This window comes from Peribacillus sp. B2I2, assembly GCF_041261685.1.
Taxonomy (GTDB): Bacteria; Bacillota; Bacilli; order Bacillales; family DSM-1321; genus Peribacillus.
Map to the genome: position 1 here is coordinate 2596583 of NZ_JBGCCB010000001.1, position 461373 is coordinate 3057955.

Annotated in this window: 401 protein-coding genes, 2 other RNA genes, 23 pseudogenes and 1 riboswitch (1 of these 427 running past the window's edge); of the genes and pseudogenes, 147 read left to right on the forward strand and 279 right to left on the reverse strand. The window is 38.1% G+C overall.

Annotated elements, in window-relative coordinates; genetic code table 11:
- Both ABIE66_RS12915 and ABIE66_RS12920 read right to left on the reverse strand, forming a co-directional pair.
- On the reverse strand, nucleotides 1–723 hold the 5' portion of the coding sequence (locus ABIE66_RS12915) for a PP2C family protein-serine/threonine phosphatase (protein ID WP_370014961.1). 489 nt of this gene lie to the left of the window's left edge; only the first 723 of its 1212 coding nucleotides appear in the window; its start codon is at nucleotides 721–723; the stop codon falls past the left edge of the window.
- A complete protein-coding gene (locus ABIE66_RS12920; protein ID WP_370014962.1) occupies nucleotides 716–1567 on the reverse strand; it encodes an alpha/beta fold hydrolase in 852 nt (283 codons plus the stop codon). The genes ABIE66_RS12915 and ABIE66_RS12920 overlap by 8 nt, the downstream gene beginning before the upstream one ends.
- Before the next feature lie 839 nt (nucleotides 1568–2406).
- On the opposite strand from ABIE66_RS12920, the gene ABIE66_RS12925 reads away from it, so the two are divergent.
- The 3 genes from ABIE66_RS12925 to ABIE66_RS12935 all read left to right on the forward strand — a co-directional run bounded on the left by ABIE66_RS12925 (nucleotide 2407) and on the right by ABIE66_RS12935 (nucleotide 4363).
- Nucleotides 2407–2505 (forward strand): winged helix-turn-helix domain-containing protein, encoded by a 99-nt coding sequence (locus ABIE66_RS12925; RefSeq protein ID WP_370017035.1) that lies wholly within the window; start codon nucleotides 2407–2409, stop codon nucleotides 2503–2505.
- 517 nt (nucleotides 2506–3022) lie between these two features.
- On the forward strand, nucleotides 3023–3232 hold the full coding sequence (locus tag ABIE66_RS12930; RefSeq protein WP_370014963.1) for a hypothetical protein: 210 nt from the start codon (nucleotides 3023–3025) through the stop codon (nucleotides 3230–3232).
- A 168-nt stretch (nucleotides 3233–3400) separates the two neighbouring features.
- On the forward strand, nucleotides 3401–4363 hold the full coding sequence (locus tag ABIE66_RS12935; protein ID WP_370014964.1) for a peptidoglycan-binding protein: 963 nt from the start codon (nucleotides 3401–3403) through the stop codon (nucleotides 4361–4363).
- Between the two features lie 112 nt (nucleotides 4364–4475).
- Here ABIE66_RS12935 and ABIE66_RS12940 read toward each other — a convergent pair whose 3' ends face one another.
- The gene (locus tag ABIE66_RS12940; protein ID WP_370014965.1) at nucleotides 4476–4790 is read right to left on the reverse strand and encodes a hypothetical protein; all 315 of its coding nucleotides are present in this window, start codon (nucleotides 4788–4790) and stop codon (nucleotides 4476–4478) included.
- A gap of 276 nt (nucleotides 4791–5066) precedes the next feature.
- Between ABIE66_RS12940 and ABIE66_RS12945 the strand changes: the two genes are divergently transcribed.
- Entirely contained in the window at nucleotides 5067–6671 is a 1605-nt protein-coding gene (locus ABIE66_RS12945) for a phosphodiester glycosidase family protein (protein WP_370014967.1), read from the forward strand.
- 156 nt (nucleotides 6672–6827) lie between these two features.
- Here ABIE66_RS12945 and ABIE66_RS12950 read toward each other — a convergent pair whose 3' ends face one another.
- The gene (locus tag ABIE66_RS12950; protein WP_370014969.1) at nucleotides 6828–7067 is read right to left on the reverse strand and encodes a hypothetical protein; all 240 of its coding nucleotides are present in this window, start codon (nucleotides 7065–7067) and stop codon (nucleotides 6828–6830) included.
- Between the two features lie 1514 nt (nucleotides 7068–8581).
- On the opposite strand from ABIE66_RS12950, the gene ABIE66_RS12955 reads away from it, so the two are divergent.
- Nucleotides 8582–8818 (forward strand): hypothetical protein, encoded by a 237-nt coding sequence (locus ABIE66_RS12955; RefSeq protein ID WP_370014970.1) that lies wholly within the window; start codon nucleotides 8582–8584, stop codon nucleotides 8816–8818.
- Nucleotides 8819–8859: 41 nt separating this feature from the next.
- Here ABIE66_RS12955 and ABIE66_RS12960 read toward each other — a convergent pair whose 3' ends face one another.
- Complete coding sequence (locus ABIE66_RS12960) at nucleotides 8860–9087, reverse strand: helix-turn-helix domain-containing protein (RefSeq protein WP_370014972.1); 228 nt, start codon at nucleotides 9085–9087, stop codon at nucleotides 8860–8862.
- 327 nt (nucleotides 9088–9414) lie between these two features.
- A complete protein-coding gene (locus ABIE66_RS12965) occupies nucleotides 9415–9591 on the reverse strand; it encodes a hypothetical protein (protein ID WP_370014974.1) in 177 nt (58 codons plus the stop codon).
- 396 nt (nucleotides 9592–9987) lie between these two features.
- Here ABIE66_RS12965 and ABIE66_RS12970 point away from each other — a divergent pair, with 396 nt between their 5' ends.
- The 9 genes and pseudogenes from ABIE66_RS12970 (at nucleotide 9988) to ltrA (ABIE66_RS13010) (ending at nucleotide 20404) form a co-directional block, all read left to right on the forward strand.
- A complete protein-coding gene (locus tag ABIE66_RS12970) occupies nucleotides 9988–10833 on the forward strand; it encodes a hypothetical protein (protein WP_370014976.1) in 846 nt (281 codons plus the stop codon).
- Between the two features lie 43 nt (nucleotides 10834–10876).
- Complete coding sequence (locus ABIE66_RS12975; protein WP_370014977.1) at nucleotides 10877–11788, forward strand: VanW family protein; 912 nt, start codon at nucleotides 10877–10879, stop codon at nucleotides 11786–11788.
- Between the two features lie 308 nt (nucleotides 11789–12096).
- Nucleotides 12097–12426: pseudogene (locus ABIE66_RS12980) on the forward strand (GNAT family N-acetyltransferase); the annotation flags it as partial.
- Between the two features lie 597 nt (nucleotides 12427–13023).
- A pseudogene (gene ltrA, locus ABIE66_RS12985) lies at nucleotides 13024–14285 on the forward strand (group II intron reverse transcriptase/maturase).
- Nucleotides 14286–14757: 472 nt separating this feature from the next.
- Nucleotides 14758–15333, forward strand: coding sequence for a TetR/AcrR family transcriptional regulator (locus ABIE66_RS12990; protein ID WP_370014979.1), 576 nt, complete (start codon nucleotides 14758–14760; stop codon nucleotides 15331–15333).
- 111 nt (nucleotides 15334–15444) lie between these two features.
- Nucleotides 15445–16296 carry an alpha/beta fold hydrolase gene (locus ABIE66_RS12995; protein ID WP_370014980.1) on the forward strand — a complete coding sequence of 284 codons (852 nt, stop codon included), beginning with the start codon at nucleotides 15445–15447 and terminating at the stop codon, nucleotides 16294–16296.
- 14 nt (nucleotides 16297–16310) lie between these two features.
- Nucleotides 16311–17369 (forward strand): alkene reductase, encoded by a 1059-nt coding sequence (locus tag ABIE66_RS13000; RefSeq protein WP_370014981.1) that lies wholly within the window; start codon nucleotides 16311–16313, stop codon nucleotides 17367–17369.
- Nucleotides 17370–17472: 103 nt separating this feature from the next.
- Nucleotides 17473–18465 carry an NADP-dependent oxidoreductase gene (locus ABIE66_RS13005; RefSeq protein WP_370014982.1) on the forward strand — a complete coding sequence of 331 codons (993 nt, stop codon included), beginning with the start codon at nucleotides 17473–17475 and terminating at the stop codon, nucleotides 18463–18465.
- Between the two features lie 676 nt (nucleotides 18466–19141).
- Nucleotides 19142–20404 carry a group II intron reverse transcriptase/maturase gene (gene ltrA, locus ABIE66_RS13010; protein WP_370013841.1) on the forward strand — a complete coding sequence of 421 codons (1263 nt, stop codon included), beginning with the start codon at nucleotides 19142–19144 and terminating at the stop codon, nucleotides 20402–20404.
- A 732-nt stretch (nucleotides 20405–21136) separates the two neighbouring features.
- On the opposite strand, the gene ABIE66_RS13015 is transcribed toward ltrA (ABIE66_RS13010), so the two are convergent.
- The 3 genes from ABIE66_RS13015 to ABIE66_RS13025 form a co-directional block, all read right to left on the reverse strand.
- On the reverse strand, nucleotides 21137–22312 hold the full coding sequence (locus tag ABIE66_RS13015; RefSeq protein WP_370014983.1) for an MFS transporter: 1176 nt from the start codon (nucleotides 22310–22312) through the stop codon (nucleotides 21137–21139).
- Nucleotides 22313–22663: 351 nt separating this feature from the next.
- Entirely contained in the window at nucleotides 22664–22975 is a 312-nt protein-coding gene (locus ABIE66_RS13020) for an ArsR/SmtB family transcription factor (RefSeq protein ID WP_370017036.1), read from the reverse strand.
- A 274-nt stretch (nucleotides 22976–23249) separates the two neighbouring features.
- Nucleotides 23250–24482 carry an IS110 family RNA-guided transposase gene (locus ABIE66_RS13025; RefSeq protein WP_370014984.1) on the reverse strand — a complete coding sequence of 411 codons (1233 nt, stop codon included), beginning with the start codon at nucleotides 24480–24482 and terminating at the stop codon, nucleotides 23250–23252.
- A 433-nt stretch (nucleotides 24483–24915) separates the two neighbouring features.
- Here ABIE66_RS13025 and ABIE66_RS13030 point away from each other — a divergent pair, with 433 nt between their 5' ends.
- Nucleotides 24916–25752: a nucleotidyltransferase domain-containing protein gene (locus ABIE66_RS13030; protein WP_370014985.1), complete on the forward strand. Its 837-nt coding sequence runs from the start codon at nucleotides 24916–24918 to the stop codon at nucleotides 25750–25752.
- A 249-nt stretch (nucleotides 25753–26001) separates the two neighbouring features.
- On the opposite strand, the gene ABIE66_RS13035 is transcribed toward ABIE66_RS13030, so the two are convergent.
- A complete protein-coding gene (locus ABIE66_RS13035) occupies nucleotides 26002–27234 on the reverse strand; it encodes an IS110 family RNA-guided transposase (RefSeq protein WP_370014986.1) in 1233 nt (410 codons plus the stop codon).
- A 412-nt stretch (nucleotides 27235–27646) separates the two neighbouring features.
- On the opposite strand from ABIE66_RS13035, the pseudogene ABIE66_RS13040 reads away from it, so the two are divergent.
- The 4 genes and pseudogenes from ABIE66_RS13040 to ABIE66_RS13055 all read left to right on the forward strand — a co-directional run.
- A pseudogene (locus ABIE66_RS13040) lies at nucleotides 27647–28393 on the forward strand (IS110 family transposase); the annotation flags it as partial.
- Nucleotides 28383–28919, forward strand: a pseudogene (locus tag ABIE66_RS13045) (phosphoenolpyruvate synthase); the annotation flags it as partial. The pseudogenes ABIE66_RS13040 and ABIE66_RS13045, both read left to right, overlap by 11 nt.
- 125 nt (nucleotides 28920–29044) lie before the next feature.
- Nucleotides 29045–29140, forward strand: a complete 96-nt coding sequence (locus tag ABIE66_RS13050; protein WP_353957943.1) for a peptidoglycan-binding domain-containing protein — start codon at nucleotides 29045–29047, stop codon at nucleotides 29138–29140.
- Nucleotides 29141–29539: 399 nt separating this feature from the next.
- On the forward strand, nucleotides 29540–29854 hold the full coding sequence (locus ABIE66_RS13055) for a hypothetical protein (RefSeq protein WP_370014987.1): 315 nt from the start codon (nucleotides 29540–29542) through the stop codon (nucleotides 29852–29854).
- A 315-nt stretch (nucleotides 29855–30169) separates the two neighbouring features.
- On the opposite strand, the pseudogene ABIE66_RS13060 reads toward ABIE66_RS13055, so the two are convergent.
- Together ABIE66_RS13060 and ABIE66_RS13065 are read right to left on the reverse strand one after the other, a co-directional pair.
- Nucleotides 30170–30715 (reverse strand): annotated as a pseudogene (locus ABIE66_RS13060) (DUF3898 domain-containing protein); the annotation flags it as partial.
- A gap of 50 nt (nucleotides 30716–30765) precedes the next feature.
- Nucleotides 30766–31896 carry a site-specific integrase gene (locus ABIE66_RS13065; RefSeq protein WP_370014988.1) on the reverse strand — a complete coding sequence of 377 codons (1131 nt, stop codon included), beginning with the start codon at nucleotides 31894–31896 and terminating at the stop codon, nucleotides 30766–30768.
- 489 nt (nucleotides 31897–32385) lie between these two features.
- On the opposite strand from ABIE66_RS13065, the gene ABIE66_RS13070 reads away from it, so the two are divergent.
- From ABIE66_RS13070 to ABIE66_RS13090, 5 genes are all read left to right on the forward strand, one after another.
- A complete protein-coding gene (locus tag ABIE66_RS13070; RefSeq protein WP_370014989.1) occupies nucleotides 32386–33351 on the forward strand; it encodes a hypothetical protein in 966 nt (321 codons plus the stop codon).
- Nucleotides 33352–33857: 506 nt separating this feature from the next.
- On the forward strand, nucleotides 33858–35339 hold the full coding sequence (locus tag ABIE66_RS13075; RefSeq protein WP_370014990.1) for a type I restriction-modification system subunit M: 1482 nt from the start codon (nucleotides 33858–33860) through the stop codon (nucleotides 35337–35339).
- Nucleotides 35332–36531, forward strand: coding sequence for a restriction endonuclease subunit S (locus ABIE66_RS13080; protein ID WP_370014992.1), 1200 nt, complete (start codon nucleotides 35332–35334; stop codon nucleotides 36529–36531). The genes ABIE66_RS13075 and ABIE66_RS13080 overlap by 8 nt, the downstream gene beginning before the upstream one ends.
- On the forward strand, nucleotides 36528–39467 hold the full coding sequence (locus ABIE66_RS13085) for a type I restriction endonuclease subunit R (RefSeq protein ID WP_370014993.1): 2940 nt from the start codon (nucleotides 36528–36530) through the stop codon (nucleotides 39465–39467). Before ABIE66_RS13080 ends, ABIE66_RS13085 begins: the two co-directional genes overlap by 4 nt.
- 95 nt (nucleotides 39468–39562) lie before the next feature.
- Nucleotides 39563–39886, forward strand: coding sequence for a hypothetical protein (locus ABIE66_RS13090; RefSeq protein WP_370014995.1), 324 nt, complete (start codon nucleotides 39563–39565; stop codon nucleotides 39884–39886).
- Between the two features lie 30 nt (nucleotides 39887–39916).
- On the opposite strand, the gene ABIE66_RS13095 is transcribed toward ABIE66_RS13090, so the two are convergent.
- Nucleotides 39917–40648, reverse strand: coding sequence for a M48 family metallopeptidase (locus ABIE66_RS13095; RefSeq protein ID WP_370014996.1), 732 nt, complete (start codon nucleotides 40646–40648; stop codon nucleotides 39917–39919).
- A gap of 975 nt (nucleotides 40649–41623) precedes the next feature.
- On the opposite strand from ABIE66_RS13095, the gene ABIE66_RS13100 reads away from it, so the two are divergent.
- The 8 genes from ABIE66_RS13100 to ABIE66_RS13135 all read left to right on the forward strand — a co-directional run bounded on the left by ABIE66_RS13100 (nucleotide 41624) and on the right by ABIE66_RS13135 (nucleotide 49285).
- Nucleotides 41624–41767, forward strand: coding sequence for a hypothetical protein (locus tag ABIE66_RS13100; protein ID WP_370014997.1), 144 nt, complete (start codon nucleotides 41624–41626; stop codon nucleotides 41765–41767).
- Between the two features lie 111 nt (nucleotides 41768–41878).
- A complete protein-coding gene (locus ABIE66_RS13105) occupies nucleotides 41879–43684 on the forward strand; it encodes a hypothetical protein (protein ID WP_370014998.1) in 1806 nt (601 codons plus the stop codon).
- 113 nt (nucleotides 43685–43797) lie between these two features.
- Nucleotides 43798–44538, forward strand: coding sequence for an NUMOD1 domain-containing DNA-binding protein (locus tag ABIE66_RS13110; RefSeq protein WP_370014999.1), 741 nt, complete (start codon nucleotides 43798–43800; stop codon nucleotides 44536–44538).
- Nucleotides 44535–44924, forward strand: coding sequence for an NUMOD1 domain-containing DNA-binding protein (locus ABIE66_RS13115; protein ID WP_370015000.1), 390 nt, complete (start codon nucleotides 44535–44537; stop codon nucleotides 44922–44924). The genes ABIE66_RS13110 and ABIE66_RS13115 overlap by 4 nt, the downstream gene beginning before the upstream one ends.
- 463 nt (nucleotides 44925–45387) lie before the next feature.
- Nucleotides 45388–45939, forward strand: coding sequence for a toll/interleukin-1 receptor domain-containing protein (locus ABIE66_RS13120; protein WP_370015001.1), 552 nt, complete (start codon nucleotides 45388–45390; stop codon nucleotides 45937–45939).
- A complete protein-coding gene (locus tag ABIE66_RS13125) occupies nucleotides 45917–46450 on the forward strand; it encodes a hypothetical protein (RefSeq protein WP_370015002.1) in 534 nt (177 codons plus the stop codon). Before ABIE66_RS13120 ends, ABIE66_RS13125 begins: the two co-directional genes overlap by 23 nt.
- 449 nt (nucleotides 46451–46899) lie before the next feature.
- Nucleotides 46900–48240, forward strand: coding sequence for a hypothetical protein (locus ABIE66_RS13130; RefSeq protein ID WP_370015003.1), 1341 nt, complete (start codon nucleotides 46900–46902; stop codon nucleotides 48238–48240).
- A 469-nt stretch (nucleotides 48241–48709) separates the two neighbouring features.
- Complete coding sequence (locus ABIE66_RS13135; RefSeq protein WP_370015004.1) at nucleotides 48710–49285, forward strand: recombinase family protein; 576 nt, start codon at nucleotides 48710–48712, stop codon at nucleotides 49283–49285.
- A gap of 319 nt (nucleotides 49286–49604) precedes the next feature.
- Here ABIE66_RS13135 and ABIE66_RS13140 read toward each other — a convergent pair whose 3' ends face one another.
- Nucleotides 49605–50675 (reverse strand): NUMOD3 domain-containing DNA-binding protein, encoded by a 1071-nt coding sequence (locus ABIE66_RS13140; RefSeq protein WP_370015005.1) that lies wholly within the window; start codon nucleotides 50673–50675, stop codon nucleotides 49605–49607.
- 469 nt (nucleotides 50676–51144) lie between these two features.
- Between ABIE66_RS13140 and ABIE66_RS13145 the strand changes: the two are divergent.
- A pseudogene (locus tag ABIE66_RS13145) lies at nucleotides 51145–51225 on the forward strand (TCP-1/cpn60 chaperonin family protein); the annotation flags it as partial.
- A 272-nt stretch (nucleotides 51226–51497) separates the two neighbouring features.
- Here the strand turns inward: ABIE66_RS13145 and ABIE66_RS13150 are convergent.
- Complete coding sequence (locus ABIE66_RS13150; protein WP_370015006.1) at nucleotides 51498–52568, reverse strand: DUF3900 domain-containing protein; 1071 nt, start codon at nucleotides 52566–52568, stop codon at nucleotides 51498–51500.
- Between the two features lie 546 nt (nucleotides 52569–53114).
- Between ABIE66_RS13150 and bcaP the strand changes: the two genes are divergently transcribed.
- From bcaP to ABIE66_RS13165, 3 genes are all read left to right on the forward strand, one after another.
- Nucleotides 53115–54521, forward strand: coding sequence for a branched-chain amino acid transporter BcaP (gene bcaP / locus ABIE66_RS13155; protein WP_289325026.1), 1407 nt, complete (start codon nucleotides 53115–53117; stop codon nucleotides 54519–54521).
- Between the two features lie 57 nt (nucleotides 54522–54578).
- Complete coding sequence (locus ABIE66_RS13160; RefSeq protein WP_370015007.1) at nucleotides 54579–54722, forward strand: hypothetical protein; 144 nt, start codon at nucleotides 54579–54581, stop codon at nucleotides 54720–54722.
- 257 nt (nucleotides 54723–54979) lie between these two features.
- The gene (locus tag ABIE66_RS13165; protein ID WP_370015008.1) at nucleotides 54980–56278 is read left to right on the forward strand and encodes a protoglobin domain-containing protein; all 1299 of its coding nucleotides are present in this window, start codon (nucleotides 54980–54982) and stop codon (nucleotides 56276–56278) included.
- 333 nt (nucleotides 56279–56611) lie between these two features.
- Here the strand turns inward: ABIE66_RS13165 and ABIE66_RS13170 are convergent, their stop codons facing one another.
- A complete protein-coding gene (locus tag ABIE66_RS13170) occupies nucleotides 56612–56818 on the reverse strand; it encodes a twin-arginine translocase TatA/TatE family subunit (protein WP_289316484.1) in 207 nt (68 codons plus the stop codon).
- 332 nt (nucleotides 56819–57150) lie between these two features.
- Between ABIE66_RS13170 and ssrS (ABIE66_RS13175) the strand changes: the two genes are divergently transcribed.
- The 6 genes from ssrS (ABIE66_RS13175) to ABIE66_RS13200 all read left to right on the forward strand — a co-directional run bounded on the left by ssrS (ABIE66_RS13175) (nucleotide 57151) and on the right by ABIE66_RS13200 (nucleotide 63191).
- Nucleotides 57151–57338: non-coding RNA, 6S RNA (gene ssrS, locus ABIE66_RS13175), on the forward strand.
- Nucleotides 57339–57657: 319 nt separating this feature from the next.
- Entirely contained in the window at nucleotides 57658–59025 is a 1368-nt protein-coding gene (locus ABIE66_RS13180) for an MFS transporter (protein ID WP_370015009.1), read from the forward strand.
- Nucleotides 59026–59332: 307 nt separating this feature from the next.
- Nucleotides 59333–59521, forward strand: coding sequence for a hypothetical protein (locus ABIE66_RS13185; protein ID WP_289325029.1), 189 nt, complete (start codon nucleotides 59333–59335; stop codon nucleotides 59519–59521).
- 1036 nt (nucleotides 59522–60557) lie between these two features.
- Nucleotides 60558–61541 carry a glycoside hydrolase family 43 protein gene (locus ABIE66_RS13190; RefSeq protein ID WP_370015010.1) on the forward strand — a complete coding sequence of 328 codons (984 nt, stop codon included), beginning with the start codon at nucleotides 60558–60560 and terminating at the stop codon, nucleotides 61539–61541.
- Nucleotides 61542–61662: 121 nt separating this feature from the next.
- Nucleotides 61663–62913 (forward strand): MFS transporter, encoded by a 1251-nt coding sequence (locus tag ABIE66_RS13195; RefSeq protein ID WP_370015011.1) that lies wholly within the window; start codon nucleotides 61663–61665, stop codon nucleotides 62911–62913.
- 95 nt (nucleotides 62914–63008) lie between these two features.
- Entirely contained in the window at nucleotides 63009–63191 is a 183-nt protein-coding gene (locus ABIE66_RS13200; protein ID WP_370015012.1) for a hypothetical protein, read from the forward strand.
- A 387-nt stretch (nucleotides 63192–63578) separates the two neighbouring features.
- Here ABIE66_RS13200 and ABIE66_RS13205 read toward each other — a convergent pair whose 3' ends face one another.
- A complete protein-coding gene (locus ABIE66_RS13205) occupies nucleotides 63579–63905 on the reverse strand; it encodes a YnfA family protein (RefSeq protein WP_370015013.1) in 327 nt (108 codons plus the stop codon).
- A gap of 251 nt (nucleotides 63906–64156) precedes the next feature.
- On the opposite strand from ABIE66_RS13205, the gene ABIE66_RS13210 reads away from it, so the two are divergent.
- Entirely contained in the window at nucleotides 64157–65110 is a 954-nt protein-coding gene (locus tag ABIE66_RS13210; protein WP_370015015.1) for a DMT family transporter, read from the forward strand.
- Nucleotides 65111–65146: 36 nt separating this feature from the next.
- On the opposite strand, the gene ABIE66_RS13215 is transcribed toward ABIE66_RS13210, so the two are convergent.
- Nucleotides 65147–66235, reverse strand: coding sequence for an MBL fold metallo-hydrolase (locus ABIE66_RS13215; protein WP_370015016.1), 1089 nt, complete (start codon nucleotides 66233–66235; stop codon nucleotides 65147–65149).
- A gap of 285 nt (nucleotides 66236–66520) precedes the next feature.
- Between ABIE66_RS13215 and ABIE66_RS13220 the strand changes: the two genes are divergently transcribed.
- Entirely contained in the window at nucleotides 66521–67282 is a 762-nt protein-coding gene (locus ABIE66_RS13220) for a type II toxin-antitoxin system SpoIISA family toxin (protein ID WP_370015017.1), read from the forward strand.
- Complete coding sequence (locus ABIE66_RS13225; RefSeq protein ID WP_289325037.1) at nucleotides 67283–67462, forward strand: hypothetical protein; 180 nt, start codon at nucleotides 67283–67285, stop codon at nucleotides 67460–67462.
- Nucleotides 67463–67746: 284 nt separating this feature from the next.
- Here the strand turns inward: ABIE66_RS13225 and ABIE66_RS13230 are convergent, their stop codons facing one another.
- Nucleotides 67747–68706: a sensor domain-containing diguanylate cyclase gene (locus ABIE66_RS13230; RefSeq protein WP_370015018.1), complete on the reverse strand. Its 960-nt coding sequence runs from the start codon at nucleotides 68704–68706 to the stop codon at nucleotides 67747–67749.
- 612 nt (nucleotides 68707–69318) lie between these two features.
- On the opposite strand from ABIE66_RS13230, the gene ABIE66_RS13235 reads away from it, so the two are divergent.
- Nucleotides 69319–71889, forward strand: a complete 2571-nt coding sequence (locus ABIE66_RS13235) for a DEAD/DEAH box helicase (protein WP_370015020.1) — start codon at nucleotides 69319–69321, stop codon at nucleotides 71887–71889.
- 84 nt (nucleotides 71890–71973) lie between these two features.
- On the opposite strand, the gene ABIE66_RS13240 is transcribed toward ABIE66_RS13235, so the two are convergent.
- Nucleotides 71974–72180 carry a YqaE/Pmp3 family membrane protein gene (locus tag ABIE66_RS13240; RefSeq protein WP_370017037.1) on the reverse strand — a complete coding sequence of 69 codons (207 nt, stop codon included), beginning with the start codon at nucleotides 72178–72180 and terminating at the stop codon, nucleotides 71974–71976.
- Nucleotides 72181–72483: 303 nt separating this feature from the next.
- On the opposite strand from ABIE66_RS13240, the gene ABIE66_RS13245 reads away from it, so the two are divergent.
- Nucleotides 72484–73161 carry a hypothetical protein gene (locus tag ABIE66_RS13245; protein WP_370015021.1) on the forward strand — a complete coding sequence of 226 codons (678 nt, stop codon included), beginning with the start codon at nucleotides 72484–72486 and terminating at the stop codon, nucleotides 73159–73161.
- A 106-nt stretch (nucleotides 73162–73267) separates the two neighbouring features.
- Here the strand turns inward: ABIE66_RS13245 and ABIE66_RS13250 are convergent, their stop codons facing one another.
- Nucleotides 73268–73582, reverse strand: a complete 315-nt coding sequence (locus ABIE66_RS13250; RefSeq protein ID WP_370015022.1) for a hypothetical protein — start codon at nucleotides 73580–73582, stop codon at nucleotides 73268–73270.
- Nucleotides 73583–73900: 318 nt separating this feature from the next.
- Between ABIE66_RS13250 and ABIE66_RS13255 the strand changes: the two genes are divergently transcribed.
- Together ABIE66_RS13255 and ABIE66_RS13260 are read left to right on the forward strand one after the other, a co-directional pair.
- A complete protein-coding gene (locus tag ABIE66_RS13255) occupies nucleotides 73901–74287 on the forward strand; it encodes a DUF948 domain-containing protein (protein ID WP_289335355.1) in 387 nt (128 codons plus the stop codon).
- A 97-nt stretch (nucleotides 74288–74384) separates the two neighbouring features.
- Nucleotides 74385–74750, forward strand: a complete 366-nt coding sequence (locus ABIE66_RS13260) for a DUF948 domain-containing protein (protein ID WP_289325043.1) — start codon at nucleotides 74385–74387, stop codon at nucleotides 74748–74750.
- 203 nt (nucleotides 74751–74953) lie between these two features.
- On the opposite strand, the gene ABIE66_RS13265 is transcribed toward ABIE66_RS13260, so the two are convergent.
- Both ABIE66_RS13265 and ABIE66_RS13270 read right to left on the reverse strand, forming a co-directional pair.
- Nucleotides 74954–75145 (reverse strand): DUF3934 family protein, encoded by a 192-nt coding sequence (locus ABIE66_RS13265; RefSeq protein WP_289316470.1) that lies wholly within the window; start codon nucleotides 75143–75145, stop codon nucleotides 74954–74956.
- Nucleotides 75146–75407: 262 nt separating this feature from the next.
- On the reverse strand, nucleotides 75408–76739 hold the full coding sequence (locus ABIE66_RS13270; RefSeq protein ID WP_370015023.1) for an oligosaccharide flippase family protein: 1332 nt from the start codon (nucleotides 76737–76739) through the stop codon (nucleotides 75408–75410).
- Between the two features lie 43 nt (nucleotides 76740–76782).
- On the opposite strand from ABIE66_RS13270, the gene ABIE66_RS13275 reads away from it, so the two are divergent.
- Together ABIE66_RS13275 and ABIE66_RS13280 are read left to right on the forward strand one after the other, a co-directional pair.
- A complete protein-coding gene (locus tag ABIE66_RS13275; protein ID WP_370015024.1) occupies nucleotides 76783–76917 on the forward strand; it encodes a hypothetical protein in 135 nt (44 codons plus the stop codon).
- Between the two features lie 221 nt (nucleotides 76918–77138).
- Entirely contained in the window at nucleotides 77139–77405 is a 267-nt protein-coding gene (locus ABIE66_RS13280; protein WP_370015025.1) for a hypothetical protein, read from the forward strand.
- Nucleotides 77406–77781: 376 nt separating this feature from the next.
- Here ABIE66_RS13280 and ABIE66_RS13285 read toward each other — a convergent pair whose 3' ends face one another.
- From ABIE66_RS13285 to ABIE66_RS13295, 3 genes are all read right to left on the reverse strand, one after another.
- Entirely contained in the window at nucleotides 77782–79218 is a 1437-nt protein-coding gene (locus tag ABIE66_RS13285) for an amino acid permease (protein ID WP_289325047.1), read from the reverse strand.
- Between the two features lie 373 nt (nucleotides 79219–79591).
- The gene (gene rocF, locus ABIE66_RS13290) at nucleotides 79592–80545 is read right to left on the reverse strand and encodes an arginase (protein ID WP_289325048.1); all 954 of its coding nucleotides are present in this window, start codon (nucleotides 80543–80545) and stop codon (nucleotides 79592–79594) included.
- A gap of 592 nt (nucleotides 80546–81137) precedes the next feature.
- Complete coding sequence (locus ABIE66_RS13295; RefSeq protein ID WP_370015026.1) at nucleotides 81138–81482, reverse strand: hypothetical protein; 345 nt, start codon at nucleotides 81480–81482, stop codon at nucleotides 81138–81140.
- Between the two features lie 192 nt (nucleotides 81483–81674).
- On the opposite strand from ABIE66_RS13295, the gene ABIE66_RS13300 reads away from it, so the two are divergent.
- The 10 genes and pseudogenes from ABIE66_RS13300 to ABIE66_RS13345 all read left to right on the forward strand — a co-directional run bounded on the left by ABIE66_RS13300 (nucleotide 81675) and on the right by ABIE66_RS13345 (nucleotide 92034).
- Complete coding sequence (locus tag ABIE66_RS13300; RefSeq protein ID WP_370015027.1) at nucleotides 81675–82559, forward strand: hypothetical protein; 885 nt, start codon at nucleotides 81675–81677, stop codon at nucleotides 82557–82559.
- A 328-nt stretch (nucleotides 82560–82887) separates the two neighbouring features.
- Nucleotides 82888–83088 (forward strand): annotated as a pseudogene (locus ABIE66_RS13305) (amidohydrolase); the annotation flags it as partial.
- Nucleotides 83089–83090: 2 nt separating this feature from the next.
- Nucleotides 83091–83349: pseudogene (locus ABIE66_RS13310) on the forward strand (amidohydrolase family protein); the annotation flags it as partial.
- 104 nt (nucleotides 83350–83453) lie between these two features.
- A complete protein-coding gene (locus ABIE66_RS13315) occupies nucleotides 83454–84686 on the forward strand; it encodes a Zn-dependent hydrolase (RefSeq protein ID WP_370015028.1) in 1233 nt (410 codons plus the stop codon).
- Between the two features lie 150 nt (nucleotides 84687–84836).
- Nucleotides 84837–85205 (forward strand): carbon-nitrogen hydrolase family protein, encoded by a 369-nt coding sequence (locus ABIE66_RS13320; RefSeq protein ID WP_370015029.1) that lies wholly within the window; start codon nucleotides 84837–84839, stop codon nucleotides 85203–85205.
- Between the two features lie 906 nt (nucleotides 85206–86111).
- Complete coding sequence (locus ABIE66_RS13325) at nucleotides 86112–86429, forward strand: DUF3870 domain-containing protein (protein ID WP_289325054.1); 318 nt, start codon at nucleotides 86112–86114, stop codon at nucleotides 86427–86429.
- A 192-nt stretch (nucleotides 86430–86621) separates the two neighbouring features.
- Complete coding sequence (locus ABIE66_RS13330) at nucleotides 86622–87782, forward strand: DUF819 family protein (protein ID WP_370015030.1); 1161 nt, start codon at nucleotides 86622–86624, stop codon at nucleotides 87780–87782.
- Nucleotides 87783–87797: 15 nt separating this feature from the next.
- A complete protein-coding gene (locus ABIE66_RS13335) occupies nucleotides 87798–88880 on the forward strand; it encodes a dipeptide epimerase (RefSeq protein ID WP_370015031.1) in 1083 nt (360 codons plus the stop codon).
- A gap of 21 nt (nucleotides 88881–88901) precedes the next feature.
- Nucleotides 88902–89930 carry a C40 family peptidase gene (locus tag ABIE66_RS13340; RefSeq protein ID WP_370017038.1) on the forward strand — a complete coding sequence of 343 codons (1029 nt, stop codon included), beginning with the start codon at nucleotides 88902–88904 and terminating at the stop codon, nucleotides 89928–89930.
- A 304-nt stretch (nucleotides 89931–90234) separates the two neighbouring features.
- On the forward strand, nucleotides 90235–92034 hold the full coding sequence (locus tag ABIE66_RS13345; protein WP_370015032.1) for a S9 family peptidase: 1800 nt from the start codon (nucleotides 90235–90237) through the stop codon (nucleotides 92032–92034).
- Between the two features lie 59 nt (nucleotides 92035–92093).
- Here the strand turns inward: ABIE66_RS13345 and ABIE66_RS13350 are convergent, their stop codons facing one another.
- Nucleotides 92094–92858, reverse strand: a complete 765-nt coding sequence (locus tag ABIE66_RS13350; RefSeq protein WP_370015033.1) for a class I SAM-dependent methyltransferase — start codon at nucleotides 92856–92858, stop codon at nucleotides 92094–92096.
- Nucleotides 92859–93033: 175 nt separating this feature from the next.
- Between ABIE66_RS13350 and ABIE66_RS13355 the strand changes: the two genes are divergently transcribed.
- Nucleotides 93034–93294: a hypothetical protein gene (locus tag ABIE66_RS13355; RefSeq protein WP_289335335.1), complete on the forward strand. Its 261-nt coding sequence runs from the start codon at nucleotides 93034–93036 to the stop codon at nucleotides 93292–93294.
- 277 nt (nucleotides 93295–93571) lie between these two features.
- On the opposite strand, the pseudogene ABIE66_RS13360 reads toward ABIE66_RS13355, so the two are convergent.
- A pseudogene (locus tag ABIE66_RS13360) lies at nucleotides 93572–94230 on the reverse strand (formylglycine-generating enzyme family protein).
- Between the two features lie 397 nt (nucleotides 94231–94627).
- Here ABIE66_RS13360 and ABIE66_RS13365 point away from each other — a divergent pair.
- From ABIE66_RS13365 to ABIE66_RS13430, 14 genes are all read left to right on the forward strand, one after another.
- Entirely contained in the window at nucleotides 94628–96469 is a 1842-nt protein-coding gene (locus ABIE66_RS13365; protein ID WP_370015034.1) for a sigma 54-interacting transcriptional regulator, read from the forward strand.
- A 153-nt stretch (nucleotides 96470–96622) separates the two neighbouring features.
- Nucleotides 96623–97750, forward strand: a complete 1128-nt coding sequence (locus ABIE66_RS13370) for a tartrate dehydrogenase (RefSeq protein WP_370015035.1) — start codon at nucleotides 96623–96625, stop codon at nucleotides 97748–97750.
- Entirely contained in the window at nucleotides 97747–99168 is a 1422-nt protein-coding gene (locus tag ABIE66_RS13375) for an aldehyde dehydrogenase family protein (RefSeq protein ID WP_370015036.1), read from the forward strand. The genes ABIE66_RS13370 and ABIE66_RS13375 overlap by 4 nt, the downstream gene beginning before the upstream one ends.
- On the forward strand, nucleotides 99165–99935 hold the full coding sequence (locus ABIE66_RS13380; protein WP_370015038.1) for an SDR family NAD(P)-dependent oxidoreductase: 771 nt from the start codon (nucleotides 99165–99167) through the stop codon (nucleotides 99933–99935). The genes ABIE66_RS13375 and ABIE66_RS13380 overlap by 4 nt, the downstream gene beginning before the upstream one ends.
- A 361-nt stretch (nucleotides 99936–100296) precedes the next feature.
- A complete protein-coding gene (locus tag ABIE66_RS13385) occupies nucleotides 100297–101688 on the forward strand; it encodes an MFS transporter (protein WP_370015039.1) in 1392 nt (463 codons plus the stop codon).
- A gap of 423 nt (nucleotides 101689–102111) precedes the next feature.
- Entirely contained in the window at nucleotides 102112–103542 is a 1431-nt protein-coding gene (locus ABIE66_RS13390) for an amidohydrolase (RefSeq protein WP_370015041.1), read from the forward strand.
- A 49-nt stretch (nucleotides 103543–103591) separates the two neighbouring features.
- On the forward strand, nucleotides 103592–105166 hold the full coding sequence (locus ABIE66_RS13395) for an ABC transporter substrate-binding protein (protein WP_370015042.1): 1575 nt from the start codon (nucleotides 103592–103594) through the stop codon (nucleotides 105164–105166).
- A 72-nt stretch (nucleotides 105167–105238) separates the two neighbouring features.
- Complete coding sequence (locus ABIE66_RS13400; protein ID WP_370015044.1) at nucleotides 105239–106189, forward strand: ABC transporter permease; 951 nt, start codon at nucleotides 105239–105241, stop codon at nucleotides 106187–106189.
- Between the two features lie 27 nt (nucleotides 106190–106216).
- On the forward strand, nucleotides 106217–107122 hold the full coding sequence (locus ABIE66_RS13405; protein ID WP_095393924.1) for an ABC transporter permease: 906 nt from the start codon (nucleotides 106217–106219) through the stop codon (nucleotides 107120–107122).
- Nucleotides 107123–107153: 31 nt separating this feature from the next.
- Nucleotides 107154–108173: an ABC transporter ATP-binding protein gene (locus ABIE66_RS13410; protein WP_370015046.1), complete on the forward strand. Its 1020-nt coding sequence runs from the start codon at nucleotides 107154–107156 to the stop codon at nucleotides 108171–108173.
- Entirely contained in the window at nucleotides 108154–109137 is a 984-nt protein-coding gene (locus ABIE66_RS13415) for an ABC transporter ATP-binding protein (protein WP_370015047.1), read from the forward strand. The genes ABIE66_RS13410 and ABIE66_RS13415 overlap by 20 nt, the downstream gene beginning before the upstream one ends.
- An 89-nt stretch (nucleotides 109138–109226) precedes the next feature.
- Nucleotides 109227–110855 (forward strand): amidohydrolase, encoded by a 1629-nt coding sequence (locus ABIE66_RS13420; RefSeq protein WP_370015049.1) that lies wholly within the window; start codon nucleotides 109227–109229, stop codon nucleotides 110853–110855.
- 72 nt (nucleotides 110856–110927) lie between these two features.
- Nucleotides 110928–112397: a M81 family metallopeptidase gene (locus ABIE66_RS13425; RefSeq protein WP_370015050.1), complete on the forward strand. Its 1470-nt coding sequence runs from the start codon at nucleotides 110928–110930 to the stop codon at nucleotides 112395–112397.
- A 165-nt stretch (nucleotides 112398–112562) separates the two neighbouring features.
- A complete protein-coding gene (locus tag ABIE66_RS13430; protein ID WP_370015051.1) occupies nucleotides 112563–113792 on the forward strand; it encodes a M20 family metallopeptidase in 1230 nt (409 codons plus the stop codon).
- A gap of 350 nt (nucleotides 113793–114142) precedes the next feature.
- Here ABIE66_RS13430 and ABIE66_RS13435 read toward each other — a convergent pair whose 3' ends face one another.
- On the reverse strand, nucleotides 114143–114808 hold the full coding sequence (locus tag ABIE66_RS13435; RefSeq protein ID WP_289325073.1) for a GntR family transcriptional regulator: 666 nt from the start codon (nucleotides 114806–114808) through the stop codon (nucleotides 114143–114145).
- A gap of 295 nt (nucleotides 114809–115103) precedes the next feature.
- Here ABIE66_RS13435 and ABIE66_RS13440 point away from each other — a divergent pair, with 295 nt between their 5' ends.
- The 12 genes from ABIE66_RS13440 to ABIE66_RS13495 all read left to right on the forward strand — a co-directional run bounded on the left by ABIE66_RS13440 (nucleotide 115104) and on the right by ABIE66_RS13495 (nucleotide 127237).
- Entirely contained in the window at nucleotides 115104–116354 is a 1251-nt protein-coding gene (locus tag ABIE66_RS13440) for a CaiB/BaiF CoA transferase family protein (protein WP_370015052.1), read from the forward strand.
- 15 nt (nucleotides 116355–116369) lie between these two features.
- Complete coding sequence (locus tag ABIE66_RS13445) at nucleotides 116370–117311, forward strand: hydroxymethylglutaryl-CoA lyase (protein WP_370015053.1); 942 nt, start codon at nucleotides 116370–116372, stop codon at nucleotides 117309–117311.
- Nucleotides 117312–117496: 185 nt separating this feature from the next.
- On the forward strand, nucleotides 117497–118801 hold the full coding sequence (locus ABIE66_RS13450) for a CitMHS family transporter (protein ID WP_262868906.1): 1305 nt from the start codon (nucleotides 117497–117499) through the stop codon (nucleotides 118799–118801).
- Nucleotides 118802–118839: 38 nt separating this feature from the next.
- Complete coding sequence (locus tag ABIE66_RS13455) at nucleotides 118840–120000, forward strand: CaiB/BaiF CoA transferase family protein (RefSeq protein WP_370015054.1); 1161 nt, start codon at nucleotides 118840–118842, stop codon at nucleotides 119998–120000.
- A 44-nt stretch (nucleotides 120001–120044) separates the two neighbouring features.
- Nucleotides 120045–120908 (forward strand): HpcH/HpaI aldolase/citrate lyase family protein, encoded by an 864-nt coding sequence (locus ABIE66_RS13460; protein WP_370015055.1) that lies wholly within the window; start codon nucleotides 120045–120047, stop codon nucleotides 120906–120908.
- A gap of 51 nt (nucleotides 120909–120959) precedes the next feature.
- Entirely contained in the window at nucleotides 120960–122357 is a 1398-nt protein-coding gene (locus ABIE66_RS13465; protein ID WP_370015057.1) for an acyclic terpene utilization AtuA family protein, read from the forward strand.
- Nucleotides 122317–122649, forward strand: a complete 333-nt coding sequence (locus ABIE66_RS13470; RefSeq protein WP_289325079.1) for an AtuA-related protein — start codon at nucleotides 122317–122319, stop codon at nucleotides 122647–122649. The genes ABIE66_RS13465 and ABIE66_RS13470 overlap by 41 nt, the downstream gene beginning before the upstream one ends.
- A 377-nt stretch (nucleotides 122650–123026) precedes the next feature.
- Nucleotides 123027–123824 (forward strand): DUF2935 domain-containing protein, encoded by a 798-nt coding sequence (locus ABIE66_RS13475; RefSeq protein ID WP_370015059.1) that lies wholly within the window; start codon nucleotides 123027–123029, stop codon nucleotides 123822–123824.
- A gap of 234 nt (nucleotides 123825–124058) precedes the next feature.
- Nucleotides 124059–124709 carry a GntR family transcriptional regulator gene (locus tag ABIE66_RS13480; RefSeq protein WP_370015061.1) on the forward strand — a complete coding sequence of 217 codons (651 nt, stop codon included), beginning with the start codon at nucleotides 124059–124061 and terminating at the stop codon, nucleotides 124707–124709.
- Nucleotides 124710–124825: 116 nt separating this feature from the next.
- The gene (locus ABIE66_RS13485; RefSeq protein ID WP_370015063.1) at nucleotides 124826–125614 is read left to right on the forward strand and encodes an SDR family NAD(P)-dependent oxidoreductase; all 789 of its coding nucleotides are present in this window, start codon (nucleotides 124826–124828) and stop codon (nucleotides 125612–125614) included.
- Nucleotides 125615–125647: 33 nt separating this feature from the next.
- Nucleotides 125648–126400, forward strand: a complete 753-nt coding sequence (locus ABIE66_RS13490) for an SDR family NAD(P)-dependent oxidoreductase (protein WP_289316447.1) — start codon at nucleotides 125648–125650, stop codon at nucleotides 126398–126400.
- Nucleotides 126401–126451: 51 nt separating this feature from the next.
- The gene (locus tag ABIE66_RS13495; RefSeq protein ID WP_370015064.1) at nucleotides 126452–127237 is read left to right on the forward strand and encodes a glucose 1-dehydrogenase; all 786 of its coding nucleotides are present in this window, start codon (nucleotides 126452–126454) and stop codon (nucleotides 127235–127237) included.
- Between the two features lie 249 nt (nucleotides 127238–127486).
- Here the strand turns inward: ABIE66_RS13495 and ABIE66_RS13500 are convergent, their stop codons facing one another.
- Nucleotides 127487–127642, reverse strand: coding sequence for a DUF4021 domain-containing protein (locus ABIE66_RS13500; RefSeq protein ID WP_289325084.1), 156 nt, complete (start codon nucleotides 127640–127642; stop codon nucleotides 127487–127489).
- Between the two features lie 220 nt (nucleotides 127643–127862).
- Between ABIE66_RS13500 and ABIE66_RS13505 the strand changes: the two genes are divergently transcribed.
- Nucleotides 127863–128510 carry a lysozyme family protein gene (locus tag ABIE66_RS13505; protein WP_370015065.1) on the forward strand — a complete coding sequence of 216 codons (648 nt, stop codon included), beginning with the start codon at nucleotides 127863–127865 and terminating at the stop codon, nucleotides 128508–128510.
- 89 nt (nucleotides 128511–128599) lie between these two features.
- Here ABIE66_RS13505 and ABIE66_RS13510 read toward each other — a convergent pair whose 3' ends face one another.
- From ABIE66_RS13510 to ABIE66_RS13525, 4 genes are all read right to left on the reverse strand, one after another.
- Entirely contained in the window at nucleotides 128600–129151 is a 552-nt protein-coding gene (locus ABIE66_RS13510; protein WP_289325086.1) for a ribonuclease FAU-1 family protein, read from the reverse strand.
- A gap of 221 nt (nucleotides 129152–129372) precedes the next feature.
- On the reverse strand, nucleotides 129373–129873 hold the full coding sequence (locus ABIE66_RS13515; RefSeq protein WP_370015066.1) for a VOC family protein: 501 nt from the start codon (nucleotides 129871–129873) through the stop codon (nucleotides 129373–129375).
- Between the two features lie 306 nt (nucleotides 129874–130179).
- On the reverse strand, nucleotides 130180–130593 hold the full coding sequence (locus tag ABIE66_RS13520) for a VOC family protein (RefSeq protein ID WP_370015067.1): 414 nt from the start codon (nucleotides 130591–130593) through the stop codon (nucleotides 130180–130182).
- Between the two features lie 66 nt (nucleotides 130594–130659).
- Entirely contained in the window at nucleotides 130660–131127 is a 468-nt protein-coding gene (locus ABIE66_RS13525) for a DinB family protein (protein ID WP_370015068.1), read from the reverse strand.
- A 152-nt stretch (nucleotides 131128–131279) separates the two neighbouring features.
- On the opposite strand from ABIE66_RS13525, the gene ABIE66_RS13530 reads away from it, so the two are divergent.
- Both ABIE66_RS13530 and ABIE66_RS13535 read left to right on the forward strand, forming a co-directional pair.
- Nucleotides 131280–131771, forward strand: a complete 492-nt coding sequence (locus ABIE66_RS13530; RefSeq protein ID WP_370015069.1) for a hypothetical protein — start codon at nucleotides 131280–131282, stop codon at nucleotides 131769–131771.
- Nucleotides 131772–131981: 210 nt separating this feature from the next.
- Entirely contained in the window at nucleotides 131982–132362 is a 381-nt protein-coding gene (locus ABIE66_RS13535) for a VOC family protein (RefSeq protein ID WP_063233829.1), read from the forward strand.
- Between the two features lie 100 nt (nucleotides 132363–132462).
- On the opposite strand, the gene ABIE66_RS13540 is transcribed toward ABIE66_RS13535, so the two are convergent.
- Nucleotides 132463–132783 carry a 2Fe-2S iron-sulfur cluster-binding protein gene (locus ABIE66_RS13540; RefSeq protein ID WP_289325090.1) on the reverse strand — a complete coding sequence of 107 codons (321 nt, stop codon included), beginning with the start codon at nucleotides 132781–132783 and terminating at the stop codon, nucleotides 132463–132465.
- 261 nt (nucleotides 132784–133044) lie between these two features.
- On the opposite strand from ABIE66_RS13540, the gene cdaS reads away from it, so the two are divergent.
- From cdaS to ABIE66_RS13635, 19 genes and pseudogenes are all read left to right on the forward strand, one after another.
- On the forward strand, nucleotides 133045–133671 hold the full coding sequence (gene cdaS, locus ABIE66_RS13545; protein ID WP_370015071.1) for a sporulation-specific diadenylate cyclase CdaS: 627 nt from the start codon (nucleotides 133045–133047) through the stop codon (nucleotides 133669–133671).
- A 254-nt stretch (nucleotides 133672–133925) separates the two neighbouring features.
- The gene (gene map, locus ABIE66_RS13550) at nucleotides 133926–134672 is read left to right on the forward strand and encodes a type I methionyl aminopeptidase (RefSeq protein ID WP_289316415.1); all 747 of its coding nucleotides are present in this window, start codon (nucleotides 133926–133928) and stop codon (nucleotides 134670–134672) included.
- Between the two features lie 246 nt (nucleotides 134673–134918).
- Complete coding sequence (locus tag ABIE66_RS13555) at nucleotides 134919–135671, forward strand: PadR family transcriptional regulator (RefSeq protein WP_289325091.1); 753 nt, start codon at nucleotides 134919–134921, stop codon at nucleotides 135669–135671.
- Between the two features lie 118 nt (nucleotides 135672–135789).
- Nucleotides 135790–137037, forward strand: a complete 1248-nt coding sequence (locus ABIE66_RS13560; protein ID WP_370015072.1) for a GTPase — start codon at nucleotides 135790–135792, stop codon at nucleotides 137035–137037.
- 116 nt (nucleotides 137038–137153) lie between these two features.
- Entirely contained in the window at nucleotides 137154–138296 is a 1143-nt protein-coding gene (locus tag ABIE66_RS13565) for an acyl-CoA dehydrogenase family protein (protein WP_370015074.1), read from the forward strand.
- A 239-nt stretch (nucleotides 138297–138535) separates the two neighbouring features.
- Entirely contained in the window at nucleotides 138536–139798 is a 1263-nt protein-coding gene (locus ABIE66_RS13570) for an ATP-binding protein (RefSeq protein ID WP_370015075.1), read from the forward strand.
- A gap of 108 nt (nucleotides 139799–139906) precedes the next feature.
- A complete protein-coding gene (locus ABIE66_RS13575) occupies nucleotides 139907–141895 on the forward strand; it encodes an acetoacetate--CoA ligase (protein ID WP_370015076.1) in 1989 nt (662 codons plus the stop codon).
- Between the two features lie 208 nt (nucleotides 141896–142103).
- Nucleotides 142104–142616: pseudogene (locus tag ABIE66_RS13580) on the forward strand (TetR/AcrR family transcriptional regulator); the annotation flags it as partial.
- Nucleotides 142617–142726: 110 nt separating this feature from the next.
- Nucleotides 142727–143050: a putative quinol monooxygenase gene (locus tag ABIE66_RS13585; protein WP_289325097.1), complete on the forward strand. Its 324-nt coding sequence runs from the start codon at nucleotides 142727–142729 to the stop codon at nucleotides 143048–143050.
- Between the two features lie 58 nt (nucleotides 143051–143108).
- Nucleotides 143109–143650, forward strand: a pseudogene (locus ABIE66_RS13590) (NADPH-dependent FMN reductase).
- Nucleotides 143651–143913: 263 nt separating this feature from the next.
- Nucleotides 143914–144906 carry a thiamine pyrophosphate-dependent dehydrogenase E1 component subunit alpha gene (locus ABIE66_RS13595; protein WP_370015077.1) on the forward strand — a complete coding sequence of 331 codons (993 nt, stop codon included), beginning with the start codon at nucleotides 143914–143916 and terminating at the stop codon, nucleotides 144904–144906.
- Nucleotides 144907–144927: 21 nt separating this feature from the next.
- A complete protein-coding gene (locus ABIE66_RS13600) occupies nucleotides 144928–145962 on the forward strand; it encodes an alpha-ketoacid dehydrogenase subunit beta (RefSeq protein WP_289325100.1) in 1035 nt (344 codons plus the stop codon).
- A 107-nt stretch (nucleotides 145963–146069) separates the two neighbouring features.
- The gene (locus ABIE66_RS13605; RefSeq protein ID WP_370015078.1) at nucleotides 146070–147290 is read left to right on the forward strand and encodes a dihydrolipoamide acetyltransferase family protein; all 1221 of its coding nucleotides are present in this window, start codon (nucleotides 146070–146072) and stop codon (nucleotides 147288–147290) included.
- Nucleotides 147291–147307: 17 nt separating this feature from the next.
- Nucleotides 147308–148713 (forward strand): annotated as a pseudogene (lpdA, locus tag ABIE66_RS29065) (dihydrolipoyl dehydrogenase).
- Nucleotides 148683–148850, forward strand: a pseudogene (gene acoL / locus ABIE66_RS29070) (dihydrolipoyl dehydrogenase); the annotation flags it as partial. The pseudogenes lpdA and acoL, both read left to right, overlap by 31 nt.
- A 255-nt stretch (nucleotides 148851–149105) precedes the next feature.
- Nucleotides 149106–150986, forward strand: a complete 1881-nt coding sequence (locus ABIE66_RS13620; RefSeq protein ID WP_370015080.1) for a sigma-54-dependent Fis family transcriptional regulator — start codon at nucleotides 149106–149108, stop codon at nucleotides 150984–150986.
- Nucleotides 150987–151057: 71 nt separating this feature from the next.
- The gene (locus ABIE66_RS13625) at nucleotides 151058–152035 is read left to right on the forward strand and encodes an NAD(P)H-dependent flavin oxidoreductase (RefSeq protein WP_370015081.1); all 978 of its coding nucleotides are present in this window, start codon (nucleotides 151058–151060) and stop codon (nucleotides 152033–152035) included.
- 1121 nt (nucleotides 152036–153156) lie between these two features.
- Nucleotides 153157–153348, forward strand: coding sequence for a hypothetical protein (locus ABIE66_RS13630; protein WP_370015082.1), 192 nt, complete (start codon nucleotides 153157–153159; stop codon nucleotides 153346–153348).
- A gap of 912 nt (nucleotides 153349–154260) precedes the next feature.
- On the forward strand, nucleotides 154261–154659 hold the full coding sequence (locus tag ABIE66_RS13635) for a tyrosine-type recombinase/integrase (protein WP_370017039.1): 399 nt from the start codon (nucleotides 154261–154263) through the stop codon (nucleotides 154657–154659).
- Here the strand turns inward: ABIE66_RS13635 and ABIE66_RS13640 are convergent.
- The 3 genes and pseudogenes from ABIE66_RS13640 to ABIE66_RS13650 form a co-directional block, all read right to left on the reverse strand.
- A pseudogene (locus tag ABIE66_RS13640) lies at nucleotides 154643–154804 on the reverse strand (CPCC family cysteine-rich protein); the annotation flags it as partial. The gene ABIE66_RS13635 and the pseudogene ABIE66_RS13640 overlap by 17 nt on opposite strands.
- A gap of 167 nt (nucleotides 154805–154971) precedes the next feature.
- A complete protein-coding gene (locus tag ABIE66_RS13645) occupies nucleotides 154972–155172 on the reverse strand; it encodes a hypothetical protein (protein WP_370015083.1) in 201 nt (66 codons plus the stop codon).
- A gap of 261 nt (nucleotides 155173–155433) precedes the next feature.
- Nucleotides 155434–155793: a winged helix-turn-helix transcriptional regulator gene (locus tag ABIE66_RS13650; RefSeq protein ID WP_370015085.1), complete on the reverse strand. Its 360-nt coding sequence runs from the start codon at nucleotides 155791–155793 to the stop codon at nucleotides 155434–155436.
- Nucleotides 155794–156037: 244 nt separating this feature from the next.
- Here ABIE66_RS13650 and ABIE66_RS13655 point away from each other — a divergent pair, with 244 nt between their 5' ends.
- Nucleotides 156038–156772: an NADPH-dependent F420 reductase gene (locus tag ABIE66_RS13655; protein ID WP_370015086.1), complete on the forward strand. Its 735-nt coding sequence runs from the start codon at nucleotides 156038–156040 to the stop codon at nucleotides 156770–156772.
- Nucleotides 156773–157446: 674 nt separating this feature from the next.
- On the opposite strand, the gene ABIE66_RS13660 is transcribed toward ABIE66_RS13655, so the two are convergent.
- Complete coding sequence (locus ABIE66_RS13660) at nucleotides 157447–157926, reverse strand: hypothetical protein (protein ID WP_370015087.1); 480 nt, start codon at nucleotides 157924–157926, stop codon at nucleotides 157447–157449.
- Nucleotides 157927–158482: 556 nt separating this feature from the next.
- Between ABIE66_RS13660 and ABIE66_RS13665 the strand changes: the two genes are divergently transcribed.
- The 3 genes from ABIE66_RS13665 (at nucleotide 158483) to ABIE66_RS13675 (ending at nucleotide 161973) form a co-directional block, all read left to right on the forward strand.
- The gene (locus ABIE66_RS13665; RefSeq protein ID WP_370015088.1) at nucleotides 158483–159514 is read left to right on the forward strand and encodes an acyltransferase family protein; all 1032 of its coding nucleotides are present in this window, start codon (nucleotides 158483–158485) and stop codon (nucleotides 159512–159514) included.
- A 566-nt stretch (nucleotides 159515–160080) separates the two neighbouring features.
- Nucleotides 160081–160452, forward strand: a complete 372-nt coding sequence (locus ABIE66_RS13670; protein WP_289325110.1) for a cyclic-phosphate processing receiver domain-containing protein — start codon at nucleotides 160081–160083, stop codon at nucleotides 160450–160452.
- Nucleotides 160453–160911: 459 nt separating this feature from the next.
- A complete protein-coding gene (locus tag ABIE66_RS13675) occupies nucleotides 160912–161973 on the forward strand; it encodes a two-component system sensor histidine kinase NtrB (protein WP_370015089.1) in 1062 nt (353 codons plus the stop codon).
- 84 nt (nucleotides 161974–162057) lie between these two features.
- Here ABIE66_RS13675 and ABIE66_RS13680 read toward each other — a convergent pair.
- From ABIE66_RS13680 to ABIE66_RS13745, 14 genes and pseudogenes are all read right to left on the reverse strand, one after another.
- Nucleotides 162058–162200 (reverse strand): annotated as a pseudogene (locus tag ABIE66_RS13680) (spermidine synthase); the annotation flags it as partial.
- Between the two features lie 269 nt (nucleotides 162201–162469).
- Nucleotides 162470–163798 carry a 6-phospho-beta-glucosidase gene (locus ABIE66_RS13685; protein ID WP_370015090.1) on the reverse strand — a complete coding sequence of 443 codons (1329 nt, stop codon included), beginning with the start codon at nucleotides 163796–163798 and terminating at the stop codon, nucleotides 162470–162472.
- Nucleotides 163795–164130 (reverse strand): PTS sugar transporter subunit IIA, encoded by a 336-nt coding sequence (locus tag ABIE66_RS13690; RefSeq protein WP_370015092.1) that lies wholly within the window; start codon nucleotides 164128–164130, stop codon nucleotides 163795–163797. Before ABIE66_RS13690 ends, ABIE66_RS13685 begins: the two co-directional genes overlap by 4 nt.
- A gap of 2 nt (nucleotides 164131–164132) precedes the next feature.
- On the reverse strand, nucleotides 164133–165035 hold the full coding sequence (locus ABIE66_RS13695; RefSeq protein WP_370015094.1) for an ROK family protein: 903 nt from the start codon (nucleotides 165033–165035) through the stop codon (nucleotides 164133–164135).
- A 16-nt stretch (nucleotides 165036–165051) separates the two neighbouring features.
- On the reverse strand, nucleotides 165052–165288 hold the full coding sequence (locus ABIE66_RS13700; protein WP_370015095.1) for a hypothetical protein: 237 nt from the start codon (nucleotides 165286–165288) through the stop codon (nucleotides 165052–165054).
- 12 nt (nucleotides 165289–165300) lie between these two features.
- Nucleotides 165301–166647 carry a PTS sugar transporter subunit IIC gene (locus ABIE66_RS13705; RefSeq protein WP_289316376.1) on the reverse strand — a complete coding sequence of 449 codons (1347 nt, stop codon included), beginning with the start codon at nucleotides 166645–166647 and terminating at the stop codon, nucleotides 165301–165303.
- A 32-nt stretch (nucleotides 166648–166679) separates the two neighbouring features.
- Nucleotides 166680–166991, reverse strand: coding sequence for a PTS sugar transporter subunit IIB (locus ABIE66_RS13710; RefSeq protein WP_370015097.1), 312 nt, complete (start codon nucleotides 166989–166991; stop codon nucleotides 166680–166682).
- A gap of 3 nt (nucleotides 166992–166994) precedes the next feature.
- A complete protein-coding gene (locus ABIE66_RS13715; RefSeq protein WP_370015098.1) occupies nucleotides 166995–168464 on the reverse strand; it encodes a glycoside hydrolase family 1 protein in 1470 nt (489 codons plus the stop codon).
- Nucleotides 168465–168585: 121 nt separating this feature from the next.
- Entirely contained in the window at nucleotides 168586–169305 is a 720-nt protein-coding gene (locus ABIE66_RS13720) for a MurR/RpiR family transcriptional regulator (RefSeq protein WP_289325119.1), read from the reverse strand.
- A gap of 390 nt (nucleotides 169306–169695) precedes the next feature.
- The gene (locus tag ABIE66_RS13725; protein WP_289325120.1) at nucleotides 169696–170613 is read right to left on the reverse strand and encodes a DMT family transporter; all 918 of its coding nucleotides are present in this window, start codon (nucleotides 170611–170613) and stop codon (nucleotides 169696–169698) included.
- Nucleotides 170606–171301 (reverse strand): GntR family transcriptional regulator, encoded by a 696-nt coding sequence (locus tag ABIE66_RS13730; RefSeq protein WP_289325121.1) that lies wholly within the window; start codon nucleotides 171299–171301, stop codon nucleotides 170606–170608. Before ABIE66_RS13730 ends, ABIE66_RS13725 begins: the two co-directional genes overlap by 8 nt.
- A gap of 775 nt (nucleotides 171302–172076) precedes the next feature.
- Nucleotides 172077–172889 (reverse strand): methyltransferase domain-containing protein, encoded by an 813-nt coding sequence (locus ABIE66_RS13735; RefSeq protein ID WP_370015099.1) that lies wholly within the window; start codon nucleotides 172887–172889, stop codon nucleotides 172077–172079.
- A 195-nt stretch (nucleotides 172890–173084) separates the two neighbouring features.
- Nucleotides 173085–173532 (reverse strand): annotated as a pseudogene (locus tag ABIE66_RS13740) (HEAT repeat domain-containing protein).
- Between the two features lie 336 nt (nucleotides 173533–173868).
- A complete protein-coding gene (locus ABIE66_RS13745; RefSeq protein ID WP_370015100.1) occupies nucleotides 173869–174696 on the reverse strand; it encodes a TrmB family transcriptional regulator in 828 nt (275 codons plus the stop codon).
- A 140-nt stretch (nucleotides 174697–174836) separates the two neighbouring features.
- Between ABIE66_RS13745 and ABIE66_RS13750 the strand changes: the two genes are divergently transcribed.
- Nucleotides 174837–175466, forward strand: a complete 630-nt coding sequence (locus tag ABIE66_RS13750) for a homoserine/threonine efflux transporter (protein WP_370015101.1) — start codon at nucleotides 174837–174839, stop codon at nucleotides 175464–175466.
- A gap of 354 nt (nucleotides 175467–175820) precedes the next feature.
- On the opposite strand, the gene ABIE66_RS13755 is transcribed toward ABIE66_RS13750, so the two are convergent.
- Nucleotides 175821–177152, reverse strand: coding sequence for a (Fe-S)-binding protein (locus tag ABIE66_RS13755; protein ID WP_370015102.1), 1332 nt, complete (start codon nucleotides 177150–177152; stop codon nucleotides 175821–175823).
- Entirely contained in the window at nucleotides 177149–178555 is a 1407-nt protein-coding gene (locus tag ABIE66_RS13760; RefSeq protein ID WP_370015103.1) for an FAD-binding oxidoreductase, read from the reverse strand. The genes ABIE66_RS13755 and ABIE66_RS13760 overlap by 4 nt, the downstream gene beginning before the upstream one ends.
- Before the next feature lie 115 nt (nucleotides 178556–178670).
- On the opposite strand from ABIE66_RS13760, the gene ABIE66_RS13765 reads away from it, so the two are divergent.
- On the forward strand, nucleotides 178671–179312 hold the full coding sequence (locus ABIE66_RS13765) for a hypothetical protein (protein ID WP_370015104.1): 642 nt from the start codon (nucleotides 178671–178673) through the stop codon (nucleotides 179310–179312).
- Between the two features lie 54 nt (nucleotides 179313–179366).
- On the opposite strand, the gene ABIE66_RS13770 is transcribed toward ABIE66_RS13765, so the two are convergent.
- From ABIE66_RS13770 to nirB (ABIE66_RS13830), 13 genes are all read right to left on the reverse strand, one after another.
- Nucleotides 179367–180173 (reverse strand): ABC transporter permease, encoded by an 807-nt coding sequence (locus ABIE66_RS13770; RefSeq protein WP_370017040.1) that lies wholly within the window; start codon nucleotides 180171–180173, stop codon nucleotides 179367–179369.
- Nucleotides 180173–181117: an ABC transporter permease gene (locus ABIE66_RS13775; RefSeq protein ID WP_370015105.1), complete on the reverse strand. Its 945-nt coding sequence runs from the start codon at nucleotides 181115–181117 to the stop codon at nucleotides 180173–180175. Before ABIE66_RS13775 ends, ABIE66_RS13770 begins: the two co-directional genes overlap by 1 nt.
- Nucleotides 181081–182220, reverse strand: a complete 1140-nt coding sequence (locus ABIE66_RS13780; RefSeq protein WP_370017041.1) for an ABC transporter ATP-binding protein — start codon at nucleotides 182218–182220, stop codon at nucleotides 181081–181083. Before ABIE66_RS13780 ends, ABIE66_RS13775 begins: the two co-directional genes overlap by 37 nt.
- Before the next feature lie 40 nt (nucleotides 182221–182260).
- Entirely contained in the window at nucleotides 182261–183367 is a 1107-nt protein-coding gene (locus ABIE66_RS13785) for an ABC transporter substrate-binding protein (RefSeq protein WP_289325129.1), read from the reverse strand.
- A gap of 13 nt (nucleotides 183368–183380) precedes the next feature.
- Nucleotides 183381–184388, reverse strand: coding sequence for a TAXI family TRAP transporter solute-binding subunit (locus tag ABIE66_RS13790; RefSeq protein WP_370015106.1), 1008 nt, complete (start codon nucleotides 184386–184388; stop codon nucleotides 183381–183383).
- A 162-nt stretch (nucleotides 184389–184550) separates the two neighbouring features.
- Nucleotides 184551–185927 carry a sigma-54-dependent transcriptional regulator gene (locus ABIE66_RS13795; RefSeq protein WP_370015107.1) on the reverse strand — a complete coding sequence of 459 codons (1377 nt, stop codon included), beginning with the start codon at nucleotides 185925–185927 and terminating at the stop codon, nucleotides 184551–184553.
- 24 nt (nucleotides 185928–185951) lie between these two features.
- A complete protein-coding gene (locus ABIE66_RS13800; protein ID WP_370015108.1) occupies nucleotides 185952–187961 on the reverse strand; it encodes a transporter substrate-binding domain-containing protein in 2010 nt (669 codons plus the stop codon).
- Between the two features lie 613 nt (nucleotides 187962–188574).
- Nucleotides 188575–189036 (reverse strand): hypothetical protein, encoded by a 462-nt coding sequence (locus ABIE66_RS13805; RefSeq protein WP_370015109.1) that lies wholly within the window; start codon nucleotides 189034–189036, stop codon nucleotides 188575–188577.
- Between the two features lie 378 nt (nucleotides 189037–189414).
- Nucleotides 189415–189735 (reverse strand): hypothetical protein, encoded by a 321-nt coding sequence (locus ABIE66_RS13810; RefSeq protein WP_370015111.1) that lies wholly within the window; start codon nucleotides 189733–189735, stop codon nucleotides 189415–189417.
- 467 nt (nucleotides 189736–190202) lie between these two features.
- Nucleotides 190203–190628, reverse strand: coding sequence for an OsmC family protein (locus tag ABIE66_RS13815; RefSeq protein ID WP_289325135.1), 426 nt, complete (start codon nucleotides 190626–190628; stop codon nucleotides 190203–190205).
- A gap of 309 nt (nucleotides 190629–190937) precedes the next feature.
- Nucleotides 190938–192557: a family 14 glycosylhydrolase gene (locus tag ABIE66_RS13820; RefSeq protein WP_370015113.1), complete on the reverse strand. Its 1620-nt coding sequence runs from the start codon at nucleotides 192555–192557 to the stop codon at nucleotides 190938–190940.
- 291 nt (nucleotides 192558–192848) lie between these two features.
- Complete coding sequence (gene nirD / locus ABIE66_RS13825; protein WP_289316353.1) at nucleotides 192849–193166, reverse strand: nitrite reductase small subunit NirD; 318 nt, start codon at nucleotides 193164–193166, stop codon at nucleotides 192849–192851.
- Between the two features lie 17 nt (nucleotides 193167–193183).
- A complete protein-coding gene (gene nirB, locus ABIE66_RS13830) occupies nucleotides 193184–195601 on the reverse strand; it encodes a nitrite reductase large subunit NirB (RefSeq protein WP_370015115.1) in 2418 nt (805 codons plus the stop codon).
- Nucleotides 195602–195796: 195 nt separating this feature from the next.
- Here nirB (ABIE66_RS13830) and ABIE66_RS13835 point away from each other — a divergent pair, with 195 nt between their 5' ends.
- On the forward strand, nucleotides 195797–196135 hold the full coding sequence (locus ABIE66_RS13835; RefSeq protein WP_289316351.1) for a MerR family transcriptional regulator: 339 nt from the start codon (nucleotides 195797–195799) through the stop codon (nucleotides 196133–196135).
- Between the two features lie 270 nt (nucleotides 196136–196405).
- On the opposite strand, the gene cobA (ABIE66_RS13840) is transcribed toward ABIE66_RS13835, so the two are convergent.
- The 4 genes from cobA (ABIE66_RS13840) to ABIE66_RS13855 form a co-directional block, all read right to left on the reverse strand.
- Entirely contained in the window at nucleotides 196406–197176 is a 771-nt protein-coding gene (gene cobA, locus ABIE66_RS13840; protein WP_370015116.1) for a uroporphyrinogen-III C-methyltransferase, read from the reverse strand.
- A 152-nt stretch (nucleotides 197177–197328) separates the two neighbouring features.
- Nucleotides 197329–199479 (reverse strand): assimilatory nitrate reductase catalytic subunit NasC, encoded by a 2151-nt coding sequence (nasC, locus tag ABIE66_RS13845; protein ID WP_370015117.1) that lies wholly within the window; start codon nucleotides 199477–199479, stop codon nucleotides 197329–197331.
- A gap of 112 nt (nucleotides 199480–199591) precedes the next feature.
- Nucleotides 199592–201913 carry a nitrite reductase large subunit NirB gene (gene nirB, locus ABIE66_RS13850; protein ID WP_370015118.1) on the reverse strand — a complete coding sequence of 774 codons (2322 nt, stop codon included), beginning with the start codon at nucleotides 201911–201913 and terminating at the stop codon, nucleotides 199592–199594.
- A gap of 57 nt (nucleotides 201914–201970) precedes the next feature.
- On the reverse strand, nucleotides 201971–203176 hold the full coding sequence (locus tag ABIE66_RS13855) for a nitrate/nitrite transporter (RefSeq protein WP_370015119.1): 1206 nt from the start codon (nucleotides 203174–203176) through the stop codon (nucleotides 201971–201973).
- 585 nt (nucleotides 203177–203761) lie between these two features.
- Between ABIE66_RS13855 and ABIE66_RS13860 the strand changes: the two genes are divergently transcribed.
- Nucleotides 203762–204304, forward strand: a complete 543-nt coding sequence (locus tag ABIE66_RS13860; RefSeq protein WP_370015120.1) for a ribonuclease H-like YkuK family protein — start codon at nucleotides 203762–203764, stop codon at nucleotides 204302–204304.
- A 162-nt stretch (nucleotides 204305–204466) separates the two neighbouring features.
- Here the strand turns inward: ABIE66_RS13860 and ssrS (ABIE66_RS13865) are convergent.
- The 5 genes from ssrS (ABIE66_RS13865) to ABIE66_RS13885 all read right to left on the reverse strand — a co-directional run bounded on the left by ssrS (ABIE66_RS13865) (nucleotide 204467) and on the right by ABIE66_RS13885 (nucleotide 209583).
- Nucleotides 204467–204653: non-coding RNA, 6S RNA (gene ssrS, locus ABIE66_RS13865), on the reverse strand.
- A gap of 114 nt (nucleotides 204654–204767) precedes the next feature.
- Entirely contained in the window at nucleotides 204768–206249 is a 1482-nt protein-coding gene (locus ABIE66_RS13870) for a UDP-N-acetylmuramoyl-L-alanyl-D-glutamate--2,6-diaminopimelate ligase (RefSeq protein WP_370015121.1), read from the reverse strand.
- 341 nt (nucleotides 206250–206590) lie between these two features.
- On the reverse strand, nucleotides 206591–207841 hold the full coding sequence (locus ABIE66_RS13875) for an MFS transporter (RefSeq protein WP_370015122.1): 1251 nt from the start codon (nucleotides 207839–207841) through the stop codon (nucleotides 206591–206593).
- A 447-nt stretch (nucleotides 207842–208288) separates the two neighbouring features.
- The gene (locus ABIE66_RS13880) at nucleotides 208289–209170 is read right to left on the reverse strand and encodes a mechanosensitive ion channel family protein (protein ID WP_370015123.1); all 882 of its coding nucleotides are present in this window, start codon (nucleotides 209168–209170) and stop codon (nucleotides 208289–208291) included.
- Between the two features lie 20 nt (nucleotides 209171–209190).
- A complete protein-coding gene (locus ABIE66_RS13885; protein ID WP_370015124.1) occupies nucleotides 209191–209583 on the reverse strand; it encodes a sporulation protein in 393 nt (130 codons plus the stop codon).
- Between the two features lie 679 nt (nucleotides 209584–210262).
- On the opposite strand from ABIE66_RS13885, the gene ABIE66_RS13890 reads away from it, so the two are divergent.
- Complete coding sequence (locus ABIE66_RS13890) at nucleotides 210263–210796, forward strand: IseA DL-endopeptidase inhibitor family protein (RefSeq protein ID WP_370015125.1); 534 nt, start codon at nucleotides 210263–210265, stop codon at nucleotides 210794–210796.
- A gap of 203 nt (nucleotides 210797–210999) precedes the next feature.
- Here the strand turns inward: ABIE66_RS13890 and ABIE66_RS13895 are convergent, their stop codons facing one another.
- From ABIE66_RS13895 to ABIE66_RS13915, 5 genes and pseudogenes are all read right to left on the reverse strand, one after another.
- Nucleotides 211000–212004, reverse strand: a complete 1005-nt coding sequence (locus ABIE66_RS13895) for an HAAS signaling domain-containing protein (RefSeq protein WP_370015126.1) — start codon at nucleotides 212002–212004, stop codon at nucleotides 211000–211002.
- The gene (locus tag ABIE66_RS13900; protein WP_289325150.1) at nucleotides 211991–212338 is read right to left on the reverse strand and encodes a PadR family transcriptional regulator; all 348 of its coding nucleotides are present in this window, start codon (nucleotides 212336–212338) and stop codon (nucleotides 211991–211993) included. The genes ABIE66_RS13895 and ABIE66_RS13900 overlap by 14 nt, the downstream gene beginning before the upstream one ends.
- Before the next feature lie 157 nt (nucleotides 212339–212495).
- Nucleotides 212496–212675 carry a GntT/GntP/DsdX family permease gene (locus ABIE66_RS13905; protein WP_370017042.1) on the reverse strand — a complete coding sequence of 60 codons (180 nt, stop codon included), beginning with the start codon at nucleotides 212673–212675 and terminating at the stop codon, nucleotides 212496–212498.
- A gap of 38 nt (nucleotides 212676–212713) precedes the next feature.
- Nucleotides 212714–212944: a glycerate kinase gene (locus ABIE66_RS13910; protein ID WP_370015127.1), complete on the reverse strand. Its 231-nt coding sequence runs from the start codon at nucleotides 212942–212944 to the stop codon at nucleotides 212714–212716.
- Nucleotides 212868–213777 (reverse strand): annotated as a pseudogene (locus tag ABIE66_RS13915) (glycerate kinase). Before ABIE66_RS13915 ends, ABIE66_RS13910 begins: the two are co-directional and overlap by 77 nt.
- 231 nt (nucleotides 213778–214008) lie before the next feature.
- On the opposite strand from ABIE66_RS13915, the gene ABIE66_RS13920 reads away from it, so the two are divergent.
- A complete protein-coding gene (locus ABIE66_RS13920) occupies nucleotides 214009–214131 on the forward strand; it encodes a helix-turn-helix domain-containing protein (RefSeq protein ID WP_353957912.1) in 123 nt (40 codons plus the stop codon).
- 126 nt (nucleotides 214132–214257) lie between these two features.
- Nucleotides 214258–215865 (forward strand): FMN-binding glutamate synthase family protein, encoded by a 1608-nt coding sequence (locus tag ABIE66_RS13925; protein WP_370015128.1) that lies wholly within the window; start codon nucleotides 214258–214260, stop codon nucleotides 215863–215865.
- A gap of 197 nt (nucleotides 215866–216062) precedes the next feature.
- Here ABIE66_RS13925 and ABIE66_RS13930 read toward each other — a convergent pair whose 3' ends face one another.
- Together ABIE66_RS13930 and ABIE66_RS13935 are read right to left on the reverse strand one after the other, a co-directional pair.
- A complete protein-coding gene (locus ABIE66_RS13930; RefSeq protein ID WP_289325153.1) occupies nucleotides 216063–217001 on the reverse strand; it encodes an MBL fold metallo-hydrolase in 939 nt (312 codons plus the stop codon).
- 235 nt (nucleotides 217002–217236) lie between these two features.
- The gene (locus ABIE66_RS13935; RefSeq protein ID WP_289325154.1) at nucleotides 217237–217830 is read right to left on the reverse strand and encodes a branched-chain amino acid aminotransferase; all 594 of its coding nucleotides are present in this window, start codon (nucleotides 217828–217830) and stop codon (nucleotides 217237–217239) included.
- A 174-nt stretch (nucleotides 217831–218004) separates the two neighbouring features.
- On the opposite strand from ABIE66_RS13935, the gene ABIE66_RS13940 reads away from it, so the two are divergent.
- Nucleotides 218005–219123, forward strand: a complete 1119-nt coding sequence (locus tag ABIE66_RS13940; protein WP_289325155.1) for an NAD(P)/FAD-dependent oxidoreductase — start codon at nucleotides 218005–218007, stop codon at nucleotides 219121–219123.
- A gap of 210 nt (nucleotides 219124–219333) precedes the next feature.
- Here the strand turns inward: ABIE66_RS13940 and ABIE66_RS13945 are convergent, their stop codons facing one another.
- From ABIE66_RS13945 to ABIE66_RS13970, 6 genes and pseudogenes are all read right to left on the reverse strand, one after another.
- The gene (locus ABIE66_RS13945; RefSeq protein WP_289325156.1) at nucleotides 219334–219825 is read right to left on the reverse strand and encodes a DinB family protein; all 492 of its coding nucleotides are present in this window, start codon (nucleotides 219823–219825) and stop codon (nucleotides 219334–219336) included.
- Between the two features lie 148 nt (nucleotides 219826–219973).
- Nucleotides 219974–220966: pseudogene (locus ABIE66_RS13950) on the reverse strand (IS1595 family transposase).
- A 186-nt stretch (nucleotides 220967–221152) separates the two neighbouring features.
- Nucleotides 221153–222091 carry a glutarate dioxygenase GlaH gene (gene glaH, locus ABIE66_RS13955; RefSeq protein ID WP_289325157.1) on the reverse strand — a complete coding sequence of 313 codons (939 nt, stop codon included), beginning with the start codon at nucleotides 222089–222091 and terminating at the stop codon, nucleotides 221153–221155.
- A gap of 328 nt (nucleotides 222092–222419) precedes the next feature.
- On the reverse strand, nucleotides 222420–222761 hold the full coding sequence (locus ABIE66_RS13960) for a DUF3870 domain-containing protein (protein WP_289325158.1): 342 nt from the start codon (nucleotides 222759–222761) through the stop codon (nucleotides 222420–222422).
- Between the two features lie 21 nt (nucleotides 222762–222782).
- The gene (gene lhgO, locus ABIE66_RS13965; protein WP_289325159.1) at nucleotides 222783–224000 is read right to left on the reverse strand and encodes an L-2-hydroxyglutarate oxidase; all 1218 of its coding nucleotides are present in this window, start codon (nucleotides 223998–224000) and stop codon (nucleotides 222783–222785) included.
- 14 nt (nucleotides 224001–224014) lie between these two features.
- Nucleotides 224015–224689, reverse strand: coding sequence for a GntR family transcriptional regulator (locus ABIE66_RS13970; RefSeq protein WP_370015130.1), 675 nt, complete (start codon nucleotides 224687–224689; stop codon nucleotides 224015–224017).
- A 323-nt stretch (nucleotides 224690–225012) separates the two neighbouring features.
- Between ABIE66_RS13970 and ABIE66_RS13975 the strand changes: the two genes are divergently transcribed.
- Nucleotides 225013–225408: a GyrI-like domain-containing protein gene (locus ABIE66_RS13975; RefSeq protein WP_289325161.1), complete on the forward strand. Its 396-nt coding sequence runs from the start codon at nucleotides 225013–225015 to the stop codon at nucleotides 225406–225408.
- A 207-nt stretch (nucleotides 225409–225615) separates the two neighbouring features.
- Here the strand turns inward: ABIE66_RS13975 and ABIE66_RS13980 are convergent, their stop codons facing one another.
- The 4 genes from ABIE66_RS13980 to ABIE66_RS13995 all read right to left on the reverse strand — a co-directional run bounded on the left by ABIE66_RS13980 (nucleotide 225616) and on the right by ABIE66_RS13995 (nucleotide 228882).
- Nucleotides 225616–226086 (reverse strand): DinB family protein, encoded by a 471-nt coding sequence (locus ABIE66_RS13980; RefSeq protein ID WP_370015131.1) that lies wholly within the window; start codon nucleotides 226084–226086, stop codon nucleotides 225616–225618.
- An 84-nt stretch (nucleotides 226087–226170) separates the two neighbouring features.
- Nucleotides 226171–226743: a site-specific integrase gene (locus ABIE66_RS13985; protein ID WP_370015132.1), complete on the reverse strand. Its 573-nt coding sequence runs from the start codon at nucleotides 226741–226743 to the stop codon at nucleotides 226171–226173.
- A 481-nt stretch (nucleotides 226744–227224) separates the two neighbouring features.
- Nucleotides 227225–228196: a UV DNA damage repair endonuclease UvsE gene (gene uvsE / locus ABIE66_RS13990; RefSeq protein WP_289325163.1), complete on the reverse strand. Its 972-nt coding sequence runs from the start codon at nucleotides 228194–228196 to the stop codon at nucleotides 227225–227227.
- Nucleotides 228197–228378: 182 nt separating this feature from the next.
- Entirely contained in the window at nucleotides 228379–228882 is a 504-nt protein-coding gene (locus ABIE66_RS13995) for a PCYCGC motif-containing (lipo)protein (protein WP_370015133.1), read from the reverse strand.
- A gap of 199 nt (nucleotides 228883–229081) precedes the next feature.
- On the opposite strand from ABIE66_RS13995, the gene ABIE66_RS29075 reads away from it, so the two are divergent.
- The gene (locus ABIE66_RS29075; RefSeq protein WP_483313849.1) at nucleotides 229082–229306 is read left to right on the forward strand and encodes a YczF family membrane protein; all 225 of its coding nucleotides are present in this window, start codon (nucleotides 229082–229084) and stop codon (nucleotides 229304–229306) included.
- Here the strand turns inward: ABIE66_RS29075 and ABIE66_RS14000 are convergent.
- The 9 genes and pseudogenes from ABIE66_RS14000 to ABIE66_RS14040 form a co-directional block, all read right to left on the reverse strand.
- Nucleotides 229301–230404 carry a GerAB/ArcD/ProY family transporter gene (locus tag ABIE66_RS14000; RefSeq protein ID WP_370015134.1) on the reverse strand — a complete coding sequence of 368 codons (1104 nt, stop codon included), beginning with the start codon at nucleotides 230402–230404 and terminating at the stop codon, nucleotides 229301–229303. The two genes, ABIE66_RS29075 and ABIE66_RS14000, sit on opposite strands and share 6 nt — an antisense overlap.
- A gap of 23 nt (nucleotides 230405–230427) precedes the next feature.
- Entirely contained in the window at nucleotides 230428–231618 is a 1191-nt protein-coding gene (locus tag ABIE66_RS14005; RefSeq protein WP_370015135.1) for a Ger(x)C family spore germination protein, read from the reverse strand.
- 25 nt (nucleotides 231619–231643) lie between these two features.
- Nucleotides 231644–233137: a spore germination protein gene (locus tag ABIE66_RS14010; RefSeq protein WP_370015137.1), complete on the reverse strand. Its 1494-nt coding sequence runs from the start codon at nucleotides 233135–233137 to the stop codon at nucleotides 231644–231646.
- Nucleotides 233138–233594: 457 nt separating this feature from the next.
- Nucleotides 233595–234116, reverse strand: a pseudogene (locus tag ABIE66_RS14015) (helical membrane plugin domain-containing protein); the annotation flags it as partial.
- Entirely contained in the window at nucleotides 234109–237072 is a 2964-nt protein-coding gene (gene fdhF / locus ABIE66_RS14020) for a formate dehydrogenase subunit alpha (RefSeq protein WP_370015138.1), read from the reverse strand. The pseudogene ABIE66_RS14015 and the gene fdhF, both read right to left, overlap by 8 nt.
- A 182-nt stretch (nucleotides 237073–237254) precedes the next feature.
- Nucleotides 237255–239135, reverse strand: a pseudogene (gene pulA / locus ABIE66_RS14025) (type I pullulanase); the annotation flags it as partial.
- Between the two features lie 407 nt (nucleotides 239136–239542).
- Complete coding sequence (locus tag ABIE66_RS14030) at nucleotides 239543–241672, reverse strand: ATP-dependent Clp protease ATP-binding subunit (RefSeq protein ID WP_370015139.1); 2130 nt, start codon at nucleotides 241670–241672, stop codon at nucleotides 239543–239545.
- Nucleotides 241673–242068: 396 nt separating this feature from the next.
- Nucleotides 242069–242512 carry a C40 family peptidase gene (locus tag ABIE66_RS14035; RefSeq protein ID WP_370015141.1) on the reverse strand — a complete coding sequence of 148 codons (444 nt, stop codon included), beginning with the start codon at nucleotides 242510–242512 and terminating at the stop codon, nucleotides 242069–242071.
- A gap of 539 nt (nucleotides 242513–243051) precedes the next feature.
- Nucleotides 243052–243678: a metal-dependent hydrolase gene (locus ABIE66_RS14040; protein WP_370015142.1), complete on the reverse strand. Its 627-nt coding sequence runs from the start codon at nucleotides 243676–243678 to the stop codon at nucleotides 243052–243054.
- A gap of 636 nt (nucleotides 243679–244314) precedes the next feature.
- Here ABIE66_RS14040 and ABIE66_RS14045 point away from each other — a divergent pair.
- Nucleotides 244315–247521, forward strand: a complete 3207-nt coding sequence (locus ABIE66_RS14045; RefSeq protein ID WP_370015143.1) for a right-handed parallel beta-helix repeat-containing protein — start codon at nucleotides 244315–244317, stop codon at nucleotides 247519–247521.
- A 965-nt stretch (nucleotides 247522–248486) separates the two neighbouring features.
- On the opposite strand, the gene ABIE66_RS14050 is transcribed toward ABIE66_RS14045, so the two are convergent.
- The 30 genes from ABIE66_RS14050 to ABIE66_RS14195 all read right to left on the reverse strand — a co-directional run bounded on the left by ABIE66_RS14050 (nucleotide 248487) and on the right by ABIE66_RS14195 (nucleotide 278523).
- Nucleotides 248487–250028: an oligosaccharide flippase family protein gene (locus ABIE66_RS14050; RefSeq protein WP_370015144.1), complete on the reverse strand. Its 1542-nt coding sequence runs from the start codon at nucleotides 250026–250028 to the stop codon at nucleotides 248487–248489.
- Between the two features lie 48 nt (nucleotides 250029–250076).
- Entirely contained in the window at nucleotides 250077–251261 is a 1185-nt protein-coding gene (locus ABIE66_RS14055; RefSeq protein WP_370015146.1) for a glycosyltransferase, read from the reverse strand.
- Nucleotides 251262–251289: 28 nt separating this feature from the next.
- Nucleotides 251290–251916 carry a glycosyltransferase gene (locus ABIE66_RS14060; protein WP_370015147.1) on the reverse strand — a complete coding sequence of 209 codons (627 nt, stop codon included), beginning with the start codon at nucleotides 251914–251916 and terminating at the stop codon, nucleotides 251290–251292.
- The gene (locus ABIE66_RS14065; RefSeq protein WP_370015148.1) at nucleotides 251903–252484 is read right to left on the reverse strand and encodes a glycosyltransferase family protein; all 582 of its coding nucleotides are present in this window, start codon (nucleotides 252482–252484) and stop codon (nucleotides 251903–251905) included. The genes ABIE66_RS14060 and ABIE66_RS14065 overlap by 14 nt, the downstream gene beginning before the upstream one ends.
- A 48-nt stretch (nucleotides 252485–252532) precedes the next feature.
- On the reverse strand, nucleotides 252533–253630 hold the full coding sequence (locus ABIE66_RS14070) for a polysaccharide pyruvyl transferase family protein (RefSeq protein WP_370015149.1): 1098 nt from the start codon (nucleotides 253628–253630) through the stop codon (nucleotides 252533–252535).
- Complete coding sequence (locus ABIE66_RS14075; protein WP_370015151.1) at nucleotides 253611–254642, reverse strand: glycosyltransferase family 2 protein; 1032 nt, start codon at nucleotides 254640–254642, stop codon at nucleotides 253611–253613. Before ABIE66_RS14075 ends, ABIE66_RS14070 begins: the two co-directional genes overlap by 20 nt.
- 51 nt (nucleotides 254643–254693) lie before the next feature.
- Nucleotides 254694–255434 (reverse strand): glycosyltransferase family 32 protein, encoded by a 741-nt coding sequence (locus ABIE66_RS14080; RefSeq protein ID WP_370015152.1) that lies wholly within the window; start codon nucleotides 255432–255434, stop codon nucleotides 254694–254696.
- Between the two features lie 3 nt (nucleotides 255435–255437).
- Entirely contained in the window at nucleotides 255438–255776 is a 339-nt protein-coding gene (locus ABIE66_RS14085) for a helix-turn-helix domain-containing protein (protein ID WP_370015153.1), read from the reverse strand.
- A 38-nt stretch (nucleotides 255777–255814) separates the two neighbouring features.
- Entirely contained in the window at nucleotides 255815–256984 is a 1170-nt protein-coding gene (locus ABIE66_RS14090) for an aminotransferase class I/II-fold pyridoxal phosphate-dependent enzyme (protein WP_370015154.1), read from the reverse strand.
- Between the two features lies 1 nt (nucleotide 256985).
- Complete coding sequence (locus ABIE66_RS14095; protein ID WP_370015155.1) at nucleotides 256986–257630, reverse strand: acetyltransferase; 645 nt, start codon at nucleotides 257628–257630, stop codon at nucleotides 256986–256988.
- Nucleotides 257627–258241, reverse strand: a complete 615-nt coding sequence (locus ABIE66_RS14100) for a sugar transferase (protein WP_370015156.1) — start codon at nucleotides 258239–258241, stop codon at nucleotides 257627–257629. Before ABIE66_RS14100 ends, ABIE66_RS14095 begins: the two co-directional genes overlap by 4 nt.
- Nucleotides 258242–258261: 20 nt before the next feature.
- Entirely contained in the window at nucleotides 258262–258402 is a 141-nt protein-coding gene (locus ABIE66_RS14105; RefSeq protein ID WP_370015157.1) for a YwzD family small protein, read from the reverse strand.
- Between the two features lie 16 nt (nucleotides 258403–258418).
- Nucleotides 258419–259492 (reverse strand): UDP-glucose 4-epimerase GalE, encoded by a 1074-nt coding sequence (gene galE, locus ABIE66_RS14110; protein WP_370015158.1) that lies wholly within the window; start codon nucleotides 259490–259492, stop codon nucleotides 258419–258421.
- Nucleotides 259493–259526: 34 nt separating this feature from the next.
- Nucleotides 259527–260726, reverse strand: coding sequence for a glycosyltransferase (locus ABIE66_RS14115; protein WP_370015159.1), 1200 nt, complete (start codon nucleotides 260724–260726; stop codon nucleotides 259527–259529).
- A gap of 126 nt (nucleotides 260727–260852) precedes the next feature.
- Nucleotides 260853–261935: an EpsG family protein gene (locus ABIE66_RS14120; protein WP_370015160.1), complete on the reverse strand. Its 1083-nt coding sequence runs from the start codon at nucleotides 261933–261935 to the stop codon at nucleotides 260853–260855.
- A 16-nt stretch (nucleotides 261936–261951) separates the two neighbouring features.
- The gene (locus ABIE66_RS14125; protein ID WP_370015161.1) at nucleotides 261952–262842 is read right to left on the reverse strand and encodes a glycosyltransferase family 2 protein; all 891 of its coding nucleotides are present in this window, start codon (nucleotides 262840–262842) and stop codon (nucleotides 261952–261954) included.
- A 4-nt stretch (nucleotides 262843–262846) separates the two neighbouring features.
- Nucleotides 262847–263956, reverse strand: a complete 1110-nt coding sequence (locus ABIE66_RS14130; RefSeq protein ID WP_370015162.1) for a glycosyltransferase family 1 protein — start codon at nucleotides 263954–263956, stop codon at nucleotides 262847–262849.
- The gene (locus ABIE66_RS14135; protein ID WP_370015164.1) at nucleotides 263941–265095 is read right to left on the reverse strand and encodes a glycosyltransferase family 4 protein; all 1155 of its coding nucleotides are present in this window, start codon (nucleotides 265093–265095) and stop codon (nucleotides 263941–263943) included. Before ABIE66_RS14135 ends, ABIE66_RS14130 begins: the two co-directional genes overlap by 16 nt.
- Nucleotides 265096–265289: 194 nt before the next feature.
- Complete coding sequence (locus tag ABIE66_RS14140; RefSeq protein WP_370015165.1) at nucleotides 265290–267116, reverse strand: polysaccharide biosynthesis protein; 1827 nt, start codon at nucleotides 267114–267116, stop codon at nucleotides 265290–265292.
- A 283-nt stretch (nucleotides 267117–267399) separates the two neighbouring features.
- Nucleotides 267400–268104, reverse strand: coding sequence for a CpsD/CapB family tyrosine-protein kinase (locus ABIE66_RS14145; RefSeq protein WP_370015166.1), 705 nt, complete (start codon nucleotides 268102–268104; stop codon nucleotides 267400–267402).
- A gap of 10 nt (nucleotides 268105–268114) precedes the next feature.
- Complete coding sequence (locus ABIE66_RS14150; protein ID WP_289335196.1) at nucleotides 268115–268855, reverse strand: YveK family protein; 741 nt, start codon at nucleotides 268853–268855, stop codon at nucleotides 268115–268117.
- A gap of 194 nt (nucleotides 268856–269049) precedes the next feature.
- Nucleotides 269050–270831 carry an ABC transporter ATP-binding protein gene (locus ABIE66_RS14155; protein WP_370015168.1) on the reverse strand — a complete coding sequence of 594 codons (1782 nt, stop codon included), beginning with the start codon at nucleotides 270829–270831 and terminating at the stop codon, nucleotides 269050–269052.
- 9 nt (nucleotides 270832–270840) lie between these two features.
- A complete protein-coding gene (locus tag ABIE66_RS14160) occupies nucleotides 270841–272016 on the reverse strand; it encodes a nucleotidyltransferase domain-containing protein (RefSeq protein WP_370015169.1) in 1176 nt (391 codons plus the stop codon).
- Complete coding sequence (locus ABIE66_RS14165; RefSeq protein WP_370015171.1) at nucleotides 272017–272487, reverse strand: lasso peptide biosynthesis B2 protein; 471 nt, start codon at nucleotides 272485–272487, stop codon at nucleotides 272017–272019. It abuts the gene before it with no gap.
- 34 nt (nucleotides 272488–272521) lie between these two features.
- Nucleotides 272522–272818, reverse strand: coding sequence for a lasso peptide biosynthesis PqqD family chaperone (locus ABIE66_RS14170; protein ID WP_370015172.1), 297 nt, complete (start codon nucleotides 272816–272818; stop codon nucleotides 272522–272524).
- Nucleotides 272811–273749 (reverse strand): aldolase, encoded by a 939-nt coding sequence (locus ABIE66_RS14175; protein WP_370015174.1) that lies wholly within the window; start codon nucleotides 273747–273749, stop codon nucleotides 272811–272813. Before ABIE66_RS14175 ends, ABIE66_RS14170 begins: the two co-directional genes overlap by 8 nt.
- Nucleotides 273750–273837: 88 nt before the next feature.
- On the reverse strand, nucleotides 273838–273963 hold the full coding sequence (locus ABIE66_RS14180; RefSeq protein ID WP_370015175.1) for a paeninodin family lasso peptide: 126 nt from the start codon (nucleotides 273961–273963) through the stop codon (nucleotides 273838–273840).
- A 14-nt stretch (nucleotides 273964–273977) separates the two neighbouring features.
- Nucleotides 273978–275900 (reverse strand): asparagine synthase-related protein, encoded by a 1923-nt coding sequence (locus ABIE66_RS14185; RefSeq protein ID WP_370015176.1) that lies wholly within the window; start codon nucleotides 275898–275900, stop codon nucleotides 273978–273980.
- Nucleotides 275901–276492: 592 nt separating this feature from the next.
- The gene (locus ABIE66_RS14190; RefSeq protein WP_370015177.1) at nucleotides 276493–277389 is read right to left on the reverse strand and encodes a hypothetical protein; all 897 of its coding nucleotides are present in this window, start codon (nucleotides 277387–277389) and stop codon (nucleotides 276493–276495) included.
- A gap of 240 nt (nucleotides 277390–277629) precedes the next feature.
- On the reverse strand, nucleotides 277630–278523 hold the full coding sequence (locus ABIE66_RS14195; RefSeq protein WP_370015178.1) for a selenium metabolism-associated LysR family transcriptional regulator: 894 nt from the start codon (nucleotides 278521–278523) through the stop codon (nucleotides 277630–277632).
- A 133-nt stretch (nucleotides 278524–278656) separates the two neighbouring features.
- On the opposite strand from ABIE66_RS14195, the gene ABIE66_RS14200 reads away from it, so the two are divergent.
- Nucleotides 278657–279679, forward strand: a complete 1023-nt coding sequence (locus ABIE66_RS14200) for a YeiH family protein (protein ID WP_370017043.1) — start codon at nucleotides 278657–278659, stop codon at nucleotides 279677–279679.
- 24 nt (nucleotides 279680–279703) lie between these two features.
- On the opposite strand, the gene speD is transcribed toward ABIE66_RS14200, so the two are convergent.
- From speD to ABIE66_RS14230, 6 genes are all read right to left on the reverse strand, one after another.
- On the reverse strand, nucleotides 279704–280540 hold the full coding sequence (gene speD / locus ABIE66_RS14205) for an adenosylmethionine decarboxylase (RefSeq protein WP_370015179.1): 837 nt from the start codon (nucleotides 280538–280540) through the stop codon (nucleotides 279704–279706).
- Nucleotides 280541–281369: 829 nt separating this feature from the next.
- Nucleotides 281370–282032: an ABC transporter permease gene (locus ABIE66_RS14210; protein WP_289316315.1), complete on the reverse strand. Its 663-nt coding sequence runs from the start codon at nucleotides 282030–282032 to the stop codon at nucleotides 281370–281372.
- A 17-nt stretch (nucleotides 282033–282049) separates the two neighbouring features.
- The gene (locus tag ABIE66_RS14215; protein ID WP_370015180.1) at nucleotides 282050–282967 is read right to left on the reverse strand and encodes an osmoprotectant ABC transporter substrate-binding protein; all 918 of its coding nucleotides are present in this window, start codon (nucleotides 282965–282967) and stop codon (nucleotides 282050–282052) included.
- Nucleotides 282968–282978: 11 nt separating this feature from the next.
- A complete protein-coding gene (locus ABIE66_RS14220; RefSeq protein WP_370015181.1) occupies nucleotides 282979–283632 on the reverse strand; it encodes an ABC transporter permease in 654 nt (217 codons plus the stop codon).
- 12 nt (nucleotides 283633–283644) lie between these two features.
- Nucleotides 283645–284799, reverse strand: a complete 1155-nt coding sequence (locus ABIE66_RS14225; RefSeq protein WP_370015182.1) for a betaine/proline/choline family ABC transporter ATP-binding protein — start codon at nucleotides 284797–284799, stop codon at nucleotides 283645–283647.
- Nucleotides 284800–285007: 208 nt separating this feature from the next.
- Complete coding sequence (locus ABIE66_RS14230) at nucleotides 285008–286183, reverse strand: acyl-CoA dehydrogenase family protein (protein ID WP_370015183.1); 1176 nt, start codon at nucleotides 286181–286183, stop codon at nucleotides 285008–285010.
- Nucleotides 286184–287160: 977 nt separating this feature from the next.
- On the opposite strand from ABIE66_RS14230, the gene ABIE66_RS14235 reads away from it, so the two are divergent.
- Nucleotides 287161–287805, forward strand: coding sequence for a 2OG-Fe(II) oxygenase (locus ABIE66_RS14235; RefSeq protein ID WP_370015184.1), 645 nt, complete (start codon nucleotides 287161–287163; stop codon nucleotides 287803–287805).
- A gap of 595 nt (nucleotides 287806–288400) precedes the next feature.
- Here the strand turns inward: ABIE66_RS14235 and ABIE66_RS14240 are convergent.
- From ABIE66_RS14240 to ABIE66_RS14280, 9 genes are all read right to left on the reverse strand, one after another.
- On the reverse strand, nucleotides 288401–289039 hold the full coding sequence (locus ABIE66_RS14240; RefSeq protein ID WP_289325180.1) for a hypothetical protein: 639 nt from the start codon (nucleotides 289037–289039) through the stop codon (nucleotides 288401–288403).
- A 938-nt stretch (nucleotides 289040–289977) separates the two neighbouring features.
- On the reverse strand, nucleotides 289978–290403 hold the full coding sequence (locus tag ABIE66_RS14245) for a VOC family protein (RefSeq protein ID WP_370015187.1): 426 nt from the start codon (nucleotides 290401–290403) through the stop codon (nucleotides 289978–289980).
- A 1397-nt stretch (nucleotides 290404–291800) separates the two neighbouring features.
- The gene (locus ABIE66_RS14250; protein WP_370015188.1) at nucleotides 291801–292409 is read right to left on the reverse strand and encodes a ClpP family protease; all 609 of its coding nucleotides are present in this window, start codon (nucleotides 292407–292409) and stop codon (nucleotides 291801–291803) included.
- A 1288-nt stretch (nucleotides 292410–293697) separates the two neighbouring features.
- Complete coding sequence (locus ABIE66_RS14255) at nucleotides 293698–294126, reverse strand: DoxX family protein (RefSeq protein WP_289316300.1); 429 nt, start codon at nucleotides 294124–294126, stop codon at nucleotides 293698–293700.
- Nucleotides 294127–294199: 73 nt separating this feature from the next.
- Nucleotides 294200–295051, reverse strand: a complete 852-nt coding sequence (locus tag ABIE66_RS14260) for a M56 family metallopeptidase (RefSeq protein ID WP_370015189.1) — start codon at nucleotides 295049–295051, stop codon at nucleotides 294200–294202.
- Nucleotides 295051–295467, reverse strand: a complete 417-nt coding sequence (locus ABIE66_RS14265; protein ID WP_289325185.1) for a BlaI/MecI/CopY family transcriptional regulator — start codon at nucleotides 295465–295467, stop codon at nucleotides 295051–295053. The genes ABIE66_RS14260 and ABIE66_RS14265 overlap by 1 nt, the downstream gene beginning before the upstream one ends.
- 294 nt (nucleotides 295468–295761) lie before the next feature.
- Nucleotides 295762–296430, reverse strand: a complete 669-nt coding sequence (locus tag ABIE66_RS14270) for an NAD(P)H-binding protein (RefSeq protein ID WP_370015190.1) — start codon at nucleotides 296428–296430, stop codon at nucleotides 295762–295764.
- A 64-nt stretch (nucleotides 296431–296494) separates the two neighbouring features.
- Nucleotides 296495–297064, reverse strand: coding sequence for a histidine phosphatase family protein (locus tag ABIE66_RS14275; protein WP_370017044.1), 570 nt, complete (start codon nucleotides 297062–297064; stop codon nucleotides 296495–296497).
- Nucleotides 297065–297091: 27 nt separating this feature from the next.
- A complete protein-coding gene (locus ABIE66_RS14280) occupies nucleotides 297092–297436 on the reverse strand; it encodes an avidin-fold protein (RefSeq protein WP_370015192.1) in 345 nt (114 codons plus the stop codon).
- 241 nt (nucleotides 297437–297677) lie between these two features.
- On the opposite strand from ABIE66_RS14280, the gene ABIE66_RS14285 reads away from it, so the two are divergent.
- Entirely contained in the window at nucleotides 297678–298199 is a 522-nt protein-coding gene (locus ABIE66_RS14285) for a DUF2179 domain-containing protein (protein WP_289325188.1), read from the forward strand.
- A gap of 487 nt (nucleotides 298200–298686) precedes the next feature.
- On the opposite strand, the gene ABIE66_RS14290 is transcribed toward ABIE66_RS14285, so the two are convergent.
- The 27 genes and pseudogenes from ABIE66_RS14290 to pdxS form a co-directional block, all read right to left on the reverse strand.
- Nucleotides 298687–298965: an HNH endonuclease gene (locus ABIE66_RS14290; protein WP_289325189.1), complete on the reverse strand. Its 279-nt coding sequence runs from the start codon at nucleotides 298963–298965 to the stop codon at nucleotides 298687–298689.
- 15 nt (nucleotides 298966–298980) lie between these two features.
- The gene (locus tag ABIE66_RS14295) at nucleotides 298981–299382 is read right to left on the reverse strand and encodes a cytosolic protein (RefSeq protein ID WP_289325190.1); all 402 of its coding nucleotides are present in this window, start codon (nucleotides 299380–299382) and stop codon (nucleotides 298981–298983) included.
- 62 nt (nucleotides 299383–299444) lie between these two features.
- Nucleotides 299445–300200, reverse strand: a pseudogene (locus tag ABIE66_RS14300) (exodeoxyribonuclease III).
- Nucleotides 300201–300275: 75 nt separating this feature from the next.
- Nucleotides 300276–301781: a cardiolipin synthase gene (cls, locus tag ABIE66_RS14305; RefSeq protein WP_289325192.1), complete on the reverse strand. Its 1506-nt coding sequence runs from the start codon at nucleotides 301779–301781 to the stop codon at nucleotides 300276–300278.
- Between the two features lie 116 nt (nucleotides 301782–301897).
- Nucleotides 301898–303352, reverse strand: a complete 1455-nt coding sequence (gene glgA, locus ABIE66_RS14310) for a glycogen synthase GlgA (RefSeq protein WP_289325193.1) — start codon at nucleotides 303350–303352, stop codon at nucleotides 301898–301900.
- 16 nt (nucleotides 303353–303368) lie between these two features.
- A complete protein-coding gene (gene glgD, locus ABIE66_RS14315) occupies nucleotides 303369–304475 on the reverse strand; it encodes a glucose-1-phosphate adenylyltransferase subunit GlgD (protein ID WP_289325194.1) in 1107 nt (368 codons plus the stop codon).
- Between the two features lie 18 nt (nucleotides 304476–304493).
- On the reverse strand, nucleotides 304494–305660 hold the full coding sequence (locus ABIE66_RS14320) for a glucose-1-phosphate adenylyltransferase (RefSeq protein ID WP_370015193.1): 1167 nt from the start codon (nucleotides 305658–305660) through the stop codon (nucleotides 304494–304496).
- Entirely contained in the window at nucleotides 305660–307588 is a 1929-nt protein-coding gene (gene glgB / locus ABIE66_RS14325; protein ID WP_370017045.1) for a 1,4-alpha-glucan branching protein GlgB, read from the reverse strand. The genes ABIE66_RS14320 and glgB overlap by 1 nt, the downstream gene beginning before the upstream one ends.
- 258 nt (nucleotides 307589–307846) lie before the next feature.
- A complete protein-coding gene (locus ABIE66_RS14330) occupies nucleotides 307847–308860 on the reverse strand; it encodes a glycoside hydrolase family 15 protein (RefSeq protein WP_289325196.1) in 1014 nt (337 codons plus the stop codon).
- Nucleotides 308861–309179: 319 nt separating this feature from the next.
- Entirely contained in the window at nucleotides 309180–309506 is a 327-nt protein-coding gene (locus ABIE66_RS14335; RefSeq protein WP_289325197.1) for an AzlD domain-containing protein, read from the reverse strand.
- Nucleotides 309497–310243, reverse strand: coding sequence for an AzlC family ABC transporter permease (locus tag ABIE66_RS14340; RefSeq protein WP_370017046.1), 747 nt, complete (start codon nucleotides 310241–310243; stop codon nucleotides 309497–309499). The genes ABIE66_RS14335 and ABIE66_RS14340 overlap by 10 nt, the downstream gene beginning before the upstream one ends.
- A gap of 25 nt (nucleotides 310244–310268) precedes the next feature.
- Nucleotides 310269–310787 (reverse strand): mismatch-specific DNA-glycosylase, encoded by a 519-nt coding sequence (locus tag ABIE66_RS14345; RefSeq protein ID WP_289325198.1) that lies wholly within the window; start codon nucleotides 310785–310787, stop codon nucleotides 310269–310271.
- A gap of 862 nt (nucleotides 310788–311649) precedes the next feature.
- Complete coding sequence (locus tag ABIE66_RS14350; RefSeq protein WP_370015195.1) at nucleotides 311650–312549, reverse strand: sulfite exporter TauE/SafE family protein; 900 nt, start codon at nucleotides 312547–312549, stop codon at nucleotides 311650–311652.
- Between the two features lie 153 nt (nucleotides 312550–312702).
- A complete protein-coding gene (locus tag ABIE66_RS14355) occupies nucleotides 312703–313335 on the reverse strand; it encodes an NAD(P)-binding protein (protein WP_289325200.1) in 633 nt (210 codons plus the stop codon).
- Entirely contained in the window at nucleotides 313316–314077 is a 762-nt protein-coding gene (locus ABIE66_RS14360) for a sirohydrochlorin chelatase (protein ID WP_370015196.1), read from the reverse strand. Before ABIE66_RS14360 ends, ABIE66_RS14355 begins: the two co-directional genes overlap by 20 nt.
- Entirely contained in the window at nucleotides 314078–314854 is a 777-nt protein-coding gene (gene cobA / locus ABIE66_RS14365) for a uroporphyrinogen-III C-methyltransferase (RefSeq protein WP_289325202.1), read from the reverse strand.
- 19 nt (nucleotides 314855–314873) lie between these two features.
- The gene (locus ABIE66_RS14370; protein ID WP_370015197.1) at nucleotides 314874–315089 is read right to left on the reverse strand and encodes a DUF3906 family protein; all 216 of its coding nucleotides are present in this window, start codon (nucleotides 315087–315089) and stop codon (nucleotides 314874–314876) included.
- Nucleotides 315090–315109: 20 nt separating this feature from the next.
- The gene (locus ABIE66_RS14375) at nucleotides 315110–316735 is read right to left on the reverse strand and encodes a nitrite/sulfite reductase (protein ID WP_370015198.1); all 1626 of its coding nucleotides are present in this window, start codon (nucleotides 316733–316735) and stop codon (nucleotides 315110–315112) included.
- A gap of 16 nt (nucleotides 316736–316751) precedes the next feature.
- Nucleotides 316752–317351, reverse strand: coding sequence for an adenylyl-sulfate kinase (cysC, locus tag ABIE66_RS14380; protein WP_370015199.1), 600 nt, complete (start codon nucleotides 317349–317351; stop codon nucleotides 316752–316754).
- A gap of 43 nt (nucleotides 317352–317394) precedes the next feature.
- Complete coding sequence (gene sat, locus ABIE66_RS14385; protein ID WP_370015200.1) at nucleotides 317395–318543, reverse strand: sulfate adenylyltransferase; 1149 nt, start codon at nucleotides 318541–318543, stop codon at nucleotides 317395–317397.
- Between the two features lie 52 nt (nucleotides 318544–318595).
- Entirely contained in the window at nucleotides 318596–319300 is a 705-nt protein-coding gene (locus ABIE66_RS14390) for a phosphoadenylyl-sulfate reductase (RefSeq protein ID WP_370017047.1), read from the reverse strand.
- Between the two features lie 185 nt (nucleotides 319301–319485).
- Nucleotides 319486–319629, reverse strand: a complete 144-nt coding sequence (locus tag ABIE66_RS14395; protein ID WP_072273036.1) for a YezD family protein — start codon at nucleotides 319627–319629, stop codon at nucleotides 319486–319488.
- Nucleotides 319630–319800: 171 nt separating this feature from the next.
- Nucleotides 319801–319909, reverse strand: a riboswitch (SAM riboswitch).
- Between the two features lie 274 nt (nucleotides 319910–320183).
- A complete protein-coding gene (gene ssuE / locus ABIE66_RS14400) occupies nucleotides 320184–320717 on the reverse strand; it encodes an NADPH-dependent FMN reductase (RefSeq protein WP_289335157.1) in 534 nt (177 codons plus the stop codon).
- Between the two features lie 209 nt (nucleotides 320718–320926).
- Nucleotides 320927–321514 (reverse strand): TetR/AcrR family transcriptional regulator, encoded by a 588-nt coding sequence (locus tag ABIE66_RS14405; protein ID WP_370015202.1) that lies wholly within the window; start codon nucleotides 321512–321514, stop codon nucleotides 320927–320929.
- Nucleotides 321515–321687: 173 nt separating this feature from the next.
- Nucleotides 321688–322433: pseudogene (locus ABIE66_RS14410) on the reverse strand (SDR family NAD(P)-dependent oxidoreductase).
- A 168-nt stretch (nucleotides 322434–322601) separates the two neighbouring features.
- The gene (gene pdxT, locus ABIE66_RS14415; RefSeq protein ID WP_289325208.1) at nucleotides 322602–323201 is read right to left on the reverse strand and encodes a pyridoxal 5'-phosphate synthase glutaminase subunit PdxT; all 600 of its coding nucleotides are present in this window, start codon (nucleotides 323199–323201) and stop codon (nucleotides 322602–322604) included.
- 1 nt (nucleotide 323202) lies between these two features.
- The gene (pdxS, locus tag ABIE66_RS14420) at nucleotides 323203–324090 is read right to left on the reverse strand and encodes a pyridoxal 5'-phosphate synthase lyase subunit PdxS (protein WP_061463387.1); all 888 of its coding nucleotides are present in this window, start codon (nucleotides 324088–324090) and stop codon (nucleotides 323203–323205) included.
- 133 nt (nucleotides 324091–324223) lie between these two features.
- Between pdxS and pdxR the strand changes: the two genes are divergently transcribed.
- Nucleotides 324224–325618, forward strand: a complete 1395-nt coding sequence (gene pdxR, locus ABIE66_RS14425) for a MocR-like pyridoxine biosynthesis transcription factor PdxR (protein WP_289325209.1) — start codon at nucleotides 324224–324226, stop codon at nucleotides 325616–325618.
- Between the two features lie 36 nt (nucleotides 325619–325654).
- Here pdxR and ABIE66_RS14430 read toward each other — a convergent pair whose 3' ends face one another.
- The 9 genes from ABIE66_RS14430 to ABIE66_RS14470 form a co-directional block, all read right to left on the reverse strand.
- A complete protein-coding gene (locus tag ABIE66_RS14430) occupies nucleotides 325655–326986 on the reverse strand; it encodes a D-serine ammonia-lyase (protein WP_370017048.1) in 1332 nt (443 codons plus the stop codon).
- 101 nt (nucleotides 326987–327087) lie between these two features.
- Nucleotides 327088–328836, reverse strand: coding sequence for an aminodeoxychorismate synthase component I (gene pabB / locus ABIE66_RS14435; RefSeq protein WP_370015204.1), 1749 nt, complete (start codon nucleotides 328834–328836; stop codon nucleotides 327088–327090).
- 91 nt (nucleotides 328837–328927) lie between these two features.
- The gene (locus tag ABIE66_RS14440; RefSeq protein ID WP_289325211.1) at nucleotides 328928–329950 is read right to left on the reverse strand and encodes an LLM class flavin-dependent oxidoreductase; all 1023 of its coding nucleotides are present in this window, start codon (nucleotides 329948–329950) and stop codon (nucleotides 328928–328930) included.
- Nucleotides 329951–330043: 93 nt separating this feature from the next.
- The gene (locus tag ABIE66_RS14445) at nucleotides 330044–331042 is read right to left on the reverse strand and encodes an LLM class flavin-dependent oxidoreductase (protein WP_370015205.1); all 999 of its coding nucleotides are present in this window, start codon (nucleotides 331040–331042) and stop codon (nucleotides 330044–330046) included.
- Between the two features lie 288 nt (nucleotides 331043–331330).
- Nucleotides 331331–333577 carry an AAA domain-containing protein gene (locus ABIE66_RS14450; RefSeq protein WP_370015206.1) on the reverse strand — a complete coding sequence of 749 codons (2247 nt, stop codon included), beginning with the start codon at nucleotides 333575–333577 and terminating at the stop codon, nucleotides 331331–331333.
- A gap of 224 nt (nucleotides 333578–333801) precedes the next feature.
- Entirely contained in the window at nucleotides 333802–335598 is a 1797-nt protein-coding gene (pepF, locus tag ABIE66_RS14455; protein ID WP_370015207.1) for an oligoendopeptidase F, read from the reverse strand.
- Between the two features lie 117 nt (nucleotides 335599–335715).
- The gene (locus tag ABIE66_RS14460; protein WP_289325215.1) at nucleotides 335716–336342 is read right to left on the reverse strand and encodes an FMN-dependent NADH-azoreductase; all 627 of its coding nucleotides are present in this window, start codon (nucleotides 336340–336342) and stop codon (nucleotides 335716–335718) included.
- A 251-nt stretch (nucleotides 336343–336593) separates the two neighbouring features.
- The gene (locus ABIE66_RS14465) at nucleotides 336594–337328 is read right to left on the reverse strand and encodes a YqcI/YcgG family protein (protein WP_370015208.1); all 735 of its coding nucleotides are present in this window, start codon (nucleotides 337326–337328) and stop codon (nucleotides 336594–336596) included.
- Nucleotides 337315–337536, reverse strand: a complete 222-nt coding sequence (locus ABIE66_RS14470; protein WP_370015209.1) for a hypothetical protein — start codon at nucleotides 337534–337536, stop codon at nucleotides 337315–337317. Before ABIE66_RS14470 ends, ABIE66_RS14465 begins: the two co-directional genes overlap by 14 nt.
- Nucleotides 337537–337592: 56 nt before the next feature.
- Between ABIE66_RS14470 and ABIE66_RS14475 the strand changes: the two genes are divergently transcribed.
- Nucleotides 337593–337847, forward strand: coding sequence for an alpha/beta-type small acid-soluble spore protein (locus ABIE66_RS14475; protein WP_370015210.1), 255 nt, complete (start codon nucleotides 337593–337595; stop codon nucleotides 337845–337847).
- Nucleotides 337848–337987: 140 nt separating this feature from the next.
- Here ABIE66_RS14475 and ABIE66_RS14480 read toward each other — a convergent pair whose 3' ends face one another.
- Complete coding sequence (locus ABIE66_RS14480) at nucleotides 337988–339199, reverse strand: iron-containing alcohol dehydrogenase (RefSeq protein WP_370015211.1); 1212 nt, start codon at nucleotides 339197–339199, stop codon at nucleotides 337988–337990.
- A 141-nt stretch (nucleotides 339200–339340) separates the two neighbouring features.
- Nucleotides 339341–340228: a R2-like ligand-binding oxidase gene (locus tag ABIE66_RS14485; RefSeq protein ID WP_370015212.1), complete on the reverse strand. Its 888-nt coding sequence runs from the start codon at nucleotides 340226–340228 to the stop codon at nucleotides 339341–339343.
- 139 nt (nucleotides 340229–340367) lie between these two features.
- Here ABIE66_RS14485 and ABIE66_RS14490 point away from each other — a divergent pair, with 139 nt between their 5' ends.
- The gene (locus ABIE66_RS14490; RefSeq protein ID WP_370015213.1) at nucleotides 340368–341054 is read left to right on the forward strand and encodes a helix-turn-helix transcriptional regulator; all 687 of its coding nucleotides are present in this window, start codon (nucleotides 340368–340370) and stop codon (nucleotides 341052–341054) included.
- 35 nt (nucleotides 341055–341089) lie between these two features.
- Here ABIE66_RS14490 and ABIE66_RS14495 read toward each other — a convergent pair whose 3' ends face one another.
- Nucleotides 341090–342181 carry a branched-chain amino acid aminotransferase gene (locus ABIE66_RS14495; protein WP_289316259.1) on the reverse strand — a complete coding sequence of 364 codons (1092 nt, stop codon included), beginning with the start codon at nucleotides 342179–342181 and terminating at the stop codon, nucleotides 341090–341092.
- 665 nt (nucleotides 342182–342846) lie between these two features.
- On the opposite strand from ABIE66_RS14495, the gene ABIE66_RS14500 reads away from it, so the two are divergent.
- Complete coding sequence (locus ABIE66_RS14500; RefSeq protein WP_289325222.1) at nucleotides 342847–344115, forward strand: L-lactate MFS transporter; 1269 nt, start codon at nucleotides 342847–342849, stop codon at nucleotides 344113–344115.
- On the opposite strand, the gene ABIE66_RS14505 is transcribed toward ABIE66_RS14500, so the two are convergent.
- Complete coding sequence (locus tag ABIE66_RS14505) at nucleotides 344098–344268, reverse strand: hypothetical protein (protein ID WP_370015214.1); 171 nt, start codon at nucleotides 344266–344268, stop codon at nucleotides 344098–344100. The genes ABIE66_RS14500 and ABIE66_RS14505 overlap by 18 nt on opposite strands.
- Before the next feature lie 90 nt (nucleotides 344269–344358).
- On the opposite strand from ABIE66_RS14505, the gene ABIE66_RS14510 reads away from it, so the two are divergent.
- Both ABIE66_RS14510 and ABIE66_RS14515 read left to right on the forward strand, forming a co-directional pair.
- Nucleotides 344359–344517 (forward strand): hypothetical protein, encoded by a 159-nt coding sequence (locus tag ABIE66_RS14510; RefSeq protein WP_370015216.1) that lies wholly within the window; start codon nucleotides 344359–344361, stop codon nucleotides 344515–344517.
- Nucleotides 344518–345082: 565 nt separating this feature from the next.
- A complete protein-coding gene (locus tag ABIE66_RS14515) occupies nucleotides 345083–346150 on the forward strand; it encodes an AI-2E family transporter (RefSeq protein ID WP_370015217.1) in 1068 nt (355 codons plus the stop codon).
- Nucleotides 346151–346503: 353 nt separating this feature from the next.
- Here the strand turns inward: ABIE66_RS14515 and ABIE66_RS14520 are convergent, their stop codons facing one another.
- Nucleotides 346504–346956: a YueI family protein gene (locus tag ABIE66_RS14520; protein WP_289325226.1), complete on the reverse strand. Its 453-nt coding sequence runs from the start codon at nucleotides 346954–346956 to the stop codon at nucleotides 346504–346506.
- Between the two features lie 219 nt (nucleotides 346957–347175).
- Here ABIE66_RS14520 and ABIE66_RS14525 point away from each other — a divergent pair, with 219 nt between their 5' ends.
- Nucleotides 347176–347922: a L,D-transpeptidase family protein gene (locus tag ABIE66_RS14525; protein WP_370015218.1), complete on the forward strand. Its 747-nt coding sequence runs from the start codon at nucleotides 347176–347178 to the stop codon at nucleotides 347920–347922.
- A gap of 395 nt (nucleotides 347923–348317) precedes the next feature.
- Here the strand turns inward: ABIE66_RS14525 and ABIE66_RS14530 are convergent, their stop codons facing one another.
- The 10 genes and pseudogenes from ABIE66_RS14530 to ABIE66_RS14575 form a co-directional block, all read right to left on the reverse strand.
- Entirely contained in the window at nucleotides 348318–348449 is a 132-nt protein-coding gene (locus ABIE66_RS14530) for a hypothetical protein (RefSeq protein WP_289325228.1), read from the reverse strand.
- A gap of 107 nt (nucleotides 348450–348556) precedes the next feature.
- Nucleotides 348557–349009 carry a nucleoside 2-deoxyribosyltransferase gene (locus ABIE66_RS14535; protein ID WP_353957944.1) on the reverse strand — a complete coding sequence of 151 codons (453 nt, stop codon included), beginning with the start codon at nucleotides 349007–349009 and terminating at the stop codon, nucleotides 348557–348559.
- A 363-nt stretch (nucleotides 349010–349372) separates the two neighbouring features.
- Nucleotides 349373–349693, reverse strand: a complete 321-nt coding sequence (locus tag ABIE66_RS14540; RefSeq protein ID WP_370015220.1) for a type II toxin-antitoxin system HicB family antitoxin — start codon at nucleotides 349691–349693, stop codon at nucleotides 349373–349375.
- 112 nt (nucleotides 349694–349805) lie between these two features.
- A complete protein-coding gene (locus ABIE66_RS14545; protein ID WP_289325230.1) occupies nucleotides 349806–350087 on the reverse strand; it encodes a DUF4190 domain-containing protein in 282 nt (93 codons plus the stop codon).
- 717 nt (nucleotides 350088–350804) lie between these two features.
- Nucleotides 350805–351455: an amino acid ABC transporter permease gene (locus ABIE66_RS14550; RefSeq protein WP_289325231.1), complete on the reverse strand. Its 651-nt coding sequence runs from the start codon at nucleotides 351453–351455 to the stop codon at nucleotides 350805–350807.
- 14 nt (nucleotides 351456–351469) lie between these two features.
- Nucleotides 351470–352108, reverse strand: a complete 639-nt coding sequence (locus ABIE66_RS14555) for an amino acid ABC transporter permease (protein ID WP_370015221.1) — start codon at nucleotides 352106–352108, stop codon at nucleotides 351470–351472.
- 102 nt (nucleotides 352109–352210) lie between these two features.
- Nucleotides 352211–353039: pseudogene (locus tag ABIE66_RS14560) on the reverse strand (transporter substrate-binding domain-containing protein).
- A 22-nt stretch (nucleotides 353040–353061) separates the two neighbouring features.
- Entirely contained in the window at nucleotides 353062–353790 is a 729-nt protein-coding gene (locus tag ABIE66_RS14565) for an amino acid ABC transporter ATP-binding protein (RefSeq protein ID WP_289316246.1), read from the reverse strand.
- 438 nt (nucleotides 353791–354228) lie between these two features.
- Nucleotides 354229–354639 (reverse strand): hypothetical protein, encoded by a 411-nt coding sequence (locus ABIE66_RS14570; protein ID WP_289325234.1) that lies wholly within the window; start codon nucleotides 354637–354639, stop codon nucleotides 354229–354231.
- A gap of 337 nt (nucleotides 354640–354976) precedes the next feature.
- Complete coding sequence (locus ABIE66_RS14575) at nucleotides 354977–355879, reverse strand: AEC family transporter (protein WP_370015222.1); 903 nt, start codon at nucleotides 355877–355879, stop codon at nucleotides 354977–354979.
- A 260-nt stretch (nucleotides 355880–356139) separates the two neighbouring features.
- On the opposite strand from ABIE66_RS14575, the gene ABIE66_RS14580 reads away from it, so the two are divergent.
- From ABIE66_RS14580 to ABIE66_RS14590, 3 genes are all read left to right on the forward strand, one after another.
- Complete coding sequence (locus ABIE66_RS14580; RefSeq protein ID WP_370017049.1) at nucleotides 356140–356592, forward strand: nucleoside deaminase; 453 nt, start codon at nucleotides 356140–356142, stop codon at nucleotides 356590–356592.
- Between the two features lie 32 nt (nucleotides 356593–356624).
- Nucleotides 356625–358388 (forward strand): adenine deaminase, encoded by a 1764-nt coding sequence (gene ade / locus ABIE66_RS14585; protein ID WP_370015223.1) that lies wholly within the window; start codon nucleotides 356625–356627, stop codon nucleotides 358386–358388.
- A 146-nt stretch (nucleotides 358389–358534) separates the two neighbouring features.
- On the forward strand, nucleotides 358535–359593 hold the full coding sequence (locus tag ABIE66_RS14590) for a lactonase family protein (protein WP_370015224.1): 1059 nt from the start codon (nucleotides 358535–358537) through the stop codon (nucleotides 359591–359593).
- Nucleotides 359594–359658: 65 nt separating this feature from the next.
- On the opposite strand, the gene ABIE66_RS14595 is transcribed toward ABIE66_RS14590, so the two are convergent.
- The 5 genes from ABIE66_RS14595 to ABIE66_RS14615 all read right to left on the reverse strand — a co-directional run bounded on the left by ABIE66_RS14595 (nucleotide 359659) and on the right by ABIE66_RS14615 (nucleotide 365364).
- Complete coding sequence (locus ABIE66_RS14595; RefSeq protein WP_370015225.1) at nucleotides 359659–360456, reverse strand: endonuclease I family protein; 798 nt, start codon at nucleotides 360454–360456, stop codon at nucleotides 359659–359661.
- A gap of 93 nt (nucleotides 360457–360549) precedes the next feature.
- Nucleotides 360550–361164 carry an NUDIX hydrolase gene (locus ABIE66_RS14600; protein WP_370015227.1) on the reverse strand — a complete coding sequence of 205 codons (615 nt, stop codon included), beginning with the start codon at nucleotides 361162–361164 and terminating at the stop codon, nucleotides 360550–360552.
- Between the two features lie 583 nt (nucleotides 361165–361747).
- Nucleotides 361748–363088, reverse strand: a complete 1341-nt coding sequence (locus ABIE66_RS14605) for an aspartate aminotransferase family protein (RefSeq protein WP_370015228.1) — start codon at nucleotides 363086–363088, stop codon at nucleotides 361748–361750.
- 70 nt (nucleotides 363089–363158) lie between these two features.
- Nucleotides 363159–364616, reverse strand: a complete 1458-nt coding sequence (locus ABIE66_RS14610; RefSeq protein ID WP_289325240.1) for a CoA-acylating methylmalonate-semialdehyde dehydrogenase — start codon at nucleotides 364614–364616, stop codon at nucleotides 363159–363161.
- A gap of 199 nt (nucleotides 364617–364815) precedes the next feature.
- On the reverse strand, nucleotides 364816–365364 hold the full coding sequence (locus ABIE66_RS14615) for a GNAT family N-acetyltransferase (RefSeq protein ID WP_370015229.1): 549 nt from the start codon (nucleotides 365362–365364) through the stop codon (nucleotides 364816–364818).
- A gap of 120 nt (nucleotides 365365–365484) precedes the next feature.
- Here ABIE66_RS14615 and ABIE66_RS14620 point away from each other — a divergent pair, with 120 nt between their 5' ends.
- Together ABIE66_RS14620 and ABIE66_RS14625 are read left to right on the forward strand one after the other, a co-directional pair.
- A complete protein-coding gene (locus ABIE66_RS14620) occupies nucleotides 365485–366441 on the forward strand; it encodes a D-2-hydroxyacid dehydrogenase (protein WP_370015230.1) in 957 nt (318 codons plus the stop codon).
- A gap of 184 nt (nucleotides 366442–366625) precedes the next feature.
- Nucleotides 366626–366826, forward strand: a complete 201-nt coding sequence (locus tag ABIE66_RS14625) for a cold-shock protein (protein WP_029714163.1) — start codon at nucleotides 366626–366628, stop codon at nucleotides 366824–366826.
- A gap of 218 nt (nucleotides 366827–367044) precedes the next feature.
- Here the strand turns inward: ABIE66_RS14625 and ABIE66_RS14630 are convergent, their stop codons facing one another.
- From ABIE66_RS14630 to ABIE66_RS14755, 26 genes are all read right to left on the reverse strand, one after another.
- The gene (locus ABIE66_RS14630; RefSeq protein ID WP_370015231.1) at nucleotides 367045–367899 is read right to left on the reverse strand and encodes a crotonase/enoyl-CoA hydratase family protein; all 855 of its coding nucleotides are present in this window, start codon (nucleotides 367897–367899) and stop codon (nucleotides 367045–367047) included.
- Nucleotides 367900–368113: 214 nt separating this feature from the next.
- Nucleotides 368114–369106 carry an ABC transporter ATP-binding protein gene (locus ABIE66_RS14635; protein ID WP_289316234.1) on the reverse strand — a complete coding sequence of 331 codons (993 nt, stop codon included), beginning with the start codon at nucleotides 369104–369106 and terminating at the stop codon, nucleotides 368114–368116.
- 13 nt (nucleotides 369107–369119) lie between these two features.
- Nucleotides 369120–370133 carry an ABC transporter ATP-binding protein gene (locus ABIE66_RS14640; protein ID WP_289325244.1) on the reverse strand — a complete coding sequence of 338 codons (1014 nt, stop codon included), beginning with the start codon at nucleotides 370131–370133 and terminating at the stop codon, nucleotides 369120–369122.
- Nucleotides 370134–370182: 49 nt separating this feature from the next.
- Complete coding sequence (locus ABIE66_RS14645) at nucleotides 370183–371112, reverse strand: ABC transporter permease (RefSeq protein WP_289325245.1); 930 nt, start codon at nucleotides 371110–371112, stop codon at nucleotides 370183–370185.
- Nucleotides 371112–372041, reverse strand: a complete 930-nt coding sequence (locus ABIE66_RS14650) for an ABC transporter permease (protein WP_141994689.1) — start codon at nucleotides 372039–372041, stop codon at nucleotides 371112–371114. The genes ABIE66_RS14645 and ABIE66_RS14650 overlap by 1 nt, the downstream gene beginning before the upstream one ends.
- 133 nt (nucleotides 372042–372174) lie before the next feature.
- Entirely contained in the window at nucleotides 372175–373809 is a 1635-nt protein-coding gene (locus ABIE66_RS14655; RefSeq protein WP_289325246.1) for a peptide ABC transporter substrate-binding protein, read from the reverse strand.
- 723 nt (nucleotides 373810–374532) lie between these two features.
- Nucleotides 374533–374967, reverse strand: coding sequence for a DMT family transporter (locus tag ABIE66_RS14660; RefSeq protein WP_289325247.1), 435 nt, complete (start codon nucleotides 374965–374967; stop codon nucleotides 374533–374535).
- Nucleotides 374968–375326: 359 nt separating this feature from the next.
- On the reverse strand, nucleotides 375327–375578 hold the full coding sequence (locus ABIE66_RS14665) for a hypothetical protein (protein ID WP_370015234.1): 252 nt from the start codon (nucleotides 375576–375578) through the stop codon (nucleotides 375327–375329).
- A gap of 218 nt (nucleotides 375579–375796) precedes the next feature.
- A complete protein-coding gene (locus ABIE66_RS14670; RefSeq protein ID WP_370015235.1) occupies nucleotides 375797–375961 on the reverse strand; it encodes a YxiF family protein in 165 nt (54 codons plus the stop codon).
- Between the two features lie 265 nt (nucleotides 375962–376226).
- Nucleotides 376227–376763, reverse strand: a complete 537-nt coding sequence (locus ABIE66_RS14675; protein ID WP_370015236.1) for a hypothetical protein — start codon at nucleotides 376761–376763, stop codon at nucleotides 376227–376229.
- A gap of 75 nt (nucleotides 376764–376838) precedes the next feature.
- The gene (locus tag ABIE66_RS14680; protein WP_370015237.1) at nucleotides 376839–377426 is read right to left on the reverse strand and encodes a hypothetical protein; all 588 of its coding nucleotides are present in this window, start codon (nucleotides 377424–377426) and stop codon (nucleotides 376839–376841) included.
- A gap of 280 nt (nucleotides 377427–377706) precedes the next feature.
- Entirely contained in the window at nucleotides 377707–378081 is a 375-nt protein-coding gene (locus ABIE66_RS14685) for a DUF2750 domain-containing protein (protein WP_370015239.1), read from the reverse strand.
- Complete coding sequence (locus ABIE66_RS14690) at nucleotides 378078–378200, reverse strand: hypothetical protein (protein ID WP_370015240.1); 123 nt, start codon at nucleotides 378198–378200, stop codon at nucleotides 378078–378080. The genes ABIE66_RS14685 and ABIE66_RS14690 overlap by 4 nt, the downstream gene beginning before the upstream one ends.
- A gap of 160 nt (nucleotides 378201–378360) precedes the next feature.
- The gene (locus ABIE66_RS14695; RefSeq protein ID WP_370015241.1) at nucleotides 378361–378855 is read right to left on the reverse strand and encodes an Imm26 family immunity protein; all 495 of its coding nucleotides are present in this window, start codon (nucleotides 378853–378855) and stop codon (nucleotides 378361–378363) included.
- Complete coding sequence (locus ABIE66_RS14700; protein WP_370017050.1) at nucleotides 378788–379351, reverse strand: polymorphic toxin-type HINT domain-containing protein; 564 nt, start codon at nucleotides 379349–379351, stop codon at nucleotides 378788–378790. The genes ABIE66_RS14695 and ABIE66_RS14700 overlap by 68 nt, the downstream gene beginning before the upstream one ends.
- 203 nt (nucleotides 379352–379554) lie before the next feature.
- Nucleotides 379555–380004, reverse strand: a complete 450-nt coding sequence (locus ABIE66_RS14705; protein WP_370015242.1) for a hypothetical protein — start codon at nucleotides 380002–380004, stop codon at nucleotides 379555–379557.
- A 13-nt stretch (nucleotides 380005–380017) separates the two neighbouring features.
- A complete protein-coding gene (locus ABIE66_RS14710; RefSeq protein ID WP_370015244.1) occupies nucleotides 380018–380143 on the reverse strand; it encodes a hypothetical protein in 126 nt (41 codons plus the stop codon).
- A 705-nt stretch (nucleotides 380144–380848) separates the two neighbouring features.
- On the reverse strand, nucleotides 380849–380974 hold the full coding sequence (locus ABIE66_RS14715) for a hypothetical protein (RefSeq protein WP_370015245.1): 126 nt from the start codon (nucleotides 380972–380974) through the stop codon (nucleotides 380849–380851).
- 96 nt (nucleotides 380975–381070) lie between these two features.
- Nucleotides 381071–381520, reverse strand: a complete 450-nt coding sequence (locus ABIE66_RS14720; protein ID WP_370015246.1) for a hypothetical protein — start codon at nucleotides 381518–381520, stop codon at nucleotides 381071–381073.
- Nucleotides 381521–381531: 11 nt separating this feature from the next.
- Complete coding sequence (locus tag ABIE66_RS14725; RefSeq protein ID WP_370015247.1) at nucleotides 381532–382311, reverse strand: RHS repeat-associated core domain-containing protein; 780 nt, start codon at nucleotides 382309–382311, stop codon at nucleotides 381532–381534.
- 184 nt (nucleotides 382312–382495) lie between these two features.
- A complete protein-coding gene (locus ABIE66_RS14730; RefSeq protein WP_370015248.1) occupies nucleotides 382496–382702 on the reverse strand; it encodes a DNA-binding protein in 207 nt (68 codons plus the stop codon).
- Nucleotides 382703–382764: 62 nt separating this feature from the next.
- A complete protein-coding gene (locus ABIE66_RS14735; RefSeq protein ID WP_370017051.1) occupies nucleotides 382765–383046 on the reverse strand; it encodes a polymorphic toxin-type HINT domain-containing protein in 282 nt (93 codons plus the stop codon).
- Between the two features lie 190 nt (nucleotides 383047–383236).
- Nucleotides 383237–383569, reverse strand: coding sequence for a DUF7668 domain-containing protein (locus tag ABIE66_RS14740; protein WP_370015249.1), 333 nt, complete (start codon nucleotides 383567–383569; stop codon nucleotides 383237–383239).
- A 130-nt stretch (nucleotides 383570–383699) separates the two neighbouring features.
- Nucleotides 383700–391610, reverse strand: coding sequence for a DNRLRE domain-containing protein (locus ABIE66_RS14745; protein WP_370015250.1), 7911 nt, complete (start codon nucleotides 391608–391610; stop codon nucleotides 383700–383702).
- Between the two features lie 431 nt (nucleotides 391611–392041).
- Nucleotides 392042–392620: a GNAT family N-acetyltransferase gene (locus ABIE66_RS14750; protein ID WP_370015251.1), complete on the reverse strand. Its 579-nt coding sequence runs from the start codon at nucleotides 392618–392620 to the stop codon at nucleotides 392042–392044.
- Nucleotides 392621–392684: 64 nt separating this feature from the next.
- Nucleotides 392685–393917, reverse strand: coding sequence for an NAD(P)/FAD-dependent oxidoreductase (locus ABIE66_RS14755; protein ID WP_370015252.1), 1233 nt, complete (start codon nucleotides 393915–393917; stop codon nucleotides 392685–392687).
- A 337-nt stretch (nucleotides 393918–394254) separates the two neighbouring features.
- Between ABIE66_RS14755 and ABIE66_RS14760 the strand changes: the two genes are divergently transcribed.
- From ABIE66_RS14760 to ABIE66_RS14770, 3 genes are all read left to right on the forward strand, one after another.
- Entirely contained in the window at nucleotides 394255–394881 is a 627-nt protein-coding gene (locus ABIE66_RS14760) for a CAP domain-containing protein (protein ID WP_101225430.1), read from the forward strand.
- A 282-nt stretch (nucleotides 394882–395163) separates the two neighbouring features.
- On the forward strand, nucleotides 395164–396045 hold the full coding sequence (locus ABIE66_RS14765; RefSeq protein WP_370015254.1) for a helix-turn-helix domain-containing protein: 882 nt from the start codon (nucleotides 395164–395166) through the stop codon (nucleotides 396043–396045).
- 187 nt (nucleotides 396046–396232) lie between these two features.
- Nucleotides 396233–396832 carry an exonuclease domain-containing protein gene (locus ABIE66_RS14770; protein ID WP_289325251.1) on the forward strand — a complete coding sequence of 200 codons (600 nt, stop codon included), beginning with the start codon at nucleotides 396233–396235 and terminating at the stop codon, nucleotides 396830–396832.
- A gap of 547 nt (nucleotides 396833–397379) precedes the next feature.
- Here ABIE66_RS14770 and ABIE66_RS14775 read toward each other — a convergent pair.
- The 8 genes from ABIE66_RS14775 to ABIE66_RS14810 form a co-directional block, all read right to left on the reverse strand.
- Entirely contained in the window at nucleotides 397380–399776 is a 2397-nt protein-coding gene (locus ABIE66_RS14775) for a YhgE/Pip family protein (protein WP_370015255.1), read from the reverse strand.
- A gap of 420 nt (nucleotides 399777–400196) precedes the next feature.
- The gene (locus ABIE66_RS14780) at nucleotides 400197–401195 is read right to left on the reverse strand and encodes an NAD(P)H-dependent flavin oxidoreductase (RefSeq protein WP_289316224.1); all 999 of its coding nucleotides are present in this window, start codon (nucleotides 401193–401195) and stop codon (nucleotides 400197–400199) included.
- Nucleotides 401196–401364: 169 nt separating this feature from the next.
- Entirely contained in the window at nucleotides 401365–402108 is a 744-nt protein-coding gene (locus tag ABIE66_RS14785) for a Cof-type HAD-IIB family hydrolase (protein WP_289325254.1), read from the reverse strand.
- Nucleotides 402109–402398: 290 nt separating this feature from the next.
- Nucleotides 402399–403394, reverse strand: a complete 996-nt coding sequence (locus ABIE66_RS14790; RefSeq protein WP_370015256.1) for a cation diffusion facilitator family transporter — start codon at nucleotides 403392–403394, stop codon at nucleotides 402399–402401.
- A 287-nt stretch (nucleotides 403395–403681) separates the two neighbouring features.
- On the reverse strand, nucleotides 403682–404440 hold the full coding sequence (locus ABIE66_RS14795) for a hypothetical protein (protein WP_289325256.1): 759 nt from the start codon (nucleotides 404438–404440) through the stop codon (nucleotides 403682–403684).
- 259 nt (nucleotides 404441–404699) lie between these two features.
- The gene (locus ABIE66_RS14800; RefSeq protein ID WP_289327325.1) at nucleotides 404700–406118 is read right to left on the reverse strand and encodes an amino acid permease; all 1419 of its coding nucleotides are present in this window, start codon (nucleotides 406116–406118) and stop codon (nucleotides 404700–404702) included.
- Nucleotides 406119–406963: 845 nt separating this feature from the next.
- Entirely contained in the window at nucleotides 406964–408094 is a 1131-nt protein-coding gene (locus tag ABIE66_RS14805) for a histidine kinase N-terminal domain-containing protein (protein WP_289325257.1), read from the reverse strand.
- Nucleotides 408095–408327: 233 nt separating this feature from the next.
- Nucleotides 408328–410169, reverse strand: coding sequence for a sigma-54-dependent Fis family transcriptional regulator (locus ABIE66_RS14810; protein WP_370015257.1), 1842 nt, complete (start codon nucleotides 410167–410169; stop codon nucleotides 408328–408330).
- Between the two features lie 522 nt (nucleotides 410170–410691).
- Between ABIE66_RS14810 and ABIE66_RS14815 the strand changes: the two genes are divergently transcribed.
- The gene (locus tag ABIE66_RS14815; RefSeq protein WP_370015259.1) at nucleotides 410692–412173 is read left to right on the forward strand and encodes an aldehyde dehydrogenase family protein; all 1482 of its coding nucleotides are present in this window, start codon (nucleotides 410692–410694) and stop codon (nucleotides 412171–412173) included.
- A gap of 190 nt (nucleotides 412174–412363) precedes the next feature.
- On the opposite strand, the gene ABIE66_RS14820 is transcribed toward ABIE66_RS14815, so the two are convergent.
- From ABIE66_RS14820 to ABIE66_RS14835, 4 genes are all read right to left on the reverse strand, one after another.
- Entirely contained in the window at nucleotides 412364–413068 is a 705-nt protein-coding gene (locus tag ABIE66_RS14820) for a TerC family protein (protein WP_370015261.1), read from the reverse strand.
- A gap of 320 nt (nucleotides 413069–413388) precedes the next feature.
- A complete protein-coding gene (locus ABIE66_RS14825; RefSeq protein WP_370015262.1) occupies nucleotides 413389–414876 on the reverse strand; it encodes a tagaturonate reductase in 1488 nt (495 codons plus the stop codon).
- A gap of 83 nt (nucleotides 414877–414959) precedes the next feature.
- On the reverse strand, nucleotides 414960–415973 hold the full coding sequence (locus ABIE66_RS14830) for a zinc-binding alcohol dehydrogenase family protein (protein WP_370015263.1): 1014 nt from the start codon (nucleotides 415971–415973) through the stop codon (nucleotides 414960–414962).
- 31 nt (nucleotides 415974–416004) lie between these two features.
- The gene (locus ABIE66_RS14835; RefSeq protein WP_370015264.1) at nucleotides 416005–417510 is read right to left on the reverse strand and encodes a UxaA family hydrolase; all 1506 of its coding nucleotides are present in this window, start codon (nucleotides 417508–417510) and stop codon (nucleotides 416005–416007) included.
- 199 nt (nucleotides 417511–417709) lie between these two features.
- Here ABIE66_RS14835 and ABIE66_RS14840 point away from each other — a divergent pair, with 199 nt between their 5' ends.
- Entirely contained in the window at nucleotides 417710–418588 is an 879-nt protein-coding gene (locus ABIE66_RS14840; protein ID WP_370015266.1) for a helix-turn-helix domain-containing protein, read from the forward strand.
- Nucleotides 418589–418688: 100 nt separating this feature from the next.
- Here the strand turns inward: ABIE66_RS14840 and ABIE66_RS14845 are convergent, their stop codons facing one another.
- From ABIE66_RS14845 to ABIE66_RS14880, 8 genes are all read right to left on the reverse strand, one after another.
- On the reverse strand, nucleotides 418689–419930 hold the full coding sequence (locus ABIE66_RS14845) for an MFS transporter (RefSeq protein WP_289325265.1): 1242 nt from the start codon (nucleotides 419928–419930) through the stop codon (nucleotides 418689–418691).
- A gap of 157 nt (nucleotides 419931–420087) precedes the next feature.
- On the reverse strand, nucleotides 420088–421089 hold the full coding sequence (locus tag ABIE66_RS14850; RefSeq protein ID WP_370015267.1) for a LacI family DNA-binding transcriptional regulator: 1002 nt from the start codon (nucleotides 421087–421089) through the stop codon (nucleotides 420088–420090).
- A 206-nt stretch (nucleotides 421090–421295) separates the two neighbouring features.
- On the reverse strand, nucleotides 421296–422132 hold the full coding sequence (locus ABIE66_RS14855) for an SDR family oxidoreductase (RefSeq protein ID WP_289325266.1): 837 nt from the start codon (nucleotides 422130–422132) through the stop codon (nucleotides 421296–421298).
- The gene (gene uxuA / locus ABIE66_RS14860) at nucleotides 422129–423205 is read right to left on the reverse strand and encodes a mannonate dehydratase (RefSeq protein ID WP_370015268.1); all 1077 of its coding nucleotides are present in this window, start codon (nucleotides 423203–423205) and stop codon (nucleotides 422129–422131) included. The genes ABIE66_RS14855 and uxuA overlap by 4 nt, the downstream gene beginning before the upstream one ends.
- A 12-nt stretch (nucleotides 423206–423217) precedes the next feature.
- Nucleotides 423218–423838, reverse strand: coding sequence for a bifunctional 2-keto-4-hydroxyglutarate aldolase/2-keto-3-deoxy-6-phosphogluconate aldolase (locus ABIE66_RS14865; protein ID WP_370015269.1), 621 nt, complete (start codon nucleotides 423836–423838; stop codon nucleotides 423218–423220).
- A gap of 13 nt (nucleotides 423839–423851) precedes the next feature.
- Entirely contained in the window at nucleotides 423852–424871 is a 1020-nt protein-coding gene (locus ABIE66_RS14870) for a zinc-binding alcohol dehydrogenase family protein (RefSeq protein ID WP_370015270.1), read from the reverse strand.
- A 9-nt stretch (nucleotides 424872–424880) separates the two neighbouring features.
- The gene (gene allD, locus ABIE66_RS14875) at nucleotides 424881–425891 is read right to left on the reverse strand and encodes an ureidoglycolate dehydrogenase (protein ID WP_289325270.1); all 1011 of its coding nucleotides are present in this window, start codon (nucleotides 425889–425891) and stop codon (nucleotides 424881–424883) included.
- Between the two features lie 26 nt (nucleotides 425892–425917).
- Nucleotides 425918–426916 carry a sugar kinase gene (locus ABIE66_RS14880; RefSeq protein ID WP_289325271.1) on the reverse strand — a complete coding sequence of 333 codons (999 nt, stop codon included), beginning with the start codon at nucleotides 426914–426916 and terminating at the stop codon, nucleotides 425918–425920.
- A 325-nt stretch (nucleotides 426917–427241) separates the two neighbouring features.
- Here ABIE66_RS14880 and ABIE66_RS14885 point away from each other — a divergent pair, with 325 nt between their 5' ends.
- Entirely contained in the window at nucleotides 427242–428159 is a 918-nt protein-coding gene (locus tag ABIE66_RS14885) for a DMT family transporter (RefSeq protein ID WP_370015271.1), read from the forward strand.
- A gap of 355 nt (nucleotides 428160–428514) precedes the next feature.
- Here ABIE66_RS14885 and ABIE66_RS14890 read toward each other — a convergent pair whose 3' ends face one another.
- The 21 genes from ABIE66_RS14890 to ABIE66_RS14990 all read right to left on the reverse strand — a co-directional run bounded on the left by ABIE66_RS14890 (nucleotide 428515) and on the right by ABIE66_RS14990 (nucleotide 448777).
- Nucleotides 428515–429153 carry an urease accessory protein UreH gene (locus ABIE66_RS14890; RefSeq protein ID WP_370015272.1) on the reverse strand — a complete coding sequence of 213 codons (639 nt, stop codon included), beginning with the start codon at nucleotides 429151–429153 and terminating at the stop codon, nucleotides 428515–428517.
- The gene (gene larC2 / locus ABIE66_RS14895; protein WP_370015273.1) at nucleotides 429150–429626 is read right to left on the reverse strand and encodes a nickel pincer cofactor biosynthesis protein LarC2; all 477 of its coding nucleotides are present in this window, start codon (nucleotides 429624–429626) and stop codon (nucleotides 429150–429152) included. The genes ABIE66_RS14890 and larC2 overlap by 4 nt, the downstream gene beginning before the upstream one ends.
- Nucleotides 429623–430489 carry a nickel pincer cofactor biosynthesis protein LarC gene (gene larC / locus ABIE66_RS14900; RefSeq protein WP_370015274.1) on the reverse strand — a complete coding sequence of 289 codons (867 nt, stop codon included), beginning with the start codon at nucleotides 430487–430489 and terminating at the stop codon, nucleotides 429623–429625. The genes larC2 and larC overlap by 4 nt, the downstream gene beginning before the upstream one ends.
- Nucleotides 430470–431240, reverse strand: coding sequence for a nickel pincer cofactor biosynthesis protein LarB (gene larB, locus ABIE66_RS14905; RefSeq protein ID WP_370015275.1), 771 nt, complete (start codon nucleotides 431238–431240; stop codon nucleotides 430470–430472). Before larB ends, larC begins: the two co-directional genes overlap by 20 nt.
- On the reverse strand, nucleotides 431237–432052 hold the full coding sequence (gene larE, locus ABIE66_RS14910; RefSeq protein ID WP_370015276.1) for an ATP-dependent sacrificial sulfur transferase LarE: 816 nt from the start codon (nucleotides 432050–432052) through the stop codon (nucleotides 431237–431239). Before larE ends, larB begins: the two co-directional genes overlap by 4 nt.
- A 416-nt stretch (nucleotides 432053–432468) precedes the next feature.
- Nucleotides 432469–433332: a fumarylacetoacetate hydrolase family protein gene (locus ABIE66_RS14915; protein ID WP_370015277.1), complete on the reverse strand. Its 864-nt coding sequence runs from the start codon at nucleotides 433330–433332 to the stop codon at nucleotides 432469–432471.
- Between the two features lie 14 nt (nucleotides 433333–433346).
- Nucleotides 433347–434306 carry a C-terminal binding protein gene (locus ABIE66_RS14920; RefSeq protein WP_370015278.1) on the reverse strand — a complete coding sequence of 320 codons (960 nt, stop codon included), beginning with the start codon at nucleotides 434304–434306 and terminating at the stop codon, nucleotides 433347–433349.
- Nucleotides 434307–434380: 74 nt separating this feature from the next.
- Nucleotides 434381–435328, reverse strand: a complete 948-nt coding sequence (locus ABIE66_RS14925) for a U32 family peptidase (RefSeq protein WP_370015279.1) — start codon at nucleotides 435326–435328, stop codon at nucleotides 434381–434383.
- The gene (locus ABIE66_RS14930) at nucleotides 435328–436236 is read right to left on the reverse strand and encodes a dihydrodipicolinate synthase family protein (protein WP_370015280.1); all 909 of its coding nucleotides are present in this window, start codon (nucleotides 436234–436236) and stop codon (nucleotides 435328–435330) included. The genes ABIE66_RS14925 and ABIE66_RS14930 overlap by 1 nt, the downstream gene beginning before the upstream one ends.
- Nucleotides 436237–436256: 20 nt before the next feature.
- A complete protein-coding gene (locus tag ABIE66_RS14935; RefSeq protein WP_370015281.1) occupies nucleotides 436257–436424 on the reverse strand; it encodes a hypothetical protein in 168 nt (55 codons plus the stop codon).
- Between the two features lie 78 nt (nucleotides 436425–436502).
- Nucleotides 436503–437972, reverse strand: coding sequence for an alpha-ketoglutaric semialdehyde dehydrogenase GucD (gucD, locus tag ABIE66_RS14940; protein ID WP_370015282.1), 1470 nt, complete (start codon nucleotides 437970–437972; stop codon nucleotides 436503–436505).
- Nucleotides 437973–437993: 21 nt separating this feature from the next.
- Nucleotides 437994–439151, reverse strand: coding sequence for a UxaA family hydrolase (locus ABIE66_RS14945; protein WP_370017052.1), 1158 nt, complete (start codon nucleotides 439149–439151; stop codon nucleotides 437994–437996).
- Nucleotides 439152–439155: 4 nt separating this feature from the next.
- Nucleotides 439156–439455, reverse strand: coding sequence for a UxaA family hydrolase (locus ABIE66_RS14950; RefSeq protein ID WP_370015283.1), 300 nt, complete (start codon nucleotides 439453–439455; stop codon nucleotides 439156–439158).
- A gap of 11 nt (nucleotides 439456–439466) precedes the next feature.
- Nucleotides 439467–440354, reverse strand: coding sequence for a fumarylacetoacetate hydrolase family protein (locus ABIE66_RS14955; protein ID WP_289325284.1), 888 nt, complete (start codon nucleotides 440352–440354; stop codon nucleotides 439467–439469).
- Between the two features lie 32 nt (nucleotides 440355–440386).
- Nucleotides 440387–441154, reverse strand: a complete 768-nt coding sequence (locus tag ABIE66_RS14960; RefSeq protein ID WP_370015284.1) for an IclR family transcriptional regulator — start codon at nucleotides 441152–441154, stop codon at nucleotides 440387–440389.
- 60 nt (nucleotides 441155–441214) lie between these two features.
- The gene (locus ABIE66_RS14965) at nucleotides 441215–443419 is read right to left on the reverse strand and encodes a dihydroxy-acid dehydratase domain-containing protein (protein WP_289325286.1); all 2205 of its coding nucleotides are present in this window, start codon (nucleotides 443417–443419) and stop codon (nucleotides 441215–441217) included.
- A gap of 64 nt (nucleotides 443420–443483) precedes the next feature.
- Nucleotides 443484–444734 (reverse strand): nickel pincer cofactor-dependent isomerase, group 22, encoded by a 1251-nt coding sequence (locus ABIE66_RS14970; RefSeq protein WP_370015285.1) that lies wholly within the window; start codon nucleotides 444732–444734, stop codon nucleotides 443484–443486.
- Between the two features lie 24 nt (nucleotides 444735–444758).
- Nucleotides 444759–445799, reverse strand: a complete 1041-nt coding sequence (locus ABIE66_RS14975; protein ID WP_370015286.1) for a TRAP transporter substrate-binding protein — start codon at nucleotides 445797–445799, stop codon at nucleotides 444759–444761.
- 66 nt (nucleotides 445800–445865) lie between these two features.
- Nucleotides 445866–447143: a TRAP transporter large permease gene (locus ABIE66_RS14980; RefSeq protein WP_289316189.1), complete on the reverse strand. Its 1278-nt coding sequence runs from the start codon at nucleotides 447141–447143 to the stop codon at nucleotides 445866–445868.
- Nucleotides 447140–447712: a TRAP transporter small permease gene (locus ABIE66_RS14985; protein ID WP_289316188.1), complete on the reverse strand. Its 573-nt coding sequence runs from the start codon at nucleotides 447710–447712 to the stop codon at nucleotides 447140–447142. The genes ABIE66_RS14980 and ABIE66_RS14985 overlap by 4 nt, the downstream gene beginning before the upstream one ends.
- A 36-nt stretch (nucleotides 447713–447748) precedes the next feature.
- A complete protein-coding gene (locus ABIE66_RS14990; protein ID WP_370015287.1) occupies nucleotides 447749–448777 on the reverse strand; it encodes a TRAP transporter substrate-binding protein in 1029 nt (342 codons plus the stop codon).
- A 1047-nt stretch (nucleotides 448778–449824) separates the two neighbouring features.
- On the opposite strand from ABIE66_RS14990, the gene ABIE66_RS14995 reads away from it, so the two are divergent.
- Nucleotides 449825–451561 carry a methyl-accepting chemotaxis protein gene (locus ABIE66_RS14995; RefSeq protein WP_370015288.1) on the forward strand — a complete coding sequence of 579 codons (1737 nt, stop codon included), beginning with the start codon at nucleotides 449825–449827 and terminating at the stop codon, nucleotides 451559–451561.
- A 77-nt stretch (nucleotides 451562–451638) separates the two neighbouring features.
- Here the strand turns inward: ABIE66_RS14995 and ABIE66_RS15000 are convergent, their stop codons facing one another.
- The 8 genes from ABIE66_RS15000 to ABIE66_RS15035 all read right to left on the reverse strand — a co-directional run bounded on the left by ABIE66_RS15000 (nucleotide 451639) and on the right by ABIE66_RS15035 (nucleotide 460904).
- The gene (locus ABIE66_RS15000) at nucleotides 451639–452598 is read right to left on the reverse strand and encodes a DUF4822 domain-containing protein (RefSeq protein ID WP_370015289.1); all 960 of its coding nucleotides are present in this window, start codon (nucleotides 452596–452598) and stop codon (nucleotides 451639–451641) included.
- An 82-nt stretch (nucleotides 452599–452680) separates the two neighbouring features.
- A complete protein-coding gene (locus ABIE66_RS15005) occupies nucleotides 452681–453379 on the reverse strand; it encodes an ankyrin repeat domain-containing protein (protein WP_483313978.1) in 699 nt (232 codons plus the stop codon).
- Between the two features lie 548 nt (nucleotides 453380–453927).
- Complete coding sequence (locus tag ABIE66_RS15010; protein WP_289325295.1) at nucleotides 453928–454614, reverse strand: response regulator transcription factor; 687 nt, start codon at nucleotides 454612–454614, stop codon at nucleotides 453928–453930.
- A complete protein-coding gene (locus ABIE66_RS15015; RefSeq protein WP_370015290.1) occupies nucleotides 454611–456059 on the reverse strand; it encodes a sensor histidine kinase in 1449 nt (482 codons plus the stop codon). The genes ABIE66_RS15010 and ABIE66_RS15015 overlap by 4 nt, the downstream gene beginning before the upstream one ends.
- 971 nt (nucleotides 456060–457030) lie before the next feature.
- Nucleotides 457031–458167 carry a D-alanyl-D-alanine carboxypeptidase family protein gene (locus ABIE66_RS15020; protein WP_370015291.1) on the reverse strand — a complete coding sequence of 379 codons (1137 nt, stop codon included), beginning with the start codon at nucleotides 458165–458167 and terminating at the stop codon, nucleotides 457031–457033.
- A 201-nt stretch (nucleotides 458168–458368) separates the two neighbouring features.
- On the reverse strand, nucleotides 458369–458878 hold the full coding sequence (locus ABIE66_RS15025) for a hypothetical protein (protein ID WP_370015292.1): 510 nt from the start codon (nucleotides 458876–458878) through the stop codon (nucleotides 458369–458371).
- 201 nt (nucleotides 458879–459079) lie between these two features.
- Nucleotides 459080–459613 (reverse strand): GNAT family N-acetyltransferase, encoded by a 534-nt coding sequence (locus ABIE66_RS15030; RefSeq protein WP_370015293.1) that lies wholly within the window; start codon nucleotides 459611–459613, stop codon nucleotides 459080–459082.
- Between the two features lie 304 nt (nucleotides 459614–459917).
- The gene (locus ABIE66_RS15035; RefSeq protein WP_370015294.1) at nucleotides 459918–460904 is read right to left on the reverse strand and encodes an NAD(P)-dependent alcohol dehydrogenase; all 987 of its coding nucleotides are present in this window, start codon (nucleotides 460902–460904) and stop codon (nucleotides 459918–459920) included.
- Nucleotides 460905–461373: the final 469 nt, after the last annotated feature.

Sequence of the window (461373 nt, forward strand, 5' to 3'; positions counted from 1 at the left end):
ATGAAGTGACATGGTTATTAGAGCTGAAGAAAGCCCGTGCCCCATCACATCAAGTAGGATAAGGCCATACCGTCGGGCGTCAATTTGGTAAAATCCATAAATATCACCTGATAATTGATTGGAGCCTTTATAATACGCTTGAATTTCAAGATGTTCATTAATAATGGGAACAGTTAATAGTGTCTCTTGGATTTTTTTGGCAAACTCCATTTCTCTTTCTGTATCTACTTTGTATTTTTCGTTTGTTTCGTTCAATTCAATAAGTTTATCCTTTTGCACTTTCATCGTTTCATGAGCATTCTCTAAATCAGAATAAGCCTTATTCCTAGCATTTAGAGCTGTCACTGCCTCTTTTTTCGCTAGTAGAAGCTCATTTTCTAATTCGTTTCTTTTTCGCATGGGGATCACCACACACTCAATGATAGTTCTTCCATCTCGCTCTCTTCGAACAGCGTTGAGTAACACAGGTATTTCTTCATCATCTACAGACTTTAAGGATATATATATTTCCTCAATGTGATTTTCTAACCTGATCAGAGGAACCAGATAAAGCTGATGAAAGAGTATAGCAGAAGCCGAAAGGATAAAATTAATATGCTGCCCTTTCAATTGATCGAGATTATATCCCAATATTTTAAGTAAGGTTTGGTTAACGGATAAAATAGTATCTTCTTCTGATAAAGTCAAATATCCGCAGGGTGCCTCATTTAATTGTTCATTCACAAAAGTTCACACCCATTCCTTTCAGTAAATCGTTTGTCGGAAATTCATCCAAATACTGACGGATTAGGTATATCGTCTCCTCAGGATGACTCATATGTGGACAGTGTCCTGTTGCTTTCATCAATTTCAATGTACTATGAGGAAGATGCTTATGAATATAATCACCTACTGCTGACGGAGCAATAACATCTTTAGAACATTGCAAAATGAGTGATGGTACTTTTACTTTTGCTAAGTCTTTACGGTTGTCTGCAAAAAAGGTAACCTCCGCAAATTGTCGAGCGATAATAGGATCAGTAGAACAAAAACGATTCTCTAGCTCCCGTTTAAGCTCTGGGCGATCTGGATTATTCATTACCGTTCCCGCAAAGGCGGTTGCCCAGCCTATATAATTTTTGTCCATCATATCAATCAATCCTAAAAGCTGTTCTTTCTCGAATCCTCCGTAATAATCATTAGGGAGATTCAGGTAGCAAGGGGAAGGACCAACCAGAACAAGTTTAGAAAAATATTCAGGATGTTTAATTGATGCCAGCATGCCAATCACACATCCAACAGAGTGTCCAACAAATATAGCATCTTTTAGGTCTAAAGCCGAACATACATCAAGTACGTCTTGTGCATACCCTTCAAGAGTACTGTATCTTTCCACGTTGTATGCATTTATATCTGAATTACCTGACCCAACATAGTCAAATAGGATAATTTGGTATTCATCTTCGAAGTCTTTTGCAACTAATTGCCAGACATTTTGATCACAACCAAAACCTGGGGCAAATATCATTGGTCGTGTACCACTACCTTTAATCTTTACATTATTACGTAATAAAATATTGGGATTCATAATTGGCTCCTTCATTAGAAGATATACATACTATATGTTAACACTAACCTTATTCGAATTAAAGAATTGCACTTTAGTACTAAATCGCTACTAATGAGATCAGACTTTTTTTAATATCATCTACTAGTATTATAAAAAAAGTATAAGTTGGTGTAATTATGTACAAATATCCAATAAGTCAATATTTGAGGAACATATCTTAAACATTATCAGGATTTTCTTGAACAGAAAATTGTCTTAGTATCTATTTACCTTAAAAGTTCTGTCACCCCTAATATACTCGATGAAAATGGATTGGTTGTATATTCTAAATCGGGAATAAAGCAGCCTTCAATCCAGGATCTTGGAGAGGTATTACTTATCCTGGCTGCTTTAACGAATTAAGTAATATGAAGAAGTCCCTGGTAAGTAATGATAGGTTTTCATAGTCTCAGATTTGCTGGTCAGTACGTACGAGGAACCTCAATATCCCCTCAAACAAACATATAAGATCTATTAATAAAAATGAATAAACATCAATCTAATGATTTACAAAGACAGTAGGATAAAATTAATTGCTTTAAAATGAACTGGATTATACTAAGAATTATTGGATTTTGAAAAGAATCTATTATGATTCACTTGTTGTAAATTAAGGGTTTATTTTTCAACATTTTGGGAATAAAATCGACTCGAAGCGGAGTCTTAAAACCATCTCCTCTTACATCAACGCTTATAAAAAAGGCGGAATTGATGGTTTGAAAATGGGACACTCTCCTGGTGCACCACACAAGCTAACAGACAAACAGAAGTAAGAACTTATTCAAATAGTCACTTATCAAACTCCCAATGATCTTGGAATTTCTACAACTTACAATTGGACCCTTTCTTTAGTGTCGAAGTATATTGAACAGGAATGGGGGGAGAGGTATACACTTCGTGGAGTTTCAAGACTTTAGGAAACTCTTAGTCTTACGTTTACAAGAACCTCTTATACCCGGAAAAGGTCGACAACGTTCCTTGATCATTAGCCTTTTGAAAGTCTAATCTGTTCTAGAGTGTAAACTCTTTTTAGAAAACATATTGTAGAGAGCAGAGAAATGAGGGATTTAGAAGAGTATTGACTGATTATGTGGTTGTTTAATTCAATTTATCTATTTTATAATCATGTTAGAAACGCAACAAAAAATATATAACCCCTATTTTATGTCTATATTTGAATAGATAAAATAGGGGTTTTTATAATGGGTAATTTAAACTTCTCCCTTCTTCTGACTCATATCCTTCAATATTGTTTTACCCTATCTTTAAGAAATTTTCTGATGACTAATTGGAGCTTTTAAAATGTTGCTAGTTTCAGGTTTTTTGCGCAAAATAATTATCATATTGCGTTAAATAATAAATTGATATCGGACGAAACATCTTTTGTTTTTCCTGTATAATAATACTATATTTTACATTTGGGAGGAATTATTTATGGACCAAGCCAGCAGTTTAATAGGGCTTTTTGCAATCATACCGATATTGTTTTATCTGGGACTTATTGTATTAAGTGTTTATTTCATAATTAAGATTATTAAATTCATCAATGCAAAGACAAGATTAGATCAAGAAAGAAATGAAAAGCTGGATGAGTTGATAAGAGTTATTGGTAAAGATAAAGAAAATCAAAATAAGCCTTTATAATAGAACAAAAGCACAATCCCATTAAGGGTTGTGCTTTTGTTATTTTACCGGAATTATATGAATGATGAACCCAACTAGGTCAACATAAAAGGGCATTTTTTTGTAACGTCAAGGTAGGTGTACAAGCATTTCCTAATAAGTACCGTAACATATTAGGAGGTGGTTAAATTGACAGTTAAATTAGAAACTTTATTGGATCGTTCGGAAAAGAATATGGGCAGCGGTATTCATCCAGACGTAAAAGAATCAGCATTGGAAATGGTTAAACGGGCATACCAAGAAGGTATTTTCGTTCAAATCAGCGCAGGTTATCGGTCTATGGAAGAGCAAGCAAAGCTATATGGTCAAGGTCGCCTAGGTTATAACTACGATGGTATAAACTATAGTGATTTATCGAAACCGAGAGTGACCAACGCGATGCCAGGTCAATCTTACCATAATTATGGACTAGCCATAGATTATTTCATAGTCAGCGATGATGGAAAGAATGCCATATGGACAGTTGATTCAAAATGGAAACGGGTAGCAGCAATTGGTAAATCCTTGGGCTTTGCATGGGGAGGGGATTGGTCAAGCTTTAAAGATTATCCTCACTTGGATATGACGGGTGGACTAACTTATTCTCAGTTAAAAGCGGGAGCAAAGCCTAGACTGATATCAAAAGTAAATGGAACCACTCCACCAGCTACACAAGTCGAATCGGAAGTCATTGTAAAGGATACGCCTGCAAAGGACAGCGGCAATCAGACTATCAAGTCCATTCAAAGGACATTAAATAGCCGTTATAATGCAAAAATAGATGTTGATGGTTATTATGGTCCTAATACTAAAAAAGCGCTGATCAAGGGTTTTCAAACCGAATTGAATAAACAATATGGTGCAAAGATTAATGTGGATGGAATATGGGGACCCCAAACAAAAGCGGCTTCACCTAATGTTAGGGAAGGTGCGAAAGGGAATATCACCTATATCCTACAAGCAGCACTTTATATGGAAGGACATAATCCGCATGGCATAGATGGTATCTTTGGAAGCGGAACGGAAATAGCGGTCAAGGCATTTCAAAGGGCCACGGGAATACCTGCAGACGGGATCGCCGGTGAAAATACCTTTGCAAAATTATTTGGATGATATATGAAATGGAATAGAACTATAATGCTTGAAGCAATTACCTTAGCAAAAAGCCCTAAAAATGAGGGCTTTTTTTGTATGAATGAAAAAGGATTTTTATAATAGCAGTTTTTTAAAAGTAAATATCCCAATCGTTTAAGAATCGAAGTATAAGAAAAGTAAGAATACATATCGGGACAAGAAATGTAACCGCATTTACGATATGAAAGTACTTTAATGCGGAATGCTTTATTCTTTTGACTTTAATTACTAAATAGAAGAATGATAAGGTTGCGATCAATGGGCATAACAAGCCAAGATCAGTTAAGATTCTTGAAATTGGGTAGCTCATTATACTAAGTCCAATGAGGAATGAAGCAAGGCAGATCACATTGATAACCGACAATATGGTTGGTATCAACAACACGTTCTTTTTTACTGTCTCCATAAATTTCACCTCCAAGATAATCCCATTTTATAATATCCACTGATCAAGTAGCAAAGCAAGATGAAGGCTTTGTTAAAAGTAAAGGTTGATTTACTATGTACAAAGAGAAAATATCCAAAATTCTGTCCTTTCACAAATGTGAATTGTAATATTTATGGAGTATTTATACTCATTTTTATTCACTTGAAATTGACTGAAATATAATAGTTCTTTTGAATTTACATAATATTTAAACAATACAGTTAAAGGATGACTTAACTTTATTGGAGGGGAAAAATGAAGAATTTATGGAATAAGGCTATTTTGCCTATCGCTTATATTAGTTTAGCTTCTGTGATGGTCGTAAATACCATTCCGGAAACTCTAGTTCAAGCAAATTCGAATGTTCAATCACAAGTGCAAATGAAAAATCATGTGCTTCCGCTGGGAACACCTAATTTACATGAGCAAAGAACTTCAATGAATCCAGCACCAGGAGTTACGTATACCAAAATCAATCGTGGTGAAACATCTTCAAAAGACTTTTTCACAGTGGATGTGGCATTTGTAGAAACACATGAACAGGCAAAAAGCTTGTTGGCAAATTTAAAGAAGGATGGTTTCAAAAATGCTCGTATCATTAGAGAACAGAATCAGGCCATGGATGATCGCGAAAAAGATCCACTTGGATACATAGTTCGCGTCGGCCAATATCAGCTGGAAGCGGATGCAACCGAAATGAGAAAAAGGTTATCGGAAAAGGGATATACGGGTCTCCGGAATGTGTATACGGGTGAGGACGGAGAGAAAACGACAGGACCATGGGTAGTAAACGTCCTTGAAGTGGATCAGGATCAATTTCAAGGGCAATTGGTGCCTGAATTAGCAAATGATGCTGTGACAGGGAAAGAAACATTGACCCAAATGGCTGACAGAAATGATGGCATTGCAGGAGTTAATGCCGGTTACTTTGTTGTAGGAGAAAAGGATGGAACACCAGGCGATCTTGCCGGTATATTTGCCAGCAATGGACAGCTTGTCAGTGAAGCGATTAATGGCCGTTCAGCTCTGATTTTATCTTCTGTTGAAAAGAAGGCAGACATTGCTTCCGTTTCCACGTCAATTCAGGCCACTTCATCTGATGGTGCGGTTAGAGAAGTGGATGGATTAAACCGGAAGCCAGGATTAATCCGCAATTGTGGCGGTGTTGGAGGGGATACCACTACAGAACGGCCGAAACATGATTTTACTTGTAAGGATGAAAGTGAACTTATCCAATATACTTCCGTATTTGGAGAAAAGACAGAATCGGGCAACGGTGTGGAAGTGGTAGTAAATCATGCCGGAAAAGTGGTGGAAATTCGTAACCATCGTGGGGGAGACATTCCAAGCAGCGGTTCTGTTCTTGCAGGAACGGGGGAAGCAGCAGAGTGGCTTCGTGAGCATGCCCAACAAGGGATGAAGATTCAGGTGAAGAGTGAAATCGTTGGTGATGGAAAGCAAATGGAATTAGACCAAACCACCAGCATGATAAATGGAGGTCCTCGATTATTGGAAAACGGAAAAATTTCCATTAATGCCGTAGAGGAAGGTTTTCACTGGGAAGAAGATCCTGGGTTTTATTATCGTTTTGGGGAACGTCGTAATCCTAGAACGCTTGCAGGAATCAAGGAAAATGGCAATCTATTATTTGTCACCATCGATGGACGCGCACCCGGATGGAGTGTGGGGGCTAATTTTGAAGAAAGTGCGAAAATCATGAAGTCATTAGGAGCCGTCGATGCCATCAATCTTGATGGCGGCGGATCGACGACCATGACAGTTGGGGATGATCGAGTCACAAGACCATCTGATGCAACAGGTGAACGTCCAATTGCCGACGGAATATTGTTAGTAGAATAATGGATTGGTCATGTAGTTAGGTTAACCTTAAATTGATTTTGAAACCAAAGAAAATAAATGTTTATTTCAATATTCTTGAAATGTAAAAATATTCAACTCAAGGAACTCATCAATCAAAAAAGCACTTAACCTAAATGGTAAAGTGCTTTTTTGTATCTATTTATTTAATACTTCTTTATTTTGATTAATGATGATTTTATTTCTTAAAATCATTTCCTTATTATTAAGTCCAATATTTAATTCGGCAGGATTGCTCATCTTTTCTAGGAGAGACGATACAGATATTGCTAATAATTCAGGGATAGGCATGTCTGTATTATCTGATAAGCTTTTCAGTTTGCTGATTAATTCAGGAGATAACAATGACTCTAATGCTAGTCTTTCATTTATGTCCATGATTGTACCCTCCATATGTTGAATTACTTTATTAGTTTAATTATATAATAAAAATTTATTAGAGTGAGATTTAATCATGTAAAGATTTGATGTCAATTGTAGGAGGTATGATGGAAAATAGGTAATCTTCTTATTAATATGGTAAAATTTCAGATTTTATTTAAACCTGGTGGATATACATACGATTTCCCAGGGGTATTTGGAGAATTGGTTACTGTTTAAATGTTCATTGATGAACGAAGTTGAGCTAAATGGAAAGGTTATGTTAAATGTAACGGTTTATTTTTAATAGATAATATGGATGACAGGTTGCCCTTAATGTGAGTCAAAAAGTGTTTTTAAAGGATATTTGGAATTTTATGTTAAAATAAAAAGAAGAATATGGAATAACATACAACATACATTACCAATGTTAAGAAATCATCTATTTAGGGGTGCAATTTTGGAGAATATTTGCTCTAAATGTAAAACAGTTATGGTGAATGCTAATCTAGATAGTTTTCCAATTAGAATTTACAAAACAGGTAAAAAACCTAATACTAATACTATGAGCAACATTAGCCCCTGTTATGTATGTCCTTGCTGTGGGTTTATCGAGTTTTATGTAGAAGAACCTGAAAAGTTCAGGTAGAGAAACCCAACTATGAACCCTTCGTATTTAACCAGGCTATGTTAAAGGCAAAGGTTGATTTAGAAAATAGTCAAAATAAAAAACTAAAATGGATATTTATGTTTAAATGTATATGAGAATGTGAAGATTTCTACTTAAACTAACGTAAGTAGATTAGTGAAACAAGAGGTGAAAATAAAGGGGGGATCGTTGGAAAATAAGGACGTCTTAATTATTGTCGGTATAATATTATACTTTATATTATTTGTTGTAGGTATGTTATTTTCAGAACAAATCCCTCTCCTAACTTTCGTAGGGATAATTGGACTTAGTGGTATGTCTTACTTTGTATTCCGAATTGTTACGAGAGCAATTGAGAATCAAAAGTAATCACATTTTCTTATTCGAAAAATAGATGCTGACGATGAAGTTTCAGAAACTTCATATAAATAGTTATTGCTTATTCGACTAACGAGTTAGCTTTAGCAAAAAAATGGATACAACAACTGATTATGATTTATTCAAAATCACCCAGAACTTAAACATAGCTTTTAATAAAGGGTGCTTGTAGTAAAAAACTGTCATGGGGAAAAATGAACTTGGATACTTTTCCAAGTTCATTTTAATGTTCCTAGCTAATATATTCGCCACGGAAGGCTAAGTAATATGGAAAAGATGTAGATGTGAAAAGATTAAGAGTAGATAAGATTGCAAACTTTGATGATAAGTGGACAACTTATGACAAAGACTCTAATCAAGTTCAGGTTCATTATGCTAAGAGTTACGATTCTAATATTAGCACTAAGGATACATCAACAAAAAACCATAGGGTTGTAATTAACAAAACTAAATCAACTAGGAGTACTCAATATCCCTTATCCTTTAAAAACTAGGAGTGAAGAAAATGAAAATAAAAAAAAATCAAAAATTCGTACAGTTAGACGTAAGGAATTGGGATAATACAGAGTTAGTAGAAAGTTTATATGAAATTTGCGAGACTAGTAAAGAGTATGAAAATGATGAAGTAGAGGTTCATCAGGTTGTGGACTTAGGAAAACTTAAAAACGAGTGGAGATATTTAATCATTCTAAATATTTCACAAGACTTGGATAACCTAGGTGCACCAGTAGACCATTATTAAAATTTAAAAAGAATTAATTATAGCTTGAGACCGCCAGTCATTTAAGATTGGTGGTTTTCTTCTGCTTGAACTAATTCAATTACATCTTCAATAATGCATTCAAGGTATTCACAAATGTTGATCAAAATGGATAAAGCAACATTTTCACCCTTGGACATTTTAGCAAGTGTAGCTGTTGATATTTTTAAATCCTTTTTTAGATCTGTTTTAGTTTTATCTTTTCTGATAAATGTAATTTCCATTGGCTTGTAACTCGGAATAAGTCTCAAAATAACATCTCTCCTTAGACTCCCACTTGATTTTGACAGATTAAACGAAGTGCAGAAGGCGTTTAACCATTACTATAGGGGAGCCAATTAAACACTTCTCAAAGGCTCTGAAACACTTTTAATTAGGTGGGGAATATTACTTTAGGAAGGCTAGACCTTATGAGTTGGAAAGGTTGGGATTGGATAGAAAGTTTTTTTTTTACATAAGTTAATAAAAAGTATGTTTACTCCAGTGGTGTCGATTAATCAAGGATATTTAATAAAGAACATATTCAACATTAGAGTAAAAATTATGCTTGTAAATGGATACAACCTGATATTGGAACATTATGAATCTGTCGTGACCTTACCTTTATTTTGGCGGAAAGTACTTTTATATATCATAGGAGGGGTTTTCATGGAGAAAATAAACATCGGCCAATTTCCTGCCTCTGGAGAACCTTTAGGCGGGATACTCTCCCCTGGGTAAGGATATTCTGTCCATCTTCTATAACTTGTTCTCATAAAGACCACCCCTATAAATGTTCTCTTTGTTCCTTATGATTAAGAGTAATGAAATTTGACCATTTAACTTTTTGCTCCCTGGTTAGACCAGATGTAGTCGGTTTCTTTTTTTCAAATGTGAGGTTAAACACTTAAATTAAGAAGTACTAGCTTATAGAAACAGTTTAACAAAGAGAGATAGAGGTTAAATTTACCACGAGAAATATCAATGCATTCCACTTTCAAAATGAACTTTTTAATTGAGCCATTTTATGCCTTTATAGCTGATTCCCCCAAACCCAGTGTTTTAGAACATAAATTAACAGGGAGGAGTTTAATTTGAAAAATTCCCAAGTATTTGAAGGTATTCAACTGATCATGTCCTGAAATAATAAGAAAAAGTGCAGGAGAAACCAAATGAAAAACAAAAAAAATTATCAGGTATTTATCGCTATTTTTATAATTGTCTTAATGGTCGATCACTCGGTCTATGCAATTGAATGGGAAGATGAAGAAGTACCCATTAGCTTTAAAATTGAGATGTTACCTTGGGAGATTGTAAACAACATTATTCCTAATAAAACAAATTTCACCATTATTGATATTGAAACTGGTTTATCATTTAAGGTACAACGAAGAGCAGGTAGCCATCATGCCGACGTACAGCCACTAACCAAAGAAGATACTCAAATCATGAAGAAAATTTATAATAATAAATGGAGTTGGAATAGAAGAGCCATTATTGTATTAATCAATAATCAAATGATTGCTGCATCAATGCACGGAATGCCACATGGTGCTGGTGCACTTCAAAATGGTTTTTCAGGTCATTTCTGTGTTCATTTCTCTGGAAGCATTACGCATCGTTTGAAAAACGAAGACCTTTCTCATAAATTAATGGTATTGAAAGCGGCTGGTAAGCTTGATGATTATATTCAAACGGTAAGTCCCTATGAACTTATACGTATTTTTACCATTGCCATTAATCAAGGAAATCAGAAATTATTAGCAATGACCTTATCAAATCCGAGTCATCCTAATCGAGTCAATAAACTTGTTACATATTTTGGAGTAGTTGACCCTTTAAGACAACCTCCTGAACAACTAAATGGGCTATTTCTCGTGGATGTACCCGTTCAAGTAGCTTTTTATAAGAAGAGAGAAGGTAAAGAAATAAAGGTTATGCATTTTATGATCCGAAGGGAGAGTTTGACTGATCGTTGGTTCATTGATCAAGATGCGATCTATGAAGACTTAAAATAAGATTTGTAAAAATAAATTCCAATCCAGTATGGGGGTGAATTCTATGCGATTATCATGGATTGCCGGACTTTTACTATTCGTTCAACCAGTGAATATTTCTGAAAGCATAGCTGTAACCCACCAAGGACAAACGATTGCTAGTGTCAACCATGCTGATATTACTATGCCCTTACTAGATGTTCCTATCATGGACGTGGATAAATACAATCAATTTGTAGAAAAAATAGACCGACAAGTTTACCAAAAACCTGTAAATGCCACAATAGACAAACAAGGTAATATTCTTCCTGGGCGGGTAGGTTACAAGCTATACCATCAAGCATTTAAAGAGCAATTTTATTCCTTTTTGTACAGTAGTAGAGCCTATAAACTAGAAGTACCTTTGCTTGCTATTCATCCAAATGTTGATAGCGAATTACTTGCGGAGATTCGTGAAAAAAAGATAGGTGAATATAGAACTTATTTTAATGTGAACAACAAAAATCGTACAAATAATATCTTGCTTGCTACAGAAGCCATTAATAATTATGTCGTGTTTCCAGGAGAGGTGTTTTCTTTTAATCAATCCGTTGGCAAGAGATCAGTAAATAAAGGATATATGCTCGCTCGAGTTATCGTTAAAGGAGAGTTTTCTGAAGGAATTGGTGGAGGGATATGTCAGGTGTCATCCACCCTGTTTAATGCTATCGACAATGCAGGGTTGCAAACTATTCAACGCTATTCCCATACTAGGAGCGTTCCGTATGTTCCATCTGGCCGCGATGCTACAGTAAGTTGGTATGGTCCTGATTTTAGTTTTAAAAACAAGTACAATCAACCTATCCTAATCCGAGCTACAACGCAAGGAGGAATGGTAAGTATCAGGGTTTACTCTTCAGATATGGTAAATTATAAGACACGAAAAGTTCCCGCTGCTTCAAATCAGATATCAAAAGAACAGATTTACCGTTCGTAAAAGTACACTTTTACGAGCGGATTGTTTTTTTATAAAATCACCTACTTTTCTGAAAAATTTCATTTTTAATCCAATAATATGGACGGAATACGCAATAGCCCCGCCGTTGTATAATTTCTGAACCTTACCTTGTACCTAATCTTCGGATTAATATAAATGAATTTCACCAACAATTAAATCCTGATACTGGCTATAGAATTGTTTCCTGGCTGCAGGAGTAACAAACTCCACCGGCTGGCTTTATCCGGTTATTACTGCATCGGTATATTGATAATTAATAACCTTAAGCCAATCATGCGTTATCTTTTGAAAGAAAAGAGACCAAAGGTATAATTGGAACAATTGGCTTTAATGCTTGGTTGCCTAAACATCAAAGAGCAGAAATAGGGTGCGAAAACCATCCAGAGCAGTGGAGAAAAGGATATACTTCAGAAGCAATATCTAAAGTTCTTTCATATGGCTTTGATGTTATGGATTTAACTAGTATAGGTGCTGTTGTATTTATTGACAATGAAGCATCTAATAATTTACTAACTAAAATTGGTTTTCAAAAAGAGGGAGTTTTGAAGAAATATATGTATCAATATGGTAAAGCCCACGATACCTATGTCTATTCATTACTTGAAAGTAATAAGTAACAGGTGCGTTAGCTGAAGATCAGAGCTGTCTTTAAGGCAGCTTTTTCGTGCGCCCGGCATGGGTGCAATCTATAGGGTGAAAGTCCCGAACCATGAAGGCAGTAGTAGTGGTTAGCTTAATGCAAGGGTGTCCACGGTGACGTGGAATCTGAAGGAAGCAAGCGGCAAACCTCCGGTCTGAGGAACACGAACTTCATATAAGGCTAGGTATCATTGGATGAGTTTGCGAAACAAAACAAAGTCCTTACTGCCGAAGGTGGTACAGAGTAAATGAAGCAGATAGTTGGAGGGAAAGATTGCACTCTTACCCGGGGAGGTCTGATGACAGCCAAGTACACTTGGTAACCTGTCCAGTGATGGACAGCTGAATCATCAGAAGTCAGCAGAGGTCATAGTACTTGTCTACTCGAGAAGATAAGGAAGGACCGAACAGATTAAGGAGGATGAATACTAGGCGTTCGTTATCTGCGAAGAAGCAAACAATTCCTAACGGAACTTATTTGAAGGAAGAAGTGGTGAATACACGGGGAACTTCAAAAGGGTGGAGCAGATAAAGGCACAAATAGACCATTTATCCACGTAGAAAGGATATCAACGATGTTAATGGAACAGATACTAGAGAGGGAAAACTTAATACAGGCATTGAAGCGTGTAGAAAGAAATAAGGGAAGCCATGGTGTAGATGGAATGCCGGTTCAAAACCTGAGACCGCACCTCGCAACTGAATGGTACAACATGAAAACTGCCCTTTTACAGGGTACCTATCAACCGCAGCCCGTCCGTCGTATCGAAATCCCGAAACCAAACGGCGGAGTTCGGCTATTGGGTATTCCAACCGTTCTAGACCGTTTCATTCAACAAGCCATTGCCCAAATATTGACCAAGATATATGACTCAACCTTTTCGGAGAATAGCTATGGATTTCGCCCTAACAAACAAGGGCACCAGGCGGTTCGAAAGGCAAAGTCCTATATAACCGAAGGTTATACATGGGTAGTGGATATGGACTTGGAGAAGTTCTTCGATAAAGTGAATCATGACAAGCTCATGGGAATGTTAGAGCGGAAAATTGAAGATAAACGAATTCTCAAACTGATTCGTAAATTCCTTCAAGCAGGCATTATGATAGGCGGACTTTTTCATAAAAGTGAGGAGGGAACTCCGCAAGGAGGCCCGTTAAGTCCATTATTATCTAATATAATGTTAGACGATTTAGATAAAGAACTAGAGAAACGCAATCTTCGATTCGTAAGGTATGCGGATGACAGTACTATCTTTGTGAAGACACGAAAAGCCGCCAAACGTGAATGGGAAATATCTCAAGCTTCATTGAAAATAAACTGAAGCTAAAGGTCAACTACGAGAAGTCGAAGTATGATCGCCCTTGGAACAGAACGTTTCTCGGTTTTAGTTTCACGAAGTCAAAGAAGAACCCGAAGGTTCTACTGGCTAAACAAACGGTGAAGAGAGTAAAGAAACGAATCAGGGAAATGACCTTGAGAAAATTACCGAAACCCATGAAACTCCGAATAAATAAGTTAAAGCAATACCTTAGAGGTTGGATGGGTTATTTCGCCCTCATTGATACTCCGAACGTATTGAAGAATTTAGATTCATGGATTCGAAGAAGACTCAGGATGTGCCTATGGAAGCAATGGAAATTGCCAAGAACGAGAGTGAGGAAACTCAAAGGATTAGGCGTCCCAATTGGAAAAGCATATGAATGGGGAAATAGTAGAAAGGGTTATTGGCGCATAGCGCATAGTCCTATTCTAGACAAAACCCTTAATAATGTTTATTGGCACCACCAAGGGTTAGTAAATCTATATGAACGATATACAAAACTACGTCAGACTTAAACTGAACCGCCGTATACCGAACGGTATGTACGGTGGTGTGAGAGGTCGGAGGCTAGGCGCCTCCTCCTACTCGATTTTATGCAACTAACGGGTCAGTTTGGTTGAGTAAGGGCTCAGATGGTTTTTTCTAATTGCTGTTTCTTGTTTATTTGGTATGAGTGCATCTGCATCTGTAGAAGAGTTTGTTCCATTAATTGAAACAGTGGAAGAAAACAATCCTGAAGAAACTAAACGAATAGAAGAAATGTTTGGCGGTACCCCTAAGTGAAAGTTAATGGATAACATTGTGATATGTAGCAAATGTGTTGGGGATTATTGGTTAGTTATAATTCTTTACTAATCGTTCTAAAAAGGGTATTATTTAATCATGGTTTGAAATTCATGTGTTTATTTTAGAACGTTCATTCTATAATAGATTATGACGTTTGTTTTTGTTAGTATTGGTTCATGGCTTTTTTTAAGGAGAAATAAAATGGCTAGAAGTAAAGAGTTTGACGAAAAAGCAGTATTAAGAAAAGCAATGGAGCTTTTCTGGGAACAGGGTTATGAAAAAACATCCATGCAAGATTTGGTGGATCATATGGGGATACACCGCAGGAGTATATATGACACATTTGGTGACAAGCGTTCATTGTTTTTAGCTTCCCTTAATCACTATGAAGAGCTCATCGTCAATGAGTTGGAAAGCATAATTAGTAGCACTTCAACCATTAAACAGGCGATACGTGATGTTTTCATTTTCATACTGAATTCCATTGAACAATACCCAAGAGGTTGTCTAACAGTAAATGCAGCCATTGAATTATCTTTGTTGGACAAAGAAATTGGACGCATAGTTACAAAAATGTTTAACCGTACTGAAGATATGTTTAATAACCTTATAAAACGGGGCCAAACTAGTGGAGAGCTATCAAAAGAAATCGATTCTGATAACACATCTCGTTTCTTACACAACAATTTGGTAGGTATAAGAGTACTAATAAAAACTAATTACAATAAAAAAGAATTAGAAGGCATCATCACTCTAGCACTTTCAGTGTTGGACTAGCTTTCTTTTTTTTACCCTTTTTAGAACGTTCATTCTAAAATTAGCATGAAACAAACCATCATAATGCATACTTATAAAATCGTTTTTTAATTTCTAAGGAGGAACACAAAAATGACAAACTTTAAAATACCAACAGAATCAGAATTTATTGAAGCAGATGGAACTCGTTACGCATATAGAAAATTTGGTACACAAGATGGTATACCAGTAGTATTTCTTGTTCACTTTAGAGGAACGATGGAAAACTGGGATCCAAACATGCTTGAACCTATTGCAAATACACGCCCAGTAATCTTATTTGACAATAAAGGGGTTGGTGAGACCGATGGACTAACGCCTACTACAATTGCTGATATGGCAAAAGATACAGCAACATTTATAAAAACTCTTGGATTAGAACAAGTTGACATTCTTGGTTTTTCCATTGGTGGCATGGTTGCACAAGAGCTAGCTTTACAAGAAGGAGATTTAGTAAGAAAAATTATTATGGCAGGTACTTCGCCTGAATCTGGTATTAATCCAAATCCAGAGATTTTTGAAAGAATGAATCGTCGTCACGGCGGAACGGAAGAAGATGGAATAAATGATTTTATGTTCTTTTTCTACGAACAAACCGAAACAAGTAAATCTGCAGGAATGGCTTCACTACAAAGAATTTTTAATCAGAAAAAAGTAAACAGTTCAGAACAAGTAAAAGAGGCACAATTACAAGCCATTGCAAAATGGGCTAAACAAAAATCTAATCATGATTATGAATGGTTACAAAACATCAAACACCCTGTACTTGTTACTAATGGTGTTAATGATGTGATGGTACCGACTAAAAACAGTTATATCTTAACAGAGAAATTACCCAAAGCACAGCTGATTATATATCCTGATTCTGGTCACGGGCATCTGTTTCAATTTCCAGAACTATTTGCAGAACACGTAAATTCATTTCTTGATTCTAATTCTTATTAAAAAGGAGTATTCATATGAGCAGATTATTTGAAAAAGTTCGTATCGGAAACATTGACTTAAAAAATCGTATAGGTATGGCTCCGATGACTAGAAGTAGAGCTTTACCAGATGGTACGCCGAGCGATTTAGTAGCAGACTACTATGGTCAACGTGCTTCAGTCGGTTTAATTATAAGCGAAGGAACCCAACCTTCAGATGATGGGCAAGGTTACACTAATACACCTGGTATTTATACAGAAAATCATATTAAAGGGTGGAAAAAAGTAACTTCTAAAGTTCATAGTGAAGGCGGTCATATTTTTGTTCAGCTTATGCATGTGGGACGTGTATCACACCCAGATAACACACCTCACCACCGCCAAGCAGTTGCACCGTCAGCTATTGCACCTGGTGTAGAAATTTTCACGTCAGAAGGAATGAAAGAAATTCCAACACCAAGAGAATTGAGTGAGCTTGAGATAAAAGATGTTATCAATGAGTTTCGTTTAGCAGCACGTTCAGCAATTGAAGCTGGTGCAGACGGAGTTGAAATTCACGGAGCGAATGGTTATCTGATCCAACAATTCCTTAGTGAAAACTCCAATCATCGTCAAGATGCATACGGTGGTACCATTGAGGGGCGTTCTCGATTCGCTATTGAAGTAGCTAAAGCAGTTGTTGATGAAATAGGAGCAGAAAGAACAGGCATCCGTTTTTCTCCTCAAGGAACACTGCAAGGCATTGATGAGGGGGAAAATAGCCTTGAGATGTATCGCTATTTAATAAGTGAATTAAATAAGCTTAACCTTGCATATCTGCATTTAATGCACTTTGGAAACGAGCAATTCCTAAAAGATGTGCGTCAACTTTGGGATCAATCACTTCTTGTTAACCGTCCAGGTCGTCCTCTAGTTCAACTTTCGTCTGATGTAGATAATAATCTTGCAGATGTTGTCACAGTAGGCACTTGGGTACTAGCTAATCCAGACTTTGTAGAACGGATTCAATCAGGTGCTCCCCTAAACGAACCTGATAAAAACACGCTCTATGCAGGAGGAAAAGAAGGTTATACAGATTATCCTTTCTTAAAATAAATTATTTAATATGAATATCCCATCTAGGGATATTCATAATCTTTCCTCTTAGGTTCGTTATGAAAAGATACATGTGCGTTAAATAAAAATGTGGAGGATTGTAATGAAAGCTTTAGCAATTGAAAACTACGGTAAAAAACCAAACTTTTTAGACTTCCCTATGCCCAAAATAAATAATGACGAGGTCTTAGTTGAGACATATGCGGCAAGTATAAATCCTCTTGATACAAAAATTCGAAAAGGTGAATTAAAATTATTATTGAAATACAAGATGCCGTTAATTTTAGGAAACGATTTTTCTGGAAAAATTGTTGAAGTAGGTACTAGTGTCACGAAGTTTAAAGTCGGTGATGAGGTATATGGTCGACCTAGAGCAAATAAAATGGGAACTTTTACTGAATATCTCTCTGTTAACCAAGAAGATATTGCATTAAAACCTAAAAATTTAAGTTTTGAAGAAGCCGCCTCCATCCCTCTAGTCGGATTGACATCCTACCAAGCTTTACATGATATTCTGCGAATTGAAAAAGAACATAAAATATTAATACATGCAGGATCAGGGGGAGTAGGAACATTTGCTATCCAACTTGCAAAACATATGGGTGCTTTTGTCGCAACTACAGCTAGTGATGGTAGTGATTTAGTAAAATCTCTTGGCGCTGACGAAGTTATTAATTACAAGACAGAAAAGTTCGAACATTCGATTCGTGACTACAACGCAGTTCTTGATACCATTGGGGGGGCGACGTTAGAGAGATCATTTGTAACATTAAAAAAAGGAGGAAAGATTGTTTCTATATCTGGAATCCCGAATGGTCGCTTTGCTAAAGAAAACGGATTTAGCTCATTTAAAAAAACCTTATTTTCAATTGCAAGTTATAAACTTACGAAGCTAGAAAAAAAACATAATGTCCAATACACGTTTCTTTTTATGAAGCATAGTGGAGAGCAGTTGAAAATTTTAACAGAAATGTTAGAGTCAGAAGTGATTAAGCCTACACTTGATAAAGTTTTTATTTTCGAAGATGCCCAAAAAGCATTGGAGTATGCAGAGGCCGGAAGAGCAAAAGGAAAAATAATACTTAAATTAAAATAATTAGTCTTATCTAACAAACCTTTCCTTAGGTAGAAAGTGTTTGTTTTTTTAACTTATTGAGGTTGCTTATAGAACTAACGGGTGCGTTAGCTGAAGATCGGAGCTGTCTATAAGGCAGCTTTTTTCGTGCGCCCGGCATGGGTGCAATCTATAGGGTGAAAGTCCCGAACCATGAAGGCAGTAGTAGTGGTTAGCTTAATGCAAGGGTGTCCACGGTGACGTGGAATCTGAAGGAAGCAAGCGGCAAACCTCCGGTCTGAGGAACACGAACTTCATATAAGGCTAGGTATCATTGGATGAGTTTGCGAAACAAAACAAAGTCCTTACTGCCGAAGGTGGTACAGAGTAAATGAAGCAGATAGTTGGAGGGAAAGATTGCACTCTTACCCGGGGAGGTCTGATGACAGCCAAGTACACTTGGTAACCTGTCCAGTGATGGACAGCTGAATCATCAGAAGTCAGCAGAGGTCATAGTACTTGTCTACTCGAGAAGATAAGGAAGGACCGAACAGATTAAGGAGGATGAATACTAGGCGTTCGTTATCTGCGAAGAAGCAAACAATTCCTAACGGAACTTATTTGAAGGAAGAAGTGGTGAATACACGGGGAACTTCAAAAGGGTGGAGCAGATAAAGGCACAAATAGACCATTTATCCACGTAGAAAGGATATCAACGATGTTAATGGAACAGATACTAGAGAGGGAAAACTTAATACAGGCATTGAAGCGTGTAGAAAGAAATAAGGGAAGCCATGGTGTAGATGGAATGCCGGTTCAAAACCTGAGACCGCACCTCGCAACTGAATGGTACAACATGAAAACTGCCCTTTTACAGGGTACCTATCAACCGCAGCCCGTCCGTCGTATCGAAATCCCGAAACCAAACGGCGGAGTTCGGCTATTGGGTATTCCAACCGTTCTAGACCGTTTCATTCAACAAGCCATTGCCCAAATATTGACCAAGATATATGACTCAACCTTTTCGGAGAATAGCTATGGATTTCGCCCTAACAAACAAGGGCACCAGGCGGTTCGAAAGGCAAAGTCCTATATAACCGAAGGTTATACATGGGTAGTGGATATGGACTTGGAGAAGTTCTTCGATAAAGTGAATCATGACAAGCTCATGGGAATGTTAGAGCGGAAAATTGAAGATAAACGAATTCTCAAACTGATTCGTAAATTCCTTCAAGCAGGCATTATGATAGGCGGACTTTTTCATAAAAGTGAGGAGGGAACTCCGCAAGGAGGCCCGTTAAGTCCTTTATTATCTAATATAATGTTAGACGATTTAGATAAAGAACTAGAGAAACGCAATCTTCGATTCGTAAGGTATGCGGATGACAGTACTATCTTTGTGAAGACACGAAAAGCCGCCAAACGTGCAATGGGAAATATCTCAAGCTTCATTGAAAATAAACTGAAGCTAAAGGTCAACTACGAGAAGTCGAAGTATGATCGCCCTTGGAACAGAACGTTTCTCGGTTTTAGTTTCACGAAGTCAAAGAAGAACCCGAAGGTTCTACTGGCTAAACAAACGGTGAAGAGAGTAAAGAAACGAATCAGGGAAATGACCTTGAGAAAATTACCGAAACCCATGAAACTCCGAATAAATAAGTTAAAGCAATACCTTAGAGGTTGGATGGGTTATTTCGCCCTCATTGATACTCCGAACGTATTGAAGAATTTAGATTCATGGATTCGAAGAAGACTCAGGATGTGCCTATGGAAGCAATGGAAATTGCCAAGAACGAGAGTGAGGAAACTCAAAGGATTAGGCGTCCCAATTGGAAAAGCATATGAATGGGGAAATAGTAGAAAGGGTTATTGGCGCATAGCGCATAGTCCTATTCTAGACAAAACCCTTAATAATGTTTATTGGCACCACCAAGGGTTAGTAAATCTATATGAACGATATACAAAACTACGTCAGACTTAAACTGAACCGCCGTATACCGAACGGTATGTACGGTGGTGTGAGAGGTCGGAGGCTAGGCGCCTCCTCCTACTCGATTTATGGAACTCCCTCAGTTTAAGGGGTAGCGTCAGGAAAATGTGTATGTACAACGTTAAGCTATTTTCCTGGCGAGTACCCTGAATTTAACACCATTAAGAAAGTCTTAATGGTCTTGACGAAACTACTGAGACAACATCTTCTAAATTAAAGGAGAGGAATAAATAACCCCTTATATTCGCTGCCGAAGGCTTGTTTGTCGCTATTAGGAATTAGTATAATATTTAGTTTTCTTTTTTTTACTTTGAAGAATTCAAATCCTAATGCTACTAGGTGATTGAACAGGGAAATGAGTTCGTTTGCTTGATACTAACTAGATCGCTGTACAAAACCAACTTGTTTGGCGATATCTTGTAGGACTACTAGTGATAAAAAGTATTGTTGCGAAATGATTCAGTTCACATGAAATGAATTTTAATTGAAGATAGCTTGCCGGAAAAAGGATTAATCTTAATAAACTCCCTCAGTTTAATAGATAATGCTCACGAATACTCGCTTATTCGCAGGATTAAAAAATAATATTAAATAAGAGCATGTTTTAATCAATCTTTTATCTCTAAACATGCTCTTTATATTTGAACTTATATCAAAATTGAAAGCGTTAATTAAATCAAACTTTATTTCAAAGCAACATGATCGTATGAATATAAGATTATGTTAGCTTGATAACAATGCTTGGTTACTAGAGTTGAAAAATTTTAGTTTTATGATGATCAATAAAAACGAAAGCAGTGTAAATGTGAATCCGCTCCAGATAAGCTGGTGAATGCCTAATTGAGAAATGAACGAGCCACCAATAGAGGTTCCTAAAGCAATTCCAAGGTTGGAAAACGAGACGAATAAGCTATTGCCAAATTCCGGAGCTTCTTTTGCCTCACTTATTAACCATGTTTGACCAACAATTAAACCGCCGGAATGTACGATTCCCCAAATGAATACCATAAAAATCATTGGAACAAGATAAGACCCTAAATAATAAACCAATAAATAAACGACTGAATATAAAATTGGAAAAAATATTACGGTATTTACTATACTTTTTTGCAGAAAAACTCCAAATAAATGATTACCTAAAATCATTGTGACACCAAATATGAATAGCATGATACTGATGAGAGAGCTATTCATGTCTGTTACTTTTGCAAGGTACTCGGCAAAGTAACTGTAAACTGAAAACATGGCTGCAAAAAGAAAGGTAACAGTTGCGATATTTAACCATAATGCTGATTTACGCAATATACGAATTTGCTTGCCAAAAGACATTTTTTCTTCAACGGGCATAGAAGGAAGCAAAATCAATATTCCGATAAATGCGAGAGCATTTACAAATGCTCCAAATAGGAACGCAATTTCTAATGAAAACTGTTCTGCAAGGTAAGAAGTCAATGGTACACCTAAAGCAAATCCAACAGTAATTCCCGTAAAAACTTTTGTAACTGCTTGACCGCTTTTTTCTGGAGGGACAAGTTTAGCAGCAGTTACAAGAGCGATTGAAAAGAAGAGTGGGTGAAGTGCTGCTGGTAGAATACGAAAAATGAGCATAATTTCAAATTGTGTTGTATAAGCGTAAATCATATTAGAGATAGCAAAAATAGATATTGCTGTTAATAAAAGTATTTTACGATTAATCCCAGATACGAGCAGTATTAAAAATGGTCCAGAAATCGCAACAACTAAAGCAAATATACTTACTAATAATCCGGCTTGTGCAGTTGAAATTCCAAATTTTTGAGTGATTTGTGGTAATACGCCTACAATACTCATCTCTGTGGTAATAATTCCAAATACACCTATTGCTAGCATAATAATAAGTAGATGGTTTACTTTTTTCATTTATAAAATTCTCCATTCTTATGTTGATTTTAAAAGTATGTATACATAAATGCTTAAAATTTATAGGGATCCAATTCATTAACGTAAAAAATAGTTGGGTATTGTTGCAAGGGGATATCGCTAAAAATGTCATCGTTCTTTTGTTTATTTAAACGCACAATAACAGATATCTATATAATTAGATGTGAATTCTTTAAAAAAATCCTCCTTTCTATTTGTCTTACATGAACGAGAAGTAAGGTTCCTTTCGCAAAATGGTGAGGTGGAGAACCGGCTTCCTATAAAAGCAGAATTCGAGAAGACTAAGAATCAGTGAGGGTGAAGAAAACTCCCACTGATTCAAGTTTCACTTTATAATTCGTTTTGGACATAATCGGAAAATTCTTGTATTTTTTTTTCATTTCGCCGATAATACGTCCATTTCCCAATTCGTTCGGATTCTAATAATCCTGCATTTTTCATCGTTAATAAATAACTAGAAACAACAGATTGGGCTAAGCCAGTTTTGAGCTGGATATCTCCTACACATACTCCAACTTGAAAACTAATTCCTTGATCTAAATAAGGCTTTTCGTCAAAAAACTTTTCTGGATTCTTTAGCCATGATAAGATTTGACGTCTAGTATCATTTGATAATGCTTTATAAATTAATGAAGGTTCCATAACAACAATTATATCTACTTTTATAGATTTGTAAATAGGAGATGTTGAAAATGAAATTTCTATTCTCACATATTCGTACTCAACAAATCGACTATCTCTTCGTTTCCAAGTTGTTTGGCAGCCTCAATATGCTTTAGCTGAAGATCGGAGCTGTCTATAAGGCAGCTTTTTTGTATGAAAATACATTAGTAAAAAAGCCATGCTAAAATAAACCCTCCATATTCTCATTATTTTTTTGATGGGGGTAAATGTACTATTGCGTTATTTTAACTGGTTATGCAGTTTGTTGTTCAGATGGAGCTATTGTATAGCCTTTCTTTTTTAGGTATTCGATCATTTTTAATTCTTTGTTGTTTTGTTTTTCTTCAAGGTAATTTGAGCCTAGTTCATGATAAGGTTCTCCTGTTTTTAAGATGTTGTATGCAATCGTTACTAGTAAATGGGCAGAAGCGATTCGTCCCTTCATTTTTCCCTGTCGTTTGGTAATTCTTTTTCGATGTGAAGCAATTCGATTATTTTGCCTTGAAGTCGCTAATACACACTCTACGGCCATCGTTTTCAAAGCTTTGTTACCTTGTGTGGTTTTACTCGTTTTTTTTTTACCAGCACTTTCGTAATTTCCGGGACTTACACCAGCCCAAGAGGCAAGATGTTTAGCCGACTTAAATACGGACATATCAATGCCCATCTCTGCAATAAAAGTGGCTGCGGCAGCTTTGTTCACACCAGGTATACCATCCAATAATTCTACTTCCTTATGATATGGGGACAGGAGTTGATCAATTAGTTTTTCCAATTCTTCTATGGCTTTTTCTAAATAACCCATATGCTCCCAATGGTAACGCAACATATCACGATGATGACGGCGAATACGGCCATTAATTGCATGGGCAATGTCAGTAATACTTGCTTTTGTTCGCCAATCCACCATTTTTCGAAGACCATCGGTCTCTATTTTTTCACCGTTTAGAATCGCTTCAAGGATACGGCGTCCCGATACACCGAAAATGTCTGATAGAACGGATGTTAGCTTGATATTAGCATCTTGAAGAATTTTGTGAATGCGATTCTGCTCAGATGTGCGATGATGAATCAATTTTTTTCGATAACGAGTAAGATCTCGTAAATCACGAATATCCTCTGGTGGGACAAAATTGCTTTCAATAAGTCCGCATCTTAGAAGCTTGGCAAGCCATTCGGCATCTTTTACATCAGTTTTACGCCCTGGAACATTTTTGACATGCCTGGCATTGGCAAGAACAAGGTGAAAAGATCCTTCGAGTATATTCCATATTGGTTTCCAGTAGACTCCGGTACTTTCCATCACAACATCGGATACCTGAAGGGTAGTTAACCAATCACTTAAAGCCAAGAGTCCTGTTGTTGTAGTCGAAAACGTTTCAATAGAGATTTTTGGCTTTTTATCTAATGGACCAAATAATACACAGGCTACTACTGTTTCTTGGTGTACATCTAGGCCAGCACACCGTTCAATCATTGCTTCCATAGGAGAATCACCTCAAAAAAAGATTAACAATACATATGACAGGAGATTTGTTACAAAAAATTTTGTATACGTACTAGCAGTACACTAAATGGTTCTTCCATACTGTCACAACCAGTTTCTTATACAGGGTATCTTCCTTAAGATCCACCAAAAAAAGCTCAGCCTGGTTGTATTGTTATCATCCATTATCGTCAAGGGGTTAATGGGTTAGACTCTAATTTTGAGTGTAGATTTTCGTAGTAGATGGTGGCGGCGAGGAGCGCCGCCATAGGAGTTTCTTATGGAACTAAAGGGGCAGGATAGTTTTATAAAAAGCTGTGTATAACTGAATGAATCCAATCAATAAATACTCCAATATAATTGTTTGTTTTTGTTGGAGTGACTTTAATTTTCAATAGAAAAAGAGTACCTTAGAATATAAAATACTAACAATATGTTTTCAATTACTAAAAATGCTAATTCAAAACTGCATAAAGGAGGTATTGATGTGAAGTTTCCAACAAGAATAGATGTAGATAATGAAGGATATATCTTGAACAAAACCTCGTTAGATAAAATTGATAGTGTATACCAAGAACTTCTAATTCAAGTTGTTGAGATTTTAAAAAAATGTGTAGGAACAAAATTACATAGTATATATCTCTATGGCAGTGTAGGTCGAGGGGAGGCTGTGGTAGGTACTTCAGATATCGATTTATCAGTAATATTGACGTCACCATTCTCACTTCAAGAAAAAGTACTTTTAGCTGAGAAAACGGAAATATTTATTAGTGACAATCCTATTGTACCTAAAGTGGATTACGATATTGGGATTACAGCAGATGTATTTCAGGAAAATAGCCAATATTTTTGGGGATTTTGGTTGAGACACATCTGTACTTGTATTTATGGAGAGGATTTATCCTTGGGCTTTCCTAAGATGAAGCCAAATTTCCATATCTGCAAGGCATTAAATCAAGATCTTATCGATACACTCATAGGCTATCGTAAAGAAATACTTGAAAAAGAAGTTGACAACTATAAATTACTATCGATATTAAAACGTATTGTAAGAGGAGCATATTGCTATGTAGCTGAAAGAGACGAAAGTTGGTCTACAAATATTCAAGAGAATCTTTTGATTCTTATGCATTATTTTCCAAACGAAGAATACTTTAAGAAAATCGAGTGTGTATTTCTTCAACAAAAGCTTCCAACTTTGGACGAGGTGTTGAATTACATTGATTATTTTATTGTTTGGTTTATTGAGAATACTATTGAAGGAAAATAGAGAATGTAACTTTTCAGAACTAAAAAGTGCGTAGTTTTTTATTATGAAGGAACGCTTTTTTTATATAGCTAATTAATTTGTGAAGAATCACACGTAAAGTAAAAGGTGCTTTACTTCATTACCAGGAGCTGATCAGAGCTCCTTTTTGTATGGAAATACATTAGTAAAAAAGCCATGCTAAAATAAACCCTCCATATTCTCATTATTTTTTTGATGGGGGTAAATGTACTATTGCGTTATTTTAACTGGTTATGCAGTTTGTTGTTCAGATGGAGCAATTGTATAGCCTTTCTTTTTTAGGTATTCGATCATTTTTAATTCTTTGTTGTTTTGTTTTTCTTCAAGGTAATTTGAGCCTAGTTCATGATAAGGTTCTCCTGTTTTTAAGATGTTGTAAGCAATCGTTACTAGTAAATGGGCAGAAGCGATTAGTCCCTTCATTTTTCCCTGTCGTTTGGTAATCCTTTTTCGATGTGAAGCAATTCGATTATTTTGCCTTGATGTCGCTAATACACATTCTACGGCCATCGTTTTTAAAGCTTTATTTCCTTGTGTGGTTTTACTCGTTTTTTTTTTACCAGCACTTTCGTAATTTCCAGGACTCACACCAGCCCAAGAGGCAAGATGTTTAGCTGACTTAAATACGGACATATCAACACCCATCTCCGCAATAAAAGTAGCTGCCGCAGCTTTGTTCACACCAGGTATACCATCCAATAATTCTACTTCCTTACGATAAGGGGACAGGAGTTGATCAATTTGTTTTTCTAATTCTTCTATGGTTTCTTCTAAATAACCCATATGCTCCCAATGGTAACGCAACATATCACGATGATGACGGCGAATACGGCCATTAATTGCATGGGCAATGTCAGTAATACTTGCTTTTGTTCGCCAATCCACCATTTTTCGAAGACCATCGGTCTCTATTTTTTCACCGTTTAGAATGGCTTCAAGTATACGGCGTCCCGATACACCAAAAATGTCTGATAGAACGGATGTTAGCTTGATATTAGCATCTTGAAGAATTTTGTGAATGCGATTCTGCTCAGATGTGCGAGGATGAATCAATTTTTTTCGATAACGAGTAAGATCTCGTAAATCACGAATATCCTCTGGTGGGACAAAATTGCTTTCAATAAGTCCGCATCTTAGAAGCTTGGCAAGCCATTCGGCATCTTTTACATCAGTTTTACGCCCTGGAACATTTTTGACATGCCTGGCATTGGCAAGAACAAGGTGAAAAGATCCTTCGAGTATATTCCATATTGGTTTCCAGTAGACTCCGGTACTTTCCATCACAACATCGGATACCTGAAGGGTAGTTAACCAATCACTTAAAGCCAAGAGTCCTGTTGTTGTAGTCGAAAACGTTTCAATAGAGATTTTTGGCTTTTTATCTAATGGACCAAATAATACACAGGCTACTACTGTTTCTTGGTGTACATCTAGGCCAGCACACCGTTCAATCATTGCTTCCATAGGAGAATCACCTCAAAAAAAGATTAACAATACATATGACAGGAGATTTGTTACAAAAAATTTTGTATACGTACTAGCAGTACACTAAATGGTTCTTCCATACTGTCACAACCAGTTTCTTATACAGGGTATCTTCCTTAAGATCCACCAAAAAAAGCTCAGCCTGGTTGTATTGTTATCATCCATTATCGTCAAGGGGTTAATGGGTTAGACTCTATTTTTGAGTGTAGATTTTCGTAGTAGATGGTGGCGGCGAGGAGCGCCGCCATTGGAGTTTCTTATGGAACTAAAGGGGCAGCATTCCTGTATTAACTGAAAATGAAGTTTGAACGAAAAAAGACCTCTTGATAAGATGAATGTGTCCTGAGCTGCCCAGCTAAAAAGGACAATACATCTATTTGGAGGTCTCACAATGAATTATAACCAAAATCATAAAATCTCTCAAATTACTTCTGAAACCTTAATTGTCGGAGTAGATATAGCCAAGCACAATCATGTCGCGAGAGCACAAGATTTTAGAGGATTGGAACTAGGTAAAACGTGTTTCTTTGAAAATACGAAAGCAGGATTTCATTCGTTTCTAGATTGGATTACCCAACTTGTTAAAGGGTGTAAGTTAAATCAAGTGATTGTAGGCATGGAGCCAACCGGTCACTACTGGTTAAATCTAGCTCATTTTCTAAAAGAGAATAATATTAAGTTCGTATCTGTCAATCCACTACATGTTAAACGAAGTAAAGAATTAGACGATAATTCACCTACAAAGAATGACGTGAAAGATGCAAAAGTCATCGCACAGTTAGTCAAAGACGGAAGATACGCCGAACCAACAATTCCACGAGGAATTTATGCAGAACTCCGAGTGGCCAAAAAACTTCGCGATCTTCTCAACGTTGATTTACAGGTCGTTCAGGGACAAGTTCATAACTGGCTTGATCGTTACTTTCCCGAATTTTTGACGGTGTTCAAAAGTTGGGAAGGCAAGGCAGCTATTCATTTTCTAAAGCTAGAAGCTTTGCCACATGAACTTATAAATTATACGGATGAAGAGCTTTTACTTTCCTTAAGACAAGTGGTAAAACGCAGTATAGGCTTAAAGAAGATACGAGCACTTAAAGAAGCAGCCAATCGTTCGATTGGTATTCGACAACCCCATGAAACCATTGGGAATGTCTTTATTCCAGTTAACCTCTTTTGGACCCCGGTTTAAAGCTGGTGGAAGGTTATTTGTTGATGTCACGCATAATCTGGCCTCGCCTGTCAGCAGAAAAACGATAATAGATACCTTGGGACAATCCGATCCGCTCATAAAGGACGCACTCATGACCATAGTAGAGCGAGGAGGTTTTATTAAATCGTTACCAAATGATAAAAAAGAACTGAGTCCCAGTAAAAGCAATAAAGGTATGTCGTCTGCGGGTTTTCAAGCACAAATCGAAAACGATCCGACAATCGTTTCTGATTTGATTAAGAGTAGTCAAACATCGATAGAAGAGTTAAAACAAAACATCCAAACGAAATCAGGATCAGATTTATTTGATTTTATTCTAGAAGATATCCAGCAATTAAAGAAGATTTTATTTGACCCACAAAGTTTGGGTGTGATTATGGCTGCTATGGATGCTTCATCATGGATCAATGAAAAAATGAACATGTGGTTAGGTGAAAAAAACGTAGCAGAAACCCGTGGCTAAACCTGCGGCGAAACCAACAGCCTCTATCGTCAAGTATCCGGGGAAGGTTATCGAAATCGGCTAAAGGTAAGGACGTTGAGCGGATCCAGCGTGCGGTCGGCATTAAGCCTGACGGTATTTACGGAAAAGGGACGTCGGCAGCGGTCAAGGCGTATCAGAAACGCAAGAAGCTTTCGGCTGACGGTATCGTTGGCGGAAGACTTGGGCGGTGATGTTCTAATGATGACTATTATCAAGCGGATTAAATTCCAATACCTCTTTTCCTTCGGACTGCTGATCGTTTTGTCGGCGGCCTTATTTGTGTTTTACGGCGACGAGCAGACGCGGAATCTTATTATCGGCACGCTAGTTATGAACTTCGGTCAGATTACGGGATCATTCTTTCCGAAGAAACGAAGACATTTAACGGTTAACGAAATAAATGCGAAGCCTACGAGGAATGAACCCATTCGTAGGCGGATGCGTACATATAATTATAAGACAAAAGGAAAAGGGACGGTGCTTTTATGGGATTTTGGAAACAGGTCATTAAACCGCGGATTCAAGTCAGCGTATTGGCAGGCGGTCACGTATTAACTGATAATGTCGAAGGTAAAGAAAGCGTTAACAGAATGACTATAATGAAGAGGAGGCAGCCAGGCGAGGTCAAGGTTACAACTGCATTTGGACAAAAACACTTCAAACTTTCACGGATTGAGTGGGAACATGGTGAAAGTCGAAACGTCGGTAAACCTAAAAGCAGCACGATTTTAAGTACTGCTCTTGTGGGTTCAGTCGGTGTAATCACTGATGTAGCATTCCGAGCAATGAAAAAAGAAACTTCAAACGCTTACATTTATTTAATCGACGAAGAAGGCGAGGAGCACAAAATCCTCATTCAGTGTACAAAGGAACAATTTACGCAAATATCGCGCATAGTTTACTAACCTCGGCCAATAATGTTCCATACAATGCTTGCGAGCAATAGGATTGCGCTCATATACATTAACTCTTATAGTTTTACGCTTTCCTTCTTCTATCCATTGAATTGAAGTATAAATATAAAAAGAGAATGCTATTTCATAATGCATTCTCTCTTTATGTTAGTAATCCTTTAGGAAACCTTTAAACAGGAATAAGAGCCATTTTTGTCAATTTAGCGGCACACTTTCGGTCACTAATATTGCCGAGAAAACCTTTGTATCGCTGTTTTCTTATATATTAGTGGTCACACAATGTTCAAAATACACGTATAAAATCCCTCAAACCTTCCTACTAATCTTCTCCACAATCTCCATCAAATCATCAGGCCTATGAAACTCAATCGGGGAAACACCTTTATCGAACTCTATTGTATCGGCTTCAATCATTAATACATACTTCCCATTAATCTTCCCTAAATGGATGCTTTCGCCAAAATCAGCTAACAGTCCTTTGACGGATGTACTACCAAGCTTCATTCGCAGTTCGGCTTCAGGTGTATGCTCGACAATCTGGGCTGTGGCTTCGACGACTTGGTGGGTTTCAAGGCGTTCCTGGATTTCTCGTTTATCGCTTGTTTCCCAGATTTCGAGGTCCTGTTCGAATTTGTGCAGTTCGTCACTGTTTTCTTCGAATTGAGCGGATACATGTTCATGGACCATATGGATGACCTGGTTTTTCATGATTTCCGGCATCGATTCGCCATATTCGACGAATTTCAAGAAGTCCTCGAAGTAGCGGGCATGTGAGGCCTGATGGATTTTCAGTTCGCCTTCTTCGACCATTCCTTCTTCGGGCATATAGGGATAGAAGGTAGCTGAAACATTGCTATGACTACATTTAAGGTACTGTGGAGTGGGAGTGGTCACTAAATTGGTCACATACCGATGATTTTTTCTAATTTATCTGAGACAGATTTCTGCATATCTGGTAGGACATGACTATAAGTATTTAGCGTAGTTTGAATATCTGCATGACCTAACCGTTCCGAGATAAGCTTTACATTTACATTTTGTTGAATCAAGATGGTAGCATGTGTATGCCTAAGGTCATGGAAGCGTATTTTTGGTAGTCCAATCTTCTCGGTTAAATTATAGAACTCTTTGCGAAAGTTTCTTGGTATCATGGGCTTTCCGCTTTTTGTGCAGATAACTAGGTCAAGCTGACAATAGCTTGAGCCAAGTAATAGCTTTTCCTCCAAGACTTGTTTCTTATGAGTTCTTAACTCGTCCACTAATTTACTGGGGATGTGAATGGAACGGACACTCGCTTCATTCTTTGCTCCAGCCTTAATCTCTGCGTTCTGTGTAAGCGTCTGCCTTACAAAGATTATTTGTGCTTCAATGTCAATATCTTTCCAACGAAGACCTAAAATCTCTCCTTGTCTCATTCCTGTAAGGATTGACATTAGGAATCCGATGTAACAGCGGGTTAATCGTTTTACGCCTTTGGCTTCATTGATAAAGTAATTGACTTGTTCCAGCGACCAAACGCTTATTTCTTTTCTCTTTATCTTTGGAAGGGTAATTCCATTAGCAGGATTATCCTTAATAAGCTTCAAAATTTTAGCCTTTTTCAGTGATGCACTAACGATTCGGAAAATGAGATGGATAGTATGTTTTGAATAGCTTGTGTCATTTACTAAGTCGTTTATAAACTTTTGAAGCTGAATTGGAGCAATCTGATGCACCTTTAGATGACCGAGTCTAGGTTTTATGACGTTTCGATAATAGATGGAGTGAATTTCAAAGGTCGTCTTTTGTAGACGGTTCTTCCTTTCTTCAAACCACTCTTCCATATATCTGGAATAAGTCATCTTTGTTAAATCAAGAAACTCATTCTCTAGTATTTCCGCTTTTAGTTTAGTCATCTCATCCATGGCATGACGTTTGGATTCAAAACCTCTCCGCTTGATTTGCTTACGCTTACCAGTTAAAGGGTCTATTCCACCATTAAAGACGAAATCCCATTTTCCTGTTTGTTTATTTTTAGTTATACTTCCAGTCACAGTAAGAACAACCTCCTAATTAAGATGTTGCTCTATCAGCTGTGATGGTTTCCTTGGATATATTTTACCATAAAAGGAGAATGTAGAGAGCAGAGGATGTTAATAAAGGCAAAGTTTCGACTTCTAAAGCAATTGGTTGGATGAGAGATTTGTAGAAGAAGAGGAGGTGTAGACCTCATACTTTACGCTCTACTTTGCTCGAAAACACTTTCGTCTAGGCACTCTATCATAAAGATACAATTGTTCAGAAAATGATTGCATTATGGTATAATAAGGTAGTTTTAAGTGAGGTAGAATGTGCAAATTAACTACATTTATTTAAGTTATAGTTAGCTAGGGTCATAAGAGTATGTAGCTTACGGTATACTAGAAAGGGCTAATAAATTTAAAAATATGGTGAGAAGTACGGAGGTAAATATGAAAAGGCTACTATATTATCCCTATTTTGAAGTTAAGGACGAGAATTGGTTGAAATTTGCTATATTATACATGGAGGAGTTACGTCCAATTATTCCTACAAGTGGAGTTAAGGTTTTAGGAGATAACGCATTTAAAATTGCTAGGGAAGAGACAGACTTAATTAAGGATTATCGTCCAAAACCTATGGATGGCATTGCTGCAACTATTGGTGCATTAAAAGAGATAGATGCCATTCTTCAAAATCCTCGTTGGTTTAAAGATATTCTTGAGGATGAGTTTCTCTTAGAAAATTGGAGGAATGAGAACAATCATACGGTAGAATTATTTCATGAAAAATATTCCTCAGCCTTTTTTGATTACTGTATAGACAATAAGATTGGTCATGAATCCGAATTCGGAATAAATATACCAGAGGAATTAGCCAAAATCTATATGACTATTTTGGCGCATTACATATCAGAAGAGAATAATATACCAGTTATAACTGATGAGGAGAAAATGAACAGAACGGCATTGTTGCTAGGAAAGAAAAAAGCAACGAATCAACCCTATTTTAATGCTGTTACCAATGTTATCTCTCTTAAATTACCAGTAGATATAAGTGGTATAGATATTATGTCTGTAATTAGCATAAGGAATAGTAAAGGTTACAAACAAAAAATTAGAGCATTTCATCGAGAATTACAGTCTTTTTATAGTAGAGTTGAGAATTCGGAATTTGAGGAACAAGCCTTCATCGATTCAATGTATTCCTTAAAAGAAACAATACGAATGATAGTATCAGAATTTATTCCTTTAGGAGCAAAAACACTAAATATAGGTTTGAGTACTTTACTTTCCGTAAAGACAACAGATTTAACACCTTTATTAGTGGCAAAAGAAACAGCGTCATTTGGAGAGTATTCGTTAGGTACAGTTCAGCAGGTCACGAATTTCTGGAGTAACGGTAGTTCTAGAAGGGATTGTAAGAAGTTTCTTGCAGATATCAGTAAAATTCCTGTAAACCCACAAATGATAGGTTCGGCAAAAAAATAACGTGTAACAACAGCTATTCAAAACCGTTATTTATAATCATTGGATGATGTAAGGATTATTGAAACAGCAATTAAGACAAGTCCTCTAATGAACACATGATAATGAATTAGTGTAAATTTTGTAAGGGATGAGGTGACTCAGCCCTTTTTTGTATAGAGGGGGCTATTTTCGACATATTATAGTGCTTCTACCATGGGAACAGGATACAGCACCCTAACTCACACGCCACTGTATATGAGTATGATACGATACGAATGTTGCTGCTATCTTCATTTATTTATGCTCTAAATTGGAATTGAAAGTTCTTGGCACAAGTAACTAATGAAATATTGCTTTTATTAGGTACTGGGTTAGAAAGTTTCTCAGTACTTTTTGTATGTACAATTTAATCCATATGCTTGGAATGTTTAGGGGAAGTCTAGTTGTAGGGTGGGTCTTTTGCTATAGTAGAAAGTAGCTAACTTTTTCATTAACATAAATTGATATAGATACACGGAGGAAACAACATGGAGAAATTAACGTTACCACAATTGGAATCCCACTTATGGGAATCAGCGAACATATTACGAGGAAGTATCGACTCCTCTGATTACAAAAACTACATATTTGGTTTATTGTTTTTAAAGCGGCTGAATGACGTATTTGTGGAAACTGCAAAACGTATTGAAGAGGAGGAAGAAGATGACTACGGTTGGTACGACCGTGACGAGCATCAATTCTTCGTTCCAGAAGGAGCAAGATGGGAAGATATCCGCTCTAAAACAGAAGACATTGGAGATGCCATTAATAAGGCGTTTGAAAAACTAGAAGAAGAAAATGTATCGCTACAAGGTGTACTTGCAACAATTGACTTTAACGATAAAGAGAAGCTGCCTGATAACCTTCTACTACAATTGCTGCAGCACTTTTCCAAAATAGACTTAAGTAATGAGAGTTTATCTGAACCTGACATGCTTGGTCGAGCGTATGAGTATCTTATTAAACAGTTCGCAGACGATGCAGGGAAAAAGGGTGGAGAGTTCTACACACCGAGTAAAGTAGTAGAACTGATTGTAAAGCTTATCAAGCCAGAAGAAGGAATGCGTGTATGTGACCCGACTGCTGGTTCTGGTGGAATGCTTATTCAATCCGTAGACTATATCAAAGGAAAAGGTGGAAATCCACGAAACCTAGTTCTACATGGGCAGGAAAGAAATCTTAATACATGGGCTATTTGTAAAATGAATCTACTTTTACACGGATTAAGCGACCATCGTATTGAAAAAGGAGATACAATTCGTGAGCCAAAGTTACTAGAGGAAGGTGAACTAATCCTATATGACCGGGTTATTGCTAACCCACCATTCAGCTTAAAGAACTGGGGACGTGAAGAGGCAGAAAGTGACGAATATGGTCGTTTCCGCTTTGGTTTGCCACCAAAAACAGCCGGTGACTTTGGATTCATTCAACACATGGTTGCCACATTAAACCACGAAGGAAAAGCAGGAGTTGTTATGCCTCATGGTGTTCTATTCCGTAGTGCGGCAGAAGGAACAATCCGTAAGGGTATTATCGAAGAAGACTTAATTGAAGCAGTGATTGGCTTACCTTCGAACTTGTTCTATGGAACAGGTATCCCAGCTTGTGTCTTAGTTCTTAATCGTAACAAGACAGAAGAGCGTAAAAATAAAATTTTCTTCTTAGACGGCTCTCAAGACTATCAAGAAGGAAAAAAACAAAATACATTACGTGACCTAGACATTGAAAAGATTGTAAAAGCATACGACGAATATGAAGAAGTGGAGAAGTATTGTCGTGCTGTAAGTATTGAAGAAGTACGTGAAAATCAATATAGCCTAAACATTACTCGTTTCATCGATAAAACGGAAGAGGAAGAGCAAATTGATGTAGCCGTTGCATTAGCTGAACTCCGTCAGTTAGAAAAAGAACGTGAAGAGATTGAAACGGTGATGTATGGATACTTGAAGGAGTTGGGTTATGGTGAGTAAGTGGCAAAAGATAAAACTAGGAGAGATATTATCTTTAACCAGTGGAAAATCTAAAACAAAGCAAAACCTCCATCAATTCTCAGAGCCATTTCAAGTTCCTGTTTACGGTGGTAATGGTATAAATGGATACACAGATAAAAGTCTTGTTAACGAACGTGTCATAGTTATAGGAAGAGTTGGAGAATACTGTGGTTCAGTATATCTCACTGAAGATATGTCTTGGATTACAGATAACGCTCTCTATACAAAATCTGTTACTAAAGGTACTAACTTAAAGTACTTGTATTATCTCTTAAGCTATAGCGACTTGGGGAGACTTAGGAGTCAATCTGGTCAACCTCAAGTATCACAAAAGCCGATATATGAATTAGAAGTAGATTTTGCTCCAAAGGAAGACCAGTTTAAAATTGCATCCATTCTTTCTTCTGTAGATGAAGCCATCGAAAAAACACAAGCTGTTATTGAACAAATGGGAAAAGTGAAAAAAGGATTAATGCAGCAACTTCTTACAAGAGGAATCGGTCATACAAAGTTTAAGAAAACGGAAATTGGTGAGATTCCTGAGGTGTGGGAAATAGTTAGCTTGGGGAACGTTGCAAAGGTACAGGGTGGTTATGCCTTCAAAAGTAGCGATGCTAAACAAGAGGGGATTAGGTGGCTGAAAATTGCAAATGTAGGTATTGGTGATATTAAATGGGGAGAGGAATCTTTTCTCCCAGAGAAATACGAAGAGAAATATAACGAATATGTGTTAAAAGAGGATGATATCGTCATGGCAATGACTCGTCCTATCTTAAATAATGAGTTAAAAATAGCAGTTATTAAGTCATCAGATATACCTGCATTATTGAATCAACGAGTTTGTAGATTTCATCTTACAAGTATGATTGATAGACAGTTTTTTTACCAACTTGCAAGAAATTCTTTTTTTGTGAAGGAAATACAACTGAAAATTATGGGAACAGACCCACCTAACGTAAGTTCAAAACAGATAGAGGATATTCAAATACCTCTTCCACCAATAACTGAACAAGTTCAAATAGCTAACATTTTAAAAGAGATAGATAAAAAAGCTAACAAAGAAGCACGATGTGTTAAATATTTACAAGATATGAAAAAAGGACTAATGCAATCCCTCCTTACAGGCAAAGTCCGTGTAAAGGTCGATGAAGCTGAGGTGACACAAGTATGACATCCTCCGCAAAATGGAATGAGAAGCAGCTTGTTGAAAATCGCATGATTAAACAATTACAAGAATGGGACTATGAGCATCTTCATGGTCCTTCTCTCGATATAGAAAGGGAAACACGAGGGGAAGTCGTATTAAAAGAGCGCTTACGAAAAGCTATTTTACAGCTAAATCCTTGGCTTTCTGATACTAACCTAGCAAAGGTCATACGCTCTATCACCCATATTGAATCGACCAGCTTAATGGAAGCGAATCAAAAGTTCCATGAAATGATAGTCAACATGATTTCTGTTCAACAAGACCTTGGCAAAGGGAAGAAGAATCAAACAGTGAAGCTTATTGATTTCGAAAGACCTGAAAATAACAAATTCCTTGTGGTAGACCAATTTACTATCAGTAATGCTCAAGGTAACATTCGCCCTGACCTTATTATTTTTATAAATGGATTACCGCTTGTCATTGTTGAATGCAAAAGTCCGATGCTGCCTCCAAATGAACAAATTGGGGAAGGAACACGCCAGCTTAGCCGCTACCAAACTTCCCATGAACAGTTATTTCATTACAATCAATTTATGATTGTGACAAGTAATGACCGTGCCAAAGCAGGAACGATTGGTGCAAAAGTTCAACATTATGGAGAATGGAAAGACCCATATCCGAGAACGGTCGCAGAACTTGGGGTTTGCCCAACTCCACAGGATGTATTAACAGCAGGAATGCTAACAAGGGAGAATCTACTGGATTTAATTCGTAACTTCATTGTCTATGAGCCAGTAGAAGGTCGTACAATTAAAAAGCTTGCTCGTTACCAACAGTTCCGTGCTGTGAACAAAGCAATTGACCGTATTATATGTGCTGAGGACAAAATACAGCGTGGTGGTGTTGTTTGGCATACACAGGGAAGTGGAAAATCGCTAACAATGGTTTATCTTGCGGTAAAGCTACGACGTATAAAAGAACTGAAAAATCCTACTATCGTTGTTGTCACGGACAGAAAAGACTTAGATGACCAAATAGCAAACACGTTTCGTCGCTGTGGTTTTCCAAATCCACAACAAGCAGAATCAGTTGTTCAATTAAGAAAGTTGCTTCAGCAAGGTACAGGTTCTACCATCATGACATTAGTTCAAAAATTTCAAGAAGATACTGAGACAAAGGAATTCAAGAATCTATCAACTGCTGAAAATATCTTTGTCATGATTGATGAATCTCATCGTTCTCAATATGGGGGACTTGCGACCATAATGAAAAGTGCCATGCCTAACGCTTGTTATTTAGCTTTTACAGGTACGCCGATTGATAAAGAAGATAAGAGTACTAAGCGTGCATTTGGACCATACATAGACAAATACACCATTGAACAAGCGGTTGAGGATGGAGCAACAGTACCTATTTTCTATGAAGCAAGAATGGTTGACCTTCATGTACAGGGAGATTCGTTAGACGAACTTTTTGAACGACAATTCCGTGAGTATAAAGAGGAAGACCGAGAACGTATAAAAAAGAAGTATGTAACGGAAGGAGCAATTATATCTTCTCGAAAACGGATTAAACGTATTGTGTTGGACATGATTGAACATTATGAAACTCACATTCAGCCTAATGGCTTTAAAGCGCAGGTTGTAGCGATAAGTCGGGAAGCGGCAGTAATATATAAAGAGATGTTGGATGAACTTAGCAACTATGAATCCAAGGTTATTATGTCAGCGGGACATAATGACAAGGAGCATCTTCAAAAGCATCACATTTCAAAAGATGAAGAAAAAGAAATCATTGCTAGATTTAAGAAGCCAATGTCAGAGGACAAGTTATGTTTTATAATCGTTTGTGACAAACTCCTGACAGGCTTTGATGCTCCAATCGAACAGGTTATGTATTTAGATAAACCGATTAAAGAACATAATCTTTTACAAGCTATTGCTCGTACAAACCGTACGTATGATAAAAAGACATATGGTTTAATTGTCGATTACTACGGGGTTTCAAGATTCCTAGAGCAAGCGCTTCATATCTTCAATGAAGAAGATGTTCAAGGGGCATTACAGAATATTGATACTGAAATACCTAGACTTCAATCTCGCCACCGCTCTGCTATGCGCTTTTTCGATTATATCAATAAAGATAACCTAGAAGCATGCTTACAAATACTAGAGCCAGAAGATGTACGAAATGAATTTGATACAGCGTTTAAACGATTCTCAGAAAGCATGGATATGGTCATGCCAAGTCCAAAGGCACATGATTATATAGCGGATTTAAAATTCTTAGGAAAAGTACGACAAGCGGCAAAGTCTCGTTATCGTATTGATGGGATGGATATTAGTGACTGCGGAGAAAAGGTCAAACAACTTATAGAGGAGCATCTTGCGGCAGTGGGTATTGATGTTGTTCACGAGCCAATTGATATTCTTTCGAATCGATTTGAAAAACAGATAGAGGAAACGAAGACACCTGAAGGTAAAGCTGCTGAAATGGAACACGCTATTCGCCATGAAATACGGGTCAAGTTGGAAGAAAACCCTGTGTACTATACATCCTTAAAAGAGCGGCTTGAAGAGTTGCTTCAGCGGCGCAGAGACCGTCAAATGGACATTGATGAGTTGCTAGAGGAATACCGTAACTTGGTGAATGATATGCGAAGTACAGCGCAAAAGGGTGAAGAACAAGGCTTCACTCGTGAGCAATATCCGTTTTATCAGATGCTGGAGAAAGAAATGCCTTCATATGATGATGTAGAGGATTTAAAAGCATTGACGCATCTTATTACAGATATTATTCAGCAAGAAGTGGTTGTGGAATGGACGAATAAGGAAGATGTAAAACGTGAAATACGTAAGAAATTAAAGAAGCAACTACGTGTAAGTCCTTGTCCAAAAGATAAATTAGAAAGCTTGACACAACAACTAATTGATTTAGCTGCGGTACATTACAGGAAATAACTAGGATAACGTTGAATAGTATTATTGATAGGTAAAAGGAGGTATCTAAAAGCATAGATGCCTCTTTTTGGATTTGATAAAAGGGGAGATGTTTTATGAGTAGCGAATTTAGAGTATATAACATTGAAGAAGAGATTACTATTGATGCTAACCATAATCCTGACGGGAGCGTGAAATATCATGTGTGTTATGGAGCGGTCGATTGGCAAAAGAACGGTAATCGACGTCCTGCCGTCTTTATCTTAATGAGTTACAATGGTAAGAAAAGTTATGCAACTCCAGCACATTTAACTCTAAATTCAGAAGAGATTACAGATTTTGAAAAAGTGTATGAAGCATTAACATACTTACGGATGAAATATTTAGTGAACAAGAAGTATGAGGTGGAAGTTCGTACAGACATAGTTACTGTAAAATAAAAGCAGAGCCATCCCAAGTGGATGGCTTTTCTATTCCAATGTTAAAGTAGGTCCATTTATCCGTAACCATTCCTTACGCTGTTCATAATCGGGTAGGATAGAGCGCACAAAGTTCCAGTAATCGTTGCTGTGATTCATAAATCTCAAATGTGCCATTTCATGTACCAAGACATAGTCTAAAATAGACATCGGTGCCAACATGATTCGCCAGTTTAAGTAGATATTGCCCTCGGTTGTACAAGTACCCCAACGCATTTTCTGCTCCTTCAGTTGCACATCATTAGGTGTAACACCCATCTTAGCACAGTACAGCTTTAAACGTGACTGTATCTTCGTTTTACCGTGTTCAAGATACCAAGTCCTGAACAACTCCATCAATTGCTTCCGCTTCTCATACTCATCCATTCCATATGGAACAGTTGCAATAAATCTTCCCCGAATAAAGGCTAACTTTGCTTTTGGCAGTCCTTCTTCTTTATACACCTTTAATCGATAGTTACGTCCTAGGTACTTAAACTTTTCACCGCTAACAAATTCCTTTGGCAAGGGTGGTTCTGTTATTTCATTAACCTCTTTTAGCTTTTGGAGGATAGTAGGTGCTTTCTTTCGAACAACCTCATTAATTTGCTCATCAGTAATACTTTTTGGGGCAATTAGCCGAATGCCTTCCATCCATTCAACAATAATAGATACGTCTTTTTTATCGTCGGCATATTCGATGTCATACTCAATAGCTGTAGTTCCATATTGAAAAGTCGGCATGCTATAACTCCTTCATTTGTATATCATTATTTTACGGAAGGTAGGTAACTATGGCAACTATCTATTGTTGGAGATATTATGTCATGTGGATTGAGGTTGCTATTAAAAGATGTAAGGAGGAGGTTACTTCTTTTTAGAGTTGGATGAGGAAGGGACTATTTTCCACATTTTTAGCCTTCTCGTTCCGAGAAGTACAGTTAGCACCCTAATCCACACCAACACGGTGTAAAATATCTACCGACACGAGACGGATTTTTAGTGCTTTCGACCAATAAAAGTATCTCAACAATAAGTATTCCTAAAGTAAATCTCTAAACGTGTTTACAACATTTGTTTATGGCTGTAATCTCTATTCTAGGATTGAAAATAGTTTAGTATCGAGGGTACTGGTGCAAGAGGTGCTTAATCCAAGAGTTAATGAGAAGGCGATAATTACAAGTCCTTTAGAAGTATATTTGGTAAATAAGAAAGACAATTTTTACAAGTTGTTTATAGAATCAAACGAAGGATACTTTGAGATGGCACATCACTTTCTGTGAATTATTCCATGCTACATTCAAATGTATCAAATCTTTTGCAATACTCTGTTGAAAGTAATATAATATTAGAAAGTAATAAATGAATAGGCCAATTAACCATTAAGGGGAGAGCCTACATGCAACCGCCTCATGAGGAGGCACACATATTCTGTATATCTATGACGTATTCATAGGGATAGGTATAATTTTATATCTATATTAGCAGGGATAAGTGTGCTTTCTAACGAGGTGGTGTGTGTGTAGATTCGCTCCTTTTTTGCGTTGTCTAAGGAGCGGTTAAAACAGAGAGAAACAGAAGGTATCATTATCTCACTAATAAATTATTAGTGGTGGCATATTGTACAAGGTTTACTGATTTTAACACAGTGCTAACAAGAGTTATACAGGACAATCAAAGGATGTTGAAAGGCAGTTCAAGGAGCATAAGAGTGAATAGTTGAAAGGTCAATCTAAGGCACCAAAGGATTATACAATGACAGGACAAGCACGGATTCGATTCAGTAAATTCAAAAAAATACCACCTGAAATTATCAAAACAGTTAGTGAAAATAAAGTGAAACTAAGGAAAAAAACAGTGTAAGATTTGTCTCTAAGTACTAATTAAGAGAATGTCTTTATATAGGGACAAATCTTACACAGAAATTCAATTTTAATATCGTTAATAAAAATAAGGCGAAAGTAGGTAAAAAAGGTGTCAAAAAAATGGACTATACCGAATGCAGTTAAAAAGTTTAAACCACATCAGAACAAATCTTTGGAGAGAAATAGAGGGAATTTGAATACTCATGAATTCAACTCTCTCATCAAAGAAATGAAATGCTATTATGAAAAAGTTATGTTCGATGGTAAAGGTAAGCATCGAATCATCTACACTGATAAGAAGAGGAAAGTAAAGGTTAAGAAAGAAGACAAACGGCAATTCAATAAAGGACAAGCACCCGCACATTCTATGCATCTAGCACTCATGGTCATGAGTAAGATGGAAGGCATCGACAAACGGGCAAGGACTAAAAATGGTTGGGCTACCTTTTTCGGACTGATATCTCCTGCTGAGCAAGATACCATGAAGGGCATATACAGTGTTGAGGCACTTAAGCCATACAAAGAGTTCATGATTAAATTGGGGATTATGGGGGATGGCGAAGAGAATGTATTCCAAGACCTTGCTGATACATTAAGGAAAGTAAGAACTGGACAATTACAGACCGTACTTAACCAAGCAGCTGGCGATGGGATGGGATTGATTAGCATAATCTCCTCGTGGAAAGGCAAAGTGAAAGATTCCAAAGAGCCGATTGATATAAATAAAGCTATGGCAAGGGAAATCAATAACATGGAAGACGAGTTACTTAAAAAGCATGGAATCTCTAAACCATATTCACTAATGTTTAAGAACTCACCAAGTACCAAGGCATATAAAGCTAAATGGCTTGAATATATCGAGAATGTAGAAGATGCAGAAGGCGATGCAATGAAGTTGCAGTATATATATGAAGTGTTTCGAATCGAAGTAATAAACAAATTTGCATTTGACGAGTATATCATGGCACATTATCCTTCTGAGATTGATACATTTGATTTGCTTGAAAACGAACAAGCATACCACAGCAAGTTGCTTGATTATGTTGTCGAAAATGCTCAAAAGAAACAGGACAGTTTAATTAAAAAGTTTGATGTTAAGGCGATTAAGATTGACGAAGGTATGCAAGAGTTGCTGTTGGCATTGGGTATGTCAGAAGAAGAAGCAGCTGAATCCATTCAGCAACAGATGGAAGAGGATGCTTATACGAATGAGAAAGAACAATCACCTTATATGGCTTTACTTGAGAGTGACGGATATGTTGATTGTATTAGAAAACTTCATGTCCAATTGCACAGCATGAGTGTTAATGAATGTGAAGAGGTTAAAGCAGAATCACATATGAATGATTTACTTATGAGTCAAGAACTTGAACATTTGATAGGAGAAACAAACCCAACGGAGGGAGAGAAAGAGAAAAGTATTCAGAAAGGGACTCGTAATTGTTACGAATCCAACATGAATACAATTGAACAACAAGAAGAACTACTCAAGAAAGAACAAATCAAACAACAACAAGCGATTCAAGCCCCCGAAGAGATTGCATTAGAAAACCTAGAACAGCAGCAACGTATAGACATTCCAATTATTGAGCCTCCCGAGCACTATAATTTAAAAGATAATTATGAATATATAGCAGCAATGGCAGACATTGAGGAAGAGATTCGAGACTATGAAGATAAGTATGATGATAAAGCTATGGGACACATAGCACTTGATACAGTTATTAGGGAGTTGACAAGGGAAGTTATAGCAGAAGAGATGATAAGTGAGTTTACAAGTCAATGGCAATGTGAAAAGGAACGAAAACGCAAGGAATGGGAGAAGCTGTTTGAGGGAGGAAAGCATGTTAAATGGGAACTCTCCACAAACAATCCTCTTGAAGTGTTTCATAGGATTAAATACAGTCGTATTTGATAAGAGAAGTCTCTTAATTGAGGCTCTCCTTTTTTGTGAATTGGAGCGTAGGGGTTGAACTGTAACTGTGCTGTTTCGACAATTATTAAGAAGTGCGAGGGAGGTAAATGCATTTGTTCTATCTCTATAAAATTACCAATGGTATCAATGGCAAAAAGTACATCGGACTAACCAATGACATAGAGCGTAGATGGTACGAGCATAGAGTGTCTCAAAAGGGCAGTTTGATAGGTAGAGCAATAAATAAATATGGAAAAGAAAATTTCTTGTTTGAAGTGTTGGGGAATTTTGTGAGTAAAGAAGAAGTTTCAGATGCAGAAATCGTTGCTATAAAAGCCTATCAAAGTCATATATCAACAGGTCTAGGATATAATGTCTCCTTTGGAGGAGAAACTGGCTCGTATGTGCAACAAAAGGCAGTATGGGTCTATAGAACAGATGGAGATTTTGTTGCGAAGTATAGTTCAGCATCTGAGTGTGCAAGGGAACTAGGGGTCGACACTAGCGGTGTATCTTATTGTGCTAATGGGATTACAAGCACATGTAATGGATTCTGCATGTTTTATCATGAGCAACCTAAAGAGTGGTTTACAGGCAGATTGTTTGGCTCTAATGCTAAAAGAGAGGCTAGCAGAGACAGAATGAAGCCTGTATGGGCATACACTAAAGATGGCTTGTTTATCGATAAGTCTAATTCTGTTAGGGAATGTGCTGATAGATTAGGAATATCAATTAGTGCTATTTCGCAATGTGTAAATCGAAAAATGCTTAGCTTTAATGATATGTGCTTTTTGCTGAAGAACAAAGCCAAGATTGGTTTATCGATAAGAAGTTTGGTCATGATACATTCTTGAAAGATGTTTGGGTCTATACGAAGAAGGGTGACTTTGTCGCAACTTATTCCTCCGTCAAAGAATGTTCTGATGAACTTGGATTTAAGAGTTGCAGGATATCCTCTTGCTTAACTGGAGTAAAGAATAGTTACAAAGATTACCTGTTCTTTTATGAAGAGCCGACAGAAGATGAAGTATTCAAGAAAACAACTGCGAAGGGTGTACAAAGAGAAATCATTGGTATCGACAAGGTTAGTGGAGAGTTAATCGAGTTTAATTCTATGAAGGATGCCAACGATTACTTCGGAAAACCAGTAAATAAACATATTGTTAACTGTTGTAATGGCAAGAAGAAATCTGCATATGGGTATTATTGGTGCTATAAAGAAGATTATATCTTAATTTAAGAATGGTTGATTTTAAAGTATGGAACACATGAGACTTGATATAGTTATTAGGAAGTTGACAAAGGACGATACAGCAGAAGAGAAAATAGCTGGGTTGTTAGTGTTTCATAGGGATTAGATATGGTAGTGCTTGGTGAGGAGGGTCTCTAATTGAGGCTCTCCTTTTTGTATATAGGAGCGGATAATTAAACATGGGTCGGATTTCACGACACCATTACATATACTAATAAAACCCGTCTTTTAATAGGTTGTGAATGTACTTAAACTTACGGGCAGAATAGTGGAATACAAGCGAGCATTAAATAGCCGAAATTATGTTTTCTTTCTTTATTTGACAAAAAATATTACATTATGAAAGTTAATAGATATATTGGGACATATTATCTAAATTCTCTTTCTTTTACATGGTATAATTTACATGTGCGGATTTATCTAATACAACAACAGTAGGAGTGTGTCTAGATTGACCAAAATTTTTATAAGTCATTCCAGTAATGATGCCGAATTGGCAATAAGTTTAATGGATATGTTACAAACACAATTCAATCTACAAAGAAGTAACTTCTTCTTAACCTCAGATGATGAACTGAAAATTGGGGAAGATTGGATAGAGAAAATTCGGGAAGGGATGGATGAAGCGAGTATAGTCTTACCTTTAGTAACCCCTTCCTTTTTAGAAAGTCAATTCTGCTTATGTGAACTAGGAGCGAGTTGGGTAAATAAGAAAGGGTTGGTCCCAGTAATCATACCACCACTTAATCATACTGCTCTTCAAGATACTCCATTTCGTACTTGGATGCAAGCACTAACAATTAACTCAACAGATGATTTATCAAGATTGGCTCAAGCAATGATTGATAGAGGAATCGGTGAGGTGAATATACCTAGATTTAATACTCGAGCAAAATCATTTTTTAAAGAAGTCTTAACTCCTTTCATAGATAAAATGAAGGATAGACCAATAGTTTCGGCTTCAACAGTTAAAAGACTTAATGAAAGAACTAGAGGAATATAAGAAGGCACTTGAGTCAAGCGAAGAAGAAGTAGAGAAGTTTAGAAAAGAAAATGAAGCATTAAGAAGCATGAAAAATGCCGAAGAAATAAAAGAATTTGATTATCAACATATGGATGAGTGGGAGAACTTTGTAGATAAAACAAATGAATTACAAATGCTGCTTAGAAAACTTCCAAGACTTGTTCCTAGTGTTATATTTCAATCATATAAGGATGCTAGACAAAGGGTGTATAATGGTTTTTACTCACAAAGTGAAAAAGTAGACTTAGAAAGATTAGGGAATGAAGGATATATTCAATGGGACGATGGTTGGGTGATAAATAATCATCACCCTCTTATAATTAAAGTAGAGAAGGCTATTAAAGAATTGGAGTATTTCATGAAAAACATAAATGACGAAAAAACCGTAGCTAGGTTTGAAGAAGAATATGAGGACGTGATTTTTGATTTGATATACTCCACTTTCTGGGAGGAAGTTCTAGGCGTATCAATTTACCATTCTGGTTCATAATTAAAAAAAGTAAACCAACTAGTGGTTGTAACAAGGATAAAGGACTTGGAAATTCTCCAAGTTCTTTATTATTAAATTATAAGAATTTAATTACACCCCGATTATTCCCTTTAGAGGAAGGCGAAGGAGTCTAGTTAATAAGTTAAGGGTTTAACGTTTCTATAATAAACATGTTTACAGATGCTTTTAATGGCTCGAAGTGGCTTGTTAAGGGTTTCTTCTTTATCCCTTCAGTTAGAGTTTAATCTGAGAGCAACACAAACTGATTTGGAACTGGCGGTCTAATAGCGATATAGAAACCTAATCTCTACCACACACGCATTGGGTAATAATCAGACCGACTCAAATAATTCAGAAGACCATGATACTGAATTAAGAGAATAATAAAATGTTTTTATTAAAACAATTGCAATTTAACAGCAAATGTAAAGATTGTATGGGGGAAGAATATGAGTGTATTTGAGGGATTAATAAACAAAATAAAAAGTGTGAATTGGGAATTTGAAACAAAAGAATCACAATCACAAATGCGTGATATGAAATGGTTAATTTTTAATGTTCCAAAGGAAAGAGAACAAGAAAAATTATCAATATCAGATGGCAATAAACAAATAAATGAGATATTTGATACAAATTTTGAAAAATATCGATTAATAAAGGGGTTTGAAGGGATATGGTCTAAAGATTTAAAAAGTATTGAATGTGAAATTGAGACAGGTGTCCCATTCTCAAGAAATTTATTATCGGTCCTTGACAAATTATTAGCTGAAGACACTACAAAAGAATCCATAAGTGATGTTGACGAAATACAGGATAATGAAATAGATGAAGAAAATGAGTCCAGTATTAGTATGGTAAGGGTTTATACTTCGAATAATATAGAGGTTAATTTTGGATATTGTTCCAAAGAGTTAGCCGTTTTCTCTTCCTTAAAATCTATGGTGTCGCTTGATAGGATGATGGGTAGAGTGATAACACTTCAAATTAAAGGTATAGATGTTAGTACTCATGAAGAAGCATTACAGTATTTATTAAAAATATCTAACTCTTTATTTTTTCAGATTAGCCATTATTTGTACTTCCCAATGAAATTGAGGAATGAGAGAATAAATAGACGTGACAGAGTAAGACATCATTTGAAGGTAGATGAATTTCAATCACCATTATCAAATTCAGTTATCTTAAAGTACGAATATGATAACGAGCCTATGAGTTTATATATACATGGAAGAAATTCAAGTGATTTACCTCTTAATCAATTTTTAAGTTTTTATCAAACTATTGAATATTATTTCCCTATATATTCTAATATTGAGGCTAAACAGAAAATAAAGAGATTATTAAAAGACCCCTTATTTGACCCAAATAATGATACTAAGTTAACAAAAATTCTTTCGATAGTACAAGCTAATAGAAGTGGGGAAATAGGTGATGAGAGAAGTCAACTAAAGGCAACAGTTAAGCACTGTATTGAGGATATGGATTTAAGAGAGTTTATATTAGAAAATGTGGAAAGAAAAGAATACTTCGAAAAGAATAATGGGAAAAAGTTATCAGCTTGTACAATAAACGTAAAAGGTAAAAATAACGACATAGTTAATGAAGTATGTGAACGGATATATGACATTAGGTGTCGAATTGTTCATAAAAAAGCTAATGGGTATGATGGTGAAATGATTTTACCTTATTCATCAGAAAATAAATACATTAAACATGATATTAACCTTGTTGAATTTGTTGCCCAAAAAGTATTAATTGATAATAGTCGTCCATTAAACTTGTCTAGATAAGTAAATTTATTTAAAGAGATAGTTGATGAGACAACTCTAAAACTTAGGACTCAGTAATGAAACGGACCAACTTGTAGAGAATCCTAATCAAAATATAGGTTGTTTACATGCTATTATCTATCTAATGAAACCGTTATTTTGAGAGCCATACACATTGTATGGCTCTTTCTCATGACAATGAAAATTTTTAAATTGGTTAATGCGTTTAGAGAAGAATACTTTGATAGGATGATAAGAAAGATTTTTGAATTAATCCCCTTTTAAGCCGTTTGTGAACCTCCTTACTTTTGCAGGTCATAAGTTTAAACGATATTGGTACCTTTGATTTCTGATATTGAAGATACTCTTGGTCCACTCATGTAGAATGGTGACAAAACTTAATAGTATTGACACCGGATTTCCAATGCAGTAAAATCAAGGTATTGAAAGGTGACAAAACATAGTGACATAAATTAAAGGGGAAAATGACATGAAATATGGCTATGCGAGGGTTTCAACAACAGCACAAGAAGTACTGGTACAAACTGAAGCACTGAAGAAAGAAGGGTGCGAGGTTGTTTATGAAGAGAAGTTCACTGGTACAAGCACAGACCGTCCAAAATTCACACTGCTGCTTCATGAACTGCATGAAGGTGATACCTTGGTAGTGACAAAACTAGACCGTCTTGCTAGGAACACAAAAGAAGGCATTGAAGTAATTGAGAGCCTATTTGAAAACGGTGTAAAGGTTCATGTACTGAATGTAGGTCTACTGGAGGACACGAACATGGGGCGCTTCTTCCTCACTACATTACTAGCTGTGGCTGAAATGGAGCGAAACCTAATTGTAGAACGTACACAGGAAGGAAAGGCACTTGCAAAACAAAGAGACGACTTTAGAGAAGGAAGACCAAGAAAACATACAAAACAACAAGTACACAATGCTCTTGAACTTCTCAAAACTCATACCTATAAAGAAGTTGAGGCAATGACAGGCATTACAAAAAGAACGCTTATTAGAAGAAAAAATGAGTTAGAAGCTAAGCAATTACAAGGGACTCTCTAAGGGGTCTCTTTTCATTTGCAGTAGATGATATGGGGGAGGAGATTTCCACATTTTTACTAGGGGCATGGGGGTGAGATGGAGTAGGTTGCTTCATCCACATACCATGAAAATTTCAAGTTGCTATACCAACAGTTAACCTTTGTTCTTATGAATATCCCATTACCAGGGTATTAACCCCCTTTAAAAACTTCTAATGTATTAAAAAGGGGTATTTTCCTAAAATATAAAGATATTCGAAAATGGACAACATCTCTACTCTAGCTGTTGTTCGAAGTGAGAACTTACTTTTACCTATTTAATCCACGGAAAGGTCTTGCTGCTAAAGCATGACCTTTTTACTTTTGTGGGGATAAGAATGTGTGAATTCTTGATATGTTTCCCCTTTTGCAATTTTGCTTACAGTTTTAACACATGTTGAGTATTTGGAAGCGATTTTTCGGTACGATTCTCCTTCATCAAGAAGTTTCATAATTTCTCTGAATTCTTGGTGTGTCAATTTGAGTTTCTTCGGTATTTTCGGAACAAAACCATCTAGCTCTACGTGGTTCCACAATTTCCCTAGATGAATTCGATTTATGGTAGATAAACTCACCCCGTATAGTTTAGAAATTTCTTTGTCAGTTTTTTCCCCTTGTATAAAAAGTCTTTTTATCTCAATAACCTGATTTTTGGTTAATTTAGCATTGACATTATTTTCTCCAAGGACATCAATTGAAAAGGGTTTAAATCCTTCAACTTCAACATTTACCCATGTTTGACCTTGCTGAATGAACGTTATCACGTTCCTAGTTACTCCAAATTCTTTGGCAATCTCCCGTTTGGGTTTGCCTCTCATAAGCATTTGTTTTATTTGTTTGACATTTGATTCCGTTAGTTTTGCTAATGGATGTTTTTCACCCGCTGTTTTTCTTGGAACCCCTAATTGTTTATCTCGTATCTTTTGCCTAGTTTCTTCTGTGACAACCCGCCCTTTGTTGCTTTCACCAATTCTTCTCCGATGTTCTTCGGACAGCTTTACCCCTTTATGTGCATCACTTAATTTCTTTTTTAGTTCCTCTGAAAACTTATAACCGTCGATTCCATCACCACCCTCAGTCAGGTTGTAGCCAAATTTTTCATTGTTAGACTGATAGTAGCGAACCCAATACTTTTCCTTTTCGATAAGTTCATCATTCGAGGTTCCTGTATCAATGACCCCCCAAACAAATGATTCCCAACCATATTTTCTGATGGCTTTTGCAAAGAATGTTTGGGATTTCTTTGTTAAAGCAGTGTGTTTGTGTTGTCTCTTTCTCCTATTTAAGCTAGCCTCATTTGTTCCGCCTCTCCCCTTGCTCTTGCCGACATATATCTTGTTGTTAATCATGTTAGTTGCTGTATAAATAATCACTTAAATCTCTCCTTTGATTACCTATTTTTTCTATTTAGATTTTGCCCCAAATAAATTAAAAAATTTAAAAAAGTGGATGTTCACCTTGTTATGAGCGTAGCAAAATATTACAAAGAAAGGAGGAAACCAGAATATATATCTGAAATCGTACCCAAGAAGATTTAGTAAATCATTTGGAAGTTAGCTGACATAGAGAAGCAGGTAAAACTCTATTAAAGCAATGTAAAATTGATGGTTTCACCATTGTGGCTAAAATATAGTAAGGTTTGTTTCATCTAAAAAGATATGATGGGGAACTCCGTTAGTTTGTAAGTTTGGTTTCAATATTAACGATGGGGAGTTCGGAGAAAGGTTATTAGGTAAGGGTATCTCAAAAATTTGCTTAGCGGCTACACCTGAGAATTGTGGTATTACTCAACTATTAATACAAGATGTAGTCTAATTTAATTAAAACGTGGTTATATCAATAGTGGCTCGTTCTGCATTACAAAACGTAGCATCAGTTGCAGCTATGTTCTTAACAACTGAAGTGGTTAGTTATGACCTGTAACGATTCACAAAGACTGCAGCATTAAAATAAAAATCCTATCTCCATAATAGGAGGTAGGATTTTTTTGATAAAAAATGCGTAGTACTTCTTTTTTATAGAAAGGAAACCCTTAATCACAGCTTCAAGAGCATAAATTTTGGTCACTAATTTGGTCACTAGACTATTCAAAAATGCTGTAGTGACAAGGCTAATTGTGGAATACGATTGGTCACATTTTTGGTCACTAAACCAGTTAAAATCGCTTCAATAACACTATAATCACCATTCCTTGTTTACTCCCCAACACTTTTCCTACTAATCTTCTCCACAATCTCCATCAAATCATCAGGCCTATGAAACTCAATCGGTGATACACCTTTATCGAATTCTATTGTATCGGATTCTATCATTAATACATACTTTCCATTAATCTTTCCTAAATGGATGCTATCGCCGAAATCGGCTAACAGTCCTTTGACAGATGTACTGCCAAGCCTCATTCGCAGTTCGGCTTCAGGTGTATGCTCGACAATCTGGGCAGTAGCTTCGACGACCTGGTGGGTTTCAAGACGTTCCTGGATTTCCCGCTTATCGCTTGTTTCCCAGATTTCCAGGTCCTGTTCGAATTTGTGCAGTTCGTCACTGTTTTCTTCGAATTGAGCGGATACATGTTCATGAACCATATGGATGACTTGGTTTTTCATGATTTCCGGCATCGATTCACCATATTCAACGAATTTCAAAAAGTCCTCGAAGTAGCGGGCATGTGAAGCCTGGTGAATTTTCAGTTCGCCTTCCTCGACCATTCCTTCTTCGGGCATATAGGGGTATTGAATGGATTTCATATTTTTGGTGGTGATGGCCATTTCAACGTGTCTGATCAGGGTCCGTTCATCCGAAATGGATGCAACCTTTGGCTCGAAATCACATTTTAATAAGAAAACGAATGGTTCATCGAGATATTTCGATAATTTAGCCGATGCGATTATGAAGACACCGCCGCGGACGGCACTAGTATCAATATATGACCGCGTGAATTGTTCATTTTCCTCTTGGAATTCTTCTTTCGTTTTAGCATATCGAACACGGTCAAATACATTGTAATTAGGGTTGGAATCAAGTGCATGTCCTTCTTCGACAATAAAAGAACCGATTTTCGTCGGTATTTGTTCAGTTTTTGGATGACGGTCCACTTTTCGTTTGGAAATCTTCATCAATTCCCCATCCAAAAAATCCTTTAGAGGACTTTCTTCGTATTCCTGGGTATCAAGAGTTTGAAAATGTTTAAAACGCTTATCAGCCTGATCGCCTTTTCCATCGACTTGGATTAAATAAAAAGACAGATAGGTTATCGTAAAATCCATGAATGTCACCTTCTTCAATTATTAAGCATAATTCCCGTACTTTTTTTAAGACTTAATAAGTATAGAGATGTACTTTGATTCCGTCAAACTATTGGTGCGTGAATGATCATAATAATATTGATGTATTATTTCATAATAATACATATGGAAAAATGAATGTTAAATCCATCTAGGATAAATAATGTTAAAACTCAATAAGACCAAAATACAGGATTACAGGGAACACTCCAGCATTTTGCTATTGATGATATTAAGATAATGAACGGTCGATTTAAAAAACAGCATGAACTACAAAGGTTACTACTGAATGTATTGATAATGAAGGATAATTCTGTTTAATGCTAATTCTTACATTCTGTAGAGGAATCAAAAACAGAATTTTACAATAATAATCCATTGACGATGGAAGTGTTAATACGTATAATTTGAAAGTCAGATAATTCAGGCTTTGTAGGAATTTGTCGAAATTTCTCCGATATAAATAGCAAGTTAATTTATTCGTCTGCAATTTTCAGAATAGTTTTTAAAATTTATGGAGGAGATAGCATGAGTATTTTTAGAAAGAAGTCCATTGAGGACTTATTGATAAACGCAAGTTCCAGCGGTAAGGGATTGAAAAGGGAACTAGGCGCTTGGGATTTAACGATGCTTGGAATTGGAGCAATCATTGGTACAGGCATTTTTGTATTAACAGGTACTGGTGCAGTAAATGCTGGTCCTGCACTTTCATTATCGTTCGTTATTGCAGGTCTTGCCTGTTTATTCGCTGCACTCGCATATGCGGAATTTGCAGCATCCGTACCGGTTTCCGGTTCGACTTATACGTATGCTTATGCAACTCTAGGTGAATTTGCCGCTTGGATAATCGGCTGGGATTTAATCCTTGAATACTTATTGGCCGTTAGTGCCGTATCGGCAGGCTGGTCAGGCTATTTCCAATCATTTTTAAGTGGATTCGGGATTAACTTTCCAGAGAAATTTACGGCAGCACCGGGTTCGGTTGATGGTGTCACTACTTATATGAATTTGCCAGCCTTTTTGATAGTAATGGCGATTACTTTATTGATCTCCAGAGGCACGAAACAAACGACTAGGATTAATAACATAATGGTCGTCATAAAAGTGTTGGTAGTCTTGCTGTTCATCGTTTCTTCTATTTATTATGTAAAACCGGAAAACTGGCAGCCATTCATGCCATTTGGAATCGATGGGGTATTTTCAACTGCCGCATTAATGTTCTTTGCCTTCATCGGCTTTGATGCGGTTGCTTCTGCTGCTGAAGAAACAAGAAATCCAGGAAAGAATTTACCACGTGGAATACTCGGTTCTCTTGTCATTTGTGTTGTGCTATACATGGTCGTGAGTTTAATAATGACAGGTGTGGTACCGTATGCACAATTCAGCACGGCTCTCGATCACCCGATTTCTTTGGTCTTGCAAAGCGCAGGACAAAATTGGGTTGCAGGGATCATTGATCTAGGTGCGTTCCTCGGTATGACAACGGTGATTTTGGTGATGTTATATGGCCAAACCCGGATCATGTTTGCGATGTCACGTGATGGGCTGATGCCTAAATCCTTATCAAGACTTCATAAGAAATATAAAACACCATATGCTGCTTCATGGATGTTTGGTTTGATAGCGGCCTTACTGGGAGCATTCATACCGCTTGGTGAATTGGCAGAGTTGGTCAACATTGGAACATTGACTGCGTTTACGATGATTTCCGTAGCGGTCATCGTTTTACGGAAAACAAGACCGGATATGAAACGTGCTTTTTATTGTCCGGCTGTACCGCTCGTTCCGGGCTTAGCAATCGTTTTTTGCGTATTCTTGATGATTCAATTGGGAAGTCATACATGGATAAGGTTCTTGATTTGGATGGCTATCGGAGTCGTCATTTACTTCACTTATTCCCGTAAACATTCCAACCTTAACCAGCAGGAAAAATAATCATTGAAAAAGAAACTCTCTGTAGTGTCTCAGTTAGACGACAAAAGGAGGTTCGGAATGCTCTCACCCCGAACCATGATTTTAAATGAAAACTTGATTATCCGGATGAAACCCTCTAGATTGAAGAAATTTGCGACACTCCTGCCGAATAACTGGCTAGGCGAGACCCCACAGACGCTTGCGGCGAGGAGTCTTGGCTGACAGTCGGCGGAAAGGGAGCGGATTTCTGAAATCAATTGAACTTTTTTAGAAAAAATTGTAGGTAAACTGGCTCTTCTCTAATTTGTCTACAGTCTGAGACACTCTCTGGAGTGTTTTTTTGTTTTGGTCCATATAGTTCATAAATCTTGTGTGATATTAGCTTGTTTAGAGGGAAAATTATCAAATTAGTTAAAGATTAACAGGCTTTATGTCGAAATAGTATATATATGGGTAGAAAAATTGGAGGGTAATTCATCATGAAAAGTTTATGGCGAAATAAACAAAAGATAGATTCAATAGACTATTTGCAATTTAAGGAACAAGTCGGTATCAATATCAGGGATTATCCGAGCGTATTGACACAAGTGGAGATGATTCATTTGACGATCGGGGATTTATGCATCATTCGTTCTTTACAAGAAGAAGTGAAAGGACATCTGACCCAAATTGTTGAAAATTTTTATAAAAATCTAGAAAATGAATCCTCTTTATTGAAAATCATTTCGGCCAATAGTTCTATCGATAGGTTGAAAAAGACACTGCATCGTCATATGTTCGAAATGTTTAGCGGTACCATTGATGATGCTTACATTAAACAGCGTTATGTTATCGCACAGGTACATGTGCGAATTGGACTGCAGCCAAAATGGTATATGAGTGCTTTTCAAGATTTACTGCAATCAATAATCATTCATGTGATGGCCAATATAAAGAATATAGAGCAATATCAGGATAACATTCTGGCAGTCACTAAAATTTTTAATTTAGAGCAGCAAATAGTTTTAGAGGCATATGAACTTGAAAATGAGAAGATTCGTCAACAAAACCTTGAAGAAAAAGAAACGATTAAACTACAGGTCAATCAAAATGCCGAAGAATTGGCAGCAATCAGTGAAGAGACAAGTTCAGCAACGCAATTAATGGCAAATAAGGTAGTCGAAATCCATGATTTCACTCAAAAGGGGTCAGAGATTGCGATACATGCAGAGGGGAAATCAAATGAAGGTGTAGAACTGTTACAAGGGTTAGAGAAAAGATTGGTAAAAACACAAGATCAAATGACGATCATCTCAAAAGATATGGAACAGCTATCCAATACATCAAAGGAAATTGAACGAATTGTCACGATTATCACTTCTATTGCCGAACAAACGAATTTGTTGGCATTGAACGCAGCGATTGAAGCCGCAAGAGCGGGTGATAATGGCAAGGGATTTGCGGTTGTTGCAGGTGAAGTAAGGAAGCTTTCGGAAAATACCAAGCAATCAGTTTCGGAAGTAGTGAAACTGGTTAGTGGCATTGCTCATTTTATCAATGTAATGAATACTTCAATTTCAATGGTTAGCGGGGAGATTACTAAAGGCACGAAGCAAGGGAAAGAAACGGGCAAATTTTTTACCGATATAGCAAAGGCCATGCTTTCAGTAAAAGAGCAAAATATTAAAATCACCAAGGAAATGACAGAACTGAATGATATTTTCGATGAAATTAATGAAGCGTTCAATCAAGTTGCCGTTTCATCGGATCAATTGACCCAAATGACGATGAACTTGTAGTGTAGTTCAAGGATTTGTTTGCAGAACGGGCTTAAAGGAGATTATTTGATTTTTTGTATTTTAATAATGAGCTCGATAGAATATATTAATAAAAAAACCTCAAAGCGGTTTATAAAATTTGGATCAACATTCAATTCCAAGGGATGCCGTTAAGCGGCCGTTTAATAAATCTCTTGAAATAAAATAGAATTAATGTTATATTAATAAAGCGATGAGCTAATTTGTGTAAGTCGAAGAACAAGCTTTTAGCTAAACGTCGGGATGTGGCCTGACGGTTCTGCGCCTCAAACGCATCAAAGACGCCTGCTGCGTGCAGGCGTCTTTTTCATTTTTTCATTTTATCGATTCTTTCCTTGCAGCTTGTACGTCTTCCTTGAATTCCTCTTGTATTTCTTCCGTTATTCCCTTGGTTGCATCCTTAAACTCTCTAAGCGAGGTGCCGACGGCCCGTCCGATTTGAGGAAGTTTATTCGGTCCAAAAACAACTAAAGCTAAAAGAAGGATTAAAATTAAGCCGGGAAAACCAATATTTGAAAGCATAACTAGTCACTCCAATCAAATCTGTTAGTTAATATTATAGACTCCTGACAAGTATTTGCAAAGGTTATTTAGTATTTATTGTCAGGTTCAACATCCGAAACTAGACATCCGTAAGATAAACACTTGCTATTCTGTCCTAATTTTATCTTGCACAATATTTCTAAAAATATATCTTACCTACCTTAGGAAACCCAATAAAGGGGGGAGTAAGTACATGTCGCTTTGGTTCGGCCGTAACTAATTTCGCTCCACTTATCGTGTAACATAATAATTTTTTGGTTCCTTAGGATTATTAAACTTGCAAGATTGATGATATTTAGGTATTATAATTATACAAGCTGCGTTGTTCGTAATGATAATTAAGTTTTAACCTTTAAGCTGTAATAGGGAGTTTTACATCGAAACAGGAATGTTATGCCTCGTCACTGACTTGGACAACAGGATTGTTTCTGCAAACACCCACTTTGAGGAGTGGTGGTTTAAAACTTTCTTACTTGAATACGGCAATGGCGGCTTACCTTTTTTAAATTAGAAACCAGTTCCGTTAAGGAACTGGTTTTTTGTTGTCTATACGGATGTCCAGATACGTTATAGCTAGTTGCATTTAAGGATATTTCAAAAAACATATATCCCTTGTATTGTCTTGAATCATTTTAAAGCTTTAATTTATTATGAAAGTTTTTATTGAAATATCAGATAATTAGCCATTATAATAATAATTAGATAACTCAGTTCACTATTTGTATAAAAGATGAGTGTATCGATGTTTTTTTAAAGTATTACGTAAGCGCTGTCATTTTGAGAGAAGTATTGTAGTCACCTGGAGAGGAGAAAATTTTATGGCAAGAATTAATACGACTGAGGTAATTAGCAACAGTAAGTTCAACCGCTTTCATTTTGGATTGCTGGCATGGTGTTTTATCATTATCCTTTTTGACGGCTATGACCTTGTCGTTTACGGAACGGTCGTCCCGCTATTGACGGAGGAGTGGAACCTTACTTCCGTGGAAGCTGGGGCTATGGGCAGCTACGGTCTATTTGGAATGTTGTTCGGGGCCATCTTCTTTGGTACATTAGCAGATCGGATTGGCAGAAAAAACGTAATAGCGATTACACTGATTTTATTTAGTTTGTTTACGCTTTTATGTGGATTTGCGAATACGCCTACAATGTTTTCGACTTTTAGGTTTTTAGCGGGATTAGGTCTTGGGGGCATTATGCCGAACGTCATTGCCTTATTGACGGATTATGCACCGAAAAGGATGCGGAGCATGGTCGTTTCGATCGTTTTGTGCGGTTATTCATTCGGAGGGATGCTTGCACCGATACTGGGTATCCTGGTTATGCCGACATTAGGTTGGGAATCAATATTCTGGTTTGCAGGAATACCATTGTTATTTTTACCCTTCATGATGAAACGTTTACCAGAGGCTTCGACGCATCTGATCAGAGTTAACAGAAAAGAGGAGTTAATCAGGATATTATCCAGGGTCAGTCCGGAGAGTGAATTCGACATCAAGGACGAAATTGTAGATGTGAAAAAACCGGATACCAATATGCCGATTGTTGGATTGTTTAAGGATTCCCGTGCCCTGAGCACGTTGATGTTCTGGATCGCCTTTTTCATGTGCCTATTGATGGTATATGGATTGAATACATGGCTTCCAAAGCTAATGATCGAGGCAGGGTATGCGCTGAATTCAAGCTTAGGTTTCTTGATCGTTCTTCAAGGGGGAGCTATCATAGGCACGCTTATCATCGCTAAACTTTGTGATCGTTATGGATCCAAGAAAATGCTTGTGCCGATGTATGCGCTTGGGGCAGTCAGTTTGACTCTATTGGGGATGGGTGGAAGTTCCTTCGTGATTTACACATTGGTAGCGATTGCAGGAGCCTGTACCATTGGTGCCCAAAACCTAGTACAAGCCTATGTTTCCCAGTACTATCCACCAAATATTAGATCGACTGCACTAGGAGTGGCATCTGGAATCGGAAGGATCGGCGGTATGCTTGGACCCATTCTTGGCGGATTCTTATTATCCATCTCGCTACCCATCCAATTGAATTTCATTGCCTTCGCCATTCCGGGTCTCATTGCCGCGGTAGCTTTATCATTCGTTCCAGTGAAAATGGCTTATTACAAAAATGATCATAAGGAACAAACTGAAGAAATGGCGGTAGAGTCCAATAAAATGAATATCATGTAAAATCAAATGCATGAAATGTCAGTGAAGGGATACCTAGCTGTCATTTCATGTATAATTACCTTCTATTAGCGGAGTCATGGTTCCTATCAAAATTATGCAAATTGACAAGTCTTGGCGTTTGTCCTGCGCTAGAAGAAATCGATTGTAAGGATATAAATATGGATAACCCATAAATGTTCATAATTTCGCAATACGATTCACTCCATTATATAAAGAATAAATGTTAGAATGATGGTACGGATAATTAATTCCTCCTTAAAGTGGAGCGAAATAGAAATTACCTCATCTTTTGAGAGGAGTCATTACTTTGAAATTTTTAAAACATATTATTTTTTGGTTATGCATTATAGGGACATTATTTTCTATGATTTATTTCTTTGTAGCGGACGTTCCGTTATATATAAAATTAATAGGCGGAGCCATCATCCTTTATCTTGGTTATGATCTAATAACTGAATCAAAGGAAAGAAAGCGTAAAGAAGCCTTGGAAGCTTGATCCTATCTTAGGTAAAAGCCCTCTTTTGATAAGAGGGCTCAGACTGTAGTCAAACTCGATGAAAATCGAGTTTGACTACAGTTTTTTTATGGCTGGTACAATTTGAACGTTGATTGGAACGCAAGGCCTCGCTTTTCGCTGGCGGTCCGGGCACCTCCTCGGCTTGTGCCCGCAGAAGTCTCGTACCTTCCTCTCTAATCAACTTTTAGATAGAAACCCTACCTGAGGAGTTGAAGGTGTTGCTTTGAATCAGTTGTTTCGGGTACATCACTTGATGAAAGATGCGTTTTCAGGGCCGCTTTCTCCTACAGTCATTTTAAGCGACGCTTTAAAGATACAGACCTGTCCGAAAAGATTTTCTATAGACTCTTAATGATAGCTGCTGGTTCGAAAGGAAACACGAGCGTATCAAGGAATCATGTATAAAAAGGATCCTCATCACCTCAAGTTCTGAACCCCTTTTGTCTACAAACTGAGCCCTCTTTTGATAAGAGGGCTTTTTGGCGTATCAAAAAGGGTGCAATCCTTAGTTTAATAGTATGACCATCGGAATTCGGAGGGGGAAAATTGTATGTCCCGAGTGACAGCAAACTTGTCAATAATGGGAAACTGATTACTGTTCACAAGTGTTTTTATAATTGCTTGGATCGTAGACAAGATAGGTAGCAAAAAGGTTTCGATTTAGAAATGGTAATTCTCAGTGTCATCCATTCACCATTCAAAGCTATACGTACAAATTATTCGATATATTACTCTGGAATTTCAAAATAATAACAAAAGAAAGCGTTGACATCCTCGAAACGACAACTTATTATTTAATTATACGGATGAATATTAAGATAATTTGATATTTTCTAAAATTAGTCCGTATAAATTGTGAATCTATTTATCATTAAGATTATTGGGTCGGGGCAAAAAATTATTATAAACACAATAGGGGGTGGTGTTTTTTCTCTGCCGGCATGAAAAAATTCCATATCGTAGATAAATACAACTAGATTCAAAGAATAGACTTAAACAAAAAGGAGACTAAAATATGAATACAATGCAAACTTATAAGAACCCAATTGTTGAACAAAGAGCAGATCCTTGGGTATATAAGCATTCGGATAACTATTATTATTTTGTTGCATCCGTACCAGAATATGACCGACTTGAAATCAGGCGATCTAAAACTATTCAAGGAATAGGTAAAGCAGAGGCTATTACTGTCTGGAGAAAAAATGAGACTGGACCGCAAAACTCACTGATTTGGGCTCCAGAACTTCATTTTATAAAGGGAAAGTGGTACATCTACTTCGCTGCGGCGAGAACCGATCAACCAGTAAACGGAACGTTCGACCACCGAATGTTTGTACTTGAGAATGAAAGTCCTGATCCTTTAAAGGGAGAATGGATACATAAGGGACAAGTTAAGACAGAATGGGAAACTTTTTCTTTAGATGCTACCGCTTTTGAACATAATGGTATTTTATATTATGTATGGGCTCAAAGGGATTTGAATATTAAAGGTAATTCCAATATATATATTGCGGAAATGGAAAATCCTTGGACAATTAAGGGTCCACAGGTAATGCTTTCAAAGCCTGAATTACCTTGGGAGACCATTGGTTTCCATGTTAATGAGGGTCCAGCAATGCTTAAAAGAAATGGAAAGGTTTTCATTACTTATTCATGCAGTGCAACAGATCATAATTATTGCATGGGTTTACTTACGGCTGAGGAAGATAGCGATTTGTTAAACCCTGCTTCTTGGACTAAATCCCCAATTCCCGTTTTTCAAAGTGCACCGGAAAATGGACAATATGGACCAGGTCATAATAGCTTTACAGTTTCAGAGGATGGGAGTGAAGATATTTTAATTTACCATGCTCGTAATTATACCGAAATTGAAGGGGATCCCTTGTATGATCCAAATCGTCATACACGGGCACAAGTATTTAACTGGAACCAGGATGGCTCTCCAAACTTTGGGATCCCAGTACCGGATGAGGTGAATAAAAGTAAAAGTAAAAGCTAGAGATGAAATATTAAAATTCAGCTTGGAATCTTTCTACAATGCCGTGGAAAGATTCGCTTGCATTTTAGCATGGTTAAATTCATTCAAATGCATGTCTTATAATAAGTAAAGGGGACTTTATATGAATGTTTCTAAAGGTTTTTGGAATTTTGGAGGACTATTTTATTTTTACTTTATTATTTGGGCAATCGTTCTTGGTTTCCTCCCATTATGGTTAGAAGATGTTGCCGGACTTAACCCAAGTGAAACAGGCATTGTTTTTTCATCGATGTCATTAATTGCACTATGTTATCAACCTTTTTTAGGAATCATTTCAGATAAATTGGGATTCAAAAAAAACTTATTTTGGGTCGTCGTAATCCTTTTAATGTTCATGGGGCCTTTCTTCAGCTTCCTTTATGCCCCATTACTTAAAGCGAATATAGTTATAGGAGCAATTATAGGAAGCGTATACCTTAGTGCAGTATTCAACGGCGGGGTGGGGGTTGTTGAATCCTATATAGAAAGAGTGAGTCGTAATAATGGTTTTGAATATGGCAGGGTAAGGTTATTCGGATCTATAGCAGGGGCTACGGCCTCATTGATTGGGGGAGTAATGTTTGTAAAAAACCCAAATTCAATTTTTTGGTTTGCATCAGGTGCTGCAGTTTTTTTAGCTGTCTTATTATTTACGGCTAAAATAGAAGGTCAAGACCATATCAAGTCAGGAGGCTCGAAGGTTAAAGGAAATGAAATTAGTAAAAAAGCTGTTCTTTCGATATTTAAAATAAAGAGCTTCTGGTACCTTTCATTCTTAATAATCGGCACGGCCGCCATATATGATGTGTTCGATCAACAGTTTCCTAACTATTATGTACAATTCTTTTCTTCTAAAGAATATGGAACGGATATATTTAGTAAGCTAGTCTCCATTCAAGTTGGACTTGAAGCCATATTAATGATTTTTGCCCCTGTGATCGTAAATAAAATGGGTGCTAAAAATGGGCTCATCCTTTTCGGTGTATTAACTTTCGTTCGTATTTTTGGAAGTGCAATAGCTACGGGCCCTGTTCTCTTATCAATATTCAGGTTGATTGCAGCTTTTGAAATGCCCTTACTCTTAGTTTCCATTTTTAAATACATTACAGGAGTATTTGATACTAGACTAAGCGCAACCATTTATTTACTGGCATTTAATTTTGCGAAACAGAGTGCCATTACTATTTTTTCTTCCGTAGCGGGTAGTATGTATTCATTCATGGGTTTCCAAAATACATATTATTGCTTAAGCGCAGTTGTTTTACTTGTTACCCTTATTTCTTACTTTACTCTATCAAATGACAAAAAAATGCAAATGGAAATTAAACCGCCCCTTTATAGTGCTACTAACTAATAAACATGAGTTGTATTTCAATTTGGAACCAGTTAATGAAAAGATTATCATGAATTATGTATGCGTTTTCAAATATATATTTAAAGGAGGGGTTTATGGGAAAGTACAAAACATTTTCAGTATTGATTTTTACTTTATTCATTACTTTTTCAGCAGGTAACGCTGCATCAGCGAGTAATTGGGCATTAATCGGTGATACGCTTATTCATGATCCATCGATAATTAAAGAAGGGAATACCTGGTATAGATTTGGGACGGGGTTAGTAGGTGAGAAATGAATCAGGGTGCGGATTCCCAAGGGTGGCCAACATACTAGCATGTAAGATTAATGTTTCCACAATTGGGAAAGTTCGTGGGTGATAGTCTGAATATTCAAACGACAGGTTCGGAATGGTCTCATTCCCTTTCATGATTTTAAAACAAGACTTGGTTATACTCCCCTGATTTTTTACTGTTTTATACGGCACAAGATTGAAGCATTTGCGACACTCCTGCAAGAAAAACCGGCTAGCAGAGACACCAAGACGCTTGGCAGACAGTCGGCGGAAAGGGCGCAGGTTTCTGAAAGGCTGGAACGTTTTTAAATTAAAAAAACTGCAGGCTAACTCGCTTTTCTTTGAGTCTGTCAACAGTCTGATTAAAGGGCATAAGGCCCTTTAATTTTTTTACTGTCTAGGTCCCCATATCATGATTGAAACCCCGGCTAGACAGATTACTGCTCCAATCCAATCATATAAATCAGGAGTTTTCTTATCAATGCCCCATCCCCATATAACCGATAAAACAATGAAAACCCCGCCATATGCAGCATATACACGTCCAAAAGTAGGGAACGTTTGGAAAGTTGCAATGATACCGTATAATACCAACCCGAAACCTCCGGCTAAACCAAGATAAATGGATTTACCTTCCCTTAACCAAAGCCAAATAAGGTAGCCACCACCAATTTCCGCCAGTCCTGCCATAAGGAATATTACTGTAGTAACTAACATATATGTATACCTCACTTTCTCGTTGAAATTTTACCATATTTGAAACTGTACATGATCATACTTAACGGTGTTCTTAATCTATATCTTTTGAAAAAAAGTGAAAACCGCATGAACGTTAAAAGCAGCACTTTAATTCAAAGGAGGAATTTATGCCAACTTTATCTTTTAACTTTAACTTGGGTTGCAATACAGATGCAAAGGGTACTATAACTAAAAAGGAAATATAGTAATCTAGTTAAGGAGTTGCATCCATGAAATCCCGAACTTTTGCATATATGTTAGCCATCTTTCATGCAAGTATTGTCGGCCTATCTTTCTTATTCACCAAAATGGCCATTGCAGAATCGAATCCGCTTGATACTTTGGCGTTCCGATTCACCGTTTCTTTCGTCATCATTTTATTCCTTGTTGCCGTTAAAGTCATTAAAGTGAACTATTCATGGGAGTCGGTTAAAAATCTGGTCCCGCTATCCTTGTTATTCCCAACTCTTTTCTTTGCCTTTCAAACTTTCGGACTTAAGTATTCACAATCCACAGATGCTGGAATTCTATCTGCAGTCACTCCAATTCTAACATTGATGATAGCTGGATATTTCCTGAAGGAGAAAACATCTTTATATCAAAAGCTTTCGATTATCTTGTCTGTAATTGGGGTCATTTTTATTTTCGTGGTGAAAGGGAGTACGATCAATTTTTCTGACATGCTTGGGATGGTGTTGATCTTGCTATCCTGTATAGCAACCGCATGTTATACAACGATGACCCGTTCACTTGCCAAGGATTTTACACCTGGTGAAATGTCCTTTTTCATGATGGGAACAGGATTTGTCATTTTTAACGTGGCCGCACTTTTCACCCATCTAAAACAAGGAACGATGCCGGAATTTTTTACACCATGGTCGAGCATGGAATTCATCAGTTCCATTTTGTATCTGGGAATATTGGCTTCATTGGTCACTTCGTTATTATCCAATACGATTTTATCAAAGATCAAAGCGTCCCAAATGAGCGTATTTGCAAATCTTTCCACAGTTGTCACGATTGCTGCAGGAGCTCTCATTCTTGATGAAAAGATTACGATCTACGATATATTGGGGTCGATACTAATCATTTTAGGTGTAATAGGCACGAATTATTTTGGCGGGAAGAAAGAGCATTCGATAAAAGTGAATCTTGAATATAAAGGGGAACAAAGTGCGAAATGAATAAAAATGGTCCATCCCATTCGGGAAGGACCATTTTTATTTCCACCATTTTGTTTGAGGGAAATCTGTTGTCCCAATCATTACTGGCTCGCCTAGTTGAGGTGTGCAGACCTGTACGGCATGATCATTGGCCGCTTTTGTTACCCGTTCTATCGGGTCTGTCCAGTCATGAAAAGACAATGTGAAACCTGCCCAATGAATAGGGATCATCAGTTTTCCTTCTACATCAATGTGTGCTTGAACAGTTTCTTCAGGCATCATATGGATGGTTGACCAACGCTCATCATATTGGCCGCATTCCATTAAAGTTAAATCAAAAGGACCGTATTTTTTGCCGATTTCTTTAAAATGGCCACCATATCCACTGTCGCCGCTGAAGAATACCTTTTCTTGTTTGCCATTAATTACCCAAGAACACCAAAGTGTCGTATTGCCATCGTTTAAACTTCTTCCAGAAAAATGCCTTGCAGGCGTACAAACAAATTGCAACTCTTTGAATGAAACTTCATCCCACCAATTATGTTCCTGAATCAGTTCTTTTTTCACGCCCCATCTTTCAAGATGTCCACCGACACCGAGTGGAACAATGAACTGACCGACCTTATCTTTTAATTTCTTTATTGAGAAATAATCCAAATGATCGTAGTGGTCATGTGAGAGTAAGACGGCATCGATAGGTGGCAGCAAATCCAAATCGATAGGCAACTCCCCGCTAAAGCGCTTGTTTCCAAACCAAGGAAAGGGAGTGGGGGCTTTTCCAAACATTGGATCCACTAAAATGGTTTTACCATCCAACTCCAACATGAATGCAGAATGACCAAACCAGGTGATTTTATTGGAATTCTCAGATGATGCAGGTTCTTTTTCTCCTATTACAATTGGATGGTCGGGCCTTCTTTTTGGATTGCCTTTTATGTAATCCCTTAAAATGGAACCAGTATGTTTAAGGCTCATCGCTTGACCAGCAGGAATCTGATTGTGGAATTTACCCTTGGCAAAATTCTCTTTTGTAGTGAATGCTCTCACTTTTTCTTTGTTTGTCCGCCTCCCTAGCGGAGGATAGAGGTTAAGGAAAAGTAACAATAATATAAAAAAAGAAATGATGATCTTTATAATTTTCAGCATGAATATGTTCCTCCCATATTAATCAGACCTTTTCGTTAACTTATCATATCACAGAATATATAAGGTTATTTAATGCGATGTCCCACAATGGAAATGATTTGGATTTACCCTTCAGGTCTATAGATGTGAACCGATGATTCATTAACTCGAAACTCACTTTGGGAGTCAAGTGAAAACTCATCGACAGTGGTTAAGTTTCACACGCCCTAGGCAGGGAATAGAGGTATATATAATGAATAATATAGAGTACGGAATAAGAAATGTAGCAGCAGGATGAAGGGTAGGGTGATAAATCGATTGTTAATGTTTTTCAGAGTCTTTGTATGGGTAGTATTTTTTGCTTTATTGGCATATGTCATTCTTTCTTGGAAATATAAAGACAAGGTAACTAAAAGGATTGAAGCGATTCGAAAAACCTGGTATGTCATTTTTATACTGGGAGCATTGATTTATTGGAATTTCTATCCGATGAGTATATTTAATGAGTGGAAAAATTTTTTGATTATGGCTATCGTATTTATCCTCATTGATATGTTTGTGTTCTTGAGCATGTATATATCCAAAATTGGCGATAACGAACTGTCCTATGCAACAAAAGCTGTTGCGGAAAGTGACAAACTTTTAACGGATAATAGGGAAAAGGTCAAGAATATGTTTCATCTCCTAAAGAAAGAAGGGATTCCTGAGTATTATCAAACGAATAAGGAATACTTGGCTTATTTGAGCATTCTCCTTCAAGCTTATGCAGCAAAGGAAGGGATGGACGTGAAAATTCTTCCTTTCAAAACGGAACAGGACAAGCAATTGGTGATAAATGGGCATCCGAACTTGAATGGCAGTACCATTCGTGCTACATTGGAAAGAGAAGATACGTATTATAATGATGAAGAGAAAATGGCTCTGCAGCCTGTAAGCATTTTGATGGAACCCTATATCCTTGACGTGAAATCAGAAAGCTTCGTTTCAGAAGTCGATTGTTTATTAATAGCATTATTAATCATGATGTTCGATATGGTCATAAAACATAACCAAGGTGGTGAAGGATAAATGAGCATTTATGATAAAGCTGGCAGCGAAGTGTCAGTTACCGTAATCAAACCACAGGTGAAAATACCCAATGTAGGATTAAGTCCCCATACTAAAAAGGTGATGAAACAGAACGAACGCATTATCCTGAAACAAAAAGAAAAAGCTGATCGCTTCAGCCGGTTAAAAAATGTTTTATAAGAAACGGGGCAGAGGTTTTTCCTTTGCCTGATGATATTTAATGGAAAACCCGCATATACTATTCAAAATTAAAGAATAGGAAGGGTCTTTCAGAATATGAACAAAAAACCCGAGAGAGTTAACATCCCGGCCCCCTCCGCTTCACCATCCGAGAAACGGATACATAAGGGAAATGCTGATCTGCTCAAGCTTTTGCAAAGGTTGAAAGCTAAACGTTGGATTTTTTTAAGGTGAAAGAAAGCCAGTCTCTAAGGAGAACTGGTTTTTTTTGAATTTTCCGAAAATCACAGCGGGTGGTAGTATTGAATATTCTTACGACCAGATTCTTTAGCCTTATACATCGTACGATCCGCTTTTGTCAAAAGTGACTCCATTTTCGTACCATTATGAGGATAAAAGCTTATCCCTATGCTAGCCGATACAAAATGATCATTTCCATTAATTTGAATGGGCATGGTGGATAAATGGTTCAATAATAATTCAGCGCTTTGCTGTGTGCTTTTCATTAAATCCTCACAATGGGATGGATGTAATAATACAATGAATTCATCTCCACCGATTCTAGCCACATGACTGTCACCAGGTACGGTTTGCAAAAGACATCCAGCTGCCTGTTTAATAACCTCGTCACCAGCATCATGACCAAAGGAATCATTGAAAAATTTAAAGTGGTCAAGATCGATGTAAAGAATGGCCATTTCATCGTTTTGTTTATCCTTTTGATAATCAAAATAATTATAAATGAAGTGCCTATTATAAAGACCTGTCAAAGGATCCCTGATAATTCCATTTTCAAGAATGATGGTTTGACTAATCAAAGCTGCCAAAGACTTAATGAGTATCAGATCATACTCTTTAAAATCATAGGGTTTAATGTCGAATGCACATAATGTACCAATGATTTCACCCTCATTAATAAGGGGGGCCCCCATAAAACAACCGTTTCCAATAAACTTCGTCGCAGGGTGTCCACTAGTCAAATCATGTTCCTTTAAATTCGGGATAACAAGTGGTTCCAAGCCATTCTCAACAACTAATTTGCAATAAACCATATTATAAGGAATGATGTCACCTTCACAAATTAACTTTGCATTTCTATTGAAGGATTTGATTATAAAACTCTGTATGGGATTCAATATCGAAAGGAAGAATGTATTCACACCAATGCTTTGAGCTAATAGTGTTAATACTTCTTTAGCGATTGAGTCCAAATTTTTAAAATAATTGATATCTTGTTGAATCATTTTAAGGCTCCTCTTTTATCTACAGTCTTTTTAGGTTTCCGGATGTTATTTCTCATATTGAACTAGAAAGACACGAAAGCGGAATCTGAATACCGTGACAGTCGTCCGGATTTCCACTAAACTCAATTAAGAGGTGGGATTCGTTTTATTGGATATTGTAATCGAGAAGTAGCCGATCGTGTAATGGGCTGTTTCTATTTTTCTTGGTTCAGTACGAATGTCAGTCAGTTAAAAATTGCCCTTTACCTTAATATCGGCTTTTTTTAAATATCATTAAATTTTCATGCGCCTGATGACCAAATAGCTAAATCGTGGATTGTTTTCTGAATGCGGGATAGACTTCACTTTCTTAAAGTCGATAATCAGTCTATCTAATATCTATTATACTGTACGTGAAATGGTAAGAGTACCTTAAACGTACATACTTGGATTGGAATTAACCCGAGCGCGTCCGGAGGTCATACAGCTTGGCATTTCTGCTTTTTATCATGATTAACGAAACACATGAATTATATAGATAAAACGAATGTATCTCGCTCATTTAAAACAATGTTTTGGAGAGGATAATAGGTAAGAATTAGTACATAACGGATAATTCAAAAGGGGATCATTATGGGAAAATTAGAAAGTATATATCCTATTGCTATAGAGAATACAAAGGAAAAAATAATCCAGGATATGGATTTTTATTTCGAGAATCAAGAGTCAATGCCTTCATATGCAACATATTTATCTGACAGGATGTCTTTTATTGAGCAAATTTGGATTAATGTTTGGTTAAATAAAGCATCAAACGATGTGCCGAGAAAGGAAAAAAAGGTGTTTCTTAGCGAAAGGGGATTTGTTACGGAAGGCTCAGATCATAAGCTTATCAATAGCATGTTCCGGAATGAATTAAAGAAGTATCGCCTATTTGATGCCTTGTCGTGGATTAAAAAATCCTTTGCTGAAAATCCAGATGATTGGGAGAAGAGATATAAAAATGCGAGGGAAAACTTCTTTAAACGACAAGAAGAACAGCGGATAGCTAAGCAGCGTTGGAAGATACGCGTAAGGCTACAAGAAGAGGCCAATACATTTTTTGAAAAAAACTCACTTCTTTTATATTTACATGTCAGGTATCATATTGCCGGAATTTTGGCAGCGGATCTTAATAATAAGCCTAAATTCCAATATGTCGATCCATACTTGCTTGAAGAACAATTGGTTGAAGAAGGTGGATTTCAACCTAACGAATACCTAATGGTCACCGACTTTTTGGAAGAGCTGACAGGGGATATTCACACGTTACTCGATTGGGGAAAAAACCATTATGAATATGAAAATTATTTTTACCGGTATGAAAGGTTAGTTTCGGATTTCATTATTAAATTAGCACCTAAAAAATACTTGAACCATTTACCTGTAGCACTGCATCATGATTTTTTGGAGTCATATGGTGAGAGACTGACGGTTGAAGCCCTTCAAGGTATACTACGGGATGAATTGACTGATTTGTCTCAGGCCTGTTTTGAAGAACTTCAGGAAGAATACCTTTCTGATTTAATGAACCTCGAAGGAATACCTTTTGATGAAACATTGCATGAAGAAATATTTGAAAAGGACGAGGCGAACAGAGAAAGAAGAAAAGCTGAAGTATTGGCAGAGGAAGCAAAAAAGCGGGCTGAAGAGCAAAGGATGATTGATGACATCATAGGTAAGGCCTATACTCCATCATTAGGGAAAAAGGTTAGGTATGTTTTGCATATCGGAGAGACTAATACCGGGAAGACTCATAGGGCTCTACAAAAAATGAAGGAAGCGGAGAGCGGTTTGTATCTAGCTCCCCTAAGACTGCTGGCCCTCGAAGTGTTTGATAAATTAAATGCGGATGGTGTTCCTTGCTCATTAAAAACCGGTGAAGAAGAAAAGGCAGTTGCGGGTGCCAATCATGTCTCGAGCACCGTTGAAATGTTTCATGAAAAGGACTACCATGAAGTAATCGTTATAGATGAAGCCCAAATGATAGCCGATAAAGATCGAGGCTTTTCGTGGTTTCGGGCAATCACGCAAGCAAATGCGAGAGAGGTCCATATCATCGGAAGCAAGAATATCAAAATGATGCTTCTGAACCTTTTGAATGAGGCAGATTTAGAACTCCACGAATACAGACGGGAAATACCGCTTGAGGTAGAACAAAAGGAATTTGGATTGAAGTATACCAAAAAAGGAGATGCCCTCATTTGTTTTTCGAGAAGGCAGGTACTGGAAACCGCGTCCCGTCTAAAAGAGAGTGGACATAATGTCAGCATGATATACGGCAGTATGCCTCCAGAAAATAGAAAACGGCAAATAGAGTTATTCAATCGCGGTGAAACATCAGTTGTCGTTGCCACAGATGCGATTGGGATGGGATTGAACTTGCCAATCCGCCGTATCGTCTTTCTTGAAAATGAAAAATTCGACGGGACACGAAGAAGAAGATTGACTTCTCAAGAAATCAAACAGATCGCAGGGCGGGCGGGTAGAAAAGGTATTTACGACACTGGCAAGGTAGCATTTACAGCAGAGATTAGAATCATGAATAAGTTGCTGGAACAAGTGGATGAACCCGTTCAAACCTTCACCATTGCCCCAACCTCTGCTGTATTTGAACGTTTTCAAAAATATTACCGGAACATGGGAACATTTTTCGAAATGTGGGAAAGGTTCGAGCCTCCTAAAGGCACGAAAAAGGCATCTCTATCGGAAGAAAGGGAGCTTTACGAGCTGATACGGGATACTGAAATCGAAGCGCGTTTTTCCTTAATGGATTTATATGGTTTCCTGCATATTCCTTTTTCAGCCAAGGAACCAAGTCTGATCAGGCAGTGGCTGGAAACGGTCGAAGCGATTGCCGAGGGCAGTGATCTTCCTGAACCGATCATCAAGACTAGAAACCTGGAGGAATTGGAGCTTTCTTATAAAGCGATAGGGCTTCATTTATTATTCTTGTATCGGATGGGCAAGAGGACTGAAGCTGTTTATTGGGAGCGTATCCGTGAAGAAATCAGTGATGGCGTTCATGATCAGTTAAAAGATGAAATGTTGAATTATCAAAAAAAATGCAAGCGCTGTGGAAAAAGGTTGCCGAATGACTCACGTTTTAATATATGTGATGCATGTTACCATAGAGGGCCTAGGAAGTCGCACAGGTTCAAGTAACGAATTCTTTCTGATGTTAAATACCCAAATAACGTACACCTTTGGTGTACGTTATTTGGGTTAAAAGTGGTTGTATATATTCACTTAGTCATTTCGTTTCGATTTAGCAATAAGTGCTGCTTGCCGCTTCATTCGTTTATCAGCTTGTTTATCATGCACCACTAAGATGGCATGAATTAAACCGGGAACATAGAAAAATAGTGTGAGGATTAAGTTAAGCACTGCCTGAATAGGTTTACCCACTAATAATACGGCTAAGGGAGGGAAAAGAATCGCGATTAAATATAGAATAATGAACACTCTCCATTTAAAAATTTCATCTGACCATTTCCTTTTTGATCATTCATGATATTCATTTAGATGATCCTTATATTCAAACACTAATACTTGCGTTGGTATCGCCTTGATAAATATATGCTTTAAGTCCCGATTCATACCCAAGAGAGCAGCATTCTGTCTAAAGGGTATATTTTTCATCCGATTATAGCAGGAGTGGGATGGCTAAGAATTAGAAATTATCGTTTTGGCCGGTAGTGGGCAAAGTAACGCCGTTTTTTATGTTAGAATAATCAGAAAACCAAAAGTGAAAGCGGGATGTTTATGAGAAAAAAGATAGGCTGTTTGCATGCACACTACACAAATATAGAATACATAGAAAAAGCATTCTCGAAATTTGATATTGAATGGCTTCATTTTGTAGATCCAGGAATGATGCACCGGGTGGCAACAGATGAAAAGTTTAAGTATTCGGATGCTCAAAAAACGGTTAAAGAAAAAGTTGAATGGATTGCCAATTGTAAAGTGGATGCCATCCTGATAACCTGTACGAACTACATCGCCTTTTTAAACGAAGAACAACTATCCTTACCCATGCCTATCATTAAAATCGATGAACCGTATTTTGAGCAGATTTGCCAATTGCAGCAGCCGCAAGTCATATTATTCACGAACCCTGCTACAGTTGAAGGAACAGTCAAACGTTTAAATGCCCATTCTGAAAAATATGGGGGTGTGGATTTTGAAGTTATCATCATCGACAATACCTTTGAATACATTATGCAGGGATTGGGTGAGAAATATAGCCAGGAAATCGTGAAGTTCCTGCATGACTTTAATAACGAAAATAAACTGCTGTCGGTTGCTCAACTATCAATGGTTGACGCAGCCAAGAGATATGAGTTTCAGACAGGAAGATCAATTTTAAATCCATTGCAAGCATTAGTGGATTCAATGATCGATCAACTAAAACTAAGTTCATTGAACGGTATTTGAATCAGAAGGTTCCTGGTGCTTCATGAACGGCATGAACTTTATATTCAATAATATATATAAAATGAAAGAAGAATTCCCTGTAGTTAATCTCCATGCAGGGATTTTTTTATTTTTCCTTAATGCGGATTTGTTCACGGATGGTTTCAAGTTCTTCAAGGGATAGATCTGTCAGGGAATTTTTTATTTCTTCTTCGACCCTTTTTCGATCTAGCTCCCTATATTGGCTCCACCAATCCCGCAACCCTTCTGTGTTTTCAAGAAGATATTCTATATCAATTTCTTCTTGCTCATCATCTGATAAATATCTCATGACCGCACCTAATAATCGGTTGAGTTTGACTATTTCACTTTCCTTATCAGGTGAAGCAAGAGTATCTTTCTCTTCTGAATCATTTTTAGCTGGAACGTTCCGAGGTGTCATGGTATCCTCCTGTTTTTAATAGTAGTGTGCCTAAAAAGGGCGGATTTCAATATAAGATTTTGGTATATTAAAAAATTTCATTTTTTTATACTTTTGTAAGTGAGGACATCAATATGATTAATTATAATTCCAACATATACCTCGTTAGAATATATGTGTATATCGTCACCTTTTAAAAGATTAAAAAAATAATGGGTAAGTAGGGGTGAAGCATGATGGGGGAAAAAGTCTGTAAAAGTGACCTGACAAGGGACGGACTTTAGGGAATGAATGGAAGGACCAGTGCATAAATTTAAATGAAGGGAGTGGAGAAATGAAATGTTCATGAAATTAAGTGTGGCCAGTGTCTCCGGAGCTGTCGTGTATTTGATATATAATGTCAACCAGACGCTGCGTAAAGGAATGGGGACGCTCGAAGAAACAAATAAGACACTGGAAGAGGTTAGAAACGCAGTACATGGATTGACGCAGGAGTCCAAACAATTGATCCACTCTGCGAATCAAGTTACAGCAGATGTAAAAGGGAAGATGGAAAATGTCGATCCTTTGCTAGAATCCGCCCAAGATGTTGGGGAAATGATTCATAATGTGACTAATTCCATGAAAGAAGCCAGCTTGGATGGCCGCCAAAAAAATGATTTATCCACTCCGACAGCTCCTTCAACTCAAACTGAAGCTGAGGGCATACAAATCAAAATCAAATAGTGCTATTGGTCATCTTTAAAAAAACATGCACCCCGGGATCCACTAACATATTTGGATTAATCGTTTCTACTTTTAAATTTAGAGGGGGAGCTTTAACATGATTATTCAATATAGTGTGGCTGCAATCGCTTTAGCCTTCATTTGGTTGGTCGTTTTTTTGATCAGTACACTGCAAAAGGGAATGGCCACTATAGGAGAAGCCAATCAAACATTGGTTGAAGTGAGAAGTGCCATCCACGATTTATCCGGAGAATCGAAACAACTGTTGCAAACCGCAAATGAAATCACCGACGATGTAAAAACTAAAATGAAAACGGTTGAACCTTTATTGGATTCTGCTCAGGATGTTGGTGAAGCGATACATTCAGTTACAGACTCTGTTAAAAAAGCCACTAACGGCTTCCGGACAGAGTTTACCCCGAAAAAAATCAATGCTATCAAACCCAAAAGCCAATTTAGATAAAAAGAACATAAAAAAAGTGAAAGACACTACCGGGATTGGGAGTGTCTTTTTTGATGGTATGTATAATAATAGCCGCATTCTTAGTTTATTTGGATATCGCCCGTGAATATTATATCTATTAGACCCATCTCTCTCATACAGATTCCTTAACACCCTGTATGAGAATATGGAACAATATTAATTTTTGGATTCAGAACAAGTTATTATTTTTCAGACTTGTCACCTGCAGGTTGGCCTGAAGTTTTTGATTCATTGGAATGTTTGACGCCTTTACTTACATATGGTTTTGCGCTTTTTTTCTTGTTGGCACCCGTTTTCCAACGATTCCAGCCCTTCTTGCCCGTACCTGTGCCCGTACCTTTACCCGTTCCACTCTTAGCCTTAGCTTTACTCATGAAATCACTCCATTACTATTGTATGGTTAGTATAAACCATTTTACTTGATTATTACCCAAGTATGTTGAAATATACAGGAACCAAGCTGATATGTACAGGGAAAGGCTCAAAATTTTTAATCCAAATCATTACAAACCAACAACGGCAAGGGATTTGCTGGATGGAACTTGTATATAATTGGTTTGCTGTGTTTCCTCAAAATAAAAATGAAAGTGAAATAAGGTAACTTGGTGCATCAGGGGGATGAACATGGTCCTTGCTTCACTTTATCGATATGGATCTCGATTTCGTCAGTAAAATGCTTATCCCAATTTTTTTGCAAATGGTCAAGTAGTGCATGAAAGTCAATAATACAGCGCCCGTATTCATTCCTAAAATGATGCCTCCCATATTAAGAGAAGCTTGAGACCCAAGGATATACATCATTAAAAATGCAACGATATGGGACCAAACTGTATGGATGAAGGCATCTTTCACTAAGCCCAGGCCGATGAGGTAGGCTTGCATTGGAATGACAAAAAAGTGAAAAAGGAAATAAGGGCATAATAATTTTAAATAGTATGCGGCAGATGTTGAAGAAAAAAAGAGGGAGGTCAAAGGTTCCGCAAAGAAATAAATGAAGATTACGGCTGGAACTCCATACAATACGGTAAAAGACATCGATTTTTGCAATAAAACCCTCAATTTTTCCTTATCCTGTTTCTTGTAAGCATTCGAAACATTCGGAATGAGCATGATCATTAAGGAATGCGCGATAAAGGCCGGAAAGAAGCCGATTGTCATCGCAACCCCAGTGAGCATCCCAAAATGCTCTGTTGCCACGACAGCACCGAATCCTGCCGAGAGAAGGGCCGTATGGATCAAAAAGGGTTGAATGGCATTTGTTATGGCATGAAAGATCCTTAACCCCATGGTGGGCAGCGAAACAGCCAATAATTTTTGCCGTGCATGTTTACCGGTGGTTCGCGAGTTCGTACCGCGTTTCATGATTCGCATTTGAAGAATCAAAAGGTTGATCAAGTATAGAAAAACGAGGAACTCACTGCCAATTAAAACAAAAAAGGCCATCAAAAGTGACTTTTCCTGGTTAAAATGAAATAAGTTAAACATGAGGAAAAGCAAACCAAATTGAATGATATCTTTCAAAAAGTTTGAAAAAGCAATCTTCCCCATTTGCTGTACACCCATGAAATAACCTCTTGCAATCGATGAAAATGCAACGATTGGGATTAGTGTGATGAGCAGCCATTTAATATAGGGATGATATTTGTCCATTATGGAGGAGAAGGAAAGTATGAAAGGCATGACCACACACATGACCAACACGACGACAGCAGCCATTTTAAGTGCATGAACGATAAGATTATAATGCATGGTCTGTTTATTTTCTGCGACGAATTTTGAAATGGAAATATGTAATTCAAGGCTGGCAATCACATATATTAAAAAGAAAATTGGCAATATGGACATATAAAGCCCCATGCCCTCTTCCTGTAATTCCCTGGCTAGGATCATGTTCACTAAAAATTCGATACATTCACCAAAAAACGCTGCGACTATCAAAATGAGCGTTCCCTTATAAAAAGACTTCATGTTGGCCAACTCCTAACAAGGTGTTTGTATAAAGATATGAGACATGCCATGGAATATTCATAAGGAAGTCCATATTGAGGGGATACATCATGCAGATATGGCTATGGATATACTGATTATGGAAGATGAAAAATTAAATCAAACAAGGATGGGAAATTGGATGAAATCGATTGGTTGAATGAAATTTCTTGTGGAGATCATCATCAAAAGACATCATTCATGTCAAGGTTTGTATTCATTTCTTGATTTTAGGTTTTTGCACTGGTAAAAAGATAAGTCAGGTTCCCATTGGGCAATTGTGTCAGATGAATCATGATCATGAAACATTAGCTGCTGCTTTGATTTTCACTTTGTAATTCATGCTTTATTTTGCTATCCTTTAGCAGAGGGGTGATCAATATGAAATTCACATCTATTAGTCAATCAAATATAGATGAATTGTGCATTGCGTTTGAAAGTTGTCTTACGAAACATGACATTACATTTAAGTATGTAGATTTGACCGAAGAGAACGGAATCATATCGTTTATTTTTTGTAATGACCCGGAAAATGCGAGGTCGGTCGAATTGGAAAGTGAACGCTTCATCGGATTGGATACTGATTACATAGCCAAGGAAATTTTAGAGCCAATCCTGCCTAGATTAAAAGAATATGCACAAAAATAAAATCATCGATTAAGATGATTTTATTTTGTGATGCTTGTTAAATGTCATAAGATTCATTCTATAGCTTAATTCGAGCTGAATTATCCAGGCGTTAAAACTGAAATGTAACTTCCTATTATATGCTTTTTATCATGGACAGAGAGTAAATATTTCTTTGATCAGAAAGTGTATATTTTAGGGGATCTAAAAAAGCTGGAAGGGAAAAAGAAGAATTTATAAAGCGGTTTACCATTGGATAGGTATGCAGGAAATGGTGATTAAATAAAAGAAAAACCCTAGGTGTGAAAACATCCAGGGTTTTTCTTCTTTGAAAAGCAATCTTTATGGATTGTAAAGATCGCTTTTCACTACTTACTCTACTCCGCAGCGTTCAGGATCAAATGACCATTTTTTTACCGGCAGTTAATTCAACTTCCTGCATTGGAGATTCGACTTTCTTGTTTTTCTTCACTCTAAAGTGATAAACCGCATAACATCCAATGAAGAATGTCCCCCCGCAATAAAGGGCCATTCGCTGCTCAGGAACAAAAGCTAGACTGATCATGACGATGCAGTTTGCTATCAAGGCAAGAATGGGGATGAATGGATATAGCGGTACTTTGAATTTCAAGTTTTCCACCTGTCCACCTTTGCGGATATATGATCTTCTGAAAGCAAGAAGACAAGCCGCGATGGCAATCCAGCCAATTTGTGCTCCTAATCCTGCAAGGGAAAGAAGAAAGACAAACACTGTTTTGGCGGCTACTACACTTGAAAGTAAAGACAAACCAGCTATTGCAAGGGTGATAAGCAAGGCATTAAGCGGAATTCCTCGCTTATTTACCATACCGAGCTTTGGACTTGCCATGCCTTCCTTAGAAAGCGAGTAAAGCATACGTGTTGCCGCATAAAGGCCGGAGTTTGCAACGGACAAAAGCGCTATTAGAATGATGAAGTTCATAATGTCAGCCGCATAAGGAACTCCGATACTATCCAGTACAACAACGAATGGACTTTCAACGATTCCTGCCTGTTCCCTTGGAATCAACGCTGAAAGAACAGAGACAGAGAGAACGAAGAAGAAGAGGGTACGCCAAACGGTTTGTTTGATCGATTTAGGTATGACCTTTTCTGGATTTTCACTTTCTCCCGCTGCAATTCCGATTAGCTCTGTGCCCTGGAAGGAAAAGTTCACTGTAATCATTGTGATAAGCAAGGCCGATATTCCATTCGGGAAGAGGCCCTCACTGAAAAAGTTGGAGAAAAATGGTGCCTCTTGTCCACCTTTCATATCAATAAGACCAAACATGGCAGCACCGCCAACTCCGATAAACAGGATTATGGCCAATACTTTTATGCTTGAAAAAACAAACTCAGATTCGCCAAATGCCTTTGCTGATAATGCGTTCAGTAAAAATATGAGTAAAGCAAAGATTGCACACCACATCCAAACAGGTGATTCAGGGAACCATCTTTGCATAAGCTGTCCAGCTGCCAAAAACTCCAAGGCAACCGTAACAGCCCAACCTAACCAGTAAAGCCATCCTATGGCAAAGCCGGTTCCAGGACCGATGAATTTAGTCGCATATGTCTGAAACGAACCGGAAACAGGCATGGCAACCGATAGCTCCCCGAGACAAAGCATCGTTAAATACATGATAAAACCGCCGACTATGTAAGAGAGGATAGCCCCGATGGCCCCAGCTTCATGAATGGTGTAGCCTGAACCAATGAAAAAGCCTGTACCAATACATCCCCCTATTGAAATCATAAATAAATGTCTTGCTTTCATGCTCCGTTTTAATTCATTTGGTTGATTTTCTATTGTCTTCATTGAAAAACTCCTTTACCTGATGGGTGCAAACGGTTTCATTTATGTCTGGACGTTATTAGGGAATTTGTGTATTTTACTCACAAATGTAAAAGATTTGATTTGAATCTTAGATGTTGTTGAATTCCCTAGAATAAGAGATTATTTCTGCATTTAGAGATATATAGGTTCCAATGCAGAATTAATTTCAGGTAGCGCCGCTTATAAAGAAAAGGAAGCCAAGCGTCAGGAAACTAGGGATGAATGGATTCATGTGGACCATCCTTCAATGGGTATAAAGCACCCTGTTGAAGTAGGGGCTATTTCCACTGGGCCATCTATTTAACGAAATCTCTCATAATTTCTTACAATACCAGTTTTCTAAAAAGATGTACAACTATTTAACATCAACCAGTAAATCAGCAGTATTAAATTGGTCTTCCGCTCCATAAAGTAATTTTTCACCAAGCAATGAGCCCATTAATGCGACAGCAACTTCAGCCGTTTTATTATGCTCGTCCAATATTGGGTTTATCTCTACAAACTCAGCAGATGTAATGATATTAGCTTCGGCTAGCATTTCCATGGCAAGATGGCTTTCACGGTAACTAATACCTCCCATTACAGGTGTTCCAACCCCAGGTGCGTCATCTGGATCAAGACCATCAAGATCAAGTGATAAATGTACAAGATCCGTACGTTCTTTCAGATAAGCAATCGATTCTTCCATCACTCTTGTCATACCCATTCTATCAATCTCATGCATGGTAAAAACTTTAATTCCTTTTTCCCTGATTAACTCTTTCTCACCTTGGTCTAAGGAACGGGCACCAATAATGACAACATTCTCTGGTTTGATTTTTGGAGAATATCCGCCAATGTTAGTCAGTGCAGGGTGGCCAAGGCCCAAACTAACTGCCAGGGACATACCATGTATATTTCCTGATGGGGAAGTTTCGGCTGTGTTTAAATCGCCATGTGCATCATACCAGATTACCCCTAAGTTATCAGAATGCTTCGCTAAACCAGCTAATGTGCCGATTGCTATGCTGTGATCTCCCCCTAATACTAAAGGAAACCGATTTGATTGGATGACTTCATCCACTTTTTGACTCAATTTTTCATTACCTTCTGCTACATCCTGCAGATTCTTTAAATTTGTGTCGCTATCACTTTGTGCTCTTTCTTGTATTTCTACTTTAATATCACCTTCATCACGGACAGTATAGCCAATGTTTTCAAGTCTTTCACTCAATCCTGCATATCTGATGGCACTAGGCCCCATATCCACTCCTCTTCTAGTTTGACCAAGATCCATTGGAACACCAATGATTGAAATTTCCTTCTTCATGTATAATTCTCCCCTTTCAATTTTTCTTCCCTAGTATAAGGGTAAAAGTATAGATGACTCAACTCGACATTTTTTTGAATATTTATACGATTGGGAAAAGGGTAAAAGTCTTGGGTTAATATTCCTATTTTTAATTTTGTGAAAATGCCGAATTTTTTACCGGATAGGGTATATTTTATGATTAAAAAGTGCGTTAAATACAATAAAACCCCCACTCCTATTGATCTTGAAAATTCAATAGGAGTGGGGAGGATTCTTCCATTTAACGTTTATCGTTAACGGTATTAAGAGTTAGTGAATATATTTCACTAGGTACATTTATTCATAAAATGAGGCTGTAACTCAGATGCCAGGATTAATAATTTTCATAATGAATAATAAGGAAGACTAAAAATAGATGATTTTACACTTCATTTCACTTTGTTAGCATAATATATTTTCTGAAATATAATGTACTTTTTACAAGTAATGATGAAAACAGTGGGAAAACGGCCCAAAGGATTGAAATTATTCAGTATTTATCGAACAGCTGGTCTAGAAAAAATTGATGAAAATTTTTTCTGTGTATTTTATTTAAAAAAATCTCAAACCTTTAAAATGATTTACTCCATTCCTCATCTTCGAGAAGCACACCATTGGTGCTGATATATTCTACAATCATATTTCCATTTTTAAGCACCCTATCTTTTTTTAGGGCAGTGATAATTTCAGTAAATCGGTCTTCATCTGCATCCTGTTTTTTACGTGAAAGGGTAATCCGAATGGTTGGGGCAACTTCGTAATCTTTATAGCTAGCTGCTTTATTCGGATCAATCTTCAATTCTTTACCGATCCCCTCATCAAAGACTAAGAGTAATTGATTATAATCGCCTATTTCTTCTTGAATCTCTTCCCAATCATCACTTTCAGCAATATCTCCCATATCCTTGGATATCAATACGTCCCCCAATATTTCCCATGTTATTCTAACATTTTCCTAACTTATTTAACTATTGAAATTTAGAAATCTGGCTTTAATTTAAGTAGCGAACCTTATCCAGCTGCGAAATCAAAATGACCTGCCCTCTACAATAGCGGGATACTTTGTTACAATAATTAAATGGATAGTACCCTAAAGGGAGAGATTTACTTGGAAACCTTTCAAAGAGAAATCAATCATAATCGAGAAGAATTCAGAAAGATGAGGTGGAAACAGCATCGTTTAAAAGTTACAGGGTTATTCGATACCGCTTTTTCGAAAAGAGAGAATGTTGATAAAGTGGCGATTGTTGGTGCAGGCAATTGCGATGATTTAGATATTGAGTATCTGGCAACTAAATGCAACTCCATATATTTATTTGATATTGATATGGAAAGCATGGAAAAGGGTACCGAGAATTTGCCTGAACGGACTCGGGAAAAAATACAACTTGTTGAAATCGATGTAACAGGCCTCGATAAAATGGGTTTTGATCACCACCTATCTTCCATGCTGAAGCGTGGTGAAAAGGCAGAGGGAATCATTCAGTATATAAAGGATACAGAGAATCGGTTAAGTCAGCTTTCTGACAGTATTTTTGCTGATTATCATAAGGGGTTTGATATCGTGGCAACCTCCGCCATTTATACCCAACTTTTTTATAATTGGGCCAAGGAACTGCTTTCTGATTATGGTAAACAATATCAGAAAAAAGACGCAGAAGAGATAAAGAATGGATTTTTAGATCTTAGGGATGAGATAGTATGTACGTTGAATCACTCTATATCTAAATGTATCAAGCAAAATGGATTCTATATTACATGGACTGATATCTTAAAAATGGAACCCGAGTATATGGATACCATTAATGAAGGTCTGAATGCCATCTTTGCCTTAGCTTCAAACGTGGGTTATGGGGCAGCATTGATTGGGATAAAAACTTTTATTAAAGAAGTGGATAAAAGTGAATTGTCCCTTCGATACTGGCTATGGGAATTTAATGCCAATAAACAGTATTTGACCATTGGCATTATAGGGAGAATGAATGGGTTGTAAATAATTGAAAAATGGAAAGGATAGGTAGGCATATCAGCGACTGTGCCTATCCTTTTTTTGATTGGTGAAATTCCCCCTGAATTTTATCAATCCATATCTAAAACGTGAGTAAATGGGGACTAAAAGTCATAAAAAGATAGACATAATCATATGAAAGGTATAAAAAAACGATAAAATTTTTGACTATTTGTCTAATGAATTCATAATCTGGGGTGGATATAATGAATTTATTAAAAACGGAATATTCCAATAAGTGAAAGTGGGAAACAGCAAAAGAAAAGGAAGTAGTACGAGTAATGAGGATAAACAATAAGGAAGGTGTGAGTGTTTGAAAGCTGATATCGTGTTCATAAACGGCGAGGTCATAACAGTTGATCAAAAAAATTCAGTTGCAGAATAAATAGAAATTAAAGGAAATAGAATCTCGGCAGTCGGAACGAATCAGGAAATCAAGGTTTTTATCGGAGAAGAAACAAATGTGATTGATTTGCAGGGAAAGTCATTACTTCCTGGGTTTATAGATTCTCATAAAGCAGGTCTGGTACGAAAATAGGGACGGTTCAATCGATTAGCGTAATGGAAGCCATTAAACTATACACTTGGAATGGCGTTTGCGAGTTTCGATGAGGATGTCAAAGGCAGCATAGAGGAAGGAAAGCTGGCCAACCTAGTAATATTGAATGATAGTATTTTGAAGGTTGATCCTCAAAATATTAAGGATTTAAAGGTTGAATCAACGATTCTGAATGGAGAGATTCTCTATCATAGGGAATCATTAGTGGAAATATAATCTAGAGTATCTAGTAAACAACCAAGACTTTCACTATGATTTTTTTGGCTTAAGCGAACAAATGTAGAATTTTTAGCAGGTTATCTAAAAGGGGGATTTTCGCTATGAAAAAGCAAAAATTATTAATTAATGGTGAGAGGCTGAGTCGTACACTCGAGAAATTCGCGGATTATGGACGCACAGAAAACAACGGAGTCACACGGTTATCCCTTTCCGAAGAAGATCGATTAGTCCGTGATTACTTTTGCGCTTGTTGTAAAGAATTGGGGATGACCATTAAGGTTGATGATATGGGGAATATTTACGCTACTTTAGCGGGACTTGAAAACAAACCGCCCATTGTAATGGGATCACATATGGATACCGTTAAAAAGGGCGGGCGGTTTGATGGTATCTTGGGTGTAGCTGCAGGCTTGGAAGTCGTGAGGACTCTGGTGGAAAATAATATCCAACCAAAAATTCCGGTGATGATCGTCAATTTTACGAACGAAGAAGGAGCCAGGTTCGAACCTTCCATGATGTCATCGGGGGTTCTTTCAGGGAAATTCGAAAAATCAATCATGTTGCAAAAGACGGATAGTGAAGGAACCACTTTCGAAAGCGCCTTGAATGCCATTGGTTATGCAGGGGATAAAGAGTCCCGTTTAAAAGAAGCGACTGCATTTCTAGAGTTGCATATCGAACAAGGACCCATTCTTGAACGTGAATCATTGACGATCGGTGTCGTTGAATGTGTCCTTGGGATGGTTTGCTATGAGATAGAAGTTACTGGAGAATCCGATCATGCGGGAACTACCCCGATGAATATGAGAAAGGATGCTTTTTTCACGGCGAATAGCTTGATTATGGAGGCCCGTCAGAAGCTGGGCATGCTTGATGAAGATTTAGTTTTTACGATGGGAAGGGTAAATGTGTTTCCTAATATCCATACGGTCATCCCTAATAAAGTGGTTTTTTCGCTAGAAGCGAGACATAAAGATTCCAAGGTCATCGAAATGGTGGAGGAAGTCATTGAAGGCCTTACAACCACAGGTTCAGAAAGTGGCTGCGACATCCAAGTAAAAAAATTATGGGACAGGGATACTGTATGGTTCGACAAATCGATTTGCAATTTGCTTGAGCAATCGACCCATTCATTGGGTTTACCATATAAAAGAATGGTAAGCGGGGCAGGACATGATGCTCAGTTTATAGCTAGTTATATACCGACTGCCATGGTTTTCGTCCCAAGCATCAACGGTAAAAGTCATTGTGAAGAGGAACTTACTACTTGGGAAGATTGTGAAAAAGGCGTCAATGTAATATTGGAAACGGTTATTGCCATACAGTCCACTTAAGATTACCAGGATTGATGAATATACCAATCAATATAAAGAATTTTTCAGGTCAATCTAAAGAAAAAGAAAGCAGGTCATCATTGTGGGCATCTGGAACGCCGTGAAAATGCTTCAACATTGCATACATTTTTGATAAAGACGGATCATTCGTTGAGCATAAAAAAACTCATATCTTTCCTGCTGAAGCGAATTGGCATACTACTGAAGGTGGATGATCTGGAGGTTTATTCATTAGGTCCGGTTAAGATTGAAATAGCGGTATGTTATGAAGCTGAGATACCTGAAATTTCAAGAATATTATCAGTGAAAGGGGCGACATCATTTTTTGCCCATCATACACGTTTACGGAGGCTGGTTTTTGGCGAGTTTGCCATTGTGCACAGGCACGTGCAATCGAGAATCAGGTATATTTTGTTCATTGACCCACTGTTGGTGAACCAGGGGCACCCCTACCGAACGGATACGGTCGTGCCAGTATACTTAGCCCTTGTGACAGCGCTTGGCCAGCAAATGGAATAGTAGCCGAGGCGGAAATGAATGAAAATACAACTATTATCGGAACTGTCGATATCGACGAACTTTATGAAAATCGAAAAAGTGGTGCTGCAACCACTTTCGAGGATCGCAATCGACGAAAAGATATGTAGGCGAAATATGAGCCTTATGGGGGGCTGAATGAGGATTGGAAAAAATATTATTAATTTAATAGTGTCCCAGACTGTAGGCAAACTCGAAGAAAAGCGAGTTTGCCTACAGTTTTTTTAAAAAATACCGTTCCAGTTGATTTCAGAAATCCGCTCCCTTTCCGCCGACTGTCTGCCAAGCCGCATCAAAGCAAGCGTAAGTGGGGTCTCGGCTATCCAGTTATTCAGCAGTAGTGTAGCATATTACTTCAATCTAATCAGGATGTCATTTCATATAAAAAAGTAAAAATTCATGAAGGAAAACCATATCTCCCTTTATTTTCTGAAAAATATTCCAGTTGATTGGAACGGAAGGTACGAGACTCCTGCGGGAAAAGCGCGTCCAAGGGAGACCCCACAGGCGCAAAGAGCGCCGAGGAGGCTCCCGGACCGCCCGCGGAAAGCGAGTGCCTGGAGTGGAAATCAACGTTCTATTTAACAAACCCTCAAAAAACATTCAGTTGATTTCAGAAATCCGCCCCTTTACCTTCCGTATAATAGTGTGAAGATGGGCATTTATCAGTTAATGACATGTGTTTAAAAGGACTTGGGCTGCGTATTGGCCAGAACTTTTCAAGTCTCTTGCCGAAGGAATTGGTAATTAACTTAATATACTAAATATATTGTCAAATGCATGTTATATATATTAGAATATAAATAACCATTTCATATTGTAATAATATAGATAGTCACCCTATTTATACCTGTTATGATGTCTGTAATGGCAGGAGGCACAAATATAATGTTTCATCAGAATACAGTATATATCGTTGGCGAATCGAAGGCGGCTTCTAATAACCCAATTACGCAGCAATTCAACTGCTTTTTTATCGGGTTCGTCATTGATAATGATACACATGAAATAGTGGATGTGGAATGCTCGACTACGATATCGCTTACATCGCGGTTCATTCATTCCATGTTAGTAGGTAAATCCATACTTCAACCCGATGAATTGGAGAAAGTAATTGAGAAACGGTACTTTGGTTCATCTCAGAAAGCACTGACCGTCGCTCTAAGGAATGCGAGCATTAAATATCAACAACTTTATAATTTATAGCTGCTTCTTTTGTTATTCGCAATTGAAATCCAGCTGTTAAAGAGTGTATACGCGCTCTTTGGCAGCTGGATTTTTTTATGTGGGGCTATGTTAGACTCTGTCGAATTTGAATTCTTCTTATTGGCTTTTTACTGAAGTTGAAAATCACATTTTAGTTTAACGGAACCCCCTAAATACAAGGAGGAATGGGAAATGATTCAGGATGGTGTGATGTTTGTCTGTTTTTTATTGGCATTTACTGCCGTTATTGCAGTAGCGGAAAAAATGATAGGAGGAAAGTTCTTCAAGTATGTACCTGGTATTGTCCTAATTTATATTGGAGCTGCTTTGATGAAAACTTTTGGGGTCTTTTCAGACAGTGAGTCAGTCGAAAGTGCATATGGCACCATACGGGGACTCCTGCTTCCTGCCATGCTGATGCTCATGCTTTTGCAATGCGATATGCGTAAAATAATCAGACTTGGACCAAAGATGCTTTTAACTTTTTTTGCCGCTTCATTCAGCATCATTGGAGGGTTCACCCTTACTTACGTTTTAATGAATGGCTTTTATGCGGAAGGAACATGGAAGGCATTCTCGGCTTTAAGCGCCAGCTGGACGGGGGGATCTGCCAATATGGTGATCTTACAAGGAATACTCGATGTTCCTGAAAATATTTTTGGTTATGCGTTGATCATGGATACAGTCAATTATTCCATTTGGGTCATGTTCTTGTTTTGGCTGGTGCCTCTTGCTGGAAAATTCAATATTTGGACTAAAGCGGATACATCGTTCATTGATCAAATGACTTCCGAGCTTGAAGCGGGGGAAACCACAAAAACGGAATTTGGATTTGTGGAATTGATCGGTTTCCTGGCGCTGGCTTTAATTGTATCAGCAGGGGCAACCAAAATGGGGGAAAGGCTGCCAGTACTGGGTGCCGCAGTGAATGCGACCACTTGGACGATCATCATTGCATCGACAATAGGTTTAATTCTGGCTGTCACAAAGGTTGGCCGTATTGCCGGTTCCATGGAAATTTCCAAAGTCATGCTTTATATAGTCATTGGTTTAATTGCTTCCCATGCAGATTTTTCACAGCTGTTTCAGGCGCCTGTGTATATTTTATCCGGATTTATGATTCTATTCTTTCATGGGTTGATCATGGTCATTTTAGCTAAAATCTTTAAGTTGGATCTATTCACTATGGGAGTTGCCTCATTGGCGAATATAGGAGGGGTGGCATCAGCCCCAATATTAGCTGGTGCTTTCAACCGTGCCCTAATACCGGTCGGAATCTTGATGGCTGTACTTGGCAGTCTTCTGGGTACCTATTTTGGAATTCTTACATCATATATACTCTCAAGCTTTTAAGGAAGGGTTGTTAATATGAAGATTGAAAGTTTACAAGTATCAGTGGAAACTTTGCCACTTGTCAAGCCGTTCAAGACTGCATTACGTACAGCTATGGAAATTGAAAATATCATGGTTTCCGTGAGGTTGGAGGATGGAACGGAAGGTTTGGGAGCTGCAGCCCCCACGGTTGCCATCACAGGTGATTCTACAAAAGGAATCATGACTGTCATTGAAGAAGTGATCACGCCACATCTAATCGGCCGCGACATCGAGAATATCAATGCATTGTCTCAACTAATCCAACGATCCTGTGTAGGCAACACAAGTGCAAAAGCTGCTGTTGAAATAGCTTTATATGACGCAGTCAGCAAACGATGGCGGCTTCCTTTATATCAATATCTGGGTGGTAAATCGAATGTCCTGAAAAATGATATGACAATCAGCGTTGATGAACCTGAAGAAATGGCAAAGGCGGCATTGTCCCTCATCGATGGCGGATTCTCAACAATGAAGATAAAGCTGGGGAAAGACTGGAAGAGTGACGTGGAGCGGGTTGCCTGCATTCGTGCTGCTGTTGGCGACCAGGTCATTATCAGGATTGACGCAAATCAAGGGTGGACAACAAAACAAGCGATTTCCATCATTCATGAACTCGAGGAAAGAAAGCTGAACGTTGATTTGGTGGAACAGCCAGTGCAAGCCCATGATATCGAAGGATTGAAAGAAATAAAGAGGTCTGTCCAAGTGCCGATAATGGCAGATGAAAGTTTGTTTTCCCCTCGTGATGCCATGAGACTCCTGAATGAACATGTTGTTGATTTCCTTAATATTAAATTAATGAAAACAGGAGGAATTCGACGGGCACTTCAAATCGCGGATATGGCAGAAGCAGCAGGGGTGGAATGCATGATCGGCAGTATGATGGAATCATCCGTGAGCGTAGCCGCCGCTGCACATCTGGCAACCGCTCATCCAAATATAACGAAAATCGATTTAGATGCACCATTATGGATTAAGAATGAACCATTTGAAGGCATTGAATTTAGGAAAGATCAACTCCTCATTGCCGATAAACCTGGACTCGGAGTCAAGAGGAAATCCTCTTTTACTCAATAAAACTATTTTGAAAGGGTGATTATTTTGATTAGACGAAAAAGGTTAACCGTTTTAGTGCTATCTTTCTTTGCGCTATCTTTCTTTGCGCTCAGTATTTTAGTATTAAATCCCAACGAAACCGGCGCAAGTGAAAAGGAGAGAATTGCCTATGTGGATGTAACTGCTGCAACTCTTTGGACGGAGCCGGGTCTATTAAGGGAATTGGATGCCCCTTCAGCATCGAACCCCGTTGATTTGAATGCATGGATCAAATCCATGAATTATGAAGACAAACTGTGGCTTGTGGGTAACCTGGAGACACAAGCGTTATATGGTTCTAAAGTGACCATTCTAGAAGAACGGGGTGAATGGGTGAAAGTAGCTGCTGCCAATCAGCCTACGCCCCGTAATGAAGCAGGTTATCCAGGCTGGATGCCGAAGGGGCAATTGAAATTAGGAAAATCCTTCGAGAAGCAGTTCAATAGAGGATTTGCCCTTGTAAATGCTCCAAAGACTTGGCTTTATTCGGATTCGAAACATCGGTCGAAATTCATGGAGATCAGCTTCAATACACGGCTTCCGTTATTACAGGTGAAAAAGGATAAAGTGAAGGTGATGACACCAAGCAATGGAGCAAAATGGATAGAAAAGAAAGACGTGTCCGTCTACCAAGACGAAAGTCAAATTCCAGTTCCAACCGGTAAGGACATCGTAGAAACAGGAAAGGGATTTTTAGGGCTTCCTTACCTATGGGCTGGAATGTCCGGTTTTGGATTTGATTGCTCTGGTTTTACCTATACGATGTACCATGCTAATGGAATAACGATTCCAAGGGACTCCTCCATTCAGGCGCAACATGGTAAAAAGGTGGAACCAGAAGATCTTCAACCAGGTGATTTACTATTTTTTGCCCATGATAAAGGGAAAGGAAGGGTCCATCATGTGGGAATGTATATTGGCGACGGCAAAATGATCCATTCGCCAAACAGCTCAACACATGTAAGGATAGATGAAATAAAAACATCGGGATATGGAGAGGAATATGCCGGAGCAAGAAGGTATATCGAATGATTCTTAAAAAGCTTAAGAGCACAGTGCTCTTAGGCTTTTTTCGTATTTGGACAAGCCCTTCTTTCATTTAATAGGATGACAAAGCGATACCCCGATGTCTTTAGACTTAAGGCTAAAGTCATCGGAACAATCGTTTATTCTTAATAAGAGGCATATAAAAACACTCATATAACGTTTATACCAAAATTATAACTTAAAATTCTCTATTTCCATAGGAAGACGAATTACATATATCAACAAGGAAAAATATGGTATAATTAATTACAGAATTTTCATTATATAATAAGAATAAGGGGTTGCCATGATGATCACTTTTCCCAAACCTGATGTTGAGCAATTTTTACGAACTTTTTCCATTACTGATTTTGTAGTAAGTCCAAATGAAAAACATCTGGTCTTCAGTACGAATTTGAGTGGCAAGTATAATTTATGGGGAATGGATTTGCCGAACTGCTTTCCTTATCCACTTACATCCATTGATCAAAGCTGCCATGAGCTGTTATTTGATAAACAGAGCCGGTTTATAATTGCTGGTTTCGATCAAGATGGTAACGAAAATACCCAGTTTTACGGAGTTCCCTTGAAGGGCGGGCAAATGAAGGAAATCGTCCACCATGAAAATACACGTAATTTCATGCCAATTCTATCGAATGATGGCAAAAAACTCTATTATACGACATCAAGGGGAAATCCTTCCTTTCTAAATTCCTATTGTTTAGATTTAGAATCAGGACAGGAAACACAGGTCTTGGAGGGGAAAAATGCAGCGACCTATATCCTTGGTTTTAGTCCCGATGAAAAAACCTTTCTTTATCACAAACACTATGCAAATACATATTCCCTTCTCTATGCAAAAAGCGGGCACGAACATGTCCTGCTCACGCCGCCTACCGAGAAACAACACACAGTGAATGATGGTGTTTTTGTTTCAAATTCGATGATATATTTATTAACTGATTATGATTCGGATTTTACCTATTTGGCTTCATACAACCTTGAAACAAACCGTTTCATTAAAGTTAAAGAATTGGAGAATGAGAGTTTTACTGCGATGAAATATAGTAAAGAGAATCAACTATTATATGTAACCAGTCAAAAGGGTGTAGAGGATCAGTTATATGAATTCAATCTGCAAAATGAAGATTGGAGAAATATCCCTGTGCCATGTAGCGTCATTAATAAACTTGAGGTCGCTGCATCAGGCACGCTTTACTTATTCGGCATGAGCGCAACCAAGCCTCATAATATTTATAAAAGATCAGGTGACGAGTGGGTGTCATTAACTAAATATACGGTTCCTGGCGTCGATTCTAATGAATTGGTCGAACCGGACATCATTACATACCCATCCTTTGATGGCTTGGAGATCGAATCGTTATTTTTTAGGCCAAACAAGGAAAATGATAATGGTGAAGTCATTTTTTGGCCTCATGGAGGACCTCAAGCAGCAGAACGGAAATTCTTTAGAGCTTCATTTCAATTTTTCCTGAATCACGGTTACCGTATTTTTGCGCCAAACTTTCGGGGTTCTACTGGCTATGGGTTGGAATTCATGAAAATGGTAGAGGGAGATTGGGGAAATGGGCCACGACTTGATAATGTAGCCGGCCTTGATTGGCTGATTGAACAAGGACATGCACAAAAAGGGAACATTCTATTGATGGGTGGAAGCTTCGGCGGGTATATGGCACTGCTGCTACACGGACGCCATGCGGATTATTTTAAGGCCGTTGTCGATATTTTCGGGCCATCCAACCTATTCTCATTTATTAATTCCGTTCCAGAAGACTGGAAGCCCGTTATGAATCAGTGGGTAGGAAATCCGGAAAAAGATAAGGAAAAACTAATCGAGTATTCGCCTATCACCTATTTGGAATCCATGATAAAACCAATGCTTGTCATTCAAGGAGCAAACGATCCCCGTGTCGTCAAAGAGGAATCAGATCAAATCGTTGAAGCATTGAAGGACAAAGGAAGAGATGTCGAGTATATGCTTCTAACAGATGAAGGACATGGTTTTTCCAAAAAAGAAAATGAAATTGCCGTCTATCGAAAAATACTCTCATTCTTAAATCGATTCGCTGGAGTGACGGAGAAGGGATAACCCGCGTCAAAATATTTTATTTACAATTGAATTGGAAACCCTGCCACTCACATTCACTTTCAAAGTGATGAGCAGGGTTTTTCATGTTGGAGAGCTGGATGTTCTTTTTTGGATGATTTACTTGCTCTGTATACTCTATAACCGAGGCTGTTTCCGTAAGACAAAATTAGGCGGTAATGTTCGTCCATGACTCGTTTCAAGGATTCATTCAAAGGCTGAATAGGGCTACTTGATGCTGAAGAATTCAATAATCCCTCTAATACGGTACTCGATCTCAAGATTTTTAGATCTGTAAATCCGTTTTGTTGGAAGGCCTTTAACCATTCGGATTGCGTCAATACTTCTCTTAAATTATAAAAGTTCATGATTTCTTTTTTTGAGGCAGAATCAAGGCTGGTTTCTGCTGTCATATCAATGGATAACAAAGTTCCTTCTAGTTTAAGGACCCTATAGAATTCACGGAGTGATTTTTGTATATCAGTGAATGCAGTCGTAGATTCGGCTATGATAAAATCAAAAGAATTATTGTCAAAAGGCAGTTCTTCTATTGAAGACTTATATAGGTCAATGCTTAAGTTAGCTTGTTGGAATCTTTTTTTTGCATGATTGACCATCTCAGGGTGATTATCAAGCGCGGATACTTGGCAAAGAAACGTTTTTGCCAAGTAAGATGAGGTTTGCCCTGTCCCGCATCCGGCATCAAGGATTATTGACGTATGATCGATTTTTTCATTTTTCAAGAGTCGCTTAGTCAGTTCAAATCCACCAGGGTGTGCCCCTTCAATTCCAAATATGGCTAGTGCGTCTTGGTATGAATGGTTCATGGCATAATCTCCTTTGGTACATGTATAAAAGTATTTTATGCTTTGGTTTCAAAGAGTGTTTTACTATTGACAAGGAATATGGGAAAGACTTTTAAAGGATTGGTGGGTATTTAATCCATGCAGGCTAGTCCCCGAATGCATACGATGTAGAATCGACTAACAAGGGGAGTGCAAAATGGGATATCATAATTATTATCATAAATGCAGGCAAGGTGTTGGAAGACCGGTTGAAATTCGGACAAGTAGAGGAACCGTACATCGGGGAATCATACATCGGGTTACGTCGAACCGTGTATATATTCGTCCATTTGACGGTAGCGGAAACCTTGGGGGTTTTGGTTATGGAGGTTTTAATGCAGGATATGGTTGGGGTGCCGCAAATGGATTTGCCTTTGGTGCAATTGCATCTTTAGTCTTTCTCGCATTTCTCTGGTAATCGAATGATGAAAATAAAAAAACCTGATAAATTATCAGGTTTTTTTATTTTGTACCCATCGGAACCTTTACAAAAAAATGGAAATAAATATGGATGGATGTACGACTAGGATACATGTAAGAAGAGTCATTTTTCTGGACTTAAACTTTGATGCGATTCTTTTTGGAATGAACCCAGTTCATTTTTGGGTGTATACAGCTGGTCTTTCTCTGTTTCCCCTCCTGTTATCCGTTAGTAAAACTGTAAAGCCTTGAATGAATTTGGCTTGTTGCTGAAGCTAAAAAGACCGGGCAAGACGGAATCCTAGGTCGTCTATGCAAAATGTCGGATGGCTGCGCCGACGACATGAAGCTCCACAACCCCTGGCATCCTCAGCCCAGCTACCTCCTCGAAAAATACGGTAGGTGCCATACACTTGTTCATCATATAGATCCCAACACCATTCCCAAACATTCCCTAACATATCATGCAGCCCCATGGATTTGGTTCCTTTGTTCCTACTTCATGGATTATGCCCCCTGAATTTTCGTTATACCAGGCAATCTTATTCAGCTCTCCGTATCTATAACCAGCAGTCCCGGCTTTACATGCATATTGCCATTCTGCTTCTGAAGGAAGTCGAAAACCGTTTGATTCCCAATCACAAACAATGTTTTCACCATTAATAGAATAAGACTCTCCCAGTCCAGCTTTCTGTGAAAGTAGATTACAAAAAGAAATTGCATCATTCCAAGAAATAATCACAACAGGTTTTAAATCTCGATCAAAAGAATTAGGTGATTTATTTGTAATAGCATAGTAGAGATCCGTAGTAACAGGATATCGAGCAAGAAGGAACGGGCTTATTTCAGCTTTCCATTTGCTTTTAATTCTATCGTCCCTTAATTCTATTTCTCCCCCTGGAATTTTCACCATTGGATAGTCAATGTAACTCATTATTTCCTTTGACAATCTACCTTCCTCCAAATGATCATAATTTTACAAATTTTACCACAATTAAAACCGTTCAATCAATACAAATATTATGTTTGCTTTTACAGATAAAACTTCCAGGGAGTTAAATAAAAAAACGTTTTTGGTTTCAAACAGAGTACATTTAGACTCAAACACCACTTAAATAAAAACAAAAATGTCATTAGCCTTAAGCTTTATTCTTAAAAGAAGCGATATTTTTTCATGTCAGTCTTCTTAATGGAGGAAGAAAAGCAAACATGAAAACCTTTGAAATAGATAGTTGGACATGAAGTTAGAATGCCATATATTGTATGTAAGTGTATAATTGTAATGAAAATGATGGGTTGATTCCCAAATCTGTGTAACAAGGAGAAGTGTAATGATTGCTTTATATAAAATGAGTGACTCATTGGAAAATCAAATTGGAAAGCTGTTTCAAGGAGTAGGATACAAAACGGCTCGTTTTTATTCTGTGAATGCTTTGTTAGAGCAGATTATGAACCCGATGGTCATTATAACGCCGGCTATCTACCAAAAAGAATTAGAAGCTCTTCAAGTTCCAATACTACCGCTTTCCATTCGTCTGGATGATATTGAGAGAACGAAAGAAAAAAAAGGTCTAATGAATGATTCTAGCAAAAAATGTTGTGTTGTTGCATCAGATGAAGAAATTGAATGGCTAAAAAAAGAATTTGATGAGAATCCACGAATCCCATTACATTTTGTAAGTAAAGAAGAGTTTTTTTTAGCTGGTATACAGCCGGATACGGTGTATGTAGCTCCAGTTTGGATGAAAGATTTACTCACTCATTCTCATACAGGAACCGTACATCTTATCAACCCCTCCCTATCTTCTTTGATTTCTACAATACAAATGGCAATTTCCATAGACAAATTAACTGCAAGCATGGCCATGGAAAGGTATCAGGTAGAAGCTATTGTTAAATCTGCTCACGATGGAGTTGTGGCAGTAGACCATGAGGGAAGAATTACAGTAGCTAACGAACATGCGAAAAAATTATTAGGTCTACAAGATGGAGTTAAAGGACATAAGATTACGGAATTTATCCCTCATTCCGATTTGATGCGCATTCTTGCAACCGGAAAAATTGAAATGGGGGATATTGCAACAGTCATGGGGAGGCAAATTGTCATAAACCGATTCCCTGTGATTGTAAAAGGTAAAATAGTAGGGGTAGTTTCAAGTTTTAAAGAAATCACTAATATTCAAAAAATGGAGCTTAAACTTAGAAAGATGTTACATCAAAGCGGACTCGAAGCAAAACATAGACTGAGTGATATAGTTGGCAGATCCTCGGAATTGGTAAAGGCTAAAGATTTAGCCCAAAGATTTGCTCAAACTGATGCAACTGTATTAATTACAGGTGAATCTGGAACTGGCAAAGAATTATTCGCACAAGGTATTCATTTGGCAAGTCCACGTGTACTAGGTCCTTTTGTTGCTGTAAACTGTTCTGCATTACCAGAAAGCCTGTTGGAAAGTGAATTATTCGGCTATGAAGAGGGTGCATTTACAGGGGCGAATAAGGGAGGAAAAGCAGGTCTATTTGAACTTGCACACGGTGGCACTTTATTTTTAGATGAAATCGGTGAAATGCCTCTTCATATCCAAGCTCTATTATTGCGTGTTCTTCAGGAAAGAACAGTGCGAAGGGTCGGGGGCGATCGTGTTGTGCCAGTAGATGTTCGAATCATTGCTGCAACAAATCGAAAATTAGAGGAAGAAATTAGAGAAAAAAGGTTTCGAACGGACTTATATTACCGAATTAACGTTTTGAATGTTGAGTTACCACCATTGCGCGATCGATTAATCGATATTCCTGACCTATTGGGGGCAATTGTCAATCAATTCAACGAAAAACGCGAAACGCAAATCGTAAGTATTGACCAAGAGGTATACACATTATTTAAGGCATATGACTGGCCAGGAAATATAAGGGAGCTCAGAAATATAGTTGAACGAATGGTACTGCTTGAAGAGGGTACAACCTTAACGGTCCATAGCGGCGAATTCCTTTTACAAAAGCTTAAAAGGAACAAAAACCAGAAAGATCTTTCTGATTTAAGCATTAAAGTGAATGAACGAGAACTGATTGAGGCGGCACTAAAAAAATATGTCAATAATAAAACTAAGACCGCACAAGCACTTGGAGTAGATCGATCTACGTTATGGAGAAAACTAAAAGAATATAATCTATAGTTGTTTCAAATTTCAACATATTGTTGTGATTTAAAACACTTATCGAAGGGGTGTAAAATAAAAAGCCCTTTTATTACTTGATATATCTGAATTTTCAGTGTTTTTATTTTATTGGCACGGTTTTTGCAAGATATGAAATTGTAGCACATTATTATGAAACATAATGAGGTGAAGAAATTGCAAAAACACTTTTCCATCGCAATTATTCCTGGGGACGGAATTGGTCCAGAGGTAGTTAATGAAGGGTTGAAAGTTTTAAAAGTGCTTGAAGAAGTACATTCAGGTGTAAGATTTTTTTACGATTTCTATGATTGGAATTGTGAGTATTATCTAAAACATGGAAGGATGATGCCAGTAAATGGATTAAATTTATTGGAGGATTACGACACGATTTTATTTGGAGCCGTTGGAGCTCCTACTGTTCCAGATCATGTTTCGGTATGGGAACTTATTCTTCCAATTCGCAGACATTTTCAGCAATATGTTAACTTGAGGCCGATCAAACTGCTTAAAGGGTTGGAAAGCCCATTGAGATATAAATCACATGATGATTTGGACTTTGTCGTAATTAGAGAAAATACAGAAGGAGAGTATTCGAATATAGGTGGTCGCCTTCACGAGGGCACACCATATGAAACGGCGATACAAAACAATGTATTTACCCGCTATGGTAGCGAAAGGATTCTCAAATATGCCTATTCAGTGGCTGAAAGTAGGGCAAAGAAAAGGCTGACGGTTGCAACAAAGTCCAATGCGATTAATCATACCATGCCATTTTGGGATGAAATCGTTAAAGAAATTGGAAATGAGTACCCACAGATAGATGTTCAACTCTATCATATAGATGCACTTGCTGCTTATTTCATCTCAAAGCCTGAAAGTTTTGATGTCGTAGCGGGAAGCAATCTGTTTGGAGATATTTTAACAGATTTAGGAGCTGCAATAGTTGGGGGACTGGGGTTGGCACCTTCTGGAAACATCAATCCTGAAAGGAAATATCCTTCGATGTTTGAACCAATACACGGCTCAGCACCAGATATTGCAGGAAAAGGTATTGCCAATCCAATTGCACAAATTTGGAGCATTAGTCTCATGATGGACCACCTTAGACTTCCTGAATTAGGAAAATTGGTATTGAGTGCCATAGAAGAAGTGTTATTCGAAGGTGAAATGAGAACTCCTGATCTCGGAGGAACGGCTAATACCATGGAAATGGGAGATGCAATTGTTTCAAAAATACGGGAAATGAGTTTAAAAACCAATTTGGGGGAGAAAAAATGATTATTAAAGACTATCATTTATCTATTGGTGGACAGCAAGTACCTACAGAAGAGACGATTCCTGTATACAACAAATTTACAGGTGAAGTATTAACTCATATTGCTAAGGCAGAAAAGCAACATGTTTATAATGCTATAACAGAGGCACAAAAATGCTTTAAACAAGATAAATTAACTGCATTTCAAAGGTATCGAATTTTATTGAAAGCTTCAGAGTTGTTCCAAGAACGTAGAGAAGAATTTGAGATCACCTTGGTGAGAGAAGTAGGTAAGACAATGAAAGATGCCAAAGGTGAACTGGATCGCACAATTGAAACTTTGCGCTTGTCCGCGGAAGAAGCAAAAAGAATTACTGGTGAAATGATTCCGTTACAGGCCGTCGAAGGAGCGGATAATCGATTGGGGTTCACAATCCGTGTCCCTAAAGGAGTCATTGGAGCCATCACTCCGTTTAATTACCCATTATTGTTAGCGATACATAAAATCGCCCCAGCACTAGCATCAGGAAATACAGTAGTAGTCAAACCAGCACCAAACACACCTGTGACCACGTTTCAATTAGTAGAACTGTTTGAAGAGGCGGGACTGCCAAAAGGATATGTAAATGTGGTAAATGGTGGCGCTGAAGTGGGTGAATGGCTTTTACAGGATGAACGGATCGCCATGTATTCTTTCACTGGATCAGCAGAAGTTGGAAAATATATTAAAGAGAAAAGTGGAATGCGCCCAGTAGCGTTGGAGCTAGGGAACAATTCACCCAACATTATTCATTTTGATGCTGATTTGGACCAAGCGGCCAAGCTTACGGCCTCCCGTAGCTTTCACAATGCAGGGCAAGCATGTATATCTGTTCAGCGTTTATATGTGCATTATTCTGTATTGGATGATTTTACAGAAAAGTATCTTTCATATGTTCAACAACTTAAAGTTGGGAATCCTGAAGAACCGGACACGGATATAGGTCCAATGATTAATGAAAAAGAGGCGATTCGCGTAGAACAGTGGGTCAAAGAGGCTATCTCAGAAGGTGCTGTTTCGCTTACGCCGATTCGTAGGGAGGGTTCACTATTTTATCCAGCTGTTTTAACTCAAACAACACCGAAAATGAAAGTTGTTTGCCAGGAAGTGTTCGCACCGGTAGTGGCGATAATCCCTTACGAGGATTTTTTGGAAGCATTAGAGTCTGCCAATCAATCGGATTATGGTCTTCAAGCAGGCATTTTTACACGAGATCTGGCTTTAGCTTTAAAGGCAGTCAAGGTGCTGGAATATGGTGGAGTAATCGTGAATGACGTATCAACCTACCGCAACGATATGATGCCATATGGTGGAGTTAAGAATAGTGGAATTGGCAAGGAAGGCCCAAGATATACGATTGAAGAAATGACAGATGAAAAAATGGTGGTGATTAACTTATGATTGAGGAATTATTACAGGGGAAAACAGCCATTGTAACGGGAGCAGGGTCAGGTATGGGGAAAGCCATTGCACAATTATTTGTTGAACAAAAAGCAAATGTAATCTTCGCAGACTTGAATATCGAAGCAGCTAAAGCAGCAAGCGATTCGTTTCCTAGCGAAAATGTAATGGCCGTTCAAGTCGATGTTTCTAATAACGAAGACGTGGCTGCACTGTTCCAGGAAGTGGAGGGGGTTTTTGGGAGATTAGACATAGTAGTAAATTGTGCTGGTGTACCTCAGGTCTTCACAGAGGTGGAGGATTTAAGTATTGAACAATGGGATCGGATTATGGACGTTAATACGAAATCTATCTTTTTAACTACCAAGTATGCAGCTCCAATCATGAAAAAACAGCAAAGCGGTTCGATAATAAATATTGCTTCGATTGCAGGGGTTCGAGCTCGTCCTGGTTTAAATGCATACTGCGCCTCAAAAGGGGCTGCAATTATGCTTACAAAGGCATTGGCATTGGAGTTCGCCCCATATAAAATTCGTGTGAATGCCATTAACCCAGGCCCTGCTGATACACCGATGATCAATCAATTTTTGAACGGGGACGGGACACTGATAGAAGAAGATAAGAAAAAAATCTTTTTGGATAGTGTTCCATTAGGTTCCCTTATACAGCCAGAGGATATTGCGCAAGCTTCCCTTTATCTCGCTTCCGACTTAGCAAAAATTGTAACTGGAGAGATACTCAATGTAGATGGAGGCCGGGGAATTTAATCAGTGAACGGGACGAAAACATAGATAACAAGACTCATTTATTTTAGTGAACTTTGAAAGCATACGATTTAGCGAAAGTACTTTAAGCAATATCGTATGCTTTCAAAAAAATATAAATGTTCATTAGTGGCCTTAATGTTGAGACTTATGATTTTGCCATAATACTTAAAAAGAACTACTCCAATCGTGTTTTTTATTTCACCAGTATTTATAGCCTTTGATACCCTCGTTAGAGCAGTCCCAGTCTAGCTTTTCATAAGAGCGAATCTATCTGACACACTAATTGCAGTTTTGCGCCAGAATTCCTGTTTACTTTGAATAAACCTTTAACTCGGTTATTGCCCTGAGTTCATTAGTAAAATTGGAGGTAATAAAAAGAACGAATTATTCTCCAAAGTTCACAAAAATTTTCCAAAGAGGGGTTAGTAAAATGCCTAAATCTGGATTAGAAGCACGTACGATAAAAAAGGTATCCAGAAGAATTATTCCTTATATTTTTGTGTTATATATCATTGCTTTTTTAGACAGAGTAAACATTGGCTATGCTGCTCTAGAAATGAATAAAGATCTCGGGTTAACAGCATCCACTTTGGGGTTAATTTCCGGTATTTTCTTTATTGGATACTTTCTATTTGAAGTACCCAGTAATATGCTAATGCATCGTATAGGAGCGAGAAAATGGATTGGGCGAATAATGATTACATGGGGTATTGTTGTAATTTTAACAGCCTGGGTCCAAAATGCGAATCATTTGTATATACTCCGTTTTTTACTGGGAGTTGCCGAAGCTGGATTTTTCCCAGGCGTTTTACTTTATATTACGTATTGGTTCCGAGGAAAAGAAAGAGCTCGTGCAGTAGCCCTTTTTATGACAGCCTTGACAGTGTCCAATATAATTGGAGCACCCGTAAGCACGTGGATAATCGATAATATTAATTGGGGTGGAATGGCTGGCTGGCGCTGGATATTTGTACTGGAAGGAATTCCTGCTGTCATTTTAGGTATTACGACAATTTTTTATTTAACGGATCGTCCTGAACAAGCAAAGTGGCTTACAAAGGAAGAGAAGGAGTGGCTCATTTCCGAAATTGAAAAAGAAAATCAAGGAAAAGAAATAGGTAAACACTCTAGTCTGAAAAATATATTTGGGAGTACTAGAATTTGGAGATTGTCGTTTATTTACCTTACGTTAGTCACTGGTTTGTATGGAATAGGGTTTTGGATGCCAACCATTATCAAATCCTTTTCGAATATATTAACAAATACTCAAGTCGGTTTGATTACAATGATTCCTTATATTTTTGGAGGAATAGCAATGGTCTGGTGGGCGCGACGATCTGATCGCACTGGTGAAAGAAAAATGCATGCAGCTATTCCACCGCTTGTGGGTGCCATTGGCCTTATGGGGTGTGGATTAACTACGGATCCTATACTATCCATTATTATGATGTCTGTTGCAACTGTTGGTATCTACAGTATTTTTGGACCATTTTGGGCTATTCCTTCATTATTCCTTACTGAATTAGAAGCTGCTGTAGGAATAGCACTCATTAGTTCCATTGGTAATTTAGGTGGCTTTATCGGCCCATATGTAATTGGTTATGTACAGGATTCTACAGGTAGTGTAGAGATGGGATTATATTTTATTAGTATAGTCTTATTCATCTGCTTTTTACTCGTCTTTACAATTAAGAAAGAACTGGTTACTTCTGCTTCAGTTCAACCCCAATCAAATAAACTTGATATAAGGTAAAGAGAAACGATAGTGCAGAACAAGATATCGAATTGAAAATAGATATATACCGATTAACAAGAGGGAGTCTATAAAGAGAATCCCTAATTTCATATAAGTCGGAGTAAGGTTATGAAATTAGAGCTATATCATTAATTTTTTTACTAAATCTATTTTTTGACTGCGAAATATGCTGCTTCGTTCACTAAAAAGCGACATTGCATACACGACTTTACCTATCTTCATATCTTGCACGAATAGACAAAGGAGAAATTTTTTATGTAGATAGTGGACGAGGTAGGTAAAAATGAACGAGACAAGAATTTTGTATTTTCCTTAAGTTTTTTCCTAAAACAATATCAAACAATGTTAAACCTTCATGGAAAGAAAAAAAACCTTACCTCTTTTGTGTGTACATAGAAATTTGAATAAAGGAGGAAATTCATGAGTAGCGACCTCGAAATGAAGAAAAGCGAGGATTTAGTAATGGATTCGATCAATCAAATGGGCCATGAATTGATCGAAGCTTCCAAGAAAATTTGGGATTTTGCTGAACTTGGCCTTAAAGAATACCGGTCTTCGAGATTATTAGCAAAGTTACTCGAAAAGCAGGGTTTTTCTATTGAAATGGGTGTTGCGGGTATGCCTACCGCATTTGTCGCAACATGGGGTGGTGGAAAACCCGTTATTGGTATTTTAGGAGAATATGATGCCCTTCCTGGTCTTTCACAAAAAGTATCCGGTGTAAAAGATCCCGTTGAAAAAGGAGGTAATGGACATGGGTGCGGGCACAACATCTTCGGTGTCGCAGGTGTAGGCGCTGCTGTAGCTGCTAAAAAAGCAATGGAAGCGGATGGTATAAAAGGCACGATTAAATTCTTTGGATGTCCTGCGGAAGAAATCTTGGTTGGCAAGGTGTACATGGTTCGTGCAGGTATATTCAAAGATACTGATGTATGTTTAACCTGGCATCCCGGTTCATTAAATACTCTTTGGAGCAGCAGTTCTTTAGCCATGAATTCTGTGAAGTTTAATTTTCACGGTAAAGCTTCGCATGCAGCTACTAATCCTGAATCTGGAAGAAGTGCTTTGAAAGCTGTTCAGTTGATGGATACGGGCGTGCAATTTCTAAGAGAACATCTCATTGATGGGGCAAGAATTCACTCTACCATTACAGATGGTGGTCATGAACCCAATGTTGTACCCGACAGAGCACAAATTTGGTATTACATCCGCGCCCCTTATAGACAGGATGTTGATGATATGTATGATCGCATTGTAAATATTGCTAAGGGTGCCTCTCTAATGACGGAAACCGATTATGAGGTTCAGTTTCAGACTGGTTGCTATAACATGCTTCCTAATAAAGTATTAGGTCAAGTTTTACTGAAAAATATGAAAAAAGTCGGTCCCCCGCCATTTGATGAAAAAGATAAGGCTTTGGCTGAGCAGTTAGTCCTTTCTTCTACACCAGGTACAAAAGAGACTGTTGTAAGAGTATCAGGTGCACCCCTTGAGTTAGTAAAGTTTATCTTAAATGACACGATAGTTGAACCTTACGATGAAGGTGATATTTTAGCTGGTTCAACAGATGTGGCGGATGTTTCATGGAATGTTCCGACTGCCCAATTCAATACAGCTTGTGCACCTATTGGCACGCCGTTCCACTCTTGGCAATTTACTGCTTCAGTAGGTTCTGGTATCGGACAAAAAGGAATGCTAATGGCTTCTAAAATATTAGGATTAAGCGTCATTGATTTAATGAAAAATGAGAATCTACTGGAAGTTGCAAAAAAAGAATTTGAGAAAGAATTAGAAACCAAAGGTAAATACAGAACTCCACTTCCAGAAGGAATAAACCCTCCACTAAATTAGTAAGAAATCTATCTTTATAAATAATGAATTATAAAAAGGGGGAAAGAAAATGTTTGAAAAGAAAAATCTTATCATTTCGATAGTCATGTTGATTTGTGCTCTTGCCCTTGGTGGATGCAGTTCGAAGTCAGATAATTCAAATAATGGTAGTTCATCTGCATCTAAGCCAGGAGGTTCATTAAAAGTAGCTTATCCAGCGCAGCCGACATCACTTGATCCACACCTGACGACAGCTAATGCAACACGCGACCCAGCAAGGCATATTTTTGAGACACTAGTCACTTTAAATTCTAAATTTGAAGTGACTCCAATGCTTGCTGAATCCTATGAGGTTAGTAAAGATAGAAAAAAAGTTACATTTGTATTGAGAAAAGGCGTTAAATTCCATAATGGAAAAGAAATGAAGGCGGAGGATGTCATTGCTTCCATGACAAAATGGCAAGAAGGGGCCGTTGCAAAGGCAAATCTAGGAAATTCTAAGTGGGAAGCCGAAGATGAATATACGGTTATCCTTCATGTCGAAACACCATCTATCGTTCTATTACCAGTGCTGGCAGAAGTGGGGCAATTCGCGGCCATCATGCCAAAAGAGGTTATAGAATCGGCTGATACGAGTGGTATCACAGAATATATCGGAACAGGTCCTTTTAAGTTTGTAGAGTGGAAACAAAATCAATACGTTCATTTAAAGAAATTTGATGATTATCAGGCTTCATCCCAACCTGCAGACGGTTTAGCTGGTAAAAAGGAAGCTCTTGTAGATGACATATATTTTCACTTCGTCACTGATAACTCGACTCGAGTAGCTGGAATGATTAGTGGAGAATATGACTTGAGCGTAATGATGCCATGGGACGCAGCACCACAATTTAAAAATGTATCAAGTCTCGAAACCATTCAAGCGCCTCTGGGAATTCACACTCTAATTTTTAATAAACAAAATGGATTCCTGAAAAATGTTAAAGCTCGCCAAGCGGTGAATTTAGCAATTGATAAAAAAGAGGTCTTAACAGCAGCTGTAACTGATGGCTATTTTAGACTGGACCCTGGATATATGCTAAAAGAGCAAGGCTTATGGTACACGGATACAGGGAAAGAAATTTATGAGGCTAAAGATACTGAAAAGGCCAAACAATTGCTGAAGGAAGCTGGGTATAATGGGGAAGAATTAAGAATCCTGACCAGCCGTGACTATTCACAACATTATAATTCGGCCGTGGCAGTTCAACAACAACTTCAGAAAATCGGTATGAACGTAAAGCTGGACGTGGTGGATTGGTCTACTCTATTAGATCGTAGAAATAAGCCTGATCAATGGGAAATGTTTTTTACAAGCTGGCCTGTTAGCGCAACCCCTCTCCAATATCCATTCCTGGATTCTAGAGCAAAGTTTGCAGGCTGGACGAATAACCCAGAAATAGACAAACTATTGAATCAAATTAAAGCTCAGTCTTCCCAGGATAAAGCTAAAGAAACTTTTAGTGAATTGCAAAGAGTAATTTGGGAAGATATGCCTGTTGTTAATATTGGTGCTTATGATTCCATATCCGTAAAAGCGAATAAAGTCAAAGGATATCAAGAATTCCTTGGACCTGTTTTATGGAATACGACCGCTAAAGAATAAAAATTAATTGTTTAGATTCCCCTTCATACGTTTTACATTGTGAAGGGGTTAATTGTAGGAAGGAGATTTTTGATGAAAGCCTATATTCTACAGCGAGTCTTATCTCTCATTCCGGTTCTATTAACTGTAGCTATTGTAGTCTTTTTCATTATGCATTTAATACCAGGAGATCCGGCATCAGTAATGCTTGGGGCAGATGCAACTGAAGATGACATTGATAGATTACGAGAAGAACTCGGTTTAAATCTACCTATGTACGAACAATTTTTCAATTGGGTCTTTGGCCTTCTTCAAGGCGACTTGGGAATGTCTATTTATATGAAGGAACCAGTATTACAGGTATTTATGAATCACTTAGGTCCCACACTTTCATTAGCGATATTGGCACAGGGGATTTCTATACTTATAGCTATCCCTATGGGAATTATTGCGGCAAAAAAACGGGGAACGAGCACAGACCAAATTTTCATGGTGGGTTCTTTGTTGGGAATTTCCTTGCCAAGCTTTCTCCTTGCATTATTATTATCTTTATTTTTCGCAGTGAAACTCCAATGGTTTCCGGTAGCTGGATATAAACCACTTGATGATGGACTATTGGCGCACCTTGAATATCTTATACTGCCTGCCTTGTCTCTTGGGGCCATACAAGCGGCTTTGATTGCGCGGATGACAAGGGCCTCTATGTTAGAGGTACTAAGCATGAATTACATTAAAACCGCAAAATCAAAAGGTGTAAAAGAAAAATTCATCATTTATAAACATGCATTGAGAAATGCTTTTATCCCTATTCTGACTGTCGTTGGACAAACCTTTGGGACATTGATAGCGGGAGCAGTAATAACAGAAACGGTTTTTAATATACCTGGACTCGGTCAACTTATCATGAACTCAATAGTGCAGCGAGATTACGAGGTACTCCAAGGAACTGTTCTGCTGGTTTCCGCCGCTTATGTATTCATTAATTTAATAGTAGATTTACTGTACGGTGTGGTTGATCCAAGGGTACGGTTAAGTCGGAAATAAAGAAATGAATTGAAGGGGAAATGATTTATGGAAGCAAAAACAATAATTGAAAAAACAGACCCATTGTATTCAAAAAATCATATGAAGAAAGAACGTCAATCTATACTTCTGCGCAGGTATTTTTCAAACCGGCTTGTAGTTACAGGAAGTGTGATTATCTTGACTCTCAGTTTAATCTCTATTTTTGCACCTTTGATCACCGTATATACACCTTATGACATGATAGTAACAGCTCGTCTGAGCCCACCAAGTGCTGAGCATTTTTTTGGAACTGATAACTTTGGCAGGGATTTATTTAGCCGGGTAGTTTATGGCACCCGGGTATCCATGACCGTCGGACTTACAGTAGCTGCGATAACACTAGTAATTGGAGCAGTAATTGGTTTGTACTCAGCTTATTATAGGACCTTGGATCATATCCTGATGAGGATATGTGATGGCTTAATGGCATTTCCTGCAATTCTATTGGCCATTGCACTCATGGCTGCATTAGGGCCGAATATAATTAATGTCATTCTTTCGTTATCTATTGTAAATACACCTACTGTCGCACGTGTCGTTCGTTCAGCTGCCATTGTAGTCAAAGAACAAACCTTTATAGAAGCTTTGAGATCACAAGGGGCCAGTTCATGGCGAATTATCTGGCTTCATATTGCTCCAAACACTATGTCTCCTCTGATTGTTCAAATCACCTACGTTTTTGGAGTTTCTGTCATAATCGAAGCATCACTCAGCTTTTTGGGAGCTGGTATTCCTGCTCCATCACCAAGTCTAGGAAACATTTTATTTGATGGTAAAATCGTAATTTTTAATGCTTGGTGGATGACAGTTTTCCCAGGTGCATTCATTATTCTATCCGTTTTGGGATTGAATCTCTTCGGTGATGGACTACGAGATTTACTCGATCCGCACACTAATAAAGTAAAGAAATAATAATAACACGGTATTATTGAGGAGGACGTTTATGGGTATAGAATGTTTATTAGAGGTCAAAAACCTCAAAACGACGTTCATGACAGAAAATGGACCTGTTACCGCAGTTAAAGGGGTTTCATTCGAGGTATATTCAGGAGAGACCCTAGGGATTGTTGGAGAGTCGGGATGCGGGAAAAGTGTAACCTCGGAATCTATTTTACGATTGTTAAATGAAAACACGACTAGATATGAAGGAGAGCTGATCTATAAGGGCAGAAACTTGCTATCCTTGAGGGAGGATCAAATGAGACACATTCGTGGAAACGAAATATCTATGATATTTCAAGATCCGATGACTTCTCTTAATCCTGTATATACAATTGGCTATCAAATTGCAGAATCTTACATCATTCATCAAAAGCTTGGAAAAGAAGAAGCATTTACCCGAGCTATAGAAATGCTCAAATTAACAGGAATTCCTTCTCCAGAAAAAAGGGTGAATGAGTATCCGCATGAATTATCAGGAGGAATGAGACAGAGGGTAATGATTGCAATGGCATTGGCGTGTAATCCTAATCTACTAATTGCTGATGAGCCCACGACCGCTTTAGACGTCACTATTCAAGCACAAATATTGGACTTGATTCAAGGTTTGAAGAAGGAACTAAACATGGGAGTCATGTTGATAACACATGACTTGGGAGTAGTTGCTGAGGTCTGTACACGTGTGGTCGTTATGTATCTAGGCCAAATAATCGAAGAAGCTGAAGTAGGATCTTTATTCTCGGAACCCTTACATCCCTACACCAAAGGATTGCTAAAATCCGTTCCACGTTTGGATGGGGACCGTTCTAAAAACATGCATGTGATTGAAGGGATGGTCCCGTCTCTTAATAATATTCCCAAAGGGTGTCGCTTTGCTCCAAGATGTTCGTATTCTACAAGCCTGTGTGAAGAAAGACCACCTGAATTAAAAGAGATTGAAGATGGACATAAAGTGCGCTGTTGGCATTATGAAACAGTATTACAAGAGGGGAGGCGAGAAGGTATTGCAGACGCTGTCAGATGAAAGAGCTCCGATTTTACAGGTCAAGAACTTAAGGAAGCATTTCCCTATATATACTCCTCTTGGCCGAGTGAAAGGGCATGTTAAAGCGGTAAATAATGTAGAGTTTACCTTAAATGAACGAGAAACGCTTGGGCTTGTAGGTGAATCGGGTTGTGGGAAAAGTACAACAGGAAGAACTATCATGCGTTTAACGGAACCTACAGAGGGTCAAGCCATATATAAGGAAAGCGACCTATTTAAGTTAAAAGGGAAGGAAATCGATCAAATTAGGCAAGAAATACAAATGGTGTTTCAAGATCCGCATTCTTCTTTAGACCCAAAGCAAACCATTGGGCATGCAATTGAAGAGCCTATGAAGATACATAAAATGGGGTCAAAGAAAGAGCGTATGGAAAGAACCTTGGACTTACTTCATAAAGTCGGACTTAGAGAAGACCAATATTACCGTTACCCACATGAATTTTCAGGAGGGCAAAGACAGAGAATTGGGATTGCTAGAGCACTAGCGGTAAACCCTAATATTGTAATTTGTGATGAACCAGTGTCGGCTCTCGATGTATCCATTCAGTCGCAGGTCATAAACTTGTTGCAGGAATTGCAAGATAACTTAAATCTTTCTTACCTCTTTATTGCCCATGATTTAAGTGTAGTTCGACATATAGCTGATAACATTGGTGTTATGTATTTGGGACATATGGTAGAGCGGGCTTCAACAGATGACCTATTTTCTCATCCATTGCATCCGTATACTCAAGCATTATTGTCCGCGGTTCCAATTCCCGATCCTAAATTAAAAAAGGAACGGATTATTTTAAAAGGGGATGTACCGTCGCCTCTTAATCCCCCATCGGGATGCATTTTTCATACGAGATGTCCCCATGTAATGGATCGTTGCAAAGTTCTATCGCCGGCACTTACAAAAAAGGGGGCCAATCACTTTGTAGCCTGTCATTTATATGAATAATTTATTAGATTAGTCTATTTAACTACTATTATCCTAAACTGACTTTTCTTTTTTATAAAGAAGAATCTAATTGATAACGAGGTGTATTGATGTTTGCAGATCTAGTGCTTGTTAATGGTCAAGTTATTACATCAAACATGGAATATGACGTCAATGAAGCTGTTGCGGTTACCGATAACCAAATTGTAATGGTGGGTACGAATGAAGAAGTGAAACAATTGATTGGATCTCAAACGGAGGTAGTGGATTTAGCAGGTAGAAGTTTAGTGCCAGGCTTTATTGACTCTCACCTTCATATTACTTTATATGGTACAAATAAATTAGGGGTAAGCTGCAAGGAACCCACTATCGAATCTTTACATGACGTCTTAAAAGAAATTGAAAAAAAAGTAAATGAAACACCAATTGGAAAGTGGGTACGTGCATGGGGATTCAATCAAACCAAAATATCAGAAAATAGATATCCTTCTAGAAAAGAATTGGATCTTATTTCTAGCAATCACCCGATCATTCTTCGGCGTGCCTGTGGTCACATTTCCGTGGTAAATAGCAAGGCGTTGGAGTTAGCAGGAATTGATGAGCATACCACAGATCCCGAAGGTGGAATAGTAGTCCGAGATGAGGAAGGAGTTCCTACAGGCGTTTTAATAGAAAATGCTCAAATGCCTTTTTACGAATTGGCTGATTTTACACATGAAGAGCTTCTGCAAGGATTAATGATGGCATCTAATGACTTTACCGCTTCTGGCATAACAAGCATTCACGATGCAGGTGTCTCTAGCCCGGAAAACTTTAGGGTGATGCAGGAGGCGGTTCGTAACGGAAATATTCAGGTTAGGGTTTATGCAATTGTCTCGACAATCAATAAGTCAGAAGAATTTGTTGACAAGATGATAAAAGCTGGAATTTCAACAGGCCTAGGAGATGAGAAATTTAAAATTGGCCCAGCTAAGGTATTTACTGATGGAAGTAGTAGCGGTCCAACTGCTGCAATGAGGGAACCTTACACTGATGATTCGGAAAATTCCGGCATATTGTACTTTAGCCAGGAGGAACTTAACCGGATTCTCGGGGAGGCTCATGAAAAAGGGTTTCAGATCACAGCTCATGCTCAAGGAGACCGGGCTATTGAAATGATGCTTAACTGTATTGACGAGGCATTGAAAAAACATCCTAGAAAGAATCACCGCCATCGGATCGAACATGCAGGAATTACAATGCCTGATTTAGTTGAACGGATGAGGCAATTAGAAGTTATTCCTATTCCGAATCCTGCTTTCTTCCTTGAATACGGTGATGGCTACATGAAAAGTTACGGAGAACGAGTCAATCATATGTATCCAGTTCGTGATTTCATTGATAAGGGGATAATAGCGGCTGGAGGTTCCGACAGTCCGGTCACATCGTTTAATCCTCTTCTGGGAATTCATGGAGCAGTTAATAGGAAGAGTTCAACAGGGCAGATTGTAGGAGGAAACCAGCGAATAGGAGTATTAGAGGCAATCAAGCTGTTTACATGGAATGGAGCATATGCCAGTTTTGAAGAGAATATAAAAGGAAGCATAGAAATAGGAAAGTTAGCAGATTTGGTTGTATTAAACGGTGCAATTCTTGATGTACCTACTGATCAAATTAAAGATATGCAAGTGGATTATACAATTATAGGCGGTAAAGTTGTATTCCAAAAGGAAAGCAATAATATACTTTCCAAATCCTAACTAAGATCAAGATAACAATTCAAATAGAGATAGATGAAGTAAATGTTCCTTAAATAGGAAGGATGAAAGGAATTGAGAATAGGCATAGGCCATATTATGCATGAAACTAATACGTTTTCCTCAGTAAAAACAACTGAAGATTCATTCAAAGAGATTCTTTGGGCAAGAAACGAGGAGATGTTACGATGCCATGAAGGTGTAAAGGATTATATTGGTGGAATGATTGATAAAGGAAGGGAATTAGGGGTGGACCTTATTCCAAGTTTTTCTGCATTTGCCAATCCAGCTGGTACGATAACTAAAGAATGTTTTGAAACATTGAAAAGGGAGTTAGTAACAAATATACAAGATAAAAGGAACCTGGATGCTATTTGCCTCGCTTTACATGGTGCTGGTGTCGTGGATGGAATTGATGATTTAGAAGGTGAATTACTAAGTGAGTTAAGAAAGATACTAGGCTATGAAATTCCCATAGTCGTCACTTTGGATTTACATGGAAACCTTTCTGAAACTATGGTAAAAGAAGCAAATTTGCTACTAGGTGTTAAGTATTACCCGCATATTGATTGTTATGAAACAGGCTTAAAGGCTATGGATTTAACAGTGAAAATACTTAAGGGAGAAATCAACCCTGTTATGGTAATGAAAAAACTGCCAATCTTAATACCAATAGCCGCTGGTACAACGGATTTGTCTCCTGCAAAAGATATTACTCAATTATGTCTAGACATGGAAGAACAAACAGAAGTGATTGATTGTACCTTCTTTCATGGATTTCCATATACAGACATTCCAGATGTTTCGGCAACAGTCATAACGATTACTGATGGAAATGATGAAATAGCCCAAACTGTCTGCAAGGAAGTGGCCAATGATATATGGGCTATGAGAGCAAAGTTTTTACGGGAACTTCCTGATCCTAAAAATGGGATACTCCAAGCGCTATCTATTGGAGAAAGTCCAATTATCATTAATGAATCTTCTGATAATCCCGGGGCTGGCGCACCAGGGGACGGGACTTATTTACTGAGGGCAATGTTAGAGTTCAATATTCCCAAATCATGCTTTGGGTTTATTTATGATCCAGAAGTAGCAAACCTAGCTCATCAGGCAGGGGTAGGTGGGAAAATTGATGTATCCATTGGGGGGAAAACTGATTCCCTGCATGGAGAACCAATTGCTCTAACTTCTGCCTATATAAAAGCATTGACGGATGGTAGATTTACCACCTCATCACCAATGATGAAAGGATTTGAATTTAATCTAGGAAAATCAGTTCGGTTACAGGTTAGGAATGTAGATATTATAGTTTGTTCCGTAAATTGGCAGTCGTTAGACGAACAAATCTTTTTGTTACATGGAATTGATGTAACTGAATATAAGATTGTCGCTTTAAAATCAGCACAGCATTTCCGTGCTGGCTTTAAGCACATTGCTAAAAAGATTATCTCTGTAGATTCACCAGGATTAAGCACGAGTAAAGTAGCTAGCTTTAATTATCAAAGAATTACTAGACCGATTTATCCGTTAGATTGCAATTAATTATGAGTCTCGTGTACCCATATTCAATTAAAAAAGGGAAGGAAAACAAAGGACTTTTTAACATTGTCTTTTTTGAATATTACGAGTATACGAACGTTTCTCCAATTGAAGGTTAACTCACCGCCAATCATGAAAAAATTTCTAATAGAAAGGGAGTATTTACGAATGAGCGTACAGCAAATGCAGGCTAGGAGAATTAGAGATAAAGAGGAAGTAATCCGACTTACTCAGTCCCTTGTCAAAATTGAAAGTGTCTATCGCCCCGGAGTGGAAGGGGGAAACGAAGAAAAAGTCGCGAACTATGTAGCAAACTATCTAAGGGAACTAGGGATTGAGGTATATATTGAAGAAGTAGAGGCTGGCCGTCCAAATGTTATCGGTATTGTTGATTCCGGCAGACCCGGAAAAACGTTACTTTTCGAAGGACATACGGATGTGGTAACGGAAGGAGATCGGGAAGCTTGGAAGTACGATCCTTTTGGAGCTGAAATAGTAAATGGAAAAATGTATGGCCGAGGGACAAATGATACAAAAGGAAATCTTTCGTGTATGATTACTGCTGTTCATTCCTTATTAAGAGATAAGGAATACTGGTCTGGGAAAATTATTTTATGCATTCCTTGTGATGAAGAGGGAATGATGATTGGCATTAAGCATTTTATCAAACAGGGATGGGCAAAAGATGTAACAGGCGCTATCATTTGTGAACCTGAAGAAAATGAAGTCTGTATTACACAAAAGGGGGCCATGCGGATTGCCATTAATGTTTACGGAAAAATGGCTCATGGAGCTATGCCTTTAAGCGGGATCAATCCGAATACACGTATGGCTAAAATAATCTGTGAAATTGATAAGTTAGAAACTCTTGAGAAAGAACGTCTTGGAAAGCATGATCTGTTGGGGTGGCCCTCCATAACACCTACAATCATAATGGGTCCTGTTCACGGGGAAGCACAAATTAATGTTGTTCCAGATCAATGCATGACCACATTGGATATTCGAACTATACCTGGACAAGAGCATAAGGTTATAAAATCTCAATTGCAAAACATAATAGACAAACTTGCTAAAGATGATCCTGATTTTAAAGCAGAAATCGAAGTGATTGAGGAACGTCCATGGACCATTACTGACCGTGATAACCCTGTAGTCACGGCTGTTGCAAAAGCTGCTCAGATCGTTACGGGAAAAGAAGCTGTGTATAACGGTGTCCCGGGAGCAACAGATGGGACATTCCTGCATATGGCTGGTATTCCAATTGTCACGATTGGAGCGGGGGAAAGGGATGTACCACACCAAATAAATGAATATGTAGATGTTGAAGAGCTTGCGGAGACAACAGAAATCTATCGGACTGCCGCCCTTATTTTTTTAAATGAAGAATCATCATATTAATAAAGGATATAAAATTACTGTCAAAATTGGATAGGTCTTATATCAGATTTTATGCGAATATCATTAGACGACATTAACAGTTAAAATATCCGAACTGACACAATAACCTAATAAAAACAGTACATCACTACAGGTCATCTAGCTCCAAGTGAATTTGATGGATATGTTAAATAATACCTAAGTAGCATCATCTGTCACTTTGATATTTTTTTGCATGTATAACAAATAAAAAAAATCATACATATTAGTCCTAACTAATATGTATGATCTTTTATTATCTTTTAAACTTAATGAGGAAGTGTCGCTTATTTCTTTTAAAGCTTACAATAAAAAATTGGAAATAATATCCTTTATTGATCAATGATTGACTTGAAAGTTGCTTTTATTGTATTGAAGCTTTTTTCGATATGGGAATGCATTTCCTGTTCGGCTTGTACCGGATCTTTATTCTGAATGGCTAGAAGGATCCGTTCATGATCATCTACAAAATCGGAAAAGTTTTTAAAATGTACTTTTAAAATGCTGGTCCTTATATATAGTATTTTCGTCTTGATAACATCGCATAATTGGATTAATTGGTGGTTGTGGGAAGCAAGATCAATGATATCGTGAAATTCCTGATTTAGTTGTGTAAGCTTTTTTGTATCATTCATATTCACGGCTATTTTAGAGTCATTTATTACTTCGACCAACTTGCTTAATTCCTCGTCCGTGATATTCTTAGTGGCTAATTTAACAGCTAAAGATTCAAGGCTAATTCGGCATTGATATACATCAATAATGTCCTGTACGCTAGGGTTATAAACTGATATGGCCTTACCTTCACGAACCAGTAGGTAATCTTTCAATAACATCTGGAAGGCTTCTCTAATTGTACCCCGGCTAACCCCGATTCTTTCAGCAACCCTGGTTTCGACCAAACGCTCTCCAGGCTGATATTCACCATCTATAATCATACCTTTCAGGATGTGATATACCTGATTATGAAGCAGTTCAGTTTTTTGTATTTCTTTCATAATAGCCTCCCTATGTAACAATTTATACCTTCAATTTATTAGGATTTTTCAGTTCATAGATATATTTCAATAATAAAAGCTTAAATCCTACTTTAATAGCTCAAATTATAGCACAAAATCGTTGACGGTTAACCGTTGACATTATAATAATTGTCAATTATTATAAGAATTATCAAAATTCAGGAAAGGTTTTGATTTAGTGGATTTGACTTTGTGAAAAGAGAGCGTTTACATTTAAAGTCGAATTTCTACCTTAACCTATCTAGATAGAAATACTAAAAAGAGGTGAATGCACATGGGTGAAGATATAAAACAGGGTGCGTTGAAGGGATTAAAGGTATTGGAATTAGGTAGTTTGATAGCTGGTCCTTTTGCCGGAAGATTAATGGCCGACTTTGGTGCCGAGGTAATAAAAGTAGAACCTCCAGGAAAGGGGGACCCTATCAGAAATTGGAGATTGCTATATGAGGGCACATCCTTATGGTGGTTTGTTCAATCAAGGAACAAAAAAAGTATTTCATTGGACTTACGCAAAACGGAAGCCCAAGAGATCATTCGGGAATTAACAAAAGAAGTGGATATTATTATTGAAAACTTCAAACCGGGGACTATGGAGAATTGGGGGCTGGGTTATGAGGATTTAAAAAAAATTAATCCTAAGATAATTATGGTTAGGGTATCAGGATATGGCCAAGATGGACCTTACCGAAATAAGCCAGGGTTTGGAAGTATTGGAGAAGCAATGGGGGGGATTCGTTATTTAACAGGCTATCCTGATAGGCCACCAACAAGGGTCGGAGTTAGCTTAGGAGATTCTGTAACTGCATTATATGCTGTTATGGGGGCCCTAATGGCTGTATATCATAGAGACCAACCTGGGGGAGAAGGACAATGTGTTGACGTCGCTCTATATGAATCTATCTTCAGTTTAATGGAAAGTGCAGTTCCGGAGTACGACCATTACGGAGTGGTTCGTGAAAGAACCGGAAGCACCCTACCAGGAATTGCACCTTCGAATACATATCCTTGCAAGGATGGGAAATATATTGTTATCGGAGCAAACGGAGATGGCATTTTCAAGAGGCTTATGGAGGTTATCGAAAGGCCAGATTTAAGGGATGACCTTAAATTCTCATCTAATGACGGACGTGTACAGAACGCTGAGTATTTAGATGAAGTGATTGGTGGTTGGACAATACAACATAATTTAGCTGATGCCTTGGTATTACTTGATGATTCAGACATACCCGCAGGATCAATTTATAGTGTTGAGGACATGATGCATGATCCACATTTTCTTGCTAGGGAAATGATCTATAATATGGATGTTGATGGCCTTGGAAAACTTAAAGTCCCAGGCATTGTACCCAAGTTGAGCAAAACTCCCGGAAGTATTAATTGGGCTGGACCAAAACTAGGGGAGCATACAGAACAGGTTTTAAAAGAGAATTTGGAATTAGCTGAGGATAAATATGATGAGTGGCTCGCTTCCGGGGTTATTTCAGATCATGAAACTATCAAGCTGAAAAATAGTAGTCCAAAATGAGGAGATGAAATAAGAATGAACTTACCAAAACGTGTTGAAATCATAGAATCTGGACCAAGGGACGGAATTCAGAATGAAAAAATTTTTATTCCAACTGATTCGAAATTGCAGCTGATACATGCGTTGAGTGAGACGGGAATAAAAAGAATGGAAGCTACTTCATTCGTTTCACCTAAACATGTACCACAGATGGCAGATGGAGCCGAAGTTTTTATAAATATCAACAAACGAGAAGATGTGCAATACATGACCTTGATTCCAAATAAGAGGGGGTTTGATTTGGCTAAAGATGTAGGGGCGACCAGTCTGGCTTTGTTTGTTGCAGCGAGTGAGACGTTCAATAAAAAAAATGTAAGGATGTCCATTGAAGAGTCCTTATGCCAGTTATCCTCTGTTGTAGAGGAGGCTAAGAATGAAAATATGTTCATACGGTTCCATATCTCAACTGCTTTTTATTGCCCATATGAAGGTCCGGTTCAGGAAGAGGCAACCCTTGGTCTTGTTCAGACGTTAGAAAAATTAAATGTGGACGAAATTGTGCTTTGCGATACAATAGGCCGGGCTAATCCTAAGCAAGTATATCAATTGTTCGGTAAAACCTTGGACCTCTCACCCACAGCGAAAATAGCTGCCCATTTCCATGATACTTATGGTTTATCAAAAGCCAACTCATTAGCAGCATTGCAAGCGGGTATTACTTCTTTTGATACTTCCATAGGAGGATTGGGTGGTTGTCCCTTTGCGCCTGGAGCTGCAGGAAACGATGCAACTGAAGACTTTGTGTTCATGCTTCATGAAATGGGAATAGAGACTGGCATTGATTTTGATAAACTATTGCATTGTGTAACTCTGATAAAAAAAATGACGAATCGTACCTTGACTGGCCACCTCCACAAAATAGCAAATCCATACTCCTCAGATAATGACACCAATGATACTGTAAAACAGAACTCTTAACCGTTTTTTCATACAAATATATATCACTCCCTCCATATAAAGAGCAACTTGTGATTTCTCTTCATGACAAGGAATGTAACCGTTTTCTCGGAGAGTTTGAAAGGTTTTTAGAAATTTTCCTCAAATCCTTTCATTTGAAATAGATATAAAGGCTACAAATAAATCATTTACAAGGGGATATGTGAATGGCTATTTTAGGGTTTCTGATGATTGGTACATTTCTTTATTTAGTAATGTCAAAACGAGTTTCTGTTTTAATCGCATTTGCACTTGTGCCGATTATATTTGCACTTATCGGCGGTTTTGGTTTGGAAATAGGGAAAATGATGTTGGATGGAATTGCAAAAGTTACACCGACAGGTATCATGATTGGTTTCTCCATTTTGTATTTTGGTTTGATGATCGATAGGGGCTTATTTGACCCAATGATATCCCGGCTCATTCGTTTTGCCAAAGGAGATCCTCTAAAAATAGTTATGGCCACGGCTTTTATAACTTTAATAGTTGCTTTGGATGGGGACGGATCAGCAACTTTCATGATAACAGTCACGGCTTTGTTGCCAATTTATAAAAGGTTGGGCATGAGCTCACTTACTTTAGCTGGAGTAGTGGCCTTGGGTGCGGGTGTTATGAATATTATTCCATGGGGAGGGCCGCTAGCTAGAGCAATGGTTTCCCTTGGGGCGGAATCCTCTGAATTGTTTAATCCCATTATTCCAGCCATGTTAGCTGGGGCTGTTTGGGTAGTATTTGTATCGTATATATTTGGTAAGAAAGAACGTAAAAGAATAGGCATTATTAATATTTCGAACAAAGGCGATTCAATGGAATCGGGAGAAATCGCGGCAACACTAGAAATGTCATCGAGTCTGCCGAAACTCTATTGGTTCAACTTAATCTTAACTATTTCTTTGATTGTTGCTTTAATAATGGAAATAATTCCAGTTCCCGTCTTATTCATTATTGCGTTCGCCATTGCTTTGTTAGTGAACTTTCCCGACGTGAAAAAACAGCAAGAACAAATTGCTTCACATGCCCAAAGCATGGTTATGGTATGTACTACCATATTCGCGGCTGGTATTTTCACAGGAATTCTTTCTGGAACTAAGATGATTGACGCAATGGCTGTATCTATGGTTTCAGCCATACCGGATTGGCTGGGAGGACATCTACCAATCCTGGTAGCCGTGGTCAGTATGCCTTTAAGTTTAATATTTTCTCCTGATGCCTTTTATTATGGGCTACTTCCGGTCCTAAGTGAGGCCGGGGCAGCCTTTGGAGTTGACCCAATAGAAATTGGCAGGGCTGCTTTATTAGGGAACGGGACAACGGGTTTTCCCTTGAGTCCATTGAATCCGTCTGTTTTTGTCCTCATTGGATTATGTAAGGTCGATTTAGGAGATCTTCAGAAAAAGATTTTTTTCTGGGCTTTTGGGAGTACTATCGTGATGACAATCGTGGCATTGCTTACAGGGGCAATACCTCTTTAAATAAGACAGGTTGAAGTATTTAATTAGGGAGTGGTTCAATGTTACCTCTTGAGGGAATTACAGTTGTGTCATTAGAACAGGCAGTGGCAGCTCCATTTGCCTCTCGCCAATTGGCAGACTTGGGAGCGCGTGTGATAAAGGTAGAGAGGCCTGGATCTGGAGACTTTGCACGAAACTATGATTCAACCGTTCACGGAATGTCGAGCCACTTTGTCTGGCTCAATCGGTCGAAAGAATCCTTGACGCTTGATCTAAAACAGGAGGGAGCAAAGATGGTTTTGGATAAACTGCTTTCGGAGGCGGACGTATTCATTCAAAACCTGGCACCCGGTGCTGTTGATCGACTTGGTTTCAGTTCGTCTATCCTCAAAGAAAAATATCCTCAACTTGTGATTTGCGGAATTTCTGGATATGGTACGTTTGGTCCTTATATGGATAAAAAGGCATACGATTTACTCATTCAATGTGAGGCGGGAGTCGTTTCCATTACTGGAACAGAAGACACTCCATCGAAAGCAGGCATATCGATTGCGGATATTGCAGCAGGTATGTATGCATACTCTGGTATATTAACTGCACTTATTTCCCGTTTTAGGACAGGTAAGGGAAAGGTGATGGAGGTTTCAATGCTTGAGGCGTTGGGAGAATGGATGGGATATCCACTTTACTATTCTGGGTATGGTGGGACGGATCCGAAGCGAACTGGGGCAAATCACGCAACGATTTATCCTTATGGTCCGTTCCTTGCAGGGGATGGGAAATTAGTATTCTTGGGCATTCAAAATGAGCGGGAGTGGGAAAGATTTTGTACACAAGTGTTAGAAAAATCCGAATTAACTACTGATAGAAGGTTTCATAGTAATGCATTCCGAGTTTCTAATAGCAGTATTCTTAAGGAAATGATTGACGTTGTTTTTCAAAAAATGAACTCGAGTGAAATAATTGAAAAACTTGAAAAAGCAAAAATTGCGAATGCCCATTTAAATACGGTAGCGGAATTCATCAACCATCCACAATTGAAGATCCGGAAACGTTGGCAAGAAGTCGATTCTCCTGCTGGAAAAATAAACGCACTCATTCCTCCTGTTACTTTCGAAGATGTGGAGCCGGTCATGAATCCTATACCGGATGTTGGCGAGCATACAGAGTCTATACTAAAGGAGTTTGGATTTGAAAACCAAATCATCGGAAAAATATAAGGCATTCACTTCCTGATGATGGAAAAATGAAAAGGGGTGAAGTTATGATTCCTCGGACATGGATGTTCGTTCCTGGATCTGATGAAAAGAAATTAAAGAAAGTGCAGCAATTATGTGCCGATGTATTCATTTATGATTTAGAAGATGCTGTTTCTCCTGAAGGAAAAAAAGATGCAAGAGCGTTAGTGAGGAAATATATCAAAGCGAATCAGGAAAAGGAAAATTTCATCAGAATAAATGGATTTCACACACCATATTTTTACGATGATTTACTTGATCTAATCGATTCCGGCTTGACAGGAATTTTATTACCGAAAGCTGAGACAAAAGAAGAAATTATGTCTTTAGATCATTTATTAGTTGAAAGGGAATCTAAAAGGAATCTAAATAAAGGCCAAATAAAAATTGTACCTTTAATAGAGTCTGCTTTAGGATTATATAATTCTTTTGAAATCGCATCTGCTAGTCAAAGAGTTCAGCAGCTTGCATTCGGTTCCATGGATTATGCATTCGATATAAAAGCAATAATAACGAAGAATGCCCATGAATTGCTCTATGCAAGATCCAAATTGGTTGTTACTTCAAGGGCTGCAGGAGTAGGACCTCCTATTGACACGGTTTATGTTGACATTAAAGATCATAAAGGCTTTCTAGCCGAAACCCAGCTTGTTAAGGAGCTTGGATTTCAAGGGAAATTAATCATTCATCCTGATCAGGTCGATCTTGTAAACCAGGTCTTTGCCCCTAGCCTTGAAGAAATCGAGGAAGCAGAAAGAATTGTAAGTGCGTTCGAACAGGCATTAGTCAAAGGGGAAGGCGTTTTGCAGCTTAATGGGAAAATGGTTGACCTTCCTATTGTAGAACGTGCTAAGCGTACCCTTCAATCAGTTAATTTATATAAATCGTGACGATCAAGTATCGCTCAAGTTCCTACTGGTGCTTGAAGGGAGGAAGTTATTATGAAGAAAATTAGAATTGGTTCGGGTGCGGGATACGCAGGCGATCGAATTGAGCCAGCGATGGAATTAATTCAAAAAGGAAATTTGGATTATATCATCTTTGAATGCTTAGCAGAAAGAACAATTGCTCTTGCTCAGCAGGAGAAAATGAAAAATCCTGATAAGGGGTACAACCATTTACTGAAGTATCGTATGGATAAGGTCTTATCACTGTGTGTCGAGAATAATGTCACATTGATCACCAATATGGGAGCAGCAAACCCCCTCGCCGCTGCTAAGATTGTTAAGCATATAGCAGAGGAAAAAGGCATCAGTAATTTAAAAATTGCAGCTGTAAGTGGAGATGATGTATATCCGAACATCGGAAAGTACATGGAATGCACAATAATAGAAACCGGAGTCCCATTGAAAGAGGTGAAGCCTTCCATAATTTCTGCAAATGCTTATATCGGAATTTCTGGAATTGTGACCGCTTTACGGGAAGGGGCAGATATTGTAATTACGGGCAGGGTATCAGATCCTTCATTAGTAGTTGCCCCACTTAAGCATGAATTTGGTTGGCAGGATACAGACTATGAGCTTCTTGGTAAGGGGACAGCCGCTGGTCATTTACTCGAGTGTGCAGCCCAAGTGACCGGTGGTTATTTCGCAGATCCGGGGTATAAGGATGTTCCTGACTTATGGAATGTCGGTTATCCGATCGCCGAAGTACAGGAGAATGGGGACTTTTTTTTAACCAAGCTTGAGGATTCGGGAGGCATGGTTACGGCTGCTACCGTAAAGGAACAGGTTGTATATGAAATTCACGACCCAACCCGATATCTTACCCCCGATGTTATTGCTGATTTTTCTCAAATAGAAGTGATAGAAAAAGAAACAAATCAAGTGCATATTAAGGGAGTGTCTGGAAAAGAGAAGAGCGGTTACTATAAAACGAGCATCGGCTATTTGGACGGATACATAGTTGAAGCAGAAATTAGTTACGGAGGTTCGGGTTGTTTGGGAAGGTCAAGACTTGCCGAAGAAGTAGTGAGACACCGGTTGATTCAGGCTAAAATTGAGATTCAAGAACTGAGAATCGATCATATTGGTTCTAATTCGCTGTATGGATCTTCTATTTCGGCACCGTTGTATGACAGAGAAAGACTATCGGAGGTACGATTAAGGGTGGCCGCCAGGACTGCTGATGAAGAAGCCGCTATTGTGATCGGCCAAGAGGTGGAAGCACTATATACTAATGGGCCTGCTGGAGGCGGTGGTGTTCGGGTTAGTGTCCAAGAGGTTGTATCAATTGCCTCAATTCTTATTCCTAGCGAAGATATTACAATCGACGTAACGTACGAGGAGGTCGACAAGATTGAAACTCAAGCAAGTCACTCACTCAAGATCAGGGGATAAAGGAAATATTTCAAATGTTTCCGTCATCGTCTATCGTATGGAAGATTATGAAAAAGTAAAAAAACAGGTAACAGCAGAAAAGGTTAAGGATTACTTTCACGAAATAGTGAAGGGAGATGTGGTTAGGTATGAACTGCCAAAAATTGGCGCATTGAATTTTGTCATGCAAAACGCATTAGGCGGAGGTGTCACAAAATCACTTACTTTGGATAGACATGGAAAAAGCATGAGCTCTGCTCTAATGGATATGGAAATCGATATGGAAGTTGATGTAAATGATTCAAATTATTAATATTCTTACGAAACGGGCCAATTATTCAGGGGCTCGTTTTTTGTATTCCGAAATTTTGGGGACGATATAAGTCTATTTAAAAGTTATAGGAGATATACTTTTGAAATCCGATCTTATATATAAACTGTTTGGATTAATCAATCCGATCACTACGTTAAGATTATTTGAGTAAGGTATAACTAGTTAGGAAGCATTCAATAGCTGCTTGGTTAGTATAAGTTTGATGAGCAAAGTGGGCACCTTTCTCTTTCCGTTAAGAATGATAATCATATACTGAAAATTTGCTGACCTTTTTTTCATTTTTTGTTCATAAGTATATCCGTAAGGGATAAAAAATCATAAGTGTTTTCGATACTTTTAAATATGGGGGAGAGCAAATGAACGAGTTTTTGGAGAAAACAGCAAGATTCGAGCATCGTTTTTGGCTGCAAATCTTAGGTGACCATGCCAGGTTCATTCATGAGTCTTTAGCTCCGGTTGAAGTGGAAAACATTGAAATGGCCTCAGAATTCATTCGAGTTTTTGATACTCTCCTTGGTAAAGCCAATTCGGAGGAGATTTCGCAACTTACCGCCATGGCAGAATCTGAGGCGTTAAGACTTCGTGAGTTTAAGCTATGCCTTTTAAAAGAGCATCTGGTAGGTAAAATTAAAATACATCTTTCACCTACATTCCTAAATCATATGGTGAACGAATTAGAAGAATATTTAAGATTATTGAAATACTTCAATTCAAATCAAATGCCGCCGGTTTTTCATGAACTCCATCATCATTTGATTTGGTTGATAGATGCGGCAGGGCATGCAGGTGCAATATCATCCAATATGGATGAAGTTGAAAAAAGATTAAAGGAGAAAAGTGAACAATATAAAAAACATTTTAATGATTTTTATATTAAAGCTGTTGAGATGGCTGGATATTTACGAACCAATTTGTCAACATTCCCAGCATTGGAAAAAATGAATGCGGACGTCACATTGGAGATTAAACTCTTTCAGCACTTTCTGCTTGAATTGGAGGAACTTGAGCTTAGTGCACAGGCTCTTGGAACGCTTTCCCCATTAATGGCAGATCATATGTGGCGTGAAGAATGTTATTATTTAACCAAACTCGCTGAATCGACAAACACAGAAAAGCCAAACTGCGATCCAGCAAAACCGAGGCTCGTGGATTAATATAGTCCATATGGAGCCCTTCTATTAGTCGGGCTCTCAGTTTGTCGACAAAATGGAGGGATTACTGAAAAAAACTTTGTCAACAGCCTGGGTTTTACCCATAGGACATGGTTTAAGACGTTTTGGTTGTTTCCATTACGGGTGCTGTAAATTTATAAGGAAGATAATTCCTATCAATATGATATACTAAAATGACTAAAATTAATTATTATAGAAGTATAGGAGTGCTGAAAGATGTTTGGAAATACTTCCAATTTGACAGATGGCATTTATTTTGGAGAATCGCTGCCACAACAAATCGCTAAACACATTTTAAAAAAAATCATTGAAGGGGAAATAGAAGCTGGAGAGAAAATCATCGAAGAAGACATTTCCAAAGAATTGAATACGAGCCGTGCACCAGTTCGCGAAGCACTTTATCTATTGCAGGTTGACGGGATTGTTGAGAGAATACCGAGGCGGGGAACAATCGTCAAGCCATTTTCACAAAAGGAAATCATTGAATATAATGATGTTACGATTGGGCTGATCCAAATGGGGATTGAATTTTCCCAAGGGAATTGGCACGAAGAAAATAAGCAATCATTAAGAAAGCATTTGGAAAGTGCAACCGATGTGTGTGAAAAAAGTAATGTAATCGAGTATCAAAAAAGGGCTACACAGATATTTCGATATATTTTTTCAATCGCTAAAAACAAAGCTTTATCAAGATTTTTTGAAGAGGCCAGTCATATTCTCATGGTTTTTGCCCAAAGTCAATGGAGTATTGAAACAATGGAAAATTTCCATTTTAGTTTAAAAATGTCCATTGAGGCCATTCTCGAAGACGATGTCATTAAAGCAAAAAGTGAAATTCATGAAGCCTTGAATCGTGGAGTGATGTAGAGTCTTTGACGACTCTAAAGTTAAATTGTCGACAATCGACAAAAATAGTGTTATGATGTAACCGTATTCAATAAAGAATATCATCACGAAGATCAAAGGGAGAAAGGGAGAATACTATGCAAACATTTGATTTTATAGAAAAAGTAGCAATCGTTACCGGCGGCGGCGGGGGTATCGGCCGGGCAGCGTCTATTACACTTTCAGAAAATGGAGCCAAAGTGGTTGTTGTAGACCTTTCCGAAGAGGCTGGCATGCTAACGGTAAATAAAATCAAAGAAAAAGGCGGCGAAGCGAAATTCGTTAAAGCCGATGTTACAAAGGAAGACGATATAAAAAATTATGTTCAAAAAACGATAGATTTCTATGGGAAAATCGATATTTTCCTGAATAATGCAGGGTGGGAAGGCAAAATAATGCCGCTTATCGACTATCCTGCTGAGGTTTTCGATCAATTAATGTCAATAAATGTACGCGGCGTTTTCTTGGGCTTGAAACATGTATTGCCCCATATGATCGAACAAAAAAGCGGGGCGGTCGTGAATACTGCTTCTGGAGCTGGTTTACTGGCAACGCCAAACATGGTGGCATATGGCGCAAGTAAACATGCGGTTCTTGGAATGACGAAAACAGCTGGTGTCGAAGTTGCTCCCCATGGTGTCCGGGTGAATGCCGTTTGCCCAGGTGTGGTCAATACCGCTATGATGCGTTCGATTGAAAGCGGATTTGGTCAAGGTGATTCCGCGGCAGCTGAAAAGGCTAGAAAACAGCTGGAAGCAACAACTCCGGATGGCCGTTATGCCGAACCGCAGGAAATTGCAAATCTAATGATGTACTTAGTATCCGATCTTTCCAGCCACATTACGGGTCAAGAACTTGTAATCGACGGCGGGGCCATTTTAATCTGATAAGCAAAAACTTTATTATTGGGGGACGAATAGATGAGTTTAAAAGGAAAGGTCATAATAATTACAGGAGCAGGCAGCGGAATTGGAAAGGAAACGGCATATAAATTAGCTGAACAGGGAGCTATTGTCGTAGCGGCTGATTACAATGATGTTGCGGCTAAGGAAACTGCGGAGATCATTCAACAAAAGGGAGGCACGGCATCTTTTGTGAAAGTGGATGTAGCTAAAGCGGAAGAAGTAGAAGCGATGGTCGAAGCTGCAATCGCCAATCATGGCACCATCAATGGCATTTTCAACAACGCTGGAATTGGACTAGTAAAACCATTTTTGGAGATGGATCCAGAGTCATACCACAGAGTCGTGGATGTTGACCAACACGGCGTTTATTATGGCATGTATTATGCAGCAAGGAAAATGGTGGAGCTTGGTGTAACAGGCGCCACGATCGTTAATACAGCCTCAATATATGGGACGATGGTTTCTATTGGCAGCTTTAATTACCATGCTGCAAAAGCTGCAGTCATCGCCATGACAAAATCTGGAGCAATTGAACTTGCGCAATATGGGATTCGTGTTGTCGGTGTGGCACCAGGTTTTATCGAAACACCGATCATTGGTGACGATCAAGAGTTCCTGGACAGCTTGGCACAACTCCATATGAGGAAAAAATTGATTCAGCCAGAAAAAGTTGCAGAAGTAGTAACCTTCTTGTTCTCTGAAAAAGCGGATGCCATTAATGGACAAGTCATTCCGGTTGATGATGGATTCCTAAGCTTTAAGGGGTAATCAGTATAATCAAATAGATTTTCGATAACTTAAAAAAGGGAGTTTTGACATATGAGCAATCGATTCGATGGCAAAGTTGTAATCATTACTGGGGCAGGATCAGGCTTAGGACAAGCGGCCGCATTGGAAATGGCTAAAGAAGGGGCTAAACTTTCATTAATTGATTTAAACGATGCATCTTTGGAAGTGACAAAAAAATTAATCTTAGAAATTGCACCAAAATCCGACGTGCTTCTGATTACTGCAGATGTATCGGATGAAGAAGCAGTAAAGAACTATGTAGACCAAACAGTCAGCAAATATGGTAGAGTCGATGGATTCTATAATAATGCGGGTATCGAAGGTAAACAGGCCCCAATGGCTGAGTACGATAGCAAAGTTTTCAACAAAGTAACGGACATCAATATCAATGGTGTATTCTATGGTATGAAATACATTCTGCCAATCATGAAAGAACAAGGATCAGGGGCAGTGGTGAACGTGGCCTCCGTAGGTGGAATTCGTGCTGTGCTTAACCAAAGTGCGTACGTTGCAAGTAAACATGCTGTAGCAGGCTTAACAAAAACAGCTGCCATAGAATATGGTCAATATGGACTCAGCATAAATGCCATTGCACCAGGAGTAATCTTAACGGCGATGGTAGAAGGTTCATTCAGGCAAATAGGCGGAGAGAATTGGGAGGAAGCAATGGCGGATTTCGTCAGTGTTAATCCTAAGAAACGCTTCGGTAAACCTGAAGAAGTCGGCCGTTTAGTCGCGTTCCTATTATCAGGGGAATCAGAGTTCATCAACGGGGTAGTCATTCCGATTGATGGCGGACAATCTTCACAATACTAATTAAGCAAAGGGAGTGACTGTATTAGGTCACTCCCTTTTTAATGGTATCCTTAATAGTTAGTGACCAAACGGATTCAAATTTGGAAAAAACGAAGACTTTCTGGGTTTTCGATTTATTGCACATTCAAAAATCTGTTCATATGAAACAAAATACGACCCTTTAGAATAGATTCAATAAGCTCCTAACAGATGAACACATAAAAAAAAACGCCATATAAGGCGCTTAACATATATTAAAGAAACCAATCTTTACTTTTCTTTATCGTGAAGCTTATCTTCATATTCTGTTTCCAACATACCATACAGACCATTCATTTCTTGTTCATCAGGATCTGCCCCAAACTCTTTTCTATATTTTTTCTTTTTATCATCATGGATTTCTTCTTTTTCATTCTCCTTGTCCATACATATCACCTCCAACCAATAGGGTGTCTCATTATCCGAATAAATATACGTGAGTGAGCTTAGGTGCATTAGGGTTTGACACTAAGGTCAGAAATTGAAGATTGATTACTAATTTCATTAAGCTCAGTTTATTGAACTATTAATTGGTATTCTAAATAGTTATTACTCTTACTATTTGTTAAGATATAAATATATAACTTAGAGATAACGGAGAGAGAATTTGAAGAAGAAACGTAAGAAATCAAAGAATTTTTTTGTGATTTTTATCCTGATTTTCGTATTTTTGCTCATAAAGGAAATCATGCAAACCCCCTATTCCGAAAATGTTTCCACATCAGTAAATACGCTTGATTCTTTTGCGAACGTGAAAAGGTATAGTTCACTTCTAAGTGAGGAGTTGGCTAAGTACGGACTTGAGGAGCATACTTCGACATTGATTGCTTTGATGCAGCAGGAAAGCCGAGGACGGGGCGGTGACCCAATGCAGGCATCTGAGTCAGCGGGGCTTGATCCAAATACAATCACAGATCCAACGGAGAGCATTAAGTATGGGGTAAAACATTTTAAGAGAATCAATGAATATGGCAATGAAAAGGGCGTGGATTTTGCCACGATCATTCAAGCATATAACATGGGAATTGGTTATATTGATTTCGTTGCGAATGAAGGGGGCAAGCATAATGAAGAGCTTGCGAAGAGGTTCTCCATGCTTCAGGTAGAAAAAAACCCCACGCTCTATGATTGCGGCGGAGACAAAGAGAATTTCCGATATCCATATTGCTACGGTGACTACTCATACAGTGCGAAGGTATCCAAGAACATTGAGGATCTTTCCGACAGTCTATCGGCTCAAGCAGATGGTGAGTGAGGGAGAACAAAAAGCCTACTTCAGTAAGTAGGCTTTTTGTTTATGGTAATGGTTTTCGTGTGGTGAAATTCAAAGAATCGAAACCAATGTCATCTCTTGTTCAACCATGGAAGAAGGTCTTTATGTTTATAGAGTTTCCCGGATTCTGAAATGGTTTGTGTTAGAAGACTATCAATGGAATTAAGTAAAGAGTTTAGGGTTTGTTTAACAGAACCGTTCTCAAATTGGTCTAATGGCACAGGTAACTCATCTTCGTCCAAAATAAAGTAATCCCCATTAGGAAGAACCAAAATATCAATGATCAAATCTTCAAAGGATACCAATCTATCCGTCATATATGTATTTTTTACAATATTGAAATAGGAACCTAGATAATTCCCTTCATTATCCCTCCAAATGTAGAGATTATAAGGGCGATCCTTCCAATAATAAGCAATCGTATAACTGCCTATCGGAATGGTTAATTTTATAGTACCTGCTTTCATCGTGAACGAATCCATGATTTCATGAAAAAGCACGACATGTTGATTTTGTGCTTTTAACAGCATACAGATGTGATCAACAACTATGGAGTCGTAGCGGATTTTTCTTTCTATTATTTCATCGCCACGTTGAAGTGCCAGTGTAAATATATTGTCCATCGTTTCTATTTCTCCCTTAAAAACTATGCCATTATACTTAAGAAGATTTTACTTTTCTAATAGGGGTATCGCCAGAAAAATGCGGATTTTAAATTTTAGGAAATTCAAATATCAAAACCTACTTTCACACCTGCAATACCGAGAAACTAGGCTTTAGTCGCTTCAAAATCGTACACTTTTCTGGAATAAACACAACTTGCTAGATAGTAGTTTCTTGGATCCTATCCTATATACGCCTGCTTTAAAGTTTTAATGTCAATTTTCTTCATTTGGAGCAGCGCTTTCATAACTCTTTCCGATATTTCAGGATTGGAGTCGTTGACCATCTCGGATAGATTCGCAGGGACAATTTGCCATGACACACCAAATCGATCTTTCAGCCAACCGCACACTTGTGCCTTTTTGTCTCCGCCTTCGGAAAGTTTTTCCCAATAATAATCCACCTCTTCTTGATCATCGCAATTGATGATAAATGATATTGCCTCGGTGAATTTGTATTGCGGACCGCCATTTAATGCTACGAATGTTTGTCCTTCAAGTTCAAATTCCACGGTCATCACTGATCCCTCTAGCATCCCGTGGATTTGATTTCCTTCATTTCCATAGCGGGTGATTCTTCCAATCTTAGAATTTTCGAAGATGGAAGTGTAGAACTTCGCCGCCTCTTCAGCTTGTCTATCAAACCACAAGTTGGTTGTGATTTTTTGAATTTTATTTTTCATGATTTTTTCTCCTTTATTGTCTTCATGTTTAGCCGGTTTTCGATACATATTATCAGGGAAATGCGAATTTATTCGATAAGATTAAATATCTTGAAGGTACCCCATTACTATACACCATTTATCATGACCCAAAAAAATCATGTTAGGGTTAGGGTGAAGTCAACAGCCGTTTTGTGTATTCATTTTTCCCTATCATTTAACTATTTCCCTATGCTAGTTACAATATCTTTGCCTCCTGGTGATGGAAATACAAAAGGATATAGAAACTTTTCACCATTGAAAAGTCCTATATCCAAATTTCATTTCTCAGCCCTCGAAGTTGAATTGCCATTTGATTCCGAATTTATCGGTTAACTGACCGTAAATTCTACTCCAGAATGTTTCTTGGAGCTCTAGACCAATCGTGCCGCCTTCACTTAGTTTGTTAAAGATCGATTTAATTTCATCCAAATCATTACCGACATATGCCAGGCTGATATTGTTTCCTTCAACAAAAGGCATACCAGGAAAAGTATCTGAAAACATGATATTGCTTCCATTAATATTTAGCCTTGTATGCATGACTAAATCTTTCGCTTCTTCTGGAAGAGTAAATTCCGGATTAGGCGGTGTTTCCCCAAAGGTCATGATATTTGGTTGTTCCGTTCCAAAAACCTCTGCGTAAAACTCTACAGCTTCTCGACAATTTCCATTAAAATTAAGATATGCATCAACTGACATTTATCTCACTCCTATTTTTTTATTTCTTTTTCGTTGCTACAAGTTTAATGACATTATGTTTCATTATTACCTGACGAAAAATTCCGGTGGTTCAATACCGAGCGTTCTAAGATAGATATAACCCTGTCCCCTATGATGGATCTCGTTTTCCAAGGCATATTGAAGTCTATCAAAGTGGCTTTGTGAGGGACCGAAAAAGGGATCCTTTTCCACCACTCCAAGTGTTTCCTCGGTCATTTCCTCCCACAGTTTCCTAGTATCATCCCTTATTGCTTCGCATGCTGATAACAGTGCCTCTTTTGTAGTAATTTCAGCAAACGAATCTGGATACTCCCATTTACCAAGTGCAATTCCACGAATATATCCAGTCTCAATGTTCATGATTTCTTTAACCATCTCTGCGAAAGGGCGAAGCTTCCCGGCCGGTGTATAGTGAAATAATTCCTCTTCAGGAAAGGCTTCCACCACCCGCAACGTCAATCTCCTGTTGCCTTCCAATATATTTAACAAACCCTCTTTTGATAGAACCACCATTTCACTCTCCTTTAGAAATGCTCTGTATAGAAGTTCTGGGAAAAATCGAAAAGTCCTGCAAAATTCTGTATATAAAGATTGCATAGCCTTTCTTAACTATCGGGGGAGACTTATAATTAACACTTAGATAATTAATAAAGGGGAAATGACATATGTTCGGTTCCTTAAATAGAACAAAATTAATAAAAAATGATTTAAAAGGCATTGCGAAATTAATGTATCAGGATGTGTCAGAAGATACTTGGGATCAAGAGAACCTAACAAAGAGAAATTTAGATTTCACCATTGAAAGCATTCGCTATATAGATGCTTATACGGAAAGATTAAGTACTACTCAAATGGGTAGTGAACTTTTAAAGTTTCATTTTGATAATTTTGTGAAAAGGATAGGTGCCTATATCGGTGAAGTTATAAGAAGGCATATAAATCAAGATTATAAATGGTATGAATATGATTCTGTACATTATTTTTCTTCTACACTTGATGGGGTGCATAGGGGCATTAAATCAGAGACGGTTCTTTATTCCAAAAAGAGAGATAGAGTTATAGTACCATTAACTGTGGTAGCGCAATTTCTGGACGGGAATTCGACACATACAGATTTCTTGGAATATGTAGAAGAAATAATAAAGCAAAATTCGTAAGAGATATCTGCTTTTTTTAAGCAATAGTCCAGATTCAAAAAATGTTGATTTATTTGACTACCCAAAATACGGGAAATTGAATTTTGGTAAATATTGATTAAATCTTGCATTTATAATACGATTTAATCAGTTATATATTTCCAACCTACATCATGCTTATACGTAAATGATATCTTTAATAACGGAACCAGCAGAAAGGGAGAGAAGCAAATGATTAATAAAGTCGGTCAAATTATGTTATATGTAAATAACCAAGACGAGTCATTGAAATTTTGGACGGAAAAATTCGGTTTTAGCGTAATTTCTGAAGAAGATAACGGCCAAGGACTAAGATGGATTGAAATAGCCCCAACAAAGGAAGCACAAACGAGCATCATCCTGCATAATAAGGAATTCATTGCTAAAATGCAGCCTGAATTAAATCTTAATACACCTTCGTTAATGTTTTACTCGGATAATCTTGATGAATTATATAAAGACTTTTCGGAGAAGAATATCAAAGTGGGAGAACTTGTAAATATGCCATCTGGAAGAGTCTTCAATTTTGCTGATAATGAAGATAATTACTTTGCGGTCATGGAAAAGAAGTAACTCTTTTGGCTAAAGATTAAAAAAACATCAAAACGACTAGAAAAACTATTTTTAGTCGTTTTGATGTTTTTTGATTAAACTACGGCACTTATGAAACTATTTAGTCAGCAGGCCTTGGCCCAGCAGGAATTCCAGAGTTTTCTACCGTCTTGATCGGCCGAATGGTTATGTCTCCATTCACGTAAATTTGACAAGATAAACGCAAATGATCTTCCATTCCTTTTTCTTCAAAGCTCTTTTTTTCTTTATGTGTGTCCTCCAAAAAATCACCTGCCAATATTTCAACTCTGCAAGTTGTGCATTTAGCCTTCCCTCCGCATCGGTGGAGAATATTTATTCCGTTGTCTTCCAATGCCAATACTAACTTTTTTCCCATTTCAACTTCAAACGTTCCTTGATCAAATACTGATACATAAGGCATCTAATACCACCTCTTATTATAGGATATCTTTCAACAGGTCATTAACATATCTATTCTCTTACCTTGTCCATATGACATAAAAAAATGTGAAGTCATAGTAAAGATGAATAATTAATTATCGAGAAGACAAACTTTAAGTACATTCAAAATAATAAATTTAACAAGGCATAAATAGAGCTAGGGAAAATAAGAATGGTCTTTTAGAGGCCCATTGAGATTTATTGAAAAAAAGAAAGTGAAATAATAAAAGGAGGGAGGTGCATGCCTGTGAATAATGGCAATTGTGATTTTTCACCAATGAAACAAATGTTAAAAGAGGATTTACGTCAAGTAATATCGGCATTACAGGATAACCTAGACGCAATGGGTGACGAAAGTTATTGTCTTCTTGGAAATTTCGAGAAAATAAAGGATAAATTCATATACATCGATATGAAAGCAGCAACGTTTTATTTGAACTGTTATTTGTCACCGTTTACGGACAAATATCCCGAATTATCAATTTGCGTACAAAATTTGTCGAGTTTGAGACATGGCGGGTTGATTGTGATTCAACGGGGAGATCCTCTTGATTCATTGATTCAACCCGGTATTTCAATAGGAGCGGAGTTAACCCATTCTTTATTGGAATCAATTTTTTTTCCTGGAAATCCGCTACATGATGGTGCCGTTTTGGTTAGTCAAAATCAGATTGTTTCCGCAGCAAATGTCCTCCCGCTTTCAGACAGATCAACAGGGGGAAAAAAACTTGGAACACGCCACCGCTCAGCATTAGGTTTATCTGAACGAAGTGATGCCCTTGTATTGGTAGTATCAGAGGAAACAGGAAGAGTTTCATTTGCGTTAAATGGGAATCTGTACCCAATTAATGCACATGGGCCGATATAGAATTTTTGAGAATTAAGTCCCAGGGTGATTATAATGTTCTAGGTAATTCACTCCTGTAATATTCATTTGTGTAAAAACGTAAACGCTAGCCTCCATTGTTAGCACTTTCGTAATTCAAATGCATATTTTTCTCAGTATTACAGGTAACCCGGTGAATTTTTACCGGGTTTTTGGTTGCTTTTTATATAAAAAAAGGCATATGATAACTAAGGAGATTAAATCAGAAAAGATATAAAACGAAAGAGGATTTTTAAATGATAACTATTAAAAGTGAACGAGAAATACATTTGATGCATGAAGCTGGCAAACTTCTTGCTGCGACGCATAGAGAAATCGCTAAAATGATAAAACCGGGCATCACGACTTGGGAAATCGAAGAGTTTGTCGATAAATACTTGGCAGAGCACGGTGCTACACCTGAACAAAAGGGTTATAACGGCTACAAATATGCAACGTGCGCATCGGTGAATGATGTAATTTGCCACGGCTTCCCGCAAAAGAAAGCCCTGAAAGAGGGAGACATCGTAACGATTGATATGGTGGTGAACCTAAACGGCGGTTTGGCGGATTCAGCTTGGACATATGCAGTCGGTGAAGTTTCAGATGAAGCTCAGCGTTTAATGGATGTAACTAAGAATGCTCTATATAGAGGCATCGAAGTTGCACGTGCAGGCAATCGTCTTGGGGACATTGGTCATGCAATCCAGTCATATGCAGAAGGTGAAAAGTTTTCAGTTGTCCGCGATTTTACAGGACATGGAATCGGAAAAACCATGCACGAAGACCCGACCGTTTTACATTATGGTAAACCAGGTAAAGGTGCCCGTCTTAAAGAAGGTATGGTCATCACGATTGAGCCTATGTTGAATGCAGGAACATGGCATATGAAAATGGACCAAGACGGATGGACGGCGAGAACGGCAGATGGAAAGATTTCTGCCCAATATGAACATACTCTCGTTATTACAAAAGAAAATCCAATCATTTTAACGGAACAATAAACAAAAAGAAGAAATGGCCTAATCGCGGACCGTTTCTTCTTTTTTTGTTTTAAACTATTTTACAATAAACCTCGACAGAATATTCTGAACCCCCTCATCCCCCAATAGATTAAATACGAAAAATCAGTACTAAGTACTTAGGTAATAAAAACTTTACTATTATGTGGCAGCACAGGATAATAAGGGATAAGGAAGAAATATTTAATTGATGAGTTTTATAAAAAGGATATAAAGGGGGGGTTGACAGTGAAGAAAGGGGAAAAACTGTCTACAACGGTTGAATCGGTTGGGTTGAGCCAGCGGGAATTTTTAACGATTTTCTTACTGCATTCTTTGAAATTAAAAGCGAATTATCCAAGGGCGATCCATCAGGACCTAAAAAATACGTTTACTGGAAAAGTACATAGCTATGACTATTTATGTAAAATATCCAATATGCTTGTCGAATCCAACCATTTATCATTATATACGAATAAAGGAAGAAATTATTATCAGATAACTGAAAAAGGAAAAGAGCTTTACATATGGTACCAAGAGAATTTCCTGGAACGGTTTTCCGAAGTGAAGAAGGTCATTGATCGGTTCATGTTCGATTTAAGGGGATCTGGTGAAAACCCCCCGGTTTTTAATGAACTTCCTGAAGAATACAGGTCGTATTTCTCAAAAATAATATCTGTGAAGGACCTTGTCCGTTATGTTACTTTAAAAACCGCTTTCACTAAGAAGCCTATTTACATGGGTGAAATTGGCGACCTGCTTAAAAATCAGTTCGGTTGGATCGCGTCTAACGGCTATTTATACGATTTATCTCATGAAATGGAAGAGAACGGGCTTCTTGTCGGCAGATGGGAAAGTGAAAAGCGAACAAAACGATATTTACGAATCACCGATGAAGGACAGCATCATTATAAACAGATTGCGGATTCGGCCGCTTTTCAAGTACAGGAAATTCAAAAATACATGGCAAGTGTCGTTATGTTCTTAAAAGAAAAAACTTAAATAAATTATTAGAAATGGAGCCCCTTAAGTTTGTAAGGAGATTCGAGTTACATGCTTAAATTGAATCGTTAAAGGGTAAATGTTACTTAAAACACTTCTTAACAAGGGGGAATGCGTGATGGTGGAAAGACACGATGAAATGGGAAGCATATTCAGTTTCATTAAAGGCCAGGTAGATAAGCTGCCCATTTCACAATCGAAAAAGAACAAAATGCTCGACCAGCTATTGAAGCTCAAAACGATGACGGTTGATGCAAGGGAACCGCGAATTGCTCTTGTCGGAAGGCGCGGGTCTGGAAAATCATCACTGATCAACGCGATGTTTGGTCAGGAAAAGCAATATGTCAGTTCCGTTAAATCTGGAACGGGTAAGGGAAAATGGCTTTGGTACCCAAGTGATGCTGAGCCCAAAATTCGTTTGCTTGACTCCCGCGGGTTGGGTGAGAGTGAAACTCCCACGGAAGAATTTGAAGAAGAAACACCAATGGATGAATTGATAAAAGCGGTAACCGAAGAACAGCCTGATGTGTTTCTTTTCTTGATTAAAGCTAAAGAAACGGATTCACGGGTTGAAGAGGATTTGAAAGAGTTGAACAAGCTGCGCAAGATCGTTAAAGAGAATCACCATTATGATGTACCCGTCATCTGTGTGGTCACCCAGGTGGATGAGTTAGATCCTCCACATTATAAACAAGCACCTTTTGATGCCAATCCAAAGAAAAAACAAAATATTGATGAAGCGATTGCTTTGATGGCTAAGCGATTTAACGAAAGTGAAATCCCACTATTGAACATCATTCCGATTTGTTCGTATATTGATTTCGATGAAAGCGGAAATATTGAATATGATATGCGTTGGAACATCGATTTGCTTTCTGATTACTTGATCGAGGCATTACCCAGTGAAGCGAAGCTGAAGACGGCCAAAGCCATGCAAAGCCAAATCGTTAAGAAGAAATTCGCGAGGACGATCGTGGGAACATTTACCGCAATTGCCGGTTTAATCGGTGCAGAGCCAATACCTTTTGCCGATTTTCCCATTTTGACCGGCATTCAAGGGTTGATGATTGTAGTGATTGGTTTTATCGCGGATAAGGACATCAATACAAAAACGGCAGGTGAATTCATAACAGCATTAGGCATCAATGTTGGAATCGGTCTCCTTGTCAGGGAGGGTGTCAGGGCTGCAGTTCGTTTCATACCAGGGGCTGGTCTAGCCGTTTCCGGTGCGGTAGCGGGTGCTGTCACGTATGGAATCGGGCAAGCCGCGATAGCTTACTTTATCGAAAACAAAGATATTGATCAGGCGAAGAAAGCTTATAAGAATGCTAACAAAGAATATAAAAATGAAGACCTTGACTCTTAAATGGCAGATTCAAACCATAAACTACACTAAGGTGATAAGATAAAGTGGTGTTCGCAGTTGCTGTTTCTGCTGCTGGATGGTTCAGGAATTTGTTTATTATAGGAGGAATGATCTTCATGTCGTTTTTTCAGTCACAGGAGCAAAAAGAATATATACAAAAATTAGAGGAAGCGATTCAGTCCTTTTCCGCCCGATCTGAAGTTCTTGATGATACAAAGGGTTTTCCTTTTGAAAACATTCAGGAGTTAAAGGAATTCGGATATCCAAAATTGACCTTAGCCAAAGAAGATGGGGGAAATGGCGGTTCCTTATATGATTTTCTCCTATGCCAAGAAAAAATAGCTCAGTATTGTGGTCCAACAGCTTTAGGAATAGGCTGGCATGTCGGAACGGTCCTATCTTTAACCGAGAAAAGACCCTGGGAAAAAGGGGCCATGAATGAATTGTTTTCTGAAGTGTCGAAAGGCGCCCTCATCAACACGGCAGCATCTGAGGCTGGAACAGGAAGCCCGACGCGTGGCGGCCGTCCGGAAACGATCGCTATCAAAAAGGGTGAACAATGGAATTTGAATGGAAGAAAGACTTTTACTACACTCTCACCCGTCCTTGATATTTTTCTTGTAACGGCATGGGTACCCGAGGATGAGTGTTTAGGCACATTTTTAGTCCATCGTGATGTAATCGGTGTAAGTATAGAAGAAACTTGGGATATGATTTCCATGCAGGGAACAGGAAGTCATGATTTGGTGTTAAATGACGTCAGCCTGCCTAAAAAGCATTTAGTCATGAAAAGCAATCCTGGTGGAAACAGGAAACCCGAAGCGTGGCTCTTACATATACCGGCTTGCTACTTGGGAATTGCAGTGGCTGCCAGAAATTATGCAGTTGAATTTGCGAAAACCTATTCTCCCAATAGCTTACCAGGACCAATCAGGGATCTTCCGAATGTTCAACGGACAATTGGGGAGATGGAACTGGAATTGAGCGAGGCACACCATTTTCTCTACTCTGTCGCAGAAAAATGGGAGCAGCACCCTGAAGATCATGATGAACTATCGAAACAATTGGGTGCTGTTAAGTTATCGGTCGTCAATAAATCGATTTCGATTGTCGATAAAGCGATGAGAGTCGTCGGAGCCAAAAGTTTACAACGGACAAATCCCCTGCAACGATATTATAGGGATGTACGCGCAGGACTTCATAATCCTCCGATGGATGATGCGACAATCACCATGCTAGCAAAATCAGCTCTTTATTAAGTGCGTATTCGGAAATTATTTGATGGCACTGAAATGACCTCGTCGTTTCAGTGCTTTTTCCTGTTCATTCTCTCCCCCCTATTCATCCGTTTTCATTGTTGGTACCTCTATGCTTTTGCTGCCTCATTTTAATTCCAACAATATAATTTTACTAGCTAATCATTCTCTATCTTGTTATGATTTATATACCTGTCTAAATCTTCGAAAAATATCGAAAGTTCGGTGTAAAAATGAATCTTATGACAAAAGATTTACTGATTAACTTTTTAATTATCCTTTTTCCGATCTTTTTATTGCAAATGAGCTATCTAGTAAAGTACGTATACCGTTTAGATGCATTAAAAGGATCGTTCTTATCCATTTTCCCTATTCTCTCACTTGTTCTATGCATGCTATTCCCCGTTGTCACAGAAAAGGATTTTGTTTGGGATCTTCGATGGATTCCATTTCTATTAGGCGGTTTATATGGAGGGTACCGGTTAGGAATCATATTAATTGCCATCACTCTACTTATTCGCTATTTAACAGGGGGGGAAAATGGATTTTATATATCATGCATCACTTTTCCGCTAATTGGTGTTTCCCTGTTTTTTATATCGAAATACTATCTAAAAATGTCAGTCAGTAAAAAAATCTTCATCGGTATTTCATTAATCTTTATTGTTCACAGTCTCACACAGTTTATTTCAACAGAAGTATTTGAACTTACTATAGGCATAAGTATATGGAAACAATACTTCACGATCCAAGTCATAGGAATTGTTGTTGTAATATTACTATGGGAGGTCATTCTCACTAATTTTCAGGTTCTCGAAAAATTAGTGAAAGCGGAAAAATTGCAAATCGTTAGTCATCTGGCTGCAAGCATCTCTCATGAAGTCAGAAATCCCCTTACAGTTACTAGGGGATATATTCAAATGTTAAGCGAAGACGTTTCTCCCAATACAAAGGTTAAGTATGCAAATATTGCGTTGAAGGAATTAGATCGGGCTACGGATGTCATAAATGATTATTTGACGTTTGCTGCCATAAGCCCTGAAAATAAAGAGCGATTAAGGGTATCCGAGGAAATTCAGCATGTCGTGAACAGTATAAATCCCTTGGCAAACGATAATGGAATCGAATTGAAATTATCCCTATTCGAAGATGAAGCTTATTATATCATGGGGGAAAGGAAGAAATTCCAACAGTGCTTGTTCAATATCTTAAAGAATGGCATAGAATCGATGCAAGATGATGGCGAAATATACATACATTTAATTCATGATGCCCCCACCATCCAAATTAAGATTCAAGATCAAGGAAGTGGAATGACACAGGAACAAATATACCGTTTAGGTGAACCATACTTTACGACAAAAAATAAAGGAACGGGATTAGGCATGATGGTTTCATATAGCGTTATAAAAAGTATGGATGGAACGATACATGTGTCAAGTGTACAAGGGAAAGGTACATGCTTCTCTATTAACCTGCCCATTCATAGAAACGAGCCAATTTGAATTTAGTGTAAATTGACGGTTTTATTCTCATACATTACAATTTAAGTTAACTACCAATTATTATGAAATGATTTAATGATGAATTCGATACCTAAGGGAGATGATTAAATGAAATCGCTTACAGATGGACAAATCATTTGGGAACCTACAAACGAACAAATCGAGCAAACGGTATTGACTCAATATATGAAATGGTTAAACGAAAAGAAAGGTTTATCATTTCAAGATTATCATGAATTATGGAAATGGTCGGTTGATGAACTGGAGGATTTTTGGGCTTCGGTTTGGGATTATTGTGATGTAAAAGCTGACAGGAAATATGACAGGGTTTTAGCGGAGCATTCAATGCCAGGGGCGAAATGGTTCGAAGGGGCAAGGCTTAATTATGCTGAAAATGCATTATTGAATGATCAAGAAGAGAAAACGGCTATCTTTTTTCGTTCCGAACATATCAGGCAGCAAGAGGTAAGCTGGAAAGAGCTGAAAGAAAAAGTAGCTTCTGTTGCCCATTCGTTAAGGGGACTTGGTGTGAAATCCGGTGATCGTGTTGTAGCTTATATGCCAAATATCCCTGAAGCGGTCATAGCTTTCTTGGCGACAGTAAGTATAGGTGCCATCTGGTCCAGCTGTTCACCTGACTTTGGGGCAAGAAGCGTCATTGATCGTTTCAAACAGATTGAACCGGTTGTATTACTTGCGGTTGATGGGTACCAGTACAATGGAAAAGCATATGATAAAACATCCGTTGTTGCACAGCTTAAACAGGAATTGGTTACTGTCAAGCATACTGTAATGGTTCCTTACATAGAAAAGAAGATTTTGGAAGAGAATCTGGCAGATACGATTCCATGGGATGATCTAGTAAAAGAAAAAGCCGAATTAACTTTTGAAAGTGTTCCGTTTGATCATCCGCTTTGGATTCTCTATTCATCAGGTACAACCGGAATGCCAAAACCGATTGTACAAGGCCATGGCGGAATATTATTGGAGCATTTTAAATCAACAAGAATGCATCAAGGCATGACTTCCGAGGATACGGTATTCTGGTTTACGACGACAGGGTGGATGATGTGGAATCTTCTAATGGGTGGTTTGCTTAATGAAGGGACGATCGTTCTTTATGACGGCAGTCCTTCTTTCCCGGATATGGATGCCCTTTGGCAATTGGCTGAAGATACAGGCATGACTTTCTTTGGAACAAGTGCACCATTCCTTACGAATTCCATGAAGTTAGGAATCAAGCCAATGGGAAAATATGATTTATCGAAATTGAAGGCCCTTTTTTCCACTGGAGCACCTTTGTCGGGTGACGGGTACAAATGGGTGTATGAGAATGTCAAGAAGGATATCTGGCTTAGTTCATCCAGTGGCGGAACCGATGTTTGTGCCGGATTTGTAGGTGGCGTTCCTACATTACCTGTAAGAATCGGGGAGATACAAGGAAGGGCATTAGGTGTTCGTGCAGAGGCCTTTGATGAACAAGGCCGAACATTGATTAATGAAGTCGGTGAATTGGTCATTACCAAACCCATGCCGTCCATGCCGCTTTATTTCTGGAATGATCAAGACGGGACAAGATACTACGAGAGTTATTTCGATACGTATCCCGGCATTTGGAAACATGGTGATTGGATAAAAATCGACGACAAGGGCAGTTGTATCATTTATGGTCGTTCCGACTCGACCATCAACCGTTCTGGTGTACGGATGGGAACCAGCGATATCTACCGGGTCGTCGAAGCGATCGACGAGGTTATGGAAAGCCTTGTCATTGATAGGGAAGTGCTTGGCCGCGGTTCTTCCTTGCTCCTGTTCGTTGTCCTTAAGCCCGGTAATAGCCTGGATGCAGCATTGACAGCAAAAATCAAGGAACAAATCAGAGGACATGTGTCCCCTCGCTTTATTCCTGACCAAATCCATGTCGTTGAACAAATACCTAAAACTTTGAACGGAAAGAAAATGGAAGTCCCGATACGTAAAGTGTTGTTAGGTTTCGAGTTTGATAAAGTCGTGAATCCAGACTCCATGGGAAATCCTGATTCGCTTCAGTTCTTTAAAGAATTAGCCATTGAGTTGAATGAGAAAAAAATATTCTAGCAAACAGGCGGAGCAAAAAAAGCTCCGTCTTTTTTTCTTCTTAAAAGAATTCTGCCGGTAAAACCAAGATTGCACGTTCAAACATTTTTTAATAAATAACCCTGATTTCTACGATAAGGAAAGGAACGGGAAAATATAAAGAGGGATCACTTCCTCATTTATCTTCAATATGTGCATAACAAGATGAATTACTTCATCCAGCACCTATGGTGTTACTACTCTGGAAATCGCTGGTGCGGCAGGTTTAAGTGAAAAGACACTGTTTCGTCGCTTCGGAAGTAAGCAAAATCTTTTAGAAACGGCATTTGACCGATATCACTATGCCGAAGAAATGACAAAACTTTTTAATGAAAGGCAAAACGTTTGGGATTTACATTCAGACTTACAACTGATAAGTCGAACATATCATGAAATCATGAATCGTAACCGGAAAATGATTATGATAAGTATCAAGGAAGAAGGCAATTTACCTGGATTTCGAGAAAGAACACAAAAGCATCCTCGGAAGTTACTGGAAATTTTGACAAACTATTTTAACACGATGTATGAAAAAGGAAAACTTATTCACACAGATTCAGAGCTGCAAGCGTGGTCGTTCATGATGATGAATTTTGGTGCCTTTATGAACAACCTGGATGCCGATGAGAACTATCCGACCGTGTCCCTTGAGGCATTTATAATGGAAAGTGTGCAAACATTCACTAGGGCATTAACTCCCTAGTTTTTCCTGAAATATCATGACAGTTAGTACTGACACCCAATAATGAAAAAGAAAGTGCAGATTTATTATGCATTGAGAAAAATAAATTTAAATGACAGGAGATTATGTATATGAATTCAAGTAAATCAATAGTATGGATTAATGTATTTACAGCTAAACCTGGCAAACTAGATGAATTAGTTGCGATACAGTCTGAAGAACTTCTCAATTTTAAGAGGGGATCTCAAGGTGTTCCTGGTTGGATTAATAGTCGTTGGCATCGTTCTGTTGATAAAAATAAGGCTATTATGATAACTACCTTTGAAAGTGTTGATCATCATAAAAATTGGTTAGAAAAAAGTGAATTTACTGAACACCTTAACAAGATAAAACATCTCATTGAAGATGCAGAAGGTGGGTACTACACATTAGTGGAAGTCATTGAAAACATGTAGATCAATTAAAATTATAACTTCTTTATTTTAAACAAACCTTAACGAGGAGGAAAAACCATTGGGGAAATTAAACATTGGAATTATCTTAGGAAGCACACGTCAAGGACGCGTAAGTCCACAAGTAGGAAATTGGGTAAAAGAAATAGCTGATAAACGCGGAGATGCAAATTATGAAATCATAGATATTGCAGACTTTAAATTGCCTTTTTTGGGTGAAGGCACTGGTAAGAACTGGGGTTAACTGCTTGGGCAGAAAAACTTTCCAGCTTAGATGGATTTGTTTTTATCGTACAGGAATACAATCACAGTATTACAGGAGCATTAAAAAATGCGCTTGATTCCGCACGCGATGAATGGAACAACAAGGCGGCGGGCATTGTGAGCTATGGTTCAACAGGCGGAGCTCGTGCAGCTGAACATTTGCGTGGCATCTTAGGTGAATTACTTGTTGCGGACGTTCGAGTAAATCCAACATTTTCACTATTTACAGACTTTGAAAACTACAAGACATTTAAACCAGCTGATTTACACCTTGGTAATGTCCACGCTATGTTAGATCAAACGATCGCATGGAGCAGTGCATTAAAAAAATTACGTTAAGCTGGATTGATACTGTCCAGAACCTCAACTCCCCTTGTTTTTTAACCACAAAAATGTCAAATAATATCCGCGAAATGCAGGTTCTATCCCATAATGAGATAGTATATTTTTTGAAAAACGAGACAAAACGAGACAACAATCTCATTTTGTCTCGTTTTGTTTCGATTGAAAATAGAAAAAGTCCTAATTTGCCAACCTTCCATTTTGGCACAATATTTGCAATATAAATCATTGACTCATTATTAATGATTGGGGGATGAAATATGGAAACGGTTCAACCTAATGAAATTAAGTTATCACAGGAGAAGGCTTATTGGATGTACAAAAAAATGCTGGAGATCAGAAAATTCGAAGACCAAGTTCATGAATCATTTGCAAAGGGGATTTTACCAGGGTTTGTCCATTTGTATGCTGGGGAAGAAGCGGTGGCTGTCGGAGTATGTGCCCACTTATCCGATAAAGACAGCATTACCAGCACTCACCGGGGGCATGGCCACTGTATTGCAAAAGAATGCGATCTAAATGGGATGATGGCTGAAATATATGGAAAAGTGACAGGGCTTTGTAAAGGAAAAGGCGGTTCCATGCATATTGCCGATCTGGATAAAGGGATGTTAGGTGCGAACGGGATAGTCGGTGGAGGCTTTCCGCTCGCATGCGGTGCAGCTTTAACTGCCAAATATAAAAAGACGGATCATGTTAGTGTTTGTTTTTTTGGTGATGGTGCCAATAATCATGGGACCTTCCATGAAGGGATAAATCTGGCGGCAATCTGGAAGCTACCCGTTATTTTCATTGCTGAAAATAATGGGTATGGGGAAGCCACGCCATTCAACTATGCTTCTAGTTGTAAAACGATAGCCGATCGTGCGATTAGCTACAATATTCCGGGTGTCCGGGTGGATGGGAAAGATGTTATGGCTGTGTATAAGGCTGCTGAAGAAGCCGTTCAGAGAGCTCGCAGGGGAGAAGGCCCTTCATTAATAGAATGCGTTACTTATCGTAATTATGGACACTTCGAGGGAGATGCACAGAAATATAAAAAAGAACAAGATAAAAAGGAGCATAAACAAGAGAAAGATGCGATTGCTCTCTTTAGGAATTACTTACTGAATCAGAATCTGCTGGGAGAAAAAGATCTGGTTTCTCTAGAGAGTGCCGTGGAGGAATCTATTAAACAGGCAGTAAAGTTCAGTGAAGAAAGCCCGTATCCAGAGGCATCTGATTTATTAAACGATGTTTATGTATCTTATTAAACCATAATAGGAGGAATTGAGATGAGTAGAAAAATCAGTATGTCACAAGCAATAAATGAAGCAATGGCCATGGCAATGAGAAAAGATGAAAATGTCATCCTTATGGGAGAAGATGTAGCCGGCGGTGCAGAGGTTGATCATTTGCAGGATGACGAAGCATGGGGTGGTGTTTTAGGTGTCACAAAAGGATTGGTTCAAGAGTTTGGCCGGGACAGGATCCTTGATACGCCCATTGCTGAAGCAGGTTATATGGGAGCGGCCATGGCAGCCGCTTCGACAGGTTTACGACCGATTGCCGAGTTAATGTTCAATGATTTCATTGGCAGCTGTTTGGATGAAGTATTGAATCAAGGTGCGAAGTTCCGCTATATGTTTGGGGGGAAAGCACAAGTTCCCGTGACGATCCGTACGATGCATGGTGCAGGATTCAGGGCGGCAGCTCAGCATTCACAAAGCCTTTATGCCTTATTTACAAGCATTCCTGGATTGAAGGTGGTCGTCCCTTCTTCACCGTACGATGCAAAAGGGCTATTACTTTCAGCCATTGAAGATAATGACCCAGTCATCTTTTTTGAAGATAAAACGCTATATAACATGGTAGGAGAGGTCCCGGAAGACTACTATACAATTCCGATTGGCAAAGCCGAAATTAAAAGGAATGGCTCGGATTTGACGGTCGTTGCCATCGGTAAGCAAGTTCACACAGCAATGGAGGCAGCTGAAAAACTTGCAGTGAAGGGCATTGAAATTGAGATTGTAGATCCAAGGAGCTTGTCACCACTGGATGAGGAATCAATTCTCTCCTCTGTGGCAAAAACAAATCGTTTAATCGTGATAGATGAAGCGAATCCAAGATGCAGCATGGCAACGGATATTGCCGCATTGGTTGCGGATAAGGGATTTGACACTCTCGATGCGCCAATAAAAAGGATTACTGCTCCACATACACCAGTACCTTTTTCACCTCCCCTAGAAGATATTTACCTTCCAACATCAGAAAAAGTGATAAAAGTCGTTTCGGAATTATTGGGGGAACCATCCATTCTTGGGGTGTAATTAAATCAGTATGATACTCCAGCTTTTTCGTATATGTCCGCAAAAGTTGGTGCAAGCAAAAACAAAAAATGACCACAGAAAACAAATTCTGAAGGGAGGAAATTGATATGGCGGTCGAAGTGGTAATGCCGAAATTGGGCATGGCAATGAAAGAAGGCACTGTTTCGTTATGGAGTAAGGAGGTTGGCGATCCGGTCGAAAAAGGTGAAGCAATAGCCAGCATCAATTCGGAGAAAATAGAAATGGATATTGAATCTCCAGCGGATGGTACCATCCTGAACATAGCTGTTCAAGAAGGACAAGGTGTACCCCCAGGAACCGTTATCTGTCATATCGGAAATCCGAATGAAAAAATTATTAGCAATGAACCTGTTACTGAAGAAACCGAGCCGGAAATTCATGAACAAGTAACGCCGAATACCAAAGGGTCACCCATTTTGCCAATGGGAGATCGATTGATGATCACCCCGGTTGCGCGAAAAATGGCACAGGCAGCCAATCTTGACATTGAGAAGGTCCAAGGCACAGGACCAGGCGGGAGAATTACTAAAGAAGATGTACAGAAAATAATTGAGAAAAGGGATGCCAAGTCTGTAAATAGCGAAGAAAGAATAACGGATCCCCAACATCCTTTAGATAGTCCCCAGCGGGTTCCTGTGACCGGAATGAGGAATATCATTGCCAAACGTATGATGGAGAGCTTGCAAAGCAGTGCCCAATTAACTCTCACGATGAAAGTTGATGTCACCGATTTAGTCATATTGCAAAAACAAGCTGCTGGTGTACTACAAAAACATGAATCAACTAAACTTACGATAACAGACTTTGTTGCCAAAGCTGTCGTACTTTCACTAAAAGAACATCCTAAAATGAATAGTGCTTATATTGAAGATAACATCCATTTGTATGAGCATGTACATCTTGGATTAGCAGTGGCCTTGGAGAAAGGGCTCGTTGTTCCAGTCATAAGAAATGCCGAAAGTTGTACACTAAGGCAGTTATCGAAAAAGGGTAAGGAACTGGCTAGGCAGGCACGTGACGGTCAATTGCCTAGTGAAGACATGCAAGGGTCGACTTTTACCATCAGTAACCTGGGGGCATACGGAGTTGAGCACTTTACACCGATTCTGAATACACCGGAAACAGGGATACTTGGAATTGGATCTGCTTATGATACCCCCCTCTATATGGGCGATGAATTGGAAAGGAGAACGATCTTGCCGCTCAGTTTAACTTTTGATCACCGTGTACTCGACGGAGCTCCCGCTTCTGCCTTTTTACAGACACTAAAACGGTATTTAGAAGAGCCGATCACCGTGATTTTATAGAATGGGAGGGAAAACACTTGAATCGTATAGCCATTATAGGTGGAGGTCCTGCTGGGTATGTAGCGGCAATCACTGCTGCCCAGCAGGATAAGGAGGTCATATTGATAGTCGACGGTCCATTGGGGGGAACCTGTTTAAACGAAGGGTGCATGCCAACGAAGTCATTATTAGAAAGTGCGGATACGTATGAATTGGTGAAAAGTGCTGGTCAAATGGGAATTCGCATACCTTCCAATTCAATTGAAGTCGATTGGGAAGCCGTTCAAGAACGAAAGAATGATGTCATTTCTAAACTAGTGAACGGCATTCAATATTTAATGAGTAAGAATAAAATAAAAGTCATTCAGGGAAGAGCGTCTTTCCTAACGAGCAATCGATTACAGATCAAGAACGGAAATGAACATCAAGAGATTGATGCTAGTAAGGTCATCATTTCAACTGGGTCTGAACCGATTCCATTGCCTTTTGCCCCGTTTGATGGTCAATGGATCATCCACAGTGGACAGGCCATGGCACTTCCAGCCCTCCCCGATTCACTGCTAATTATCGGAGGCGGCGTCATCGGATGTGAATTTGCCAGTATTTACAGTAGGATGGGTACCAAGGTAACCGTTATCGAGATGGGGGAAAAGCTACTTCCAGGCGAAGATGATGATATCTCGGGCTTCCTGCATAAAGAATTGAAAAGCCAGGGCGTAACAGTCCATACCTCTACATCTGTAAAGAATATCAATTTTACCAGTGGACGGTATTTTTGGAGAAAAGCGATGGCAAATCGGAAGAACTTCAAGCTGATTACATACTGGTGTCAATAGGGAGAAAACCAAGAGTGAACGGGATGGGACTAGAGGGAAACGGTATTGATTTTTCCCGACATGGCATCTCGGTGGATGATCGAATGCAAACAGGCAATCCATCGATTTATGCCTGTGGTGATGTGATAGGGGGCATACAACTTGCCCATGTTGCTTTTCATGAAGGGCGAGTGGCGGCTCTGAATGCCTGTGGTCAATTTGCACAAGTGAATTACCAGGCAATCCCCCGCTGCATTTATACCTCCCCAGAGATTGCTAGTGTAGGCTTGACTGAAAAAGAAGCGCGTAAAAAATATGGGGAAATTAAAGTTGGTGAATTCTCTTTTTCGGCAAATGGGAAAGCTATCCTTTCCAATAAACCGGTAGGAAAGGTCAAAGTCCTAGTGAACCCACAATATAATGAAATTCTAGGTTTTTCCATTGTCGGCCAACATGCAACAGAATTGATCGGTCAAGGAACGGTCATGCTGCATGCAGAAATAACGGTAGATATGATAGAAGAGTTAGTAGCGGCGCATCCAACCTTGTCGGAATCCATACATGAGGCACTACTAAACGTTGTAGGTCAAGCTGTTTTTCCATTGTCGGCCAACATGCAACAGAATTGATCGGTCAAGGAACGGTCATGCTGCATGCAGAAATAACGGTAGATATGATAGAAGAGTTAGTAGCGGCGCATCCAACCTTGTCGGAATCCATACATGAGGCACTACTAAACGTTGTAGGTCAAGCTGTCCATTCTTAAAACTATTATTGGATATATACTAACTTTTTTCATAAACCAGCCAATATATATTGATAGAGAAGCTTCATGTGATTATACACATGAAGCTTTTTTGGTAAACTCAATCTATATATTGTAAGCGGATACATAATCTACTATAATTAAATAGACCTCGATTAAAATCCTTTTATATTACTCCTTGGTATTTTCCCTGTAGATTGACTAGATATATTTTCACTTTTGAAGGTTCAAACCAAATGATTAGAGGAGGATTATATGCTATCCACTAGTTGTTATCTTCGTACATGGGAACGCTTTGTCAGTGAAGGGGTTCTCGATTCAAATCGCCTGAACAAGCGAATCATGGAATCTTGGTATCGCTGCAAAAAAGATCAAGTCAACCCGTACCTTAATAAAGGGAAGCACATTTTGACGAATGAATCATTGGAAATTCAAAGAGAAAAAAACTCATTCCTGTTGGAAGTGGCATCACCCCAATTATCAAGGATGGATAAATCGATAAAAGAATCGGGAATGATGGCTTTGTTAGTCGATCCCGATGGATATGTCCTATCACTTTCCGGAAACGAGAAAATCCTAAATGAGGCAGGCAAAATAAATTTTGTGGAAGGCGTACGATGGACGGAGGGTGAGGTCGGAACGAACGCAATTGGAACAGCTTTGAAAACGGGTGAAGCCGTTATGATCCAAGGTACTGAACACTATTCCATTGCCTCACATAAATGGAGTTGCTCTGCTAAGCCCATTTTAAATGAAGACGGTAAGATATTGGGCGTTTTGGATATATCTTGTCCAGTGGAATATTTCCATCCATCCATGCTGGGTATGGTAGCCAATTTGACTTATACGATCGAACAGGAAATGGGAGTGCGTTCCTATAAAAAGGAGCTCGCACTGACCCAGCACTCGATAGAACTTGCAGAAACCTATCCAGATCTGCCTTTTATCGTTTGTAATCAAAAAGAAATGATCATATCAGCCAGCAAACAGGTTCGCAAAAAAATTCCTCAATCCCTTGGCATGGCATTGGCCGAACTATTAAATCATGGATATCGAATCGTTAAGGAAAACCCGCTTCCCTCTAAAGAAGATAATAGGATTTCCGGTAAGTGTATATTCTTGTCAGAGAATTATGGTCATAAAACCATTTTTCCTGCTTCATTCCGATCAGAAGTGTTTGACTTCAAAGGGGAAAGAGGGATTAGTGAATCCTTTCAAAACACATTACATAAAGTGAAGCTTGTTGCACCGGCAGAAGCTAATGTATATATACATGGTGAAACCGGGGTCGGAAAAGAGCTAATTGCCATGGCTATCCATGAAAATGGCTCTCGTAAAAATAGTCCGTTCGTCACGATAAATTGCGGAGCCATCCCTAAAGATTTAATGGAGAGTGAATTATTCGGGTATGTTGATGGCGCTTTTACAGGGGCTAAACGGCAAGGGCACAAAGGGAAGTTCGAGCAGGCAAATGGAGGGACCATTTTTCTCGATGAAATCGGTGAAATCCCTCTAGCGATGCAAGTTGCCTTACTGCGTGTACTTCAGGAAAGAAAAATCGTTCCAATCGGTGGCACAAAAAGCATTTCATTGGATATTCGCATCATCACTGCAACGCACCGTAATCTTGAAGAGCTTGTCAATGAAGGGTCCTTTCGTAAAGATTTATACTATAGGTTGAACGTTTACCCCATTCATGTACCTCCCTTAAGGGATAGGATTGAAGACATTCCTTATATAGTGAACTACTTGTGTTCGAAGAATAAATGGAATATTCCATTAACGGAAGAATTATTTAATCTTTTAAAGGATTATAATTGGCCAGGCAATATAAGAGAACTGCAAAATGTACTTCAGCGATTGACCATCTTACTTGCAGAAGGACCTCTGGATTATGTTAATGTGTTGAATTCCATGCCTTCACAGCCCGTTACCCGGCATGAGGATTTCCCTCCATTTGAGGAAGGCAATAAAAAAGGCTTCAAGGAAAATGAACTGACAATCCGTGAAAAAATTCAACGGGATCTAATGTTAGAGGCATTACAAAAATCAAGAGGAAATGTCACTGCTGCAGCAAAGTTGATGGATATACCAAGAAGTACATTTTACAAGCGGCTCCATAAATATGGTTTATAGACCGGGCAACGTACATTATCTAAAAAACGAATGATTAATAGAAATCCAGGAAAACGAAAGGGGTATGGCAATTGAAAACGAGAATTACTGAATTATTGGGGATTGAATATCCGATTATTTGCGGCGGGATGTTTCAAGTTGGAAGAGCCCCGCTCGCAGCCGCTGTTTCAGAAGCGGGGGGACTAGGCATCATCACTTCGAAAACACAGGTGACACCAGAAGGTCTTCGTGATGAAATACGTAAAGTGAAAACTTTGACCAAGAAACCCTTTGCTGTCAACCTGAACCTGTTTCCAAGTCAAACGGCAACCCCGAATGATCAGTTCATCGATATTTTGATTGACGAAGATGTAAAAATTGTTGAAACGAGTGGCCGAAGCCCAGAGAGTTTAATGCCCAAACTTAAAGAGCACGGCTTTACCGTGATACATAAGGTAGCGAACGTCAAAAACGCAATATCGGCAGAGAAATTTGGTGTCGATGCCATTATTATTGTAGGGAATGAAACAGGCGGGCATCCTGGCATGGGGGATGTAGGTACGCTTGTCATGCTCCCTAGAGTCGTTGACTCTGTTACTATACCTGTGATAGCAGGCGGGGGATTTTCAGATGGCAGAGGCCTCATTAGTGCATTGTCACTCGGTGCTGAAGGTATCGTCATGGGGACTCGCTTCATGGCAACCAAAGAAGCGCCTATTCATGATAACGTGAAGAACTGGATGGTATCAGCCAATGAAATGGATACGGTTGTCATCCAACGGAATATAGGGAGCCCATCGCGTGTAGCATTAAATGCCGTCAGTAAAGAAGTGGACAAACTTGAAAGTGAAGGGGCCACTATAGAGGAATTAATTCCTCTAATTACGGGACAAAGAAGCAAAAAAGTATACTTTGAAGGAAATTTAGACGGAGGCATCTGGTCGTGTGGTCAATCCGTAGGACTCATAAAAGAAGTATTGACTGTCAATGATTTATTAAAACAAATCGTCCAAGAAGCAAAAACCTCGTTCGAATTCATCCAAAACCGAGTCGAATCCATTCGAACATGAAAAAACCATCTTTCAAAATGAAACATGAGATCAAAAGGATCTCATGTTTCATTTTTATCTCGGGATATATGGTTTCATATGTGTCAAGTCATAGGCTTATTCAAAATTAAGGGTACGAACTAAAGGGAGCAAAATCATTGTTTAATACAGAAAGTGGAAGGACCGTCTGGTTTATTCACCACACTAAGGCAAAAAGCCAATACAAGAAGGAAATCGGGTACTTAAATCAACATTTATCATACTTGCTAACCAACTTTCAGGAATTTCTTAAAAAAGATTGACCGATTATTTTTATTGGCAATTATTATTTATGAAGTAATCAAATGTAAATGAACCAAATAAATAGGCTGTGAAAGTTGCGCGAATAGAGTTTACTATATTACTCCCTTTAATCTGACTATACCTTAGTGCTTTATACAATTCTTATGACATCTGGCATGTGCCTATAAGCTGCTTTGATTCCTGAACTTTGCTTCACTTTGAATCATTTTTTATAAAATGTAAAAAGCGAAGTTAATCTTTACGATTTATATATAATTGAATTCTACTCAAGATACCAGAGGACTTATTTGCTAAAAGTGGATAGTGTTTCAAAACAACGATTTGAAGGTTTACCTTATAACATATGGCAGTTTCATATTGATTCATTGCATGTTGGACTTATGAAAGCTGTCAAAACTTGTTTTTGTCCTTAATATCGCAATACTTTCCTTTTTTTTAAAAAAATAGATTTCACAACAGAGCAGATTGATCATCATTGAATTAAGGTTTTTAATCATTTATAAATGGTATTAATTCGTGCTATAGCTATAAGTTAAATTAAGAAGTCTTTTAGGGGATATTGTGGCTAAATAGCGGATCCCATCATCACTTTCAGTAATAAAGCGGAATTTAAAGTAAAAAAGCTATTGAGTCGTCATTAGAACAAACTATATTTATATAACTTTTTATAAGTGTTAACCCGTGATATTTCTCATTTTACCATTTAATTTATATATCAGAATAATAAAATTGGCAGATTAGGTCTGTTGGAGAGGTTAATTTAGATCAATATAGAATTTGTAGATAACGATTCTTATAGTCTCGTCTAAAAATATGTCTTAAGGAAAGGAATCTGCAAATTGAAGAAAAAGATTAATTGGGCACTCGCCATAGCAGTGTTATTGATAGGTGGGGGAATCAATTATTACTTCATAACTATGTCACAATACAATACTACTGAAGATTTATACGGATTTCCTGTACCTAGAAATGCTGAATTGGTTCATATAAATGAACAAGGGAAAAGGTATAATTGGTCAAATAATAAATGAACTAAAGTGTATTAATTAAATAATGGCACACATAACTAAAAATGGCGTAAAACAGAATATGTTAGCAATTAACAGAGAATTAAGATTCATAAAAAACAGGAAATTAAATGACATTAGACATAACTGATTGTAATTAACTTATATCCTAGAAATTACTATAAAATATGAAGATTAATCATTTTTTTACTAAACTGTATTGATACTTACTAAAAGTTTTAAAAGTATTAATTTGCAATTAGATAAAAAGATTATAGATAAAAATAATAGCAATGATTAAATATAAAAATTTGTTTCTTGTCTCACTAAGTTAAGTATTCTTAAGATATGAGACAAGATTAACATTAAAAATATTACTTCCTATAATATATATTATGTAAACTAGAATAAAATATAATAGTACCAAATGGTCACAGCTTCAAGTTCCAATAAGATTCATTATTACCCCTTACTTGGTTCGAGTTTGACTATAATATTCATTGCCGCTTCCGATAACTCTCACGGTTCTTCCTATAAGTCGGCTAGTACTCAAAATCAATGATTTCGAACATAATTCCTTGAGTTAAACTGAATAATTCCCAGGAGGTCTGATAATTATGAATTACGTTCAATCTTCGGATGATTATCTCATGTACCTAGAAGTTGAGAAAAATTACTCCTTGAACACCTTAGCTCTACGGTGAGTTTTTAACGGCTAACAACCGATCATTGGACTTAGATGAACTCACATTGTCCAGTGTGCGGCGTTTTGTGCAAGATCAGGTCATTAATCATTGTATTAAGCCAAGAACGCTACAACGCCGCATTTCGTGCTTAAAATCATTTAGTAAATATTGTTTAAAAGAAAATCCCATGAAGTCTGACTTCACAGCAGGTATTCAAGCACCTAAAGCCGATAAGTATTTACCTAAATATATGACCTTACAGGAGCTACACAAATTATTTACCTGTTTAGAACATGATCTGCGCCCCCAAAGAATTAGAAATGAATTAATGTTTAAACTACTCGCAACAACAGGAATGAGACGTCAAGAATTAGTGGATTTAACATGGGAGCAAGTTAATTTAGAAAATCAAACGATTTTAGTTCGAGGAAAAGGGAAAAAAGAACGCCTCCTCCCCCTTCATCCCATTGTCTTACCGATATTTCATGACTATAAAGAAACTCTTTTAGAGCAGCAAAAACATTATAGTGAACCGATCTTTTATAATCAAAAAAATAAGCCTTTAAATCCTGGTGGATTGCACAAAATTTATAAAGAGATTTTAGAACGAACTGGTCTACCCGCTCACCGATTTTCTCTGCATCATTAAATGAAATTTTCTTTGCGCCGTCTTTATCTGGATATTTATATTGGTAATTATCATCTTCCCAAAAACAAATTCTACAAATATCATGCGTTCCAGGAGATTCTTCATCTAATGTTTTATATCCACAACAAGGACAAGTATATTTCATACAATCACCTCGACAATTCTTATGAATTCTACCATGATTTCTTGTTCAACTAAACTGCCCCTTTAGAGTTCTATAAGAAAAGGAGCTGTTTCCAGCCCCATCATATAGAAGTAGTGCACCCTTTTGTTTAATTATGAGCTTGTTAGTAATATCAGAAAGTTAACTAGTTATTTCCTTTTAAGACTGTTTATTAAGAAATGAATAATGCCAACAATCAGAAAAATATAACCAAATCCAATTAACAATTCAGAATTATTCATTTGAGTAGTAAGCTCTTCTAGCAGCTCTTGAGCAAAACTTGAATAACCAATTGCTAAAAATAGTCCTCCTCCTAATAGATAAAGAATTGCTACACCATATTTTTTCAATCTAAAGTCACCTCAAAATATTATTCTCCCTGATGCTAATTGTTTCCTTCCCTATCCTCCCCCTTTAGTTCCATAAGAAAAAGAGCTGCTGATCAGCTCTTGATAATGAAGTAAAGCACCCGTTACTTTAAGTACATTTCTTTACAAATTTTTATCGTAAAAGAAAAAGCTGCCGTTAGAACGATTTCCCCCCATAACTTTTACTTTATCTACCAATTAGTTTTTGAATTCTGAGGTTAACGATGGATGTGCTAGCTTTGGTTAGTCTACCTGCTCCCCAAACTTCTTCCCGAATTCTTCCATTAAATCAATAATAGGAATGAGTTCTTCCCCTTTTGAGGTTAATGAATACTCAACACGAGGAGGAACCTCTGGATAAATTTTGCGATTAATTAAACCAGCTGTTTCTAGTTCTCGAAGTTGCTTTGTAAGAGAACCTTGTGAAATATCCCCTAAAAAAGCTTTGATTTCACTATAACGGCGCTTTGTGGACTTTATAAACCAAAGAATGAGATATTTCCAACGTCCAGAGAGTATGTTTTGGGTATAGGCAATGCCATATACTTCTCTCTGTTCCTTTATACATTTTTTTTCAAATCCATCCTTACATATTCTAGACACCTATTCACCTGCTTTCTACTGTTAGGTACAAAAAAATGCACTATGGCAATTTTTATTGCCTTCTTCAAAAAAATGAGAATTGGTTATATTCTAGTATATGTAACAAAAACACTCAATATTTTTTATATCTAATGAGATATGTTTACGGATTGATAAAGAGGTGATAATGATTCAGATTAGAATATCATTGTTAACTTTAAGTAGAATAATTCTTTGATATACAAATTCTTTAGGAGGAGCAATAATGAGATTTGGAATTATAGGTGCAGGAACAATCGGGTCAATTATTTCTAAAAAATTAGTTAAGATTAGACATGATGTCAAAATTGCAGATGCACGAGGAATTGAACATTTAGAAGGAAAAGAGTTTGCTGGAACACCTGTGCTTGTAGAAGATGTAATTACAAATATTGAAGTTCTTATAATATCTCTCCCTTTAACAGCACTGCCAAGCATTCGGAACATTATCGAGCAAGTTGGGGAGGAAGTAATCGTCGTAGATACTTCAAATTATTATCCTAGTAGAGACCATAAAATTGCAGAAATTGAGAACGGAATGGTCGAAAGTGTTTGGGTTTCCAATCAATTAGGTAAACCTATCATCAAAGCTTTCAACAACTTGTTAGCTTATACTTTAGAAAATGGAGGAACACCCGAAGGTACTAGTAGACGCATTGCCATGGCGATTGCTGGTAATGACGTATCACAAAAACAAATTATCATGGACGTAGTAAACCAGCTAGGCTTCGACACAGTAGATAGTGGTTCTTTAAGTGATTCGTGGAGACAACAGCCAGGAACTCCTGCATACTGCACAGAACTAACAAAAGAAGAACTAACAAAAGCATTGGAAAAAGCAAATAAAGAACAAGCCCCATTCCTACGGGATAAGGTAATAGAGAAGTTAACAGCTTCTAACTTCAAACCCCTCTCAAGTAAAGATATTGTGAATATGAACAGAGAAATATATAATTCATAAAACAAAAAGGTGCACTCAGTTTAAAGTGTACCTTTTTGTATATTCATATATCCCCATAAAGTTGTGAAAAAATAAGTTTTCCTCTTTCCTTTTTGCCGCCAAACAATCCAGAATATTATTGGTAATTCTGAAAGATTACAAAAGCCCTTCCAGTCCGATCTCAATTTTTTTAAAAACAGAATCTAAGTATGATTTTGTTTTAATTCCCTCTTCTACTAACCTGCCACGTTAGTGCCATAAGAAAAGGAGCTGCTGATCAGCTCCTAATATTTAAGAAAGCACCTGTTAGTTCATTAAAATAATGTATTTTATTAGATTTTTATTACTTTATCTTCATCCCATATACGTTCCAAGATCACTTCATTATTAATACAGTTTATTTGAAAAACGTCAGGACATCAGTGTACTTATAGTTGATTACTTTAATCCAATCCTGTGAACGTTTTAAGTAAAAGATTGCCTAAGCAACCTCCCTTATTTAAGTAAAGCACAAAATGGATAAATTTCCCTAACCAGCTCATTTTACTCGTTTTCGTTTGGCTACTTAATTCGTTACTACCATTGGAAAATCCGACTCCATTGCACTGAGCATATGATTCACTAACATCCTCCATACATTTCTTTCGTTTATATACGATTTTTGTTCATCTAGAATAGAATTAAACCGTTTCTATTTATTTTTCCTTTTCCCATTCGATTTCGTTTTCTTCCGCCAATGTTTTGAGATCCACTTGATACTGCCTCATCATTTTACGCGCTTTTGATAATTTTTGATTCGCTTCGTCTATCTTTTCACGATCTTGTTCTTCGATTGCAGAAATGACCGTCAGGAATGCGCTGTGCTGAAGGTTCGCCGCTTCTATAAAATCTTCATGAATCGTTTTTATTTCTTTTTCTTCAATTTCAACCGCTTCTAAATCAGTGATGAAAGATTGGTATTTCGGCTGGACTTCATCGACGAGTGCGGCATACATTACTTCATCGTTCGTATAATTATCGCCTGTGACACTTTCATACCGTGCAATCACTTCGCTTTCCTTTTCTGCAAGTGGTGGCAAATCCTCGTTTATATAACTCAACAATTCCTCCTGCATCGGGTTCCCGCATCCCACCAAGAGAAAAATTAACAAGCCTCCTCTAAACAGGCTTTTCATCAACAACACCCCTCCATCATTTCTATTCATGCCCTGCCTTGTCTAATGAAAAGAAAAAATGAAAATATAAAAAAACGCCCATTGGACGTTTACATGTTGACGATGAAATCTAAAATCTGGTTGAACTGGTATAAAACCTATCTAATTATTTATCCTATTTATAACATTTTCCATTTTCCCCCCCCCAGTTTCTTTTTGAAGAGTTTTTATTCAGTCAACCTTGCTGTAAGAAATCATTAGTAGTTAATCCCACTTATTATTCTTAGTTAGAGCATCCCCCTTTTCTACTGAATGGTTAAAGCTTCACGTTTAATATCCTAAGTTGTTATGATACGCCTGGTAGCTATTACTTCGAACAAGAAGTTGACTGCCTTTTTGGCATACATATGACTATCCGCAAGGTGATGCACTACTACTTGATGAACAGACCACCCTCCTTGAAGTCTCTTACAGCATCTCGTAATTGGATTCAGAAAGAGAAAAATAAAAATCTCTTGGGTGTACATAATATAGGGGATAACCAATGATAGTAAAAGTGTTATGAAAGGGTGAGCAAATGGAAAGAAATAACGCGATTGACTTTATTAAATTTTTTGCAATATTTTCCGTTGTAGTCATTCATGTATTCCCAAGGGATAGCCAGATTGGTCTATTTATTCTCGATAACTTCTCAAGGTTTGCGGTCCCATTTTTCTTTACTGCATCTGGTTATTTGTTCGGTAAAAAGATCATGCATACAAGGGATTCCATAGATTATTTTAAAAGGTATATTATAAAAATCTTAAAACTGTATGTATGCTGGCTCTTCTTTTATATGATGTATGATGTTCTTATTCTTTATAAAGTTGCTACAGATGCACCAAAGGAATTTGAGCAATACATTAATCATTTTACATTTCTTGACCTTATATATTATGGAACTGGGACTAGCGGATACCAATTGTGGTTTTTAACCGCATTAATTTGGAGTGTTTTCATTCTATTCAGTTTTTTTAAGTTTAAAAAAGTAAGGCTTCTTTTAATCATCAGCTTAATATTAAACTTTTTAGGTCTTTTCGGACAATCGTATTCGGTGTTCTACGATTTTCCTCTAAGTACACGGGATGCTTTATTCATCGGCCTTTTTTATACAACTTTGGGATTCTTCTTTGCGAATGATAATTTCTTTAAAAAGTCCAGAGCAATAACAGCCAAAACCTACCTATTATTAATTTTTATCTTCTTTACTGTCCAAGTGTTAGAAGGATACTTATTAGAAAAGGTATTATCTGGAAGTCACGGAGAATATTTTATTTCTACTATCTTTTTAACTACATCCCTTTTTTTATTTGCATTAAATAATTCTACATTGGGGAAAGATTTGTTCATTACTAAAGTAGGAGGAAGAGCCCTAGGTATATACATTGTTCATGTTGTCTTCATCAGTATTTTTGATTTGATTTTATCGGCATTAAAAATGGATCATATATCTGACAATTTATTATTAAAACTATTTGAGACACTCATTATAATTTCTATGTCGTACATATCTTATGACCTACTTCAATATTTCAAAAGGCGTTTAAGCGGACTGATAAAAACCAGTTAGTGGAAATAACGTCTGAATTCAAACCAGGTATTCAAAGACTTAAGCCAATATCAATTCACCTAATTAGATAACCATACAGGAGGCTTAACAAACTATTTACCTAAACATGATCCGCGACCTCAAAGAATTAGTAATGAGATAATGTTTAAATTACTCGAAATATCAGGAATGAGACGCCAAGAATTAGTGAGTTAAAACGGGAGCAAGTAAATGTATAAAATTAAATGGTTTTAGTTCGAGAAAAGGGAAAAATGAACGCCTCCTCCCCCCTTCATCGCATTGTCTTGCCGTTATTTCAAACTATAAAGAACTCTTTTTATTTAAGGAGATTTTGAACGACTGGTCTATCCGCTCACTGATTTTCTCAGCAATATTCTTATTGAAGTAAGCACCCGATAGTTGAAAAAGAATATTCATTACGAAATGTTGTCATATATTATCCTTTAACGTCGAATATGCCACCTTCTTACATTGTTGTGTTAGACTTGATATATAAAACCATATTTATATTGGGGTTATTTTACTTTTTTAAGTCACCCTTGTATAAGGGAAGGAGTGTATAAGAAATGGAGAAAATCAGCGTTTTTCTGGATGACTATCGGAAAGCACCCGATGGTTATGTGTTAGTCGAGACCATTGATGAATGTATAGAGCTATTGCATAACTTTGATATTGAACATCTCTCTTTGGACCATGATTTATTAAATAAAACTAGAAATGGTTTTATGCTTGTTCAAAAGATGGTTAAAGAAAAACTATTTGCTAAGCGCATTACCATTCACTCTGCCAATTCAGTTGGCGGTAAAGCTATGTACAACTGTTTAAAACAAGCCCAACGAGATTTTACAATGCCCCCTGCCATTATTGTATCCTTAAGACCACTGCCCCTCAAATTCTTCCCGTCAAGGGTTCTACAACATTATATTGAAATTCGGTAAACTCATCTCAATTACTTTTCATCTCATCAATTCATCACTTTCTCGATATATCCAGGATTAATGACCATTGATCTAAGGCTTCCTTCAGATTCCGTGTCACCGCGTACCCCCTTATCTTTGACTAATGGTTCCTCATCCCATCTCTATAGCATTTTATCACCAAGCAAATGTTCATGCCTGGCACACAAAAAGTCGAGACTTCATTATATTGAGGTCTCTACTTTTCGTGTTTTAAATAATTTTTAAAGTTCTTTCTTATGTCATAATTCCCTGTGGTTTCTTATGACAATTCTAACAACTTGTGCTTTTAATAAATTCTTGCCTTCTTCAACATTGAGGAATGATTTACATTCTTGAATAAATGTAACAAAATAATTAAAAAACAGCTCAAAAAATTTGTATTTCAGTTAGGGATGTTTCCTGATATACTATTGGGAATAAGAAAACGGAGTGATTTACTTGGAATTAAAAATTGGATCACATGACATAGACTTCCACCAATTGATAGAATACTCCCTAAATTCAATTTGGATTGTTGGAGAAGAAGGGAAAATCCTATTCTGTAATAGAGCTTGTTTGGAATTGCTAAAGTTAGATTCTCCTGAGGACATTTTATATAAAGACTTGTACGCTTTTCTTCCACCAGAAATCCATGCTGGTTGTAAAGAACGATTAAATAGGGTTCTCGAAAATCAAGAAATAGTTGAACTGGCAGAACAAAAAATGATTTGTGGTGATGGAGAGATCATCAATATTGAAGTTACAGCTGCCCCTTTTTATTTAAAAGACATGGCCTTGGCTCAAGTCATTATTCGAAACATTACAGATCGTAAAAGAGCAGAAAGAGCAGAGATTCTTTTGAAAGAAAGAGTGAAATTAGCATCAATCGGTCAAATAGCTGCAGGGATTGTTCATGAAGTTAAAAACCCTCTTACAACAGTAAAGGGATTTTTACAGCTATTAAAAGAATCCCAGCCTCATCCTTATTTTGATACGATTGAAACTGAATTAGAAAAAGCGTTAGAAACTCTGCAGAATTTATTACAAGTTTCTAAACCAGATTTACATGAGGAACCTATTGTTCCCATTGATTTATGTAAGGAGTTAGCTTCTATTTTGTTTTTATTCCAAGAACAACTTTATAAGGTGGAAATAGAATGGGCTTTAAGGGATACAGAGAGAAAAGTTGTTGGAAAGAGAAATTTATTTCTAAAAGCCTTTTTTAACCTGTTGAAGAATGCAATTGAGGCAATGGATGAGATTCAAGGCAAGCGGAAAATAAGAATTGAACATTATTATAAAAATGGACAAATTCATATAAAAGTGAGTGATACAGGAGTAGGGATATCTGAAGATAAATTAAATATGCTAGGAACACCTTTCTATTCCACCAAAAGCGAAGGAACAGGTTTAGGTCTAACTCAAGTATTTACAACGATACACAAACATGGAGGAAATATCTCAGTTCAAAGTGTAATTGGAAAAGGAACTACCTTTCATGTTCAGCTTCCTGTTAAATAAAAAAGGTTTTCTATATAATTAATGACGATAGTTTTTCCATGCGTTTCGCCTTGAATTACTTTGCTGCCATATGAAAGCCTTGTCACCAAAAGAAGGAATGATTGTGTGGTAACTCATGACTTCGAACCCAACACTCCCGATAGTCCGTCCTATACTCCAATAAATGAGCGGGGCATCGTCCGTGAATTGGATTGACAAACAAGTACGCCATCATTTTCAAGGAAACTGTAGTCATTCAGTAAACAGATATTACTGCTGTTAATCTGGTTATCCATTGTACATAAAACAGAACAAGCAAAGAATCAAACCACAGAAGGTTATTTGTTCTAAAAAAATAGATGACTTCCTGATCAGAATCGAACAGGAAGTCATCTATTTTGAATTATTAATTTAGAATGTAATAACTTGTAATTCCGAGGTCATCCTTTCCTGCTAAAAAACTTTTCAGAATCATCCTCTGTAAAGATTACCTTTAAAAACATCCCATTGATTCAATTCAAGATTTCACTTCATTAAAAAATTGTGGCAGGTCTTCCTTATGCGCTTCGAGCATTTCATCCAATATTTTTTTGGCGATGGTATCTGATGGTACCAAAGGATTTATGGTCATCGCCACCAAAGCTGTATGATAATCTCCTGTGACAGCCGCTTCAGCAGCCATTCTTTCAAAAGATTTAATTTGCTGGACCAATCCCCGGACTGCCACTGGCAGGTCGCCGATGGCAATCGGTCTTGGCCCCTCTTTGGTGATCACACAGTTAATCTCAATGGCCGATTCATCTGGAATACTCGCTATCGCTCCGTTATTGCGTGTATTGACTGGCTGTATATCCCGTTTATCATTATAAATCGAATTGATGAGGCTGCAGGCAGCTTCGCTGTAATACGCTCCACCGCGTTTTTCCAGTTGAGGTGGTTTAACATTAAGTTCAGGATCCTTATACAACTCGAATAGTTCTTTTTCCAGTTGTTGAACGACCTCTGCCCGCGTTCCATTTGTTGCTGAAGATTCCTTTTCTTCGACGAGCATTTCATCGGTCTTGTAATAATAACGATGGTATCCGCAAGGAATAATGCCCATCCCTTTAATGAAATCACGAGCCCAGGCAAAGCCCGCAATGTTTTTCATCGTCATTTCATTTTCCGGATTCCCAAGAGCCGTTATTACTTTATCCTTCACGCTTTTTCCGTCCACATATACATCTAATCCGAATACCATATGATTCAATCCGGCAAAATCTACTTGGACCCTGTCTGGCTCTACATTCAAAGCTTTTGCTATACCCATTTTCATCCCGATGGGTACGTTGCATAAACCCACAACCTTTTTGATATTGCTATATCTTAAGACTGCCTCCGTAACCATTCCAGCTGGATTGGTGAAGTTCACAAGCCAGGCATCCGGACAAAGCTCCTCCATATCCCTGCAGATTTCAAGTATGACTGGTATGGTCCTAAGTCCTTTGAAGAGACCTCCTGGCCCATTTGTCTCCTGTCCGATTACATCATATTTTAACGGAATCCTTTCATCCTTAGCTCTTGCGTCAAGTAATCCGACCCGGAATTGGGTCGTTACAAAATCTGCATCCTTCAATGCTTCGCGCCTGTTAAGCGTTAAGTGGATATCGATTGGCAGACCTGCCTTTTCAACCATTCTTCTTGCAAGATTCCCTACGATTTCCAGTTTTTCATTTCCCTTGTTAATGTCAACGAGCCAGATTTCACTAACGGGAAGTTCGTCATACCGTTTGATAAAACCTTCAATCAGTTCCGGCGTGTAGCTGGAACCCCCGCCTATTGTCACGATTTTTATACCATTCTTCAAAATGACACCCCACCATTCTTATTTTGTCTCATTTCCCGATACATTCTGATCATTTCCGCTACTAGGTCACTTATCGTCTCGGCACTCATCATTTGATCCTCTGCATGCATAAGAAGAAGGGAGATTTCCACCTTTTGACCTGATGCCTCCTGCTGGATAAGCCCTGCATGGGCATGGTGGCCTTCAAGCATATGAGTCCGGGATTCTTTCAGTTTTTTCTCGGCCGATTCATACCTTCCCTCTCTTGCCTCATACAAAGCTTCCATGATCAAGCTCTTTGCGGTTCCTACATTGCTGATTATTTGAAATGCTACAGCTTCCATTCCTTCCATGTCTATTCCCTTCTTCCTTGTTGTACATATGTTTGCAGATGATGAAACAGGGCACCAATCATGCCTGCATCGTTGTTCAAATGGCATGATTCAATACACGATCCATTTATATAACGATTTAATGATTCAACTCTTCTTCTGAGCTCTGGTATCAATCCTTCCCTTGTACTTACAGCCCCGCCAATCAAGATCTTGCTAGGATTGAACATGAAATACAGATTATGGATGCCGATTGCAAGGCTATCATAGAAGCGTTCAACTTCTTCCAAAGCTATGGGGTCACGAGTTTCATAAGCTTGAAAAACATCCTCGCCCGTTACATCTGCAGCCAATATCCCTTTATATTTGGCATACCGTTCCCTCATGCCTGATATGGATCCATTCCAGCTCAATGTATTTTTAAAAGCTGAGTCATTTTTAGTACCATGGGTAATCATGAATCCAAATTCACCGGCACCAAAGGAAATGCCTCGATATAATTGATTATTAAGGAAAACCGCTCCGCCAACCCCTGTACCGACCGTCATGCAGATAAAGTGTTCAATATCCTGTGCGTTACCCTTCCATTTCTCGGCGAGAGCCACACAATTCACATCATTCTCCACCGTGACAGGGAGATTCGTCAGTTCTTCCATATATGTTTTAATATTGAAACCATCAAAATCCTTGATGGCTCCTCCCATTTCGATAAAACCAGTCTGGTTATTTACAAAGCCTGGAGCACTGATGGCGATTCCTCTTAAACTAGGAAAAATGGAGACTTTAGTTAAGATCGCTTGAAGGATGGCCCCCCCGTTGTTACGGACCGTTGGAAATCTTCCTTTTTCCAAAATATCTCCTGATTCGGTCAGTAATCCGTATTTTATTTCTGTTCCCCCTATGTCAAAGGCTAGGTAGTTGGACATGATATACTGTCTCCCTCTACTGAATTTTTTTAATTGAATAATATAGAACAGGGCCGAACTTGGATTGCTGAAAGACCTGTTTAAGGTGCTTCACCGCTTCCTCCCCCGGGAGGGCAGTCATTGCTTCAAATACAGCCTGAACCCGATTTGAGGATAGAAGGGTTGTTTTTATGCGTTCGTCTTTATATTCCGAGAAGAAATCACAAAGATATGATATCTGTCCGGAATTCATTTGAATTTGATAAGTATTCATGCATTCTCCTTTCTAAGCAGGTAAATCGTTATTGCCGGCATCCGTTGATTGCTGTATGGCTGCAGCCTTATTCGAAGCGAGCACAAACGGAAGATAGACAACGGTTGAAACAGCCAGACAGACGAACCCGAGAATCAGGGCCATCCAGTTTCCGCCAGTACCGAAGAATGCAATAAGTGGACCAGGCGTCGTCCACGGCACAGTATAGGCTATCGGCGGTATCAGCTCTGTTGTGATCGCGATATACCCGATCAAGATGTTTACTGCCGGCACCAGGATGAATGGGAAGATCAAAATTGGATTAAGTACGACCGGCAATCCAAAAATGATCGGTTCATTGATATTGAAGATGCCTGGTGCAATGGAAAGCTTTCCGATATCGCGATAATCCTTTCTTCTTGATGCGATGAAAATGGCAATGATCAATCCCAGGGTCATGCCTGATCCACCGTAATTGGCGAAAGCATCATTGATAGCCCACGTAACAGGGTATGGAGCTCCCCATGCCGATCCATGTGCAGCGACATAGTTCAGGTTCTCAAGCGTTGCCTCCGCAAACATCCCTTCCCTGATTGCGGCAACTGTATTAGGACCATGAATCCCGAAGACCCAGAGGAGGTTCGATACTATGGCCAGGATAATTAACGAGAATATATTGGTTCCCAAGTTTTTCAATGGGGTCTGGATCATTGCATAAATCAATTCATGGATCCCATTTGGGTAGATAGCTAGAATGATTGCATTACCAACTGAGAATAATACTGTAATGATGACGATTGGAAAAAGAACCTTGAATGTTCTCGAGATGGCTGGCGGTACGGACGCAGGCATCGTGATTTGAAGGCGTTTCGATTTGGACAATCGGCTGAAGATTTCGCCCACGAGCAAACCAATGATCATGGCTACGAAGAGGCCTTGTGCCCCCACCCATTGAGTGGAAAGGAAATTCGTCCCATCAACCACCGTATAAGCGGGATATACAATGAAGAAAGTGGAAAGGGCAGTTAATCCGCATAGAAGGTCATCCGCCTTCATGGCTAAGGCTATATTCCTGGCAATTAGAAAGACAATGAAAATGGATAAAATACTGGTTGAACCATTCAATACGGGTGCAAATACCTGCTGGAAATCCGCTAAATTAGGAAATAGCTTATTCAAGAACAGCAACCTTGCAATAAAGCCATCCGGAGCCAGCACAGCAAAATTCAATAGAACGATCAATGATCCCGCCAATGTGATGGGAAATGCTAAAATAAACGCATCACGAATAGCGACAATATGCCTTTGAGAGTTCAGTTTAGCCGCTACAGGAACAAGGGCTTTTTCCATTACACGCTCAAAACTAGCCATGAATCCCATAATATACCCCCTAAATCTATTGTTTTTTTGTTTTATTGATTTTGGTCAATTAGCTCTAAAGCCCGATCGAGGATTGCACTTCCGTTCATTGTTCCATATGCTCTCATTTCTATGACTTCTACTGGAACCCTTCCGTCTACAATGGAGTCCACCTGTGCTTTTTGATACCTGACCTGAGGACCCAATAACACGATGTCCACTTCCTCCGCGGCTTTGCTGCATTCCGAAATGGGCAAGGCAACAATATCGATGGCTATGCCCCTAGCCTTTGCAGCGTCATTCATTTTATTAACCAGCAAGCTGGTGGACATTCCAGCTGCGCATACCAATAGGATTTTTTTCATTCATTATTCCTCCTTTTGTATAATAGATTGAATATTCCGTAAACTATCACCATTCGTTTCTATCAATTCTTTATACCAATAGAAACTTTTTTTCTTTATACGCCTCAGATCTTTTTCACTATGTTCATCCCTGTTTACATAAACAAAGCCGTAGCGTTTCTTATAGCCATTCAGCCAGCTTAGTATATCCGTGAATGACCAAGTGCAATATCCAATTAGGTCCACACCGTCACTGATGGCGTCCTGGCAGGCTGCTACGTGACTTTTCAAATACTGAATACGGTACTCATCATTCACAACATCCCCTTCCAGGAGCGAATCATATTCACCTAAACCATTTTCAGTAATGAGGATTGGAAGCCTGTATCTGCTGGTCAATCTGCGGAGGCCGATGCGAAGGCCAGTCGGGTCGATTTCCCAATCCCAATTCGTTGCATCCAAGTGAGGATTTCTCTTCGACTTGAATAGTCCAGGAACTCCGCTTTCCTCTGATGTCCCTTTCTTTCCGGTCGTATTCATGGCTCCCAGTTTAATTCCGTCGAGCGGATTCATTTCGACTGTTCCCGTTCGGTAGTAATTGACTCCGATGAAGTCAGGCCTTCCAAAGGCAAGAAGTTCCATGTCCCCATCCATGATGGTCGGAGCCAGACCATTTCTCTGTAAATACTTCATGCTTATCTTAGGGTAAGTCCCCCAGCAATAAACATCCAGCCACCAATGGTTATTGAGATCCTCGGCATTTTCATATGCAAGGATATTATCTGGAGCACAAGTAAATGGATATGTCGGTCCAAAAGCAAAACTGGGCCCGATCTTGCCATCAGGTACGAACCTTCTGAATGATTGGATGGATTTAGCATTTGCCAAGTTTGCAATATGATTGGCTTCATACATCCTTTTTGAATCTTTCACCCCCGGCGGGTGCAGCCCTGTACGGTACCCCAATCCGATAAAAACATTCTGCTCATTCAATGTGACCCAATACTTAACACGGGACCCAAAGCGTTTGAACAGTGTTATGCAATATTCGTTGAAGTCATTGATGATCTCCCTTGATTCCCAGGCACCATATTCCTCCATTAATGCTTGGGGAACATCCCAGTGGTAGACCGTTAAAATGGGTTCAATGCCGTGTTCTAGCAGTCCATCAATAAGGTCATCGTAAAATCTCAGTCCCGCTTCGTTGATTTCCCCTTTCCCTTCAGGATAAATCCGGCTCCAGGCCACAGAAAAGCGATAAGCCTTCAATCCCATTTCAGCCATCAGGGCAATGTCTTCCTTGTATCGATGATAATGGTCAACCGCCACATCACCGTTCGTCCCGTCATAAGTCGTACCAGTCAATTTCGCGTAAATATCCCAGACGGAAAGACCTTTACCATCCTCATTCCACGCTCCCTCCACTTGGTATGCTGCTGATGCGGAGCCCCATAAAAAGCCATCTGGGAAGCGTTCACTCTTTTGATGAATCATTATTTCACCTCTTTCTAAAGAAATTGTATCCGCTTTCATCGGCGTGGTAAATACGATTCACCCTTTCTGTTTTTTGTGACGTCAGTTGTCATCTGTTACATAAAAGAAACAGGATGTTACTCTATATTTTGTATATTTCCTTTGCAATCGCCTCTAAAAGATAAACGACCGGAATTTGAGTCGTTATATTAGATTTACCGCTGTATTCCTCTGTTACGAAATAGGATATATTCAAATCGGAAATCCTTGCAATCGTACTGACTTTATTATTTGTTATGCTGACAATGGTACTGCCCTCTTCTTTTAAACATTTGATAAGCTCAATGATCTCGGACGTTTCTCCAGATACGCTCAAAGCAATGGTTACACTGTTACTTGAATACTTCGAATGGATTGGAAAGAAAGGATCCTTTATGTATAAGGAGGATTTCCCAAGACTGGAAACATAGCGCGATCCATATTCAGCCATAATACCCGAGCTCCCAATTCCAAGAAAAATGACACTATCCGCTTTGGAAATCAACCTCGCCGTTTCTTGGATATAGGATTCGAAGCTTCCCTTTAGCGTCCTCTCTACAAATTCCGACAGAGAATGCTGGGTACTCTTTAGCTTGACATGCTGTTTCTCGCTTATATACATCTTAAGCTTCACTTTAAATTCCGAGTAACCAGCGCAATCAACCTTCCTGCAAAAACGAAGGATGGTGGAGGTAGAAACATGTGTCTCATCTGCAAGCTCCCTTATCCTCATATATGTGACCTTTTCTGCGTTTTTGGTAATATAACCATACAACGAGCATTCCAATTCATTAAAAGATGCAATGGCTTCTCTAGTAAACATATAAAATCTCCTTTTGAGTGTCAGTTAACGACCAAAGTCTCATTTTCATTTTCCATACTTTTATCTATATTTCGATTCCTATGCCATTTCTCCTTTTATTACTTTGAATACATAGTTATTAGGGAGATGATCCTGCTGGATTGTTGAAAAAGCTAACTATCGATTTGAATGGCGTGGTCTAAATGCCCTGCGCTCACTCGTAAAATACAAAAAAAGCAATTCACATGTTGTGTAATTGCTTTTTCAAAAACCTGCTATTACCTAAAACCCCCAAAACCGGTTAAGCATTTCGTGAATGTTTTTGCTCCATTCACCTACATGGTAGTTTATTAGTCTAGTATTAAATAACTACAGATAGGTTGAATTATTTTGCCCGTTTTACAACTGGCACTACTTGTTTTTTACTATCGATAAAATCGTAATGGTGCTTATAATGCAAAACGTGCCAAACCACTCGGCAAAACCGAATGTTACATTCAGCCAGATCACGGATATTAAGGTTGCGGATAATGGCTCAACAGAAGCAAATAAACTTACCTCTGAAGCCGTGATGTATTTTGTACTTTCCAAATAAAAGTAAAAGGCAATAATCGTACCGAAAATGATGATGAACAAAATCGCTGAAAAAGAAGATAAAGTCCAATTGCCTTCAACTGCCCACGGAGGATGGATCATACTAAAACAAATACCTCCAATCAACATGCCCCATCCCACAACAATCATTGAACCCCATCTTGAAAGGAGTTTATAAGGTTGCAATGTATAGAAAGCCAGTGCAAATGCTGATGTTACTCCCCAAAATACTGCCCACCCGGAAATGGAGAGGGTACGTATGCTTCCTCCCGTCACAAGCAAAAAAGTGCCTAAAATCGCTATGATTACTGCTACACTCACAGTAATGGTGGGAAAACGTTTGGAACGAATGGCTAAATAACAAGTGATCAGGGCCGGCGCTAAGTATTGTAGGACAGTGGCAGTCGCTGCATTGCCATGTTCAATTGCTGCAAAATAGGTGTATTGAACAGCGAGCATTCCCAGAATAGCAAAAAGGATAATTTGAAGCGCATCGTTTTTCGTTTTCCAGATTCCAAAAACCTTCTGTCTATCTTTATTATAAGCGACCCCCAACAGGATTAAGCCTGAAAGCAATAAGCGTACCACCGTGAGCCACTCAGGACTGAACCCTTGCCGTTGAAATAGATATTGAGCTGCCGTTCCAGATATTCCCCATAACGCAGCGCCGGTAAGTACCAGGGAAATCCCTCTTTTTCTTGAAGGTGATACCTCAACTAAACCATCATTACTCATTTTTTTCTTCCTCGCTTTTTACACATTCCGTATGGGCTTGAATTCTTAAAAAGCTTTCTTTCCAATTCTTTTCTATCACTTCAAGCACCTTGGTGAGATTTTTTTGCCTTAAAGCCTGAATGATCTGATTATGCTCATCAATGGAATGATGAACATCACTTACCTGATCGAAATAATACAGTTCTATCCGTATAAGTTTTTGTTTTAATCCCGATAGAATCCGCTTTAATTCATCATTTGTAGTAAGATTGATGTAAATGGAGTGAAAGTCATTATCTTTCTGGACGGCTACTATTTGATTTCCCTCGTCAATTGCTTTTTTCACTTCATGATTGATGGCTTCCATCTCCATTAAGTGTTTATCTTCAAAGTTTTCAAAAGCCTGTTTCATAGCTAATTTTTCCAGTGTCCAAACAATGGAATATACATTTAATACCCCATCGAATCGAATGGGGGAAACAATAGTTGAACGGCTCGGCTTGGTCTCTACAAAACCCTCATCCTCTAGCCTTAATAGTGCTTCTCTAATAGGGGTACGGCTTACTCCTAATTGTTCGGCTAATTCTTTGTCTCGTAATTGTCGACCTGGCGTGAGTATCCCTTGGACAATCCAATCCCGCAAGATTATGTAAGCTTCTTCACGTACAGAAGTACGCTTGATTTTTTGTGTTGAATCCGAATGTATCAACGGCTTTGTCCTCCTCAAAATACCAATATCTAATATGCAATATATCACATATTGCATCCCGTTGAAATGAAGTTTCAAAAAATATAATCTGTTCATTATATTTTTAAATGATTGTCTTTATTAACATTGGAGTCCCAAGCTAAACATAAGCAAAGATCATTTTCGCATGATAAAAAAGACCCCCTTCTTATAGAAATAGCATTTCGACTTTAATCCCGATTCGTCGGAAATCTCATGATTTCAACAGTTCCCCTGTATAAATTAAGCTCGATTTTCTCTTTTTTATATCCGTAATATGTAGGAATGCCTATTGATTTGTTTTATTTCGAAAGTCCCCTTGAACCCTTCTAGACTAAGTCTTACGTCATTTATCGTAAGCAACTCCTGAAACTTCCCTGAAACTTCCCTGAAATTTAAAAAATCTAATAAGTGGAATTGTTTCCCTGAATTCAAACCTTTCCACTTAAAGAACATTCCTTTCCAAGTCGAATACTTTCTAAAAAAATGTCTTGAAAACCTCTTGGTGACGACTGCACTCATTACAGGAATATTCTATTTCTAATGCATCTTCCGTTACTGTATGAACTGTCTCTTTTTTACAATTTTCACAAAATCTCTTTTCGGATATTTCTTTCATTTTTTATTCACTCTCCGTTTTCCTATTGGTTTTTAGTCGCGTGTTCAGTATATTTTGCGAATATCCAACAGAAAAATACCTTTTTTCCTGAAGGACCTCAAAAAGAATTCAGGAAAAAAGGTACTAGAGTATTTAATTTCACCTTGGATTCCAATACATCAAAGCTGCATGAAACGGATATTCGTATTCGAAAACTCCTTCTTTTTCCACTACATATTTATTAAGGATGGTTTTTACTTCATCATGGGAATATTGTTCATCGAGAATTTTTGTAGTGTTATCGCGAATCATTTCTTCATATGTTGAATATATTTTTTTACTTTTCAATTTCACGATCTTACAGTCCGCCAGTATTCCAAGTTGATACAATACATTCAAGATGTGTATGTAATCCCGCTTTCTTAAGTTGATGTTATATCCTCGTTCCTTCAATTCCATATAATGAGGTTTTTCTGGTCCTGTTGTCATACCGACTATAACTAAACGGGTTGCTGACTCATTCATTTTTAATAAGGTATGACCGATTTCTTGCATACGGTAATAACAATTAAAACCAAATACCACATCATATTTGTCCCTTTTCGTTTCACTTTCCCACTTATCATGGATCAAATCTATGTTTTCGAAACCTTTTTCGTTCGCCTGAGAATTCAAAAAACTGATAATGCTTTTTGAACTATCAATACAAGTCATCTTTCTGACTTCTTTTGCAATATCAAATGTATAATTGCCCCAGCCAGGGCCGATTTCCAATACATGATCATCTGAATTTAATAAAGCCAGTAACTCTTGTTGCACAAGTTTTGCATAAGGGTCCGCTTTATGATGTTTTTTCCCTTCAACCCTGGAAGACCAAAAGGCTTCTTCTGCTGCATCATCTTTAAGCCTGTTAGGTATTTTTCCGGTATGATCTACCATGGCTTCTTTCCAAAGTTCTATATAATCAGTCATCATTTCTCCCCTAAATTCGTATGTATTTACGTTGTCCACCGTGGTCACAAATGTTAGTCAAATAGCCAAATGCTTCCTCTTTTAAACATATTATCATACCCCAGCTACAATTTTAGTTTTTACACATAAGAAAAAGGAGCAAAAATTTTGCTCCTAGATCCAATATTAATTGTTTTTCATTTTTGGTATGGAGTTTTATCTTTTTGATAAAGTTGACCAAGTGTTTTCAAGCCACTTATCAAAGTCTGCTCCTTTTTCACCCTCATAGGTATCATATATATCCATTCTCATCTTCTGAAGCTTTTCTTTGAATTCAGTATATGTGTGATTTTCTGGTAAACTCTTCTTGATCCTTACCAAAATTTTGGTTAATCCCTTAACCAATTCGCCCTTTTTCCTTGCAGGCAATTGAACATCTTCGCCTAATCTTTTCAATTGACGGTAGGCGGCCTCTTGAACTTTATATACAGAATCACTATCCATGATATGTGTGAGAATATCGATTACTTGTTTATTTTTTGTACTGGCCTAACTCTTCGATCGCATCTAAACGTTCTCTCCAATTAGATTTGCGATTGGCAGATTTTTTTAATTCCTCATAGTTGGCAGGTAACTCGATACCTTTTGTTTCTTTGTTATTCAAACGAATCATTTCTCCTTCTGTCTTTATGTATATATCCGGAAATTCATAAATGTAAATCCGATACTACAATAATCCGATTACAATAATGGTTTATTACATTACTTATTATACCCTTTTCCATATCTTAATATAGTTAAATTTCTTACACAACTGCTATATCTTCAATAGTCGGGTGCTGGGGGCACATGCTTTTCTTCTTCAACTTACCTGCACCCTATGGCTCAATAAGTAATTTCAGCATTAAAAGGCATAAATCCCGCCTGGATTCATGCCCCTATAGTTGACTGTGAAGTATCTTTTCTTTTGTTGTAAAAAACAGACAAAAATAGCGGAAATCTAGTCCACGTAATGTTTTTTGAAATCTGGATGGATAGAAAATTTTTTACGTAAATTGGCGAGGTTTTCACCAAAACTTTCTTCTAAAAGTTCTCTATGTTTTTCCATGATTTCCATGAGATACAAATCATGAATCATGACTTCTGTAATGGGCATTACTAAACCTACATGCATTGTCCACGCTGCACGGCTATCTTTACCAAGCGAGACAATACCTGCTACTACTTCTGAGTCATCTCCACTAATAACAAGCCATCGCCCACCATACTCTTCTGTAATTTCATAACCCATATAATGGAGGTAAACCTTAGCAAAATCACAGACGATCTCCCCATAGGCAATAATTGTTACATTGACCCCTCTATTTGCTGCCTGTCTTAGTTCAGATTCTAATACTTCGAATTCGTCTTCCCAAATCTCTAAGAGTATTCTTTTTTTAGCAGATAATATACAGGCTTTTACCTTATCGAGTATTTCGTTGCGTCCCATGATATTCCAGATATTTTCACGGTCATTTGCAGAACGTTCAAACTCCGCCAATGATTTTTCTGCCAGTTCAAAATTCTCTTCTGCTTTCATTCGACGGTTTTTTATTAGCTCCTTTGCAGGAACAGGAGTATACTGTGGTGTGTTTCCAGGACTAACCAGAATATCCCCTCTTATTGCGAGACTGTCCAGAATTTCATATACTCTTGAACGTGGAACACCAGAGTTTTTTGCTACTGCATATCCTGTTAATGGCGATTCTTCCAATAAGGTAAGATATGCTTTCGCTTCATATTCGGTAAAATTTAGGTTTTTTAATGTTTCTAAAATGTTTTCTTTCATAAACCCTCCAACACAACCTTAGTTGCTACCTTTGTAACTGATATTTTAGCAAAATCTGTTGACGTTTTCCATAATCATCTAATATACTTACATAAGTAGTTACTTAAGTAGTCACTATAAAAAGAGGAGGGAGAAATAGTATGGATAGCTTACTTACATACATATCAATAGTTGCAATGATGGTTATTATACCAGGAGCAGATACTATGCTCTTAGTGAAAAATACGCTTAGCTATGGTCCAAAAGCGGGACGTTATACTGTTCTCGGAATGGCAACGGGACTTTCTTTTTGGACGCTTATTGCTATTCTTGGACTATCTGTTGTCATTGCAAAGTCTGTGATTCTTTTCAGTACAATCAAATATTTGGGAGCTGCCTACTTAATTTATTTAGGGATAAAAAGTTTTTTTGCTAAAAGCGTTTTTTCTTTAAAAGAAATTCAAGCACAGGCAAATACACCTACAAAGTATTCAAATCGGCATAATAAAGATTCCTTTATGCAAGCATTACTTAATAATATTCTTAATCCAAAGACCGTTTTAGTTTATATAACAATCATGCCGCAATTTATCAATTTGACCGGAAATGTAAACCAGCAATTGATTATCTTAGCCTTCATCTTAACCTTACTCGCGGTATTGTGGTTTCTATTTCTTGTTTATCTAATTGATTACGCAAAAAAATGGATGAACAACTCCAAATTCCAGAAAGCATTCCAAAAATCAACTGGCTTAATTTTAATAGGTTTTGGCATAAAGACAGGAATTTAAGTTCATTTACTAACACATCTAATTTGATTCTATCCGTTCAATAAATTGAACGGTTTTTTTTTTTCATATGTATCTAACGTGCAACTAACATACTGTTTACTAACCTGCCCCGATAAGGATAAAGAAAAATCTGCCTTAATCATTTTAGTCAATAATGTTAATCAATCTTTCATCCGTACATATTGCACTTCATCATTGCTCTCCAAAGGCTTTTTCCACCTACATCTTTAATGGAGTAAGATCAAGTTTCTAACATGGTCATTATTAAATGAAAAATAAAAACGTCTGTATTTTCGCATAAGAGCAGGAAATACTGACGTTTAATGGTCCAATGAAGTTTCTGTATTCTTTTTATCAATCCAGGCCGCAAGCCTTGGCAAGTATTTCAACAAGGTGCATACTTTTCATTTGGTTTGTTGCTCCCTCCCTTTGAATGCCAATGCTCATTTGCATTTGACAGCCAGGGTTGACGGTCACTACGGTAGTGGCTTTCGTTTCTTTTAGGTTCTTCATTTTTTCATCAAGAATTTTCATGGATTCATCAAAGTGGAGAAGATTGTATATACCTCCAGATGCACAGCAGCGGTCAAACCCTTCCATTTCCACATAGGAAATTCCTGGTATGGATTGCAATAATAATCGAGGTTCCTTTTGGACCTTTTGAACATTGCGTAAATGACAGGAATCTTGATAAGAAACGATGCCTTGCCATTCTTCAGTATAGGGAAGTGGACCCAATTGATAAAGGATTTGACTGATATCTTTCGATTTTTTTGAGAATTCCCTTGCTGTTCCAGCCCATTCGTGATCATCTGCCAATAGATGTCCATATTCAAGAAGCGAAGCACCGCAGCCTCCTGCGTTATTTACAATTACATCAGCATCTGCCTCCATGAAAGCAAGGATATTCCTCTTCGCTAATGCTTGCGCTTGTATTGTTTCGCCTTGATGGGAATGCAGGGCACCGCAGCAATTCTGATTTTCAGGGAGGATGACCTCACATCCCACCAAGGTGAGCAGCTCGATGGTTAGACGGTTGATTCGTGACATCATGGAATCCATGATACACCCTGCAAAAAATGCCACCCTTAATTTCGTTTCCCCTTTTGCGGGTATTATCGTACCTGTCCGGATTCGTTTGGAGGACGACTCGATAGCAGGGAGTGCTTGTTCTAAATGTCCAAGGGCAGGTGAAACTTTATGCAGTACATTGGATGTCCGGATAAGTTTGGATAACCCTGTTTTTTGATAAAGATGGACTGCACTCCCAATCCTATTCATTCGTTTTGGATATGGGAAAAGATGAACCAATGCCAGTTTTTTGATCTTCGTCATTTTAGTTTTTTGGTTTGTTGGCGCGGAGTTTTCAATGGCTTCTTTTGCCGCTTCCAGTATATGTCCGTATGGCACACCAACAGGACATGCGGTTTCACAAGCACGACAGCCTAAGCATAGGTCGATCGGTTCAGCTAAATCTTTTTGGAAATCTATTTTCCCTTCGGCCGCCATTTTCACTAGATTGATTCGACCACGTGGAGAGGCTGATTCTACACCCATTGATTCGTATGTAGGACATGCCGGTAAACAGTAACCGCATTTTACGCATTGGTTTGTCCAATCATAGGCATCTGAATATAAATTTTGGACCGCTGCCTTTGTCTCGTTCACTTTGACGGGTAGGTTCATGTAACCAACACGACCCTTGTCTGGCCCTTATCAGGAAAAATCTTTCCTGGATTAAGGATATTATTGGGATCCCAGGCTTCTTTAATTTTTTTCATCATATTCACCCCTGTTATACCTAATTCCATTTCCATATATGGTGACTTTAATGTACCGATTCCATGTTCACCGGAAAGTGTTCCGCCTAGTTCAATTGCGGCTTCAAAAATTTCACTGACTGCAAGCTCCACTTTTTTCATTTCCGTAATATTTCGTTTATCAGTAATGATGTTCGGATGCAAATTCCCATCTCCTGCATGACCAAAAACAACCAAGTTCAACCCGTATTTCTCCCGGATTCGGTTTAATCTCTCCATCATCGCCGGAATTTGACTGCGTGGAACAGTCGCGTCTTCAGAAATCTTTGTAGGACCCATTTGTGTAATGGCCGGGGAAACCAATTTACGCGCACTCCAAATAGTTTGGCGTTCTTCCTCTGTCTCCGCTATCTTGACGTAGGAAGCACCCTTTGCCCTGCATAAATCGGCGCATTTAATTATTTCTTCCTCAATCGCCAAAGGGTGACCATCTATTTCTATGATAAGGATGGCTTCTGCTTGAAGAGGCAAGCCAGAAGGTCGATAGCTTTCAACAGCACGGATACACGCATTATCCATCAATTCCAGGGCTGATGGTAGAATTCCTGACGATAATATGCTGGTAATGGCATGGCCGGAGTCAATCAAATGATTGAAGTGGGCAACAAAGGTTTGTTTAGCTTGCGGTTTTGGGATTAAACGAATGATTGCCTCTGTAACGATGCCCAAGGTACCTTCCGATCCTACGATCAATCGGGTCAAATCATACCCTGTTACATTTTTCACGGTCTTTCCGCCAGTACAGATGATTTCTCCCGTTGGGGTGACCACCTCAAGGCCTATCACATATTCTTTGGTCGTTCCGTATTTCAATCCCTTTGGACCGCTGGAGTTTTCCAATAGATTCCCGCCTATTGTGGCAACATTTGAACTGCTTGGATCTGGAGGATAGAACAAGCCGGCTTCTTCCGCCTTTTTATGGATATTTGCCGTAATCACACCCGGAGAGACAATGGCAAGCATATTTTCCCGATCGATGATCAATTTATCTCGTAAAAGGGTCATATCAAGAACCATCCCCCCTTTAACTGGTAAAGGGCCGCCACTTAGCGAAGTACCAGATCCTCTAGGGTAAACAGGTATTTTGTGTATATTAGCCAATTTAACCACTTCACTGATTTCTTCGGCGTTTTTGGGCTGTATCACGACTTCAGGTAAAAATTCCCCAAATGAAGCGTCATAGCTATAACAATACCTTTCTGCTAAATCAAGGAACATTCTATCACCTGGAATTACCTGACTAAGGTCATGTAAGGCTTCTTTCTCCATGCTTCTCACTTCCGTTCATGATTATAGTAAATGGGAAAAGCATCATTTGCATGTAATATAATGGAATTTTATGATTCAGCTAGATATAATGATGAAGAATAAAGGAGGGTTTTTATTGAAAATCGCATTGATTCACGCAACCACAACTGCACTAAAACCAATAGAAAGGGCCTTTCAGACAGTTGCTCCAAACATTGAACTCCTTCATTTCATGGACACGGGACTTCTCGCCTTGATGGAAAAGAGCGGCAAGTTAACTCCGGAAATCATTCGCCGCTTTTCTGCATTAGTGAATTTAGCCTATGATTCTCGCGTTTCATGCATCCAACTTACTTGCTCTGCTTTTAATGGAATCACTTCAATTTTACAACCTCTTTACCCTGTAAAGTTATTTCGTTCAGATGAGGCCATGCTTGATGAAGCACTTCGCTATACTACCATCGGCCTGATTTCAACCGTAAAAGAAACACCCATCGCCCTTCAAAATTATTTATTAGATAAGAATCCGGACTGTAAGATCGTATCTTTGGTGGATCCCGGGATCATCCATTTATTGTCTCAAGGAAGAAGAAAGGAGCATGACGATCGGGTTAAAAAGATGGTGAAACAATTAGATGGAAAGACAGAAGTGATTTTGCTTTCACAATATAGTATGGAGCATGTTGCAAAGCAAATTAATCCTTCTGTCCCTATCCTGACTGCCCCACTATTGTCTGCTAAAAGATGTTTGGATCACTTGAATGGAACGTTTAGATGAAATCAAAAACCGAGCTTAGACAGTATGATCCATTGGTCATATCCTTATATCCTTTTATCCGTTTGTATGATGAGAACCACCAAAAACTTTTCCGACACCTTGAATTTTTTCAAGTATGACGATTAGAAGAACTGATATGAATATAACCACGCTTGACACGGAAGCAACAATCGGATTGTAGGCATCCTGCATTTGCGAGAAAATCTCGATCGGCAACGTTCTCATTTCAGGTGATACCATAAAGAGTGAGACGGTTACATTATCAAATGATGTCAAAAATGCGAATAATCCCCCAGAGATTGCGGCGGACCCAATCAGCGGCAGTGTCACTTTCATGAATACTGTTAATGGATTGGCTCCAAGTATGGCCGCAGCCCGTTCAAGATTATAATCAAATCCACTAAGACCGGTTAATACCAGGCGCATTACATATGGTATGCAAATGACGATATGGGCAATCAAGAATCCGGCAGAAGTACCGGCTAGCATCATTGGTGTAAAGTACATTAACAGTGCAATCCCTAAGACTAATTGCGGTACACTTAATGGAGAAGTTAAAAGGGCCGTAATATATGATTTTCCCGGTATATCATACTTTGCGATGCCAAGGGCCCCCAAAGTTCCGAATATGACGGAGAATAGGGCAGCTAATGCTGCAAATTTCGCACTATTCAAAAATGCTTCCAAAAATTCTGGACGCTCCAAGATCTTGCCATACCATTGCAGTGAGAAACCTTCTGCCGGAAAACTTGGATAATTGGCACTTGTAAAAGAAGCGGGAATAACGACAATGAGCGGGATCAAGATATAAATAATCGCCAACACGGCTACGGCAATCCGAAGGCCGCCAAACGTTTTCATCATCGGAATACCTCCTTGAATTTCCCTTTTTCAAACACTCTGGTAAAGACGGCTACTGATATGACGGTGGTGGCTAATAGAATATAAGAAAGAGCAGATCCGAATGTCCAATGCAGCAGGTTATTTATTTGATCATAGATGACAACAGGCATCACGGGCACATTGGCTCCCCCCATAAGTGCAGGCGTAACATAAGCACTCATTGACAAACTGAATACAAGAATGCAACCAGATACTATACCAGGGATACTTAGCGGCAATGTAATGGAAAAGAACCTTCTGAATGGGCTTGCCCCAAGTATGGCTCCTGCCTTATCCAGGGAAGGATCAATATTATATAAGCTGGCAACGATGGATAAGATCATGAAAGGTAGATATGCATTGGATAGTCCAATTACAACTCCGATTTCCGAAAACAATAGCTTCAATGGTGCATCTATTATGCCAAGGGCCATCAGGGTTTGATTAATCGTTCCATTAGGTAATAGCAAGAGGTACCAGCCAAAATTACGGACCACTATACTTACAAGGAGTGGTGACACGATCAAGAGAGTGATATACCCTCTGATCCGCGCTGAACTTTTGGCCATCGTCAAAGCTACCGGATATCCAAGAAATAAAGCAACCAAGACCGAATATAAGCTGATTTTCACTGTCAGCCACAAAGATGATAAGTAATAGCTATCGGAAAATAATTGTGTATAGTTTTTTAGGCTATAAACGGCATCCGCTCCTCCAAGATTATCAGTGGAGATGAAGCTTAAATATAAAATGTATAACATCGGTATGACGAAGAAACCAAATATGAAAAGTAGAATCGGCGTTAAAAGGAGTAATCCCGGCACCCAGACCTTCCTTTTCTTGATTTTAGGTTCCTTTTGCGGCTCAATCGGATTCTTTTCCCGTTCTATTTCTTGACTAACATAACTTCTGATGGGCTCCATCCTATCAACACCTCACTTCCATTTTGCCATGATGAATCAAAAGCGGAAGTCAATACTTGTATACTTTTACTCTGTAATAGAACATTGATTTCCCATGAGGTACCAAGATAGTTAATTTGGCTAATCTTGGCACGATGGAAATCCAAATGTGATAAGGAGGTGTCATCCGCAGAAAAAATTTGCAGTTTTTCTGGTCTAATATAAAGCTTCACCTCATCTCCGGTTTTCAAATCATTATCATTTCCCATGATATTATCTGCGTCTACATGTGTGATATCAGAACCTATCTTGACTGACACTTTCCGCTTGTCCACAGCAGAGACATTCCCTTCAAAACAATTCGATTTACCGATGAATTGAAAGACGAATTCTGTCTTGGGATGATTGTAAATATCAGTCGGAGTACTGATTTGTTCAATTTTCCCTGCATTCATCACCACGACTCGATCAGACATGGAAAGTGCTTCTTCTTGATCATGGGTCACAAAAATGGTCGTTACGCCAATTTCCTTTTGTAATCGCTTTATCTCGGCCCTAAGTTCATGGCGCAGTTTTGCATCAAGGTTTGAAAGCGGTTCGTCCAGCAAAAGGAGCTCCGGTTCAACTACAAGTGCCCTGGAAATCGCAACACGCTGACGCTGACCTCCTGATAATTCTCTTGGATAACGATTCTCCAATCCTGACATTTTCACTAATTCAAGCGCTTTACTTATCTTCTTTTTTTGTTCAGCTTTACCGACCTTGCGCAGCTTCAAGCCAAAGCTTAAATTTTCATAGACTGTCATATGGGGAAAAAGTGAATACGTTTGAAAAACCATGCCTAAATCTCTCTTATAAGGAGGAACCTTCGTAACATTATTTCCTTTAATATGGACCTCTCCCCGGTCTGCATCGAGGAATCCTGCAATGAGGTTCAAGGTTGTGGACTTTCCGCACCCTGAAGGCCCAAGAAGAGTGAGTAACTCTCCTTGTTTCACCTCCAGATCAATACCATTCAGGACCACATTCGAGCCAAATTGTTTAAACGCTCCTTTTATCTCTACATCATTTTTATTTGACCCAACCCCCTGAACTGCCTCCAGGTGTTGTCTATTAATTTCCATATCTTTTTTTAATACTTCCATGTGATCAACACGCTCCTTATTATTTGAGTTTTTTCCCTAATTCAGGAGTAACCTCTTTCGCCCATCTGTCTGACACCTCAGCACGGATTTCTGCAAACTTGGCGAAATCAGGTTTGAATGTTTTATCACTTGCTTTAAGGCCGATTGACTCTTCATATTTCTCTGGGATTTTCATGCCTTCCACCGTCGGATAAAATCCTTTTTCGGAAATTAGTGCTTGTGCTTCTTCACTGACTACATAGTTGATGAATTCTAGGGCTTCTTTGCTATTAGGCGTATTCTTCACTAGACCAGCGCTGAAAGCTTGAAGCGGCACACCTTCTTTAGGCACCGCCATCTTAATAGGAATTCCTGAAACGGCTAGTTCACCTATGGAATAACTACCCATGACTGTTACGTCAGCAGCTCCCTGTTGGATAGCTGGCATCATTTGCGTTGAGTTTTTATAAAATGTATTGGAGTATCCTGCAAGGTCTTTTGCCTTTTCAAGACCTGGTTCCATGTCTTCCGTGCTGCCGCCGTTTGCAATCGCCAGACCATTAAGGGTATTGAAACCCCAGTCATTCGTAATATCTGAAAATGCCGTTTTACCCTCGTAATCCGGGGAGACAAGATCATTCCATGATTCAATTGATTTTAACCCTTTCTTTTTAAAGGTTTCCGTATTATAAGCTGGTGCAATGACTAAGCCGAATGCTGGCGCGGCAGCATTTTCAATCGGAATGAATCGGGGATCCACCGATTTCATATTGGGAACATTGGACTCATCAATTGGTACGATCAGTTCCTTCTCCTTAGCGCGTATTACATCAACCGGTACAAAAAGGGCAACATCTATTTGCGGAGCGTTCTTCTGTAATTCCACTTTAGAAAGGATTTCACCTGATAAACCGGAAATATAATTAACAGTGATTCCCGTTTCTTCTTTGAACTTTGGAGCGATCACATCTCGGATGGCGCTTTCGATGACCCCGCCATTACCGGCTATCGTTATTTTCTTCTCCCCTTTTTCACCTGTACTCGTTTGAACAGATTCCCCCGGCTTTTGCGGAGTAGGATTACCACACCCCGCAAGTGCGATCAATGCGATTATCGATAAAAGACATATTAGTTTTTTCAAAGTCATTACCTCCCGTTTTTCATTGATTTTCAATCATTCCTTGTTCAGTAAAATAATTCATGGCCCCTGAATGAAAATCCATTGGAACTTGTTTGGTTGCTTCCTCTATTGAAATATCAGAAGCCGCCGGATGTGTTTGCTGCAGTTCAGGCAGATGTTCATATAATGTTTTCACAAGATTGTAAGCATGCGGGTCAGACATTTCCTTGTAGGTTACCAGGACATTTTTAATTGATATCGTTTGGACATTTTTTTTCATTCCCTTGTATGTATCTCTGGGAATTTCATTATGAGTATAACCTCCATATTGTTTTTGAAGACGTTCAATGATCGCCCCCGGTATTGGTATGAAAGTCAGCTCCGTCTGATTGGATATGAAAGCGATTTCATTATTCGGAAGTCCCGAAGAAAAGAAAGCTGCATCAATGGTACCATTTCGTAATGCTTCTGCTGATTGAGAAAAAGAAAGATAGGATAAATTCAATTGATCGGTCGGCAAATCAGATTCTAACAGTATCCGTTCTGCAATAAGCCTTGTACCGCTTCCTGTCGTACCCACACTAATGCGTTTACCAACTAAATCTTCTAAGGAATCAATATCATTTTGTTTAGTAGTAACAATTTGAACATAATTGGAATATAGGGCCGTTAAAGCTCTTAACTTGGATTTATCCGTTTCAGGCAAATCAAGTACATCCACTGTGGTAAAACCAATTTCTGCCCGATGGCGGCTAACCAATTCAGTATTTTCGATGGAAGCATGGGTTACCTGGGTTCCTGAAACAGCTCCATTATATTTTTCATACATGTTTGACAATCTTTTTCCTAATGAAAAATAAACACCTGTCATATCTCCGGTTGCAATGATTAGCAGCCTATTATTTAAATCCTGTCCTTCAGAAGTTAATTGACTCTGAATCAAGGTAGTAGCAGGTTTGGATATTTCCTGCTGCTCATTCATAAAAGAACATCCTGTCATGAAACAAAATAACAAAGCGACTTTTATAAAGAGTGCTCCATTTTTCATCGTGGCCCTCCTTTCTTAATGTACTTAGATGCAAATATCATGCCAAGTCGATTTTCTGCTTTAAAACGCAAATCCTGCCGATTTATTGTTTGGAATACCCGTTTAAACCGGCAATTTTTGCCGGTTACCCAGAAAAAAATGCCGGTTCCCCCTATAAGTCTTTTATTCTTCTTTTGAAATGAGCTTAATTTTATCCCGAAGGCTTCTTTCTGAAATTTTTAGAATTTGAGCTGTTTTTTGCCGATGATTTTTACAGTATTGAAGAGTGGCCGTTATAACTTTTTCCTCTATTTCTTTCATAGATATGCCAATAGGAATCCTGAAACTGTTAAAATCATCGTCATTGCCATCCGGCTGGAGAATGAACTTCTGTTCTTGAACATATTGCGGCAAATCGGTATCTTCCATGCTTTTCGAGTTTGATAGGGCAACAGCATATTCTATAATGTTACCAAGCTCACGGACATTCCCAGGGTAATGATAATCCAGTAAAATTCGACGTGCGGTTGCCGAGAACGTCTTATCTTCACGATTCATATCCCTAGCATGCTTTTTTATAAAATAATCCATAAGGATCGGTAAATCTTCTTTTCTATCTCTTAAAGGCGGCATGGAGATGGGAATGACATTTAGCCTAAAATACAAATCCTCCCTAAATTCCCCTTCCATCACCATTTGTTCCAGGTTTTTATTGGCTGCACTTATAATACGGACATCCAGTGAGATTTTTGTATTGGATCCCAGAGGCGTCACTTCCCGTTCCTGTAATACCCGTAATAATTTGGCTTGAAGAGGAAGTGGCATTTCACTAATCTCATCCAGAAAAAGGATGCCTCCATTAGCAGCAACGAATTTCCCTTCCTTCCTCTGAGTTGCACCGGAAAATGCTCCCTTCTCGTAACCGAACAATTCAGATTCCAGCAGCATCTCAGGAATTGCTGCACAATTGACAATCTGCATGGGGTTGTTTTTCCTTCTTCCTAGTGTATGGATGTTTCGGGCTACCAGCTCTTTTCCAGTTCCACTTTCACCCGTGATAAGAACACTTGAATCAATATCTTTCACTCTTTCGATCATTGAAAAAATACGCTGCATCGCCTTGCTGTTACCAAGAAAATTACCAAATCTCTTTTGAATCTCTAATTCTTCATGTAAAGTCTCCAATTGATTGGACATCTGTTTGAATTCGGCTGCCCTCATCAAGAGCAAAGAAAGTTCTTCTATATTAATTGGCTTTTCAATATAGTAGTAGGCCCCTTTTTTTATGGCCTCGATGGAAGTTTCTATGGATGAATAGGCAGTCATCATGATGATTGTCACGTTAGGTGCTATTTGTTTGATTTTCTGTAGGACATCAAGTCCACTTTTATTTCCTATTCTAAGATCAAGTAAAACAATATCAAAAGGCTGATTGTCGATCTTTCGAAGACCTTCATCCGGGTCCGTTGTTGTAACGACTTGATAAGAATCTTCCAAGGCAAAGCTAAGAGCGGTGCAAATAGCAGGTTCATCATCGATCACCAATACATGCATTTTCATATTACTCCTCCTCCTTCCAAGCTTCTATTCGATATATAAAGGTAGTAAAATGATGAATTTCGTTCCTGAATTAGGATAACTTTTCACATGGATATCTCCGTTATTTTCCTTAACTAGCCTATAAGATAACGTAAGCCCCAAACCGACTCCCTTTTCTTTATTTGTGAAAAAAGGTTCGAAAATATGGTTCAGTTCCTCCTGTTTCATCCCTTTCCCCGTATCGGATATGGTAATCCGCCCTGTCTTTTCGTTCTCTTTATCAATTGTGATTTTAATGTTCTTTTCCTCGGTTTCTTCAACAGCATGAATCGAATTTAACACCAAGTTTAAAAGAACCTGGTGAATTTGTTGTAAATCTATATAAAATATAAGGTCATCATCAATCGTCTGCTCGAAATTTATTTGTTTCTTTTCCATTGTCACCTTATGAAAAGCAAGTAATGATATAAGTTCATGTGCGTAGCAATTCGTTATATTTGGCGGGCGCGGACGTGCATATTCAATTAAATCGGTAACGATCGCATTCAGTCGGTTTACTTCAGTAGGCAAGTGTTCCATTAGCACTTGTCGGAATTGGGGGTTATCATATTTACTCGGAAGTAAATCTATGAATGTTTTGATAGATGTTAAAGGATTCCTGATTTCATGTGCGACACCTGCAACTAGTTGTCCAAGAGCGTGCAGCTTTTCTTGTGTGACCAATTTTTTCTCCAATGTTTTCTTTTCAGTCTCATCATTCATGGAAAGTAAGTATCCGGTTTGCATTTCTTCAGAATTGAACATCTTATGCATCGAATAGGAAATCACCTTCTGTTCATTTTCCTCATTAAATACCAAGATCCGAAAAGTACCCGTACGATTATCCTCATTCTGTTCTTGATTGAAAGCTTCGAAATTCTTCATTAATTGCGAATGATTCATAAGATTCAGAATCATTTCCTTGGAAATGTTGAGAATGTCCGAAGCCTTTGCATTGCAGCTGGTAATCATGAAATCGAGATCGAATGTTATGATTCCAGTATTGATATTGTTTAAGATTTGATCTTTGAACGCTTTACCATTTGCGATGTTTTGCCGTTGTTTCTCTAAATCCTTATTTAATAAATGTAATTTCAACGTCTGGTTATGAACGGATTTTTTTAGCTTCTGATTCCATATGTAAATGATTAGAAGGATAAGTGCTACCGCAGTTAAGATTATGATCAACCAGAATATGAATTGCTCCAGCCTGGCAATTTTTTGATTGGACTGTGGCATGACCCATTTATCGATTATCCCGTTGATATTTCGGTTTGCTTTAAGTTCTGTGAGTGTATTGTCCATCATGAAAAGAAGCGATTGATTCCCTTTTTTCACTGCTATCGTATAATCCGCGGGTTCAATGACTTCATCGAGAATGATATAATTCTTTTCTTGGCGGAACTTTTTCAAATAGAAGCCTGCAGTCCATTTGTTTCCGATGAATACATCTGCACGGTTGTTCAATAATGTTAAAATACCCGAGTATTGATTCGAAACGGTCGTTAAATTTGTATTCCTCATATTGAGAAATGTACTGATTACTGGAGTGTTATAGTCAAGGACAACATGTGAATCACGTAAATCCGTTAACGTATGAATATCCTGTTTCCTTTTACTAGGAATGATTATTGATTGGGACATTGTAAAATAGGATTGAGTGAAATCAAGTTGGTTATCTTTTTCGGTATTATAGGTGCTTCCAACAATTGCATCAATTGTTCCATTACTTAAGGCTTTTTCCGCTTCTTGCATCCCCATCGGAATATATTTGAAATCTACGCCATTATATTTTGCTATTTCCTCCATTAAATCAATATTAATCCCTGTCAGCTCACCAGCTTCATTTTCAAATGAAAATGGAGCAAGAGCACTTTCTCCAGCAATTATAAATGTTTTTTGTTCAGCAAAAACAGCGGGAGACCATAATGTTTGAACAAAGAATATAAAGCAAAATATACTTAGTTTAAACAGCTGTTTTTTAATTAAGAGCCCTCCTTTTACGTTGAAATTCATGCAGTCAGTATTCCTCGGCTAAAAAACATCATGATAATAATACTTCTCCAATTACGACTTGAACCCTTTAAAATGTAAAAGTTTCTTAGGATAATCTGACACAATCCAACAATAACCAACAAAATGGGTATGTGTTTCTGAATGAATAACCTGTCCTAACCTGGATTTTGCATTGTTGGATTAAAATTAAAGTAGAGCTTCTTCTATTTCTTTCTCATGCTTAAAAACGCTACATTAGCTCCTTAACGAAATAAATATAAACCCAGCAACATTTGCTGGGTTTGCCAAAAAAAGAGCCAGTTGATTCAGAAATACGCTCCCTTTCCGCCGACTGTCTGCTCAAGCCCTCCTCGCCGTAAGCGTCTGTGGGGTCTTGGCAAGCCAGTTATGGCAGGAGTGTCACAAATTTCTTCAAAGTAAAAAACTTAAAGGATAAACTAGTCTTAAACAAGTTCGAAATGAGACCCGCTTACAGTTTTTTCATTTTAAAAAAGTCCAGTCGATTGGAACGGAAGGTACGAGCCTCCACATGCACAAAGAGCGCCGAGGGCGGACCGTCCGCGGAAAGAGGTGCCTGGAGAGTGGAGAGGAAATCATTTTCAAACCCTCAAGATTATTTTTCGTTTTCAAGGCTTTTTATCATTTGCCGTAACGCTCCCAGATGATAAGCAGAGTGGGCAATGGTCGCATTTACATTTGTCAGCCATTCCTCTAAATCGATTGAATCGATTTCTGCCAATAGAGTTACATATTCTTTATGTAATCCTTCCCTGATTTCAGCCCATTTCACCTCATCAACAGCAGCAATGGTCCAGCTTGCGCCCCAATCTTTTTCAAAGTCTGCGCCACTGATCATTGTGCGGATCACCCATAAATAATATCGTATGTGGTCTGAGTGAGCAGCTATAGTCGATCCATTTATGGAAAGTGAAGCGTCTTTTGCGGTTAAACCATCAAGTGTCCCAAAAACCCCTGTATTCGGTCTTGATTCAGTATAATAGCTCCCATCATTTCCGGGTCCCTCAAACGTTTCTTTCAAAAGCGTTTTGATTGAACTCGCTAACGTTTCGCCCATCACAATTCCCCCTCAAGTGTTTTAATCCACTCCATTACTATAATACACTAAGACAAATCAATAATCGTTTTTATATTGTAAAATAAATCCAAACATTTCACGAATGAAAGAGTTACACGCTCACCGAAGCATTTGGAAGGTTAGGATTACAACGAACAAGAGAAAAACCTCACTTAAGTCTAATATTACTGGCTTGGATTAAAAAATATGATTAATTTTAATTATCGACAGCTTCCTTTTACTTTCGAGTACAGTTCAAAGTCTAAGGGGAGGGTAATTATTAAATAACAAAAATAAGGCCATCTCCTAAATGATATGGACGGCCTTATTTTTATCTGAAAATATGATTCATTCTTGAAAGCATGCCATGCAAAGCCATTAGTAGCTTTTCAAACGCTCCTCCAAGGACAAAATTCTAAACTTTAACTCTTGATTCGAGTCTAAGCCACCTACTACAATTTGGTTATCTTCCGTAATGGTGACATATCTGAAGGTCTCATCACCGTGGATCTTTATTTTTGTTTCCAATGTCGTTTCCATTTTTGCAAAGACTTCATCTGTGTATTTAAGTGGAAGAAAATCATCTAATCCTTCGTCGGGGCTGCCGAGCCACTTAAACATGAAATCTTTCAATGAATATTGTTCAATCATCGATAAATGATTTTTAAAAATTAATTTGTCAATTGTTATCTCTTTCAACTTAACCACTCCTCAATAATATATAAAGTTTATATGGATAAACTCTTAACATCAAGGGTATTCCAATGACAAACGATTACATTTTGATTACTTGGTGACTAAATAAACCCATATATTCCGATAAATGGTTCAGGACAATGGGATGTGAGCTTTCCTGAAAAACAATTTGAAGGTAAATATTTTCTTTACTGGAGAAAAGAGTTGATTATTTAATGTCCTAGGGAAATACGCCTTGTATTAACATTAAGAGGAATTGATTCTGCAGTTGTCACTTTTGTGCATAGCTTTTAATGTGACTTATTGAAATATTTTAATATTTGTTACCTCTTTACTGACTGTACAAACAAAAAGATTCATTCTATAAAACGTTCATTCCAGTCAAAAACAGCCTCCATTTCTTTAAGGAAATGAAGGCTGCCTTTCTTAAACGATAAATCTAATAACAATTTACTCATAAATGATAGTGCTTAGATTTCTTGTTTTCCTTTAACTCCATTTATTGAATAGCTCATTTTAATGTTGGCATTTAATGAGTGATATACTGAACAGTAGGTATTTTTCGACAATTGAATCGCACGGACCACTTTATCTTCAGGCAGTTCCCCCTCCAATAAATAGTGGATATTAAAATCGGTAAAACGTTTTGGATGGTTTTCTGCCCGTGACCCTTCTATTTCTATTTGAAAGGCCATTGTTTCAAATCGCATTTTTTTCAAAATCATTACAATATCTATTCCTGTGCACCCGGCAAGGGAATGTAACAGTAACTCTGTGGGTCTTGCTCCACTATTTTTTCCTCCTACTTCTTCGGCAGCATCGATCTTTATTTCATGTCCTGACGGAGTTGTGCCAGAAAAGGCCATTTCCCCTGTCCATGTAATCATTGTTTTCATTTGTATCAATTCCTCCCTTTCTTATTGTTTTTCCTAAAAATAGTCCACATGTCTATTTAATGAAAGTACAGGTCAATTAAGTATTAAATAATATTTTCCCCATTTTTTATCGAGGTTTTATTCATTTGGATAATTTGCTCAATTGGTACTTCTACACAGGAGATGGTTTTTGCATTGTATTCATTTCAAAAAATAGTAGAGATAACTTGTGATGATAAGCTTTCAATACCTTATATTCTTCCCGCAATCCCTTCTTAGTTAGTCATAAAACTTAAGACATCATTTCGACAGGATCCTATATATAACCATCTACCATGAAGTTTTATAGTTTCCTATTCCACTCAAAGGAGTTTTATAACTATTATTTTCTCCATCTTGCCAAGTAATATTGCCATTTTCATCTTTTATTACGAACTTGAATTCATAGTATCGATCCGCGGCTAAACGGAATGTTCCGCTCCAGCTGCCTTCTTTATTTTGTGTGAGTTTATATTCGTAATCTTCTGGATTCCATCGGCCTATTTCTCCTCTATCCCCAATTAAGTAGACTCCCTGTGTGGAAGGTACATTTTCAACTGTGAATGTAACTGGAATCGATTTGCCTTCCAATTTATCTGCCATCATCCTTAACTCATTTGTTGGATTTCCTTCATCATCGAATAAATATGACATCCTTAGCAAGGTAAAGCCCTCAAAATCATAGTTAAAAACCATTTCTGCTATATTGTCAAAGCCCCATTCATTATTGATCAGTGGGAGTGCGTTTTCCCCGTTTAATGAAATTCCTTTTTGATTGGCTAAAGTGGCAATATGGGTCACCAACGTTTTAGGAGCACTATATGATGGTGCATTATGTGCGTCTTGATCTCCCATTTCCAAACAGGTGAACGTGAGGGCCATATTGGATTTCTTAAACTGATTCAGTAGTTGGGAGTAGTTATAGTACCCTGCACTATATTCTGCTGAATGCGGCAGTACTGGATCGTTCATTTTCCAATGGACACCTGAGATTTTAGCTCCGATTGGTACGCCGAAGACTTCATCAAAATGTTTATGGGCAAATTTCGAGATTTTTGAAAGATGTTTTTCAAGTGCACCTTGATACCACTGCATGAAATCTTTTCCAAATTGTGTGTCGACTGCTCCTCCTCTTGTGAAAAATTCATCCCCGTTACCTGGCGGCTGAATCTCCCTCCAGTTTTTATAATTTTTTCCCCAAGCAGCATTTAATTTTTTTATCGTTGAATACTTCTCTCTCATGGTAAGCCTGAAATCCCGTTTCGCCCCTTCTGTATAAGCTTGAAGCTGTCCCCTTTCAGGATATTCCCAGCCATCTGCATTTTGATAGGAGGGATATCTTAGTTCCCCAGCTGGACCTGCACTTAGATATATTTTAGCTATTAAATCCTTCTCATCAGCAAAGTTTTTTGCAAAGGATTTGTACAATTCTTCGTATTGATCAGCTGTACCTTCCCACCAAGGAGCAAGTACCTCCTTATTCCAGTAACCACTTTCACTCTTGAATGCCATGTTTTCGGCAGAGTCTATATTCCAAAGCCAACTCGGGATGGGATAGTTACAATCATCTCCCACATTACCGCCGCATTGATGTGTAGATAAAATGGGCACCCATTTTAAACCGGAAGCTTTCACTGTCTCCCCATATTTTTTATAATAAGACCAATCAAATTGATTATCTTTTTTACTCTCGACCAATCCCCACCAGATATCTGTCGTTATTGCGTATACTCCATTTTCCTTCAACTGAATCAACTTTGCTTCAAATACATCCCAATCTGTTATTTCACCCAATGGGGCCATCACATAAAGCTTGTAATCTGGTTTTACTTCTGCTGATCCGGGTGAAGTACTTGATAATGGAACGAAATACAGCATGAAGGTAAAAACGCCAATAGATAATTTTTTCATAAAAACGCCAACCTTTCCCCTATAACTTATTCAATTGTGGAAATTTTCGAACGTTATTGAAATCGCTTACTTGCATTCGGTCAATAAAGTCTATCCTTTACTAGAAAGTATATTTGTTTTGGAAATATTTATCAATTACTTTGTGAGGAATACAGTCATTTGAAGTGAAAATTTAGTTCATAGCTCCTCAAAGAAAGAAAAATGGATAGTCCTATAAAAGACTATCCAGTAACGGGTTATATTTATTCACCAATATTTCTCATTTTCTATACCAATGTTTTACATGCATTTTTATAGAACAATATATACATCCCCATTTTCTATTGCAACATTGAATGTCTTTACGCAGCCATTATCAGGTTTTTGGACTTCTCCATTCACGACACTGATTTTCCAGTCATGCATCGGGCAAAAGACGTGATCACCACTCACAATACCTTCCACCAGTACTCCACCTTTATGTGGGCAACGATTTTCAATAGCTCGGAATTCACCATTTGCTAAATGAAAAAGAGCAATTTCATGTGATCCTATCGTTACTGTTTTCCCCAGATTTTTTGGCATCTCATTTACTGTTGAAACCTTTATCTTTTGAAGAGTTTTCCCCATTTAGGATTCCCCCAAATTCATTTATTTGATATAACTGGAATTTTCACTTTTTGAAATAAATCGGTTTGGATCGCATTGCTCTCAATAATTTCTTTCCACGGTTCTTGCAATACCGATAAGGCCTCATTTAAACGTTGATTAAGCTCAATCCTTTTTTGCTTATCACCGATAACCGCTTTAATGGTATCGAACCCTACACGCTCAACCCAGACAGACGTTCTTTCTAAATAGTTGGCAGTCTCTCGATAATGTTGGATGTATGCACCTGTAATTTCGATTACCTCATCACTAGTTTTCACTTTGCATAATAATTCAGCAGCTCTTAAATGTGTTCCGCCGTTGCCGCCAATATAAATTTCCCACGCACCGTCAACACCGACAACACCAAGATCTTTGATACCGGATTCAGCACAATTACGGGGGCATGCCGACACAGCCATTTTAACCTTATGCGGTGTGCCTACACGTTCAAATTTCTTCTCCAGGGCAATGCCCAATCCAATCGAATCTTGAGTGCCAAAGCGGCAAAAGTTTTCACCGACGCATGTTTTCACTGTTCGAAGGGTTTTTCCATAAGCATATCCAGAAGGCATATCCAGATCGGCCCAAACGCTTGGTAGATCGTCTTTCTCTACGCCGAACAAATCTATTCTCTGCCCGCCTGTGACCTTTAGTAACTTAACATTATACTTATCGGCAACATTTGCTATTTTCCGTAATTGATCGGGATTAGTGACGCCGCCATACATTCTTGGCACAACAGAAAATGTACCATCCTTTTGAATATTTGCATGTAACCTTTCATTTACATAGCGGGACTCTTTTTCATCTTCATATTCAACAGGATGAATCATACCTAAGTAATAGTTCAATGCCGGTTTACACTTCGAACATCCATCACTTGTATTCCAGCCGAGAACATTCATGACTTCTCGAGTATGGGTCAAATTCTTTTCGCGTATTTCAGCAACAACCTCATCTCTAGTTAAAGTGGTGCAAGTGCATATGGATTCCTTTTGATTTGACTTGCTGAAATCATCGCCCAATGTAAGCTCCAGAATATCACCGACTAACGGCTTGCAACCCCCACATGATCTTGAAGCATTTGTGCAGCCTTTTACCTCATCAATACTTGTTAACCCTTTAGATTCGATAGCCGATACAATATCGCCCTTCGTTACACCATTACAGCCACAGATAATTTCTTCGTTTGACATCGCACTGACAAGACTAATACTGAGTTCTTCACTCGTTCCAGCTATTAAATATTCGGAAACTTCGGCATTTTTATTGATCATGCTCAAAAGGTTATTGCTTTCCTTTGTATCCCCAAATAATACCGCACCAGAAATTTTCCCATTTCGGATCATTACTTTTTTGTAAGTACCGTTCCATTCATTAAATTCCTTGATTGATTTGGCCTTTTCATCCTCGAAAATTTCCCCCGCCGAAAATACATCAACACCAGATACTTTTAACTTGGTAGACAGTACTGAACCCTCGTAAGCTTCGCCTTTAAGTCCGCAAATCCTTTTCGCTAACACTTTGCCCTGTTCATAAAGGGGAGCGACCAAACCATACACCATCTCACGGTGTTCCGCACATTCACCAACGGCATAAATATTCAGGATTCCAGTCTCCATATAATCGTTCACAATAATTCCTCGATTGACAGGGATGCCGCTATTTTTGGCCAATTGAATATTTGGTTTGATTCCAACTGCCATGACCACTAAATCGGCGCTGATTTCCTCACCATCTCTAAAGCGTAATCCTTTAACATCAGTCTCACCAAAAATCTCCTGCGTTTGTTTACCAAGATAAAAATTCATTCCCTGGCTTTCAAGTTCCTTTTGCAACATTTTTCCTGCTGTTGGATCGAGCTGCCTATCCATCAAATATTCCGCAAGATGAATGACATCAACCTGCATACCTAGATTCAAAAGGCCTCTAGCTGCTTCAAGACCCAATAACCCTCCACCAATGACTGCTGCCTTTTTATTATTTTTTGAATATTCAATCATTTTTTCACAATCTTCTATATTTCGAAAAGCTGTCACTCCTTTTTTATCCGCCCCATTTATCGGTAGAATGAAAGGAATTGATCCGGTAGCTAAAATTAACTGATCATATTCGACTTCACGATTTCCATCTGAGTATATGATTTGTTTAATTGTGTCGATATTCGTTACTGTTTCACCTGAAAACAGTGTAATATTGTTATCTTTGTACCAGTTCCAATCATTTATTGTAATATCATCTATCGACGTAGCACCTTGCAATACATTCGATAGTTGGATTCGATTGTAATTCGGATGTGGCTCACTTCCGAAGACAGTAACTTCATACCTTTCCGGTTGAATTTTCATAATTTCTTCTATACATCTAACTCCTGCCATACCATTCCCAATTAGTACCAATTTTTGCTTCGTCATGTATTGTCCTCCAATAAGATTTTTTTGAAAGGATTATGTATTTGATTATAGGTGACGGCAATATTTATAACAACAAGTGTGTTATATAATCTAACATGATTTTTGAAAATTAATAATTAATGTTAGTTTTTATTACAAATATTCAGAAAATTAGGATATAATATCATTATTGATCTAGCCTAAATCAAAAATGAGGTGATTTTCATCGTTCAGCCACAAAAAGATTCTTATATTGACAGAAAAGTAATTTCCATAGGAGTAGTAAGAGAATTAACCGGTCTATCAGATAGACAAATTCGGTATTACGAAGAAAGAAAACTCGTTTTCCCCGAAAGGTCTAAAGGAGGTAGCCGTAAATACTCCTTTTCCGATGTCAAGGCATTAGTGGAAATCGCAGATAAAATAGAGGATGGAGTACAAACCAATGAAATTAGACAGGAAAAAATAAAGGAAAATAGAAAAATCGAACAGGAAAAAATGCGAAAGAAAATGCTGCAAGGTCAATTAAATGCACACTTTGGCACACGTAATTGATTTATGCTAGCGCTCCGGAAATATTAGCCGATCCAATACGGTTTTTATAACCGTCAATAGTTAGACTTCCATAAACCCATACAGTACGACTGGACATGATATCATGTCCAGTTTTCAATTTTCATTGCAGTTGAACCATTCCCCTTTTTGGATTAAAGAAGGGAAACTCAAACCCAAAAAAGGGACTATAAATACAGGACAGGGATCCCTTACAATTAAAGGGGAATTGACTAAATGCAAAATAACAAATATCCACTAATCATTCCACTTCTATGCAAACTCCTTATCTTCTTTCTTCTCTGAAAACCATGATAATTTATCGGATAACTTCACCACTTCTCCTATTACAATCATTGCGGGATTAGCGACCTGCTCTCGTTTAACAAGCTCCACAATTGTATCGATTGTGCCTATAACAGTTCGTTGAAAACCTGTCGTTCCCTGTTCAATGACAGCTATAGCAGTTTGAGGGTCCTTTCCGCAGGATCGTAATTGGTTACATATATAAGGAAGGTTTTTAATACCCATATAAATAGCAATGGTGTCAACACCATTAGCCAAATGATTCCAGTGGATGTTATCAGGTTTGCCAGTCACGCAGTGTCCCGAGACAATTGCGAAGGTACTCCCCCAATCCCTATGAGTCACGGGAATTCCTGCATAAGCTGGAGCAGCAATTCCAGATGTGATACCAGGAACTATTTCAAATTGAATTCCGTGCTTTACTAGCTCTTCTGCCTCATCGCCGCCTCGTCCAAAGATGAAAGGATCTCCCCCTTTTAGCCGAACGACCGTTTTTCCTTCCATTGATTTACTAATTAACATTTGGTGAATGTCCCCTTGAGAGACACAATGGTTTCCAGGTGCTTTACCACAATAAATGAATTCAGCTTCGGCCTTCCCGTATAACAGCAATTCACGATTTACCAATCGATCATACATGATAACATCTGCTTGTTTGATACATTTGGTTGCTTTGACAGTAATTAAGTCCGGATCACCGGGTCCAGCTCCAACAATATAGACCTTACCTTTTCCCATCCTTTTTCCCCTTTTTTGATAGTCATGAATAAGCGCCTTTTTCCTTAAAACTTAATTGGTATGGAATACAGTCCGCTTAGGCTCTATCTTATTAGATTTTGATTAAACTAGATTTTGATAATTGATTATGTTGAATGGGAAGTAATCTCCCTTTAATTGGACATTATCTCAACTATGGGATTTACTTTTACGGCACTTACTTTAAAACCTGGCATTTTGCATGTCGGGTCTAACTCCTGTGAAACGAGGAGATTGACATTTTGTGAGTCTGCCCAATGAAAAGGAACGAATATAGTATCTTGACGAATAGTTTCTGACCATTTACTTCTTACAACGATACTTCCCCGCCTTGATTCAATTTTTACCAACGTAGTATCTGGAATATGATATTTCTTGGCTGTTTCAGGATGAATTTCCATATATGATTCAAAATTTCTTGCTGCTAATGATGAGCTTTTTCTCGTTTGCACTCCTGTTAAATAATGTGACATGATTCTTCCTGTTGTTAAATAAAGTGGAAACTCCGTACATGGCTGTTCTTTTGGAACAATAGGCACATTATTAACCACAACCATATCTGCCTTTCCATCCGGGTGGGCAAAAGAAGTTTCGAACAACCTTTTTGTCCCTTTATGGTCAAGGGTTGGGCATGGCCACAAAATGCCTCCTTCTTTTCTTAGACGATCATAGGTTATCCCATAATAATCAGAAGTTCCCCCGCGGCTTGCCACTCTTAATTCATTGAAAATCTCATTTGCAGATTGAAAGGAAAAATGCTCCCCTTTTCCAAGTGCTTTTGCTATATCACAAATTATTTGCCAATCATGCTTGACTTCACCGGGTTTTGAAAAACTTGCTTCCCGCAATGTTACCCGTCCCTCTAAATTTGTCATCGTTCCTTCATCCTCTAAATAAGACGATGTAGGTAAAATTAAATCAGCCAATCTAGCAGTTTCTGAAACAAACATATCTACTGATACAAGAAACTTTAATTTCTTCAAAGCCTTTTTGACAAAGTTTGCATTGGGATTGGAAACAACTGGATTAGAACACATTAAAAACATGCCGGTTATTTCACCTTCATTTATTTTCTCTATCATTTCGTATGCTGAGACACCTTTACGTGGCAAATCAGCCTCATCGATTCCCCATATTCGTGCAATATGTAATCTGTGTTCCTCATTTTCGATCAAACGATAACCCGGCAGTTGGTCTGCCTTTTGCCCATGCTCTCTTGCCCCCTGCCCATTTCCCTGTCCAGTAATTGCTCCATAGCCCGAATTCACTTTTCCGATTTTACCTGTAGTGATGAGAATATTAAGAAAATTCCGAACGGCGGCAGAACCATCCGTTTGCTGCTCAACACCCCTTGCTGTAAAAATCATACCTGATTCTTCTTTCCCGAACATTGTAGCCGCTTTCCGGATTTGATCGCTTGGAACCCCAGTCATCTCTGAAATTTCTTCCAACTCTAAAGATGAAACATACTCTTTAACTTCATCAAAGCCATTTGCACGTTCCCGAATAAATGTTTCATCAGTAAAACCCTCTTCGATAATTACTTTCAATAATCCGTTTGCCAAGGCGGCATCCATCCCTGGTTTTACTTTTAGATGTAAGTCAGCCAGTTTCGTTGTTGCTGTTTCTCGGGGATCCACAGCAATTATATACGCCCCGTTTTCTTTTGCTTTCTCAAAGTACGGCATGATTGTTGGCTGGCATTCCGCAATATTTGTGCCTGCCAAAATAATACACTTCGTGAACGGAACCTCTGACAAGCTGTTCGTTAGGCCCCTATCCATACCAAATGTTTGGCTTGCTGCCGAAGCAGCTGCGGACATGCACAAACGCCCATTATAATCTATATACTTTGTTTTTAAAGCTACTCTTGCAAATTTTCCAAGCAAGTATGCTTCTTCATTCGATATGGAGGCACTCCCGTAAACAGATAATGCATTTATACCATCCTCCGTTTGAATCTTAGCGAAATTCTCCTTAATGTGGTTTAATGCTTCCTCCCAAGAAATGCGAACAAATTCCCCATCTTTTTTTAATAATGGGTATTTAATTCGATCGTTATGCAAAGCATGTTGGTGTGCATTCATACCTTTAATGCATAAGCGCCCCTCTGAGGTTGGATTATCTTTTCCAATCGTCATATACTTTTTTCTTGTGACTATTGTTTGTTCCAAAAGCTGCATCTTACATTGCATGCTGCAAAATGGACATTGTGTATCATACCTTTTTTCTGATTGGACCTCCTGTTGCTTCATGCGGAAATACTTTAATAATAATTCAGTCAAGCTCCTCACCCTTTGCTCATGGATTTCTTTGGATCGTATTCATGTTACAAGCATTTACTCGTATCTCTTAGAAGCATCAAAAGGTACTTGCCACTTTAGTTCTTTCCCTGAGCTACGCCATTTCCAATCGTTGAGAAAGTTGCTGACTAAGTTCCTTATCAAACAATACTTCCCTTACATGAATTAAACCCACTCGTTCAATCCATTGCCAAGTCCTTTCTAAGTAATTAGCCGTTTCACGATAATATTGAATAAAGCCGATGATGATTTCAATTGCTTCTTCATTTGTCCCGGCTACACATAACAGTTCACCGGCACGCACATTACGCCCGCTGCTTCCCCCTACATAGATTTCCCAGCCCCTGTCAACACCCATAACACCTATATCTTTCGTTGTTGATCCTGCACCATTGTGCATACAAGCAGATATGCCCATCTTAATGCGGTAAGGTGTTAAAAGATGCTCAAATCTTTTTTCCAGGTCTACAGCAAGTGAAAGGGATTGCTGTTTGTCACATTGGCAAACATGTTCCCCGATACATGTTTTGACGTTTTGAACGGTATTGCCATATTTCGAACTTAATGGCATGTCTAAATCAGCCCAAACACCTGGGAGATCTTCTTTTTTTATACCCATTAAATGAATCCTTTGTTCACTTGTTATTGCCACCTGCGATATATCATATTTATCAGCAACATTTGCAATTTTTCGCAAGTCTTTCGCATTCGTCATACCGCCGTACATTTGTGGGATAACAGAGTAATGGTTATCGCTTTGAACTGTTGCATTCTTTTGGTCGTTTATGAAAAGAGTTTGCTGTCTGGTCTCATACTCTGGATGAATCATTCCTAAATAATAGCTCAGGGCTGGCCTGCATATTGAACAACCTTCGTTATTTCCCCATTCCAGAACATCCATCACAGCTTGAACAGATGTTAAGTCTTGGAGCTGCATTTGATACACGACTTCATCTTCCGTTAAGGTCGTACATGGGCACATTACCTTTTGTACATTAGCCTCATCAGAAAGATTACTTTGAATATATGCCAAAAGCTCGGTCACTGCCGGCTTACACCCACCGCAAGAACCGGAAGCCTTTGTACATTGTTTTACTTGTTCCACTGTTGTTAATCCTTTATTTTGAACGGCATCAATAATTGCCCCTTTTGAAACAGCGTTACAATTGCAAATGATATCATGATTTGCCATTGAAGCGATTAGTCCCTCAGTAGTACCAGGTGTTTGGAACAGTGCACCCTTTTCCTCCGATGATACTTCTTGTCTCTTTAAAATCATATCAAGTAATCGTGTGCTGGCCTTTGTATCTCCATACAGCACAGCACCGATGATTTTTCTTCCTTGAAAGACCACCTTTTTATAAATACCATCTAATTCATCAAAGGTTGTGATTGATTTCGTTGTTTCATCACCTAGGAAATCTCCAACAGAGAATAACTCAACACCTGATACTTTCAACTGGGTCGAAAGAACAGAACCTTGGTATCCCTGGCATTTCATCTCACAAATGTGCTTTGCCAGCACTTCCCCCTGTTCATATAGAGGTTTCACCAGTCCATAGACAATGCCTTGATGTTCAGCACATTCACCAACCGCATAAATATTAGCGACGCTTGTTTCTAAATAGTCGTTTACAATAATGGCACGATTTATATCAATTCCGCTTTCTTTGGCCAACTGAATATTCGGTCTGACTCCCGCAGCCATAACGACTAAATCGGCTTCCAGCTCCGTTCCATCCTTAAAACGGACACGTTCTACACGCTCGTTACCGATTATCTCCTGTGTTTCCTTTTGTAAAAGAAAGTGCATTCCCTGGTTTTTCAACTCTTTTTGCAGCAAAATGGATGCCGTTGAATCAAGCTGCCTTTCCATTAAGTGTTCAGCAATATGAACAACATTCACTTCCATGCCAAGGTTTAACAGCCCTCTCGCTGCTTCTAAACCTAATAAACCGCCTCCAATGACGACTGCCTTTTTATACTTCCGTGAATTTTCAATCATCTTTTGGCAATCTTCAATCGTCCGAAATGCAATAACCCCTTCTTTATCAACACCGGTAACAGGAAGAATAAATGGGACAGAACCTGTAGCAATTATGAGCTTATCGTAGTAAACTTCCCTTCTTTTGTCTGTTTTTATCTTTTGAGTCTCTTTATCGATTTTCACGACCGTTTCACCCGTGAACAATTGGATATTATGCTTCGTATACCAGTTTCGTTCATTTATCGCGATATCTTCAAACGAAGTGTTTCCTTGAAGCACAGTCGACAATAAGATTCGATTATAGTTAACGTGTGGTTCACTTCCGAAAATAGTAATCTCGAAAGCATTTGGATTATTCATTATGATCGCCTCAACGCATCGTAATCCCGCCATTCCGTTCCCAATTAAGACCAGTTTTTGTTTATACATTTTATCCCCCCAAAAAACAAGTAATGAAATAAGCCAATAAAAGTAGTAAACATGGTTCTAAATCTTAACTGAATTCTTTCCGAGTACCCACGTTTTTCTCCATGAAAGCTGAGCTAGAACCAGGATTAGTAACGCCACGATTCCAATTATGGAAAATACTAAAAATCCTGTAGCGTATGTCCCAGTTATCTGTTTCAACGTTCCTAGTATGTTTGGAACCAAGAATCCGCCAACGCCTCCGGCAGCTCCTACAATTCCTGTAATGAAACCAATTTCTTTAGAAAATCGCTGTGGAACTAACTGAAAGACAGCCCCGTTACCCATACCGAGAAATAACATTCCGATAAACAGTAAAATCGTAACGGTAGAAAAAGAATAAAGAAAACTAATACCGAACATACATAATGTTAGTCCAATAAATAAAAACATTAGCAGTTTAACTCCACCTATTTTATCGGCAATAAAGCCTCCGACGGGACGAAAGAAACTTCCGGCGATGACACATAATGTAACAAATTCCCCTGCCCTTATTCGTGTTAACCCATATTCATCAACAAAAAAGATGCTTAAAAAGCTAGTGAACCCAACAAATCCCCCAAAAGTCACACTGTAGAGAATACAGAAATACCATGTATCTGCTATTTTAAATACTGTGAAATATTCCTTGAGCGGTTTTGCAGGCGGTTGAGATGGTGCGTCTTTTGCGATTAAAATATAAATGACAAACACGATGGTTAATGGAATCAAAGCTAACCCCATAACATTATGCCAGCCAATTGACTCTGCGATACGCGGTCCAAACAGGGTCGCAAACAGAGTTCCGCTGTTACCGGCTCCCGCAATGCCCATCGCAAGACCCTGCAAATGAGGGGGATACCAGCGACTAGCCATTGGAAGTGCTGCAGCAAAACTTGCACCAGCCACTCCTAGCAAAATCCCAATTAAATAGAGCTCCGCTAAACTTTCTCCGAATAACCATCCCCAAAAAAGTGGAATCATCGTAACAAGCATCCCGCCGATCGAGGTTTTCCGTGGACCGATGCGATCAGTCAAAAAACCAAGAACGAGCCGGAAAAACGAGCCTCCCAAAATCGGAATAGCTACAATCAAACCTTTTTCAGCTGGCGAAAGACCGAAATCCTTTGTAATATAGACACCGAGCGCACCTAATAATACCCAAATCATAAAACTAATATCAAAATAAAGGAATGAAGCTAATAATGACGGTGCATGACCGCTTTTTTTCAATTCAGTTATTTTCATTTTCATCTCTCCCATACTTTATTAATTGAATATTCGTTTATTTTACTCTTATAAAAGCGAGAATTCTTTGTTTATGTGAGAAAACATTACACACTTTTTTTTGAAAGTTATAAAATTTGAGTACTTTATATTGGTTATTTGTTAAAATTTTAATAATTTCAATTAGGTTTTCTTCTATAAACATAACTCCGCCATAGGAATTGAATGATATTCGGGTTTCTAAGGTGATATAAAGTCACAAGCTTTAAGTATTTTCCAGTTAAAGACGAGATACACCAATCGAATACTCCAATAAGTTTTTCGTAATATTCTCCTTACAAAAAAAGAGAAGCCTAATGCACAGGCTTCTCTTCGTTACAAATTCCTCATTCTTAAATCGCAAACATTACATATGTACAAGATTTAGCAATCATAAGCACATCTCATTGTTGAATTACCCTCAAATGATGACCATCATCATTTAACGGCGGGTTCTTCCCACGGCACGAAACAAGGACCTCCTTCATATGATGTGTTATGAGCGGCATGTAGATATTTGATATTTAATAATCAGATTATATCCGAGGAAAGGTTGGGTGCAATAATATGAAGCAAAATTCAATTCATAACATTCCATTTCAAAATCTTCAAGAAAAAAACATGTCATTCGAAGAGGTATTCGTTCATATTGTAGAATTCATGAAATTAAATCCATCCGGTAACTTTCGATTAATGGTTGGTACAGATTCGCAAGTACATAAAAAACATACGGTTTTCATTACAGGCATCGTAATACGGCAGGTCGGGAATGGTGTGTGGGGTTGTATAAGGAAAGTGATGATCCCTAGAAGGATGCTGCATTTACATGAGCGAATTTCCAAAGAATTGTCGTTAACTGAGGAGATTGTATCCATGTTTACGGAGGAAAGGAAAAATCAGTTAATCGATATTGTCCTGCCTGCCGTATATCAAGGGGCAACGTTCATCATGGAAGGCCATATTGATATAGGGATTGGAAAGCGGAACAAAACCAGTGAGTTTGTAAATGAAATGGTAGCAAGGATGGAATCCATGGGAGTGGAACCGAAAATTAAGCCCAATGCCTTCGTTGCCTCAAGTTATGCCAACCGATATACAAAAAAAGAGTGATGTCTCCAAAGAAGTAAATCTATGAACAATGGCATTTTCTTCAAAATGCTTTTCGGTTTGGTTTTTCAGACTATAAAGCGGTACATGCAATTCATTTAGTGCATTAATTATTGGAAAAACCAAAAAACCGGCCTCGAAGCGAGACCGGTTTCAATATTAAAGATGTAAGCCGCCATTGCCGTACCCAGTAAGAAAGTTTTAAACCACCACTCCTCAAAGTGGGTGTTTGCAGAAACAATCCTGTTGTCCAAGTCAGTGACGAGGCATAACATTCCTGTTTCAATATAAAACTCCCTATTACAGCTTAAAGGTTAAAACTTTATTATCATTACGAACAGTGCAGCTTGTATTTTTATATTACAGGAAATCCTCAAATCATACAATGTTAATTATCACCATTAACTGGCCATTCAAATATAAAATGGCTTTCGAATGGAAATGGATAGCATTCGTTAGTATCAAATTATTGATCAAAATAACCGATAAAATCACCTTGGTCTTTATTTTGTAGATATAATACCGTTTCTTTGTCAGAAATAGTAGGCAATCCGAAATCTTGTTCATACCTCTCTATACCTTTTCCTGTAATGATAATCCAATCCCCTTCCTTACCTTCGTGTATTGCCTCCTGGATGGCAAAAGTCCTATCTGGAATAACCTTCCCATTACCAGAAGAGTAATCGCTTTGCAGTTTATTGAGTGACGATTCCATCACATCAATTCCCTCCGAATTCAAATCATCCATCGTCAAAATCGATACATCACTATATTCCGATGATACTTTAACCATTTCTGCCCTTTTGGTTGTATCTCGACCACCTCGGAAACCAAAGATATGAAAAATCTTTTCCGCCCCGCATTCTTTGGCAGTTTGAAGCATGTGATGAATGGCATCAGCAGTATGAGCATAATCGATGACTATTGTCGGTCCATCTTCTTTCTTATACATTTCAAATCTTCCTGGCACACCAGAAAATTGTTTTAGTGACATGAGAATTTCCTCTTTTTTGATCGGAAACATCTTCGCTATGGAATACGCTGCGGTTGCGTTATATAAATTATGAAGTCCAGGTAATGGTAATTCAATTTTCACAAAGTCATGATGCTCATTCAATAAAATAAAGGGGGTCGTTGCGGTATTATAATTGGTGATCGTTAAATCGAAGCGATTGGATTTTCCAAATACATAGGTACTGACATTTTTCTCCCGTAAGTATTCTTGTAGTTTTTCTCCCCAGAAATCATCTCCATTAATAATCGCAAGACCATTGGGTTTCAATTTTTCAAAAAGCAGTAATTTAGCCAGGAAATAATCCTCCATCGTACCGTGGAAGTCAAGATGGTCATGATATAAATTCGTGAAGACACAGAAATCAAATTCAATTCCTTCTAAACGATATTGAGCTAAACCATGCGAAGACACTTCCATAATGACAACCATGTCCTTACTGGCAGCCAGCAAGGAATTCAATTCAATGGTACCTGGAGTCGTATTATGGGAATCGACTTTGTTTCCATTGATAATATGCTGTATCGTCCCAATGACGGAACAGGTTACCCCATTCTCTTCTAATATTTGTTGAAGCATATAGCTTGTTGTGGTTTTTCCGTTTGTACCCGTAATTCCTATCATAATTTTTTGATTGCTGGGATCCCCGTAAAACCTTTTCGCGATTGTTCCTAATGCTTTTCGACTGTTTCCTACACGTAGATAAGGAACATCCAATCCCTTAATATCACGTTCGCCTATTACAACCGATGCCCCTAGACGTATTGCATCTTTAATGTAATTATGGCCATCGGCCTTATATCCGTTTACGGCAACAAAAAGGTATCCATCCTTAATTTCTTTAGAATTATCGGTTACCCCTGTGATGGATATATCTTCAATGTCCTTCGGCAGATCCCAGTTTATTTCTTCTTTCATTATGTCTTTAAGGATCATTAACTTTTCTCCTTTATCATTTAAGCTATTCACATATCTGTTGTTATAAATATGACCTTCAAAAATGCATAAGTAACAACAAGCCATTATTAGTATTTACCAGTAGTCTAAAAATAATTGTTTATCCAGAATTTGTTGTTGGAAAAAATATCGCTCCGTTGAGTCTACCGGGATAGATTTTAACCTTGTCACAGAAAGAAAAATAGAAAAGCAGCCGGAATTGGCTGCCTTTTTTTGGTCCTATATGGATATAGCTAAGTTACACCCTTTTGAGTTGAATGGAGAATTTTTTCTTTTATTCCCCAGTAATTCACTAGGTTACAACACTTTTTCCATGCCTATTAGTGAGTTTCCAGGGTTTGTGTTTCCGCCTTTTGATTGTACAATGGCAAAATGAAAACCATACCTAGAATAAAAAAGAATGCCGCGGTTTCAAAAATGGCGACGAGTGAAAATTGCTCCTTCAACACGCCTGCCGCACTCATAGTCAAAACCATCGAACCAGTGAATAATGGGCTTAAGATTCCATTGACCCTTCCAATGAACTCGCCTTCTGTCCTCTGCAATATCAATGTATTGATCCCTATTTGAATACAAGGCAGCATCAACCCATTAAAGAACTCGGCAGTAAGTGTTATCCAAAGATTTGTTGACAGCCCCATTACCGCCAATCCAATGGCATTCACAAGCATTCCTAAAGCTAATAATCTCTGAGGTGCCACCTTTTTGGCAAAAATCATCACACCAGCTCCGCCTAAAATCATACCGAACCCATTCACCATAAATAACCATTGTAGGTTTTCCTTAGGCAGGTGGAGTTGTTCGGTAACAAGGAATATCGAAAGCGGTTGAATGAAACCCAGTCCGAGCCCGGCGGCTAAAAAACATAAACCAAGCAGACTTAGTTCTTTTTTTCGCAACACGTAGCTCACTCCGCTTTTCATTTCTTGCCATAATGTTGTTTTTGCAGTTTCTACATCCAGTTCGCGATCTTTTGGAAGGAAAGCGAGTGCTCCAGCTGAAAGTAAAAACGCCAAGCCGGTGATTCCAATCGAGATATTGATTCCGAATGATTGGTAGGCAAATGTACCGAGAATCGGACCTAGAACCATAAATACTGCGAAGACGGTCTGATAAACTGACATCCCTGTCTGAATTTGACTTTCTGGTAAGTGCATCTTAAATAGCTTCATGCCTGATGGCTGAGAAAATTGAGAAAGTATCGCCGAAATCAACGTTGCAAAAAACACCATTTTCCAACTACCGAAGATAAGTGCGATAAGCACAGCAAAAACGGATATTGCACTTAAAATATCACACCAAACCATCGTTTTTTTCGGACTCCAGCGGTCAGCAAAAGTTCCACCAATAAATGAAAAAATGAAAATTGGTGCGAATTCCGCTACTGAAATCATTGAAATGGCAAAGGCATCACCGTTTGTCTTTTCCATGACGAATAACAAAACGGCAAAATTTCGTACCCAGATTCCTATTTGTAAAAACAAGCCTGAAAAGATAATGGCCTGAAAAACACGATTTTTAAATATGTTCTGTTCCTTATTACTTAATGGTAAAGATGTGTTTTTTTCCAATATAAAAACCTCCTGAGAAATTTCTGGACAGGAGGCAGTACAATACAAATTTAAAAAGGCAAAATATTCCTAATGGAAGGAACACAATGATCTTTGTTTGTATTTTAATGTACAGACTAATCCTATCCAGAAAAAAAGATCGTATTTATCACGCATTTTTTTCTTAAAGAATAGGATTAAATGATCATCGTTTCAAGGTCACCCTTCCATTTTATGTTAATTTCATAATAATCGATTTAATCTGATAAATCAAGGTAAAATCCATAAAAATAATACTTTTTTTGGCGAGGCGTGTTCAATTTTTTGTACAAAAAAACGGACTTCCTTTAAAAGAAAGCCCTTTTATATCCTTAAGTTTTAAGGATATGTAGCTGAGTAATGTTAGTGCCGTTTGTTACACTTCACGCTCATTATCTTCATGACCTCAAGCAAGTGTGATTCTTCTTTTCAGCTCCCCATCATACGTTCATGATTCTGATTTGCCTGTACAAGCAAATGGGATGATGGCATTAGAATTTGATGCTCATGTAAAGCAGTCATCATTTCAAACCTCACACTTCTTGCTGTTTCAAAGTAATGTTCAGGTTTAACAAGTCCGACTAAGCATAGTTCATATCCAACATATTTGAGATTCGGATTTAAATCCGTAATGCCAATGTATCTAAAATCCTCTTCAGGTGTACCATCCTCTAGCCTTAGCAGGGTTTCACCATACTTCTCATTGCAGATAATGCATATATCTTCCAACAGCCGTTTTACCTTTTCAGGATTTTCTTGGTAACTTACTGTAATGCGCTCAATGATTCGCATTCTCCCTTTATTAAAATTTTGAATCGTCCTGATTTCACTGTGTGGGATTGTCAGCAATTTTCCTGACCATTCCCTGATCTGCATGAACCGGATACCGATTTCCTCTACGGTTCCGGAACTTGTCCCATTGAAAGTCACAAAATTCCCTACTCGGAATTCATTATCTGACAGCCTTACAAATCCCAATAAGATATCTTTAAGCATTTGCTGTGCCGCAAATCCGATAACGACCCCTACAATCCCAGCTCCAGCTAAAATTCCTTTTAGGTCTATGAACTGTCCAATCAGATAAATGAGGAAAATCGCAGCAATGCCGTACCTAAGTGTAGAACGAGTAACCCCCTGTATCGTTTTTTCCACTTCTTCATCAAAAAAGGCGGACCTCTTAAAGAACCATTCGACCATTTTATTCAAAATATAATAAACCGCCATTAACAGTAATGCCGATATAAAAAGCCTCATTAATAAGAATTCTTCCAGGAAATCCAAAGCACGCTCAGTTATATTCAAGAAGTCCATGTTCCACCTACATTTCCACTTTATTCAGAATCGATTAAAAGCCAGTCGTCATCTTTGCCTATTATCCCTTTATCAAGTATGAGTCTCGTTTTAAGGCGATAGGAAACCCCTCCCTTATAAGGCTCCTCCAACGTAGGCAGACAAAAGTTAAAAGGAATTTCATTACTTTCTCCAGACTTAATCACACTTGAAGATAAAATGGTGCTCGTCTTAAGGGTATTTTCCATCCCTGTCGAATGAGTATCCATTATTAAATCACATTCAATTCTCCTTATTCTTTGCTCTTGTGTACCACCTTTAATCAAGAAATACCCATTTATACATTCACCAGATTTATACGTATTTTTCGGAAGGATTAAATCAATTTGTGCCGAACCTATCCCTAAAAGTAACAAAGATTTTCTAAGTATCAAAGAACACACTCCATTTATATTTATTTGTTTCTATTATCAACCCAAAAGTTCATACATTTCCTAGGTATGCATCACTACAAAAAAACCTTTACCCATTTTGGTAAAGGTTTACTAAAATAAAATAGACCTTTACCCATAGGTAAGGTCTGGCTAACAACAATATGCTGCCAACAACACCGAGAGCTATGAACTCCGTAATGACGACATTGTTGTAAAAGCTACTCCCCTTAGGAGAATGTATTCAATTATATTGTTTATCATACGGTAAGATTAGAAAGGCTGTCAAACCTTTATTTTTTTATTTTAGGGTTCTAACCAGGAAATTTCAGTTCTTTGCACATATATTGATATAAATGAAAATATATTGAATTAACTTGTCCAGATATTGCAAAAGAATTAACTACTGGGTTTTAAATAGGCCAGTTAGTGGAATATGAAGTATGTAACAGCCGTTGTCCTTCCGTATCACCATTTCATTTTACAACTGGATGAACGCTCCTTTCAAAAAGAATAAAGTGAACAATTTATGTATATTTAATGAAAACCAAAATTAAATTTAAAAATTAACAATATTTCTCTTTTACTTATGCTAATCATGTTGTAATATAAATGTAACAATTGTAATATTAATTAAACTTTCGTTACATAAGTATCCTATTAGGGATTGGGGAGATTAAGTATGAAAAAATTTTCAGGTATACTATTATCCATTATCATTCTATTTTTCACATTGAGTGCTCAAGTTACCGCACAAACCACATCACAGAATTTATCAAACGAAAATGCATTAAAGATAGCCGATAATGCCAGCAAACATTTTTGGAATGCATTACATGGGTACACTAATCGTTCATGTTCACAAAAAACATTCAATTATAAAGGGACAGAGTATTCATACCTTTGCCAAGAATTCAATACAAAAGCTAAATTGACTAACTACTTAGCAGAGACATTTACCAATAATGCAGTTGAAAAAGGCCTGAATAAATATAACTACATTACCCATAAAGGGAAATTAGCCCGTCCTATCGGAGACGGCGACAGCATGTTGGAGTGGAAAAAAGCAAAAATTAAATTAGTCTATCAAAAATTAAACGTAAGATCCTACAATTTAACTGTACCTACAGTCGACGGTGAATCAGTAAAAAGAACTGTAACATTTTATAAGTCCGGATCTAAGTGGAAAGTTAATCAGTTCGATGCAGTTCAATAAAAAAATGGGTTAAATGCCACACCTCATATGCCGTATAGTTAGCTATAAACTATATAACATATGAGGTTTTTTTGTTTCCCGCTAGTACTTGAGAAATACCCAGTAGTGCCTTCATATCAGCCCACAGCCTTGAATTATCTCCCTCCCTTCCCCACTTACCAATTAAACCCTCATACAAAAAAACACAGCAAGGATGCTGTGCCTTAACGGATTTTTGCTTTTCGAAAGCCTTGATAGGAATCGTAGGCGGCAAAAAAGATTGTGATGAATATAAGCCCCCAGTAAATCGAGTTTTTCCATTCATCAATTGAATCATCAATTGAAAACAGTGTCATTTCGTATGCAATGAATTCCGGATTCAATAAATTCGGATTACTGATGACGATGATGAAAGTCAGAGTGGATAGCAGCTGGTAAATGGCATGGAAAAAAGCAAGTTTCAGAGTCCACTGTCTCAAGAATAATTTGTATATGGCCAAGATCACTCCAAAGATTACGACGCAAGAAATCAGCAGCCAATAGGAATTCAATACCTCTTGATTGAAAGAAGGTGTCACAAAAATGAGGCTGCCATTTCTTTTTTCATAGACGCCAAGGAGGTTTGCTGCATTGAAATAAAGGGCCGCAAATACAGAAAGACCTAACAAACTTGCAAAGACCTCGATCATATGAATGGCCTTTTTCTTTGAAATGTTCGGAATATCTTTTAGGTTTTCCGGTGTCCATGGTTTCAAATCTTTCGTTAAAGGAGACTGGTCTTTTGAAGTATCCATGCGTTCTAAAATGGCAAATGAAAGCGTTAGCCAGAAAAACACTTGGATACCTGTACTGATGATACCTGCTATCGCTTTCCCGATTATGGTGAGAACCGCGTCCATAACCGTATTATCCCCCATATCCCGAAACGGATTATCCCCTACTAACCCGATTAGTGATATAACTGCAGCGATAGGCAAAATCATTTTCAACAGACTGATATATACATCATAATAACGTGGTCCAATCAGATGCATCGGGCGATCGCGATAACCACTAGCCAGTGTAACAGGATCTCCTAATTTTAATAGAACCGCTTTTACATCTTGCTCCGTATGATTCTCCGGAAGCATATCTTCGATTGTTGACTGAAGCTCAAGCGCAATATCCTCCCGACTTTTTTCTGGCAGCCTGCGAGTCACTTCCTGAATATAAAGTTCAATCAGCTCCATCTTCTTCCTCTCCTTTTAATAATATATAAAGTTCTTGTGACGTTTTTTCCCATTCTTGCTTTAACTGAATGAAAATTTCTCCCCCATAATCACTTAAAGAATAATACTTGCGCGGTCTACTTTCAGAAGTATCCCAGCTGCTGGTCACCAATTCTTGTTTTTCCAGGCGGCGAAGCAAAGGATATAAAGTACTTTGATCAATGGTAATTCCCGACTTCTCTAAACGCTGGACAAGCGAGTACCCATACTGAGGGGTTTTGAGCTGACTTAGAACAGCTAGCGTTAAAGTGCCTCTGCGCAGCTCAGTTGTTAATGAATTCAGTAAATTGCTCATCCAATCACCTCTTCTCTATACTATGTGACGTACACCATACCTTATACTATGCATCATACACTATTTTAGTTCTTACACCAACATAAAAATGAAATTATAATTTATTGAAAGCATAAAAAAGAGAAGCGTTTTACGCCTCTCCGTTTGTCCATTATTACTATGTTCCGATTATTGTACCGAAAACGATTACAAGTCCAATGCTTGTCATCAGTCTGCAAAAACCGCCGTTAATTTTCTCCACAATCTGATTTAGAGGCATTCCAGAGGCAAAACTCACAAATAAAGTGCCTAGAAGTAACGATAAGAACGGATGAAGCTTACATTTGGTTGTCGCCAGAACACGCTATAACCAAAACAATAAATAACAAACAATGATTACCCTCTATTTGTATTCGCTGCCAAAAAGGTCCGCATTACTTGTTCAGCTGAAAATTCCAAAAATTGAGCTCCTCTTTCCATAGCTTCCTTTAAAGGTATTGGAGCTTTCACCAGACTATGAACACTTGTTATTCCATGATCATATAAAGCTTCAATACCAGTTCCGATTGATCCAGCCAAAACGAATACGGGAATACCATGCTTTTTCGCTTCTTGTGCAACTCCCATCGGTGTTTTTTCTAAAGCTGTTAGGTAATCGATCGATTAGGTCCTCACCGGTAAAGACACAATCAGCATCGTATAGTTTTTCACCCAGTTTCGTATATTCCATAACAATATCTACGCCCCTTTTTGTTTCCGCATTGAAAAAGGCTTGAAAGGCACTACCGATTCCACATGCAGCACCAGCTTTATCATGCAAGTGAAGCCTGTCTTGACTTCCACTAAATCAGCCCATGATGGTAAAGCCTTATCTTGCATCTCAACCATGGCAGGAGTCGCCCCTTTTTTGGGGTCCGAATACACTTGATGCCCCTTCCGGCCCGACTAACGGATTTTGAACATCCGAGGCAATCAAAAACTCGGAATCTGCTATTCTTGGATCAATCCTCCGTATTTATTTCTGATATGCGCGACAATTCGGCTCCACCGAATCCCATCGGATTACCAACTGCATCAAATGCCCTCATTCCCAAAGCCTGGAGCATTCCAACGCCGGCGTCGTTGGTAGCGCTACCCCCAATTGCTAAAATGAACTTTCGATAGCCATCATCCAATGCTTTTTGAATGAGCTCTCCTGTACCGTATGTAGTAGTGATCAATGGGTTCAACTCTTCTGGATTGACTAGGCATAAACCGGATGCACTAGCCATTTCAATCACACATGTTTCTTGATCCCCCAAGATTCCATATGCTGCCGGTATGTCTTCAAATAAAGGTCCTTTAACGGTCACTTCAACTTTTCGCCCGTTTGTAACTGTCACAAGGCTATCCATCGTACCTTCACCACCATCCGCTACAGGAACCAATTCTGTCTTGGCATCCGGCAGAGCCTTCCTCACCCCTCGCTCGATTGCTTTCGAAAGCCCCTAATGCTGACAAACTTCCCTTATAAGAATCTGGTGCAATGACAATTTTCATTCTCAGGCCCCCTTTGAATTTATTTTAATATTTATTTAATTATAATCTTAGGGAATATGTTAATCATCGCCCAAACTAAATGAAAATTAGTATGACATAATGTATTTAATTTTTTAGCTATAATAAAATAATGGTCCCTCACCCTCCATGGTTTGAAACTCTGCACCATTTTCCTAAGTAACTTAAATATCGGGGAATGTGCAAAAAGAATGTATATAAATCGTAATTCCTTTATATACCGATTAAAAAAATCGTTGAAGGAAATTGTGAAATAAGACTGCTCATTTAAATTTTTTTCGTTTCTATCCCTATTAAGACCTTACATTGGAATTCTGTATAATTGATCGAGGTACCGAGTAGATTAACATTACATGATTTTTTTCCATATCAGGAGGGATTGGATGAGTGGTATCGCAAATATTTTAATAATCCTTGGATTTTCCATTATCTTCATCATCATCATTGTCTTGTTTTTCCTATTACTTTATATGATTTTCTTTGACCGCATGCAGAAGCATCATGCAATTTTAAGGAATTACCCAGTGCTAGGGAGGATACGTTACTTTCTGGAAAAAATCGGCCCTGAAATGCGGCAATATTGGTTTAACAGTGATAATGAAGGAAAACCCTTTTCCCGGGATGACTATGAACATATGGTGAAAAGTTCAAAATATTTACGAGATGTCATTGGTTTTGGTTCAAAACGGGACTTTGATGAAGAAGGTTTTTTTGTTAATAATAGCATGTTCCCAAAATTGGCCGAAGAAGAAAAATACGATAGAGAAACAAAAGTATCGACTAAAAGATACATTCTTTTGAAAGACCCGCTTTTCTCACAGCGAGAAGAACAATGGGGAGATGAAGTATCCTCTGCATTCTTATTGGATGATGAAGATGCCGTGATCATCGGCCCAAACACTAAAAATCCCTTTCGATTAAAAGGTCTTATCGGCATGTCCGCCATGAGTTATGGCTCTTTGGGGAAGAATGCAATCACTGCCCTGTCTGAGGGATTGGCCGCCGCAAAAGGCACATGGATGAATACAGGGGAAGGTGGACTTTCTCCTTATCATTTAATTGGGGGCGTCGATATAATCATGCAAATCGGTCCAGCCATGTTTGGGGTTCGAGATAGTATCGGCGAAATGGATTGGGATGAGTTAAAAAGAAAAAGTGAAATACCAGAAATAAAAGCATTTGAAATCAAATTGGCTCAAGGTGCCAAAACTCGTGGAGGACATATTGATGCTGAAAAAGTTAATCCCGAAATCGCTGAAATCCGTAAGGTCGTACCGTACAAAGCTATCGATAGTCCGAATCGGTTTCATCAATTCAATGACGTAGAATCCATGTGCGATTTTATCGAAAAAATCAGGGAGCATACAGGCATCCCGGTCGGTATCAAAATGGTCATCGGTGGCAATGAAAGTGTTGAAGAGCTAGCTAGCTATATGAAAGAAACCGGGAAAGGTCCGGATTTCATTTCATTGGATGGCGGTGAAGGCGGCACGGGTGCATCTTATCAGGAATTGATCGATAGCGTAGGATTACCGATAAAATCAGCTTTGCCGATTTTAGTATCGACCCTGGAAAAATACGGTGTCCGCAATCGGGTAAAAATCATCGCCTCCGGTAAATTGTTCACGCCTGATAGAATAGCGATAGCTCTTGCCATGGGGGCCGACCTTGTTAACATAGCTCGAGGTTTCATGATTGCCATTGGATGTATACAGACGATGAAATGTCAATCCAATGCTTGCCCTGTCGGGGTAGCAACCACCGATCCAGAATTGCAAAAAGCACTTGTCATCGATGAAAAGAAATACCGCGTAGTCAACTTTCTTGTTACCCTTAGAAAAGGATTATATCGAATCTCAGCCGCTGCTGGTTTGGATTCGCCCATTCATTTTCAACCGAAGCACATTAGCTATAAGGACGATAAAGGAATAGTCACATCCCTTGAAGATATCATGAAAGAAGTTAAGGGACTAATAGGAGCTAGACAATGAAAAAACCGCCGCCCAAATTGTGATGGGCGGTTTTTTCTTTATCAATTAAGGTAGCGCATGTAGCTGTATAATTTACAATATGATGTAAACCAGACCTCTTACTATAATAAATCAATTAGAATATGGGACAGTTTGACATTCGTTGTTAAATCAAAAAAAAGCTCATATGATATGAGCTAGATTCAATATTCAATATATCAAATGGATTGATAATACCATTTGCCATCACGTTTAAACTTTCTGCATTGGTCATTCAAAAGAAGGTATTCAAGGTGAGCCAATGTTTCACCAACAGCAAACCTAGTTTCGTGAATGGGTAGATTTCCAAATAAGATATTGCATGCACTTTTAACAGTAATCGGCTCTTTCATGTTTTCATGAATTACATGCAACCGGTCCTGATGGTGATCCAATAATTCAACAATTCTTTTATTGGCATTTTGAAATGGTTTCCCATGTGAAGGGATGACATATTCTACGTCCAACTTTTGAATTTTTTTTAAAGAAGTAAAAAACTCTTCCAATGGGTTGCTTAAACCCTTAAACCAATAAGAAATATTAGGAGATACCCTGGGCAATATATGATCTGTTGAGAAAAGGACACTATTTTCCTTATTGTATAAGGAAATCAGGCCATCTGAATGCCCCGGCGTGAAGATCACTTCATACTCATATTTGCCAAAACGTAGCTTCAATCCTTCGTCAAGATGATGATTTACAGTAGGATAGGGTTTTACTTGTGGCATAAAGCTGCTTTCGTCACTAGATAAGGCGACAGCTATTTCGTCTTTCATCCCGCATGCCTCATAATTTTCTTTAAGCTTATTCAGAGAATCCGCTTCCCAATACGTAGTTCCCGCATGTTCATCCACTTTTGTCATCCAAACATCTGCACTGGTTAATTGTTGTAAAGCCCCTGCATACCCGAAATGGTCTGGGTGATAGTGGGTGATGATAATATCGGTAATATCATGTTTTTCAATAATGGGGTTCCATATATCCCTTGTAGTGTTATTATTTAATCCCGTATCAATGATTGTCCACCCTTTTTCACCTTCTGCCAGGAAACAATGGACATGGTCCAACCTAAAAGGCATTGGAATGGTAACCTGAGTAACTTTCAATTCATTCAGCAAGTATAACTTCTCCTTCCGATGTAACTTTCATTTTCATAAATTCGAAATGAACAGATAGGTTTGTTAAATAAAGGTATATTATTAATCAATTCGACGAATTATTTGCAGTTCCTCTAATCATCATCTACATTTATGGCTAATTGGATAAATCTAAGAAGATTAACCAGTGGCTAAGGGCATGTATAAAGCTAAAGAAATAAAAAATACCGCCATCAATTGATGGCGGTTTCTCGTTTTACATATCTTCCTCGATTGTTTGAACAAGGATAAATAGAAAATGATAAATTAAATTGAAAGCTTGTTCCAATGACATGTCCTCTCGAAAACCTTTTACGTTATCCAAGGCAAAATTCACATCCCATAGCCCGTCACCCTGGTTAAACATTAAACTGAATGATCCAATGCCTTCTTGAAGTTCCTTTGTTAAATAGGTTTTTAAAACCTCTCCCATTTTTTTCTGGAATTTCAATCCGAACATCGCGTTATAAGTACCGAAAACATCATCCACTTCCAACGAAAGTGCCTCAACACCGATTAATTCAAACCATTTGGATTCAAAGTAAAGGAATTCTTCTTTATTATTTTTCAAATACCCGATCGGTTGTGATAAAAATGCAGAGTTCTCTTCAGAAATCAATTCTTCGCTCTCTTTATTACTGCGCTCGATATAAGCATCAGTAAAACGGGATGCATTTTCTTTTTCCACTATTATGATATCATCTGCGATTAATTTATGCTTTTCTGCATAATCCCTTTCTTCTTTGAACAACTCAACCTTGTTTTCGATTACGGATTTCGATATGTATGATTCCATTTGTTTTTTTAGCATGTTATGTCCTCCTAATATCTTTTCAAGCTTTCGCAATTTCAATCATAGCATATTCAATACAGATAAAATAACTTTGTGAAAGAAATTACAATATCGGCTGTGGCAATCGTTTCGTGTCTTCGATATAGTAATGGTAAGCGTTTATATATATAAGAGAGAAATGAGATGTTAAATATGCAAAAAATCATTGTAGTTGGTGCAGGGATTCTGGGAGCTTCTACTGCCTATCAGCTGGCTAAAAGTGGAGCTGAGGTTATCATAATAGACCGCCAAGATGATGGACAGGCAACTTCTGCAGCTGCAGGAATCGTGTGCCCATGGATTTCGCAAAGGCGCAATCAAGCTTGGTATCTCCTTGCTAAAAATGGAGCTGCTTTCTATCCGGGTTTAATTGAAGAACTTGAACAGGATGGGGAAACGGAGACTGGTTATGCCCAAGTCGGGGCCATAAGTTTACATACAGATGAAGAAAAACTGATTGCCATGAAGAACCGAGCGGAAAAACGGAAAGAAGATGCACCGGAGATCGGGACGATCACATTACTTTCTGCAGAGAAAACAAATGCCTTATTCCCGCCTCTTTCCAGTGAATATGCAGCAGTTCACGTGAGTGGGGCCGCTCGAGTCGATGGACGAGCGCTACGTGATTCCTTATTGAGGGCATCACAAAAAAACGGTGCGAAACTTATGTATGGTGAGGCTATACTTTCATATAATGGTGCACATGTTACAGGTGTAACACTTGAAGATGAAATCATACCTGCTGATAAAGTGATTGTTTGTGCTGGAGCTTGGGCACCGGAATTACTGAAACCACTGGGCCTGAATTTTCAAGTCAGCTTCCAAAAGGCTCAAATCATTCATCTGGAAGCACCAAATACAAATACGAATAACTGGCCTGTGGTCATGCCTCCCAGTGATCAATATCTTTTGGCTTTCGATAATAATAAGATCGTTGCTGGGGCGACTCATGAAAACACGGACGTCTTCGATAACCGAATGACTGCAGGAGGGCTGCAGGAAGTTTTCAATAAGGCCCTGCATACCGCTCCAGGCTTGTCGGATAGTACGTTTGTTGAAGCGCGGGTCGGATTTCGTCCATTCACGCCTGGATTCCTTCCGGTTATTGGTCCTTTACCTAATTGGGAAGGAATTATCATAGCCAATGGTCTTGGAGCTTCCGGTTTAACTATGGGCCCCTATATAGGCTCCCAATTGGCAAACCTCGCACTTGATAGAAAAATCGATATCGATTTAGAAAAGTATGATGTTAGAGGTGCGCTTTTAACATAACTGCCAAAACATTACCTATCTGGATAATGAACGTATTAAATCAACTGACTCTGGAACTTTCCTAGGTCAGTTTTTTTAAAAAAAAGGCTTTGTTAAGTAGTATTGTTGTTTTTTAGGTATAAAATATGGGAACGTCCGTTTTGGACGTTCCCGTTCTTATTCCATTAAAGCCCCCTATAATGGAATAACTGTAAAGCTAATGAAGCTTTTTTAAAAGCTGCGTTTCGCTGCCCAAGCACCTTGCATTTTACTAAGGAATACAATTTGCCCAATATGATATGCGTCGTGCATTGCTAAACTCTTCAGTTCAAGCACTAATGAATTATCTCCTGGAACCTGTCTATACAAATCTTCATGTTCTGATTTTGCTAGTATTTTTCCAAGTTCGCGATGAACATAAAAATATTCTTGTTTTGTTTCCTTCCAATTTTCTAACGTCTCAGTTGGTAATCGAAATGTAGAGTCATTATTTTCTGCCTGTGGTTCATTCGCTGTTTCACCAAGAAATCGCATCATATATCTTTTTTCAAAGAAAAGTAAATGACAAACTAATTCCCAAATGGAATTCATTGCCCCATCAGCTGGTTTCCAAATTGCCTGTTCAAAAGTGATGTCCTCTAGCACTTTTTCAAGTGGTGGAAACCAGTCTTCTTCATCTAAGCAGCTTGCCCATTGTTGTAACAAAAGTGTCTTTACATCCATTTTCTATTCCCTCCAATTTAATCCCTTTAATAGATAATCCCTTTGGTAAAAATATTTGCGGCGTGTTGTAGATAGCTCACTAATTAAGGTGTCATGCCATTTCCTTGTTCAATTAAACTGGCCCTTTAACGGAACAATGAACGTTCTGTTATTTGGAAAATTCTGATATCCTTAGTTTATCATAAGTTGTGTTAACTGAGAAAGAACAACTGTCTAAAACCATTTTGGTTATCGTAAAGTTATCTTTTATATGTTTGATGGTGTCTAAGAATGGGAACCAGCTCAAATAATGGTCTAGATATTTAGTCGCTACACCATTAAAACGCTCCATCCAGCTCTTTAAACGGCTGTGATAACTATTTACATTCTGGATGTGAAAAATCCCTTTAACTCGCTCCCTACCATTTACTTTAAAGCGATGACGCTCAATTCCTTTTTCTTTGGCATAAGTCATAAACGCCCGCCAAGCATCCGTACATAGAACATTTTGTATTGATAGCTTGGAACCTAACGCTTCGTCCAAACTCTTTTTTATAATACGCCCTTTTCCTATTGTTTTGGAAAACGTTCTCTTTTGGCGGTCTCTGGCTATAAGAACGCATACTTGGTCCTTACTTAGTCCTCTAAACTCCGAACTACCACCGCGTAACCTTGTTTTTCGACCTTGGATATTCCGTTTTCCTTTCTCGGAATAGAGGAAATAGGTTTCATCCATTTCTACTATGCCTTCGAAAAGAAAAAGCGTCACATAATGAGCACCAATGAGTTAAGCTGATTTCCGAAGGGAATACCTTTCAATCATACATTCGATGAACTGAAGCCATTTACTAGGCATATGAGTTCTGTGAAGAGGAGTGTTCGTCATATCTGTGAATGTTTTACCGCACTCTTTGCAGCGGTATCTTTGATGTTCATTGGTATTGATTGTAGTTTTTACTTGAAATTTACAGAAGCGAATGCCATTAGTGGATGGACAATGGGTGCAGGTGTAGCCGTCTTTGTGTTTCTATTCTGATACATCAGTGAATACAGACTCTGTTTCTCCCGCACTCCCTAATGAGTTTGTGAAGAACTCCTTCAATCGCTGCTGGTCTCTTTGGCTAAGATTTCTGATTTGGTTAATTATGTCCGCTAACGCCATTAAAACTCACTCGCTCTCAGTAATTTTATTTCATTGTAGAACGACCGTTCGAGCAAATCAAATAACAACATTATTCTTTAACAAAGCAAAAAAAAGATAAATTCCTTTCCAACCAAAGGGTTGAAAGGAATTTATCTTAAAAATGTTATTTGGGGATGAAAAAACATTTGGGTTTACAAAATGAAACTATTGATTGAATCTTCCGCGCTGGCGAAGTAATTCACGGTTCAGGTTTGGATCTTTTTCAAATGCAGCGCGGCCGTGAAGCCAAAATATATTGTTGACGACAACTAAATCTCCAACAGGCAGTTCCAGTTCAAGTACACTTTCATCGTTTTCTAATGAATTGGATAAATCGCGTAAGTATTTGGCTTGTTCGATTGATTCAGGATAAACAAATTGATCGATAAAACATACACCAGGTTTGTTATTATGATTGAAGAAAGTCAATCTTTCAATTTCCTGATCAATGTTCTTGCTTTTTGGAGACTTATACGTGAATTTTTGGCTAGATAATGGATGATTAACATACGTATCAAGCTCTTTCCAATCGTCTAGGTGCAATAAACGTGATTCGCCACCGCGGGCATTTTGTTCGATCATCTTCATCATTAGTAACCAGTCAGTTGGTTCATCTACAAATGTTCCGTCCGTATGAAGTGTAAATAAACGATAGGCCTGACGCAAATATGAATCACTGCTATCCGTATCTTGAACACTAAAGCGGGCATAATATTTTCCTGACATGGCATCATGGTTTGGAGTCCCCAGCAAGTATGAAATGGCCGTCGCAAAAATGACATATTCATCTGTATTTTCCGTGACACCCTCCAAGCCGAGGGTGAAGCCGCCAGATTCCCGGTCATGAACGATGTTCCGAAGCACTTCACCAAAGTCTTCCCCCACTTGATCCAATAGATATGATGCAACGATGAGTCGTGCATATGGTGTATATTCCAGATGTTGAACAGACTGATTATCCTTCGATACGGTTTCTAAAAAAGCGGCAATTGCCTCTTTTGAAATTTCAATATGATATAATCGGCTGGTTTGAGGGTGAACTTTCACCTCGTATTTTTCTGTTTTCCTTTCAAACTTCGCTCTCTTTTTTTCTGCAATGCTCATGAATAATTCCTCCTGTTATTTGTAATATAGGTGACAAAGTTAACGGGAAATATAAAAAGCCAGTCGCACATGGTCCCCAAATAAAATAGGAATCCAACTGTACAACTGGCTTATATTCACTTCACTGCTCTATGTAAATAGAGTCACAGCGAATATGCAGTTTATGTATGATTTATTTTTCCTGTTTCCAATTATTAAGATCTTTACACGATTCTGAAATGGAGTTTTCCAAAAGGTGTTAATGTCATAATATTGGCTTAATTCCATTAAAACGTTTTTTCTCAAAATTGTCAACACTTTTTTCGTATTATTCTGATAAATCAAATTGCTAACTTGGTAGTTTCGTTTTTTCTCCAGCTTTAATTTGCTGAAAATGGAGATCAAGGTCCTTCAAGGCCGCAATCAATGCATTAGCTGCTTTCCCACGATAATAAGATTGAATCATTTCTAGCAAGTCATCAACACCATCATTTAAACTGGCCCCTTTTAACAAACGCCCAATAAATTCCCGGCCATGTTCTGTTGCCAGTGTGCAAGAAGCTTCCAGGACAACCCCATATTTAGCATCTACTTCTGCAGTAATGGTCAATGTTTCAAATACACTTTTCGCTGCCATCCCCTGAGGTAAACGGGCATGACCAGCAATAAAAATTGTTTTACCATTAAACATGAGGCTTCTTCCTCTCGAATTTTATTTTGTTAATATGGCTTCCAATAAGTGTGATTGTTCCGGAATGCGGTTTACAACCTCTTTTCCAATTTCAATCGAAGCTGTTGCAGCTGGTGATGGTGCATTACATACATGAATGGTCCGTTTTCCCATGATAATATGAAAATCATCCACCATATTACCATCATCTTGTAACGCCTGGGCCCGGACTCCAGCAGGTGCAGGGATTAAATCATCCGCTTGAATTTCCGGAATTAATTCCTGCAGGCTTTTCGTGAATTGCTTTTTACTAAATGAACGGACATATTCATCCATCCCTTCCTTCATGAATTTACTGGCCAGCTTCCAAAAACCTTTATAGCTTAAAACTTCAGTCAAATCTTTCGCATTGAAGTCGGTCTTTTTATATCCTTCCCGTTTGAAACTTAGTACTGCATTGGGACCAGCATCTACTTCTCCGCTAATCATCCGCGTAAAATGAACCCCCAGAAATGGGAATTTCGGGTTAGGTACCGGATATATTAAATGATTGACAAGGAAGCGTTTATCAGGCTTCAATTTAAAATACTCACCGCGAAACGGGACAATTTTCATATCAGTTTTATACCCTGCAGCTGCTGCGATACGATCACTGTGCAACCCTGCGCAATTAATGACCATCCTTGCCTTTATGGTACCGTTGTTTGTGTCGATGATGACATCATCAAAATCCTCGTCAATCTTCTCCACCTTTGTATTCAGCTTAATTTCACCGCCGTTGCCTCGGATGATATCCGCCATCTTTTCACTTACCTGACGATAATTGACGATGCCGGCTTGCGGGACGCGAATTGCACCTAGTCCATTAACATGCGGTTCGATTTCCTTTAACTCACCCACACCGATTTTTTGTATAGCTAGTTCATTTTGCAAACCGCGTGAATATAAATCATCCAGTAGGGGCATCTCTTCTGGCTTTGTTGCAACAATGACTTTCCCACAAATATCATGTTCAATTCCATGCATCCGGCAGAATTCCGTCATTGATTTGCTTCCTTGACGGGCAAACCGTGCCTTGAAACTGCCTGGTTTATAATAAATTCCTGAATGGATGACGCCGCTGTTATGCCCCGTTTGATGATCTGCAACAACAGCCTCTTTTTCAATGACTACCACTTTAGCATTAGGAAAACGCTGATAAAGTGCCATTCCCGTCGATAATCCTACAATTCCCCCACCAACAATTGCGAAATCATACACAATTAACACTCCTTTTATTGATGATTTTTAGTATTCAGCAACTCCATATACGAAATTAAATTGTTCTTAGTCCGTAAGATGTGAAATTCTACTGCTGCCCTTAGTTCTGCAGGATCCCCTCTTAGTGCCGCTTCATATATCATCCGGTGTTCCCGTTGCGTTTCTGGGTAATGGTCAATCAGCAAATTCGGCGCAATGGGTGAGATTCCTAGTGTTTCTACCATTTTTTGAACCCTTGGCCATGGGCAACCTTTTCGGAGGGTTTCATGAAAAGCCGCATTCAAAATGATATAATGCTCATTGGTTTCATCAGATAACTGAATTCCTTCCATTTCAATCAAAATTCCCTTTAATTTTTCTTTATCCTCCTTTGTTAAATAAGGAAGCGATTTTTCCACAGCAAGGCCTTCAAGTAGAGACCTTGTATGATAAATTTCTTCAATATCATCCCGGGTAATCGGTGTTACAATTGCTCCTTTATGAGGAACCATTTCCACCAACCCTTCCATTTGAAGCTGTGTAAGGGCTTCGCGAATGGGCATTCTGCTTACTTCCAGGCGATCAGCCCATTCCTCTTGGATGAGTCGCTCCCCCTTTTTCAACGTCCCATTCAAAATCGCTTTCCTGAGGCTTTTTGTCACATTTTTAACAATTGTTGATTTATCTTTATTCGAATTAGCTTTATCCAATTCAGCGTCCACCTTTCAATATTGGATACAATTTTAACTATATCAACTAAATAAAGCGATTACAATACTGAAAATTAAATATATTGTATCCAATTACAAAACTACTGGATACAATACATTAGGTAAACATCACATATGAACATAAATCTCATTTTCCATTCATCGAAATAATTTGATACTGTGAAATCAGAATCAATTATATAAATAACTTTGCATTTTTTTAAAGACCATTAAAATTCACAATTTTTTAATTGGTCATCTTTTGTGATTATGATATCATTGATGCAATAACCAAATTTATACAAATGAGGGGTTGCTAGTTTATGAGTAATGAAGTCTATCTGATTGGCGAAATACGGACTAATAATTTCTCTGATAAGGATCTTTTCGAGAAAATTAGATCGTTGTGGGGCAAAACAAATGATTATCCAATTGATAATGATATGAAATATGGGATTTATCATCAGTACGTAAGCAACTATCGAGGAGATTATACTTTATCTATAGCTACCGAAACCCCTGTATCGAATGAAAAATTGATTATTCCAGATCATGAATACGAAGTGTTTGAATGTCTACAAGATGAACATTCCATTGGTGAAACGTGGAAAAAGATATGGCGGTTGGAAGATGAAAAAAAATTGAACAGGGATTATAGTCTGGATTTCGAAAAATATTATCCTGATGGAAAAGTGGAAATACATATTGCGATTAAATAAGCTTTAAAAAAGAACCCTATCTTAACGATAGGGTTCTTTTATGTTTACAGTTGATGACACCATAGTTACCATAATAATATTATGGTAACTAAGAGCTGTTACATCAAAAATGCTTCTAATATAATGTGTTGATAATTATCCCTCTAGAAAATGAGTCTATTTTTCTCAACAAAAAAAAGACTATACAATAGTCTTTTTTTGAGGAAGTCATTCGGATGAGATAAGTCCCCGTCCAATAAAGTTTGCAGAAACAGGCTTTTTCCCTGCTTCTCTTGCCCAAACTGATATTTGTCCTACATGGTGAATTTCGTGAGCAATGACATGCCGCATTATCTCACCCCAAGTATCTGTTACGATTTTTCCATCTGGCATAGTATCATGAAATAATTTATTTTCCATAACCACATTCCAATTGTATACAAAGTCATTCACTTCCGTCCGAAAAACAGCATCCAATTTCATGACCTGATCCAAACTTTCAAAACTCTCAGTGAAGTCTTTTTTACCTTCTAAAAGGCGTATCCAACTCCACTCTACATCAACTATATGGAAGAGTGTTTGCAAAATGCTCCCCACTCCGCCAGTTCTGGAACGAAGAAGTTCTTCTTCGTTCACCTCACCACACCAACGATACCAGTCTTCTCTAACCATCCAGTTATATCGAAATAATGTTTGCACTGGAATCCCCCCCCATTGTAGGACTATGGTGATCATTAAAAAAATACTAAGTAATACATGAGAGCTGTAACTCGTCCCGTTCAGTTAATAATAGAAATCCATCAATGTTTCGTCCATTAAATCCTGTGTGAGTCCTATGTAAATCATCGTATCTTTTGGATTGGAGTGATTAAGGATTTGCTGCAGTAACGCAATATCCTTGAACTTTTGGTAATGTAAATAGCCGAAAGTTTTTCGAAGGGTATGTGTACCTACATCCGGAATGTCTGCCATTTCAGCTGCTTTGTTCAAGACCCTGTAGGCCTGTACCCTAGTGATTGGACCATTCCCTTTTCGACTTGGAAATAAATACTGTTCATTTTTCAAGTTCATCTTCCGGACATATTTCCTTACTTCCTTACGAAGTTGAGGATTGACCAGGAACCGCTTAATTTTATCTGTCTTTTGCTCCACAATGACTATATGCGTACCCTCAAGGATATCTCTCACTCGCAATTGCAATAGATCCCCAATACGTAACCCGATGTTTATCCCGATGGAAAACATCATATAATCCCTATAGCTGCAATATTTTAATAGTGACTTTTTCATCTTATCTATGTGATCCAGCCGCCGTATCGGCTGAACATTTTTTATTCTTTGAGAGGTTGCTTGCATGAATGGCTCATTCCCCTTTCCCCTTCTTTCATTGTACGTGAACAGGCGAAAAAAAGGCAAGTTTTATAAATTTCAATCCCCTTATAAACCTTGATTTAACGCGTTTTCGAATGTATCAATAGAGGTCCTTTGTTACATTCGGAATATTCTTGTAAATTCTTTTGTGAAACCCCAATAATCTATTAATCGCCATTAAACGCTTATATAGCCTCATAGAGCGATTTTAATTCAAACTGGAATAAAGACTCTATGTATTTCAAACAATAGCTTTAAAACCCAAATATGAAGGTCGTTTTTTTGTCATTATTAAGACTTTTGTAAAATAATGTATAAAATATTAATCATCCTATCAATATCAATAATGACTTCCCTTTCCATTTATGAAGCATCCAACGCGTTAACGATAACTATGTTATGTAAACAATTGCATCTGATAAAGAGAAACTTATACATAATCCCTTTATCAAATCATACCGATTGATTAATGAATATAAAAACTGGCACCATCAATGATTTCTATTTCTTTGTAACTTTTCAGTTCATCCATCAACTGGAAAAGTGCTCCATCCTTTTGTTTAGCTTCAATCATGCAATCCAATTGTGGTAAGCTTCCCTTTATTTGTTGCAAAAAATCAATGAACATTCCTGTATCCACAAAGTCAGCGTGTGCTCGAAATTCTTTATCGGACCTTGGACTTGAAATATGCATTTTAGGAGGTAGTTTGGAATTGCTCCAGGTATGTAAGACCCTGTCCCAATGATCTTTCCAATTTTCACTTGGTAACTGATGTGCGAGGTAATGGTGATAATCAAAAACCATGGGAATCCCCAATTTCTCACATAAGTAAAGGGTTTCCGACAAAGTGTAGGTGGTATCATCATTCTCAAGTATGACCATCCTTTGAATCGATTCGGGAATCAACCCCCAATTATGGATAAATTGCTCCAAAGCCTGTACATGTTCGCCATAACCGCCACCAACATGCAGAACACAGCGATGCTCGGGGTCCACCCCCATTTTTTTCAATAAAGTATAATGCATCCTTAATGTTTTTAATGATGTCTTCAGTATATCGATATTTGAACTATTCAAGATGACGAAATGATCTGGGTGAAAATCTATCCTTATTTTTGGGTGATCAGTAATGAATGTTTTTAATTTAGCAAGTTCTTCTGCAATAGGATCAATGTAATCCCATTCTGGAATTTCTGGATGATTGGCTAAAGGGATAAGTTTAGAAGAAAGTCTAAAAAACTGAATATTATTAGCTTCGTTATGGATCAGTAAACGCCAACAATTATGAAGATTGGAAATTGAAATACGTTCAAGCTTCCTTATCGCTGCATCTCTGTCCTTAATTTTCGAAAACTGAGCAAAAGTCATCGTTTGGGATGGTGAACAGTTTGGCACATGATTACTCATGGCTACATAACCTAGGCGAATTAATGTCAAATGGTTACCTCCTTTAAGATTTAATGGTTAATGGAAGTATTCCCCTTAGTGACCAATATTATATATGTGAAAGAATCCATCACGCCAAGAAAATAAAAAAATGGCATTTTCCGAATGAATATCGGGCAAAAGCCATTTTCCTAATTATCTTTCACGGTAGAATTTCATTTCTTTTTTAGTTCTTACACTTCAGGGGTTGGTGTTGGTTTGGTATATCCACTTTTATATTTTTCATCGACTTTATTTCGGATATCTTTGATGCTCATACCATCATTCAAGTCCAGTATGGATTGTGCAGCTATTTCTAAACAAACTCCACATCTAGTCCCGTGGTCATCCCAGACCACTTCACCATTTTTTTTATTTTCATGGATGAAACAATCATAATTGTTTTTATGGTTAGCTGATTCCCCGCAACCGCAGTAACAAGGTATTTTTTCTAGTAATTCTTTATTTTGAGCAACAGCTAAATAGATTGTCTTCATGTCTTCTGGTTTTTCTGCTAAGAAATCCGGCGCTATTTCCTTACTGCTGGTCTCTTCCTGAAGATCTCCGGATACCGTATGTTCGGAATGTCCTTCATGACTGCTTTCTTTTTGTACAACGCTTTTCTCTTCACTTGAACAACCAGAAAGTATTAAAGATGAACAGACCCCTAAAGTAATGGTCATTAATTTTAGCTTCATTTTTACACTCCTTAACAATCTTGATACTCCCATTTTATGGCCTGGAAAGAAATTCTACAAGCATTAGGTTACACACTTTAAGGATTAAAAAATGACAAGTATCCATAACATATATACTATATGCCTATTTGTTACGACTTCGTACATATTTTTAAAGTATTAACCACACTTTAAGAAATAAGAATGAGGTGATATTGTCGTGAGGGCGCTTCCATCATTGTTAATTTTGTTAGGAACGTATTTACTTATTTTACTCCTTGACAACTTACAGGGCTTGAGTATATTGCACTCTTTCTATAGTATCAAACTATATTTGATAGTAGCTCGTGGAGAAGATTACTTTCTGCTCTTGTTATTCACTATAATTTTTCTATATTTGATTGTATTCTCAGCAATCAAAAACCGGCAGCCTCCATCTTCATGAAACTGCTGGTTTTAATTTTTGTTTTATATATGCGGTAAGCAATAATAGAATGGGGATTCCAATGAGCAAAGGTAGATGCAAAAGGTAAGGAACGACTTTTAACCCTTCATTTATATGTGCCTGATAGCTAGGAGCAATCATAATCGAAGAGATGAAAATAACACCGCCAACCAGATAAATGAATATAGGAGATGGTTTCATTTGAAATAAGTCCGCTGAGCCAATAATGGCACAAAAGAAAAATATCGAAATCTTAATGAAGCCTAAAATGATCATTAAAACAAGAATGAACGAATCCAGTCTTTCAATAAAATCAGCGATATTTATATAACTCACAGCTCTAAGAGCAGGGAAATTAGACCTTAATACCGCCTCTGGACCTAATACGGACAAAAGAATGATCGAATTAAGAGTTAAAGAAACTCCACCTATAATTATGGCAAAGAGGCCAACTTTAAAAGCGGAACTCTTTTTATTCAAATACGGAAGGATCATCGTAAACGTAATCAATTCTCCAAAAGGTACTGTGATACCTGTAGGAATCAACTCTTTCCATACCATTACCCATCCGTTGCCTAATACAGGTTGAAGGTTTTCCAATTTTGTATATCCTCCTAATACAAACATAATGTTCAGAATCAAAAGGGCCACGATAATAATGGCAAAGCATAAGCATGCAACACGTGCAAATGCTTCCAAACCTAGATGAACTCCATAAATCAAAACAAGTATCATGCATATCCCCAGTGTTATAATGGAAGTGCGTCTATAAGTGGAGCTAATTAATAATTCTTCAAAATCGCGTAATATTCTTGAAGCCAGATAAACAAAATAGATGATATAGGTAAAACTCAATACGCTGCCGATATATTTACCCCAAATTTTCCGGACATAACCGGTCATCGGTAAGTCAGGGTATTTTTTGTATAATGAAATATACACGAAATAAAGTAAACAACCAAAAAGGGTTGATAAGAGATTCACAATCCAGACATCCTGCTTGGCCCCCTTACCTATATTAAGCAGTAGATTACTGCCAAACATAAAAATGATCATCATACAAAATAACTGAAATCCATCAATTTTTATTTTAGGCAATGCATCCTCACCTCCTCATTCTTTTATTTCGGCTCATAAGGTTCCATTAGCAATCCGGAATTGATAATCTCTACATTAACTTTCAATGATATCTGCGCATCTGAATATAGGTTATCCCAATTTTTTTTGTTCTGGCGCCAATAAACGGGATTTGTTCGAGACAAGGCATCACCAAAACCAAAAATATCTGACTTTTCTTTTTGAGTGATGCTAATCGTCCTATTAATTTGCTTTTTAATTTCTTTCACCATTTTTTTTTCGAATTCTTTTAACACTCTGGGATCGCTTAAATTAAGCTCACATGATGTTTCCAACAGTTCTCCCATTACGTTGATATTAGTATGAATGACAGGTTTTTCATGATGGATTTCGGTTAACATTTTACTTTTTACACCGATTGTGTTGATTGTCACATTGCCTCTTTCACAAGGTAACACAACGGGGGTATTTTTCACTTTCGATGTAACGAATTGAGCGGCTCGGGCCGTTTCTCCATCCAACCATCTCACCAATTTACCTTTTCTGAAAATGGCTAATCCCTTAACCTTAATAGTAGTCGGGTTCGTCGTCTCTAAATTTCCTGTTTGCTTCCCCTTCTGGGAAGCATTGCTTATACTGATTCCAGGAAGTGATGCATCTTTACCTTCACTCAACAGTGAAGAAATGATTTCATAAGCTAACACCTCACTAGATGATCCATACAGCTTTTGATTATTTTGTGTTGTACTGATAATATTTTTACCTGGAGTATTCTCAAGAGGTTCAATTACCCCAAGTACATCCTTAGCAGTCTTCCCACGCGCAATAAAGATCGGGATACTTACCCGTGAATATTTTCCTCTATCGAGACCATCAAAGATTAAATCCAGATCATTTCGAGCTAACTTCTCACCAATAATAATGAGCGAGAGATGTGTTGTGTTATTTTCCCTCGGAATAACGGAAGCTGATTTTCCCAAAGTTTCCAAAAACGTTTTTCCTGTTACCGTATAGTTGATGACAGCGAGGCCTTGACCTCCTGTTGTGCTGGTTTGGGATAGGCCGCTAGGATTTATGACTTGATATGTTACTCGGTACGGTTGTTTTGGATCGTCATTTTGGTCAACTCCCATAGCTATTATGACACCTAGCTCGTTTAATTCCCGGTAATTTGAACAACCTGAAATCAGTAAGCAAATGGCTGCCATCCATAATAGTGAAATATTCATTTTCATTTTTCGTCCCCCGTAATTGCCAGTTTTATTTTCTTGATGGTTTTTTCAATAGTGATGAAAGTGGGAAACGAAAAAAACCATCTCTTTGCTCCTTTAAACGAAATGGAGCAAATGGAGCAAAATATGGTACACCAAAAGATCTAAGGCTGCTCATATGAAGCCAGATACATAAAGTGAAAAGCAATATGCCGTATAAGCCTATGAATGCTGAAATAAAAATCAACATAAATCGAATTCCACGAGTCACATTAACTAAACTGGTATTCGGCAGTGTAAAACTGCTGATTGCAGAAATGGCTACAATAATAACCACTGCCGCTCCCACAAATCCCGCTTCAACAGCTGCTTGTCCTAAAATGAGTGCTCCTACAATTGATACAGCCGGCCCAATCGCTCTTGGCATCCGAACTCCTGCCTCACGCAAAACCTCAAAGGCCATTTCCATTACCAGTATTTCGACAATTGCTGGAAAAGGAACAGTTTCCCTTTGGGCCATTAGACTGACGATTAACGTTGTAGGAATAAGCCCTTGGTGATGTGTAATCAGTGCCAAATAGATAGCGGAGGCATACGTAGCAAGAAAAAAGGCTCCTAATCTTAACAACCTTAAAAAGGAACTGATATATTGATTTTGATAATAGTCTTCCGGAGATTGAAAAAATTGAGAGAAAACAGCCGGGACGATTAAAACAAAAGGTGTTCCTTGTATGATGATGGCAATTCTACCCTCTAATAAATTTCCTACAACCGCATCAGGTCGTTCCGTATTTAAAAGAAGCGGAAAAATTGTTGTTCCATCATCCCGAATTAATTCCTCAATGTAATTCGATTCAAGAACCCCATCAATATCAATGCCCTTTACTCGTTCTTTGACTTCCTTCACGATACTCTCATCCGCGATTCCCTGAATGTACATGATTCCAATATCCGTTTGAGTGACGCTTCCGACTTTCAAGCTTTCTAAGCGTACATCAGGATTTTGAATCCTAGTACGAATTAATGACGTATTGGTTCTTAAATTCTCTGTAAAACTATCTTTTGGTCCTCTAATGACCGTTTGGCTTGTCGGTTCAGTTATTGCCCGTGACGGCTGTTTTTTCGTACTGGCGATGAATGCTTTTGTACTGCCATTCAGCAATACTGCCGTATCTCCTGTCAAAACCGCTGACACGAATTCCTGCCAACTTTCTTTAATGGTCAATTGAGATACTGTTAAAATATGGCTTGCTCGTTCTTCTATCAATTTTTGATTATTTTCATTAAACGACTGTATTAATGGATCCACTATGTTCTCGTTAATGATGTTATCATCAGCCAATCCGTCAAGGTGGATTACAGCTGCTTGTATCGATTTATGGTGCGGAGATTCAATCATTCGAACAGACAAATCAGAACTGTGTCCAAGCTCGTTCATTAATCTCACTACATTTTCATTCACCTCGTCGGATAAGGTATTTACTTGTATATGGTTTGTTGTAGGTTTTTCTTTAGACCTTTTAAGAGAACGTCCTATTCGCACTTCCCCGCCCCTTTTGATTAAGTGTATGTGTATTTGTTCGTTTCACTAATGATTGATTTTATTATTTGTATCTAATTTAAATATATGTAATAAAAGGCTAGTGAGAAAAATTTTGTTAGTAATTTTATTACCGCATTCAACCAGTCAAAAAAAGCCGACGATTCCCTATAAGGGAATCATCGGCTTTAATATTTTGGTGGGTAATCAACACCATCATACAAGACAAAGTCAATATCGTTTACTAATTTACTTGCGTTTCAAATTTCCAATATGAAAATAACAAGTTTTTTTACTTCTTACTTTTCGATAAAGTAAGCGGAATGGTTACGAGCGAAACTCCTGCTGCAATCCATAACCAGCTGGTGTTTCGTTTTTTTTCGCTACCGCCTTTACTGGGTATACTTGATCCGTATGACTTTCTCGAGTTGGGCCGTTCTATGTCAGCTGTTTCATTCGCTTTATGCAAATGCTGATTCTCTGGTAATTGGGTGGTTCTTTCTAAATCGCTTGTATCTTCTCCCATTCCTTTAAGGAAGGTCATCAGGTAAGTCATAGCTTGTTTGACTTCTTGGTCATTCAAGGAGCGCAGCAAGGCTAAATAACTTGGCTTTTCTGGCTTTCCGTCAGGCTCGGCTACACGGGCAATCCCTGAATTGACTTTGAGGATAAGCGGTTCAAGCTGTTGAACATTCAGTGTACCTAACGTACCAAGTATGAGAAGGAGATTTTTTAGGGTATTTGCGGTTTCGGGAGTGTCTGCTGTCTTGACAAGAATGTTCAGCACCTTGTCCCCTTCCTTCAACAAACTGTTAACCATTGATAAAATCCCACGATCCTGCATACCTTTCATGACTTCAAACGTTTCTTTAATCACTTCTTTATTTTCCAAAAGGGTACGCTCGATATCCTCGAGTTCAATTCTTCTTCTTTCTTCATCGCTAATGGTGATTCGGTTGATCACTTTCGTTGCTTTAGCCACGGTTCCTCTCCTCCTTTTTGATTTTCAAGAGGTCACCAGGGAAAATATAATCTTCGCGGGCCCATTTTTTTTGTACTTGTACACCTATCTGCGGTTGTGGATTACCATTACGATGGTTGATGCTTGGTAATGGGTTGTCTCCTTTGATCCTGAGAACTTCCATTTTTGCCTGAACTTCCTTATAAGCAGGGGTATCAGTATCTTTATCTGAATGGGAGCTTGTCAATTGGTTTATTGCTCCGTCACCTGAATCGTTCATCGGCAGATAAACCTCTTTACCTTTTACACGATCTGTAATCAGGCATTGCACTTTTGCATTTCCATACGGTGAAGTAAGCCGAACAAGAGTGCCATCCTCAAGCCCTCTATCTTTTGCCAATTCACGGGATACCTCAAGGAAGACTTTTGGCGTTTTGGATGTGATGCCTTTTGATTGATAAGTCATGTTCCCTTCATGGAAATGTTCCAATAAACGGCCGTTATTCACATGGATATCAAACTCCTCCCCAAAGTCAATCGGTTTGGTCCATTCGACTGGAAATAATCTTGCTTTTCCATCGGGGAATGGAAAATCCTCCGTGAATAAAAGCGGCGTATCTGTGCCATCTGGTGCTACGGGCCATTGAAGACTTTTATAACCTTCCAACCGTTCGTAACTTACTCCAGCATATAATGGTGATAGTTTAGCTGCTTCGTCCATGATTTCACTTGGATGCTCATAATTCCAGCCTGCTCCTAACGAATTAGCCACGTTCATGATGATTTGCCAATCAGGCTTAGATTCACCTAATGGTTCAAAGACTTGATAAAGACGTTGAATACGGCGCTCGGTATTCGTGAAAGTACCTTCTTTTTCAAAGCTTGGGCTTGCTGGAAGGACGACATCCGCGAATTCAGCCGTTCTTGATAAGAAGATATCTTGGACCACAAAGAAGTCCAGTTTTTCAAATGCTTCATGGACATGATTGATATTCGAATCGACCAGACCCATATCTTCACCTTTTAAGTACATTGCTCTAAGGGTACCTGCATGAATCCCTTCGACCATTTCATGGTTATTAAGGCCAGGGTTTTCTGGTAATTTGGCACCCCAGACGTTTTCATATTTCGTGCGGACCTTTTTATCCGTTACTTTTTCATAACCTGGCATGCGATCCGGCATACTGCCAAAGTCACTGGCTCCTTGTACATTATTATGTCCGCGTAAAGGATAAGTACCTGTTCCAGGTTTACCGTAGTTGCCTGTTATGAGCATTAGATTGGAAATTGCAGTACTCGTATCGCTTCCTCCGCCATGCTGCGTAACACCCATGGCCCAAAGCGATGCAACGCTCCCCGCTTCATGAATGGCTTCTGCAAGCGTAATTAAATCTTCTTTAGCTACGCCAGTTACTTTTTCCGCATATTCCATTGTGTAAGGTTCTAAAGTCTTGATGTATTCCTCCATCCCATTTACACGGTTTCTAATGAAGTCTTTATCTGTCCAACCTTGGTCGACAATATATTTAGTCACGGCCGACAGCCATATGATATCCGATCCCGGAGCAGGTTGGATAAAGAGGTCGGAACGTTCGGCCATTTCATGCTTTCTAATGTCCGCCACTATCAGCTTCTGTTTACCTAGTTTATGGGAACGTTTGATTCTCGTAGCCAAAACTGGATGTGATTCGGATGTATTGGAGCCTATGATCAATACAAGTTCGGACTTTTCGATATCCTTTATGCCCCCTGTATCTCCGCCATATCCAACCGTTCTGAACAGTCCCAAAGTAGCCGGTGTCTGACAATACCGGGAGCAGTTATCCACATTATTGGTGCCAATGATTCCCCTTGCCAGCTTTTGCATTAAATAGGACTCTTCATTGGTGCATTTGGATGACGTTATGAAAGCCATCGAATCGGGACCGTGATCGTCTTTTATTTCGGTGAATTTACGGGAAATCAATTCAAGGGCTTCTTCCCATTCAGCTTCTCTGAATGCATCCCCTTCTCTAATTAAAGGTTTTGTAAGCCTTTCTTCACTATTTACGAAATCCCATCCGAATTTCCCTTTCACACAAGTCGAAATTCCATTTGCAGGTGCCTCAACTTGCGGTTCAACCTTAAGGATTTTACGGTCTTTGGTCCAGACGTCAAAGCTGCATCCTACACCGCAGTATGTACAAACCGTTTTCGTCTTTTTGATTCTTGCATCCCTCATGGCGGATTCCATATCTGAAATTGCTAAAATCGAACCATAACCGGTTTCAACATTTTTAGTGATTTCTATCATAGGTCGAAGGGTTTGTTTAGCAATGCCGGTTAAAAACCCGGCTTCACCTTCCATTCCTTTTTCCATCATCGCATTACACGGGCAAACTGTGGAACAATGACCACATGAAACACATGAAGATTCATTGATTGGAACATTATTATCCCAAATGACACGTGGACGTTTTGCTTGCCAATCTATAGTCAATGTTTCTGTGACCTGTACATCTTGACAAGCTTCAACACAACGGCCGCAAAGGATGCATTGGTCCGGATCATATCGATAGAATGGATTCGACCCATCCACTTCATACGGTTTTTGATCAAAAGGGACACTTTGATGATTTACCTTCATTTCCTTAACGGTATTGTGTATTTCACAAGTGCCATTATTATAATCGCAAACCGTACAATAAAGCTCATGGTTATACAATATCTTGTCCATTGCCATGACCTGTGCTTCTTTTACATCTGGTCCAACTGTATCAATTACATCCCCATCATCGATTTTGGTAGAACACGACCTTACAAGTTCTCCATTTACGCTCACTAGACATGTATCACATGTTTCGATAGGACCTAGGCTGGGATGGTAACAAACATTCGGGACTTCAATGGAGCTATCCATCAGCGTTTGTAAAATTGTTTGATTACCTTCCAGGGTGGCTTCAGCACCATTGATTTTTATATGTACTTTCTCTGGCAAAATATTCGCTCCCCTCAAAATAAACGATAAATTTCAATCGTTATTATTTCTACCCCGACAATTTTTTCACCAAACGTCCGGGAGTAAATTATGGAAGGTTTCATTTGTCCAATAAATTTCAACAGATAATGAACTAAAGTCGAAGTGAGACATAGTTGCTCACTTCGACTTTAGTTCATGCATTACAAGCTTATTTTCAATACAAGCGAACTTAAAGGGGGAACGGTTATCTGACTACCTTTGATTCTTGCTATTTCTTCCAGTCCTGCCCGCTGACCATCCACTAAAACGGACCAATCTCCTTCATGGGGAAGTGTAATGTTTATCGCGTCCCAATTTGCATTATGAATCACTGCAATTTTTGAATCCTTTGTTATAAGGGTGAATGCAACCGCATTTGGTGGAGCATCAATGAATTGTAAATGCTCCTCAATTTCTTCTGGCGTGCTTAATCTAAAAACAGAATGATTTTTCCTGAGCGAAATCAGCCCTTTCATATATTCCACTTCGTGATCTAACTCCGCTCTCCTTTTCCAATCCAAACGGTTAATCCAATCAGAAGATTGATAGCTATTTTCATCCCCATCCTTTGTTCGCATGAATTCTTGTCCAGCATGTATCATTGGTATTCCCTGTGATAACAGGACAATTGCGGAAGCTAGTTTATGCATCTGTTTTCGTTCTTGTTCTGTCGCATCTGGATTAGTGATGAGAAGCTTATCCCATAAAGTATAATTATCATGTGCTTCAACATAATTGATCACTTGATCTGGTTTTTGGTATGTGGCGATATGATCACCATATTTCAAGCCACCAGCGATTCCTTTTTTTATGATATCTTCCATACCTGGTTTGCCATTCACAAAACCTTTATCGTGTTCATTCATTACAAATCCTTTTAAACCATCTCGGATTGCATCATTAAAATGAGCGATTCCAGGCATTTTAAAAGCATTCTTTTGATTTGCTTTCAGCTCTTGGGCCAAGGGGGTATCCATATCCCATCCTTCGCCCAAAACAATGAGGGTCGGATCAATTTCTGCCAGTGTTTTTTTCACTTCATTCATCGTTTCCACATCATGGATCCCCATTAAATCGAAACGGAAACCATCAAGGTTAAATTCCTTCGCCCAATAGGTTACGGATTCAACAATGAATTTTCGCATCATTTTATTTTCAGATGCGGTATCATTTCCTACACCAGTTCCATTAGATAAGGTACCGTCGCCGTTATAGCGAAAAAAGTAGGTGGGAACGAGTTTATGGAAGTTTGAATCTTCCACTGAATAAACGTGATTGTATACAACATCCATGATTACTCGTAAACCGTGATCATGTAAGCCTTGAATCATTTCCTTTAACTCCCGAATCCTGACTTTTGGTTGATACGGATCAATCGAATAAGAGCCTTCGGGAGCGTTATAATTCTGTGGATCATAGCCCCAGTTATATTGTGGTTCATTCAATTTCATTTCATTGACTGTAGCAAAATCGAATATTGGAATAAACTGCACATGGGTTACACCCAGATCCTTAATATGATCAAGACCCGTTTTCGCTCCTTCTGGACCTTTTGTTCCCGTTTCAATTACTCCTAAGAATTTACCTTTATGATGGATTCCACTTTCAGGATGAATCGACAAATCCCGTGTATGCAATTCATAAATGATTATGTCCTCAGCCTTATCGAGAGGTGGTTTATCCCGTGTCCACTTTTCAGGGTTCGTGTCTGTTAAATCTACCACGACCCCTTTATTTCCATTTACCGTAACTGCACGAACATAGGGATCCACGGCTTCACTCCAAATTTCTCCAATTTTCACTTTGTATGTATAAATCAACCCATCCTGATCCCCCGCCAGTTCAATGGTCCAGGTTCCCTTTTCCGAACGATCCATCTGAACCTCCATTCCATCTGAATCCTCCCAACGTTTATAAGTAACTAGCTTAGCTTCAGATGCAAGAGGTGCCCATAACCTGAATGCCGTTTTATCTTTAAGGTAGGAATTTCCTAAATCTTTTCCTTCATAGAAATACTGTGCATCCAATTCTGCCGGATTTACTGGATTAATACTTGGAATTGGCAGGGATTCAGCCTGGTTTTCCGTTTCTTTATCCTCCGGTTTGCGATTATTTGTATTTTCCTCTTCGAAATAAGAAAGTGAATCTTTAATAGGTCATTCCTCCATTGAAATTCCCATTTTTTAACAGGATTTTTTTGTATTTATAATCAAGGGTGAATCTTCCCCTATGCTATGATTCCACAGATATTCCCCTTCAAAACATCGGATTATGTTGAAAATTCAGAAATCTATTATTGGATTTGTTAGTTTAAATAACCAAATGCAACAACATAGTCATTCACGTTACTGACTGGACCTTTTTTTTGTCCTTTTGAATGCCCATACCTAAAAAAGAAAAAAATGCCTCCATAACAGTTTTACGGTCTTGGAGGCATTTCTAGTACTCTTTATGGTGTTTTAATAATTTTCACAGAAGTATCTTCAACTATTGCAGTGAAGTTCTTAACGTCAGGTTGCTCAAAGATAAAGTCAGTGATGCCGTCTTCGAGTTGTTCTTGAAGTACACGGCGGAGCGGTCTCGCCCCGAAAGTTGGATGATACCCGAGTTCAATCAGTTTTTGTTTTGCTTCAGAAGTTACACTTAAAGTTAAACCATTTGCAGCAAGTGTTTCGTCAAGCTCTTCAATCATGATATCAACGATTTGCAGAAGATCTTCTTTCTTCAATGCCGAAAATTCAATGATGCTATCGAATCTGTTCAAGAATTCCGGTTTGAAGAAATTGCCCAATGATTGAAGGATGGAAGCCTCTTCTACAGCAGTACTTGTACCGAATCCCATTACTTTTTGTTTTTCTCCGACTCCAGCGTTACTCGTCATGATGATCACGGTATCTTTAAAAGCTACGGTCCGGCCTTGACTGTCCGTTAACCGGCCATCTTCCATGATTTGCAGGAACATATGCATTACATCTGGATGAGCTTTTTCTATTTCATCCAATAAGATAATACTGTAAGGTTTGCGGCGAACTTTTTCAGTCAATTGCCCTGCTTCCTCATGGCCTACGTATCCAGGCGGAGAACCGATTAATTTAGAAACACTATGTTTCTCCATGAATTCACTCATGTCAAGACGAATCATCGCTTCCTTGTCCCCGAACAATTCCTCAGCAAGAGTTTTCGCCAATTCGGTTTTACCGACACCTGTTGGACCTACGAAAAGGAAAGAACCGGTTGGACGGTTTTTGGATTTTAATCCGGCACGGCTCCTTCGGACGGCTTTAGAAACCTTTTTGACAGCCTCTTCCTGCCCGATGACTTTTTTCATAAGTTCGTCTTGAAGATGAACCATTCTTTCCTGCTCATCTTCTTGCAGCTTGCCTACAGGTATACCAGTCTTTTGTTCGATGATTTTTTGAATGTCCTCAACGGAAACGGTTGGCTTAATAGTATTTTCTCCAGCCTGCAAAGATTTTTCCAGTCTTTCTTCTTCATCACGAAGGACGGCAGCCTTTTCGTAGGCTTCTTCTTTTAAGGCCATTTCTTTTTCTTTATAGATTTGCGCCAAGCGCTCTTTCATATTTTCTACCTGGCCGTCTTCTATGGTCAAGTTCAATTTGGAACCCGCTTCATCCATCAAGTCTATTGCCTTGTCCGGCAAGAAACGATCTTGAATGTAACGGTTCGAGAGTTCAACAGCCGCTTTTAGCGCTTCTTCACTATATGTGACTCCATGATAGGATTCATAACTATCTTTTAAACCCTGTAAGATGACCAATGCCTCAGCTGTTGTCGGCTCATTAACCTGTACAGGCTGGAAGCGTCTTTCAAGAGCACCATCTTTTTCAATTGTCCTATATTCGGATAAAGTGGTGGCTCCGACAAGCTGAAGTTCGCCACGTGCAAGTGCTGGTTTCAAGATATTTCCTGCATCCATTGATCCTTCGGCTGAACCCGCCCCAACCAGTTGATGAATTTCATCGATGAATAAAATGACATTTTTTCTTTCCTGTAATTCACTGATCAATTGCTTCATTCGTTCTTCGAATTGACCTCTAATTCCAGTATTCGAAACAAGGGACGCGACATCAAGCATATATACCAGCTTATTACGTAATTTACCAGGCACTGAACCCTCAGCAATAGCTAAAGCCAGACCTTCAGCTATGGCTGTTTTACCGACTCCAGGTTCACCAATTAAAACTGGATTATTTTTATTGCGTCTATTAAGGACTTCGATGACACGTTTGATTTCTTCATCTCTTCCGATTACCGGATCAATCAGTCCTGCTTTAGCTACATCAGTCAGATTACGGCCATACTCTTCAAGCAAACCTTCACCCTCGTCTTGTTCGAAGGAATCCGGTTTAGGAACTTCATTATAATTAAATGGATTGAATGAGTTTAGGGATCCGTTATACGGGAATTTCCCTGAATCCATTCCCCCCATTGCTGCACCCAGTTTATTTCGCTCTTCTTTATAACAAGTGGAGCACAGTTTCACATCATGCTCCTGACCATTCATATTTAGATGAACTTGAATATTAGCTTGGTTTACATGGCATTTTTCACAAAACATGTAGTACTCCTCCTTTAAAAATATTAAACTCAATAAAATCTTTGACCTTCTTTGACTTTCTGACTTTATTATACATTGACCTTCTTTGACTTTCAATAATTTTGTCTGTAAATTTTTTTGGAAACAAATTATAAATTCCCTCCAATTAGTTTGCTAATCATATTAAACTATCTATTTATAGTCAAATAAAAAGATTCTATGCCCCTAACATTTTCAATTATTATTGATTACCCATTTCAGCACGCACATAACCAATAAACCACCACTCACTTACTCTTTTTGAAAGAAAAAACTTACGTTAAACAATCATCTGACTCATCCATTCTTATTTTTTAAAACAAAAAAAGAGACTTCATTAAGTCTCTTAGTATTTTATATTAAGTTTATTTTCTTCTATTATATACGTTTGGCACCAATATACTTTGGCTTCCAATAACTATTATTGGTTTTGGCGTATGACACTCCTTTAGATGATGAAGAGTGTATGAATTCATTGTTCCCTATGTAAATAGCCACGTGTGTAGGTTTTTTCGCTTTGTTTGGCGCAAAAAACATTAAGTCACCTTTTTGTAAAGTCTTAACTTTCTTTCCTTTTTTATATATATCGGCAGCCGTCCTAGGTAAATTCTTACCAGCCTTTTGATATGAATATTTCACTAAGCCGGAGCAATCAAAACCTGAAGTAGAAATGCCACCCGTTTTATATTTTGTACCTAATTCACTTTTTGCCACTTTAATCGCTTTAGTATGATATGAAGCAGCTTCAACTTGTTCCCCTGTAAAAGATACGGTTCCAAGCATAATAGCCAATGACAATCCGACGACAATTTTCTTAAACAAATTATTTACCCCCTGATGTGATTTGCTAAACCTAATATACTAGAAAAGGCATATCATTCGCATCACAGGATCTTTACAATTATGTTACATTTAGTAGATATAGGAAGAATGACCATATAAAAGATAAAAATAAGTCGAAACAGGCATCCTTCATTCACCTTATTGTCAACGCACTTTTACTTTTCCTCATAGAAAAAACAGTAGTAAGAAAACCACTGTCCAGTTTAACGACAAAAGGAGTTTCGGAATGCTCTCACCCCGAACCATGATTTAAATGAAAATTTTATTATCCTTCATGTTCTTTACTTTATTATACGTATGGAACCCTCTCTAGATTGAAGAAATTTGCGACACTCCTGCCGAATAACTGGCTAGCCGAGACCCCACAGGCGTTTGCGGCGAGGAGGCTCGGCAGACAGTCGGCGGAAAGGGAGCGGATTTCTGAAATCAACTGGAACTTTTTTCAAAAGAAAAAATTGAAGGTAAACTGGTTCTTCTCCAATTTGTCTATAGTCTGAACAGCGGTAAGAAAGCCACTGTCAAAATTCTTTTGAGAAAAATGGAAGAAATAACTTTACCCCACGTTTATTAAAAGGTAAAAACTTCATATCTGCAATTAAATGACTTATGTATCCTAAAACACAAGTAGTTAAAATCCCATCAATCCCCATGAATTCTTCGAATTGAAAGGCAATGATGCCAAAGAAGACGATTCCGGCAATCGAATGGGTGTAACTTCTATGCGGTGTAAAGGATGCTAGGATAATATAGACGCCCAACAGCCATAACCAGTTTTCCTGCCAAGATAATCCCCCGCCTAATACAGCTAACCCAGTCAGGGTCAGCATATGCCTTTGTGTAATGAAAGATGAAATAATGATGATTCCGATTCCTGCCCCTACTCCAATCCACTTTTCAGTTTCAGAACCTTCCAAAACACAATAAAGGATCATTAAAATCCCAATCGTTTGTGCTAACGTTCGGATAAACTTATGTGAAAAGGTAATCCTATTACTTAACTTTCCATCAATATCCATATCGGGCATAAGGCCTGAAACGCCCCCAATCCCAACCAAGAATAAAGTGGTGGTTGGATCTGTTTGAAGTGTGTTAGCCGTCAAGAATCCAACCGATGCCCCTAATGCCATGTGTGCTGTACCGTTCACTGTCTCTCTCCTGTCCCTCTAAGAAGTAATCTCGCTCCCAAGAAACGAATGTTTGTTCGAATCCCTGCATTCTAACTATACAATATTTTTGAAGGAATTTCTTTAATTCTTTTAAAAAACCCGATCAATCATTATTACAGCACAAATAGAACCTAATGATTTAAGGTTCTTAGGACTCGATTGTTTTGAAACATTGATCTCCTCCGTAAGGGGGTATTGGATTTTTAAAATATAGACGGATGCTGGATAAGAGTATTTAGCCTTTGATTGCTTAATTGTAAAGTAAATCTCAAAATAAGCGTGTAAAGATCTGTTCTCAAGATCTTTACGCGCTTTTATTGTGCTACTTTTTTATATAATCTTCTTTTAACTTTTCTCCAGCTTCACCTTTATCCCACTTCACTATGTTTAATATATAAATGTGAATGACCGAGCACCTTTTGCCCTTACACCTTGTCCCTCTTTTGCATACCATAATCATATAGTTTCATTAATTGTAATGTCTTCTAGAATAAGATGGTTAAACCCAAATAGACGAGATGACTTAAATGGGAGTTTATCAAAGCTGATTAAGTTTGAAGTTATGTTGAATCAAAAATTGATGTTAACGATTTTTGATTATGGAGGAATAATTAAATGTTACAAAAAATCCAAGTCAGGTTAGGTTTAAAAGAGGATTTACCAAAGCTAAATCTTGGTGAATTTGGCTACTGTTTGGACACAAAGGAGTTATTCATTGGTTCGTCAGAAAAAGAAAATAAATTAATTAATATCGTTAGTACTCAAAACCCTTCTCCAAATGATACATCAAACGGCGAAAACATAAAGATTGATAAAAATAGGATTTTAATATTTGAAGATACTGATTTAAGAAAATTATTAGCCAAAATAGGGAACACCGGTACAACAAATGAATTGTTAACGGTATCAGGATTAATTAATATACTATCTGGGAAACACAATACTGGAAATTTGGACGAACTGTTAAATATAACAGAATTTAAAAATTCTAAGGAATCAAAGATCTTTGAAGGTCACAAACTTGGTACTTATCACAATGCCAGTAAAGACTCAAACAATAAATTAGATGGCAAATCTTTTAAGGCCGGAGTTCCTTTAGCTGGATTGGAAGATGTTGATGTTTCCACAACAACACCGTCAGAAGATAATTTTTTGAAGTTTCAAGATGCAAATTTGACGCCTGTTATAGGTTCAATGATTAGCAACAATCAAGCAATTTACACAGTTGAGCTGCAAAGGTGGGGAATAACCCAAGGATCTTTTGGAAAACCTCCCTACACAGAAGAACAATGGCAAATCGCATACAATAACATACTAGGATTTAATAATGCACTTAAGTTTGCAAATGAAAATGGATTAACAAGAATTGTTGTTCCTTTTGGCACATATAGTTTCTGTTATACCAACCTTAGTGGCGCAGCTGAAATATACGCTATGGTAAACACTCCAATTAAATTATATAGTAACCAAACACTGGATTTAAACGGAGCTATCTTTGAGGTGATGTATGACTCCATTAATAAAAACCCCTATGATAAGTCTCCATTATCTACCCCGGCATGGAAGTTAAGTGGGGAATTAATTCGGATCGATAATGTTTCAAATGTACAAGTGATAAACGGAACAATATTGGGTGATATCCCTAATAGGAGCTTTTCTGACGGGGGTAATGGTTTTAATTCAGAAAAAGGAATGGAGCAAACCTACGGCATAAAAATAGAGTCTGGTGCAAATTTCATAACTATTGAAAATATAGATGTCTCTATGTTTATGGGAGATGGAATAACGATAGGGTCCTATCCAACCAAAACAGGTAAATGGAATCTTAATCCATCAGACACAAAAGCCTATCCCGGATATGTTGATACTACAGGTAAAGTTGTTCAAACTCTCGCAGGAGCTTATCTAACTAATAAATTTCCGGTCATACAAGGGGAACATAAACAACTGCAAATGAGAACAAGTGGCGGATATACAAGAATACCCCTTATTGAAAACAAAACATTTGAATACATCTTTTATAATTCAAAAGATATGGTAATAGCTAGAAAGAAAGCAGTTTACCTACAAATTGTTACAGTACCTCTTGACACTTCTTATATAAGATTACAATTTATTAATGAAAAAACTGGTCTTCCTAGCATTCAAATTTCGTATTCTATAACAAAGCCTCAGGCACATCATGTTAAAATTTTTGGATGTACCATACACAATAATCATAGAGGCGGCATTAGTGGCGGAGCGGACTTTACCTATATATCCTATAATAAGATTTTCCACAACGGTATGGATTCAGGGTTGAACATCCCTCTGTTCCCTGATTCAACCAGGTACGCCATAAACTTTGAAGACAGCTACAGTAACTATGTAATAATAGAGAACAACCATATATTTTCAGGGTTTAATGGAATACTGATGGGTGTTTATCACGGCAGAATTGTAGGTAACATATTAAGTGAAATTGGTGGTGTTGTTGTTTACAATAACGCTAATATGATTATAGATAGTAATGTGTTTTATGAGAGTAGTGGGTTACAAATAACCAACTCTGTAGCTACTCAAGAAAGAAATGTTCTTTTCACTAATAATACAATCAACTCATCTGCTATGACAGTCATAGCAACAGGAGTTAAAACAAGGGTTAGACTTATTAATAATGTTATAAATATAGACTCATTGATTTCATCAGGTAACATAGAGTTAGTTGGAAATAACATAAAAAGCTACACAGGGTCCTCTTATACTGGATACTCGAATATAACGATTGATAATATAAAAAAATGTACGGGTAATACGTTTGAAGATTTCAATTATGGTTCACATTACAGGGTATCTGTGATGAAACCAAAAGATTCTACAAGTTATGTAAGCGATAATGTGTTTAAGTCCGTTTCTTTTAATTCAAACAATCTAGCTAATGATATTGAATTCCATAATTCTAAGTTTTATAATTGTTCAGTTACTAGCCAGATCGTAGATGCAACTCTTTCACACAGCATTTTATTCAATAATTGCCTTTTTCAAGATAGTAACGTAATATCAGGCGGTCAATATGTCAATAACACATCAATTGGAGGAATAACTGGAAAAACAATTTTCAACAACTGTAAAATAAACTTTACTTCAAACTATGCTAGTACTTATTTAATGGGAATTAGCGACAATGTAAAAATTACTAGTTATCCGGAAGGCATCATTCCTAGAAATTATGAATTAATCATCATTAACTCCGAGTTAATACACAAATCAACTACTGTTACTACTTTAATGAAATATTACAACTTAGATACCAACTTCGATATTAATAATTACAAAAAGGTTAAAATAGAAAACTCTAAAATACGAGTCTCGGACATTACAAAACTCAGGTTATTTTTAAGTACAAATCCTAACATCTATACGAACTCTGCAACAATTAAGAATACCACTTATGAAGGTTTTAATGGATTCCCTCCCCCAGCAAATGGAAGCTTGGAAATCTATAATCCACTATACGTATCCAGTAGTTCAGCAATACCCACATCAGGGTTATTTGTTGTAGGTCAAAAAGTAGAAAACACTAACCCGGTTGCTGGGGGATTTCTAGGTTGGGTTTGTATTATAGCTGGATATGCCAATGCAAACCCATGGACGGCTAATAAAGCATACAAGATTAACGCTTTTGTTCATTCAAATAACAAAGTCTATAAAGCTACAGTAGCAGGAACATCAGGAACTGTTGCACCTACGCATACAACAGGAAAATCTATAGACGGAGGAGTAACTTGGGAGTATGTAGGGGCCTTAGCTGAGTTTAAGACATATGGTGTAATTTCAAATTAAAAAACTATCACATTTCCCTTCTATTACGAGGCTTTTTGAAAGAATGTGTCCGACTTGGAATGAAAAATACAGGTAATAAAAAGAATTATGAATTCAAGAAGACCATTGTAGATCTTGATTACTCGAGTTTTTCAGAAGAGAGTATTTAGTATACCTTATCTGAAGTAACGATTTAAAGAATTCACCCCTATTATTGCTTAAAGGGAAGAATTTGTTTAGTTAGATCTTTGTTTGCAATTTGATACGACAAGTAAAAATGACTGACAATGGTTTCTTCTTGGAAATTTCTGATTTTCCCCTTTTTCGGTAAACAATGTAAGGTTTGTCTCTTTATTTTTTCCAAATATGGCTAAAGAATTCTTGAAGATCTCACTTTTCTGCTTAATTCAAAGTTTCGTTCTGTATAACGACTATTTTTAAACAATAGGGTTTCGACTAAGTCTAATCATGTTCAACGCTTAATGAACAAAATGACTACATCATTCACTGAAGGATAAATACCGTCCTTATCCATCTAATTATTTTCCGTATTTTGACAGAAGGGTGATGTTGGTAGTTTTCAAATTGTAAACAACTTCAAATAATTCATCAAGTGTTGTATTTTCAGTAAACTAAATATTTTATAAATACTATTTGGATTGTTATATAAAATATTTTCATTATCAACGGTGAGCTTTAATAAATAACTCCTAAATTAATAATTTCCAAGACTTGATTAGTGCCCCTCTTACTCTTAGCCTCCATATAACCATCTACATTAATATAGTAAGGAGTGAACTCAATACAATGATCGTTTGAGTTCGGATCCTCGAAAATAGACATCACCAAGATAGATCTACATTTTGATTTTTAATACTGTCCAATACTGCTTTTAACGCTTCAACATTTCATTCGGTATGTACTTTAATGCCAGTCTAATTTTTAATCCAGGTTGATATGTTTCGGATAATTTTTATTGTTTTTATCTAGGTAACTTGATTCTTAAGCCTTAACCTAAACTTTTGATAAATACTTTTAGCTGGTACAATAAATAGATTTTTTTCGTATTTATTCATTGCAGTAAACCACATAGATAAAAAATATAGGATAGAAAATCCTAAAATTTTCACAAATAAAACTAACCATATATTTGTTAGAAGTACTTTATTAATAGTGGCCCCATAAATTATACTTAAAATAAGTGGGAAACTCATAAAAAGTATATTAATCCAAAACTTTGGTATATTTAATTTGATTTTTTTCCAATAATAATAATTTATTATTATTATATTTCCTAAAGTGAATGAGATTCCTGTGGCAATTGCACAACCGATAACTCCCCAAACTTGAACAAAGATGATACTAATAATCACATTTGAGATTGCAATAAAAATGTTAACTATTGATTTAAAACCTTGCATATTTTGGGCTTGAAGTATGACCCCTCCCATTCCCTGAATAAGAGAGACTATCATGGGTACCAAAATAACAAGAGCAACTATATATGATACCTGATACTCTTTTCCAACCCATAAATTTATAAACTCTTGCCCAAATACAATAAATCCACTTAAAGCAAAAGATATGATTATATATTGAACTCTACCTATTCTTATAAAAAGATTGGACAATTCATTATTAGAAGCTCCCTTAATTACCATTCCAGATACACGAGATAAAAAAACATTTGATATTGCTGAAGAAAAGCCTGAGAAGTAACCAGTGAAAGAAGCCCCAATAGCATAAACGGATACAGCTACAGTTCCGCTATATATCCCAAGAATTACTTGGTCGGTTGAAGTATATAGTTGACTGATGATTAAATTCAAAAAAATATAAGACGAAAAAACAATAATCTCTTTAAATAATTTGGAATCGAATTTCCCGAAAGATATTTTAATTTTCAGAGTTTTAAAACAATAATACATATTAAGTGCAATAAACAATAAATTTAACAATGTCGTTACAATTGCCATAGCTATGGAGCCATAACCCATTAATAGCAGGGGTAATATGAGGAGTGGGCTTATTATGGATGAAACGATCACAATTAGTTTTTGAAAGATAAACTTTTCATGAGCCAATACTATTACACTAAAAACACCTAGCCCAATTCCTGTAGAAATGTTAAATACCATTATGCTCATTAATAATTTAAGTTTGTGTATCTCTTCTATATTTAATGAGCTAGAAAAAAACAAATCTGTATTTAATATCAATAAAACCCCTAAAATTAAGGCTATTAAACCTAAAGTTAAATAAATTTTTAAAAACAAGCCATATAAATTAAAGCATCCTTCTTCATCATTTAATGCTTTATATTTAGCGGTATATCTAATTACTGCATTACCTAAACCAAAGTTTAAAATACCAACATATCCTGCTGCTGAACTAGCTAAACTATATAAGCCATATTCTGATTGACCAAGCAAATTTAACATTACTGGTGTATAAATTATTGAAATAATAATATTTATGAAGAGTGCAAAATAAGATAAACTTGCACCTGCCTTTAGCTGATTTATCATGGTATTACCTTCCATCCTAATAAAAAAATTTGAGTCTTTATTTTATAATTAAATTTTGATTATTTGCTCTATTTCATTTTTCGTATCAATAGATTCTGTAGCCAAATTATTAGTGAAATATTCACCTATAGTTAAATTGTTTATTAATTTAACTATAGCTTGATAGATTTCGTCTTCATCACATTTAACTATTAGACCTGTCACTCCATCTTTTATTTGTTCCTTTGCGCCGGTGAAATTTGTTGTAATGATTGGTTTATTTAAGCATCTTGCTTCAGCAAGTGTAATGCAATAACCTTCATGTCTTGATGGTTGGACGTAAATATCGCAATTTTTTATATATGGATAGGGATTTGGTTTGGAACCTAAAAGGATAAAATGATCGAATACGTTATTTTTTTGTATTTGCTTTTCATAGTTTACTCTTAAATTACCTTCTCCAACACAATACCACCTTACTTTAAAACCGTTTTGTATTAACTTAGTTAAAGACTTAATAGCTATATCTTGCCCTTTTTCTAGAGTAAGCCTTCCTACTGTTAAGATTTTTATCCCATCAAATTCGTCATTAAACCCTCTTCCGATTTCAGCTTGAGATTTAATCAAATCAGATGAAATAATATTTAAGAAAACCTCGATTTTTTCTTCTAAGAAAGGCAGTATATTTATTAAATGCCTTTTTCCTTCTTTAGATACAACAAAAATTTTATCGAATTTATTATAGAATTTATATGCGAAAAACCTATTAAAACCTATATGATTTATATCAAAATGAATCCATTGTATTTTTTTATTAGCTTTTATGTTATTTAACACATAATAGCTTATGAACTCCATAGGACCTGCATAGGCTACCGCTATATCATATTCCTTTTTTGCAATTGTGAAATCTTTTAAAATATATTTATAAAAAAGACTTCTTTCTTTGTTAACCTTCGATATAAAGTAAAAAATTATTATTATTAACGATTTAATGAAACGTCTCTTTTTAACAAAATCTAATGCAACTATATGAAGAGGTAAATTCAGTAAATTTTTAATATCTTTATATCCTTTTAAATATTCCACTTGAACTCCATCAGGAATAGAATTTATAAATTCACCATATTTCTCCAACATCAGGACAGTTACATCATAATTTTTCTTTGAAAGCTCTGAAATCATATTTAATAAAGCTTTTTCAGTTCCTCCTACATTCATATTAATTAACATAAATATTATCTTTGTTTTCATTGGATTTACTCCCTTTGTTATATGAGTGTTATCCTATTAATTTATAAATTTTTTCTATTTCTTCAATATTTCCTTTTTTTTCAGTCTTGAGATAATTTACAATACTTTCTTTTAAAGTTAAGTCTCTAATTAATGTTGCTATTCCTTCACAAACAGCTTCTGCGTTCATATCCACTACTAAACCATTTTTCTTGTTTACCATTTGATTGTAAACGGCGTCAAAACTTGTTGTAACTACTGGAATATTTAACATTCTTGCTTCTGCAATCGCTAACCCGAACCCTTCATGCCTAGAAGTTTGAACATATATATCAGAATCTTTAATGAAAGGATATGGATTTGCTTCAACTCCTAATAAGATAAAATCTTTAGTTAACCCAGCTCTTCTAATTTGTTCTTCAATTTCTTCTTTTAAAATACCTTTTCCTAGAGCATACCACCTGAAATTTATACCACTTTCTTTCAGCATTTTACATGCTGCTAGAGCAATATCATATCCCTTATTTTGATCAAGTCTTCCTATGGTAAGTATCCGGATTCCCTCAAAATTATCGTTATAACTTTTTCCAATACCGGCCATTTTTATTATTGAATCTGCATTATTAATATCATAAATAACTTCAGTTTTTGCTGTGTATTTATTAAATGTTTTCAACGAATATTTCTTTCGTCGATTCAGATACAGCGACTATTTTATCAAATTGGTCATAAAATCTTTGTTGAAAGTCCTTTTCAACTTCATCCAACCGATTACTGACATTTACCCATGCTAATTTTTTGTTTGCTTTTACTTTCTCTGCAACATAAAAGGTAGGAATACCTTGCGCATAACTTATTGCTATATCGTAGATAGTTGAATCTTCTTCAATAACTTTTGAAATGTTCTCCCAAAAAACCCTAGCCTTCTGAGAATGATTGTATTTCCTCAACCTGATTTTAAGCGAATATGTTAGTCTAGATATTAAAGAATTCAGATTGAATTTCCTAATTGAATTAATGCACGCTTCCTTAAAACCCATTTTAGAAAATTCTGTATATTCCAAGGGTTTTAAAATATTCACATCATTTGGAACCAATTCTTCTAGTATATGACCATATGCAAAAAGTCTTAAATCTACTGAGTATTTCTCATAATCGAATGCGGACAACAATGAAATTAAACTCTTTTCAGCACCTGCACAATCTAATGAATCAATTACAAATAATACTCTTGTTTTTTTCATATTTTCACTCACTTTAATAAAAATTAGAATAGGGAATTAAGTAGCAACTTATGACTTGACAAAGGTGTTAAACTTTTCAAAATTACGTTCGGATTCTCTTGAAATATTACTTAAATCAATTATTTTATCTATAACATTTGTTATGGTATTTTCATCATATTGTAAATGAAGTTCATCCATGCTTACTAAAAAATTTTCAAAATTAATATCTCGCAACATATTTTCTGTTTTTTGGCTGTATATTATAGGTACCAATCCAGTCTTAGATAATAAGCCTAGTATATTTGCATGAAACCGTGCAGCAATAAATAGATTAAAGGTACTTATTAATTTGAGAGCTTCTTCGATATTCCCCTCATAACTATAAACAGATATGTTTTTTCTGAATTCTGAAGAAAGATTTGATTTTATTGTCTTAATTACTTTTAAATCACCTTCATGTTCACAAAAGGACATTAGAGTACATTCATATCCTTTTTCCATCAACATTTCTATCGATTTTACGGTACTATTTATATATTCATTATAATAATTCGATAATCCATGCTTATGCCTAACGTCAATAATTGAAAAACCCACTCTTTTTTTACTAATTTTACTTAAGAACGGTGTTAAATCCATTTGAAAAACAATATCTGGGGCATATCTAATATTAGGGAAACTCTTAAACAAATTATAGGAAAACAGATCTCTAAAACAAACGTCATCACATAGTTTAAAAAAAGCTATATAATCATTTAAAAATTTATCAGTATTATATGGTCCAAAATTTGACCCAATTACAAATACAGATTTTTGTTTTTGTTTAAATTCAAGGACCATTTCCATCCTATTTTTATAAAGAGTATCGTGATATTCTTCTTCTCTAAATATTGATCCACCTATAAATATTAGTGCATCATACTCTTCTGCTAGTTTTTTATAGTTGTTTATATAATCTACAAGTTTCAAATGCTGTCCAATTTTATTATATAAATTGTACTGTCTTCTTTTTATATTTGGATACTTATCAATAAATTTGTCGTAGTTTTTTCCAAGATAGTTAATTGTAAATTCTGTCTCAGGATATTTTTTAGCCAGTATGTCTAAAAATAAATCATCCCCTAAATTGAATTGTAAATAAATATCAACAAAGACTTTTTTCACTTGAACCTCCACCAATAAATTCAAATTTAAAATATTTCATTTTATTCAATAATGCTCCATAAATAAAAAAACACATCAATAAATCTTTTTTCAGAAAGTAAATATAGGGCTTATATATAACTTTTTTAGTCGAAAATTGATATTTACATTTTTTAATATAGGGAATATCTAAAACTTCCCTCAAAATAGGCACCTTTCTTTTTTCATTTGACATTAGATAATCAGCTGTATTTAATACGGCATTTTGCATTCTTTCAGTTATAATATTGTTTATTTTTTTTTTATCATAATTAACATAACTAAGTACTTTTTCAATATTCCCACAAACAGAGATGCTGTTTTCAAGGTGCTTTATTGAAATATTTGCACTTATGCTATTTTCATTCAGTCTATTATAATGATATAAATATTTTTTTATTGATTTAAATGACCTAGAGTGTGTTACATATTCCAAAGTAAATATAAGATCTTCAGACATATATATGTTCTTATTAAACCTTAAGTTATTTTTACTTATTATTTCTTTTTTAAATATCTTGCTCCAAAGTACACCACCGGTTCCTGCACAAATCATATCTAATAAATTATTAAGTGGAATATTACCTTCCACATTAAAATCCGTGTGATCGATTATTCCATATTTAGAATAATCTTTATATCCACAACATACTAAGTCGACTTTAGAATTAATCATGGAATTTAATAAAAATTCAATATAATATTTATCAACGGTATCATCCGAATCAATAAAGACTAAATATTCACCTGTAGAATTTACTATCCCTTTATTACGAGCCTCAGAAGGTCCGCTGTTAATTTGTGACAAATAAAGAATTCTCTCATCTTTTTGTCTATACTCTTTAATAACATTCTCACTTTTATCGGTTGATCCATCATTCACAATTACTACTTCAATATTCCTATAACTTTGTGAGAGAATACTCTCTAGACATTTTGAAATATATTTTTCATTATTAAAAACAGGAACTATGACACTGACCTTTGGAATCATTACTACCCTCCACTTAATAACTATTTCTTTATAGGTTGTATTGTAAAAAGTTTATTCTTTTTGATATAAGCCTCTAAGTTTAGCTATATTATCACCACCTATGATATGCGATAACATTTTTTTTATATGACTCTTGAATTGTATGCTTGCAGGAAGCCAACTTTTATAAAAATGATGCAATGCATATGTTTCATCAGTGAAGAATATCCTACAATTAATATAATCATATGGAGAAAAATAGGTTTGAGGATAAAATACTCCAAGGTGCTGCAGTTCTTGATATTCTCCATTTCTTTTTAAACCTAGATTTTCTATTAAATCGGTTACAATCGCAACATTTGTTAATTGGTCTAAACTCCCGTCTTCTTTTATGAAAACCTTTTTCTCGTATGAATCAAGAAATTTTTTTATTAGTTTATTTCCTTTTGCTGCACCTATTGTACTAGTGGCAATGTAATTTTTCTGTTCAAAGCCCCAAAATGATTCATGATGAAGCAAGTCATCAAATGGTTTAAAGACTTCTACATCGGTATCCAAATAAATGCCACCAAAATGATATAAGGCATGTACACGTGCATAATCGCTGACAAAAGCATATTTCTCTGCAGTATATGCCTCTTGTACATACGCATTTATATGAAGATTAAAGTTATCTTCGTTCCATTCAATAATTTCGTAATCTGAAAGATGTTTTCTCCAACTGTCCATGCATTTTTCTACAATATCGGGCTTAGCTTTTCCACCGAACCAACAATAGTGGATTACTCTGGGGATATCGTTGTTTGTATTCATGACCTATTCCCCCTTATTTTGCCATTTTATAAAATCAATTAATGGTTTGTACTGTGGAATCTGTTCTTTCTCCAGACCATTCCTTTTCAGTTCTTGAACAAATTCAATCCATTCTTTTTCTAAGTAATTTGGAGCCGTCGTTGTGGTTTTCTGTTTTAGCAGTGAAACAAGATCCACATTCAATACGTGTGCAATTTTTTCCATAATATGAAGTGAGGGATTGCGATTAAGATTGCGCTCTATGTTACTTAAATAAGACTTCGATATATTTGCCTGTTCAGCAAGTTCAGATAAGGTATATCCTCTTTTCTTTCTTAATTCTGCAATGTTTTTTCCAATCATTTGGTTACCTCTTCATTATTTTTTTCAATTTGCTTTCATCATGGCTGATCGCGACGATTAATAGTTTTTTTTATTGTATTAATGACTCTCATTTGTTCGTCATGAGTCATATTTGATCCGGATGGTAAACATATTCCTGAATAAAATAATTGTTCAGAAACATTTGTCTGTCTAGTATGAGGATAGTAACGACAGCCAGCAAATAGTGGCTGCAAATGGAGAGGTTTCCAGACATGCCTTGCTTCAATATTTTCATCTTCCAATGCCTTAAGTAATTCGGTTGTAGAAATCCGAATTTCTTCGTCGTTTAATGTCAATGCAGTCAACCAGCGGTTTGAATGAGTATTTGCTAATTCAGGCATGAATTTAAAACCGGGCAGGGAAGCCAATTCCTGTTGGTATAGATCGTATACAGCCCTTCTGGCACTTACTCTTTCTTCTAATACCTCTAATTGACCTCTGCCAATTCCTGCAAGTATATTACTCATTCGGTAGTTATAACCCATCTCGCTATGTTGATAATATGGAGCTTCATCTCTTGCTTGAGTGGCTAAAAATCTAGCTCGTACTAACGATTGTGTATCATTTGAAATCACCATTCCCCCACCAGAGGTTGTTATGATTTTATTTCCATTGAATGAATAGATACCGAATTCCCCAAAAGTTCCACTTGCTTTTCCTTTATAAGTGGAACCTAATGACTCCGCTGCATCTTCGATGACTGGTACTTTATACTGATTACAAATAGATAAAAGCTCATCCATTTTTGCAGGTTGTCCATATAAATTCACAATGATGATGGCTTTAGGGAGCTTCCCAATTTTAACAGCTTCTTTAAACGCTGTTTCTAAAGCATGTGGTGACATATTCCAAGTTTCAGGTTCAGAATCAATGAAAACTGGTTCCGCTTCTAGATAAAGAATGGGGTTGGCCGTTGCTACGAATGTTAGACTTGAACAAAAGACCGAATCTCCTTTTTTCACATTTAATATAGAAAGAGCCAAATGAATCGCTGCAGTACCGGAACTGACTGCAACAGCTTCGTTGACTCCTGCATATTCTGCTAATTCTTTTTCGAAAGCGTCGAGATTTGGTCCCAATGGAGCAATCCAATTTGTCTCAAAAGCTTCTTTAACATACTTTTCTTCATTACCGCTCATGTGGGGCGGTGATAGTAGAATTCGCTTTTTTGTTGTTACATTTAACACTCTACACACCTTCTATACCTATTTTTTTTTTCAAAATTGCAGGAGTTCCTACAGCTAGACTATTAGGTGGAATCTCATTTATTACCGTCGCTCCTGCACCAATAACCGTCCATTGGCCAATTTTCACATTGGGGATCAGTATTGCACCGGCACCAATATGAGCTCCTTCATCTACTTTCACAGAACCAGTTAATGTCGCATGAGGTGATATATGTACAAAATCACCTATTTCGTTATCATGTTCTATGACTGAAGCTGTATTAATGATTGAATGACGTCCAATTTTAGCATCAGCATTAATGACTGTTGATGGCATGACTACAGTACCTACTCCTATCTTTGCACTGGGACTAATAATTGAAGAAGGATGAATCAACGTTACATAAAAGGAATCGGGTATATTCAATTCATCAACAATTTTTTTACGATTATGGTTATTACCTATTGCAACAATGAATTTTATATCCATGAATCGTTCCATTAAATGGAATGCTGTTGAAAACGGTGCATAAAACAAATGATTTTTCACGATTGTTGTATCATATTTGTCGTCTAGATATCCAATTAATTCAAAACCATCGGCTATATCAATCATGTCTTTGATAACTTTACTATGACCGCCTTCTCCAATTAATACTATTTTCATCCCTGCCCCTCTCTTTCTTGATTATCTGATCCTCTAAAAGGTAGCATGGTTTCATTTGTCCCGGAATTTACTCCTTCAGATCTAACCACTTTTACTATCGTTAATAATAAGATTTTGACATCGAGAAAAAATGATTGATGATTTACATACCAGACATCCAATTTGAATTTTTCTTCCCATGAAATCGCATTTCTCCCATTTACTTGTGCCCAACCAGTTATGCCAGGACGAACATCATGACGTTTAGCCTGATCGTCGTTATATAATGGAAGGTATTCCATTAATAAAGGACGTGGCCCGACCAAACTAAGGTCCCCTTTAACAACATTAACGAGCTGTGGTAATTCATCTAGACTTAATTTTCTAAGTGCATTTCCAAATCTGGTTAATCTCAGATGATCAGGAAGAGGTCTACCATGTTCATCGTTTTGATTATTCATTGAACGAAATTTATAAAGGGTAAAAGGCCTTCCATCTAAACCTGGCCTCGTTTGTTTAAAAAGTATAGGCGAACCAAGGTTATACTTGATTAAAACCCCTATAATCACCAGTACTGGGCTAATGATAACCAGTAAAATAAATGAAATTAAAAAATCAAATATTCTTTTCATATCTTCACTTCCGGGATTTTTTATTTACCATTTATCATGACTATTTGTTGTTTGATTTCTTCTATTAGAATAGAAACATTCATATTTTCTGATTCATTACCCAATTTGTAGGCAAATAATAAAATATCTTTGAGGTTTTCTTTCTTTGTTTCTTTCCTCATCCTTTACACCATTTTTCTAATTATTTGGTATTAAAAAATCCTCGCTATATATTAAGCGAGGGTTTTCCGATTCTTCATTTATTTTAAATCCATCAGGATTCCTAGATTGCCACCGCCAAGAATCTTCACACATTTCAATAATGCCTTTTTTTGCTTTCCAATTTAATTCTTTTTCCGCTTTCTTGGGATCCGCATAACAAATGGCCGCATCTCCTGGCCTAGGATTTGTAATCTTAATAGGTATTTTTACTCCTGTTGCTGATTCAAAAGCTGACACTACTTCTAACACGCTGTATCCTTTTCCAGTTCCAAGATTATAAATTTTAACTCCGGTGGATTTTAGAGTTTTATCTAGTGCAAGGACATGTCCAATTGCTAGATCAACTACATGGATATAGTCCCTTACACCTGTACCATCAATCGTTGGATAATCATTTCCGAAAATATTAAGTACATTTAATTGACCTACGGCTACCTTAGTGATGTATGGCATTAGGTTATTAGGTGTTCCGCTTGGATCTTCACCTATCATGCCGCTTTCATGTGCACCTATTGGATTGAAATATCTAAGGATCGTAATGCTCCATTCATTGTCTGAAATATATAAGTCCTGAAGAATTTCTTCTATCATTAATTTTGTTCTACCATATGGGTTTATAGCCTTTAAGGGGAACCCTTCTGATATTGGAACTGTATCCGGCAGTCCATATACAGTTGCAGATGAGCTAAATACCAGATTTTTCACACTATATTTTTGCATAAGTTCACAAATTATGATTGTAGTTGCGATATTGTTTTTATAATATTTCAGAGAATCTTGAACGGATTCGCCCACCGCTTTCAGTCCGGCAAAGTGGATAACTGCTTCAATTTGATTTACTAAAAATACTTCTTCTAATGATTCCAAATCTAAAAGATCTAAGTGATAAATCTTGATGGATTTTCCGGTTATTCTACAAACGCGGTTTAAGGATTCCGGATTACTATTAGAAAAATTATCTACCACAATAATCTCATTACCATCATTCAAGAGCTCTATACATGTATGACTGCCGATGAAACCAGCTCCGCCCGTTACTAATATTCCCAATTTAACTGTCCCTCCCTTTTTTAAAATTTAATCGTTAATTATTAATTAAACTATAGATTTTATTAATTTCATTTTCATTACCATAATCTCGAGAAAGTACATTATTTACTAATTTCTTTCTAAACTCATCATTATTAATCATTTTCCTAAGCCCATTTGCAATTCCCTCGTGACCACACTCTGTAATTAAAGCATCAAAACCATTATCGGCCTGACTTTTAGCTGTGGGGAAATTTGTTAATAAGACCGGTTTACCTAACACTTGTGCCTCACGGATGGTTACTGCTTTACCTTCATAACGTGAAGGTTGAACATAAATATCACAAGTGGCTATATATGGATATGGATTGGTTTTCTTCCCTAATAAAATAAATTGTCTTTCCACTCCTAATTTCATTATCAAGTTTCTTAATTCATTCTCTAGAGGCCCATAACCAACTACATACCACTCAATATCAAATCCCTCGTCTACCAGTTGTTTACAAGCCCTTATTGCCTCATCTAAACCTTTTGCATGCGTTAAACGGCCAACAGTAACTAAAATAGTTTTTTCAGGTTGTTTACTGATTTCTTTTTGAACCTCTACCTTTGCTTGGTCTCTAACAAAATCGGGAGATAAAATATTTTCAATTACTGTTATTTTTTCTTTGAAGTCAGGAAAAATATCTATAAATGTTTGGGAACATTCCTCTGAAACAACCACGATATCATCCATTTTTGCCCACATTTTTTTCTCTATATTCTTATTCACATAAATATTTGAATAATCGGTATGAATCCATCCAATTTTCTTCTTTGCTTTTACCTTATCTCCTATAAAATGATGTGGCCAAAGAAAACCTATGGCCACATCGTATTCATTATTTAGATCTGGCAGATACCGATTCGTAAATTCCCACCCATACTGAATCGTTAGATACCCTGGTTCTTCTACCTTTTTTACTTTTCCATGAAAAAGACCAGAATACTTTGCGATGAGCCTTGAAATAGCGATTGGATAATAACCATCTTTCACTATTTGATAAATTGACTTTCTGAAAGTGGAATAATGTGGTTCTTCTGGTAATAAATTTGGTCCGTCAGGTATAAAAGAGAGAAATTCACCCTCATGTTTAAATAATAATAAATCGACATCGTATATAGCATAATCGAATTGATTTAACAAGCCTATCAAGCTTCTTTCTACCCCCCCTATTGCCAAATCAAAGGAAGTAATCAATATCTTTTTCTTCATTTTTATAACCTCTTTTTCAAGATACTTCATACAAGTTTAACCGTTCAATGTTGCCCGAAATATGTTTAATAATAGTGCATCAACTACTAAGAACCTAAAAGCTATAAACTACTTTATCTCCCTCTATCAAAATAGCCCTTCTAAAACATCACTCTTATATAAAATATTCAAACTAATAACATTTTCGTAAAAATAAAAAACAAAAAATAAAACGAGTATTGAATAATATAAAAGCTTTTGATCTTTTTCACTAAATAATTCAATTAGCCATGAAATCAGAATTAGTTGATATAAATTAAAATAAATCGATATCCTTGCGAATATCCACTGTTGTGTCGAGATAATCATAAACACCAAACCCAATAAAGCCATATTCACTATATAATCACTTTTAGGAAATAATTTTCGTAGCTTATCTTTGCCCAGGTAGGCAATGAATAATGGCGCTGCACTTACCGCCACTCTAATTACACTAGCCCCACCTTCATTAAAATTAGAATAGTCACTATACTGGGTATCTTGTAAAGCAGAAAATAAAAACGATGTAAATTGCCCGAAACCAAGGACGACAATGACCGAAAAAGATAACCAGGCAAGAGTTGATTTCGTCCATGCCTTTGTTCTAACTAAAAAATAAATGGGTAAAAGGATAAGAGCACTTTGGTGAAAAGTAGATGCAATTAGAACAATCAAAGAGTATTTAACAAAATTTCCGTTTAATAAATACTTGGTTGCTGTAAAAATAATTGCAGCTGCAAGTACTTGACGTATTCCATTCATTGATACTAAGTGCAACCCACCTGTAATATACACAAAGGTGCTTAGTTCAAAAAGCCGTGAATATTTATATAAAACCATGACAATTAATACATTTGTAACCATAGCTGTTGTAAAAATCAGTATCTGAGGGTCATTCGAGATTTTCTTTAATAGCATCTGCAAGATGCCGAAGCCCATATCCTTTTGAGATTTTATATACTCCCAAGAAAAGTCATTTTCGTTGTATATATTTATATAATTGAATGTATCTCCAATGTTTGTTCTTAGACCCGAAACACATACTAAACATACAACAGCTAAAAAAACCAAAATCTTATTTGGCTTAAAAACATACAAACCGGTCACCGGGATAAGTGAATATGTAGAAAAGTACCTACCTAAATATGAAAAAATAAATACAATGGCGAGATTGATCCAAAGTATGGTCATGTAACAATAATTCCTTTCAATTAACCTCAGTCCTAGTTTTTTTGATGATAAATACATATAAAAGGAAGCCTAATGGAAATGCTAAAACTGTGAGTGCTTTCTTAGGAGTTTCAATGAACAGTTTCGGATTTTTCATAAGAAGATTGCTAGATACATAATGTATTGCTTGCTTATATTTAAAAACTTTACCACCGAAGGGTAACTTCATAAGTTCCTTACGATAAAATGAAAAGCCCTTAGGGTTTTTGAGATATTGGTTATACATATTTAGAGAGGATCCATCAGGAAGATATTCAACATGACAAAGCACTTCATTCATCAGCAGCATTTCATATTGCTTATCCAGCATATAGTATTTATATGCCAGTCCTACATATTTCTCGTCTTGAAAGATGGGATATGGATATAGTTTGGTCAATTCAGTGCGAAAAACCAACTTCTTGTCTCCGGTTACACCATATTTGTTGTAAAGATCAAACAATGTAGCACGATTTAGTTTTTCAGGAAACTTTGAACCAATGATTTGGTGTTCAATTGTTGCGTCTAATGCCGCTATTCCACTTACATTTTCGTTACCGTACTTTTTCCAATACGAAAGGATCCTTTCGACTGCCCCATCTGCCATATAGTCATCGGAATCAATACAAACATTCAATTCCGTCTCGATTAGTTTATAGGCTGTATTATGTGCACCATGCATTCCTTGATTTTCTTGCCAATGATATTTAATATCAATTTTCTTTTCCTGTTTCCACTGATTTACCAATTCTTTTGTATTATCCGTTGATCCATCATCAATTATTAACCATATAAAATCTTCATTATCTTGACGGACCAAACTGTGATAACATTTTTCGAGACAATAAGCCCTATTATAGGTTGGTGTAAACACTGTTAAAGTTTTCATTTGCTCACCCTGTCATTGATATATAGAAATTTTTAAGTTCATCGGCTGTTTCATTTATGGAGTATCCTTGTTTGGAAAGTGAATCCGGTTGTATACTTCTGTTCGTATTGCTAGAAGTTATTTTCATTAAATGGGAGGTCCATAGTGAACTATTGGTAATAGGCAGAAATTGAATAAGATTGATACCCAAATCTACCTCTTTGGATATTTGGTCCGAGATTAAACACGGTAGGCCTGCTGCCTGTGCTTCAATAAGGGAAACTGGCAATCCCTCATGTAAAGAAGGAAAGACAAAAACATCGAAGGCTTGAAGGATTCGGTTAATATCACTCCGTACCCCAAGAAATTTAACTTTGTTCTCTAACTTATGAGCTTTAACTTTTGTTAAGATTTCTGGTTTTAAGGGTCCTTCTCCCACTAAAATCAAATAGGAATTTTCCTTTTCTCTAATAAAATCGGCAAAGATATCAATCAAAAGGGAGTGGTTTTTTTGTTGAGCAAATCTTCCCACATGCCCTAAAACACATGCATCACTTTCGATATTCAATTCTTTTCTAACTTTAACTCTTGTTTCAGATGAGAAAGAAAATAATTTACATTCAATGCCGTTCTTTAAAATATTCACATTTTTTGTTTTATCTTTAAATAGCCATTGTGCTGCCTTTCTGGAACAAGCTAACAAATTTGTAGCATTGGACATGATCAATGTCCCTGCATACCATTTATAGATTCTAGAAGCTAGGCCTCCTTCACTTTGTGTATTATGACTATGTGAGATTCTTTTTGGGATTCCTGCTTTTTTAGCTGATTGAAGAACGAGTCCACTCATTTTATCCATATGGGCATGAACGACTTTGTAGGTAGCATTCTCCCTAAAGAATCCGTCTAGATGTTTTTTATAAGCAAAGTGACCGACATCAGAAATATAAGGAATTCTATGAATTTGACCACCAAGTTTTATGATTTCATTATCGAATACGCCTTCTTTGGATGTAAGAAAATCAAATTGGATCTTCGAGTGGTCCATATTGCGATATAAGTTCATGATTAAGGTTTCCGCTCCGCCCCTATTCATATTGACGACAACATGCAGGATTCTTAGTGGATTCCCCATACTCTTTCCTCCGTATCTACCATGTATGTTCTATAAATTTCACTTTTTGCTTCCAGGATTTTTTTAGTGCTATATTTCCTTTCAATCATTTTATGACTGCATTCACCGAGCGTTTTTCTCATAGCAAAATTTCCGGCAAGTTTTATGACCTTTTCAGCCAATGACTTTTCATCATTTCCCTTTATTAACCACCCATTTTGACCATTGGAGACCAACTCCCTATGCCCCCTATTGTCATTAGCTATAATAGGCAGCCCACAAGCCATTGCTTCCATGATATTAACGGGAAGCCCTTCTCTCAAACTTGACGCTACAGCAAGATCGCTGATTTTTAATAATTCGTCTATATCTTTTCGAAATCCAAGAAAATCCACCTTGTTTCCAATTCCTAAAGAATCCGCAAGCTTCTTACATTCGTCTAATAAGGGTCCATCTCCAGCCAATAGTAACCTGGCGTTTTTAACATCATCATTAATTAAGGAAAAAGCCCGAAGTAATAGTTGCTGGTTTTTATTCTTATTGAACTCGGCTGCATAAAACATAATGAAATCATCATCACAATAGTCTTTTTTTATCCTTAGTTCAGTTTTCTTAATTATGGAGACAGGGTGATATTGATTAGTATCAACCCCAACACCATGGATATGGGTAATCTCCTGTGCCCTGAAGTTTCTTTGTATGGCAAGTTGAAAGTCTTCCGTATTGATCGTAATCAAACAATCTGTCATTCTCGCTAATGATTTTTCAATTGGATAGTAGACCAGCCAGTTTAGCAGAGGTGCACCTTTACAGAAATGGAAGCCGTGTGCCGTATAAAGCATTTTCGTATCGCGTGCTCTCGCCTTACGACCAGCAAGTCTGCCTAGCACTCCCCCCATTGGCGTATGACAATGAATGATTTGAAAATTGTTGTTATCGATGATGTACTTTAATTCTTTGTATGCCATTATGTTTTCTTTTTTAAATGGAGATCTTTGAATGGGAATAACGTGCTTTTCATCAACGAATGGGAGATTTAAATCACCATGCGCTGCTGTATGAACTTTATATCCTTGTTCTTTAAACCATTTAAAATATGGCAAGTGAAACGCTTCAAAATGATAATCCTTTGTTGCACAAAATAGGACTTTCTTCTCCATGATTCACTATCCTTTCGGTATCTAGGTCCGTGCTTTCATCTAATTCATTCTCCAATCAATAGTGTAGGAAAGTGAACAGCATATTTTCTTTCTTTTTCTCCCTTTGTTGTTTTAAACTAACAGCCGTTGCAATTAACTAGCTCTATTCATGTAGCCAGTATTACCGAATTTCTGAAATTCATAGTGAATCCATTTTAATTTGAAACGGGTACAAGAGAAGGGGGAGTGACACGTTCATTAGCCAGGTCTACAAGTTTTTTCCTTAGTGAATCTTTATCCATATCAGGATAATTGTTTATAATATCCTCAATTTCCTTTGAATATAATTTCCCTGTCTTGCCTATGTAAATATTTGGATATATCTGTTTTTCATGAATTTCATCTTTATTCAGTAGTTCTTCAAATAGCTTTTCGCCTGGTCTTGTTCCGGTAAATTCTATTGATATATCATCTTCTGAATGACCGGAGAGCTTAATCAAGTTTTTAGCCAGATCAACAATCTTCACTGGATTGCCCATATCAAGTACAAAAATTTCGCCGCCTTGTGCTAACGCCCCCGCTTGAATGACAAGTCTTGAAGCTTCAGGGATAGTCATGAAATAACGAATCATATCAGGATGTGTCACTGTGACTGGCCCGCCTTTTTCAATTTGCTTTGTGAATAGCGGGATGACACTTCCTCTACTCCCCAACACATTCCCAAAACGAACTGCTACAAACTTCGTTTTGCTCTCTCTATTTATTTGTTGAATCGTCATTTCCGCTAGTCTTTTTGTAGAACCCATTACACTGGTAGGATTGACTGCCTTATCACTGGATATCATCACAAAAGTCTTTACCCCGCTCCAACTTGCCGCATTGGCGGCATTCATCGTACCTATTAAATTATTTTTAACTGCTTCTTCAGGATTTCGTTCCATTAGTGGTACGTGTTTATGTGCTGCAGCATGATAAACGACATCTGGTTGATATTCTGCCATAACGGACAACATTTTTTTTTGATCTTGAAGATCAGCAATTTCTGTTAAAAACTCGATATTTTTGTTTTTATATGTTTCTTTTAACTCCATTTCTATCGTATAAATACTGTTCTCACCATGTCCGAGTAAAATTAACCTTGCTGGATTAAATTTAGTAATTTGGCGGCAAATCTCTGATCCGATCGAACCTCCCGCACCAGTGACTAAGATAACCTTTTCAGTTACATATTCTGAAATTACGTCGATATCTAATTCTACAGGTTCTCTTCCAAGAAGATCTTGAACCTGTACATCTCTAAATTTATTGACCGAAAGCTTTCCTGTTAATAAATCTTCTAACATTGGAAGGATTTGTGTCTTTGCATTTGTTTTCGCACATTCTTGAAATATTCGATTCAATTCTTGTTTATTCAACGAAGGAATGGCAATGATGATATGTTCGATATTCAATACTTCAACTTTTTTTGCAATTTTGCCCACTCCTCCAACTACAGGTATTCCCAAGATATCAAGATTCTGTTTTCGTGCGTTATCATCAATAAACGCTACTGGTAATAAATCAACATCATTATTTTTTAATAATTGCCGGGCAACCATCGTACCTGCTGATCCTGCCCCGATTATTAAGGTTCTTTTTTTATTTTCATATTTGATTAAGTATTGGTCTCTATACATTCTCCAGCAAAATCTTGATCCGCCTATCAACAGCATATGAAGCAGCCAAGTTACCGCTAATAAGCGATAATAAACATCATGAAAAAGGAGTGCCTGTACGATTGATGTAGTAAAAATGGATGCCGTTACTGTTTTGAATATAATGGCTAATTCACCAATGCTCGCATACTCCCACGCTTTTTTATAAAGATGAAAAGTAATGGCAAAAATATGATGGCTGAGGAGAATCGTAACAGAGCTGAGGACAATGGGAATGGTAAAAACATAAATACTGGCATCCACTAAAAATCGTCCCAAAAAAATGGCTGATAAGACAATACATGAATCTATTAATATAAAAAGTGATAGTCTTTGCTGATATGTCAATACTTTCCCCCCATATAGGATCAATTTATTTGTTACATTTAAGCGGAATTCAATGATAAAGTGCTAATGAATGCTGTCCTATTAAGACAGCATTCATTAGCACTTTAATAGAAATATAGGGCATTTAACCCTCCCTCACCCCACACTCTTGACGACTGGCGTCTAAGGTCTTTTCAACCCACAGCATGATCGAGTGCCTCCGTTTATAATGGCAAGGAGACATCACCAAATACTTTTTATTATCGTTCGTAATAAAGAACGACATTCGAAAAAATTTTTTTCTTTATAGGATTCTCTTCAGTAAATTGGTAAAACGGGTTTCTGGATTTTCGTTTAAAATGACTCCTACAATCTTTTCTTCAACAAATTGAAGGATTCTTTTTGTAGCTAAAGCCTTTTTCAACTCCGTTTTTCCATTATTGAAAACGAGTATGATACCATTGCAATAATTGGCTAAAATTTTCGTATCTGTAACTTCCAATATTGAAGGAGAGTCGATTAACACAATATCGTAATTCCTTTCGCACTGAACAAGGAATTCCTTCATGATTGGAACTCCCATGATTTCGCCTGGATTGAAAGGTATAGGACCACTGGTCAAAACATCTAAGTCACCCATTCCCGTTCTGTATACTGTATTATCAAGAGATGAGGCAGTATAATCAGATAAAATATTCGTCAACCCTGTTTTATTTGGAATTTTAAAAATTGAGTGAATCGTGGGGTTTCTTAGATTGGCATCTATTAGTAAAACCTTTTCTTTGTTTTGGGCCATTGAAACAGCAAGATTAGCAGCCGTGGTTGATTTACCTTCTCCGGATGTTGGGGACGTTATCATAATGATATTCCTTTTCTTTGATACTGATGAGAACTTAATATTTGTTCGGATCGCCCTATACTGTTCGGAGATTAATGAATCTGGACTTGAATAAGCTACCAGGTTCCTTTTCTTTAGTTTATCTCCGAACTTTTGTTTACCAACCGCCATTCATTTCGCCTCACAATTCTGCTCTAGTTTCGTTCAAATGTTTAGCTTCTTTGATTTGTTGTATATTTCTTTTACTGACATTCGAATTCTTTTTATTCATTTTAGATACATGCCCTATAACTGGAAAACCAATGATATCTTCCACTTCTTGCTCACTACGAATAGTATAATCCAGTGAATTCAATAAAAATGTCAGCCCTATGCCCAAAAATAAACCTATTATTCCGCTCTTAATAATCGTTCCACTATTGTCTCCGTTAATGGGTACTAGGTCTACCTTTGCCGAGGACAAATTCCGTATGTTTTTAAAGTCCACTATATTAGGAGCTTCATTTTTAAATACTCTAGCCGTCGTATTGGCTATGTTGGCAGCCATATAAGGCTCAGATGCTGTGACACTGATACTGACAACTTCTGAATCCTCTACGCTAGTTACGTCTATTGCCCCAGCCAATGCTTCTGGAGACATCGATAATTCCATTTCATTGATAACTTTCTGTAAAACCGTTGTATCTTTTATTATGACTTGAAGGGTTTTCATTTTATCCTGATTGGCCTCTATGATAATTCTCGTAGACGCTTGGTATAGAGGGGTTGTGGTTAACGTTTTCAGATAACCTGCCAATATGAATAATAAAGTGACAATAATCACAATCCAGTAACGTCTACTAATGATTCCAATCAGTTCTTTTAAATTTATCTCTTTTGCAGGTTGATGATTTTCAAAGTTCCGTTTCGAGTAATTTGTCATTGAACCACCTTTTTCAATTTAACTTTTCTTTATTAAGAACAATGATAGCTTGACATAGTGTTAAATTACTATAATCAAGGACATTTTTCTTCTGTGTTAAAATTCCTATGATTATATCCTTATTTTAGTTCTTTATAAAGAACGCGTCAACAGGTTATACCAATTTTTCGGGAATTTTTTCATGAATTAATCGATCATATAATATCCACTTCTCTCGTTAATAATTGCTTGAATAAACCTCTTTCTCTAGCCAGCGCATTATATTCACCTTTTTGTAATATCTTACCTTTTTCTAACACTAAGACTTGATCAGCATTCCTTATTGTGCTTAAACGGTGTGCTATGACAATGATGGTCATACTTCCTTGTAAATTTTCGATAGCTCTCTGAATTTTAGATTCGGTATCGTTATCAAGGGCGCTTGTAGCTTCATCCAAAACTAAAATGGATGGCCTTCTCAAAATAGCTCTTGCTAGAACTAGTCTTTGCCGTTCTCCTCCAGATAACCTAACCCCTCTGTCACCAATTACCGTATCCAGGTTTTGAGGCAATTTACGTACAAATTCATCAGCTGCTGAAAATTCTAGGGATTCCCATATCTTTTTGTCACTTGCATCGGGATCGACTATAAGCATGTTCTCTTTAATGCTTCCATTAAATAAAAATGGATCTTGGGAAACATAACTAATGGATTTCCTCAATCCGATTATTTCTTTGCTGGAGAGCTTTATTCCATCCACTAGAATTTGGCCCTGATCAGGAAGCAAGAGCCCCATGATTAAATCAATCAATGTGCTTTTACCTGCACCGGATGGACCAACAATGGCAGTCAACTTGTTAGCTGGTATAGCTATATTGATATTTTCCAGGGTAAAGTCTGTTTCAGTTTTGTTATAACGAAAAAAAAGATCCTGACATTCTAGTTTTTGTTCGATAACGAGTGGCTTGATACTCTCAAGAATAAAAGCCTCATTGTGGCCTTTCGCTTCATCTTCAATTTTTAGAATGGATTTAAAAGCTGGAATAGTTGAAGATATATTTTCCAAATTACCTTGTATGGCTGTGAATCTGGGCCATAACCTTGAAAAAATAAGGAGAATGAGTAAAAGTTCTTCCTGTTGAGCAGCAAAAAGGGTAATCGATAAAAAAACGAATGCTGCTATCAATAGTGCAGACGATACTTTATAAGATAATTGGGAACTTGTGTTTAACTTAATGTATTCAATTTGTTCCTCGTTCATTTCTTTAGTTAAAGAACTAATCCAATTTACATGCGTTTTTTCTAAATGATAGCTTTTTATATCCTTTATCCCATTTAACTGATCGGTAACACTGGCTAAATAACTTAGAGCTAACTGAGAGGTCTTACTACCCAATGACTTAGCTTTTCTAATGAACCTTCTTGAAAATATGGCAAGGATCAAACCGGAAATCAATACAAATAAGGTTATTCTTGGGGCTAACAAAAATGCGACTCCAATTTGAAATAACGTAAAGATTGCTGAGGCTAATAATTGTAAAATTAGATTAATGCCCGCACTTACTCGTGCTAAATCGTTAGTCATCACGTTAATCAAATCCGATTTCCGTGACTTAATAAAGAACTCCCAGTTGGCATGTAATAATGACTTATATATTTCAATCCTTAAATGTCTAATATATGATTGTTGTATTCTTACATCACGTATTGATAGATTACGTTGTAGAACATTCTGGAAGATCACTAAAATAATATAAAAACCTAATATAATGGATAAGCTTATCATTTTAGGTAATTCGACCATCCAGGAGAGCATGGGAGGAAGATTATTTGATAAATCTATATCTATTACTCCACTGACACTAATCATCGGGACCAATAAAAGTATACCTATACTATCCATTAAGCTGACAATTACCATTCCAAGCATATTGATAAAGAGTATTTTCCCAGTGAAAGTGTACAACCTTTTGAAAAAGAATAACAGCTGTTTCATCTTATCCTCCTATGACATTTCTTGTATTCTCGTTTTTCTCCAAAACCATAAAAAAGGCCTCAAGGGAAAATACAAAAAATGGAACTTTCGAGGCAAAGGCAAGGTTATTGTATCCTCAAAATAAGGATGCAGAAAACTGAGAATGAATAACATTTTATTCTGAAATGACATAAGTGAAAATAGATGCTTTTTATGATAACTTGCAATCTCTTCAGATAGTGGTTCATCATGAAGGTTTATGAAACGTTGAATATAAAATAGAGCTTCTTGTGCCAATTGGTTGGAACGGCTGCCTGTTGTAAGTTGTTTCGCTTTTTTGTTTATCGGTGTATTTAAAAGTTGGGAAGCAAGGACTAATGTTTGACCGGCAACATGACTATATTGATATTTCTTAAGAAGGCTCATTATTTTGTCCCAATCCAAGTTTGTTTTGCAAAGGCGGTCGATATCCACTAACCAACGAAGGCGTGACCATCCATGACGTGCACCATGTGAAGTAAGAAATAAAAAAAGATCCTCATTCCCTAAACAATATATAGGATATGATGTTGGCAGTGAGCTAACCTTCTTTCTTTGCCATAATTCATTAAAAGTGGGCTCCTTGGCGGGACCTGGGTTTAAACGCCAATGAATTTCAAGTTTAATCTCTTTCTCGGCATGAAAATAGACAAAATGATGATGGCGCCATTTCCAATCATTTAATACGGTTTGTATATATTCATCTTTTACATATCCCATTTGGATTAAAAGGGACTCGACCTTATCTAGATCATCGATATTTACCAAAATATCAATATCACTTGATGTCCTTTGGGAGATATCTCCATATAAATCTGCTGCCAGTATGGGGCCTTTCAAAAATAGCGTCGAAATTTCATTTTCAAAAACCAGTCGGGAAATTTTTTCGATTTCTCCACTTAGCTTTAACATTTTAAAGGTGTTTTTTTGATAATCGTAGAACATCGATTGAATAATGGTTGCAGGAATATATTTTGCGGATTTAAGTTTCGTATATATAAGTGGGTAAACCCGATGATGCCTGACTAGTTTCAAGAACAAATTCCAATCAAGGTTTGGTTCAACACTAATTGGAACCTGCTTGTTTGTTTCATTATCCAGACAATCCAATAAAAACTTTAATTCATTAGAGATGCTTGAAGAATCGAAATTGATTTTGCCATTCATTTAATTCCCTCTTTTAAGCTCTTTTTTTGTTTTAGCGAATTTCCCGACAACTATGAATTTACCCATTTCTTCTTTGCCCGTTACAAAATACGAACCACACCGTAACCAAGCATGAGCAATCAAATCACCTTTTTCATTTCTTGCCGTTCCTAAATAAAGTGTACTTTCCATCCCTCTTCTTTCTAGCATTTTCATACCCGCTATCGCTTTAACTAAGCATTGGCTCTCCCAGAATGTATAACTGCTCATGATATGTATGGCATCTGATATGTTCTTTAAAGTCTCTTTATCAAAATCCCTTATGGAATAAGTGGTTTCTTCCATGTAATTTCCTAGGAATCTTGCACTCTTTATAAATGGAATTAACTTATAAATACGGCCAATTGCTAAAAAAAATAAGGCTTCTATCAGTAAACTCTTCATACTCCAATTGAAAGATACGAAAGTGTTGATTTTTTTATAAAGATTCATCTTTTGCCCCTATATAAATTTAGATGATAATTGCTCAAGTTTCAGATAAAATAATTAACTCCTCATCATATAAATCGCTTAAAAAAGATAACACTTCTTCTTCGCATTCTTGGTGACTGACTTCATACTGTGACATCAACTTACCTATTAAATCACTAATTTTAATCGGTTCTTCCAATAAACTCCAAATTTCCCCACCAAGGACACCCAAATTATAATAATTCCCTTTTTCTATGCTTAGCATGACTGTTTCCCCATCCATATCACTAACTATATTCCCCGGATTTTGTGTAATTGTTTTATTTTTTGATAGTACTGATGCGTTAATCATTTATTTTCCCTCCTTTTATTATACTTAGTACCGTAGCAACAAGATCGTGGGCTGTGAATGTTGAGGTTGGACGACTTAATCGATATATTGGCACAGAATTAATACACTTTGCACAAATTTTGAAATGCCAATCCATCATATGCATCCTTTCAATAAGAGATCGTCTATAGGTATGCATGTGCAATACTTGAAATCGATGAAGATTTTCAACGGCTTGTAGGTCAATAGCTTCTATATCTGCCCCAGTTAACTCGAATATGCCTCCAAGGGGCAATGGTAGGTTATAAAAGTCTACCTGCACTGGTACCGAAAACTTTGTCATTCTATCGAATAAAGGTTGATAATCAGTCGAATTCATACCAAATGCATTTAAACTCTCCTGCCATAACTTTTGTTGAGGGTATGAGGGGATAACACATGGTTGGTTTTCCTCCATAAGAGATATAGCCACTACATCATCACTTAAAAGTTTGTACCCCTTATTTACGAAAGAGGAAGCTAAGGTGGATTTGCCAGCTCCTGATTCTCCAATAAAAGCATAAGCTTTTCCATCAATGGCTATTGCACTTCCATGAAGAGGCAACACCTTTCTTTGCATCAATAAAATCCCCAAACAGCTTCCTAAAATATAAAGCCGAACCTTATCTTCGTTGTAACTTTCACAAGATGAAAAAGTGATGGTTTTCCCTTCCTCTATAGAAAAAACAGCTAAACTTGGCACTTCAAACATAACGCGATTTCCTTCAACGACAAAACCTGTGCGATTTAAGGGATTTATTTTAGACCAATCAATTGATAAATCTTTCTTTGTAATCGTTAAGTCTACTACCCTTTCGTTATCTTTTGCTTTCTCTAATTCAGGAAGGGGAAGTTCACTTTCTACCATTAGCCCAAATGTGGTATACGTATATGTTTTTTCCGTGCCTAACATTCTCTTCACTCCAAACATATCATCACTGTTTTCATAAGAAACCCTTACACTTACAAGGTGTAAGGGCATAAATCATTTTAAATGAAACTTAGCTGAATTTTACCGGATCATCCGGATCTGGTTGAATCGCATCAGGAGTTCTCCTTCCAGGTCCAGCCATTGTTAAATTAACATTAAGTATTTCTAATTTTGGTTTTTTCCATTCTTTTTTCATCGTTTCACCTCCCTTCAAAAATGTTTTTTTATAAATCGTGACACTATTAAGGTTCGCATTAAAATCCTGAAATCATCATCAAACACTTTTTCTGGAAGCGGGTTTTGTTCGACACTACTAAGTGCCTTCCTAACTTCCTCCATATTTAAAAATTCAGACATGACTTCATCTTTACTTAGACTCTGCATTTCTTCTATAAATGAACTCCATGTTGATGCCATCCTATGAATTCCATCTGAACCTTGTATTCCGCGCGTTTTATTATTCAGCCTAACATTATCAGGCAGATAGCCCTTAGTGGCCCTTCTTATTAAGGAGCGATCCTGACCATTTAATACATACTGTGATTCTGGAACTGAATTACAAAATTGGATGATACGCAGATCGTTGGTTGGATCACGTTCAGCTATAGAATGTCTTAAGGATAGCTTGGTGGAAATATTCCCATTGATATTCCAATAGTACAATTGTTCAAATTGAGTTTTTTTCATAGTAAAAACATTTGTATTAATGGCACCTTTAACATCAATGTTATGTTCATCCAATTTGGTGAATACTTTCATTCTTCTTGCGAATTCAGGGCTTATTAGCATCGGATATGGTTCTTCTGCTGATGATAATGATGGGAAGGCTTTTTTTCTTACCGCTGTCATAACTCTCGATTTGTTCACTCCATGATTTTCACTGAATGAATGTAATTCTTTGTAAAAGTGAATCAGTTTAAACTGTTTCAATAAACTAGCTTGATAGTCTAAAGCATGTCCCCATGATATGGTCCAATTACCTCTTTGACCATTTAGTAGCACTCTGATATTTTCTTGTGCGGCTTTTTCATAAATTCCTTTTAACCAAAAACTATTTTCATAATATTTATAAGGCATTTCTAGCACTTCAAGCCAATCATCTATCTCGGATAACGGGCTTTTATCCTTAAAATCTAAATAGTTATCCTTGATATTTCCTACGTACTCTACAGTAGAAGAAATGAAAGGTCTCTCATTAGCAACTCTACTTTTAGGAGTCCAATCGACAAAATCCTCAACTGGCACATAGCTGTATGTATGTAATTGTTTTTTTTGCTCATCTAAAGCCTTGGCTGCAAAACTAACGACAGATCCTGAGTCCAGTCCCCCACTTAAATGTGAGCCAATATTGTACGTAGTTCTTAATTTGGATCTCACTACCTTGTCAAAAACGTCCCGAAAAGCTTCCACATATTCTTCATTGGTCTTGAACTTTAGCTGCACTTCTTTTTTAATAAAGGAATACCTTGAAAAGGTTACCACCCCATCAATAATGCTTATTGAATGTGAAGGTGGTATCTGTTTAATGTTCCGATAAACCGTTGAACAAGGGTCTACTGATTCAACATTAATTGGAATAGCCAAAAACTCCGATAACCACTCCTCATTCAACCTTTTTTCTACATAAGGCAGTGTTAGCAGTGGCTCAATCGTCGTACAAAATGCTAATTTATCTTGATTTTTGAAGTAATAAAGAGTCCGACTGCCTGAAAAATCACGAGCTCCGAACAATTTACGTTGTTTTTGATCCCAAATCATAAACGCAAAGTCACCAACCAAATACTTTGGGGTTTCCTCTTCCCATTTATAATAGGCAAGAAGGATTAATTGACTATCCGTCATATACGGTCGATCAGAATTCTTAACCTGTAAACGATCAAATAATTCTTCTCGATTATCAATGATTGCATCGGCTGTAATCGCAAGTTGCCTGGCATAATCATAAAATGGCAGAGTTTCGTCTAGCGATTCAGGAGTTATCCACTGATTCTGGCACCCAAAAAAGATTCTTTCATCTGTCCATACTTGAACGCTGTCGGCCGGAAATTTATGTAATGACTTCATTAAAATCTCTCCATGATGGAGATTGATCGGTTCTTGGTTTAAATGTAAGAGGCCAGCGATTGCGCTCATTTTTTTCCTCCTGCCGGTTGAACATTCTTTATTATAAAATAATTCAATCAAATAATTTCGTTCTTAGAAAAGAATTTTATAAGCGATAATTAATCTAAATTCTCAATAATGTTCACTATAAAGAACATCCCTATGTATAAAGTACCACCTTCATTAATCTTCTGTCAATATACAACAAATGAATTTCACAAATATTTTAATTTCTTTATTATTTTACATTTATTTTAAATTTTGGAGGATTATTTTAATTAGTATATTGAATGCTTAACATGTTAATTGAATCTCATTACTCCTAAAACCGCAAAAATATTTTTCTGTAAATGGAGGTTTTTCATGAAATTTTATCCATAATATGAATATACTAATCTATAAGGGGAGTGATTCAGATAGCTTTTTTAAATGCCTTCAATAATTTTAAAAAAGGGAAAAAGTCCAAGAAAATAAAGAACATGGATTTTCGGGAACAGGACGTAAAGAAATCGTCTGAGCTCATTGGTAATAATGTAATTGTCCAAAATATAATTAACAATCACCTTTCAAAAAAAAATAACCACTTATAGGGTGGTTTTTTTAATTATCATGGGTAATCGTTTCAATCTTTTTCTATCTTCTCGCTTACTTCATAAATATAGTTATACTGTAAATAGTAATCGTATATGACATTTTGCAGGATCTTGAGTAGTGATTTATCGAATGTATCGAATTCAGTTTGATAACTATTTAAGACAGTGACAAATTTCCCGTCTGTGTTTTCAAAATAATGGAGAAGAAAATTCTTGTAATATTCACTATCACTATTGCTTTTATTCGAAATGCACGGATCTCCGGTTTCGATCGACTTATCAATCATGGCTTTGATGGATTTAGGCAGCTTAGCTTTCTTGAACTGGTTCAAAGTATAGATATCATAGGTAAAGGATAGTCCTAATTGATTGGAGTAAAAGTCCATGGCACATTCCAATGTATAGATTAAGGGTGTTTTAAAGTCTTTGCTGTTGGCAATTTCCTCTGATATCTCCAATTGATATTCCTCGGATGTTAAATATGCTGCAAATTTCATTTTCGAACTGCTGACGCTGAATACCTCATAAACGGCTGCGTCTTGTTTTTCAATTTCAATTTCGATATTAAAAAACTTAAAGTGCTTTAAACGGTAAAAAGCAATCGGTGCCAATAGGAAAAGCAGTATCCATACAAGGTATAGAAATAACGTGTTAAAGATGATTTGATAAAATTCTGATGTTACTATCGGTTCGATGATTAACGTTATCAATGTATGTTCAAAGCCTTGAGAAATAGGAGGATTTTGTGTAATTGTTGAATCAACGGCTTCCTCTGACTTATTCCAAGTTTGGATACCTAATTGAGCCATCGCAACAAGGGTATAAATAAAAATTAAAATAGTTCCTGTCACATAAAATTTTGGCATGAACCCTATAATTCTGTCGAAAACAGAAATCCGCTTATCTTTCTGCTCCTCTATAGCCAATGTGGTTGCTCCTTTTAAGATTGATAAATGCAGGAAAAGTCCTACAGGGACTCAGAAGTTCCTGGAGGCTACCTATTTAATTTATATGTTTGAAATTATGTTAAAATACGTAAATATTGTTTATTGATTGACATATTCCAAAATACTTTCGACGTTTTCATTAACATAATAAATATTTCGTCATACAAAAAATGCCCATCCTCTTCAAAATTGAAAGGATGAGCTTAAAGATTAAGTGATTTATTTAGGCTGGCCCTTTATCGCAAATTCCTCGACCTTCCTTAAAAACAACTCCATCGCTTTAGACGCTTCGAAATCTAACTTTCTCACGATTGAAAAAGGTCTTATAATGGGTTCATTTTTTAAATGAAAGGTTTTCAATTCTTTGGATTTCAATTCTTTTTGTACAGTCAATCGGGATAACAAGGCAATGCCCAGCCCAGCCATCACCGCTTCTTTCACTCCTTGGATACTGGTGAAAATAAAACTTTTCTTTATGTTCAGTTCCAGGCTACTCAGAAGTTTATCCGAATATGCCCGGGTTCCTGATCCTTGCTCCCTTAGTACCCATGTTTGGTTTTGGAGCAAGCTACCCTCGATGATATCCATCTGTGAAAGTGGATGAACGGGGGGGACGACGACAATCATCTCATCGTTCATGAATGGGCTGACATCTATATCTTTATAATCCGTTTCCCCCTCAATCAAACCTATATCAAGCTTATTCGAACGTATTCCTTGAATGACTTCATTAGAATTCAAGATGATGATTTGTATGTCCACCAGCGGATATTGAGCAGCATATTCCGCTAAAACTTTTGGAAGGTAGTATTCCCCTATCGTGAAACTTGCACCTATTTTCATCGTTCCGCTAACCACGTTATTAAAGTCATTTATTTCCCTTATTGCTGTCTCATAATGATTAAGCATTTGCTTTGCATGTCTATACAAAATTTTTCCCGGCTCTGTTATTTGAACTTGTTTGGGAGAACGGTAAATTAATTTCGTACCTAACTCATTTTCCAGATTCCTTATGTGAAGACTGACTCCTGGCTGCGACAGGTTCAGAATATCGCCTGCTCTAGAAAAGTTTTTCTGTTCGATTACGGTTACGAATACCTTTAAAGGATCCATGGTTACCTCCCTATATACTTATGCATTTTATTTTATCATAAGTATAAGTAATCATTGAAATAGCAAAAATATATTTCACTTATTTTTACTTAAGCTTTAAAGTAAAGGCATCAACACAGATGGAGTGATCACACTGGAACAAACAGAGGTTCAAACTAGAAAATTCGGATTTACAAAAGGAATATCTTTGACTTTGCTAATTGCCATAGCAGCAAAATACTTAGCAGAGCTTCCATTCCTGCATATAATGGGACAGCTAGTCATTGCAATACTGATTGGTGTTGTTTGGAAATCGGTCATTGGCGTTCCTGCTTACGCTGTTGCAGGTACAAATTATTCAAGTAAAGTCCTCTTGAGAATGGGCATTATCCTATTGGGGATGCGCTTGAACTTGAAGGATATTTTTAATGCCGGCCCGAAGACATTTGCAGTTGGGGCCATTAGTCTTATATTTGCTATATTAGTAGTTTATGGGCTGACCCGTCTATTTAAAGTTGAGAAAAAGCTAGGCATATTGACAGCTTGCGGAACAGGAATTTGTGGAGCTGCAGCCATCCTGGCAATTTCCACTCAAATTAAAGCAAAAGAAAAAGATACAGCAATCGCTGTAGCGACGGTTGCTGTTTTAGGTACAACCTTCACTTTCGGTTACACGATCCTTTACCCATTACTGGAGTTATCCGGGCCAGGATACGGTATATTTTCGGGTGCGACACTGCATGAAATTGCTCACGTCATCGCTGCGGCAGCACCAGGAGGAAATGAGGCAGTCGACTTGGCAGTCATGGTCAAATTGACTAGGGTTGCCCTACTCATTCCCGTTGCCATATTAATTGGATTCATCATGAATTGGAAAGAGCGAGAAACAGACGGAAAGAAGTTTTCCTGGAAGTCCGTTCAGGTACCATGGTTTATTTTTGGATTTTTATTAATGAGCGCCCTCTATTCAACTGGTGCAGTTCCCGAATCTATAGCTGATAAGCTTGTTATGCTTTCCTATATCCTCATGGCAATGTCCATGGCAGGACTAGGATTGAATATAGACCTCATAACTTTTAAAAAATATGGCGGTAAACCTTTTATTGCTGGACTGATCGGTTCTGTTTTATTAACGTGTCTCGGCTATGTATTGGTTCATGTTTTCCAGTTAAATTAACATTTCACTAAGAACAAGCATCCCTTAATCGGCATGCTTGTTCTTTACTGAGGGATGCGGGACATTGGCACCATAAAAAATTTCATCCATCTCCGTTTGTAGCCTTTCAATTATTTCCTCCCTTTCTTCTGTATTTAGCTTTTCCTCTGTATAACCGAATAAGTAATTATTGATATCGAATCTTTTTAGCTTACATTTTGTATGGAATATATTTTCCTGGTATACATTTACATCAATCATGTCATATAAACCCTTTACTTCTTCAGGAATATAGTTTTGAATGGAATTAATATCGTGATCAATGAACAATTTCTGGCCATCTTTATCTCTCGTAAATCCTCTAACACGGTAATCTATCGTGATAATGTCGGTATCGAAGGAATGTATGAGATAATTAAGGGCTTTAAGCGGAGATATTTCCCCACAAGTAGAGACATCGATATCGGCCCTGAATGTGCTAATGCCTTCATTTGGATGGAATTCAGGGTATGTATGTACGGTAATGTGGCTTTTATCAAGTTGCATGACCACATTATCAGGTAAAGGTCCTGGTGATTCCTCATAAGTCCCAGTGGGTACTTCAACGACAGGACCTTCTGAAACAAGAATGGTTACACTCGCGCCTTGAGGGACATAATCCTGTTTGGCTGTATTTAAAACGTGTGCTCCTATTAAATCAGAAACGTTATGCAAAATCTTCGAAAGCCTTTCTGCATTATATTGTTCATCGATATAATCCAGATATGCCTCTCTCTCTTCCCTGGTTTTTGTATAACAGACATCATACATATTAAAGCTTAAAGATTTCGTAAGATTATTAAAGCCATGAAGTTCAATACGTTGCTCTGGTGTAAGTTTCATGATTGATTCCCCTTTATTTTTTTACAACTACCCTTATAGTTACCCTTTTTCTGAAATAAAAAACTAAGCAGGCAAGGCTCAACTTCCATCTTCTAATAGGCAATAGTAATTTTATGGTAAATAAACCCAATAAAAAGAGCCATTGCATCAGCATTGGCTCTCAGATTGTAGACAACCGATGAAAATGAGTTTGCCTATAGTTTTTTTATGACTTGTACAAATTGAACGTTGATTTCCGCTCCAGGCACTCGCTTTCCGCGGGCGGTCCGGGAGCCTCCTCGGCTTGTGCCTGCGGGGTCTCCCCTAGACGCGCTTTCCCCGCAGGAGTCTCGCACCTTCCACTCCAATTAACTTTGTTATTAAATTTAGATTACAAACATACCTGAGAGTTTAAGGTGTTGCTTCGAATCAGTTGGTTCGGGAACATCACTTGAACCTATACAAGTCCTCGCACAAAAGAAGGATTATTTCGGGAAAAATGACTATTTTTACAATAACCACTTTGATTGTTACCTTTGCCCTTCGGACGAAATTTAAAAGTACTCAACAACTAAAGAAGGTTATCGTGAGTACAAATCGCCAAAACAAATTAGTGCAAAATGCTCATCTTTATCACTACAGAAAGCAAATACCATCAAAAGGGAGTGACACAGCGTCTGGCAAGCTTGTGTGGAAGAGGCAGATCATCTGCGTAATCATCAAGATAAAACCTATATATGCGAAATGAAAGAAACGAAAGGGGTTCGGAATTTTTTATTCCGAACCCCTTTCGCCTAGAAACTAAGAGCCATTGCATCAACATTGGCTCTTTTATTGTCTTGACTTTGTTTTAGGCAGTATGAATTTTTTTCTTTTTAATCGGTGAAAGCAATCGTTCCAGCCATCCGAGTAAAAGATCTGACAGAATGGCCATCAATGCCGTCGGGATAGCTCCTGCAAGTATGATCGCGGTTCCATTTGAAGCATTCGTTCCCCTCACAATGATATCCCCCAGGCCACCTGCGCCCACGAATGTACCGACAGCAGTTACTCCTATTGCAACGACAAGTGCTGTACGTAAGCCAGCCATTATGACAGACAAGGATAATGGCAGTTCAACCATTCTTAGTAACTGGAGCTTCGTCATCCCCATTGCCTTGCCAGATTCTAAATAAGCATGATCGATACTTGTAATTCCGACATATGTGTTCCTCAGGATTGGCAGTAAAGAGTATAGAAACAATGATAAGATTACCGTATTTGTTCCTAAGCCCATTACTAGCATTAGGAGAGCAAGCATAGCCAATGCTGGTGTGGTTTGTATGACATTCGTTATCGAAAATATCCAATTACTCAATTTCTTATGTTTCGCGATGAAAATGCCTATCGGGATGGCTACGATTGCAGCAAATAAAACTCCATAAGCGGACATTAAAAAGTGGCGATAAAACTCAGTAAGTACATACATCCAATTTTGGGAATAATAAGTTCCCAGCTGTTGCAAGGTTTCCATTGGTTTGCACCTCCCATTTATTCAAAATATTTATGTGCTTTAAGGAATTCAGTCGCTACGACCGATGGTTCTTTTAATTTCCCATCCACTTCATAGTTCAGTTCCTGCATGGTTTCAGTATTGATTTCGCCTATTAACTTGTTAAGTTCAACTTCAATCTCAGGATATCGTTCCAATAATTCTTCGGTAACGACCGGTGAACAGTCATACGGAGGGAAATATTGTTTATCATCTTCCAAAAGCTTCAAATCATTAACCTTAATCCGACCATCGGAAGAGTATGCAAGGACAATATCCATCTGACCGTTTTTGACTGCATCGTATACCAGGCCAATCTGCATCGGATAAGTTTCCCCAAATTCCAATCCATATGTATCGACGAACCCTTGATAGCCATCACCTTTTCTTTTCAGCCAAGCACTATCGACACCTAACCTTAAATTATCTGCATCCTTTTCCAGATCAGATATTTTCTTATATCCTTTTTCTTCTGCCAATTCATTTGAAATCGTAAAGGCATAGGTGTTATCGAATCCATAAGAATCAAAAAATTTGAATCCATATTGTTCTTTGAATTCCCTTTGTACAATTTCCATCGCCTTTTCTGGATCCTTTTCGATTTCCTGTCCCAGGACACTCGTTAAATCCGTCCCTGTATATCGAGTTGCGGCTATATCTATATCACCGCTCTCCATCGCTTTTTGCTGAACGAAATTCGAACCTAGATTTTTGACGATTTTCGTATCGAATTCCGTATTCCTTTCAAGGAGTTGAGCGATCATGTTCGCCAGGATTTCGGATTCGGTCATACTTTGGGCACCGATCTTTACAGTAGTTTCTGAAGATGAACCTAATCCTGGCAAAGAGCATCCGCTGATGATTAATGAACATACTATAAGGGCTATGAAAATTGAACTTCTCATTTTTTTATACATGGTATTCCTCCTCAAGCAACTTCCTTCATACCTTTTAATCCTTTTGGTACGACTTTTTGTTCAATGATCGAGAATACATAATCCACCAGGATAGCCATGATGATCACTGGAACTGCACCTGCGATGATATATTCTGTTTGGTATAAATTCAAACCGATAAATATGTAATCACCAAGACCTCCGCCTCCAATAAAGGAAGCCAAGGTTGCCCATCCAATTAGGTAGACGGAAGCCGTACGAATTCCAGCCATAATGACGGAAAGTGCAAGGGGGAATTCAACCAGACGAATCCTCTCCCAGCTTGTCATTCCGATGCCCCGGCCGGATTCCAGCAGATTTTCATTTACGCCTTTAATGCCTGTGTATGTATTCCTGAGTATAGGTAAAACGGAATAGAAAAATAGCGCTATGATTGCAGGGGTTTTCCCAACACCGAGGAAAGGAATGAAAAAGGCAAGGACTGCTAAGCTCGGCAGTGTTTGCATAATGTTTGCAATTCCGATTATAATGGATGCGCTCCTTTTCATTCGGGTCAACATAATGCCTAGCGGTACGGCGATTATTATTCCAAGGAAAACAGCGATCATGGATATATATAAGTGCTCCCATGCCTTATAAATCAACTCTTGCCAGTTCGTCTGTAAAAAATCGAGCAATGTTTCCATCTCTTGCACCTCCTAAAACATTTCTGCCATTTCTGCCACTTGATTTTCTTCCTCTCCCCATAAACTGTCATAGACGATATCGACCAAGGTTGCCCTAGTAACAATTCCGACCAAAAGTTTATTCTGGTCAACTACTGGCACGTATTTGAATCCCCGTTTTAATATCTTCTGGACGGAATCACGGATTAAAGAATCCTGTTTCACTGAATAAACTTCAGTATTGATGACTTCACTGATGAATTTAGCTTTTTTTCGATATTCACTGATCGTTTCAACATCTACGTATCCTTTCAAAACATTTTGCTCATCGACCACAAGTAAAGAATCAACCCGTTTCTCGCGCATTATCGTAATAGCATCGGTAAGGGATTTTTCCTCTGTAATGGATATGGGATTACGACTCATGATTTGTTCAACCAACTCAACATTAGGTCTTGTTTGAAGCAATCGATCTTTACCGATGAATTCTTCCACAAACTCATTGGCTGGATTTCTGAGGATTTCATCCGGTGTTCCAACTTGGACGATTTCACCAGCCTTTAAGATGACGATCCTGTCGGCTAGCTTAATGGCCTCATCCATATCATGGGTAACAAAAACGATTGTTTTATCAAGTGTGCGCTGCAGATTCTTAAATTCCTCCTGAAGGGCATCTCGGGTGATGGGATCCAGTGCGCCAAAAGGTTCATCCATTAAAATGAGCGGAGGATTGGAAGCAAGAGCTCTGAGTACGCCTATCCTTTGTTGCTGCCCGCCGCTCAATTCGTAGGGATACCTTTCCAGATACTCCGGTCCCATATCAACAAGCTGAAGCAATTCCAGTGCACGTTCTTTTTTCTTCTGATCATTCCATTTAAGAAGTTTTGGAACGAGGGTGATATTTTCAAGAATTGTCATATGGGGGAAAAGTCCGATTTGCTGGATAACGTACCCGATCTGCCTTCTTAGCTCGACTGGATCTTTATCCATTATATTTTCCCCATTAATAAGTATCTTGCCTTCAGATGGTTCAATAAGCCGGTTAATCATTTTCATAGTCGTTGTCTTACCACATCCACTCGGACCAATGAAGCAAATGAACTCCCCTTTTTTAATATCCAATGATATATTCTTTACAGCTTTCTTTCCTCCCTTATAGATTTTTGATACATTTTCGATTTTTAACACAACAAGCACCTCCATCTTTCGCATACAATTACAAATTTTACAAAAATATTAATTTTTCATATGCACAGTCTCTTTTACCCATAAGATAAATGGTATAAACCTTTTAATTAAAAAAACTAGTTCATTGTAATTATATTGAATAAATGGAATAAAAAAACCACCTCATTTTAATTGAGGCAGTCAATAGATTTAAGTGATTAATAATGAATTAAAACCCGATATTTTCAGCAATCAGGGTTTTTATGTTTTCATCTGACCCTGTATAGAGTGTTGTCAAAGGAATGTCCCGATGACGCCGGGCAATTTTATCGTCGCCCATATTTCCGTATCGATCATGTAACTGCATGCATTTTTCGGATATTCGCTTGGTCATCTCCGTGATCCAGTATTTAGCCATCGATACTTCAGTTATGATATTCTCGCCATTTATATGTTTACAGATCAAACCATCAACAAACGTTCTTCCCAACTGAATATCGGTCGCTATTTCAGCAATGGTAAACTGTAACTTTTTAAATTCACTTATTTTCTTACCAAATGCTTTTCGTCCTTTTATATAATTCACCGTTAAGTGGAGCATGTCTTTAGCTGCCATCAAAGACCCAATCGCACACATAAGTCTTTCCTGCTGCAGTTTTTGCAATATATATGAAAGGCCCCTCCCTTCCTCCCCAAGGAGGTTCCCAACTGGAACTGGAGCATCATCGAAAAATAGTTCGGCTGTGCCTGAGCTATCCTGGCCTGCTTTTTCAAGCTTTCTGCCTCGGGTAAACCCTGGAGTATCTTTATCTACTAGCAACAAACTGATTCCATCATGGGAAGGAACAGCATCATGATCAGTTTTGCATGCTACTATCATGAAGTCGGCTTTAAAGCCATTTGTGATAAACGTTTTAGCTCCATTTACAATATAATACCCATCTTTCTTGATGGCAGTTGTTTGGATACTAGCAAATTCTGAACCCATTCCTGTCTCTGCCAATGCAAAGGCGGTAATCATTTCTCCTGTAATGAACTTAGGTAAATATCTTTGTTTTTGATCCATTGTTCCGAATGAAGCAATATAATGGGCTACAACATCAGAATGAATTGATATTCCTCTTAAGGCTGATCCAACCATTTCGAATTCTTCTGCCAATACAACTGAATATCCGAAATCTGCTCCTACCCCACCGAATTCCACATCAAGCCAAGGACATAAAAGTCCGTTATCCCCAACTTTTTTCCAAAAGGAGCGAGGGATCCCCCCCTCTTTTTCCCACTGATCATAAAAGGGGACAGCCTCCTTGTCGAGAAATTCACGAATTGACTGTTTAAATAATAAGTGTTTTTCCGTGAGGAAAGAACGTGAATCATTCATATTGATCGCCATCGTGCCAATCATGGGTTAACCTCCATTCGCTAATGATATAATCCACTACCATGATCAAGATAAATATGATAAATGTCTCGATGTATTCGCTTACACAAAATCACGAAACTGTTAAAATGGCCCACAATATTCATGTTCAACAAAAGATTTGAATTCCCTTTTTAAAATCTATTTTTTACCATTTTGAATTTATTTTTGATTATATTAATTGAAAAGAAATCCGATTTAAGAAAAAGATGGTTAATACTTAACTGCTTAAATATGGTTTAACCATATATTCTAGCGAGGTTATTTTTAAAATATTGTATATCATTATTTTAAGATTTATTGAAATATCGAGTTCGTACAAAAGGAAATTTCATCACTAGATGGCACTTGGGGAAGCAAGTCTGGTTATCAAATGAAGGCGATCGTATGAAAGTGTTATAACTCCTTAATCCAATCGAAAGTTAAAGTAATGGATAGTTAAGTAAAATAGTAAAAAGACTTCCATACTGAAGGAAATCCTTTTTACCTGTTAATGATTAGAGTATGAGTACGGTTGTCTAAGTCCTATTTAAAATTGGCAAGCATTCGTTTAATGGCTTCCAGCATTGAATTTGTGGATTCCCTCTTCAATCCAAGACTTGATCGTTACTAAAGCATGAATCACCAGGATTTATGTAACATCCGAAGGAATTAAAAGTTTATTTATTTTTATGTTATTTTTTTGTATTTCTCCTTTTCGCTGCTAAGCTTTGCGACATCCTCATCTTATCAATCGGACTTTTCACGCTCAAACTCTATTTCATTCATTACATGAATACTTTCCCCCATAGTTACATAATAAAATGATGTTTTAACAACCTTCATTAAAGATAAAGCACGTGTAAGCAGAATAAGAAACAGTTATATAACAACGTTCATGATATAATTATCATAGAAACCGTTTACAGAAATAAAACAAAATGATCAGTCAGAAAATTCATTCTTTTAGGAGTCGATGAAAGTTGACAGTGGACAATAAAATAAGTAAAGAACAAACTATTTTTAATCACATTGGAAATAAAATCAAAACGGAAGATAGAGAAATTAATATAATTACTAGATTAGAAGAACCTCTAATTGTGGTTTTAGAAAATGTTTTGAGTGACGAAGAATGTGACGAACTTATTAGATTGTCAAAAGACAAAATGCATCGTTCTAAAATTGGAGTTACACACGAATTAAATGAGATAAGAACAAGTAGTAGTATGTTTTTTCAAGATAATGAAAATGACATCATTTCCAAAATTGAAAAAAGAGTATCATCAATCATGAATATACCCATTGAACATGGGGATGGTATTCAAATTCTTAAATATACTCCTGGTCAAGAATATAAAGCTCACTTTGATTTTTTTACATCTACAAGTAAAGCCGCAAAAAATAATAGAATTAGCACAATCATCATGTACTTAAATGATGTGGAGCAAGGGGGGGAAACTTTTTTTCCTAAACTGAACTTTTCAGTGTCCCCACAAAAAGGCATGGCGGTGTATTTCGAATATTTCTATAACGATAAAAACCTAAACGAACTAACTTTACACGGTGGAGCGCCAGTTATAACCGGAGAAAAGTGGGTTGCAACACAATGGATGAGAAGACAAAAATAGACTACAGATTTCCCACATGACTGTCCAAGCCAATCCTTTATATCCTTTATATCTTTTATTAATGGATGAAGAATGAAGTGCGGGCAAAAAACTATTGGAATGAACAATTTTAATTTTTCTTAATGAACTAATGTACCTATTAGTTCATTAGGAATCTGCCTATTTAAAATGGGCACACGTTGAGTTCATAAAAAAAGAAAGATCAACAGCCAAGAAGACTTGTCCATTGAACCTCCAAAACTTCATCTCATCACTTCTTTTATATGTAAGGCGAAATATTTATATCAATCTCACCGTTTATCGTTATATATACTGATAAATTTTTGCGTCTTTTTCAAGCATCAGTATGAATTGATGAATTCGTTTCATTCAAGTTCAAGTTCCTAGGCGCTCTTGATCCTAAACAATATTGAATATGTATCCCAACTATCAAGGGTATTAAAATGCTTTTTTTCTAAAATTTTTATTTAATTCCAAAATATTGGCTGGCGGAACTTCCCTGAGGCTCCTAAGCTGTGCAAATCCTAATTCTGATTAGCCTTTCTTTGCATTTACTTTCCCCCATTCAGCATGTTAGGGACTTAAACTCTAATGATCATTTTCCTCTGTTACTATTTCTAAAAATATCGTAATCAGTCTTAATGTAATGAAATACCTTTGCGTTACCATTATGGTCTGGATGAGTTATTTTTAACAACCCTTTATATCCTGCTAACACTTCTTTATTACTCGCCATTTTTGAAAGCCCTAATTTTTTAATATAATCATTTGTATGAGTAGTGGAGCCTAGATTGTATTTGTCCCTTAGGTTCTCTTTTACTTTTATCAATTCATTACGTAATTCAATATTTTCTTTTAATAAATCCTTTGTTTCTTTTTGTAATTCACTTTTCTCATTCTTTAGAATTACAACTTCCTTTTTAAACATATCCCTTTGCTGAATCAATATTTTTTTTGAAGTCTCATTAAGTTCTTCAATTCCTTCTATATGCTTTTCTTGAGCTTGTATTTTTAATTTTAACCGGTGTATGATTTCATCCTTATTTTGATCGATAGAATCATTTATAGCCAGCCTTGAGGCTGTGTCATCGATTATGTATCCAGATTTCCTCTTCCCGTTTCCCTCGTATTTAATTTTCCCTTCTCGCAGCCAACGTCTGACTGTTTGTATACTACTACTTTCTGTTACCCCTGCATCCTTTAACAAGTCGAATGCTTGATCTGTGTCATCCATTATGTATCCAGTTTTTCTATTCCCGTTTCCTCCCTCGTATTTAATTTTCCCTTCTCGCAGCCAACGTCTGACAGTTTGTATACTACTACTTTCTGTTACCCCTGCATCCTTTAACAGGTCGAAAGCTTGATCTGTGTTCACAATGTTCCCCCTTCCCCCATATTACGCCATGTAAAGTTACTGAGTGATATTAGCTTATTAATAGAAAAAAATGAATCGATTCAACATTGGTAAATAACAGGCTTTGGATGATGTGGCAGATTGGCGAGAAAATGATCAATATATATTTGAATTGATTTAAGTCAATTTTCATATAAAACGATCCATTATATGAATTTAGTTCATTCAAGACTTGCATTTTTTCGTTTTTAACGCCCTATTTTCAGCACTGCGTGTAATCTCCCCTAATGGCGATATGATATTTCATTTTTCATATGTTGTTACATCCTATTTGGCTAGTATGTAAGCTAATGGTTTAAATGATAGCATAGCCATTTTCTATACAAAGAACAAACAGATAAAGAATAGATGACAGATATCACAAAAGGATAACGATAACGTATCAAAATCATGAAATGGCACTGGAATAATCAACGTAAGGGGTATTTTTTGAGCTAATAATATTCAAATCTTTTTCCGGGAGCCTACATCATGCATAAACGTGGTCTTATTCTTCTTTTGATACCTGATATGCTTAACGTGTGGGAGGATCTTTAGCTGCTCATGAAAAGCGATAAGGATCACAGCTAAATTCCATAAGAAGGACCTGAAGCAAAACGTGGAATTTACAACGTTAGGGATATTCCAATATTAAGAATCCCAATCTCTCAGTGATATAAATGAGAAATCGGGATTTTTTTGCGCCTTAAGTTGAAACTTGATTCACCAAAACAGCAGCTTTTGACTTTTTCCATGGGGCTATTTTTAACTAGAAAAAATTATTGCTTACCCTCTGTATAAATTTGGAAGGTTACACCGAATTTGTCCAATACAACCCCATAAGCAGGGCTAAAAAAAGCTTCCTGCAGCGGCATTTTCACTTCTCCATCTTGCGACAAGGTTTCAAAGATCTGTTTTGATTTTTCGATATCATCAATAGAAATACAAATCGTAACTTGGTCCCCAGTTTGACTGGTCTGACCTGGAAACGTATCTGAAAACATGAGGTCTGTTTCTCCAACCTTTAACATTGCGTGTGCCACAAGATCCCTTGCTTCTTCTGGTAGAGGAAATTCCGGGTTTTCAGGCATTTCTCCAAAAGTTTGATTAAAAAGGACTTTCGCATCAAGTGCTTGTTCGTAAAATTGAATCGCTTCCTTTGCATTTCCGTTCATCATTAAATAGGGAGACAGTCGCATGGTCATAATTATATAGCTCCTTTTGTTCTAATTTTTGTTAGAAAGCTTGAGTAACTTCCAAGCCTCCTTTTGAACTTGTGGGCAATAACCACTATACCATTATTACCCATGACTGTATTTTATAATAGAGAACATGTGTTCGTCAACGAAAATCACTTGAATACTAACAATTTTTCAGGTGACAGACTGGTTTAAATAAAATATTAAATGATTATCCCACTAGCTTAAAGTGTTTGTTTTGTTCATGAACACATTGTTACAAAACACTGAACCATTCACCTTGGGATTTTCTTCGATTAAACAAAAACAAATACTTTTGCATTAAAATGAACAGTCTATCCAACTTGTTCAGTAAATTTTCCATTACAAAAATTGTTTTGCCTTTCATCATTTTCAAAAATAGAGTAGTTATGAAATAAGTTGGTCACTGCATATACTCCTTCTAGTTTTCAATAAGATTTATATTAAATCTACATATATAGTTTAATATGCTTTATACCGGTTAACTCTGTTGCAGTTATCCCTACTAATATAATTATCAGTAAGAGGCATCACGAGCGAAAATAATCAAGAGAGTAGCCCACCTTATCTACCATTTACTGTTGCATTAAAAAAATCTATTTTTTGTTTGTTATTCATAAAAGCTATGGAAGCAGGAGAAATCACGGTCCTTATCAAGCCTAATGATCATGACACCCAATTACGTTTAAGATGGAATTTCTTGAATCTCTTTGCTGGACTAATAGAAAAATCCTTCAGTATTCCTCTTTTAGCCGTACTTAACTAAAAAAGGAACCTGAAGGATTGCATAGACCAATCAATTCTTTTTTCCTCCGCAGCCGATTCATCGTAAAATTCCCTGCCCAGTACATGGTAGATTTTCTCTCCTGCACTTTGCCTTCCATACGCAGAGTACCAATAAAAAATGAAGCGAACAAAAAGTAGTCCCGAAATACACCATTTATGTAGTATATTTTGGGGCTACTTGACGTTTACTTAATTTTAGCGTTCATAGTTTACTTAAAAACTGAGTAGTCAGTCATATATTCCGGACTATCAGTTCTTTTCATTCCCACTTTTTTTGAAAGTTTGTCTAGTCTTTAATCTTTTGTAGCTTAGAATCATACTAATTTGCCCCTGGTTGACCAATGGCTCTCAGACTAAATTTGTATCCCACTATTATATAAGTTACCCATCTTGTTTAAATTCTCACGTTCTAAAAAAGATGGAAAATAGCTATAGAATGGATAAAAGTTTTAGAGGTAATTTATCTTGTGTTTGTTAGCACCAATTTAACTATATAACTGAAAAAAGTTCACGTTTTTCTTCTAAAAATAATTGAATGATGTCTTTAGTAACAAGCAAGAATTATAACCAATTTCACTTCCCTATTAACTATAACTTTAAATTATTTCATGTACAATTCCTAAACTCAAACCTTCGTCATTTGCAAACATGTACCATTCTTCATCTTCCTTTTCAGCATACAATTCTTCTGAAATGTTGGTATTTTCCACAACAAACTTCTTAATACGATTATCTAAACGATCATAGAAATTCATTGTATTTTTAGCCTTCTTAGAAGTTGATTGAACAGACATACTTCCATCATGAATAAGAATTATTGTATTGGGATATGCTTTTCTATAATGTCCGCTAATCAACAGTAACGCACCCATAGAAACACAAGATCCTACACCAATGGTTTCAACTTTCGTTTTACTTGATTTAATTGCATCAATGGCAGAAAAACCAGCCACTACATCTCCACCATTAGATGTTACATAAATTTGTATTGCCTTTCTTTTATCTATTGGAATATTTAACTCTTCATCTTCTCGATTCCATTCTTGAATCCAATAAACAATTTTATTGACAATGGTTGCATCCACATCATAATTATAATAAATCTTCCGTTCTTTCAGTCCAAGGTAAAACTGATACTCCTCAAGAGAATCAGGTAAATTTCCGATTAACTCCAAATATTCTTTATTGAATTCAACTTTTTTCATTATAAATCCTCCTTAATAATATGCTGAGTTATAGGAAGAAAAAGGGTAATTACACAATCATATCTATTTATTAATCTATTCAGCAAGTACCATCTTCGCAACAGCATTCATCATCATTTTAAAGCCATTATTTTTTAGAACATAGATAAGTGAAATAAGGAAACATAACAAAAAGAAATATGAGAGCAACCCCTTATTTTTTGGTAAGAAAATATTACATAAGTGAAATCTTTTTAAAAATCGTTAATTTTTTTTTTATGCAACTTAACCAATGACAAAAAGAAATAAATGAAATCAAATAGATACATTGACATTAAAAGTAATATTTTTTACAAGCAGTACGCCATCTAGAGGCTGTTTTTTAATCCTGTCAGTACCAATGATTTCAATATCAAATCCATACTCTTCAAAAATAAGACGTAGTAGCTTTCCTTATTCAGCGATAAATATTCTTTTAAACTCATTAGTATATGTAATTGACTTTGAACTAACAGATTTCACATAAGGATTTATCGATAAGTTATTTATTATTTCTTTTCAGTAAAGTGTTTTATCCTCTTTTGAAAATTCACCAATTTTATTTTTACTCATTACAAAAAAGAACCCCATATGAAGGGAAACTAAAGCCGATCGGTTTGATGATTGCTTCTGGACATAACGGGTTCTAACAGCATACTATGGAGCCCTCTGTACTGTAAGATAAATTAACCGTCACGTGCAGTCTTTGTCCAATGTATAAACATACAGAAAAAAGGCCCGAACCCTTGTTATATCAAGGATTTGAGCCTTTGGCAGTTGATGACCTGTGTGGGATTCAAACCCACGACACCTTCCCTGTCAAGGTTAATTTAATATTGCCGTATTTCTCCTAGTACTATAAACCTTGTACTATAAGGCTTCTGTAGCACAACGTACTATTCTATAATATTATGGACGATATATTCCCCTTCCGACCAATGTCCTGTTTTGTTCTGCTAAAAAGCAGTGTCACCAGAAGGACCACAGAATAGGACAAGGTAGGTATTGGACAAATAAGAGAATGTAGAACCTTTTACAAAGGGAAAAACACAATAGCCCAATTTTGAAATTCCAAACCATTAAACCCTGACTCGATTTTCTTAAGCGATTATTTGCGTACAATAGTAGAAAATCAAAGGTTCTGGTGCATTTCAACAGAATATCGCTCCATCAAAAAAAAGGACCTAATCGATTAGGTCCTTTTTGACTTTAGTCTATTCGTTCTATTCGGTGAGCTACAAACTTGAAGCTGTGATAATGTTTATCCCTATTAACTTGCTATCGTTTCTGAATCTTGTCCTCTTTTAAGATTTGGTAACTTAGAGTCTATAGATAGGAATCGACTTCCATTTAATACTAGGTGAAGTGCAATTATCATAAGAATGAGGTCTAATTCGAAACCTGTACCTTCTCCATTCCCCATAAAACCTGATGGAAATTTCACATAAACAATTGCACCAGCCATAATGATTATAAGGAGGGCAGAAATTATTCTTGTTCCAAGACCTAAAATTAAAGCAATTCCTCCAACCAATTCAATTGTACCAACTACATAGGCCATAAACCCGGGAATGCCTATACTTTGAAACCATCCTGAAGTGTTTTCCAATCCACCTTGGAATTTTGACAGACCATGCAACAAAAATGTAACTCCCAATATTACTCTTAATAAAAAGGTACCGATTTCCTGTTTATTCATGACACATCTCCTTTTATTTTATTTCACACTACAAAGTGTAGTGTAATGGTGTAAAAAAATCAAGTGAAAGTCATCAGACAATCACTATAGTCATTCCCAATAGTATAATCAAAACATATATAGAAACAAAAATCGTGGTAGTATCAGCCCTCAAAGGAATTGTTTTATGGGGATCGACTAATTGCTGAAGTCTATAATTAACCGATTCATTCGAGAAGTGGACAAGGACAGGAGTGGATTTATCAGAGCAACAATGTTTAATTAACTTCAACAAAGCAGCACTTATGCCTAATTCAGTCCCCATTTTATTAATCGCATATTCATCGGCTAATAATTCACTTATTATTTTGTAATTTTTATAACACCATTTTGTCAGTGGGATAAACCATAACGCATGTGAAATCAACTGTAAAATGAAGATTACCAGCGGATCGTATTTTTTTTGGTGAAAGGCCTCATGCTCTACTACCGCTTCTAGCTCATCAAAGTCCAATAATCGAATTAAACCAGTACTGATAACAATGAATGGTCGCCTGAAACCAAGTGTAAACGCAAGAGGTTGATCAGCATTCACAACTAAGACATCTTTGTTGACCCGTTTGAATGTTTCATTTATAGACCTTGTCTTTTCAACATTTTTGTAGATAAAAAGCTTTTGTTTAAACCTTCTGGATAAGAGATATTGCTCTGCAATTTTGAATAGGGTGCTCAATATACTATAGGCTATTACAATATTGAGCAGTGTGATGACCACAAAGTAGTATACTGAACCTTCCTTGAATAGACTAAAGCAAAATTTAAAAAAGTTGGCTTTAATATTTACTCCAAAAAAGATGTGTGCCAAAAAAGCTCCCATTTGGCTCCATACTAAACAGGCAATTAGTAGACTCAGGCTTATCACAAAATAAGACTTTTTCCTCCACATTATAATTTATCCTTTTTTAATGATTGAATTTTTTGTTCCAATTTTTCAATTAAACCTTGGTCAGCATCTTTCATGGCATCTAGCATATGGCTAATTACAGCCCCTCCAAATTCATCCAGCAAATTCTCAGTAAGTTTCTTTGACTGCTCTTCTAAAAACTCCGCTTTAGACTGAACGGGGCGAAATAATGAAAGCCTTCCTTCAGACCGCTTTTCAAGAATGCCTTTTTCAACCAGTCGATTCATGACCGTCATTACCGTATTAAAGTTGATAGGTTTATCAAGCTCCAAGAACTGTTGAACCGCTTTAATACTCTGTTCATTTTCATTCCATAAATATTCCATGATATTAGCTTCCAAAGGGCCAAAGAAACGATTCAGTCCAACTTCATCATATTTAAAATTTTTAATATTCATTTTTCACCCTCCCACTACGAATTGTAGTGGAAATCCTTGTTAGAATCAAGTTTCAATCGGAAGATTAGATCAAGTATATCCAAAATTCCTACTGGGCCGGTACAACGGAAATTGTACCCCTTCGTAAGACTTTACCTGCCAACCTTTAACATTAGCTTCAATTGCTTTTCCAGCATCAATAGTTTCATTAAAACAGATCCCCTTTCTTCTTAAACGGGCATGAATTCTCAAAAAAAAATTTGTTTTTATATTAAAAAAACGAGCCTTTTGGAGGCTCGTTTCACTAATTAATAATTACCTCTTTGTTGCAAGTTTCTCTATTTCATCTGAATTATAAAAATGATATCCTCGTGCCGTCGTTTGGGCCGCAGCATACATTGCGGCAGCTACTTTGTTTGCTTCTATGGCACGATATGGACGTAATGGGCCCACAAAGAGAAATTTAGCAAAGGAACTTAGCATACCAGAAATCTTTTCACCTGCCCTAAATTCCTTTCGTTCACCAATAAGTAAGGATGGACGAAATATATGGACAGAATTCAATTCTAGGTGTTGTAGTGTTCCTTCCACATCGCCCTTAACACGACTGTAGAAAAACTTTGATTTGGAATCGGCTCCCATGGCTGTTATGACGAGTAATTTTTCAACATCGGACGCTTTCGCCATTTTAGCTGCCTCTATTACATAATTATAATCGACTTTACGAAAAGCTTCCTTCGATTTAGCATTCTTGATCGTTGTACCTAAACAAATGAAAACATCGGTGACGTTGAACAAATCGGCATACTTGGATAAATTTTCAAAATCCACAACGTGTCCTGTGCACTTGGGTTCCGTGAATTTCATTTCCCTTCTTGTCAGTAAGTAGATTTCCTTATAAATTTTGCTCTTGCTTATCTCTTTAACCAACTGGGTACCAACCACACCTGTAGCCCCTAAAATCAATGCCGTCTTAGTAGTCATGATTTCCTTCTTTCCTTCATTAGTTACTGAATATCATCCAGACCCATTTTTTAACCTAAATAAACTAAGTTAAATGATTAACTTGATTGAAATCATCTATTATCCAGGAATCGACATCAAATCTAATCGTACTCAAACATGCATTGAACAAGCGCATTTCGTTGGAAACGATAGACTCGTTTGACATCAACCGTAAAATGAAATGAATGACAGCGCCATGTGCAACAAGTATAACTTTCTTCTCGGGATACTCCTTTTGAATTTCCTGGAGCCCATTCATCAGCCTGTATTGTAAAGAATCCTGATTTTCCTGACCCGGATATACTTTATCCTTGAATGCAGCTTCCCTTTCAGCCGCTGTCATTCCTTCAGCGACACCAAAATTCTTTTCAATGAATTCCATTTTTTCAATAACCGGGATTTCAATATTACGGGAAATGATATCAGCCGTTTCCCTTGCCCTTTTTAGAGGGCTTGAAATAATTACATCCCAATCCTCTTTTGACAAAAATTCACCACATTGCCGTGCCTGTAACTTTCCTAGTTCATTTAAAGGGATATCAGTCTGCCCCTGAAGTTTTCCTATTGCATTCCAATCTGTTTGACCATGCCGCACTAAACATATAGTAGTAATTGTCCTCAAACCCCTCTATGTAGATTGTTATTTTATCACTTCTTCTATGATGGAGTGTCCTTCACTCTGCTCGAGATCTGACCATTTCCACTTTTCATGCAAGCGTATCCTTCCATCAGGCAGCATTTCAGGGGTGGAAAGACAGCTACCTCCTCTAATTTCACCTTTTTCATTGACATGATTATACCTGAATTCCAGAGATCCATCCATATTGACAAGCCCAATTAAAGTACCCTTAACAATCTCTCCGCCCTGATAACTTGCTGAAAGAATTGAACCTTCTTGTGAATAGTGGAAGGATGTACTTCCTGATACTTCTCCATTTTCAGAATTGACTTTAGCTCTGAATATCCGTCCATCATAATTAATCATGATCATTCCCCCATATTGAATTAATAAGGATAATGATACCAAATTAATTAAAAAAAGAATATTTAAAATCTTATAAAAACATAATTCGTCCTCAATGTAAATGCCACAAAAAATACATAATATTTCCCATTGAATTCTTCTATTATTTTGTGGTTAGATTATGGAAGATGTTACATATGGTATGAACAATCCCAGAGGTGAAACATCTAAATTAACTTGAAGATATTGGTGAGGTGCTCATTTGAAAGAAATACTTCTGATTCTACTATTACAACTTATTTATGTTCCGATTTACACGCTGCGAACCATTTTCTTAGTAAAAAATATTACCATACTTGCCTCGATTCTGGGTATCGCAGAAATGTTAGTATACGTTTTTGGTTTATCCCTTGTATTTGGCGGTGACCAAAGCATACTCGCCATGGTTGTATATGCAGTCGGTTTTGGAATCGGAATAATTTTTGGTACGAAAATTGAGCAAAAACTCGCCATCGGTTTTATAAATGTAACCGTTAATACCCAAACCAAAAATGAATCCTTAGTTGATACATTGAGGAATAATGGATTTGGTGTCACTCTTTATACGGGCGAAGGCAGGGATAGCAACCGTTATCGAATGGAAATATTGACAAAACGCAACCGGGAACAAGAATTGATAGCAACCGTTGAAAAGTTTGAGCCTAAGGCTTTCATCATTTCATATGAACCACGTTATTTTAAAGGTGGATTTTTACTGGACCGGTTGAAAAATAAAGCAAGCTGAATATATGCAAAAGCCCATCTATAAAGATGGACTCAGACTGTAGACAATCTCGAAGAAAAGCGAGTATTATCTACAGTTTTTTCTTTATAATCGTTACTGTTGTTTTTAGAATTCCACTCCCTTTCCGCCGGCTGTCTCCCAAGCATCTTTGGTGTCTCGGCTAGCCACATATTCGGCAGGAGTCTCGCGAATTTCTTTAATCCAGTGAGGTTTTCATCCTATATTAAAACAGTAAAAAAATATAACCAAATCTTGTTTTAAAATCATGGTTATAATTCCCTCGAGTTGACCACTATGCTTTCGAAACGTAAATATTCAACGAGACCAAATTGAAATTATCGCGTTAGTCGAACTTGTGTCCCTGAACCACCTGGAGAAATGTATTCAGAAGTAGGGCACCCAAGTACTGATCCCTCGCTTTTAATAAAACTCTCATTTAACCTTTTGTCGACAAACAAAGCCCATCTATTAAAGATGGGCTTTTGCATTATTTGGTTTTTGATTTTTTAATCTTAACTGCCCTAGTAACCGGTTGTTTTTTAATCCACTTTACATATTTTTTTAATGCTTCATCATCTTTCAGCAAAACCACGTTATATAGCCGGATCGCCAGCTCTCGGTTTGAATACAATGCATGAATCTGTTTATGACATGATTTACAGAGATAGGCAATTGGTAAAAGGCTGCCTCCTAACTCTCTAGGAGTTAAATGATGGATGGTCAGTTGAATCTCACCCCTGTCACAAAGCTCACAAGTACCTTTCATCTCTTCACGCGACCGTTAAGGCTTTACGGATTTTCCTTCTTCAACAATATGAAACATCAAATGGGCAAGATGATGGATTGGCCCATACTCTTCTTTGTCATCATCTTCTTCTTCCACTTCCACTTCATCCATGCCTTGTAAATAAAGTGCCATGAACTCATAAAAATCATTTTTAGTAAAGGAGTAACAATCACTTGGATCCTGGTTATCTTCTTCATATTGTAAAACAAGATGAGATAAATCACCCTCATCATCTTCTGCATCAAAAAAAACGAAATAACCGATATTTGTATCCAGTTCAAATAATCTGCGAAAACCGCGTGATGTTGTTTTTTCAAACTCAGCCGCCGTCAATTTTTGCACTTGCATGCTGTCTACATTATCTTCTTGATGAAAGCCCACGATAAATGTGTTCATAGTCTACCTCCTGTTGAATATGGATAACCATTAGTATCCCCATTTACCCGGATTTATTCGATTTAGAGGGTAGTTTCCAAGACAACCGGGCAATGATCACTTCCCATTACATCGCAGTGAATGTTAGCCTCAATTAAAGAATCCGCCAGCCGTTTTGAAACAATAAAATAATCAATTCTCCAACCGATATTCCGCTCTCTTACTTTTGCCATATATGACCACCAAGTGTAGGCACCTTCCTGTTTAGGATAAAAATGGCGAAATGTATCGATAAACCCTGCACCGAGTAATTCAGTCATCTTTCCACGTTCTTCATTAGTGAATCCTGAATTCCCAATATTAGGTTTCGGGTTTTTTAAGTCGATTTCCTGATGTGCAACATTGAGGTCCCCACAGAAAATAACCGGCTTCACCAAATCAAGTTCTTTAAGATAATCAATCATCCCATCTTCCCACTCGAGACGGTAATCAAGCCTTGATAAATCCCTTTTGGCATTGGGTGTATATACATTCACCATATAGAAATTCTCGAATTCCAATGTTATGATTCTGCCTTCGGGCTCCTCGTCCATCTCCCCAACACCATATTTCACTGAAAGCGGTTTTTCCTTCGTGAATATGGCTGTACCTGAGTATCCTTTTTTCAATGCATAATTCCAATATTGATGGTACCCTTCCAATTCAAGTGAAATTTGCCCTTCTTGAAGCTTAGTTTCTTGAAGGCAAAAAATATCTGCATCCACATCTTTAAAGTAATCTAAAAATCATTTTTTAACACAAGCTCTAATTCCATTCACATTCCAGGAAACCAATTTCATATTCGCTTAAATTCTCCTTATGGCCAATTAATTTCATTACATTTCCACTATACTATTTATCTGCTTTTTTTCCCATTAGAGTATATTCGAAAACAATCTGGCAAATGATTCTTTTGAACGTTCCAGTAAGCCACGATTGTTATAACTAATTAGATCTAGTTTGTCACTATCGATCATATCCTCTTTATAATGAGTGACAAGATCATCAATGGAACAGCTGCCCATAAGAAAGACATTCACTTCGAAATTCAGATGAAAACTCCTCATATCCATGTTTGCCGTCCCTATGGAAGCCATATCACCATCTACGATTATAATTTTCTGATGTAAAAAACCCTTTTTATACGTGTATACCTCTACACCGAATTGTAGCAGCTCCCCGAAGTAGGAGCGGCTGCCATATTGAGTTAAAAACCCATCATTTACTGCGGGTACCATAACCCTAACTTGTATCCCCTTAATGGCGGCATGTTTAATTGCTGCTTTAATCGCTTGATTAGGTACGAAGTATGGACTCGCTATCCAAATTGATTCAGTGGCGCTAGTGATAAGCGAATAGTAAAAATCACTCATGATTCCCTGTTGTGTATCCGGTCCGCTCGCAACTACCTGGACAGCTCCATCCCCTTGTTTAACATTATTTTTGAATACCGGACGTTTCTGCAATACATCTTCCCCACTTACATATTCCCAATCCAAAAGGAAAACAGTATGAAGCATATATACTGCTTCACCTTTTAGGACCATGTGTGTATCTCTCCAAAATCCAATGTTCTTATTTCGTCCTAAATATTCCTCCCCTACGTTTAAACCGCCTACAAAGCCAATTTCCCCATCAATGATGATGATTTTTCGATGATTCCTAAAATTAAACTTTTGATTGAAAAAACCATGTTTCAGAGGCGAAAATGGATATGCTTTTATCCCTGCATTTTTCATCCGCTTTACTTCATTATTTGAAAGGCTTAAACTACCGGCGGCATCAAAAATGAATAAAACTTCCACACCATCTTTTGCTTTTTCAATTAGGATATCTATTATTTCGGTCCCCAGCCTGTCTGAACGAAAAATATAATATTCAATATGGATGAATTTTTCAGCCTTTTTTAACTGTTTGATGATTTCTGTAAACGTTTCGTTCCCATTTTTCAATACTTCCGTTTGTGAAGATGTACTTATAGTGGTCTCAGAAGCATTTTTGGCAAAAGCTGCGAATGCTTGCTGATGATTATTCAAGAACGTTAAATCTGGCGATGATACATGAGTGACAAGACTCTTCCATTCTTCCCGGTCTTTTTTTCTTTTACTTCTAAATAAATACCCCTTTAAATAGAGCTGTCCTGAAAATAGATAAAACACATAACCAAATACAGGGAAAAACAAAAGCACGTACATCCATAAAAGGGTCTCGTGAGCAAATCTATTTTCCAGCATTAGTGAAAACATGGTAACAAACATGACAAAAATATATAATCCAATAAAAAATAGCTTCACGTTGAAGCTGACATGAGTGAACAGGATCATATAAACTGCAGCCATTAAAATAAATAAAAATACAATTTCCATTCTTCTTCTTCTCATCTTTTCATTCTCCTACACAGCAATATTTTATATATATCTAGACATATACCCATATTTGATGGTAAAAGAAACAAAACACTTACGAAGACTCTTTTCGCAAGTGTTTTGTGTAATTCCTATCCAATTATCACTTCTTGACAGGAGACAGGAATCAGAGATTCATATAGCTCCATATACTTTAAGGAAGATGATGTCCAACTGAAGTCTAACTTCATTGCGTTTTCGACCAGATTCCTCCATCTTTTCGGCTGGAATTTGTACAGCCCAACAGATTGTTCAATTGTATGAAGCATATCGTGAGCATTATAATTCGTAAAACTGAAGCCATTCCCCTCACCAGTAAATTGATTATACGGAATGACCGTATCACGAAGTCCGCCTGTCTCCCTCACTAACGGCAGAGTACCATAACGAAGGGCTAATAGTTGGCCAATACCACATGGTTCGAATTGGGAAGGCATCAGAAATAAATCAGAACCTGCATAAATGCGCCTAGCTAAACCCTCATCAAAAGATGTATTTACTGAAACCTGATTTGGATACTGGTCAGCTAAATGGCGAAATGAAGATTCATAATGCTCATCACCCGTACCTAAAAGGATGAATTGAATCCCTTGATTCATCATTTCATGAAATACATGGAGAATAAGATCGATTCCTTTTTGATCAACAAGTCTGGTCACCATTGATATAACAGGGATTCCATCATTAATCGGAAGATTCAGCGATTCCTGTAACTGACGTTTATTCTCCATCTTACCCTCATAGGAATCGAATGGAACAGGAAGATGTTCATCTTCCGCAGGATTATATTCCTCATAATCGACACCATTGACAATCCCTTTAAGGTCACCATTCCTTTTCCTTAAAAACCCATCCAGATTTTCCCCAAAATAGGGACTTTGAATTTCTTCCGCATAACTTGGGCTGACAGTTGTGACTATGTTAGAGAAAGCTAATCCAGCTTTCAAATAACTGACATTCCCATGGAATTCAAGACCATCGATATTAAAATATAACTCACTCAAATCCAGTAATTCTGCTAAAACAGCTTTAGGATAAACTCCTTGATAGCGTAAATTATGTATGGTAAATATCGTTTTAATATCCTGATAGAAAGGATGGTTATGATAATGAGCTTTCAGCAAAACACTGACAAGGCCAGTTTGCCAATCGTGACAGTGTATGACATCCGGCTTTTCTTCTAAATAGGGTAAAGCCTCTAATACTGCACGGGAAAAGAAGGCGAATCTTTCGCCATCATCAAAAAAACCATAACTCCCATGCCTTTTGAAATAATATTCATTATCCAGGAAATAATATGTAATTCCATCAGCAACAAGTTTTTCGATACCACAAAATTGCTGGCGCCAACCGACAGGAACTTCGATACTCGTCATATGTTTCAGTTCCTGTTTGAAGCGGTTTGGCAGATCCCCGTATTTAGGAAGGATGACACTTACATGGACACCCTGTTTTTTTAGCGCTTTCGGGAGCGCGCCTATAACGTCTCCGAGCCCTCCCGTTTTTATAAAGGGGGCGCATTCTGAAGCAGCAAATACAACGTTCATTGCCGCACCTCCTCTATTAAATTACTTCAGCTTTTTTTATTACAGTCGGCTGTTTTAAACCAATTACGGATTTTTCACTAGTAATTTTCACTTCTTTATCGGTAATGATATTTTCTACGATAGCGCCTTCTTCGATCACGCCTTTTTGCATGATGATGCTATTTTTTATAATCGCGCCCTTTTTAACCTTTACCCCACGGAAGAGAATACTGTTTTCGACAGTCCCTTCAATAACACAACCGTTGGCTATCAATGAATTGGTAACCTTTGAAGAACGTGAATATTTGGTCGGTGCCTCATGCTTGATTTTTGTATAAACATCCCAAGTATCTCCGAAGAAAGAACGGATGACCGAAGGGTTCAGGAAATTCATATTACTGGAATGGAAACTTTCAATGGAATGGATGAACGGCATATCTCCAGTAAAATTGTAGCCTTTGACGGTAAAACGATGAAGATTGGCTTTCACAGCATCTTTCAAAAAGTCATATTCTCCACTGGCAACACAGCTTTTGATCAAGTTCACCAATAGGGTTTTACTTATGATGAAGGTTTCTAGACAAACATGGTCACCAGGTCTAGGGATTGTGTAGAAGCTAATGTCAGTGATGTCTTCATCCGAATCTACTGAGCAGGTGTGATAGATTGGTTTTTCAATCAATTCCCCTTCATAATCCTTATATACGACCGTGATATCCGCTTTATGTTTTTTATGATAATCAAGCACTTCATTAAAATCCAATTTGCATACATGGCTTCCAGGAGAAATGATGACAGTATCTGCCTCTGCACGTTCGAAAAAGCTGAGGTGATCGTAGAATTGCTTCATATCGCCTGTTACCGTTTCATCTGGATGGATAGGGGGCAAGATGTATAATCCCCCTGAACGCCGATCCAAGTTCCATTCTTTACCTGATCCAAGATGATCCATAACCGAGAGATATTTTTCCTTTGGAAAAACGGCCACTTTCGATACATCCGCATTTATGAAGTTAGACATCGTAAAGTCAATCAAACGGTAGCGTCCACCAAATGGCACCGATGCTACATTACGGTGAGCAGTCAGATCTTTTAAATGTTGTTTTTCATTGATTAAGTTAATAATACCCAACACGTTTTCCATAGCATCTTCCCCTTTTTCCTAGTTCAGAGTGATCTTTTTTTTGTTTGGATTGATAATGGTCTGATTTTCGCCAATTAATGTAATATCGGATGTAACCGCTGAATTGCCAACTACGGCACCATCTTCTATTACGCAATTGCTGGCTATGATGCTTCTTTCTATATGAACGTTTTCACCAATAGTGACATTAGGCATGATGACTGAATCTTTTATGGTTGACCCATAGCCCACCTGAACATTATAGGATAAAACAGAATGTTCAATGTTCCCATGTATCAAGCACCCTTCATTGATAAGCGACTGACTGACCTCGGCATCTGACGATATATATTGCGGAGGGTGATTCGCATTGCGGGCAAAGATTTTCCATTGTTGATCATCCAACTGGAAATTTGGCGTTTCCTCCAATAAATCCATATGGGCCTGCCAAAGGCTTTCCACCGTTCCAACATCTTTCCAATAATCATTAAAACGATAGGCATATAGCTTTTTTCGGTCTTCAAGCATCTTTGGAATGATGTTGCTACCGAAATCATTAGAAGAATTTGCATCTTTTTCATCGTTTATTAAATACCGTCTTAGGGTCTTCCAGTTGAAAAGGTAAACGCCCATGGAAGCAAGATTACTCTTTGGATACTTTGGTTTTTCGTCGAATTGGGTGACTTTTTCATCATCATTGGTATTCATGATTCCAAAACGGCTTGCTTCCTGCCATGGCACTTGAATGACGGCGATGGTTGCCTCTGCATTTTTTTTGACATGATAATCCAGCATCTTACTGTAATCCATCTTATAGATATGGTCACCTGAGAGAATCAGTACATGTTCCGGATCATAGTTATCAATGTATTGGATATTTTGATAAACAGCGTTTGCCGTCCCTTTATACCACTCACCGCCTTCTTTCCCTTGATAAGGGGGAAGAACGGATACTCCGCCAACATCCAGATCGAGATCCCAAGCTTTGCCATTACCAACATAATCATTTAGAATCAATGGCTGGTATTGGGTCAGTACCCCAACCGTATCAATACCAGAATGAGTGCAGTTACTTAATGGAAAATCGATGATTCTATATTTACCGCCAAAGGGAACAGCTGGTTTTGCCAAACCGATTGTCAATTCACCTAACCTTGAACCCTGGCCTCCTGCTAATAACATTGCTATCCATTTTTTCGCTCCCATTATTCGTTCACTCTCCCCCGTCTTTTTTTTGTTTGCTTCATATAAATTGAAATGCCTAATGGAGGTACAGTTATTTCCATGCTGAATGGTTGATTATGGTATGGTTCTTTTTTGACATTAATGGGTTCTTCATTGATCTGGCCAGATCCTCCAAAAGCTGTCGAATCACTGTTGAAGACCTCTATATATTTCCCATGGGATGGTACACCTATTTGATAATGAGCATGGGTCTGCGCAGAAAAATTACATACAACAATGCAATAATCGCCTTTACGTTTCCCTTTTCTCATAAAGGTAATGATACTCTGGGTACTATTGTTTGGATCTATCCATTCAAATCCCTCCTGGACATGATCTAGTCTCCATAGAGAGGAAGTTTCCCTGTAAAATTCCTGAAGGGTACGGAAGTAATATGCCAGCTTTTCGTGAGATTCATATTCCAAAAGCAGCCAATCCAATTGTTCTTCATCTTTCCATTCTATGAATTGGCCAAATTCACTGCCCATAAATAGAAGCTTCTTACCAGGATGCGCCATGAAATATCCAAGGAGTAAACGCAAATTTGCGAATTTCTGCCAATAGTCACCTGGCATCTTGTTCAATAAAGACTTCTTGCCATGAACTACTTCATCATGTGAAAAGGGCAAGACGAAATTTTCTGAAAAAGCATAGAAAAATGAAAATGTTAAGAGGCTATGGTGATTTGGCCTTTCTCCCGTTTCAAGTTTCATATAACGAAGGATATCATTCGTCCATCCCATATTCCATTTGTAGTTAAAACCCAGGCCGCCTATATCGGTAGGAGAAGTTATAAGTGGCCGGTCTGTTGCTTCTTCAGCCATCATTAATGCATTGGGATATTTCTTGAAAACCACTTCATTAAGTTTTTGCAAAAATTGTATGGCTTCTAGATTCTCCTCGCCGCCAAACTGGTTTTTTAGCTTGACCGGCAAGGGATTATCATGATTTAAATAAACCATTGACGATACCGCATCGACACGGACTCCATCAATATGGTAAACATCCATCCAAAACATTACATTTGATATGAGGAAACTGATTACTTCCGGTTTGGTAAAATCAAAATTGTACGTACCCCATAACGGTCGCTCTGCCCTAGCATGATCAATTGGTTCATAGAGAGGCGTACCGTCAAAACGGGAAAGCCCATGAGCGTCTTTACAAAAATGGGCGGGAACCCAGTCAAGGATTACCCCAATGCCCTTTTGGTGACAAAGGTTAATTAAATACTTAAAATCTTCCGATGATCCGTAACGACTAGTTACTGAATAATATCCCGTGACCTGGTATCCCCATGATTTATCATATGGGTGTTCCATTATGGCCATGATTTCAATATGTGTAAAACTATTATCAATCACATAATCAACTAATCTATCAGCCAATTCACGGTAAGAATAAAATTTGCCATTTTCTGTCTGTTTCCATGTTCCGGGGTGCACTTCATAAATGGACATGGGTTTATGATAAATATTTTCCTTTTTCCTATCGGCTATCCACTTCGAATCTTGCCATTCAAAATTATCAAGCCTTTTAATGACCGAGGCTGTTTTTGGTCTGACTTCCGAATAGAAGGCATATGGATCGGCTTTTAGGATACGTTTATTTCCAGGTGTATGTATTTCGTATTTATATATTTCCCCTTCTTGTAGTCCTGGTACGAACAACACCCAGATACCTGAACGCTCGATCCGCTTCATCACATGATCATTACCGTCCCAATTATTAAAATTACCGACTACTGAAACTTGCTTGGCATGGGGGGCCCAAACGGCGAAACGTACTCCTTCATTACCTAATGATGTTACAATGTGTGCCCCAAGCATTTTATAACTTTCATAAAGGGTGCCTTCATGAAACAAATATAAATCGAAATCGCTTGGATAATTCTCTTGTAGCTGGTCCATAATTGTACTCAATAAAACCCCTCCATCAGTATTAACTCGATAGTATTTTACCTATCCTTCCCCAGTTATTATATATATTCGGTGAAAATGACATTAATCCTTCAAATGGAGGTGAAGTTATTGTAATAAATGCCCGTTTTTTTGCAAATTAAAACATTATTTTGAAAAAAATAACCATTTAATGTAAAAATATTATTATACCACTAAAAACCCCCTCCATTTTATGGAAAGAGCTTTATGGTTTCTTGTATGAATGCTTCATGTTGCTTGTTCAGTTCGAACCATGTCAGTTTTCGTTAAGAATAAATAGGATAAAGAGACGGACCATGCCAGTGGAGTATTCCTATTTGGAATATCACTGCCTCCTATATATAGCTCAGGTACTTCCCAATTTTCCGGAATGATCATTTTCGTTTTATTTATATATTCCATTACTTTGTTCATCATGCCAAGTTCAAGATAGCATAGGCCCAACCACGGAAGCCCGAAACACCATTCCGCTTCTTGACCGTCATTATAATAAAGGTCCCTTTCATATCGTATACAGCCTTTTGTTCGTTCAAGGCGCTCTGTGACATTTTTCAATATTTTAAGGGCTATTTCACGATCTACCAGTCGATAAGGATAAATTAAGGATAAAAGGGCTAAATCCGTCTCTTTTGTATAACTTTCCCTTGGAAGCAGGAAACGGAGGGTTTCTTCTCCCTTTTTAATCAGTTCCTCCTTAACGTTGACCAGCATCTTGACTGAATTCAAACCAGCAATACATGCACCGATGCTTGAAGCGTGAATTTCGATATTTTCTTCCCACATCCCGTTATCTTCCGACTGCCAATATTGCAGGCATTCCAAGTAATTGACCAACTTTTGAACGATTTGTAAATCACGTTGATTTCTTATAACCTTTTTCCCATGCCTGAATCCTTCACCGACACCCCATAAGAAGGAACCGATTGCATCATTTTGGGCATGCCCCCACTCATCGGGAAGTTCCTTAAGCTCAGTGGAATACCTTGCATGGATATGTTCAAAAAGAAACTGTGGTTTCTGTTCTGTATGAATATCTATCTTCCACTCATAGGATTGAAGTAAGTCGAATAAAGCATGATATGCTTTCTCGTAACGATTGGATGGATCATTTATAAAAGGCAATACTGTATAAACGACATCCCTTATCCAGACATAATTATAATCATCGGAAACGCTTGCAGTATATGCGCCATTTGGAAGCCGCATGCGATCAAGAACCTCTAGGGCACCATTTACATTCATCAATGAACACCTCCATAGTTATTTGCTTATTCCCATTGTTGACAGACTCCCATTTTCTAAACCTTGGTTCATACATTTTCTATTAGAAGCGCTTTCATTCCAGTTAACCAAAACGACATTTCAGAAGTTCATTCACCCTAGTTTATGTAATCACTGCCGGTTTTGATAATCAAGCTTTCAATGTTCATTAAAAAGCGTTATTTGCCTAACGGAAATGAACGAATTCAATAAGTTGCTGGTTATTCTTGTGAAATAAAAAACCAGTAATGGCAATCCATTACTGGTTATATCGGCCTATCACATAAAAGTTTAGTATTCATTAAAAGAAAAATCGTAATATCATCAAGGAAAGCACTCCAATCATTACCGTTCCCAATAGACTCCTCGTAAAAATGGCAACCAGGAAAGCTGGGAAAGCTGCGGCCAAATTCAATGCATTATCCCTAATTGAAAAGACCTGTTCCGATAATAGAAGTTCTTGAGCCAATAACGCCGCCATTACGGCCACTGGCACATGCTTTAACCAGTCGATGCCCCACTCAGGAATCTGCATTTTACTAAGCAGCATCAAGGGTACGACTCTAGGTATGAAAGTTACAATCGAAGTCCCTAAGATTACTATAAGGATATATCCGCTTATTTCCATCTGCCAATCACCATCCCTATCGTTGAAGCTACAATCGTTGCAACTATTACTCCAGTACTGCCAGGAAATAAGAAACTTACTGCAACAACGATTAATATGCTGCTAAAAGCGACTGCAAGATCTATAAAAAAGTCCTTTTTACTTACTATTTGCAAAACTAAAAGGCCGATGAACATCGCTGGCAGAGCGAAGTCCATCCCATATTTTTCGGGATTTGGAATCCATTGTCCAAAGAAACCGCCGGCCATATTTGCAATGAACCAATTTAAATAGGCTGCAAGATTCAGACCAAGCATCCATTTAAAATCGAGTTGTTTCTTTTTCTGTGCTGTTGTGACGGCCACTCCAAACGTTTCATCAGTTAACAAGGCCCCGGTTATCAGGCTTTGTTTAAAACTTTGATGTCTGAAATATGGAGTCAATGCCGCACTAAGTAATAAATGGCGACTGTTAACAAAAAAAATCGTAAAAATAATGGCCGATACTGGATGACTTGCAGCTATCATCCCTGCCGCTATGAATTGTCCAGACCCAGCATAGAGTAAAAGCGACATTAGTGCCACTTCCATCATACTTAATCCTGACGTTTTTTCGACGACCCCTGCAGCAAAACCGATACTTAGGTACCCTAATAATGTAGGAATACAATCCTTTACTCCTTGCCAAAAGCCTTCCCCATCAATGACTTCGGAAGTGCCATCGCTTTTCCATTCAGCATGATCCTGACTCATATGAATTCCACCCTTGTTTAAATAAGTTCCTTCAATTAGATTCCAGCTTACCGAGCAGAATTGGTAACTCACTATATATTTCAATGATCTCTTCTATCCGCATTCTCACTAAACCGCTGGAAGAAGGGGCAACGAATTCCATGGTCCGATTCGATGAAGGATCTTCCTGAAGACCCCAAGAGACCTTTCGAATTTGACGATATTCCTGATAGACACCCTTGCCTACAAAACAGACAAGTTTAGGTTTATACTTTTCAATTTTCCTTTTTAATTGCTTCCTTCCCCTTATGTACTCGTCTTTTGTGATTTCGTCAGCACCTTTTGTAGGCCTGGAAACGATATTGGTAAAACCATAACCTAAATCCAGTAATGACGAGTCTTCAGTTGGGTGATATTTCCTTGGTGTCAGCCCGGACTCGTATAGGATTTTCCAAAAACGATTGTTTGGATTCGCATAATGATGGCCAGTCTCTCCTGACCGAATGCTTGGATTGAAACCGACGAACAATATATCCAGATTTTCCTTTAAATGATCAGAGATGCCTTCCATGTTAAAACTCCTTTTCAAATCTCTTATATAATTATTGAGCAAAAAACAAAAAATATTTAACTACCTTTTCCGCCATTTTCCCAAACTTATGTCCAAAAACTTAAAAACGCTTTAATTAGAATGAAGGATGATAGTTCCATAATATAGCGATAACCTGACAAATGGAAGATTGAAGACCTATTGCTCCGCTTGAATTTAGTATTCATTTTTTCCATAGAATGATAAATGCTTTAAAACAAGAAAAAACTACACTCATTTCTCTTTCTCGAATGAGTGTAGTTCAGGAATGAAATGACCATTAACCCAGCTTCCTTCATTCATTTCCCGAATAATGGAATGACTGATAAATCTAAAATACCCTAGCTTAGCAAACCAGTCGGGAAAGGACTGGATAAGTGGTATATACCCGAGTTCAAAAGAAACAGCCACCTTATAGATGACTGCTTATACCTTATTGTGCGCGATCCACTCGATCATAATTTTTTGATTAAGCGGGGTATTGATATCCAGATTACTTCAAAACTCTCAATATGAATGAAGATAAGGATGGCCTTCTTTAAGATAGGGGGGTTTTGATCCTTTGTCAGGAGAATAAAACTATATAGTTATTGGAGGCACACGTCTCTCGATTTTAAAAATGGTATACTTAATGGATAAGGTAATTAACAAAGCTATGGATCCAGAAATTAAATGAGTCTATTAAATAGAATCAGGAACCATTAAAATTAAACGCAACCTGTGTTAACTTTAAGGCGAATCGCATCAATCAAATGACTTTTCTCGTAGGTATTTATGTACCTACGAGTTTTCATGTTAGGTATCAGACTATCTTTTTATTAAATCCGCTTCTTTCTAAACGGATTTAGGAAACATTCTGACGTTGTTCGATATGATCATGTTTTCTTGCTGTGGACATCTTATTGATGGTAAGAAGAATTCCTGAAAGCCAAATTACCACGATAGCTGTATAGATATATATATGGGCTTCAATCGGAATCCATGTAGCTAATAGGGTTCGTACATTGATTAAGATAATAAAACCCCCTACTAAAACACCCATTAATTGAGCAGGAAGCATCCTGACGAGCCAAGCTGCAATTGGTGCGGCAACCACTCCACCAATTATCAACGCCACCACCCAAAGCCAATTGACAGCTTCCCATCCAAGCGAGAGGATAAAACCAAGACTTCCGAAGAAAGCAACGGCAAATTCACTCGTATCTACAGTCCCTACGGCTTTCCTAGCAGTCATTCCTTTTTTTGACAATAAAACAGGCGTTGCAATCGGGCCCCAACCGCCTCCACCTGTTGCATCACAAAAGCCTGCAAAAAGGCCTAACGGAATGGATTGTTTTGCGGTTAATGGCTTAACGGTTTCATTTTCTTTTGACGGTTTGAAAATAAATAAAAAGCGGAATAAAACGTAAACACCAAGGCCAAATAAAAATATGGCAATGTATGGTTTAGCTAATTCGGCAGGCAGGTTGCTCAGGAAACATGCCCCTACAAATGCTCCAACCGAACCTGGGATGATCAAGCGATAGACCATATTTTTATCTACGTTCCCAAACTTTATATGTGAAGCTCCGGACACCGCAGTGGTCACTACTTCCGATAAATGAACGGATGCTGATGCTACTGCAGGGGCAATCCCGAATGTCAATAATAAGGAAGTTGAACTCACCCCATACCCCATGCCAAGCGAACCATCGATTAATTGGGCTAAAAACCCGATAAAGGCTAAAACGATTAACTTTTTCATGACCTTCCCCTTTCACTAAAATAGAACCTTGATAACATCAATCCGACGGTACAGTTCGCCTGTATAAATAGATCATTCAGGTTTCCATTAAGACACAAAGAGGCACCTAACCAATGGAATGACATGTTGGTTAGGTGCCTTCAGTTTTTCTGATCAGCCCAATGATATATTTTCTTCAGCTTCTACTGGCAAAAGCCTAGCTAAAAAACGAAATCTTTCTTTCAGGGAATATTTATAAATATCCTCTATTGAATCTTTCAATAACTTAGCTTTTTCCTCTTTTGAGAATGAACCATTTTTAATAATCATCCTTGCTTCGAAAAGGAATTCAAGATATTCTTCATATGATTCATCATATACTTCCCTTAAGTCATTGCGAATTTTTTTTGCGAGCGTTGGACTTGCTCCATTGGTGGAAACACTTATGGATAGCATGCCTCTATTCAATGTGGCTGGTATATGAAAATTACCTAGCTCATGATTACTAATTACGTTTACCAACTGACTTTGGGATGCATTCTCATACACTCGTTCATTAACTTCAGTGGAATTGGTTGCAACAATGATTAAAAACGCATCTTTATAATCAGTTTCTTCCACTTCTTTAAGTAAAACTTTAATCTTACCTTCCTTCTCCAACAGTTGAAAACCCGTGCATATCTCGGGGCTTACGACGGTCACTTCAGCACCAGCTTTCAATAAAGGGCCCGCTTTAAAGTAACCTATTTTACCACCGCCGATGATGACACACTTTCTGTTCTCGATATTAAGCGTAATTGGATACATAAGCTCCCTCCCCACTCACTTCATGAATTCGTTCCGATATTGCTTGTTCAATCTTTGGATGATAACCTAGATACCGGCAAAGTATGAATTTCTGCCTTCCAGTTTTTTGAATCTTTTTTAAACTATTTTCGATGGACTGCATTAAGAGACCGGTAAACAATAGGTAAGGAATGATAAATACTTGGTTTGATGGATATTCCTCTGCATAATCCAATGCTTCTCCAAAGCTTGGTGTGGCAGCTGTCAAATAGCACTCTTGCACACGAATTTTTGGAAACCTGTTCCTTAGCAATTCGGCCAATCGAGCTAAATCCCTTTTAACGTCGGGATCACTACTGCCCCTCCCAACCAATAAAACCAATGAATCCTCTGTAACCCTTACACTTGTTTCCTCCAACCGTTCCACTAAAATGTCAACCATTTTATCACTGACACCAATCGGCCTACCGTATTTCAAGTCTACGGCAGGGTACCGTTTTTTCATTTTGTTCAATATGACTGGAATATCATGTTTTGCATGTACGGCTGTTAGCAATAGAACAGGAATGGCGATTATTCTCGTCGCACCTTTTTGTACACAGCGTTCGTAAGCGTCTTCTATCGTAGGAGTTTCCAACTCTAAGAAGCAATACTCCTGAATGGTATTGGGTTGTGCCGCCATACAAACTTTAATAAAATCAATGGCTTGGGCTGAGGCTTCTTTAACGCGGCTACCATGGCATATGTATAAAATGGCTTCCATTTAAAAGGCCTCATTTGCCAACAAATTTTCGGTTTGTTTTGCTTCAAACCATTTAATTTTCTCTCGCAAATTAACGACATCGCCCACGACTATCATGCAAGGGTTCGAAATCTGTTCGTTATTGGCGGTTTCCACTATATTAGCCAATGTACTGACAGCTGTCCTTTGCGTTTTTAATGTCCCCCAATGAATGAGGGCTACCGGAGTCTCGGGACTTTTTCCATGCTCCATAAGTTTCCCTTGAATATATGGCAAGTTTTTAACACCCATGTAAATAGCTAATGTATCGATGCCTTTTGCAAGTGATTCCCACTTGATATTATCTTCTTCATCCTTTTTCCGATGCCCGGTAACAATCGCAAAAGATGAAGCGTGATCCCTATGTGTAACTGGAATTCCTGCATAAGCTGTAGCGGCAATACCAGCCGTAATTCCTGGTACAATTTCAAAGCTCACGCCACTTTTGGCAAGGGCTTCCGCTTCCTCCCCACCTCTTCCAAAGACGAATGGATCGCCGCCTTTCAAACGGGTAACGACTTTTCCCTTTTTAGCATATTTGACAAGGAATTTATTGATGGTTTCCTGCTGCAACAAATGATAATCCGGAAGTTTACCGCAATTAATCAACTCTACACCGTCTTTTGCATGATTCAATAGTTCTTTATTGACAAGTCGATCATATAAAATGACATCAGCTTCTTGAATGCATTTTAATCCTTTTAATGTAATTAAATCTGGATCTCCGGGACCGGCTCCTACTAGATATACTTTCCCCATTTTTGCAACCTGCCTTCCCTTAGAGAATTGTTTCGAATTTCGCTAAAACGAAACCTGCTCCATTTTTAATTTTCCTTTTTTCGTATAATGAGATGTCATCCACTTCAGGCATTTTCAAATATTGCTTTTCCAGCTCGATATCAACAAGCTCAAATGCTTTTTCATCTGAATCGGCAACAATGATGACATGGATCGGTTCTTCCTTGATAGTGACTTCAAAACGGTATAGATTCATGGATTGCTTACCTTCCCCTATTAAACGGCAACTTCCGCTAAAATATCATCTAGCTTTATTTGTAACTCTGTTATTCCTACCCTTTCCACGAAATCAAGGAAGGTTTCGGATAGAAGCTTTGTTTCTTTGAAAAATAGGATCAGTTCTTTTAGAACATGATAGAGCTGTTCAGCTTCCACTTTTCCTTTAAGTTTTTCATTGAACTTCCCGCCTTCATTCAACGTTCCTCCGACGTATATCTCAAAAGCCTCGACCATCTTTTTATCCTGGTTCTTCATTTTTATGCCTTGCAGCCCTATCTCGGCGATGGCTCTTTGACCGCAATTATTAGGACAACCTACCATATGCATCCTTACAGGTACATCGAGATCTATCTCCTTGTCCAGTGTTTCAGAAATGGTCCTCATTCTGTTTTTTGTTTCAACGAGTGCCAGGTTGCAATACTCGATGCCTGTACAAGAAACGGAATAACCAATGAATTTTTTTGGTTGATATGGAAATCTTTCAAAGATGGATTCCTGCTTTAATTCCTCAAGTTTTTCATCCGGCACATTTGGAATGATCAGGTTTTGTGAATTACAGTTGCGGATTTCACCATTTCCATATTTTTTCGCTAGTTCGGCAAACTCGATCACTTCGTCTGGATTTAGACGACCAACAGGTATATTGACCCCAACATAGTTCAGACCATCTTGCTTTTGTTTATGGATGCCGTAGAAATAACCTGCATTCCATCCCTTCACAGCACTTTCTCCCTTTTCAGGAAGCGGACCAGTGTATTCCAGCAATTTTTCCTTGAATCGTTCAGGACCCCAATCAGCGACAAGGAATTTCAATCGCGAGCGATGACGTTTTTCACGGTACCCAAAGTCACGGAATATCGTCGTGATGGCGGCCGCTACTTCGACTGTTTTTTCAGGTAAAATGAATAAGTCAAGTTCTTCTGCCAGCATCGGAACGGAGGATAGCCCACCGCCTACTTTTACGTGAAAACCAACTTCCGTTACTCCATCAATTACTTTAGTAGCCGGATTGAATGAAACACAGTTGATTTCAGCATTTGAAGCATTATGGATATTAGCACTTATGGACATTTTATATTTCCTAGGAAGGTTCGAATAGTCTTCGTTAAGGCGGAAATACTCAAATACATCATAAAGTACCTCGCGAGTATCAAAAAGTTCGTCAGAATCGACGCCTGCCAATGCATTACCGATGATATTACGTGTGATATCACCACAAGCACCGGCCGTAGTCATTCCAACCTTTTCCAAACGGTTTAAGATATCCGGGACTTGTTCGATGGTCAACCAGTGGAATTGAATGGCTTGACGGGTTGTAATGTCATATACATCCCTCCCGTAATCTTTAGCGATGTTAGCTAGAGTTATCTGTTGATCATAAGTCAGGATACCTCCAGGAATAACGACACGCATCATCCAGTAACCTGCTTCTTTTGGCCGTTGCAGGTATAGACCTGCCCACTTGAACATATCCCAATTCTCTTTAGGGATGGAATCAAAACCATTTGCAGCGTAATGTGGAATATCATCGAATATCTTCAATCCGTCTTTTTCCAATTTCCAGATTTCCGTTTTATTTTTAGCGATTAGTGGATTTTCCGACCAAAATTTCTCGTAAACCATTACTTTTCCTCCTTGATTAGATCGCTTTCTTTGCTGTCAAATAGGCGATTACCTGTTCAACGCACTCTTCAATGCTGTATTGGTCGGATTCTAAAATGATTTCCGGTTGTTCAGGTTCTTCGTATGGAGAGTCGATTCCGGTAAAATCTTTAATGATTCCTTTACGCGCCTTGTCATAAAGACCTTTTGGATCACGCACTTCGCACTCTTCGATCGGACACTTTATGTATACTTCAATAAACTCCCCTTCATCGAGTAAATCACGTACAATCTGCCGATCTGCCCTGAAAGGTGATATGAAGGCGGTCAATACGAACTGCCCACTATCCACGAATAACTTGGAAACCTCACCGATTCGCCTAATATTCTCGGTCCGATCCTCTTCAGAAAAACCTAAATCTTTATTTAAACCGTGGCGGATATTATCACCATCCAAAACATAACTTCGAATATTCCGATTATATAACTCTTTAGCGACCGCATTCGCAATCGTTGATTTTCCTGAACCCGAGAGTCCTGTAAACCATAGAACTGTGCTTTCATGCCCGTTCTGCTTCCGGCGGAGCTCCTTGGTCAATGACGTATCATGCCAAGTGACATTCGTACTTTTACTCATTTAATAATCCCCCTCTTCATGTGATCCTTCAATTTATGTCCAATCAGTTATAAACTTCATTCTTTTTAAGACCTTCGATCAACACCTCGATGACTTCTTTACGGCTAAAGGTAGCTGGAGGAATTTCTCCATTACGCAACATTTCCCTTACTTTCGTTCCAGACAGGATGACATGGTCTTCCTTGCCATGCGGACAAGTTTTAGCGGAAGCCATATTGCCACATTCTTTACAGTAAAAACTATGTTCAAAGAATAATAGCGTGATCCCTAACTCATCTGCGTTAAAATTCCCAAAGATTTTTTGAGCATCATATGTGCCATAATAATCACCCACACCCGCATGATCACGTCCGACGATAAAATGGGTGCAACCGTAATTTTTACGGACCATCGCATGGAAAATCGCTTCTCTTGGTCCTGCATAACGCATGGCAGCAGGGAAAACTGCAAGTGAGACGCGATCCTTGGGATAATATTTTTCAAGCAACACTTTATAGCTTTCCATTCGGACATCTGCCGGAATGTCATCGGATTTAGTGGCACCTACAAGAGGATTTAAAAATAAGCCGTCGACAATCTCCAATGCTGTCTTTTGAATATATTCATGTGCACGGTGAACAGGGTTCCTCGTTTGGAATCCGACAACCGTTTCCCAGCCTTTTTCAGCAAAAGCTTTCCTTGTCTCAACTGGGTCCAGATAATTTGCTTGAAATAGCGGACGCTCTATTCTCTTGACTAACTTTATTTCTCCGCCGACATATACATCCCCGCGGTTATATAAATTTTTCACACCAGGATGCTTCACATCATCCGTTTGATATACTAATGTCGCTTCCAATTGTTTATCGGGAGTGAAAATATCGGAAACGGAGAGAACTCCGTATGTTTCACCTTCATGAGTCAGCTTTACCTCTTCACCTATAGTAAGAGTTTCTGCAACTTCAACGTTCAAAGGCAGCGTAATCGGGATGCTCCATACATGGCCGCTGCTAAGTCTCATATCCTTGACAACTGTCTCATAGTCACTTTTAGTAAAGAAACCTTTGATCGGGCTGTAGGCACCAGTGCCTATCAATTCAAGATCACTTAAAGCTATTTCGTCAATTTCAATTGACTTTGTTATTTTACTAAAATCATATTTTGGTTCCCAAAGATCGATTAGTGTTCCTCCGTGCGGTAAACTGATTGTCATGCTAATTTCCCCCTATGGTTTCTATTGATTTAAGCCTATAATTTCTATTTATTTAAGATAAATGCAATCCGCATTCCGTTTTTTGGGCTCCTTGCCAACGGCCTGAGCGTAAATCATCTGCATTGAAGGCAGGTGCCGTACATGTTTTACAACCAATGCTTGGATATCCATTATCATGTAAGATATTATATGGAAGTCCATTTTTGTGGGCATAACGCCAAACATCTTTCCATGTCCAATGTATGAGTGGACATATTTTTACTGACTTGAACTTATTATCCTTATTGATATACTCTGTCAGAGCCCTTGTTTCAGATTGCTCCCTCCGTAGTCCCGAAAGCCAGGCTGTTGCCGTTGAAAGCACATCTGTAAGTGGAGTGATTTTACGGATGTTACAGCACTTATTGGAATCGCTAAGCCATAATTCATCCCCATGTTCCGCCGCCTGTTCTTCAAGCGTCAATGCTGGTTTCTTCATTTCGATTGAAAGATTTGGATATCGCTTTTTCACTTGATCGATCAATTGGTAAGTTTCCTCAAAATGAACATCTGTATCAAGGAAAACTATTTTTGCCGAGGGATTGACCTTCGCCAATAAATCCGTAAGCACGATGCCTTCTATACCGAAACTACACGCATATATCAGTTTGTTTCCATAATGGTCATTCGCCCATTGCAGTACTTCCAAAGCACCTTTTGTCTCACTATCTTCAGGAAATACAGGTAAATCCCCGGTGTTGAAATTTTCATAGTTTATTAATGCAGCCAACTTTGTAGCCCCCTCTAAGAACTTGCTGTATGTCGCTGGTTAGAGTTACTTTTGATCAATGCCCGTTATAATCTTCCCCAGTTTAAATGACCCTAGGAAAAAGAGACGAATCTAACCAATACTCTCTTTATATCAGTTAAACCCGCCTCTAGTTTTTCTAGTCAGCAGATACCTTATTTAATTCTTAGCTTTTCATTTCTTTCCATTTGAATGATTTTACCATCTTGGACAATAAGTGTAATCGATCCATACTTCATTGAATTAAGCATTTCTTGAAGTCGTTCAAATATTTCTTCAAGCTGATTCTCTTTATCCAAACCTGTTCCTCCTTTAAGAAAATCCGCGAATATATTATTTCACCGCTGATTAAATGAATTTATTAAATTTATATAATTCCAAACAACCTTAAATTGTTATGGTTTCCCAAAGAATTTTCCGAAAAATAAAAATCTTTCCATGATGGAAAGATTTCAAGGTAAATATTCTTTACCTTATCTTCCAAAATGATCAACATTTTGTTGGAGGTAGCACCTTGCATCCATCATGCAGGTTGCTGGACTTCAAAGGGCCAATTCCCTCCGTCGCTCTGGATAAGTTTTATTATTTTAAATATTAACATATATTTAATCCTTGTCAATGGAGTTTTCTTATAAAATAACTTGGTTTAATATTATGGAGGAACTGTTATTTTTATACACACTATTCCATTCATGATTTTATGTTCATTTAAATATGAAAATAGACTCGTCTTTTTAGATAAAGTCTCCAAAAAAATGAGTCTATTTTCATTATTAAGCTATTATTGATGCCTGTCATTCATTGAAAAAGTAATTACTTGAATTCCATTCCTTTTGTTGAAGTCGATTACTTATTAATTTCTTAACTGAATCGCTTCTATAAATTCTTGAACCTGACTCTGGACGCGATCAACTAAATTCAAGTCATTGATCGGGTTTTCTGAATTCTGTTTATCTATTTCCTTATCCACAAAATATATGCCCTGCAACGGCTCGCCTTTTAATATTGAAATTAATGGTTTAAGCGCATAATCAATCGCCAATAAATGCCTGTTACTTCCGCCAATCATAATGGGCAGCACTGGCTTCCCCTTAAAAGCTCCTTCTGGCAGCAAATCAATCAAGGCTTTTAATACCCCTGTATAAGAAGCCTTATATACCGGTGAACCAATGATGATTCCTCTGGCTGCTTGTATTTTCTCCGAAAGCTTTAAGATATCTTCGCTATTATATTTCCCTTGGAATAAATCATCTGCTGAGAAATCCGTAATTGAGTAATAAGCTGTGGTAAATCCTTGGTTTTCGACTAATGATTGAATATGTTTTAGTGAAATGTCCGTTCTTGATGGAATCGCTGGACTACCTGATAAAATTACGATATCGCTCATATTAATCCCCTCCCATATTACATGGTTTTTAGAATAAAAATCCTCGTAATGAATTTGTTGCAGCATGCATTTATCGTAATAGTCTGAAAAATATAAGTCAAATCTTACACTCCGGTTTATTAATTTCACAAGTAATGATTGCTTACCATTCAAAAAAACACGGTCATATTTGCGGCTTGATGCACAAGCCTTTTAATATGACCGTTTCATTATGTATGATTTTGTTTTCCATGAATACCATATACCAAAAGTTGTGCAATGCTCTTAATTCGTTCAGAAGTAAAATATGGTTCCTTTTTCTGTTGATGAATCTCATAATGTGTAGATAATGCCAATGTGAAAGAAATGATCCCCACATTAAAAAGGATAATATCAGAAATATATTGGATCTCTCCGCTATCTATTCTCTTCTGTATTTCAATATGCTTGGCATTCGGCTTGAGAATTTGATCAACATATTGCTTTGAAATATCTTGATCGAATTGTGTTTCCCGAAATAATATCGAAAACTGTTCTTTATTTTCAAGAACGTTTTTAATCATGGTGCAAACGTGATTTTCCACAAGATCATCAGTTGACAGATGGTTTGTCCCATCTTCAGCCTCCTCTTTTTCATTAGGAGTAATTGTAGCCAGAAGCAAATCTTTTTTGCTTTCAAAGTATTTGTAAATAGTAGCTTCGGAAACATTGCATGCAGAGGCAATTTCATTCGTTCTTGTCATGTCAAACCCTTTTGTCGCAAAAAGAGTCCGGGCTACATTTATGATTCGTTCTTTGGTTTGCTGCCCTTTTTTCAAAAATATCAACCTTCTTTTATAAAGATAAGACTGGTTTCACCAATCTATTTTACATGATATCCCGATGGTACCAATCGGTCAATATTACCTTCGATCTATTAGAAATCAATATTCCCATATATCGTATATAGAAAACATCGTCTAATTTGGACGATGTTTTCTTTTTCAGATAATCATTTAAAAGATGCATAGCCATCATCGACCATGGCTACACTTCCATTGATTGCATCCGCTTCTTCCAAGGATAATAAATAGACAGCATTTGCAATGGCTTCTGGCTTAATTAATTTACCGTGCATTTGACTTGCATTCAATTTATCGATGATTCCCATATCTTTATAGCCTTGTATGATTGGAGTATCAACACCGCCTGGTGTATTGCCTACTACGCGTATTCCATAAGCACCCAATTCCAAAGCTGCTGTCTGTGTCATCATTCTAACAGCACCTTTGGACGCCTGATAGGCAAAAGTCCCATGGGAAGCTAAGTAGCCAAACACAGAGGCGGTATTTATAATGACACCCTTGATACCCAGTTCCTTCATTTTCCTGCCTGCTGCCATGATGCCGAAGGCCACTCCGTGCTGGTTCACTCCAATCGTTTTGAAGTACCCGTCCATATCTTGATCGAGGATCATCCCTCCAGCACCAATGCCGGCATTATTAAACATGATATCGATCCTACCGTAGGCTTAGATCGCTTTATTGATTAACGCTTCAACATCTTCATGATTGGAAACATCCGTTTTAAGAAAAATGCCCTCTCCACCATCCGCCGTTATCCGTTCAACGGTTTCCCGTCCCATTTCTTCATTAAAATCCGCAACAACGACCTTGTCCCCTTTGGCTGCGAATTTCAAGCATGTCGCTCGGCAATTCCGCTTGCTCCTCCTGTAATAACTGCAACTCTTGCTGTCATATACATCCCTCTTTCAAAGCTCATAACAAATAAGTGAGTAATTACTTACTTATTTGTTATATAAATATAAAATAGTAATTTCAAGCAATATGTTATTTAATCATACCCTTTTAGCTTTTAGTGCATTAGAAAGAAAAGCTGTCCTAATAAAAGGACAGCTTCATTTGTTTAACAGGTTTTCAATTCGACTTTACATATGGATGTCTTAACCATTTCAATGAAAAGTTGCATGAAACGATCATCCCCTGTTAATTCTGGATGAAACGCACTGACAAGGACATGTTCTTGTCTCGCAGCAACAACATTCTCTTCATAAACAGCCAATATCTCTACATCTTCTCCAATTCCATCCGCAAATGGAGCTCGGATGAAAACGGCCTTAAAAGGTTCTTCCATTCCTTTAATTGATAATTCAGCCTCGAAACTATCCCGTTGACGTCCAAATCCGTTCCTTTTCACGGAAATGTCCATTAGTTCAAGATAGGCTTTCTCATCACCAGTCAATTCGTTGGCCGCCAATACCATCCCCGCACAAGTACCGAAAATAGGTTTTTTATGTTCGAAGAAAGTTTTGATTGGTTCCTTGAATCCATAACGATCCATTAGCTTTCTCATCGTGGTGCTTTCTCCGCCTGGAATGATTAAGCCATCGATTTCTTGCAGCTGTTCCGGTTTTTTAACAAGTATTGCTTGTTCACCGGCAGCATTGATTTGGTTCAAGTGTTCTTCAACTGCACCCTGTAATCCCAAAACACCGATAGTTATCATATTACCATCCACGTTCCTGCATACGTTCTGCTGGAGCTAGTTTGGAAATATCGATTCCTTTCATTGCACTGCCCAACTCTTTTGACAACCGGCCTATCAATTCATAATCTGTGAAATATGTAGTCGCTTGAACGATTGCCGATGCGAATTTTTCTGGATTCTCCGATTTAAAAATACCGGACCCCACGAATACGCCATCTGCTCCCAATTCCATCATCAGTGCTGCATCTGCTGGAGTGGCAATTCCGCCAGCTGCAAAGTTAACTACAGGCAATTTACCCGTCCGTTTGATTTCTCTTAAAATTTCATAAGGGGCACCAATATTTTTTGCTTCCGTCATTAATTCATCATCACTCATGATGCTCACTTTACGAATTTGGGACTGTACCTTTCTCATATGACGCACAGCTTCCACGATATTACCTGTACCTGGTTCTCCTTTTGTACGAAGCATCGATGCTCCTTCTCCAATACGGCGTGAAGCTTCGCCTAAATCACGGCAGCCACAAACGAAAGGAACTGTGAAATCACTTTTTAATATATGATATTCTTCATCAGCAGGCGTCAGCACTTCACTTTCATCGATATAATCCACTCCCATGGATTCCAGGATCCTTGATTCAACAATATGGCCAATCCTTGCTTTAGCCATGACCGGGATGGATACTGCATTCATTACTTCCTCGACAATTCGCGGATCTGCCATTCTTGCTACCCCGCCAGCCGCACGGATGTCTGAAGGAACCCTCTCCAATGCCATGACAGCGACAGCACCTGATGCTTCAGCAATTTTTGCTTGTTCTGCATTTATGACGTCCATAATTACGCCACCCTTTTGCATTTGTGCCATTCCTCTTTTTACTGTGTCAGTTCCTAATAATTTTTCCATTTCTCTTCCCCCTAATATTTGCATTTTTTAGATTTGTTGTGTTTAGTATAAAAAATAGTTGACCGTATTGAAAGTGTCAGTTTTAATTAATTTAATGGGGTCAGTATAATTTTATCTAAAAGGCGGAAACAATATGAATATGCTAACTTGTGATTTAAATCGATTTAGTGAAGTACCTTTGTACGAACAATTATATTCACATATTAAAAAAGAAATCATTGATGGCCGTCTTCTTTATGGCACAAAACTGCCTTCCAAACGTAAATTGGCAGAGTTCCTTCAGATTAGTCAAAATACTGTCGAGACAGCATATGAACAATTAACTGCTGAAGGATACGTTGAAGTCATACCAAGAAAAGGGTACTATATTCAAACATTCGAGGATTTAGAGTATACGCAAACCGACCAAGTTTCCTTGGAACAAATTAATGATAATGAAGGGGATTTACTGTATCATTTTCATCCCAGCCAAATTGACACGGAAAACTTCCCATTTGAAAAATGGAGAAAATACACGAAAAATAAAATTGATGAATCGCATCAAGATCTTCTTTTACTGGGGGATTCTAGAGGGGAATATGAATTACGATGTGAAATTGCCCATTATTTGTATCATGCACGTGGGGTTCAATGTGTGCCCGAACAGATCATCATTGGTGCAGGAATGGAAATTTTATTGCAGCAGCTTGTACTTCTTTTCGATAAAAATGCCATTTATGGTGTTGAAGATCCTGGATATCACTTGATTCACCGGATTTTACGCAGCTACCCAAATGAAGTCCATCCACTGCAAATTGATGAAGAAGGCGTAAAGGTAAACCCAATTGAAGATTCAAAGATCGATGTAGTGTATGTAACTCCCTCACATCACTTCCCCTATGGGACGATCTTATCCGTTAACAGACGGACGCGATTGCTGAACTGGGCTCAAGGGGCAGCAAACCGCTATATTATCGAAGACGATTACGATAGTGAATTTCGTTATAGTGGAAAAACAATTCCTTCCTTACAAAGTATGGATGCTGGTGATAAGGTGATTTACTTAGGATCATTCTCCAAATCATTGATGCCATCAATTCGGATCAGTTATATGGTTCTACCCGCTTCGCTGTTACAAATGCATCAACAGAAATTATCTTTTTACCATTCGACCGTTTCACGGATTGATCAACATGTGTTGACACAGTTCATGAAGGAAGGGGATTTCGAAAAGCATTTAAATCGGATGAGGAAAGTTTACCGGCGCAAGTTGGATAAAGTGATCGAGCTGTTTAAACCACATCAACAAATAACCATCACTGGTGAGCGGTCAGGATTACATATCGTCCTCATCGTTAAGAACGGCATGGATGAACAGACACTTATCCAAAAGGCAAACGAAGACCATATTAAAATTTATGGATTATCCACATATTCGATCGAAAAAATTGACGAACATCCTCCTAAAATCATATTGGGCTTTGCAGGGATTCCTGAATCTGGATTGGAAAAAGCCATTCACCTTTTATTGAAATCATGGGGTTTATAAAAAAAAAGAAGTTCACTGTCGTGAACTTCTTTTTTTTTAACTTTTAGATAAATATTGGTCCATCATATCCTTGGGTACCATGCTCCCGCCAGTCGCCCAGATGATATGTGTGGATTGGTTCATTTTATCCAGCAGTTTTTGGTCCCTAAGATATTTCCTTTCTTCTGGACCTGAAAAAAGTTGTATGGGTCCGAATGCTCCTGCGAGGGCAGATGGTTCTAAATAATAGCCTTCCGTCTCTGCCATCTCCCGGAGCAGTTCGAATAACCTTTTATCCTCTATGGTATAGCTGCCGCTTAACATGGTCGTCATCATACTGGAAACTAATGCTGAAGGTCTTCCGACAGCAAGTCCATCCGCTTCCGTCTTATTATCGATTCCAAATTCCTGCACCGAGACTTTGTCATGAAGGCCTGTCATCAATCCGAGCGTCATGCATGGTGAGTGTGTCGGTTCTGCAAAAAAACAATGAACATCATCTCCGAAGGCTAACTTGAGCCCATATGTGATACCGCCTGGTCCGCCGCCGACTCCACACGGTAAGTACACAAACAAAGGGTGATCTTCGTCAACTGGAATGGACATATCTTTCAGTTGCTTCTTCAGCCGCGTTGCAGCCGTCGCATATCCCAGCAGCAAATCCACCGAATTTTCATCATCAATAAAATGGCAATTGGGATCAAGTAATGCTTCCTTACGGCCTTCTTCTACAGCTTTACTATAATCATCATCATATTCTTTTACAATGACACCAAGACTTGTTAATTTATCCTTTTTCCACTGTTTGGCATCTGCCGACATATGGACTGTTACCTTAAACCCCAGCTTAGCGCTTATTATACCAATACTCATTCCTAAATTGCCGGTTGAACCGACTGCAATCGAATATTTTGAAAAAAGCTCTTTGTATTCATCACTCGCAAGTATTCCATAGTTATCAGTTAGTCTTAAACCACCATGCTTCATGGCAATTTCCTCGGCACGTTTCAACACCTCGTAAATACCTCCGCGTGCCTTGATAGATCCTGAAATAGGTAAATGACTGTCACATTTAAGCAAAAGTTTCCCAGCCATTTCAGTCTTATAGGATTCTTCCAATTTTTTTTGCATGGAAGGAATCTCAACTAGTGGTGATTCAATGATTCCCTCCATTGGTCCAGTTTCCGGAAAGGCATTAATCATATAATTTGCGAATCTATCCAATCTGTCCTCAGCCGCTTTAACCTGTTCAGCATGGACGATTGGGTTTTCTTGTTTGGCACCGTAATTTGGATTCATCCAAAAGACTTCATCCATGTTTATAAGATTTTTAAGCATTGGATCTTTCGTCTTCCACTCCATAATCGATAAACCTGCGATTTTATGCATCTCCACAGCAGTCCCTCCCAGTATATGTAGTATTCATCATCTACTATAACTCAACAAACTGCAATAAAGATTACAATTATCATTTTTTCAGGGAAATCAGCTTAGAATGTTAAATTCACTTTTAATTTCCCTCGCACACTATTAATAAACCAAATTTCCTCAGCGCTATTAAGGTCAGCCTTTGAAATGGGCTTTTCTTTGATTTCCTTCTTCCTGATTAACTCTTGACGAAAAGTTCCAGCAAGTAGGCCTGATTCCACAGGAGGCGTAAAAAGGTCTCCATTTATTTTCACCACTACATTTCCATTCGTGAATTCCGTGATGTATCCTTCTTCATTCCAAAGTAGAACGTCATGGAAGTCAGGATTATTCATTTGAAAGCCTTCATATACATCACGATTTGTCGTCTTATGAAAAAGAAAGGGATTTCCGCTTGATATTGGAGTTTCAGCCAAGATAGCTGTTAATTCTGAATCAAGGGGCTTAATTGCTTGTCCGGAGACTTCAATTTCACCATATTCATTAAGTAGTACCCTTACCTTTTGCAACGTGCCTTTATTCATATCCGCATACTTTTGGAGTTGATCTCTAAGTTTCAATTCAGAGAACCGATAATTAAAGTAATCAGCGGATTGTTTCATCCGATCGATATGATCATTCAACAAATCATATTCTCCATCGTTGAGCTTGATCGATTCCAATAGTTTGTATGCAGGACTTTCCACTGACAATAATTTGGCCTTTAAAAAGGCTTCGTCATATTCTTCCGTTAACTCGGAATCCCAAGTGATTCCCCCGCCTACCCCATACTCGGCTTTACCTGTTTCCTTTTCGATCACTACCGTACGAATCGGCACATTAAAAACGGCTTCGGAATCAGGAGTGATAAACCCGATTGCACCGCAATAAACTTCACGTGGGGAATTTTCGATATCAGTGATGATTTCCATCGTTTTTATTTTAGGTGCCCCTGTTATCGATCCACATGGAAAAAGGGCCTTGAATATATCAATGATTGTTGTTCCGGGTTTCGTATCGGCTGTTATCGTGGATGTCATTTGCCAAACGGTCGGATATTTTTCAATTGCCTTTAGTTGTGGAACCTCGACACTTCCTGGTTCTGCAATCATTCCCAAATCATTTCTGAGCAGGTCCACAATCATGTAGTTTTCAGCTTGATTCTTTTCCGAGGCTGCTAACCAGTCTGCATTGAGTTGATCCATTTTCAGTGTCGTTCCCCGCTTTACCGTTCCTTTCATTGGTCGAGTAATCAGCTGACCATCTTCCCAACGGAAAAACAACTCAGGTGAAGCAGAGAGGATTCGATGTGTCCCCACATTCAAATATGCACTATAGTTCGAGCGTTGAGCTCTCTTCAAGCGATCAAAGAAAGCGAAGTCATCTCCTTCGAACTTGGATTGCAAACGCATCGTATAATTCACTTGGTACGTATTGCCTTTCTCAATTTCTGATTTTATTCTTTGAAACCCGGAATGATAGGTATTTGAATCCGTTTCTGATTGCCATTCAGCCAAATTAAAGGTCCCTGTCATTTTTCCAGGTAATTGTTCTTCCGGTTTATCAAAAATTCCGAACCATAATAATGGCATTTTGGCTCCATCTTTTACTTTAAAAGATTTTTCAAAAGCAGGTGCAGCTTCATAGGAAACATATCCCGCTGCGTAATGCCCCTGTTCGATCGCTTCCTGGACTTTTTGAAATTGAGGAAGGACATCCCCAATGGAATGGGCGGTGAACACTTTTTTCGGGTTCGTAAAATAGAGTGGCCTGCTGTCACCTTGTTTATCTGTGAAGTGAAATACTAAGAATAAAGGATCTTCTCGTTTCATTCTTTTCTCCTAACTTTGTTTATAAAGTCAATCGTTATGTATTTTTAAAAAAGCTTGCAGATACGTAATCTGCAAGCTCATTCAATGACACTTATTTCATTCCAGTCACTTCTGCAATGATTTCATAAGAACGAAGGCGTGCATCCTGATCATAAATGGCAGAGTTTATAATCATTTCATCCGCCTGGGTTTCATCTAAAAAGGTCTGCAACTGCTCTTTTACCTCTTCCGGATTTCCTATAATGGAGGCATTCAGTTGTTTCATGACAATGGCCTTTTCATATTCTGTCCAAATGCCTTCCATCGTATCAACTGGAGGAGCAAGTTGTCCTGGTGTATTACGGATCAAATTCAAGAATTGCTGTTGATAAGATGTAGCAATCCTTTGTGCTTCTTCCGAAGAATCTGCTGCAAAAACATTGACACCAACCATGACATAAGGTTTATCGAGAACGTCTGATGGTTGGAAATTATTGCGGTAACGAGCTAAAGCTGGTTGGGTATTTTCAGGGGAAAAATGGCTTGCAAATGAAAATGGCAATCCCAGCTGAGCTGATAATGCTGCACTGAAGCCACTTGAACCAAGCAGCCAAATCGGAATGTCCTGTCCTTCTCCAGGGATGGCACGAACACGATTATGTTTAGAATCCGCATCCAAATAGCTGCGGAGCTGTGCTAATTGTTCAGGAAAATCCTGACCGTTATTACGTACATCACCCCGGAGAGCCATGGCCGTATATTGGTCGCTTCCCGGAGCTCGCCCAAGTCCCAAATCTATTCTACCAGGATACATTGCTTCCAATGTTCCAAATTGTTCTGCGATAACAAGTGGTGCATGATTCGGCAGCATTATGCCACCAGAACCCACACGAATTCTTTCCGTCTTTCCTGCCACATAGCCTATAAGCACTGACGTTGCAGAGCTTGCGATCCCTGGCATGCTATGGTGTTCAGCAACCCAGAAACGGTTATAATTCCATTGCTCCACATGCTTGGCTAAATCTATTGTATTTTTAAAAGCTCCCGAAACTGTACCACCCTCAACAATAGAAGCTAGGTCCAGAACGGAAAAAGAAATGTCGCTAAGTTTTTTTGCATGTTGATCAGCATTCATATCTTCATCTTCTTTCTTTCAATTATGATAAATTGGACGCAAAGCCATCATATAGAAAATGCACACAAAATGCACACAAAATGCTCGAAGGGTTTAACTGTTAAGAATTTCCCTGGCAATCAAACGAAACGAATTAAGCCTATCCTCCAACTTATGGGTGATGGTCATCAGCATGATTTCATCTGCTAGATATTTCTCTTGAATCTCCAAAAGACGATACTTCACTTGTGAAGGTGTACCAAAAATCAGTTTTTCATGCATGGTTTCCATCAGTGCTTTTTCTTTTTCAGTCCAAACATGATTCCTTACCTCTTCTATGCTTGGAACCTGCCTTCTTTCCCCTTGTCCACTTTGAATTTTCCATAGGGTGTTGCTAAGAGCGATTTCTTTTGCAAGGTCCTCGGTTTCCGCACATATGGCAGCAACCGTAACGATTGTTTTAGGAGCTTTAAGTAACCCTTTCGATAGGAAGTTATCACGGTATTGCTGAAAACTCTGCACTCCATCATTTTCACTCATAAATTCACCAAATGCGTATGCAGTACCATTCTCAGCGGCAAGTTTTGCGCTTTTCCCGCTTGTTCCCAATATCCATGGTTCAGGAGATACCTTTGGGATAGGAGCAGCAGAAACATTTGAATAGGGATGTTCTTTCGGAAATTCATCTCTAAGAAAATTCAACAGTTCCTTAACAAGTTCAGGCATTTTGTAAACATTCTGAAGAAAATTATCGGATAAGGCCATCGTAGCTTCCGCAGATCCACCAGGAGCGCGTCCCAGTCCCATATCAATCCTGCCTGGAAAAAGGGTCGCAAGCATATTATAAGTCTCCGCTATCCGATATGGCTTATAATGCGGAAGCAGCACTGCCCCAGATCCAATTCGGATATTTTTGGTTTGCGCAGCAATATAGCTTATCAACACCTCTGGAACGGAACAGGCCAATCCCGGCAGATCATGATGTTCAGTAAACCAGATTCTGCTATAACCTAGCCTATCGCCTTCTTGAGCAAGTTGCAGTGAGGCCTGTAATGCTTCTTGTGCAGATTGTCCGGATGCAATTGGGGATTGATCTAATATACCCAGTTTCATTTTATCCCTCCCTTCTTGTCTTTCGTAACTTAATAGTAAATCATAACTATTAGAAAGTCGCATGAAAAGCTTGCTATGTTATTGTAGTTTGCAGCCTTTAGCGGAAATTATAAGGAGTTGAATCCAGATTCGGGATTATGGATGAATTATATATTCTGACGAGGTCTTTGTTTTAATATATTAATTTTAGTAGATGACTCAAGAGAATAACATATATTCTAGCGAGGTATTTTAAGGAATATACATTTTATAAAATAAAAAAGCCCTATAAAAGGGCCTTTTCCGGAGCTATTCATTTTTTTTGAATTGAGATAGTAATTCATCAGCCATTATTTGCGAATCCAAACGAGCCGCTATAAATGGGGGCTGTATCCGATTATTGGACTCTACGGGCAAACCTAACCAGGTAACTCGTTTATCAAAGATGATAAACGAAAAGGAAACCGGTGAACAAATAAAATGATCAGAATTTATATCAGGGTTTCTTTTTACTGATATAATCGTCAATTTCACTGCTGGGTTTCGTTTCATTAAGTATAGCTTCCATTCTTCTGACAAACTGTTTAAATCCGGCACTGCCATAACCATCTCTTGTTTTGCCGACTCAATATCTTCCAGAAAATCACCCAATTTACGGGCATGCATCCATTGCAATTTTGGGTGCTGGTGTTTAACCCATTTTCCAATGTCTTTCTTTGACACAAACTGATCATTTTGAATTTGATGATCGACAAGCTGACGGAGTGTTTTGCTGCGATAAACGTGTTTGTTAACAAATGAAGTGTCACATACATGTACAAACTTCCCTTTCGTCCTTGTTATTGCCACGTTAATGAGCCTTTCACTTTCTCTCCCTGTCAATAACATTCCAGCCCTGTTTTGCGGATAACTATCAACTGTGTCAAAAATCATCATTTCACGTTCACTTCCCTGAAAACGGTGTACAGTTGCTGCGATGATATCAGCTGTTTGCCGTTCTTTGACATATAAGTCATCCAATAGTTTTTCCATCAAGTCTGCCTGAGCACGATATGGGGCGACATAACCAATTGACCTTGTCCCGCCTATATACGCTTCATGAATCAGTTGAAAAGATAAAAGCAATTGCCAAAGATTCATTCTCGAGTGGGAAGTGCGTTCAGTTATGCAATATTCCCCTGATAAGCTAGTATCGACTAGTGCGGCTGCCTTATTGGCAAACGGTTCCGCCAGCATTATGCTCTCCCTGCTAGTCGCAACACTTTCATGATCCCCAACAAAATTGTTATAGACGATACGATTAGTGAATGCAGAAATATCAGGATGCATGCGGCGCTGTTCTTTTAACAGGAATAAATGAGGATGAAGTTCTCCTTCTTCCACAGATTGAGCGACACCGGACCGATGGAAGATGTCTTCCTTCAGCCAAAGTTTCACGAGTGAATCACGAGCGGAAGCAATAGGCGGCAATTGTTTGAAATCACCACAAACGATAATATGTTTGGATATCGCTGCAGCAAATGCCACCTGTGGTACGTAAGCCATGCTCGCTTCGTCCAAAATGACCAGATCATATTCCTTTTGATAAATCGTTTCGTCATTTGCGGCTTTAGCCAAGGTCGTACCGATGATTTTTGCCTCTTTTACTAATTGAACCTCTTTTTGGCGGATTTTCTCCAAAACTTTGGCCAGTTTTTTTTCTATCTCGATTAATTGATCCGTATCCCTTTTACTGAAGGAGCCAGCCAAGTCATGTTTTAATAAACGTTTCTCTTCTCCGAGCTGTTCTTTTTCTTTAACCAATGTCGGTTCATGTTTACCTAATAATTGTCCCGTAACTATATCATCATGGATGGCTAGAGATTCACCGATTTGAGACCCATAGCGAAGCACATCGCCTTCTTTGAAACGATCTTTCTTTTTAATGAATGAAGAAATCTCAGCCATCAAAACATCTACAGCCTGGTTGCTATGAGACAAGACCAACACTTTTTTATCTTGTAAATAATGATTGGCTACTGTACGTGCAAGCGTATAGGTTTTTCCTGTTCCAGGGGGTCCCCAGACAAAAGTGACAGGATTGAACTTCGAACGGGCATATAGCTCTTTCACACTGCTTAGTTTTTCGTTAACAGGATGTTTTTGGGGCATGGATGGGTCCATCAGGCGCTTGATCCGAAGCCTTTTCTTTTTACTTCTCTTGATTTCATCCAAGCGGATAATCAATTGTTCTAGCAATTCCCATGGATCATGGAATAAAAAGGCTTCACCGATCATATCGCCTAACGAGCGGTCAAATACGATAATTATACTTTTCCCTTCCGATGAGAGGATCCTTCCATCCTGTTTAATTCCTCCCCATTCCAGTCGAACGAGGGAACCGACAGGAATTTTTATCGATGAACCTGTTTCAAAATAATAGCTGAAAGAACCATCACTTGTAAGCAGATGGCCGTTCGAAACCAGGTATTTTGTGCTGCCGTATTTTTTTAAATGCAGGATTTCAAGTTGTAGGGCCTGCTGCCATTCTTTTATATAATTAACTGTTGAATTCATTTTTCACTTTCCTCACAAAATATGCCATTGAAGTTTAAAGAAACTGGCCTAAAGCTCCGATGTAGAAAATATCTGTCCCTATGACCTTTTTCGCGCATTATTCGTTTCTTTAACATATAAAATAAGGCCCAATCATAAGATTGGGCCTTTCCTACGCCAATATTTTAACTATAGCATTTTTTATAACATCATACCATGGGCTCTTTTGGAAGAAATGGTTTAGATTAGCCCTCTGATAACTCCGTGAATTCGTCAACCAGATCACTGAAAATCCTCATTGCATTTTCGATTGGATCAGGTTTAGTTAAATCTACGCCTGTTTTCTTAAGCAACTCCAATGGGAAATCGGAACTCCCGCTTTTCAAGAACGTCAAATAACTTTCAAGTGTTTTTTGGTCCCCGGAAATGATCTTATCTGCGATCGTAATAGCTGAAACGTAACCAGTTGCATATTTGTAGACGTAAAACGGACGATAGAAGTGTGGGATGCGTGACCACCCATACTTCACTTCTTCATCGAAAATTATTTCATCTCCATTATAAGCTCGGAATATCGATTCATAAGCTGTATTAAAAACCTCGGCATTTAGCGGTTCATCATTTTCAGCTTTTTCATGTACAATCTTTTCAAATTCCGCAAACATCACCTGTGTGAAGAACGTTCCTTTAAAACTATCTATGAAATGGTTAAGTAAGTGTTTTTTCTTTTGCACGTCTTTTGTTGTCTTAATCAAATGGCGGATCAGCAGGATTTCAGTCACAGTGGATGCAACCTCAGCAACAAAAATAGAATATCCTGCACTTATTTGCGGTTGATATTTTGAGCTATAGTAAGAATGCATGCCATGTCCAGATTCATGGGCAAGTGTAAATACACTGTCTAAATCATCACGGTGATTTAATAAGATGAACGGATGAACACCATAAAGTCCTAAATTATAAGCGCCTGAACGTTTTCCAGGTGTTTCCCTGACATCGATATATCTTTTTTCCTTAAAGGTTTTCAGTGTTGTGATATATTCTTCGCCAAGAGGTTTCAGTGCTTCCACCATCAAAGCAAAACCATCATCATAAGAAATTTCCTCTTTAGCACCTTCCACCAATGGTACACTTAAATCATAAGCACGTAATTCTTCTACCCCCAGCAATTTTTTTCTTAGATGAATGTATTTATGCATGGGGCCGATATTTTGCTTAGTTGACATAATCAAATTATCATATACCTCTTTTGGAACTTGATCTCCAAATAAGGATTTTTCCAAGGCAGATGGATAATTTCTTAGTTTTGAAAGATTCACATTATTCTTGATTGCTGTGGAAAGTGTGGATGCGATTGTATTCTTCAATTGAACATATGGCTGATAATAGGCGAAATAGGCCTCTTTTCTTTTATCGCGATCATCGTCTTCAATCAATTTGGAATACATTCCTCGCGTTAGCTCTACCCTCTCGCCGTCTTCATTCGTAACTTCCCCAAATTTAATATCAGCATTGTTGATCATCCCGAACGTCTTTTGAGGTGCTGAAAAGGCTTCGCCTACTTGAGAAAGGACCTCTTCTTGTTCCTTCGCTAACACATGGGCTTTATAGCGATAGGAATCCAGGAGATCTTCTTCAAAATATTTTAAACCCTCTATCTCTTTTATGTACCCTTTTAATGTTTGTTCTTCCAGGCTCAAAAGGAACGGCATGAAAAATGCAGTTGCATTACTCATTTTCTGCCCTAACCGAGCTGCTCGATCCAGTAATGCTTGGGATGAGGTAACCCTTGTATCCAAATCGGCTTGCAGCATGGCATATACATACAGCTTGTTATAAATGTACCCAAGTTCCTCACTTAATCGTAAATACTCGAACAAATCTTGAGAAGATTGAATATGCCCATCATATGACTTTAATTTATCTGTCATCTTAAGTACTTCTTGATAATCTTTTTCCCATTTAGCCTGATCATCGTAAATATCCTTTAAGTTCCATGTTTCTTCCTCTTTGATTTCGTCACGTGATTTAAACGTTTGCATATTATCGGCACTTCCTTTCATGCTTATAGGCTTACCCTTTATTATAATCGACTTTCAGAAAAATCTGCATAGAAAAACCAGTATGTTAAAAATACATACTGGTTTTTCTTTTATCAATTAGAATTTTGCCGCAGTTTCAGCAACTTTCGCCAATCCTTCTGCAACGATATCCTGTGTACGATCTGGATATTGATTATGTCCCTCGATAACAACCGTTTCTGGGTTTGTTATGCCCCATAAGTTTAAATTCATCGTTACGTATCTCTCTGCCATTTCGCCAGCATCCATTCCAGGCAATGCATAATCCGATCCGCGAGCATTAAGCAAAGCCACTTTCTTACCTCCAGCCAAGCCTACAGGGCCTTCAGCTGTATATTTGAAAGTTGTACCAGCTTGAGCAAGATAAGAAATATAAGTTACCAATGGCGCAGGAACCGTTGAGTTCCATAGCGGGAAGGCAAATACCACTTTGTCGGCAGCAAGGAATTGATTCAAGTATTGTTGCACGATTTCAGCAATCTCAACTTCTTCTTCAGTCAATTCCATTCCTTGGCTGCGTTTATATAGTGCAGTAATTGCTGTATTTCCATAGTAAGGTAAGTTCAGTTTAAATAAATCCAATTCAGTTATTTCATCGTTACTATTTGCTTCCTTGTATGTGTTCAAAAACGTTTCATACATTTTCACGCTAATAGCTTGATCCGCTGGACGGTCATTTGATTTAACAAATAATACTTTAGACATTTCAATTCCCCCAAGAATTTAATTTTTGTATGTGTAAGAAAAAAGTACAGTTTCAAAATAAATGTTTAATCCATATATCTCGAATTAACTGCAATTACTACTTTCACATTATATGACTGAACATCCAATAAGGCAAGAAATATGTTTTTTATTTTCAAATGTACATTTCAGGAATTTGCTCCTGGATTTTTTATAACCACCAGCATTCCATTATGCCGCGAAGAAAAAAACCGAGAGCAATTTGCCCTCGGTTAAGTTAACTCTTTGTGATGGAATGGACACTTACCCTTTATCGGTTCTATATCATCGCCGATGAAAAATTGTTTCCATTCATTATGATTTACATCACCAAAGTGACTGATATCAGGATGTGTAGGAAGGTTATCCCACTTCTCCACTCGTTCACGAACCTTTTCACGTGACATGATCCCGCCTTTTTCCGTTCCTTCCAACCCTTCAAAGATCATCCGGGGTTGGAATCCGAGAACAAGGCTATTTCCTAAATCGCGGGTTTTACGCTGTTTATAAGCAGGAGCATTACCAAAGACAAAGATTGGTTCCCCTGCAAAATGATAGTCCCATAAATAATGCTCAGGATCTTTCGGCTTTTCAATTGGCCAAGGTTTTTTATCCGCTTTATGGAGGTATTGCAAGATATCCCAAAACCTTTTACGGTACATTTCAATATCTCCTTCTATCGATTCAGGCTCCATAAAGACAAACAGGCCATGCCTGGTATATGGTGGTTCCTGAAATAAATCAAGAAAACTTTCCACTGCTTTAGGGAGATTGGACCAATCTTCCTGTGTGATATAAGCATAACGAAGTTCCCCTTTATTTTCAGCTTTCATCCCGAAATAACAAGGAAATGTTTTGTCCGTCACTGTATTTTGGAATGTTTGATATTCTTTAATTAGCCATTTCGGCACTCGATCGGGATTTGTCATATCTTCTTTCGTTAATAAACTTGAATTAGCAGTCAGCATCATTGTTCTCCTTAAATCGTGATAATATATAATACCCGAATTTATATAAACTAAAACTTCTTCGAACTGGCAAATCACCGTAATCAGGTACATCATATCTAAATAATTCTTCATTTAAGATTTTATAAGTTCCCCGTTCCAGGGTGATTCCAATTTCCTTTAATAAAAACGTCATTATGGTATTCAGCCAAAAACAATCGTTCAGCATGATAATCATTTTCTTTCCATTAGGATAACCTAAGAAAAAATAGGAGTGATGCTAAAATGGCAAGAAGAAGAAAAGTTCTCGTACCCGAAGCGCGAAAAGGACTCGATGATTTAAAAGCCAAAGTTGCTGGTACAAAGAATCCTGAAGAGGCAAAGTTTGAAGTAGCAAAAGAAATTGGCGTACCGCTGAAAAAAGTCTATAACGGTGAGCTCACTTCCAAGCAGAATGGGAAAATTGGGGGAAAGTTAGGAGGAGGCATGGTCAAGGAACTTATAAAGATGGCCCAGGAAAACTTAGGAAAAAGGCATTAAGTAGGTGCCTCTCCGATCCAAGTTGTTATCGTTTTTTTCATTAAGACCCACATCATTGAAGCGATCATTACCTACTGCTAAAGAACATACATTTTGGGACTTAACAAAAAAGCCAACCTTTTGGCTGGCTTTTTTTGAAATTAATAAATGCTCACGGTTGAAACTCTTGAAACCACTGACATGATTAATTCCGACGATATCGGATAATTAGTGGCAGCTGGATCCTTCATTACTGCAGTAAGTATTCCCTCCATGTCTGAATCGCTAATTCCATAGTCACTGAAGTCAAGAGGCAAACCAAGATCAGATAGGAAAACGCGGATCTTCTCTACCACTTTCGCTAAGATTCCTTTTGGATCTTCATCGTGTATTTTGACTTTAAAGGCTTCGGCTATCAAATGGGCCTTTGGAAGATATAACTCCGGAATAGACTCCATGACAACCGGTAATAACACGGCATTGGCCAATCCATGCGGAATGCGGAATACCGCTCCAAATGCGTGCGCAAAGTTATGAACAGGAATCGCATTCAGTGCACTACAAAATGCAGTGATTCCCATCATGCTTCCATGCAACATTTCCATTCTGGCCTCAATATTGGCTCCGTCCTTTACAGCCCTCGGTAAATTTTTTTCAATAACTCGTATGGCCTGAAATGCATAAGCATCAGTTATTGATGTCGCTGCAGGTGAGACGATCGCTTCAATTGCATGTGTCAATGCATCGGCCCCAGTAAACGCCGTTATTTCAGGAGGCAGTCCGATAGTTAACTCGGGATCTAAAATGGCTACATCCGAACTTAAGAAAACATTGTATATATTCATTTTGACTTTTATATGTTCATTATAAATGACTGCGATCGGGGATACTTCAGAACCGGTTCCTGCTGTTGTGGCTACTGAAATATGTGGAATATTAATAGGTTGGGCTTTTGGAAACCCCTCATATAGATAACCACTTGGAATCGCATCATTTATATCCGTAATTCCTTGAAATAATCCATATTTCAATGCTTTAGCGGTATCAATGACACTTCCACCACCAATGGCTAGTATGGCATCGGCATTCACTTTGCGTGCATATTTCAATGCTTCGTTTACACATTCACTCGCTGCGTCTTGTGTAACACCAAGAAACTGCCCTACTATTTCAGCTTTGGTGCCTAATATCGGCAGCTCAAAACTCTCGACCACTTTTTTAACGACACCAGCCTTTTCCAAACCCACATCACTCACTAGTAGAATCCTTTTGGCCCCAAGACCATTGAATAGATCCGGAATGATTGAACGAGCATTCGGGCCGCTATAAATCGAAGACCTTAGCCAAAAATTGGATTGAGTGTTTACCTTCATAAAGTTTCACCTCAGTCAAATTAGTCTATATTAACGATTAAGGATTGTTCATTTCCAGCTTTCAAGTGCCTGATGTCATCCATGAGGTGAAATCCTTTTTCAACATCCAACATTCAGAAATGTGGTAAGCTTGTATCCGATTCACAAAACCCCATATTCCTTTTCGTTACTTTGATAGATTTCTTCAACTCCCTTTCCTTTTGCCCTTCCCAAAATCTCCATACGCACTGATAATTGTTTCATGGTAAATTCTAGAACAGCTTGTTTATCATTACCAAATGGATTGCCTAACAGATCATAACCCTCCGTATTTAACTTGAAGGCCAGTGGTGAAAGTTCCTCCATCCTCTTTTCAACTTGGTTATAGATATGTGGATGTTCACTGATGATTCTCTGCAGAAGGAAAGTTCCATAAGCAATATGGCGTGATTCATCTTTCTTCAATAGACCAACTCCTTTTAATAAACCAGGCATCATTTTACTAGCTTCGAGAGTCTCATAAAACCCGAAATATCCAGTTTCTGCAAGAACTCCCTCGGTAAACATGTTATATACAGTGGCTGCTTCCGCCAATGCTTCAGGGGATTGATCGGATAAAAGTTTCCCCATCGCTTCAGGCAATATCTCATAAAAAATGGATTTATAAGTGTCTGAGTGATATACCGTCAAATCACCCGTTTCACCAATTTGATCTAATGTATAACGGAAAAACTCCATATGCTTCGCTTCCTCGAATAAGAATGTCGTTAAGTACATTTCTTCTTCGATCCTACCCTCTTTTGCTATCGTCATGATGAGCGGAAGCAAATCCAAAGTCACGGCTTCTTCTCCGCCCTGAAAAAGGGAAATAATCCGTAATAACACTTCCCTTTCTATATCATTAAATGACTTCCAATCTTCTTTATCCTGGCTGAAATCAATGTCACGTGGATTCCATATACCAAATTTCTTTGCCTTTTGATAAAGTTTAAATGGTAGGGTATCTTCTCTAAAACTCCGGCTGGTGGTCGTTAAATTCTTTCTTTTCATGTTAATGCCTCCTTGATTTTATGAACTGTAAACTTTTGAATTCCTATAGAATGTTTTAATTTGTAAGGATTTTCATTATATTGTAAGATATTAGTAGTATGTATCCTAGCACTGAAAATGTAGGGAGGAAAAAAGTCGAATGCTTGAGGAAACCCTGATGAATCATGTAAAAAAGATTTCCAATCAAAAAGATATGGAAAATAAATCACAAATGATCGTAAAGGGCTGTGTGGATTTTTTTTCATTTCAACGGGCATCTTTATTCAGTTACTCATGTTTAACAGGAATGGGTGAAGGAATATGCGCATGTACAAGAGAAGATATTTTTTCATTACATAATGTTAAAGAAAATATTCATGATATATACCCTATCCACCAAGCGGTCATACATAACAAACCCATATACTTAACCATCCAACATGCGAAATCTTCCATCCCTGCAAAATACGTTAAAAGATTTTCCATCTCTTCATTGGCAATCATTCCGATAATCTTGAATGACATGGTTATCGGTTTCGTTTTGGTTGACCCCATTCATGCCAACAAGCCTGTTACCAAGAATGATTTAATGAAGCTTTCCCATTATTTGAAACTGGCTGTCAGTTCACCATTGGAATCCGCTCCTTCCACTTACCTGCTAAGTAAACGTGAAGTGGAGGTCCTTCAACATTTAGCCAATGGCTTAGGACTAAAGCAAATGGCACCAAAAATGAACGTTAGTGAATTTACCGTCAGAGATCATATTTCTTCTGCAATCAGGAAATTAGGAGTGAGTCACCGGACTGAGGCCGTCGCGGTTGCCATAAGAAACAAAATGATTATATAAAAACAAAAAAACCTTCATAGAAGGTTTTTTTGTTTTTATATCTGAGTCACTTTTTCTTCAACTTTAGTGGTCCAGTTTAACTCGTCTGCAACTTTACCTGTTTGGACACCCGTCAGTGTATCATAAAGCTTTCTAGATAGTTCGCCAGTTTCCCCGGTTTGAACGATCATTTCTTCACCATTCCACAAAAATTCACCAATTGGTGAGATCACCGCTGCTGTACCCGTTCCAAAGGCCTCTTCCAAGTGACCTGATTTATATGCTTCATGGACTTCCTCCATGGAAATGCGTCTTTCCGAAACGGGAAGATTCCAATGTTTCAGCAATTCTATAATGGAATCACGAGTAATACCCGGAAGGATACTTCCATTTAAGGCAGGTGTGATAATTTCACCATTAATTTTGAAGAAAACATTCATGCTTCCAACTTCTTCAATATACTTTTTCTCTACTCCGTCCAACCAAAGGACTTGGGCATAACCCAGCTTTTCTGATACTTCTTGTGCTTTTAGGCTCGATGCATAATTACCGCCCGTTTTAGCTTCTCCAGTACCACCATTGACTGCACGTGTGAAAGCTGACTCCACTGCTATTTTAACCGGATGAATGCCTTCTTTATAATACGAACCTACAGGTGACATGATGATGATGAACTGATATTTCTCTGATGGAGAAACTCCAAGATAAGGCTCAGTAGCTATAATGAATGGCCTGATATATAAGGAGGTCCCTTCTGCCTGAGGAACCCAATCCTTATCAACGCTAATTAAAGTTTTTAAGGCCTTCAACGCAAAATCAACGTCGACATCCGGTATGCACAATCGGCTATTTGAACTATTCAAGCGTTGAAAGTTCTTTTCCGGACGGAATAGTATAATTTCATCTTCTGGTGTTGCATATGCTTTTAATCCCTCAAATACAGATTGACCATAGTGAAAAATCATAGCTGACGGCTCTAATGCGAGCGGTTGATAAGGAACAATTCTTGGATCATGCCACCCTTGCCCTTGTGTGTAATCCATTATAAACATATGATCGGTAAACTGCTTACCGAACTCAAGCTGGTCCGCTTGTGGTTTTTCTTTCTTTGTTGTACTAAGCGTGATTTGCATGTCATGTTCCTTCATTACCAAAACCCCTTGTTGAATAAATTTACAAGATTTCACTTCCATAAAATCTATCTTTAATTAGTTTACTCCTATCAGGAATCATAGTTCAACCCTTTAAGACGAAATTTTCGGAATTTTTTTAAAATAAATGACTTTTTTTTATTTCCATACTATTATTCCTGAAAAAAGAACCTATTATTAGTCAAATTTCTCAAAAATATCAATTCCGAATTTTTCTGTAAGGTTTCTTGATATCCTTAATATTAGGTTATTTTAACAAATTATCTACAATAGTGCCAATGAGAATTATTGAAGATTTTCCATCATGGAACCAAATGCAAGCAAATCAAATGAATTATTTCCACTTCTTTAACCAAGAAGATGGCTAAATGTGCAGCCGATTACTAATCGCAGCCGCCTGGACGCAATATATGTATTTTAACAAAGCTCAACTAAAGAAATGAAACACTTTTATACTATTACATAAAATTTAGCGTTATTCCCAAATTTAATATAATACAGTTTATAAAAGGTGAAATTTTCATAAAATTCAATTTAGCAGTTTACGACAAATTAATATTCTTATATACTTATCCCACAAGATAGATAAAATGCATGCAAATTAAAATATTATAGATAAAACGCATGTAACTTTCTTATTTTAGATGAAAAGGGGTAACAACATGACAAAAAACAGGTGGTTAATCGCTTTATCCGCTATCGCCATTCACCTCTCCATTGGTGGTGCATACGCATATAGCGTGTACAAAAAACCATTAGTTGAGACTATGGGGTGGTCAGAAACCGAAGTAACGTTAGCATTCACAATAATGATGGCGCTTGCAGGAACTTCTGCTGCTTTCTTTGGTAAATTCGTAGAAAAAAATGGTCCAAGGAAGTCAGCTATGGTCGCTGCTGTATTATTCGGATTAGGACAAGCTGGTTCCGGTTTGGCAGTAATGGTCGATTCACTTCCGCTTTACCTATTGACATATGGGGTTTTAAGTGGACTTGGTATGGGGATCGGGTACATTTCACCAGTATCCACTTTAGTCAAATGGTTCCCTGATCGCAGGGGATTGGCAACAGGAATGGCAGTATTAGGTTTCGGTGCCGGAGCCCTCATTACAGCCCCAGTAGCTGCAAGCCTTATGGAATCCGTTGGCATTTATACTACATATTATCTTTTAGGCGCAGGCTATTTCATACTGATGTTCTTGGGGGCATCCTATATTGCACCTCCAAAGGCCAACTGGCTACCTGAAGGAATGAAGAAAGATATTGAGTCCGGTAAGAAAGAACTGAAGAAAGACCTAAGGCAGTTAACGGCAAAAGAAGCGGTTAAAACTAAACACTTCTGGATGTTATGGTCCATGAAATTGATAAATACAAGTGCAGGAATCATGATGATTTCGGTAGCTTCACCCATGGCTCAAGACGTTGTTGGGCTGTCTGTAGCCGGTGCAGCAACATTAGTCGGCATTATGGGAATCTTTAATGGCGGAGGAAGACTGGGCTGGGCAGCAGCATCAGATTATATTGGACGTCCAAATGTTTTCGTCATTTTCTTCATCATTCAAATCGGAGCGTTCCTTTTACTTCCAACGACTACAAATACTCTATTGTTCCAAGGACTCATCTTGCTGGTCGTTAGTTGTTATGGAGGCGGATTTTCAAACCTCCCTGCATTTGCCGGGGATTTATTTGGAACTAAGGAAATTGGGGCCATCCATGGTTATCTTTTAACTACATGGTCACTAGGAGGAGTTTGCGGGCCAATGCTGGTTACTGCAATAAGGGAAAGTACGAACAGTTACATCCCGGTGTTCTACGTTTTTGCTGTATTAATTGCGATAGCATTCGTCATCTCCATCTGGTTGCGTTTGGATATTAAAAAAATGCAAAAAGAACAGAAACAAGGATTAACGAATACTTTAAGTAAAATATCCTGATATTAAAATAGCTTTGTTCTTAAACACCTGCAAAAAGGCATCATCAAGTAAACCTCCATTACCGGAGTATACTTTGATGATGCCTTTTTCCTTTTTATTTGAACATGCTCCCAAGCCCCCATAAGCCTTCTGGATAAGAACCCCGCCATTCATTACTGGGCTCCCTCCACTATCATCCCTTTAACCTCGAAGTGCCCAACAAAAACATGGGTAATTTCCATTGAACAATATCAATCAAGGATCATGTTTGCGATCACTAAGGTTAGATCTATTTTTGAAGTTTATATATTCGGACATCTACTGGGATTGACTGAATCTGATATCTTATTGATAGCCTATTTGAAAGTGGTTGCACTATCTTTGCTGGTTAAGTTAATTGAAGTGATATTTCATCAACTGTGATTATGCAGTTGGCGGTGTAACCCTTGTAGTCGGGCTTTATTATGGGGATTATGCACGAAAGGACAGGAAAACGGCAGATTGATCCATACATCATTTTTTTACAAGTCCTTCATTATCGAATGAAGGTCTCATTCTGTCGCCTATATGGGGTCTGAATGGTCTCATCCCGAATCCCGTTTACGATTTTATCTAGGGGATTATTACCCGAATTTTAAAACCAGACTTGGTTTTGCTCCATGATTTTTTATTGTTTTATATAAGATGAAACTCTCAGGGGCTAGATTGAAGAAATTTGCGACACTCCAGCCGAATAACTGGCTAGCCGAGACACCAAAGACGCTTGCGGCGAGGAGGATTGGCAGACAGTCGGCGGAAAAGGAGCGGATTTCTGAAAATAACGGGAACGTTTTTTAATGGATAACAACTTCGTTTGATTGCTGCTATTTAGCTATGGGAATTTCAACAGCAAAAGAAATTCGATTACCAGCTTACTGAACAAGTTATATTGTTTAACATTCAGCCAAACAAGGGAATTAAGAAAGAGATGGATTTAGGGGGGATTGTCTTGTGGATCAATAAACCGTTTTTCAAATATGCATGTGCGATAATTTTGATCATTTTAATTATATTTTTACTAGGTAAGATTGATTATGTTCTGCTCACGCTGCAAAAAATCATTGCAGCTATGTTTTTCCCTATTATAGTGGCTGGGCTTTTATACTATTTATTACGGCCCGTCGTTAACTTTTTAACTGAATTTATCCCTAGGACAGTTAGCATTTTCATCGTCTTTTTGATTATTTTTTGTACAATCGGGATGGGAAGTTACTTTGGAAGTCCTGTAATCGTGGACCAATTTCAAAAATTATCAGAAAACCTCCCCGGCAAAGTCAAGGAATTCTCTAAGGAATCTGAATACATGATTGAAAAAAATGATTTTGGCATGGTTAATATGGAAGACCTGAAAGAAAAAACGGTAACACATTTGAAAGATTACTCAGAGAAACTCTTGGTGAATGTCAATTCTATTTTCTCCACGATCACTAGTGTATTAACAGTGTTGGTCATTACACCATTCATTTTATTTTATTTCTTGAAGGATGGAGATAAACTAAGGCCTTTTCTTTTAAAATATATTCCGAACGACGTTGAATCAGAGGGGAACACGATTTTAAAAGGCGTCGATAAAGCCCTTTCAACTTATATTATCGGTCAATTCATCGTATCAATCGTCATCGGGACTTTGATGTATATTGGCTACCTGATTATCGGTCTCGATTATGCACTCGTATTAGCCTTACTCGCCATGATTTTTACAGTTGTACCATTTCTTGGTCCATTAATAAGCATCATTCCTGCACTCTTCATTGCCTTACAGCAAGACATTGGGTTGGCAGTGAAAGTACTCATTGTCCTTACCGTCGTTCAACAAGTCGAGGGGCACTTGGTTACACCGAATATTATGGGAAAACGGCTTAACATTCACCCATTGACCATTATCTTATTGCTGCTAGCTGCAGGCTCAATATACGGTTTCATTGGCATATTAATAGCTATTCCTACTTATTCCGTAGTAAAAACGATTATAGGAAACTTTAGAAAGTTTTATAAATTACGGAATAGGATTACATAACTAGGAATGGTTGACTTATGGGGTCTTTTTTTTAAAAAAATAAAGATAATTCTATCAAGTTTCAGACTGTAGACAAACTCGAAGAAAAGCGAGTTTGCCTGCAGTTTTTTTATTTAATGTGCGTTCCAGTTGTTTTTAGAAATCCGCTCCCTTTCCGCCGACTGTCTGCCAAGCCTCCTCGCCGCAAGCTTCTTTGGTATCTCGATAGCCAGTTATTCGGCTGGAGTGTCGCAAATTTCTTCAATCTAGCCCCTGAGGGTTTCATCCCATATAAAACAATAGGTAAAATCGTGAATGGGATTGAGACCATTCCGAACCCCGTTTTGTCGACAAACTGAACGTTTATAGTTCTATCAACGTTTGTTTAGTACTTTTTTAACCCACCGTTTGAAAAACGCTTTGACACTTTTCTTTTTTATAACTTGAATGGCATGATTTTGCTTCTCAATATAAATCTCTTCTTTGTTTATTGCATTTTTTTCTGCTAGTACTAGACCCAAATCGGAGTCATGATCTTTGTTTAGGACAATTTTGTAAGGAATATTATGACTCATTGCCAATTTAATATATTTCCCTAGATATTGATAGTCCATCTGACCATTTAAAAACAAATTTGAATGGGGATGCCGCTTCATCTTTTGCTCAATCTCCGGATATACATTCAGTTCAAAGACTTGGCTTTTTTTTAAGACGATGACGACGCGCTCCCTTAATGTGCCCAGAAACTCCTTTCGTTCACCAGGCTTGATTTCTTTTGGACCATAGATTCCTTGTTCTAGATAGTCCTCCACTTTTAGGCGTGACAATTCTTTCCCACCTCCGCTTTCACTTCAATAATTGTATGTAATATGGCCATAAATAGTGCCCATCATTCTTTCGAATGCATAAAAGTAAAAAGTGATTTGGGTTAACTTTCCCTTTTTTAGTTTACGCTTCGGTTAAAAAATTGTCACTCTAGATTCGCTTCTTGCATAGGATAGTATATGCGTGAATTTAGGTTGTTTAAATGAGGGACGGGGAAGAAAATGAAAAAATTAATTATATTTGTATTGATATTCGCCTTTTGTTTTGTTGGGTTCAGTAATACTTCGGGTGCAGCAGGGAGACAACTGATTATCATCAATAAAGCCAATAATCAACTGGCCTACTATGAAAATGATAAATTGGTGAAGGTGTTCATCGTAGCGACAGGAAAGAAACCCGCCTATACTCCTGAAGGAAAGTTCAAGGTAGTGACAAAGATAGTGAATCGTCCCTATTATAAAGGCAACATTAGAGGCGGAGATCCCAGGAATCCTCTAGGTAAACGATGGATGGGGATAAATGCACGGAATACACCAGGAAATACGTACGCAATACACGGCAATAATGATTCTAAAACCATTGGGAAATATATAAGTGCCGGTTGTATTCGCATGTATAACGATGATGTACAATGGCTGTACGATAAGGTGAGGATGAACACTGTAGTCTTAATTGCCAGTTCGAATAAATCTTTTGCTTCCATAGCAGCTAAGAATGGATATAAGGTGATCGGATCTGAGAGCTTACCTGTAAATACTACCAACTCTATCCTGAAGAATGGAAGTAAGGGGCCCCAAGTAATTGAACTACAAAAAAGATTAACTAAACTTGGATACAGCACTAAAGGAATAGATGGTGCATTTGGAAAAAATACTGAAATGGCCGTAAAGAAATTTCAAAAGTCTAAAAAACTTACTTCTGATGGGATCGTAGGACCAAAAACGAAAAAAGCGCTGGGACTTAAATAATCATCATTACTGATATCCACTGATTAGTGGATATCTTTTTTTATGTTTAAGCTGTAACACTCCATACATTAATACCCATACCGGCTGTAATTTTCCACCATCACTTTTGCCTTTATGTTATAATTTATATATAAACAGCTAATCATAATCGCACTGTCACTACATATAAGGAGGTATATAAAAATGTACGATGAACTTCTCATAATGACTATTAAATCAATTTTTGTTATCGGCACAATCGCAATGTTTGTGATTTTAGGATTCGTAAAAGGGCGCAAGTTTTAATTTTTTCCAATTCCTTAACATATCCTCATTGCCTGATTACTCGTATGATGTTCATACCGGTAATCAGGTTAATTTCACTCAGAAAAAAAGCATATCCTCAAAGGGCATGCTTACTTACCATTCCAGAAATCCGTTTTATCTAAAAGTTGGTCAATGTCAAATGTATCAAGATGGAATGGAACTGATTCTTCTGCAATCGCTTCAGTGGCTAACAATAATTGGTCGATATCAATAATGGCCAAAACAGTCCTCTCCCTTTTTTAATGGTTTTCCCCTCACTTTTAATACATCAAACAATTCGTTCAAAAGATATTTTATTAGAGGGTACCTTTTAATTTACATTTGACATTTATTTAAGGGGAAGTGAATCATTTTTTTCCGATCCTTCAGGTGAAAGTGTATGTATCAATTTAACCAGCTTATAAAATGTCCCGCTACAGATGGTTACCTCAGGCAGATTATGAAAAATTGATTTTTTATTAATATGATAATTGTCTTTCTCAGGTGAATACACAATAATTTTCTTATTTAACGATAAAGCATATCCAAGTTCATAGAGATTACCTTTACCTGCAGTTAGGAAGATCAGCATAAAATCAGCTTCCTCAATCCCCTTTTTTTCATATTCTCCAATACCGTCCGTAATTTGGTTAGTCTCATCATCCGCAATTAAATTCCCGCCATTCACACATGTAAATCCTTTTGAAGTTAATTTCTTTATCAATGACCTTACTTGCTTCAAATTTTTTTCATCTGATGCTATATAATATTTCACACATCCACCTCCAAAATATATAACTATTGATACTTTTTACCTACGTTACCTATACTATACATATTCGTTATAAAGAACGCAATATCCTTTTCCAAAAATAAATAAAAATTTAAGGACAAAGTCTCGGTCCCATACATTTAAGCAAAACAAAAGCCATCATTCCTTTTCCAGGCAATGATGGCTTTTGTTAAAAAAATGATATGACGGGGTATTCTGGCATTAATACAATTATTAATGTCGCCTTCCCTTACTCAAAAAAACATATACTTATGTAAAAATATTAATGTTTTTGAGTTACTCTTATAAATCTGACTTTAAGGGTAACAAAATGTTGATTAATCTTTAAGAAATCAAAAATAAAAACCTTGTCCCCTACCCGGCAAGGTTTTTTTATTTTTCATATGTGATATTTTCTATTTCAATCCTGAAGGGTGCAGCCTCACATATATTAATTCCCCTATCTAGATTTACCTTTTCCATTTCACTCGCATCCGGTATTGTTTTTTTATCGAAAATAAAATGTTCGACCATGGATTCCAACAGTTCTTGAGCACAAGCTAAGGCATCTACCCGATTCCTACCGCTAACGGAAGAAATAATTCCTTCTCGCCTAAAATCCGGGAAACAAACTTGAACGGAAAAAGAGTCGATAATCAACGGGTGTTTTTCATAATAGAATACAGCTGGATACTCAAAGATTTGAATGGTCAAAATATCATCCCTTCATACAATTTTTAGGATTTTAAGTTAATTATAACATGAAATCCCATAAAAAAAAATAGGTTTATTTACATTTCTTTGTTTGTCAAGCTTATTTTTACATTCAATAGGTTGTTATGTCCGTACTTACTACAAAATAAGAAAACACCAGGAAAATCAAAATCACGATAACATTCAAGATTATTCCAATAATGCTGCACACTTTACCAGCTGTCACCAATCCATTACCGGTTTCACCAGTAAGTTTCATTTCTTGTTTACTCTTCGCTGCAAATATTAAACCTAGTATACCTAATACGATGCCGATGAATGGAATAAGCAGGGATAATACCCCCATGATTAATGATACAATCGCTTTGCTATTGCTTTGTTTAATTTCAGACATATTTTCCACCTTCTCTCTTCCCCTTATATATACGGTCATTAAAAGGAAAAGATTCATTATTTGTTACTCATTCATCACTAATATTCCATGCTCTCCTGCCGGTGAATTTCATACACTTGGTCCAATCCATGCATGTAAAAAACGACTCATTTAGAGTCGTTTCAGATAGTAGACAAACTCGAAAAAATTGAGTTTGTCTGCAGTTAAAAAAAGTTTTCAGAAATCCGTTCCCTTTCCGCCGACTGTCTGCCAAGCCTCTCTCATGTGGGGTTTCGGCCAGCCAGTTATTCGGCAGGAGTGGCGAAAACTTCGTTTCATCACATATAAATGAATAAATAATCATGAAGTATAACCAAATCTTGTTTTGAAATGATGGTAATCATTCCCACGGTAAAATCGTGACAGCTATTCGGGATGAGACCATTCCGAACCCTAAGTTGTCTACAAACCGAGACCGGCAAATCCTATTGTCTGTATTCAGTTTTTTAGGGTTATTCGCATTCAATTTAAAAGAAAAACAAATTTAAAATTGGAACGGAAGGGGCGAGAATCCTGCGGGAAAACCCGTTTAGGGATTAACCCCGCAGGCGCAAGCCGAGGAGGCTCCCTGACCGCCCGCGGAAAGCGAGTGCCTTAAGTTCCAATCAAGGTCCAAATTGCACAAACCATAAAAAAATTGCAGACAAACTGAAACGACTCATTTCTGAGTCGTTTTTTTTAGGTTCGTTTCAATTCAAGTCTCTGGGCTACCAAAGACAGACTAAAGTTTACAATGAAATACATGAGCGCCACCAGGATCAAAATAGGTATTAAATACTTTTGACTTTGCCCATATATAATTTGACCATGATGAGTTAGCTCCGGTAACGAGATGACAACCGCTAATGAAGTATCCTTTAATAATGATATGAATTGGCTGACAATAGGAGGAACCATGCGGCGGAGAGCTTGGGGCAAAATAATATGTATCAATGCCTGTGTATAACTCAAGCCTGATGAACGAGCGGCTTCCATTTGCCCTTTATCTACAGATTTTAGCCCACTTCGAATTACTTCAGATAGCATGGCCGACTCGAAAATTGTCAATGCAACGATGGCCGCTGGAATGATTTCCAGTTTAATGCGTACCTCAGGTAAAGCAAAATACGTAAAAAATATAATTAATAACAACGGTAAATTACGTACCGTTTCTACAATCATGGCTAATATTTGAGATAGCACCGGTACCTTTGCGTAACGGATTATGCCCACAAGCCCGCCAATGATGAAACTTAGAATAATGGATATAAAAGCTACCTGGAGCGTTACCCAAAATCCTTCTAATAAAAACTTAAGATTATCCGGTGTATAGGCACCTGCAAAATCCATATCTTATACCTCCCTCAATTACTCTTTGCCAGACGTTTTTCCAAATAACCAACGCCAAGACTTAAAGGAATGGTAAGAATTAAGTAAAACGCTGCAACGAAAATGTATACATCAAACACGACAAATGTACTTGAAGAAATCAAATCCCCATGGTACATGAGATCCAGTCCTGCAACGACGGCTAAAATGGAAGAATTCTTAACTAGATTGATAAATTGGTTTCCTAGAGGAGGAATGACTATTTTAACTGCCTGTGGCAATATGACGAGCCTCATTGCCTGCCCATATGTCAGTCCTGAAGAACGGGCAGCTTCCATTTGACCCTTTGGCACAGAAAGAATGCCTGCCCGAATTGCCTCAGCTATGAAAGATGAAGTGTAAATGGTCAGGGCTAATGTTCCTGCGTATAGTCCACTTAGTTTAAGGCCCAGAAAGAAGAAAAAGGTAATAATCAATAAAGGTATGTTCCGAATGAACTCAACATAGGCGGTTCCAAGCCAGTTTAGAGGCTTTATCGGGGCAATCCGCATGATAGCAACAAGCACACCCAGGAGCAAACTCGCTACCAATGCGATTAAACTCGACATGATCGTATTTTTAAAGCCTAATAAATACATATCCAGATTCTCTGTTAAAATGGAGAAATCAAGCACGGCATACACTCCTTTAACTAGTAAGGATGAGCAAAAAGCTCATCCTCACAAGACAAATGTTCAAATGTTAATTAAGGTCATTTCCCTTACATTTGGTAATGATTAATGTTTAATCCATTTATCATGGATTTCATCGTACTTGCCTGAATCTTTAAGTGACTTAAGGGCTTTATTCAATTCGTCAACAAACTCAGCATTTCCTTTTTTCACAGCAATGCCATAAGGCTCGTCTGTAAATGTTCCGCCAACAAGCTCATAATTTGGATCCTCGTCAGCCATACCATAAAGGATTGAATCATCCGTAGTCAATGCATCCCCTTGCCCAGATTTAAGTGCAGCGAACGCTTCGGAATAGTTTTCAAATTCAAGAACTTGTGCGTCAGGAGCCTTTTCACGGATATTTATGGAAGAAGTAGAGCCCTTAACAGCCAATACCTTTTTCCCTTTTAAACTATCAATACCCTTGATATCGCTGCCTTTTTTGACTAGCAGGGATTGTCCGGCATCAAAGTAAACATCGGTGAAGTCAACTTCTTTTTTACGATCTTCCGTGATTGTCATGGTCGCTACAATCGCATCGATATCACCATTATTCAATAAGGCCATCCTTGTTTTAGAAGTCACTTCTTTAAATTCAACTTTATTCTCATCACCTAGGATTTCTGCTGCAAGAGCTTTGGCGATATCAATATCAAATCCTTCTACATCTCCAGTACTAGGATTTTTCAATCCAAATAGCCTTGTATCATTTTTTACCCCAAAAACAATCTTATCCTTATCCTTCACTTGTGCAAGAACATCCGTTTTCTTTGTCTTTACCGCCACCCTCTTTATCTTTGCCTGAATCTTCTCCCCCGCCGCATCCAGCCAATAAAATGACAGCCAATAAAGATAGCAAAGATAATTTCAACCATTTCTTTTTCTTCAACATGTTAATCACCCCTGTTTTTTATTTAATGATTTAATATACGGCTAAGAAATAAACGAGCCCTCTCTTCACGAGGATTGGCGTAAAACTCAGCCGGTGATGCCTCTTCTAAAACCCTGCCTTCGTCCATGAATACGATTCGATCCGCTACTTCACGGGCAAATCCCATTTCGTGCGTGACAACCACCATCGTCATTCCTTCATGGGCAAGTGCTTTCATAACATCCAGTACCTCGCCAATCATTTCTGGATCCAAGGCTGAGGTAGGTTCATCAAATAGCATGATTTCAGGCCCCATTGCCAAACCTCTGGCAATCGCTACCCTTTGCTGCTGTCCACCCGAAAGCTGGGAAGGAAATGAATTCGCCTTATCTCCAATCCCTACTTTCTCCAGATACTTTTGCGCAATCTTTTTCGCTTCCTCTTCTGATTGTCCTAAAACCTTCCTGGGTGCAAGCATGATGTTCTCGAGCACAGTTTTATGAGGATATAAGTGAAAATGCTGGAAAACCATACCGATATTCCGACGCAGTTTGTTTATGTCCGTTTTTCTATCCGCTACATTTAAACCATTAACGGAAAGGGAGCCTTCCGAAATGGTCTCAAGACGATTAATGCATCGAAGCAGGGTACTTTTCCCTGATCCTGACGGTCCGATGACTACTACCACCTCCCCTTTATTAATAGTAAGATTAATATCCTTCAATACATGGAAATCACCAAAATACTTATTCACCCGGTCAAAAACAATCATAATTAGCCTCCCTGCCCATAATCAATCTTTTGGTCTGAAAATTGATAATAATCAGAATTCTGAATGCATAATATAGCATTCTCTTAAATCGAATCATTTCTATATGTATAATCCTTTCTCCATTTATTATTTCCCAATATAAGGTTATTTTTTTTATTATTTTAGACTAGTAATATAAAAAAATATATTCAATATTCACATTATTCATTATATATAATATTACTTAAAATTACCATATAAACTTTAAATTGTTAAAAACAATAACATATTTTATGATACTATTGCTATATTCCATAAAACCCACATATTTAAATCGATCTCCCCTAAACGGTTCCTATTTTTGTAAAAAGGGATTTATTTCCCGTAAGCAAAATGCCTGATATGAATTAGCAATTATAGAACGAACAAAAAAAAGACAGCAAAAGCTGTCTTTTACATTCATTCTTTTATAGCATCTTCAAATGGTGCTGAAAATAAGCCACTAGGCGCCAGCATATCCGTATCCGATTCCCGGCTTTCCCCACCCACAGTATATGGACCTGCTGGATAAAAATCAAACAAATCACTTTCCTTATGTATGATCAAAAAATACTCGTATAAATCATCCATAAGTTCCTGATGTTCATCTAATTTCATGATTTCGCCACATTCATCAATTACAAAGTTTTCATTAATCGCATCTTGAAGTTCCTCATTATTTGAATACGCGATAAAAAAATCCACATCTCCACACTCCATGCATAGCAAGAGTTTTTCTTCTAGTGCTTCTTGATAGGATTTCTGAACGATCTCCTTCAAAATGGCTTCAATCTTTTCAGGATTAGTTAGTTTAATTTTAGTCTGGATCACAAAATCCCTCCAATTTAATAAAATGACATTTAAAAAGTATATGCCAGTTTAATGAAAAATAAAAAAAGCAAGCTCACCCTTTGATCAATATTAAATGAAACTGCTATAAGTCCGTTCCTAATTAACCCATAAATCCAAATGGAATCCAAAGCCATCATTTCGTTCCTTAACCTAGACGCGTATGATAACCATTACTCCACCTGCTCACTATAAGTGGAATTTGCCTAAACTTGATCATCAAGGGCAACGCATGTAATCCGGATCCCTGCGCATTTGTAAGGAATTCTCCGCCTCGTGTATATATTAAGTTTGCCCGCATAATCAGAATGATAATCTTCTATAATACAAAGAAAAAGATGATCGGAAGCGTAATCAAGCTTAATGAAGTACTAATGAACGTAGCACTTGAGACGAATTCAGGTTCTGTATTGAATTGGAGCGCATACATCGTAGTGTTGGCCGCCGTTGGCATGGCAGCTACGATAATCATGATATGCCTGACCATTTCATCCACTGGTAAGGCAAGTGATAACAGGAATGCAATGGCTGGCGAAACAGCAAGTTTAAGAAGAAGTGAAACTGATAGCTTACGATAGGCAATTTTTCTCAGTGAAATGTTGGCTAGCTGCATTCCGAGTGTAATCATAATTGTTGGGATTGCTGCATTTGCAACAAGGTTAATAGCTTCCATAACCGAATTGCTTAATGGAATTTTCACAAACTGAAAAACCGTACCTGCAATAGCTCCATACACGATTGGCATCCTGAATACTGCTTTAAGCGCTGTTTGGACTCCGTTACCTTCCGGGCTGCCCTTCGCTGCGAAATAGATGCCAATGGTGCACATGACTAACTGCTGACCCACCATCAGGATGATCGCATAATCGAGTCCTGCTGCACCGAATAACAGGAAAATGACTGGTGTTCCGTAATTCCCGTTATTCATGAATGCCGATGCCAATATCATGCCGCTTGTTTCGGTAACTGAATAATTACGGAAAAACGATATGATATAGACTACCAGTATGAGAGAAAGACAGAGTACTATCGTGAAAAGGAACAGATAAAAATAATCAATCGTAAATTCTGCGGAATAAAAAGTTCGGAACACAAGAAAAGGTGACATTAAATATAATGCCATCGTGGAAATCGATTTCGTATCAAGTTTAAACTTTTTCTGACCGACGTACCCTAAAACAAAAATACCGAATATCGGTAAAAGAACGCCCAAAAATCCCATACATCTCACCTTCATAATCCTATGATTTTCTTCTAACAATATCAGTTTTATCATTATTTGTAAAAATTCTTTCAAATCGTTCCTGATTCTAACGTCATATATCCTAACATATAATGATTTTTCTTTATTTTCAGAAAATTATATTCAATTTTTGTCTATATATGGTATATTATTTATTATATTTACGTTAAAAAACGTAACATCAACACAATTGGTTTATTAATAAATGAAGGGGTGTTTTTTTAGTGGATGTAAAATTCATGGAGATGGCCGTTCGGCTAGCAAATGAAAATGTATTGGCAAAGAAAGGTGGACCTTTCGGTGCTATAATCGTAAAAGACGGCAAAGTTGTAGGAAGAGGATGTAATAATGTGACAACAGCCAACGATCCCACAGCTCACGCCGAAGTACAGGCGATACGTGATGCATGCAGGAATCTCAATAGCTTCCAGCTTACAGATTGTGAAATATACACTAGCTGCGAACCTTGTCCAATGTGCATCGGTGCCATTTATTGGGCACGTCCAAAAGCCATTTATTACTCATGCACTAAAGAAGACGCTGCACTTATTGGTTTTGATGATCACTTTATATACCAAGAACTTGCCCTGCCAATGAAAAACCGCACTATTAAAATGGAACAAATGTCTTTCAATGACCACGATTTACCATTCCGGACATGGGAGACCCATATTGAAAAAGTAAAATATTAATATGTTATATCTTTGCCAAAGGGGTTACGAATATGAAAAAAAACTTGCTTAAAAGGAGAATAGACGTCGCCGCAGGCAAAACGCCTGCAGACTGCGTCATTAAAAACGGGCAAATTATAGATGTATTCAATGGTGATACCTATTCAGGCGATATTGCCATTGTCGATGGTTTTATTGCTGGCATTGGGAGTTATGAGGGTATTTCAGAAATTGATGCTGCTGGAAAATTCGTATCCCCTTCATTCATTGATGGCCATGTCCACATTGAATCTTCGATGGTCAGGCCTTCTGAACTCGCAAAAATCCTCCTTTTACATGGTGTGACCAGCATCGTTGCGGATCCTCATGAAATAGCCAATGTTTCCGGTAAAAAGGGCATTCATTATATGATTGAACAATCCGGCCAACTTCCTTTTGACTTCTACTTCATGATGCCATCTTGTGTACCTGCTACGGAGTTTGAACATTCTGGCGCTGTCTTAAGAAGTGAAGATCTAAATTCATTTTATCAAAACCCGAAAGTGCTTGGTTTAGCCGAAGTTATGAATTTCCCGGCTGTTTCACATACGGAGGATGATATGCTGCAAAAATTATACGATGCAAATAGACTAGGCAAAAGCATAGATGGCCATGCAGCTGGATTATCCGAACAACAGCTCAATGTTTATATGAGTGCCGGCATTAAAACGGATCATGAATGCACAACAGCGGAAGAGGCAAAAGAAAGACTGCGAAAAGGAATGTATCTTATGATCAGGGAAGGTACTGTTGCCAAAGATTTATTAAACCTGGTTCCAGCCATTAATGAGCTGAACTCCCGCCGTTGTTTATTCGTCACCGATGACCGGCACCTCGATGATATTGTTTCTGAAGGAAGTATCGATCACAACGTTCGACTTTCCATAGAAAATGGTATCCCACCAATTACCGCGATTCAAATGGCGACCATCAATGCTGCAGAATGTTTTGGTTTAAAGGAACACGGTGCTATAGCACCCGGATACAAGGCAGACTTCCTTCTATTAGACGATCTCGATACAATCATCATCCATTCGGTCTTTAAAGAGGGAAAACCTATGGTCCAAAATAATCGATTACTGAACTTTCCTGAAAAGGAACAGGTTATTGACGACGGTTTGAAGCACTCCGTTAAATTTCATGAAATAACGGAAGATGATTTGGCGATACCTTTTAAAAATAATCTTGCTAATATTATTGAGATTACTCCAAACAGTTTGATTACAAAGCATTCGATTGAACCGGTTACACTTAATCGTGATGGTCTATTCCAGTTCTCTGAACATGTTGATCATATAAAACTAGCAGTTATTGAACGGCATCATATGACCAAACAATTAGGTCTTGGAATCGTCAAAGGGCTTGGTTTGAAATCAGGCGCAATTGCCACTACAGTAGCCCATGATTCACATAATTTAATCATTGCCGGCACGAATGACCAAGATATGCTAAGGGCAGCAAAGGAAATCAAAAAGATGCAGGGTGGATTGGCCGTAATCCAAAATGGGAAAATACTAGCTTCCCTTCCCCTTCCAATAGCTGGATTGATGAGTGAATGCACATATATGGATGTGGTTCATTCATTGAAACGAATCGATGAAGCCCTTTTGAAACTCGGTGCCAACAGGCATTTCAACCCTTTCCTTACACTTGCGTTCTTGGCGTTACCTGTCATCCCGGAAATTAAACTGACGGATCAGGGCTTATTTTCCGTTTCTGAGTTTAGGCATATTCCTATTGAAGCCGTTACGCCTGCCGATAAGTTCAATCTACTTTGACCCCCTACCCGGGGGTTTTTCCCATTCACCCCCAAAATTTCTATATGAATAATGTTATAACTCAACTTAAATCGGGAAAAGGATATAATCGGTATCATCTATGTTAAAATAAAAAAAAACACAAATCTTTCTTGGAGGAGATAAATATGGCAAAACATGATCAACAGACCATCATTGGATATATTGGCACTTACACAAAAGGAAACAGCAAAGGTATTTATCGCTTTACTTTAGATACAGCAGAAGGAAAACTCAGTACACCGGTTCTTGCAGCAGAATTAACCGATCCGACTTATGTCGCCATCAGCCAGGACAAAAAGAATCTCTACGCCATTTTAAAAGAAGCGGGCAGCGGTGGAGTTTCTTCCTATTCGATTAATGAAGAATCGGGTGAACTTACCTTCTTGGGCCAACAATTGACACCGAATGGCTCTTCCTGCCATATAAGTGTCGACAGCAAGAAACAGGTCTTGATCACTTCCAGTTATGGAGATGGCCTGATTGAATCATATCCGCTTCATGACAATGCGACCCCTTTGCCAGTATCATCCACCATTCAACATGAGGGTCAAGGACCGAATGAAGAACGTCAGGAAAAAGCACACACTCACTTCGCTGGTTTCACACCGGATGAAAGGTTCATTGCTGTAGTCGACCTCGGAATAGATAAAGTAATAACCTATAAAATACATAATGGGGTTTTGGAAGAAGTAAACAGTTTATCTGTTGCTCCCGGCAGCGGACCGCGGCATTTGACCTTCCACCCAAACGGAAAATTTGCGTATGTCATGGCAGAACTTGTACCGGAAGTCATTGTTTTGAGCTTCGATAGTCTATCGGGAAGCTTTTCTGAATTGCAAACGGTTCGGACCGTTCCGGAAGATTTCAAGGAAAATAACCAAGGAAGCGCCATTCATATTTCTGATGACGGGGAATTCATTTATGCCGCAAACCGCGGACATGATAGTATTGCCGTTTACCAAATCAATCAAGAAACAGGCAAACTGGCATTCGTGGAACTGGTTTCTACCGAAGGACATTGGCCACGTGATTTTTCATTGGACCCAAGCGGAAAATTCCTGATCGCTTCTAATGAACAATCAGGAAACCTGACACTATTTGCACGGAATGAACAGGACGGAAAATTAACATTGTTGCAAAAAGATGTTCAAGTTCCCTTCCCTGTTTGTGTAAAATTCCTTTAGTTCTATAATTAAAAAAGGATTGAAGCTTTTACCACAGCTTCAATCCCTTTTTTATAAATCCTTCTTTAATTCCATTTCTCCGCCATTTCCGGAAAATCTATAAATGGGTTTCGATTACCCTGAATTTCATGTATAGCCTGGTTTCTATGTTTTTCATAAATGCTGACCGGAAAAAGCCGGTGCCATTCCAAAAGCAGTGTCAGGTTAACTTTGCCGCTATCGATGATTCCCTCATATCTTAATAAAAAATACATGGTAGCTCTCGCTACGATACCTTTTCCATATTCAGGTTCGAATTTACCTTCATCAGATTTCCCGCAACCCGCCTTTATACCGGCAGCCGATGCTTCTGGGATATAATCCTCAAAATCATAGTATGAAAAGTTACTCCGGCTGCTGTTACAAGTTGGTTCACAAGCGAACAGATGGTGCAAATCTCCCCTCATCGGTTCTTTTTTATTGAACCATGATTGAGGTACGACATGTTCACAATTAACGAGCATGTTGTCCATCTTTGTTGATTCAATGCCTCTTGACAACACTTCAAGTATACGGATATCTTCCTCAATGACTTCCACAGGATCCATTCCTTTACCGGAATACAGACTTTTCAGTTTGCCATTTTCCTGTAAGTCCACCCAAGGGTAAACATGACGATGTGGTGAGTAGTTCAGCTGGTTTTTATGGGTTGTCACAAGCAGGTCCTTCAATCCTTCTCGGTCCAAGGAATCATCTTGATAGTATACACGCTTAAGTTCCTGATCTTTGGATTCATCATAGTATTCGCGGTTTTCATTGAAGTTCACAAACGCAGCCATTGCCATTGCCCGTTCTTTTTCAAGTACTTCAAAACTATTCTTCATCCACTCATCTCCCCACTTCTATTAAAACCTAACTTTTACCATATATAAAGTTTAATAGAAATCGAACGAAAAAAAAAGGTGCTTTAGAAGGGTCTAACGAAGAATTTCAATAAAATGGGTAAGGATTTTTGCTGTCATTCCCCAGATTACACGATCGTTATATAAGTAAAAATATTCTTCCATCTGTTTTGGCTGCCATTTATAATTCTCTCCGCCAAAGATTAAATCATGGGGGAAGTTTTCATGTGGTTCCACTTTATACTTCACATGATATATCTCTGGCGGTTTTTCCATGAAAAAGGATAGCGGGACCGTAAAAATGGTTTCTACCTCAGCTGGATTAGGTATTATCCGTTGATGGTCACGAACAAATCCTGCATAAGGATAAACAATCATGCCAAAAGGAGATACCAAATAATCAATTGGAAAGACATTATAGATATCTTCTTTATTTAAATTAAGTTCCTCGTATGTCTCCCTTAGTGCAGCCGCCTGTTCATCATGGTCCAACTTGTCTATTTTACCGCCTGGAAAACAGATATCCCCTGGCTGCCTCCTCAGTTTGTGTGAACGCTCTTCAAATAGAACGTGTATTCCATCATCCTTCTCTATTAGGGGTACCAATACGGCATACTTTGAAAAATTCCCACTCCCTAAAATTTCAGGGGTATGTAATGTGAGTTTTTTTGTTATATCTTCAGTTTTCATGTCCCTCACCTCTTCTGACGGAATATTGACGATATGAGATCGGTTTATTTTCTACCACTCTTATCATTCCATTTTCAAACATACGCTATAACTAAGCAAGGAAAACGATTCCAATATGTTCCCTTTAATTCATAATAGATTACTTAACCTCTATATTCTTGTTTTTTTCATACAATATAGGCCCTTAACATCCAAGAAAAGGAGGAATTAAACCTTTTTCCATTACACTAAATCTCTCATTTCATTTCCATGGGGAAAATATATTCATTAATAACCTATGTGATTAGCTAATTTGTGGATGGGCGATCACTGATAGGTTTTTCTCACTATTGATGGGATGCACATCATCCATATGGATCATTTAACAATAGATAAAAGCACCGGTCAAAGTTCTGAACGGTGCTCAAACGAAACACAGCAGTCTCAATTAAAAAGTAAAGTCTGGATCCAATCTTTGTTAATTAACAAAACCGAATGTATAAGAGAATATTAATAGGTACATATAGAAATCCACTTTAATACTGAATTTTCAGAAATCTGATTTGTGGCCACTCATTCTATTATTTCCCGAGGTTCGTAATATTTATAGTTCTGTTAGCGCTCGCTTTACTGTCGTTACGATGAATAAGAAGTCCTCTTCAGTTATGCTAAGTGGAGGAGCAAGGGTCAGGACATTATTGAAGCCCGCTACCGTATCACCATTTTTACCTATGATCAGCCCCTTTTCTTTGCATGACGCAATCATTTTATTGATTTTGGAAAGTTCGATCGGCTGTTTTGTCCCTTTATCTTCCACCAGTTCAATTCCTACCAACAAACCTTTCCCACGCACATCGCCAACATTAGGATGAGATTTGATTTCTTCAAATTCTTGCAGCAAGCGAAACCCTAACTCTTTAGAACGTTCTATAAGTTTTTCATTTTCATATATTTCAATATTCTTCAAAGCAAGGGCACAGGAAGCTGGATTGCCACCAAAAGTATTTACATGACGAAAGCGGTCATAATCATCTGTACCGATGTATGCTTCATAAATTTCACGTTTGACGGCTGTGGCGGATAACGGCAGGTAAGCGCTTGTGATTCCTTTAGCCATTGTTACGATGTCCGGTTTTACATCATAGTTCATAAATCCGAATTTCTTCCCAGTACGGCCAAACCCGCAAATGACCTCATCCGAAATAAGAAGGACGCCATTTTTCTCACAAATTTCTTTCACACGTTTCATATATCCATCAGGTGGCATCAAAACTCCGCCTCCTGTGATGATAGGTTCCATTATTACCGCAGCCACCGTTTCGCTCAACTCCCATGTAATGGTACGGTCAATTTCCGCCGCACTTTTTTCGCCGCTTTCATCCTCTGGATTTCGGTAAGAATCAGGCGGTGATACATGAAGAAATCCTAGGGCGAGTGGTTCATATTTATACTTCCGCTGCGCCTGCCCGGTAGCTGCCAGGGCTCCCATCGAATTTCCATGATAGCCGCGATAACGGGAAATGAATTTATAACGTCCATGTTCACCTTTTTGCTGATGATACTGCCGAGCAATTTTAAAAGCAGTCTCATTTGCTTCTGAACCGCTGTTAGAGAAGAAAATCACATAATCCCCACCCAGCCATTCATTTAACTTCTCTGCTAGCTTAATAGCCGGAATGTGGCTGTTCGTTAAAGGGGCATAAGGAAGTTCCTTCAACTGTTCGTAAGCTGCTTCAGCCAGTTCCGTTCGACCATAACCCACGTTGACACACCATAACCCTGACATCCCATCCAAGTAGCGATTTCCATCAACATCCGTTATCCATGCTCCTTGCCCGTTTTTGACCACCATTGTCCCAGGGTTGGGTTCAGCCCCTTTCATATGATGCCAAACATATTTGCCATCCATTGCCTTAAGATCCTGACCCTGTTTTTCAACCTGCATAAGCCACACTCCCCCAATCATAATGTATAAAGGAGGGCCGACCACAAACTGCGTCGACCCCTTTTTCATATCAGTATCTTGCCGTTAACATTTTCTTTCTAGTGTAAAATTCCACTCCGTCTTTTCCATTGGCATGAAGGTCTCCATAAAACGAACTTTTATATCCGGAAAATGGAAAGAATGCCATTGGCGCGGGTACCCCAAGGTTAATACCAAGCATTCCTGCATCAATTTCTTCACGAAATTCCCGGATGGCTTTTGCACTATCCGTATAGAGGCAGGCACCATTGGCAAATTCGGATTGATTGGTCAAATCGATTGCTTCTTCAAGGGTATTAACCCGTACTATGGATAAGACAGGGGCAAAAATTTCATCACTCCATATTTTCATGTTTGTATTTACATGATCAAATAATGTCGGTCCAACGTAATAGCCATTTTCCTGATCGCCTTCATTCCTGCCATCACGAAGGAGGACAGCTCCTTCTTTTTCCCCAATTTCAATATATTGTTCTGTTCTCTTTTTATGTGTATCACGGATCACGGGTCCAAGGAAAACGCCCTTATCCATTCCATTTCCAATCTTGATGTCATCCGCTGCAGCCTTTAATCTCTCAACGAGCGAATCTCCCACTTCTCCCACTGCAACTACCACCGATGCAGCCATGCAGCGCTCGCCTGCAGAACCGAAAGCGGCATTGGTTATGTTCGTTACCGCATTTTCCAGGTCTGCATCAGGCATGACGATTGAATGGTTTTTCGCTCCTGATAAAGCCTGGACACGTTTTTTATTGGCAGCTGCCGTTTTGTAAACATACTCTGCGACAGGCTGGGATCCTACAAAAGATACCGCTTTAATGTCTTCATGTTCCAAAATCCCGTTCACGACATCATGGGCACCATGGACAATATTGACGACACCATCCGGAACACCGGCTTCCGTCAATAATTCTACAAGACGGTTGGCTAAGAGCGGTGTCCGTTCTGAAGGTTTTAAAATAAACGTATTGCCACAGGCTATTGCAAGCGGGAACATCCAACATGGCACCATCATCGGGAAATTAAACGGCGTAATCCCGGCAACGACACCCATTGGATAACGGTACATGCCAGATTCAATGCCTGGAGAAATGTCAGGAAGCTGACTGCCCATCATTAAGGTAGGCGCACCTGCAGCGAACTCCACGCATTCAATCCCACGTTGAACCTCACCATATGCTTCTGTATAGCTTTTTCCATTTTCAATCGTGACCAGCTTTGCCAGTTCATCCCAGTGTTCTATCAATAATTGCTGGTAACGGAATAAGAAGCGCGCCCTTTTTGGCACGGCCACCTTTTTCCATTCTTTATACGCATTTTTAGCAACCTTAACCGCTTGGTTTACATCTTCCCTTGTGGAAAGGGGTACGATTGCCAAAGCTTCTCCTGTTGCCGGATTTGGCACTTCTTCATGTTTCGATGTTGAGGAATCCACCCATTTGCCACCGATATAATTTTTCAACGTTTCTACATCATTGATAACTGCCATTAAAGAAACCCTCCATTTCAACACGATTTCATAGTTTCATTATATTTTTCAAACGGACTTTTTACATTAGACGTTTTGTATAGTTTTTAATTCAATATTTGCACATATTGTTTGTTTTTGATTTTCCTATATTCATGAAAAGAATTCACCATGTAGAATCTCCTTTGTACTTTCCCTTTACCGGAAGCCCTCACACCCATCATTTAATAATGGAGTATAGCTTTAGGTCTTGATGCTTTCCCTTAACAAACATTCCTTTTCTTATGATTCCCTCAAAAGACATACCCGCCTTTTGCATGACTCGCTCTGAACCAAAATTTTCAACGAAGCAGCGTGCTTGTATTCGAACCAGGTTCATATTTTCGAAGCCAAAGGCAATTATCTTTTGGGCAGCCTCCGTCATTAAGCCACTCCCCCAATATTCGGGTGCCAATACATACCCGATTTCGGCACTATGATGATTAACCTGCCATGAAACAAAGTCAATAGTACCAATCAACTTACCACTTTCCTTGTGTTGTATGCCCCATGGAGCGATTTTCTTATCCTCATAATTTTGTAGGATGAATCTGATAAAATCCTTTGTATCACTTAGGGAACGATGGGCTTCCCATGTTACGTAGCGGGAAACTTCACTGTTGGATGCATACGCGAACATGTTTTCTGCATCACTCATGGTGACTTTCCTCATAACCAAACGTTTTGATTCTATAATAGGCAGCTGTCCATATATGTCTTTCACGTTCATGATTACACCCCATTCCATTAATTATCAGTATTATAACAAGATTGTTAACCAATCTCTTTCTCAATTGAAAAATTATTGAAACTTACGTATAATTCAGAAAAATGATTACGGAGGATAATTATGCCAAAAAGAAAACTCATAATAAGCCAAAACTTGAATGTGCTCTTATTACAGAAGATTAAAGAATTGGTTCCCGAGTGGACTGTCATCACCGGAAGATCTTCGGAAATATGGAAGGATCATCTAGCCGATGCTGAAGTGATCGCAGGCTGGAAAACGGAAATGGCTGAATCCATCGATGCAAGCGAAGTAAAATGGATCCAGACATGGAGTGCCGGAGTGAATGCCTTACCCCTGGAAAGTTTGGAACAAAAGAACGTGCAGATTACAACTGCAAATGGCGTCCATGCCTATCCCATTTCAGAAACCATTTTCGCGTTAATGCTTGCTTTAACAAGAAAAATAGATACATATATTAAGCAACAGCAGGTGAAGACTTGGCATCACGCAAATATGAAGCAGGAAATTCATGAAAAGACCATCGGGATCATCGGTGTTGGAAAAATCGGAAAGGAAACAGCTAAAATTGCCAAGGCTTTTGGCATGTCCGTATTAGGAATGCGCCATTCCGGTAAATCTGAAGAATTTGTCGATGAGATGTTCACACAAAATCAATTGAATGATCTCCTTCCTAAGTGCGATTATATTGTCGTGACATTACCATTGACCCCAGAAACACGGAATATGTTCGGGAAAAACGAATTCCGACTAATGAAGCCTTCCGCTTTTTTCATTAATATAGGAAGGGGAAATCTCGTTATTCAAAACGAATTGGTCCAAGCTCTCAAGGACAAAGATATTGCTGGTGCTGGACTTGATGTGTTTGAAACGGAGCCACTTCCTGGGAAGAGCCCATTATGGGAGATGGACAATGTAATCATCACGCCGCACACATCCGGTAATACGGAATATTACGACCAACGGCTTATTCAGGATATTTTCATGCCGAATTTAGAGAATTACCTAAATGGTAAACACCCCTCAATTAATTTACTTGATTACAGAAAAGGGTATTAAGAATTGTACAACACCATGCACAATAAATAATCTTACTTTGTTTGCTTGCAGATTCCGACATTATCTGTTATATTTAAAAAGAATTATTTTTGTTCGGGAAGATTGATAAGTGAAACACTTTTCGTCTAATGATTGAGCAAGGGTAGTAACACAATGTGTGGATTCACACTAGGAGGCAACAACAATGGAACAAGGTAAAGTAAAATGGTTTAACGCAGAAAAAGGATTTGGCTTCATCGAACGCGAAAACGGAGACGATGTATTCGTACATTTCTCAGCTATCCAAAGCGAAGGATTCAAATCATTAGACGAAGGTCAAGAAGTTACTTTTGAAGTTGAGCAAGGTCAACGTGGACCCCAAGCTACTAACGTTCAAAAAGCATAATTTTAATACAATATATAACGGACTCTACTTGTAGGGTCTGTTTTTTTTTGATTAAAAAGCAAAAATAAAAAAACCCTATTCGCAGGGAATAGGGGAACATGAAACAAGTTTAGTAAATGGTAAACACAGTATAACACACTAAGAAAGGAAACCCTAATTTATCCGAAAAGTAAAAATTATCACTCACTTCCACAGGCTCCCTGACTACCATTCATTTCTTATTTCTTATCCACTTCATATGTTCGATCCGTTCCCCATGGGTAAAACGGAGGCATATCGGTGCTGCTTTTCATTTTGAAATCAGCTTTCCTTTTTTTCAAGAACGCTTCAATCCCTTCTAGTGCATCGGCTTGTTTTCCGGTCCAATGAATCATTTTCGATTCTATTTTATGTGATTCAACAGGATGGTTAGCACCGAGCATGGTCCACATTAACTGCCGGGATAACGTCACGGAGACAGAAGATGTATTTTCTGCAATGTCTGATGCAATCTCCATTGCAGCAGACATCAATTCATCCGGCTCGACGATCTTGTTTACCAACCTTCCCTCATATGCTTCACTGGCCGAAATCATCCTGCCGGTAAAAATCCATTCGGAAGCTTTACCCATTCCGACAAGCCTAGGCAAGAACCAGCCGCTGCATGCTTCCATCGTTATCCCTCGCCTCGCAAATACAAAACCCATTTTTGAATCTGTTGAAGCGATTCTAATGTCCATGGGCAAAGTCATTGTGATACCAATCCCAATTGCCGCTCCATTAATGGCCGCTATCATAGGTTTCTTCATCTCAAAAATTCGTAATGACAACATCCCCCCTGCATCGCGGTATTCAACCAAAGGAGTGTGATCCATAAAGGTTTCTGCCCCTTTTTCCAAATCCATTCCAGCACAGTAAGCATCCCCAGCGCCAGTTATAATAACGGCTCGTACGTCATCATTTTCATCCGCTTCATCAAAAGCATGGATCATCTCCTCACACATCTTTTCATTGAAAGCATTCATTTTTTCAGGACGATTAAGAGTAACAATCATGACTCGATCGACGATTTCACTAGTTATCGTGGAATACAATATCAGTCTCCTCCTTCTCTCAAAAATTGAAATATTCAACAGATTTTTAATTTTACATATAATTACATTTTATCTGTTTTATTTTCAGATTCCTAGTTATTTATTTTTACAAACTGATAATTAATTTAGTCTGCAAAAATAATCGCTTCTATCTAAAATATTTTACATAAATATGTAAAAAAAGACCAGTCGCAAATGCAACTGGTTTTTTTATTTACCAATATAAATGACAAGCAACGAAATGCCCCGGTTTTTGTTCTTTCCATTCAGGTGCAGCACTGGAGCATATCTCCATCGCTTTTGGGCAGCGAGTGCGGAATACACAGCCACTTGGCGGATTGATCGGACTTGGTACATCGCCTTTAAGTACGATTCTTTCCCGTTTAATAGTGGGGTCTGGAATCGGCACTGCAGAAAGCAAAGCTTGCGTGTAAGGATGCAGCGGATCTTTCGTTAAAGAATCACTATCCGAAAGTTCCATCATTCTTCCAAGGTACATGACTAAAATGCGATCTGAAATATACTTGACCATCGATAAATCATGCGCGATGAATAAATAAGTCAATCCCATTTCTTTTTGTAGCTCTTTTAATAAGTTCACTACTTGAGCTTGTATCGAAACATCCAAGGCAGAAATCGGTTCATCACATACGATGAATTTAGGATTTAAAGCCAACGCCCTTGCAATTCCAATACGCTGGCGTTGTCCACCGCTGAATTCATGCGGAAAACGAGTGATATGTTCCGGACTTAAACCAACCAGCTTCAACAGGTCTTCCACCCGTTTTTTTCTCTCTTTACCTTTTGATATCCCATGAATGGCAAGTGGTTCCCCAATCAATTCCTCCACCTTCATCCTTGGGTTCAAGGAAGCGTATGGATCTTGGAAAATCATCTGTATTTCACGGCGGATATGTGACATTTCCCCCGGTTTGTAATCGAAGATATTTTTCCCCTGAAACAGAACTTCTCCGTCTGTCGGTTCATAAAGTCGGGTAATTGTACGACCGGCAGTCGATTTACCACAACCGCTTTCCCCAACAAGGCCGACCGTTTCCCCTGGGTAGATTTTGAGATCCAAACCATCTACCGCTTTCAGCGACTGAGAACCAACAGGAAAATATTTCTTCAAATTCTTAATTTCAACAAGAGGAGAATTTTCGTTGACTGTCTTTTCTTTTACTGACTTATTTTTTAGTGAAACCATTGGTTCTCCTCCTTTATACATTAGTCGGTGCTTGTACCTGTGTTGCTTTTGCCATTGGGTGGTGTAGCCAGCATGCGGCTGTCTGTCCCACTTCGACTACTTCAAGTTCCGGATCATGGTCTTTGCACACTTTCATTGCGGATTCACATCTTGGATAAAAAGGGCATCCTTTTGGCGGATCCAATAAATCGGGCGGTGATCCGATAATGGGAACCAACGGTGCCGTTTTTTCCATATCCAGCCTTGGCACCGTTTTAAGCAAGCCTCTTGTATATGGATGCTGTGGATTTGAAAATATAGCTTCTACTGTACCAGTCTCCACAACCTTACCTGCATACATGACGACTACCCGTTCGCAAGTTTCCGCAACCACACCTAAATCATGAGTGATTAAAATGATGGAAGTATCCATTCTGCGTTGGATATCTTTCATCAGTTCCAAAATTTGCGCTTGTATCGTTACATCCAATGCCGTTGTAGGTTCATCGGCGATTAATAATTTCGGTTCACAAGCTAGAGCCATTGCTATCATCGCCCTTTGGCGCATACCACCTGAAAACTCATGTGGATATTGCTGCATCCTTTTTTCCGGCTGAGGAATACCTACCAGTTTAAGCGTTTCCAACGCCCGTTCGTATGCATCTTTTCGGGACATATTTTTATTATGCTTTAAAATGCCTTCCATGATTTGGCTGCCGATTTTTGTCGTTGGATTGAGAGAAGTCATTGGATCCTGGAAAATCATGCTGATTTCATTTCCGCGAATCTTCTGCATTTCCTTTTCACTCATTTTAATAAGGTCTTTGCCGCCAAAGTTTATTGACCCTTTTCCATACTCTGCTGGAGGTGTTTCCAGTAATCTCATGATGGATTTCGCAGTAACACTTTTGCCGCATCCGGACTCTCCAACAATAGCAACGGCTTCCCCTTTTTTCACTTCAAAGTTCACGCCGCGTACTGCTTGCACTTTTCCTGCATAAGTATGGAAGGTGATGTGTAAATCGTTGACTTCCAATAGGTTCTCCATCATCGTCCCTCCTATTCTAGTAATATCAAATCTTTATGTTAGGACTCATTTATTTCCGTAGTTTTGGATCTAGGGCATCCTGCAGTCCGTCACCAGCAACATTGAACGCGAACATGGTTAAGGAAATCAATATTGCCGGGATTAATAGTTGATAGAAATTCCCTACCAAAATGCTTCCCAGGGCATCACTTGTCAATGTTCCCCAACTTGCCTGAGGTGCTGGCACTCCCAATCCCAAAAAGCTTAGAGTAGCTTCGGCAAAAATAGCAGTGGGTACAGTCAACGTTAAATTAACAAGGATCGGTCCCATTGTATTCGGAATCATGTGTTTTCTTAAAGTCCAGCTCGTATTGGCTCCAGAGATGGTTGCTGCATGGATATATTCATTCTCTTTTAGTTGTAAAACCTGTCCCCTTACCAGTCGCGCCATTGGAATCCAGCCTGTAATTGACATCGCAATGATGATCGGCAAAATACCAGGTTTTAATACGACCATCATTAAGATAACCATCAATAGGTATGGAATCGCATAAATCACTTCAGCAAACCGCATCATGATATTATCCGTGCGTCCACCACGAATGGCTGAAATCCCGCCATAAAGGACACCAATCAAAAAGTCAATCAGCGCAGCCATCAATCCAATGAACAAGGATATCCTTGCACCATACCAAGCTCGCGTGAATAGATCCCTACCTGCTGAATCCGTTCCAAACCAGTGCTCGCTATTTGGGCTAAGATTCTTTTTCTCGAAATCTTGTCCATAATAAGTATATCCGTTAATATATGGCCCAAAAATCGCCAGCAAGACCAAGAGGATAATAAGAACAAATCCAGTCATCGCCAGTTTATTTTCTTTAAAGCGACGCCAGACGTCAGACCAATATGAAACTGTTGGTCTGGCAATTCTTTCTGCTTCCTTAAAGTTCCCTTCAGCGGGTTGGAACATATCTTCGGTTAAATGCACTTTATCTGCCATTATTTCTTCTCCCCCGTCACTTTAATTCTCGGATCAATTAACGTATAGGCTATATCAACGATGAATATCAATAGGATAAGCACCGCACTATACACAATTGTGGAACCAAGAATGACCGGGTAGTCTCGGTTGGATATTCCCTTTACGAACATATCTCCCATGCCCGGTATTCCAAAAATACGTTCAATGATGAAGCTTCCTGTCACGATATTAGCAGTCAGGATACCCAGAATCGTGATAATCGGCAATAACGCATTCCGAATGGCATGTTTGATAATGACACCGCTCCGTTTCAATCCTTTGGCCTTTGCTGTCAAAATGTAATCCTGTCCCATTACTTCAAGCATGCTTGTCCGCATCAATCTCGCGATGAAAGCAAGAGGCATCATTGACAGGGCAATGGATGGTAAAATGGTATGCTGCCATGTCGCCCATGTAGCAACAGGGAATATATTCCATTTTATTGCAAAATAATTGATTAAAATAGTCGCCAAGATAAAGTTCGGGACAGAGATCCCTACGATGGCAATGACCATTGATAAATAGTCGGGCCATTTATTTCTTTTCAGTGATGCCACGACACCCAAAATGAGCCCAAAGAAGATGGCAATCACCAATGCTTGTGCCCCTAAGTGCAAGGACACTGGAAAACCCTTCAAAATGTAATCATTCACGGAAATGGAAGAGGATTTTAATGAAGGACCAAAATCAAATTGAACGACTTCCAATAAATAATTCCCATATTGGGTCAATAACGGCTTGTCCAATCCATAGTGGACTTGAAGGTTTTCATAAACAGCAGGAGGCATAGCTCCTTCTTTAGCAAATGGATTTCCCGGAATCGTATGCATTATGATGAACGTTAATGTAATAACTGCCCATAAAGTAATAATCGCCCATTTAAAACGATTTAATGTATATCTCAACATGGTAATCACCCCAATCATCGATTTTCTAAGGAGTTGAAAACGGAAATGAATTCATGAAATATTCAAATTCGCAATTGAAAAATGGGGTATGTCCTAAATCGGACATACCTCCCATTTCACTTTTATCCTTCTATTATTTTTTATCCGCGTAAATAAAGTTCGGATAAGCATTAATCGGAGCAAAAACTCCAGTAACATTCGATTTAACCATATATGGTTTTGTATAGAAGTAAACCGGAAGGATCGGCATTTCTTCGATCAGAACTTCCTCTGCTTTATGTAAAGCAGCCATGCGTTCTTTTGGATCCATTGTAGATTTTGCCTCTTTTAATAAACCATCATATTCTTTGTTCGACCAATTTGCATCATTATAGGCACCGTCTGTTTCCCAAAGCATGAAAGTCATTGGGTCAACATAGTCACCAACCCATCCTGCACGGGAAATTTCAAAGTCGCCAGCTTTTTCACGATCAAGCTTAACTTGGAATTCTGCATTTTCAAGTGTCACTTCAACACCCAGGTTATCGCGCCACATTCCTTGAACGGCTTCAGCAATTTTCTTATGAGTATCTAAAGTATTATACAAAATTGAAAAATCAGGTAATTCTTTCATGCCTTCTTCAGCAAGACCTTCTTTTAACAATTTCTTGGCTTCAGCAACGTTTTCCTCAAATAGGTTACCTGTATTTTCCTGGAAATCTCCAGTTGCATCAGGAATGCCCGGCGGGATTACTCCAAAGGCAGGTTTTTGACCACCTTGAGCAACATTTTCAGTAATTTTTTTACGTTCGATAGCCATTGAAAGCGCTTTCCTTACCTTTGCATTATTGAAAGGCTTTACTTCCGTATTAAAGTTGTAATAGTAAACAGCAAGTTCTGCGCCGTTTTTGAATTCTTTGTCGCCAGAATTAACCAATTGTCCTTGTACATCCACTGGCAGCGGATAAGCGATATCCAATTCGCCACTCTGATACATTTGCCATGCTGTATTTTCATCTTCAATCAGAGCAAAGTTAACTGCATCCAATTTAATTTTGTCTTTATCGTAGTAATTTTCATTCTTTTCGATTTTCAGGCTTTCTTTATGTTTCCACTCGGTTAATTTGAATGGACCGTTCGATACGTGTGTTTTTGCATCCAAAGCCCATTTTGGATTTTCTTCCTGTACCTTTTTATTGATTGGATAGAAAGTATAGAAGGAAGTCAAGTCAAGGAAATACGGTGTAGGCTGTTCCAAAGTAACGACTAATGTATGTTCGTCTGTCGCTTTAACCCCTACGTCCTCTTCCTTCCCTTTCTTACTGTTGTAAGCTTCCCCGCCTTTAAGATAATAAAGTTGGTAAGCATAGTCAGCAGCCGTTTCCGGTTTCAAAGCATATTTCCAAGCATATTCGAAGTCATTGGCTGTAAGCGGATCTCCATTTGACCATTTCAAACCATCTTTCAATTTGAATGTCCATGTTAATCCATCTTCACTGATTTCCCACGATTCTGCAGAACCAGGCACGATTTTGCCTTCTTCTGTTTTCTTAGTCAATCCCTCAAACGTATGTTCAAGGATCCATGATTCATGAGTACCTTGAGCATTGGCAGGGTGAAGCGAACCAGGTTCACTTGAGTTGTTTACGTTTAATACTTTTGATTTGGCTGAGTCACCCGAGCCTCCTTCTTTTTCATTCGAAGTTTCCTTCGAACCGCCGTTACATGCCGCAAGAATAAGCATGATGGCCATAAGAAGAGCAAGCACTGAAAATTTAGACTTTTTCAAAAAATATTCCCCCTCATCTTTAGTCTTTCTTAGAATAATCACATTTAAGAGATTATCCTTCTAACACCTATTAATCTTTCGTATAGTACAAATAATGTCAGCGAGGAAAGTTAGAAGCATTCATTGCAGGAATTCACCAAAAAACAACTAGCGAACCGTTTGCATAAATCTGTATTTCTACCTATAAAAGCAATTAATGCAGTTTACTAGTTAAAAATCACCCTCTTTTCAACCTCGCTAAGGATACTATACCTCGAATTAAAGATGTTGAATTTTAAGTATATTACGAATAAATCAAAAAATCAATAAACTGATGAGTACTTTTTCACAAGATAGTAATTAATTGCTAATCAATTCGATCTAGATAATAGGTAAATAGAATCGAGCAACCTAATTATTGTAAAATGACTTTCGGCATCTATCTTTTTTCCACATTGTTTAATACCAGTATTCATATATGTTCGCTTGTCTTACCATTGTTATTTTTTTCTAAATATTCTAATAATTTAAGTCAGTTAGGTTGCTAAGCCCACTTTCCTAGCAAACCATTTTCAAACAAATGATACATTTTAGTAGAATAATACATTACCTGAAAAAAATACTGGGTTTTAATTTTTTAAATCCCAAATAATGGGGAATAACTATAGGGGAATAGAAATATTATATCAGTTTCTCAACTATATTCACGCTTCAGCCACCACGAAAAAAGAACCTAACTCTAACTCATTTATGATTAAATAAATATAATGACACGAAAAGTAAGCATATGCCTGCCACCTTTTTCGCATCCAAAGGGATGCGTACCCCTCCAAATAAACCGAAATGGTCAATGACAGCCCCAATCAGTATCTGACCTGCGATAACCCCAACCAATGCAGGGGCCACTCCAATCTGCGGGACAACCAATATAATAACAATGACATAAATGGCCCCTAGAAGTCCGCCTATCAATTGCCATTTAGGTACAGTCGAAATTGCAGAAATATTTCCGTTTCCAGCAAACAAAACAATAAATAATAAAGCGAGTGTCCCGATTCCAAACGAAATGAAAGAAGCCTCAATGACCCCCACTTTTTTCCCTAATCCACCATTGATTTGTCCTTGTATGGCAATGGTGATGCCGCCTAGGACCGCAAGCAACGGAAATAGTATCTTCACAATGATTTTGCTCCTTTTTATGTCCACCCGGACTGATTAAATGAATTCGCATTCCATTTTAACATGAAAAATATGTATATTGTCCATTACTGATATAAAATCATCTGTAAGGGAGAGATAATCTACAAATAAAAAACTGGCACTTGGGCCAGCTGCAATCTTCTATATTAAACTAAAATCTATTTGATCCCTGAACACCTTGTTATTATTGAGGTATTATGACCATTAAGAATCGCTCGGGTTGTTAAAAATAGAGGAAAAGTCAGGAAAATAGCTTTCCGTTGTAATCATTATTTCCAATACGCTCCTCCAAAAATACGTTATTTTATTTAATTTATTCAAGATGGTATTTCTCGATATTAACCGTTATTCCACTTGTCATCGCCCATTATCCTATCAATAATATGGTTTTCATCCCATCCTGCAGCTAATTCTAAGTTTCTACATTTTTCTTCAGTAGATGGTGAAAACTCTCCTTTGTAATAGATAGAATAGGTCCCAGCTATGGTGTCATACACATTCATCTCTGGTGGCCATGCTTCCTCATCAGATGGAAATTCTCGATAATCAACAAGTGGCCATTTTCCTGATTTAAGTATATCTTGATACACTCCTACAATAAAATCAAATTCTTCTTTTTTCGGAAGGTCCTCAATTGTGCTACCAACTTCTTTATAAATACCAATACATCCATCCTTATAAAGTTTACCAAATGTTTACCAAATGCATACTTTTTGTCTGGTAGAGGAATAGCATACACATTACCAATTTTTACGCGTTTCTTTTTAATTTTCAATTTATTTAAACTCCCATTTAACAAAACTTTTTATTAATTTGTTGTCATGCCCCAAATAAACAGTTCGTATTGATACTCGGTTCTTTCAATACAGATCCCAAATTTAAATTCATCATCAACAAGAATGAAATCACCATTACCTGTTGTAAATTTAGTAAAAACCAATATATCTGTTAGTTTACTAATCACATCATCCAAATTCACTTAAATTGCTTCTAATTCTTCTCCTGTATCAAATAACATTCTTCCTATTGTTTCTAAAATACATTTGGGAAGAATATCTTTCAATATTGAATTGAGCACCTAATATTTTCTTGTTCAATTACACATACAAGAAATCTTAGTAGCAATATATCTTACGGGTCCCCTTATTAAGCAATCAATAAAAAAAGCTCATAGGCAAAATGATAATTAATTTTGTCAACAAGCTCTAAACTTTATTTCTATATTAGTATTTATTTTATTAGTTTAACGTTACATCATACTCTTTTGGTTGATAAATACTTATAGTAATAAATCGTACTTTTTTTTCTAATGAACGTGCCTCTTCACCAAACCATGCACCATTAATCCGTTTAAACTTTTTTTTAATTATTTTGGTAATTTCTTTTTGAAGATCTTTACTTCTACTGGAATCTGAAATTGACGCTAGCCTTCCTTGAATTAAATATTTATCTTCGTAAATTCCACCTGGCCAAAAAACTGTCGTATCAGGATTTTCTAATTGATCAATAGCGTATTTCATCGTACCATTTCTTTGCAATACATCTCGTACTGTAAGTTCTTCTCTTTTCGATAACACAAGATAGCTTTTTGATATCGTCTCACCAGATGTATTAATACCCAATCCAGGAATTGAATCGATAGAATAGTAAATTAAACTATTATTTTCTTCAAATAACCCTGTTTCTACATACCTTAGGCTCATATTTTTTTCGGCTTCATAAAATATAGATAATATATCTCCTTTAGTTCCAAAGAAATACAGATCTTTAGACATTTTAACACCTCATTTGCTATTTCTTCTTTTTTGGAATTGCTAAAAATTTATTACCTCTACCTTCTGTTTTTTGTTTTATTTTATTAGCTGCTTTTCGCTCTCGTTTGTCATTTGTCCATTTTTCCTCATATCAACGGTGTTAATCCTTAATGTTTTCCCACCTTTCTTGGCGGTAATATCTACCCAATTGCTTCCCTTTCTTTGTCTATTAGGTCCTGGGAGGTACTCTTCTTTAGCTCTTCCTCCACCATTTGTCACTCGCCAGCCGCGTGATTCTAAAATATCTCCAATTCCTCTATTTTGGTCCCTCGTTGCATCGTTCCCTAATCTTCCTCCTTTTTTATTTGAGGAAAAAAACTTTAAATCGAGTTTTAGTGGTTTTGGCTTACTTTTCTGCTTTCTTTCCTTTTTTAGTGGGGCTGCTTTAAATTTCTTTACCTTCTTCGCTTTCTTTCCGTACTTGACTGCACTGATTGCGCCTTTGGCGGCCCATTTGGCTTGACCGGCACCTGGAATGAAGTTGCTTGCGACCGATACGGTTGCTCCGGCTTTTTGATACCACTTTGATTTCGGATTTTTTATTTTTTTAATATCATTGCCTATATAGGCATTATACCCTTTTTCGAGTATTTCTTCGTTGCTTTCCAGCCTTTTTGCAGCCATTTTGGCGCATGGCCATCCGGGTCGATGTTATTGACAGGATCGGCATCCGCATTAGATAGCGATTTAGGGAAGTTGGATCTTCTTCAGGAACCTAGCCTAATATGAAGTTTGTGTGCTTAAGCACGGAGGTTTTTTCGCTCGCTTCCTTCAGCTATCGCGTCGACAAGGGCACCCTTGTATTAACCTATTGCTACTTCTGCCTCCACAGTTCTAGCCTGCACCTATGCTTGGCGCACAAAAAGAAACCTTGAAAGGTTGTTTCAAATTAAGGTTTTTAAAATTAATATTTCTTTAACTCTTCTTCTAAATCTAAAATTAATATATCAATTTCTAATACTGCAGAATCTACATTGTTCCAAAATATTGAAGGATTAATATCATCTTCCTTCAACCCTGGTAACCAATCCTGAATAAATTCATCAAGTTCTATCTTTTCAGCTTGATAATTCTCCCAATCACCAACTGCACATAAATTTGCAAATTCTTTTTTCGGCCAAAAGGGCATTAAAGAATTTCCATCATCATCTTTTGAGATTGCCCACCCGTCATTGAACAATCCCCATACCTCCTCAAAGTCAGCTACTTTCTTTATAAAGTACTCATACCTTTTTGGAGCAGGGAGATTTTTAACTACTTCAACCTCTTTGTGATTCAATTAAAATCACCTCCGTTATTATTTCTCTTCTCGTTGCAGTCATGCTCATCTTGACAATTTCTTGCATGAAGACACATTTCTTCATAAAATTGGTCATTTTCATATGCTGCATCTTTCATGTCAACTGCCTTCTTGTTAAATCAATATCTTACAGAAACCAATTACGTAATAAAATAGGGGAAACGTCAGGAAAATAGCTTACCGTTGTAGAGTACTTCCCTGCCCCTTCTCCAAACGTAAAATATTTGTTTTATTTATTCAAGATAGTAGTTTTCGATATTAATCGCAATTCCACTTGTCATCGCCCATGATTCTATCAATAATATGTTCTTCCTCCCATACTGCAGCTTGTTCTAAATCTCTACATTTTTTTTCAGTAGATGGTGAAATTTCTCCTTTGTAATAGATCGAATAGGTCCCAGCAATGGTGTCATAAACACTCATTTCTGGTGGCCATGCTTCCTCTTCAGATGGAAATTCTCGATAATCAACAAGTGGCCATTTTCCTGATTTTAGTAGATCTTGATACACTCCTACAATAAAATCAAATTCTTCTTTTTTTGGAAGTTCTTCCATTGTGTTACCTATTTCTTTATATATGCCAATACAGGCATCCTTATAGACTTTTCCAAATGCATACTTTTTGTCTGGTAGAGGAATAGCATAAACATTACCCATTTTTACTCGTTTCTTTTTAACTTTCAATTTATCTAAACTCCCTTTTTGCAGCTTTAATATATTTTTTCCGCTTTTTATTATGATCAGATATTCCATTAATTTTATTTCCCGATGTTCCTCCTTTTGATTGAGCGCCACCATATTTTTCAATAAGTAACTGTTCTCGTCCACGTATTGCACCTTTATTCTTAGATGATTTATCAAGTCTTGCTTTTCCAAACCCCGCTTTATTCCTGTGATGGTTTCTATCTCTGTTTGCTATATTTTGAAAAGGGGTTCCTGTTCCACTTGTTCTACCAGTATAGACCTCCCCTGTTTTTTTATTTTTCTTAGTGTAGGTTTGATATGTGATATAACAACTATTATGCGTCCAAATCCCTATATCAGAGACATAATAGGAGTGATAATCCTGCACCTTGAAGTTATAGACGGTTTCTTGCTTTTGGACGATTTCGATTGTGTCAATTCGGATGGTGTTGCCATCATTCGTCTCTACCAAATCTCCAGCTACAAGGTTTTTGGCTTCTACCCAGCCTTCGTCAACGATCCAAAATGGGTGTTCATCGGTCGTTTCGATGAGTTGGCGATTAATTCATATGTTTACAATCTTTACAGAAAAACCTTGATAGCCAGTTGGATTATCAAGGTTTTTCTGTATTTTTTAAATTTCATATATTTATACAAAGAACAGTTCTACATTCAAATAATTTTATTAAAGCTACCAAGTATCTGTAACTATATGGTAACTTAATGATTATGAGGAGTGAATGGTAATATCATTTATCAAACAGTACTTTAATTGATATTCATGATAAAAATATTCCCTTCATTTTCAAATATTGATGCCTTGAATAGTCCTTCAATTATATTTGTTGATGTAGAATTGACAGTAACGATGTTATTTTCTTCTTCCTGTTCATCAACATAGTCAATTAAGAAAATACTTAGATTACTGATAGATTTATCCTGAACTATTCTATTAAGTTCTAAACTGAATGATTCGATTTCTCTAGGTACTTTATTGAAATTTTTCCATTCATCAAACTCGCCTAAGAATTCTTGATCATAAATACTAAATACGTTTTCTTTGAAATAGTGATTTATATACAAATATTTATCTTGGTCCTCTGGATTAAGGAGGATTGCCTGTATGTGTTCATTTTCTTCCAAAAATGATACTTTGCAAAATGTTTCATCAGCATCAAATGTAATAAATTGGATACAATCGTATATCACAAAAGACATATAGTCCACTCCTTCATTTACGATATTTTTTATTTTTCAAATACTGATAGAGCTGTTTAACATCCCTTTTTCCTGGTTTGGTAACACCACCATCTTTTGTTTTTCTACCTTGTCCACCATAGATTTCTCCATTTTTCACAACATTTCTTATAGGTTGATGAACATGTGGAGCAATTCCACCATGAGAATCTGCTCCAAACCGTTTAAATTGACCATTAGCATTCTTTTTACTAGTATTAAACTTTTTTGATTTAGTGTATAATCTTAACTCTTTGTCTTTAGAAACATTCGCTGTAACATAACCATCAAACGTTCTTTCACCAGTTTTTGGTTTATATCCTCTTCCAGCTAATCCTTTGTTAGTTGAAACGCTTTTTGGTTTCCCTTTATCTTTTCTTTCCTTTTTTAATGGGGCTGCTTTAAATTTCTTTACCTTCTTCGCTTTCTTTCCATACTTGACTGCACTGATCGCGCCTTTGGCGGCCCATTTGGCTTGACCGGCACCTGGAATGAAGTTGCTTGCGACCGATACGGTTGCTCCGGCTTTTTGATACCACTTTGATTTCGGATTTTTGATGGTTTTGATATCATTGCCTATATAGGCATTATACCCTTTTTTCGAGTATTTCTTCGTTGCTTTCCAGCCTTTTTGCAGCCATTTTGGTGCATGGCCATCTGGGTCGATGTTATTGACCGGATCGGCATCCGCATATAGATAGCGATTAAGGGAAGTTGGGTCTTCTTCCGTGCCTATTCATCAGGAACGATAAAGCGACCGTAAATGAGCTTATAAAAACCTTGAAAGGCATCTAACCTATCAAGGTTTCATCCATTACTATTTAATTCACAATATGTCTATCCAATCCATGTCTTGGTCTATATGTTCTGGTCTCAATTGTAAATCGACTCCAGAAACAACTTGAAGGAGTTCCCAAACAGTTTCATCTGAGATATTTGATCGATCTTGCATGACATATTCTGACTCCCAATCCGCACCTTCTTATTAATCTCACCCTAAGTGGGTGTCCCATTCCCTTGTGTTTTCCATTACCATTAATGAAGTTCATTAATTAATATTAATGATAAAAATATTCCCTTCTTTTTCAAATAATGATGCCTTGAAAAGTCCTTCAATTATATTTGTTGAAGTAGTATTGACAGTAACGATGTTATTTTCTTCTTCCTGTTCATTAACATAGTAAATTAAAATAATACTTACATTACTTATAGATTTATTCTGTACTATTCTTTTTATTTCAAAACAAAAAGATTGAATTTCTATTGGAGATTTATTGAATTCTTTCCACTCATCAAAATCGCCAATAAATTCTTGATCATATATACTAAATACGTTTTCTTTGAAATAATTATTTATATACAAATATTTTTCTTTAACCTCTGGTTTAAGGAGGATCGCCTGTATATGTTCATTTTCTTCCAAAAATAATGCTTTGCTAAATGTTTCATCAGCATCAAATGTAATGAATTGGATACAATCATATATTACAAAAGACATATAGCCCACCCCTATTTACGATATTTTTTATTTTTCAGATACTGATACAGCTGTTTTACATCCCTTTTACCAGGCTTGGTAACACCACCATTTCTTGTTTTTGCACCTTGGCCCCCATAAATTTCTCCATTTTTTGCAACGTTTCTTGTAGGTTGGTGTACATGTGGAGAAAGGCCACCATGAGAACCTGATCCAAACCGTTTAAATTGTCCATCTGCATTCATTTTACTAGTGTTGAACTTTTTTGATTTAGTAAATAATTTAGTTTCATTGTTTTTAGAAACATTCTTAGCTACATAACCATCAAACGTTCTTTCTCCAGCTTTAGGTTTATATCCTCTTCCAGCTAATCCTTTGTTAGTTGAAACGCTTTTTGGTTTCCCTTTATCTTTTCTTTCCTTTTTTAATGGGGCTGCTTTGAATTTCTTTACCTTCTTCGCTTTCTTGCCGTACTTGACTACACTGACTGCGCCTTTGGCGGCCCATTTGGCTTGACCGGCACCTGGAATGAAGTTGCTTGCGACCGATACCGTTGCTCCGGCTTTTTGATACCACTTTGATTTCGGATTTTTTATTTTTTTAATATCATTGCCTATATAGGCATTATACCCTTTTTTCGAGTACTTCTTCGTTGCTTTCCAGCCTTTTTGCAGCCATTTTGGCGCATGGCCATCCGGGTCGATGTTATTGACTGGATCGGCATCCGCATATAGATAGCGATTTAAAGAAGTAGGATCTTCTTCCGTGCCTTCGTATTCATCAGGGACAATAAAGCGCACGTAAGTTGGCATACATTAAATAGGGCATACGTTTTTAAAAATGAGCTTGTATGTTCTTAATAAATCGCAAAAAACATCATTCAGAGATTACATGTATTGCTTATCATCTTGGTATAATAGTTTCTTATTCTTATTCTGCACTTCACCCGTTAAAAAACCTTGAAAGGCATATAGCCTATCAAGGTTTCATCCAGTACTACCTAATTGAAAATTTTTCTATCCAATCCTTAATGTCTTGCTCTACATGTAAATATTCATCTGGACTATCTTGTAAATCGACTCCAGAAACAATTTGAAGGAGTTCCCAATCAGTTTCATCTGAGATATTTGGTTTACCTTGCATTACATATTCTGACGCCCAAGCCGCAACTTCTTCTCTTGATAGTTTTCCTTGTAAAATCAATGAGGAGCTAATCCTTGGCTTACTCTCTGTCGATTAGTCCTTCCACGATTATCTTTTTTACCTCATTCTATATCGTTTCTTTGATAAACTGTTTTACCGTTTACTTTCTTACGCTTAAATTCACAAGAATTATGAGTCCAAACTCCAAGGTTAGATACATAATACGAATGATAATCTTTAATTTTAAAATTATTAACATTGACATGTTTAGGAACTTTAATTTCATCAATCGTCTGGGTAGTCCCCTCACCTGTTTCTAGAAGATCTCCTTTAACAAGATCTTTCGCCTTACTTACTCTTCTCCCACAATCTAGAATGGATATGCTTAAATGTAAACTAAAAATAGCCGATTCCCTAAATTTTTAAAGGAATCGACCTTTTTGTGGAAGATCATTAATTCAATCATAGTGAAGAAAAACACCCAATTAATTGATAACAGAAGGATCTATCAGCACTAGTCTGATCGCTGTCCCTTTCACAAGTTAATATTTAATAACTTATTTGAATTATAATTAATTTAAATTTAAATAGAAATTAAAGTACATGGATATTTTCAATAATGATTTTTCGCTCACTTTCATTAAGCCTGATAGATGCACTTAGAGTTAAATCAGACTTTTCGTTATCAACCCATAATTCATATTCAATTGCAAATTCAGGTTCTGATTCAATTTTTATGATATTTATATTATTATAGTCTTCTTCAGGAGGCGTTGTAATATTACCACCATATTCTTCCACTAAATATTTTAATTCCTCTGCATTATATTCTCCACTTTCTCCACTTTTTTCAATTGTTGAGTATTCTTTATTTACTAAGCTCTCTACTAAAGTCTTTAAAAGAAAAATAATTTTCTTTTTATCCATTGTAATTACCTCCTTTTTCTATTACCTGGAATACGAGTTTTTGTTTTAGGACTCACCTTAAGAGTAGCAAAATACTTATCAGCTCTTTCTATTTCTCTTCGTGCTTGGTCCCCTGAAACTCCTGCTCTTCTCATTGCTTTATATCCAATTCTTCTTTCTGAAGCATATGTGCCCCCCCACTTTGTCTCTGAACTTTGCTCGCTTTATAATGTTTAGTACCCTTTTTATTTGGTCCTTGAAGATGAATTGCAGGTGCATTATTTCTATGATAACCAGGTATGGCTCTAACGGCTGCATCTTGTATTATATGATGAGAATCTTTTACTTTCATCGATGTAAGTTGTCGATGTGTACCACTTGATTTTGAAAAAAACTGCAAATTTAGTTTTAGTGGTTTTGGCTTACTTTTCTGCTTTCTTTCCTTTTTTAATGGGGCTGCTTTAAATTTCTTTACCTTCTTCGCTTTCTTTCCATACTTGACTGCACTGATCGCGCCTTTGGCGGCCCATTTGGCTTGACCGGCACCTGGAATGAAGTTGCTTGCGACCGATACCGTTGCTCCGGCTTTTTGATACCACTTTGATTTCGGATTTTTTATTTTTTTAATATCATTGCCTATATAGGCATTATACCCTTTTTTCGAGTACTTCTTCGTTGCTTTCCAGCCTTTTTGCAGCCATTTTGGCGCATGGCCATCCGGGTCGATGTTATTGACTGGATCGGCATCCGCATATAGATAGCGATTAAGGGAAGTAGGATCTTCTTCCGTGCCTTCGTATTCATCAGGGACAATAAAGCGCCCAATGGAAGGATCATAATCTCTCCAGCCCATTAAGTACAGGTTGGCATCGGCATCATACATGACACCATACTTACCTACGTAACGGTAAATGTTTACATTCGCTATTTCATTGTCACCAGTAATGGCTGTAACATTTCCCCATTCATCATACTCATAGGTCGCTTTCGTGCTGCCGGCTTTATCGGTTAGGGCGATGACGTCTCCGCGTGCGTTAAATTGATAATAATAGACGGCATCATTGAAGCTAAAACTTAATAAATTCCCATCCGCATCACGATGATATTTAATTTTGTCTTCCCTTTTGATTCCTTCTATACTTTCCAGGAATAACTCACCATTAGTATCACGATGGTAATGATAGTGCGTGTTTTTCGTTCCATCGTTCACATCTTTGGCAATGCGATTCCCATCTGTATCATATTCATAGGCGATGGTAGGTTTTTTCTTGCCGTTCACGGTTTGATTGACCTTGACTAGTTGATCATCACTATTGTAGCCGTAATCGGTTACCGTCGTGTTTGCGCCTTCTTTGATCGTAACTTTCGCTAGCATCCCGACAGGATTATGGACATAATCAGTCGTGCGGAGAAGCGCACCGGATGTTTCGTTATACTCTTTTTTCTGGAGAATCCGATTGTCGGTCGTATACGTATACGTCGCAGCGACCTTGCCCGATGTTACATTTTCCGTTTTAACCAGATTTGAGTTGGCATCATAGCTATATTTAAGCTTCTTTCCATCCGCTTCAACGGTTTCAAGCTGCCCTTTTGCTGTATAGGTGTATTTCTTCTTTACCTTTCCTTTATCGGAGATTTGCGTGATTTGTTCCGTATCGGAATGCTGATATTGAAGGTCAAAAAGCACGCTCTGATCCTTTTGACTTACAGCTTTCAGGGACTTCACTTTAGAACCGCCATTATAGCTGATCGATGTTTCTACTCCAGGCGCTTTTACTTTGGATAAAGAATCATCGACTAAATATTCATAATGATAGGAATCAAAATTAGGTGTCAGGATCTTTGTCATCCTGTCATTGTCATCATACGTAATGACCGTATCACCAAGGGCGTTGCTCAAGATTTCTTTATTGTCTTTTTCGTCATATCTCGTCGTCGTCTGTGTATCCGTGTGTGTTATGGTTTCTGAAATTAGGCGGTTATTGGCGTCATATTCAGAGACGGTTTCACTGTTATAGAACCCATCACCATCTGGATCCACCGCTACTGGGACGGGATTACTCTCATCATATACCCATGTATGCGTCACATTGCTATTATGATCATGGAGAAAACGGTTTTCCGTTACTTTCCCGTCTTCCACATTAAGGCCTGTTTCTTTTACAAGTCTGCTTAACTCATCATATTCATAGGTGACTTCTTTAGAAACGGTTGTCTTGGAGCCATTTATTTCTTTCAAGCTTTTCTTTTTCACTTGTCCGATAGAGTCATATTCATATGAAGATACTTGTTTCGTAGATTCACCGGGATTGGTTTCCGTCACTGCTTTTTTCTCGGTTTGCAGTTGACCCTCTTGATCGTATTCCCACTCCGTTACTGCCCCAGTGGCATCTACCAGTTTCGTTTTATCTCCTGCAGCGTTATATGAATACGTCGTATATTTCCCGTCTGTATCCACTACATCCTTTAATTGACCATTGGCTTCGTAGATATAGTGTGTTGCGCCTAATTTATCGAAAGCGATTGCTTCGTTCCCCAGCCCATCGTAAAGCGTCCATGTTTCCACTGCTGGACTGGAAGAATCTTTACTGTAGACGGCGTTGTCATTCTTATCGTATTCATAACTGATCCAGTCCCCTGTACCGGATATGGACTTTACGAAATTACCGACAGCATCAAACTTACTTTGTTCCACTAAAGTGTTTTGGTCTTTGGTTGGATCGGAAGAAGCTGTCAGGCGATTTTGTTCATCGTACCGATAATGTGTTTTTCCTTTCGAATAAAGGGTGGATGTTGTCGTATCCCATGCAAAATTCTCTTCCGTAACCTTATTATCATTGGCATCATACGTCATTCGCAGTTGATTGGCTAATGGATCAATACTCTTGATGAGTCTGCCCAGGGAATCATATTCATAGGTATTAACGTAACCGTTACCATCTTTTTCAGCGATTTTTTCACCGAGCTCGTTATATTCATCAATTTCTGTACTATTTATTATTTTAGGAGGATGCGGCTTTTGGAAATCATAAGCTGCCTTGGTGACTTTCGGGTTCCGAACAACGATTTGATGATTTTGTTCATCAAATTCATACTCTACCGCCTGACCAAGTGCATCCGTTTCCTTGATTAAATTGCCTACACCGTCATATTGATATTTCGTTATTTTTCCCAGCCGATCAACTTGTTCGGTTATTTGATTATCCAGGTTATATGAGAACCTTGCTGTTTGTCCCAATTCATTCGTTTCTTTAATTTTGTTTCCAGCTGCATCGAACTCAAATGCCATTTTCTTTCCATAAGGATCATATGATTCTATTCCATGCAGACCATTTGAATCGTAGACGGTTCGAGTACTAAAATCACTTTCTTCCAATCTCACATCATCTACGTTGATTGAAGATGATCCAGCTTGGATTTTCACGGTAATGAAGGAAGCATTCGCAGGAATCACTGCACCTATATGTTGTAAATTCCATCCAGATCCATTTGAAGCAACACTGGATTTGGTGCTAATTAATTCCTTGGACGAATCATAAAATTGAGCAGATACTATCGCGCCTGATCCTTTTGTCCACGCCAGTGCCCGTACAGGTAGTTTTCCTGGTTTAATCGGCAGATGCTCCGATTCTATCGAACCTGTAATGGAAACGCTTCTCGTTCCCGTTCTTATTTCGGTTGTTTGGTAGGATGGACTTCCCGAACTCTTCCAATTTGGAATGGATGTGCCTTCACCCGTTTCAAAGCTAAAGTTGGGAACGGCCGCATATAATGGTCCTCTCTCTGAGGAGCTGTCTGTCAAATTTCCGAATTTATCGTATTTAAATGAATCCTTGAAACCTTCTGCATCAACGGTCCATAACCGGTTTCCTTTAGCATCATACTCATGACTTGTGACCCGGCCCAAGGCATCTATTTCTTTCGTCAATAGACTTGTGCCTGGTTTATATTCATATTTAGTTACAGGAGTCGTGCTATTGCCTTCGATATCATTTGTAGTTGGTTCGGTTTTCGTTAAAATATTTCCACGGTCATCGTACGTAAAGGACGTTTTATATCCTTTGCCATCAAAGGAATCTTTGATTTTGTTTTGATCATATACATTCCTGCTTGTTACCTTTAGACCGTCGAGATCATCGATCGTTTTAATCAAATTTCCCTTTTCATTCGTTTCATATTCAGAAGTAGTAATCTTATATTTACCCGATGTAGAAACTCTTGCCGTTCTTTTCAGTAAATCATACACAAACGCTTCTTTCACGATGGACGGATCATTTTTCTTATTCGCATTGGCGTTATAAGAGGTGAATTGCCGTTCCGTACTAATGAGTCGGTGTCCATTATAATCGTAGGTTGTTGCGTTTTTATTAGGATTGATATATTTCTTTAACTTGCCCATTCCATCATATTCATAATTTAATGATCGAAATAATTTATTGTCCTTATCATGGTATTCGACCTTTGTAAGCGCTTGATTTACATAGATGTATTTGATGGTCGCTCCCGTGCTATCCGTAATTGCACTTAAAAGTTTATCCGTATAAGTAAAGGTTGTTCTTCGCCCTGTAGAATCAACGATTTCTTTAATATTATTTCCATCATATTGAATCGAATTTTTGTTTCCATTTTTATCTTCGATTGATATAAGTTGACCCTTATCATTAAAGGTTTGGATGATTCCCGCTTCATCTAGATCTGTTAACGTAGAATTCCCGCCACTGGTTTTGACCAACTCCCGATAGACTCCCTGTGGGGAACTATAAGTGGAATTTACATTCTTTTTAAAGATGTGCCTCGACCCGTCTTCATCAATTAGGAAAATATCCCCATTCGGCTCTTCAACTAGAGATATATGGGCATCCAGTCTCCATCCTTTGCCTAGTGAAGTTTGCTGATCATCTTGACTATTATATGAACGGATAATCGTTGCATCCAGCCCTCGTCCTTTTATAGAACTATCTGTATAAGACAAATGAAGATTCCCATTTGCAAGATTCGTCTTACTTTCACCGTATCCCGTTTCCGTGCTGGTGTAGGCCCAATAGTCCTCTATCCTGAGCATCGACTGTAACGGATCAACCCATACCTTTTTAGTAGCGATAGATGTATTACTAGCTTTATCACGAACATTCAACTGGATTGTGTAGAGGCCAGCTTCCATGCCGGTTACATCCCATTTGCCTAAAATCCCATCTTTTATATCATCCGATTTCTTGGCAATTTCAGTCCATGCTTGGGGAGACTCGCCTTTCCCGTAACTTAGCACGTACTCGTCCATATCATCATTATCTGTAGCCGAACCATTGATTTCCGTTATCCCATTAAGATAATCCAATGTAACGGGAAAGGTTAATTTAGCCGTTGGTAAGGTTGCATCTAGCAGGATCTTCTCGGAATAAGCTTTTGATTCATTACCTGAACCATCCTTAAACATGACGGATACAGTTTTTTCACCGTTGCCGCCTGATAAGGTCCATGGTTTGGTTTTAACCTGTTTTTCATAGGCTGTCCAGTTTGCTTGTTCATTACGGAACCTTTGGGAAATGTCACTATCGCTATTATCGGAGGATGCCAAAGTTAATGTCACATTAGGTGTATTCGTTACCTTTGCGCCATGATTAATGACAATTTCCCCTGCTGGCGGGGTTGTATCGACCACTTTGACTTTTTGGGAGATTTGATCGCCGAACATTCCCGTTTTCAACTTCAGCATTTGCCATTGGCTGCTATAATCCCCGGTTTTTTTTCCGCCGTTTAGCTTCACGTTGAATGTCTTTGTTTTTGAAGTGCTTATTGATTCTGAGTTTGTCAGCGTTAACCTGGCGTTACTGGAAAATGGATCATTCGTTGCCGTTGACCCGAGCATGAAGCCTTCAGAATTCGTCCATGTCTCAATTCCTTCATTTTTCACCGTGATCGCTACATTGTAATCACCGCTCGCTTCCATTTGCGGTGGAATCGTGTAACTGACGATGGACGCATCCAGTTGTTTTCGCGCAATACCGGACGAGGAATCTGAATTGATATAGTTTCCTTGATTGTCGACTGCACGGACATACATATGGTAAGTGGTGCGGGCAACCGCTTTTGGCAGAGTGAAAGAGTTTTGCGTCACTAATGTGCCATTGACAACATCGGTTTTTCCCGCAGCGGTTCCCACATATACCTGATACCCCTTCAGCCCGGAATTGGAGTCCGTCGAGGCTGCCCAGGTGAATTTGAAATTCGAATCTAAATGACTTGTAATCGTTGGTTTACCAGGTTTGGTTGGTGCGGTTTGATCGGCAATCGTTGGTGTGAATTGTGCGGATTGTGCACTATCCCCATATTTATTGTATGCCTTGATCCGGAACCAGTAATTTTTCCGATCTTGGTACGTTCCTTTCGAGTTCTTGTAGACTGGCCTGGGATCATCCGCTAGTTCAGTGCCCGTTCCATTTAAACGCAAATTGTAATTCCCAGCTGCTATTTGAGCAGCCGTTGGCCAAATTTTCTTCCCTTTTGTTGACCAGGATGTCACATTTCCTACATTAATTTCTTCATATTCTTTTCCATTAAAAACAAGGACTTTATATCCTGTAGCTCCTGCGACGGGCGTCCAGTTTAGGTTTACATAACCCGTGCCTGAATTAATCCCATTTCCGACGGCTGAACCTGTAGGCGCGTTTGGCACGCCCGAATATGTGACAGAAAGATAAGGTTGATTAGATGAATAATCAGAGGAGTAAAATTTTCGATATGTTCCTAGGGTTCCTTCAGAAGATGATTTTAAAACAACTCCATAATTTGGCACTTTACCTTTATACCACTGGTCCACAAGATCGGTAATATTAAAGTTATACCAGCCATTATTTCCATTGACAGCGGTACTTCCATATGATTTTGTCGTATCGATGGTAGGCTGATTATTCCAAGTTACACCTGTGGATGCCCAGCTTGAGGTCACGCGTTGCGTATATACATTCGTATTAATCGAAGCAGTTGGTTGACTGAATTTATAGCCTTTTAATTCGGCGCTTACAAATAGCCCGCCACCTATGTTCGGTAAAGAGTTGGTGAAGTCTATATAGGACCTCGTCGTACCTGTTGAATCGGTAAATCCAGTTCGTAAATCGGTACTGTTATAATAATTGATGGTCGGGTATTTCTTCATGACGTAGGTATCTTTTGTATTTGAGGCAGTCCCGCCAATATTTACGGTTGGGTCTACTATGATGGGGAAAACACGAGCGGGGTCTTTCACGAATGCTTCATCGATCTCTACTTGAATGTATTGCTTATTACCCTCTTGGATAACTGAATATTCAATCTTTTCAGAGTAAACCCCTTCTGCATCTTCCATGAAGGGAGGAAGCATTTCCCATACTACCTTATTATCTTTATTAAGGAATTCAATATATCTATCTACTTTCCTTGCTGTCAATGTGCCATGCACTGAGTATTTAAAACTTGTTGCACTTTCCTTACTGTGTAAAAGAATATCCTCTTTTATCCCATTTGGCAGCATCGTATAATGTATATCTGTATCTTGATAGACATCTTTATAGATGACTTTCCCATCTTTCGTGCTGGCATTTGCTGCATTTGGATTCACTAATCCAAACCCAAGTTTTTCTTTTCCAAATTTCAGTGACACAATTTGTTTCTTTTTACTAGTGGGAGACAATTTGGCAGAAAACTTATTCCTTCCATTTTTAAATTTAAAGTCTTTTTTGTCTGCTTCATCATTCGTCTCTAATTCATTATCTATAGGATTCCATTCTTTTTTTGAATCATGATAATGCACTGGTCCGTTGTACACTTCTGTGGAATAGCTCAAATTGCTGTTTAAAAAGGTTTTTTCATCCACTTTTCTTTTTTCTTTAATTTCACTGACCTTTTCCGTGAACTTACGATCTTCATTTATTTTATTAGTAGATTTCGATTTTCCACCTGTGGTTTTCGAATTTGGTGACATGTCTCCATGAGCAATTACATCTGCAGGTACCAATGGAAATAGTAAACTGACTATTATTGTGAAACTCAATATTTTTTTGTATAATGATCCATTCTTTTTGTTCAAATTATTCCCCTCGCTCTCTTTTTTTCATCCTTTTCACCTACTCACCACCTTGTTTTTCCATTTTTAACAGTATTAAGTATTACTTTTCTATTATTAATATATTTTTACAAAGATGTCAAACCGATTTTTTTTATTACATTAAATCATTCTTTGTAATATAGACTCCTATTTTGTTTCAAAAATGTTGAGGAGAAAGCTGTTTGGGGTATACTTCAATATAATAATGTTGGATGGTGACTTGTGACGGAAAAGCGAGTCCAGGGGGGACACCAGGCGCCGAGGGCGGACCGCCTGCGGAAAGCGAGTGCCCTACGTTCCAATCAACGTACAAATTGTTCAAAACCTAAAAAAACTGTAGACAAACTCGATTTTTATCGAGTTTGTCTACAGTCTGACTGGCACTTGGGCCAGCTGCAATCTTCTATATTAAACTAAAATCTATTTGATCCCTGAAAACTTTGTTGCCGTAACTGGCAATACTCTGTGCTTAACAAGGAAAACACAAGGGCATCATGCGATTGTTCACGAAGAAATAGATAACTTCGGAGGCTGCCTTCCTCTTTGAATCCAAATTTCTTCAATAGGTTTCTGGATGCAATATTATCCTTGAAAGTTAAAGCGGCGATTCTTTGTAGTTTCAATTCTTCAAAGCAATAGCGCAATACTTCGTTGACAGCTTCAGACGCAAGGTGTTTCCTCCAATATTCAGGATGGATTTCATATCCTATTTCGGCGCGTTTGTTGGCTAGGCTCAATTGATTCAGGCCAACGGTACCGATGAATTTGCCTGAATCCTTTAAAATGACTCCCCATCGCATCCCACGTTTGTTTATATAGGCACTTTTAAACGCGTCGATTAAGCGACGGGCATCTTCTAATAGAGTTAAACTTTCTATCCCATCATATTTAGTCACTTCATCTTTAGAGAGGATTTCAAATAGACTCTCAGCATGATGGTGACCTATTTCGATTAAATGCAGCCTTTCTGTTTCCAATTCCTTAAACCACATCGAAGAATCCCTCCGTATATTCAGCTGTCTACTTAATTCTATTCATGATGAAGAGATACCTGTCTTAATGGACAATACTTTTTGAAAAATGCCTTTCCTTAACGTACAATGCCGAGTCCTCATGTCCTCCCTTTGTAATCAAATCCCTGATGATTTGGGAAAGGATGACACTGTAAACCGTTCCATTCCCGCCATAACCCAATAAGAAGTAGCAATTAGGATGGTCAGGATACATTCCTATTGTCGGTAAACCATCATGGGTCTCACCAAAAAAAGCTCCCCAATAATAATCAGCCCAAATCCGATTCTCTAATTCTGGAAACAGATTGACAAGCTGCTTTATTAATTTATCTCTTTTGTTCAAAATCATTGAATCCCTTTTCTCCAGATAACCGGTCGATTCATCAAGGCCACCAATGATAATTCGATTGTCAGGAGTTTTTCTTGCATATAAATAAGGCCGTGCCGTTTCCCAAATCATCATATTATCATGCCATTTAGCTTGATCGGCTATTTGATTGGTTGCGATGGCATACGAACTGAGAATCACTGCATTTTTATCCTTCACCTCTTCTTGGGCTTCATACCCAGTTGCGAAGATGACCGTCTGTGCATGTATCGTATGTCCGGTTTGGGTAAATAACTGGGTTTGATTCTCTTTTAATATCTTCCCATTGATTTTTGTTTTTGAATAGACACGTACGCCTTTCGAAACTGCCTTTTCAATCAATAAATGTGCATGTTTATAAGGATTGATTTCAGCATCTTTATCTGTAACCAGCGCTCCTGCTTTCGGAAACGAAAATTTTCGGTAAATCTCTTTTTCAGTATAATATTCAACAGGGAAATTGCGGGATTTTAGATTATTATATTCTTCTTTAAGCATAGAAACATCCTTGGGATTGGATGCATAGTATAAGCTTTTTCTAATTTTAAAATCCGGGTTTTCCTTTAAACTTGGAACAACCTCTTTTTCAAGTATCCTAATGGCGTCCAAACAAAGCAGAACATGCCGCGTCCCAGCTTCTTCTCCAAAACTATGAATGAGGGATGTTAATGTTTTATCATTTGAATACTGTAAGAGTCCAGTATTCGCAACCGTACTCCCTTCACTTATATCCCGTTTATCGATCAGAACCACATTCAGACCCGTCTCTGCCAAAAAATAGGCACAGTGCGCCCCAGATGAACCACTCCCCACTATACAAACATCACATGAAAGATCCTCTTCCAGCATTGGGTATTCTTTTGCTTCAAATGTATCTTTCCAAAACAATTTGCCTGCCTTTAAATCCATACAAGTTCCACCCTTAGGATAATTTATTAGTTCAATCATATTTAGTTACATATAACTATATCGTTTTGATGTTCTTATTGTTTACCCTGACAAACACGGCCTGCAAACGTAAAATGATTCTTTATCTACATGAAATGATCCTACCAATTTATCAAAAAGCCCTATGATTTTGATTTACCATATACTCTCCCAAGTTATATGGACCCGTATTTTGTATGTTCTTATTCGATACCTTTTTCCCATTCCAATAAAGAATGTTAATGAGCTAATTTTACACAAAACTATTTTTATAGCATACTATACTTCCAATCCAGATATTCTACTAGGAGGAATCAAAATGAAGAAAATCATCATTTTATCAGCACTGTCTCTATCCCTACTATCTCCAAAAGTTGCAATGGGAGCCAATACATACGAGGTGGCAAAAGGAGATACCTTAACGAAAATTGCTTCTGAATATGATGTCAGCATTGACGAATTACTCAAAACGAACTCTGCTATAAAGGATGCAAATCAAATTCGAATCGGACAAATCATTAATCTTCCGGCATCCAACACAACAGTAAATCAAAAAGAAAGTCAATCAGTTGAACAGCGGGTTCTTAGTTTGGTTAACGAAGAACGTTCAAAAGCTGGCCTCTCTCCCCTTGAAATGGATACAGACGTTTCCAACGTAGCAATTCTGAAATCTGAGGATATGCGTGATAATAATTATTTCAATCATACAAGCCCGAGTTATGGATCGCCTTTCGATATGATGAAATCCTTTGGGATCAGTTACGAGTACGCAGGGGAAAATATCGCAGCAGGTCAACCTAGTGCGGATGCTGTCATGAAATCATGGATGAACAGCCCCGGACATAAGGCCAATATCCTGAACAAGAACTATACACATATTGGAATTGGGCATGTGACAGGAGGGAAATACGCCCACTATTGGACCCAGCAATTCATTGGAAATTAATAACGTTAGAGGCGGCAGGTTGCCGCCTCTTTTTTTATCCTTATATTTTAAATTTAATGCTTGCTATTATCCGTGAATATATACTTTTCTCACTTTATATTGAAAAGACGTCATATTAGTTTGCTCACTTCAATAATAAAACGCAATTCATAATTTTTGTTGTAGGGATACCTTGGAAAACACGTAAAGTAGTTATTTCGAACCACCTTTCAATTATCTTCCTGATAAAAATAAATTATGTTAAAATAGAAATCTAGACATAGGTATAAAGGGGCATTTGCAATGAAAATAGAGGTTGGCTCTGTTATCCACGAATTACGAATAAAACAAAACCTTACAAGAGAAGAACTGGCTAAGGATATATGTGAACCTAATATCCTGTTAGATTATGAAAGAAGCATCACTTCTCCAACGATTGATGAATTGGCACTTTTTGCGGATAAACTTAAAGTTGACCTGCCCTACTTCTTCACTACCAAAAATGAACCAATTTATAATTACATAGAAACCATTAAACTTTTGATAAACAAATATAGACGCACACTTAATTATGAAGCAATCTATGAAATCGTCCAAAAAGAAATGGCAACGGCACCGGAAAAATCGATATCATTTTATCAATTCTTGAAATGGCATGAAGGTATAGCTTTTTTTTATTTGTACAATGACAAACAAAAGGCTATAGAATTATTGAATGAGGCCATTCGGATTACAATGGGTAAACGTGTCATTCTACATCAACAGGAGATAGCAATACTAAATAGTATTGGAATCATCCATTTTAAAACGAAGAATTATGAAGAGGCCATCACCATCTTTAATGAAGCATTGGAATTTATCGAGAATATTCCCCATGTGAATCAAGAAGGTACAATTATCGTGAAGATCATTCATGGATTAGCACAAACATTGACTGAGCTTCAATACTATCAGGAATCGTTAAATTATACCCTTAAAGGGATCAACATTTGTAATTCGATAGAATCATTATATTTATATGCAGAACTTCATCTTTTAACTGGTAAAAATCTGATTAATCTCCAACAACCTGACGAAGGACTGCAATATATAAATCAAGCCAAGAATATTTTCAGTCTTCAAAGAAACGACGAATTCGTACAAATTGTCGAAGATGAATTGGAGAGCATTTTACAATTCATCTGAACTTAATTTGATAAAAAAAGGTAGAGATTGCTTTGATAAAAGCACTTCTCTATCTTTTTTTATAGCATCGTCTGATCAGAAATCGCTTTAATCCAGGATTGTTCAATCTCGCCCTTACATTACACTTTCAATTGCTAACCTATGTCAGCTATAATAGATTAATGAAATTCTACTGGAGGAAAAAAAATTGTCTAATAGATTAGGTTTAGTACTAGACGTGGAAACAACTGGTTTACGTCCCTCTTCCGATGAAATTATCGAACTTGCCCTTATACTCTTTACATACAGCAGTGAAACAGGGGAAATTATTAATCTTATTGATCAAGAATCATTTTTAAGGGAGCCTCTCTCCTATCAAGCAAGAAGTAATTATGATCAAGCATACAGGATTCATGGAATTCCATACAGCTCCGTTGAAGGAAAAAGTTTTCACGATGAAAAAATTAAATCCTTCATAGCCCGTACTGATTCGATTTTCGCACATAATGCTTCTTTCGATAGAAGTTTTCTCTACCAAATGTATCCGGAAATCAATGATCAAAAGTGGTTCTGTACGATGCGGAATGTACCTTGGAAGCAATACGGATTCGAGAATAGTAAACTCTTAACATTACTGCAGGCACATAATATCACCAATTTCCAAACACACAGAGCTCTGGACGATATTTCTTACCTAATGGAACTTATGAGAAAACCTGGCCCTTCTGGTCACCCTTATTTAAAAGATGTCATTGCTAAAAATCCGATGAAGAAATATGCACCTGCCACTCAAAAGTCAAGGGTATAGCATTTGTTTAAATACTTTTACACTCTTGTACAGGTTGCGCCATAGTTTTATCACTATAATCGTTTTTTGACTTCTTTCCCTTTTCCTTGTGAACAGGAAGCGCTTGGCACATATATTCAGGTTATCAATAAAAAATAGCGACCAATTACGGGACGCTGTTTCAGTTTGTAGACAAAGGGGGTTCGGAATTAAAAAATTCCGAACCCCCTTTGAAATATGTTTAGAAAGCATCCTCATCACCTCAATTTTTATAATTCTATTTTAAAACAATAAAGACTTTAGGCAAAAGGGTTCTATCTAAAAGTTAAAACAAAGTTGATTGGAGCGGAAGGTGCGAGACTCCTGCGGGAAAAGCGCGTCCAGGGGAGACCCCGCAGGCGCAAAGGCGCCGAGGAGGCTCCCGGACCGCCCGCGGAAAGCGAGTGCCTGGATCGGAAATCAACGTCTAAATTGTACGCCCATAAAAAAACTGTAGACAAACTCGATTTTCATCGAGTTTGTCTACAGTCTGAAACAGCGACCCATGACGGGTCGCTGTTTTTTTTGATCATTGTACAGTTGCATCTTCCAGTTTTTCATTTAATACGCCGTTCAATTTTTTATACCGGAAAATAAAGTACGTGAGTGATAATAATAATGCCACAACAAGGAATATGGCCAATATGCTAAGATTATGCCACATGAAGCTATAATCTCCTGTTGAGATGACTGCTCGGAAAGCATTAATCGAATAAGTCATCGGTAAGAATGGTGTGAACCCTTGCAGGAAGCCAGGCACCAACTCATTCGGGAATGTTCCGCCACTGCTGGTCAGTTGAAGAATCAAAATTAATAATGCTATGAACCGGCCAGGATTATCAAAGGCTGAACCCAGGAACTGGATGATAGCCATGAATGTGCAGCTAGCAAGAATGCTTACTGCAAAAAACAGCGGCAGGCTCGTAACATCAATTCCAAGTCCTAAAATTAAAATCGAGTCCACCAATACGGCTTGAAAGATTCCTATGAGGGCCATGACGCTGTATTTACTAATAAACCAGCTAAATCCACTTGCAGGCTTAACAGCAGGATCTCTTAACGGGAATATGATCGTCAGAACGATAGCCCCGATAAATAAACTCAATGAAATTAAATATGGTGCAAAACTAGTGCCATAGTTCGGTACATTATTTATTGGCAATTTATCCACTTTAACTGGACTTGCGAACATGTCATATACTTCTTCATTTGATTTTATGTTACCAGCTTCGTTTGCCCCATCCTTCAATTCGTCATGTAATTCTTCAGATCCATCTGAAAGTTTGGCAATTCCATCTTGTAACTTGATAGCTCCATTGGCCAGTTCTCCCATACCACTAGTAAGGCTGGATGAACCTTCTTTCAACTTATCCGTTCCTGTAACTAGACCTTTAGAACCTTCCGAAAGCTGTGAGGTTCCACTTGATAATTGCTTGGAACCATCTTCAAGTTGATCAAGTCCGCTTACCAAGTTGTTGCTGCCTTCGGTTAACTGACCAAGTCCACTCTGTGCTGAATCTATACTATCGCCAAACGTCGTCAATCCAGAAACCAATTGACCTTGACCATTTTTCAGTTCATTCGCTCCATTGGCAAGTTTATCCTGAGCTTGCTTCAATTGAGTAAAACCACCGCTTAGCGCACTTGAGCCTTCACCTAACTGATTTGCGCCATCACTAAGACTGTTTGAGCCCTTAGCAATTTCGGATGCACTGGCTGATAGTTTCCCTACTCCTTCAGAAACTCCTTTACTGCCTTCGCTTATGCGGGTTAGAGAAGCAATCACTCCATCCAAACGCGCTTTCTCGCCAGGATCATCAGTAGCTTCGGATTGTTGTTTCAATCCGGAAATAACTTCTTCCAAACCTGCTGAAACTTCAGAAGCCCCCGCTTTCGCTTCGCTCGATGCTGCACTCCATTCAGACAATGAACCTGACAGCTGATCAGCACCAGCGGCCACGCCATTTGCCCCTTCTGTCAAAGCGGGCAGCTTTTCTTCTATTTGATTGAAGCCCTCTAATGACTGCTGCAGTCCAGATGCCAATTCACCGGTACCCGCTTCAGATTTCTTGGCTCCTTGCAAAAGCTCGGATTGCCCATCTTTCATTTGTCCAACACCAGAGCTAAACTGTTGTAACCCTTGATTAAGATCTTTTGATCCTGCAGCTGCGGAACCTACCCCATTTGAAAAGGTCAATGATTTTTCGGCTAGTTTTTCAAGGTTTTCATGGATTTCTACAGAACCTGAATGAACGGAATCAATTCCTTCATCCACTTTTTTAGAACCTTCTTTAGCAGAGTTAATCCCATCACCAAGTTCACTTGATCCGTTCTTCACTGAATCTGTTCCGTCTTTCAATTCTCCAGCTCCATCACTGGCACTTTTGAGTCCGTCAGCCACTTCGTTCAAATTGTCGAACATTGACTCCGCATAGGTTTTCGTAACGGCTGACGAAACTTCCCCTTTGATTCTCTCCGAAGCTGCGTCACCTATTTTAGTAGATATATAGTTAAACCCTTCATTGGACGTGTAAATTAAATCCAGTTTTTCCGGATTGTCCTCCTGTAAGGTCGTTGCATTTTTCGAAAAGTTTTTCGGGATTTCAATTTTCATGTAATAATCTTGATTTTTCAGACCTTCATTGGCTTCCTTTTGACTGACGAAATGCCAATCGAAATCCTTTTTCTCCTTTAACTCCTTGACTAAGTCTTTTCCTATTGTAAGTTCCGATTCATTGAACTCGGCACCTTCATCCATATTGACAATGGCAACTGGCAATTGGTCCACCTTACCGTATGGATCCCAAAATGCCCAAAGGAACGTGCCGCTGTATAACAAGGGAATCATTATGATCCCGATTATGGAAATGAGTATCATAGGATGTTTTATAATGGCTAAAAATTCACCCTTTAAAGATTTTAACACGCCTACCAAGTCCTCCTTTACGACGAATATGCCGTTTATTTAATCTATTTCAGTGAAAAACGGATAGAAGAATACATAATTAAGTCAATTGCTTCTGCAATATATATTTATCATCCTTTATCTATATATTACGTTCAAAACAAAAAATGACTAATGACTATATCGTTCATTCGGTCATTATCACGAAAATAATATAACATTTATCCATCTTTTTATCAATATCTTTTCACTGTCTTACATCCTAAATTCACTATTTTTCTTTATATATCCTATACACATTGCATTTATGGCTGAATAATTCTTTTATCATCAGCTGAAAAATTAGCCCTGATATTTCACACAAAAAAGGGCATCCATTATGGACACCTTTTTTGTGTGAAAATAAGCTATATTCGCATAATTAAATGAAGCGCTTTCATATCATTTTGATATGATGCCTTTTAATTTTTCCGCCTGCCCAGTCAATTTCTCTAAGGATTCCTGATACTCTTTTTCTAATTGTTTAATGATGCCGGCAGCGGTATCTATTTTTTTAATCGCCCCTACACCATGACCTGCTGACCAAATATCGCGCCACGCTTTAGAGTCAGATGATTTGGACATGCTGTCAAAGTCGACTTTTTCTTTTTTTGCTAATTGTTCTGGGTCCATGCCTTGCTTTCTGATGCTCGGTTTCAGCATATTGCAATTAACGCCTGAAAATGCATCAGTCAAGATGATGTCATCATGATCAGAATCGACAAGCATTTCACGATATTCATCATTTGCCCTGCTCTCTTTTGCCACGATAAAACGTGTTCCCATATAAGCCAGATCTGCTCCTGCAGCCTGAGCCGCCAAAATACTGTGACCAGTACTAATTGATCCTGCAAGCAAAATGATTCCGTCCCAGAATGTCCTTACGCTGTCAACGAAAGCAAAACTATTTATCTCACCCGCATGACCGCCGGCTCCCGCAGCAACTAAGATCAATCCATCCACACCTGACTCGGCAGCTTTTTTTGCAAATTCCACAGAGCTGACATCCGAAAAGACCAAACCGCCATAGCTATGTACCACATCCACCACATGTTTTGGTGAACCTAATGATGTAATGACAATGGGAGGCTGATGTTTTTTGACCAGTTCCAATTCTTCATCAAGACGGCTATAAGTACGGTGGACAACCATATTCATTGCCCATGGAGCAATCTTTGAGCCTGGTTCTTTCTCCCCTGCTGCATTCAATGTGTCGTTTATGTCACCCATCCATTGATCCAGTACCTCTATTGGCCGCGCGTTCGGCGCTGGAAAAGAGCCAATCACCCCATTCAAACAGCATTCTTTCACTAACTCAGGACCGGATATTAAAAACATAGGTGCTGAGATAACTGGTAAAGATAATTGATTCCACCAATGTTCAGGCAAACTTCTTCTCATCTATGAAACCTCCCATTTTTAATATATTACCAAAATATAACACTACAAGATAATCATACTTCTAAAATACACAATTTTCAAGAAATTAATTCAGGAGCTGAACTTCATCATCATGCAAGCCATTTCATAAAAAACTGTATATGGAAAAGGGCCCATATACAGTATCGATTCAATTTGAAAGCACCCATTTACGAATGGCTTTAGCCACACCGTCTTCTTCGTTGGTTGCTGTCATCCAATCTGCTTTTTCTTTCACAATTTCTTGGGCATTTCCCATTGCCACTCCCACTTTTGCTTCAGAAATCATGGCAAGGTCATTAAGGCTGTCTCCTACCGCCATAACATTATCCATAGTAATATCGAGGAATGAACATACAAGCTTTATCGCTTTCGCTTTATTGACTCCCATGGCATTCACTTCAATATTCGTTGGGCTTGAATTGCTTATTTCAAAAGTTCCTTTTGATAACAGTTCATCCATGATGATTTTGCGGATGCCTTCATCATTTGTATCAAAACCGAATTTAAGCCACTGCGAATCATGGATTTTTTCAGGCATTTCAGCTCTGTAAATATTATCGCAACTAATTGCCCAAAAATGCGTACCATGTTTTTGGCTTAATTCCCACATCCACTGTATGGACTCACTATCGACGATATTCCTTTCCACCAGTTTTCCTTGATTATCGTAAATTTCGCTTCCGTTTACCGTAATGAGGTATGATTGGAGTTCCATTGACTTGGCAAAATCACTGCATGTAGCATAGGATCTTCCCGTGCTCAATACAACAAAAACCCCTTGATTTTCGGCTTCTTTAATCGCTCTCCTATTTTCTTCGGATATTTCTCCTGCAATATTTAGAAGAGTGCCATCCATGTCAAGTGCAACTAATTTAATATCAGGTTTCTTCATTCTTATTCACCCTTCCTTAATCCTTCTTATGTAACTATGTCCATGATAGCTTATTTTGCATGCACATGGAAAGAACGTGAAGTATTGAACAAGCATTACCATGGAGGTTGTGATTTTTCCATTTCCAATTGTAAAATAGGTATTGATGTTTTTATGAATTAGTATATGGAAATGAATGTCGTGAAACAAGGTCACAACATTTTTTGTGACCTTGAGCATCAATCCGGATTCGATTAAATATAAATTTATCCTTATCCGAACACTTTGTATTCTAGAACTCTAAACATTCTCTACTTCCCATCTTTTTCCATTTCATTCAATTCTTTTTTAATCTGACCTTCCCATTTTGGAACACCGTCATTTTCATCAAATTCTATGATGACATCCGTGACTCCTCTTTCCTTGAATATCTCATTAAACAGGCGATCTTTGATGTCATCAGCCTGGGCGATTGAAATATGGGGATCAAGTTCCACTTCAAGTTCAACATGAAAGTCCTCCCCTTCTTTTATTACGGCCAGTTTCTGTATATCCCTTACATCTGGGTCACCCATGACCATAGAACCAATCTTTTGACGCATTTCTATATCCGCTTCCCCAAGAGCGCCTGCAGCATTATCAAGGAAAACCCTTCCAACCACATAGAACATACCGAGACCAATCATGACAGAAGCAACACCTTCCGCTTGAATGAAGGGCGTGAAGTTTGCTAATAAGATGGCAATTATCGCAAGCACTCCACCTCCAGTTGCTACCATATCTTCCATGAATACTAATTTCGTCGCTGGTTTTGCTCTTTTTAAACCAGCAAAACTCTTAAAAATGACGGCTGTACCTTTAGCTTCGATTCCAGTCTCATGCACCACTTCTTTCATCGCTTTAAATAAAACATATGATTCCAACACAACAGCTAACGAAAGAACGGACAAGTTAATAATGATTCCAGTTGATTCTACTGGGTGCAATATGTGATGAAACCCTTCTTTAATGGTTTCATAAGACATGATCCCGACAACCAAAACCGCCCCTAATAAAACGAGGTTAACCAAACGCCCAAAGCCATCAGGGAATCGATCAGTTGGTGACTTTTTACTAAGTGCAGAACCGATGAAGACAAAAAACTGATTCGCAGCATCTCCCAAAGTATGTAAGGTTTCAGCGAACATAGCGACATTTCCTGTCATGAAATAAGCAATTCCCTTTAGCACAGCGATGATACTATTCACACATGCAGCAATGAACGCCGATTTATTACCTTGTTTTAATAAACGGAATAATTCTTTCATATTAATGCCCCCCCTTATCTTTAAATAAATCCATTATCTTAGTGTATTATCCCCAACACTGGAATATATGAAACCACAAAAGGGAAAAACTCCAAACTAAACGAATTCAGAATAACTGGCATTACTATGTTTTTTATATGTTGTATCTCCCACACACGATTATATTCCAGTGTTGGACGCATAAATTCTAATAAGGTCACAAAAAACTCATTCTTTTTATTCGGAACTGATTAATGCGATTTGAGATCCTTACAAAAAAAGGGAGTAAGCAGTTGCTTACTCCCTTTTTAAGCTTCCATCCCCTTTTTCACTAACTTAGATGGATTATTTACTTTATATCGTATTTCTTTATTGTATTTTTTATCGACCACTTTTCCATCAAATTCGATTTCGTCCCCTTCTTCGAGCTCAGCTTTTTTTAATGTCTTGCTATATCCACACCAAGCATCACCGATTGTCAGTTCAGGTTCCGTTGTCACCTTGACATTCTCCAAGAGTATGACTTCATCTTCTTCACCAGTGAAATGGTTCATTTTCGCCGTGAACTCCTTGACAGTTGCGGTGAAATGCACTTTTTCCCCAGGTAAATCCAACTTAGGTTTTGCTGTCGCCTTTTTACTTTTGGTTTTTGCTTTTTTTGGTTCTTCACTTAGCTGATCCGATGTTTCCGTAATTGGGGCTTCCATCACCTGTTCCTCTTCACTTGGAACTGCGGATGTTTCGGAAACCGGTCCGCTCAACAACTCTTTTCCGAAACTGGAGCTTTGCATTTCCTTTAAATAGGAAGGGTTAATGCAACTAAGCTTTCCATTCTCAAATTCAACGACCACCGTGTCAAGACCGTTTCCATATTGTTCATAACCTGCCAATTTGACTTTCCCTTGAAAACTGCCGCTTTTATATAATAGTTCTCTTTTAACCGAACGGGCAGTGAATAATTTCCACTCCATTCCTTTAGCGATATAGTCCGTATCATCTAAAAAAGGGATATACTCTCCTCTTGGTGCGATATAATGAATCAAATCTTCAGCTGGAGTTTCAGCCACAGTCACCACTCCTAATCTTTTCTATAGATTATATTCTAGCAAAGGATTTCAAAGTTGCAAATGAATGAGTTTATCATAATCGAATGTCCCCTCTAAAAATCGTTCAGAAGTGATGGCATTCAGAGTTCCGAACATCTTTCAATTCCCCCCATACAATGAATACCATCTTTTTTAAACTAGAAAAAAGGCTGCTCACTAAGAGCAGCACTTTTATTAGAATAGTCAATCTTTTCTCCTTGGACAAAAACGACTACATCCTTTACCCTTCTTTAACTTGAATTTTTTTTAGTTTACCGTCTTGTTCAGGAGTCATTACATTTTTCTTATGATAAAACAGAAAGTATGACCCTATAACAAGAATCGTGAGAAGGCTTGTAAGAAAGAATTGCAACCGCATGGAATCAATAAATGCTTGAGCAACAAATATAATAAATAATACTGCAATAGTCGCGTAGGTTAAGTAAGGGAATAGCCACATTTTCACTTTAAGTGTTCCGGGATTTTCTTTTTCAGTCTTTTTCCTCAAATACAGATGAGAAAAAGCGATAAATATATACATGATCATAGTGACTCCTCCCGAGCTATTTGCGAGAAAAGCAAACAATTTATCAGGGGAAACAAATTTAAATGTCGTACACACATAAGCAAAGAAAACACATGCCATTAACGCCCAAATCGGGATTCCCCTCTTATTCACACGGGATAGAATTTTCGGTGCATCACCTTTTTTTGCTAAAGAGTATAACATACGTGAGCTTGTATATAGCCCTGAATTCAAAACAGAAAGCAATGATATGAAGATTACAATATTCATAACTTGACCCGCTGCCGGGAGGCCTGCCATATCAAAAACGCTGGCATAGGGGGTTTTCAGTAAATCTTCAGCCCCCTGTGGGATTACGATAACTAAAATAGCCACTGAGCCGACAAAGAAAAGAAGGAGACGCCATACAACAGCGTTTATGGCTTTAATAATATTTTTTTCAGGGTTTTCAGACTCTCCTGCAGCAATGGCAGCAACCTCACTACCCGATAAAGAGAAGGTAATGAATATCACACTAAGGAGGACCGGAAGAAAACCATTTGGAAAAAACCCTCCATTTCCGGTAATATTGGCAAGTCCTGGTGAATCAAATCCAGGAACAAATCCAAAAATCATCGCTGCACCCAGGAATAGGAAGATGACAATGGCTGTCACTTTCATGAAAGCTAACCAGTATTCAAATTCACCATAAGCTTTGACTGAATATATATTCGTAACCATCATTAAAATAGGGAAAGAAAGACTAGCAGCCCACATGGGTATGGCAGGAAACCAATCATGAACCATAGTACCCAATAAAGTTGTTTCTATAGCAATAATGATAACCCAGTTGAACCAGTACAACCAGCCAATCGTATATCCGGCCCAAGGGCCCATTGCCTGATGTGCATATGTTGAAAAGGATCCGCTATCAGGGTTCACCACAGCCATTTCACCCAGCATACGCATGATGAGCACGATCATCAATCCTGCGATTATATACGATATAATAGCACCAGGTCCTGCTGAACCTATTATTGTTCCGCTTCCGATAAATAGTCCTGCCCCAATGACCCCGCCAATAGAAATCATTGTGACATGCCTGGTCTTGAGACCATGTTTCAGTTCATTTGTTTGAAAAGCCACTATTGTCACCATCCTCTAAAACTGTCAATTTAACGTTTTGCAAGCAGAAAACTACTGCTCATGGGTACCCTAGTAGAAATCTTTCATTCAAAAACAATGTTTGCAGTCTATCCCCCTGTTTCACCAATGCTTTTATGAGGCCAAATTTGGTCGTTAAGAAAAAAGTTATATGTATGCTGTAACGCTTATACTATTTACCTTATCCGCTTTTCCCATTTAAACTTCCTCTTTTTCTAACTACAGCCCCTAAACGAAACACGCGAAAAGTATAATGATCCTTGATGGATTTTGCTCTTTTTACTTATTGTTATGTATAAAATATAATTTCACACCCCTGCCATATCTTTCTAAAAGCACCCTCTCTCCAAATAAATTTATACATATTTATAAAAGCAATATCCATGCCAAAAAAAGGATGGTTAGTTCAATAGGATTTAACGCTTTTGTGAATTTAATTTGATTCAATAATGAATCAAAAATTCAATATATGATTCATAAATTAATTATTCCCTCCTTTTGATTCACATTCGAATTAAAAAATGACAATTTAATTGATATCTTTTAAATTATCGACAAAAATTATCGACTGAAAAATTTCAAGGTGGATTATAGGATATTTTTCATAAAATGTGAAAAAATGACTAAGGGGGGCGATAAAAATAAGATGCCAAAATCCAAAATTATGAATTTTGACATCTTCCAAATGGATTTATTTCCACTAAGACTGATTCTTCGTCCGGGATATGCTTCCGCTACTAATCCTAGACCTACTACATGCTTCGGAAAATAAGGATATGTATGAATAAAGCTGTATGTAAAGTCCTGTAGGTTATGTATCAAATCATTATAAAAATTTAGTACTGAACAATTGGGAAATGGATGCTGAATGTGGTCAAATTTTCATTAGAGTCACAATTCATATACCCATCATTACTTTCAATGATCTTTTTACATACGTATAATCCAATTCCCGTTCCTAACTCTTTTGTTGTGACAAAGGGCTCAAAAATAGATTCGATCAATTCACTGGCAATGGCCGGTCCATTATTAGAAATTCGAATTATTCTTTCATTCGCCTCAATTAAAGAGTTTATCCTCAAAATTCTAGGGTGTTCCCTATCCTTTAAAGCATCAATGGAATTAATGAAAAGATTCAAGAACACTTGTTTTAACCCATCCTTGCTCGCTGTCATGACTAAGTTTGGATAAATATCTATTTCCACATTAACGCTGGCATCCACAATATTCGCATAAGTCAATTCTTGTATTTCTTCAATTAACTTTAATACGGAAATTTCCTCTCTTTGTTCCTCATTAAAATCAGATTTGGAGGTATGGAGGAATTGGGTTATCCTGAAATTCAACTGATTTAATTCATAATCAATGATATCCAAATATTTCAACCCTGGATTCTCCCGCTTCAATAATTTATTGAACCCCATGATAGCTGTAAGCGGGTTTCGGAACTCATGTACAAAGCTTGATGATATCTGTCCCAGTACCGCTAATTTATCTTTGTGGTTTTCACTTATATAAGACTTTTTTTCCTCAATCACTTCATTTGTTAGATTCGTATATCTCGTTACTGCATGATAGCTGAACGAATCAAAGTGCAAGTTAATGTCATTAATGAATTTCTGCATATAATAAATGGGGATATTCGTCCCAAAAACATTTCTGATTATGATATTTCTCCCTAAATTGATATTATATAGAAAATCCCCGATGTTAATATTTGCTTCAAGACGTTCTTTTGCAACCTGGTAAGCCAACCTTATCAGCACGTCTTCCGACAATGCCTCCTTGAACGTTTGGATGACCAGTGAGTACATCCCATATCCATTTTCTTTAACTTTTTCTTTGTAGGGGTCTATTTCATTGATCTTAATGGTCTCGTTCCATTCATTTAAAAACAAAGATTCATTTTCTTCCAGATATCGAATCAAAACATTTTTATACTCCTTATGTTCAGATGACAACTCCATACTATTGACCACACATCCCCTTGCGGAATTTTAGATACTATATCAATAACATCATTCTATATGAGATTTTGATTTCCTGCACTTCATTATTTATTGTTTTGAAGATGAAAAGTAGCTTGTAAGGAGACAAGGTTTGCTGGTCCGCATATAGTTGCTTGCGATAACAAAGAAACGACCAAATCAGGTCAGAGATTTTCATAAAAAGGAAACTCTTCATTCCTGCTTTTTATATCCTAAGAATCTCTTACTTTTTGAAAGTTCATTCCGTATTTTTTCATTTTTCTATAAAGTGTATTTCGGCCGATATCAAGTTGTTTTGCGGCGTTACTGATATTTCCATTTGTTCGTTCCAAGGCATTCCTGATAAGTTTGGTTTCTTGTTCTTGAAAGTTTCTTGGTTCTCGATCGGCATTTGCCTTTTCTTCAAGTGTAATGGAAGAAACAGGGCAAAGTGCCTCGAGTAAGTCCCTTGTAATCGGACCATTATCAGCTAGGAATGCAGCCTGTCCGAGCACGTTTTGCAATTCACGGAAATTTCCTGGCCACGAATATTCCAAAATGAATGTTTTAGCTTCGTGGGTTAATTCGGTATGTTCGCTCTTATATGCTAAACCTTCTAAAATGTATTCTGCTAACAGTAATAAATCTTTACGACTCCTGAGATTTGGAAGTTTTAACGATAATCCACACAGGCGAAAAAATAGATCGGCACGGAATTCCCCTGCTTCAATTTCTTTTTGTAAGTCTTTGTTTGTGGCGGCAATGACCCTTACATCGATTGGAATGGAAGCATGTCCACCGACACGGGTCACACATCTTTCCTGAAGCACGCGAAGCAGAGTCGCTTGAGCTGGAAGCGGCATGTCCCCGATTTCATCCAAAAACAGGGTTCCGCCATCAGCAGCTTCGAACTTCCCCTTATGTCCGCCGCTTTTTGCGCCAGTAAAGGCACCCTTTTCATACCCGAATAACTCACTTTCCAATAAGTTTTCGGGTATTGCACTGCAGTTGATCGCGATGAACGGTTTATCGCTTCTTAAGCTAACCCCATGAATGGATTGAGCGAACAGTTCTTTTCCCGTTCCACTTTCTCCAGTGATTAGAAGACTGATATCAAGTGTTGCTGCCCTTTTGGCAATGGATATGGTTTGATTCATTTGTGGATCATTACTGATTATATCGGTAAATTGATATCGATTAGTTAAACCATCATTCAATTTTTGTTTTTTTAGCCGTAGGATCACGGAGGACTGATTTTCTATATTTTTACCAAGGGTCTGAACTGTGTATTCCTGGTCTTTTATTGAAATCTTCTGTTCTAAAACAAGCGGGTCTAATCTTGATATTATATTCGGTATCGGTTTTTTCAATGTGCCAATAACTTTGGACGCCGCAATGTTGAGATTTGTAACTTTCCCCTCTTTATCAAGGGTGATTAGAGGATCAGGGTATTGATCAAATATAAAATAAAGGTTTTTCTCCCTTTTTTGAGAATGTGACAATAAGAGTGCTTGTTTGATGCTATCAGCCACCCTCTGAACCAGGCTAATGGAAAAAGGATGATAATTCTGTTGATGGCTGCTTAAATTCAAGACACCAAGCAGATGCCCATCAGGGTGATAAATGGGGGAAGCGGCACAAGTAAGGAAATGGTTATCCTGATGAAAGTGTTGATTGCCATGAATCAATACGGGTTTTTTCTCTATAATGGCTGTTCCTATTGCATTTGTCCCTTTTGATTCCTCTAGCCAATTGGCCCCTTTTCTGAGGGAAACATTATCTGCATGCCGAACGAAAGCTGGATCGCCAACTGTTTCGATGATATAACCTTCAGGAGCAGCAAGTAATAAAATGGACTCCAAGCCATTAATCGAGCTATGAACTTCCTCTAAAATGGGGGAAGAATGGTACAGCAGTTCTGCATATTGATCGTGGTATTCGGCCAACTCAAATGCGCCAAGCATATCTTCCTTATCCATCGTGCTAGGCTGAAGTCCTTTTGAATGGCACCGCTTCCATGATTCTTGAATAAATGCCGGAACGGTTCCTTTATCCGCGCTAATATTAATAGACATTGAATAAGTCCTCCCGTATGTAAAATCCAGTAAACGGCCACTGTTTTTCGATTCAATTTCAATTAGGCAACTCTAAACAATCTTCAGTTTAAGAGTATTAAGGGTTAATCCATATAATTTAATTATAACAGAAAATTCAGATATCCACCAAAATGAAAATTGCCTTTTTGCCAAGTATTAAACGTTTTTGGTCCATACTGGAACACCTAACTGTTCCAAAGTGGAACAGTTAGGTGACTTCCTTCGATCCAATTCCCTTGATTTTATTGGTTTTTTATTATTGGCATAAGTCTTGCATAATTACATGATGAGTAATTGATTCCTTTTTGATAAGGGGGGGAAAGAACCAAGTAAGTCGAAAGCCTTGTATTCCGTTGGGTAGTGTTTTCCTTATGCAACAGATCAGCCAATGGGAAATTCTTATTGAAGACATAAGCATATGCCTGATCCATTTACTTAGAGAACGCAATTGTCCGGACAGATTTTCATGATCGAACTTTAATATGAAAAGGGGTATTATACATGGAACAAACTATTAAACTTAATCCGCGAGTGCAAGAATTCTTAAAGGGCACTAAAAAGCTATTGATCAATGGGGAATTGGTGGAAGCTGCTTCAGGAAAAACCTTTGAGACTCTCGATCCTTCAAATGGGAAGGTTCTGGCCATTGTGAGTGAAGCAGGACCAGAAGATGTAGATAAAGCAGTCAAAGCAGCCCGCAAGGCTTTCGACAACGGTCCCTGGAAAAAAATGAGTGCATCGGAACGCAGTCGCCTCATTTATAAGTTAGCGGACCTCATGGAGGATCATAAAGAAGCGTTAGCACAATTAGATACCCTGGATAATGGTAAGCCAATTGGTGAAACCACTAATGCCGACGTCCCCCTCGCCATTGATCACTTCCGTTATTATGCTGGATGGACCACTAAGATAGTGGGTCAAACAATTCCTGTTGCAGGAAATTACTTTAATTATACCCGTCATGAAGCAGTTGGAGTGGTAGGACAAATCATCCCTTGGAATTTCCCCCTTCTTATGGCAGCATGGAAATTAGGTGCATCCCTTGCAACCGGATGTACGATCGTTTTAAAACCAGCGGAGCAAACGCCGCTTTCAGCATTATATTTAGGGCAATTGGCGCTTGAAGCCGGTTTTCCTCCTGGTGTTCTTAATGTCATACCTGGATTCGGGGAAACAGCAGGATCACCGCTTGTAGACCATCCTGATGTCGATAAAATTGCCTTTACTGGTTCAACCTCAGTAGGGAAAATGATCATGCGCCAAGCTTCGGGAACCGTGAAAAAAATCTCGTTGGAATTAGGCGGGAAATCACCTAATATCATTTTACCGGATGCAGATATGAGTAAAGCCATTCCTGGAGCTTTAATGGGCATCATGTTTAATCAAGGACAAGTTTGCTGTGCCGGTTCCCGCCTGTACATTCAAAAGAAATCCTATGATAACGTGGTAGCTGACTTAGTGTCCCATGCAAAAAACATTAAACAAGGGGCCGGTCTTGATCCATCTACCCAGATAGGTCCTTTGGTATCCAGTGAACAAATGGAAAGAGTCGGCGGTTATATTGAAAAAGGAAAGTCTGAAGGAGCTGAAGTGGTTACCGGGGGTAATTACGGACAAGGAGAGGGTTATTTTGTAACTCCTACAATATTTGCAGGCGTTGAAGACGAAATGACAATCGCTAAAGAGGAAATCTTCGGTCCTGTTGTAGCTGCGATGCCTTTTGACGATTTGGATGATGTGATAAACCGTGCAAATAACTCAGAATATGGATTGGCTGCAGGTTTATGGACACAGGATGTAAAAAAAGCCCATTATATGGCTAATGAATTAAAAGCAGGTACAGTTTGGGTAAACTGCTATAACGCATTTGATGCAGCTTCCCCATTTGGCGGTTATAAACAAAGTGGAATCGGTCGGGAAATGGGCAGTTATGCTTTGGATAATTATACGGAAGTCAAAAGTGTATGGATTAACTTAAACTAATAAATAGGGTGAATGCTCCATATGCTCATTTGGCTAAGATATCATGATTGAAGTGCATGTTATCGTTTGCTAATTCGCAAAAGGATGTACCAAAGTGCGGACTTTGGTACATCCTTTTTCTTGTTTTGTACTTATATGACATAGACAAAAAGAAGAGACCTTTCATTTTCGAAAGGTCTCTTTAGGCTAATTACCCATTACGTTCGATTTGCATTTTTTCTCTGTTTGCTTTTTCTTTTTCGATATTTTTCTGTCTTGAAATCCCGGCTACCAGGATTCCAATTACCACTATTGCTTCAAATCCATATTTAATGAAGGGATTTGTAAAGTAGTCGTGCATGAAAGGTTCAGCTACGATCATTTTAGAAGCTGTCCAGCCTAGTATTCCCGCACCAATTATTATGATGAATGGGAAGCGTTCGATCAGTTTCAGGATCAAAGTGCTTCCATACATCACTACTGGAATTGATACAAGTAAACCGATCACCACTAAAGTGAAGTTACCATGAGAAGCACCTGCAACCGCTAGGACATTGTCCAATCCCATCAATGCATCTGCAATAATGATAGTTTTTATGGCAGCCCACATAGAGTCTGCAGGCTTCAAATCATGTTCTTCTTCATCGATAAGGAGCTTATAAGCAATCCATACAAGAAGTAATCCCCCTATTAAATGCAGTCCTGGCACCTCTAAGAGCCAAACAACCAGCAGCGTTGCGATGATCCTTATCACTATTGCCCCGACCGCTCCCCATATTATCACCTTTTTTTGCTGATCTTTTGGAAGCTTTCTTGCAGCCAATCCAATAAGGATCGCATTATCACCGGCTAGAACCAAATCTATCATAATGATCGCTAAAAGTCCTGAAATAAATTCACCTGTTAAAAAATCCAACACATTTTCCTCCTTTATACAAAAATAAAGAGACCTCTGCCATTTATGGCAAAGGTCTCGCTAAGCACTAAATGAATTAGGCCAATAAAGCCGGTGGAATCCCACGTAATGACGACTTTATTTCAGGTTATCCCTGACGCTACTCCCCTTCACGGGAATAAAGAATATGTAATTCTTTTGATATCTTCCCTTAGGAATCTACCAAGAAAAAATATCACTAATCCAGTATACCAAAATTACAAATAAAATAAAGTAAAAAATAAGAGATTGGAATAATATTCATGAACTTTACCTAGCCCATCACCTTTCAACGGATAATTTCAGTCAATCATCCCTTCTAGTTTTAGGCATAATTCGTTTCCTAGGTTTTTGATATAACCCAAATCCTTCCCCCATAGATATTGATTACTTAAGATGGCCTCTATCAATTGTAAAAGTGAAATATCTCTACTCTCATAACGAAGCCAATGTTCCCTAAAAAATTCAATTGTCTTTATATCGTCTTTAACGACATATTCTTTACCCGTAAAGCTTTTACCTATATAATTCCCATTCACTTCGTAAACCTTATAAAATCGGATCAGGCCCGAGAAACCTCGTACGATGCAGTCAGGCAGGCTACCTTTCGCCTTATAATATTCCTCTAAAGTTGGCAGGAGACGAACCCTGAATTTCGAAATGCTATTCAGCGAAATATCGGCAAGGAGGTGATGTACATAGGGATTCATAAATCGTTCAAGAACGCTTTTCCCATATAGCATCATCTCATTATGAGCAAAAGGTAATGTAGGGATTATTTCCTCTTCGATGGCCATGCTCAAGTATCTGTAGAAATCCGGATGATCGATTGCCTGTTTTACTTCTACCAATCCAGATAAAATGCCTAGAGGAGCCATCAAGGTATGTGAACCATTAAGAATCCGTACTTTTCTCATTTGATAAGGTACTAAATCTTTAACCCAACGCACATTTAATCCGGCTTTTTGTAAAGGTAGACGTTCATCAATAGAAGGGTCACCTTCAATAGCCCATAAATGATAGGGTTCAGCCGTATTTAGGAGAGTATCCTTATATTCCCATTCCTCAAATAGTTTTTCCGACTCATTAGCCGGGAATCCTGTTACGATACGGTCTACAAGCGAGTTTAAAAATAGGTTGTCCTGGTCCACCCACTCCATGAATGGCTTTGGTAAACCCCAATCACTGCCATGCTTGAGAACACATTCCTTCAATGAATCACCATTTCTCTCTAAAAGCTCACAAGGTAGCATGATGAGTCCTTTTTCCGCATCACCGTTGAAATGCAGATAACGCCGATATAAAAATGCAGTCAGTTTTCCTGGAAAAGATTCAATCGGCACTCCTTCTTCCAAAGGAATCGGCTGATATTTGATTCCTGCTTCGGTCGTGTTGGAAACTACAAATTCCAATGCAGGGTTTTCGGATAATGTTAAAAATTCCATCCATTCATCATAAGGATCAATTACCTTTGAAAAAACAGAAATGATCTCTGGATGTTCCACTTTCTCACCTTGGTGGAAACCCCTTAACATTAATGTATACAGTCCATCTTGCCGCTTTAGTTCCTCTATTTTCCCTTTTCCAGCGGGACGAGGCTGGGTAACAGCAATACTTCCCAGGAAATGGCCTTGTTTATTACATTCATATATCATCCAATCAAAGAAGCCGCGGAGAAAATTCCCCTCCCCAATCTGCAATACCTTTATGGGAAAATCCATCATATGTTGATTTTGGACAGCTTTTGTATCTTTACTCAGACTCTTCAGGTGACCTTTATTCATGTACATGACCAAAAAACTCCTTTCTCATAGGAATATCCAATTCGGAATACAATTTCAAGTGGTAGTCCTTACGACCTGAAACCTTAAACTTATATTTCAACAATGGCCTTGATCACTTTAGCTTCAGGAGTTAACCACCCTTCAAACTGATTGATCATTTCATCCATATGTGTGCGGTGTGTAATATACTGACTCATATCCAACTTATCATTTTTCAGCGTATTTACGACATAGTCAAAGTCATCCCTTGTTGCATTACGGCTTCCCATTAATGTAAGCTCTTTACTGTGGAATTCAGGATCATTAAAGGAAATATCCGCTTTAACCAAACCTACATATATCAATCTTCCGCCGTGAGCAGGGAATTTAAATGAATCCATCATTGATTTAGCATTACCTGTCGCATCAAATACGACGCTGGGCATATCTCCATTTGTCAATTCAGCTAATTTCTCCATTGGATTCTCCAATACGTTCAAAGAATAATCGACATTTGCCCATTTGCCAGCAAACGCAAGGCGTTCATCATTTACATCCATTGCGATCACCTTCGCACCCTGTTCCTTAGCGAATGCCATGACTCCCAAACCAATTGGACCAGCACCAATTACAAGTGCAAATTCCCCTTTATGAATAGCAGCCCGTCTGACCGCGTGGGCCCCTATACTTAAAGGCTCTATCATTGCCGATTGGTCAAGTGTAAGACCCTCGGTTTTCACCAAATGATCATAAGGAACCGTAATCCATTCACACATACCGCCTTCCTTATGTACACCCAACACTTTCATATCCGTACAGCAATTCGTTTTTCCATTTCTGCATGCGATGCATTTTCCACATTCCATATAGGGAATGATTGATACTTGATCCCCGACATTCAATCCTGATGCGTTCTCCGGTAGGGATTCAATATAACCGGATAGTTCATGGCCAAGTATTCGAGGATAGCTAAAAAAGGGTTGATTACCTCCATATGCATGAATATCAGTACCGCATATTCCTATGCGCCGCACACGAATCAAAGCTTCCCCCGGGTTTGGAACTGGTTTTTCCGACACGATCATCTTAAATTCAAAAGGTTGTTCACAAACGATAGTCTTCACTGATTAACACTCCTTTTTTATGAGATATGTATTAAAGAATGACTCCTTCTTTAAAGATGCTTATCTCCTTATAACCGAATTTTTCATTATTCGTTTTCTTTTTACCGGATGAAAGTTCAAGGATGTATTGGAATAAATCGTCCTTTAATTCATCGATCTTTTGACCTTCAATTAACCGCCCTGCATTATAATCAATCCAGTGCTTTTTACGATCGGCCAATTCTGAATTCGTAGCTATTTTTACAGTTGGCACCGGACCGCCAAAAGGTGTTCCCCTTCCTGTGGTGAATAGAACGATATGTGCGCCCGCTGCTGCCAAGGCCGTCACCGAAATCAGGTCATTCCCGGGAGAATTGATCAAATTCAATCCATGCTTCACTACTCGTTCACCATATGGGCTTACATCCACTACAGTGGCATGGCCCCCTTTTTGCGTGCATCCAAGTGATTTTTCCTCCAGTGTACTTATGCCGCCCTCCTTGTTTCCAGGTGAAGGGTTTTCATAAATTTCCTGATCATGGCGGATGAAATACTGTTTGAAATCATTAATAAGGCCAACGATTTTATTAAAGGTTTCTTCATCCTTAGCCCTGTTCATTAATATCGTTTCCGCTCCAAACATCTCAGGAACCTCTGTCAATATCGTGGTACCGCCTTGTTCTACTATAAGGTCGGAAACCGCACCAACCAATGGATTAGCGGTAATGCCTGAAAAACCATCGGAACCCCCGCACTTCAAGCCTATTTTCAACTTTGAAACCGGTACGGGCATTCGTACGAACCCTTCCGCATATTCCACTAATTCTCCCATTAAACGTAAGCCGATCTCTAATTCATCATCAACCTCTTGGGCTTTTAAAAATTTAATTCGATTTGGAGGAAATTCGCCTATTACTTCTTTAAATGCCTCGATTTGATTGTTCTCACATCCCAATCCTACAACCAAAACCCCGGCTGCATTCGGATGTTGAGCCAAGGCCGCTAATAGCTTTTGGGTATGGGTCAAATCATCTCCTAATTGAGAACAACCGTAGGGATGGGAAAAATTATGAACCCCATCAATTTGGCGATCTTTAAACTGCTCATTGCCCATTTTAGCTAGAACTTCACATGTTTTATTGATGCAACCGACCGTGTTGATGATCCAGATTTCATTCCGGATACCCACTTCCCCATTTTCACGGATAAATCCTTGGAAGGTATGATTTTGACTTGGCTCTTCTGTATCTTGAATGCTAGGTTTATAGGAATAATCCAATATACCCTTCAAACCGGATGCTAGATTATGGGTGTGAACCCAATCCCCTATGGAGATATCTTCTTTAGCTTTTCCGATAGAGTAGCCAAATTTGATTACGTCCCCCCCTCGTTTTACCGGTTTCACTGACATCTTATGCCCTTTAGGAATGTCATCACTTGCCTTTATATGGATCATACCGCTGTCTTCTGTTTGAATCTGGAGGCTCTGTCCTTTATGAATCTCCTCCAAGGAAATAACCACATCATCATTTGAATGCAATTGAACAAATTTATTCATTTTGTCCCCTCCTTATCATGGGTGATGACGTTCAAAGAGCAAACGTCAATACGTTTAGAAAGCCCTTTCATTTTTGTGTTTAAATATACTTTCTATTGAATCTATTATCATTTTAACATCAATATTTGAAATATAAATTGCATATTTTGCTATAAATATACTCATTCTTGTTGTATTATATTTTCAGGAGCTGAACGAAATGAAAAAAACCCATAATCCATTAGAACATGATTTACTCTTCCCATTTTCTTTTGTCTATCAAGATACTAAAAGTCCTCAGACTGAATTGTCAGATCATATGCACGACCATTATGAAATTGTTTATGTTTATAACGGTAATGGGACCTTTTTTATCGGTGATGTGTTTTATGATATGCAGCAAGGGGATGTATTCCTGATCCCGAATAATACCATTCATAGGGCATTACCCAACAAGGACGATCCTGTTACCTCCACCATTATCTTTTTCAGTCCAACATTAATATATAAAGATATGGTTGATGATTCTTTTTCATATTTACATTTGTTTGACCTAACAAAAAAGAGTAAGAATTATAAAATATCCTTGCCGCAAAAGAAACAAGTAAAGATTGAAGAACAGCTCCAACTCATCCTGCAAGAGTCAACTAGCCATTCAATGGGTTCGAGACATGCTTGTTTGCTGGTCGTTCACCAAATCATACTTGATTTATACCGTACCCGGATAAATGACAAACAAGATTTTACTGAGGGCAAAAGCTATAGTTCAGAATGGATCAAAGATATCTTAATTTATATTAATGACCATTTGGGTGAACCATTATCTTTGACGGTACTTGCACACAAAGCATTGGTCAGTCCCGCTCATTTCAGCAGAGTTTTTAAGGAAACGACTGGAATTGGGTTAATCGTGTATTTAAATACGAAAAGGATCATCAAGGCAAAGGAACTATTACTGGAAACGAATCACACCATTGCCAATATTGCTGAAATGTGTGGTTTTGAAAGCATGCCACAATTTTATCGTACCTTTAAAAAATACAATGATAAGACACCTGCTGCATTTCGCAAAGAAAATCGTATGGGGCTAGGATGGTAAAATTCATGTCTGATAAACATGGAAAAATATCGATCGATTAAAAATGGAAGTGTCTTCCCTTGATATTTCCTTTGGGAGACACTTCCATTCTAACAATCTATTACGCAGGCTTTCCTATCGGTTGTACAAAACGGATGACTGCAAGCGATGCAACGATGGCCAATCCACCTGCAAGCAAGAATGCAACTGTGTATGTGCCTGAGGTATCGACAATATATCCTGTTAAAGTCGGTCCGATGATTCCTGCTGTATTTGCCAAGAAATGCATAAAACCTCCAACAGATCCAACATTACCAGGGTCGACAACATCGTTGACGATTGCCCAGTAAATGGCACCAGTCAAATATAGGAAGAAGACGGAAAGTGCGACAAGTGTAACCGCACTGAGCGTTGTGGATACAAGTCCGGCAAAACCGATACATACCGCCGATAAGAACAAGCATGTTACAAGTACGAGCTTACGTGAGAATAAAACACCTTTTTGAGCGAATTTTTTAAAAAAGAAATCCGACACGAATCCACCCAAAGCAAGTCCGATGAATCCAAAAATCCAAGGAATCACTGTAATGATACTCATATTTTCTACACTTAGGCCACGTGCATCCACCAAATAGCTTGGGAACCAAGTTAAGAAAAAGAAGAGAATATAGTTGTAAGAAAAAAAGGCTAGAGCTGTAAATAAAACCGTTTTTTGTTTTAAATAAAAGGTGAATTTCACCTTTTCTTCCGATGTTGCCGCTACATAAGATTTCCCCGTAAGTTTCTGTTCTTTTGACTCTTCTGGTTTTTCTTTAATGAATTTCCACCAGCAAATCGCCCATATAAGACCAATCACCATAATGGCAATGAAAGAAACTCTCCATCCATATGAGATCGCAATAAATCCAACTATTGGACCTGCAATTGCGCCACCAAGCGGTGTCCCGCTATTCGTTAAACCAACGATAGATGCCCGCTGATTCGCTGGGAACCAGTTATTAACCATTTTATTGATTGTTGCCGAAAGAGGACCTTCGCCCATCCCAAACAGTATGCGGATGACTATCATACTCGCAAAACCGACAGCAAGTACAAGTGCACCACTGAATAAAGACCAAACGATCATCGCAACAAAAAGCGTTAGCTTCGCACCCCATCTATCGGACGCCATTCCTCCAAGGAAGTTGAAGATGGCATATCCAACAGAAAAGCTACTAAAGATAATTCCCATCTGTGTTGCAGTTAAAGATAAATCATCTTGGATGAACGGAGCCGCAATGGACAGTGCAGATCGGTCCAGATAATTTATTACCCCTGCCAAGAACAAGAAAACGATGACCATTCCTCTACCATTTGAAAACATAAAGTACCCCCCTATACGCTTCAATAAATGCAGACGCATTTTTGGAAACGTTTCCATTTAATAACCAAGAGTAAAGCCTATATGACCTATAACTAAATCGGTTTAGAATTCCCGCAATTAAGCGCTTTCTTTTTCACGGGAATTCTTACATCCGGTTCTAACAAGAATTCCTTGAAAGCAAAGTCGGTTTCAAGCGATGGACACTTGTATCCTCATTTCCTGTTTTATTGATTTGACTAAGCAGTAACTCTGCTGCCAAGTTGGCCATTTCAATGGCTGGCTGATTAACCGTTGTGATGGTCGGTGTATAGAAACTGGCATACGGTACATCATCGATTCCTATGACCGCTATGTCATCAGGTATGTTGATTTCGTGCTGTTTCATATAACGCAATACCTCATTAAGGACGATATCATTTCCTGCCAATATGGCTTGAGGCGGCTTTACCAATTCGAAAAATTCTGAAAGTGCATTCGGAATTTCATCTACGTTCACTGTTTTAATATATTCAGAATTGAATGGTATCCCATGTGACGCGAGTGAATCCTTGTACCCTTGGATCCGTTCGATTCGGGGACTGATATCGCGTATTATTGAAGTGGTCATGATTGCAATGTTTTCAAAACCCCTTTCAACAAACCGATCAATGGCTAACTTGGAAGCAAGGTGATTATCGAGCATGACTGTTGCAATATTTAATTCCTCGATCGTCCTATCCATGAAAACAATCGGGAATTGATCACTCTTCATCCGTTTATATAAATCCAGATTATCCCCTGTGGGAAAAATGATGATCCCATCCACTTGTTTAGCTCTTAGCATTTCAATATAATTCTTTTCCTTTTCAGGATTATCATCTGCATTGCATACGATAATATGGAACCCTTGTTCATAAAAGTAGTTTTCTATAGCTCTAATAACTTGCGTTGAAAACGTATGAAGGATGTTGGCAACCACTACCCCAACTGTAAAAGTGGATTTTTGTTTTAAACTGCGCGCAATTATATTAGGCTGATAATTTAACTCTTCTATAGTTTCTTCAATTTTTTTCCTGGTTTTTTCACTCATATATTCGTATCGCTTGTTCAGGTATTGGGAAACCGTGCTTTTTGATACTTTCGCGTGATTGGCGACATCAGTAATTGTAATGGTTTTCATTTTCATTCATTCCTGTCGTGTTTTTTCATTTCTCTGCCTAAAGCCATAAAACAATATGGCTTATTTATATAAGGAATATTTTATTATAATAAGTAAAGCTTTACAATCACCTTCTGATGCAGTAAAAAAGTCAATTTCCCTTACCCTGGAACTAATTGAATTAATGTACAACCGGTCACTTGATTGCTTTTTTATTGGAACTGAATTTAGACGCCTGAGTATGCCATGAAGCCCCCATCGACAGGTACCGTTATTCCCGTGACAAAACCCGAATAGGATTCATCAACGAGCCACAGCAAAGTACCGAGTAAATCTTCAGGCTGACCAAAACGCTTCATTGGTGTCGCGGTAATGATTTTATTAGACCTTTTTGTCATGCTCCCATCTTCGTTAAGCAACAGATCCCGGTTTTGCTTCGTCAAAAAGAATCCCGGAGCAATGGCATTCACCCGTAAACCCTCTTCGGCAAAATGGACAGCCATCCACATGGTGAAATTATTTATCGAAGCTTTGGCAGCACTATATGCTGGTACTTTAGTCATTGGAGCGTAGGAGCTCATGGAAGATACGTTTACGATAACTGGTGCTTCCACTTGCAATAACTCTTTTCCAAAAACCTGACTGGCCAAAAATGTACCGGTGAAATTGCTGGCAAAAACTTGAGAGAAACCATTTTCATCCAAATCAAAAAAGGATTTTCCTTCCGCTTCTTCCCCATATTTCTCTGGAGCTGTAATGGCATCAGGGTGATTGCCTCCCGCTCCATTTATTAATAGATCAACTCTACCGAATGTTTCTATTATTTTCTCCCTTGCATTCTCCAATGAAGTTCTATCCAAAACGTCTGTCGCGATGGATATCGCAGCGCCCCCAGATTGTTCAATGAGTTCGACCACTTCTTGCCCTTTTTCAGCCGTTCTATTCAATATCGCTACCTTGACACCATGACGGGCCAATTCCACAGCCATTTTGGAACATAATACACCACTGCCTCCAGTGATTACCGCTACCCTGTTTGTTAGGTTTTCATGGATGGGAATCATGATTTTTCACCTAATTTAGTAGCTTCATATGCATCCCATAAACCTAGCAAATACATGATTCCCAGTGCTCGGTCATATAAACCGTAACCTGGGCGGCAAACTTCTCCCCAAATATGGCGGCCGTGGTCCGGTCTGACATAACCCGTATAATTTTGCTTATTCAATTCTTCCACAACACCCTGTATATTGATGGAACCATCTTGAGTATGATGGGACGTTTCCACAAAGTCACCGTTTTCATAAATCTTCACATTGCGTATATGGGAGAAAGGTGCACGGTTTGCATACTTTTTAGCCACTTGGACCATATCATTTTTTGGGTTTGCCCCCATCGAGCCTGTACACATGGTAAACGCATTCGACGGCGAATCCGAAATCGAGATCAGTTTTTCATAACTCGATTCTCCGGTGATGATTCTTGGCAAGCCAAAAATGGACCATGGCGGATCATCAGGATGTATTGCCATTTTTATACCGCAAGCCTCGGCAACAGGTAATATTTCTTTAAGGAATATTTCAAGATTCGCCCATAGCTGCTCCTCGTCCACAGCCTTGTAAGCTTCGAATAATTCAGAAATTTGATCCATCTTTTCGGATTCCCAACCGGGTAAAGTTAAATCTGAAGCTTCGGTTACAGTACGAATTAAATCTTGCGGATCTAACGTATCCACTTTCGCCTTTTCATAAAATAAGGCAGTTGAGCCATCTTCCAATGGATGGAACATTTCCGTCCGAGTCCAATCAAAGATCGGCATGAAGTTATAACAAATGACTTTCACACCAGCTTCCGAAAGATTGCGAATCGTCTCTTTGTATTTCTCTATATATATCATGCGATCTTCGTTACCCAATTTTATCGATTCATGGACATTTACACTCTCCACGACATCCGTGTGAAAACCAAATGATTGGATATACTCGATTTCTTCTTTAATTTCTTCCTTTTCCCATACCTCACCAACAGGTTTTTGGTGTAGTGCCCAGACAATCCCTTTCACTCCAGGAATCTGTTTAATGTGCTCCAATGAAACAGTATCATTGTCTTTCCCGTACCATCTAAATGTAATGTTCATCATGCACCTCCATCATTCCGCAATTTTCTGCATGTATTTTCTGCTTAACTCCACTGCTGCCTCATAGCCGCCATTCTTATAGGCTTTGTTCAAGTCACTGCCGATACCGATTGATACCGCGCCTGCATTCAGCCAGTCCTTCATATTGTCCAAATTAATTCCGCCCGTTGGCATGATCCTTACATTGGGCAGGGGACCATTAACCGACTTGATGAAAGAAGGTTCAAAATGGTTTGCCGGAAATAATTTTATAACATCACAACCTGCTTCCAATGCCATAGCCATTTCTCTAACTGTCATGCAACCAGGCATATAGGGAATGCCATATCGATTACAAAGCTCAGCAACACCATTGACAAAATAGGGACTGACGATAAAATTGGCACCAGCTAAAATCGCATGTCGTGCCGTTTCAGAATCCAGTACCGAGCCTGCTCCTAAAAGTGCATTCGGATTCTGCAATTCTTTGAAAGCTTCTTCAATTCCCGGAGTTGTGTAAGTCAATTCTATTGCCCGAACACCGCCATCCACAGCTGCTTTCGAAAGTTTTACTGCCTCCCCTGCATCTTGCCCACGGATAACAGCCACTACTTTCGTTTCCATTATTCGATGAATAATTGAATGTTTATCCATAACTCATACCCCCTTAATTAAAAACGATGATCGCTTTTCGAACTTGTTCAGGATGATTTTCAACAAAATTAAATGCCTCTTGGATATCATCGAGTGAAAATGTATGGGTAACTAAACCTTCATGTCTTAGTCTGCCTTCATTTAACAGCTTGACCACTTTTGGGAACTGGTTGGTTTGCAATCTAGATCCTTTTACCGATACTTCCTTTTTAGTGATTGGCAGCTGGGAAACGGATGCAGGACGTTCATCAAAACCCAGTACGACAATCCGGCCAGCCGTTGATACGACATCGAATGACAATTCAAATGTCATCGGCAAGCATACTGCATCAATGACGACGTTGGCCCCTTCGCCCTTCGTCCATTCCTGTACTCGCTTTTGAACATCTTCTTTTCCCGCATGGACGGTAATATCTGCGCCGCTTACTTTAGCGAATTCCAAACGCTCATCACTTAAATCCGTGATCATCACTGATGCACCTTGAAGCTTTGCCATCTTTAATATGCAAATCCCAATAGGGCCTGCTCCTTGGATAAGCACTGTTTCCCCTTCCTCCACTTCGCCTCTCCAAACGGCCTGTGCACCAATTGTATAAGGCTCAGCCAATACTATTTCTTCCCAAGCTAAAGCGGAATCCACAACATGTAATTGTTTCTCGGGAAGGACGAACCATTCCCTCATCCCACCATCTTCATGCACGCCAAAAACGGACAGTTTTTCACAAACATTTTGGCGACCTTTACGGCAAGCGTAACACTCCCCACAATAACTGATTGGCTCAATAACAACGTGGTCCCCCACTTTTATGCCCGCGACACCTTGACCTATCTCCACAACTTCTCCCGCTACCTCATGCCCAACTACCCGCGGCAGAGTTGCAAGGGGATTCGTACCATGGTAAATATGCATATCCGATCCACAGATCCCGACTCTTTTTACTTTCACAAGTACATCCGTTGAGTTCGAAATCCGGGGTTTTTCCACTTCTTGAATGATAAGTTCATGAGCTTTACGTACTTGAACCGCTTTCATTTCTTCCACCTACTTTGTAAGAAATTCATAAACACTTGCAGCTATCGTTATACCTTGTTTCAGGTTTTTTTCTTCATTGATCTGTTCAATCTCACCCGGTACATATACGCGTTCGAACCCTGGAGCAGGTTCAACCTGTTGCAGTTCTTCAATCATATGATCCATTTGTCCTAAAAATATATCGGTATCCGTAAAGAATGAAGGATTAATTACACAAAAATAGTGTCCCAGCTTCCGTTTCTTATCAAGATCGTCATACATTTTCCCAATGTGCGGACCAAATGCCGCGCCTGCCAATAATCCAGAAAACACATCTACAATTACGGATAGACCATAGCCTTTCGGGCCGCCGAAAGTGGAAAGGGAAACGACTTTATTCGGATCTGTGACCGCAGCTCCATTTTCATCCACTCCCCATCCTTCAGGGATTTCCTTTTCTTCTTCACGCGCCTGAAGGATTTTCCCCCATGCAACATGGGAAGTTGCCATATCAAGGATAAAGGGTTTCTTTGTTTTAGCAGGAACTCCATAAGCGATTGGGTTTGTACCAAGAAATGAGGTTTTTCCTCCAAAAGGGACCACAATTTTATCGGTATGTGACATCGCAATGCCTATCAACTTTGCATCAGTGGCTTTTTGAACGAAATAGCTTAGTGCTCCGCAATGGCTGCTATTAAAAACAGTCACCATGCCCACTCCATTATTCCGGGCCATTTCAATCGCATGGTCCATGGCCACTTCGCCAATGACATGCCCAAATCCATCATCTCCATCAACCACACCGGTAACAGGCCCTGTCTTTTGGTAGGAAATCTGAGCATCGGGATTTATACCTCCTGCCAGTAAACGGTTTACATAATGCTCCGTTCGCAAAACACCATGGGAATTGACATTTCTTAGATCGGCATGAACCAATACCTCCGCGATTTTTCCGGCATTTTCTTCATTTAAACCCACTTTGGTCAGTTGTTTTATGACTAATCGTTTTGCTTCCTCAGCTTGTATCGTTACTGTTGTCATTTTATCCCCTCATTGCTTTCAGTCTTCTATCTTTCAATAACAGCCTCATTCTGTATGAAAGGCATTACTTCATCTAAATATGGTAAACCTTCATTGTCCCCTGAAACAGTTGTGACAAGAGCTCCTACACCATTAGCGAATGTCAATCTTTCATCGATGGATAGGCCATGAAGATATCCGTATATATAACCGGCATCATATCCATCCCCCGCTCCAACAGTATCTACCGGTATAACAGGGAAGGCTTCTTTTTCATGCCATTCTCTTTTTGTATATAGTTTTGAACCATGTTTCCCGTCTTTGATGACCAGCTGATCAATATCATTCAGTTTTGCAAATTCCGCCAATGATTCTTCAGTGTCATTTCCAGTTATCAATTTTATTTCATCTAAACCTGTAAGCAAAATATCCACATATGGGAAAATATCGAAATAAACCGATCTCGCTTCCTCGATGGACCATAGTTTCAATCGGATATTCGGATCAAACGAAACAGGGATATTTTTTTGTTCCGCTATTTCCATCACCCTTTTGGCAATATCCACATTTTTGGGGTCTATAGCCAAGAAAACTCCAGTAAGATGGACTATATCAATCGCTTCAAACATCTTCTCCGTTATATCTTCCGGCTTTAAAGTCAGAATGGGAGATTGATAACGGTAATAAAATGTCTTTCCGGAACCATCCTCCCGGATTTCTTTAAAGTTAATGGATGTTGGATATCCATCTACATAGGCAACATCACTCATGTCCACGCCTTCCCCGCGTGCGAAATTATATATGACTCTACCGAACTCGTCCTTGCCTAAACGGCTTAACCATTTTGCCCTCATGCCAAGCCTTGCACAGCCAATCGCAAAATTGAGTTCAGCGCCTCCTACTTTTCGCTCAAAACGGGTAACAAATCTTAAAGGTCCTGTTTCTTCCGGATTTAGCGTAATCATGGCGTCGCCGAGCGTTAAAACACCATATTTTGACAATACAGTACCTCCTTCTTTCGAACACTCAAGTAAAAAGTAAAACATGTGATCATACCCACTAAATCGATTTAGTTAATTACTAAACCGGTTTGGTAAATCATAAGGAAATTGTAAATGAAAACCCTACCAAAAACAATAGAAAAGTTTGATAATTTGTAATTTTATTTTTATTCGACCTATTCCCGTGCATATTTCAGCTTAAACCATGGTAAATATCCATATTACGTAAAATCGGTATTGGATTTTTAATTGATTATCAGTTTCTGATTTTTTAACCTGGATATCTTATTAAAATTTTACTCTTTGCTATTAATTTGGAGTAAGTTGTATAATATATCAATTGTTAAATAAGTTTGAAAGGTTGTTTTGAATGAGTTTTGTGAAAATTTACATCTTACTTACGGGAATTATGATCACATGGGGATTGAACGTTTCAGTTATTAAAATTTTAGTTGCGAATACACAGCCCGTAACAATAACATCTTTGAGAATTTTTACAGCTTCCCTTGTAGTCATTATTATCCTTTTATTTCTTGGTCTAATACGTCTTCCTAAAAAAAGTGAACTTTTTTACGTTTTTGGAGGAGCACTTTTGAGTGTCGTTTTTCATCATTATTTTTTAGCTGAGGGATTAACGAAGACTTCCGCTTCGAATGCTGGGCTGATTTTGGGCATGGGTCCTATTTTGACTGTCGTATTGACTATGATATTCTTTCGCAAAAAGCCCACATTAATCCGGCTTCTTGGCTTTATATGCGGTGCTTTAGGAGTGAGTTTTACCGTTATGGCAGGAAGTGGAGGAATACATTCTATTAATCTGGGGGACATTGATATTTTGCTTTCAATTCTGTCACAGGCGTTAAGTTTCATTCTTATTAATAAAGCATCCAAAACGATGGATCCACGATTATTAACCGGCTACATGATGCTGATCGGGTCTTTTATCCTTTTTGCCATCAGCTTATGGAAAGAGCCTGATGGCTTATCTTCACTGGCAACTGCACCGCATTCCATCTGGGGAGCTTTCTTTTTCTCCGCTATTTTTGCCACTGCCCTTGGGCACATGGGCTATAATTATGCAATTGGTCAGGTAGGCGCAGCCGAATCATCCATTTTTCTTAACTTAAACACTTTATTCTCTCTGTTAGGGGCAGCATTTTTCCTTAATGAAGCCATAGTGCCTGCACACTTCATTGGACTGATTTTAATTGTTTCAGGTGTATTGCTGGGCTCCGGGGCAATGGAAATTTGGATTCTTCAAAGGAAAAATAAAGGGATATCTGCCTAGCGGCCACCGCATTACCTTGTTTCCGAATCTTTTCCTATGACACTACTATCCTTATTAAAAAAAGGAATTGTAGTGTCATAGTTTTTTTTATACATGTACAATAGCGTATTACGTATGATACCGGCCAAACAACCAATGTATGAACAAGTCCATTGTAGTGTCCCCATTTGCACAAGCCTTTTGTTAGCTGTGCCATCCAACTTTTGTTGCATCAAATTCGCCTTGAACGGAAACCAACGAGACCATTTCCCCCTTATTTCAACCAAGAGAAACCCCTCGGAAACATATTATGAACTTAATAAAAAAAGAGACTGTCTATGCGTTACAGACAGCCTGAGATTCCCTTTATGCTATATTAATTCGCCCAAAGCGCAAACAATCCTTCTGTCACACCCAATTTGTATATATAATAAAGTCCGAATCCAAAACTTATAGCTCCCGCCAGTTTGATGAAGGTTCGGTTTAAACCGATATTCTTTCCATTCAAAGCAAACGGTATGCCCAGTATAGTTGTAAAACACAGCATCCCAATAATCGTCCCTGCGCCAAATATAATTATATAGATGGATCCTTCACCTATACCGGTAACGGTCGACATCGTTAGGATGACCATTGCGGCACTGCCGGCGAGACCATGGACGAACCCAATTAATGCAGAAACCAAAAAAGGACGTAATCCATCATGGTCGTTCGTGATATTAAGGCGGTCCTTAAATAAACTTTTCGCCCCAAGTATAACTAGCATAACACCAACACCGAATTCCAACGTCATGCTTAACGACTCCGGAATTTCCCCTTTCATCCAAATATACAGCATCCCTGTAAGAAACAGGGTACATGTATGGCCTATTCCCCAATACACCCCCGTTAGAGTGGAACGTGATATTTTTTTCGTATTTCCTGCTGTGGTTGCAACTGCAATAACGTGATCCGGCTCTAACGAATGTTTTATCCCCAATAGGAAGCCTAATGTGAGAATCGAAACGAAACTCATTTTTCCACCACCTCCCCGAGACACTTCCATACTTCTTCATACACCCGTTTAAGCGGTATTTTGTTTTGCATGGCAATTTTACGGCAATCTTCATATTCGGGTGCCTGCTGCATGGGCAAACCCTCATGGACCCCTCTCTTTATCGTCACTTTCCCCCATTGTGTATGCACATTGAAAAAAGATCGTTCGAGCCGGTGCACGGTAAGCGGATAGTAGCGTATACCAAGAGTCGTCGTTTCAGCAAATAATATTTTCTTCATTTTCGAAATCATCTGCTGTGAACAGAGAAGTTGCAATAACACCCCTGGTCGATTTTTTTTCATGAAGATTGGCGTATAATATACATCATTTGCTCCTGATTCAAACAGCAAATCCATTACATGTCCAAGCCATTCACCGGAAATATCATCCAGGTTAACTTCCATTTTTACCATTTGTTCATCAAGATGCTCATGATCAGGTGGGCGGTTCATTGAATCTCCCCGATGATAATGCGAAGGACGTTCGGATGATTTTCAAATGTTTTTGTTCCCGCTCCATAGCCAATCGATTCGACAGTCATGGCTGGAAGCGAGCCAAATGTTTCAGCCAAAACCGCAGAGATGGCAGCACCGGTCGGCGTTGTTAATTCAGAACGAATATCGTTTGCGGCAATTGGTACCCCTTTTAATATTTCAAGAGTGGCAGGTGCAGGAACCGGATATATGCCGTGATCAATATGTATATGTCCAGACCCCGTGGGAATGGCTGATGACTGAACTGATTCGATACCTAGCTGATTGATTAAAATTGCTGCGCCGATTATATCTATTATGGAATCTACCGCTCCTACCTCGTGAAAGTGAACTTTTTCGAGAGGAAGCCCGTGTATGTGCCCTTCCGCTTCACCAATCTTCCTAAAAATGGCGAGTGACATGTTCGATACCGATTCATTAAAGTTAGCCTCATTTATTGCCTCCACAATTTGTTTGTACGTACGGCTGCCATGATGATTGTGAAGCACATGGCTATGATTGTGTTCGTGTTCATGGGTATGGTTATGTTCATGGCTATGACTGTGTTCATGTCCATTACTTTGGCTGTTTTCATGACTATGTTCGTGACTCTGTTCGTGTTCATGTGGTTGCTCTGATCCACTGGTGAGAATGACATCAAATTTAGTACTCCTAATGCCATTTTTGACGACCTTCCCCCACGACAGAGTATATTCTTCATCTATGTTCAGCTTTTTTAACTCTTCTTCCATTTGTAAAGGATCTGCACCTGCATCAATCAACGCACCAATTACCATATCTCCGCTTATGCCAGAAAAGCAGTCAAAATATAATGTCCTCATCATCATTGATCTCCTTTTTATGTACAAGTTTGTAAATAAGCGCTGCATTGTAGACCGCACCAAATCCATTATCGATGTTTACCACACTTACACCTGATGCGCATGAATTGAGCATCGATAAAAGGGCCGATAAACCGTTAAAATTCGCACCGTACCCGACACTTGTCGGCACAGCAATAATTGGATTCATGACAAGGCCTCCTAACACACTTGGTAGTGCCCCTTCCATACCCGCGACACAAACTGAAACGGTAGCACTTCGTATCTCGTCAATATGATCAAGGAGGCGGTGCAGCCCAGCAACACCAACATCGTAAATACGCCTGACTGGAATACCTAGAGTTTCGGCCGTCACGGCTGCTTCTTCAGCAACCGGCAAATCTGAAGTCCCGGCGCATATTATTGCGATATATGTACCGTCGGATTTCGGCTTTTCTTTAACCCATGCAAGTGTCCGTGCAATCTCGTTATACTCAAAATCACTACATTCTTTTTGTACAAATACCGCTTTTTCCCGAGAAATACGCGTCACAAGCACGGAATCATTCCTTATCCGCAGCGATTGGACAATCGTTAAAATTTGTTCAGCTGTTTTCCCTTCTCCAAATACAATTTCGGGAAATCCTTGTCTCTTTTTACGATGGTGATCGATTTTTACAAATCCTAAATTTTCATAGGATGCAAGTTTTCCCTTTGCTTCCGCTGCAGTCAATGTACCATTTTGAACCTGCTCTAAAATGTCGTCAATCATAACATCTCTTCCTTTTCAAGCGTTATATTCATACTCCCGCTCTTATAGCCAGTGAGATCCAACGATACATACTTATAACCGAATTCCTTCAGCCGTTTCGTAATCGCGACATGATATTGTAGCACTCGCGGCATATCAGCGGGTTCGACTTCAATTCGGGCCGTCTCCCCATGCGTCCGGACTCGTACCTGGTGAATATCCAATGATTTTAAGTAAGCCTCTGACTTATCCACTTTCGTCAATTTTTCCTTTGTAATGATATCGCCATAGGCTATACGTGAGGATAGGCAAGCAAATGACGGTTTATTCCAGGTTGGCAAACCTGCTTCCTTGGACAATACTCTTATTTCTTCTTTGAACAAGTCGGCTTCCTGAAGCGGGCCCCTGATTCCTTTTTCTTTAGCAGCTTTCATACCTGGACGAAATTCGTTAGCATCATCAGCAATAACACCATAAATAATATTATTAAATTCATATTCTTCAAGAATAGGACGCAAGTGTTCAAATAAACTACTTTTACAAAAGTAACAGCGATTTTGGTTATTTGCTGTATATCCAGGAATGGCTAACTCCGAAGTTTGAATGACACGATGGTTGGCGCCAATCCATTTTGATAGCATAAGTGCTTCATTCAACTCGCTCGAAGGATAGGTTTCCGAATCTGCTGTAATGGCTAACACATTATCATAACCCAATGTATCAATAGCGACTTTAAGCAAAAACGTGCTGTCCACGCCTCCTGAAAAAGCGACCACAACCGTCTCCATTTTTTGGAGAATAGCCTGCAGGTTTCTGTACTTTTCTAGTAACATAGCACTTTTCTCCTTTCTGGTTTGAGGATTTCTGAATTTATTTTATGTTCCACCAGAAATAACACCCTGCTGGACCACTAAAAGATTGCAAATTTGCCGGAAAGGATGAAATACACAGCTATTTTTCATTCCCAGCGCTATTAAAGTGACACACATATAAACGACGGCAAGCTATAGTTTTTTTTACGTTTGCCGAGAATTTTTTTGCAGTTTCTGACAGCCTGGAGTAGTCATCACCTGAAATCAAATTCGCAGGATTGATCAATGAACCACCAAGTCCCTCCGCGTTGGCAGCAGTCTAAAAAAAAGTGAGGTTGTCAAGGTTGACACCGCCAGCTCGCATAAGCGTGATGTGAGGAAGCGGCCCTTTAAGATTTTTTTGTTACAACGTCCATGTCACCATCTTCTTTCTCTTGTCAGGCTATTACGTGATTGGAAAGCGTGCCGATCTTTTCAATACTGACGTTCAACCGATCACCGTTTTTTAACCAGATTTTCGGATTGCGTCCCATTCCAACGCCAGGTGGTGTACCAGTTGCAATCAAATCACCTGGTTTAAGTGTCATGGATTGTGATAAAAATGATATGATTTTCGGAACCGTAAAAATTAGGTTGCTGGTATTTGAATCCTGCATAATTTCACCGTTTAATTCAAGCGAAATCGCTAGATTATGGGGATCGCCCACTTCATCATGTGTAACGACAACAGGCCCAAATGGAGCAAATGTGTCCGCCGTTTTGCCTCTTGACCACTGGCCGTCCTGAAATTGCAAATCTCGGGCGCTAATATCATTCATAATTGTATAGCCAAAAACATAGTCATTCGCCTCTTCTTCTGACACATGTTTCGCTTCTCTTCCAATGACAACCGCAAGCTCTGCTTCAAAGTCGACCTCGGTTGAATTAATTGGGATTTCAATCGCATCGTTATGGCCGGCAATCGCATTCGCATATTTTGAAAAAATGACCGGCGAAGCAGGTCGCTCCATCCCGGTTTCCTTGCAATGATCAATATAGTTAAGCCCGACGCAAATGATTTTTTCCGGCTGTGCAATTGGCGGCAGGACATTTACTTCTGACAGTCTGAATATCGCATCGTCATTTACCCGTTGCTCGATTAACTGTTCAGCACGTGTACGCAACTCGCTGCCTCGTTCTATGAATTTTTTCATACAAGCAGGAAATTCATCTGAACCTAGAGCCGTTAAACTAATAATTCGATCATCTTGAACTAGGCCAATGTGCTGTTCGTCTTGTACGGAAAAAGTGGCTATTTTCATAATTTCCCCCTTTCTTACGTCAAAGCGTATGGTGTTTTTTCCCCTTTTAAGACCTGAACGATATTTCTTGCTGCTTTTTGACGAAGTTCAACCATCGCTTCCTCAGAATACCAGGCGCTGTGCGGTGTAATAATGACATTGTCCATAGTGAGTAGTGGGCTATCGATGCGGACTGGCTCATTTTCTGTCACATCAAGTGCTGCACCTGCAATTACCCCTTTTTCAAGTGCATCAGAAAGTGCTGTTTCATCGATTATCGGTCCACGTGCGGTATTAATGATGACCGCATTTCTCTTCATTTGTTTAAGGCGCTCCTCGTTAATCAGATGGAACGTATCATCGATTAAGGGTACATGGACCGACAAATAATCGGCTTCACGAATAATTTCATCGAGATCCATTTTTTGAACGCCGACAGCAGCCATCTCTGCCGACGATACAAATGGATCATAAGCAGCAGTTTTAAAGCCCAGCGGTTTCACCTTTTCAATGAAACGGCGCGGAATGCGGCCAAAACCGAGAACTCCAACCGTTTGTTCGTTAAAACGATGAATCGGTACAGCCACTTTAAAGTCCCAGTTACCTCTTTTCACCTCATTGTTTAACAGCGTCACTTTGCGTGACCATGAAAGCAATAGTGCCAATGCATGATTCGAAACTTCTTCCATGCCATAATCCGGAACATTGGCAACCGTAATCCCCTTTTCTTTTGCCGCATCGAGATCAATTGTATTGACCCCGACACCGTAGCGGGATATGATTTTCGCGTTTTCAAGTGATGCAATTACGCGACGAGAAACAGGGGCATATTGATTTAGAATTGCGTCCGCATCCTTTGCCAGCTCAATAACTTCTTCTTCTGTTTTGCATTGTGCTTTAATAAAATCAAAGTCTAATCCGCTTTCTCGAAACACGTCTTCTTCATATTTCAAATGTTCAAATTCATAATCCGTTAATAATATTTTAAAGGCCATTAGACTCCACTCCTATAGATGGTAATAACCCCCTTAAAGGCAGGGGGATTACTCCCGTTTCAGATGAAAATCAATTATTTCACTGCTGCTTTTTCGACTTTCGCAATACCAAGTCCTTCAGCGCCAAGTTTCGATGTTTTAGCTTCTGGATAATATCGTTCAATCATTTGAATTCCAATTGCGGCACGGCGTACACGTTCCTGGGCGAGTGAGATGTTCGTACTTTCCCATTGTTTCCCTGATGGGTATACGTCAGGGTGATTCCGAAGGCCAAACTTGATGTATACAGGCGCCAATATACGGATGATTTCCGGTATTTCATAATAGCGAAGAAAGCCGCCGAAGGTATCCGGCACTTCTACGTATAAATCAATTGGAATGTCTATTGATTGTCGGATCGCTGCAAGTTTAGACAGCGTTAATGCAGGTGGCACGTTGTAGGTATCCGCACCGATGTCTTCCATTAATTTAACGGATACTGGATTGGCTGGTCCCATTTGAACCGATACTTTAACAACAAAATCTTCCGGGAGCTGTCCGTGTTTTTTCATCTCCTTCGTTATAAGAAGAAGTCCTTCATCCGCAACTAACGCACCGCGAAGACCAAGCGCCGCTCCTCTTTTCAGGTCTTCCATTGCATAAACAAGCTGGTCGGAGCCTTCATGGCGGATTCCCTGTGATTTTCCTCCCGGCGTAAGCGGTCCCGCACTTACATCCCATGAACCCCTGGGGCCGACAAACAAACTCAGCTCCATACCGCGCTCTGCTGTCAATTCACACATTTCTTTAATTTCATCATCCGTTTGAAGCATGATGCCGCTTCCTTGTGATATTCGGTGAATGGTCAACCCGAGTCGGTCAATTTCTTTCAGTGTTTCTTTTAGAGCAGCTGGTCCTTCTACACTTGGGAGTTCAATGCGGTATTGAGCGCCATCTGGAAATGTTTTCGTCGAGGTCGGAAGTTCTTTAAGATCAGTTGATGGGTAGCCTAATTGTTCGAGCAATTCGCGTGATTCTTTCATTATTGGACGCCTTCCTTCATGTCTAAAATTTTTAAAAGAGCAGCTACTTTATCACTCAAATCAGCAGGGTATACATCACATGGAGAACGGTGTCCAGCCGGCACGTCAAACCAGCGCTGATGAACGGCTTCTTTCATGGCAGTAAAAAATGTTGGACCGTAATTGTACAAATCCATCAGTTTTGAAATCACTTGATGATATTTCTGTGCTTCAGCAAGATCACCTTTTTGATACGATTCATATAAATCAACGGATATTTCCGGCATAAAAACAGCGCTTCCATTGATGCTCCCCGCTGCACCAATCATTTGAGCCGGAAGCAAATGCTCGTCAAACGCAGAGAAGACGCGGAAATCACTGCGAACATTCTTCACTTCCTCCAGCACTTGACGAAGGTGGCCGAAATCACTGACCGTCTCTTTAATTCCAGTAATGTTTGAATGATCTTCGGCTAATTTTTTAATCAATTCGATTGATAAATTTTGTCCTGTTAAGAGCGGAATGTTATAAATGAAAACTTGCAGATTCGTATGATTCGCGACACTGGAAAAATGTCGGTATAGTTGCTCGTCAGATAGCTTCCAGTAATATGGGTTGACTACGAGAACGCCGTTCGCTCCATGTTCTTCAGCATAAGAAGTTAATTCAAGTACCTCTTTTAATGAGGTATGTCCGACGCCAACCATCACAGGCACCCGTCCGTTAATGTGCTTTATCATTTCACGTACGTATAATTTTCTTTCTTCCGTTGTAAGTGATGAGAACTCACCTGAACTTCCCATCAACAAAATACCGTCAATATTCTTTGAAATTAATAAGTCGATATAACTTCTGTTCAGTGGTATATCTAAGTTCCCCGTTTCATCAAATAGGGTGACTACCGGTGGAATGATGCCATGAAAGTTCATTGTTTTGCCTCCTTTTATTACTATTCAGCGATGCTCCCGACTTCATGACGCCAAATTTGGTTTGTCCAATCATGTCCGGTTTCTGCTGACTGCTTCAATTTTCCATCATCAATTTCTACTCCAAGACCCGGTTTATCCGGAATTTTCACATAACCATTTTTACAGTCTGATAATTCTGAATTATTCACAAGGATGTCCGTGCTTTCGTTGTACTATATTGCCCTGGCCTTTTTCTGGAATAATGAAATTCTATGTCGTTATACTTGTTAAGAACCTTTAATGAAAACAGTTTTTATTGCTGTATAAAATTCCTTCGCCGCTTCACCTTGCTCTCGTGAACCCGTGCTCGATGCTTTCATCCCTCCAAATGGTGCTTGTAACTCTACGCCCGCGCTTTCTGCGTTGATACGGACAAGCCCTGCTTCAATTTCATCGATGAATTCCAGAATTGAGCTAATATTTGATGTGAAGATTGAGGCACTCAATCCGTATTTCGTATTATTTGCCAAGTCAATGGCTTCGACAAGATCGGTTGCTTTTATAAGCGCGATAACTGGCCCAAAAATTTCTGCTTGTGCAATCTCCATATCGGACGTCACGTCTTCAAAAATAGCTGGTGTTATGAAAAAGCCTCTATCGTAGTCTCCGCCAGTTAATATCTCCCCGCCATGTATGAGTTTCGCGCCCTCCTGCTTGCCTTTTTCAATGTACTCTGTCACCGTATTGAACTGGCTTTCACTTGCACATGGGCCCATCCAAATACCCTCTTGAAGACCGTTGCCGACTGTAATTTTCGCTGCTGCATCTACCAGTTTTTGTTTAAATTCATCATAGACGGACGATTCAACAACAACACGACTTGAAGCTGTACATTTTTGGCCTGAAGAACGAAATCCACCGCTGATGACTGCCTCGACTGCTTGGTCGATGTTCGCATCTTTCGTGACGATAACTGGATTCTTGCCACCCATTTCAAGCTGATATTTTATCCCGCGAGCGGAAGCTGATTTTGCGACGCTCTGCCCAACACTTTCAGAACCGGTAAATGTAATCGCATTTAAAAGCGGATGATCGATGAGTCCTTGACCGATGATCGATCCCTTACCGGTAATGAAGTTCACAACGCCCTCAGGGAAGCCGGCTTTTGTAAAGCATTCCATCACTTTCGCTGCTGTAACGGCTCCCTCCGTAGCAGGTTTCCATACGATTGAGTTGCCATATACAAGAGCAGGAGCCATTTTCCAGATAGGAATTGCTACCGGGAAGTTCCATGGCGTGATTATCCCGACAACACCAAGTGGGGTGCGTTTCGTAAACATTAGGGCATCTTTATCGGATGATGGAATAACATCGCCGTCTTTCCGCATCCCTTCCCCAGCATAGTAACGCAGGATGGCAACACCTCGTGCCGTTTCCCCTTTTGCTTCCGGTAACGTTTTACCCATTTCGCGAGTCATTGTTTCGGCAATTTCATCTAGATTTCCTTCCAATATATTGGCCGCTTTGAAAAGGATTTGTCCACGTGCAGACTGCCCTAGCCTCCGCCAATCCCTCTTCGCCTTATGCGCAGAAGCTACAGCTTTGTTCAAGTCATCTTCCGTTGAGCTTTGAACGTAGCCTACCGGTTCTTTGTCCGCTGGATTAATGCTTTCGATTGTATTTCCAGAAGATGCATTCACCCACTCATTATTAATGAAATTTTTATATGTTTTCGTTGCAAATGTAGTTGATATCATAATCCTTAGCTCCTTTTTCGTTTAGAATGTCGGTCCAATTCTCCAAATACCAAAGTCATGCTGCTTTAATATCTCCGCTTTTGTTAGTTTTCCGTTTGAAACATGTTGAATTTCTTCCATTATGCGCTTGCCCACTTCATCAACGGTTTCTAAACCATCGACAATCGTACCAGCATTTAAATCCATATTTTCATTCATCCTGTCAAACATTGGTGTATTAGTTGAGATTTTTATGACGGGTGAAATAGGAGAACCCGTTGGCGTGCCTCTTCCACTTGTAAAGAGAACAATTTGGGCACCGCCTGCGACCATTCCCGTCAATTGCTCAATGTCGTGGCCAGGCGTATCCATCCATACCAGCCCTTTTTTTGTGGGCACCTGGGCATAATCAATGACTTCTTCCAGTCTGGTTGTGCCTGATTTTGTAGCCGCCCCCAATGATTTTTCTTCGAGTGAGCTGAGACCTCCCTCAATGTTTCCCGGACTCGGATTTCCGGTGCGGATGTCTACGCCCATTTGAATCGAGCGGTCTTCCATCATTTTAATAACGGCATAAGCTTTTTTTGCTACCTGGTCGTTTGCCGCCCGGTTAGCGATCAAATGCTCTGCACCGATGAGTTCAGTCGTTTCCGCTAATATTGCGGTTCCCCCCTGCTGAACGACCAAATCGCTTGTACGCCCAACTGCCGGATTCGCCGATAAGCCGGAGCATGCATCCGACCCACCGCATTCTGTGCCGACAATCAGCTCGCTAAAATCACATAATTCCCGTTGCACCATCGAGGCATCCTGGACCATTTTGACCGCAATTTTAGCTACTTCGGCAATGGTTTGAAGAGTGCCGCCATGATCCTGAATCGATACAGTTTCCACTGGTTTACCGCATTTGGCAATTTCATCTCCAATACGGTGCGCCTGATGTGTTTCACAGCCAAGTCCGAGTACTATGACACCATATACATTGGGATTCATGCCCATCCCCGCATAGGTTCTGGCCGTTTGATCATAATCAGTGCCCACTTGCGCACAGCCATGCTGATGAATGAATGTTACTGTTCCGCTCACCAATTCTGTGACGCGCTGAGCTGTTTGAGTTGCGCATGTAATCGTTGGCAAAATCAGTACATGATTCCGTACACCGACGCGGCCATCCGGACGGCGGTAGCCCCAAAACTGCATTTTATCATTTAGCAATTTTGTCACCCCTTCCTCTTTTACCTTCTAAATTGTGGACATGAACATGTGCACCAGCGGGAATAAAAGCTGAGGCTGCACCAATGACTTCCCCATATTTAATTATGTCTGCTCCTTGTTCGATGGCTTTGACTGCGAACTTATGTCCAAAACGAATCGGTTCAAGAATGGGTACGACAAGTTCTTCAAGGTCTGCCTTCACAACTACTGATGTGTTTGCGGGGATTTCTGATAAAGCGACAGCTACACTATCTTTCGTACTTAAGTAAAGTGTTTTATACTTGCTCATTTTGTCACCCCTTAAATTGTTTGAACGGCTTTACTTTGGATAACCGGGTTGTTTAACACTCCAATCCCTGGTATTTCAATTTCGATTCGGTCATCGCCTTTCAATGTAAATTCATTTGGCGGAACCACGCATGTACCTGTTAGTAAAACGGATCCGTCAAAAACAGTGTTATCTAAGACTAAATAGTCGACAAGCTCTTCCAATTTTCGTTTCAGTTGGTTTACTTTCGCTTCACCTTCAAATACTTTTTCTTCATTTCGATAAATACGGCACATGATTTTAAGCTCATATGGATCCGGAACAGCCTCTTTTAACAAGATGGCAGGTCCAATGGAACAAGAGTTTTTCCATACCTTTGCCTGTGGAAGATAAAGCGGATTTTCACCTTCAATGTCACGGCAGCTCATGTCGTTCCCTGCGATATACCCGAGTACCGTTCCCTCTTTATCGATGACAAGACCAAGCTCCGGCTCCGGAATTTGCCAATTGGAATCAGAACGCAAGTAAACTGGATCATTCGGGCCCACAGTTCTTGCTGCAGTCGATTTAAAGAAAATCTCAGGACGCACTGCATCATAAACTTTGTCATAGAACGTTTGGCGGTCAAGTTTTCCTTGCGTCGCTTCGTAGTTACGTGCTTCCTTGCTTTTTTTATACGTAACGCCGGATGCCCATACTTCCGGTGCGTCGATGGGAGTTGTTAATTGAAGACCTTCCAATGGCTGTGTTTCTCCTTTGTCGGCAAGTTGTTTTACAATATCAAACGCTGTTCTGTTTTCGTGGCGTGCCGTTGTAATCAACGACATAAAATCTGTAAATGGAAGGTCCACCACATTGTTTTCATTTGTAACTGCAGCAAGTTGTTTCTTGTTTTCTTTTACATAGCGAATAATTCTCATTTGCTAGTTCCTCCTAAATGGCAGACCTCTATTTAAATTTTTTGATATTCATAACCGAGTTCCTGCGAAATTTTACTGCTGCATTCCTTTAAGAGACGTACGTAATACTCATGTGTTTCTTCGTTTACTTTAGATGCAGGCATCGATACACTCATTGCAGCAATAACCTTTCCTGAATAATCTTTTATCGGTACAGCCAGACAGTAAATTCCCGGTTCGTTTTCTTCATTATCCATTGAATAGCCATCAATTCGCGCTTTTTCAATTTCCGTTAAAAACTGCTCCTTGGTTCTAATTGATCTTTCTGTCGGTCCCGTGTAATCATAACCGTCCAAGAGCAAATCCAGTTCACTATCCGTTTTGGTTGCCACAAGAGATTTGCCAACTGCACTCGTATGGATTGGAACACGCCGGCCAATACGGGAATATAAAACAGTTACTCCAGTGCCCTCCACTTTATCGATATAAACACCTTCCTGCCCGTCTAATATGACAAGGTGAAGTGTTAAATTCGTTGTTGCTGAAAGCCATTCAAGATGTTTTCTAGCTACGTTTCGCAAATCGAGATGGGTCACAACAACGCTTCCCCTCTCCAATAACTTTAATCCGAGCGAGTATTTCCCATTTTCTTCGCCTTGTGAAATATAGTGATGCACCTGTAAGGTTTTTAATAGTGAATGAACCGTACTTTTATGCAGATTCATTCGTTTACTTATCTCTGTGATAGTTAGTTCCCGCTCACGCTCATCAAATAAATCCAATATTTTCAAGGCACGCTCCACCGATTGGATGATAGGCATCGTTCCTCACTCCTTCTATTCTGTCTACCTTTATCTTATCGGATTTATGACGAGCATTCCTCACTTTATTACTACTTTTTTTTCCTGGAGTAAAATATCCTGTTCATAATCCAGTACCGCATCTTCAATGACAGCGATCGGGACCACACCATTAGCTGCATCTGTATGTCCAAACATCCTGTTGCTGGCCGCAACCATTTTTTGTCGAACTTTCATCCGCAGCTTGCGTTCCGCTACCAATGATTGTCTTTCTTCTTTTAAAAGTTCCGCAAATTCATGAACAACCTTCCCCGAACTAAGTTGAGTAGAATCGACAAAATCGATGCGTCGGTCACGAAGCTGAAGGTGAATTACATCACCTGATTTAAGTAAACCAATGCCGCCACCTTCATACGATTCTGGTGTCATATGTCCTATGGCAGCACCATACGTGACACCTGAATAGCGGCCGTCGCTAATGATCGTTGCGATTTTTTTCATAATACGGTTTGCATTGATATGCTGCATTGGTGTAAACATTTCCGGCATGCCAAATGCTACTGGCCCCTGCCCTGAAATAATGATTGCAATTTTCAAAGTGCCCTCTTCAACCATCCTGTCAAATAGCTCCTCATAGGTAGCAGATTTAAAAATAGACCATTCCGACTCCTTGTTGTATTTAAGAGATTCGAGCAATAGATTATGTTCGAAAAGCTTTTGCTCCTTTATTTTTGAAAGCAGATTTGAATCGAGTAGGCTTTTATTTGCATCATCTTCATTTTCGTAATAAAGGACAAATGCCAGCTTATCATCGAATTGGTCAAGCTGTGGTGTCGGCATTCCGCTGATTTTTACAACCGCGCTTTCAAAGAAGTTTCCTTTTAATACATCAACACCGCTGAATCCACGGCGTGGACTGGACAAAATGACCTGATCTTTCTTTACGTTAACCGCTTTTAGGCTACTTGTAATCGAAAGACGTTCTTTCCAAGTTTTTGCTGCGACAGTCGGCGCATCCTGGTCCATTGGTACGCCATTCTCAATAAGTTCATAAAAAAGTGTTTCCATACCCCTGCTTTTCCCGCTGCAACACTGCATGGCAAGTGAATAAATGTCCCTTCCTTCTGTCAAACTGTAGTCAAATAAATCTGGAATTGGATGTAAATGCTGGATGCGATCAATGTCCCATAAACTGAATTTGTATCCTGCATAAAGCATGCCTGCGACAATATGCATCATTAAGTTTGTAGAACCACCCGAAGCGCTGTGAATACGTATTGCATTTTTTATGTTCGTAGCGACAATGTTGGCCACGCCGTAGCGCTCGTCATTTATCATGCCGGCAAAGCTATCAAGTACCGAGTTAATTTGGCGTTGTGTTGGTGGATCGGTTAATAGCTCAACGGCTGGATGAACGAGACCCATGCCTGCCACTAAATGACGTGAACTATTGCCCGTTCCATTAAAGGCACATACACCTCCCTGCCCGTCACATGTTGCGACAGCAAGTCTCATTTCAAAATACTTATGCTGTTCCTTCGTCAATATTCCTCGTTCATATGCCCGTTCAAACACGCCCTGGAATGCAGTATTCGAAGAACATTGCAATATATATGCCATCGTATCTCGTAAATCAACGGCTACATCGGCTGCGCCTTTACTTTCCGCTTTTTTTGCAAGTGTTTCCAGTTCTTCTATCACGTCAGCTGGAATCGAACCTCCTTCTAATACGTGAGCAGGTGCAAATGTTGCGAAAAAGGGTGCTTCACCACGGTTGCGGCGCACACGATCAACATGTGCTAGTGCACTTACCACTCCAAGAGGCTGCTTATCACACCCTTGAATGACGAATGCACCATGATAACTGTGTGCCTCCAGCTGGTTGACAACCATTTGTGCAACCGCATTCCGGCTCTGAAGAGAGTAACTCATTCCTTGATTGTTTTGCGCAGTTCCATCACACATTACCGGTGTCGAGAAATGAAACGGCACGCCGCCGTTTTGCCAGATGCGGATTGCCGCCCGTGCCGACGTTTGATAATCCATTATATGGGCCGGGTGATCGGACGAACCACCGATAATTGCAATACGCGGGGCATTCCTCTCTAGCCGCATATAAATTTCTTCAAGCGTCCAATCAGGCTTGCCCCCTTCATATGTGGTGCCAAGCGTCAGCTTCGAACGGTCCAACAGACCCGCAACCGTAATGGGTTCATTTGCTTTTCCTTGTACATTATCGCGGTAAGGGTTTATTTCGTTATCAATTAGTGGATATAGGTGTGTCATTTCAGCACTCCTTTTCAGATTTCAAATTAATTCTTCCATTCTCTAAAAATATTAAAAAAGGTTTTTAGTCTAGTGCCAATTCTTCTGGTTCTGACAGGATCTCTATATTTTTGTTTTTTAAAGCTTCTTCCAACATGCTTTCAGAAATCCAAATTTCACCGATATCAAGCGTGTTTTTTATTCTTACAACTCTTACCTTATTCAAATCGAAGGCATTGCACGTTTTGATAGCGGCTTTAACAGCCAATTCGTTCGTATCTAAAAACATCGGGAGCTTTACTACATCTGTCACTGTGCTGGTGAGTGCATTGGCATACCCTTTTTCCCATTCGATTTCATTCATGACCGCCTTCGTCGTCATATCAGCCATGCCGATGCCGTTTGCATTACCGTGAGTTTTTTCAGTAAGTCCAAGAACAACGGTCCGTCTAACATCTGGCCCCCCGGTAGCATATGGAGTGGCGAAATTACCCGTTATGTTCGGATCCATTCCATCCCCCGAGATGTCCTTTCCGAGTTCATTTACAATTAGTACGTCCATCGAATCGAAATGTATTTTCGGCATCAATGATTTGGCTTCAAGCAAAAGTCCCGGCTCCGTTTCTTCCAGATCCTCTGCTGGGACTGCGACGATTTTCGCTGGTTTATCATAGGCATTTTCAATAGTCGCTAGCCCAAATATGATAGGGGCTTTTCTCAAGGAAACCTTAGCCATCTCAGGGACATGTTCCGCCATATACTTAAAGCTGTACGCATGTGCAGCTTCGGCCCCCTTTTGCTTGCCCAAACCGATTGTAATCATTTTCATAAGTCCGCTTTCAACCGGTCCACGAAATGCCGTGTGCGGTTTTATCCGATTAATGACTATGATTTTATCCGATTCATATGCTAGTTTATCTATATATACAGGGAGCCCATTTGGCAATTCATCCAATTTAACAACTTCCATCGATGACATGATTGGCGCTCCAACCGCTTCTTCTGTAACACCCAGCTGAAGCAACACATCTATTTGCCCTTCCGCTGTAGCACCCCCATGACTTCCCATTGCTGGTACGATAAAAGGATTTCCGCCAGCATACAAAACAGCCGCTACCGTTTCCCTTACTAGTATAGGAAGGTCCGCCACCCCTCTGCTTCCTACTGCAATTGCCACCCTGTCATCTTCGGTTATTCTTGATAAGACACCTGCTTCTTTTATTGCCTTCTTCACCTCACCAGCTACATCAGCGATTTGAGGTGTACAAAATTTCTGCCTCACTTTGACCATTTTTGGTAATGGGATTTCACGTAAAAGGTCAGTGATAATATCCATTTTCCATCCTCCAAACAGTCTGGATTATTTACCGCGTACTTTTTCAACTTCGCTCATCATTTCTTTTACTAGATCCTGACCAAATTTCTGAGCATATTCGTCCGTCACTGGTTGGATGACTTTCTTCATTTTTTCCATTTCTTCCGGCTCTACTTCATTGATTTTCATTCCTTCTTCTTTTAGATACTTAAGTGCTTTTTCATTTTCTTTTTGGTTAACTTCCCGTTGATACTTTCCAGCCTCTTGTGCGGCCTCACTCATGATTTTTTGCTCTTGTTCTGATAGGTCATCCCAAAACTTTTTACTTACAAGGAATACAAATGGTGTATAAACATGATTTGTTAAACTTAAGTAGTCTTGCACTTCATTATATTTTTGCGTTTGAATTGTTGCGAGCGGATTTTCTTGACCATCCACAGTGCCTGTTTCCAACGCAGTAAATACTTCAGAGAAAGCCATCGGCGATGGATTAACACCCAACTTGGAAAATGCATCTAAATGCACTTCATTTTGCATCGTACGAAGTTTAAGGCCTTTGAAATCTTCAGCCGTTTTAACAGGGTGTTTGCTGTTGGTTACGTTTCGGAAACCATTTTCCCAATATCCCAGACCTACTAAATCATGTTCCGGAAGTTTATCCAAAAGCTTTTTGCCTACTGCACCATCAAGTACTGTATAAGCCTCTTCTTCATTATTAAAGACAAATGGGAAGTCATATATTCCAAATTCCTTAATCATCCCCACAAGCGGAGAGGTTGAAGGAACTGTTACTTCCTGTAAACCGCCTTGAAGTGCTTCTGTCATTTTCTGATCATCCCCAAGAGTGGCATCAAAAAAGTTTTGGACTTTCATCTTCCCTCCGCTTTTTTCTTCAAGCAGTTCTTTGAATTTTTCCATCCCCTGCCCTTGTGGATGCATTTTACTATTGCCAATTCCTGCTTTGATTGTTCTTTCCTGTATACCGTCAGCTGTAGCGCTTTCATTTTGTCCGCTTCCGCAAGCACCTAATAGTAGTACTGAAGGCAGTAAAACTCCAACCGCCAAACGTTTGAACAAAATATTCATTTTCTTTTTCCTCCTATAAAATAAGATGAATATCAGCATACAGACCCAATTACTTGTTTAATTCCGTTAGGAGGTAAACCATTCTAGAGGAACCATTACTAAGGAAGGAAACAAAATTAACAAGATCAATACAATTACTTCCACGAGCAAGAAAGGCCAAATTCCCTTCATGATATCTTCCATACTGATTTTACTTATGCCACACATGACATTTAATACGGTTCCGACCGGTGGTGTAAGTAAACCAATGGCATTATTCAGGATAAACAGGACACCAAAGTAAACTGGGTCGATTCCTGCAGCGACCACCAATGGCATCAAGACAGGTGTAAGAATAAGGATTGTCGGCGTCATATCCATTGCAGTTCCAACTACGATAACCAGTAAGTTAATCATTATTAATAGAAGGAATGGATGATCCATGAATGGTTCCAGCAATCCAATTACCTGGCCAGGTAAATCGGCTACAGTTATCAGCCAGGATGACACTAGTGCTGCGGCGACCAGAAACATGACCACACTTGTCATTTTTCCTGCATGAACAAAGACATCGTACAAATCTTTCACTTTCATTTCACGATAGATTACAAGACCGACAAATATTGCGTAAACTGCAGCCACCACTGCAGCCTCAGTCGGGGTAAATAGTCCGAATTTCAACCCCCCAATGATAATGACTGGCAGGAATAGAGCCCATATGCCTTGTCGGAGTGAGATAAGTATTTCTTTTGCTGATGCTCGAGGATTAACCGCGACTTTATCTTTTCGTGCAACAATGGCCCAGGTAACCGTAAGTCCAACCGCAAGTAAAATACCTGGTACGATTCCTGCCATAAACAGCTTTGTAATGGACACACCACTCGCGACACCAAAAATGATAAAGCCAATACTTGGTGGAATGATCGGAGCAATGATACCACCTGATGCAATTAACCCACTTGACCGGTTCACATCATAACCAGATTTCACCATCATTGGAATCAATATAGCTCCAAGCGCTGCTGTATCTGCAACAGCAGATCCGGATAAACTTGCAAACAACACACTTGCAATGATCGCTACATAGCCAAGACCTCCTTTGATATGGCCAACCATCTTCATTGCCATCTCAACGATACGCCGTGATAATCCGCCCCGATTCATCGCTTCTCCAGCCAGCATAAAAAACGGTATGGCCATTAGAGGAAAGTTATCCGCACCACTGATAAGGTTTTGCGCGATAATTTGACTATCAAAAATACCAAGGAAGTACATTAGCACTACGCTACTCACAAGTAAGGCAAAGGCAATAGGTATTCCAAGTCCCATGGCTCCCAGTAAAGATCCGACAAATACACCTATCATCCCTGTTTCTCCTCCTTAGCTATCCTAATATCTGAAGCAAATTCATCAGCATGGAGAGAAATTAACTCTTCTGACTCACTTATCATCACTAATTCTTCGTCTTTAATTTTATTGAAGAAAATCCGATACAAGTTGAAAATGATCATACTGCCCATTGAAACACTCACAAGAATACCTGTCCCATATACAAATGCCAGTGGCATGCCAGTGGCTGGTGCTGTACTGTCAATGTTTATCAACGTCATTTTCCAGCTGCCATCCAGGATCAGGAGAAGAACGAAAAGCATCAACAAATCACTAATAACGAGTACCACTTTTTTCATCTTAATTGGGAGCCGTTTGATGACCATGTCGACACCCAAGTGTTCTTTGTTTTTGAAAGCTCCGATGGCGCCTAGGAACGTCAACCAAATAAAGAGATATCTTGACATTTCTTCTGACCAAGTAATCCCTGAATTAAAGAAATAACGAAGAACTACATTACCAAACACGAGTACGACCATTATTGCTAACGCAGCAGCCATAATAATGTTCAACGAATTTTCTAAGATTCTGGAAATTTTATTCACCTATACATCTCCCCCTTCCTATCTAGAGCGCCTGCATTATTCTGCTTTTATTTTTCCAACAAGCTCTTCTGCCCAGTCATTTTCCTCAAAGACTTCATCATAAACAGGTTGAGATGCTTTTAACATTTTTTGTGAAAAATCTTCGTCAGGCTTAGTGAACTTGATACCATTATCCTTAAGAAATGCTTTGTCATCTTCGTAACTTTTTTCCATCAAATCAAACTCATATGCTGCCGACTCTTTTGCTGCTTTTTGAATGATTTTTTGTTGTTCCTTTGTAAGACCGTTAAAGAATTTGCTATTAATAATGTAAATATTGGGGCTGAACATATGCTTGGATTCTAGAACATCACTTTGAACTTCATTCCACCCCGAGGATCTCAGCGTGGCAATGGGATTATCTTGAGCATCCACCACCTTTTGTTCAAGTGCGGTAAAAACTTCTGAAATAGGTAATGGGCTTACGTTTGCCCCTAATGATTCACCTAATTTTATGTAATTAGGGATGTTCGGCATTCTAAGTCGAAGTCCATCAAAATCTTTCATACTCTTGATTGGACGATTGCTCGAAAACATCCTAAAGCCATTTGCACTCCATGAAAGAGGTGTCACTCCATGTTTTGGATCAAGCTCTTCTGTCAATTCCTCTCCAATAGGTCCATTCAATACCTTCTTTACATGGTCGTAATCCCTAAATAGGAATGGCCATTCCGGAACACCCATTTTCGGAATGTCCGACTGCATGATTAGCCCGGGAACACCCATTTCGATTGTTCCGTTTCTGACACCGTCATAGAATTCTTTCTCTGCACCTAATGTACTGTTTGCATAAATCTGAACCTTAAGTTCACCATTACTCTCTTTTTCAACCATTTTTTTAAATTTTTCTTTTAAGGCAATGTTCTGAGGATGATTTTCGGCAAAATAATGTGCCACTTTAATCGTTTTCTTTTCAATTCCAGATCCGCTGGTTTTTTCTCCTTCACCACCACCACATCCTGATAAAAGCAATGCCACTGCAAGAGTAAAGCCTGTGGAGAATACAAAAAGCTTTCTTTTTTTCAAATAAAACCCTCCCCAAAGTTTTTTGTAAGCGTTATCATAACGGGCTGATATTAATTACTTCTCCATACTCTTGTATAAGCCAAAGGTGAAATCGTTTTATAATATAAAACCCCGTTTTTGTTTTATTCGGAGTAAGGAAAACACTTTACCGCTTATGACGTTTTACATATGCATTTATTACTTTTCTATAAGGCGAAGAATTTGTTCTATAATGTAAAACCCTGTTTTCAAATTCAGGATCTTACGTTGATTATAAGCTTCCATTTTTACTAAAGTCAAACCATTTTTTGAATTTTATAACAATTAAAAAAATACTCCTTTTGTCACATATCAATATGTCAATCATTAAAACTTTTTAACCAACGCCCTTTCCAGTCAGGCAATTGCAGAATCAAAACAGGTAAGATGAAAGTTGATTTTTTCTATACTAAGATATTTCTAAGATAGGGAACCAAACAAAACCAAATGTTCTACTTAAAGTACATTCTTCTACTCCTTTTTACAGAACTTTGAGTCGGAATTTCGTTTTGCCATCTGAATAATCAGCCTTCCCTTTAAGAATTGCTTTACTTTCTATTTGGTTAAGGCGACATTATTTAAACAATCATTACCACTGCTTTAGTTTATTTTTTTAATCCACTCTATCCTATTAGAAAAAGTTTGACCCTTAGAATGAAAATAAGATAAATTTTTTACTTGTTAAAATTTTTTCGGGATATCAAATGATATGATGCTTTCGGCCAATATTTGATTTTCTTATTTGATCTTCCGCTTCATTAGAGTGGTATTCGCTTGTTTAATTTCCCCTTGTTATTAAGTATATTGACCCGCCCTTTTCCTTCAAAAGTTCATTTTAATAGATACATCTTTTTCATCCTTGCCATTGATGAAAATTTTTTTATTGAGACCATTCATTATGAACCTCTCTTACATCCGGTTAAAAAACTCTATCCCAGGCTTTTAACAGGGACTCATTAAAGATATCTATTTATTACCGATATATAGAACATGCTGGTTAATATATAACACGGGAAGGAAAAGACAAAGATGAATAGACTTAGTACGAAAATAGGTTTTGTTCTTTTAGTAGGCATGATCGTTGCATTAATCGGAAGTTTACTTTTAATGTATAAGAGTACAAATGATACGGTAGAGAAAACAATAGCCACGAGCAGCCTAGACTTAGCAAGCAACATTGCTCAAGGCATTAATCCAACGTCTTATGCTGATTTTTTAAGTAATCAATCTGAAACCCCAACCTATTGGGAAATACGCGAACAGTTAAACGATTTTAAACAAAAAACTGGAGCACTATATGTATATACATTGGGGATTAATGAAAAAAGCGAAAAAGTTCATATTCTTATAGATGGAATGAGTAAGGGAGATAAAAAAGCATCGCCAATTTTAACCCCTACAACCGTAACTGCATATCAGGATGTTGAAAGCGTTATGAAGGGAAAGGTTTCTACCACTTCCATTGTTCATGACCCTGATTATGGTGACTATTTATCCGTTTTTGTTCCAATAATGAAAGGCGAAGAGGTCATTGGAATATTAGGGGTAGATATTGATGCCAGCAAAGTCGATGCTACTGCCAGCAAGGTTCTTAATGGGATCCTTCCCCTAACAATAATAATCAATGTAATCTTAATGGCAATCATAGTGGGTGCTCTAATATGGTTCTTGACTAGAAAGTTAAGCCCCCTTCACAAGGTCAGCATGGCTGCAAAGGAAATCTCCAATGGAAATTTATTAACAGCCAATGAGCTGATTGGCCAAACGAGGGTAAACGGAAACGACGAAATCAAGGTTTTAGTGAAATCCTTTGAAGAAATGATTACCAACACAATGATGATCGTCAACTCCATGAAACAATCATCCTTACTGCTTTTGGATTCATCAAGTGATATCGAACACAAAATCAAAGAAATGGATATCTCCACGCAATATATCGTTAAAGGCATTCAACAAGTTGCAGGAGCTACAGAAGTGCAATTGTACAGAAGTGAAGAATCATCTAGGGTCATCGAGGAAATGACCATAGGGATACAAAGAATTGCCGAAGCTTCGTCAGAAGTCAGTGAACAAACAAATCATGTTTCAACTAGAATGTCCATTGGAAATAAAGATATTAATGAACTCTCAAATCAAATTTTACAAGTAAAAGATGTTATGCTGCAAACAAGTTCAGAAATAAAAAAATTGGACGAACAAGCAAATGAGATTGTGAAGATTGTACATTTAATTACAGGAATTGCAGAGCAAACAAACCTGCTATCATTAAATGCTGCTATTGAAGCTGCTAGAGCCGGTGAACAGGGTAAAGGTTTTGCGGTGGTATCTAACGAGGTACGGAAATTGGCAGTGGGCACCAAGGAATCTGCGATCAATATACAAGAGTCCCTGCTTAATTTTAAATCCATCATAAATAAATCAGTGAAAATGATGGAAGCTGGAACGAAAGAGGTAGAGGAAGGGACAATATTTGTCCTGAATACAAAAGAAACTTTTAAACAGACCATAAAATCTTTTGAGCATGTTAGTGAGCAAATTCAAGAAATATCCGCCATTACCGAGCAAATGGCCGCAAGTTCACAGGAAATCAATGCTTCTATAGAAGAATTTGCTGGGTTAACGAAGGAAACAGCCATGGCTTCAAAGCACGTGGCACATTCAACCGATCAACAAGCAAAATCCATGGAGGACATCTCTTCCTCGACCTCATCAATGGTAAAACTCGCTAATGACCTAGAAACATCTGTTGAACAGTTTAACGCGTAAAAAACTTGAACCACTATTCTATTACTATCTAAAAAAAGGGGGATTTTGCTATTAATGCAAAATCCCTTTTTTATATTTTACCTAGTTGATTTTAGTTTCAAATCACCTTCATAAGGGATATGTTCAACTGTTATCGTTATTTCTTTTCCATCTTTATCTTTACCGATTCTTTTATAAGTGAATTTATTTTCATTAAGTTCTGTAAGTTCAAGAACTGCGCCATACTTATTTTTCCCTTGTGAAACATGGGCTCTTATCTTATTTCCATGTACAACATCGTAATAGCCGTAATCACCTCGGCTTTCACCGGTTTTAGCATCAAAAAATTCATACTTATTTGTTTTATCATCATATTTTGCTAGACCTAAATAATTCGAATTATAGCTAGATACATCATTTCCCTTTTCATCCAACGCCACTGTTCCTTGCCATGGGGTGCTAGATAAAATTTTGTCTCCATCAACGTCTGTATCTACTTCCCCTGTGTAAGTTTCCAAAGTTTTATCTGGATCAGTAAATGTAAGTTCTGTTTCATTATAAGGAATATGATCAACAAACACCTCTACGTCGTTACCATTAGCATCTTTACCCATTCTTTTATAGGTAAACATATCCTTATTCAGTTCTGTTATTTCAACAACAGCTTGGTAACCCATTGATTCTGAAATTAACACTCGCATCTTCCCGTTGGTGATAAAGAATGTTCCTTTATCACCACGACTTTTTTTTGTATTTTTATCAAAAAATTCATATCTGGATGCTTCATCGTCATATTTCCCAAGACCAATAAAGTTAGCATTCTCCATTGTTAAGTCATTATTATTCTTATCATAAACTTTTGTACCTTGCCAATTCGTGCTACTAAGGATTTTAGTCAATTCCTGTCCTTCGGTTAACTTATTTTCTTGTTTACTCTCTTTAGCAGTTTGTTCATGTTTCTGTGCACTTTGATTGTCTTGTGCGTTTGTGTTACATCCCGTTATGGTCAATGTTAACCCCAGTAGTATAGAAGATGAAATTTTTGCTTTTTTATTCATTTTTTTGTCTCCTCATTGTATATTGTTGTATTTATTATTTAGTAGTGCAAATATTGACTTTATAGATTCATCTATGATCTGGTTATTTTGCTCCTGCTTTTAGTAAAATTTGTTCAATCTCTTTAAATCCTTTCTTGCGTGCATGTTGTAAAGGGGTCACATTATTTTTATCAGGAATGTTGACATCAGCCCCATGATCTATCAACAATTGCACTGTTTGTTGCTGTCTCCCATCACCATTATTCAAAATGATGGCTTCTAGCAAAGCTGTCCAACCGAGATCATTTACATGATTGATATCCATATCAGTAGTAACAAGTTCTTTAATAATATCCACGTATCCATGTTCCGAAGCTGGGATTAAAGCCGTTCCACCATACCTGTTAGTAATTGTCGGGTCGGCACCTGCTTCAATCGTAAGTTTTAGAATATCTTTAAAACCTTCTGCACCGGCATACAAGAAAGGATTATTTTCCATGTTATCCTGGATGTTGACGTCGGCACCCGCTTCAATTAATATTTTTGCAGTCTCTACATCATTGATATAAGTCGCAATCATAGTGGCAGTTCGCCCTTCTGTGTCCTGTGTATTAATATCTGCACCTTGCTCGATCAACCTTCTTACCGTTTCCGTGTCTTTACGTTCTTCAGCTTGGATCAGTTCTTCATTCATACCTTTGCCTGTCTCCTTTTCTTGTTTATTTAGCTCTCTTTCGTTATCTACGACACATCCTTGAAGGATGAAAAGGCATCCAATGAAAATTGATAGCCGTCTCCACATGAAGCACACCATCCTGTAATTATTTGTTATTATTTTTGCGCTTGAACCATAAATCAAAAGGCTTTGATCGCTTTTTGCTATGACGTGCGATTTGGGATTAAGCAGCTTTTCTTTTTGGGAAGCAGCAAACTGCGGGCGGCCATCGTATGGCCCTTGACACATTGGACAAGGTTCGCCCCTGGATTAAAGTCTAACTGTCTCAGAGAAATCGCTTCCCATTTTACGGTACACTTCTTGAATTACTGTCATTCCACGTGATTTTTCGGGTCATTTGGTTCCATTAATCAATAGAATCGGTAGCAATGAATTAGCCGCTTCCTCCTTTTTCAGTTATACTGATGTGCCAATAAAATGGTTTGTTCTATCCATGAGGATTTTTTCTCCCTTTTAATTTTTAGTCGCTTTGTTATTCCGTCTACATTATGATAGTGCTTATTCTTAAACTCCCTCTAAACAATTTCTTAAAAAAAGATTAACTTATTAATAAAATTTCTTAATGTTTATAAAAAAATCCCGCCACCTTCGTGACGGGTCATAAAACATACTCTTTAAACATTAAAGCGATATCCTGCTCCCCAAACGGTTTCCAAAAATTTAGGATGTGCAGGATCTCTTTCAATTTTTTCACGTAGTTTCCTGATATGGACGGTGACAGTCGAAACATCTGCAGCCGATTCCAATCCCCAAATATTTTCATAAAGCTGCTCTTTGCTTAATACTTGATTCGGATGCATGACAAAAAACACTAACGTATCGAATTCCTTTGTTGTAAACGGGATCACCTCTCCGTTTATATGAACTCTGCGTGCTGACTTATCTATAGAAATTCCATGAACATAGATGGAATTGGATTTGGGGTGACTTCCTGATAAACGTTCATAACGCGCTAAATGCGCCTTTACTCTTGCAACTAGTTCACTTGGACTAAAGGGCTTTGTAATATAATCATCTGCCCCTAGACCAAGCCCCCGAATTTTATCGATATCTTCCTTTTTGGCGGAAACAAGCAATATCGGGATATTTTTGACAGCACGTATTTGTTTGCATATCTCAAATCCATTCAACCCTGGAAGCATGATGTCCAAAATGATTAAATGATAATTTCCCTGAAGGGCCTGTTGGAGACCTGCATCACCTGTATATTGAATATCGACACTGAAATCATTAATTTCCAAGTAATCCCTTTGCAATTCTGCAATACTGACTTCGTCTTCAATAAGTAATATCTTTTTCACATTTCCTCACCTTTCTTTATGGAAAAGAAGACACTTGTACCCTTTCCTATTTCACTAGTAGCCCAAATATCTCCTCCATGCTCGCCGATAATTTTTTTTGCGATCGCAAGTCCTAAACCACTTCCACCTGTCCGAGAATTTCTAGATTGCTCAGCACGATAAAAGCGGTTAAAAATATAAGGCAAAGCAGAAGATTCTATTCCATAGCCATTATCTGTTACTTGTACAACTACATCATATAGACCTTCATGCAGAGAAATGGAAATGTGTTTTTCATCTTTATTCATATACTTTATACAATTGCTGATTAGGTTGGCCAATACGCGTTTTAATTTCTCTCTATCCGCTGTCACATATATCGGTTTATTCATCACATGAAGTTCAATCTGAATTCCTTGTTGAAGTAAATCCAGTTGAAGTTCTTCTACGTAGTCTTTCAAATATTTATCTAGTCTGACCGTTTCAAAAGTGAATGGTTCTTTTTTTAAATCCAGCTTGGAAAATAAAAACAATTCATCTATCAATGTATCCATATCTCTTGCTTTAAGGTATACAGTTGATAAATACTTGTCCATTTTCTGCGGAGTGTTTGCTACCCCGTCTTTTATCCCCTCAACATATCCCATAATCGAAGTGATCGGTGTCTTCAAATCATGAGAAATATTGGAAAGGAGTTCTTTGCGATTTTCCTCATACTGAAGCTGAAGGTTTACGGACTCTTTTAACTTTTTTCTCATTTCCTCAAACGCTCTATTCAATTGTCCGATTTCATCATTCGAAGACGCTTTTATTTCAAAGTTTAAATCTCCTGATTTTATCCGCTCTGCGCCTTCTTTAAGTATTGAGATGGGTTTGATGATGCTTCGTGAAACTAAATAATTTAAAAGTCCTATAATCATTACAAACAATAATAGCAATAGAGCGAATAAAATGGGAAACAATTCCCGAGTCAACTCGGCATAGGAACTTGCCTTTCTCAATACAAAAATACTTCCTTCACTTTTATCCGAAAAATAAAAATCAAACTTCACATATGTGAAAAAAGAGTCTTTCATTTTGATTGTGTCCCGCGTATTGATGTTCGTTTCTTCGAACTTGGGAAGTGATGGAACCAATCCTAGCTTATCTAGTGTTGGGGAAGCATACTCAATGTTTTTATCTTTTCTAACGACAATCTTAATATCCTTATGTTCAATCTTCTTCAGCTGATTTTCGTTTAGAAGCTGCTCAGGGTTATTTTTTGCCAAAAGCTTTAAATCGAGAAACACACTTTCCTCTACTGCAGTCAAAGGTTTTTGGAGATAAGATTTTTTGTATAAATGCTCTATCGATTTCACATCACCTGTTATTGCAAAAATAAGTAAAAATCCGGCTGCTAAAAATAAAGTGATGGAAATAAGGATTACTCCAACGTAGGACAACAGAAACCTCATTTTAATTGACAAATATATTCACCCCGTATCGATCTCACGTTTACTCTTTTTAGATTGTTCATCTTTTATCTAATGTTCTTGTCGGCAATATGCTGTTTCCCACGATAATTTCCCAGAACTAAAAGAACCATATCACACAAATCTTAAAACTTTCTAAAATACATAGAAAAAATCCTTAAGATTTTTACCCTAATCGATTCAAACAGAATGCCCTTAGAATAAAGAAGATCTGTGGTATCCAGCAAAATTTATTTGGTAAAAATTAGTTTTTTATACTTCCTATTATAATCATCGTATAGTTCATAAATTATCCAATAGTTCTTAATAACTATAACTCCCCTATAGTTCCGTAAGAAAAGGTTACCGCCTGTTTTTCAAGATGCTTACTAACCGATGTATTTCTTGCATTTTGCCACGATTGGCAGCTGTCAAAATAAAAACTCAGCAGCGTTTCCATTTCCTTCAACAAAACTAGATACAAAGGCACCTTCCATTATGAATATAAATACCCAAAAAACGAGTAAAGTTTATTAAAAATATGATATATACAAGGTTACCGTTCAAGTAAACAAAAAATGCCGGTTTTCAAAGTACATCATGGAATGTATCAAATGGTATCGAAAGTAAAATAAAATTCCAAGAGCAGTTCCTTGGTTCAAAATTCAGAACGTAAGGAAACAAAATATGTACATACAAAATATCTAACGAACGTCCGATAGCTTATCAAAATTTCAGAGGATTGAAAAAGACCATGTTTAAAATTCTGGTCTTTTTCTGAGATATTAATCAAAATGGATTCTTTTCTTGTAATTTATATATAGAAATAGTTTGATTTTTAAGTGTATAAACTCTATCTCTTTTACATAATTCTTGGTAGTTTACCTAATAATAAATAGCCTCATCAAGTTTTTGATGAGGCTGGCCATTACGTATAGGCATTAAAGTTTTAGCACTAAAATCGATATATCTTCAGGGTAATTCCTTTAGTTTTGAACGGCTCTAGTATTATAATATTCTTCAAGAGTAATTCCGTGGCTCATAATAGTTTGAGCTGTAGATTTGCCTACATATCGAAGGTGCCATGGTTCATATTTATAACCAGTAACTGATTCTTTTCCTTTAGGGTATCGGATAATAAAGCCATAATCATCTGCATGTGCCTGTAGCCATTTTGCTTCTTTAGTACCTCCAAAGCAATCCTGTGCCGCGCATTTACCATTTCCCCCTGTCACATCAATAGCGAGGCCTGTTTCATGTTCACTTGTTCCAGGTATCGCACTGTATGTGGTAGCTTTTGCATAACCATCCCTTTTTACATAATAATCAAATAGAGCAACTTGTGTAGCATGTGATCTGTACGCAGATACACCGAGGAGACTTACTCCCTGCTTCTTGGATTCCGCAAATAATTTGTTAATGGCAGCAGCTGCTTCACTTCGCATTTTTCTCTTTTCTGTCTTTTCTTTAAAAGTAAACGGTATCGACGTATATACTAAGTCTTTTGGTACATAATTTTCTGGTAGCTTATTTTTTTTATTGACTAGAACTGGAATACTTTCAGGCTTTGCAACAACCTGTATGGCGCCAGAAGACGGAGGGGATACCTTTACATATTGGCTACTAACATATCCTGTTTGACCGTTTATGCTAACCTTTAGCCAACCATTCGCATTTTTTCCAGTTACCATTAGCTTTGTGCCCGGTTTAACGGTTGTTATAATTTTATTAGTTGTAGAAGGACCTGTACGGACATTCAAGTTAGCAGTTGCTGTATAGATTACAGTAACTGTACTAGAGCCAGAGTTTGATATTTTTACATATTTACTACTAACATAACCTGTTTGACCGTTTATGCTAACCTTTAGCCAACCATTCACGTCTTTTCCAGTTACCGTTAGCTTTGTGCCCGATTTAACGGTTGCTATAATTTTATTGGCTGTAGAAGGACCTGTACGGACATTCAGGTTAGCAGTTGCTGTATAGGTTACAGTTGCTGCATTAGCTACACTTGGTTCTAACCCCTTAATAATTGCATGGTTAAAACCGATTAAACCTGAACATAAAATAATGAAGGCAAAACCGGTAGCTAGCAATCTCGTTATTTTATTTAGTTTTATCATTTAGAACACCTCAGCTTTAAGATATATCGTTAAGCAATTAATGTCACTGGGTCATTCTTCCTATTTCCAATTTGAAAGATTATAGGTTAGGTAATATAAATAATTGAAAACAAAAAGAACCTCTATTTAGACATAACTAATATATGCTTTCTATAATTACAGAACAAACGCAAAGCTCTAAAACCCCTAAATCAAATTGTATTAAAGTCCACCATCTAAACCGTCAATCTTCACTCCTCTACTCCAATCACGATCGATTTTTAATTTATTTTTTGTGGTGGAAAGGGTTAGTTCTCCTTCTTTCTCATAAATTTTAGATGAGTTCTCGTCATAAACTTTAAATTTCATTATATATAAGTAATCTATTGTGCCATCATCATTTTTGCTTTGTTCTTCAAGTTTCACATCTTGCACTTCAATACTTTTTTTAATTTGTTTGGATACCAATTCTGGTATTTGAAATTTACGGTTTGCGATTTCTGCATCATATTGTTCTTCTGTTAAATATACTTTAATACTTTCTGCGATTTCATCAAAAGTTGGGGGATTGGATGGATCTTTAATGGTATAAAGTTCTGTACTATAATCTATAAATAATTTTTCTGCCTCTTCTACATTGACCACATTTTCCTCTTTATCTGGTTTCTCTTCTTTTTCCTTACCATTTTCATTGACCACATCTATGTTGCAAGCAACTAAACCAAGAAACAATACAAACAAAAACAATAAACTAAGAATTTTCCTTATGATAGTCGACGTCACCTCATTTCCAGCAAATGTGCCTTCACTCTACCTTCTATACAAATCGTGAATTATCCTTGTTAAACTAATCAGCCCAGATCGATGCATAAAGAAAAAGCTGTCTTATAGACAGCTCCGATCTACAACTAAGGATGCGTTAGTTTAATAGCATTAGGATTTTTGCTTTAATAAAGAATATAGATTAGTATCAAATGAAACATCATTTTGGTACATATAATTTTTCAATATCCCTTCTTTAATGAAACCTAAATTTGTCAACAACTTATCGGATGCTTTATTTTCAATAAAAACAATTGCTCCAATACGCGTTAAGTCAAGCTCTTCAAAACCATAAGAAATCACCTTGCTGACAGCCTCTGTTGCATAACCGTTACCCCAATAATTTGGGAAAAGTGCATAGCTCAGTTCTGCTCTCTTATGTTCATGAGACCATTCTTGAAATCCGATTGTTCCAATGATGCCATCCTTCCCTTTCAATTCAATTCCCCATTTAATACCACGTTTTTCATCGAAATTCTTAGAAAAATTTCTAATTATTTGCTTCACTTGATCTGTATTTGTCAACGGAGTTTGCCCATAATATCGTAATACATCTGGATTGGAAAAACATTTTAATATATCTAATGCATCACCTTCGACCAATTCTCTTAAGACCAACCTGTTTGTTTCTAGTATAGGAAACATTTTTCCACTCCCTTTGCTTAAAACTAGATTCCTCTAAAAAATTCATGGCCTATTTCGATCAGAGGCACTCCTCAATAACACCCGTACATACTACCCTGGCTACTGATATATTAGATTTCCAATTTTAAGAAAGGTCAACCGGTATGAACCGGCTAACCTTTTAATAAGAACGCACCTTTAGCTTTTTGAGAGCTCGATTGTAAACTCACTTTTGTTTTTCCGTGGCTTCCAACCTATAAACACATTTCATGATGTATGGATTCCAAATTACTTGCCCTGATGTGATTGGATAGAGCTTCATTTATTAGGATTTGCTGTTAGGTTCCATACTTATTACGACATTTCCCTTCTTGTGTCCTTTCTCGACATATCTATGGGCTTGAACTATTTCTTCAAACGAATAATATCTGTCAATGACCACTTTTAACTTCCCCGCTTCAACAAGTTCTTTGAGGAAGTTCAGAGCTTCGGGGGTTTCAGGTGAATTTTGACTCAATATCAGCTTCTTGCTGGTTGTCAATTTAGTCCATAGCATTCGAACACCAGGTAACGGTACGGTGACATTTAGATAGGTTCCGTCCTTCTTTAGCGATTTCATACAAGCTGAAAACGGACTCTTGTTTACAGCTTCAAAGATAGCATCATAGGTCTCACCATCTCTGGAAAAATCCTCTGATGTGTAATCGATGACCTTATCGGCTCCAAGAGATTTTACCAATTCTAAATTCGTAGTACTGCAAACCCCGGTAACTTTTGCTCCGAAATACTTGGCAATTTGTACTGCATAACTTCCTACACTTCCTGAAGCACCATAGACAAGAACCTTTTGACCACTCTGAATGTTAGCTTTTCTAAGATAAAACAATGCTGTACGTGCCCCAATTGGAATGGCTGCGGCTTCCTCAACAGATAAATTATTGGGTTTAATCGAAACTGGTCCGTCTTCAGGCAGGCACTTATACTCGGCATAAGCACCATACCCCACTTGGGAAGCTGCAAAAACCTGGTCACCTGCTTTAAACAACTTGACATCTTTACCTACTGACTCAACTTCCCCAGATAACTCCAAGCCCAAAATGGATTTCTTGGGACGTCTTAATCCCATTATTATTCGAGCAGGCAGCCAAACAGAGAGGGGAACTGTAAAGCTCCGTGACCGAATATCCCCCATTGTTACCGTTGTCGCTTTCACTTTCACCAGTATTTCATTTTCCTTAGGAGTAGGCTTTTCTACCTCTTTCAGTTGAAGAACGTCAGGGGGACCGTACCTTGTGTACACAATTGCTTTCATTAATCCTCCTCCAATTCGTTAAATTCACTTAATATCTACGAATCTTCAATAACTGTTCTTAAACTATCTTGCTCCGTTAGCATTCCTGTAGAGGATTATATATCGGCTTTGAAAAAAATAGAGCCCCTCAGTATGATGAGAGTACACAAACCAAAACTCATCTTAAGGAGGAAGCTCACGAACAGCATATAAATATGAAGCGTTGAGACATGGGTGAGTAAGATCTCCGAGGGTGTCGTCAGAAATTAAGCAGAAAATGGAATATTAAGGAGTTTAGGTTAATACCTTTGTTTCCCTCTGCCTTCATACTGCTCAAACGGTCAAACCCCTTTTTTATTCACTCATTCTTACGATACCCAATGGAATGAAATCCAGCGAATAAGCGAGCATTCGTAAGAAATACTTAATTAACTTAGGGAGTTTTATATTGAAAGAACTAAATACTACATTCTGGCATCAAAACAAGGAT

Excerpts from the sequence above, each read along its gene's own strand:
- ABIE66_RS12920 (WP_370014962.1), bottom strand. The coding sequence starts at position 1,567 with ATGAATCCCAATATTTTATTACGTAATAATGTAAAGATTAAAGGTAGT.
- ABIE66_RS12930 (WP_370014963.1), top strand. The coding sequence starts at position 3,023 with ATGGACCAAGCCAGCAGTTTAATAGGGCTTTTTGCAATCATACCGATA.
- ABIE66_RS12940 (WP_370014965.1), bottom strand. The coding sequence starts at position 4,790 with ATGGAGACAGTAAAAAAGAACGTGTTGTTGATACCAACCATATTGTCG.
- ABIE66_RS12945 (WP_370014967.1), top strand. The coding sequence starts at position 5,067 with ATGAAGAATTTATGGAATAAGGCTATTTTGCCTATCGCTTATATTAGT.
- ABIE66_RS12950 (WP_370014969.1), bottom strand. The coding sequence starts at position 7,067 with ATGGACATAAATGAAAGACTAGCATTAGAGTCATTGTTATCTCCTGAA.
- ABIE66_RS12955 (WP_370014970.1), top strand. The coding sequence starts at position 8,582 with ATGAAAATAAAAAAAAATCAAAAATTCGTACAGTTAGACGTAAGGAAT.
- ABIE66_RS12965 (WP_370014974.1), bottom strand. The coding sequence starts at position 9,591 with ATGAGAACAAGTTATAGAAGATGGACAGAATATCCTTACCCAGGGGAG.
- ABIE66_RS12970 (WP_370014976.1), top strand. The coding sequence starts at position 9,988 with ATGAAAAACAAAAAAAATTATCAGGTATTTATCGCTATTTTTATAATT.
- ABIE66_RS12975 (WP_370014977.1), top strand. The coding sequence starts at position 10,877 with ATGCGATTATCATGGATTGCCGGACTTTTACTATTCGTTCAACCAGTG.
- ABIE66_RS12990 (WP_370014979.1), top strand. The coding sequence starts at position 14,758 with ATGGCTAGAAGTAAAGAGTTTGACGAAAAAGCAGTATTAAGAAAAGCA.
- ABIE66_RS12995 (WP_370014980.1), top strand. The coding sequence starts at position 15,445 with ATGACAAACTTTAAAATACCAACAGAATCAGAATTTATTGAAGCAGAT.
- ABIE66_RS13000 (WP_370014981.1), top strand. The coding sequence starts at position 16,311 with ATGAGCAGATTATTTGAAAAAGTTCGTATCGGAAACATTGACTTAAAA.
- ABIE66_RS13005 (WP_370014982.1), top strand. The coding sequence starts at position 17,473 with ATGAAAGCTTTAGCAATTGAAAACTACGGTAAAAAACCAAACTTTTTA.
- ltrA (WP_370013841.1), top strand. The coding sequence starts at position 19,142 with ATGTTAATGGAACAGATACTAGAGAGGGAAAACTTAATACAGGCATTG.
- ABIE66_RS13015 (WP_370014983.1), bottom strand. The coding sequence starts at position 22,312 with ATGAAAAAAGTAAACCATCTACTTATTATTATGCTAGCAATAGGTGTA.
- ABIE66_RS13020 (WP_370017036.1), bottom strand. The coding sequence starts at position 22,975 with ATGGAACCTTCATTAATTTATAAAGCATTATCAAATGATACTAGACGT.
- ABIE66_RS13025 (WP_370014984.1), bottom strand. The coding sequence starts at position 24,482 with ATGGAAGCAATGATTGAACGGTGTGCTGGCCTAGATGTACACCAAGAA.
- ABIE66_RS13030 (WP_370014985.1), top strand. The coding sequence starts at position 24,916 with ATGTTTTCAATTACTAAAAATGCTAATTCAAAACTGCATAAAGGAGGT.
- ABIE66_RS13035 (WP_370014986.1), bottom strand. The coding sequence starts at position 27,234 with ATGGAAGCAATGATTGAACGGTGTGCTGGCCTAGATGTACACCAAGAA.
- ABIE66_RS13055 (WP_370014987.1), top strand. The coding sequence starts at position 29,540 with ATGACTATAATGAAGAGGAGGCAGCCAGGCGAGGTCAAGGTTACAACT.
- ABIE66_RS13070 (WP_370014989.1), top strand. The coding sequence starts at position 32,386 with ATGGAGGAGTTACGTCCAATTATTCCTACAAGTGGAGTTAAGGTTTTA.
- ABIE66_RS13075 (WP_370014990.1), top strand. The coding sequence starts at position 33,858 with ATGGAGAAATTAACGTTACCACAATTGGAATCCCACTTATGGGAATCA.
- ABIE66_RS13085 (WP_370014993.1), top strand. The coding sequence starts at position 36,528 with ATGACATCCTCCGCAAAATGGAATGAGAAGCAGCTTGTTGAAAATCGC.
- ABIE66_RS13090 (WP_370014995.1), top strand. The coding sequence starts at position 39,563 with ATGAGTAGCGAATTTAGAGTATATAACATTGAAGAAGAGATTACTATT.
- ABIE66_RS13095 (WP_370014996.1), bottom strand. The coding sequence starts at position 40,648 with ATGCCGACTTTTCAATATGGAACTACAGCTATTGAGTATGACATCGAA.
- ABIE66_RS13125 (WP_370015002.1), top strand. The coding sequence starts at position 45,917 with ATGAAAGAACTAGAGGAATATAAGAAGGCACTTGAGTCAAGCGAAGAA.
- ABIE66_RS13130 (WP_370015003.1), top strand. The coding sequence starts at position 46,900 with ATGAGTGTATTTGAGGGATTAATAAACAAAATAAAAAGTGTGAATTGG.
- ABIE66_RS13135 (WP_370015004.1), top strand. The coding sequence starts at position 48,710 with ATGAAATATGGCTATGCGAGGGTTTCAACAACAGCACAAGAAGTACTG.
- ABIE66_RS13150 (WP_370015006.1), bottom strand. The coding sequence starts at position 52,568 with ATGGATTTTACGATAACCTATCTGTCTTTTTATTTAATCCAAGTCGAT.
- bcaP (WP_289325026.1), top strand. The coding sequence starts at position 53,115 with ATGAGTATTTTTAGAAAGAAGTCCATTGAGGACTTATTGATAAACGCA.
- ABIE66_RS13160 (WP_370015007.1), top strand. The coding sequence starts at position 54,579 with ATGCTCTCACCCCGAACCATGATTTTAAATGAAAACTTGATTATCCGG.
- ABIE66_RS13165 (WP_370015008.1), top strand. The coding sequence starts at position 54,980 with ATGAAAAGTTTATGGCGAAATAAACAAAAGATAGATTCAATAGACTAT.
- ABIE66_RS13170 (WP_289316484.1), bottom strand. The coding sequence starts at position 56,818 with ATGCTTTCAAATATTGGTTTTCCCGGCTTAATTTTAATCCTTCTTTTA.
- ABIE66_RS13180 (WP_370015009.1), top strand. The coding sequence starts at position 57,658 with ATGGCAAGAATTAATACGACTGAGGTAATTAGCAACAGTAAGTTCAAC.
- ABIE66_RS13190 (WP_370015010.1), top strand. The coding sequence starts at position 60,558 with ATGAATACAATGCAAACTTATAAGAACCCAATTGTTGAACAAAGAGCA.
- ABIE66_RS13195 (WP_370015011.1), top strand. The coding sequence starts at position 61,663 with ATGAATGTTTCTAAAGGTTTTTGGAATTTTGGAGGACTATTTTATTTT.
- ABIE66_RS13200 (WP_370015012.1), top strand. The coding sequence starts at position 63,009 with ATGGGAAAGTACAAAACATTTTCAGTATTGATTTTTACTTTATTCATT.
- ABIE66_RS13205 (WP_370015013.1), bottom strand. The coding sequence starts at position 63,905 with ATGTTAGTTACTACAGTAATATTCCTTATGGCAGGACTGGCGGAAATT.
- ABIE66_RS13210 (WP_370015015.1), top strand. The coding sequence starts at position 64,157 with ATGAAATCCCGAACTTTTGCATATATGTTAGCCATCTTTCATGCAAGT.
- ABIE66_RS13215 (WP_370015016.1), bottom strand. The coding sequence starts at position 66,235 with ATGCTGAAAATTATAAAGATCATCATTTCTTTTTTTATATTATTGTTA.
- ABIE66_RS13225 (WP_289325037.1), top strand. The coding sequence starts at position 67,283 with ATGAGCATTTATGATAAAGCTGGCAGCGAAGTGTCAGTTACCGTAATC.
- ABIE66_RS13230 (WP_370015018.1), bottom strand. The coding sequence starts at position 68,706 with ATGATTCAACAAGATATCAATTATTTTAAAAATTTGGACTCAATCGCT.
- ABIE66_RS13235 (WP_370015020.1), top strand. The coding sequence starts at position 69,319 with ATGGGAAAATTAGAAAGTATATATCCTATTGCTATAGAGAATACAAAG.
- ABIE66_RS13245 (WP_370015021.1), top strand. The coding sequence starts at position 72,484 with ATGTTTATGAGAAAAAAGATAGGCTGTTTGCATGCACACTACACAAAT.
- ABIE66_RS13250 (WP_370015022.1), bottom strand. The coding sequence starts at position 73,582 with ATGACACCTCGGAACGTTCCAGCTAAAAATGATTCAGAAGAGAAAGAT.
- ABIE66_RS13255 (WP_289335355.1), top strand. The coding sequence starts at position 73,901 with ATGTTCATGAAATTAAGTGTGGCCAGTGTCTCCGGAGCTGTCGTGTAT.
- ABIE66_RS13260 (WP_289325043.1), top strand. The coding sequence starts at position 74,385 with ATGATTATTCAATATAGTGTGGCTGCAATCGCTTTAGCCTTCATTTGG.
- ABIE66_RS13265 (WP_289316470.1), bottom strand. The coding sequence starts at position 75,145 with ATGAGTAAAGCTAAGGCTAAGAGTGGAACGGGTAAAGGTACGGGCACA.
- ABIE66_RS13270 (WP_370015023.1), bottom strand. The coding sequence starts at position 76,739 with ATGAAGTCTTTTTATAAGGGAACGCTCATTTTGATAGTCGCAGCGTTT.
- ABIE66_RS13275 (WP_370015024.1), top strand. The coding sequence starts at position 76,783 with ATGCCATGGAATATTCATAAGGAAGTCCATATTGAGGGGATACATCAT.
- ABIE66_RS13280 (WP_370015025.1), top strand. The coding sequence starts at position 77,139 with ATGAAATTCACATCTATTAGTCAATCAAATATAGATGAATTGTGCATT.
- ABIE66_RS13285 (WP_289325047.1), bottom strand. The coding sequence starts at position 79,218 with ATGAAGACAATAGAAAATCAACCAAATGAATTAAAACGGAGCATGAAA.
- rocF (WP_289325048.1), bottom strand. The coding sequence starts at position 80,545 with ATGAAGAAGGAAATTTCAATCATTGGTGTTCCAATGGATCTTGGTCAA.
- ABIE66_RS13315 (WP_370015028.1), top strand. The coding sequence starts at position 83,454 with ATGAAAAAGCAAAAATTATTAATTAATGGTGAGAGGCTGAGTCGTACA.
- ABIE66_RS13325 (WP_289325054.1), top strand. The coding sequence starts at position 86,112 with ATGTTTCATCAGAATACAGTATATATCGTTGGCGAATCGAAGGCGGCT.
- ABIE66_RS13330 (WP_370015030.1), top strand. The coding sequence starts at position 86,622 with ATGATTCAGGATGGTGTGATGTTTGTCTGTTTTTTATTGGCATTTACT.
- ABIE66_RS13335 (WP_370015031.1), top strand. The coding sequence starts at position 87,798 with ATGAAGATTGAAAGTTTACAAGTATCAGTGGAAACTTTGCCACTTGTC.
- ABIE66_RS13345 (WP_370015032.1), top strand. The coding sequence starts at position 90,235 with ATGATCACTTTTCCCAAACCTGATGTTGAGCAATTTTTACGAACTTTT.
- ABIE66_RS13350 (WP_370015033.1), bottom strand. The coding sequence starts at position 92,858 with ATGAACCATTCATACCAAGACGCACTAGCCATATTTGGAATTGAAGGG.
- ABIE66_RS13355 (WP_289335335.1), top strand. The coding sequence starts at position 93,034 with ATGGGATATCATAATTATTATCATAAATGCAGGCAAGGTGTTGGAAGA.
- ABIE66_RS13365 (WP_370015034.1), top strand. The coding sequence starts at position 94,628 with ATGATTGCTTTATATAAAATGAGTGACTCATTGGAAAATCAAATTGGA.
- ABIE66_RS13370 (WP_370015035.1), top strand. The coding sequence starts at position 96,623 with ATGAAACATAATGAGGTGAAGAAATTGCAAAAACACTTTTCCATCGCA.
- ABIE66_RS13375 (WP_370015036.1), top strand. The coding sequence starts at position 97,747 with ATGATTATTAAAGACTATCATTTATCTATTGGTGGACAGCAAGTACCT.
- ABIE66_RS13380 (WP_370015038.1), top strand. The coding sequence starts at position 99,165 with ATGATTGAGGAATTATTACAGGGGAAAACAGCCATTGTAACGGGAGCA.
- ABIE66_RS13390 (WP_370015041.1), top strand. The coding sequence starts at position 102,112 with ATGAGTAGCGACCTCGAAATGAAGAAAAGCGAGGATTTAGTAATGGAT.
- ABIE66_RS13395 (WP_370015042.1), top strand. The coding sequence starts at position 103,592 with ATGTTTGAAAAGAAAAATCTTATCATTTCGATAGTCATGTTGATTTGT.
- ABIE66_RS13400 (WP_370015044.1), top strand. The coding sequence starts at position 105,239 with ATGAAAGCCTATATTCTACAGCGAGTCTTATCTCTCATTCCGGTTCTA.
- ABIE66_RS13405 (WP_095393924.1), top strand. The coding sequence starts at position 106,217 with ATGGAAGCAAAAACAATAATTGAAAAAACAGACCCATTGTATTCAAAA.
- ABIE66_RS13410 (WP_370015046.1), top strand. The coding sequence starts at position 107,154 with ATGGGTATAGAATGTTTATTAGAGGTCAAAAACCTCAAAACGACGTTC.
- ABIE66_RS13420 (WP_370015049.1), top strand. The coding sequence starts at position 109,227 with ATGTTTGCAGATCTAGTGCTTGTTAATGGTCAAGTTATTACATCAAAC.
- ABIE66_RS13430 (WP_370015051.1), top strand. The coding sequence starts at position 112,563 with ATGAGCGTACAGCAAATGCAGGCTAGGAGAATTAGAGATAAAGAGGAA.
- ABIE66_RS13435 (WP_289325073.1), bottom strand. The coding sequence starts at position 114,808 with ATGAAAGAAATACAAAAAACTGAACTGCTTCATAATCAGGTATATCAC.
- ABIE66_RS13440 (WP_370015052.1), top strand. The coding sequence starts at position 115,104 with ATGGGTGAAGATATAAAACAGGGTGCGTTGAAGGGATTAAAGGTATTG.
- ABIE66_RS13445 (WP_370015053.1), top strand. The coding sequence starts at position 116,370 with ATGAACTTACCAAAACGTGTTGAAATCATAGAATCTGGACCAAGGGAC.
- ABIE66_RS13450 (WP_262868906.1), top strand. The coding sequence starts at position 117,497 with ATGGCTATTTTAGGGTTTCTGATGATTGGTACATTTCTTTATTTAGTA.
- ABIE66_RS13455 (WP_370015054.1), top strand. The coding sequence starts at position 118,840 with ATGTTACCTCTTGAGGGAATTACAGTTGTGTCATTAGAACAGGCAGTG.
- ABIE66_RS13460 (WP_370015055.1), top strand. The coding sequence starts at position 120,045 with ATGATTCCTCGGACATGGATGTTCGTTCCTGGATCTGATGAAAAGAAA.
- ABIE66_RS13465 (WP_370015057.1), top strand. The coding sequence starts at position 120,960 with ATGAAGAAAATTAGAATTGGTTCGGGTGCGGGATACGCAGGCGATCGA.
- ABIE66_RS13475 (WP_370015059.1), top strand. The coding sequence starts at position 123,027 with ATGAACGAGTTTTTGGAGAAAACAGCAAGATTCGAGCATCGTTTTTGG.
- ABIE66_RS13480 (WP_370015061.1), top strand. The coding sequence starts at position 124,059 with ATGTTTGGAAATACTTCCAATTTGACAGATGGCATTTATTTTGGAGAA.
- ABIE66_RS13485 (WP_370015063.1), top strand. The coding sequence starts at position 124,826 with ATGCAAACATTTGATTTTATAGAAAAAGTAGCAATCGTTACCGGCGGC.
- ABIE66_RS13490 (WP_289316447.1), top strand. The coding sequence starts at position 125,648 with ATGAGTTTAAAAGGAAAGGTCATAATAATTACAGGAGCAGGCAGCGGA.
- ABIE66_RS13495 (WP_370015064.1), top strand. The coding sequence starts at position 126,452 with ATGAGCAATCGATTCGATGGCAAAGTTGTAATCATTACTGGGGCAGGA.
- ABIE66_RS13500 (WP_289325084.1), bottom strand. The coding sequence starts at position 127,642 with ATGGACAAGGAGAATGAAAAAGAAGAAATCCATGATGATAAAAAGAAA.
- ABIE66_RS13510 (WP_289325086.1), bottom strand. The coding sequence starts at position 129,151 with ATGGACAATATATTTACACTGGCACTTCAACGTGGCGATGAAATAATA.
- ABIE66_RS13515 (WP_370015066.1), bottom strand. The coding sequence starts at position 129,873 with ATGAAAAATAAAATTCAAAAAATCACAACCAACTTGTGGTTTGATAGA.
- ABIE66_RS13520 (WP_370015067.1), bottom strand. The coding sequence starts at position 130,593 with ATGTCAGTTGATGCATATCTTAATTTTAATGGAAATTGTCGAGAAGCT.
- ABIE66_RS13525 (WP_370015068.1), bottom strand. The coding sequence starts at position 131,127 with ATGGTGGTTCTATCAAAAGAGGGTTTGTTAAATATATTGGAAGGCAAC.
- ABIE66_RS13530 (WP_370015069.1), top strand. The coding sequence starts at position 131,280 with ATGTTCGGTTCCTTAAATAGAACAAAATTAATAAAAAATGATTTAAAA.
- ABIE66_RS13535 (WP_063233829.1), top strand. The coding sequence starts at position 131,982 with ATGATTAATAAAGTCGGTCAAATTATGTTATATGTAAATAACCAAGAC.
- ABIE66_RS13540 (WP_289325090.1), bottom strand. The coding sequence starts at position 132,783 with ATGCCTTATGTATCAGTATTTGATCAAGGAACGTTTGAAGTTGAAATG.
- cdaS (WP_370015071.1), top strand. The coding sequence starts at position 133,045 with ATGCCTGTGAATAATGGCAATTGTGATTTTTCACCAATGAAACAAATG.
- map (WP_289316415.1), top strand. The coding sequence starts at position 133,926 with ATGATAACTATTAAAAGTGAACGAGAAATACATTTGATGCATGAAGCT.
- ABIE66_RS13560 (WP_370015072.1), top strand. The coding sequence starts at position 135,790 with ATGGTGGAAAGACACGATGAAATGGGAAGCATATTCAGTTTCATTAAA.
- ABIE66_RS13565 (WP_370015074.1), top strand. The coding sequence starts at position 137,154 with ATGTCGTTTTTTCAGTCACAGGAGCAAAAAGAATATATACAAAAATTA.
- ABIE66_RS13570 (WP_370015075.1), top strand. The coding sequence starts at position 138,536 with ATGACAAAAGATTTACTGATTAACTTTTTAATTATCCTTTTTCCGATC.
- ABIE66_RS13575 (WP_370015076.1), top strand. The coding sequence starts at position 139,907 with ATGAAATCGCTTACAGATGGACAAATCATTTGGGAACCTACAAACGAA.
- ABIE66_RS13585 (WP_289325097.1), top strand. The coding sequence starts at position 142,727 with ATGAATTCAAGTAAATCAATAGTATGGATTAATGTATTTACAGCTAAA.
- ABIE66_RS13595 (WP_370015077.1), top strand. The coding sequence starts at position 143,914 with ATGGAAACGGTTCAACCTAATGAAATTAAGTTATCACAGGAGAAGGCT.
- ABIE66_RS13600 (WP_289325100.1), top strand. The coding sequence starts at position 144,928 with ATGAGTAGAAAAATCAGTATGTCACAAGCAATAAATGAAGCAATGGCC.
- ABIE66_RS13605 (WP_370015078.1), top strand. The coding sequence starts at position 146,070 with ATGGCGGTCGAAGTGGTAATGCCGAAATTGGGCATGGCAATGAAAGAA.
- ABIE66_RS13620 (WP_370015080.1), top strand. The coding sequence starts at position 149,106 with ATGCTATCCACTAGTTGTTATCTTCGTACATGGGAACGCTTTGTCAGT.
- ABIE66_RS13635 (WP_370017039.1), top strand. The coding sequence starts at position 154,261 with ATGACCTTACAGGAGCTACACAAATTATTTACCTGTTTAGAACATGAT.
- ABIE66_RS13655 (WP_370015086.1), top strand. The coding sequence starts at position 156,038 with ATGAGATTTGGAATTATAGGTGCAGGAACAATCGGGTCAATTATTTCT.
- ABIE66_RS13660 (WP_370015087.1), bottom strand. The coding sequence starts at position 157,926 with ATGAAAAGCCTGTTTAGAGGAGGCTTGTTAATTTTTCTCTTGGTGGGA.
- ABIE66_RS13665 (WP_370015088.1), top strand. The coding sequence starts at position 158,483 with ATGGAAAGAAATAACGCGATTGACTTTATTAAATTTTTTGCAATATTT.
- ABIE66_RS13670 (WP_289325110.1), top strand. The coding sequence starts at position 160,081 with ATGGAGAAAATCAGCGTTTTTCTGGATGACTATCGGAAAGCACCCGAT.
- ABIE66_RS13690 (WP_370015092.1), bottom strand. The coding sequence starts at position 164,130 with ATGGAAGGAATGGAAGCTGTAGCATTTCAAATAATCAGCAATGTAGGA.
- ABIE66_RS13695 (WP_370015094.1), bottom strand. The coding sequence starts at position 165,035 with ATGTCCAACTACCTAGCCTTTGACATAGGGGGAACAGAAATAAAATAC.
- ABIE66_RS13700 (WP_370015095.1), bottom strand. The coding sequence starts at position 165,288 with ATGAATACTTATCAAATTCAAATGAATTCCGGACAGATATCATATCTT.
- ABIE66_RS13705 (WP_289316376.1), bottom strand. The coding sequence starts at position 166,647 with ATGGGATTCATGGCTAGTTTTGAGCGTGTAATGGAAAAAGCCCTTGTT.
- ABIE66_RS13710 (WP_370015097.1), bottom strand. The coding sequence starts at position 166,991 with ATGAAAAAAATCCTATTGGTATGCGCAGCTGGAATGTCCACCAGCTTG.
- ABIE66_RS13715 (WP_370015098.1), bottom strand. The coding sequence starts at position 168,464 with ATGATTCATCAAAAGAGTGAACGCTTCCCAGATGGCTTTTTATGGGGC.
- ABIE66_RS13720 (WP_289325119.1), bottom strand. The coding sequence starts at position 169,305 with ATGTTTACTAGAGAAGCCATTGCATCTTTTAATGAATTGGAATGCTCG.
- ABIE66_RS13725 (WP_289325120.1), bottom strand. The coding sequence starts at position 170,613 with ATGAGTAATGATGGTTTAGTTGAGGTATCACCTTCAAGAAAAAGAGGG.
- ABIE66_RS13735 (WP_370015099.1), bottom strand. The coding sequence starts at position 172,889 with ATGACTGATTATATAGAACTTTGGAAAGAAGCCATGGTAGATCATACC.
- ABIE66_RS13745 (WP_370015100.1), bottom strand. The coding sequence starts at position 174,696 with ATGAAAGAAAACATTTTAGAAACATTAAAAAACCTAAATTTTACCGAA.
- ABIE66_RS13750 (WP_370015101.1), top strand. The coding sequence starts at position 174,837 with ATGGATAGCTTACTTACATACATATCAATAGTTGCAATGATGGTTATT.
- ABIE66_RS13755 (WP_370015102.1), bottom strand. The coding sequence starts at position 177,152 with ATGAACCTACCCGTCAAAGTGAACGAGACAAAGGCAGCGGTCCAAAAT.
- ABIE66_RS13760 (WP_370015103.1), bottom strand. The coding sequence starts at position 178,555 with ATGGAGAAAGAAGCCTTACATGACCTTAGTCAGGTAATTCCAGGTGAT.
- ABIE66_RS13770 (WP_370017040.1), bottom strand. The coding sequence starts at position 180,173 with ATGAAAACGTTTGGCGGCCTTCGGATTGCCGTAGCCGTGTTGGCGATT.
- ABIE66_RS13775 (WP_370015105.1), bottom strand. The coding sequence starts at position 181,117 with ATGGAGCCCATCAGAAGTTATGTTAGTCAAGAAATAGAACGGGAAAAG.
- ABIE66_RS13780 (WP_370017041.1), bottom strand. The coding sequence starts at position 182,220 with ATGGAAATTAATAGACAACACCTGGAGGCAGTTCAGGGGGTTGGGTCA.
- ABIE66_RS13785 (WP_289325129.1), bottom strand. The coding sequence starts at position 183,367 with ATGACTTTGAAAAAACTAATATGTCTTTTATCGATAATCGCATTGATC.
- ABIE66_RS13790 (WP_370015106.1), bottom strand. The coding sequence starts at position 184,388 with ATGAAAAATGGAGCACTCTTTATAAAAGTCGCTTTGTTATTTTGTTTC.
- ABIE66_RS13795 (WP_370015107.1), bottom strand. The coding sequence starts at position 185,927 with ATGAAAATGCATGTATTGGTGATCGATGATGAACCTGCTATTTGCACC.
- ABIE66_RS13800 (WP_370015108.1), bottom strand. The coding sequence starts at position 187,961 with ATGAATTTCAACGTAAAAGGAGGGCTCTTAATTAAAAAACAGCTGTTT.
- ABIE66_RS13805 (WP_370015109.1), bottom strand. The coding sequence starts at position 189,036 with ATGGGCGAAACGTTAGCGAGTTCAATCAAAACGCTTTTGAAAGAAACG.
- ABIE66_RS13815 (WP_289325135.1), bottom strand. The coding sequence starts at position 190,628 with ATGAAAACAATGATTACATGGACAGGGGAAATGGCCTTTTCTGGCACA.
- ABIE66_RS13820 (WP_370015113.1), bottom strand. The coding sequence starts at position 192,557 with ATGAAAAAATTATCTATTGGCGTTTTTACCTTCATGCTGTATTTCGTT.
- nirD (WP_289316353.1), bottom strand. The coding sequence starts at position 193,166 with ATGGGGAAAACTCTTCAAAAGATAAAGGTTTCAACAGTAAATGAGATG.
- nirB (WP_370015115.1), bottom strand. The coding sequence starts at position 195,601 with ATGACGAAGCAAAAATTGGTACTAATTGGGAATGGTATGGCAGGAGTT.
- cobA (WP_370015116.1), bottom strand. The coding sequence starts at position 197,176 with ATGGGAAAAGGTAAGGTCTATATTGTTGGAGCTGGACCCGGTGATCCG.
- nirB (WP_370015118.1), bottom strand. The coding sequence starts at position 201,913 with ATGTATAAACAAAAACTGGTCTTAATTGGGAACGGAATGGCGGGATTA.
- ABIE66_RS13855 (WP_370015119.1), bottom strand. The coding sequence starts at position 203,176 with ATGAAAATAACTGAATTGAAAAAAAGCGGTCATGCACCGTCATTATTA.
- ABIE66_RS13860 (WP_370015120.1), top strand. The coding sequence starts at position 203,762 with ATGAAGCAAAATTCAATTCATAACATTCCATTTCAAAATCTTCAAGAA.
- ABIE66_RS13870 (WP_370015121.1), bottom strand. The coding sequence starts at position 206,249 with ATGATCCTTAAAGACATAATGAAAGAAGAAATAAACTGGGATCTGCCG.
- ABIE66_RS13880 (WP_370015123.1), bottom strand. The coding sequence starts at position 209,170 with ATGGACTTCTTGAATATAACTGAGCGTGCTTTGGATTTCCTGGAAGAA.
- ABIE66_RS13890 (WP_370015125.1), top strand. The coding sequence starts at position 210,263 with ATGAAAAAATTTTCAGGTATACTATTATCCATTATCATTCTATTTTTC.
- ABIE66_RS13895 (WP_370015126.1), bottom strand. The coding sequence starts at position 212,004 with ATGGAGCTGATTGAACTTTATATTCAGGAAGTGACTCGCAGGCTGCCA.
- ABIE66_RS13900 (WP_289325150.1), bottom strand. The coding sequence starts at position 212,338 with ATGAGCAATTTACTGAATTCATTAACAACTGAGCTGCGCAGAGGCACT.
- ABIE66_RS13910 (WP_370015127.1), bottom strand. The coding sequence starts at position 212,944 with ATGGGAGTTGCACAAGAAGCGAAAAAGCATGGTATTCCCGTATTCGTT.
- ABIE66_RS13925 (WP_370015128.1), top strand. The coding sequence starts at position 214,258 with ATGAGTGGTATCGCAAATATTTTAATAATCCTTGGATTTTCCATTATC.
- ABIE66_RS13935 (WP_289325154.1), bottom strand. The coding sequence starts at position 217,830 with ATGCTAAAAAAACAAATGGAATCATACATATCGAAATCCGTAATCGAA.
- ABIE66_RS13940 (WP_289325155.1), top strand. The coding sequence starts at position 218,005 with ATGCAAAAAATCATTGTAGTTGGTGCAGGGATTCTGGGAGCTTCTACT.
- ABIE66_RS13945 (WP_289325156.1), bottom strand. The coding sequence starts at position 219,825 with ATGGATGTAAAGACACTTTTGTTACAACAATGGGCAAGCTGCTTAGAT.
- glaH (WP_289325157.1), bottom strand. The coding sequence starts at position 222,091 with ATGAGCATTGCAGAAAAAAAGAGAGCGAAGTTTGAAAGGAAAACAGAA.
- ABIE66_RS13960 (WP_289325158.1), bottom strand. The coding sequence starts at position 222,761 with ATGTTTAATGGTAAAACAATTTTTATTGCTGGTCATGCCCGTTTACCT.
- ABIE66_RS13975 (WP_289325161.1), top strand. The coding sequence starts at position 225,013 with ATGAGTAATGAAGTCTATCTGATTGGCGAAATACGGACTAATAATTTC.
- ABIE66_RS13985 (WP_370015132.1), bottom strand. The coding sequence starts at position 226,743 with ATGCAAGCAACCTCTCAAAGAATAAAAAATGTTCAGCCGATACGGCGG.
- ABIE66_RS13995 (WP_370015133.1), bottom strand. The coding sequence starts at position 228,882 with ATGAAGCTAAAATTAATGACCATTACTTTAGGGGTCTGTTCATCTTTA.
- ABIE66_RS14005 (WP_370015135.1), bottom strand. The coding sequence starts at position 231,618 with ATGAAAATGAATATTTCACTATTATGGATGGCAGCCATTTGCTTACTG.
- ABIE66_RS14030 (WP_370015139.1), bottom strand. The coding sequence starts at position 241,672 with ATGTTTTGTGAAAAATGCCATGTAAACCAAGCTAATATTCAAGTTCAT.
- ABIE66_RS14045 (WP_370015143.1), top strand. The coding sequence starts at position 244,315 with ATGTTACAAAAAATCCAAGTCAGGTTAGGTTTAAAAGAGGATTTACCA.
- ABIE66_RS14050 (WP_370015144.1), bottom strand. The coding sequence starts at position 250,028 with ATGATAAATCAGCTAAAGGCAGGTGCAAGTTTATCTTATTTTGCACTC.
- ABIE66_RS14055 (WP_370015146.1), bottom strand. The coding sequence starts at position 251,261 with ATGAAAACAAAGATAATATTTATGTTAATTAATATGAATGTAGGAGGA.
- ABIE66_RS14065 (WP_370015148.1), bottom strand. The coding sequence starts at position 252,484 with ATGAAAAAAACAAGAGTATTATTTGTAATTGATTCATTAGATTGTGCA.
- ABIE66_RS14075 (WP_370015151.1), bottom strand. The coding sequence starts at position 254,642 with ATGATTCCAAAGGTCAGTGTCATAGTTCCTGTTTTTAATAATGAAAAA.
- ABIE66_RS14080 (WP_370015152.1), bottom strand. The coding sequence starts at position 255,434 with ATGAATACAAACAACGATATCCCCAGAGTAATCCACTATTGTTGGTTC.
- ABIE66_RS14085 (WP_370015153.1), bottom strand. The coding sequence starts at position 255,776 with ATGATTGGAAAAAACATTGCAGAATTAAGAAAGAAAAGAGGATATACC.
- ABIE66_RS14095 (WP_370015155.1), bottom strand. The coding sequence starts at position 257,630 with ATGAAAATAGTATTAATTGGAGAAGGCGGTCATAGTAAAGTTATCAAA.
- ABIE66_RS14100 (WP_370015156.1), bottom strand. The coding sequence starts at position 258,241 with ATGAAAAGAATATTTGATTTTTTAATTTCATTTATTTTACTGGTTATC.
- ABIE66_RS14105 (WP_370015157.1), bottom strand. The coding sequence starts at position 258,402 with ATGAGGAAAGAAACAAAGAAAGAAAACCTCAAAGATATTTTATTATTT.
- ABIE66_RS14115 (WP_370015159.1), bottom strand. The coding sequence starts at position 260,726 with ATGAAGAAAAAGATATTGATTACTTCCTTTGATTTGGCAATAGGGGGG.
- ABIE66_RS14120 (WP_370015160.1), bottom strand. The coding sequence starts at position 261,935 with ATGACCATACTTTGGATCAATCTCGCCATTGTATTTATTTTTTCATAT.
- ABIE66_RS14125 (WP_370015161.1), bottom strand. The coding sequence starts at position 262,842 with ATGAAAACTTTAACAGTGTTTACACCAACCTATAATAGGGCTTATTGT.
- ABIE66_RS14130 (WP_370015162.1), bottom strand. The coding sequence starts at position 263,956 with ATGGGGAATCCACTAAGAATCCTGCATGTTGTCGTCAATATGAATAGG.
- ABIE66_RS14135 (WP_370015164.1), bottom strand. The coding sequence starts at position 265,095 with ATGGAGAAGAAAGTCCTATTTTGTGCAACAAAGGATTATCATTTTGAA.
- ABIE66_RS14145 (WP_370015166.1), bottom strand. The coding sequence starts at position 268,104 with ATGGCGGTTGGTAAACAAAAGTTCGGAGATAAACTAAAGAAAAGGAAC.
- ABIE66_RS14150 (WP_289335196.1), bottom strand. The coding sequence starts at position 268,855 with ATGACAAATTACTCGAAACGGAACTTTGAAAATCATCAACCTGCAAAA.
- ABIE66_RS14155 (WP_370015168.1), bottom strand. The coding sequence starts at position 270,831 with ATGAAACAGCTGTTATTCTTTTTCAAAAGGTTGTACACTTTCACTGGG.
- ABIE66_RS14160 (WP_370015169.1), bottom strand. The coding sequence starts at position 272,016 with ATGAATGGCAAAATCAATTTCGATTCTTCAAGCATCTCTAATGAATTA.
- ABIE66_RS14165 (WP_370015171.1), bottom strand. The coding sequence starts at position 272,487 with ATGAATCTTTATAAAAAAATCAACACTTTCGTATCTTTCAATTGGAGT.
- ABIE66_RS14170 (WP_370015172.1), bottom strand. The coding sequence starts at position 272,818 with ATGATTAACGCATCAGTACTATCAAAAAATAAAACAATTACACAAAAT.
- ABIE66_RS14175 (WP_370015174.1), bottom strand. The coding sequence starts at position 273,749 with ATGTTAGGCACGGAAAAAACATATACGTATACCACATTTGGGCTAATG.
- ABIE66_RS14180 (WP_370015175.1), bottom strand. The coding sequence starts at position 273,963 with ATGAAAAAAGAATGGAAAAAACCAAAATTAGAAATACTTAATGTTAAT.
- ABIE66_RS14185 (WP_370015176.1), bottom strand. The coding sequence starts at position 275,900 with ATGAGCGCAATCGCTGGCCTCTTACATTTAAACCAAGAACCGATCAAT.
- ABIE66_RS14195 (WP_370015178.1), bottom strand. The coding sequence starts at position 278,523 with ATGGATCCTTTAAAGGTATTCGTAACCGTAATCGAACAGAAAAACTTT.
- speD (WP_370015179.1), bottom strand. The coding sequence starts at position 280,540 with ATGAAACTTACACCAGAGCAACGTATTGAACTTCATGGCTTTAATAAT.
- ABIE66_RS14210 (WP_289316315.1), bottom strand. The coding sequence starts at position 282,032 with ATGGAAACCTTGCAACAGCTGGGAACTTATTATTCCCAAAATTGGATG.
- ABIE66_RS14215 (WP_370015180.1), bottom strand. The coding sequence starts at position 282,967 with ATGTATAAAAAAATGAGAAGTTCAATTTTCATAGCCCTTATAGTATGT.
- ABIE66_RS14220 (WP_370015181.1), bottom strand. The coding sequence starts at position 283,632 with ATGGAAACATTGCTCGATTTTTTACAGACGAACTGGCAAGAGTTGATT.
- ABIE66_RS14230 (WP_370015183.1), bottom strand. The coding sequence starts at position 286,183 with ATGATTGGCACGATGGCGATCAATATGAATGATTCACGTTCTTTCCTC.
- ABIE66_RS14240 (WP_289325180.1), bottom strand. The coding sequence starts at position 289,039 with ATGGATGACACAGATCAAGCATTCGACTTGTTAAAGGATGCAGGGGTA.
- ABIE66_RS14245 (WP_370015187.1), bottom strand. The coding sequence starts at position 290,403 with ATGACCATGCGACTGTCTCCCTATTTAATGATGAACGGAAATGCAAAG.
- ABIE66_RS14250 (WP_370015188.1), bottom strand. The coding sequence starts at position 292,409 with ATGAAAAAAGTTGAATTCAATAAAGAATATTTGGAGTTAATCGGAAAT.
- ABIE66_RS14255 (WP_289316300.1), bottom strand. The coding sequence starts at position 294,126 with ATGAATAAACAGGAAATCGGTACCTTTTTATTAAGAGTAATATTGGGA.
- ABIE66_RS14260 (WP_370015189.1), bottom strand. The coding sequence starts at position 295,051 with ATGTGGAGGAAAAAGTCTTATTTTGTGATAAGCCTGAGTCTACTAATT.
- ABIE66_RS14265 (WP_289325185.1), bottom strand. The coding sequence starts at position 295,467 with ATGAATATTAAAAATTTTAAATATGATGAAGTTGGACTGAATCGTTTC.
- ABIE66_RS14270 (WP_370015190.1), bottom strand. The coding sequence starts at position 296,430 with ATGACTACTAAGACGGCATTGATTTTAGGGGCTACAGGTGTGGTTGGT.
- ABIE66_RS14280 (WP_370015192.1), bottom strand. The coding sequence starts at position 297,436 with ATGATTAATTATGATGGACGGATATTCAGAGCTAAAGTCAATTCTGAA.
- ABIE66_RS14290 (WP_289325189.1), bottom strand. The coding sequence starts at position 298,965 with ATGAAAGGTACTTGTGAGCTTTGTGACAGGGGTGAGATTCAACTGACC.
- ABIE66_RS14295 (WP_289325190.1), bottom strand. The coding sequence starts at position 299,382 with ATGAACACATTTATCGTGGGCTTTCATCAAGAAGATAATGTAGACAGC.
- cls (WP_289325192.1), bottom strand. The coding sequence starts at position 301,781 with ATGAGAAGAAGAAGAATGGAAATTGTATTTTTATTTATTTTAATGGCT.
- glgA (WP_289325193.1), bottom strand. The coding sequence starts at position 303,352 with ATGAACGTTGTATTTGCTGCTTCAGAATGCGCCCCCTTTATAAAAACG.
- glgD (WP_289325194.1), bottom strand. The coding sequence starts at position 304,475 with ATGGAAAACGTGTTGGGTATTATTAACTTAATCAATGAAAAACAACAT.
- ABIE66_RS14320 (WP_370015193.1), bottom strand. The coding sequence starts at position 305,660 with ATGGGAGCGAAAAAATGGATAGCAATGTTATTAGCAGGAGGCCAGGGT.
- glgB (WP_370017045.1), bottom strand. The coding sequence starts at position 307,588 with ATGGACCAGCTACAAGAGAATTATCCAAGCGATTTCGATTTATATTTG.
- ABIE66_RS14330 (WP_289325196.1), bottom strand. The coding sequence starts at position 308,860 with ATGAATGTAAATGGTGCCCTAGAGGTTCTTGATCGCATGCGGCTTCCA.
- ABIE66_RS14335 (WP_289325197.1), bottom strand. The coding sequence starts at position 309,506 with ATGGAAATAAGCGGATATATCCTTATAGTAATCTTAGGGACTTCGATT.
- ABIE66_RS14345 (WP_289325198.1), bottom strand. The coding sequence starts at position 310,787 with ATGGAAGGCATCTCTGATCATTTAAAGGAAAATCTGGATATATTGTTC.
- ABIE66_RS14350 (WP_370015195.1), bottom strand. The coding sequence starts at position 312,549 with ATGAAAAAGTTAATCGTTTTAGCCTTTATCGGGTTTTTAGCCCAATTA.
- ABIE66_RS14355 (WP_289325200.1), bottom strand. The coding sequence starts at position 313,335 with ATGTATCCAATTACGCTTAATATCGAGAACAGAAAGTGTGTCATCATC.
- ABIE66_RS14360 (WP_370015196.1), bottom strand. The coding sequence starts at position 314,077 with ATGGAAGCCATTTTATACATATGCCATGGTAGCCGCGTTAAAGAAGCC.
- cobA (WP_289325202.1), bottom strand. The coding sequence starts at position 314,854 with ATGGGGAAAGTATATCTAGTAGGAGCCGGTCCCGGAGATCCAGATTTA.
- ABIE66_RS14370 (WP_370015197.1), bottom strand. The coding sequence starts at position 315,089 with ATGAATCTATACCGTTTTGAAGTCACTATCAAGGAAGAACCGATCCAT.
- ABIE66_RS14375 (WP_370015198.1), bottom strand. The coding sequence starts at position 316,735 with ATGGTTTACGAGAAATTTTGGTCGGAAAATCCACTAATCGCTAAAAAT.
- cysC (WP_370015199.1), bottom strand. The coding sequence starts at position 317,351 with ATGAGTAAAAGTACGAATGTCACTTGGCATGATACGTCATTGACCAAG.
- sat (WP_370015200.1), bottom strand. The coding sequence starts at position 318,543 with ATGACAATCAGTTTACCGCACGGAGGAACACTAATCGATCTTTGGGAA.
- ssuE (WP_289335157.1), bottom strand. The coding sequence starts at position 320,717 with ATGAGCGATATCGTAATTTTATCAGGTAGTCCAGCGATTCCATCAAGA.
- pdxT (WP_289325208.1), bottom strand. The coding sequence starts at position 323,201 with ATGATAACTATCGGTGTTTTGGGATTACAGGGTGCAGTTGAAGAACAC.
- pdxS (WP_061463387.1), bottom strand. The coding sequence starts at position 324,090 with ATGGAAAAATTATTAGGAACTGACACAGTAAAAAGAGGAATGGCACAA.
- pdxR (WP_289325209.1), top strand. The coding sequence starts at position 324,224 with ATGAATATGCTAACTTGTGATTTAAATCGATTTAGTGAAGTACCTTTG.
- ABIE66_RS14430 (WP_370017048.1), bottom strand. The coding sequence starts at position 326,986 with ATGCATAAAATCGCAGGTTTATCGATTATGGAGTGGAAGACGAAAGAT.
- pabB (WP_370015204.1), bottom strand. The coding sequence starts at position 328,836 with ATGAAACGAGAAGATCCTTTATTCTTAGTATTTCACTTCACAGATAAA.
- ABIE66_RS14440 (WP_289325211.1), bottom strand. The coding sequence starts at position 329,950 with ATGAATGCTGATCAACATGCAAAAAAACTTAGCGACATTTCTTTTTCC.
- ABIE66_RS14445 (WP_370015205.1), bottom strand. The coding sequence starts at position 331,042 with ATGAAACTGGGTATATTAGATCAATCCCCAATTGCATCCGGACAATCT.
- ABIE66_RS14450 (WP_370015206.1), bottom strand. The coding sequence starts at position 333,577 with ATGAATTCAACAGTTAATTATATAAAAGAATGGCAGCAGGCCCTACAA.
- pepF (WP_370015207.1), bottom strand. The coding sequence starts at position 335,598 with ATGCAAACGTTTAAATCACGTGACGAAATCAAAGAGGAAGAAACATGG.
- ABIE66_RS14460 (WP_289325215.1), bottom strand. The coding sequence starts at position 336,342 with ATGTCTAAAGTATTATTTGTTAAATCAAATGACCGTCCAGCGGATCAA.
- ABIE66_RS14465 (WP_370015208.1), bottom strand. The coding sequence starts at position 337,328 with ATGCTGACTGCTAATTCAAGTTTATTAACGAAAGAAGATATGACAAAT.
- ABIE66_RS14470 (WP_370015209.1), bottom strand. The coding sequence starts at position 337,536 with ATGCTGAACGATTGTTTTTGGCTGAATACCATAATGACGTTTTTATTA.
- ABIE66_RS14475 (WP_370015210.1), top strand. The coding sequence starts at position 337,593 with ATGGCAAGAAGAAGAAAAGTTCTCGTACCCGAAGCGCGAAAAGGACTC.
- ABIE66_RS14480 (WP_370015211.1), bottom strand. The coding sequence starts at position 339,199 with ATGAAGGTAAACACTCAATCCAATTTTTGGCTAAGGTCTTCGATTTAT.
- ABIE66_RS14485 (WP_370015212.1), bottom strand. The coding sequence starts at position 340,228 with ATGAAAAGAAAGAATTTAACGACCACCAGCCGGAGTTTTAGAGAAGAT.
- ABIE66_RS14490 (WP_370015213.1), top strand. The coding sequence starts at position 340,368 with ATGCTTGAGGAAACCCTGATGAATCATGTAAAAAAGATTTCCAATCAA.
- ABIE66_RS14495 (WP_289316259.1), bottom strand. The coding sequence starts at position 342,181 with ATGAAGGAACATGACATGCAAATCACGCTTAGTACAACAAAGAAAGAA.
- ABIE66_RS14500 (WP_289325222.1), top strand. The coding sequence starts at position 342,847 with ATGACAAAAAACAGGTGGTTAATCGCTTTATCCGCTATCGCCATTCAC.
- ABIE66_RS14505 (WP_370015214.1), bottom strand. The coding sequence starts at position 344,268 with ATGAATGGCGGGGTTCTTATCCAGAAGGCTTATGGGGGCTTGGGAGCA.
- ABIE66_RS14510 (WP_370015216.1), top strand. The coding sequence starts at position 344,359 with ATGTTTGCGATCACTAAGGTTAGATCTATTTTTGAAGTTTATATATTC.
- ABIE66_RS14525 (WP_370015218.1), top strand. The coding sequence starts at position 347,176 with ATGAAAAAATTAATTATATTTGTATTGATATTCGCCTTTTGTTTTGTT.
- ABIE66_RS14545 (WP_289325230.1), bottom strand. The coding sequence starts at position 350,087 with ATGTCTGAAATTAAACAAAGCAATAGCAAAGCGATTGTATCATTAATC.
- ABIE66_RS14550 (WP_289325231.1), bottom strand. The coding sequence starts at position 351,455 with ATGGATTTTGCAGGTGCCTATACACCGGATAATCTTAAGTTTTTATTA.
- ABIE66_RS14565 (WP_289316246.1), bottom strand. The coding sequence starts at position 353,790 with ATGATTGTTTTTGACCGGGTGAATAAGTATTTTGGTGATTTCCATGTA.
- ABIE66_RS14575 (WP_370015222.1), bottom strand. The coding sequence starts at position 355,879 with ATGGGATTTTTGGGCGTTCTTTTACCGATATTCGGTATTTTTGTTTTA.
- ABIE66_RS14580 (WP_370017049.1), top strand. The coding sequence starts at position 356,140 with ATGGAGATGGCCGTTCGGCTAGCAAATGAAAATGTATTGGCAAAGAAA.
- ade (WP_370015223.1), top strand. The coding sequence starts at position 356,625 with ATGAAAAAAAACTTGCTTAAAAGGAGAATAGACGTCGCCGCAGGCAAA.
- ABIE66_RS14590 (WP_370015224.1), top strand. The coding sequence starts at position 358,535 with ATGGCAAAACATGATCAACAGACCATCATTGGATATATTGGCACTTAC.
- ABIE66_RS14595 (WP_370015225.1), bottom strand. The coding sequence starts at position 360,456 with ATGAAGAATAGTTTTGAAGTACTTGAAAAAGAACGGGCAATGGCAATG.
- ABIE66_RS14600 (WP_370015227.1), bottom strand. The coding sequence starts at position 361,164 with ATGAAAACTGAAGATATAACAAAAAAACTCACATTACATACCCCTGAA.
- ABIE66_RS14605 (WP_370015228.1), bottom strand. The coding sequence starts at position 363,088 with ATGCAGGTTGAAAAACAGGGTCAGGATCTTAAGGCAATGGATGGCAAA.
- ABIE66_RS14610 (WP_289325240.1), bottom strand. The coding sequence starts at position 364,616 with ATGGCAGTTATCAATGATGTAGAAACGTTGAAAAATTATATCGGTGGC.
- ABIE66_RS14615 (WP_370015229.1), bottom strand. The coding sequence starts at position 365,364 with ATGAACGTGAAAGACATATATGGACAGCTGCCTATTATAGAATCAAAA.
- ABIE66_RS14620 (WP_370015230.1), top strand. The coding sequence starts at position 365,485 with ATGCCAAAAAGAAAACTCATAATAAGCCAAAACTTGAATGTGCTCTTA.
- ABIE66_RS14625 (WP_029714163.1), top strand. The coding sequence starts at position 366,626 with ATGGAACAAGGTAAAGTAAAATGGTTTAACGCAGAAAAAGGATTTGGC.
- ABIE66_RS14635 (WP_289316234.1), bottom strand. The coding sequence starts at position 369,106 with ATGGTTTCACTAAAAAATAAGTCAGTAAAAGAAAAGACAGTCAACGAA.
- ABIE66_RS14640 (WP_289325244.1), bottom strand. The coding sequence starts at position 370,133 with ATGGAGAACCTATTGGAAGTCAACGATTTACACATCACCTTCCATACT.
- ABIE66_RS14645 (WP_289325245.1), bottom strand. The coding sequence starts at position 371,112 with ATGGCAGATAAAGTGCATTTAACCGAAGATATGTTCCAACCCGCTGAA.
- ABIE66_RS14650 (WP_141994689.1), bottom strand. The coding sequence starts at position 372,041 with ATGTTGAGATATACATTAAATCGTTTTAAATGGGCGATTATTACTTTA.
- ABIE66_RS14675 (WP_370015236.1), bottom strand. The coding sequence starts at position 376,763 with ATGTCTAAAGATCTGTATTTCTTTGGAACTAAAGGAGATATATTATCT.
- ABIE66_RS14680 (WP_370015237.1), bottom strand. The coding sequence starts at position 377,426 with ATGGCTGCAAAAAGGCTGGAAAGCAACGAAGAAATACTCGAAAAAGGG.
- ABIE66_RS14690 (WP_370015240.1), bottom strand. The coding sequence starts at position 378,200 with ATGAAAGATGCAGCATATGAAAATGACCAATTTTATGAAGAAATGTGT.
- ABIE66_RS14695 (WP_370015241.1), bottom strand. The coding sequence starts at position 378,855 with ATGGAATATCTGATCATAATAAAAAGCGGAAAAAATATATTAAAGCTG.
- ABIE66_RS14705 (WP_370015242.1), bottom strand. The coding sequence starts at position 380,004 with ATGTCTTTTGTGATATACGATTGTATCCAATTTATTACATTTGATGCT.
- ABIE66_RS14715 (WP_370015245.1), bottom strand. The coding sequence starts at position 380,974 with ATGCAAGATCGATCAAATATCTCAGATGAAACTGTTTGGGAACTCCTT.
- ABIE66_RS14720 (WP_370015246.1), bottom strand. The coding sequence starts at position 381,520 with ATGTCTTTTGTAATATATGATTGTATCCAATTCATTACATTTGATGCT.
- ABIE66_RS14725 (WP_370015247.1), bottom strand. The coding sequence starts at position 382,311 with ATGCCAACTTACGTGCGCTTTATTGTCCCTGATGAATACGAAGGCACG.
- ABIE66_RS14740 (WP_370015249.1), bottom strand. The coding sequence starts at position 383,569 with ATGGATAAAAAGAAAATTATTTTTCTTTTAAAGACTTTAGTAGAGAGC.
- ABIE66_RS14750 (WP_370015251.1), bottom strand. The coding sequence starts at position 392,620 with ATGTGGTTTAAGGAATTGGAAACAGAAAGGCTGCATTTAATCGAAATA.
- ABIE66_RS14755 (WP_370015252.1), bottom strand. The coding sequence starts at position 393,917 with ATGGATTTAAAGGCAGGCAAATTGTTTTGGAAAGATACATTTGAAGCA.
- ABIE66_RS14760 (WP_101225430.1), top strand. The coding sequence starts at position 394,255 with ATGAAGAAAATCATCATTTTATCAGCACTGTCTCTATCCCTACTATCT.
- ABIE66_RS14765 (WP_370015254.1), top strand. The coding sequence starts at position 395,164 with ATGAAAATAGAGGTTGGCTCTGTTATCCACGAATTACGAATAAAACAA.
- ABIE66_RS14780 (WP_289316224.1), bottom strand. The coding sequence starts at position 401,195 with ATGAGAAGAAGTTTGCCTGAACATTGGTGGAATCAATTATCTTTACCA.
- ABIE66_RS14785 (WP_289325254.1), bottom strand. The coding sequence starts at position 402,108 with ATGAAGAAACCTGATATTAAATTAGTTGCACTTGACATGGATGGCACT.
- ABIE66_RS14790 (WP_370015256.1), bottom strand. The coding sequence starts at position 403,394 with ATGAAAGAATTATTCCGTTTATTAAAACAAGGTAATAAATCGGCGTTC.
- ABIE66_RS14805 (WP_289325257.1), bottom strand. The coding sequence starts at position 408,094 with ATGGAGTTGTCATCTGAACATAAGGAGTATAAAAATGTTTTGATTCGA.
- ABIE66_RS14810 (WP_370015257.1), bottom strand. The coding sequence starts at position 410,169 with ATGTCTATTAATATTAGCGCGGATAAAGGAACCGTTCCGGCATTTATT.
- ABIE66_RS14815 (WP_370015259.1), top strand. The coding sequence starts at position 410,692 with ATGGAACAAACTATTAAACTTAATCCGCGAGTGCAAGAATTCTTAAAG.
- ABIE66_RS14825 (WP_370015262.1), bottom strand. The coding sequence starts at position 414,876 with ATGTACATGAATAAAGGTCACCTGAAGAGTCTGAGTAAAGATACAAAA.
- ABIE66_RS14835 (WP_370015264.1), bottom strand. The coding sequence starts at position 417,510 with ATGAATAAATTTGTTCAATTGCATTCAAATGATGATGTGGTTATTTCC.
- ABIE66_RS14840 (WP_370015266.1), top strand. The coding sequence starts at position 417,710 with ATGAAAAAAACCCATAATCCATTAGAACATGATTTACTCTTCCCATTT.
- ABIE66_RS14845 (WP_289325265.1), bottom strand. The coding sequence starts at position 419,930 with ATGTTTTCAAATGGTAGAGGAATGGTCATCGTTTTCTTGTTCTTGGCA.
- ABIE66_RS14850 (WP_370015267.1), bottom strand. The coding sequence starts at position 421,089 with ATGAAAACCATTACAATTACTGATGTCGCCAATCACGCGAAAGTATCA.
- ABIE66_RS14855 (WP_289325266.1), bottom strand. The coding sequence starts at position 422,132 with ATGATTCCCATCCATGAAAACCTAACAAACAGGGTAGCGGTAATCACT.
- uxuA (WP_370015268.1), bottom strand. The coding sequence starts at position 423,205 with ATGAACATTACATTTAGATGGTACGGGAAAGACAATGATACTGTTTCA.
- ABIE66_RS14865 (WP_370015269.1), bottom strand. The coding sequence starts at position 423,838 with ATGGATAAACATTCAATTATTCATCGAATAATGGAAACGAAAGTAGTG.
- ABIE66_RS14870 (WP_370015270.1), bottom strand. The coding sequence starts at position 424,871 with ATGAAAGCGGTTCAAGTACGTAAAGCTCATGAACTTATCATTCAAGAA.
- allD (WP_289325270.1), bottom strand. The coding sequence starts at position 425,891 with ATGACAACAGTAACGATACAAGCTGAGGAAGCAAAACGATTAGTCATA.
- ABIE66_RS14880 (WP_289325271.1), bottom strand. The coding sequence starts at position 426,916 with ATGTTTTACTTTTTACTTGAGTGTTCGAAAGAAGGAGGTACTGTATTG.
- ABIE66_RS14885 (WP_370015271.1), top strand. The coding sequence starts at position 427,242 with ATGAGTTTTGTGAAAATTTACATCTTACTTACGGGAATTATGATCACA.
- ABIE66_RS14890 (WP_370015272.1), bottom strand. The coding sequence starts at position 429,153 with ATGAGTTTCGTTTCGATTCTCACATTAGGCTTCCTATTGGGGATAAAA.
- larC2 (WP_370015273.1), bottom strand. The coding sequence starts at position 429,626 with ATGAACCGCCCACCTGATCATGAGCATCTTGATGAACAAATGGTAAAA.
- larC (WP_370015274.1), bottom strand. The coding sequence starts at position 430,489 with ATGAGGACATTATATTTTGACTGCTTTTCTGGCATAAGCGGAGATATG.
- larB (WP_370015275.1), bottom strand. The coding sequence starts at position 431,240 with ATGATTGACGACATTTTAGAGCAGGTTCAAAATGGTACATTGACTGCA.
- larE (WP_370015276.1), bottom strand. The coding sequence starts at position 432,052 with ATGTTACTAGAAAAGTACAGAAACCTGCAGGCTATTCTCCAAAAAATG.
- ABIE66_RS14915 (WP_370015277.1), bottom strand. The coding sequence starts at position 433,332 with ATGAAAATAGCCACTTTTTCCGTACAAGACGAACAGCACATTGGCCTA.
- ABIE66_RS14920 (WP_370015278.1), bottom strand. The coding sequence starts at position 434,306 with ATGGCCTTTAAAATATTATTAACGGATTATGAATTTGAACATTTGAAA.
- ABIE66_RS14925 (WP_370015279.1), bottom strand. The coding sequence starts at position 435,328 with ATGAAAGAATCACGCGAATTGCTCGAACAATTAGGCTACCCATCAACT.
- ABIE66_RS14930 (WP_370015280.1), bottom strand. The coding sequence starts at position 436,236 with ATGAACTTTCATGGCATCATTCCACCGGTAGTCACCCTATTTGATGAA.
- gucD (WP_370015282.1), bottom strand. The coding sequence starts at position 437,972 with ATGATATCAACTACATTTGCAACGAAAACATATAAAAATTTCATTAAT.
- ABIE66_RS14945 (WP_370017052.1), bottom strand. The coding sequence starts at position 439,151 with ATGCAGTTTTGGGGCTACCGCCGTCCGGATGGCCGCGTCGGTGTACGG.
- ABIE66_RS14950 (WP_370015283.1), bottom strand. The coding sequence starts at position 439,455 with ATGAGCAAGTATAAAACACTTTACTTAAGTACGAAAGATAGTGTAGCT.
- ABIE66_RS14955 (WP_289325284.1), bottom strand. The coding sequence starts at position 440,354 with ATGAGAATTATTCGCTATGTAAAAGAAAACAAGAAACAACTTGCTGCA.
- ABIE66_RS14960 (WP_370015284.1), bottom strand. The coding sequence starts at position 441,154 with ATGCCTATCATCCAATCGGTGGAGCGTGCCTTGAAAATATTGGATTTA.
- ABIE66_RS14965 (WP_289325286.1), bottom strand. The coding sequence starts at position 443,419 with ATGACACACCTATATCCACTAATTGATAACGAAATAAACCCTTACCGC.
- ABIE66_RS14970 (WP_370015285.1), bottom strand. The coding sequence starts at position 444,734 with ATGGATATTATCACTGACCTTTTACGTGAAATCCCATTACCAAAAATG.
- ABIE66_RS14975 (WP_370015286.1), bottom strand. The coding sequence starts at position 445,799 with ATGAATATTTTGTTCAAACGTTTGGCGGTTGGAGTTTTACTGCCTTCA.
- ABIE66_RS14980 (WP_289316189.1), bottom strand. The coding sequence starts at position 447,143 with ATGATAGGTGTATTTGTCGGATCTTTACTGGGAGCCATGGGACTTGGA.
- ABIE66_RS14995 (WP_370015288.1), top strand. The coding sequence starts at position 449,825 with ATGAATAGACTTAGTACGAAAATAGGTTTTGTTCTTTTAGTAGGCATG.
- ABIE66_RS15000 (WP_370015289.1), bottom strand. The coding sequence starts at position 452,598 with ATGAATAAAAAAGCAAAAATTTCATCTTCTATACTACTGGGGTTAACA.
- ABIE66_RS15005 (WP_483313978.1), bottom strand. The coding sequence starts at position 453,379 with ATGTGGAGACGGCTATCAATTTTCATTGGATGCCTTTTCATCCTTCAA.
- ABIE66_RS15020 (WP_370015291.1), bottom strand. The coding sequence starts at position 458,167 with ATGATAAAACTAAATAAAATAACGAGATTGCTAGCTACCGGTTTTGCC.
- ABIE66_RS15030 (WP_370015293.1), bottom strand. The coding sequence starts at position 459,613 with ATGTTTCCTATACTAGAAACAAACAGGTTGGTCTTAAGAGAATTGGTC.
- ABIE66_RS15035 (WP_370015294.1), bottom strand. The coding sequence starts at position 460,904 with ATGAAAGCAATTGTGTACACAAGGTACGGTCCCCCTGACGTTCTTCAA.